At 67.4% G+C, this 409,753-nt stretch carries 395 protein-coding genes, 4 tRNA genes, 1 other RNA gene and 2 pseudogenes (1 of these 402 only partly in view); 249 read left to right on the top strand and 153 right to left on the bottom strand.

Annotated elements, in window-relative coordinates; translation table 11 throughout:
• Nucleotides 1-238 (bottom strand): iron-containing alcohol dehydrogenase (locus AC3A6B_RS07605; RefSeq protein ID WP_487836126.1); only part of this gene is annotated, 238 nt, incomplete at its 3' end.
• Nucleotides 239-355: 117 nt separating this feature from the next.
• Here AC3A6B_RS07605 and AC3A6B_RS07600 point away from each other — a divergent pair.
• Both AC3A6B_RS07600 and AC3A6B_RS07595 read left to right on the top strand, forming a co-directional pair.
• Nucleotides 356-1,225, top strand: a complete 870-nt coding sequence (locus tag AC3A6B_RS07600) for an intradiol ring-cleavage dioxygenase (RefSeq protein ID WP_487836141.1) — start codon at nucleotides 356-358, stop codon at nucleotides 1,223-1,225.
• Nucleotides 1,226-1,277: 52 nt separating this feature from the next.
• Nucleotides 1,278-1,838: an NADPH-dependent FMN reductase gene (locus AC3A6B_RS07595; protein ID WP_487836125.1), complete on the top strand. Its 561-nt coding sequence runs from the start codon at nucleotides 1,278-1,280 to the stop codon at nucleotides 1,836-1,838.
• Here AC3A6B_RS07595 and AC3A6B_RS07590 read toward each other — a convergent pair.
• Nucleotides 1,813-2,082, bottom strand: coding sequence for a hypothetical protein (locus tag AC3A6B_RS07590; protein ID WP_487836124.1), 270 nt, complete (start codon nucleotides 2,080-2,082; stop codon nucleotides 1,813-1,815). The genes AC3A6B_RS07595 and AC3A6B_RS07590 overlap by 26 nt on opposite strands.
• Before the next feature lie 119 nt (nucleotides 2,083-2,201).
• On the opposite strand from AC3A6B_RS07590, the gene AC3A6B_RS07585 reads away from it, so the two are divergent.
• Both AC3A6B_RS07585 and AC3A6B_RS07580 read left to right on the top strand, forming a co-directional pair.
• Nucleotides 2,202-2,639 (top strand): DUF1810 domain-containing protein, encoded by a 438-nt coding sequence (locus tag AC3A6B_RS07585; protein ID WP_487836123.1) that lies wholly within the window; start codon nucleotides 2,202-2,204, stop codon nucleotides 2,637-2,639.
• 7 nt (nucleotides 2,640-2,646) lie between these two features.
• Entirely contained in the window at nucleotides 2,647-4,251 is a 1,605-nt protein-coding gene (locus tag AC3A6B_RS07580) for a phospholipase D family protein (RefSeq protein ID WP_487836140.1), read from the top strand.
• Here AC3A6B_RS07580 and AC3A6B_RS07575 read toward each other — a convergent pair.
• The 5 genes from AC3A6B_RS07575 to AC3A6B_RS07555 all read right to left on the bottom strand — a co-directional run bounded on the left by AC3A6B_RS07575 (nucleotide 4,248) and on the right by AC3A6B_RS07555 (nucleotide 8,358).
• Nucleotides 4,248-4,763 carry a murein hydrolase activator EnvC family protein gene (locus tag AC3A6B_RS07575; RefSeq protein WP_487836122.1) on the bottom strand — a complete coding sequence of 172 codons (516 nt, stop codon included), beginning with the start codon at nucleotides 4,761-4,763 and terminating at the stop codon, nucleotides 4,248-4,250. The genes AC3A6B_RS07580 and AC3A6B_RS07575 overlap by 4 nt on opposite strands.
• Nucleotides 4,764-4,824: 61 nt before the next feature.
• Entirely contained in the window at nucleotides 4,825-6,615 is a 1,791-nt protein-coding gene (locus AC3A6B_RS07570; RefSeq protein ID WP_487836121.1) for an ABC transporter ATP-binding protein, read from the bottom strand.
• Between the two features lie 15 nt (nucleotides 6,616-6,630).
• On the bottom strand, nucleotides 6,631-7,101 hold the full coding sequence (locus AC3A6B_RS07565) for a CreA family protein (protein WP_487836120.1): 471 nt from the start codon (nucleotides 7,099-7,101) through the stop codon (nucleotides 6,631-6,633).
• On the bottom strand, nucleotides 7,098-7,649 hold the full coding sequence (locus AC3A6B_RS07560) for an NUDIX hydrolase (protein WP_487836119.1): 552 nt from the start codon (nucleotides 7,647-7,649) through the stop codon (nucleotides 7,098-7,100). The genes AC3A6B_RS07565 and AC3A6B_RS07560 overlap by 4 nt, the downstream gene beginning before the upstream one ends.
• A gap of 7 nt (nucleotides 7,650-7,656) precedes the next feature.
• Nucleotides 7,657-8,358, bottom strand: a complete 702-nt coding sequence (locus AC3A6B_RS07555; protein WP_487836118.1) for a fumarylacetoacetate hydrolase family protein — start codon at nucleotides 8,356-8,358, stop codon at nucleotides 7,657-7,659.
• 83 nt (nucleotides 8,359-8,441) lie between these two features.
• Between AC3A6B_RS07555 and maiA the strand changes: the two genes are divergently transcribed.
• Together maiA and pgeF are read left to right on the top strand one after the other, a co-directional pair.
• The gene (maiA, locus tag AC3A6B_RS07550) at nucleotides 8,442-9,080 is read left to right on the top strand and encodes a maleylacetoacetate isomerase (protein ID WP_487836139.1); all 639 of its coding nucleotides are present in this window, start codon (nucleotides 8,442-8,444) and stop codon (nucleotides 9,078-9,080) included.
• A 2-nt stretch (nucleotides 9,081-9,082) separates the two neighbouring features.
• Nucleotides 9,083-9,913 (top strand): peptidoglycan editing factor PgeF, encoded by an 831-nt coding sequence (pgeF, locus tag AC3A6B_RS07545; protein ID WP_487836117.1) that lies wholly within the window; start codon nucleotides 9,083-9,085, stop codon nucleotides 9,911-9,913.
• Here pgeF and AC3A6B_RS07540 read toward each other — a convergent pair.
• Nucleotides 9,845-10,141 carry a hypothetical protein gene (locus AC3A6B_RS07540; RefSeq protein ID WP_487836116.1) on the bottom strand — a complete coding sequence of 99 codons (297 nt, stop codon included), beginning with the start codon at nucleotides 10,139-10,141 and terminating at the stop codon, nucleotides 9,845-9,847. The genes pgeF and AC3A6B_RS07540 overlap by 69 nt on opposite strands.
• A 112-nt stretch (nucleotides 10,142-10,253) precedes the next feature.
• On the opposite strand from AC3A6B_RS07540, the gene phaC reads away from it, so the two are divergent.
• From phaC to AC3A6B_RS07520, 4 genes are all read left to right on the top strand, one after another.
• A complete protein-coding gene (gene phaC / locus AC3A6B_RS07535; RefSeq protein ID WP_487836115.1) occupies nucleotides 10,254-11,978 on the top strand; it encodes a class I poly(R)-hydroxyalkanoic acid synthase in 1,725 nt (574 codons plus the stop codon).
• A 41-nt stretch (nucleotides 11,979-12,019) separates the two neighbouring features.
• Nucleotides 12,020-13,198 (top strand): acetyl-CoA C-acetyltransferase, encoded by a 1,179-nt coding sequence (locus AC3A6B_RS07530; protein ID WP_487836114.1) that lies wholly within the window; start codon nucleotides 12,020-12,022, stop codon nucleotides 13,196-13,198.
• Between the two features lie 182 nt (nucleotides 13,199-13,380).
• Nucleotides 13,381-13,863, top strand: coding sequence for an aminoacyl-tRNA deacylase (locus AC3A6B_RS07525; RefSeq protein WP_487836113.1), 483 nt, complete (start codon nucleotides 13,381-13,383; stop codon nucleotides 13,861-13,863).
• 34 nt (nucleotides 13,864-13,897) lie between these two features.
• Nucleotides 13,898-14,668 (top strand): Mut7-C RNAse domain-containing protein, encoded by a 771-nt coding sequence (locus AC3A6B_RS07520; RefSeq protein ID WP_487836112.1) that lies wholly within the window; start codon nucleotides 13,898-13,900, stop codon nucleotides 14,666-14,668.
• Here AC3A6B_RS07520 and AC3A6B_RS07515 read toward each other — a convergent pair.
• The gene (locus AC3A6B_RS07515) at nucleotides 14,610-15,545 is read right to left on the bottom strand and encodes a LysR family transcriptional regulator (protein ID WP_487836111.1); all 936 of its coding nucleotides are present in this window, start codon (nucleotides 15,543-15,545) and stop codon (nucleotides 14,610-14,612) included. The genes AC3A6B_RS07520 and AC3A6B_RS07515 overlap by 59 nt on opposite strands.
• Before the next feature lie 133 nt (nucleotides 15,546-15,678).
• Between AC3A6B_RS07515 and AC3A6B_RS07510 the strand changes: the two genes are divergently transcribed.
• Both AC3A6B_RS07510 and AC3A6B_RS07505 read left to right on the top strand, forming a co-directional pair.
• On the top strand, nucleotides 15,679-16,419 hold the full coding sequence (locus AC3A6B_RS07510; protein ID WP_487836110.1) for an SDR family NAD(P)-dependent oxidoreductase: 741 nt from the start codon (nucleotides 15,679-15,681) through the stop codon (nucleotides 16,417-16,419).
• Between the two features lie 13 nt (nucleotides 16,420-16,432).
• Nucleotides 16,433-16,654 (top strand): tautomerase family protein, encoded by a 222-nt coding sequence (locus AC3A6B_RS07505; RefSeq protein WP_487836109.1) that lies wholly within the window; start codon nucleotides 16,433-16,435, stop codon nucleotides 16,652-16,654.
• 6 nt (nucleotides 16,655-16,660) lie between these two features.
• Here AC3A6B_RS07505 and AC3A6B_RS07500 read toward each other — a convergent pair whose 3' ends face one another.
• Nucleotides 16,661-17,569 carry a LysR substrate-binding domain-containing protein gene (locus AC3A6B_RS07500; protein WP_487836108.1) on the bottom strand — a complete coding sequence of 303 codons (909 nt, stop codon included), beginning with the start codon at nucleotides 17,567-17,569 and terminating at the stop codon, nucleotides 16,661-16,663.
• A gap of 134 nt (nucleotides 17,570-17,703) precedes the next feature.
• On the opposite strand from AC3A6B_RS07500, the gene AC3A6B_RS07495 reads away from it, so the two are divergent.
• The 7 genes from AC3A6B_RS07495 to AC3A6B_RS07465 all read left to right on the top strand — a co-directional run bounded on the left by AC3A6B_RS07495 (nucleotide 17,704) and on the right by AC3A6B_RS07465 (nucleotide 25,186).
• The gene (locus AC3A6B_RS07495) at nucleotides 17,704-18,681 is read left to right on the top strand and encodes a tripartite tricarboxylate transporter substrate binding protein (protein ID WP_487836107.1); all 978 of its coding nucleotides are present in this window, start codon (nucleotides 17,704-17,706) and stop codon (nucleotides 18,679-18,681) included.
• A 4-nt stretch (nucleotides 18,682-18,685) separates the two neighbouring features.
• On the top strand, nucleotides 18,686-19,576 hold the full coding sequence (locus AC3A6B_RS07490) for an HTD2 family dehydratase (RefSeq protein WP_487836106.1): 891 nt from the start codon (nucleotides 18,686-18,688) through the stop codon (nucleotides 19,574-19,576).
• A 7-nt stretch (nucleotides 19,577-19,583) separates the two neighbouring features.
• On the top strand, nucleotides 19,584-20,753 hold the full coding sequence (locus AC3A6B_RS07485) for an acyl-CoA dehydrogenase family protein (RefSeq protein WP_487836105.1): 1,170 nt from the start codon (nucleotides 19,584-19,586) through the stop codon (nucleotides 20,751-20,753).
• 13 nt (nucleotides 20,754-20,766) lie between these two features.
• On the top strand, nucleotides 20,767-21,948 hold the full coding sequence (locus AC3A6B_RS07480; RefSeq protein WP_487836104.1) for a CaiB/BaiF CoA transferase family protein: 1,182 nt from the start codon (nucleotides 20,767-20,769) through the stop codon (nucleotides 21,946-21,948).
• Nucleotides 21,908-23,308 (top strand): MmgE/PrpD family protein, encoded by a 1,401-nt coding sequence (locus AC3A6B_RS07475; protein WP_487836103.1) that lies wholly within the window; start codon nucleotides 21,908-21,910, stop codon nucleotides 23,306-23,308. The genes AC3A6B_RS07480 and AC3A6B_RS07475 overlap by 41 nt, the downstream gene beginning before the upstream one ends.
• Nucleotides 23,305-24,165, top strand: a complete 861-nt coding sequence (locus AC3A6B_RS07470; protein ID WP_487836102.1) for an HpcH/HpaI aldolase/citrate lyase family protein — start codon at nucleotides 23,305-23,307, stop codon at nucleotides 24,163-24,165. The genes AC3A6B_RS07475 and AC3A6B_RS07470 overlap by 4 nt, the downstream gene beginning before the upstream one ends.
• Nucleotides 24,166-24,250: 85 nt before the next feature.
• The gene (locus AC3A6B_RS07465) at nucleotides 24,251-25,186 is read left to right on the top strand and encodes a tripartite tricarboxylate transporter substrate-binding protein (protein WP_487836138.1); all 936 of its coding nucleotides are present in this window, start codon (nucleotides 24,251-24,253) and stop codon (nucleotides 25,184-25,186) included.
• A 12-nt stretch (nucleotides 25,187-25,198) separates the two neighbouring features.
• On the opposite strand, the gene AC3A6B_RS07460 is transcribed toward AC3A6B_RS07465, so the two are convergent.
• Nucleotides 25,199-26,026 carry an endonuclease/exonuclease/phosphatase family protein gene (locus AC3A6B_RS07460; RefSeq protein ID WP_487836101.1) on the bottom strand — a complete coding sequence of 276 codons (828 nt, stop codon included), beginning with the start codon at nucleotides 26,024-26,026 and terminating at the stop codon, nucleotides 25,199-25,201.
• A gap of 154 nt (nucleotides 26,027-26,180) precedes the next feature.
• Here AC3A6B_RS07460 and phbB point away from each other — a divergent pair, with 154 nt between their 5' ends.
• The 5 genes from phbB to AC3A6B_RS07435 all read left to right on the top strand — a co-directional run bounded on the left by phbB (nucleotide 26,181) and on the right by AC3A6B_RS07435 (nucleotide 32,543).
• A complete protein-coding gene (gene phbB / locus AC3A6B_RS07455; RefSeq protein WP_487836100.1) occupies nucleotides 26,181-26,918 on the top strand; it encodes an acetoacetyl-CoA reductase in 738 nt (245 codons plus the stop codon).
• A 118-nt stretch (nucleotides 26,919-27,036) separates the two neighbouring features.
• Nucleotides 27,037-27,573: a (2Fe-2S)-binding protein gene (locus AC3A6B_RS07450; protein ID WP_487836099.1), complete on the top strand. Its 537-nt coding sequence runs from the start codon at nucleotides 27,037-27,039 to the stop codon at nucleotides 27,571-27,573.
• Complete coding sequence (locus AC3A6B_RS07445) at nucleotides 27,570-28,565, top strand: FAD binding domain-containing protein (protein ID WP_487836098.1); 996 nt, start codon at nucleotides 27,570-27,572, stop codon at nucleotides 28,563-28,565. Before AC3A6B_RS07450 ends, AC3A6B_RS07445 begins: the two co-directional genes overlap by 4 nt.
• Nucleotides 28,562-30,808 carry a xanthine dehydrogenase family protein molybdopterin-binding subunit gene (locus AC3A6B_RS07440; RefSeq protein WP_487836097.1) on the top strand — a complete coding sequence of 749 codons (2,247 nt, stop codon included), beginning with the start codon at nucleotides 28,562-28,564 and terminating at the stop codon, nucleotides 30,806-30,808. The genes AC3A6B_RS07445 and AC3A6B_RS07440 overlap by 4 nt, the downstream gene beginning before the upstream one ends.
• A 43-nt stretch (nucleotides 30,809-30,851) precedes the next feature.
• Nucleotides 30,852-32,543 carry a cation:proton antiporter domain-containing protein gene (locus AC3A6B_RS07435; RefSeq protein ID WP_487836096.1) on the top strand — a complete coding sequence of 564 codons (1,692 nt, stop codon included), beginning with the start codon at nucleotides 30,852-30,854 and terminating at the stop codon, nucleotides 32,541-32,543.
• A gap of 7 nt (nucleotides 32,544-32,550) precedes the next feature.
• Here AC3A6B_RS07435 and AC3A6B_RS07430 read toward each other — a convergent pair whose 3' ends face one another.
• Complete coding sequence (locus tag AC3A6B_RS07430) at nucleotides 32,551-32,955, bottom strand: hypothetical protein (RefSeq protein WP_487836095.1); 405 nt, start codon at nucleotides 32,953-32,955, stop codon at nucleotides 32,551-32,553.
• A gap of 241 nt (nucleotides 32,956-33,196) precedes the next feature.
• Between AC3A6B_RS07430 and AC3A6B_RS07425 the strand changes: the two genes are divergently transcribed.
• Nucleotides 33,197-33,415: a hypothetical protein gene (locus tag AC3A6B_RS07425; protein WP_487836094.1), complete on the top strand. Its 219-nt coding sequence runs from the start codon at nucleotides 33,197-33,199 to the stop codon at nucleotides 33,413-33,415.
• 28 nt (nucleotides 33,416-33,443) lie between these two features.
• Nucleotides 33,444-34,016, top strand: a complete 573-nt coding sequence (locus AC3A6B_RS07420) for a hypothetical protein (RefSeq protein ID WP_487836093.1) — start codon at nucleotides 33,444-33,446, stop codon at nucleotides 34,014-34,016.
• Between the two features lie 22 nt (nucleotides 34,017-34,038).
• On the opposite strand, the gene AC3A6B_RS07415 is transcribed toward AC3A6B_RS07420, so the two are convergent.
• From AC3A6B_RS07415 to AC3A6B_RS07405, 3 genes are all read right to left on the bottom strand, one after another.
• Nucleotides 34,039-34,296: a hypothetical protein gene (locus AC3A6B_RS07415; RefSeq protein ID WP_487836092.1), complete on the bottom strand. Its 258-nt coding sequence runs from the start codon at nucleotides 34,294-34,296 to the stop codon at nucleotides 34,039-34,041.
• A 188-nt stretch (nucleotides 34,297-34,484) separates the two neighbouring features.
• Entirely contained in the window at nucleotides 34,485-34,865 is a 381-nt protein-coding gene (locus AC3A6B_RS07410) for a helicase SNF2 (protein WP_487836091.1), read from the bottom strand.
• A 266-nt stretch (nucleotides 34,866-35,131) separates the two neighbouring features.
• Complete coding sequence (locus AC3A6B_RS07405; RefSeq protein ID WP_487836090.1) at nucleotides 35,132-35,335, bottom strand: hypothetical protein; 204 nt, start codon at nucleotides 35,333-35,335, stop codon at nucleotides 35,132-35,134.
• Between the two features lie 273 nt (nucleotides 35,336-35,608).
• Here AC3A6B_RS07405 and AC3A6B_RS07400 point away from each other — a divergent pair, with 273 nt between their 5' ends.
• Entirely contained in the window at nucleotides 35,609-35,830 is a 222-nt protein-coding gene (locus AC3A6B_RS07400) for a hypothetical protein (protein ID WP_214697814.1), read from the top strand.
• Entirely contained in the window at nucleotides 35,827-36,195 is a 369-nt protein-coding gene (locus AC3A6B_RS07395) for a hypothetical protein (protein ID WP_487836089.1), read from the top strand. The genes AC3A6B_RS07400 and AC3A6B_RS07395 overlap by 4 nt, the downstream gene beginning before the upstream one ends.
• A gap of 18 nt (nucleotides 36,196-36,213) precedes the next feature.
• Here AC3A6B_RS07395 and AC3A6B_RS07390 read toward each other — a convergent pair whose 3' ends face one another.
• Both AC3A6B_RS07390 and AC3A6B_RS07385 read right to left on the bottom strand, forming a co-directional pair.
• A complete protein-coding gene (locus AC3A6B_RS07390) occupies nucleotides 36,214-36,654 on the bottom strand; it encodes a response regulator (protein WP_487836088.1) in 441 nt (146 codons plus the stop codon).
• Between the two features lie 87 nt (nucleotides 36,655-36,741).
• Nucleotides 36,742-37,845, bottom strand: coding sequence for an ATP-dependent DNA ligase (locus tag AC3A6B_RS07385; protein WP_487836087.1), 1,104 nt, complete (start codon nucleotides 37,843-37,845; stop codon nucleotides 36,742-36,744).
• An 86-nt stretch (nucleotides 37,846-37,931) separates the two neighbouring features.
• On the opposite strand from AC3A6B_RS07385, the gene AC3A6B_RS07380 reads away from it, so the two are divergent.
• Together AC3A6B_RS07380 and AC3A6B_RS07375 are read left to right on the top strand one after the other, a co-directional pair.
• Entirely contained in the window at nucleotides 37,932-38,720 is a 789-nt protein-coding gene (locus tag AC3A6B_RS07380; RefSeq protein ID WP_487836086.1) for an exodeoxyribonuclease III, read from the top strand.
• 4 nt (nucleotides 38,721-38,724) lie between these two features.
• Complete coding sequence (locus AC3A6B_RS07375) at nucleotides 38,725-39,225, top strand: hypothetical protein (RefSeq protein WP_487836085.1); 501 nt, start codon at nucleotides 38,725-38,727, stop codon at nucleotides 39,223-39,225.
• Nucleotides 39,226-39,246: 21 nt separating this feature from the next.
• Here the strand turns inward: AC3A6B_RS07375 and AC3A6B_RS07370 are convergent, their stop codons facing one another.
• A complete protein-coding gene (locus AC3A6B_RS07370) occupies nucleotides 39,247-43,617 on the bottom strand; it encodes a DEAD/DEAH box helicase (RefSeq protein ID WP_487836084.1) in 4,371 nt (1,456 codons plus the stop codon).
• A gap of 147 nt (nucleotides 43,618-43,764) precedes the next feature.
• On the opposite strand from AC3A6B_RS07370, the gene AC3A6B_RS07365 reads away from it, so the two are divergent.
• Nucleotides 43,765-47,262, top strand: a complete 3,498-nt coding sequence (locus AC3A6B_RS07365) for an indolepyruvate ferredoxin oxidoreductase family protein (protein ID WP_487836083.1) — start codon at nucleotides 43,765-43,767, stop codon at nucleotides 47,260-47,262.
• A gap of 178 nt (nucleotides 47,263-47,440) precedes the next feature.
• On the opposite strand, the gene AC3A6B_RS07360 is transcribed toward AC3A6B_RS07365, so the two are convergent.
• Nucleotides 47,441-47,971, bottom strand: a complete 531-nt coding sequence (locus AC3A6B_RS07360; protein WP_487836082.1) for a protein-tyrosine phosphatase family protein — start codon at nucleotides 47,969-47,971, stop codon at nucleotides 47,441-47,443.
• 63 nt (nucleotides 47,972-48,034) lie between these two features.
• A complete protein-coding gene (locus AC3A6B_RS07355) occupies nucleotides 48,035-48,946 on the bottom strand; it encodes a LysR family transcriptional regulator (RefSeq protein WP_487836081.1) in 912 nt (303 codons plus the stop codon).
• Nucleotides 48,947-49,036: 90 nt separating this feature from the next.
• Between AC3A6B_RS07355 and AC3A6B_RS07350 the strand changes: the two genes are divergently transcribed.
• The 3 genes from AC3A6B_RS07350 to AC3A6B_RS07340 are packed head-to-tail and all read left to right on the top strand — an operon-like array spanning nucleotide 49,037 to nucleotide 51,773.
• Nucleotides 49,037-50,416: an acyclic terpene utilization AtuA family protein gene (locus AC3A6B_RS07350; protein WP_487836080.1), complete on the top strand. Its 1,380-nt coding sequence runs from the start codon at nucleotides 49,037-49,039 to the stop codon at nucleotides 50,414-50,416.
• On the top strand, nucleotides 50,413-50,769 hold the full coding sequence (locus tag AC3A6B_RS07345; protein WP_487836079.1) for an AtuA-related protein: 357 nt from the start codon (nucleotides 50,413-50,415) through the stop codon (nucleotides 50,767-50,769). The genes AC3A6B_RS07350 and AC3A6B_RS07345 overlap by 4 nt, the downstream gene beginning before the upstream one ends.
• A gap of 38 nt (nucleotides 50,770-50,807) precedes the next feature.
• Nucleotides 50,808-51,773: a Bug family tripartite tricarboxylate transporter substrate binding protein gene (locus AC3A6B_RS07340; protein WP_487836078.1), complete on the top strand. Its 966-nt coding sequence runs from the start codon at nucleotides 50,808-50,810 to the stop codon at nucleotides 51,771-51,773.
• Nucleotides 51,774-51,783: 10 nt separating this feature from the next.
• On the opposite strand, the gene aptA is transcribed toward AC3A6B_RS07340, so the two are convergent.
• The gene (gene aptA / locus AC3A6B_RS07335; protein ID WP_487836077.1) at nucleotides 51,784-53,139 is read right to left on the bottom strand and encodes an omega-aminotransferase AptA; all 1,356 of its coding nucleotides are present in this window, start codon (nucleotides 53,137-53,139) and stop codon (nucleotides 51,784-51,786) included.
• Between the two features lie 92 nt (nucleotides 53,140-53,231).
• Between aptA and AC3A6B_RS07330 the strand changes: the two genes are divergently transcribed.
• Nucleotides 53,232-54,200 (top strand): LysR family transcriptional regulator, encoded by a 969-nt coding sequence (locus AC3A6B_RS07330; RefSeq protein WP_487836076.1) that lies wholly within the window; start codon nucleotides 53,232-53,234, stop codon nucleotides 54,198-54,200.
• A 44-nt stretch (nucleotides 54,201-54,244) separates the two neighbouring features.
• Here the strand turns inward: AC3A6B_RS07330 and AC3A6B_RS07325 are convergent, their stop codons facing one another.
• Nucleotides 54,245-55,570 (bottom strand): TonB-dependent siderophore receptor, encoded by a 1,326-nt coding sequence (locus tag AC3A6B_RS07325; protein WP_487836137.1) that lies wholly within the window; start codon nucleotides 55,568-55,570, stop codon nucleotides 54,245-54,247.
• A 95-nt stretch (nucleotides 55,571-55,665) separates the two neighbouring features.
• On the opposite strand from AC3A6B_RS07325, the gene dusA reads away from it, so the two are divergent.
• Nucleotides 55,666-56,646, top strand: coding sequence for a tRNA dihydrouridine(20/20a) synthase DusA (gene dusA / locus AC3A6B_RS07320; protein ID WP_487836075.1), 981 nt, complete (start codon nucleotides 55,666-55,668; stop codon nucleotides 56,644-56,646).
• Here the strand turns inward: dusA and AC3A6B_RS07315 are convergent, their stop codons facing one another.
• Entirely contained in the window at nucleotides 56,647-57,294 is a 648-nt protein-coding gene (locus AC3A6B_RS07315) for a GntR family transcriptional regulator (protein WP_487836074.1), read from the bottom strand.
• Between the two features lie 125 nt (nucleotides 57,295-57,419).
• Between AC3A6B_RS07315 and scpA the strand changes: the two genes are divergently transcribed.
• From scpA to AC3A6B_RS07285, 6 genes are read left to right on the top strand one after another with little or no spacing between them, the layout of a single operon-like run.
• Nucleotides 57,420-59,579, top strand: coding sequence for a methylmalonyl-CoA mutase (gene scpA, locus AC3A6B_RS07310; protein ID WP_487836073.1), 2,160 nt, complete (start codon nucleotides 57,420-57,422; stop codon nucleotides 59,577-59,579).
• Nucleotides 59,580-59,581: 2 nt separating this feature from the next.
• The gene (gene meaB, locus AC3A6B_RS07305; RefSeq protein ID WP_487836072.1) at nucleotides 59,582-60,667 is read left to right on the top strand and encodes a methylmalonyl Co-A mutase-associated GTPase MeaB; all 1,086 of its coding nucleotides are present in this window, start codon (nucleotides 59,582-59,584) and stop codon (nucleotides 60,665-60,667) included.
• Nucleotides 60,664-62,196, top strand: a complete 1,533-nt coding sequence (locus AC3A6B_RS07300) for an acyl-CoA carboxylase subunit beta (RefSeq protein WP_214697836.1) — start codon at nucleotides 60,664-60,666, stop codon at nucleotides 62,194-62,196. Before meaB ends, AC3A6B_RS07300 begins: the two co-directional genes overlap by 4 nt.
• Nucleotides 62,197-62,213: 17 nt before the next feature.
• Nucleotides 62,214-64,271: an acetyl-CoA carboxylase biotin carboxylase subunit gene (locus tag AC3A6B_RS07295; RefSeq protein ID WP_487836071.1), complete on the top strand. Its 2,058-nt coding sequence runs from the start codon at nucleotides 62,214-62,216 to the stop codon at nucleotides 64,269-64,271.
• Complete coding sequence (bioB, locus tag AC3A6B_RS07290; RefSeq protein ID WP_487836136.1) at nucleotides 64,271-65,299, top strand: biotin synthase BioB; 1,029 nt, start codon at nucleotides 64,271-64,273, stop codon at nucleotides 65,297-65,299. The genes AC3A6B_RS07295 and bioB overlap by 1 nt, the downstream gene beginning before the upstream one ends.
• The gene (locus AC3A6B_RS07285; protein ID WP_487836070.1) at nucleotides 65,296-65,772 is read left to right on the top strand and encodes a VOC family protein; all 477 of its coding nucleotides are present in this window, start codon (nucleotides 65,296-65,298) and stop codon (nucleotides 65,770-65,772) included. Before bioB ends, AC3A6B_RS07285 begins: the two co-directional genes overlap by 4 nt.
• 39 nt (nucleotides 65,773-65,811) lie before the next feature.
• Here the strand turns inward: AC3A6B_RS07285 and AC3A6B_RS07280 are convergent, their stop codons facing one another.
• The 3 genes from AC3A6B_RS07280 to AC3A6B_RS07270 form a co-directional block, all read right to left on the bottom strand.
• Nucleotides 65,812-66,432 carry an RnfABCDGE type electron transport complex subunit B gene (locus AC3A6B_RS07280; RefSeq protein ID WP_487836069.1) on the bottom strand — a complete coding sequence of 207 codons (621 nt, stop codon included), beginning with the start codon at nucleotides 66,430-66,432 and terminating at the stop codon, nucleotides 65,812-65,814.
• A gap of 13 nt (nucleotides 66,433-66,445) precedes the next feature.
• Complete coding sequence (locus tag AC3A6B_RS07275) at nucleotides 66,446-67,834, bottom strand: polyhydroxyalkanoate depolymerase (RefSeq protein ID WP_487836068.1); 1,389 nt, start codon at nucleotides 67,832-67,834, stop codon at nucleotides 66,446-66,448.
• A 97-nt stretch (nucleotides 67,835-67,931) separates the two neighbouring features.
• Entirely contained in the window at nucleotides 67,932-69,128 is a 1,197-nt protein-coding gene (locus AC3A6B_RS07270) for an amino acid aminotransferase (RefSeq protein WP_487836067.1), read from the bottom strand.
• 110 nt (nucleotides 69,129-69,238) lie between these two features.
• Between AC3A6B_RS07270 and uvrB the strand changes: the two genes are divergently transcribed.
• From uvrB to AC3A6B_RS07200, 14 genes are all read left to right on the top strand, one after another.
• Nucleotides 69,239-71,371 (top strand): excinuclease ABC subunit UvrB, encoded by a 2,133-nt coding sequence (gene uvrB / locus AC3A6B_RS07265; RefSeq protein ID WP_487836066.1) that lies wholly within the window; start codon nucleotides 69,239-69,241, stop codon nucleotides 71,369-71,371.
• Between the two features lie 220 nt (nucleotides 71,372-71,591).
• Nucleotides 71,592-72,128 carry a Fe-S cluster assembly transcriptional regulator IscR gene (iscR, locus tag AC3A6B_RS07260; protein ID WP_126837864.1) on the top strand — a complete coding sequence of 179 codons (537 nt, stop codon included), beginning with the start codon at nucleotides 71,592-71,594 and terminating at the stop codon, nucleotides 72,126-72,128.
• Nucleotides 72,129-72,199: 71 nt separating this feature from the next.
• The gene (locus AC3A6B_RS07255) at nucleotides 72,200-73,420 is read left to right on the top strand and encodes an IscS subfamily cysteine desulfurase (protein ID WP_487836065.1); all 1,221 of its coding nucleotides are present in this window, start codon (nucleotides 72,200-72,202) and stop codon (nucleotides 73,418-73,420) included.
• 21 nt (nucleotides 73,421-73,441) lie between these two features.
• Nucleotides 73,442-73,855: a Fe-S cluster assembly scaffold IscU gene (iscU, locus tag AC3A6B_RS07250; RefSeq protein WP_214697843.1), complete on the top strand. Its 414-nt coding sequence runs from the start codon at nucleotides 73,442-73,444 to the stop codon at nucleotides 73,853-73,855.
• Nucleotide 73,856: 1 nt separating this feature from the next.
• Nucleotides 73,857-74,180 carry an iron-sulfur cluster assembly protein IscA gene (gene iscA / locus AC3A6B_RS07245; RefSeq protein WP_026346233.1) on the top strand — a complete coding sequence of 108 codons (324 nt, stop codon included), beginning with the start codon at nucleotides 73,857-73,859 and terminating at the stop codon, nucleotides 74,178-74,180.
• Between the two features lie 148 nt (nucleotides 74,181-74,328).
• On the top strand, nucleotides 74,329-74,847 hold the full coding sequence (gene hscB / locus AC3A6B_RS07240) for a Fe-S protein assembly co-chaperone HscB (RefSeq protein WP_487836064.1): 519 nt from the start codon (nucleotides 74,329-74,331) through the stop codon (nucleotides 74,845-74,847).
• A 93-nt stretch (nucleotides 74,848-74,940) separates the two neighbouring features.
• Complete coding sequence (gene hscA / locus AC3A6B_RS07235; RefSeq protein WP_487836063.1) at nucleotides 74,941-76,797, top strand: Fe-S protein assembly chaperone HscA; 1,857 nt, start codon at nucleotides 74,941-74,943, stop codon at nucleotides 76,795-76,797.
• Nucleotides 76,798-76,804: 7 nt separating this feature from the next.
• A complete protein-coding gene (gene fdx, locus AC3A6B_RS07230; protein WP_214697846.1) occupies nucleotides 76,805-77,143 on the top strand; it encodes an ISC system 2Fe-2S type ferredoxin in 339 nt (112 codons plus the stop codon).
• Entirely contained in the window at nucleotides 77,143-77,862 is a 720-nt protein-coding gene (dnaQ, locus tag AC3A6B_RS07225; protein ID WP_487836062.1) for a DNA polymerase III subunit epsilon, read from the top strand. Before fdx ends, dnaQ begins: the two co-directional genes overlap by 1 nt.
• Nucleotides 77,863-77,946: 84 nt before the next feature.
• Nucleotides 77,947-78,021, top strand: a tRNA-Val gene (locus AC3A6B_RS07220).
• 112 nt (nucleotides 78,022-78,133) lie between these two features.
• Nucleotides 78,134-78,280 carry a stereocilin gene (locus AC3A6B_RS07215; RefSeq protein ID WP_093108166.1) on the top strand — a complete coding sequence of 49 codons (147 nt, stop codon included), beginning with the start codon at nucleotides 78,134-78,136 and terminating at the stop codon, nucleotides 78,278-78,280.
• A 33-nt stretch (nucleotides 78,281-78,313) separates the two neighbouring features.
• The gene (locus tag AC3A6B_RS07210) at nucleotides 78,314-79,411 is read left to right on the top strand and encodes an NAD(P)/FAD-dependent oxidoreductase (protein WP_487836061.1); all 1,098 of its coding nucleotides are present in this window, start codon (nucleotides 78,314-78,316) and stop codon (nucleotides 79,409-79,411) included.
• A 93-nt stretch (nucleotides 79,412-79,504) separates the two neighbouring features.
• Nucleotides 79,505-79,813 (top strand): glycine zipper domain-containing protein, encoded by a 309-nt coding sequence (locus AC3A6B_RS07205; RefSeq protein WP_126837873.1) that lies wholly within the window; start codon nucleotides 79,505-79,507, stop codon nucleotides 79,811-79,813.
• A 42-nt stretch (nucleotides 79,814-79,855) separates the two neighbouring features.
• On the top strand, nucleotides 79,856-80,545 hold the full coding sequence (locus AC3A6B_RS07200) for a phage holin family protein (protein WP_487836060.1): 690 nt from the start codon (nucleotides 79,856-79,858) through the stop codon (nucleotides 80,543-80,545).
• 13 nt (nucleotides 80,546-80,558) lie between these two features.
• On the opposite strand, the gene AC3A6B_RS07195 is transcribed toward AC3A6B_RS07200, so the two are convergent.
• Nucleotides 80,559-81,626 carry a quinone-dependent dihydroorotate dehydrogenase gene (locus tag AC3A6B_RS07195; protein WP_487836059.1) on the bottom strand — a complete coding sequence of 356 codons (1,068 nt, stop codon included), beginning with the start codon at nucleotides 81,624-81,626 and terminating at the stop codon, nucleotides 80,559-80,561.
• 40 nt (nucleotides 81,627-81,666) lie between these two features.
• On the opposite strand from AC3A6B_RS07195, the gene rpiA reads away from it, so the two are divergent.
• Nucleotides 81,667-82,368 (top strand): ribose-5-phosphate isomerase RpiA, encoded by a 702-nt coding sequence (gene rpiA / locus AC3A6B_RS07190; protein WP_487836058.1) that lies wholly within the window; start codon nucleotides 81,667-81,669, stop codon nucleotides 82,366-82,368.
• Nucleotides 82,369-82,380: 12 nt separating this feature from the next.
• Here rpiA and AC3A6B_RS07185 read toward each other — a convergent pair whose 3' ends face one another.
• The 5 genes from AC3A6B_RS07185 to AC3A6B_RS07165 all read right to left on the bottom strand — a co-directional run bounded on the left by AC3A6B_RS07185 (nucleotide 82,381) and on the right by AC3A6B_RS07165 (nucleotide 89,235).
• On the bottom strand, nucleotides 82,381-83,010 hold the full coding sequence (locus AC3A6B_RS07185) for a DUF4124 domain-containing protein (protein WP_487836057.1): 630 nt from the start codon (nucleotides 83,008-83,010) through the stop codon (nucleotides 82,381-82,383).
• 60 nt (nucleotides 83,011-83,070) lie between these two features.
• Nucleotides 83,071-85,128, bottom strand: a complete 2,058-nt coding sequence (locus AC3A6B_RS07180) for a M3 family metallopeptidase (protein WP_487836056.1) — start codon at nucleotides 85,126-85,128, stop codon at nucleotides 83,071-83,073.
• A 5-nt stretch (nucleotides 85,129-85,133) separates the two neighbouring features.
• A complete protein-coding gene (gene folD, locus AC3A6B_RS07175; RefSeq protein ID WP_487836055.1) occupies nucleotides 85,134-85,985 on the bottom strand; it encodes a bifunctional methylenetetrahydrofolate dehydrogenase/methenyltetrahydrofolate cyclohydrolase FolD in 852 nt (283 codons plus the stop codon).
• Between the two features lie 77 nt (nucleotides 85,986-86,062).
• Nucleotides 86,063-86,695 carry a response regulator transcription factor gene (locus AC3A6B_RS07170; protein WP_126837880.1) on the bottom strand — a complete coding sequence of 211 codons (633 nt, stop codon included), beginning with the start codon at nucleotides 86,693-86,695 and terminating at the stop codon, nucleotides 86,063-86,065.
• Entirely contained in the window at nucleotides 86,692-89,235 is a 2,544-nt protein-coding gene (locus AC3A6B_RS07165; RefSeq protein WP_487836054.1) for a PAS domain S-box protein, read from the bottom strand. Before AC3A6B_RS07165 ends, AC3A6B_RS07170 begins: the two co-directional genes overlap by 4 nt.
• A 228-nt stretch (nucleotides 89,236-89,463) precedes the next feature.
• Between AC3A6B_RS07165 and aceE the strand changes: the two genes are divergently transcribed.
• From aceE to lpdA (AC3A6B_RS07145), 4 genes are read left to right on the top strand one after another with little or no spacing between them, the layout of a single operon-like run.
• A complete protein-coding gene (gene aceE / locus AC3A6B_RS07160; protein WP_487836053.1) occupies nucleotides 89,464-92,190 on the top strand; it encodes a pyruvate dehydrogenase (acetyl-transferring), homodimeric type in 2,727 nt (908 codons plus the stop codon).
• Between the two features lie 46 nt (nucleotides 92,191-92,236).
• Nucleotides 92,237-93,892, top strand: a complete 1,656-nt coding sequence (gene aceF, locus AC3A6B_RS07155) for a dihydrolipoyllysine-residue acetyltransferase (RefSeq protein WP_487836052.1) — start codon at nucleotides 92,237-92,239, stop codon at nucleotides 93,890-93,892.
• Nucleotides 93,889-94,479 (top strand): MFS transporter, encoded by a 591-nt coding sequence (locus AC3A6B_RS07150; protein ID WP_487836051.1) that lies wholly within the window; start codon nucleotides 93,889-93,891, stop codon nucleotides 94,477-94,479. Before aceF ends, AC3A6B_RS07150 begins: the two co-directional genes overlap by 4 nt.
• The gene (gene lpdA / locus AC3A6B_RS07145; protein WP_487836050.1) at nucleotides 94,476-96,287 is read left to right on the top strand and encodes a dihydrolipoyl dehydrogenase; all 1,812 of its coding nucleotides are present in this window, start codon (nucleotides 94,476-94,478) and stop codon (nucleotides 96,285-96,287) included. The genes AC3A6B_RS07150 and lpdA (AC3A6B_RS07145) overlap by 4 nt, the downstream gene beginning before the upstream one ends.
• Before the next feature lie 63 nt (nucleotides 96,288-96,350).
• Here the strand turns inward: lpdA (AC3A6B_RS07145) and AC3A6B_RS07140 are convergent, their stop codons facing one another.
• Nucleotides 96,351-96,905: a C40 family peptidase gene (locus tag AC3A6B_RS07140; protein ID WP_487836135.1), complete on the bottom strand. Its 555-nt coding sequence runs from the start codon at nucleotides 96,903-96,905 to the stop codon at nucleotides 96,351-96,353.
• Nucleotides 96,906-97,169: 264 nt separating this feature from the next.
• On the opposite strand from AC3A6B_RS07140, the gene AC3A6B_RS07135 reads away from it, so the two are divergent.
• The gene (locus AC3A6B_RS07135) at nucleotides 97,170-98,264 is read left to right on the top strand and encodes a PQQ-dependent sugar dehydrogenase (RefSeq protein ID WP_487836134.1); all 1,095 of its coding nucleotides are present in this window, start codon (nucleotides 97,170-97,172) and stop codon (nucleotides 98,262-98,264) included.
• 71 nt (nucleotides 98,265-98,335) lie between these two features.
• Nucleotides 98,336-98,935 carry an isochorismatase family protein gene (locus AC3A6B_RS07130; protein ID WP_487836049.1) on the top strand — a complete coding sequence of 200 codons (600 nt, stop codon included), beginning with the start codon at nucleotides 98,336-98,338 and terminating at the stop codon, nucleotides 98,933-98,935.
• 13 nt (nucleotides 98,936-98,948) lie between these two features.
• On the opposite strand, the gene AC3A6B_RS07125 is transcribed toward AC3A6B_RS07130, so the two are convergent.
• The gene (locus AC3A6B_RS07125) at nucleotides 98,949-99,878 is read right to left on the bottom strand and encodes a LysR family transcriptional regulator (RefSeq protein WP_487836048.1); all 930 of its coding nucleotides are present in this window, start codon (nucleotides 99,876-99,878) and stop codon (nucleotides 98,949-98,951) included.
• A 106-nt stretch (nucleotides 99,879-99,984) separates the two neighbouring features.
• On the opposite strand from AC3A6B_RS07125, the gene AC3A6B_RS07120 reads away from it, so the two are divergent.
• Nucleotides 99,985-101,511 carry a CoA-acylating methylmalonate-semialdehyde dehydrogenase gene (locus tag AC3A6B_RS07120; RefSeq protein ID WP_487836047.1) on the top strand — a complete coding sequence of 509 codons (1,527 nt, stop codon included), beginning with the start codon at nucleotides 99,985-99,987 and terminating at the stop codon, nucleotides 101,509-101,511.
• 6 nt (nucleotides 101,512-101,517) lie between these two features.
• Here the strand turns inward: AC3A6B_RS07120 and AC3A6B_RS07115 are convergent, their stop codons facing one another.
• Nucleotides 101,518-102,633, bottom strand: coding sequence for a 3-deoxy-7-phosphoheptulonate synthase (locus tag AC3A6B_RS07115; RefSeq protein WP_487836046.1), 1,116 nt, complete (start codon nucleotides 102,631-102,633; stop codon nucleotides 101,518-101,520).
• A 108-nt stretch (nucleotides 102,634-102,741) separates the two neighbouring features.
• Here AC3A6B_RS07115 and AC3A6B_RS07110 point away from each other — a divergent pair, with 108 nt between their 5' ends.
• Complete coding sequence (locus AC3A6B_RS07110) at nucleotides 102,742-103,773, top strand: isocitrate/isopropylmalate dehydrogenase family protein (RefSeq protein WP_487836045.1); 1,032 nt, start codon at nucleotides 102,742-102,744, stop codon at nucleotides 103,771-103,773.
• A 105-nt stretch (nucleotides 103,774-103,878) separates the two neighbouring features.
• Here AC3A6B_RS07110 and AC3A6B_RS07105 read toward each other — a convergent pair whose 3' ends face one another.
• On the bottom strand, nucleotides 103,879-104,862 hold the full coding sequence (locus AC3A6B_RS07105) for a hypothetical protein (RefSeq protein ID WP_487836044.1): 984 nt from the start codon (nucleotides 104,860-104,862) through the stop codon (nucleotides 103,879-103,881).
• Nucleotides 104,863-105,041: 179 nt separating this feature from the next.
• Between AC3A6B_RS07105 and ygiD the strand changes: the two genes are divergently transcribed.
• The 7 genes from ygiD to AC3A6B_RS07070 all read left to right on the top strand — a co-directional run bounded on the left by ygiD (nucleotide 105,042) and on the right by AC3A6B_RS07070 (nucleotide 115,687).
• Nucleotides 105,042-105,947, top strand: a complete 906-nt coding sequence (ygiD, locus tag AC3A6B_RS07100) for a 4,5-DOPA-extradiol-dioxygenase (protein WP_487836043.1) — start codon at nucleotides 105,042-105,044, stop codon at nucleotides 105,945-105,947.
• A gap of 90 nt (nucleotides 105,948-106,037) precedes the next feature.
• Nucleotides 106,038-107,948, top strand: a complete 1,911-nt coding sequence (locus tag AC3A6B_RS07095; protein WP_487836042.1) for a propionate--CoA ligase — start codon at nucleotides 106,038-106,040, stop codon at nucleotides 107,946-107,948.
• A gap of 167 nt (nucleotides 107,949-108,115) precedes the next feature.
• On the top strand, nucleotides 108,116-111,001 hold the full coding sequence (locus tag AC3A6B_RS07090) for a 2-oxoglutarate dehydrogenase E1 component (protein ID WP_487836041.1): 2,886 nt from the start codon (nucleotides 108,116-108,118) through the stop codon (nucleotides 110,999-111,001).
• 51 nt (nucleotides 111,002-111,052) lie between these two features.
• Entirely contained in the window at nucleotides 111,053-112,330 is a 1,278-nt protein-coding gene (gene odhB, locus AC3A6B_RS07085) for a 2-oxoglutarate dehydrogenase complex dihydrolipoyllysine-residue succinyltransferase (protein WP_487836040.1), read from the top strand.
• 177 nt (nucleotides 112,331-112,507) lie between these two features.
• Nucleotides 112,508-113,938, top strand: coding sequence for a dihydrolipoyl dehydrogenase (gene lpdA / locus AC3A6B_RS07080; protein WP_487836039.1), 1,431 nt, complete (start codon nucleotides 112,508-112,510; stop codon nucleotides 113,936-113,938).
• 4 nt (nucleotides 113,939-113,942) lie between these two features.
• Nucleotides 113,943-115,040, top strand: coding sequence for a cell division protein ZapE (gene zapE / locus AC3A6B_RS07075; RefSeq protein ID WP_487836038.1), 1,098 nt, complete (start codon nucleotides 113,943-113,945; stop codon nucleotides 115,038-115,040).
• Nucleotides 115,037-115,687: a hypothetical protein gene (locus AC3A6B_RS07070; RefSeq protein WP_487836037.1), complete on the top strand. Its 651-nt coding sequence runs from the start codon at nucleotides 115,037-115,039 to the stop codon at nucleotides 115,685-115,687. The genes zapE and AC3A6B_RS07070 overlap by 4 nt, the downstream gene beginning before the upstream one ends.
• Before the next feature lie 22 nt (nucleotides 115,688-115,709).
• On the opposite strand, the gene AC3A6B_RS07065 is transcribed toward AC3A6B_RS07070, so the two are convergent.
• Entirely contained in the window at nucleotides 115,710-116,534 is an 825-nt protein-coding gene (locus AC3A6B_RS07065) for a PP2C family protein-serine/threonine phosphatase (RefSeq protein ID WP_487836036.1), read from the bottom strand.
• Between the two features lie 89 nt (nucleotides 116,535-116,623).
• Here AC3A6B_RS07065 and AC3A6B_RS07060 point away from each other — a divergent pair, with 89 nt between their 5' ends.
• Both AC3A6B_RS07060 and yoaA read left to right on the top strand, forming a co-directional pair.
• Nucleotides 116,624-116,827, top strand: a complete 204-nt coding sequence (locus AC3A6B_RS07060; RefSeq protein ID WP_487836133.1) for a DUF465 domain-containing protein — start codon at nucleotides 116,624-116,626, stop codon at nucleotides 116,825-116,827.
• Nucleotides 116,827-118,827 (top strand): DNA repair helicase YoaA, encoded by a 2,001-nt coding sequence (gene yoaA, locus AC3A6B_RS07055; RefSeq protein WP_487836035.1) that lies wholly within the window; start codon nucleotides 116,827-116,829, stop codon nucleotides 118,825-118,827. Before AC3A6B_RS07060 ends, yoaA begins: the two co-directional genes overlap by 1 nt.
• A gap of 38 nt (nucleotides 118,828-118,865) precedes the next feature.
• On the opposite strand, the gene AC3A6B_RS07050 is transcribed toward yoaA, so the two are convergent.
• A complete protein-coding gene (locus tag AC3A6B_RS07050) occupies nucleotides 118,866-119,675 on the bottom strand; it encodes an outer membrane protein assembly factor BamD (RefSeq protein WP_487836034.1) in 810 nt (269 codons plus the stop codon).
• A 14-nt stretch (nucleotides 119,676-119,689) separates the two neighbouring features.
• Here AC3A6B_RS07050 and AC3A6B_RS07045 point away from each other — a divergent pair, with 14 nt between their 5' ends.
• From AC3A6B_RS07045 to AC3A6B_RS06950, 20 genes are all read left to right on the top strand, one after another.
• Nucleotides 119,690-120,715 carry an RluA family pseudouridine synthase gene (locus AC3A6B_RS07045; protein WP_487836033.1) on the top strand — a complete coding sequence of 342 codons (1,026 nt, stop codon included), beginning with the start codon at nucleotides 119,690-119,692 and terminating at the stop codon, nucleotides 120,713-120,715.
• Between the two features lie 129 nt (nucleotides 120,716-120,844).
• A complete protein-coding gene (scpB, locus tag AC3A6B_RS07040) occupies nucleotides 120,845-121,600 on the top strand; it encodes an SMC-Scp complex subunit ScpB (protein ID WP_487836032.1) in 756 nt (251 codons plus the stop codon).
• Entirely contained in the window at nucleotides 121,597-123,222 is a 1,626-nt protein-coding gene (locus AC3A6B_RS07035; protein ID WP_487836031.1) for a pseudouridine synthase, read from the top strand. Before scpB ends, AC3A6B_RS07035 begins: the two co-directional genes overlap by 4 nt.
• A gap of 150 nt (nucleotides 123,223-123,372) precedes the next feature.
• Complete coding sequence (gene ndk, locus AC3A6B_RS07030) at nucleotides 123,373-123,792, top strand: nucleoside-diphosphate kinase (RefSeq protein ID WP_487836030.1); 420 nt, start codon at nucleotides 123,373-123,375, stop codon at nucleotides 123,790-123,792.
• Nucleotides 123,793-123,811: 19 nt separating this feature from the next.
• Nucleotides 123,812-124,960 (top strand): dual-specificity RNA methyltransferase RlmN, encoded by a 1,149-nt coding sequence (rlmN, locus tag AC3A6B_RS07025; protein WP_487836029.1) that lies wholly within the window; start codon nucleotides 123,812-123,814, stop codon nucleotides 124,958-124,960.
• Between the two features lie 4 nt (nucleotides 124,961-124,964).
• Nucleotides 124,965-125,798, top strand: a complete 834-nt coding sequence (pilW, locus tag AC3A6B_RS07020) for a type IV pilus biogenesis/stability protein PilW (RefSeq protein WP_487836028.1) — start codon at nucleotides 124,965-124,967, stop codon at nucleotides 125,796-125,798.
• Nucleotides 125,791-126,720, top strand: a complete 930-nt coding sequence (locus tag AC3A6B_RS07015; RefSeq protein WP_487836027.1) for a helix-turn-helix domain-containing protein — start codon at nucleotides 125,791-125,793, stop codon at nucleotides 126,718-126,720. Before pilW ends, AC3A6B_RS07015 begins: the two co-directional genes overlap by 8 nt.
• Nucleotides 126,717-128,009, top strand: coding sequence for a flavodoxin-dependent (E)-4-hydroxy-3-methylbut-2-enyl-diphosphate synthase (gene ispG, locus AC3A6B_RS07010; protein ID WP_487836026.1), 1,293 nt, complete (start codon nucleotides 126,717-126,719; stop codon nucleotides 128,007-128,009). The genes AC3A6B_RS07015 and ispG overlap by 4 nt, the downstream gene beginning before the upstream one ends.
• A gap of 12 nt (nucleotides 128,010-128,021) precedes the next feature.
• Entirely contained in the window at nucleotides 128,022-129,332 is a 1,311-nt protein-coding gene (gene hisS / locus AC3A6B_RS07005) for a histidine--tRNA ligase (protein WP_487836025.1), read from the top strand.
• 6 nt (nucleotides 129,333-129,338) lie between these two features.
• On the top strand, nucleotides 129,339-130,031 hold the full coding sequence (locus tag AC3A6B_RS07000) for a YfgM family protein (RefSeq protein WP_487836024.1): 693 nt from the start codon (nucleotides 129,339-129,341) through the stop codon (nucleotides 130,029-130,031).
• Nucleotides 130,028-131,170, top strand: a complete 1,143-nt coding sequence (gene bamB, locus AC3A6B_RS06995) for an outer membrane protein assembly factor BamB (RefSeq protein ID WP_487836023.1) — start codon at nucleotides 130,028-130,030, stop codon at nucleotides 131,168-131,170. Before AC3A6B_RS07000 ends, bamB begins: the two co-directional genes overlap by 4 nt.
• Before the next feature lie 18 nt (nucleotides 131,171-131,188).
• Nucleotides 131,189-132,535, top strand: a complete 1,347-nt coding sequence (gene der / locus AC3A6B_RS06990; protein WP_487836022.1) for a ribosome biogenesis GTPase Der — start codon at nucleotides 131,189-131,191, stop codon at nucleotides 132,533-132,535.
• A gap of 181 nt (nucleotides 132,536-132,716) precedes the next feature.
• Nucleotides 132,717-132,962 (top strand): RNA chaperone Hfq, encoded by a 246-nt coding sequence (gene hfq, locus AC3A6B_RS06985; RefSeq protein ID WP_126837977.1) that lies wholly within the window; start codon nucleotides 132,717-132,719, stop codon nucleotides 132,960-132,962.
• 54 nt (nucleotides 132,963-133,016) lie between these two features.
• Nucleotides 133,017-134,186 carry a GTPase HflX gene (gene hflX / locus AC3A6B_RS06980; protein ID WP_487836021.1) on the top strand — a complete coding sequence of 390 codons (1,170 nt, stop codon included), beginning with the start codon at nucleotides 133,017-133,019 and terminating at the stop codon, nucleotides 134,184-134,186.
• A gap of 76 nt (nucleotides 134,187-134,262) precedes the next feature.
• Entirely contained in the window at nucleotides 134,263-135,600 is a 1,338-nt protein-coding gene (gene hflK / locus AC3A6B_RS06975) for an FtsH protease activity modulator HflK (protein WP_487836020.1), read from the top strand.
• A 10-nt stretch (nucleotides 135,601-135,610) separates the two neighbouring features.
• The gene (gene hflC / locus AC3A6B_RS06970) at nucleotides 135,611-136,510 is read left to right on the top strand and encodes a protease modulator HflC (protein WP_487836019.1); all 900 of its coding nucleotides are present in this window, start codon (nucleotides 135,611-135,613) and stop codon (nucleotides 136,508-136,510) included.
• Nucleotides 136,511-136,604: 94 nt separating this feature from the next.
• Nucleotides 136,605-136,793 (top strand): DUF2065 domain-containing protein, encoded by a 189-nt coding sequence (locus AC3A6B_RS06965; protein WP_487836018.1) that lies wholly within the window; start codon nucleotides 136,605-136,607, stop codon nucleotides 136,791-136,793.
• A 44-nt stretch (nucleotides 136,794-136,837) separates the two neighbouring features.
• Nucleotides 136,838-137,989, top strand: a complete 1,152-nt coding sequence (locus tag AC3A6B_RS06960; RefSeq protein WP_487836017.1) for an ATP phosphoribosyltransferase regulatory subunit — start codon at nucleotides 136,838-136,840, stop codon at nucleotides 137,987-137,989.
• A 20-nt stretch (nucleotides 137,990-138,009) separates the two neighbouring features.
• On the top strand, nucleotides 138,010-139,341 hold the full coding sequence (locus AC3A6B_RS06955) for an adenylosuccinate synthase (protein WP_487836016.1): 1,332 nt from the start codon (nucleotides 138,010-138,012) through the stop codon (nucleotides 139,339-139,341).
• A 15-nt stretch (nucleotides 139,342-139,356) separates the two neighbouring features.
• Nucleotides 139,357-139,881 carry a phosphoribosyltransferase gene (locus AC3A6B_RS06950; RefSeq protein ID WP_487836015.1) on the top strand — a complete coding sequence of 175 codons (525 nt, stop codon included), beginning with the start codon at nucleotides 139,357-139,359 and terminating at the stop codon, nucleotides 139,879-139,881.
• Between the two features lie 30 nt (nucleotides 139,882-139,911).
• On the opposite strand, the gene AC3A6B_RS06945 is transcribed toward AC3A6B_RS06950, so the two are convergent.
• Entirely contained in the window at nucleotides 139,912-140,355 is a 444-nt protein-coding gene (locus AC3A6B_RS06945) for a VOC family protein (RefSeq protein ID WP_487836014.1), read from the bottom strand.
• Between the two features lie 71 nt (nucleotides 140,356-140,426).
• On the bottom strand, nucleotides 140,427-141,245 hold the full coding sequence (locus AC3A6B_RS06940) for a helix-turn-helix domain-containing protein (RefSeq protein WP_487836013.1): 819 nt from the start codon (nucleotides 141,243-141,245) through the stop codon (nucleotides 140,427-140,429).
• Between the two features lie 48 nt (nucleotides 141,246-141,293).
• On the opposite strand from AC3A6B_RS06940, the gene AC3A6B_RS06935 reads away from it, so the two are divergent.
• Together AC3A6B_RS06935 and AC3A6B_RS06930 are read left to right on the top strand one after the other, a co-directional pair.
• Nucleotides 141,294-142,487 carry a PLP-dependent transferase gene (locus tag AC3A6B_RS06935; protein ID WP_487836012.1) on the top strand — a complete coding sequence of 398 codons (1,194 nt, stop codon included), beginning with the start codon at nucleotides 141,294-141,296 and terminating at the stop codon, nucleotides 142,485-142,487.
• Between the two features lie 69 nt (nucleotides 142,488-142,556).
• Complete coding sequence (locus AC3A6B_RS06930; protein WP_126837921.1) at nucleotides 142,557-142,760, top strand: hypothetical protein; 204 nt, start codon at nucleotides 142,557-142,559, stop codon at nucleotides 142,758-142,760.
• 76 nt (nucleotides 142,761-142,836) lie between these two features.
• Here the strand turns inward: AC3A6B_RS06930 and AC3A6B_RS06925 are convergent, their stop codons facing one another.
• Nucleotides 142,837-143,469 carry an arylesterase gene (locus AC3A6B_RS06925; RefSeq protein ID WP_487836011.1) on the bottom strand — a complete coding sequence of 211 codons (633 nt, stop codon included), beginning with the start codon at nucleotides 143,467-143,469 and terminating at the stop codon, nucleotides 142,837-142,839.
• Between the two features lie 38 nt (nucleotides 143,470-143,507).
• On the opposite strand from AC3A6B_RS06925, the gene AC3A6B_RS06920 reads away from it, so the two are divergent.
• Together AC3A6B_RS06920 and rlmB are read left to right on the top strand one after the other, a co-directional pair.
• Entirely contained in the window at nucleotides 143,508-144,212 is a 705-nt protein-coding gene (locus tag AC3A6B_RS06920) for an ABC transporter ATP-binding protein (RefSeq protein ID WP_487836010.1), read from the top strand.
• A 21-nt stretch (nucleotides 144,213-144,233) separates the two neighbouring features.
• A complete protein-coding gene (rlmB, locus tag AC3A6B_RS06915) occupies nucleotides 144,234-144,986 on the top strand; it encodes a 23S rRNA (guanosine(2251)-2'-O)-methyltransferase RlmB (protein ID WP_487836009.1) in 753 nt (250 codons plus the stop codon).
• Here rlmB and AC3A6B_RS06910 read toward each other — a convergent pair.
• The 7 genes from AC3A6B_RS06910 to AC3A6B_RS06880 form a co-directional block, all read right to left on the bottom strand.
• On the bottom strand, nucleotides 144,983-145,294 hold the full coding sequence (locus tag AC3A6B_RS06910; RefSeq protein ID WP_487836008.1) for a hypothetical protein: 312 nt from the start codon (nucleotides 145,292-145,294) through the stop codon (nucleotides 144,983-144,985). The genes rlmB and AC3A6B_RS06910 overlap by 4 nt on opposite strands.
• 57 nt (nucleotides 145,295-145,351) lie before the next feature.
• Nucleotides 145,352-145,732 carry an Hsp20/alpha crystallin family protein gene (locus tag AC3A6B_RS06905; RefSeq protein WP_487836007.1) on the bottom strand — a complete coding sequence of 127 codons (381 nt, stop codon included), beginning with the start codon at nucleotides 145,730-145,732 and terminating at the stop codon, nucleotides 145,352-145,354.
• Between the two features lie 13 nt (nucleotides 145,733-145,745).
• A complete protein-coding gene (locus AC3A6B_RS06900) occupies nucleotides 145,746-146,183 on the bottom strand; it encodes an Hsp20/alpha crystallin family protein (RefSeq protein ID WP_487836006.1) in 438 nt (145 codons plus the stop codon).
• A gap of 120 nt (nucleotides 146,184-146,303) precedes the next feature.
• Nucleotides 146,304-146,474 carry a SoxR reducing system RseC family protein gene (locus AC3A6B_RS06895; RefSeq protein WP_139191699.1) on the bottom strand — a complete coding sequence of 57 codons (171 nt, stop codon included), beginning with the start codon at nucleotides 146,472-146,474 and terminating at the stop codon, nucleotides 146,304-146,306.
• 91 nt (nucleotides 146,475-146,565) lie between these two features.
• Complete coding sequence (locus tag AC3A6B_RS06890; RefSeq protein WP_487836005.1) at nucleotides 146,566-147,531, bottom strand: aldo/keto reductase; 966 nt, start codon at nucleotides 147,529-147,531, stop codon at nucleotides 146,566-146,568.
• 20 nt (nucleotides 147,532-147,551) lie between these two features.
• Nucleotides 147,552-148,151: a chromate transporter gene (locus AC3A6B_RS06885; protein WP_487836004.1), complete on the bottom strand. Its 600-nt coding sequence runs from the start codon at nucleotides 148,149-148,151 to the stop codon at nucleotides 147,552-147,554.
• Nucleotides 148,148-148,735 carry a chromate transporter gene (locus tag AC3A6B_RS06880; RefSeq protein ID WP_487836003.1) on the bottom strand — a complete coding sequence of 196 codons (588 nt, stop codon included), beginning with the start codon at nucleotides 148,733-148,735 and terminating at the stop codon, nucleotides 148,148-148,150. The genes AC3A6B_RS06885 and AC3A6B_RS06880 overlap by 4 nt, the downstream gene beginning before the upstream one ends.
• Nucleotides 148,736-148,812: 77 nt before the next feature.
• Here AC3A6B_RS06880 and AC3A6B_RS06875 point away from each other — a divergent pair, with 77 nt between their 5' ends.
• Complete coding sequence (locus AC3A6B_RS06875) at nucleotides 148,813-149,703, top strand: YihY/virulence factor BrkB family protein (protein WP_487836002.1); 891 nt, start codon at nucleotides 148,813-148,815, stop codon at nucleotides 149,701-149,703.
• On the opposite strand, the gene AC3A6B_RS06870 is transcribed toward AC3A6B_RS06875, so the two are convergent.
• Entirely contained in the window at nucleotides 149,700-150,245 is a 546-nt protein-coding gene (locus AC3A6B_RS06870) for a DUF924 family protein (protein WP_487836001.1), read from the bottom strand. The two genes, AC3A6B_RS06875 and AC3A6B_RS06870, sit on opposite strands and share 4 nt — an antisense overlap.
• Nucleotides 150,246-150,350: 105 nt before the next feature.
• On the opposite strand from AC3A6B_RS06870, the gene AC3A6B_RS06865 reads away from it, so the two are divergent.
• The 3 genes from AC3A6B_RS06865 to AC3A6B_RS06855 all read left to right on the top strand — a co-directional run bounded on the left by AC3A6B_RS06865 (nucleotide 150,351) and on the right by AC3A6B_RS06855 (nucleotide 152,939).
• Complete coding sequence (locus AC3A6B_RS06865; protein WP_487836000.1) at nucleotides 150,351-150,800, top strand: CHRD domain-containing protein; 450 nt, start codon at nucleotides 150,351-150,353, stop codon at nucleotides 150,798-150,800.
• 47 nt (nucleotides 150,801-150,847) lie between these two features.
• Nucleotides 150,848-152,056, top strand: a complete 1,209-nt coding sequence (locus AC3A6B_RS06860; RefSeq protein WP_487835999.1) for a DUF3734 domain-containing protein — start codon at nucleotides 150,848-150,850, stop codon at nucleotides 152,054-152,056.
• Nucleotides 152,057-152,156: 100 nt separating this feature from the next.
• Nucleotides 152,157-152,939, top strand: a complete 783-nt coding sequence (locus AC3A6B_RS06855) for a 3-hydroxybutyrate dehydrogenase (protein ID WP_487835998.1) — start codon at nucleotides 152,157-152,159, stop codon at nucleotides 152,937-152,939.
• On the opposite strand, the gene AC3A6B_RS06850 is transcribed toward AC3A6B_RS06855, so the two are convergent.
• A complete protein-coding gene (locus AC3A6B_RS06850; protein WP_487835997.1) occupies nucleotides 152,929-153,882 on the bottom strand; it encodes a bifunctional helix-turn-helix transcriptional regulator/GNAT family N-acetyltransferase in 954 nt (317 codons plus the stop codon). The genes AC3A6B_RS06855 and AC3A6B_RS06850 overlap by 11 nt on opposite strands.
• A gap of 162 nt (nucleotides 153,883-154,044) precedes the next feature.
• Between AC3A6B_RS06850 and AC3A6B_RS06845 the strand changes: the two genes are divergently transcribed.
• From AC3A6B_RS06845 to AC3A6B_RS06835, 3 genes are all read left to right on the top strand, one after another.
• Nucleotides 154,045-156,378 (top strand): YgiQ family radical SAM protein, encoded by a 2,334-nt coding sequence (locus AC3A6B_RS06845; protein ID WP_487835996.1) that lies wholly within the window; start codon nucleotides 154,045-154,047, stop codon nucleotides 156,376-156,378.
• Nucleotides 156,379-156,578: 200 nt separating this feature from the next.
• Nucleotides 156,579-157,490 carry a DMT family transporter gene (locus AC3A6B_RS06840; protein WP_487835995.1) on the top strand — a complete coding sequence of 304 codons (912 nt, stop codon included), beginning with the start codon at nucleotides 156,579-156,581 and terminating at the stop codon, nucleotides 157,488-157,490.
• Nucleotides 157,491-157,560: 70 nt separating this feature from the next.
• Nucleotides 157,561-158,433, top strand: a complete 873-nt coding sequence (locus tag AC3A6B_RS06835) for a hypothetical protein (protein ID WP_487835994.1) — start codon at nucleotides 157,561-157,563, stop codon at nucleotides 158,431-158,433.
• On the opposite strand, the gene AC3A6B_RS06830 is transcribed toward AC3A6B_RS06835, so the two are convergent.
• Entirely contained in the window at nucleotides 158,434-158,880 is a 447-nt protein-coding gene (locus AC3A6B_RS06830) for a universal stress protein (RefSeq protein ID WP_487835993.1), read from the bottom strand.
• Nucleotides 158,881-159,064: 184 nt separating this feature from the next.
• Between AC3A6B_RS06830 and AC3A6B_RS06825 the strand changes: the two genes are divergently transcribed.
• Both AC3A6B_RS06825 and AC3A6B_RS06820 read left to right on the top strand, forming a co-directional pair.
• On the top strand, nucleotides 159,065-161,164 hold the full coding sequence (locus tag AC3A6B_RS06825; RefSeq protein WP_487835992.1) for an esterase-like activity of phytase family protein: 2,100 nt from the start codon (nucleotides 159,065-159,067) through the stop codon (nucleotides 161,162-161,164).
• A gap of 144 nt (nucleotides 161,165-161,308) precedes the next feature.
• Entirely contained in the window at nucleotides 161,309-162,025 is a 717-nt protein-coding gene (locus tag AC3A6B_RS06820; RefSeq protein WP_487835991.1) for a hemerythrin domain-containing protein, read from the top strand.
• Here AC3A6B_RS06820 and AC3A6B_RS06815 read toward each other — a convergent pair.
• Both AC3A6B_RS06815 and AC3A6B_RS06810 read right to left on the bottom strand, forming a co-directional pair.
• On the bottom strand, nucleotides 162,022-163,371 hold the full coding sequence (locus AC3A6B_RS06815) for a GAF domain-containing protein (RefSeq protein ID WP_487835990.1): 1,350 nt from the start codon (nucleotides 163,369-163,371) through the stop codon (nucleotides 162,022-162,024). The genes AC3A6B_RS06820 and AC3A6B_RS06815 overlap by 4 nt on opposite strands.
• Nucleotides 163,368-163,874 carry a hypothetical protein gene (locus AC3A6B_RS06810; protein WP_487835989.1) on the bottom strand — a complete coding sequence of 169 codons (507 nt, stop codon included), beginning with the start codon at nucleotides 163,872-163,874 and terminating at the stop codon, nucleotides 163,368-163,370. The genes AC3A6B_RS06815 and AC3A6B_RS06810 overlap by 4 nt, the downstream gene beginning before the upstream one ends.
• 101 nt (nucleotides 163,875-163,975) lie before the next feature.
• Here AC3A6B_RS06810 and AC3A6B_RS06805 point away from each other — a divergent pair, with 101 nt between their 5' ends.
• Nucleotides 163,976-164,956 (top strand): Bug family tripartite tricarboxylate transporter substrate binding protein, encoded by a 981-nt coding sequence (locus tag AC3A6B_RS06805; RefSeq protein WP_487836132.1) that lies wholly within the window; start codon nucleotides 163,976-163,978, stop codon nucleotides 164,954-164,956.
• A gap of 9 nt (nucleotides 164,957-164,965) precedes the next feature.
• On the opposite strand, the gene AC3A6B_RS06800 is transcribed toward AC3A6B_RS06805, so the two are convergent.
• The gene (locus AC3A6B_RS06800) at nucleotides 164,966-165,835 is read right to left on the bottom strand and encodes a CoA transferase (RefSeq protein WP_487835988.1); all 870 of its coding nucleotides are present in this window, start codon (nucleotides 165,833-165,835) and stop codon (nucleotides 164,966-164,968) included.
• Nucleotides 165,836-165,939: 104 nt separating this feature from the next.
• Here AC3A6B_RS06800 and AC3A6B_RS06795 point away from each other — a divergent pair, with 104 nt between their 5' ends.
• Nucleotides 165,940-166,842 (top strand): SDR family oxidoreductase, encoded by a 903-nt coding sequence (locus tag AC3A6B_RS06795; RefSeq protein ID WP_487835987.1) that lies wholly within the window; start codon nucleotides 165,940-165,942, stop codon nucleotides 166,840-166,842.
• 92 nt (nucleotides 166,843-166,934) lie between these two features.
• Here the strand turns inward: AC3A6B_RS06795 and AC3A6B_RS06790 are convergent, their stop codons facing one another.
• A complete protein-coding gene (locus tag AC3A6B_RS06790) occupies nucleotides 166,935-167,327 on the bottom strand; it encodes a DUF488 domain-containing protein (protein WP_487835986.1) in 393 nt (130 codons plus the stop codon).
• Between the two features lie 99 nt (nucleotides 167,328-167,426).
• On the opposite strand from AC3A6B_RS06790, the gene AC3A6B_RS06785 reads away from it, so the two are divergent.
• The gene (locus tag AC3A6B_RS06785) at nucleotides 167,427-168,251 is read left to right on the top strand and encodes a crotonase/enoyl-CoA hydratase family protein (protein ID WP_487835985.1); all 825 of its coding nucleotides are present in this window, start codon (nucleotides 167,427-167,429) and stop codon (nucleotides 168,249-168,251) included.
• A 9-nt stretch (nucleotides 168,252-168,260) separates the two neighbouring features.
• On the opposite strand, the gene AC3A6B_RS06780 is transcribed toward AC3A6B_RS06785, so the two are convergent.
• Genes AC3A6B_RS06780 through AC3A6B_RS06770 form a run of 3 tightly spaced genes read right to left on the bottom strand, consistent with a single transcriptional unit; the run spans nucleotide 168,261 to nucleotide 169,797 of the window.
• Nucleotides 168,261-168,929, bottom strand: coding sequence for a nitroreductase (locus AC3A6B_RS06780; protein WP_487835984.1), 669 nt, complete (start codon nucleotides 168,927-168,929; stop codon nucleotides 168,261-168,263).
• A gap of 41 nt (nucleotides 168,930-168,970) precedes the next feature.
• Nucleotides 168,971-169,312, bottom strand: a complete 342-nt coding sequence (locus AC3A6B_RS06775) for an antibiotic biosynthesis monooxygenase family protein (RefSeq protein WP_487835983.1) — start codon at nucleotides 169,310-169,312, stop codon at nucleotides 168,971-168,973.
• Complete coding sequence (locus AC3A6B_RS06770) at nucleotides 169,309-169,797, bottom strand: hypothetical protein (RefSeq protein ID WP_487835982.1); 489 nt, start codon at nucleotides 169,795-169,797, stop codon at nucleotides 169,309-169,311. Before AC3A6B_RS06770 ends, AC3A6B_RS06775 begins: the two co-directional genes overlap by 4 nt.
• Nucleotides 169,798-169,982: 185 nt before the next feature.
• Here AC3A6B_RS06770 and AC3A6B_RS06765 point away from each other — a divergent pair, with 185 nt between their 5' ends.
• Nucleotides 169,983-170,183 (top strand): hypothetical protein, encoded by a 201-nt coding sequence (locus tag AC3A6B_RS06765; protein WP_487835981.1) that lies wholly within the window; start codon nucleotides 169,983-169,985, stop codon nucleotides 170,181-170,183.
• Between the two features lie 239 nt (nucleotides 170,184-170,422).
• Here the strand turns inward: AC3A6B_RS06765 and AC3A6B_RS06760 are convergent, their stop codons facing one another.
• Entirely contained in the window at nucleotides 170,423-171,100 is a 678-nt protein-coding gene (locus AC3A6B_RS06760; protein WP_487835980.1) for a glutathione S-transferase family protein, read from the bottom strand.
• A 19-nt stretch (nucleotides 171,101-171,119) separates the two neighbouring features.
• Nucleotides 171,120-171,830 (bottom strand): IclR family transcriptional regulator, encoded by a 711-nt coding sequence (locus tag AC3A6B_RS06755; RefSeq protein ID WP_487835979.1) that lies wholly within the window; start codon nucleotides 171,828-171,830, stop codon nucleotides 171,120-171,122.
• A 51-nt stretch (nucleotides 171,831-171,881) separates the two neighbouring features.
• On the opposite strand from AC3A6B_RS06755, the gene AC3A6B_RS06750 reads away from it, so the two are divergent.
• The 5 genes from AC3A6B_RS06750 to AC3A6B_RS06730 all read left to right on the top strand — a co-directional run bounded on the left by AC3A6B_RS06750 (nucleotide 171,882) and on the right by AC3A6B_RS06730 (nucleotide 177,131).
• Nucleotides 171,882-173,084, top strand: a complete 1,203-nt coding sequence (locus AC3A6B_RS06750) for a CaiB/BaiF CoA transferase family protein (protein WP_487835978.1) — start codon at nucleotides 171,882-171,884, stop codon at nucleotides 173,082-173,084.
• Nucleotides 173,085-173,161: 77 nt separating this feature from the next.
• Nucleotides 173,162-174,142: a Bug family tripartite tricarboxylate transporter substrate binding protein gene (locus tag AC3A6B_RS06745; RefSeq protein ID WP_487835977.1), complete on the top strand. Its 981-nt coding sequence runs from the start codon at nucleotides 173,162-173,164 to the stop codon at nucleotides 174,140-174,142.
• A gap of 15 nt (nucleotides 174,143-174,157) precedes the next feature.
• A complete protein-coding gene (gene leuC, locus AC3A6B_RS06740) occupies nucleotides 174,158-175,567 on the top strand; it encodes a 3-isopropylmalate dehydratase large subunit (RefSeq protein WP_487835976.1) in 1,410 nt (469 codons plus the stop codon).
• On the top strand, nucleotides 175,567-176,208 hold the full coding sequence (gene leuD, locus AC3A6B_RS06735; protein WP_487835975.1) for a 3-isopropylmalate dehydratase small subunit: 642 nt from the start codon (nucleotides 175,567-175,569) through the stop codon (nucleotides 176,206-176,208). Before leuC ends, leuD begins: the two co-directional genes overlap by 1 nt.
• Nucleotides 176,205-177,131, top strand: a complete 927-nt coding sequence (locus tag AC3A6B_RS06730; RefSeq protein WP_487835974.1) for a hydroxymethylglutaryl-CoA lyase — start codon at nucleotides 176,205-176,207, stop codon at nucleotides 177,129-177,131. Before leuD ends, AC3A6B_RS06730 begins: the two co-directional genes overlap by 4 nt.
• A 529-nt stretch (nucleotides 177,132-177,660) precedes the next feature.
• Here the strand turns inward: AC3A6B_RS06730 and rraA are convergent.
• On the bottom strand, nucleotides 177,661-178,263 hold the full coding sequence (gene rraA / locus AC3A6B_RS06725) for a ribonuclease E activity regulator RraA (protein WP_487835973.1): 603 nt from the start codon (nucleotides 178,261-178,263) through the stop codon (nucleotides 177,661-177,663).
• A 159-nt stretch (nucleotides 178,264-178,422) separates the two neighbouring features.
• Between rraA and AC3A6B_RS06720 the strand changes: the two genes are divergently transcribed.
• The 6 genes from AC3A6B_RS06720 (at nucleotide 178,423) to AC3A6B_RS06695 (ending at nucleotide 188,024) form a co-directional block, all read left to right on the top strand.
• On the top strand, nucleotides 178,423-180,390 hold the full coding sequence (locus AC3A6B_RS06720; RefSeq protein WP_487835972.1) for an aconitase family protein: 1,968 nt from the start codon (nucleotides 178,423-178,425) through the stop codon (nucleotides 180,388-180,390).
• The gene (locus tag AC3A6B_RS06715) at nucleotides 180,380-181,132 is read left to right on the top strand and encodes a Crp/Fnr family transcriptional regulator (RefSeq protein ID WP_487835971.1); all 753 of its coding nucleotides are present in this window, start codon (nucleotides 180,380-180,382) and stop codon (nucleotides 181,130-181,132) included. Before AC3A6B_RS06720 ends, AC3A6B_RS06715 begins: the two co-directional genes overlap by 11 nt.
• 48 nt (nucleotides 181,133-181,180) lie before the next feature.
• A complete protein-coding gene (locus AC3A6B_RS06710) occupies nucleotides 181,181-182,068 on the top strand; it encodes a LysR substrate-binding domain-containing protein (RefSeq protein WP_487835970.1) in 888 nt (295 codons plus the stop codon).
• A 224-nt stretch (nucleotides 182,069-182,292) separates the two neighbouring features.
• The gene (locus AC3A6B_RS06705) at nucleotides 182,293-183,282 is read left to right on the top strand and encodes a Bug family tripartite tricarboxylate transporter substrate binding protein (protein ID WP_487835969.1); all 990 of its coding nucleotides are present in this window, start codon (nucleotides 182,293-182,295) and stop codon (nucleotides 183,280-183,282) included.
• Nucleotides 183,283-183,323: 41 nt separating this feature from the next.
• On the top strand, nucleotides 183,324-186,830 hold the full coding sequence (locus AC3A6B_RS06700; RefSeq protein ID WP_487835968.1) for an indolepyruvate ferredoxin oxidoreductase family protein: 3,507 nt from the start codon (nucleotides 183,324-183,326) through the stop codon (nucleotides 186,828-186,830).
• Between the two features lie 9 nt (nucleotides 186,831-186,839).
• Complete coding sequence (locus AC3A6B_RS06695) at nucleotides 186,840-188,024, top strand: acetyl-CoA C-acyltransferase family protein (protein ID WP_487835967.1); 1,185 nt, start codon at nucleotides 186,840-186,842, stop codon at nucleotides 188,022-188,024.
• 246 nt (nucleotides 188,025-188,270) lie between these two features.
• On the opposite strand, the gene AC3A6B_RS06690 is transcribed toward AC3A6B_RS06695, so the two are convergent.
• Nucleotides 188,271-188,347, bottom strand: a tRNA-Arg gene (locus AC3A6B_RS06690).
• A gap of 117 nt (nucleotides 188,348-188,464) precedes the next feature.
• Between AC3A6B_RS06690 and AC3A6B_RS06685 the strand changes: the two genes are divergently transcribed.
• The gene (locus tag AC3A6B_RS06685) at nucleotides 188,465-188,692 is read left to right on the top strand and encodes a hypothetical protein (RefSeq protein ID WP_487835966.1); all 228 of its coding nucleotides are present in this window, start codon (nucleotides 188,465-188,467) and stop codon (nucleotides 188,690-188,692) included.
• A 33-nt stretch (nucleotides 188,693-188,725) separates the two neighbouring features.
• On the opposite strand, the gene AC3A6B_RS06680 is transcribed toward AC3A6B_RS06685, so the two are convergent.
• Complete coding sequence (locus AC3A6B_RS06680; RefSeq protein WP_487835965.1) at nucleotides 188,726-188,935, bottom strand: hypothetical protein; 210 nt, start codon at nucleotides 188,933-188,935, stop codon at nucleotides 188,726-188,728.
• A 278-nt stretch (nucleotides 188,936-189,213) separates the two neighbouring features.
• Here AC3A6B_RS06680 and AC3A6B_RS06675 point away from each other — a divergent pair, with 278 nt between their 5' ends.
• A complete protein-coding gene (locus AC3A6B_RS06675) occupies nucleotides 189,214-189,618 on the top strand; it encodes a hypothetical protein (RefSeq protein WP_487835964.1) in 405 nt (134 codons plus the stop codon).
• A gap of 83 nt (nucleotides 189,619-189,701) precedes the next feature.
• Here AC3A6B_RS06675 and AC3A6B_RS06670 read toward each other — a convergent pair whose 3' ends face one another.
• Complete coding sequence (locus AC3A6B_RS06670; protein WP_487835963.1) at nucleotides 189,702-189,980, bottom strand: DUF3606 domain-containing protein; 279 nt, start codon at nucleotides 189,978-189,980, stop codon at nucleotides 189,702-189,704.
• A 95-nt stretch (nucleotides 189,981-190,075) separates the two neighbouring features.
• Between AC3A6B_RS06670 and AC3A6B_RS06665 the strand changes: the two genes are divergently transcribed.
• Together AC3A6B_RS06665 and AC3A6B_RS06660 are read left to right on the top strand one after the other, a co-directional pair.
• Nucleotides 190,076-190,741: an ATP-dependent DNA ligase gene (locus AC3A6B_RS06665; protein ID WP_487835962.1), complete on the top strand. Its 666-nt coding sequence runs from the start codon at nucleotides 190,076-190,078 to the stop codon at nucleotides 190,739-190,741.
• Nucleotides 190,742-191,078: 337 nt separating this feature from the next.
• The gene (locus AC3A6B_RS06660) at nucleotides 191,079-194,141 is read left to right on the top strand and encodes an autotransporter outer membrane beta-barrel domain-containing protein (RefSeq protein ID WP_487835961.1); all 3,063 of its coding nucleotides are present in this window, start codon (nucleotides 191,079-191,081) and stop codon (nucleotides 194,139-194,141) included.
• Between the two features lie 150 nt (nucleotides 194,142-194,291).
• Here AC3A6B_RS06660 and AC3A6B_RS06655 read toward each other — a convergent pair.
• The 3 genes from AC3A6B_RS06655 to AC3A6B_RS06645 all read right to left on the bottom strand — a co-directional run bounded on the left by AC3A6B_RS06655 (nucleotide 194,292) and on the right by AC3A6B_RS06645 (nucleotide 196,881).
• Nucleotides 194,292-194,368 (bottom strand) — tRNA-Pro (locus AC3A6B_RS06655).
• A 40-nt stretch (nucleotides 194,369-194,408) separates the two neighbouring features.
• Entirely contained in the window at nucleotides 194,409-195,113 is a 705-nt protein-coding gene (locus tag AC3A6B_RS06650) for a glutathione binding-like protein (RefSeq protein ID WP_487835960.1), read from the bottom strand.
• Nucleotides 195,114-195,195: 82 nt separating this feature from the next.
• Complete coding sequence (locus tag AC3A6B_RS06645) at nucleotides 195,196-196,881, bottom strand: FAD-dependent oxidoreductase (protein WP_487835959.1); 1,686 nt, start codon at nucleotides 196,879-196,881, stop codon at nucleotides 195,196-195,198.
• 139 nt (nucleotides 196,882-197,020) lie between these two features.
• Between AC3A6B_RS06645 and AC3A6B_RS06640 the strand changes: the two genes are divergently transcribed.
• Genes AC3A6B_RS06640 through AC3A6B_RS06630 form a run of 3 tightly spaced genes read left to right on the top strand, consistent with a single transcriptional unit; the run spans nucleotide 197,021 to nucleotide 200,604 of the window.
• Nucleotides 197,021-197,887 (top strand): GNAT family N-acetyltransferase, encoded by an 867-nt coding sequence (locus AC3A6B_RS06640; protein WP_487835958.1) that lies wholly within the window; start codon nucleotides 197,021-197,023, stop codon nucleotides 197,885-197,887.
• A gap of 12 nt (nucleotides 197,888-197,899) precedes the next feature.
• Nucleotides 197,900-200,134, top strand: a complete 2,235-nt coding sequence (gene ppk1, locus AC3A6B_RS06635; protein ID WP_487835957.1) for a polyphosphate kinase 1 — start codon at nucleotides 197,900-197,902, stop codon at nucleotides 200,132-200,134.
• A gap of 8 nt (nucleotides 200,135-200,142) precedes the next feature.
• Nucleotides 200,143-200,604, top strand: coding sequence for a SixA phosphatase family protein (locus AC3A6B_RS06630; RefSeq protein WP_487835956.1), 462 nt, complete (start codon nucleotides 200,143-200,145; stop codon nucleotides 200,602-200,604).
• A 3-nt stretch (nucleotides 200,605-200,607) separates the two neighbouring features.
• Here AC3A6B_RS06630 and AC3A6B_RS06625 read toward each other — a convergent pair whose 3' ends face one another.
• Nucleotides 200,608-202,125, bottom strand: a complete 1,518-nt coding sequence (locus tag AC3A6B_RS06625; RefSeq protein WP_487835955.1) for a Ppx/GppA phosphatase family protein — start codon at nucleotides 202,123-202,125, stop codon at nucleotides 200,608-200,610.
• A gap of 251 nt (nucleotides 202,126-202,376) precedes the next feature.
• Between AC3A6B_RS06625 and pstS the strand changes: the two genes are divergently transcribed.
• Genes pstS through phoR form a run of 7 tightly spaced genes read left to right on the top strand, consistent with a single transcriptional unit; the run spans nucleotide 202,377 to nucleotide 208,966 of the window.
• Nucleotides 202,377-203,414, top strand: a complete 1,038-nt coding sequence (pstS, locus tag AC3A6B_RS06620) for a phosphate ABC transporter substrate-binding protein PstS (protein WP_487835954.1) — start codon at nucleotides 202,377-202,379, stop codon at nucleotides 203,412-203,414.
• Between the two features lie 15 nt (nucleotides 203,415-203,429).
• On the top strand, nucleotides 203,430-204,494 hold the full coding sequence (gene pstC / locus AC3A6B_RS06615; RefSeq protein WP_487835953.1) for a phosphate ABC transporter permease subunit PstC: 1,065 nt from the start codon (nucleotides 203,430-203,432) through the stop codon (nucleotides 204,492-204,494).
• Nucleotides 204,491-205,375, top strand: a complete 885-nt coding sequence (gene pstA, locus AC3A6B_RS06610; protein ID WP_487835952.1) for a phosphate ABC transporter permease PstA — start codon at nucleotides 204,491-204,493, stop codon at nucleotides 205,373-205,375. Before pstC ends, pstA begins: the two co-directional genes overlap by 4 nt.
• A 5-nt stretch (nucleotides 205,376-205,380) precedes the next feature.
• Nucleotides 205,381-206,163, top strand: coding sequence for a phosphate ABC transporter ATP-binding protein PstB (pstB, locus tag AC3A6B_RS06605; protein WP_487835951.1), 783 nt, complete (start codon nucleotides 205,381-205,383; stop codon nucleotides 206,161-206,163).
• 10 nt (nucleotides 206,164-206,173) lie between these two features.
• A complete protein-coding gene (gene phoU / locus AC3A6B_RS06600; RefSeq protein ID WP_487835950.1) occupies nucleotides 206,174-206,875 on the top strand; it encodes a phosphate signaling complex protein PhoU in 702 nt (233 codons plus the stop codon).
• A 16-nt stretch (nucleotides 206,876-206,891) separates the two neighbouring features.
• Complete coding sequence (gene phoB / locus AC3A6B_RS06595; RefSeq protein WP_487835949.1) at nucleotides 206,892-207,584, top strand: phosphate regulon transcriptional regulator PhoB; 693 nt, start codon at nucleotides 206,892-206,894, stop codon at nucleotides 207,582-207,584.
• Between the two features lie 41 nt (nucleotides 207,585-207,625).
• On the top strand, nucleotides 207,626-208,966 hold the full coding sequence (phoR, locus tag AC3A6B_RS06590; protein WP_487835948.1) for a phosphate regulon sensor histidine kinase PhoR: 1,341 nt from the start codon (nucleotides 207,626-207,628) through the stop codon (nucleotides 208,964-208,966).
• Here phoR and AC3A6B_RS06585 read toward each other — a convergent pair.
• The 3 genes from AC3A6B_RS06585 to AC3A6B_RS06575 form a co-directional block, all read right to left on the bottom strand.
• On the bottom strand, nucleotides 208,950-210,290 hold the full coding sequence (locus AC3A6B_RS06585) for an MATE family efflux transporter (RefSeq protein WP_487835947.1): 1,341 nt from the start codon (nucleotides 210,288-210,290) through the stop codon (nucleotides 208,950-208,952). The genes phoR and AC3A6B_RS06585 overlap by 17 nt on opposite strands.
• Nucleotides 210,287-212,020 carry a hypothetical protein gene (locus tag AC3A6B_RS06580; RefSeq protein WP_487835946.1) on the bottom strand — a complete coding sequence of 578 codons (1,734 nt, stop codon included), beginning with the start codon at nucleotides 212,018-212,020 and terminating at the stop codon, nucleotides 210,287-210,289. Before AC3A6B_RS06580 ends, AC3A6B_RS06585 begins: the two co-directional genes overlap by 4 nt.
• A gap of 81 nt (nucleotides 212,021-212,101) precedes the next feature.
• Nucleotides 212,102-212,368: a type B 50S ribosomal protein L31 gene (locus AC3A6B_RS06575; protein WP_093108878.1), complete on the bottom strand. Its 267-nt coding sequence runs from the start codon at nucleotides 212,366-212,368 to the stop codon at nucleotides 212,102-212,104.
• Between the two features lie 148 nt (nucleotides 212,369-212,516).
• On the opposite strand from AC3A6B_RS06575, the gene AC3A6B_RS06570 reads away from it, so the two are divergent.
• The gene (locus tag AC3A6B_RS06570) at nucleotides 212,517-213,578 is read left to right on the top strand and encodes an oxidoreductase (protein WP_487835945.1); all 1,062 of its coding nucleotides are present in this window, start codon (nucleotides 212,517-212,519) and stop codon (nucleotides 213,576-213,578) included.
• Between the two features lie 6 nt (nucleotides 213,579-213,584).
• On the opposite strand, the gene rho is transcribed toward AC3A6B_RS06570, so the two are convergent.
• Together rho and trxA are read right to left on the bottom strand one after the other, a co-directional pair.
• The gene (rho, locus tag AC3A6B_RS06565) at nucleotides 213,585-214,850 is read right to left on the bottom strand and encodes a transcription termination factor Rho (protein ID WP_093108876.1); all 1,266 of its coding nucleotides are present in this window, start codon (nucleotides 214,848-214,850) and stop codon (nucleotides 213,585-213,587) included.
• Nucleotides 214,851-215,036: 186 nt separating this feature from the next.
• On the bottom strand, nucleotides 215,037-215,369 hold the full coding sequence (gene trxA / locus AC3A6B_RS06560) for a thioredoxin TrxA (protein WP_093108875.1): 333 nt from the start codon (nucleotides 215,367-215,369) through the stop codon (nucleotides 215,037-215,039).
• 129 nt (nucleotides 215,370-215,498) lie between these two features.
• Between trxA and AC3A6B_RS06555 the strand changes: the two genes are divergently transcribed.
• From AC3A6B_RS06555 to AC3A6B_RS06540, 4 genes are read left to right on the top strand one after another with little or no spacing between them, the layout of a single operon-like run.
• Nucleotides 215,499-218,048, top strand: a complete 2,550-nt coding sequence (locus AC3A6B_RS06555) for a PD-(D/E)XK nuclease family protein (RefSeq protein WP_487835944.1) — start codon at nucleotides 215,499-215,501, stop codon at nucleotides 218,046-218,048.
• Entirely contained in the window at nucleotides 218,045-221,296 is a 3,252-nt protein-coding gene (locus AC3A6B_RS06550) for a UvrD-helicase domain-containing protein (RefSeq protein WP_487835943.1), read from the top strand. Before AC3A6B_RS06555 ends, AC3A6B_RS06550 begins: the two co-directional genes overlap by 4 nt.
• On the top strand, nucleotides 221,293-222,555 hold the full coding sequence (locus tag AC3A6B_RS06545) for a TIGR03862 family flavoprotein (RefSeq protein WP_487835942.1): 1,263 nt from the start codon (nucleotides 221,293-221,295) through the stop codon (nucleotides 222,553-222,555). Before AC3A6B_RS06550 ends, AC3A6B_RS06545 begins: the two co-directional genes overlap by 4 nt.
• A gap of 15 nt (nucleotides 222,556-222,570) precedes the next feature.
• Nucleotides 222,571-222,897: a hypothetical protein gene (locus tag AC3A6B_RS06540; RefSeq protein ID WP_487835941.1), complete on the top strand. Its 327-nt coding sequence runs from the start codon at nucleotides 222,571-222,573 to the stop codon at nucleotides 222,895-222,897.
• A gap of 28 nt (nucleotides 222,898-222,925) precedes the next feature.
• Here AC3A6B_RS06540 and ffs read toward each other — a convergent pair.
• An RNA gene (gene ffs / locus AC3A6B_RS06535) (signal recognition particle sRNA small type) lies at nucleotides 222,926-223,022 on the bottom strand.
• 38 nt (nucleotides 223,023-223,060) lie between these two features.
• A complete protein-coding gene (locus AC3A6B_RS06530) occupies nucleotides 223,061-224,179 on the bottom strand; it encodes a M12 family metallopeptidase (protein ID WP_487835940.1) in 1,119 nt (372 codons plus the stop codon).
• Between the two features lie 114 nt (nucleotides 224,180-224,293).
• On the opposite strand from AC3A6B_RS06530, the gene dnaX reads away from it, so the two are divergent.
• The 7 genes from dnaX (at nucleotide 224,294) to AC3A6B_RS06495 (ending at nucleotide 230,289) form a co-directional block, all read left to right on the top strand.
• Nucleotides 224,294-226,078, top strand: coding sequence for a DNA polymerase III subunit gamma/tau (dnaX, locus tag AC3A6B_RS06525; protein ID WP_487835939.1), 1,785 nt, complete (start codon nucleotides 224,294-224,296; stop codon nucleotides 226,076-226,078).
• Nucleotides 226,079-226,118: 40 nt separating this feature from the next.
• Entirely contained in the window at nucleotides 226,119-226,451 is a 333-nt protein-coding gene (locus AC3A6B_RS06520; protein ID WP_012747441.1) for a YbaB/EbfC family nucleoid-associated protein, read from the top strand.
• 6 nt (nucleotides 226,452-226,457) lie between these two features.
• Entirely contained in the window at nucleotides 226,458-227,048 is a 591-nt protein-coding gene (gene recR / locus AC3A6B_RS06515) for a recombination mediator RecR (protein ID WP_487835938.1), read from the top strand.
• The gene (locus AC3A6B_RS06510; protein WP_487835937.1) at nucleotides 227,048-227,440 is read left to right on the top strand and encodes an MAPEG family protein; all 393 of its coding nucleotides are present in this window, start codon (nucleotides 227,048-227,050) and stop codon (nucleotides 227,438-227,440) included. The genes recR and AC3A6B_RS06510 overlap by 1 nt, the downstream gene beginning before the upstream one ends.
• Nucleotides 227,441-227,554: 114 nt before the next feature.
• Nucleotides 227,555-228,589, top strand: a complete 1,035-nt coding sequence (locus tag AC3A6B_RS06505) for an ABC transporter substrate-binding protein (protein WP_487835936.1) — start codon at nucleotides 227,555-227,557, stop codon at nucleotides 228,587-228,589.
• Nucleotides 228,590-228,639: 50 nt separating this feature from the next.
• Nucleotides 228,640-229,455 carry an ABC transporter ATP-binding protein gene (locus AC3A6B_RS06500; RefSeq protein WP_487835935.1) on the top strand — a complete coding sequence of 272 codons (816 nt, stop codon included), beginning with the start codon at nucleotides 228,640-228,642 and terminating at the stop codon, nucleotides 229,453-229,455.
• A complete protein-coding gene (locus tag AC3A6B_RS06495) occupies nucleotides 229,456-230,289 on the top strand; it encodes an ABC transporter permease (protein ID WP_487835934.1) in 834 nt (277 codons plus the stop codon).
• Nucleotides 230,290-230,292: 3 nt separating this feature from the next.
• Here the strand turns inward: AC3A6B_RS06495 and AC3A6B_RS06490 are convergent, their stop codons facing one another.
• Both AC3A6B_RS06490 and gloB read right to left on the bottom strand, forming a co-directional pair.
• The gene (locus AC3A6B_RS06490) at nucleotides 230,293-231,879 is read right to left on the bottom strand and encodes a transglycosylase SLT domain-containing protein (protein WP_487835933.1); all 1,587 of its coding nucleotides are present in this window, start codon (nucleotides 231,877-231,879) and stop codon (nucleotides 230,293-230,295) included.
• Complete coding sequence (gene gloB / locus AC3A6B_RS06485) at nucleotides 231,876-232,673, bottom strand: hydroxyacylglutathione hydrolase (protein ID WP_487835932.1); 798 nt, start codon at nucleotides 232,671-232,673, stop codon at nucleotides 231,876-231,878. Before gloB ends, AC3A6B_RS06490 begins: the two co-directional genes overlap by 4 nt.
• Between gloB and AC3A6B_RS06480 the strand changes: the two genes are divergently transcribed.
• Together AC3A6B_RS06480 and rnhA are read left to right on the top strand one after the other, a co-directional pair.
• Nucleotides 232,672-233,460: a class I SAM-dependent methyltransferase gene (locus tag AC3A6B_RS06480; RefSeq protein WP_487835931.1), complete on the top strand. Its 789-nt coding sequence runs from the start codon at nucleotides 232,672-232,674 to the stop codon at nucleotides 233,458-233,460. The two genes, gloB and AC3A6B_RS06480, sit on opposite strands and share 2 nt — an antisense overlap.
• Nucleotides 233,457-233,906, top strand: coding sequence for a ribonuclease HI (rnhA, locus tag AC3A6B_RS06475; protein WP_214686756.1), 450 nt, complete (start codon nucleotides 233,457-233,459; stop codon nucleotides 233,904-233,906). Before AC3A6B_RS06480 ends, rnhA begins: the two co-directional genes overlap by 4 nt.
• Here rnhA and AC3A6B_RS06470 read toward each other — a convergent pair.
• From AC3A6B_RS06470 to AC3A6B_RS06445, 6 genes are all read right to left on the bottom strand, one after another.
• Nucleotides 233,903-234,406: a Crp/Fnr family transcriptional regulator gene (locus AC3A6B_RS06470; protein ID WP_487835930.1), complete on the bottom strand. Its 504-nt coding sequence runs from the start codon at nucleotides 234,404-234,406 to the stop codon at nucleotides 233,903-233,905. The two genes, rnhA and AC3A6B_RS06470, sit on opposite strands and share 4 nt — an antisense overlap.
• Before the next feature lie 18 nt (nucleotides 234,407-234,424).
• Entirely contained in the window at nucleotides 234,425-235,738 is a 1,314-nt protein-coding gene (gene moeA / locus AC3A6B_RS06465) for a molybdopterin molybdotransferase MoeA (protein WP_487835929.1), read from the bottom strand.
• Nucleotides 235,735-236,379 carry a molybdenum cofactor guanylyltransferase MobA gene (gene mobA, locus AC3A6B_RS06460; protein ID WP_487835928.1) on the bottom strand — a complete coding sequence of 215 codons (645 nt, stop codon included), beginning with the start codon at nucleotides 236,377-236,379 and terminating at the stop codon, nucleotides 235,735-235,737. Before mobA ends, moeA begins: the two co-directional genes overlap by 4 nt.
• Complete coding sequence (gene moaA / locus AC3A6B_RS06455; protein WP_487835927.1) at nucleotides 236,376-237,491, bottom strand: GTP 3',8-cyclase MoaA; 1,116 nt, start codon at nucleotides 237,489-237,491, stop codon at nucleotides 236,376-236,378. Before moaA ends, mobA begins: the two co-directional genes overlap by 4 nt.
• A 48-nt stretch (nucleotides 237,492-237,539) precedes the next feature.
• Nucleotides 237,540-238,826 (bottom strand): serine hydrolase domain-containing protein, encoded by a 1,287-nt coding sequence (locus AC3A6B_RS06450; protein ID WP_487835926.1) that lies wholly within the window; start codon nucleotides 238,824-238,826, stop codon nucleotides 237,540-237,542.
• Nucleotides 238,827-238,895: 69 nt separating this feature from the next.
• Nucleotides 238,896-239,657 (bottom strand): SDR family oxidoreductase, encoded by a 762-nt coding sequence (locus AC3A6B_RS06445; protein ID WP_487835925.1) that lies wholly within the window; start codon nucleotides 239,655-239,657, stop codon nucleotides 238,896-238,898.
• A 123-nt stretch (nucleotides 239,658-239,780) separates the two neighbouring features.
• Here AC3A6B_RS06445 and AC3A6B_RS06440 point away from each other — a divergent pair, with 123 nt between their 5' ends.
• Nucleotides 239,781-240,686, top strand: coding sequence for a ZIP family metal transporter (locus tag AC3A6B_RS06440; protein WP_487835924.1), 906 nt, complete (start codon nucleotides 239,781-239,783; stop codon nucleotides 240,684-240,686).
• 6 nt (nucleotides 240,687-240,692) lie between these two features.
• Here the strand turns inward: AC3A6B_RS06440 and AC3A6B_RS06435 are convergent, their stop codons facing one another.
• Both AC3A6B_RS06435 and AC3A6B_RS06430 read right to left on the bottom strand, forming a co-directional pair.
• The gene (locus AC3A6B_RS06435) at nucleotides 240,693-242,126 is read right to left on the bottom strand and encodes an aldehyde dehydrogenase family protein (protein ID WP_487835923.1); all 1,434 of its coding nucleotides are present in this window, start codon (nucleotides 242,124-242,126) and stop codon (nucleotides 240,693-240,695) included.
• Between the two features lie 68 nt (nucleotides 242,127-242,194).
• The gene (locus tag AC3A6B_RS06430) at nucleotides 242,195-242,749 is read right to left on the bottom strand and encodes a peroxiredoxin (RefSeq protein WP_487835922.1); all 555 of its coding nucleotides are present in this window, start codon (nucleotides 242,747-242,749) and stop codon (nucleotides 242,195-242,197) included.
• A gap of 118 nt (nucleotides 242,750-242,867) precedes the next feature.
• On the opposite strand from AC3A6B_RS06430, the gene AC3A6B_RS06425 reads away from it, so the two are divergent.
• The 6 genes and pseudogenes from AC3A6B_RS06425 to AC3A6B_RS06400 all read left to right on the top strand — a co-directional run bounded on the left by AC3A6B_RS06425 (nucleotide 242,868) and on the right by AC3A6B_RS06400 (nucleotide 246,928).
• Nucleotides 242,868-244,442 (top strand): phospholipase D-like domain-containing protein, encoded by a 1,575-nt coding sequence (locus AC3A6B_RS06425; RefSeq protein WP_487835921.1) that lies wholly within the window; start codon nucleotides 242,868-242,870, stop codon nucleotides 244,440-244,442.
• A gap of 86 nt (nucleotides 244,443-244,528) precedes the next feature.
• A pseudogene (locus tag AC3A6B_RS06420) lies at nucleotides 244,529-244,697 on the top strand (sterol desaturase family protein); the annotation flags it as partial.
• Entirely contained in the window at nucleotides 244,694-245,575 is an 882-nt protein-coding gene (locus tag AC3A6B_RS06415; RefSeq protein ID WP_487835920.1) for a DUF6999 family protein, read from the top strand. The pseudogene AC3A6B_RS06420 and the gene AC3A6B_RS06415, both read left to right, overlap by 4 nt.
• Nucleotides 245,576-245,603: 28 nt before the next feature.
• The gene (locus AC3A6B_RS06410; RefSeq protein WP_487835919.1) at nucleotides 245,604-245,957 is read left to right on the top strand and encodes a hypothetical protein; all 354 of its coding nucleotides are present in this window, start codon (nucleotides 245,604-245,606) and stop codon (nucleotides 245,955-245,957) included.
• A complete protein-coding gene (locus AC3A6B_RS06405; protein WP_126835127.1) occupies nucleotides 245,944-246,177 on the top strand; it encodes a hypothetical protein in 234 nt (77 codons plus the stop codon). Before AC3A6B_RS06410 ends, AC3A6B_RS06405 begins: the two co-directional genes overlap by 14 nt.
• 181 nt (nucleotides 246,178-246,358) lie before the next feature.
• A complete protein-coding gene (locus AC3A6B_RS06400) occupies nucleotides 246,359-246,928 on the top strand; it encodes a hypothetical protein (RefSeq protein WP_487835918.1) in 570 nt (189 codons plus the stop codon).
• Between the two features lie 34 nt (nucleotides 246,929-246,962).
• On the opposite strand, the gene AC3A6B_RS06395 is transcribed toward AC3A6B_RS06400, so the two are convergent.
• Entirely contained in the window at nucleotides 246,963-249,452 is a 2,490-nt protein-coding gene (locus tag AC3A6B_RS06395; RefSeq protein WP_487835917.1) for a sodium-translocating pyrophosphatase, read from the bottom strand.
• A 257-nt stretch (nucleotides 249,453-249,709) separates the two neighbouring features.
• Between AC3A6B_RS06395 and ppa the strand changes: the two genes are divergently transcribed.
• Complete coding sequence (gene ppa / locus AC3A6B_RS06390) at nucleotides 249,710-250,237, top strand: inorganic diphosphatase (protein ID WP_214693703.1); 528 nt, start codon at nucleotides 249,710-249,712, stop codon at nucleotides 250,235-250,237.
• Nucleotides 250,238-250,256: 19 nt separating this feature from the next.
• Here the strand turns inward: ppa and AC3A6B_RS06385 are convergent, their stop codons facing one another.
• Both AC3A6B_RS06385 and AC3A6B_RS06380 read right to left on the bottom strand, forming a co-directional pair.
• On the bottom strand, nucleotides 250,257-251,228 hold the full coding sequence (locus AC3A6B_RS06385) for a tripartite tricarboxylate transporter substrate binding protein (protein ID WP_487835916.1): 972 nt from the start codon (nucleotides 251,226-251,228) through the stop codon (nucleotides 250,257-250,259).
• On the bottom strand, nucleotides 251,225-252,658 hold the full coding sequence (locus AC3A6B_RS06380; RefSeq protein ID WP_487835915.1) for a M20 family metallopeptidase: 1,434 nt from the start codon (nucleotides 252,656-252,658) through the stop codon (nucleotides 251,225-251,227). The genes AC3A6B_RS06385 and AC3A6B_RS06380 overlap by 4 nt, the downstream gene beginning before the upstream one ends.
• Nucleotides 252,659-252,771: 113 nt before the next feature.
• Between AC3A6B_RS06380 and AC3A6B_RS06375 the strand changes: the two genes are divergently transcribed.
• The gene (locus AC3A6B_RS06375) at nucleotides 252,772-253,713 is read left to right on the top strand and encodes a LysR family transcriptional regulator (RefSeq protein WP_487835914.1); all 942 of its coding nucleotides are present in this window, start codon (nucleotides 252,772-252,774) and stop codon (nucleotides 253,711-253,713) included.
• 18 nt (nucleotides 253,714-253,731) lie between these two features.
• Here AC3A6B_RS06375 and AC3A6B_RS06370 read toward each other — a convergent pair whose 3' ends face one another.
• Together AC3A6B_RS06370 and AC3A6B_RS06365 are read right to left on the bottom strand one after the other, a co-directional pair.
• Complete coding sequence (locus tag AC3A6B_RS06370; protein WP_487835913.1) at nucleotides 253,732-254,880, bottom strand: GNAT family N-acetyltransferase; 1,149 nt, start codon at nucleotides 254,878-254,880, stop codon at nucleotides 253,732-253,734.
• A gap of 10 nt (nucleotides 254,881-254,890) precedes the next feature.
• Complete coding sequence (locus AC3A6B_RS06365; protein WP_487835912.1) at nucleotides 254,891-255,826, bottom strand: DMT family transporter; 936 nt, start codon at nucleotides 255,824-255,826, stop codon at nucleotides 254,891-254,893.
• Between the two features lie 250 nt (nucleotides 255,827-256,076).
• On the opposite strand from AC3A6B_RS06365, the gene AC3A6B_RS06360 reads away from it, so the two are divergent.
• Nucleotides 256,077-256,415, top strand: a complete 339-nt coding sequence (locus AC3A6B_RS06360) for a P-II family nitrogen regulator (protein WP_487835911.1) — start codon at nucleotides 256,077-256,079, stop codon at nucleotides 256,413-256,415.
• Between the two features lie 5 nt (nucleotides 256,416-256,420).
• On the opposite strand, the gene AC3A6B_RS06355 is transcribed toward AC3A6B_RS06360, so the two are convergent.
• Genes AC3A6B_RS06355 through AC3A6B_RS06330 form a run of 6 tightly spaced genes read right to left on the bottom strand, consistent with a single transcriptional unit; the run spans nucleotide 256,421 to nucleotide 259,846 of the window.
• The gene (locus AC3A6B_RS06355; RefSeq protein ID WP_487835910.1) at nucleotides 256,421-257,011 is read right to left on the bottom strand and encodes an LOG family protein; all 591 of its coding nucleotides are present in this window, start codon (nucleotides 257,009-257,011) and stop codon (nucleotides 256,421-256,423) included.
• 40 nt (nucleotides 257,012-257,051) lie between these two features.
• On the bottom strand, nucleotides 257,052-257,450 hold the full coding sequence (locus tag AC3A6B_RS06350; RefSeq protein ID WP_487835909.1) for a diacylglycerol kinase: 399 nt from the start codon (nucleotides 257,448-257,450) through the stop codon (nucleotides 257,052-257,054).
• A complete protein-coding gene (locus AC3A6B_RS06345) occupies nucleotides 257,447-258,016 on the bottom strand; it encodes an RDD family protein (protein WP_487835908.1) in 570 nt (189 codons plus the stop codon). The genes AC3A6B_RS06350 and AC3A6B_RS06345 overlap by 4 nt, the downstream gene beginning before the upstream one ends.
• A 12-nt stretch (nucleotides 258,017-258,028) precedes the next feature.
• Complete coding sequence (locus tag AC3A6B_RS06340) at nucleotides 258,029-258,841, bottom strand: DUF3106 domain-containing protein (protein ID WP_487835907.1); 813 nt, start codon at nucleotides 258,839-258,841, stop codon at nucleotides 258,029-258,031.
• A 16-nt stretch (nucleotides 258,842-258,857) separates the two neighbouring features.
• Nucleotides 258,858-259,283: a DUF3619 family protein gene (locus AC3A6B_RS06335; protein WP_487835906.1), complete on the bottom strand. Its 426-nt coding sequence runs from the start codon at nucleotides 259,281-259,283 to the stop codon at nucleotides 258,858-258,860.
• Nucleotides 259,280-259,846, bottom strand: coding sequence for an RNA polymerase sigma factor (locus tag AC3A6B_RS06330; RefSeq protein ID WP_487835905.1), 567 nt, complete (start codon nucleotides 259,844-259,846; stop codon nucleotides 259,280-259,282). The genes AC3A6B_RS06335 and AC3A6B_RS06330 overlap by 4 nt, the downstream gene beginning before the upstream one ends.
• Before the next feature lie 286 nt (nucleotides 259,847-260,132).
• On the opposite strand from AC3A6B_RS06330, the gene AC3A6B_RS06325 reads away from it, so the two are divergent.
• The 7 genes from AC3A6B_RS06325 to AC3A6B_RS06295 all read left to right on the top strand — a co-directional run bounded on the left by AC3A6B_RS06325 (nucleotide 260,133) and on the right by AC3A6B_RS06295 (nucleotide 269,233).
• A complete protein-coding gene (locus AC3A6B_RS06325) occupies nucleotides 260,133-261,908 on the top strand; it encodes an acetolactate synthase 3 catalytic subunit (protein WP_487835904.1) in 1,776 nt (591 codons plus the stop codon).
• Nucleotides 261,909-262,037: 129 nt separating this feature from the next.
• Nucleotides 262,038-262,529 carry an acetolactate synthase small subunit gene (gene ilvN / locus AC3A6B_RS06320; RefSeq protein ID WP_093108829.1) on the top strand — a complete coding sequence of 164 codons (492 nt, stop codon included), beginning with the start codon at nucleotides 262,038-262,040 and terminating at the stop codon, nucleotides 262,527-262,529.
• Nucleotides 262,530-262,576: 47 nt separating this feature from the next.
• Nucleotides 262,577-263,593, top strand: coding sequence for a ketol-acid reductoisomerase (gene ilvC, locus AC3A6B_RS06315; protein WP_487835903.1), 1,017 nt, complete (start codon nucleotides 262,577-262,579; stop codon nucleotides 263,591-263,593).
• Between the two features lie 89 nt (nucleotides 263,594-263,682).
• Nucleotides 263,683-264,507, top strand: a complete 825-nt coding sequence (gene pssA, locus AC3A6B_RS06310) for a CDP-diacylglycerol--serine O-phosphatidyltransferase (RefSeq protein ID WP_487835902.1) — start codon at nucleotides 263,683-263,685, stop codon at nucleotides 264,505-264,507.
• Between the two features lie 180 nt (nucleotides 264,508-264,687).
• On the top strand, nucleotides 264,688-266,391 hold the full coding sequence (gene leuA / locus AC3A6B_RS06305; protein ID WP_487835901.1) for a 2-isopropylmalate synthase: 1,704 nt from the start codon (nucleotides 264,688-264,690) through the stop codon (nucleotides 266,389-266,391).
• Nucleotides 266,392-266,408: 17 nt separating this feature from the next.
• Entirely contained in the window at nucleotides 266,409-267,947 is a 1,539-nt protein-coding gene (locus tag AC3A6B_RS06300; RefSeq protein WP_487835900.1) for a 2-isopropylmalate synthase, read from the top strand.
• A gap of 116 nt (nucleotides 267,948-268,063) precedes the next feature.
• The gene (locus tag AC3A6B_RS06295) at nucleotides 268,064-269,233 is read left to right on the top strand and encodes a serine hydrolase (protein ID WP_487835899.1); all 1,170 of its coding nucleotides are present in this window, start codon (nucleotides 268,064-268,066) and stop codon (nucleotides 269,231-269,233) included.
• Nucleotides 269,234-269,251: 18 nt separating this feature from the next.
• On the opposite strand, the gene AC3A6B_RS06290 is transcribed toward AC3A6B_RS06295, so the two are convergent.
• The 3 genes from AC3A6B_RS06290 to aat are packed head-to-tail and all read right to left on the bottom strand — an operon-like array spanning nucleotide 269,252 to nucleotide 271,575.
• Nucleotides 269,252-270,046 carry an IclR family transcriptional regulator gene (locus tag AC3A6B_RS06290; protein ID WP_214693729.1) on the bottom strand — a complete coding sequence of 265 codons (795 nt, stop codon included), beginning with the start codon at nucleotides 270,044-270,046 and terminating at the stop codon, nucleotides 269,252-269,254.
• 30 nt (nucleotides 270,047-270,076) lie between these two features.
• On the bottom strand, nucleotides 270,077-270,826 hold the full coding sequence (locus AC3A6B_RS06285; protein WP_436304209.1) for an arginyltransferase: 750 nt from the start codon (nucleotides 270,824-270,826) through the stop codon (nucleotides 270,077-270,079).
• Nucleotides 270,823-271,575 carry a leucyl/phenylalanyl-tRNA--protein transferase gene (gene aat / locus AC3A6B_RS06280; RefSeq protein WP_487835898.1) on the bottom strand — a complete coding sequence of 251 codons (753 nt, stop codon included), beginning with the start codon at nucleotides 271,573-271,575 and terminating at the stop codon, nucleotides 270,823-270,825. The genes AC3A6B_RS06285 and aat overlap by 4 nt, the downstream gene beginning before the upstream one ends.
• Nucleotides 271,576-271,689: 114 nt before the next feature.
• Here aat and AC3A6B_RS06275 point away from each other — a divergent pair, with 114 nt between their 5' ends.
• Nucleotides 271,690-274,020 carry a xanthine dehydrogenase family protein molybdopterin-binding subunit gene (locus AC3A6B_RS06275; RefSeq protein WP_487835897.1) on the top strand — a complete coding sequence of 777 codons (2,331 nt, stop codon included), beginning with the start codon at nucleotides 271,690-271,692 and terminating at the stop codon, nucleotides 274,018-274,020.
• Between the two features lie 6 nt (nucleotides 274,021-274,026).
• On the opposite strand, the gene pobA is transcribed toward AC3A6B_RS06275, so the two are convergent.
• On the bottom strand, nucleotides 274,027-275,208 hold the full coding sequence (gene pobA, locus AC3A6B_RS06270) for a 4-hydroxybenzoate 3-monooxygenase (protein WP_487835896.1): 1,182 nt from the start codon (nucleotides 275,206-275,208) through the stop codon (nucleotides 274,027-274,029).
• 121 nt (nucleotides 275,209-275,329) lie between these two features.
• Between pobA and AC3A6B_RS06265 the strand changes: the two genes are divergently transcribed.
• The 5 genes from AC3A6B_RS06265 (at nucleotide 275,330) to AC3A6B_RS06245 (ending at nucleotide 280,285) form a co-directional block, all read left to right on the top strand.
• Nucleotides 275,330-276,100, top strand: a complete 771-nt coding sequence (locus AC3A6B_RS06265; RefSeq protein ID WP_487835895.1) for an IclR family transcriptional regulator domain-containing protein — start codon at nucleotides 275,330-275,332, stop codon at nucleotides 276,098-276,100.
• Between the two features lie 60 nt (nucleotides 276,101-276,160).
• Nucleotides 276,161-276,820 (top strand): response regulator, encoded by a 660-nt coding sequence (locus tag AC3A6B_RS06260; RefSeq protein WP_487835894.1) that lies wholly within the window; start codon nucleotides 276,161-276,163, stop codon nucleotides 276,818-276,820.
• A gap of 160 nt (nucleotides 276,821-276,980) precedes the next feature.
• Nucleotides 276,981-278,294: an ATP-binding protein gene (locus AC3A6B_RS06255; RefSeq protein ID WP_487835893.1), complete on the top strand. Its 1,314-nt coding sequence runs from the start codon at nucleotides 276,981-276,983 to the stop codon at nucleotides 278,292-278,294.
• A gap of 70 nt (nucleotides 278,295-278,364) precedes the next feature.
• Nucleotides 278,365-279,834, top strand: a complete 1,470-nt coding sequence (locus AC3A6B_RS06250; protein ID WP_487835892.1) for a Do family serine endopeptidase — start codon at nucleotides 278,365-278,367, stop codon at nucleotides 279,832-279,834.
• Nucleotides 279,835-279,964: 130 nt separating this feature from the next.
• Entirely contained in the window at nucleotides 279,965-280,285 is a 321-nt protein-coding gene (locus tag AC3A6B_RS06245) for a hypothetical protein (protein ID WP_487835891.1), read from the top strand.
• Between the two features lie 33 nt (nucleotides 280,286-280,318).
• On the opposite strand, the gene AC3A6B_RS06240 is transcribed toward AC3A6B_RS06245, so the two are convergent.
• The 12 genes from AC3A6B_RS06240 to AC3A6B_RS06185 all read right to left on the bottom strand — a co-directional run bounded on the left by AC3A6B_RS06240 (nucleotide 280,319) and on the right by AC3A6B_RS06185 (nucleotide 290,271).
• Nucleotides 280,319-280,522, bottom strand: coding sequence for a hypothetical protein (locus AC3A6B_RS06240; protein ID WP_487835890.1), 204 nt, complete (start codon nucleotides 280,520-280,522; stop codon nucleotides 280,319-280,321).
• An 88-nt stretch (nucleotides 280,523-280,610) separates the two neighbouring features.
• Nucleotides 280,611-282,071: a xylulokinase gene (gene xylB, locus AC3A6B_RS06235; RefSeq protein ID WP_487835889.1), complete on the bottom strand. Its 1,461-nt coding sequence runs from the start codon at nucleotides 282,069-282,071 to the stop codon at nucleotides 280,611-280,613.
• A 10-nt stretch (nucleotides 282,072-282,081) separates the two neighbouring features.
• Complete coding sequence (locus tag AC3A6B_RS06230; RefSeq protein WP_487835888.1) at nucleotides 282,082-283,020, bottom strand: AraC family transcriptional regulator; 939 nt, start codon at nucleotides 283,018-283,020, stop codon at nucleotides 282,082-282,084.
• 13 nt (nucleotides 283,021-283,033) lie between these two features.
• Entirely contained in the window at nucleotides 283,034-283,822 is a 789-nt protein-coding gene (locus AC3A6B_RS06225) for an L-iditol 2-dehydrogenase (protein ID WP_487835887.1), read from the bottom strand.
• Complete coding sequence (dalD, locus tag AC3A6B_RS06220; protein WP_487835886.1) at nucleotides 283,819-285,237, bottom strand: D-arabinitol 4-dehydrogenase; 1,419 nt, start codon at nucleotides 285,235-285,237, stop codon at nucleotides 283,819-283,821. The genes AC3A6B_RS06225 and dalD overlap by 4 nt, the downstream gene beginning before the upstream one ends.
• 13 nt (nucleotides 285,238-285,250) lie before the next feature.
• Entirely contained in the window at nucleotides 285,251-286,282 is a 1,032-nt protein-coding gene (locus AC3A6B_RS06215) for an ABC transporter ATP-binding protein (RefSeq protein WP_487835885.1), read from the bottom strand.
• Between the two features lie 16 nt (nucleotides 286,283-286,298).
• Nucleotides 286,299-287,120, bottom strand: coding sequence for a carbohydrate ABC transporter permease (locus AC3A6B_RS06210; RefSeq protein WP_487835884.1), 822 nt, complete (start codon nucleotides 287,118-287,120; stop codon nucleotides 286,299-286,301).
• Nucleotides 287,121-287,130: 10 nt separating this feature from the next.
• On the bottom strand, nucleotides 287,131-287,988 hold the full coding sequence (locus AC3A6B_RS06205) for a carbohydrate ABC transporter permease (protein WP_487835883.1): 858 nt from the start codon (nucleotides 287,986-287,988) through the stop codon (nucleotides 287,131-287,133).
• A gap of 62 nt (nucleotides 287,989-288,050) precedes the next feature.
• Nucleotides 288,051-289,358 carry an ABC transporter substrate-binding protein gene (locus tag AC3A6B_RS06200; RefSeq protein ID WP_487835882.1) on the bottom strand — a complete coding sequence of 436 codons (1,308 nt, stop codon included), beginning with the start codon at nucleotides 289,356-289,358 and terminating at the stop codon, nucleotides 288,051-288,053.
• A 159-nt stretch (nucleotides 289,359-289,517) separates the two neighbouring features.
• A complete protein-coding gene (locus tag AC3A6B_RS06195; protein WP_487835881.1) occupies nucleotides 289,518-289,766 on the bottom strand; it encodes a hypothetical protein in 249 nt (82 codons plus the stop codon).
• A 62-nt stretch (nucleotides 289,767-289,828) separates the two neighbouring features.
• Nucleotides 289,829-290,065, bottom strand: a complete 237-nt coding sequence (locus tag AC3A6B_RS06190; protein WP_487835880.1) for a hypothetical protein — start codon at nucleotides 290,063-290,065, stop codon at nucleotides 289,829-289,831.
• Nucleotides 290,066-290,094: 29 nt separating this feature from the next.
• Nucleotides 290,095-290,271: a DUF3606 domain-containing protein gene (locus AC3A6B_RS06185; protein ID WP_093108804.1), complete on the bottom strand. Its 177-nt coding sequence runs from the start codon at nucleotides 290,269-290,271 to the stop codon at nucleotides 290,095-290,097.
• 264 nt (nucleotides 290,272-290,535) lie between these two features.
• Between AC3A6B_RS06185 and AC3A6B_RS06180 the strand changes: the two genes are divergently transcribed.
• Nucleotides 290,536-290,886 carry a hypothetical protein gene (locus tag AC3A6B_RS06180; RefSeq protein WP_487835879.1) on the top strand — a complete coding sequence of 117 codons (351 nt, stop codon included), beginning with the start codon at nucleotides 290,536-290,538 and terminating at the stop codon, nucleotides 290,884-290,886.
• 18 nt (nucleotides 290,887-290,904) lie between these two features.
• Here the strand turns inward: AC3A6B_RS06180 and AC3A6B_RS06175 are convergent, their stop codons facing one another.
• Both AC3A6B_RS06175 and AC3A6B_RS06170 read right to left on the bottom strand, forming a co-directional pair.
• Complete coding sequence (locus tag AC3A6B_RS06175; RefSeq protein WP_487835878.1) at nucleotides 290,905-291,096, bottom strand: hypothetical protein; 192 nt, start codon at nucleotides 291,094-291,096, stop codon at nucleotides 290,905-290,907.
• Between the two features lie 90 nt (nucleotides 291,097-291,186).
• A complete protein-coding gene (locus AC3A6B_RS06170; protein WP_487835877.1) occupies nucleotides 291,187-291,876 on the bottom strand; it encodes a GntR family transcriptional regulator in 690 nt (229 codons plus the stop codon).
• Nucleotides 291,877-292,014: 138 nt separating this feature from the next.
• Here AC3A6B_RS06170 and AC3A6B_RS06165 point away from each other — a divergent pair, with 138 nt between their 5' ends.
• The 8 genes from AC3A6B_RS06165 (at nucleotide 292,015) to AC3A6B_RS06130 (ending at nucleotide 299,998) form a co-directional block, all read left to right on the top strand.
• On the top strand, nucleotides 292,015-293,430 hold the full coding sequence (locus tag AC3A6B_RS06165) for an FAD-binding oxidoreductase (protein ID WP_487835876.1): 1,416 nt from the start codon (nucleotides 292,015-292,017) through the stop codon (nucleotides 293,428-293,430).
• Nucleotides 293,431-293,432: 2 nt separating this feature from the next.
• Nucleotides 293,433-293,978, top strand: coding sequence for a TRAP transporter small permease (locus AC3A6B_RS06160; protein ID WP_487835875.1), 546 nt, complete (start codon nucleotides 293,433-293,435; stop codon nucleotides 293,976-293,978).
• On the top strand, nucleotides 293,975-295,252 hold the full coding sequence (locus AC3A6B_RS06155) for a TRAP transporter large permease (protein WP_487835874.1): 1,278 nt from the start codon (nucleotides 293,975-293,977) through the stop codon (nucleotides 295,250-295,252). Before AC3A6B_RS06160 ends, AC3A6B_RS06155 begins: the two co-directional genes overlap by 4 nt.
• Before the next feature lie 26 nt (nucleotides 295,253-295,278).
• Entirely contained in the window at nucleotides 295,279-296,298 is a 1,020-nt protein-coding gene (locus AC3A6B_RS06150; protein ID WP_487835873.1) for a TRAP transporter substrate-binding protein, read from the top strand.
• 16 nt (nucleotides 296,299-296,314) lie between these two features.
• The gene (locus tag AC3A6B_RS06145) at nucleotides 296,315-297,094 is read left to right on the top strand and encodes an SDR family oxidoreductase (protein ID WP_487835872.1); all 780 of its coding nucleotides are present in this window, start codon (nucleotides 296,315-296,317) and stop codon (nucleotides 297,092-297,094) included.
• Nucleotides 297,091-297,891: an SDR family NAD(P)-dependent oxidoreductase gene (locus AC3A6B_RS06140; RefSeq protein ID WP_487835871.1), complete on the top strand. Its 801-nt coding sequence runs from the start codon at nucleotides 297,091-297,093 to the stop codon at nucleotides 297,889-297,891. Before AC3A6B_RS06145 ends, AC3A6B_RS06140 begins: the two co-directional genes overlap by 4 nt.
• Nucleotides 297,892-298,162: 271 nt before the next feature.
• Nucleotides 298,163-299,032 (top strand): isocitrate lyase/PEP mutase family protein, encoded by an 870-nt coding sequence (locus AC3A6B_RS06135; protein ID WP_487835870.1) that lies wholly within the window; start codon nucleotides 298,163-298,165, stop codon nucleotides 299,030-299,032.
• A 48-nt stretch (nucleotides 299,033-299,080) separates the two neighbouring features.
• Nucleotides 299,081-299,998, top strand: coding sequence for a dihydrodipicolinate synthase family protein (locus AC3A6B_RS06130; protein ID WP_487835869.1), 918 nt, complete (start codon nucleotides 299,081-299,083; stop codon nucleotides 299,996-299,998).
• Nucleotides 299,999-300,232: 234 nt separating this feature from the next.
• Here the strand turns inward: AC3A6B_RS06130 and AC3A6B_RS06125 are convergent.
• From AC3A6B_RS06125 to AC3A6B_RS06105, 5 genes are all read right to left on the bottom strand, one after another.
• A tRNA-Asn gene (locus AC3A6B_RS06125) sits at nucleotides 300,233-300,308 on the bottom strand.
• 67 nt (nucleotides 300,309-300,375) lie between these two features.
• Entirely contained in the window at nucleotides 300,376-301,302 is a 927-nt protein-coding gene (locus tag AC3A6B_RS06120) for a thiamine phosphate synthase (RefSeq protein ID WP_487835868.1), read from the bottom strand.
• Nucleotides 301,303-301,309: 7 nt separating this feature from the next.
• Entirely contained in the window at nucleotides 301,310-302,128 is an 819-nt protein-coding gene (locus tag AC3A6B_RS06115) for a thiazole synthase (protein WP_487835867.1), read from the bottom strand.
• 9 nt (nucleotides 302,129-302,137) lie between these two features.
• Nucleotides 302,138-302,335: a sulfur carrier protein ThiS gene (gene thiS / locus AC3A6B_RS06110; RefSeq protein ID WP_093108800.1), complete on the bottom strand. Its 198-nt coding sequence runs from the start codon at nucleotides 302,333-302,335 to the stop codon at nucleotides 302,138-302,140.
• Nucleotides 302,332-303,444 carry an FAD-dependent oxidoreductase gene (locus tag AC3A6B_RS06105; RefSeq protein WP_487835866.1) on the bottom strand — a complete coding sequence of 371 codons (1,113 nt, stop codon included), beginning with the start codon at nucleotides 303,442-303,444 and terminating at the stop codon, nucleotides 302,332-302,334. Before AC3A6B_RS06105 ends, thiS begins: the two co-directional genes overlap by 4 nt.
• Nucleotides 303,445-303,472: 28 nt before the next feature.
• On the opposite strand from AC3A6B_RS06105, the gene thiD reads away from it, so the two are divergent.
• Nucleotides 303,473-304,318 (top strand): bifunctional hydroxymethylpyrimidine kinase/phosphomethylpyrimidine kinase, encoded by an 846-nt coding sequence (thiD, locus tag AC3A6B_RS06100; RefSeq protein WP_487835865.1) that lies wholly within the window; start codon nucleotides 303,473-303,475, stop codon nucleotides 304,316-304,318.
• Here thiD and AC3A6B_RS06095 read toward each other — a convergent pair.
• The 14 genes from AC3A6B_RS06095 to trhA form a co-directional block, all read right to left on the bottom strand.
• Nucleotides 304,263-305,582, bottom strand: a complete 1,320-nt coding sequence (locus AC3A6B_RS06095; RefSeq protein WP_487835864.1) for a purine-cytosine permease family protein — start codon at nucleotides 305,580-305,582, stop codon at nucleotides 304,263-304,265. The genes thiD and AC3A6B_RS06095 overlap by 56 nt on opposite strands.
• A 272-nt stretch (nucleotides 305,583-305,854) precedes the next feature.
• Nucleotides 305,855-306,436 (bottom strand): phosphatase PAP2 family protein, encoded by a 582-nt coding sequence (locus tag AC3A6B_RS06090; protein ID WP_487835863.1) that lies wholly within the window; start codon nucleotides 306,434-306,436, stop codon nucleotides 305,855-305,857.
• Nucleotides 306,437-306,515: 79 nt separating this feature from the next.
• On the bottom strand, nucleotides 306,516-307,577 hold the full coding sequence (locus AC3A6B_RS06085) for an NAD(P)/FAD-dependent oxidoreductase (RefSeq protein WP_487835862.1): 1,062 nt from the start codon (nucleotides 307,575-307,577) through the stop codon (nucleotides 306,516-306,518).
• Nucleotides 307,535-307,864, bottom strand: a complete 330-nt coding sequence (fdxA, locus tag AC3A6B_RS06080; protein ID WP_093108794.1) for a ferredoxin FdxA — start codon at nucleotides 307,862-307,864, stop codon at nucleotides 307,535-307,537. The genes AC3A6B_RS06085 and fdxA overlap by 43 nt, the downstream gene beginning before the upstream one ends.
• Before the next feature lie 38 nt (nucleotides 307,865-307,902).
• Entirely contained in the window at nucleotides 307,903-309,246 is a 1,344-nt protein-coding gene (locus AC3A6B_RS06075; RefSeq protein WP_487835861.1) for a sulfate adenylyltransferase subunit 1, read from the bottom strand.
• A complete protein-coding gene (gene cysD, locus AC3A6B_RS06070) occupies nucleotides 309,246-310,199 on the bottom strand; it encodes a sulfate adenylyltransferase subunit CysD (RefSeq protein ID WP_487835860.1) in 954 nt (317 codons plus the stop codon). Before cysD ends, AC3A6B_RS06075 begins: the two co-directional genes overlap by 1 nt.
• A 43-nt stretch (nucleotides 310,200-310,242) precedes the next feature.
• A complete protein-coding gene (locus tag AC3A6B_RS06065; protein ID WP_487836131.1) occupies nucleotides 310,243-310,863 on the bottom strand; it encodes a phosphoadenosine phosphosulfate reductase domain-containing protein in 621 nt (206 codons plus the stop codon).
• An 11-nt stretch (nucleotides 310,864-310,874) separates the two neighbouring features.
• On the bottom strand, nucleotides 310,875-311,282 hold the full coding sequence (locus tag AC3A6B_RS06060; protein ID WP_487835859.1) for a DUF934 domain-containing protein: 408 nt from the start codon (nucleotides 311,280-311,282) through the stop codon (nucleotides 310,875-310,877).
• An 82-nt stretch (nucleotides 311,283-311,364) separates the two neighbouring features.
• Nucleotides 311,365-313,143 (bottom strand): nitrite/sulfite reductase, encoded by a 1,779-nt coding sequence (locus AC3A6B_RS06055; RefSeq protein ID WP_487835858.1) that lies wholly within the window; start codon nucleotides 313,141-313,143, stop codon nucleotides 311,365-311,367.
• Nucleotides 313,144-313,424: 281 nt separating this feature from the next.
• Nucleotides 313,425-314,123 (bottom strand): hypothetical protein, encoded by a 699-nt coding sequence (locus AC3A6B_RS06050; RefSeq protein WP_487835857.1) that lies wholly within the window; start codon nucleotides 314,121-314,123, stop codon nucleotides 313,425-313,427.
• Between the two features lie 12 nt (nucleotides 314,124-314,135).
• A complete protein-coding gene (locus tag AC3A6B_RS06045) occupies nucleotides 314,136-314,477 on the bottom strand; it encodes a hypothetical protein (RefSeq protein WP_487835856.1) in 342 nt (113 codons plus the stop codon).
• An 88-nt stretch (nucleotides 314,478-314,565) separates the two neighbouring features.
• The gene (locus AC3A6B_RS06040; RefSeq protein ID WP_487835855.1) at nucleotides 314,566-316,182 is read right to left on the bottom strand and encodes an MFS transporter; all 1,617 of its coding nucleotides are present in this window, start codon (nucleotides 316,180-316,182) and stop codon (nucleotides 314,566-314,568) included.
• 24 nt (nucleotides 316,183-316,206) lie between these two features.
• Nucleotides 316,207-316,902, bottom strand: a complete 696-nt coding sequence (locus AC3A6B_RS06035; RefSeq protein WP_487835854.1) for an extensin-like domain-containing protein — start codon at nucleotides 316,900-316,902, stop codon at nucleotides 316,207-316,209.
• Between the two features lie 75 nt (nucleotides 316,903-316,977).
• A complete protein-coding gene (gene trhA, locus AC3A6B_RS06030) occupies nucleotides 316,978-317,592 on the bottom strand; it encodes a PAQR family membrane homeostasis protein TrhA (protein ID WP_487835853.1) in 615 nt (204 codons plus the stop codon).
• A gap of 191 nt (nucleotides 317,593-317,783) precedes the next feature.
• Here trhA and AC3A6B_RS06025 point away from each other — a divergent pair, with 191 nt between their 5' ends.
• On the top strand, nucleotides 317,784-318,713 hold the full coding sequence (locus AC3A6B_RS06025; protein WP_487835852.1) for a crotonase/enoyl-CoA hydratase family protein: 930 nt from the start codon (nucleotides 317,784-317,786) through the stop codon (nucleotides 318,711-318,713).
• Here the strand turns inward: AC3A6B_RS06025 and AC3A6B_RS06020 are convergent.
• The gene (locus tag AC3A6B_RS06020; RefSeq protein ID WP_487835851.1) at nucleotides 318,696-319,337 is read right to left on the bottom strand and encodes a LysE/ArgO family amino acid transporter; all 642 of its coding nucleotides are present in this window, start codon (nucleotides 319,335-319,337) and stop codon (nucleotides 318,696-318,698) included. The genes AC3A6B_RS06025 and AC3A6B_RS06020 overlap by 18 nt on opposite strands.
• Nucleotides 319,338-319,407: 70 nt before the next feature.
• Here AC3A6B_RS06020 and AC3A6B_RS06015 point away from each other — a divergent pair, with 70 nt between their 5' ends.
• Nucleotides 319,408-320,331, top strand: a complete 924-nt coding sequence (locus AC3A6B_RS06015; RefSeq protein ID WP_487835850.1) for a LysR family transcriptional regulator ArgP — start codon at nucleotides 319,408-319,410, stop codon at nucleotides 320,329-320,331.
• A gap of 235 nt (nucleotides 320,332-320,566) precedes the next feature.
• Here AC3A6B_RS06015 and AC3A6B_RS06010 read toward each other — a convergent pair whose 3' ends face one another.
• Nucleotides 320,567-321,463 (bottom strand): transglutaminase family protein, encoded by an 897-nt coding sequence (locus tag AC3A6B_RS06010; RefSeq protein ID WP_487835849.1) that lies wholly within the window; start codon nucleotides 321,461-321,463, stop codon nucleotides 320,567-320,569.
• A gap of 106 nt (nucleotides 321,464-321,569) precedes the next feature.
• Here AC3A6B_RS06010 and AC3A6B_RS06005 point away from each other — a divergent pair, with 106 nt between their 5' ends.
• Complete coding sequence (locus AC3A6B_RS06005; protein ID WP_487835848.1) at nucleotides 321,570-324,761, top strand: hypothetical protein; 3,192 nt, start codon at nucleotides 321,570-321,572, stop codon at nucleotides 324,759-324,761.
• On the opposite strand, the gene mnmC is transcribed toward AC3A6B_RS06005, so the two are convergent.
• Nucleotides 324,737-326,614, bottom strand: a complete 1,878-nt coding sequence (gene mnmC, locus AC3A6B_RS06000) for a bifunctional tRNA (5-methylaminomethyl-2-thiouridine)(34)-methyltransferase MnmC2/FAD-dependent 5-carboxymethylaminomethyl-2-thiouridine(34) oxidoreductase MnmC1 (RefSeq protein ID WP_487835847.1) — start codon at nucleotides 326,612-326,614, stop codon at nucleotides 324,737-324,739. The two genes, AC3A6B_RS06005 and mnmC, sit on opposite strands and share 25 nt — an antisense overlap.
• Before the next feature lie 4 nt (nucleotides 326,615-326,618).
• A complete protein-coding gene (locus AC3A6B_RS05995) occupies nucleotides 326,619-326,891 on the bottom strand; it encodes an oxidative damage protection protein (protein ID WP_487835846.1) in 273 nt (90 codons plus the stop codon).
• A 129-nt stretch (nucleotides 326,892-327,020) separates the two neighbouring features.
• On the opposite strand from AC3A6B_RS05995, the gene AC3A6B_RS05990 reads away from it, so the two are divergent.
• From AC3A6B_RS05990 to AC3A6B_RS05940, 11 genes and pseudogenes are all read left to right on the top strand, one after another.
• A complete protein-coding gene (locus AC3A6B_RS05990) occupies nucleotides 327,021-328,049 on the top strand; it encodes a sulfate ABC transporter substrate-binding protein (RefSeq protein WP_487835845.1) in 1,029 nt (342 codons plus the stop codon).
• 23 nt (nucleotides 328,050-328,072) lie between these two features.
• Entirely contained in the window at nucleotides 328,073-328,657 is a 585-nt protein-coding gene (gene ssuE, locus AC3A6B_RS05985; protein ID WP_487835844.1) for an NADPH-dependent FMN reductase, read from the top strand.
• 103 nt (nucleotides 328,658-328,760) lie between these two features.
• Nucleotides 328,761-328,898, top strand: coding sequence for a hypothetical protein (locus AC3A6B_RS05980; RefSeq protein ID WP_487835843.1), 138 nt, complete (start codon nucleotides 328,761-328,763; stop codon nucleotides 328,896-328,898).
• Between the two features lie 31 nt (nucleotides 328,899-328,929).
• Nucleotides 328,930-329,886: a sulfonate ABC transporter substrate-binding protein gene (locus AC3A6B_RS05975; RefSeq protein ID WP_487835842.1), complete on the top strand. Its 957-nt coding sequence runs from the start codon at nucleotides 328,930-328,932 to the stop codon at nucleotides 329,884-329,886.
• Between the two features lie 17 nt (nucleotides 329,887-329,903).
• On the top strand, nucleotides 329,904-331,073 hold the full coding sequence (gene ssuD / locus AC3A6B_RS05970; protein WP_487835841.1) for an FMNH2-dependent alkanesulfonate monooxygenase: 1,170 nt from the start codon (nucleotides 329,904-329,906) through the stop codon (nucleotides 331,071-331,073).
• Nucleotides 331,074-331,093: 20 nt separating this feature from the next.
• On the top strand, nucleotides 331,094-331,924 hold the full coding sequence (ssuC, locus tag AC3A6B_RS05965; protein WP_487835840.1) for an aliphatic sulfonate ABC transporter permease SsuC: 831 nt from the start codon (nucleotides 331,094-331,096) through the stop codon (nucleotides 331,922-331,924).
• A gap of 14 nt (nucleotides 331,925-331,938) precedes the next feature.
• Nucleotides 331,939-332,899: pseudogene (locus tag AC3A6B_RS05960) on the top strand (aliphatic sulfonate ABC transporter substrate-binding protein).
• An 8-nt stretch (nucleotides 332,900-332,907) separates the two neighbouring features.
• On the top strand, nucleotides 332,908-333,717 hold the full coding sequence (locus tag AC3A6B_RS05955) for an ATP-binding cassette domain-containing protein (RefSeq protein ID WP_487835839.1): 810 nt from the start codon (nucleotides 332,908-332,910) through the stop codon (nucleotides 333,715-333,717).
• Between the two features lie 38 nt (nucleotides 333,718-333,755).
• Nucleotides 333,756-333,971, top strand: a complete 216-nt coding sequence (locus AC3A6B_RS05950) for a TOBE domain-containing protein (protein WP_028250350.1) — start codon at nucleotides 333,756-333,758, stop codon at nucleotides 333,969-333,971.
• A 78-nt stretch (nucleotides 333,972-334,049) separates the two neighbouring features.
• Complete coding sequence (gene epsC / locus AC3A6B_RS05945) at nucleotides 334,050-334,964, top strand: serine O-acetyltransferase EpsC (protein ID WP_487835838.1); 915 nt, start codon at nucleotides 334,050-334,052, stop codon at nucleotides 334,962-334,964.
• Nucleotides 334,965-335,039: 75 nt separating this feature from the next.
• Nucleotides 335,040-335,591, top strand: coding sequence for an NADPH-dependent FMN reductase (locus AC3A6B_RS05940; protein ID WP_487835837.1), 552 nt, complete (start codon nucleotides 335,040-335,042; stop codon nucleotides 335,589-335,591).
• A gap of 12 nt (nucleotides 335,592-335,603) precedes the next feature.
• Here the strand turns inward: AC3A6B_RS05940 and AC3A6B_RS05935 are convergent, their stop codons facing one another.
• Complete coding sequence (locus AC3A6B_RS05935) at nucleotides 335,604-336,251, bottom strand: FMN-dependent NADH-azoreductase (RefSeq protein WP_487835836.1); 648 nt, start codon at nucleotides 336,249-336,251, stop codon at nucleotides 335,604-335,606.
• 134 nt (nucleotides 336,252-336,385) lie between these two features.
• Between AC3A6B_RS05935 and AC3A6B_RS05930 the strand changes: the two genes are divergently transcribed.
• From AC3A6B_RS05930 to AC3A6B_RS05900, 7 genes are all read left to right on the top strand, one after another.
• On the top strand, nucleotides 336,386-337,300 hold the full coding sequence (locus AC3A6B_RS05930) for a LysR family transcriptional regulator (protein ID WP_487835835.1): 915 nt from the start codon (nucleotides 336,386-336,388) through the stop codon (nucleotides 337,298-337,300).
• Nucleotides 337,301-337,488: 188 nt separating this feature from the next.
• Nucleotides 337,489-338,061 (top strand): RBBP9/YdeN family alpha/beta hydrolase, encoded by a 573-nt coding sequence (locus AC3A6B_RS05925; RefSeq protein ID WP_487835834.1) that lies wholly within the window; start codon nucleotides 337,489-337,491, stop codon nucleotides 338,059-338,061.
• On the top strand, nucleotides 338,058-339,059 hold the full coding sequence (locus tag AC3A6B_RS05920) for a sulfate ABC transporter substrate-binding protein (RefSeq protein WP_487835833.1): 1,002 nt from the start codon (nucleotides 338,058-338,060) through the stop codon (nucleotides 339,057-339,059). Before AC3A6B_RS05925 ends, AC3A6B_RS05920 begins: the two co-directional genes overlap by 4 nt.
• An 86-nt stretch (nucleotides 339,060-339,145) precedes the next feature.
• A complete protein-coding gene (cysT, locus tag AC3A6B_RS05915) occupies nucleotides 339,146-340,036 on the top strand; it encodes a sulfate ABC transporter permease subunit CysT (protein WP_487835832.1) in 891 nt (296 codons plus the stop codon).
• Nucleotides 340,033-340,938, top strand: coding sequence for a sulfate ABC transporter permease subunit CysW (gene cysW, locus AC3A6B_RS05910; protein WP_487835831.1), 906 nt, complete (start codon nucleotides 340,033-340,035; stop codon nucleotides 340,936-340,938). Before cysT ends, cysW begins: the two co-directional genes overlap by 4 nt.
• 12 nt (nucleotides 340,939-340,950) lie before the next feature.
• A complete protein-coding gene (locus AC3A6B_RS05905) occupies nucleotides 340,951-342,045 on the top strand; it encodes a sulfate/molybdate ABC transporter ATP-binding protein (RefSeq protein WP_487835830.1) in 1,095 nt (364 codons plus the stop codon).
• A complete protein-coding gene (locus tag AC3A6B_RS05900; protein ID WP_487835829.1) occupies nucleotides 342,042-342,575 on the top strand; it encodes a disulfide bond formation protein B in 534 nt (177 codons plus the stop codon). The genes AC3A6B_RS05905 and AC3A6B_RS05900 overlap by 4 nt, the downstream gene beginning before the upstream one ends.
• Here AC3A6B_RS05900 and AC3A6B_RS05895 read toward each other — a convergent pair.
• Entirely contained in the window at nucleotides 342,545-343,237 is a 693-nt protein-coding gene (locus AC3A6B_RS05895; RefSeq protein ID WP_487835828.1) for a P-loop NTPase family protein, read from the bottom strand. The genes AC3A6B_RS05900 and AC3A6B_RS05895 overlap by 31 nt on opposite strands.
• 202 nt (nucleotides 343,238-343,439) lie before the next feature.
• On the opposite strand from AC3A6B_RS05895, the gene AC3A6B_RS05890 reads away from it, so the two are divergent.
• Complete coding sequence (locus tag AC3A6B_RS05890) at nucleotides 343,440-343,742, top strand: helix-turn-helix transcriptional regulator (protein WP_487835827.1); 303 nt, start codon at nucleotides 343,440-343,442, stop codon at nucleotides 343,740-343,742.
• Entirely contained in the window at nucleotides 343,739-345,112 is a 1,374-nt protein-coding gene (locus AC3A6B_RS05885; protein WP_487835826.1) for a type II toxin-antitoxin system HipA family toxin, read from the top strand. Before AC3A6B_RS05890 ends, AC3A6B_RS05885 begins: the two co-directional genes overlap by 4 nt.
• A gap of 15 nt (nucleotides 345,113-345,127) precedes the next feature.
• Here AC3A6B_RS05885 and AC3A6B_RS05880 read toward each other — a convergent pair whose 3' ends face one another.
• Nucleotides 345,128-345,877, bottom strand: coding sequence for a hypothetical protein (locus AC3A6B_RS05880; protein WP_487835825.1), 750 nt, complete (start codon nucleotides 345,875-345,877; stop codon nucleotides 345,128-345,130).
• A 118-nt stretch (nucleotides 345,878-345,995) separates the two neighbouring features.
• Between AC3A6B_RS05880 and smc the strand changes: the two genes are divergently transcribed.
• From smc to def, 5 genes are all read left to right on the top strand, one after another.
• A complete protein-coding gene (gene smc / locus AC3A6B_RS05875; RefSeq protein ID WP_487835824.1) occupies nucleotides 345,996-349,511 on the top strand; it encodes a chromosome segregation protein SMC in 3,516 nt (1,171 codons plus the stop codon).
• Between the two features lie 13 nt (nucleotides 349,512-349,524).
• On the top strand, nucleotides 349,525-350,619 hold the full coding sequence (locus tag AC3A6B_RS05870) for a cell division protein ZipA C-terminal FtsZ-binding domain-containing protein (RefSeq protein ID WP_487835823.1): 1,095 nt from the start codon (nucleotides 349,525-349,527) through the stop codon (nucleotides 350,617-350,619).
• 20 nt (nucleotides 350,620-350,639) lie between these two features.
• Nucleotides 350,640-352,727: an NAD-dependent DNA ligase LigA gene (gene ligA, locus AC3A6B_RS05865; RefSeq protein ID WP_487835822.1), complete on the top strand. Its 2,088-nt coding sequence runs from the start codon at nucleotides 350,640-350,642 to the stop codon at nucleotides 352,725-352,727.
• Nucleotides 352,728-352,836: 109 nt separating this feature from the next.
• Nucleotides 352,837-353,244 carry a hypothetical protein gene (locus tag AC3A6B_RS05860; protein WP_487835821.1) on the top strand — a complete coding sequence of 136 codons (408 nt, stop codon included), beginning with the start codon at nucleotides 352,837-352,839 and terminating at the stop codon, nucleotides 353,242-353,244.
• Nucleotides 353,245-353,278: 34 nt separating this feature from the next.
• Nucleotides 353,279-353,818, top strand: a complete 540-nt coding sequence (gene def / locus AC3A6B_RS05855; RefSeq protein WP_487835820.1) for a peptide deformylase — start codon at nucleotides 353,279-353,281, stop codon at nucleotides 353,816-353,818.
• Between the two features lie 90 nt (nucleotides 353,819-353,908).
• Here the strand turns inward: def and AC3A6B_RS05850 are convergent, their stop codons facing one another.
• The 3 genes from AC3A6B_RS05850 to map all read right to left on the bottom strand — a co-directional run bounded on the left by AC3A6B_RS05850 (nucleotide 353,909) and on the right by map (nucleotide 357,830).
• Nucleotides 353,909-354,313, bottom strand: coding sequence for a DoxX family protein (locus tag AC3A6B_RS05850; protein WP_487835819.1), 405 nt, complete (start codon nucleotides 354,311-354,313; stop codon nucleotides 353,909-353,911).
• Nucleotides 354,314-354,390: 77 nt separating this feature from the next.
• A complete protein-coding gene (locus AC3A6B_RS05845; RefSeq protein ID WP_487835818.1) occupies nucleotides 354,391-356,979 on the bottom strand; it encodes a [protein-PII] uridylyltransferase in 2,589 nt (862 codons plus the stop codon).
• A 26-nt stretch (nucleotides 356,980-357,005) separates the two neighbouring features.
• Nucleotides 357,006-357,830, bottom strand: a complete 825-nt coding sequence (map, locus tag AC3A6B_RS05840; RefSeq protein WP_487835817.1) for a type I methionyl aminopeptidase — start codon at nucleotides 357,828-357,830, stop codon at nucleotides 357,006-357,008.
• Between the two features lie 127 nt (nucleotides 357,831-357,957).
• Between map and purL the strand changes: the two genes are divergently transcribed.
• The gene (purL, locus tag AC3A6B_RS05835; protein ID WP_487836130.1) at nucleotides 357,958-361,974 is read left to right on the top strand and encodes a phosphoribosylformylglycinamidine synthase; all 4,017 of its coding nucleotides are present in this window, start codon (nucleotides 357,958-357,960) and stop codon (nucleotides 361,972-361,974) included.
• Nucleotides 361,975-362,118: 144 nt separating this feature from the next.
• Here purL and AC3A6B_RS05830 read toward each other — a convergent pair whose 3' ends face one another.
• From AC3A6B_RS05830 to AC3A6B_RS05810, 5 genes are read right to left on the bottom strand one after another with little or no spacing between them, the layout of a single operon-like run.
• Complete coding sequence (locus tag AC3A6B_RS05830; protein WP_487835816.1) at nucleotides 362,119-362,901, bottom strand: peptidylprolyl isomerase; 783 nt, start codon at nucleotides 362,899-362,901, stop codon at nucleotides 362,119-362,121.
• Nucleotides 362,902-362,948: 47 nt separating this feature from the next.
• Nucleotides 362,949-363,212, bottom strand: a complete 264-nt coding sequence (locus AC3A6B_RS05825; RefSeq protein ID WP_487835815.1) for a BolA family protein — start codon at nucleotides 363,210-363,212, stop codon at nucleotides 362,949-362,951.
• Entirely contained in the window at nucleotides 363,209-363,748 is a 540-nt protein-coding gene (locus AC3A6B_RS05820; protein WP_487835814.1) for a septation protein A, read from the bottom strand. Before AC3A6B_RS05820 ends, AC3A6B_RS05825 begins: the two co-directional genes overlap by 4 nt.
• 15 nt (nucleotides 363,749-363,763) lie before the next feature.
• Complete coding sequence (msrB, locus tag AC3A6B_RS05815; protein WP_487835813.1) at nucleotides 363,764-364,180, bottom strand: peptide-methionine (R)-S-oxide reductase MsrB; 417 nt, start codon at nucleotides 364,178-364,180, stop codon at nucleotides 363,764-363,766.
• A complete protein-coding gene (locus tag AC3A6B_RS05810; protein ID WP_487835812.1) occupies nucleotides 364,177-365,658 on the bottom strand; it encodes a protein adenylyltransferase SelO in 1,482 nt (493 codons plus the stop codon). Before AC3A6B_RS05810 ends, msrB begins: the two co-directional genes overlap by 4 nt.
• A 198-nt stretch (nucleotides 365,659-365,856) precedes the next feature.
• On the opposite strand from AC3A6B_RS05810, the gene AC3A6B_RS05805 reads away from it, so the two are divergent.
• The 19 genes from AC3A6B_RS05805 to AC3A6B_RS05715 all read left to right on the top strand — a co-directional run bounded on the left by AC3A6B_RS05805 (nucleotide 365,857) and on the right by AC3A6B_RS05715 (nucleotide 387,455).
• On the top strand, nucleotides 365,857-367,500 hold the full coding sequence (locus AC3A6B_RS05805) for a 3-(methylthio)propionyl-CoA ligase (protein WP_487835811.1): 1,644 nt from the start codon (nucleotides 365,857-365,859) through the stop codon (nucleotides 367,498-367,500).
• 41 nt (nucleotides 367,501-367,541) lie between these two features.
• Entirely contained in the window at nucleotides 367,542-368,786 is a 1,245-nt protein-coding gene (locus AC3A6B_RS05800) for a branched-chain amino acid ABC transporter substrate-binding protein (RefSeq protein WP_487835810.1), read from the top strand.
• 165 nt (nucleotides 368,787-368,951) lie between these two features.
• Nucleotides 368,952-370,190, top strand: a complete 1,239-nt coding sequence (locus tag AC3A6B_RS05795; protein WP_487835809.1) for a branched-chain amino acid ABC transporter substrate-binding protein — start codon at nucleotides 368,952-368,954, stop codon at nucleotides 370,188-370,190.
• Nucleotides 370,191-370,277: 87 nt separating this feature from the next.
• The gene (locus AC3A6B_RS05790) at nucleotides 370,278-371,231 is read left to right on the top strand and encodes a branched-chain amino acid ABC transporter permease (RefSeq protein ID WP_487835808.1); all 954 of its coding nucleotides are present in this window, start codon (nucleotides 370,278-370,280) and stop codon (nucleotides 371,229-371,231) included.
• A gap of 1 nt (nucleotide 371,232) precedes the next feature.
• The gene (locus tag AC3A6B_RS05785; RefSeq protein ID WP_487835807.1) at nucleotides 371,233-372,594 is read left to right on the top strand and encodes a branched-chain amino acid ABC transporter permease; all 1,362 of its coding nucleotides are present in this window, start codon (nucleotides 371,233-371,235) and stop codon (nucleotides 372,592-372,594) included.
• Between the two features lie 82 nt (nucleotides 372,595-372,676).
• The gene (locus AC3A6B_RS05780) at nucleotides 372,677-373,447 is read left to right on the top strand and encodes an ABC transporter ATP-binding protein (RefSeq protein WP_487835806.1); all 771 of its coding nucleotides are present in this window, start codon (nucleotides 372,677-372,679) and stop codon (nucleotides 373,445-373,447) included.
• A 4-nt stretch (nucleotides 373,448-373,451) separates the two neighbouring features.
• Nucleotides 373,452-374,147 carry an ABC transporter ATP-binding protein gene (locus AC3A6B_RS05775; RefSeq protein ID WP_487835805.1) on the top strand — a complete coding sequence of 232 codons (696 nt, stop codon included), beginning with the start codon at nucleotides 373,452-373,454 and terminating at the stop codon, nucleotides 374,145-374,147.
• Between the two features lie 231 nt (nucleotides 374,148-374,378).
• Nucleotides 374,379-376,481, top strand: coding sequence for a 3-hydroxyacyl-CoA dehydrogenase NAD-binding domain-containing protein (locus AC3A6B_RS05770; protein WP_487835804.1), 2,103 nt, complete (start codon nucleotides 374,379-374,381; stop codon nucleotides 376,479-376,481).
• Nucleotides 376,482-376,501: 20 nt separating this feature from the next.
• The gene (locus AC3A6B_RS05765; RefSeq protein ID WP_487835803.1) at nucleotides 376,502-377,974 is read left to right on the top strand and encodes a M20 family peptidase; all 1,473 of its coding nucleotides are present in this window, start codon (nucleotides 376,502-376,504) and stop codon (nucleotides 377,972-377,974) included.
• A 31-nt stretch (nucleotides 377,975-378,005) separates the two neighbouring features.
• Nucleotides 378,006-379,181, top strand: coding sequence for an acetyl-CoA C-acyltransferase (locus AC3A6B_RS05760; protein WP_487835802.1), 1,176 nt, complete (start codon nucleotides 378,006-378,008; stop codon nucleotides 379,179-379,181).
• A 48-nt stretch (nucleotides 379,182-379,229) separates the two neighbouring features.
• Complete coding sequence (locus AC3A6B_RS05755) at nucleotides 379,230-381,062, top strand: acyl-CoA dehydrogenase (protein WP_487835801.1); 1,833 nt, start codon at nucleotides 379,230-379,232, stop codon at nucleotides 381,060-381,062.
• On the top strand, nucleotides 381,062-381,262 hold the full coding sequence (locus AC3A6B_RS05750; RefSeq protein ID WP_487835800.1) for a hypothetical protein: 201 nt from the start codon (nucleotides 381,062-381,064) through the stop codon (nucleotides 381,260-381,262). Before AC3A6B_RS05755 ends, AC3A6B_RS05750 begins: the two co-directional genes overlap by 1 nt.
• The gene (locus AC3A6B_RS05745) at nucleotides 381,259-381,543 is read left to right on the top strand and encodes a Dabb family protein (protein ID WP_487835799.1); all 285 of its coding nucleotides are present in this window, start codon (nucleotides 381,259-381,261) and stop codon (nucleotides 381,541-381,543) included. Before AC3A6B_RS05750 ends, AC3A6B_RS05745 begins: the two co-directional genes overlap by 4 nt.
• 15 nt (nucleotides 381,544-381,558) lie before the next feature.
• Nucleotides 381,559-382,353 (top strand): SDR family oxidoreductase, encoded by a 795-nt coding sequence (locus AC3A6B_RS05740; RefSeq protein WP_487835798.1) that lies wholly within the window; start codon nucleotides 381,559-381,561, stop codon nucleotides 382,351-382,353.
• Nucleotide 382,354: 1 nt separating this feature from the next.
• The gene (locus tag AC3A6B_RS05735; protein WP_487835797.1) at nucleotides 382,355-382,804 is read left to right on the top strand and encodes a PaaI family thioesterase; all 450 of its coding nucleotides are present in this window, start codon (nucleotides 382,355-382,357) and stop codon (nucleotides 382,802-382,804) included.
• Nucleotides 382,805-382,814: 10 nt separating this feature from the next.
• Nucleotides 382,815-383,831 (top strand): NADP-dependent oxidoreductase, encoded by a 1,017-nt coding sequence (locus tag AC3A6B_RS05730; protein WP_487835796.1) that lies wholly within the window; start codon nucleotides 382,815-382,817, stop codon nucleotides 383,829-383,831.
• A gap of 22 nt (nucleotides 383,832-383,853) precedes the next feature.
• Nucleotides 383,854-385,509, top strand: coding sequence for an isovaleryl-CoA dehydrogenase (locus AC3A6B_RS05725; protein WP_487835795.1), 1,656 nt, complete (start codon nucleotides 383,854-383,856; stop codon nucleotides 385,507-385,509).
• A 22-nt stretch (nucleotides 385,510-385,531) separates the two neighbouring features.
• Entirely contained in the window at nucleotides 385,532-386,470 is a 939-nt protein-coding gene (locus tag AC3A6B_RS05720) for a glutathione S-transferase family protein (RefSeq protein WP_487835794.1), read from the top strand.
• Nucleotides 386,471-386,549: 79 nt separating this feature from the next.
• A complete protein-coding gene (locus AC3A6B_RS05715; RefSeq protein ID WP_487835793.1) occupies nucleotides 386,550-387,455 on the top strand; it encodes an SDR family oxidoreductase in 906 nt (301 codons plus the stop codon).
• 10 nt (nucleotides 387,456-387,465) lie between these two features.
• Here AC3A6B_RS05715 and AC3A6B_RS05710 read toward each other — a convergent pair whose 3' ends face one another.
• Nucleotides 387,466-387,849: a DUF427 domain-containing protein gene (locus AC3A6B_RS05710; protein WP_487835792.1), complete on the bottom strand. Its 384-nt coding sequence runs from the start codon at nucleotides 387,847-387,849 to the stop codon at nucleotides 387,466-387,468.
• Between the two features lie 331 nt (nucleotides 387,850-388,180).
• Between AC3A6B_RS05710 and AC3A6B_RS05705 the strand changes: the two genes are divergently transcribed.
• On the top strand, nucleotides 388,181-388,540 hold the full coding sequence (locus AC3A6B_RS05705; RefSeq protein ID WP_487835791.1) for a DUF1428 domain-containing protein: 360 nt from the start codon (nucleotides 388,181-388,183) through the stop codon (nucleotides 388,538-388,540).
• Here the strand turns inward: AC3A6B_RS05705 and AC3A6B_RS05700 are convergent.
• Nucleotides 388,524-389,462, bottom strand: a complete 939-nt coding sequence (locus AC3A6B_RS05700; protein ID WP_487835790.1) for a LysR substrate-binding domain-containing protein — start codon at nucleotides 389,460-389,462, stop codon at nucleotides 388,524-388,526. The two genes, AC3A6B_RS05705 and AC3A6B_RS05700, sit on opposite strands and share 17 nt — an antisense overlap.
• An 88-nt stretch (nucleotides 389,463-389,550) precedes the next feature.
• On the opposite strand from AC3A6B_RS05700, the gene AC3A6B_RS05695 reads away from it, so the two are divergent.
• Nucleotides 389,551-390,249 (top strand): FMN-dependent NADH-azoreductase, encoded by a 699-nt coding sequence (locus AC3A6B_RS05695; RefSeq protein WP_487835789.1) that lies wholly within the window; start codon nucleotides 389,551-389,553, stop codon nucleotides 390,247-390,249.
• Nucleotides 390,246-390,653 carry a RidA family protein gene (locus AC3A6B_RS05690; RefSeq protein WP_487835788.1) on the top strand — a complete coding sequence of 136 codons (408 nt, stop codon included), beginning with the start codon at nucleotides 390,246-390,248 and terminating at the stop codon, nucleotides 390,651-390,653. Before AC3A6B_RS05695 ends, AC3A6B_RS05690 begins: the two co-directional genes overlap by 4 nt.
• Here AC3A6B_RS05690 and AC3A6B_RS05685 read toward each other — a convergent pair.
• On the bottom strand, nucleotides 390,650-391,525 hold the full coding sequence (locus tag AC3A6B_RS05685) for a LysR family transcriptional regulator (protein WP_487835787.1): 876 nt from the start codon (nucleotides 391,523-391,525) through the stop codon (nucleotides 390,650-390,652). The two genes, AC3A6B_RS05690 and AC3A6B_RS05685, sit on opposite strands and share 4 nt — an antisense overlap.
• A 101-nt stretch (nucleotides 391,526-391,626) precedes the next feature.
• Here AC3A6B_RS05685 and AC3A6B_RS05680 point away from each other — a divergent pair, with 101 nt between their 5' ends.
• Nucleotides 391,627-392,070: a VOC family protein gene (locus AC3A6B_RS05680; protein WP_487835786.1), complete on the top strand. Its 444-nt coding sequence runs from the start codon at nucleotides 391,627-391,629 to the stop codon at nucleotides 392,068-392,070.
• Nucleotides 392,071-392,095: 25 nt separating this feature from the next.
• Here AC3A6B_RS05680 and sctR read toward each other — a convergent pair whose 3' ends face one another.
• Nucleotides 392,096-392,755 (bottom strand): type III secretion system export apparatus subunit SctR, encoded by a 660-nt coding sequence (gene sctR / locus AC3A6B_RS05675; protein ID WP_214693901.1) that lies wholly within the window; start codon nucleotides 392,753-392,755, stop codon nucleotides 392,096-392,098.
• Nucleotides 392,756-392,757: 2 nt separating this feature from the next.
• Nucleotides 392,758-393,864, bottom strand: coding sequence for a type III secretion system cytoplasmic ring protein SctQ (gene sctQ / locus AC3A6B_RS05670; protein WP_487835785.1), 1,107 nt, complete (start codon nucleotides 393,862-393,864; stop codon nucleotides 392,758-392,760).
• 295 nt (nucleotides 393,865-394,159) lie between these two features.
• Here sctQ and sctV point away from each other — a divergent pair, with 295 nt between their 5' ends.
• From sctV to AC3A6B_RS05600, 14 genes are all read left to right on the top strand, one after another.
• Nucleotides 394,160-396,232 carry a type III secretion system export apparatus subunit SctV gene (gene sctV, locus AC3A6B_RS05665; protein ID WP_487835784.1) on the top strand — a complete coding sequence of 691 codons (2,073 nt, stop codon included), beginning with the start codon at nucleotides 394,160-394,162 and terminating at the stop codon, nucleotides 396,230-396,232.
• Between the two features lie 21 nt (nucleotides 396,233-396,253).
• Nucleotides 396,254-396,520, top strand: a complete 267-nt coding sequence (gene sctS, locus AC3A6B_RS05660; protein WP_487835783.1) for a type III secretion system export apparatus subunit SctS — start codon at nucleotides 396,254-396,256, stop codon at nucleotides 396,518-396,520.
• Nucleotides 396,517-398,292, top strand: coding sequence for a type III secretion system outer membrane ring subunit SctC (gene sctC, locus AC3A6B_RS05655; protein ID WP_487835782.1), 1,776 nt, complete (start codon nucleotides 396,517-396,519; stop codon nucleotides 398,290-398,292). Before sctS ends, sctC begins: the two co-directional genes overlap by 4 nt.
• A gap of 1 nt (nucleotide 398,293) precedes the next feature.
• Nucleotides 398,294-399,454 carry an FHA domain-containing protein gene (locus tag AC3A6B_RS05650; RefSeq protein WP_487835781.1) on the top strand — a complete coding sequence of 387 codons (1,161 nt, stop codon included), beginning with the start codon at nucleotides 398,294-398,296 and terminating at the stop codon, nucleotides 399,452-399,454.
• Between the two features lie 130 nt (nucleotides 399,455-399,584).
• A complete protein-coding gene (locus AC3A6B_RS05645) occupies nucleotides 399,585-399,791 on the top strand; it encodes a hypothetical protein (protein WP_436823171.1) in 207 nt (68 codons plus the stop codon).
• Between the two features lie 72 nt (nucleotides 399,792-399,863).
• Nucleotides 399,864-400,277, top strand: coding sequence for a hypothetical protein (locus tag AC3A6B_RS05640; protein ID WP_487835780.1), 414 nt, complete (start codon nucleotides 399,864-399,866; stop codon nucleotides 400,275-400,277).
• Nucleotides 400,274-401,044, top strand: coding sequence for a type III secretion system inner membrane ring lipoprotein SctJ (sctJ, locus tag AC3A6B_RS05635; RefSeq protein WP_487835779.1), 771 nt, complete (start codon nucleotides 400,274-400,276; stop codon nucleotides 401,042-401,044). Before AC3A6B_RS05640 ends, sctJ begins: the two co-directional genes overlap by 4 nt.
• A gap of 5 nt (nucleotides 401,045-401,049) precedes the next feature.
• Nucleotides 401,050-401,748 (top strand): type III secretion system protein, encoded by a 699-nt coding sequence (locus tag AC3A6B_RS05630; RefSeq protein ID WP_487835778.1) that lies wholly within the window; start codon nucleotides 401,050-401,052, stop codon nucleotides 401,746-401,748.
• Nucleotides 401,730-402,368 (top strand): type III secretion system stator protein SctL, encoded by a 639-nt coding sequence (gene sctL / locus AC3A6B_RS05625; protein WP_487835777.1) that lies wholly within the window; start codon nucleotides 401,730-401,732, stop codon nucleotides 402,366-402,368. The genes AC3A6B_RS05630 and sctL overlap by 19 nt, the downstream gene beginning before the upstream one ends.
• 58 nt (nucleotides 402,369-402,426) lie before the next feature.
• Nucleotides 402,427-403,770, top strand: a complete 1,344-nt coding sequence (locus AC3A6B_RS05620; RefSeq protein WP_487835776.1) for a FliI/YscN family ATPase — start codon at nucleotides 402,427-402,429, stop codon at nucleotides 403,768-403,770.
• The gene (locus AC3A6B_RS05615; protein ID WP_487835775.1) at nucleotides 403,770-404,252 is read left to right on the top strand and encodes a serine kinase; all 483 of its coding nucleotides are present in this window, start codon (nucleotides 403,770-403,772) and stop codon (nucleotides 404,250-404,252) included. Before AC3A6B_RS05620 ends, AC3A6B_RS05615 begins: the two co-directional genes overlap by 1 nt.
• Before the next feature lie 3 nt (nucleotides 404,253-404,255).
• Nucleotides 404,256-405,035: a type III secretion system export apparatus subunit SctT gene (gene sctT, locus AC3A6B_RS05610; RefSeq protein WP_214693918.1), complete on the top strand. Its 780-nt coding sequence runs from the start codon at nucleotides 404,256-404,258 to the stop codon at nucleotides 405,033-405,035.
• 5 nt (nucleotides 405,036-405,040) lie between these two features.
• Nucleotides 405,041-406,072 (top strand): EscU/YscU/HrcU family type III secretion system export apparatus switch protein, encoded by a 1,032-nt coding sequence (locus AC3A6B_RS05605; protein ID WP_487835774.1) that lies wholly within the window; start codon nucleotides 405,041-405,043, stop codon nucleotides 406,070-406,072.
• A gap of 105 nt (nucleotides 406,073-406,177) precedes the next feature.
• Nucleotides 406,178-409,753, top strand: the 5' portion of a protein-coding gene (locus AC3A6B_RS05600; protein ID WP_487835773.1) for a hypothetical protein. It continues 237 nt past the right edge of the window; the window shows 3,576 of its 3,813 coding nt (coding positions 1-3,576); its start codon is at nucleotides 406,178-406,180; its stop codon lies off the right edge, out of view.

Genomic DNA, 409,753 nt, shown 5'->3' with positions numbered 1-409,753 from the left:
GGGCTTCGCGCGCGGTCTCGATCGGCACGTGCATCGCGGCGCGGTCGAAGATGCCGGCGGCCTGGGCGCCCAGCAGCTCGGCCACGCGCTCGGCCTGGCCGCGCTGCTCGGGCGTGCAGAGCACCAGCGCGCGGCGCGCGCCGAGCGCATCGATCTCGCGCGCCAGGTGGGCAAGCGTTCCGGCGCCGAAGACCACGCGCTGCGGCTGGCTGGTGTAGACGAAGGCCAAGGGATTCATGCGCGGATGGTAGGGCGGATGACCCGCCTGCGAGCGCAAAACAGTTTTCCGCCGGGCGCCTTCCTCGCGTGGCGCCGCAATGCCATAGTCCGGCCCGAAACGATCAAGGAGACCCGCGTGCGCAACCTCGACGAAGACACCATCACCCAGGCCGTGCTGGCGCGTCACACGGGTGCCGCCGACCCGCGGCTGCGCGTAGTGATGACCAGCCTGGTGCAGCACCTGCATGCCTTTGCCCGCGACATCCGCTTGACGGAAGAGGAATGGTTTGCCGGCATCCGCTTCCTGACCGAAGTCGGCCACATCACCGACGACAAGCGCCAGGAGTTCATCCTGCTGTCGGACACGCTGGGGCTGTCGATGCTGGTGACGGCGCTCAACAACCGCAAGCCGCGCGAATGCACCGAGTCCACGGTGTTCGGACCCTTCCACGTCGAAGGCGCGCCCGAGTATCCGCTCGGGGCCGACGTGGCCAACGGTGCGCGCGGCGAGCCCTGCTTCGTGCGCGGCCGCGTGCTCGGGCTCGACGGCACGCCGGTGCCGAACGCCGAGCTGCAGGTCTGGCAGGCCGATGCCGACGGGCTCTACGACGTGCAGTATTCCAGCGCGCACGGCCATCGCGCCCGCGGCACCCTGCATGCCGATGCCGAGGGGCACTTCCATTTCAAGTCGATCCGTGCCGAGGCCTATCCGATCCCGCACGACGGGCCGGTCGGCCGCATGCTCGACGCACTGGGGCGCCATCCCTGGCGGCCGGCGCACCTGCACTTCATGATCACCGCGCCGGGCTTCGAGCGGCTGATCACGCACGTGTTCCGCGACGGCGACCGCTACCTCGACTCCGACGCTGTCTTCGGCGTGCGCCGCTCGCTGATCGCCGACTGGGTGGAGCACCCGCCCGGCCCGACGCCGGACGGCGGGATCAGCGAGGTGCCGTACTACACCCTCGACTTCGACTTCGTCCTGAATCCCGAGCGGTCTGCATGACGATGGATTCGCTGTTTAAATCCAGCCTCCGCAACCCACAGGAAAAAGCATCGTGAGCACATTGGATATCGTCGGTCTCTGCGGCAGCCTGCGCAGCGAATCCGTCAACCGGATGGCCCTGAACCTGGCCGCATCACTGATGCCGGACGGCATGCGCATGGAAGCCGTCGAATGGCGCGAGATTCCGCCTTTCGACGGCGACGTGCTGGCCAAGGGCTTGCCGCCGGCCGTGCAGGCGCTGCGCGAGCGCATCCGCCGCGCCGACGGCGTGCTCATCGCCACGCCCGAATACAACTTCTCGATCCCGGGCGTGTTCAAGAACATGCTCGACTGGGTGAGCCGCGGCGAGGACCAGCCCTTCGCGCACAAGCCGGTGGCCATTCTTTCGGCCTCGCCCGGCCCGGTCGGCGGCGCACGCGTCCAGTACGACCTGCGCCGCGTCATGCTGTTCATGAACGCCATGGTGCTGGCGAAGCCCGAGGTGTTCATCGGCGGCGCGGGCGCCAAGTTCGATGCAGCCGGGCAGTGCACCGACGAGACCACCCGCAAGTTCGTCGGCGACCAGATGCGCGCCTTCGACAAGTGGGTCAGTGCAGTAAGGCGCATGAGCTGACGTCGGTCGCGTCCAGCACGATGGGTGCGGAGGGCTCGGCCCGATAGCGTTCCACGGCCTTGGCCTCGATGCAGTCGAAGTAGTTCTCGCAGGTTTCCGTCAGGTCGCCGTCGCGGGTTGGAGACAGGCCGCGCAATGCGGCTTCGGAGATATGGGCAATGATGCGGGCGCCGTCGAGGCCGTCGGGATAGATGGCGAACCGGACGGTTTTCGTCTCGGCGCAATGGATGGCTTCGCAGTACATGAAAGTCTCTGGGCTCTCTTTTTCGTGTGCATGGATTTCATGCCGTTGCAAACGAAATACCTCACGGCATACTTCGCCACCGGGAGAAAGAAAGCGCCTACAGAGAGTCCCTCTTGCCGATGAACGACCCCTTCGATTTGCAACGTTTCGTCGATGCCCAGGACGCCGTGATCGACCGCGTCCGCGATGAGCTGCGCGACGGCCAGAAACGCAGCCACTGGATGTGGTTCGTCTTTCCGCAACTGGCGGGCCTCGGCCGCAGCGAGATGGCGCGGCACTACGCCATCGCATCGGTGGAGGAGGCGCGCGCCTACCTCGCGCATCCGCTGCTCGGGCCGCGCCTGCTGGAATGCAGCGCGCTGGTGCTGGCCGTGCAGGGGCGCACGGTCGGCGAAATCTTCGGCGCGCCCGACGATCTCAAGTTCTGGTCGTCGATGACGCTGTTTGGCGAGACCGATCCTTCGCAGCCGGTGTTTCGCGACTGCCTGCACAAGTATTTCGGTGGCCGGTCCGATCGGGGAACCTTGTCCCTGATCGAGAGCGGCCGTGGCGGCTGATCCTTCGATGCGGCGGGCGCAGGGCGGCTGGGGCAGGGTGGGCGCGTGGCTCGCTTGGCTCGCGCTCGCATTTCTCGTCACGGGCTGCGCCGGACTTCCTGCGATCGTCGAGCGTCCGCCGTCCTTCGCCCTGGCCGACGCGGCGGACACGCCGCTCGCGCGCATGGCCACCAAGGGCGCGCCGGACGCGCAACTGAGCGGCTTCCGGCTGCTGCCGATGCCGGCGTATTCGATGCATGCGCGCCTCGAGCTCGCGCGCCGGGCGCAACGCAGCATCGACATCCAGTACTACCTGGTGCAGAACGACGAGACCGGCCGCTACCTTCTGCGCACGCTGCGCGATGCGGCCGAGCGCGGCGTGCGCGTGCGCGTTCTCATCGACGACCTCTACACCGCGGGCGCCGACGAGCTGCTGGCCGGCCTGGGCGCCCATGCGAATGTGGAGGTGCGCCTGTTCAACCCGTTCCCGGCCGGCCGCGACCGTCTCGCCACGCGGCTCGCGGCCTCTCTGTTCGACATCGACCGCATCCATCGCCGGATGCACAACAAGCTCTTCGTCGCTGACAACGCGATGGCGGTGGTCGGCGGGCGCAACATCGCCAACGAATACTTCCTGCGCGACGCCGGATCGAACTTCATCGACATCGACACGCTGGTGACGGGCGCGGTGGTGCCGAGGCTCTCCTCGCTGTTCGACGTCTACTGGAACAGCCCCTACGTGTATCCCGTCCAGTCGCTGGCGGCCGTCGGCGGCTCGCTGCGGCAACTGCGCGAGCGCTTCGAGGAGATGACCTGGGACGCCGCCATCTGGATGCCCTCGGCGCCGATCGAGCGCGACCTGCTGGGCTACCGCGCGCTGGGGGAAGACTTCGAGGAGGGCGAGCTCTCGCTGATCTGGGCGCGGGCCGAGGCCTACGCCGACGCGCCGCACAAGGCGCTGGGTCCGCGCGAGGACCGGCCGCGCGTGACGGCCGATGCGCCCGAGGGCGTGCTCTACAACGTGCGGCGGCTGGTCCGCTCGGCCGAGCGCGAAGCGCTGATCACCACGCCCTACCTGATCCCGGGCCGCGGCGGCATGGAGTCGGTGCGCCTGCTGCGCGAACGCGGCGTGCGCTTCACGCTCGTCACCAACTCGCTCGCGGCCACCGACGAATCGCTGGTGCACCTGGGCTACCGCCGCTACCGGCCCGAACTGGTGAAGCTCGGCGTGGAGCTCTTCGAACTGAGCCCGAAGCGGGTCGAGCAGACCAAGCGCTTCGGCGTCTTCGGCTCGGCCGCCGGGCGCCTGCACGGCAAGTCGGCGGTGGTCGACGGCAAGGCGGTGTTCCTGGGCTCGCTCAATTTCGACCCGCGTTCCGATCTGCACAACACCGAGCTCGGCCTGTTCATCTACAGCCCGCAGATTGCGGCGCAGCTCACCAGCCTGATCGGCTTCATCACCATGGACGCGGCCTACCGCGTTCGCATGGATCCTAAGGGACACATCGAATGGGTGAGCCCGTCGGAAGACGGCGGCCCCGACCTCGTGCTGCACGAGGAGCCCGAAACCGACTTCGGCTCGCGCCTGAAACTGGAGTTCTTCGCGCCGCTGGTGCCGGAGAGCCTGCTCTAGGGCATCGCGCGGCCGCTGAGGTAGGGCTCGGGGTCGACCGCCACGCCCTGCTTGCGGATCTCGAAATGCAGCTTCACGCGCTCGGCGCCGCTCATGCCCATCTCGGCGATCTTCTGGCCCTGGCGCACCACGTCCTTCTCTTTCACCAGGATGTTCTGCGCATGCGCGTAGGCCGTGAGGTAGGTTTCGTTGTGCTTGACGATCACCATGTTGCCGTAGCCGCGCAGTTCGCTGCCGACATAGACGACGCGGCCGTCGGCGGAGGCGAGCACTGCATCGCCCATGCTGCCGGCGATGTCCAGTCCCTTGTTGCGCTTGCCGTCGAAGCGCGAGAGCGTGGGGCCCGCCGCAGGGCGGATGAAGGCGGCCTGGGCTTGCGGTGCCGGGTTGCTGGGAATGACGGTGGTCTGGCCGGGGCGCTGCGGGGGCAGCGGCGTCGTCGAACAGGCCATCAGGCTGGCAACTGCGGCGGCGACAACGCCGGTGCGGAGAGCAAGGGTCTTTACGTGCATGGCGTTTCTTGGAACGGAATCGGTGCAAAGGGTTCCATCGGGATTCGGCCGAGGCGCGTTTTTAGCACGGCGAGCGAGGCGAAGGGACCGCCAGCGCCTGGAGCGAAGGCTGGCGCGCCAGCACCGCCGCGCGCGCGCCGGCATCGACGATGCGGCCGGCTTCCATCAGCACGACGGTGTCGAAGCGCTCGAGCAGGCTCAGCCGATGGACCGATGCGATCACGCAGGCATCGGGAAAAGCCGCCGCGATGCGCTCCAGCACGCGGCCTTCGGTGCCGGCATCCAGCGCGCTGGTCGGCTCGTCGAGCAGCAGCAGCGAACTGCCCTTCGCGGCCAGCACGCCGCGCGCTAGGCACAGGCGCTGCCGCTGCCCGCCCGAGAGATTGAAGCCGCGCTCGGACAAGGGCGTGTCCAGATCGCCGCGCGTGGCCGCGAGCACTTCGTCGAAGGTGCTGGCATGCAGCGCGGCCCGGATCGCATCGTCATCGAGCGGCTGACCGAAGCCCAGGTTCTCGCGCACGCTGGCCTCGAACACCTCGGTCTCCTGCGGAATGAGTGTCGCGATGCTGCGCAGCCGCGGCCAGTCCGTGCGCTCGCCGTCGATCGCCAGCGTGCCGCCCTGTGGCGCATAGAGCCCAGCCAGCACGCGCAGCAGCGTGCTCTTGCCGCCGCCGCTCGGCCCCACGAGCGCGATGCGCTGGCCGCGCTGCAGCGGGAGCGCGACTTCGTGCAGCCCGCTCGGCACATGATCGGTGACCGCTTCGTTGTCGCGCGGCCGGTAGTTCCAGACCAGTCCCTCGACCTGCAGCGCGGCCCAGGCCGCATCGCGATCGATACGCTCCTGCGCCAGGTCGTCCGCGCGCGACGGCGCCTGCCAGATCGGCGCCGCGCTGCCGTAGTCGGTGTGCATGCGCGCGAAGAAGCTGAAGTTGGCCGCCATCGAGCTCACGACGCTGGCGGCCTGCTGCGCATACTGGTAGATCATGAACACCGCGCCCAGCATCACGGCCTGGCCCGGCGTGCGCGACTGCCAGACGTAGACCACGACCAGGCCCCAGGTCAGCGCCAGCCCCATCACGTCGACCGAGAACCACTTGCCCTCGTTGAGCACCACCGTGCGCTTGAGCGGGGCCGAGATCGCCGCCATGCGCCGGCGCAGCAACAGGCGCGAGGCGGCCGAGAGCCGCAAGCCGATCACCGTCGAGGCATTGGCCAGGAAGTCGAGCAGCGCGGCGACATAGCGGCGGTCGGCGTCGTTCTCGGTGCGGGCCAGCCGCATCAGCGCGCGGTCGAAGCGCACGATCACGATCGCGATCACCACGTAACCCGTGATCGCCATCGCGCCGCTGGTGCGCGACAGCAGCGTCAGCGCGATCAAGGGACCGATGAAGTTGACGATGTTCGTGAGATAGATGAACTGGTTCTGCGCGAAGTCCGACAGGGCCCGGCTCGCCTGGTGCACACGGTGCTGCAGCTCGCCCGAGTGGTGGCCGTCATGCCAGGCGAGCGGCGCGGCGGCGATGCGCGCATAGAGCGCATCGGCCAGCGCCTCGCGCACGCGCAGGCCCACGTTGCGCTCGAGGATGCGTCCCGGGCCGTGGATCACCCACGACAGCACGTAGATCCCCGCCAGCGCCGCGATCCAGCGGCCGGAGCGCGCGATGTCGCCGGTCTGCAGCGCATTGATGGCCTGCGCCGCGAGCCATGGCATCGTGAGCCGCAGCAGCTGGGAGCCGGTGAGCAGCGCGGTCGCGCCGAGCAGCTGAGCGCGCTTGCCCTCGGCATGGCGCCACAGCGCGCCGTAGAGCTCGCCCATGGCGCCCATCGCATGGCCCGGTGCAGCTGCGCTCATGCCGCCGGCGGCCCCTTACTTGAGCGGGATCGGCGTGCCCCGGTCGATCGGCACCGCGGTCACGCTGTTTTTCGGCGAACCGTCGATCAGCAGGTCGGAATAGGTGAGGTAGACCAGGGTGTTGCGCGCCGGATCGACCATGCGCACCACGCGCAGCCGCTTGAAGAGGATCGACAGCCGCTCGCTGTAGACCTCCTCGCGCTTCGGCAAAGGCTGGGTCACGCGCACCGGACCGACCTGGCGGCAGGCGATGGAAGCCTCGGACTTGTCCTCGGCCAGGCCGAAGGCGCCCGAGAGCCCGCCGGTCTTGGCGCGCGAGACATAGCAGGTCACGCCGCTGACCTTGGGGTCGTCGTAGGCCTCGACCACGATCTTGTGGTCCGGCCCGATCAGCTTGAAGGCGGTGTCGACCTCGCCGACCGGTTCGGCCAGCGCGCTCGCGGCCAGCGCGGCGCAGCACGACAGCGCGAGAAAATATTGCTTCATACGATGTCGAGCGTGTGGACGCGGTCGAAGCTGCCGCGCCGGCGGTCTTCGAAATAGTGTTCGAGCGCCGCGCGAACGGTGCGGAAGGCGATCTCTTCCCAGGGAATTTCTTCCTCGGTGAAGAGCTTGGCCTCGAGGGTTTCGTGGCCCGGATCGAAGCGGTCGCTCAGGAGCCGCGCGCGATAGAAGAGATGCACCTGGCCCACGCGCACCACGCTCATCACCGCGAACAGGCCCTCCATCTCGTACTCGGCGCCGGCTTCCTCGTCGGTCTCGCGCGCCGCGCCCTGCTCGGTGGTTTCGCCGAGTTCCATGAAGCCGGCCGGCAGCGTCCACTTGCCCCAGCGCGGCTCGATGTTGCGCTTGCACAGCAGCACGCGTTCGCCCAGCACGGGGATGGTGCCGACCACGTTCAGCGGGTTCTCGTAGTGGACCGTATGGCAGGCCGGACAGATGGCACGCTCCTTGGTGTCGCCGTCGTCGGGCAGGCGGTAGACCACCGCGGTCCCGCAGTTCTTGCAATGCTTGATGGGGACGCGGAGCAGCATCGATGGATCAGACCACTTTGACGGTGAGTGTCGGCAGGCCCGTGATCTCGCCGACCATCGTGTCGCCGGCCACCACCGCGGCCACGCCTTCGGGCGTGCCGGTGAAGATCAGGTCGCCGGGCGCGAGCTCCCAGGCGGCCGACAGATGCTCGATGGTCTCGGCGATGCTCCAGATCAGCTTGCTCACGTTGCTGCGTTGGCGGTCCTTGCCGCCGACCTGCACCGAGATCTCGGCCTTCTCGACATCGCCGGCCTGCGCCACCGGGACGATCGGGCCGATCGGCGCGCTCTGCTCGAAGCTCTTGCCGATGTCCCACGGGCGGCCCTGCTTCTTCATCTCGCCCTGCAGGTCGCGGCGCGTCATGTCCAGGCCGACCGCGTAGCCGAAGATGTGCTTGTGCGCATCGGCGGCCTTGATGTTTTTCCCGCCCGTGCCAATGGCCGCGACCAGCTCGATCTCGTGGTGCAGGTTCTTGGTGAGCGTGGGGTAGGCCATGGTGCCGGTCTCGCCGGCAGGGACGACCACCACGGCATCGGCCGGCTTCATGAAGAAGAAGGGCGGCTCGCGGCCGGTGAAGCCCATCTCCTTGGCGTGTTCTTCGTAGTTGCGGCCCACGCAGTAGATGCGGTGCACGGGGAAGCGGGCGGCCTGGCCGACCACGGGAATGGAGACCGCCGGCGGCGCGGCGACGACGTATTCGGAAGCCATGGGAAATCGTCCTTTTCAGCGAAAACGGCAGTGTGCCAGAGGGCTGGGCGTGCTGTCCGGCCGGGGCTATGCTTCACACCATGATGAAGCTCCACAACTACTTCCGCTCCTCGGCTTCGTTCCGGGTGCGCATCGCGCTCAACCTCAAGGGCCTCGACTACGACTACATCCCGGTGCACATCGCGCGCGGCGATCACAAGACCGGGCCTTTCTCCGCCATCTCGCCCGACATGCTGGTGCCGCTGCTCGAGGACGAGGGCGAGCGCTTCACGCAGTCGATGGCGATCATCGAATACCTCGACGAAGTGCATCCCGAACCGGCGCTGCTGCCGCGCGATCCGGTGGGCCGCGCGCGCGTGCGGGCGCTGGCGCAGTCGATCTCCTGCGAGATCCATCCGCTCAACAACCTGCGCGTGCTCAAGTACCTGGTGCGCGAGCTCAAGCTCGACGAGGCGGCCAAGAACGCGTGGTATCGCCACTGGGTGCGCGAAGGCATGCTGGCCTTCGAACGCCAGCTCGCGCAGCATCCCGCCGGCCTCTATTGCTGGGGCGACACGCCCACCTTGGCCGACTGCTGCCTGGTGCCTCAGATCTTCAACGGCCAGCGCTTCGACTGCGACTTCAGCGGCTTGCCTCGCACCATGGCGGCCTTCGAGGCCTGCATGCAGCTCGATGCCTTCCAGCGCGCGCAGCCCTCGCGCTGCCCCGACGCAGAAGCATAGAAATGTCTGCCCCCCGGCTCGCCGCTGCGTGTGCTTCGCCACCCCCCGAGGGGGAGGCGCGGCCGCCTTGGGGCGGTCCGGCGGCGGCCGTCATCTCCGACCTGCTGGTTCCCGACTGGCCGGCGCCGCCGGGCGTGCATGCGCTGTGCACCACGCGCCGAGGCGGAGTCTCCGGCGGCAACTACCGCGGACTGAACCTCGGGGACCATGTCGGCGATGTACCGGCCGATGTGGCGGCCAACCGGGCGCTTCTTCGCCAGGCCATCGGCGCGCGGCCCGTGTTTCTCCAGCAGGTGCACGGCACGGCGCTGCTACCGCTCAATGCGTTCACGCCGGATGGCGAGGCCGCGGATGCCTGCACCACCACTGCCAGCGGCGTGGTTTGCACGATCATGGTTGCCGATTGCCTGCCAGTGCTGCTCACCGACGAAGAAGGCCGGCGCGTCGCGGCCGCGCACGCGGGCTGGCGCGGCCTGGCGGCAGGCGTGCTCGAGCGGACGGTGCAGGGCTTCGGTACGGACGACCGGCTCATGGCCTGGCTCGGCCCCTGCATCGGTCCCGATGCCTTCGAGGTCGGCGATGAGGTCAAGGCGGCCTTCGAAGCCGGCGCCCCTGATGCTGCTCGATGCTTCAAGCCCGCTGCGCAAGCCGGCAAGTGGCTGGCCGACCTGGCCGGCCTGGCCCGTCTTCGCCTGCGCGCGGCCGGCGTGACGCAGCTTCACGGCAACGACAGCAGCGAAGCCTGGTGCACGGTGCACAACCCGTTACTCTTTTTCTCGCACCGGCGGGACCGCGTCAGCGGGCGTTTCGCGGCCTGCATCTGGCGCGACTGAAGCGCTTGCGCCAGCCCGCATCGCGGCTTCGCGTTCGGCCGCTTCGCGCTCGCGCAGCGCCCGCCGCCGTGCCGGCGTGGTCATCAGGTAAACCACCAGTGCCACCGGCGCCAGGCCGTAGAGTAGAAAGGTGAAGACCGCGCCGAGCACCGTGCCGGTGGTGTTGGTGGCTTCTGCGACCGCCATCATCAGGGCGACATACAGCCAGGCGATGACGACGAGGTGCATAGGCGATGTTTTCAGGAAGGTATAGCGGGGCTTGCTGGTCGGGCCCCTGCGAATGCAGCATACTCAAAACTCGTTGCCATGAGGCGAGTCAGGCGAGGAACCAGGAGACGTCATGAGACCAGAACAACAGGCCGCGGCAGCCGATAGTTTCGCGCCCTTCCAGCAGGCGCTGACCCAAGGGTGGGAGAAGGCGCTCGAATCCTTCCAGTCGCTCGGCACCGGCGGCAATGCCGGCGCCCCGTGGGAGATGCCGAAGTTCTCGCTGTCCACCGAGAAACTGCAGCAGCTGCAGCAGCAGTACGTCGAAGAGGCCACCGAGCTATGGCGCCAGGACCTCGCGGCGCGCGCCGGCGGCGACAGGCGCTTTGCCGGCGAGGCCTGGGGCAGCAATCCGTTCTCGGCTTTTTCGGCGGCGATCTACCTGCTCAATACGCGCACGCTGCTCGGCATGGCCGAGGCCGTCGAAGCCGACGAGAAAACCCGCTCGCGCCTTCGCTTCGCTGTCGAGCAATGGACGGCCGCCTCGGCGCCCAGCAACTACTTCGCCTTCAACGCCGAGGCGCTGAAGAAAGCCCTCGACACGCAGGGCGAGAGCATCGCCCGCGGCATCCGGAACCTGCTTCACGACGTGCAGCAGGGCCACCTGAGCATGACCGACGAAAGCGCCTTCGAGGTCGGCCGCAACGTCGCGACCACCGAAGGCGCCGTGGTGTTCGAGAACGAGCTGTTCCAGCTGCTCGAATACAAGCCGCTGACGCCCAAGGTCTACGAGCGGCCGCTACTCCTGGTGCCGCCTTGCATCAACAAGTTCTACATCCTCGACCTGCAGCCCGAGAACTCGCTGATCCGCTATGCGGTGGAGCAGGGCCACCGCGTGTTCGTGGTGAGCTGGCGCAATCCCGATGCCTCGATGGCCCACTACACCTGGGACCAGTACATCGAGGATGCCGCGATCAAGGCGATCCAGGTCACGCGCGAGATCACGGGCCAGGACAAGAAGGGCGGGCAGATCGACACGCTCGGCTTCTGCGTCGGCGGCACCATTCTCTCGACCGCACTGGCCGTGCTGGCGGCGCGCGGCGAGCAGCCGGCCGCGTCGGTGACGCTGCTGACCACCTTGCTGGACTTCGTCGACACCGGCGTGCTCGACATCTTCATCGACGAGGCCTTCGTCCAGTTCCGCGAGATGCAGATGGGCCAGGGCGGCCTGCTGGCGGGCGGCGAACTCGCATCGACCTTCAGCTTCCTGAGGCCCAACGACCTGGTGTGGAACTACGTGGTCGGCAACTACCTGAAGGGCGAAACCCCGCCGCCCTTCGACCTGCTCTACTGGAACAGCGACGCCACCAACCTGCCGGGACCGATGTACTGCTGGTACCTGCGCAACACCTACCACGAGAACAAGCTGGCCCGGCCCGGCGCGCTCACCGTGGCCGGCGAGAAGATCGACCTCGGCCGCATCGAGGCGCCGGTCTACATCTACGGTTCGCGCGAAGACCACATCGTGCCGATCGGCGGCGCCTACGCCTCGACGCAGGTGCTCGCGGGCAAGAAGCGCTTCGTGATGGGCGCCTCGGGCCACATCGCCGGCGTGATCAACCCGCCGGTCAAGAAGAAGCGCAGCCACTGGATCCGCGCCGACGGCAAGCTGCCGAAGACCCAGGCAGAGTGGCTGGCCGGCGCGACGGAGCATCCCGGCAGCTGGTGGACGGACTGGTCCGCCTGGCTCAAGACCCATGCGGGCAAGCAGATCCCTGCCCCCAAGACCTACGGCAAGGGCAGCGCCTACAAGGCGATCGAGCCCGCGCCGGGCCGCTACGTCAAGGCGCGAGCCTGACCCTTCACCCCTTTTTCAATCGAAGACTCGGAGAGCACACCATGGAAGACATCGTCATCGTTTCAGCCGCACGTACCGCTGTCGGCAAGTTCGGCGGATCGCTGGCCGGCATTCCGGCCACCGAGCTCGGCGCCATCGTCATCAAAGAGGTGCTGGCGCGCGCCAAGGTCGGCAGCGACCAGATCGGCGAAGTCATCATGGGCCAGGTGCTGGCCGCCGGTGCGGGCCAGAACCCGGCGCGCCAGGCGCTGCTGAAGAGCGGCATTACCAAGGAAACGCCCGCGCTCACCATCAACGCCGTGTGCGGCTCGGGCCTCAAGGCCGTGATGCTGGCCGCGCAGGCGGTGGCCACCGGCGACAGCGAGATCGTCGTCGCGGGCGGGCAGGAGAGCATGAGCCTCGCGCCACACGTGCTGCCCAACTCGCGCAACGGCCAGCGCATGGGCGACTGGAAGCTGGTCGACACCATGATCGTGGACGGCCTGTGGGACGTCTACAACCAGTACCACATGGGCATCACGGCCGAGAACGTGGCCAAGAAGTACGACATCAGCCGCGCCGCGCAGGACGAGCTCGCGCTCGGCAGCCAGACCAAGGCCGCCGCCGCGCAGGATGCCGGCAAGTTCAAGGACGAGATCGTTGCCGTCAACATCCCGCAGAAGAAGGGCGACCCGGTGGTCTTCAACCAGGACGAGTTCATCAACCGCAAGACCAGCGCCGAGGGCCTGGCCGGCCTGCGCCCGGCCTTCGACAAGGCCGGCGGCGTGACCGCGGGCAATGCCTCGGGCCTGAACGACGGCGCCGCCGCCGTGCTGGTGATGACCGCCAAGAAAGCGGCCGCGTTGGGCCTGAAGCCGCTCGGCCGCATCGCCAGCTATGCGAGCACCGGCCTCGACCCGGCCTTCATGGGCATGGGCCCGGTGCCGGCCTCGCAGAAGGCGCTGCAGCGCGCCGGCTGGAAGCCGCAGGATCTCGACCTGCTCGAGATCAACGAAGCCTTCGCCGCGCAGGCCTGTGCCGTTCACCGCGAGATGGGCTGGGACGTGAACAAGGTCAACGTGAACGGCGGCGCCATCGCCATCGGCCATCCGATCGGCGCCTCCGGCTGCCGTATCCTGGTGACGCTGCTGCACGAGATGGAGCGCCAGAACGCGAAGAAGGGCATCGCGTCGCTGTGCATCGGCGGCGGCATGGGGGTGGCGCTGACCATCGAGCGCTGAAGCCTTCGCCTCGCTCATTGAAAAAAGCGCCGCGACATGCGGTGCTTTTTCTTTGGGCTTCAGGGGCGGGGGGCGGTACTTGCGATCCGCTGACGCCGGGAGCAAACTGAAAAAACGGCAGGGCTGAGCAGCCGAGCCGCTGTTCAGCCAGAGAGCCCGTGGCTTCGCACAAGGAGCATGCCATGTCCATTCCTTCGCATCTGTCCGACTATCTCGACCAACGCGGCACACGGTACGAGATCTGCACGCATGGGCACAGCCGCAGCAGCGCGGAGACGGCCCGCAGCGCCCATGTTCCTGCCGGCCAACTGGCCAAATCGGTCATCCTCGAGGACGAAACCGGCTGCGTAATGGCCGTCGTTCCCGCCGACAAGATGGTCATGCTGGGCGAGTTCTCCCGCCTGCTCGGCCGCCACAGGCTGAGGCTGGCCGACGAAGCCCGCGTCGCGGCGCTGTTCGGGGACTGCGAACCCGGCGCGATACCGCCGGTCGGCATGGCCTGGGGCATCGAGACCATCGTCGACGACGAACTCGAAACGAGCGACGTCGTCTACATGGAAGGCGGCGATCACGAGCGGCTGCTGCGCATGTCGCGCGAGCAGTTTCACGAGCTGATGCGCGCCCAGCCGCACGGGAAGTTCTGCAAGTTCCCGACGGAACACTGAGGGCGATGTCGGACTCGGTCGTTTGCCGGCGGCAATGGTCACGGCGACCTTCCGGTTCTACGAGGAACTGAACGACTTTCTGCCACGCGAGCGGCGCGGGCGCGAGTTCTCCTGCGCGTGTGCGCGGGCGGCGACCGCCAAGCACATGATCGAGGCGCTCGGTGTGCCGCACACCGAGGTCGAGCTGGTGCTGGTCAACGGCGAATCGGCCGGATTCGGGGTGTTGCTGAACGATGGCGATCGGGTCGCCGTATTCCCGAAGTTCGAAGCGCTCGATGTCACGCCGCTGCTGCGCGTTCGCGGGCATGCGCTGCGCGTCACGCGCTTCGTCGCCGATGCGCACCTGGGCGGGCTCGCCCACCTGCTGCGCATGACCGGCTTCGACACCCTCTACGACAACCATTTTCGCGACGAAGAGATCGAGCGCATCGCAGTGGCGCAGGGGCGCATCGTGCTGACGCGGGATCGGGAGCTGCTCAAGCGCCGCGGGATCACGCATGGCTGCTATGTGCACGCCTTGCGATCGGCCGAGCAGTTGCGCGAGATCTTCGATCGCCTCGACCTGGCGCGCAGCGCGCAGCCGTTCACGCGATGCCTGAACTGCAACACGCCCTTGCACGGGATCGACAAGGCGCTGGTCGCAGCGACGCTGCCGCCGGGGGTGCGCGAGCGCTATCAGCGCTTCAGCGCCTGCGATGGTTGCCGCCGCGTGTTCTGGGAGGGTTCGCACTGGCAGCGCATGCGCGTCATGGTGGATGCGTTGCGCCACCCTTCGGGGCCAGTTCCGCCGTCAGAAAGTCGATGAAGGCCCGCACGCGCAGCGGCGTGTGGCGGCGATCGGGGTAGATCAGCGAGAAGGGGCGCGAGCGGCCACCGGCTTCGGGCAGCAACTGCTGCAGATGCCCTTGATTCAAGTCGTCCTGCACGATGTAGAGGTAGGTCTGCAGGAGCCCGGCGCCATGGCGCGCCAGCGTCACCATGCCCATGTAGTCGTCGGTACAGCTGTAGCTGACGGGCGTCTCAAGCTCGATGTCCTGTCCGTCGCGCCTGAAGAGCCAGGGCACCGGCTGTCCGGTGCTGGGCAACACGAACTGGATGCACTCGTGCGCCGCCAGCGCCTCCAGCGAATCCGGCCGGCCCGCGCGAGCGAGGTAGGCTGGCGCGGCCACCAGCACCAGCTCGGCATCTTCGAGCTTGCGCGCGATGAGGCCGGAGTCCGGCGGCGCGCGTCCCCGGATCGCGAGGTCGAAGCCTTCGCCGGTGAAGTCGATATTGCGGTTGCTCAGGTGCAGCTCGATCCGCACCTTCGGAAAGCGCGCCCGAAAGCGCGGCAGCAGGGGCAGCACGCGGTAGTGGCCATAGGGCGAGGCGACGCTGAGGCGCAGCACCCCGGCCGGGGCCTGCTGCTCGCCGGTGAGCTGGCTCTCGGCATCGCGCATCAGGCTCAGCGCCTGGCGGCACTGCTCGTAGTAGGCGCGGCCGCCGTCGGTCAGATGAATCCGGCGGGTGGTGCGCACGAACAGGCGCACCCCCATGCGCGCCTCCAGCCGCGCGACGGAGCGGCTGACGGCCGCGGGGCTGAGGCCGGCCGCTTGCGCGGCGGCGGTGAAGCTTTCCAGCTCGGCGGCAAGGCAGAACAGCTCCAGGCTGCCGAGCATCAGATCGTCGAATCGGCGGCTCATACTTGTTCCATGGGGTAACTTATGAAGTGACAGTCTATGTCTTCATCCACTCCGGGCGCATCAATACCATCACGACATGCCCTCAAACCCGGCGCCACCTTCAAGCAGTCGACGCCATCACCGGAGATATGAAATGAATCAACGCTTGCCGCGAACGGTCGTCGTCACAGGTGCCTCCAGCGGCATCGGCCTTGCCATCGCGCTGGGTTTCCTGCGCCGCGGCGACAAGGTGGTCGGAAACGCGCGCACGCTCGAACGCCTGCAGGCCACCGGTCTCGCGCAGGACTTTCCAGACCAGTTCCTCGCGGTCGCCGGTGACGTCGCTGACCCGGCGACGGCCAAGCGGATCGTTGCCGAGGCGGTCGCGCGTTTCGGCCATGTGGACGTGCTGGTCAACAACGCCGGCATCTTCAACGCGAAGGCTTTCGCCGAGTACACGGCCGCGGATGTCGATGCGCTGGTCGGCACCAACCTCAAGGGCTTCTTCTACGTCTCGCAGGAAGCGGTCCGCCACATGACGCCGCGCAAGCAGGGCCACATCGTCAACATCACGGCCAGCATCGCCTTGCAGCCGAATGCCAGCGTGCCCGCGCTGCTGCCGATCCTGGTCAAGGGCGGCCTCAACGACGCGACCCGGGCGCTGGCGCTCGAACTCGCGCCGCACAACATCCAGGTGAATGCCGTGGCGCCCGGGATCATCGACACGCCGCTCTACACGCCGGACATGCACGCCTTCCTGAACACCCTGCAGCCGGCAGGCCGGATCGGCGCGACGGCGGACATCGTCGATGCGGTGCTGTACCTGAGCGACGCATCCTTCACGACCGGCGTCGTCCTGCCTGTGGATGGCGGCATGAGCACCGGCAAGTGGTGAAGCGAGGCCAGCCATGCCCTACGTCAACATTCAAGTGACTCGCGAAGGCGTGACCGCCGAGCAGAAAGAGCAGCTCATCGCGGGCACCACCGACCTGCTGTGGCAGGTGCTGAAGAAGGCGCCGGAACTGACCTTCGTGGTGATCGACGAGATCGACACCGACAACTGGGGTCATGGCGGGCGATCCGTGACCGCGCTGCGCCGCGAAGCCCTGCGGAAGCCGCCGGCAAGCTGATCGACCTCAGCCGGCGGCGTCCTGCGCCGCATAGTGCGCGCACAGCGTCTCGACCAGGGCCTGCGCATAGGTCGGCAGCGTGGCGCGGTCGCGCACCAGCAGGTAGCGCTCGCGCACGCACCACGGATCGCTGAGCTCGATCAGCGCGAGCTGCATGCTCTCGAGGTTGCGGCGCGCCGCCGATTCGGGCACCACGCCGATGCCCACGCCGCTGCCGATCATGCGGCACATGGCATCGAAGCCGCCGAGCTGGATGCGCAGCTTCTGGCTCTTGCCGAGGCTCTCGGTGATCTGCGCCAGGAAGGCATGCAGCGTGCTGCCCTGCTGCATGCCGACCGCGTCCTCGTCCAGCGTTTCGGCAAAGGCGATGCGGCGGCGCCGCGCGAAGCGGTGCTTGCGCGAGGTCACGAGCACCAGGCGGTCGGTGCTGAAGTGGATCGCCTCCAGGCCCAGCGTGTCGACGCTGCCGGCGACGATGCCGATGTCGGCGCGGCCGTCGAGCACGCCGTGCGGGATCTGCGTGTTCGGTTTTTCCTGAAGGTCGATGTTGATCCGCGGGTGGCGGGCCAGGAAGCCCGGCAGGATCTCGGGCATGAAATCGGTGACCGCCGTGGTGTTGGCGAATACCCGCAGATGGCCGCGCAGGCCGCCGCCGTATTCGGCCAGTTCGGAGCGCAGCTGGCCGGCCTGGTGCAGCACCAGCCGCGCGTGGTGGAGAAAGGCTTCGCCCGGCGGCAGCAGGCGAACGCCGCGCGCCTCGCGCGACAGCAGCGGCAGGCCGGCCTGCGCCTCCAGCGCCTTGATCCGCGCGCTGGCGGCGGCCAGCGACAGGTGCTGGCGCTCGGCCGCGCGCGTGAGGCTTCCGAGCTCCGCCGCGGCGACAAAGAGACGCAAATCCGTCAGGTCGAAATGCATGGCGCCATCCTAGCCCAGCCTTCGGAAATCCTGAAGGCTCGGTTTCGAAATCGCAGATTGCGCGCGGGCATCGCTGTCGCCACCATGCGGGTCAAGGGCGTGTTTTCAGGCGCCTATCGCAACGGAGACACAGGATGAGCTTTCGCGCAATGGCGCTTCTTCTCACGGCCATGGCCGCTCTGCTGGCGGGCGGACATGCCGCAGCGCAAAGCGGCTACCCCTCGCGCCCGATCACGCTGGTCGTGCCGCAGGCGGCCGGCGGCACCAACGACATCGTCGGCCGCCTGGTCGGCCAGAAGATCGCCGAGGTGCTGGGCGCCAGCGTGGTGGTCGACAACCGGCCGGGCGCCGGCGGCAACATCGGCACGCAGCTGGTGGCCAAGGCGCCGAAGGACGGCTATACGCTGCTCATGACGATCAGCAGCAGCCAGGCGATCAACGCCGCGCTCTACAAGAACCCGGGATTCGACCCGGTCAAGGATTTCCGCCCCGTGGGCCTGATCGGCGCGGTGCCCAACGTGCTGCTGGTCAACCCGTCGTTCCCGGCCAGGTCGCTCGGCGAGCTGCTCACGCTCGCGAAGCGCAAGGACGCGGCCTACCAGTACGCCTCGGCCGGCAACGGCACGCTCAACCACCTGCTCGGCGAGATGCTCAACAGCATGGCGGGCATCCAGCTGCAGCACGTGCCCTACAAGGGCGTCGCGCCCGCGATCAACGACGTGCTCGGCGGCCAGCTGCCGATCGTGTTCGCGAGCCTGCCCTCGGCGCTGCCGCACATCAAGGCCGGCAAGCTGCGCGCGCTGGCGGTGAGCGGCGAGAAGCGCTCGCCCGCGCTGCCAGAGGTGCCCGCCATCGCCGAATCGGTGCCCGGCTACAACGGCACGCTGTGGATCGGCCTGTTCGCCCCGGCGGGCGTGCCGCAGGATGTGCTCGCCAAGCTGCAGGAGGCGGCGCGCCAGGCCATGGCCGCGCCCGACCTGCGCGAGAAGCTCGAGCAGCAGGGCGTCGAGATCGCCGCGCCCACCTCGCCCGAGCAGTTCGCGAAGCTGCTGCAGGACGACATCGCCAAGTGGGCGCGCATCGTCAAGGCCTCCGGCGCCGCCGTGGATTGAACACATGACCCTCTCTCAACACCCTTCAACGATCGCGGGCAATGCGCTCGCCCGCCTGCAGGCCTGGCAGGGCCGCAGCGAAACCCTGGCCGACGAGGTCACGGCCGCGCCGGTGCGCGCGCTGGCGGCGACGCTGGACCGCGACGATCCGGCCCCGGGGCAGGGCACGCGGCTGCCCGAGCTCTGGCACTGGCTCTACTTCCTGCCGCACCACTGGCAGTCCGAGATCGGCCCCGACGGCCATGCCAAGCGCGGCGGCTTCCTGCCGCCGGTGCCGCTGCCGCGCCGCATGTGGGCCGGCGGTCGATTGACCTGGGAAGCGGGCAATCCGCTCGTGGTCGGCGATGCGGTCGAGCGCACATCGACCATCGCATCGGTCTCGCACAAGGCAGGCCGCAGCGGCGAGCTGGTGTTCGTGCTGGTGCGCCACGAGGTGCGCAATGCGCGCGGCCTCGCGCTGACCGAGGAGCACGACATCGTCTACCGCGCCGCGCCAGCGCCCGGCGAAGCCGCGCCACAGCCCACGCCGGCACCGAAGGACGCCGCCTTCAGCCGCGAGATCGTGCCCGACGACGTGCTGCTGTTCCGCTATTCGGCCCTCACCTTCAACGGCCACCGCATCCACTACGACCGGCGCTACGTGACCGAGGTCGAGGGCTACCCGGGCCTGATCGTGCACGGCCCGCTGATCGCCACGCTGCTGGTCGACCTGCTGCGCCGCGAGAAGCCCGAGGCAACCTTGTCGAAGTTCGAATTCCGCGCGGTGCGACCCATCTTCGACACCGCTTCCTTCCGCGTGCATGGCCGCCCCGCGGCCGACGGCAAGACCTTCCGCCTGTGGGCCGAAGACGCCGACGGCTGGCTCGCGATGCAAGCCACTGCCACCCTCGCCTGAGACCCTGATGAAAACCCAGATCCCCACCCCCGATGCGCACCAGGAAATGCGCGACGCGCTGCGCGCGCTCTGCGGCAGTTTTGATTCCGCCTACTGGCAGAAGGTCGATCACGAGCGCGGCTATCCCGAAGCTTTCGTCAATGCGCTGAGCGACGCCGGCTGGCTCGCCGCGCTGATCCCGGCCGATTACGGCGGATCCGGCCTGGGCCTGGCCGAGGCCTCGGTGATCATGGAAGAGATCAACTTCGCCGGGGGCAATGCGGGCTCCTGCCACGGCCAGATGTACAACATGGGCACGCTGCTGCGGCACGGCAGCGAGGCGCAGAAGCGCCAGTACCTGCCGAAGATCGCGACCGGCGAGCTGCGCCTGCAGACCATGGCCGTGACCGAGCCCACCACCGGCACCGACACCACGCAGCTCAAGACCACCGCGGTGAGGAAGGGCGACCGCTACGTGGTCAACGGCCAGAAGGTGTGGATCTCGCGCATCCAGCATTCGGACCTGATGATCCTCTTGGCGCGCACCACGCCGCTCGCGGAGGTGAAGAAGAAGTCCGAAGGCATGTCGATCTTCATCGTCGACCTGAAGCAGGCCATGGGGAAGGGGATGACGGTTCGGCCGATCCTCAACATGGTCAACCACGAGACCAACGAAGTCTTCTTCGACAACCTCGAGATCCCGGCAGAGAACCTGATCGGCGAGGAGGGCAGGGGCTTCAAGTACATCCTCGACGGGCTCAACGCCGAACGCACGCTGATCGCCGCCGAATGCATCGGCGACGCCTGGTGGTTCATCGACCGTGCACGCCGCTACGCGAGCGACCGGCAGGTGTTTGGCCGCGCGATCGGCCAGAACCAGGGCATCCAGTTCCCGATCGCCGACAACTACATCGAGACCGAGGCGGCCAACCTCATGCGCTTCAAGGCCTGCGCGCTATTCGACGACGGCCAGCCTTGCGGCGCCGAGGCCAACATGGCCAAGTACCTCGCGGCCAAGGCCTCGTGGGAGGCGGCCAATACCTGCCTGCAGACCCACGGCGGCTTCGGCTTCGCCTGTGAATACGACGTGGAGCGCAAGTTCCGCGAGACGCGGCTCTACCAGGTGGCGCCGATCTCGACCAACCTCATCTACTCCTACGTGGCCGAGCACCTGCTCGGGCTGCCGCGTTCCTTCTGATCGGAGATCCGCCATGACACGACCTCTGGACGGCATCACCGTCGTCTCGCTCGAACACGCGATCGCGGCGCCTTTCTGCACCCGCCAGCTGGCTGATCTCGGTGCCCGCGTGATCAAGGTGGAGCGACCGGGCGGCGGCGACTTCGCGCGTGCCTACGATCAGCGCGTGGCCGGCGAGGCTTCGCACTTCATCTGGGTCAACCGTTCGAAGGAAAGCCTCACGCTCGACCTCAAGCAGCCGGCCGCGCAGGCCGTGCTGCAGGAGCTCGTCGCCGGCGCCGACGTGCTGGTGCAGAACCTCGCGCCCGGCGCCGCTGCGCGCATGGGGCTCGGCGCGGAGCTGCTGCAGGCGAAGCATCCGTCGCTGATCGTCTGCGACATCTCGGGCTATGGCGAGGACGGGCCCTACCGCGACAAGAAGGCCTACGACCTGCTGATCCAGAGCGAGGCGGGCTTCCTGTCGATCACCGGCACCGCCGACGCGCCCTGCAAGTCGGGCAACTCGATCGCCGACATCGCCGCCGGCATGTATGCCTACACCGGCATCCTCGCGGCGCTGCTGCAGCGGGGCAAGACCGGCAAGGGCTCGCACATCGATGTCTCGATGCTGGAGTCGCTGGCCGAATGGATGGGCTACCCGATGTACTACGCCTACGACGGCGCACCGCCGCCGCCGCGCAGCGCGGCCTCGCACGCCACGATCTATCCCTACGGCCCCTTCGCCGCGGGCGACGGCGGCACCGTGATGCTGGGCCTGCAGAACGAGCGCGAATGGCGCGCCTTCTGCGAGGGCGTGCTGATGCAGGCCGGGCTCGCGACCGATCCGCGCTTCGACAGCAACGCCAAGCGCAATGCCAACCGCGAGGTCCTGCAGGCGCTGATCCTCGAGACCTTCGCGGCGCTGAGCACGGCGCAGGTGCTCGAGCGATTGGATGCCGCGCAGATCGCCAATGCGCGCATGAACGACATGGCGGGCCTCTGGCAGCACCCGCAGCTGCAGGCACGCGAGCGCTGGCGCGAGGTCGCTTCGCCGGCCGGCGCGATTCCCGCGCTGCTGCCGCCGGGCCGGCAGAGCGCCTTCGACTACCGCATGGATGCGATTCCGGCGGTCGGCGAGCACACCGAATCCATCCTGCGTTCGCTGGGGCGCAGCGATGCGGACATTGCGGCGCTCCGTGCCGCGGAGGCGATCTGAATTGAGCACCGAATCCCTCGCACGCTTCGCCGCCGAACTTCGCTTCGGCGACATTCCGGCCCCCGTGCTTCGCCGCACCGAGGACCTGCTGGTCGACTGGTTCGGCTCCGCGATCGCAGGCCATGGCGCGCGGCCGGTCGAGACCATCGCCGCCTTCGCGCGCGAGATGGGGCCTGCGGACGGCCGCAGCGAGGTGCTGGTGGGGCGCACGCGCAGCAGCCCGTACTTCGCGGCACTGGTCAATGCCGCGGCCTCGCACGTGGCCGAGCAGGACGACGTGCACAACGGCTCGGTGTTCCATCCCGCGACGGTGGTCTTCCCGGTCGCGCTGGCATGGGCGCAGGCGCTGGGTGCCAGCGGCGAACAGCTGCTCGCAGCGGCGGTCGCGGGCTACGAGGTCGGCATCCGCGTCGGCGAGTTCCTCGGGCGCTCGCACTACAAGATCTTTCACACCACCGGCACCGCCGGCACGCTCGCTGCGGCAGCCACCGCAGGCCATCTGCTCGGACTCGACGCCGCGCGCATGCAGCATGCCTTCGGCTCGGCCGGCACGCAGTCGGCCGGGCTCTGGGAGTTCCTGCGCACGGCCGCCGATTCGAAGCAGCTGCACACCGCGCATGCGGCCGCGGCCGGGCTGATGGCGGCGACGCTGGCGCGCGACGGCTTCACCGGCGCGCAGCAGATTCTCGAAGGACCGCAGGGCATGGCCGCGGGCATGTCGCAGGATGCCGATCCAGCGCGGCTGGTTGACGGGCTGGGCAAGCGCTGGGCGCTGGCCGAGACTTCGTTCAAGTACCACGCCTCGTGCCGGCATACGCATCCGGCGGCCGATGCGCTGCTCGAAGTCATGCGTGCGAACGAGCTGCGCGCCGCCGACCTGGCGCGTGTCACGACGCATGTGCACCAGGGCGCGATCGACGTGCTGGGGCCGGTGGTCGATCCGGCCACGGTGCACCAGTCGAAGTTTTCGATGGGCACCGTGCTCGCGCTGGTGGCGCGCTTCGGGCAGGCCGGGCTGGCCGAGTTCGATGCGCATTTCCGCGATGCCGACACGGTCGCGCTTCGCGATCGGGTCGAGATGGCGCTCGACCCCGAGGTGGATGGCGCCTACCCGAAGCGCTGGATCGGCAAGGTCACGGTGCACACGAACGACGGCCGCGTGCTGCAGGGCCGTGTCGACGAACCCAAGGGCGACCCCGGCAACACGCTCTCCCGCGAGGAGATCACGGCCAAGGCGTTGCGCCTCGCGGCTTTCAGCGGCGGTGCCAGCGAAGCGGAGATGCAAGCGGCCATCGAGCGACTCTGGAATGTGGCGCACGCGCCCTCGGTGGGGATGCTGCTCGTGGGGGCCTCGTCGTGAACGCTGCAACGCCGCTCGCGCTGGCACGCACCTTCCTCTTCGTCCCGGCCGACCGGCCCGAGCGCCATGCGCGCGCGCTGGCCTCGGGCGCCGGGGCCGTGATCGTCGATCTCGAAGACGCGGTGGCGCCCGAGCACAAGGCGGCCGCGCGCGAGCAGCTCGCCGGCAGCCATGCGGCGCTGTCGGCCGGCGAGCGCCGCCGCCTGCTGGTGCGCGTCAATCCATGCGGCACGGCGTGGCACGACGACGACCGCGCGCTCGTGGCGCAGCTGTCCCGGCAGGGGCTCGCCGGCGTAGTGCTGCCGAAGGCCGAGCGTGCCGAAGAACTCGCCGCGCTGGCCGCGGCCGTCGGGCCCCAGGGTGTGCTCGTTCCGTTGATCGAATCGGCCGCCGGGCTCGCCGCGCTCGATGCGCTCGCGAACGCGCCGCAGGTGCTTCGGCTCTCCTTCGGCCATCTGGACTTCCAGGCCGATCTCGGTCTGGCCTGCGAGGCCGACGAGGCCGAACTGGTGCCGGTGCGCCTTGCGCTGGTGCTGGCCTCGCGCCGCGCCGGGCTCGCGGCGCCGATCGACGGCGTGTCGCCCGACTGGCGCGATCTGGAGCGGCTGCAGCTCGATGCGGCGCGCGCGCGGCGCGGCGGCTTCGGCGCCAAGCTCTGCATCCATCCCGAGCAGGTGCGGCCGGTGCATGCGGCCCTCGGCCCGAGCGCCGAGCAGCTGGCCTGGGCGCAGCGCGTGAACGGGGCCATGCAGGCCGCCGGCGGCGGCGTGATCAGCCTCGATGGCCGCATGGTCGACGCGCCCGTGCTGCGGCTCGCGCAACGCCTGCTCGCACTTGAAGCGCAGGGCGCGGCCTGAATCCGATTTTTATAGACATCAAGGAGACGACGACATGAAATCCAAAGTTCTGCTTTGCGCATCGCTGGCCGCGGGCCTGCTGGGAATGCAAGCGCCCGCCGCGGGCCAGGCCGCGTGGCCCGAGAAGCCCCTCACCATGGTGGTGCCTTACTCGGCCGGCGGCCCGACCGACGTGGTGGCCCGCATGCTCGCGATCCCGATGGGCAAGTCGCTGGGGCAGACGGTGGTGGTCGAGAACACGGTCGGCGCCGGCGGCACGATCGCGCCGGCGCGGGTCGCGAAGGCGAAGCCCGACGGCTACACCATCCTGATCCATCACATGGGCATGGCCACCGCGCCGGCGCTCTACAAGAAGCTGCCCTACGACCCGCTCAAGGACTTCGAGTACATCGGGCAGGTGATGGATGTGCCGATGACGCTGTTGTCGCGCAAGGACTTCCCGGCCAACAACTTCAAGGAATTGCTGGCCTACGTGAAGGCGAACAAGGACAAGGTCTCGCTCGCCAACGCCGGCATCGGCGCGGTCTCGCAGCTGTGCGGCCTTCTGTTCGCGAGCCAGATCGGCGTCGACCTGACGACCGTTCCCTACAAGGGTGCCGGCCCGGCGCTCAACGACCTCATGGGCGGCCAGGTCGACCTGCTGTGCGACCAGACCACGCAGACGGCGCCGGTCATCAAGGACGGCAACCGCGTCAAGGTGTTCGGCGTGACCACGCCCAAGCGCCTGGCCAGCATGCCCGACATTCCGACGCTCGACGAGCAGGGGCTCAAGGGCTTCGACGTGCGCGTGTGGCACGGCATCTACGCGCCCAAGGGCACGCCGGCCGCCGTGACCGCGAAGCTCAACGTGGCCCTGCGCGCGGCCCTGCAGGACGAGGTGGTCAAGCAGCGCCTGGCCGACCTGAGCTCGGAGATCGTGCCGATGGACAAGGTCACGCCCGAGGCGCTGCGCAGCCACCTCTCGGCCGAGACCGCCAAGTGGGGCAAGGTGATCCGCGCCGCCGGCATCCAAGGCGAATGAGAACCTTAGGCCTCAGTCGCCGAACTCGACGAACACCGGCTGGTGGTCGGATGCGCGCGTGGCCAGGTCGACCTCGATGCGACGCACGCGCGACGCGAGGCCCTCGCTGACGAACACGAAGTCGTAGGTCACCGGATCGGGTCCGTGCTTGCGGTCGAACAGCCGGAAGGTCGGCGCATGGGGGGCATCGCCGTGCACCAGCGGCCAGGCGTCCTGCAGGCGCTCGTGCAGCGTCGCGTGCGCCGGATCGGATGCAGCCATGTTGAAGTCGCCGCAGAGGATGACTTCTTTCGTATGCAGCTTGGGTTGGAAGGGGCCCTCGTAGTCGGCCTTCGGCGGCGCTGCCGCCTGTTCGCAGGCTTCGGCGTGCAGGGCGACCAGTGCCTTGGCCTGCGCCGTGCGCTGCATCGCCGAGTAGTACTCGAGATGCGTGGTCATCACGCGCAGGGGTCCCAGTTCGGGGCTGGTCAGCGTGAGCACCGTGCACATGCGCGGCATGCTGCTCGCGTCCGGGTCGGCCGGCCAGGGCAGCGGGTGGTGCTGGACGCGCGACACCGGCAGGCGGGTCGCGATCACGTTGCCGAAGCGCTGGCGCCGGCCCTCTTGATCGAACTCCTCCACCGCGGCGCCGAAGAAGAGCTGGAAGCCGGGCAGCAGCGCGCGCAATTCGGCCGGCTGGTCGCCCGGGCCGCCGGGCATGGCGTCGTAGCCCGATGCGATCTCCTGCAGGCAGAGGATGTCGAAGTCGGCCAGGGCGCGCGCGCCCTCGACGATGCGGCGGGTGCTCACCATGCCGTCGAGGCCGCAGCACCATTGGGTGTTCCAGGTCACGAGTTTCATTGGACGCCTTCCTTCCTTGTGCTTGAACGCGGTATATGGATGGCTTGTGACACCCCGTTGCATTGAGGGGTCAGTGTTTTCCTGAGCCGGTGGCTGCGTGAAACTTCGCTACAGTGAACAGCGCCTGTTCAGGCTCGTCAACATAAGGATCATCATGAGCAAAAGAGTCGCATACGTCACCGGGGGCATGGGAGGCATCGGAACCGCCATTTGCCAGCGCCTGCACAAGGATGGCTTCACGGTCATCGCTGGCTGCGGCCCCACGCGGGACTACGCCAAGTGGCTGGCCGAGCAGAAGGCCGAGGGCTATGAGTTCCATGCCTCGGTCGGCAACGTCGGCGACTGGCAATCGACGGTCGAGGCCTTCACCAAGGCCAAGGCCGAACACGGCAGCATCGACGTGCTGGTCAACAACGCCGGCATCACGCGGGACCGCATGTTCCTCAAGATGACGCCCGAGGACTGGAGCGCGGTGATCGAGACCAACCTCAACAGCATGTTCAACGTCACCAAGCAGGTGGTCGCGGACATGGTCGAAAAAGGCTGGGGCCGCATCATCAACATCAGCTCGGTCAACGGCGCCAAGGGCCAGGCCGGCCAGACCAACTACTCGGCCGCCAAGGCCGGCATGCACGGCTTCACGATGGCGCTGGCACAGGAGCTGGCGGCCAAGGGCGTGACGGTGAACACCGTGAGCCCGGGTTACATCGGCACCGACATGGTCAAGGCGATCCGCCAGGAAGTGCTCGACAAGATCGTGGGCACGATTCCCGTCAAGCGGCTCGGCGAGCCCAGCGAGATCGCTTCCATCATCGCGTGGCTCGCGACCGACGAAGGCGGCTACTCGACGGGAGCGGACTTCTCGGTCAACGGCGGGCTGCACATGCATTGAGACGCAGCGGTTCAGCTTGCATCAAGGACCCGCTTCGGCGGGTCTTTTGCTTTCCGGCGATCAAGGCTTGCGTTCGCGTCCTACTGCGCACATGCTCACGACACGACAAGGTCAGCCCATGGATGCCAGTCTCACGCCACTGACGCCGGAGCGCACCGCCTGCGAGGTGCACACGGTCCGCTTCCACCTGAACGGCGTCGCGCGCACGGTGCGGCTCGAAGCCTGGACCACGTTGCTGGACTTGCTGCGCGAGCACTGCGGCCTGACCGGCACCAAGAAGGGCTGCGACCATGGCCAGTGCGGCGCCTGCACGGTGCTGGTGGACGGCCGCCGGATCAACGCCTGTCTCGCGCTCGCGGTGATGCAGGAAGGCGCGACGATACAGACCATCGAGGGCCTGGCGCACGGCGACCTTCTGCATCCGTTGCAGCAGGCCTTCGTCGACCACGACGCCTTTCAGTGCGGCTACTGCACGCCGGGCCAGATCTGCTCGGCAGTCGGCCTGCTGCGCGAGGGCCATGCACAGAACGAGGACGACGTGCGCGAACAGATGAGCGGCAACCTCTGCCGTTGCGGCGCCTATCCGAACATCGTCAGGGCAGTCGTCGAAGTGCTGGGGCATCAGCAGTCCGGTGCGTGGAAAGCCGTGCGATGAATCCTTTCGAGTACCACCGCGCCACCGATGCGGCCGATGCGCTGCGCGCCATTGCCGGCGTCGACGGCGCGCGCTTCATCGCCGGCGGCACCAACCTGCTCGACCTCATGAAGGAAGGCGTCGCCCGGCCTGCGCGGCTGATCGACATCACGCACCTGCCGTTGCGCGAGGTGCGCGTCACCGAAAGCGGCGGCCTGCACGTCGGCGCGCTGGTGCGCAATGCGGACCTGGCCTGGCATCCGGAGGTGCAGCGTCGCTATCCCTTGCTGGCGGAGGCACTGCTGGCCGGGGCCTCGCCCCAGCTGCGCAACATGGCGACCGTGGGCGGCAACCTGCTGCAGCGAACGCGCTGCTACTACTTCTACGACATCGCCACGCCATGCAACAAGCGCGCGCCGGGCAGCGGCTGCCCGGCGATCGAAGGGCTGAATCGCATCCACGCGATCCTCGGCACGAGCGAGCAGTGCGTGGCCGTGCATCCTTCGGACATGTGCGTCGCGCTGGCGGCGCTGGAGGCAGTGGTTCAGGTGCAGGGGCCGCAGGGCGAACGATCCATTGCCATGGCCGACTTCCATCGGCTGCCGGGCGATGCGCCGGAGCGCGACACCACGCTGGCTGCGGACGAATTGGTCATTGCAGTCGAATTGCCGCCCGATCCCTTCGCTCGCCATTCCTGCTATCTCAAGCTGCGCGATCGGCGTTCCTACGCCTTCGCGCTGGTGTCCGCGGCTTGCGCGCTCGACATCGCGCAGGGGCGCATCCGGTCGGCGCGCATCGCGCTCGGCGGCGTGGCCCACAAGCCCTGGCGCCGGCCCGAGGCCGAAGCGCTGCTGGCCGGCCAGCAGCCGGCTGCCGCTGCATTCGAGGCGGCGGCCGCCGTTCTGGTCGAGGGTGCGCGAGCGCTGGAGCACAACGGCTTCAAGATCGAACTGGCGCGCCGGACCGTCGTGCGCGCGCTGATGCAGGCGGCCGGCATGGAGGCCGCTGCGTGACGGCGCAACCCGGATTGCCCTTCGGGGCGCCGGTGGCGCGCGTCGACGCGCGGGCCAAGGTGACGGGTGCGGCCCGCTATGCCGCCGAGCATCCGGCCGAGGATCTGCTCTTCGGCGTGGTGGTGTCCAGCCCCATTGCGCGCGGCCGCATTCGTTCCCTCGACAGCCGCGCGGCGCGCGCCGTGCCGGGCGTGGTGGAGGTGCTGACCCACGAGAACCGGCCGCCCATGGCCCGCTTCGATCTGCTGCACAAGGACATGGATGCGCCCGGCGGCTCGCCGTTCCGGCCGCTGCACGACGCGCAGATCCACTCCGACGCGCAGCCGGTGGCGTTGGTCGTGGCGGTGAGCTTCGAGGCCGCGCGCCATGCGGCCCGGCTGGTCGAGGTGCATTGCGCCGCCGAGCGGCCGCGCAGCGACATGCAGCGGCTGGCGATCGAGGCCCGCAAGCCGAGCCGGCTCAAGTTCGGCTACCAGGTCGCGCCCAAGGTGCGCGGCGAACCGGAGGACGCCTGGGACGAAGCGCCCGTCAAGATCGAGGCTCGCTACCGTTCGCCCGCCGAGTTCCATAACCCGATGGAAATGCATGCCAGCACGGCGATCTGGGAAGGCGAAGGACAGCTCACGATCTACGATAAGACGCAGGGTGCGCAGAACAGCCGCGCCTATCTGGCGCGCGTGCTGAAGCTGCGCAAGCGCGATGTGCGCGTGTTGTGCCCCTTCGTCGGCGGGGCCTTCGGGTCGGGGCTTCGGCCCGGCTACCAGCTGGTGCTGGCCGCGATGGCGGCGCTGAAGCTACGGCGCGCGGTGCGCGTGGTGCTCACGCGCCAGCAGATGTTCAGCTTCGGCCATCGGCCCGAGACTCTGCAGACGCTGAAGCTGGCCTGCGATACCGAAGGGCGGCTGCGCTCCGTGGTGCACGAGGCTGTGTCGGAGACTTCGCGCAAGGAAGACTACGTCGAGAACATCGTCAGCTGGACGGGCCTGCTCTACAACACGCCGAACCTGCGGCTGGCCCATCGCGTGGTCGAGCTCGACCGCTTCACGCCGACCGACATGCGCGCGCCCGGCGCGGCCCAGGGGGTCTATGCGCTCGAAAGCGCGATGGACGAATTGGCGCATGCGGTGGGCCTGGACCCGCTGGCCCTGCGCCTGCGCAACTACGCCGAGACCGAGCCCGGAAGCGGCAAGCCCTTCTCGAGCAAGGCCTTGCGCGAATGCTATGCGCGCGGCGCTGAGCGCTTCGGCTGGTCGCGGCGAGAACCCGAGCCGCGCTCGATGCGCGACGGCCGCACGCTGATCGGCTGGGGCATGGCCACCGGCGTCTGGGAGGCGACGCAGATCCACGGCGCCGCGCGCGCCGTGCTGCGGGTCGACGGCACGCTGGAAGTCGGCAGCGCCACCACCGACATCGGCACGGGCACCGGCACGGTCATGTCGCAGATCGCCGCGGCGACCTTGGGCTTGCCGCTTGCCAAGGTGGACTTCAAGCTCGGCGATTCGCGCCTGCCGATGGCGCCGGTGCAGGGCGGCTCCTTCACCGTGGCCACCATCGGCACGGCGGTGCAGGCCGCCTGCCACAAGATCGCGGCCAAGCTGCTCCTGATGGCGCGTGCGCAAGGAGACACGCCGCTGCGCCAGCCGCGGCTGAAGGATGTCGAATTCGTCAACGGACTGGTGCGGTTGCGTGCGGATCCCTCGCGTTCCATCAGCCTGCGCGAGCTGATGCAGCGCGCCGGGGCGGCCCAGATCGAGGGCAAGAGCCTCGCGCTGCCCAAGCTCATGAAGCAGCGCAAGTACGCGCGCGCCACGCATTCGGCGGTGTTCGCCGAGGTGCGCGTGGACGAAGACTTGGGGCTGGTGCACGTCACGCGCGTCGTCAGCGCGGTCGCGGCCGGGCGCATCGTCAATCCGAGAACGGCCACCAGCCAGATCGAGGGCGGCGTGGTCTGGGGCATCGGCATGGCGCTGCACGAGGAAGGCCTCATCGATCACCGCCTGGGCCGCTTGATGAACCGCAACCTGGCCGAATACCACCTGGCCGCCAACGCCGACGTCGGGGAGATCGAGGTGATCTTCGTCGACGAGCGCGACGAGGTCGTCAATCCGCTCGGCGTCAAGGGGGTAGGGGAGATCGGCATCGTGGGCGTCGCGGCCGCCGTGGGCAACGCGATCTTCCATGCGACGGGGCGCCGCGTGCACAGCCTGCCGATCACGCTCGACAAAGTGCTGGGCCTGGATTGACGTTGCCGGAGGTGCGCTGGCGTCGATCTTGCAGAATGCGGCGATGCCACATAGCGTCTCCCTGATCAATACCGTCGCAGCCGGCCTCGGCCTGGCGCTGGTACTCGGCTTCCTGGCGGCGCGGCTTCGGCTGCCGGCGCTGGTGGGCTACTTGCTCGCCGGCGTAATCCTCGGCCCTTTCACGCCGGGCTTCGTGGCGGATGCGGAGATCGCCGCGCAGCTGGCCGAGATCGGCGTGATGCTGCTGATGTTCGGCGTCGGCCTGCATTTCTCGCTCGACGATCTGCTCGCGGTGCGCAAGATCGCGCTGCCCGGCGCGATCGTGCAGATGGTCGTGGCCACGCTGCTCGGCGGCGCATTGGCCACGTTGTGGGGCTGGAGCCTGGGCGGCGCCCTGGTGTTCGGGCTCGCGCTGTCGGTGGCGAGCACGGTGGTGCTGCTGCGCGCGCTCGAAAGCCTGGGGCTGCTCGATTCCTTCACCGGCCGCATCGCGGTCGGCTGGCTGGTGGTGGAAGACCTGGCGATGGTGCTGGTGCTCGTGCTGCTGCCGCCGCTGGCGGGCGTGATGGGCGGCACGGCGGCACACGCCGACGCGGCGCCGGTCTGGCAGACGCTGGGCCTCACGCTGCTGCAGGTGGGGGGCTTCGTGCTCCTGATGCTGGTGGTGGGCCGGCGCGTGTTCCCGTGGATCCTGTGGCAGATCACGCGCACCGGCTCGCGCGAGCTTTTCACGCTGTGCGTGGTGGCGGCCGCGGTCAGCATCGCTTTCGCATCGGCGGCGCTGTTCGGTGTGTCTTTCGCGCTCGGCGCCTTCTTTGCCGGCATGGTGATGCGCGAGTCCGAGTTCAGCCATCGGGCGGCCCAGGAATCGCTGCCGCTGCGCGACGCCTTCGCCGTGCTGTTCTTCGTCTCGGTCGGCATGCTGTTCAATCCGGCGGTGCTGATCGAACGCCCGCTGCAGGTGCTCGCCGTGGTGGGGGTGATCGTGGTGGGCAAGTCCGTGGCGGCCTGTGTCCTGGTGCTGCTGTTCCGTTATCCGCTGAGCACGGCGCTCACGGTGAGCGCGAGCCTGGCGCAGATCGGCGAGTTCTCTTTCATCCTGGCCGCGCTGGGCGTCTCGCTCGGACTGCTGCCGGCCGAGGGCCAGAGCCTGCTGCTGGCCGGCGCGCTGATTTCCATTGCCACCAATCCGCTGTGGTTCAGCCTGATCGGTCCGCTGCAGAAGTGGCTGCATGCGCGTTCCTCCTTCGCGCGCGGCCTGGCGCTGCGCGACGACCCGCTGGCCGAGCTGCCGGTGAGCACCGAGGCGAAGTACCTGTCGCGGCAGGTGGTGCTGGTCGGCTTCGGTCGGGTGGGGCGGCGCATCGCCGCCGAGCTGGCGGCCCACGATCTTCCCTTCGTGGTGGCGGAGCAGAACCGCGAGCTGGTGGAGAAGCTGCGCGCCGACGGGATGGCGGCTGTCTGGGGCGACGCGGCCGATCCCGCGGTGCTGATCCAGGCGCATGTGGCGCGGGCCAGCGTGCTCGTGGTCGCCGTCGCCGATGCGATGAACGTGCGGCAGATGATTGAGACCGCACGCACGCTCAATCCCGCGATCGAGACCGTGATCCGCAGCCACAACGAGGAGGAGGCGCGGCTGCTCTCGGAAGAGGTGGAGGCCACCGTGTTCCTGGGCGAGCACGAGCTTGCGCAATCAATGGCGCGCGCCGTGCTCAGCCGCGCCGCGCCGGCCTGAGGACCCCTCAGAGATCCTCGATCACCAGCCTGCAGTAGCGCTCGGCGATCGAATACGGCACCGTGCGCACCACCTCCATCAGGCGCTCGGCCGCGGCCCGGTTCTCGGTCTTGACCAGAAGGCCCGTATGGCCGTCGCGTGCGAGCTTGGTGTAGGCACGCACGGTGGCGCCGTCGGTGCCGGCCGAGGGCAGCGGATTGTCCGCGTCCCTGACCGTGGGCGAGATCTGGGCCAGCAGGGTCTTGGGAGGTATCAGGTAGACCTCGTCGCCGCTGAAGCCGTTCTCGATCAACTGGTGGCCGACCCGGCTGGCGTCCTCGGCATCGGGAAACATCACCATGGAATGGCCGGTGGGATAGAAGGCCCCTCCGAAGGCGGCGACCATATGGGGGTCGAGGGTGAAATGCTTCATGTCTCCTCCTTGTCGGCGGTTTTGTTGAGGGTGCATTCAGCTTATGCATGGCGGCACCCGGGCGCTGTAGGAAAAGCTTGGCAGTGCAAATTACCCACATTCAGGCTATTGAGGGTATTCAAGAGTTGCCAATCCAATTACTGTTCGTCACATTTGAGACGAAACGTGAAATTTTGGCTAGGTCTTGTAACGTGCCTTGAATAGGATCGATGAGTTCACTCGATGACCCTTTCCTAAACTCATGTCGCAATTGCGAAATATCGCGCTCACCGTACACGAACTCGAAGAGGGCGAGTTCTATTGGGTATTGATGGAAGGCACCGACTACGCCATGGAAGATGCCCTTCCATACCTGCCCCTCGAGGCTGCGAGCGATCCGCAAGCGACCTATGCGAATGCATTGGTGGCAGGGATTGCGGCGATAAGGAAATTGTTCGGCAAGGACGGGCCGCGCGCTTGAGGCGACGCAGCCAGACGCGGGGGAAAGCATGCGGAAATTCGGAGCGGCGGTTGCCGCCGTCACTGTCGGTCTGGTGGTCGTCGGCTGGTTCAACCGTCCTGCGACCTCGACCGAATGGGCGGCGTGGGTCCAGACCCTGGGCGTGCTGGCAGCGATCCTGTGGGCGCTGCGGCTGCAGGCCCTCGCCTCGAAGCAGAGCCTGCGGCAGGCCGGGCAGGTGGCGGCGATCTTCGCGACCAATATGCACTGGGTCTTCAGGGAACTGAACGACGCCTGCGGCAAGCGCAGCTGGCCAGACTACACGGTGCATCGCCGCATCCTCGATGAAATCCTGGCGCAGGGCCGCGAAGTGACGCTGCAATTGCTCGATGGGCGCTCGCTGGCGATGGTGAGCAGCTTGCGCGCGATCGCGGTGGAGGCGCTCGAGATGACCGCGCCGCACACCGAGAGCGGCAACTGGTCCCACCTGCAGCTTTATTTCGACAAGCGCCTGCCCAGCATTGCGGCCTGGCTGTCGGCAACCGGTCATCCGCCCGAGAGCAGCGGGCCGACCGACTATGTGGGGCTTCGCACCTCCTTCGGGCAGCTCGGAGGCCGCTGAAGAAGAAGAGAAGTGCGTCCGTTCAGGACGTCACGTGTTCGCTCATCGAAGGCCACCACCGGCGCCACCACGGGCGCTTCGGTTCGGGCGCCGCGGCGGCGCTGGCCATCAGCTCGGCTGCCATCGAAGCGCGCACGCGTTCGCGCAAAGCAGTCTCATAGGCGTGGGCGGGCGCTCGCGCGTTGCGATCTCCACGCAATGCCAGGCGCCGCCAGGCATGGGCGTGTTCAGCGAGCTCCGCATCGCTCAGGTCGTCGGGGTGGGGCAATTGCTGCGTCATGCTGACGAGATTGTGCCGCGCTCCCGGACGCCCGGCATTCTTTCATCGAAGTCCAGTGGCCTGCGGCCAACGCCGCACGAAAAACCGGGCCCATGGCCCGGTCTGCGCACGGAAAACCGGGCCCATGGCCCGGTCTGCGCACGGAAAACCGGGCCCATTGCCCGGTCTGTCGTCTCGAGCGCAGCGGATTACAGCGCGAGCTGGTCGATGCCGCGCGCCGCGGCGCGGGCTTCGGCGCGCACCGTGGCACGGTCGACGGTGCTCGCGAGCACCGGCGCTGCGCCTTGCGCATAGCCTTCCGCGTACGGGTTGGCGCTGTGGGCGGCAGCGACAGCTTCGGCACGTACGCCGGCGCGGTCGGTGGAAGCGGTCAGCACCGGCGCGACGCGCGACGAAACGCCTTCGGCATACGGGTTCTCGCTGCGTGCGGCAGCAACGGCTTCCGCCTGCACGTCGGCACGGCTGTTGGCCGACACCAGCGAATGCACGCCGTCATAGGTTTCGGCCTGGGCTCCGGCAGCGGCGAGAAGCGAGAGAGCGGCGGCAGCAATGATCTTCGAGGTCTTCATTTCAATTTCCTTCAATGGCTTGGATGATGATTTCGAACCGGTCTTGGGTGGGGCGCCGTCCCTTTGGGGGCGGCCACCTCGCTCGGTGCCTGTTCATCCAGAACAGTGAATGGCTGCTCTGTGGGATGAAGTTTGCGCCCGAAAGCTAGGTAGAAACCCTGCCAAATGGAATTGCGGTGTTTTCGTTCCGGCAACAATCCGGGCGCGGCACCCGGTCCGGATCGGGCCATGGGACCCAGGGAAGCTGCGCGGGAGGGCGAAGGGCCTCAGCGCTTGTCGGGTGACTGACTCGTAGGGGGCTTGCGTCCGAGCAATCGGGTCAGTGCATCCAGCTCGCGTGCGAGCCGTATCGCTTCTGCGCGCGCTTTTTCATCACCCTGCTTCATGTGCAGCAGGTGCTGCTCGTAGGCGTCCGAGAGTTGCGTCCACCGCTCGAAGGAGGTGTCGATGGGCGTCACCGAATCCTGCATGGCTGCCTCCATTTCATGACGCTCGGGCCATTTCGATGGTTATCTCCTGCTCCCTGAAAGACTACACAAAGCGCCGGAACCTTTCCAGGGCAGGGGCGGGCCCTGCTCGCTGCATTCGGCACTACTTCATGCTTCCTGCGGTTCGCGAACCCGTGAAATGGATCACGAAAGAAGTTAACCTGTAAGTACTACATGTAATTACAATTGGCTACATGGACATACGCTCCGAGACAAACCAAGGTCGGTCTCCTGGCCGTGCCTGCGTGGCAGCAGATGTCCTATAGCGTGCTCCAGCGCGTGGCCAAGGGTCCGCTGCCGATGGTCTTCACTTCGGCGGAGGACATCGAGGCCCTGCGCATCCTGAAGGACGGCGGCTGGGTCAAGGTCTCGTTCTCGGCGCCGCCGGGACGGGCGGGGACGGCCACCGTGACGGAACTGACGCCTCTGGGCCGTTTCGCGATGCAGTTCGTGCAACCCGACAAGGACAAGCCATGAGAGTCATTGTCTGCATCCTGGCCAGCATCTCGGTCTTCGCCGCTTGCATCGGCGGGTGGTGGTTCTATTGGCCGATCTGGCAGGTCCAATCACAGGTGAAAACCAAGCTGCCGGAAAGCCGCTTCGCCGTGTTCTCCGGCGTGACCTACAACAAGAGCACGGGCACGGGCTGCGGCTACGTGCATGCCGATGATCGCAACGGCCGCTTGTCCGGCCGGACGCATTTCATCCTGCTGCCCGACGGCGACGTCAAGTTCGACCCCAAGGACCCGATTCGCGGCAACACGCTGGAGCAACTCGAGAGCCTTCGCAAGCATGCCGACTATCTGGCGCTGGTCTACGACCGTTGCGCACCGCCGGCCTGAGCCTTTCGCGCTGCCGATTCAGGCGCCGCTCGCCGCAATGCGCGATGCAGGGGCGGGCTGGTTGCCGGCGAGCTTCGGCTCGACCAGCTGGGACGCCTGGCCCAGCGCTTCGCGCAGTTGCTCGAGGCTGAACGGCTTGCTGAGCCAGACCGCGCCGTGCAGCGGGCCATCCGGCATCTTTCTGGCAGTGGCGAAGATGATCGGCAGCTTGCAACGGGCCTGCAGCTTGCCGGCCAACTCCAAGCCGGACAAGGCCGGCAGGCCGATGTCGACCATCAGCACGTCGAAAGCGCCTTCGAGGAAGCGGGCGAGCGCGCCTTCGGCGCTGCGGACACCGGTCGCCCAGTGGCCCAGCAATTCCAGTGCTTCGAGCGCGGCGTCCAGCACATCGGGATCGTCTTCGACCACCAGCACCCGCAAGCTGCAAGCGTTCGGCGGGCATGCTGTTGAGGGGGCCATCTGCGATCTCTTCGGACGTGGGGATCGCGAGCATCGGCTTGTGCCGGCCGGTCGGCTGTAGGAACGAGCCGCGATCAGTTGCCCGCATCATCTATCTGCCGATACAGGGCGAAACACATGCGCGAGTTCGTAGGGCGGCGTGGACTCCAACTGGTCGTAACGGCATTCGCGCGGAGGCTTGTCGAAGCGCCAGCGCAGGAACACGGTGGCGTGGCGGAAGCGGTCTCCCTGCAGATGGTCGTACTTGACTTCGCACACGCGCTCGATGCGCAGCGGCTCCCACGAGAGGTTCTTGCCCGCGCTCCAGCGGCTTCGCGCGCCGGGCATGCGCTGCCTATCGTCCTGCCTTTCGGGTTGCTCCCATCCGGCCCAGGGATGAGCTTCTAGCGCGCGCTGGCGCAGCGGCTCGAGTTCGCGCGCAAGCGCTTGGCGCGTCGGCATGGCGAAGGACGACGTCACGCCCACGTGATGCAGAACGTCGCGCTCGTCGTAGAGGCCCAGCAGCAGCGAACCCACGGCGTCGCGTCCGCTCTTGTGCCACCGGAAGCCCGCCACCACGCAGTCGGCGGTGCGCACGTGCTTCACTTTCAGCATCGCGCGTTTGCCTGGAAGGTAGGGCTGATCGATCGGCTTGGCGATCACGCCGTCGAGCCCGGCGCCTTCGAAATCCTGCAACCATCGCAGCGCGAGCGTGCGGTCGATGGTCATGGGCGTGAGATGGATCGGCGGCGCGGCCGTCGCAAGCAAGGCCTCGATCAGCAGGCGGCGCTCCCCCTGCGGATGCGACATGAGCTCGCGCCCGTCGAGCTTCAGCAGATCGAAAGCGACGAAGGCGGCCGGCGTTTCGCTCGCCAGCCGCGCGACCCGCGATGCCGCCGGGTGTACGCGCTGCTGAAGCGCATCGAAGTCCAACCCGCGCGGCGTGGCGATGACGATCTCGCCGTCGAGCACGCAGCCCGTGGGCAGGTGCTCGAGGAAGACCTCGTGCAGATCGGGGAAGTAGCGGTCGAGCGGCTTGCCGTCGCGGCTCTGGATCACGACCTCGCGCGCACTTCGGAAGACGATCGCCCGGAACCCGTCCCATTTGGGTTCGAACAGGAAGCCGTCGCCGGCCGGCAGTTCTTCCGCGACCTTGGCGAGCATCGGCTCGATCGGGCGAGGCAGCGGATCGAGCGGATCGGTGGAAGCCATGACCGAAGCAGAGCATGTTCTCCGACACGGCCGGTGACGGCTTGCACGTCATGATGCTGACGTCATTCTTCCCTGATGCATGCGCCATGAAGATCGCGACCTTCAACGTCAACGGTGTCAACAGCCGGCTTGCGCGCCTGCTCGAATGGCTGGCCGAATCGAAGCCGGACGTGGCCTGCCTGCAGGAGCTCAAGTCGCCCGACGAGAACTTTCCGGCAGCCGCGATTCGCGAAGCCGGCTATGGCGTCGTGTTCCATGGCCAGCGCTCATGGAACGGTGTGGCGATTCTCGCGCGCGGTGCCGAGCCGATCGAAACTGGCCGCGGCCTGGACGGCAACAGCGAAGACAGCCAGAGCCGCTACCTCGAAGCCGTGGTCGGCGGCGTGATCGTCGGCGGTCTCTACCTGCCCAACGGCAATCCGCAGCCGGGCCCCAAGTTCGACTACAAGCTCGAATGGTTCGGGCGGCTCGAGGCCCACGCGCGAAAGCTCTATGCGTGCGGGCTGCCCGTGGTGCTGGCGGGCGACTTCAACGTCGTGCCCACCGACGCCGACATCTACAACCCCGCTTCATGGCGCGACGATGCGCTGCTGCAGCCTGAGGCCCGTGCCGCCTTCGCGCGCCTCTTGAAGCAGGGCTGGACCGACGCGATCCGCGCGCGCCATCCGAACGAGGCGATCTACACCTACTGGGACTACTGGCGCAACCGCTGGCCGCGCAACGCGGGCCTGCGTATCGACCACCTGCTGCTCAATGCGGAGCTCGCGCCCCTGCTGATCGATGCGAACGTGGACCGCGATGTGCGCGGCCGCGCCGGGGCCAGTGATCATGCGCCGGCCTGGGCGGTGCTCGATCTGCCTTATATGCCGGGCTGACGCCATGAAATTGCTCTCGCGCCTCTATTCGACGATCCATGCGTTCATGGCGCTGCTGTTCGCCTGTGCTGCGCTGGCGCTCATCGCCATCTCGACCCGCGCCGGCTGGCTCGCCATCCGCGGCGGTTTCGACCGGGCCGCGGCGGAGGCGATCATCGAGACCGTCGGGCTGCTGGCGGCCGCAGTCGTCGCGTTGCAGATCTCGCAGACCATCGCCGAGGAAGAAGTCATTCGCGATGCGCACATCAGCGCGCCGACGCGCGTGCGCCGCTTCCTGTCGCGCTTCATGGTGGTCATCGTGGTGGCGGTCGCAGTCGAAGGGCTGGTCGCCATCTTCCGGGCGCACGACGATCCGGCGCAGCTGCTCTATGCGGCGGGGGTGCTCAGCGCCATTGCCTTGTTGCTCGCCGGTTGGGGCGTGTTCATTCACCTCAACCGCTCTGCGGAGGAACTGGAACCCGAAGCGATGGCCGAGGCCAAGCAGGAGGACAAGAAGCTGAGGTGAGGCCCTGGCGCGCGGGGTCCCTCAGGCCGAGGCGGCTGTGGCCGCGCGCGCCGAGCGCAGCGCCGGCGACAGCGACAGCTCGCGCCGCGCCGCGTTCTCTTCCGCCGCGCTCATGGGCACCAGGATCTCGACCTGGTCCGCGACGATTGTCGCGATCGGTACGCCATCGCGGTACAACACGCGCGAGCCTGCGACCCGGGCAATCCTGGTGCCCGGGACGACCGTGCCGAGCAGGTTGGCGGGATCCGCCGCCGACAGGCAGACCAGGCTGTCGTCGGCCGGCCGGCGCCGCATCTGGCGCATGAGCCCGATGGCCTCGGGCAGCGCGAACTGCTCGCCGGACAGGCCTGCGATGAAGCGGCCGCCTCGGATCTCGCCGCGGGCTTCGAGCCGGCGGTAGGTGCGCACCAGGTCGCGCCACGGCGGCAGCCAGGCGGCCTCGCGCTCGAGCATGCTCCAGCACACCACGCCATAGCGGCGCAGCAGCACGCGCGCGACCTGTTCGATGGATTCGGGTGCATGGGTGCGCGGCGTCTCTTCGGTCGTCGCCAACCCAGGTTGCCGCGTCAGCAACCAGCGGCCCGCGTCCTCGATGCCGAACAGCGCGGCGCGGCGCCGGCGCTGCTGCTGCGCGTGCGTCGATGAACGCTTCGAGGCCGGCACCAGCAGGGCGCGCAGGCCTGCATAGCTGTCGCAGCGCACGCGGCCGCGGGCGACCAGTTCGCTCAATGCATCTTCCAGCTCGGTGCCGAGCAGGCGCGCGCCCTCGGCGATCTCGTCGAAGAAGGACGCGCCGTTGGCCGCCAGCCAGGCCGCGACGCGCTGTGCGCGCGAACCCAGTCCCGCGTCGTCGGCCGGCGCCGGTGCGAGGCCGTTCCAGAGCGCCGCGCTGCGCCGCGGGAGCAGCAGGATCGGCGTGGCGCGCAGCGACTGGCCGGCACCGCCCGCCGCGCGGCCCTCGTTGGCGGAAGGCCGCAGCCGCGTCCACAGCACACGCCCCGCCGTGCACAGGTCGTCGAGCCAGGCGCTGGCGTAGTCGTTGACGCGCGCCGGCAGCAGTTCGGCCTCCCACAGCGCGGCCGGCGCTTCGTAGCCTTCCAACTGGGCCAGCACGCCGGCTAGGGCTTCCGGGCCGCTGACACGGGCGGCCGCGCCGACGTGCTGCCATTCGAACAGGAAGCGCGCGAAGTCGCGCGGCTCGACCGGTTCGATCTCGCGCCGCAGGCGCCTGAGCGTGTAGCGGTGGATGCGCGCCAGCAGATGCCTTTCGCACCACTCGGGGCCGTCGGCGTGGGGCGTGAAGCGCCCTTGCAATACCTGGCCTTCGCTCTGCAAGCCCAGCAGCGCGGCTTCGACATCGGAGAGCGGCAGCCGCAGCTGCTGCGCCAGTTCGTTCGCCGAGACAGGGCCCAGCCCGGCCAGGCGCGATTGCAGCAGTTCGCGCAGCAGTTCGTCGCGGCTTCCGGAGGCCTGCGCATATTCGGCCGGCGCCTCGATGGGCGGCTGCATCGCGGCGCCGGGATACAGCGCCTGGGCCAGCGCCAGGCGCTCGGCCGCGACCCACAGGCCCGGCGACAGGCGCGTCGCGCGGCCTGCGCCGGCGAGCGCCTCCAGCCATGTCTTCCAGTTCGCGTCGCGGGCCAGGTCCTCGTCGTTGACCATGCCGAGGCCGCTCAACGCTTCGTGCATCTCGTCGGGGCTGCGAGGGTCGGGCCAGGCTTCCTCGCGCACGCCGTCGATGGCCTCCGGGTCGAGCCGGCCCATGTCGTCCGCGCTTTCCGGATCGGTGTAGCGGCGGCTTTGCACGGCCTGGGTGCGGCGCTCTTCCAGCGGCGCATCGTCGAGGTAGGCGTAGGGCCGCGCGTTCAGCACTTCCGCGGCGAGCGGCGAGGGCGCGGGAAGATCGCGCGCGTCGACCGTCACTTCGCCCGCTTCGATGCGGCGCAGCAGGCGCAGCCAGCCGTCGGCATCCATGGCCTCGTGCAGGCAGTCGTCCAGGGTCTGCGCGATCAGCGGGTGGTCGGGAATCTCGCGCTCGCCCGCGAGGTTCTCGGCGCAGGCGACCTGGTCCGGGAACACGGACGCCAGCAGGTCTTCGGACTTCATGCGCTGCAGCTGCGGCGCCACCTTGCGGCCACCAATGAAGCGCGGCAGCGCGAGCGCAGTGGTCGCATTCCAGCGCCAGCGCACGCCGAAGAGCGGCGCGTCCAGCAGCGCCTGCACCAGCACGTCCCGCGCCGTGGCGGAGTGCAGGTAGCGGGCCACTTCCGCGAGCGGAAAGCTGTGGCTGGTGGACAGCGAGAGCACGATCGCATCCTCGGTGGCCGCGGCCTGCAGTTCGAAGTTGAACTTGCGGCAGAAGCGCTTGCGCAGGGCCAAGCCCCATGCGCGGTTGAGGCGGCTTCCATAGGGCGAATGGATGACCAGCTGCATGCCGCCCGATTCGTCGAAGAAGCGCTCGATCACGATCCGATCCTGCGTCGGCACCGCGCCCAGCGCCGCCACGGTGCGCGCGAGGTGGTCGACGATCTGGCGTGCGGCTTCCTCGTGAAGGCCCAGGTCGCGCGCCAGCCGGCGCACCGCGGCCTCGACGCCGTGCGCGGCGATCTGCTGTCCGATCTCCTCGCGCAGCCGCGAGACGCCGAAGGAGAGCTCGTCGCTGCGCCCCGGCGCCTCGCCGAGCCAGAACGGGATATTGGGCGCCGCGCCATGCGCATCTTCGACGCGCACGCGGCCCGGCTCGATGCGCAGGATCCGGTAGCTGGTGTTGCCGAGCTGGAACACGTCGCCGGCCAGGCTCTCGACCGCGAAATCCTCGTTCACGGTGCCGATCTTGTGGGCCTGCGGTTCGAGCACCACGCTGTAGTCGCCGGTCTCGGGAATGGTGCCGCCCGAGGTGAGGGCGGTCAGGCGCGCGCCCTTGCGTTCGCGCAGGCGGTGATGGACCGCATCGCGATGCACATAGCCGGCGCGCGGTCCGTTGCGGGTGGCGAAGCCTTCGGACAGCATGCGCACCACGGCGGCGTAGTCCTCGCGCTTCAACTGCGCATAGGGCCAGGCGCGGCGCAGCAGCGCGAACAATTCGTCCTCGTCCCATTCGCGGCTCGCGGTCTCGGCCACGATCTGCTGCGCCAGCACATCGAGGGGCGCAGGCAGCACGTGCAAGGCATCGAGCTCGCCGCGGCGGATGCAGTCGAGCAGGGCCGCGCATTCGACCAGCTCGTCGCGCGACTGCGGAAACAGGCGCGCCTTGGGCGTGCCGCCCACCGCATGGCCCGAACGGCCGGCGCGTTGAAGGAAGGTGGCGATCGACCGGGGCGAACCCAATTGGCACACCAGGTCGACATCGCCGATGTCCAGGCCCAGCTCCAGCGAGGCGGTCGCTACCAGCACCTTCAGCTCGCCGCGCTTGAGGCGCTGTTCCGCGTCGAGGCGCGCCTCCTTCGCGAGGCTGCCGTGATGGGCCGCCACCGCTTCCTTCCCGAGGCGCTCGCCCAGATGCCGCGCCGCACGTTCGGCCATGCGCCGGGTGTTGACGAAGACCAGCGTGGTGCGGTGCAGGTGCACCAGCTCGGCGACGCGCGAATAGACCTGTTCCCACTGCTCGTTCGACATCACCGCCCCGAGCGGCACGGGCGGCAGCTCGAGCGCGAGATCGCGCTCCTTGGCATAGCCGATATCGACGATCTCGCAATCCGCAACGCCATCGGTCAGCGCACCGGCACCCACCAGGAAGCGCGCGACCTCGTCGATGGGCTTCTGCGTGGCCGACAGGCCGATGCGCGTCAGAGGCATCCCGCAGAGCGATTGCAGCCTTTCGAGCGACAGCGAAAGATGGCTGCCGCGCTTGTTGGCCGCAATCGCATGGATCTCGTCGACGATCACGGTGCGCACGGTCGACAGCATCCTGCGGCCCGATGCCGAACCGAGCAGCACGTACAGCGACTCCGGCGTCGTAACCAGGATGTGCGGAGGCTTGCGCAGGTTCTGCTGGCGATCCCTGGGCGCCGTATCGCCGGTGCGCACGGCGCTGCGGATCTCGAGGTCCGGCAGGCGCAGCGCGGCCAGTTCGGCGCGGATGCCCGCCAGCGGCACTTCCAGGTTCAGGTGGATGTCGTTGGACAGCGCTTTCAGCGGCGAGACGTAAACCACTGTCGTTTCGTCCGCGAGCCCCTCGGGCTTCAAGCCCTGGCGCACCAGGCCATCCAGCGCGGCGAGGAAGGCCGTCAGGGTCTTGCCCGATCCGGTGGGCGCGGCGACCAGCGTATGGCGGCCCGCCCGGATCGCGGGCCACGCCGCCGCCTGCGCCTCGGTGGGCGCAGCGAAGCTGCGGCTGAACCAGCCGCTGACGGCGGGGTGGAAGGCTTCGAGGGACACGGGCAGACCGGACATCGTAGCGGTCGGCGGGGCCGCCTGCCATGCCTGAGCAATTCGGGCCTTTGTCGCGAATGTCAAGTCAATCAAAAGGCTCCGCGGCGAAGCCATGCCGCTGACGCGCGGCAAGACTACTATTTGTTTTTGCGCACGATGAACGACGACATGAAACGCGACCCCGAGCCGGTTCCGGCAACGAGCTACCGGCTCGCCGACAACCGCAGCGCGCTTCAAGGACGCGTGTTCCTGACCGGCACGCAGGCGCTGGTGCGGCTCCTGCTCCTGCAGCGCAAATGGGATGAAGCGCACGGCCTGAAGACGGCCGGCTTCGTGAGCGGCTATCGCGGCTCGCCGCTCGCCGGCGTGGACGTCGAACTGTGGCGCGCCAAGGCCGATCTCGAGGCGCACGACATCCGCTTCCTGCCGGCCATCAACGAGGACCTGGCCGCCACGGCGCTGATGGGCACCCAGCAGGTGGGCGCCGATGCAGAGCGCAGCTTCGACGGCGTCTTCGGCATGTGGTACGGCAAGGGCCCCGGACTCGACCGGGCCGGCGATGCGCTGCGTCACGGCAATGCCGCGGGCACGACGCGCCAGGGCGGCGTGCTGGTGGTGGTCGGCGACGATCATGCGGCCGTCTCGTCCTCGATCCCGAATGCGAGCGAGCTGTCGCTGATGGGCTGGGGCATGCCGATCGTTCACCCTGCCTCCGTCGACGAGTACGACGCCTTCGGACTGTGGGGCTGGGCCGCATCGCGGCACGCCGGCCTCTGGGTTGCATTCAAGGCCATCTCCGAGACGGTGGAGAGCGGGCGCTCGATCGAGGTGGCGCCGCTGCCCGAGTTCACCGCGCCCGACGAGCCGCCCGGCGCCGCCGAGACGCGGGCCTACCGCAGCGACGACTTCCTGACGCCCGCCATCGAAGCGCGCCTGGCCGCGAGGCTGGAGGCGCTGAAGGCCTTCGCGCGGCTGAACTCGATCGATCGGCTGGTGGCGCCGGCGCCCGATGCGACGGCGGGCATCGTGGTGGTCGGCAAGTCCTTCCATGACCTGATGGAAGTGCTGCAGCGTTGCGGCATCGACGAAGCCGAATTGCAGCGCACCGGGGTGCGCATTTACAAGCCGGGCCTCTGCTTCCCGCTCGAATCGCAGCGCGCGCAGGACTTCTGTGCCGGCCTGCGCCATGTCCTGGTCATCGAGGAGAAGGCCTCGGTGGTCGAGCAGCAACTGAAGGAGCTGGTCTTCAACCAGCCGCAGCGGCCCACGGTCTGCGGCAAGCACGATCTGGCCGGCGGCGCGCTGCTGACGTGGGTGGGCCAACTGGGGCCGGCATCGATCGCGTCGGCATTGCGCACCTGGCTCGCCTCGATCGGGGACCCGCTCGCCGAGCGCATCGACGCGGGCCTGTTCGCGAAGCCCGCCTTGCTGTCGAACGCGTCCGACGGCATGCGCCGGCTGCCTTACTTCTGCTCTGGCTGCCCGCACAGCTCGTCGACCAAGGTGCCGGAAGGAAGCAAGGCCCTGGCCGGCGTCGGCTGCCACTACATGGCGAACTGGATGGACCGCAGCACCAGCGGCCTCACGCAGATGGGCGGCGAGGGCGCCGACTGGCTGGGCCATGCGCCCTTCACCGCGATGCCGCACATCTTCCAGAACATGGGCGAGGGCACGTATTTCCATTCGGGCTACCTGGCGCTGCGCCAGGCGGTCGCGAGCGGCGCGAACATCACCTACAAGATCCTGTTCAACGACGCGGTCGCGATGACCGGCGGCCAGCCGGTCGACGGCAGCATCTCCGTGCCACAGATCTGCACCCAGGTCGCGAGCGAAGGCGCGAAGCGCGTGGTCGTGGTCACCGACGACCCGGAGGCCTACCGCGGCGTGCGGCTGGAAGAAGGCGTGCAGGTGCACCACCGCCGCGACCTGGACGCGGTCCAGCGCGAGCTGCGCGAGATCGCCGGCGTCACGGTGCTGGTCTACGACCAGACCTGCGCGGCGGAAAAGCGGCGCCGGCGCAAGAAGAAGAGCTATCCCGATCCGGCCAAGCGCATGTTCATCAACGCCGCGGTGTGCGAAGGCTGCGGCGATTGCGGCGTGCAGTCCAACTGCCTGTCGGTCGCGCCGCTCGAAACGGAGTTCGGGCGCAAGCGGCAGATCGAGCAATCGAGCTGCAACAAGGACTATTCCTGTGCCGAAGGCTTCTGCCCGAGCTTCGTGACCGTGCTCGGCGGCGAGGTGCGCAAGAGCAGCACGGCCTTGTCGCCCGCGCCGGATCTGCATGCGCTGGCCGGGGCGCTGCCGCTGCCCGTGCTGCCGCAGGTCGACAGGCCCTTCGACATGCTGGTCGCGGGCGTCGGCGGCACGGGCGTGATCACCGTCGGCGCGCTGGTCACGATGGCGGCGCACCTCGAGGGCAAGGGCGCCTCCGTGCTGGACTTCACCGCGCTGGCGCAGAAGGGCGGCTCGGTCGTGAGCCATATCCGAATCGCCGGCCGGCCGGAGCTCCTGCATGCGGTGCGGGTGCAGCCGCAGCGCGCGCGCACGCTGATCGTGGCCGACATGGTGGTGGGGGCGCTGCCCGACGTGCTGGGCACGGTGAAGGAGGGCGGCACCCAGATCATCGTCAACTCCCACCTGCAGACCCTGGCCGAGTTCACGCGTTCGCCGGACCTTCCTTTCCGCCACGAAGCCCTGCTGCAGAAGTTCCGGGCGGCTGCCGGCGAAGCCCAGGTCCAGGCCCTCGATGCGCACGACGCTGCCAAAGCCCTGCTCGGCGATGCGATCGGCGCCAACATGCTGCTGCTCGGCTTTGCCTGGCAACGCGGTGGCGTGCCGATCGGGCTCGATGCGCTGATGCGGGCCGTCGAACTCAACGGCGTCGCGGTCGAGGCCAACAAGAAGGCCTTTGCCGCCGGGCGCCTGGCGGCACACGATCCGGCCTGGAAGGCGAAGCTGTCGGGCCGCGAAGGGACCGTGGTGCAGCTGATGCGGCCGCAAGGCCTGGAGAAGCTCATCGAGACCCGCGTGCGCTTTCTCGAGGACTACCAGAGCGCGTCGTATGCGAAGCGCTACCTGGATTTCGTGCGGCGGGTCGAGGCCGCCGAGCGCGCGGCCGCGCCCGAGGCGCGGAAGCTGCGCCTCACGGACGCCGTGGCCTGCAACCTCTTCAAGCTCATGGCCTACAAGGACGAGTACGAGGTGGCGCGCCTGTACACGCGACCGGAGTTCCTGGCCGATCTGCGCGCGCAGTTCGAAGGCGATTTCCAGCTCCAGTTCAATCTCGCGCCGACCTGGTTCGCGAAGCGGAATGCGCAAGGCGTGCCGACGAAGCGCGCCTACGGGCAGTGGGTGCTGGCCATGTTCAAGGGACTCGGCGCGCTGCGCCGGCTGCGCGGCACGCCTTTCGATCCCTTCGGCTACACGGCGGAACGCAGGCAGGAGCGGCAGTTGATCGCCGAGTACCGCCAACTCGTGGAGCGCCTGCTCGAGGGCTTGAACCCGGATCGGCTGGCCGACGCGGCACGCATTGCCGGCCTGGCGGAGAAGATCCGCGGCTACGGCCACATCAAGGACGAGAGCGTCCGCAGCTACCGGAAGGAGCTGGCTGCGGCGCTGGACGGCGCGCCGCATGGCCGCGCTGCGCCTGCCTTGAGGATGGCCTGAGCGAGAAAAATTCCGCAGCTGCGCGGCCGGACCGGCCGCCATCACCGATGCCCGCGGATTTTGCCCAATCCTTCACGCGGCCCTCGGGCCGTTTGCCCCGACACTGCGACCCAGGTTCTCTGGGGGATTGCTGACTGCAATCATTCGGCCCGCTTCGTGCGGGCCTTTTTTTTGCCTGTCAGCGTGGCCGACGGCCGTAGGCCAGCGTCTTGAAATCGTCGAAGCTCGGCAATGTCCAGTCGACGTCGTCGCGGGAGAAGCGATAGTCGTCGAGCCACGCCTTCCAGCAGGCGAACTGCGGCGGCGAGGGCGCCACGACGGGGCGCTGTTTCTTCATCAGTTCGAGCGCTTCGAGCGGCGGATGGCCGCGGTGCACCAGCAGGCACAGCGCCAGCGTGGCGGAACGGCCGATGCCGTATTCGCAGTGGATGAGCACGCGCTGCCCCGCGTCGAGGAACTCGTTCGCGAAGCGGATGCCGTGCTCGACGTCCCCCATCCGTACGCCGCACATGTCCTCGGTCGGCAGGTGCAGCAGCGCGATGCCGTGCCGGCGCAGCACGTGCGGATCGGGGATCGCTTCGCCGCGCAGGTCGATCACGGCCTGAATGCGATGCTCGCGCGCGAGCTGCTCCGCGAAGTCGTAGGGAAAGCTGCCGCCGACGGCGAGCAGATCGGTAATCCAGCTGAAGTTCGGTTGCCAAGTGTCCATGGAAGAAACCTAGCGCCTTCCGCCTGGCGTTTGCGTAGGCCGTTGTAGAAAGAGATCGCCTTGCTAGACCGACAGCGACCCCAGGCGCGCCACCACCATGTCGTGCAGCCCCCGTGCCGCCGCGGAAAGGCTGCCTTCGCGGCGCTGCACGAGGTAGATCCGGCGCGTGAGCTGGGGCATCGGCAGCGGCCGGGTCGCGATCGTCTCGCGCCGGAACTGGTAGAGCGTGAGCGTCGGGACGACGCTGATGCCGAGGCCGGCCTCGACCATGCCCATCACGGTGGCGAGCTGCTCGACCTCGAGCACGGTGTTCATGGCCAGCGGATGCAGCGCCGCCTCGAGCGCCTGCCGCACGCTGCTGTTGCGCGTCATGTGGATGAAGGGCCAGGGCGCGAGCTTGCGCAGCGTGAGCCGCGGCTCGGAAGCCAGCGGGTGGTCGGCCCGGCACACGAGATGAAAGCGATCGGTGCACAGCACGCGCATGCGCAGCTCGGCCGCGTCCGCGATGCGCGTGCCGCCCGAGGCCAGCGCGAAATCGGCCTGGCCGCCGCGCACCAGGTCGATGCAGGCATCGGACAGCTGGTCGCTCAGGACCAGCTCGATGCCCGGCCAGGTCTGGTGGAACTCGGCGAACAGCGCCGGCAGCCAGCCGGCCGCGAGCGAGGGCAGGGCTGCGATATGCACGCGACCCTTGCGCCGCTCCACGTGATCGCCCAGGTCGCCGAGCGCCCGGCCCATGTCGGCGAGCAGGCGGCGCGCCGAGGGTTCGAACAGCCGGCCCTCGGGCGTCAGCTGCACGCTGCGCGTGTTGCGGTCGAACAGGCGCGTGCCCACCGATTCCTCGAGCGCGCGGACCAGGGTGCTGAAGGCCGGCTGGGAGAGATGGCAGGCTGCAGCGGCCCGCGTGAAATGGCGCAGATCGGCAAGCGCGAGAAAGGCGCGCAGCTGTCGGGCGGAAAGGTCTGGGGATGCCATTGATTCGAATGGTGAATGAATCCATCCAAACTTTCGATTGTACGGATGAGGCTCAAGAACCTACATTCACCGCATGACGAGACCGGAGACATGAGCAAGCTGCCCGCTTCCCCCTTGCTGGTCGGCTGTGCGGCCGGCTTTTCGGGCGACCGCACCGATGCCGCCGGCCCGGTGGTGGACACGCTGATCGCGCGCCTGCGGCAGGGCCCCCCGGAGCAGCGCGCCTTCCTGATCTTCGAAACCCTGGCCGAGCGAACGCTGGCGCTGGCGCAGCTGCGCCGGCGCGCCGATCCCGAAGCGGGCTATGAGCCGCTGCTCGACGCGATGCTGCGCCCGGTGCTTGCGCGTTGCCTGGCGCACGGCATTCGCATCGTCAGCAACTTCGGTGCGGCGAATCCGCGCGCGGCCGCCCGCCACATCGCCCGCATGGCGCGCGAGCTCGGCACTCCCGCGCCGCGCATTGCGGTGGTGGAGGGCGACGACCTGTCGGCGCCCGCGCAGCGCGCGCTGCTGCGCCAACAGCTGGGCGCCGAGATGGACCGCATGCGCCTGGTCAGCGCCAACGCCTACATCGGCGCCGAACCGATCGCCGCCGCGCTCGATGCCGGCGCCCACATCGTGGTCTGCGGGCGCGTCGCCGATCCATCGCTGACGGTGGGGCCGGCCTTGTCGCACTTCGGCTGGCGTGCCGACGACTGGGACCGGCTCGCACGCGCCACCATGGCCGGCCATCTGCTCGAATGCGGCGCCCAGGTCTGCGGCGGCTACTTTGCCGATCCGGGCTACAAGGACGTGCCGGGCCTGGAGGCGATCGGATTTCCGATTGCCGAAATCGACGGCGACGGCCGCTGCGTCATCGGCAAGGCCGATGCTTCCGGCGGTTTGCTCAGCGAGGCCACGGTCAAGGAGCAACTGCTCTACGAGGTGCACGACCCGGCGGCCTACCTGACGCCGGACGTGGTGGCCGACATCGGCGAAGCCGAGGTGAGCGCAGTCGGGGCCGACCGCGTCGCGCTCTCCGGCGTGCGCGGCCATGCGCGGCCTGCCGACTACAAGGTCAACGTCTGCTACGAGGGCGGCTGGCTGGCCGAAGGCGAGATCTCCTACGCCGGCGCGCGCGCCGAGGCGCGGGCACGGCTGGCCGCCGACATCCTGCGCAAGCGGCTCGCCGGCCTCGCGCTGCGGGTCGACCTGATCGGCGCGATCAGCATCTTCGCGGACGACGCCGGCCGCATGCTGGACGCGCTGCCTGGGAGCGGCGCGCGCGACGTGCGGCTGCGCGTGGCCGCCACGCACGAGGACCGCGGCGAAGCCGAGCGGCTCACGCGCGAGGTGATGGCGCTCTACACCTGCGGGCCGGCCGGCGGCGGCGGCGTGCGCACGGCGCTCACGCCGCGGCTCAACACGCGCTCCTGCCTGCTGCCGCGGGCGCTAGTGCCGGTGCGCTTCGAGATGGTGGAGGCGGCATGACGCAGACGCACAAAGTCGCGCTCTTCCGCGCCGCCCACGGCCGCACCGGCGACAAGGGCAACCGCTCCAACATCAGCGTGATCGCCTGGCATCCGGAGCTCTATCCCTTGCTGGTCGCGCAGCTCACGCCCGAGGCCGTGGCCGCGCAGTTCGGCCACCGGCAACCGAGCCGCGTGCAGCGCTTCCTGCTGTCCAAGCTGCACGCGATGAACTTCGTGCTCGACGACGTACTGGACGGCGGCGTCAACGATGCGCTGAACCTCGATGCGCACGGCAAGGCGCTGTCCTTCCTGCTGCTGGAGATGTGCATCGAGGTGCCTGCCTCGCTGGCGCATCGCCTGGCCGGCACCTGACTTTTCCATTCATTCATTCATCCAGGAGACACAACACCATGATTCGCTTTCGATCCCCGACGCTGGCCTTGGCCGCCCTGTTGGCTGCCGGCGCCGCCATGGCGCAGACCTTTCCCGACAAGCCTGTCACCTTCGTCGTGCCTTTCGCCGCCGGCAGCGCGACCGACCAGATCGCGCGTGCGCTCGGCAACGGCGTGACGGCGGAGACCAAGCAGCCGGTGGTGATCGACAACAAGGCCGGCGCCAGCGGCTTCATCGCCTCGCAGCAGGTGGCGAAGGCGCCGCCCGACGGCTACACGGTGCTGATCACCACCAACACCACGCATGCCGCCAACGAGCACCTGTTCAAGAAGCTGCCCTACGACCCGGTGAAGGACTTCAGCCCGATCGCGGCTTTGGGCAAGGGCGGCCAGATCATGGTGGTGAATCCGAACTCGCCGGCCAAGACGGTGGCCGAGTTCGTCGCGCTGGCGAAGAAGGAGCCCGGCAAGCTGAGCTTCGGCAGCGGCAGTTCTTCGAGCCGCATGGCCGGCGAGCTGCTGCAGCAGCTGGCCGGCATCAAGCTGCTGCACGTGCCCTACAAGAGCAACCCGCTCGCGGTGACCGATCTGCTGGGCGGCCAGATCGACATGATGATCACCGACACCGCGACCGGCCTGCCGCAGGTCAAGGCCGGCAAGCTGCGTGCGCTCGGCGTCTCGGGCGCGCAGCGCTCGCCGCTGGCGCCGGAGGTCCCGACCATCGCGGAAGCCGGCGTCAAGGGCTACGAGATGGGCTACTGGTTCGCGGCCTACGCGCCCGCGAAGACGCCGCCGGCGGTGGTCAAGCGGCTCAACGAGCTGCTGGTGAAGGCGGCGAAGAGCGAGGGGGCGAAGACCGCCTTCTACGAGCCGAGCGGCACCGAGGTGTTCACCACCTCGCCCGAGGAGCTCGCGAAGTTCCAGCACGGCGAATCGCAGAAGTGGGGCCGCATCGTCAAGGCGGCAGGCATCGAGGCGGAGTAAGCGCGTCGATTCAAGCGGTCTCTGCGAGCGCGTCGCCCAGCGCATTGACCAGGCGGTCGATCTCGGCCTTCTCGGCGATGAAGGGTGGCGCGAGCTGGATGGTGTCGCCGCCGTAGCGCACGTAGAAGCCCTTCTTCCAGCAGTTCATCGCGATCTCGTAGGGCCGGCGTGCCGGCTCGCCGGGCAGGGGGGCGATCGTGAGGCCGGCGGCCAGCCCGAAGTTGCGGATGTCGGCCACGTGCTTGCTGCCCTTGAGGCTGTGCACGGCGTTCTCGAAATGCGGCGCCAGCGCCTTCACGCGGCCGGGCATGTCTTCCTTCTGCAGCACGTCGAGCGCGGCGATGCCGGCAGCGCAGGCCACCGGATGCGCGGAGTAGGTGTAGCCGTGCGGGAACTCGAGCATGTAGTCGGGGCCGCCGGCCGCCATGAAGGTGTCGTAAATCTCCTTGCTCGCGATCACCGCGCCCAGCGGCTGCGCGCCGTTGGTGACCTGCTTGGCCACGTTCATGATGTCCGGCACCACGCCGAAGGCATCGGCTCCGGTGAGCGCGCCGCAGCGGCCGAAGCCGGTGATGACCTCGTCGAAGATCAGGAGGATGTTGTGGGCGGTACAGATCTCGCGCAGCCGCTGCAGGTAGCCGCGCGGCGGGATCACCACGCCGGCCGAGCCCGCGAAGGGCTCGACGATCACGGCCGCGATGTTCGATGCATCGTGCAGCGCGATCAGCTCGAGCAGGCGCTCGGCCAGTTCGGCGCCGTGCTCGGGCATGCCGCGCGAGAAGGCGTTGGATGCGAGCTGCGTGTGCGGCAGGTGATCCGCTTCCACGCCCTGGCCGAAAAGCTTGCGGTTGGCGCCGATGCCGCCGACCGAGATGCCGCCGAAGTTCACGCCGTGGTAGCCCTTCTCGCGGCCGATCAGCCGCGTCTTGCCGGCGAGCCCCTTGGTGCGCCAGTAGGCGCGCGCCATCTTGAGCGAGGTGTCTGCGGCCTCGGAGCCCGAGCCGGTGAAGAACACGTAGTCGAGGCCCGCGGGCGTGAGTTCCTTGAGCTTGTTGGCGAGTTCGAAGGAGAGGGGGTGGCCGTGCTGGAAGGCCGGCGCGTAGTCGAGCTTGGCGATCTGGCGGCTCACGGCCTCGGTGATCTCGGGGCGGCCGTGGCCCAGGCCCGAGCACCACAGGCCCGAGAGGCCGTCGAAGATCTTGCGGCCGTCGCCGTCGGTGAAATAGGCGCCCTTGGCTTCCACGATCATGCGCGGGTCGGCCTTGAAGTTGCGGTTGCCGGTGTAGGGCATCCAGTGCGCGTCGAGCCAGGCGGCGTCGGTGCGCTGGGCAGGGTTCGGTTCGAGGGCGGTCGATGCGGTGCTCATGGGCGCTTCCGAAAGGTGATGGGAATACGTCGATTGTTCGCACGGCATTCAGTGTGGAGAATGGTGCAATATCAATCTTCACTTGACGATCCATGCAAGTAAAAGCGCCGCGCGAAGGCGCCGCCAGGAACCGCGCCGTGCTCGGCCAGCTGAGCGACATGGACCTGCGCCTGCTCAAGGTGTTCAAGAGCGTGGCCGAGTGCGGCGGCATGGCGGCCGCCGAACTGGAGCTCAATATCGGCACCTCCACCGTGAGCCGGCATGTGAAGGATCTCGAGACCCGGCTCGGCCTGGTGCTGTGCCGGCGCGGGCGGGCCGGCTTCTCGCTCACCGCCGAGGGCCAGCGCGTCTACGACGAGACGCTGCGCCTCCTGGCCTCGGTCGACGCCTTCCGCGGCAGCATAGACGACATCCACAACCGCATGGGCGGGCAGCTCGACGTGGCGTTGTTCGACAAGACTGCGAGCAACCCGCAGGCGCGCATCAGCGAGGCCATCGCCCGCTTCACGCAGCTCGCGCCCGAGGTGAGCCTGAGCGTGCACGTGGGGTCGATCAGCGCCATCGAGCAGGGCGTGCTGGAGGGCAAGTTCCAGATCGGCATCATCCCGGCGCACCGCACCTCGAAGAGCCTGGTCTACGCCGACCTGTTCGGCGAGACCATGCTGCTGTACTGCGGCGCGGGGCATCCGCTCTTCGACAGCAGCCACGCGAAGCTGAGCTGGGCGCGGCTGCGCGAGCATCACTTCGCCGGGCTCGGCTACCACTCGCCCAACATGCAGCTCAGCCATCGCGCGAAGCTCACGCGCAAGGCCACCGGCTTCGACCAGGAGGCGATCGCCACCTTGATTCTCTCGGGGCGCTTTCTCGGCTTCCTGCCCGATCACTATGCGCAGGCCTTCGAGCAGCGTGGCCTCATGAAGGCCGTGCTGCCGGCGCGCTTCAACTACAGCTGCCGCTTCGTCAGCGTGCTGCGGCGTTCGCCCAAGCCTTCGCGCGCGGTGCTGGCTTTCCAGGCCTGCCTCGCGGCGGCGCATGCGCCTCGGGAGAGCCCTGCCCGCTGACGGGCCCGGTGCGGGGCGTCGGCTGGGGCTCCCGGATACCCTGCCTAGAAATCAAGCTTGGCGCTCACGCTGAGGGTGCGCGGGTCGCCGGGCTTGATGTAGTTCGCATACTGGTATTCCCAGTAGCGCTTGTTGGCGACGTTGTTGATCGCCACGCGGAAGGTCGTGTCGTGGCCACTGATGCGCGTCGCGTAGCTCGCGCCGATATTTGCAACCGAGTAGCCGGCGAGCTTCAGCTGGTTGGAGGCGTTGAGCATGGTGCCGCCCGTGTACTTCGCGTCTGCCGACAGCTTGAGACCCGGCACCTGCGGCACCGCATAGGACAGCTGCGCCGTGGCCACGAAGTTCGGCGCGCCCGCCACGCGGTTGCCGACAAAGTCGCTGCCGCGCTGGTAGGAAGTGTCGAGGAACATCAGGTTGCCGCCGAGCTGCCATTGCGAGCCCAGGCGGGTGGCGGCACCCAGTTCGAGGCCCTGGTAGATGGACTGCCCGTCCTGCACGAGGACGTTCTGGCTGTTCGCGTATTCGGCGCCGCGTTCGATGCGGAACAGGGCGGCCGTCGCGCTCCAGCGATCGCGCTGGGTCTTGATGCCCAGCTCGTACTGCTTGCTCTTGAGCGGATTCAGGAGGTCACGGAAGTTGGCATAGGTGATGCCGACCGAGGCGCCTTGCTCGAGGGATTCGACATAGCTGGTGTAGAGCGTGGTGTCCGGCGCCGGCTTGAACATCAGCGCCAGCGTGGTCGTCACCACGCCGTCCTTGGTGTATTGCGAGGACCTGGCGCCGGCGATGCTGTAGCTGTTCTGCTCGTATTTGGTGCTGCGCAGGCCCAACAGCGCGGACCACTGGTCCGAGAGCTTCACGGTGTCGCTGGCGAAGATCGCGCGCTGCGTGATGTCGCTGTCGCGGTAGACCGAGAAGTCGGTCACGCTGGCATAGCTATTGGTGTTCTGCGTGTAGAGATTGCCGGTGCCGATCTGCTGGTAGACAGCGTTGCTGCTGTAGTCGTTGGCCTGCTTCTGCCAGGACGCGCCCAGCGTCAGCTGATGCTCGATGGCACCGGTGCGCAACACGCCGTGCGCCATTGCCTGCCACTGGTCGAAGCGATGGCCCTCGCTGCTGTCGGAGCGGAAGTCGTTGTAGTTGCCGCTCGGATCCAGCAGGTAGGCGATGCCTTCGTTGCGACTGCGAGCGGCCGCGCTGTGGCTGTAGCTGGTGCTCAGTGTCCAATCGGGCGAGAGCCTGTACTGGAGCCCGGTCGAGTAGAGCTTCAAATCGGTGTCGAGGTGCTGTCCGGGCCCGACGAGGCGCTGGTTGTCGCCTCGGATTGCGGTGGGCAGCTGTGCCCCGACATAGCTGCCGGTGAAGATCGACGGGGTCTGGTCCGTGGAGTTGCGCTTCTGGTAGAGCGCATCGAATGGCGTGAGAAACTACGGGCTTCCGCCTTTCGAGCGCATCTAAGTTGTTGAATCACAAAGAGAAGATCATCTCGGTCGCACCGATGATGGACTGGACCGACCGTCACTGCCGATACTTCCACCGGCTGCTGACACGCCGCGCCTTGCTCTACACCGAGATGGTGACTACCGGCGCGCTGGTGCATGGCGACGTGCCGCGCCACCTTCGTTTCAACGCCGAGGAACATCCGGTCGGACTGCAGCTCGGCGGCAGCGAGCCGGCCGACCTGGCGCACTGCGCCAGGCTTGGCGAGGAATGGGGCTACGACGAGATCAACCTCAACTGCGGCTGTCCGAGCGAACGCGTGCAACGCGGCGCTTTCGGCGCTTGCCTCATGAACGAGCCTCAGCTGGTGGCCGACTGCGTGAAGGCGATGGTCGACGTGGTGAAGGTGCCGGTCACCGTCAAGCACCGCATCGGCATCGACAAGACCGAAAGCTACGAGTTCGTGCGCGATTTCGTCGGCGCGGTGAGCGAGGCGGGCTGCCTCACCTTCATCGTCCATGCGCGCAACGCCTGGCTCAAGGGCCTGTCGCCCAAGCAGAACCGCGAGGTGCCGCCGCTGCGCTATGAACTCGTGCACCGGCTCAAGCACGACTTTCCCGAGCTCATCTTCTCGATCAACGGCGGCTTCGACGACAACGCGCAGATGCACGCGCACCTGCGCCTGCTCGACGGCGTGATGATCGGGCGCGAGGCCTATCACAACCCGTGGTGGCTCAGCGAGTGGGACGCGGTCTTCTACAAGGAAGCGCCGTCCGCGCTCACGCGCGAAGAGGTCGAGTTGAAGATGTGCGACTACATGGCGCGCGAGGCGGCCGAGCACGGCACGCCGTGGTCGAACATCGCGCGCCACATGCTCGGCCTGCGCAACGGTCTCGCAGGGGCGCGCCGCTGGCGGCAGGTGTGGAGCGACCACAAGCTCAAGGCGCTGGCGCCGCACGACGTGATGGCGCTCGCGCACGAGCCGGTGGCGCAGGCGGCCTGATCAGGTCGCTGCTTCCAAGCCGTTCCTGAAGTGCTGCTGCATGCGCGCAATGGCAGCGGCCGGATCGCGCGCCTGGATCGCGGCCATGATCGCGCGGTGCTCCTTGAGCGACTCGGCGATGCGGCCGGACTTCAACAGCGAGTTGTGCCGGTTGAGCTTCATCACCTTGCGCAGGTCGGCCACCATCTGGTCGCGCCAGCGGTTGTCGGCGATGGCCAGCAGCCGCATGTGGAAGCGCTCGTTGACCGCGAAGAAGTGGGCACGGTCCACCTTGCCGGGGGCGGCAGCGGCTTCGAGCTCGGCGTGCAGCGCTTCCAGCTCGGCCAGCTGCGCTTCGGAAACCTGTTCAGCCACCACGCCGGCGGCATCGCTTTCGAGCAGGCTCAGCAGGTGATAGACGTCGGCCAGGTCTTTCTCGGACACCTCGGTCACGTAGGCGCCCCGCCGCACTTTCATCGTGACCAGGCCCTCCGCCGCCAGCACCTTCAGCGCCTCGCGCAGCGGCGTGCGGCTGATGCCGTATTCCTCCGCCAGCTTGAGTTCGTCGATCCAGCTGCCGGGTTCGAGCTCGCGGTTGAAGATGCGCTGGCGCAGCAGCTCCGCCACCTCTTCATAGAGGGCGCGCGGGGTCAGGGTGAGGGCGGACATGCCCGGAATGTACCGCAAGTACGGATACTGAATTAATAATTACAGATGGGTTAGACTCGCCTTGAACTGTCTCGCCCCTGCGCGGACACTCCTCGACACTTGCACGACCTCGCAAAGCGGCGCCCATGAGCAAATCCGAACCGAACTTCAAAACCGCGACCCTCGACGCCTGGACCCACGCCGCTGCCAAGTCGGCCCCGGGCGGAGACCTGGCGGCGCTGAACTGGATCACGCCCGACGGCATCACCGTCAAGCCGCTCTACACCGCCGCCGACCTGCAGGGCCTGAAGTACACCGACACGCTGCCCGGCTTCGAGCCCTACCTGCGCGGACCGCAGGCCACCATGTACGCGGTGCGCCCGTGGACCATCCGGCAGTACGCGGGCTTCTCGACCGCCGAGGAGTCGAATGCCTTCTATCGCAAGGCACTGGCCGCGGGCGGGCAGGGCGTGAGCGTGGCCTTCGACCTGGCGACACACCGCGGCTACGACAGCGACCATCCGCGCGTCACGGGCGACGTCGGCAAGGCCGGCGTCGCGATCGACAGCGTGGAAGACATGAAGATCCTGTTCGACCAGATCCCGCTCGACAAGGTCAGCGTCTCCATGACCATGAACGGCGCGGTGCTGCCGGTGCTCGCGGGCTACATCGTGGCGGCCGAGGAGCAGGGCGTGGCGCAGGACCAGCTCTCGGGGACGATCCAGAACGACATCCTCAAGGAGTTCATGGTCCGCAACACCTACATCTTCCCGCCCGAACCCTCAATGCGCATCATCGGTGACATCATCGAGTACACGGCCCAGAAGATGCCGAAGTTCAATTCGATCTCCATCAGCGGCTATCACATGCAGGAGGCCGGCGCCAACCAGGCGCTCGAACTCGCCTTCACGCTGGCCGACGGCAAGGAGTATGTCAAGACCGCGCTGGCCAAGGGCCTGGACGTCGACGGCTTCGCCGGGCGCCTGAGCTTCTTCTGGGCCATCGGCATGAACTTCTACCTCGAGGTGGCGAAGATGCGCGCGGCGCGCCTTCTGTGGTGCCGCATCATGAAGGAGTTCAACCCCAAGAACCCCAAGAGCCTGATGCTGCGCACCCACTGCCAGACATCGGGCTGGAGCCTCACCGAGCAGGACCCGTACAACAACGTGGTGCGCACCACCATCGAGGCGATGGCGGCGGTGTTCGGCGGCACGCAGAGCCTGCACACCAATGCGCTCGACGAAGCCATCGCACTGCCGACCGAGTTCAGCTCGCGCATCGCGCGCAACACGCAGCTCATCATCCAGGAGGAGACGCACATCACGAGCGTGATCGACCCTTGGGCCGGCAGCTACATGATGGAAAAGCTCACGCAGGACATGGCCGATGCCGCTTGGGCGATCATCGAAGAGGTCGAGGCCATGGGCGGCATGACCCGCGCGGTCGACAGCGGCTGGGCCAAGCTCAAGATCGAGGCGGCCGCGGCCGACAAGCAGGCCCGCATCGACTCGGGCCGCGACGTGATCGTCGGCGTCAACAAGTACAAGCTCGAGACCGAAGACACGCACGACATCCTGCAGATCGACAACGTCAAGGTGCGCGACGGGCAGATCGCCAGGCTCAAGGCCATCCGAGAGAAGCGCGACGGCGCCGCGGTGCAGGCAGCGCTCGACGCGCTCACGGCAGCGGCCGAAAGCGGCAAAGGCAACCTGCTCGCGCTGAGCATCCAGGCGGTGCGGCTGCGCGCCACGGTCGGCGAGATCAGCGATGCGCTCGAAAGGGTCTACGGCCGGCACCGCGCCGACACGCAGAAGGTGACCGGCGTCTATGCCGCCGCCTACGACTCGGCTGAAGGCTGGGAAGCGCTGCAGCACGAGATCGCGGCCTTCGCCGAAGAGCAGGGCCGGCGCCCGCGCGTGATGATCTCCAAGCTCGGCCAGGACGGTCACGACCGCGGCGCCAAGGTCGTCGCCACGGCCTTCGCCGATCTCGGCTTCGACGTCGACATGGGGCCGCTGTTCCAGACCCCCGAGGAGTGCGCGCGCCAGGCGATCGAGAACGACGTGCATGCGGTGGGTGTGAGCACCCTCGCCGCCGGCCACAAGACGCTGGTACCGGCGATCATCCAGGAGCTGAAGAAGCAGGGCGCCGACGACATCATCGTGTTCGTGGGCGGCGTGATTCCGCGCCAGGACTACGACTTTCTGTACGAGGCGGGCGTCAAGGGCATCTACGGTCCGGGCACGCCGATTCCGGCCAGCGCCAAGGACGTGTTGGAACAGATTCGCGCGGCGGTCGCCGCCTGAGCATGCCGGTTCGAACTCCGGTCACAGCCGACGCACTGGTTGCAGCGGACGGCCCGCAGCAGCGCCGCGCCATCGCCAAGGCCATCACGCTGCTCGAATCCACGCGCCCCGACCATCGCGCGCAGGCCGACGAGCTGCTCACCGCGTTGCTGCCGCACACCGGAAAATCCTTCCGGCTCGGCATCTCCGGCGTGCCCGGCGTCGGCAAGTCGACCTTCATCGAGACGCTGGGCCTCTACCTGATCGGCCAGGGCCATCGCGTCGCGGTGCTCACGATCGATCCTTCGTCCACGGTGTCGGGCGGTTCCATCCTCGGCGACAAGACGCGCATGGAGAAGCTGTCGGTCCATGAACGCGCCTACATCCGGCCGAGCCCCTCGAGCGGCACGCTGGGCGGCGTGGCCGAGAAGACGCGCGAGGCGATGCTGGTGTGCGAGGCCGCCGGCTATGACATCGTGATCGTCGAGACCGTGGGTGTCGGCCAGAGCGAGACCGCGGTCTCGGGCATGACCGACATGTTCGCGCTGCTGCAGTTGCCCAACGCGGGCGACGACCTGCAGGCGATCAAGAAGGGCGTGATGGAGCTGGCCGACCTGGTCGTCATCAACAAGGCCGACATCGACAAGGATGCGGCGACGCGCGCGCAGGCCCAGATCACTTCGGCGCTGCGGCTCTTCGGCCACCACGGCAATCCGGCCCACGCGCAGGTCATGCACGCGGCCCATGCGGTGCCCGGATCGCCCGAAGCGGAGATCCACTTCTGGCTGCCCAAGGTGATCCAGCTGAGCGCGCTGCTGGGCACCGGCGTCGATGCCTTTTGGGATGCGGTCCTGCAGTTCAAGGCGCTGCAGACCGCCAACGGCAAGCTTGCTGCGCGGCGCGAGAAACAGGCGCTCGCGTGGATGTGGGAACGCATCGACGCGGGACTCAAGCAGGCTTTTCGCCACCATCCGCAGGTGCGCGAGCTGTTGCCGGAGGCCAGCGCCCAGGTGGCGGCCGGCACGCTGCCGGCCTCGACCGCCGCACGCAATCTGCTCGCAGCCCAGGCGGGGCGGGCGCAGTTCAACACTTCCGACGGGACGACATGAAAGAAATCCTCGAACAACTCGAAAAACGGCGCGCCCAGGCGCGGCTCGGCGGCGGCCAGAAGCGCATCGATGCCCAGCATGCCAAGGGCAAGCTGACGGCGCGCGAACGCATCGAGCTCCTGCTCGACGACAACACCTTCGAAGAGTGGGACATGTTCGTGGAGCACCGCTCCAGCGACTTCGGCATGGCCGACAACAAGATCCCGGGCGACGGCGTGGTCACCGGCTACGGCATGATCAACGGCCGCCTGGTCTTCGTCTTCAGCCAGGACTTCACCGTCTTCGGCGGCGCGCTCAGCGAGGCGCATGCCGAGAAGATCTGCAAGGTGATGGACCAGGCCATGAAGGTCGGCGCACCGGTCATCGGCCTCAACGATTCGGGCGGTGCCCGCATCCAGGAGGGCGTGGCCTCGCTGGGCGGCTATGCCGAGGTGTTCCAGCGCAACGTGATGGCGTCCGGCGTGGTGCCGCAGATCAGCATGATCATGGGCCCGTGCGCGGGCGGCGCGGTGTACTCGCCGGCCATGACCGACTTCATCTTCATGGTGCGGGACAGCTCGTACATGTTCGTGACCGGTCCCGATGTCGTGAAGACGGTGACGCACGAGGACGTGACGGCCGAGGAGCTGGGCGGCGCATCGACCCACACCACCAAGAGCGGCGTGGCCGACATGGCTTTCGAGAACGACGTCGAGGCGCTGATGATGCTGCGCCGGCTCTACAACTACCTGCCGCTCAACAACCGCGAGAAGGCGCCGGTGCGCCCGAGCGGCGACCCGGCCGATCGCGCCGACCTGTCGCTCGACACGCTGGTGCCCGACAACCCGAACAAGCCCTACGACATGAAGGAGCTGATCGTGAAGGTGGTCGACGACGGCGAGTTCTTCGAGCTGCAGCCCGACTACGCGAAGAACATCGTGATCGGCTTCGCGCGCATGGAGGGGCAGAGCGTCGGCATCGTCGCCAACCAGCCGCTGGTGCTGGCCGGGTGCCTGGACATCAAGTCCTCGATCAAGGCGGCGCGCTTCGTGCGCTTCTGCGATGCCTTCAACATCCCGGTCGTGACCTTCGTCGACGTGCCGGGCTTCATGCCGGGCACCAGCCAGGAGTACGGCGGCATCATCAAGCATGGCGCGAAGCTGCTCTATGCGTACGCGGAGTGCACGGTGCCGAAGATCACGGTGATCACGCGCAAGGCCTACGGCGGCGCCTACGACGTGATGGCCTCCAAGCATTTGCGCGGCGACGTCAATCTCGCCTGGCCGCGCGCCGAGATCGCGGTGATGGGCGCCAAGGGCGCGGTGGAGATCATCTTCCGCGAGGACAAGAACGACCCCGAGAAGCTGGCCGCGCGCGAAGCCGAATACAAGGCCCGCTTCGCCAATCCCTACGTGGCGGGCACGCGCGGCTACATCGACGATGTGATCCTGCCCAGCGAAACGCGCAAGCGTATCTGCCGCAGCCTGGTGATGCTGCGCGAGAAGAAGCTCGACAACCCGTGGCGCAAGCACGGGAACATTCCGCTGTGAGTTCGGGAGACAACAAGATGTTCAAGAAAATCCTGATTGCGAATCGCGGGGAGATCGCCTGCCGCGTCATCAAAACGGCGAAGAAGATGGGCATCCAGACCGTCGCGGTCTATTCGGATGCAGACAAGGACGCGCGCCATGTCGAGCTGGCCGACGAGGCCGTGCACATCGGCGGCTCGCCCAGCCGCGAGAGTTATCTGCAGGCCGAGCGCATCATCGCCGCCTGCAAGAAGACGGGCGCCGAAGCCGTGCACCCAGGCTACGGCTTCCTGTCGGAGAACGAAGGCTTCGCGAAGAAGGTCGAGGAAGAGGGCATCGTCTTCATCGGACCCAAGCACTACTCGATCGCGGCCATGGGCGACAAGATCGCCTCGAAGAAGCTCGCGAACGAGGCCAAGGTCAACACCATCCCGGGCTGGAACGACGCCATCGAAACGGCCGAGCGCGCCGTCGAGATCGCGCGCGGGGTCGGCTACCCGGTGATGATCAAGGCCTCGGCCGGCGGCGGCGGCAAGGGCCTGCGCGTGGCCTTCAACGACAAGGACGCCTTCGAGGGCTTCACCTCCTGCCGCAACGAGGCGCGCAACAGTTTCGGCGACGACCGGGTGTTCATCGAGAAGTTCGTGGAGGAGCCGCGCCATATCGAGATCCAGGTGCTCGGCGACGCGCACGGCAACGTGATCTACCTCAACGAGCGCGAGTGCTCGATCCAGCGCCGCCACCAGAAGGTGATCGAGGAAGCGCCGTCGCCTTTCATCAGCGAGGCGACGCGCCAGGCCATGGGCGAGCAGGCTGTGGCGCTTGCCAAGGCGGTGAACTACCAGAGCGCGGGCACGGTGGAGTTCGTGGTCGGCAAGGACCAGAGCTTCTACTTCCTCGAGATGAACACGCGGCTGCAGGTGGAGCATCCGGTGACGGAGGCGATCACCGGGCTGGACCTGGTCGAGCTCATGATCCGTGTGGCCGCGGGCGAGAAGCTGCCGCTGGGGCAGGAGGAGGTGCAGCGCAACGGCTGGGCCATCGAGTGCCGAATCAACGCCGAAGATCCGTTCCGCAATTTCCTGCCGTCGACCGGACGGCTGGTGCGCTTCCAGCCGCCGAAGGAGACGCTGTTCGCCGCGGAGCGTCCGGCTTCGAGCGCCTACGGCGGCGTGCGGGTCGACACCGGCGTCTACGACGGCGGCGAGATCCCGATGTTCTACGATTCGATGATCGCCAAGCTGATCGTGCACGGGCGCGACCGCAACCATGCGATCGCGCTGATGCGCGAGGCGCTCAACGGCTTCGTGATCCGCGGCATCGGCAGCAACATCCCGTTCCAGGCCGCACTGCTTGCGCACCCCAAGTTCGTGAGCGGCGAATTCAACACCGGCTTCATCGCCGAGCACTACGGCAAGGGGTTCCACGCCGAGGACGTGCCGCACGAGGATCCGGATTTCCTGGTCGCGCTGGCAGCCTACATGCACCGGCGCTACCGCGCGCGCGCCTCGGGCATCAGCGGGCAGCTCGAGGGGCACGGCGTGAAAGTGGGCGAGCAGTTCGTGGTCGTCGTGCTCGACGCGAAAGGGCAGCACGTGCACACGCCCGTCACGGTCACCGATTTCCAGGGCCGGACCGGCGCCAGCGTGGTCGCGGTGGGCGCCCGCAGCTACAAGATCGACAGCCAGGCGCCGCTCGGCAGCGTCCGTGTCGAGGGCTCGGCCAACAGCCGCGCGTTCACCGCGCAGGTCGAGCGCGGCGCCGGCAAGAATCCGCTGGCGCTGCGCGTTGCGCACAACGGCACGCAGATCGAAGCGATAGTGCTCTCGCCGCTGGGGTCGCGCTTGCTGAAACTCATGCCCTACAAGGCGCCGCCGGATCTCAGCAAGTACCTGATGTCGCCGATGCCGGGTCTCCTGGTCGAGGTCTCGGTGCAGCCGGGCCAGCAGGTGCAGGCCGGCGAGAAGCTCGCGGTCATCGAGGCCATGAAGATGGAGAACGTGCTCTTCGCCACGCAGGACGGCGTGGTCGGCAGCATCTCGGCGGCCAAGGGCGAATCGCTCGCGGTCGATCAAGTGATTTTGGAGTTTGCATGATGGGTATCGGCGATCTTTCGGCGGCGAAGGCCGTCACGCTTCATCGACCGGCCGCCAGGCCGGCGGTGCGCGGCCCGTGGTCGATCGAGGTCGTGCAGGCCTTGCTCGACAAGCCCTTCAACGATCTCCTGTTCGAGGCACAGACCGTGCATCGCGCGCACTTCCCCGAAGGCGATATCGAGCTGGCCACGCTGCTGTCGGTCAAGACCGGCGGCTGCCCGGAGAACTGCGGCTATTGCCCGCAGTCCGCCGAATTCGACACCGGCGTGAAGGCGCAGAAGCTGATGGAGGTCGACGAGGTCGTGCGCGCTGCCCAGGCGGCCAGGGAGGCCGGCGCCACGCGCTTTTGCATGGGCGCTGCCTGGCGCGCGCCCAAGGACCGAGACGTCGAGAAGGTGGCGGTGCTGGTGGAAGCAGTCAAGGCCCTGGGCCTGCAGACCTGCGCCACGCTGGGCATGCTCGAGCCGCAGCATGCGAAGCAGCTCAAGGCCGCGGGCCTGGACTACTACAACCACAACCTCGACACGGCGCCCGAGTACTACGGCGACATCGTCGACACGCGCACCTACCAGGACCGGCTCGACACGCTCGCCCATGTGCGCGCCGCCGGCATCAACGTGTGCTGCGGGGGCATCGTCGGCATGGGCGAGACGTCGGTGCACCGTGCGGGGCTGATCGCGCAGCTGGCCAACCTCGACCCCTACCCCGAGTCGGTGCCGATCAACAGCCTGGTGCGCGTGCCCGGCACGCCGCTGGCCGATGCCGACCCCATCGACCCGCTGGATTTCGTGCGCATGATCGCCGTGGCCCGCATCACGATGCCCAAGGCGCGCGTGCGGCTCTCGGCCGGCCGGCAGCAGCTGGGCGAGGCCGTGCAGGCGCTGTGCTTCCTTGCCGGCGCCAACTCGATCTTCTATGGCGACAAGCTGCTGGTGACCGGCAACCCGGACGTGGAGGCCGACGTGCAGCTGCTGCGCAAGCTGGGGCTCGAGGCGCGGCGGACCAGCGAACAAGGAGCATGCGCATGAACCGTCCTTTCAAGGTGCTCGGCGTCCAGCAGATCGCGATCGGCGGACCCGACAAGACACGGCTGCAGAAGCTGTGGGTCGAAATGCTCGGCCTCCAAGTGACCGGTACCTTCAAGAGCGAGCGCGAGAACGTCGATGAAGACATCTGCGTGATCGGCAGCGGGCCCTTCAAGGTCGAGGTCGACCTGATGCAGCCGCTCGATCCCGAGAGGAAGCCGGCCGTCCATGCCACGCCGCTCAACCACGTGGGCCTGTGGATCGACGATCTGCCGGCCGCCGTCGGATGGCTCGGCGCCCAGGGCGTGCGCTTCGCGCCGGGCGGCATCCGCAAGGGCGCGGCCGGTTTCGACATCTGTTTTCTGCACCCCAAGGGCAACGAGGAGCTCCCGATCGCGGGCGAAGGCGTGCTGATCGAACTCGTGCAGGCGCCGCCGGACGTGGTAGCGGCGTTCTCGGCCCTGGCAGCAGGCTGAGCGTTCAAGCGGCTACGCAGGGCAGCAGCGGGTCGAGGATCAGGTTTTCTTGCCGTCGGCGCGCGTCGCGGCCGTAGCGCGCGCGCGTGCCAGGGCGGCTTCGATCACGGCACGCTTGCGGTCCGGCGCAGCTTCGGGCGCCTTGGCGGCGCGGGGTTGGTCGCGCTTCTCGCGCCGCTTGCCGTGCGCTTCGTAGCGCTTGCGTGCCTCGTCGGCCTGCGCCTGCGACCAGGCTTGCCAGCCGCTCTTGCCCGGCGTCGCCACTTCGAGCGAAATGCAGTCGACCGGGCAGACTGGAATGCAGAGCTCGCAGCCGGTGCAATGCGCTTCGATCACTGTATGCATGCGCTTGTGGATGCCGAGGATCGCATCGGTCGGGCAGGCATCGAGGCACAGCGTGCAGCCGATGCACCAGGCTTCGTCGATCACGGCCAGGGCGCGGGGGCCTTCGCTGCCGAACTGCGGGTCGATCGGTCGCACCGGCTGGCCGGTGAGTTGTGACAGCCGCGCCACGCCTTCGGCGCCGCCCGGCGGGCACTGGTCGATGCCGGCACCGCCTTCTACGATGGCTTGTGCGTACCCTGCGCAATCGGGATAGCCGCAGCGCGTGCACTGCGTTTGGGGCAGTGCGTCGAGGATGCGTGCGGCCAGCGCGTTCACGGCCCCGCTGTCGTCAACGGGCAGCGCCGCGCGTTCGCCGCACCGGTGCGGACTTGCGCGCGACGGCAGGGCGCTTGGCCGCCGCAGCGACCTTGACCGTGTCTTCCGCCGTCACGATGGAAGGACCGGCGCGCTTTTGCGGCTTGTCGTGCGCGGCAATGAAGGCCTTCACTTCGGGGTAGACCCGTTCGCGCCAGCGGCGGCCGCTGAAGATGCCGTAGTGGCCAGCGCCCTTGACTTCGTAGTGCTGCTGGTGATCAGGCGTGATGCCGGTGCAGAGGTCGTGGGCGGCGCGGGTCTGGCCGGAGCCCGAAATGTCATCCAGTTCGCCTTCGATGGTCAGGAGGCCGGTCGAATGGATGTCTTGCGGGCGTACGCGCTCGAGCACGCCTTCGGGGTTCTTCACTTCCCAGGTGCCGTTGACGAGCTCGAACTTCTGGAACACGGTGCGGATGGTGTCGAGGTAGTAGTCCGCATCCATGTCGAGCACGGCGTTGTACTCGTCATAGAACTTGCGGTGCGCTTCGGCGCTCGCGTCGTCGCCCTTGATCAGGTCCTTGAAATAGTCGTAGTGGCTGGTTGCATGGCGATCCGGATTCATTGCGACGAAGCCGGTGTGCTGCAGGAAGCCCGGGTACACGCGGCGGCCGACGCCCGGAAAGCCCTGCGGCACCCGATAGATCACGTTGTTCTCGAACCACTCGTAGCTCTTGTTCATCGCCAGGTTGTTGACGGCGGTGGGCGACTTGCGGGCATCGATGGGGCCGCCCATCATGGTCAACGACAGCGGGACCTTCTCGCCGCGGCTGGACATCAGCGACACCGCCGCCAGCACCGGCACCGTGGGCTGGCAGACGCTGATCACGTGGCAGTGGCCGTACTCGGCCTCCAGGTGGCGGATGAACTCCTGCACATAGTTGATGTAGTCGTCGAGGTGGAATTCGCCCTCGGACAGAGGGACCAGGCGGGCGTTGACCCAGTCGGTGACGTAGACCTTGTGGTCCTGCAGCAAGGTGCGCACCGTGTCGCGCAACAGCGTTGCGTAGTGCCCCGACAACGGCGCCACGATCAGCACCACGGGCTGGCCCTTGAGCGTCTGCAGGGTGTGGGGCTCGTCGGTAAAGCGCTTGAAGCGCCGCAGCTGGCAGAAGGGCTTCTCGATCTCGACGACTTCCTGGATCACGACATCATCGCCGTCCACCTTCACGGTCTTGATGTCGAACTCGGGCTTCTCGTAGTCCTTGCCCAGGCGGTAGAGGAGGTCGTAGCCTGCAGCCATGCGCTGCGACAGCGGCGTCTGGCCGAAGACGGCGCCTTGGCCGTAGAGCTTGGAGGCAGCCTGCGCGAAGTCGGCAAACGGCTCCATCAGGGAGCGTTGTGCTTCGTAGAGTTGGTACAGCATGAGGTCTGCGTCGTTAGGGGATGTTGCAATGCAATATATCAGCGGCGCAGACCAAATGCGCTAGGCACAAACACCCAATTGGTCTGGCCAATTTGTATCAGACGACCTTGGCGATGCTCTGGCAGACGTAGTCGATGTTCTTGCTGTTGAGCGCGGCCACGCACATGCGGCCGGTGTCGGTGCCGTAGACGCCGAACTCTTCGCGCAAGCGCACCATCTGGTCCTTGCTGAGGCCCGAATAGCTGAACATGCCAATCTGCGTGGTGATGAAGCTCATGTCTTCCTTGACGCCGGCGGCCTTGAGGCCGTCGACCAGCTTCTGGCGCATCGCCTTGATGCGTACGCGCATCTCGCCGAGTTCCTTTTCCCACAGTGCGCGCAGCTCCGGCGTGCCGAGCACCGTCGCGACCACGGCGCCGCCGTGCGTCGGCGGGTTGCTGTAGTTGGTGCGGATCGCGATCTTGAGCTGGCTCAGCACGCGCGCGGCCTCTTCCTTGCTCTCGCACAGCACCGACAGGGCGCCGACGCGTTCGCCATAGAGGCTGAAGCTCTTGGAGAAGGAGGTCGAGACGAAGAAGTCCAGGCCGGCGGCGACGAACTTGCCGATGGCGGCGCCGTCCTCCTGGATGCCGTAGCCGAAGCCTTGGTAGGCCATGTCGAGGAAGGCCACCAGCTTCCTCGACTTGACGGCCTCGACCACCTGGTCCCACTGGGCCGCAGTGATGTCGTAGCCGGTCGGGTTGTGGCAGCAGGCGTGCAGCACGACGATGGTGCCGGCCGGCGCGGCGTTCAGCGCGGCCAGCATGCCGTCGAAGTCGATGCCGTGCTTGGCGGCGTCGTAGTAGGGATAGCTTTCGACCGGGAAGCCGGCGTTGGTGAACAGCGCGCGGTGGTTTTCCCAGCTCGGGTCGCTGATCAGCACCTTGGCATTGGGGTTGAGCTTCTTGAGGAAGTCGGCGCCGACCTTGAGGCCGCCGGTTCCGCCGATGCCCTGGATGGTCGCGACGCGGCCGGACTTCACGGGCTCGCTGTCGGCACCGAACACCAGGCCCTTCACGGCGTTGTCATACGCCGCGATGCCGTCGATCGGCAGGTAGCCGCGCGCGGTCGGCGTCTTGGTCATGCTCTGTTCGACCGCCTGCACGCACTGGAGCAGGGGCAGCTTGCCGTTGTCGTCGTAGTAGACGCCGACGCCGAGATTGACCTTGTTGGGATTGCTGTCGGCGGCGAATTGCTCGTTGAGGCCCAGGATCGGGTCGCGCGGCGCCATCTCGACGGCGGTGAACATTGACATGGAAAAGTCCTTTGGGGGGTGATCGATGCACGGAACGCCGGATCAGCGTTTAAGCTTTCCGGTTGCCTTGAATTTTACCGGCCGCGCCACCAACTCCCAGGGTCCACGCCATGCCAGAAACCACCGAAGTCATTCCCGAGCCGCAACACGCCGATTCCGTCGGTCCTGTGAAGCAGGGCGAATTCATCAAGTTCCCCGGTTCGCCCTTCGAGCTCTACCAGCCGTATCCGCCTGCCGGCGATCAGCCGAACGCGATTGCCGGCCTGGTCGAGGGCGTGCAGGACGGCGAGGTGTTCCAGACCCTGCTCGGCGTCACCGGATCGGGCAAGACCTTCACCATGGCCAACGTGATCGCCCGCCTCGGCCGGCCGGCCATCGTGTTCGCGCCCAACAAGACGCTGGCTGCGCAGCTCTACAGCGAGTTCCGCGAGTTCTTTCCGAAGAACGCGGTCGAGTACTTCGTGAGCTATTACGACTACTACCAGCCCGAGGCCTATGTGCCGCAGCGCGACCTGTTCATCGAGAAGGACAGTTCGATCAACGAGCACATCGAGCAGATGCGGCTGTCGGCCACCAAGAGCGTGCTGGAGCGGCGCGACACCGTGATCGTGGCCACGGTGAGCGCGATCTACGGCATCGGCACGCCCGAGGACTACACGCAGATGCGCTTCATCATGCGCACCGGCGACAAGATCGGCCAGCGCGACGTGATCGGCCGGCTGATCCGCATGCAGTACACGCGCAACGAGCAGGATTTTTCGCGCGGCACCTTCCGCGTGCGCGGCGACACCATCGACGTGTTCCCGGCCGAGCACAGCGAGCTGGCGATCCGCATCGAGCTGTTCGACGACGAGATCGAGACGCTGCAGCTCTTCGACCCGCTCACGGGGCGCATCCGGCAGAAGATCCCCCGCTTCACGGTGTATCCGTCGAGCCACTACGTGACGCCGCGCGACAAGGTGCTGAGCGCGGTCGAGACCATCAAGATCGAGCTCGACGCGCGGCTCAAGGAATTCGTGAGCCAAGGCAAGCTGGTCGAGGCGCAGCGCCTCGAGCAGCGCACGCGCTTCGATCTCGAAATGCTGGCCGAGATCGGCCATTGCAAGGGCATCGAGAACTACACGCGGCACCTCTCGGGCGCCGCGCCGGGCGAGCCGCCCGCGACGCTGACCGACTACCTGCCGAAGGACGCGCTGATGTTCCTCGACGAGAGCCACCAGATGATCGGCCAGCTGGGCGGCATGTACAACGGCGACCGCGCTCGGAAGACGACGCTGGTCGAGTACGGCTTCCGCCTGCCGTCCGCGCTGGACAACCGGCCGCTCAAGTTCGACGAGTTCGAAACGCGCATGCGGCAGTGCATCTTCGTCTCCGCCACGCCGGCGCAGTACGAGAAGGACAACGCCGGCAACGTGGTCGAGCAGCTGGTGCGGCCGACCGGCCTGATCGACCCCGAGGTCGAGGTCCGGCCCGCCACCCACCAGGTGGACGACGTGCTGCAGGAAATCCGCTTGCGCGTCGAGAAAAACGAGCGCGTGCTGATCACGACGCTGACCAAGCGCATGGCCGAGCAGTTGACCGATTACCTGGGCGACAACGGCGTCAAGGTGCGGTACCTCCACAGCGACGTCGACACGGTGGAGCGCGTCGAGATCCTGCGCGATCTGCGTCTCGGGGCCTTCGACGTGCTGGTGGGCATCAACCTGCTGCGCGAAGGCCTCGATATCCCCGAGGTGTCGCTGGTGGCGATCCTCGATGCCGACAAGGAAGGGTTTCTTCGCGCCGAGCGGTCGTTGATCCAGACCATCGGCCGGGCGGCGCGCAATCTGAACGGCAAGGCCATCCTCTATGCCGACCGCACGACCGACTCGATGGCCAAAGCCATCGGCGAGACCGAGCGGCGCCGCGCCCGGCAGATCGCCCACAACGAGGCCCACGGCATCACGCCGCGCAGCATCGTGAAACAGGTGCGCGACCTGATCGACGGCGTCTACAGCGAAAAATCGACCAAGGAGGCCGCCAAGCGCGATCTCGAGCGCGCGAAGGTCGAGGACATGTCCGAAAAGGATGTTGCACGCGAGATCAAGCGGCTGGAAAAGCTCATGCTGGAACACGCGCGCAACCTCGAGTTCGAGAAGGCCGCGCGGGTGCGCGACCAGCTGGCGTTGCTGCGCGAGCAGGCTTTCGGCGCGCCCGGCAGGGACAACATCGCAATGCCGTCCGCGGGCGAGGCGGGCTCCTGATCGTCATTTGGAGCTTTCAATCGGGTTTACCCGAGCACGCCGGAGGGCCTTCTGCTATACTTGAGCGAAATACTCAAGAAAACGAACTTCGCGATGAAGAACCGGCTCCTACCGACTGGATCACCAGCGGAAAGCGGGCCGGGAAGGGCGGAGACGGCGTCACCGAAGTCCACAACAGCCGCGGTGTCATTTCAACGGTAAGCACTTGAAGGAGCTTGCGATGCGTCTCACTACCAAAGGCCGTTTTGCGGTCACAGCCATGATCGATCTGGCGCTGCGCCAGAACACCGGTCCCGTCACGCTGGCCGCGATCAGCCAGCGGCAGCAGATCTCCCTTTCGTACCTCGAGCAGCTGTTCGGCAAGCTGCGCCGCCATGAGCTGGTCGAGTCGACCCGTGGCCCAGGCGGCGGCTATTCGCTTGGACGGAAGGCAGCCGATATCACCGTGGCCGATATCATTGTTTCCGTCGATGAGCCCATCGATGCCACGCAATGCGGCGGCAAGGAAAACTGCCTGGGCGAAGCCGGCCGTTGCATGACTCATGAGCTGTGGGCCTCGCTGAACCAGCGCATGGTCGAGTTCCTCGATTCCGTCACCCTGCAGAAGCTGGTGGACGACCAGCTCGCCAAGGGCGTGCAGATCGAGAACAAGCCGGCGGTCAAGCGCGCGATCTCGAGCCAGCCGGTGGTCAAGCCGATCCGGGTCAATGCCCCGAACTCGGTGTTCGCACTGGGCAACGCCTTCGCCAAGTCGTGATCCGGGGGCGCCTCGCGGCGCCCGCTCGAGTCCGTTTCGACAAAGATAAACCCCGCCAGCCTAAGCCAGCCATGGACGTCACTCCCCATTTCCCGATCTATCTCGACTACGGCGCGACGACGCCGGTCGATCCGCGCGTCGTCGATGCGATGATTCCCTGGTTGCGCGAGCATTTCGGCAACCCGGCATCGCGCAGCCACGCCTGGGGCTGGGAAGCGGAAGAGGCCGTCGAGAAGGCGCGTGCCGACGTGGCCGACCTGATCGGCGCCGACCCGCGCGAGATCGTCTGGACTTCGGGCGCTACCGAGTCGAACAACCTTGCGCTCAAGGGCGCGGCGCACTTCTACAAGGGCAAGGGCAAGCACCTGATCACGGTCAAGACCGAGCACAAGGCCGTGCTCGACACCATGCGCGAACTCGAGCGCCAGGGCTTCGAAGTGAGCTACCTGGACGTGCAGGAGAACGGCCTGCTGGATCTCGAGGTCTTCAAGGCCGCGGTTCGCCCCGACACCATCCTCGCGAGCGTGATGTTCGTGAACAACGAGATCGGCGTGATCCAGGATGTGGTGACGCTCGGCAACATCTGCCGCGAAAAGGGCGTGATCTTCCACGTCGACGCGGCGCAGGCCACCGGCAAGGTCGAGATCGACGTCAAGAACCTGCCGATCGACCTCATGAGCCTGGCTTCGCACAAGACCTACGGCCCCAAGGGCATCGGCGCGCTGTATGTGCGGCGCAAGCCGCGCGTGCGGCTGGAGGCCCAGATGCACGGCGGCGGTCACGAACGCGGCATGCGCTCCGGCACCTTGCCAACCCACCAGATCGTCGGCATGGGCGAGGCTTTCCGCCTCGCCAAGCTCGAGATGAAGGAAGACATTGCCAAGGCGCGTGCCTTGCAGCAGCGCCTGCTCAACGGCCTTAAGGATGTCGAGCAGGTCTTCATCAACGGCGACCTCGAGCAGCGCGTGCCGCACAACCTCAACATGAGCTTCAACTATGTCGAGGGCGAGTCGCTGATCATGGGCATCAAGGGCCTGGCGGTGTCGAGCGGTTCGGCCTGCACGTCGGCCAGCCTGGAGCCCAGCTACGTGCTGCGCGCACTCGGCCGCAGCGACGAACTCGCGCACAGCAGCCTGCGCATGACGATCGGCCGCTTCACGACCGCGGAAGAAATCGACTACGCGATTTCCACCATCAAGCACAACGTCGCCAAGCTCCGGGAGCTGAGCCCCCTGTGGGAAATGTTCCAGGACGGCATCGACATCAGCACGATCCAGTGGTCGGCGCATTGAACAAGGACTGAGAGGTACACCATGGCATATTCATCCAAGGTCATTGACCACTATGAAAATCCCCGCAACGTCGGCTCCTTCGAAAAGGGCGACGACTCGGTGGGCACGGGCATGGTCGGCGCACCGGCGTGCGGCGACGTCATGAAGCTGCAGATCAAGGTCAACCCCGAAACCGGCGTGATCGAAGACGCGCGCTTCAAGACCTATGGTTGCGGCTCGGCGATCGCGTCCTCTTCCCTCGTGACCGAATGGGTCAAGGGCAAGACGCTCGACGAAGCGGCCGCGCTGAAGAACGCGCAGATCGCCGAAGAGCTGGCGCTGCCGCCGGTCAAGATCCACTGCTCGATCCTCGCCGAAGACGCGATCAAGGCGGCCGTCAGCGACTACAAGGCCAAGCACGGTGCTGCCGTGGCAAGCACGGAAGCCGTCCACTGACATGGCTGTGACCCTGACCGAAGCTGCCGCGCGTCACGTCACCCGCTACCTCGGGAAGCGAGGCAAGGGCGTGGGCGTGCGGCTGGGCGTCAAGACGACGGGTTGCTCGGGCCTGGCCTACAAGCTCGAGTACGTGGACGAACTGGCGCCTGAAGACGTGGTGTTCGAAGACCATGGCGTGAAAGTGCTGGTCGACCCCAAGAGCCTGGCCTACATCGACGGCACGCAGCTGGATTTCGTGCGGGAAGGCCTCAATGAGGGCTTCAAGTTCAACAACCCGAACGAACGCGACCGCTGCGGCTGCGGCGAGAGCTTCCGCATCTGATTTCCGACCGGCTTCGCGCCCGAGCCGCCACCATGTCATGTGCTGGCGGCTTTTTAATGAGCATGTACCCCCACGTTCCGCACTGCGTGTCCTCTCTGCCCCCGGAGGGGGCGCAGGCCGTCCTCGGGGCTGCCCGGCGGACTGCCTGATGAACCTGAACGACACTGATTTCGAACTTTTTGCCGTGCCGGCCCGCTTTGCGCAGGACCGTGCTGCGCTGGACGCGCGCTGGAAGGAACTGCAGCGCGAGGCGCACCCCGACCGATTTGCGGCCCAGGGTGCTGCGGCACAGCGTGTCGCGATGCAGTGGTCGGTGCGCATCAACGAGGCCTACCAGCGGCTCAAGGACCCGATCAGGCGGGCGAGCTATTTGTGCGCGCTGAACGGCTCCCCCATCGATGCCGAGAAGAACACGGCGATGCCCTCGGATTTTCTCCATCAGCAGATGGAATGGCGGGAGGAGCTCGATGACGCGCGCGACGCCGCCGCGCTCGACAAGTTGCGTGCAGAGGTCGAGGCCGGCCGCGCTCGGGCGCTGTCTTCGCTCGACTGGCTGATCGACGAGAAAGGCGACTACCCCGGCGCGGCGCGCCAGGTGAGAGCCCTCATGTTCATAGAGCGCTTTGGCGAGGACATCGAAGCCAAGTCCGAGCAGTGGGGACAATAGCGGCATGAATTGCCCCCACGCTCACCACTTCGTGTATTCGCTGCCCCCCGAGGGGGCGCAGGCCCCCCTTGGGGCGGCCCGGCGGGAGGCCTGATGGCATTGCTCCAGATTTCCGAACCCGGCCAGGCGCCGGATCCGCACCAGCGCCGCATCGCGGTCGGCATCGACCTCGGCACCACGCATTCGCTGGTTGCGGCGGTGCGCAGCGGTGTGGCCGAATGCTTGCCCGACGCCGAAGGCCGCGTGGTGCTGCCGTCGGCCGTGCGCTACCTTGACAAGGAGCACCGCCAGATCGGCTTCGACGCGCTCGCCGCGCGTGCCGTCGACCCGGCCAACGTCATCACCTCGGTCAAGCGCCTCATGGGACGCGGCGTGCAGGACATCGTCAACCGCGATGCCATGGCCTACCGCCTGAGCGGCGATGGGGGCATGGTGAAGGTGCAGACCGTGGCGGGCGAGAAGTCGCCGGTCGAGGTGAGCGCCGAAATCCTCGCGACCTTGCGCTACCGGGCCGAAGACACCTTCGACGACGAGCTCTACGGCGCCGTGATCACCGTGCCCGCGTACTTCGACGAGGGCCAGCGCCAAGCCACCAAAGATGCAGCCCAGCTCGCCGGGCTCAATGTATTGCGCCTGATCAGCGAGCCCACGGCGGCCGCGATCGCCTACGGCCTGGACAACGCGAGCGAGGGCCTCTACGCGGTTTACGACCTCGGCGGCGGCACCTTCGACATCTCGATCCTGAGGCTCACGCAGGGCGTGTTCGAGGTCATCGCCACCGGCGGCGATTCGGCGCTCGGCGGCGACGACTACGACCATGCGCTGGCCGACCTCGTGCTGGCGCAAGCCGGACTCGAGGCGCAGAGCGACATCGACAAGGCAGTGCTGCTGGTCGCCGCGCGGGCCGTGAAGGAGGCGTTGTCGACTGCCGAATCCGCCACTTTCGCGGCGGACCTGGCAAGTACCCCGCTGCGGGTCGAAATCCGGCGCGAGCAGTTCGAAGCGGCCACCGCCAGCCTCACCGCACGCACCATCGCGGCGGTGCGCAAGGCCTTGCGCGACGCCCGGCTCCAGTCGGGCGAGTTGCAGGGCATCGTGCTGGTCGGCGGCGCCACGCGCATGCCGCAGATTCGACGTGCCGTCGCCGAATTCTTCGGCCGCGAGCCGCTGATCAACCTGAACCCCGACGAAGTCGTCGCGCTCGGCGCCGCGATCCAGGCCAACCAGCTCGCCGGCAACGGCGGCGCCGACGACTTGCTGCTGCTCGACGTGATTCCGCTCTCGCTCGGGATCGAGACCATGGGCGGGCTGGTCGAGCGCATCGTCCCGCGCAACCAGACCATCCCGACGGCCATGGCGCAGGACTTCACGACCTACCAGGACGGCCAGACCGCGCTGGCGCTGCACGTGGTGCAGGGCGAGCGCGACCTGGTGGCCGATTGCCGCAGCCTGGCGCGCTTCGAATTGCGCGGCATTCCGCCGATGGCCGCCGGCGCCGCGCGCATCCGCGTCACCTTCACCGTCGATGCCGACGGGCTGCTCAGCGTGAGTGCGAAGGAGCAGGGCAGCGGCGTGGAAGCGAGCGTCACGGTCAAGCCGTCCTACGGACTTTCCGACGACCAGATCGCATTCATGCTGCAGGAAAGCTTTTCGACCGCCGAGCAAGACATGCAGGCGCGTGCACTGGTCGAGGCGCGCGTCGATGCCGACCGCATGCTGCTCGCCACGCAGAGCGCGCTGAACGCTGACGGCGACCTTCTGAGCGCCGAGGAGCGTGAAGCGATCGAAGCGCTGATGGCCGCGCTGCGCGAGGCCCGAAGAGCCGATGACGCGGCGGTCGTCGAAGCCGCGACCAAGGCATTGGCGGATGGCACCGAAGCCTTCGCTGCCGAGCGCATGAACGCGGGCATTGCGCGTGCGCTCTCGGGCCGTCAGATCGAATCTCTCTAGAACCTCAATGCCCACGATCAAGATCCTTCCCCATTCCGAATACTGCCCGCAAGGCGCCGAGATCAGCGCGCCGGCCGGCACCTCGATCTGCGAGGCGCTGCTGGAGAACCACATCAATATCGAGCACGCCTGCGAGATGAGCTGCGCCTGCACCACCTGCCACGTCGTGGTGCGCAAGGGGCTCGAATCGCTGAATGAGGCGGAAGAGGGCGAGGAAGACCTGCTCGACCGCGCCTGGGGCCTCGAGCCGCAGTCGCGGCTGAGCTGCCAGGCGATACTGGCGCAGACCGATCTGACGGTCGAGATTCCGAAATATTCGATCAACCACGCCAAGGAAAATCACTGATGTCGCGCCAGATCGTCCTGGACACCGAAACAACGGGACTTTCGGCAGAGAACGGCGACAGGGTCATCGAGCTCGGCTGCGTCGAGCTGTTCAATCGCAAGCTCACCGGCAACGACCTGCACATCTACTTCAATCCGGAGCGCGAGAGCCACGAAGACGCGCTCAAGGTGCACGGGCTGACGACCGACTTCCTGCGCGACAAGCCGAAGTTCGCCACGCTCGCGAACGACATCGTCGAGTACCTGCGTGATGCCGAGCTGATCATCCACAACGCGGCCTTCGACGTCGGCTTCCTCAACAAGGAATTCGAGCTTGCCGGCCTGCCGCCGCTGCGCAGTTTCGTCGGCGAGGTCACCGATACGCTGGCGATGGCGAAGGCGGTCTATCCCGGCAAGCGCAATTCGCTGGACGCGCTGTGCGACCGTTTCGGCGTCGACCGCTCGAACCGCACCTTCCACGGCGCCAAGCTGGATGCCCAGTTGCTGGCCGACGTCTATATCAACCTGACGCGTGGCCAGGATGCGCTTCTGATCGACATCGCGTCGAACGAGCCGACCATGGGCGCGGTGGTGATGGTCGACTTGCGCAGCTTCGAGCTGCCGGTGCTGATGGCGACCGAGCACGAACTTTCCGCGCACGAAGAACTGTTGGCGCAGCTAGACAAAGTCAGCAAGGGCCAAACGCTTTTCCGACAAATCGGCGAAAACGCTGTGGCATAATTGCGGGCTTCGCGCCACACGGCACGAAAATCCATCCGGCGCCTAGCGTCGGACATCATTTGATTCGGCGCCGATGGTGTCGAGGGGCGGTTAGCTCAGGGGTAGAGCACAGCATTCACACTGCTGGGGTCGGAGGTTCGAAGCCTCCACCGCCCACCAATTCTTCTTCCTTGTCCTGTTCGTGTCGGCTGGTGCCGACGCGAACTGCGGCTGTGCGCTGGTTGTCGCGGGCCGCAAAGCGCGTAGAACGCGAGGGAAAGGAGAAGCGACCATGGCCACGAGTCCCGATCTTCCGACGCCCATCACCTCCGATCCACCCGACGTGCCGGAGCTTCCGGTCGAGCCGGACGAAGGTCCCGCCACGCCGCCTGGCGGTCCTTCGGATCCCGAAAACCCGTTCCCCGCCCAGCCGGAGTGAACCAGGCGCGCGCGGGCCCGCTAAGCTCGCCGGATGGATGAATTCGATTGCGCCGTCATCGGCGCCGGTGTGGTTGGCCTGGCCGTTGCCCGAGCGCTTGCGCGGAAAGGCCGCGAGGTCATCGTGCTCGAGGCCGAGGGCGCCATCGGCACCGGCACCAGTTCCCGCAACAGCGAGGTGATCCACGCGGGCATCTATTACCAGGAAGGTTCGCTCAAGGCGCGGCTGTGCGTCGAAGGCAAGCAACTGCTCTACGACTATGCGGCCGAGCGTGGCCTGCCGCATCGCCGCTGCGGCAAGCTGATCGTGGCCACGGCGCCGGCGCAGGTCGCGCAGCTGGAGGCCATTGCCGCCAAGGCGCGGGCCAACGGCGTCGACGATCTGGTGCTTCTTTCGCGTGCGCAGGCGCGCGCGATGGAGCCGCAGCTCGAATGCCTGGCCGCCCTGCATTCGCCGAGCACCGGCATCGTCGACAGCCACGCGCTGATGCTGAGCCTGCAGGGCGATCTCGAGCAGGCTGGCGGCGTCGTCGCCCTCAAGTCGGCGGTCGTGCGCGCCGAGTGCGCGGACGGCGCCATCGTCTTGATGGCCCAGGACGGCACCGCCCTGCGCTGCAACAGCGTCGTGAACGCGGCCGGCCTGGCCGCGCCGGCGCTTGCACGGCGCTTCGAAGGCTTGCCCGCGAGCGCGGTACCGCCCGCCCATTTCGCCAAGGGCAGCTACTTCACGCTGGCCGGTCGCGCGCCGTTCAGTCATTTGATCTACCCGGTGCCCGAGGCGGCGGGCCTGGGCGTGCACCTGACGCTCGATCTGGGCGGCCAGGCCAAGTTCGGCCCCGATGTCCAGTGGGTCGACTCGCCGGACGACCTGGTGGTCGATCCGAAGCGCGGCGACGGCTTCTATGCCGAGGTGCGCAAGTATTGGCCGGCGCTGCCCGACGGCGCGCTCATTCCCGGGTACGCCGGCATCCGGCCGAAGATTTCCGGTCCGGGCGAGCCGGCCCGCGATTTCGTGATCGAGGGCCCCGCCGTCCACAGCGTCCCGGGGCTGGTCAATCTGTTCGGCATCGAGTCGCCGGGACTCACTAGCAGCCTCGCGATCGGCCGGCATGTGGGCGCATTGCTGCCGTAGACCCGCGCGGCCATGTACCATGGAACGCCACGCCGCTTGCCGGCGTGAAGCCGCCGGCGCGGTGCCGGTGCAATCCTCGGAGGGAAGATTTCAATGACTGCATCCTCAAATCTCGAAGCGGCTGCCAACGCCGTGGCCGAAGACATTGCCAGCGACGTTCGCGGTGTGCTCGCGAGCAAGGATCTCGACACCTTGCCCCACATCAAGGCCTTGCGCCAGCGCATCGACAGCAAGCTCGCCATCGCCCGCGAGCTCGCGGCGGAGAAGAGCAAGCTCGCCGCCAAGAAGGCGCGTGAAGCGGCCAACACCGCCAATGCCTACGCCCATGACGAGCCGTGGCAAATCGCCGGTGCCGCCTTGGCGGTGGGCGTGCTGGTAGGTTTGCTGCTTGGCCGCCGCTGAGCCTTGCCGATTCGGCCGGCGCGAGGGCCTCGGGGGCCTCGCATGAGGCTGCTGTCCCTGTTCGGGCTGGACGCGCGCCTTCGCCGGTTGCGCATCGCAGCCGGCGAAGGCGCCCTGGCAGCCGAAGATCGTGTCCAGTTGCTGCGGCTGGCATGGGAAGAAGAAAAGCAGCGCCTGCAGCTGATGCTGGTCCTGGTGATCGCGGTGATCGGGCTCACGACGGTGACCGTCGCCTTGCTGTCGGTGGCGGTGGTCGTGCATTTCTGGGAGACGCCGAACCGCGTTGCGGCCGCCTGGGTGGTGGCGGCGATATGGATCGCGCTCTGGCTTGTTGCAGCCGTGGCGTTGATGCGCACCTTGCGCAAGACCTCGGATGCCTTCGACCCGGCACGCCGCGAGTTCGAGCGCGATTGGGAATGGGTTCAAGACCGCTTCGGCCTAGGCGACGAAGGCGAGGCGCCACCGCGTGAACCCAGGCCCCGGAGCCGTGAGGAACTGCTCCAGCGCATCGCGCGCCAGCGCGAGCGCATCGCGACGCTGCAAGGCGAATCGCCGAAGAAGGCCGACGCACCCGCTGCGGACGAGTCTCCCAGCGCCGCAGCGCTGCGGATCGCGCGCGAGCATCCGGTCGCGACCGGTGTCGTGACGGCCGCTGTTGTGGCGGTGCTCGGTCCGCGCCGCGTGCTGCGCTGGGCGGCTGTGGTCGTCCCGGTGCTGTGGCGGATGCGTTGATCCGGATGGCAGCTCAGCCGCTGCGCTTGCGCAGCGCCTGGGCGGCCTGGCGCACCAGCGCCGGTCCCCGGTAGATCAGCCCGGTGTAGATCTGCACGAGATCGGCGCCGGCGGCGATCTTGGCCTCGGCATCGGCGGCGCTCAGGATGCCGCCGACGCCGATGATCGGAAAATCACTGCCCAATGCCGATCGCAACTGACGGATCACTCGGTTGCTCGCTTCCCTGACCGGGGCACCCGAGAGGCCGCCAGCCTCGTTCGCATGCGGCAGGCCCGCTACCGCGTCACGCGCCAGCGTGGTGTTGGTGGCGACGACGCCGTCCATGCCGTGGCGGCGCAGCGTGGCCGCGATCACCCGAACCTGGGCCTCGTCGAGATCCGGCGCGATCTTCACGAACAGCGGAACCCGCTTGCCATGCCGTGCAGCGAGCGCGGCACGCTTGTCCGCCACCGCGCCGAGCAGTGCGTCGAGCGCCTCGTCGCTCTGGAGCGAACGCAGGTTGGCGGTGTTGGGGCTGGAGATGTTGATCGTCACATAGTCGGCATGCGGGTAGACGCCGTCCAGGCCGAACAGGTAGTCGTCCACGGCCCGCTCGATCGGCGTCGCAGCGTTCTTGCCGATGTTGAGCCCCAGCAGCATCGGCCTCTTTGAATCGTTCCGGCGAAAGCGCGCGCGCTGCACGTTGGCAAGGAAAGCGTCGAGCCCTTCGTTGTTGAAGCCGAGCCGGTTGATCAGCGCGTCGCGCTGGGGCAGGCGGAACATGCGCGGCTTCGGATTGCCGGGCTGCGCCTTCGGCGTGACCGTGCCGACCTCGACGAAGCCGAAGCCCATGGCGGCAAAGGCGTCGATACAGCGGGCGTTCTTGTCGAGGCCGGCGGCGAGCCCCACCCGGTTCGGGAACGACAGGCCGGCCAGCGTGCGCCGGTCCTCGACGCGGGGCGCCGCATAGACGCAGGCCAGCGGCGTATTCTGCGTGTGCGCCAGCGCGTCGAGCGTCAGCTCATGGGCGTGCTCGGGATCGAAGCCAAAGAGGAAAGGTCGGGCAAGACCGTAAAGAGAGGTGGGGAGCAGCAGGGACATCGGATAATTCTGGACTTCGTAGCCCCAAGGATTCTCTCCGATGACTTCCCCCGCTTCCGCAACGGCCCTGACCCAGGACGAACTCAAGGCGCAGGTCGGCCGCGCAGCGCTCGCCCACGTGGTGAAGGGAGAGATCGTCGGCGTCGGTACCGGCTCGACAGTGAACAAGTTCATCGACGCGCTGGCAACGATCAAGGGCGACATCCGCGGCGCGGTGTCCAGCTCGGTGGCGTCCACCGAGCGCCTGCATGCGCTGGGCATCCCTGTGTTCGACAGCAACGAGGTCGAGGAGCTGTCCGTCTACATCGACGGCGCCGACGAGATCGACGGCCGCGGCTACATGATCAAGGGCGGTGGCGCCGCGCTCACACGCGAAAAGATCGTTGCCGCCCAGTCCAGGCGCTTCGTCTGCATTGCGGATTCTTCCAAGCGCGTGAATACGCTCGGCGCATTCCCGCTGCCGGTCGAGGTGATCCCGATGGCGGCACAGCGCGTGATACGGCAGTTCGCGCGGCTCGGCGGCATGGCCCAGGTGCGCGAGAAGGACGGCGTGGCGCTGCTCACCGACAACGGCCAGCACATCATCGACGTGACGGGCCTCCGGATCACCGACCCCCTGGGCTTCGAGAGCGAAGTGAATCAATGGCCCGGCGTGGTCACCGTGGGGGTTTTCGCCCACCAGCGGGCCAACGTGTGCCTGTTGGGCACGCCGTCCGGCGTGCAGACGCTTCGCTTCGACTGAGCCGAAAGCCGCTTAGAACTTGATGCCGGCCGGGTTGCTCGGCGTCGGGCCGGGCGCAGCAGCGGGCGGCGGGGGGGCCGATGGCGCAGGCGCAGCAGCACGCTGGGGCTGGGCCGCGGGCGCCGGCTGGACCGCCACCAGCGGCTGGGCCGGCGGATTGCGGTAGCTGGCCGGCAACTGGGCGCTCTTGGGATAGCCGGCCGCATCGAGGTACTGCGACCATTCGGCGTCCGAGAAGCCCTTGAGTTGCTGCGTCCCGATGGTCAGCAGCGGCAGCGAGGCCTGGCCGCTCAAGCGCTGCAGCGCCTCCACGTCCTCGTTGCTCTTGACGGTCCGTTCGTCGAAGGGGATTCCGCGCGTCACCAGCAGCGAGCGTGCCGTGCCGCAAGGCCCGCACTCGTCGCTGGTGTAGAGCGTGACCGGGTAGCGCTGCGCAACCTGCCGCAGCTCGTAGGGCAGGCCGGCGCTGGCACCGGCCGCGCTGCCGCCGCGCGGCGCCGTGGGTTGCGCATTGGCGGCAGGCGGCTGGTCCGAGAAGGTGACCTTGCCGTTCTTGTCGACATGGCGGTAGACCGGCTGCGCCAGGGCGGCGCCGGCGGCAAGCAGCAGGGCGAGGCTTGAAAGATATGTTTTGAGCTTCATCGATGACTTTCGTGATCCGATGGCGCGGAGTATCTCAGGCCGCGCGGACGCCGCGCCACATCAGGCCGGCTGCGCCTCGGTCATGCCCTGGTGCCGCAGCAGCGCATCGAGCTGCGGCTCGCGGCCCCGGAAGGCCTTGAAGGACTCCATCGCGCTGCGGCTGCCGCCGGCTTCGAGGATGGCCTGCCGGTATTTGCGGCCGGTCTCGATGCTCGGTTCGCCATTGGCGCCGGCGGTCTCCTCGAAGGCCGCGTAGGCGTCGGCGCTCAGCACCTCGGCCCACTTGTAGCTGTAGTAGCCGGCCGCGTAGCCACCCGAGAAGATGTGGCTGAAAGTGTTGGGCGTGCGGCTGAAGGGCGGCGAAGGCATCACCGCAACCTCGTCGCGCACCTTGCCGAGCAGCGCCATCACGTCGCCCGGCTGGGCGCTGGCGGCGTCGTATTCGGTGTGCAGCAGCATGTCGAACAGTGAGAACTCGATCTGCCGCAGCGTCTGCAGGCCGCTCTGGAAGTTCTTCGCCGCGGTCATCTTGTCGAACAGCGCGCGCGGCAGCGGCTCGCCGGTGTCGACGTGCGAGGTCATGTGCGCGAGCACATCCCACTCCCAGCAGAAGTTCTCCATGAACTGGCTCGGCAGCTCGACGGCGTCCCACTCGACCCCGCTGATGCCCGAGACGTCGCGCTCGTCGACCTGCGTGAGCATGTGGTGCAGGCCGTGGCCGAACTCGTGGAACAGCGTCGTCACGTCGTCGTGCGTGAGAAGCGGCGGCTTGCCGTCGACGCCTTCTGCGAAGTTGCAGACCAGTTGCGCGACCGGGGTCTGCAGCGTGCCGGTGTCCGGCCTGCGCCAGCGGGCGCGCACATCGTCCATCCAGGCGCCGCCGCGCTTGGCGGCCCGGGCTGCAGGGTCGAGATAGAACTGGCCGATCTTCTGCCCCGCGCGTTCGATGCGGTAAAACTCGACGCTCGGATGCCACACCGGCGCGCTGTCGCGACGGATCGACACCTCGAACAGCGTCTCGACGATCTTGAACAGGCCGGCCATCACCTTCGGCGCGGTGAAGTACTGCTTGACCTCCTGCTCGCTGAAGGCATAGCGCGCCTCCTTGAGCTTCTCGCCGATGTAGCTCCAGTCCCAGGGCTGCGGGTCGACGATAGCGAGCTGCTGTGCCGCGAAAACCCGCAGGTCGGCCAGATCGCGCTCGCCGTACGGCCTGGCCTTGGCTGCGAGATCGCGCAGGAACTTGACGACCTGCCCGGCCGACTCCGCCATCTTGGGCACGATGGAAAGCTCGCCGAAATTGGGGTAGCCGAGGAGCAGCGCCTCTTCCTGGCGCAGCGCGAGGATCTCGCGGATCAGCTCGGTGTTGTCGAAGGCCGGGTCGCCGAATTCGCTGGCGCGCGTGACATAGGCGCGATAGAGCTTCTCGCGCAGCGCGCTGCTCCTGGCGAACTGCATGACCGGCAGGTAGGAGGGCATCTTCAGCGTGAGCTTGTAGCCCTCCTTGCCCTCGGCTTCGGCCGCCGCGCGCGCCGCGCTGACGACATCTTCCGGCAGGCCCTCGAGCTCGCCGAGCGGGGCGTAGTACGCGAACGCATCGGTCGCGTCGAGCGCGTTCTCGCTGAACTTCTGGCTCAGCTCGGCCTGGCGCTCCTGGATTTCAGCGAAGCGCTTCTTCGCGTCGCCCTGCAGTTCGGCACCGCCGAGGACGAAGTTGCGCACGGCATAGAGGTGCGCCTGGCGCTGCTCGGAATTCAGCGTCGCCGGATCGATCGCCTTGTACTTCGCGTAGAGGCGCTCGTCGGAGCCCAGGCGCGTCCAGAAGGCGGTGACGCGGGGCATCGCCTCGTTGTAGGCGGCGCGCAGTTCCGGCGTGTCGGCGACCGCGTTGAGATGGCCCACGGCGCCCCAGGCGCGGCTGAAACGCTCCGAGGCGACGTCGAGCACCTTGGCGATCGCGGTCCAGTCGGCCGGGAATTCCGGCGTGGTCACCGCCTGCAGCGCGGCCTCGGCGTCGGCAAGCAGCGCATCGACGGCGGGTGCGACATGCTCGGGCCTGATCCGGTCGAACAGCGGGAGGTCGTCGAAGTCGAGGAGGGGGTTGTCGTTCATGGCCATGGTGATCAGTTGGCGGCGCGCTCGGCCGCTTCAAGGGTGTTGGCGAGCAGCATGGCACGGGTCATCGGGCCCACACCGCCGGGTACGGGCGTGATCCAGCCGGCCACTTCTTTCACGCCTTCGAAGTCCACGTCGCCGGCGAGCTTGCCGTCGTCCCGGCGGTTCATGCCGACGTCGATGACCACGGCGCCCGGTTTCACCATGTCCGCCGTCAGGATGTTGCGCTTGCCGACCGCGGCGACGACCACATCGGCCTGGCGCGTGAGGGCCGCGAGATCCTGCGTCGCGCTGTGGCAGATGGTCACGGTGGCGTTCTTCGCGAGCAGCATCATGGCCATCGGCTTGCCCACGATGTTGCTGCGGCCGATCACCACCGCGTGCTTGCCGCGCAGGTCATAGCCGATCGATTCGAGCATCTTCATGCATCCGTGGGGCGTACACGGCCAGAACCCCGGCTGGCCCACCATCAGCGCACCGGCGCTTGCGACGTGGAATCCGTCCACGTCCTTGGCGGGCGAGATGGCCTCGATGACCCGGTGGCTGTCCATGTGCCGGGGCAGCGGCAGCTGCACCAGGATGCCGTGCACCTTGGGATCATCGTTGAGCGCGTGGATGCGTGCCAGCAGCTCTGCCTCGGTCATCGAAGCGGGATAGCGTTCGAGTTTTGCCGCGAGGCCGGTTTCGCTGCTGTCGTTGACCTTGTGCTTGACGTAGACCTGGCTCGCGGGATCGTCGCCGACCAGAACGATGGCGAGCGAGGGTTCGATGCCGCGCGCTTTCAGCGCCGCGATGCGGCCCGACACGTCGCTGCGAATTTTTCGGGAGAGGGCGTTGCCGTCGATCAGTTGAGCTGTCATCGCTTTTAGATTTTCCAAGTAAAAACGCCCGCTTGCGCAGGCGTCGAAGGTCGGTATGGCTATGGCGACGATAGCCGCTAGGCTGCCTTGCCGGGCGCCGCCTGTCCCAAGGCGATCTTGAGCAGGTCGGCCACCGTGTTCGCGTTGAGCTTTTCCATGATGTTGGCGCGGTGCGCTTCCACCGTCTTGATGCTGATGCCGAGGTCGTCTGCGATCTGCTTGTTGAGCCGGCCGGCGACGATGCGCTCGAGCACCTGCGCCTCGCGGCCGGTGAGCTTGGACAGCAGCGCATCGCGGCTGGCCGACTGCTGGTGCTGCGCGAAGGCGCCGCGCGCGTGTTCGAGCATGCGTTCGACCAGCGCCACCAGCGCTTCGTCGTTGAAGGGCTTTTGGATGAAATCCATCGCGCCCTTTTTCATGCTGTCGACCGCCATCGGCACGTCGCCGTGGCCGGTGATGACGACGATCGGCAGCGGCGAGCGGCGCTCGATCAGGCGGTCTTGCAGTTCGATGCCCGACATGCCGCCCATGCGGATATCGACGATCAGGCAGGCGACCTCGCGCGGGTCGTAGCGGGACAAGAAGGATTCCGCAGAATCGAAGCAGCGAACCCGGTAGTCCTTGCCTTCGAGTAGCCATTGCAACGAATCGCGGACCGCTTCGTCGTCATCGACGACATAGACCGTGCCCTTCTTGGGAATCAAACTCATGCAGGTACCTTCGCCTCGTTGCTTGCTACGGAATCAATAGCGTCCAACACCGGAATCCAGAAGGAAAAACGGCATCCGACCACGTCCGGGCCATTGTAGATGTTCTCTGCCTTCATCCGGCCGCGGTGCGACTCGACGATGGTGCGGCAGAGGTTGAGCCCGATGCCCATGCCCTCGGGCTTGGTGGAGAAGAAGGCTTCGTAGAGCCGATCCATCACTTCGGGCGCGAGGCCCATGCCGGTGTCCTGCACCGAGAACTCGACTGCGTTCTGGCCGTCGATGACCTTGGGCAGCACGCGCAGCTCGACGCTGCGGCGTGCCAGCGGCCGGTCGGCGAGGTCGATCGATTCGGCGGCGTTCTTCAGCAGGTTGACCATCACCTGTTCGATCAGGATCGGGTCGACCCGCACCACCGGAAGGCGCGCCGCCACGTAGTGGTTGAGGCGAACGTTGCGGCGCCGCAGCTCGATGCCGGCGAGCTCGACCGCTTCGCTCACCATGGTCGAGACCTCGGCCGGCGTGCGGTTGGGCTCGCTGCGCTTCACGAAGGAGCGGATGCGCTGGATGATCTGGCCCGCGCGCTGCGCCTGCTTGGAGGTCTTGTCGAGCGCCGCGAGCAGCGCTTCGGAATCGATCTGCTGCCCGCGGATGCGCGACATCATGCCGTTGCAGTAGTTGGTGATGGCGGTCAGCGGCTGGTTGAGCTCGTGCGCGACGCTGGACGCCATCTCGCCCATGGTGATCAGCCGGCTGGCGGCCTGCGCGCGGTCGGCCTGTGCAGCCGACAGGTCTTCGGCATCGCGCCGCGGCGTGATGTCGGTGGCGATCACCAGTTGTGCGAGCCGGCCGTCGACCCAGGTCAGGTAGCGCGAGCGCACCTCGAGCCACTTGCCGAGCTCGGGCACGAAGATCTCGTTGTTGGCCGGCTGCGCGGCGGTCAGCTGGTCGATCGGCAGGCCGGCGAAGGGGTCGACATCGTCGAGCGCGTCGTCGTGCGCATGCGAGGCCGGTACGCCCGCCTGCGCCACCATGCCCAGGTGCCCGACGGTGTCGGAGCCGAACCAGAGCCGGTACAGCTTGTTGGCGAACAGCAGTTCCTCGCTGCCGAGCGGCGCCACCGACACCGAGGCGTCAAGTGCCTCGAGCACCGTGGTGAAGCGCTCGTAGGAAGCCGACAGCTGCTCGCGGATGCGGGTGGGCTCGGTGATGTCGGTCATCGAGGTCATCCAGCCGGTCTGGTGGCCGCGCGCATCGATCAGCGGCGACACGTAGAGGCGGGCGTTGAACACGCTGCCGTTCTTGCGCTTGACGCGCACCTGGAAACCGCCCGGCAGCGCGCGGCCGTGCAGCTCTTCCTCGAGCCGCTCGTTCATGATCTCGCGGTCCGACTCCAGCCAGTAGGGGAAGGGCGGCGTCTGGCCCACGAGCTCGCTCTCGTCCCAGCCCGTCATCGCGCAGAAGGCCGCGTTGACGTAGGTGATGCGGCCCTCGAGATCGAGCACGCGCATGCCGGTGAGCATGGAGTTCTCCATCGCGCGCCGGAAGTTGGTTTCGGCCACCAGGGCCTGCTGCGCCTGGAGGCGCCTGCGCGTGTGGCGCCAGGTGCCGATCAGCATCCAGCTCGTGAGCACGCTGAGCGCGCCCACCAGCCAGAAGAGGCCATTGCCGACCACGCCCTGCGAGGTGCGGTAGGCCTGGGCGCGCAGCACCAGCGCGTTGCCCACCGGCGAGACCGGCACTTCGTATTCGTTGGTCTGTTCGGACCAAGGCAGGAGGCGGGTTTCGGCCTCGCGCGGGCTGGCGACGGTGTTGCCGGCGATCAGGCCGCCCTTGGCATCGAGCAGCGACACCGCGTAGCGCGCCGACACCTCTGAGGGCATGCCGTAGCGCAGCAGCCCGTCGATCGAGAACTCGCCCAGCACCATGCCCGCGAACAGGCCCTGGTCGAAGAAGGGAATGTGCAACTGAAGCATGGACGGCGGATCGCCGCCGGCCACCGGTTGCGAGAACACCGGCTGGCGCAGCTCGCGCGCCAGCGCGTAGTTGCTCTCGATGTCGCCCGGCCGCAGCACGTCGCCCACCGCATGCTGCTGCGCCGGATGGACGCTGGGCGCCGCGTAGCCCGCCTTGAAGCGGCGCCGGTCGTCGATCCAGCTGATCGCCTGCAGCTCGGGAAACTGGCTGACCAGCGATTCCGAGCGGCTCGCGAACTCGGTGGCGTCGATCTCGCGGTTGGAGGCATCGCGCGCCAGGCGCATCAGCTGCTCCTGCCGTTCCAGAAGCCGCAGCCGCACGCGCTGCTGCGCGTACTCCACGTCGCGCTTGACCGACTCCTGCTCGCGCTCCGCCTCTTCCGCGCGCAGGTACCAGAAGGCCGCGACGATGGCTGCGAGAAAGAGCAGCACCGCCGCCAGCGGCGCCAGCATCGCGACCGCGTCCTGCAGCACCGGCGTTTGCCTGCGCCACCAGCGCCGCCACCAGGACAGCGGCGACGCGTTGACAGCGCTGCGCGCGACCGCGATCGGAGAGGAAAAGGACATCGCGTGAGTTTAGGGGAAGGGCCTGCAGCGGGAGCGACGGGCGTGCAGTGCCATGGCTGCGAACGAGGCCGTCTGTGCTTCATTTCTCCATCGATGAAATTCAATGATTTTCATAATAAGAAAACGTCACGCACTATTTGAAATTCAGATATTTCTGTGAGAAACTCCCGCGCGCTGCCGGATACGGCACTAAATTACCCAGCCACACCCTTCAAAAAGGAGACAAGCATGTCGGCAATTCCCGAGAACCGGTTCGGTTCGGCCGCGAACGACACGGACGCACAAGAAACCCGCGAGTGGATGGACGCCCTGTCCGCTGTCATCCAAAGCGAAGGCCCCGACCGGGCGCACTTTCTGCTCGAGCAACTGCTCGAACATGGACGCCAGAACAGCATCGACAAACCGTTCTCGGCCAATACTGCCTACGTCAACACCATCGAGCCGGACCAGGAGGAGCGCTGCACCGGCAACCTGGAAATCGAAGAGCGCCTGCGCGCCTACATGCGCTGGAACGCGATGGCGATGGTCGTGAAGGCCAACCGCCACCATCCACCCGAAGGGGGCGACCTGGGCGGCCACATCGGCTCCTTCGCTTCGCTGGCCAACATGTTCGGCGCCGGCTTCAACCACTTTTGGCATGCCGAAAGCGAGAACCATGGAGGCGACTGCCTCTACATCCAGGGCCACGTCTCGCCCGGCATCTATGCCCGCGCCTATCTCGAAGGCCGCCTGAGCGAGGAGCAGTTGCTCAACTTCCGCCAGGAGGTCGACGGCAAGGGCCTGTCGAGCTATCCGCATCCGAAGCTGATGCCCGAGTTCTGGCAGTTCCCGACCGTCTCGATGGGCCTGGGCCCGCTGATGGCGATCTACCAGGCGCGTTTCCTCAAGTACCTGCATGCCCGCGGCATCGCCAACACCGAGAACCGCAAGGTCTGGGTGTTCTGCGGCGACGGCGAAATGGACGAGGTCGAATCGCTGGGCGCCATCAGCCTGGCGGCGCGCGAGCGGCTTGACAACCTGATCTTCGTCATCAACTGCAACCTGCAGCGCCTGGACGGTCCGGTGCGCGGCAACGGCAAGATCATCCAGGAGCTCGAAGGCGAATTCCGCGGCTCGGGCTGGAACGTGATCAAGCTGATCTGGGGCAGCAACTGGGATCCGCTCCTGGCGCGCGACAAGGACGGCGCGCTGCGCAAGATCATGATGGAGACCAACGACGGCGACTACCAGTCGTTCAAGGCCAACGACGGCGCCTACGTTCGCAAGCACTTCTTCGGCCGCGATCCGCGCACGCTGGAGATGGTCGCCAAGATGAGCGACGACGACATCTGGAACCTGCGCCGCGGCGGCCACGACTCGCAGAAGGTGTATGCGGCCTTTGCGGCGGCGGTCAAGCACACGGGCCAGCCCACGGTGCTGCTGGTCAAGACCGTCAAGGGCTTCGGCATGGGCAAGGTCGGCGAGGGCAAGAACACGGTGCACCAGACCAAGAAGCTGGGCGACGAGGACATCAAGGCCTTCCGCGATCGCTTCAACATCCCGATCCCCGACAGCCAGATCGCCGACCTGCCGTTCTACAAGCCGGCCGACGACACGCCGGAGATGAAGTACCTGCACGAGCGCCGCAAGGCCCTCGGCGGTTACCTTCCCGCTCGGCGCATCAAGGCCGATGAGAACTTCGCGGTGCCGGCGCTCGACACCTTCAAGGCCGTGATGGAGCCCACCGCCGAAGGCCGCGAGATCTCCACCACGCAGGCCTACGTGCGCTTCCTCACGCAGCTGCTGCGCGACAAGGCTTTGGGCCCGCGCGTGGTGCCGATCCTGGTCGACGAGGCGCGCACCTTCGGCATGGAAGGCCTGTTCCGCCAGATCGGCATCTACAACCCCGATGGCCAGCAGTACACCCCGGTCGACAAGGACCAGGTCATGTACTACAAGGAAGACAAGAGCGGCCAGATCCTGCAGGAAGGCATCAACGAGGCTGGCGGCATGTCGAGCTGGATCGCCGCGGCCACGTCGTACAGCACCAACAACCGCATCATGGTGCCGTTCTACGTGTACTACTCGATGTTCGGCTTCCAGCGCATCGGCGATCTGGCCTGGGCGGCGGGCGACATGCAGGCGCGCGGCTTCCTGCTGGGCGGCACCTCGGGGCGCACAACGCTCAACGGCGAAGGCTTGCAGCACGAGGACGGCCACAGCCATATTCTCGCGAACACCATCCCGAACTGCGTGAGCTACGACCCGACCTTCGCGCACGAAGTCGGCGTGATCCTGCACCATGGCCTGAAGCGCATGGTGGAGAAGCAGGACAACGTCTACTACTACCTGACGCTCTTGAACGAGAACTACCCGATGCCCGGCCTGCAGCCCGGAACGGAAGAACAGATCATCAAGGGCATGTACCTCTGCAAGCAGGCCCCGGTGGTCAAGGCTGCGAAGGGCAAGGAGGCGCCGACGGTGCAGCTGCTGGGCAGCGGCACGATCCTGCGCGAGAGCATCGCGGCGCAGGAACTGCTCGAGAAGGACTGGGGCGTCAGCGCCTCCGTGTGGAGCTGCCCGAGCTTCAACGAGCTCACGCGCGACGGGCAGGAGGCCGACCGCTGGAACCTGCTGCATCCGACCGACGAGCCGCGCCTGTCCTTCGTGGCCGAGCAGCTTTCGGCGAGCACCGGCCCGGTGGTGGCGTCGACGGACTACATGAAGGCCTACGCCGAGCAGATCCGCCCCTTCATTCCGAAGGGCCGCACCTACCGGGTGTTGGGCACCGACGGCTTCGGCCGCAGCGACTTCCGCAACAAGCTGCGCGAGCACTTCGAGGTCAACCGCCACTTCATCGTGGTGGCCGCGCTCAAGGCGCTGGCCGACGAGGGCACGGTGCCGGCGGCCAAGGCGGCCGAGGCGATCAAGAAGTACGGCATCAACGCTGAAAAGATCAACCCGCTCTACGCGTAAACAACAACCAACAATCAACTGCGCCTCTAGGGCGGGAGACACTTTTATGGCAACAGTGGAAGTCAAGGTGCCGGACATCGGCGATTTCGATGAAGTCGCAGTGATCGAAGTGCTGGTGAAGGTGGGCGATTCGGTGAAGGCCGAGCAGTCGCTCATCACGGTGGAGTCGGACAAAGCCTCGATGGAGATTCCGTCGAGCCAGGCCGGCGTCGTGAAGGAACTCAAGGTCCAGGTCGGCAGCAAGGTCAAGGAAGGCTCGGTCGTGCTGGTGCTCGAAGGCGAGGGCGCCGCGGCGGCACCTGCTGCATCCGCGCCGCCGGCCGCGGCACCGGCGCCCGCAGCGTCTGCACCAGCGCCGGCTGCGGCTGCTCCGGCCGCTGCTGCGGCCACAGGCCCGGTCGAGGTCAAGGTGCCGGACATCGGCGACTTCAAGGATGTCGCCGTGATCGAGGTGCTGGTGAAGCCGGGCGACACCATCAAGGAAGAGCAGTCGCTGATCACGGTCGAGTCGGACAAGGCCTCGATGGAGATTCCGTCGTCCGCGGCCGGCGTGCTGAAGGAGCTGAAGGTCAAGGTCGGCGACACGGTCAACATCGGCGACCTGATCGCGGTGGTCGAAGGTTCGGGCGGCGCTGCCGCTCCGGCGCAGGCCGCTGCGGCGCCCGCGCCGGCGAGCGCCTCGGCACCTGCGCCGGCCGCTGCTGCTGCGGCACCATCCGCCGCGCCGGCCGCCGCGCCGCCCGCGCACGATCCGACGGTCGCACCCAGCGGCAAGCTGCCGCACGCATCGCCCTCGGTGCGCAAGTTCGCGCGCGAACTCGGCGTGCCGCTCGAGGAAGTCAAGGGCAGCGGGCCCAAGGGCCGCGTTACCCAGGAAGATGTCCAGAACTTCACCCGCGCGGTGATGAGCGGCGCGGCCAGCACCAAGGCCTCGGCGGCCAAGGCGCCCGCCGGCGGCGGCGGCGAAGCCCTCGGCCTGCTGCCGTGGCCCAAGGTCGACTTCACCAAGTTCGGCACGGTCGAGCGCAAGGACCTGTCGCGCATCAAGAAGATCAGCGGCGCCAACCTGCACCGCAACTGGGTGATGATTCCGCACGTCACCAACAACGACGAAGCCGACATCACCGAGCTCGAAGCCTTCCGCGTGTCGACCAACAAGGAGAACGAGAAGTCCGGCGTCAAGGTGACGATGCTGGCTTTCGTGATCAAGGCCGTGGTCTCGGCGCTGAAGAAGTACCCCGAATTCAACACCAGCCTGGACGGCGACCAGCTCGTCTACAAGCAGTACTTCCACATCGGCTTCGCGGCCGACACGCCCAACGGGCTGGTGGTGCCGGTGCTCAAGGATGCCGACAAGAAGGGCGTGCTCCAGATCAGCCAGGAAATGGGCGAGCTCGCGAAAAAGGCGCGCGACGGCAAGCTCGGCTCGGCCGACATGCAGGGCGGCTGCTTCTCGATCAGCTCGCTGGGCGGCATCGGCGGCACGCACTTCACGCCCATCATCAACGCGCCGGAAGTCGCGATCCTCGGCCTGTCCAAGAGCGCGACCAAGCCGGTGTGGGACGGCAAGGCCTTCCAGCCGCGCCTCGTGCTGCCGCTGTCGCTGTCGTATGACCATCGCGTCATCGATGGCGCTTCGGCCGCCCGGTTCAATGCTTACCTGGGCCAAGTCCTCGCCGACTTCCGCCGCGTTCTCCTATGACCACGGTGGTGGCCGTCCGTAAAGGCGGTCAAGTGGTGATGGCCGCCGACGCGCTCGTGACCTTCGGGGACACGCGCCTGTCGTTCAACGCCGAGGCGAACCAGAAGCTCTTCAGGGTCGCCGATGCGGAGGGCGAGAGCGTCTTCGCCGTCGCCGGCGCGGCCGCGCACTTCCTCGTGCTGCAGCAGGCGCTGGCAGCCCAGCCGGCGGATGCGCTGCGTTTCGGCAGCAAGGAGCAGATCTTCCGCACCTTCACGCTGCTGCATCCGGTGCTGAAGGAGTCCTTCTTCCTGCAGACCAAGGAAGATGAGCACGATCCCTACGAATCGAGCCAGTTCACGATGCTGCTCGCCAACCCGAGCGGCATCTACGGGATCTACAGCTACCGCGAGGTCTTCGAGTTCAAGCAGTTCTGGAGCATCGGCTCGGGACGCAGCTTTGCGCTCGGCGCCATGCACGCGGCCTACGAGAAGGCGCGCTCGGCGCGCGAGATCGCGGAAGCCGGCGTCGCCGCGGCCTGCGAATTCGATCGCAATTCGGCAGGCCCGATCGACGTTCTCACACTCAAACTGAAGGTGTCCAAATGAGCGAACAGCAAATCAAGGTGCCGGACATCGGCGATTTCGATGAAGTCGCGGTGATCGAGGTGCTGGTGAAGGTGGGCGACACGGTGAAGGCCGAGCAGTCGCTGATCACGGTGGAGTCGGACAAGGCCTCGATGGAAATTCCTTCGTCGCATGCCGGCGTCATCAAGGCGCTGGCCGTGAAGGTGGGCGACAAGGTGAGCGAGGGCTCCGTGGTGCTGACGCTGGATGTGGCGGAAGGCGCCGCGGCGCCGGCGCCGGCAGCGCCGGCCCCGGCCCCCGCCGCAGCGGCACCGAAGCAGGCCCCGGCGGCCACACAAGCTCCGGCCGCGGCATCGAGCTACACCGGTTCGGTCGACCTCGAATGCGATCTGCTGGTGCTGGGTGCCGGCCCCGGCGGCTACTCGGCCGCCTTCCGCGCGGCCGACCTGGGCCTCAAGGTGGTGCTGGTCGAGCGCTATGCGACGCTGGGCGGCGTCTGCCTCAACGTCGGCTGCATTCCTTCGAAGGCCTTGCTGCACGTTGCGGCGGTGATCGACGAGGTCAAGCATTTCGCCGACCTCGGCGTGAGCTACGGCGAACCGAAGGTCGACCGCGCCAAGCTGCTCGGCCGCAAGAACAAGGTGGTGGGCAAGCTCACCGGCGGCCTCTCCGCGATGGCGAAGATGCGCAAGGTGACGACGGTGCGCGGCATCGGCGAGTTCGTCGACCCGTACCACGTCAAGGTGCAGGAAACCACGGGCGACGGCAAGGCGACCACCGACAAGGCGCAGACGGTCAAGTTCCGGCACTGCGTCATCGCGGCCGGCTCGCAGGCCGTGCATCTGCCCTTCATGCCCAAGGACCCGCGGGTGGTGGATTCGACCGGCGCGCTGGAACTCGGCGTCGATCCCAAGCGCATGCTGATCCTCGGCGGCGGCATCATCGGCCTTGAGATGGGCTCGGTCTACTCCACGCTGGGCGCGCGGCTCGACGTGGTCGAGATGCTCGACGGCCTGATGCAGGGCGCCGACCGCGACCTGGTCAAGGTCTGGCAGAAGCTCAATGCGCCGCGCTTCGACAACATCATGCTGAAGACCAAGACGGTCGGCGCCGAGGCCACCAAGGACGGCATCCGCGTCAGCTTCGAAGGCGAGCAGGCCCCCAAGGAGCCGCAGCTCTACGACCTGGTGCTGCAGGCGGTGGGCCGCAGCCCCAACGGCAAGAAGATCGGTGCCGAGAAGGCGGGCGTGAACGTCAGCGACCGCGGCTTCATTCCCGTCGATATCCAGATGCGCACCAACGTGCCGCACATCTTCGCGGTCGGCGACATCGTCGGCCAGCCGATGCTGGAGCACAAGGCGGTGCACGAAGCGCACGTGGCAGCCGAGGTGATCGCCGGCGAGCAGAAGGGCGACAAGGAGTTGTCGAGCGCGGCTTTCAACGCCCGCGTGATCCCCAGCGTGGCCTACACCGACCCCGAGATCGCCTGGGTCGGGCTCACCGAAGACCAGGCCAAGGCCGAAGGCGTGAAGATCGAGAAGGGCCTGTTCCCGTGGACCGCTTCGGGCCGCGCGATCGCCAACGGCCGCGACGAGGGCTTCACCAAGCTGCTGTTCGATGCCGAATCGCATCGCATCGTCGGCGGCGGCATCGTCGGCACGCATGCCGGCGACATGATCGGAGAGATCGCCCTGGCGATCGAGATGGGCGCCGATGCCATCGACATCGGCAAGACGATCCACCCGCACCCGACGCTCGGCGAGAGCATCGGCCTGGCGGCGGAGGCGGCGCACGGCCACTGCACCGATCTGCCGCCGGTCAAGCGCTGAAGGCATCCACCCAAAAAGAAAGAAACCCGCCGGCCGGCGGGTTTTTTTGGGTGAGCGCTCGACTCAGTCGCCCGTGTTGGCGTTGATCTCGCCCTGCGCCGCCTGCACGCGGCGCGCACCGCTGAAGCGGCGCTGCCAGTAGCTTCCGCTCATGTCCTCGACGCGGACCTGCGCGCCGGGCTTGGGAGAATGGATGAACTTGCCTTCGCCGACGTAGATGCCGACATGGCTGAACGCGCGGCGCATGGTGTTGAAGAACACGAGGTCGCCGGGCTTGAGTTCGCTGCGATCGATCTTCTGGGTGGCGGCGGCCTGTTCTTCGGCGCGGCGCGGAAGCAGGTGGCCGACTGTCTGGTTGTACATGGCACGGACGAAGCCGCTGCAGTCGAAGCCGGTTTCCACCGTGTTGCCGCCGCGGCGGTAGGGGACGCCCAGGAAACCGATGGCGGTAACGACCAGATCGGATGTGCGATCGACGACGGTTTGGCGAACCTGCTGGAGCTGGTTGACCAAGCCCTTGTCGGCAAGCAGGGAATCCAGTTCTTCGGCGCGGTCTTGTTGCGGTGCGGCATGAGCGGCAAATGCAATCAAGAGGCAGGCAGGTAGGAGAAATCGCATGGCGCGTAGGATATGGATGACAAATAGCAATGTCAATTTCATGCGGTTTCGGGATTCTGCACGCAACCCATTGTCCTGCCTACGCTTTTTACATTCACTGATTTTATGAAATGTAAAGCTCTCCGTTATCAGCCATAAGTTGTTCGCTGATGTAAAGCAAAAGTTTTTAGTTATGGGCGATACTTTTTTGCTTGGTGTGCTTTCACTCATTTCGAAGGATCTGGCATGAATTCATCGAAAGTATTCAAGATGGCTTGGTTTCGGATGGCGTCGCTCTCGGGTCTGGCGATCGCGGCAGTGGGCCTCGCTATGGCGGCGCCGCGGCCGGAAGTGGTCGCTTCGGGCCTCCAGAATCCCTGGGGCGTGGGCTTTCTTCCCGACGGGCGCTTTCTGGTGACCGAGAAGTCCGGGCGCATCCGCGTCGTCGCTGCCGACGGCAAGCTGGGCGCACCGCTGGCCGGGCTGCCTGCCATCGCCACCGGCGGCCAGGGGGGGCTGCTGGACGTGCTGGTCGATTCGGCCTTTGCCCGGAACCGGACCTTCTATTTCTGCTACTCCGAACCCGAAGCGGGCGGCTCGGCCAACGGCACGGCCCTGGCGCGGGCGCAACTGTCGGCCGACGGCAGTCGCCTCGAAGGCCTGAAGGTGATCTTCAGCCAGCGTCCCAAGGTCGCCAGCCGCAACCATTTCGGCTGCCGCATCATCGAGGCGAAGGACGGCAGCCTGTTCCTCACGCTGGGCGACCGCTTCAGCCGCAAGGAAGACGCGCAGAAGCTCGACAACCACGTGGGCAAGCTGGTGCGCATCGCCAAGGACGGCAGCGCGCCCGCGGACAACCCCTTCGTCGGCCGGGCCGGTGCGCTGCCCGAGATCTGGAGCTACGGGCATCGCAACGGCCAGGGCGCCGCGCTGGCACCCGACGGAAAGCTCTGGATGCACGAGCACGGCCCGCAAGGCGGCGACGAGATCAACATCCCGGAGGCCGGCCGCAACTACGGCTGGCCGGTGATCACCTACGGCGAGAACTACGGCGGCGGCAAGATCGGCGACGGCATCGCGCGCAAGGACGGGCTGGAGCAGCCGCTGCACTACTGGGTGCCTTCGATCGCGCCCTCGGGCATGGCCTTCGTCACCAGCGATCGCTACGGCGCGGGCTGGAAGGGCAATCTCTTCGTGGGCTCGCTCAAGTTCGGCTACCTCGACCGCATCGAGCTCAAGGACGGCAAGGTCGTCGCCGAACACAAGATGCTGGAAGACGGCAGGGCGCGCATCCGCGATGTGAAGCAGGGCCCGGACGGGCTGCTCTACATCCTGACGGACGAATCCGACGGCAAGCTGCTGCGCTTGCGGCCGGACTGAGCGGGACGGTCAGGGCCATCGGTTCGGTGGTACGGTCTAGCCCCTCGCTTTTCCTGAAAGACATTTGCTCCATGCTGCTCGATGCATCGCAATCCCAACTGGTCCTGGTCGACTACCAGGCGCGCCTGATGCCGGCGATCTTCGAAGGCGAGACCGTGGTCGAGAACGCGGTGCGGCTCGGCCGGATGGCCCGCCTGCTCGACGTGCCGGTCTGGGGCACCGAGGAAAACCCGTCGAAGCTGGGCGAGAACCCGGCCGACATTCGTGCCCTGTGCCAGCGCACGCTGGCCAAGATGCATTTCAGCGCGGCAGAAGAGGGGCTGGGCGAATGGCTGCGCGCGCCTGCCAAGGCGCCGCAGGGCAATGCGCGCAGCCTGCCCAAGCACTTGCAGAAGCCGGCCGCCGCCGAGGAGCGCAACACCATCGTCATCGCGGGCTGCGAAGCCCATGTGTGCCTGCTGCAGACCGCCCTCGATCTGCTGGAGGACGAGTTCGAAGTCTGGGTGGTGACCGATGCCTGCAGCTCGCGCACTGAGCGCAATCGCGATGCCGCCTTCGACCGCCTGGCCGGCGCCGGCGCAGAGCTCGTGACCACCGAAATGGTCGGCTTTGAATGGCTGCGCACGGCCGAGCATCCGCGCTTCGATGACGTGCTGGCGCTGATTCGCTAGAGGACTCGGGACCTCAGGCCGCGAAACCAGCCGCGAAGGCCTGCCGCAGATAGGAGACGAATGCCTCCACCGCGCGCGGCACGTGGGCGGAGTAGGGGCGGATCGCATACAGGCGCTCGCCGAAGGCCCCCACCGGCCGCCACTGCGGCAACACCTCCACCAGCTTGCCGGCCTGCAGGCCGGATTGCGCGCTGAAGTCCGGCAGCAGCGCGATGCCGAGGCCGGTCGCCGCCCCATCGCGCAACGCCTCGCTGTTGTTGGCGGCGAACGGGCCGTTGACCGGCACCGTCGCCTGTTCGCCATCGGCGTCGCGCACGAAGCTCCAGGCCGGCGTGTCCTGCGTCCGCGGGTAGTGCAGGCAGTCGTGCTTCGCCAGGTCCTGCGGCAGTTCCGGCACGCCGCGGCGGCGCAGGTAGGCGCGGCTCGCGACCAGCACCGAGCGGGTGGGGGCCAGCATCCATGCCACATGCGTCTCCGGCGGCGCGGCGGTGTGCCGCACGGCGAGGTCGAAGCCCTCCATCGCGAGCGAGCGCAGGCGATCCGACATGTCCAGCTCCAGACGCACTTCCGGGTAGGCGCGCAGGAAGTCCGCCAGGCGCGGCACCAGCTGCTGGCGCGCGAAGGCCACCGGCGCCGTCACGCGCAGCAGGCCGCGCGGCGCGCTGGCCAGGTCGCGCACGCCGGCGAAGCTGTGCGCGATCCGCTCGAAGGGCGCGCGCATGTCGTCGACCAGGCGCTGCCCGGCCTCGGTGAGGCGCACGCTGCGCGTGGTGCGGCGCACCAGCGGCACGCCGGCAGCGCGCTCCAACTCGGCGATGCGCTGGCTCATGGCTGCCTTGCTGACGCCCAGCCGGGCCGCCGCCGCCGTGTAGCTGCCTTGCTGCTCCAGGACGATCAGCCAATGCAGATGGGTCCAGAGCAATTCGACTTTTTTGTCATCCATGGCCGTATTGTTCACCGCGGCAAACAATCAATTCAGCGCAAGCGCCTAGGCAACAGCGGCGCTGCTTTCTAGACTGGCCGCCTCTCCCTCCACTACCGGCCCGGCCATGACCACCAAGATCTCCGTTCCCACCCCGATCGCGCACTACATCGCGGGCCACCGTGCCGGCGGCGCGTCGTCGCGTACCCAGGACGTCTTCAACCCCGCGACCGGCGCCGTGACCGGCAACGTCGCGCTGGCGAACCGCACCGACGTCGACGCGGCGGTCGCTGCCGCACAGGCCGCCTTTCCCGCCTGGGCCGACACGCCGCCGATCCGCCGCGCGCGCGTGATGTTCAAGTTCCTCGAGCTGCTCAACCGCCATCGCGACGAACTCGCCCACCTGATCACGGCGGAGCACGGCAAGGTCTTCACCGACGCGCAGGGCGAGGTCACGCGCGGCATCGACATCGTCGAGTTCGCCTGCGGCATTCCGCAGCTGCTCAAGGGCGACTACACCGACCAGGTCTCGACCGGCATCGACAACTGGACGCTGCGCCAGCCCCTCGGCGTGGTGGCCGGCATCACGCCCTTCAACTTCCCCGTGATGGTGCCGATGTGGATGTTCCCGGTCGCGATTGCGGCCGGCAACACCTTCGTGCTCAAGCCCAGCCCGACCGACCCCAGCCCCTCGCTGCGCATGGCCGAGCTGCTGAAGGAAGCGGGCCTGCCCGACGGCGTGTTCAACGTCGTGCAGGGCGACAAGGAGGCCGTCGACGCGCTGATCGAGCATCCCGATGTCAAGGCGATCAGCTTCGTCGGCTCGACGCCGATCGCGAACTACATCTACGAAACCGGCGCGCGCCACGGCAAGCGCGTGCAGGCGCTGGGCGGCGCCAAGAACCACATGGTGGTGATGCCCGACGCCGACATCGACCAGACGGTCGACGCGCTGATCGGCGCCGGCTACGGCTCGGCCGGCGAGCGCTGCATGGCGATCAGCGTCGCGGTGCTGGTGGGCGACGCGGCGGACAAGATCATGCCGAAGCTGATCGAACGCGCGAAGACGCTCAAGGTGCTCGACGGCGAGAACCTCGCGGCCGAGATGGGCCCGATCGTCACGCGCGCGGCGCACGAGCGCATCGCCGGCTACATCGCGCAGGGCGAGAAGGAAGGCGCGAAGCTGCTGGTCGACGGCCGCCGCTTCGATGCGGCGCAGGCAGGCGAGGGTTGCGCCAACGGCTTCTGGATGGGCGGCACGCTGTTCGACCACGTCACGCCCGAGATGCGCATCTACAAGGAAGAGATCTTCGGCCCGGTGCTCTCCTGCGTGCGCGTGCCCGACCTCAAGGAAGCGGTGGAGCTGATCAACGCCCACGAGTTCGGCAACGGCGTGGCCTGCTTCACGCGCGACGGCAACGTGGCGCGCGAGTTCTCGCGCCGAGTCCAGGTCGGCATGGTGGGCATCAACGTGCCGATCCCGGTGCCGATGGCCTGGCACGGCTTCGGCGGCTGGAAGAAAAGCCTGTTCGGCGACATGCACGCCTATGGCGAGGAGGGCGTGCGCTTCTACACCAAGCAGAAGTCGATCATGCAGCGCTGGCCGGAAAGCACGCCCAAGGGCGCCGAGTTCGTGATGCCGACGGCGAAGTAGGCAGCGTCAAGGCCGCCGCCGCGACTTCACCGCCGCGGCAAGCTCCTGCAGCACCGGCACGGTCTGCGAAAAGCCGATGCACGCATCGGTGATCGACACGCCGTGCCTGAGCGCGACGCCTGGAACCAGGTCCTGCCGGCCTTCCTCGAGGTGGCTTTCGATCATCACGCCGGCGATGCGTCGCTCGCCGGCGGCGATCTGCCCGGCCACGTCGTGCGCGACCTCGATCTGGCGCCGGTATTGCTTGCTGCTGTTGCCGTGGGAGACGTCGATCATGACCTGCTGGCGCAGGTCCAGCGCGCGCAGCGCCTCGCAGGTTGCGGCCACGTCCACGGCGGCGTAGTTGGGCGTCTTGCCGCCGCGCAGGATGACGTGGCAGTCGTCGTTGCCGCGGGTTTCGAAAATCGCGGCCATGCCCATCTTCGTCATGCCCATGAACGCATGCGGCGCCTGCGCGGCCAGGATCGCATCCGCCGCGACCTTGATGCTGCCGTCGGTGCCGTTCTTGAAGCCGACCGGGCAGCTCAGTCCCGAGGCCAGCTGCCGGTGGCTCTGGCTTTCCGTCGTTCGTGCGCCGATGGCGCCCCAGGCGATCAGGTCGGCGATGAACTGCGGGCTCAGCAGGTCGAGGAACTCCGTGCCGGCGGGAAGGCCCATCGTCGTCAGCTCCAGCAGCAGGCGCCGCGCCCGCTCGAGTCCTTCGTTGATCGCGAAACTGCCGTCGAGGTGCGGGTCGTTGATGTAGCCCTTCCAGCCCACGGTGGTGCGCGGCTTCTCGAAGTAGGTGCGCATCACGATCAGCAGTTCGCCCTGCAGCGCGTCGGCCACGGCTTTCAGCCGGTGGCCGTATTCGAGCGCCTGGTCATGGTCGTGGATGGAGCAGGGGCCGACCACCACGACGAGCCTGTCGTCGCGCCCGTGCAGCACGTCGGCGATCGCCGCGCGGCTGGCTTCCACCAGCGCGAGGGTGTCGTCGCGCACCGGCACGCGCTCCTGCAACAGCGCAGGCGTCATCAGCGGGCGGACGGCGCCGATGCGTACGTCATCGATGCGGGTGGTGTCGATCGTGCTGTCGCGGGAGCCGATCTCGGCGTCGTGGAGGGGGTCGTCAAGTCGGGTCATGTGTTCGGTCACGGTGCGGTTCATGCGTGGGACCACCGGATTGTCCGCCGATAATCGCCCGGTCCGCGCCACCGACCGAGCGCTCTTTCACTTCCCCTGGAGTCACCCATGTCCGCTGTCATTCCCGCAACCTTGATCGCCGGGGACGGCATCGGCCCCGAGATCGTCGATGCGACGCTCGCCGCCCTCGACGCCCTGAAGGCGCCGTTCGAATGGGATCGCCAGGTGGCGGGACTCGGTGGCGTGCAGCAGGCTGGCGACCCGCTGCCTGCGGCCACGCTGGACAGCATCCGCCGCACCCGTCTCGCATTGAAGGGACCGCTCGAAACGCCGTCGGGCGGCGGCTACCGCTCCTCCAACGTTCGCCTGCGCGAAGAGTTCCAGCTCTACGCCAACCTGCGTCCCGCGCGCACCATCATTCCCGGCGGCCGCTTCGACAACATCGACCTGATGGTCGTGCGCGAGAACCTCGAGGGCTTGTACATCGGCCACGAGCACTACGTGCCGATCGACGGCGACCCGCATGCGGTGGCGATGGCCACCGGCATCAACACGCGCCAGGGCAGCCGCCGCCTGCTCGAATATGCGTTCGAGACCGCCGTCGCGACCGGCCGCAAGAAGGTCACGATCGTGCACAAGGCCAACATCATGAAGGCGCTGACCGGCATCTTCCTGGAAACCGGACTCGAGCTGTACGAGCGCAAGTACAAGGGCAAGTTCGAACTCGGCACGGTCATCATCGACGCCTGCGCGATGAAGCTGGTGCTCAACCCCTGGCAGTTCGACATGCTGGTCACGACCAACCTGTTCGGTGACATCCTGTCAGACCTGGTGGCGGGGCTGGTCGGCGGCCTGGGCATGGCGCCCGGCGCCAACATCGGTGCCGATGCGGCCATCTTCGAAGCGGTGCACGGCTCTGCGCCCGACATTGCCGGCAAGGGCATCGCGAACCCCACGGCGCTGCTGCTGGCCGCCGCATTGATGCTCGACCACTGCAAGCTGCCGGAGCTGGCGACGCGCTTGCGCAAGGCCATCGACGAGACGCTGAACATCGACAAGGTGCGCACGGGCGACTTGGGCGGCAGCGCCGGCACCGCCGCGTTCACGAAGGCGCTGGTGAGCCGGATCGCCGGCGGCTGAGGAAGGATGCGGCCGCCGCTCAGTAGGAAGGCAGTTCCTTTCGCGAGCTAGCAGGACGGGGGGCGCGCGGCGGGCGCGTGCCGGCGTGTGAATGGTCATGAAGCCCTAGAGGTACAACGCTACCACCTCGACCACTTCGCCCTCCCACACCACGGGGATCGCCAACAGCGCCCAGGATCCGATCGCCGTTGCGGCGGCGGCGGGAGCGCCGGGTTCGGAGGCCGGCCAGTCATTGACCGCCGGCGTCCCGGTGACCCAGGCCCTGGCGATCGATCCCGACGACGCCGACAAGGGCAGCGTGGCTTCGGTCAGCGAGGCGCCTCCATGCAATTCACTGAAGGCGTAGACGCGCCGCAGCAAGTTCGGCGCAGCTGGAACCCAGCGCTCGATGCGTCGCGCCAGCGGCAACGACGCACCAGCAAGGAAGGTCACGACATGGCTGTCATCGAGCCGCGAACCGGCCGGGATTGCCAGACCCCGCAGGAGGCCTGCGTCGGCGGCTTCCTGCGCGCGCAGGAACCGTCCGGGGTCGGCCGGCAGATCTTGCAGGAACACCGCTTCGCCGCGCTGCCAGGCCAGCCCCGGCAAACCCGTGCCGCGTGGCAGGTAGGTCTCGTGAGAGGCCGCCTCGAAGGCTTGGGCGTTCACGCCAAAGGCGCCATCGACGAGTCTCATGTCGCTGTTGACGCGCGCATCGTGATGCCAGAGTTCGAGACAGCTGGCGGCGGCGGCCTCGTGGCCGCAGAAGATCACGAGCACCGAAGTGAGGCTGTCATGCACGAAAAGCGGCAGCGCGATGGCGCAGTCCAGGCTGGCGTCGCGGGCGGCCGAAATGCGGCGGAAGTTCGAGCCTTCGAACTGGCGCAGAAGGATCGGCCTGCCTTCGTCCCAGGCCCGACCCGGCAAACCTTCGCCAGGGCCGAAGCACAGCTCCCGGCTGATGGCCGCGAATCGCCTGGCGGGACCGAATGCGCCGCTTCCGAACTCGAGCAGGGAGCCGTCATCGCTCGGCAGCCAGACTTCTGCGGCCTTGATGAATGTTGAAGTCATGCTGTGACCTGCATACGAACAATCCGAAGCAAGTTGCAAGCCATGGCCACCCGGGTGTCGCGTCTTCGCACCGCAACTGCCGAGGCGAATCCATGCTCCCGTCGCTATGATCCGGCGGCGGCAAGGTACGAACGACCGCGTTGCAAAGACGTTGGGGGCCACGCACGCAGATTGTTCGGCGAGCTCCAAGCCGTGCACCGAGTCACTCCCTTGAAATCATGTCTTCTGCTGACCCAGGCCGTCGCGGCTTCCTTCTGAACTCCACGGCGCTTGGAGCCACGGCCGCGCTTGCCTCCCTGTCGTCGTATGCCCATGCCGCGGCGGCCAAGGCCGGCAGGCCCACCAGCCACATGCCGGTCATCTTCATTGGCCATGGCAGTCCCATGAACGCCATCCGCGAGAACGCGTTCACCCGCCGCCTGGTCGAGTGGGGCAAGGCGCTGCCGCGGCCGACCGCTATCCTGAGCATCTCCGCGCACTGGCTCAGCTCGGGCGCGACGGGCGTCGGCATCCAGGAGAAGCCCAAGACGATTCACGACTTCGGCGGCTTTCCTCAAGCGCTCTTCGACATCGAGTACCCGGCGCCGGGCCATCCGGCGATTGCGCAGGAGGCCGCGAGCCTCGTGAGGCAGGTCAAGGTCATCCCCACGCAGCAGTGGGGCCTCGACCACGGCAGCTGGACCGTCCTGAAGTACCTGTACCCGAAGGCGGACGTGCCGGTCTTCCAGATGTCCATCGACTACGACAAGCCGGCGGCCTTTCATTACGCGGTGGGTCGCGACCTGGCCGCGCTTCGCGACAAGGGCGTCCTGGTGCTGGGGAGCGGCAACGTCGTGCACAACCTGCGCGCGACCGACCGCGGCACGCCCGATGGCCTCGAGGCAAGCCGGCCCTGGGCGCAGTCGTTCGACGATGCAGTCAAGGCGGCCCTCCTGGGCCGGGACGACCAGGCCCTGCTCAACTACGGGAAACTGGAAGGGGCGTCCATTGCCGTCGCCACGCCCGACCACTACTTCCCCTTCCTGTACGCGCTGGGCGCTGCCGGTACCAACGAGCGCGCGCAGACCATCTTTGAAGGGTTCCAGTCGGGTACCTTGAGCATGCGCTGCCTGCAGTTCGGTTGAGGATGCGGCGCGGCGCCGGGTGATCGGCGGAATCGGCCGTCGCTTCGATCGCGCATTCCGTAATATCGCGTTGCCTACTGGAGACAAGCCATGAGCCGCTACGCAGACTTCTATCGCCGTTCCATCGAAGCGCCCGAGGCCTTCTGGGCCGAACAGGCCAAGCTCATCGATTGGCAGACGCCGCCGCAGCAAGTCCTCGATGCCGGCAACCCGCCCTTCGTTCGGTGGTTCGCAGGAGGCACGACCAACCTCTGCCACAACGCGGTCGATCGCCACCTGGCCACGCGCGGCGACCAGCCGGCGCTGATCGCGGTCTCGACCGAAACCGGGACCGAAAGAAGCTACAGCTTCAAGGAGTTGCACGCCGAAGTGCAGCGCGTAGCGGCGAGCCTGAGGGGGCTCGGCGTCGGCAAGGGCGACCGCGTGCTGATCTACATGCCGATGATCCCCGAGGCCGCCTTCGCGATGCTGGCCTGCGCGCGCCTGGGCGCGATCCACTGCGTGGTGTTCGGCGGCTTCGCCAGCGGCTCGCTGGCCTCGCGCATCGAGGATGCGACGCCGAAGGTGATCGTCAGCGCCGACGCCGGGTCGCGCGGCGGCAAGGTGCTCGCGTACAAGCCGCTGCTCGACGAGGCGATCCGGCAGTCCTCGCACAAGCCCGAGTCGGTGGTGCTGGCTGATCGCGGCCTGGCGCCGATGGCCCTGATGGAAGGGCGCGACCATCTGATGGCCGCGCTGGTCGAGAAGCACCGCGATGCGCAGGTGCCCTGCACCTGGCTGGATGCGACCGACATCAGCTACACCATCTACACCAGCGGCACCACCGGCCGGCCCAAGGGCGTTCAGCGCGACACCGGCGGCTATGCCGTGGCCCTGGCCGCCAGCATGAAGCACATCTTCGACGGCCGGCCCGGCGAGACCTATTTCTCCACCAGCGACATCGGCTGGGTGGTAGGCCACAGCTACATCGTCTACGGACCCCTGATCGCGGGCATGGCGACCCTCATGTACGAGGGCCTGCCCACGCAGGGGCTCGACCGGCAACCCGATGGCGGCATCTGGTGGCGGCTGGTGGAAAAATACAAGGTCACCGTGATGTTCAGCGCGCCGACCGCAGTGCGCGTGCTCAAGAAGCAGGATCCGGCGCTCCTGAAGAAGTACGACCTTTCGAGCCTGCGCGCGCTGTTCCTGGCCGGCGAGCCGCTCGACGAGCCGACGGCGCGCTGGATCAGCGAGGGCCTGGGCGTGCCGATCATCGACAACTACTGGCAGACCGAATCGGGCTGGCCCATCCTCACGGTGGCCAACGGCGTCGAGCAGACGCGCAGCAAGTTCGGCAGCCCCGGCGTTCCGATGTACGGCTACAAGGTGAAGATCCTCCACGAATCGACCGGCGAGGAACTGAGCGGCGCCAACGAGAAGGGCGTGGTGGTGATCGAAGGCCCGACGCCGCCTGGTTTCATGCAGACTGTGTGGAAGGACGACGAGCGCTTCGTCAACACCTACTGGAAGACCGTGCCGGGCAAGCTGGTGTATTCGACCTTCGACTGGGGCATCCGCGACGAGGACGGCTATTTCTACATCCTCGGCCGCACCGACGACGTGATCAACGTCGCCGGCCATCGGCTCGGCACGCGCGAGATCGAGGAAGCGATCTCGGGCCATGCGAGGGTTGCCGAGGTCGCGGTCGTCGGCGTCGCCGATGCGCTCAAGGGACAGGTGGCGATGGCTTTCGTGGTGCCGAAGGACGGCGCGGTCCTCGGCGACGAACAGGCGGCCCTCCTGCTCGAAGGGGAAATCATGAAGCAGGTGGCCGACCAGCTCGGCGCGCTGGCGCGGCCCGCGCGCGTGCGCTTCGTCAGCGCGCTGCCCAAGACGCGCAGCGGCAAGCTGCTGCGCCGGGCGATCCAGGCGGTGTGCGAAGAGCGCGACCCCGGCGACCTGACAACGATAGAAGATCCCGGCGCCCTCCAGCAGATCAGGCAATCGCTATCCCTTTGAGGGCTTGCGAAGGCGCTTTCCGCCGTCACATGGTTGCCATGGCACAATGCCAGGGTACTCAGGCCCTTCCCCAGCCACAGTCGCATCCGCCAACCGGTTCAGCCGTGTCGCGGAAGGTTTCTTAAACCAGCTAGTGCTTCCTCAAGGGAAGCGAAGGTCAGCGGAATATGAGCGATTCATCGTCGACGCCCGGCGCGTCCGTCTATCACGCCTACCAAGGCAACACCTACCTCTTCGGCGGCAACGCGCCCTATGTCGAGGAGATGTACGAAAACTACCTCAGCAATCCCGGCAGCGTGCCCGACAACTGGCGCTCGTACTTCGATGCGCTGCAGCACGTGCCCGCCACCGACGGCAGCACGACGCGCGACGTGCCGCACCAGCCGGTCATTAATGCCTTCGCCGAGCGCGCCAAGCAGGGCACCACGCGGGTGGTACAGGCCAGCGGCGCCGATTCCGAGCTGGGCCGCCAGCGCACCGCCGTCCAGCAGCTGATCGCGGCCTACCGCAACGTCGGCGCCCGCTGGGCCGATCTCGATCCGCTGAAGCGCGCAGAGCGCCCGTCGATTCCGGAACTCGAGCCCTCGTTCTACGGCTTCACCGATGCCGATCTCGAGACGGTGTTCAACACGAGCAACACCTTCTTCGGCAAGGACACGATGTCCTTGCGCGACCTGCTCAATGCCCTGCGCGAGACCTACTGCGGCACGATGGGCGTCGAGTACATGTACACCACCGACCAGAACCACAAGCGCTGGTGGCAGCAGAAGCTCGAAAGCGCGCGAACCAACCCGAAGCTGAGTACCGAGCAGAAGAAGCGCGTCCTCGAACGCCTGACGGCGGCCGAAGGCCTGGAGCGCTTCCTCCACACCAAGTACGTCGGCCAGAAGCGCTTCTCGCTCGAAGGCGGCGAGAGCTTCATCGTCTCGATGGACGAGCTGATCAGCCAGGCCGGTGTCAAGGGCGTGCAGGAGATCGTGATCGGCATGGCCCACCGCGGCCGCCTCAACGTGCTGGTCAACTCGCTCGGCAAGATGCCGGCCGACCTGTTCGCCGAGTTCGACCACACGGCGCCTGAAGACCTGCCCAGCGGCGACGTCAAGTACCACCAGGGCTTCAGCTCCGACGTTTCGACGCCCGGCGGTCCGGTGCACCTGAGCCTGGCCTTCAATCCCTCGCACCTCGAGATCGTGAATCCTGTGGTCGAAGGCTCCGTGCGCGCTCGCATGGACCGCCGCGCCGACCCGCTCGGCAAGCAGGTGCTGCCGGTGATCGTGCACGGCGACGCCGCTTTCTCGGGGCAGGGCGTCGTGATGGAAACGCTGGCATTGGCCGAAACGCGCGGCTACTCCACCGGCGGCACGGTCCACATCGTGATCAACAACCAGATCGGCTTTACCACCAGCGACCCGCGCGACAGCCGCTCGACGCTGTACTGCACCGACATCGTCAAGATGATCGAGGCACCGGTGCTGCACGTGAACGGCGACGACCCCGAAGCGGTGGTGCTCGCGACCCAGCTCGCCCTCGAGTTCCGCATGGAGTTCCAGAAGGACGTGGTGGTCGATATCATCTGTTTCCGCAAGCTCGGCCACAACGAGCAGGACACGCCCTCGCTGACCCAGCCGCTGATGTACAAGAAGATCGCGGCGCACCCGGGTACGCGCAAGCTCTATGCCGAGAGACTCGCCGCCCAGGGCCTGGGCGACACGCTGGGCGACGACATGGTGAAGGCGCAGCGCGCCGCCTTCGATGCCGGCAAGAACACCACCAATCCGGTGCTGACCAACTTCAAGAGCAAGTACGCGGTCGACTGGAGCCCCTTCCTCAACAAGAAGTGGACCGACGCCGGCGACACCGCCATTCCCACCGCGGAATGGAAGCGCTTGGCCGAGCGCATCACCAAGGCGCCGGAAAACTTCACCGTGCATCCGCTGGTCAAGAAGGTGCTCGACGACCGTGCGGCCATGGGCCGCGGCGACGTCAACGTCGACTGGGGCATGGGCGAGCACATGGCGTTCGCTTCGCTGGTGGCCAGCGGCTACCCGGTGCGCCTCTCGGGCGAGGACAGCGGCCGCGGCACCTTCACGCACCGCCACGCGGTGCTGCACGACCAGAACCGCGAGAAGTTCGACGAGGGCACCTACGTGCCGCTTTCGAACGTGGCCGACAACCAGGCACCCTTCGTCGTCATCGACTCGATCCTGTCGGAAGAAGCGGTGCTCGCCTTCGAATACGGCTATGCGTCGAACGATCCGAATACGCTGGTGATCTGGGAAGCGCAGTTCGGCGACTTCGTCAACGGCGCGCAGGTCGTGATCGACCAGTTCATCGCCTCGGGCGAAGTGAAGTGGGGCCGCGTCAACGGCATCACGCTGATGCTGCCGCACGGCTACGAAGGGCAGGGCCCGGAGCACAGCTCGGCGCGCCTCGAGCGCTTCATGCAGCTTGCGGCCGACACCAACATGCAAGTCGTGCAGCCCACCACCGCGAGCCAGATCTTCCACGTGCTGCGCCGCCAGATGGTGCGCAACCTGCGCAAGCCGCTGATCATCATGACGCCCAAGTCGCTGCTGCGGAACAAGGACGCGACCTCGCCGCTGTCCGAGTTCACCAAGGGCAGCTTCCAAACCGTCATTCCCGACAACAAGGACCTGAAGGCCGAGAAGGTCAAGCGCCTCATCGCCTGCTCCGGCAAGGTCTACTACGACCTGGCGAAGAAGCGCGAGGAGAAGGGCGCCGACGACGTGGCGATCATCCGCGTCGAGCAGCTCTATCCCTTCCCGCACAAGGCCTTCGCCACCGAGCTCAGGAAGTACCCGAACCTCGTGGACGTGGTGTGGTGCCAGGACGAGCCGCAGAACCAGGGCGCCTGGTTCTTCGTGCAGCACTACATCCACGAGAACATGCTGGAAGGCCAGAAGCTCGGCTACTCGGGCCGCGCCGCCTCGGCGTCGCCCGCGGTCGGCTATTCGCACCTGCACCAGGAACAGCAGAAGGCGCTGGTCGACGGCGCCTTCGCCAAGCTCAAGGGCTTCGTGCTGAGCAAGTAAGAAGAACCACATTCACACCTACGAAGAAACACGAAGCGGAGCACATCAGTAATGTCTATCGTTGAAGTCAAAGTCCCCCAGTTGTCCGAATCCGTGGCCGAGGCCACGATGCTGCAGTGGAAGAAGAAAGCCGGCGAAGCCGTCGCGATCGATGAGATCCTGATCGAGATCGAAACCGACAAGGTCGTGCTGGAAGTCCCGGCGCCTGCCGCCGGCGTGTTGGCCGAGATCGTGGCGGGGGACGGCGCCACCGTCGCCGCCGACCAGCTGATCGCGAAGATCGACACCGAGGGCAAGGGCGCGGCCGCCGCGCCCGCCGCCGCACCGGCGGCAGCGCCTGCTGCCGCTCCGGCGCCGGCCGCCACGGCAGCCGCAGCTGCCCCGGCCGGCGGCTCGAGGTCCGATGTCGCCATGCCGGCAGCAGCCAAGCTCCTGGCCGACAACAAGCTCACGACCGGCGACGTGGCCGGCACCGGAAAGGACGGCCGCGTCACCAAGGGCGACGTGCTCGGTGCAGTCGCCTCCGGTGCCACGGCCAAGGTCGCTGCGCCGGCGGCCATCCCCACGGGCGCGCCCAAGACGGCGCTGCCGCAGGTCGCGGCGCCTGCCCGCGCGCCGGACCTCGGCGAGCGTCCGGAAGAGCGCGTGCCGATGAGCCGCCTGCGCGCCCGCATCGCCGAGCGCCTGCTGCAGTCGCAAGCGACCAACGCCATCCTGACCACCTTCAACGAGGTCAACATGGCGCCGGTGATGGAAATGCGCAAGCGCTACCAGGAGAAGTTCGAGAAGGAGCACGGCGTCAAGATCGGCTTCATGAGCTTCTTCGTGAAGGCCGCGGTGCATGCGCTCAAGAAGTACCCGGTGATCAACGCCTCGGTGGACGGCAACGACATCGTCTACCACGGCTACTTCGACATCGGCATCGCCGTCGGTTCGCCGCGCGGCCTGGTGGTGCCCATCCTGCGCAATGCCGACCAGATGAGCTTTGCCGACATCGAGAAGAAGATTGCCGAGTACGGCCAGAAGGCCAAGGACGGCAAGCTGGGCATCGAAGAGATGACCGGCGGCACCTTCTCCATCTCCAACGGCGGCGTGTTCGGCTCGATGCTGTCGACGCCGATCATCAACCCGCCGCAGTCCGCCATTCTCGGCGTGCATGCGACCAAGGACCGCGCCGTGGTCGAGAACGGCCAGGTCGTCGTGCGCCCGATGAACTACCTCGCGATGTCCTATGACCACCGCATCATCGACGGCCGCGAAGCCGTGCTGGGCCTGGTGGCCATGAAGGAGGCGCTGGAAGATCCTGCCCGCCTGCTGTTCGATATTTGACCGACCCCCGTTGCTTGCTCACTTCGTGTAGCCGCCTGCCCCCTCGAGGGGGCGACCCCAGCGGCCCGGAAAAGCCGGCTCCGCGGGGTCTCCCGAACGGGCTTCGCTGCGCTTGCCGCGGATGCCATGACCCGTGCGAGGCGACGAACACGAACAACAACATCTGAAAGTACCCCAATGTCCAACAAGCAATTCGACGTCATCGTCATCGGTGGCGGCCCCGGCGGCTACGTCGCGGCCATCCGCGCGGCGCAACTCGGCTTCAACGTCGCCTGCATCGACGAATGGAAGAACGCAAAGGGCGGCCCGGCCCTGGGCGGCACCTGCACCAACATCGGCTGCATTCCCTCGAAGGCGCTGCTGCAGTCGTCCGAGAACTACGACCACGCCGGGCACCACTTTGCCGACCACGGCATCAAGGTCGAGGGCTTGAGCCTCGATCTGGCCAAGATGCTGGCGCGCAAGGATGCGGTCGTGAAGCAGAACAACGACGGCATCGTGTACCTGTTCAAGAAGAACAAGGTCAGCTTCTTCCACGGCCGCGGCTCCTTCGTGAAGGCTGCGGACGGCGGTTACGAGATCAAGGTGGCGGGCGCGGCCGAGGAGACCATCGGCGGCAAGCACATCATCCTGGCCACCGGCTCCAACCCGCGCGCCTTGCCGGGCGCCGATTTCGACGAGGAGAACATCCTTTCGAACGACGGCGCACTGCGCATCCAGGGCGTGCCGAAGAAGCTGGGCCTGATCGGCTCCGGCGTGATCGGTCTCGAGATGGGCTCGGTCTGGCGCCGCCTGGGCGCCGAGGTCACGGTGCTCGAAGCCCTGCCGACCTTCCTCGGCGCGGTCGACGAGCAGATCGCCAAGGAAGCGCACAAGGCCTTCACCAAGCAGGGCCTGAAGATCGAACTCGGCGTCAAGGTGGGGGAGGTCAAGTCGGGCAAGAAGGGCGTCAGCGTCGCCTGGACCAACGCCAAGGGCGAGGCGCAGACGCTCGAGGTCGACAGGCTCATCGTCTCGATCGGCCGCGTGCCCAACACCATCGGCCTCAACGCCGAGGCGGTCGGCCTCAAGCTCGACGAGCGCGGCAGCATCGTGGTCGACGACGAGTGCAAGACCAGCTTGCCGAACGTGTGGGCCATCGGCGACGTGGTGCGCGGCCCGATGCTCGCGCACAAGGCCGAAGAGGAGGGCGTGGCGGTGGCCGAGCGCATCGCGGGCCAGCATGGCCACGTGAGCTTCAACACCATCCCGTGGGTGATCTACACCTCGCCGGAGATCGCCTGGGTCGGCCAGACCGAGCAGCAGCTCAAGGCCGAAGGCCGCGCCTACAAGGCCGGCACCTTTCCGTTCATGGCCAACGGGCGCGCCCGTGCGCTCGGCGACACGACCGGCATGGTCAAGTTCATCGCCGATGCGACGACCGACGAGATCCTCGGCGTGCACATCGTCGGCCCGATGGCCAGCGAGCTGATCTCCGAGGCGGTGGTGGCGATGGAGTTCAAGGCCAGCGCCGAGGACATCGCGCGCATCTGCCACGCGCATCCTTCGCTGTCCGAGGCGACCAAGGAAGCGGCCCTCGCAGTCGACAAGCGCACGCTCAACTTCTGACCCCTTGAGCGTTAAACAGGCATACGAAGCGGAGCTGGCTGCGCGGGGGTACCAGAGCGACCCCGCGCAGCTGCGCGCCGTCGAGGCGCTCGACCGCTGCGCCGGCGAGTGGGCCGACTACAAGGCGCAGCGTTCCAACGCATTCAAGAAGCTGATCAACCGGCTGGAGATTCCTCGCGGCGTCTACATGCACGGCGGCGTCGGGCGCGGCAAGAGCTTCCTGATGGACTGCTTCTACAACGCGGTGCCGCTCAGGCGCAAGACGCGGCTGCACTTCCACGAGTTCATGCGCGAGGTGCACCGCGAGCTGGCCGATCTGCAAGGTACGGTCAACCCGCTCGACGAACTCGGACGCCGGATCGCCAAGCGCTACAAGCTCATCTGCTTCGACGAATTCCATGTCTCCGACATCACCGATGCCATGATCCTGCATCGGCTCCTGGCGGCGCTGTTCGAGAACGGGGTGGGCTTCGTCACGACCTCGAACTTCAGGCCCGACGATCTCTATCCCGGCGGGCTGCACCGCGACCGCATCCTGCCTGCGATCGCGCTTCTCAACGAGCGACTCGAGGTGATCAGCGTCGACAACGGCACCGACTACCGCCGCCGCACGCTGGAACAGGTGCGTCTTTATCTCACGCCCAACGGCGCGGCGGCCGACAAGGAGATGCGTCACGCCTTCGAGCGCCTCGCCGAAAGCGCGGACGAGAACCCCGTGCTGCACATCGAGTCGCGCGAGATCCACGCGCGCCGCAAGGCCGGCGGCGTGGTCTGGTTCGACTTCAAGACCCTGTGCGGCGGTCCGCGTTCGCAGAACGACTACCTGGAGATCGCGACCCAGTTCCACACTGTGCTGCTGTCCGACGTGCCCCACATGCCGGTGCGCATGGCCTCTGAAGCACGTCGTTTTACATGGCTGGTCGACGTGTTCTACGATCGGCGCGTGAAGCTCATCATGTCGGCGGAGGTTCCGCCCGAGGCGTTGTACACGGAAGGTCCGCTGGCCCACGAATTTCCTCGCACCGTGTCCAGACTCAACGAAATGCAGTCGACCGAATTCCTCGCGCTCGAGCGCCGCGTCGTCGACACCCGCCTCACATGAAGAACACCATCCTCGCGCTTTCGATGGCCTTGACCGCGCTCCCGCTGTGGGCGCAATCCACCGCCACGACCGGCAACACCGACTTCGATGCGGAGCGCGCGCGCCTGTCGCAGGAGCGAAAGGCGGTCGACGAGCGCTTCCAGGCCGAGCAGAAGGCCTGCTACCAGAAGTTTGCGGTCGAGGGCTGCCTGGAAGACAGCCGCCGGCGCCGGCGTACCGCCACCGACGACATCAAGCGCCAGGAAGCCGCTATCAACGACATCGAACGCAAGCGCCGCGGGGCGGCCGCGCTCGATCGGCTGGAGGAAAAAAAGGCCAGCCCGCGCCCGCAGGACACACCCTCGCAGCGCGAGCAGTCGATGAAGAACCAGGAGGAGCGCGAGCAGCGCGCGGCCGATCATGCGACGAGCCGCGCCCGCATGGCTTCGGATGCGGCCTTGCGCAAACGCGAGTTCGAGGACAAGCAGCGCGCGCATGCCGATGAGCAGGCCAAGGCCGCTGCCCGGCGCGCCGAGGCGCCGGGTGAGCGCGAAGCCTACGAGCGCAAGCAGCAGAGGGCAGCGGAGCATCGCGCCGATCGCGAGCGCCGCAACGCCGAGAAGACGAAGGACAAGCCCCGCTCGCCGTCCTTGCCAACGCCGCCCTGAGCGCGCAGCGGCCGGCTCGGCTTCAGTCCGCGGCGTCCTCAGCGTCCGTGGCCACCGGAAGCGCTTCGAGCTTCAGCACGACCAGCGAGATGTTGTCCCCGGTGCCGCGCGCGCGGCGCCGCGCTTCCGAGACCAGCAGTTCGGCGGCCACGCGCGGCGACTGTTCGTGCAGCACCCTGCCCATCTCCTCCGGCGTGAAGTAGTGCCATAGCCCGTCGCTGCAGGCCATCAGCAGATCGTCGGGTTCCAGCTTGGGGACCAGATGGATGTCGACCGGCGGCGGCGTGGACTTCATGCCGAGGCAGCCGAGCAGGATGTTCCCTTGCGGGTGGATGTTGGCTTCCGCCTCGCTGATCTCGCCACGGTCCACCAGCGCCTGCACGTAGGAGTGGTCCTTGGTGCGCTTGATCAGCCGGCCGTTGCGGAAATGGTAGATGCGCGAATCGCCCGCATGGATCCAGGCGCAGTCGCCTCCCGGATTCATAAGGAACGCCGCCAGCGTGCTGTGCGGCTCCTCCTCGCTGGAGATCGCGGTGAGCTTGATCACCGTGTTGGCATCTTCCAGCAGCTGCCGCAGTATGGCCACGGCCTCGTCCCGACCCGGCTTGTAGCGCGAGAACAACTGGCGCGCCGTCATCAGCACCTGGTCCGAGGCCTTGCGCCCCCCGCTGCGCCCGCCCATGCCGTCGGCGACGACGCCGAGCACGCAACCCGGCGTGCGCGGGTGGTTCATGATCAGGACCTGGTCCTGCTGGTAGGGGCGGTCCCCCTTGTGAAGACCGGTGGCAGCTGCGAGTCGAAAGCCTGGGGGCGTGGGCGCGGAGGCGACGGTGGCTCGGTCTTTCATGTGGTCGTGTGATGGAAACGAAGACGTATTATCGAGTCAACCCGCGCGAAGCCCGAATCGCCGCCGCGTCGTCTTTGCATCGCCCCTCATTGGACTCCAATCTCCACTCCTTTTCCCGTCAGCTGATCGAACTGCGGATCGAGCACGCGGACCTGGACGCCACCATCGACCGACTCGTCGAGGCCGTTCCGCGGGACGAACTGCTGCTGCGGCGTTTGAAGAAAAGGCGGCTCGCCCTGCGCGACCAGATCGTCCGCCTGGAGCGCATGCTCAATCCGCAAGAGCCCGCCTGATGTCGCTCGATCAGATGGTGCGCGACGCTTTCGCGCAGGACGGTGTGCTGTCGCACGCGGCAGAGCAGTTCCGCGAGCGCGAGGGCCAGACCCAGATGGCACTGGCCGTGGCCCGCACCATCGACCAGGGCGGCGTGCTCGTGGTCGAGGCCGGCACCGGCGTCGGCAAGACCTTCTCCTACCTGGTGCCGGCGCTGCTGAGCGGCGAGCGCGTGCTGCTGTCGACCGCCACCAAGACGCTGCAGGACCAGCTCTTCGGGCGCGACCTGCCGCGGCTGGTCGAGGCGCTGGGGCTGCCGATGCGCACCGCGCTGCTCAAGGGGCGTGCGAGCTACCTGTGCCTGCACCGCCTCGACCTGGCGCGCCATGACGCCTCCCTGCCCGAACGCGGCAGCGTTCGCACGCTGGCGAAGATCGAGCAGTGGTCGAAAGCCACCCGCACCGGCGACCTGGCCGAGCTGCCCGGCCTGGACGAGCGCTCGCCGCTGATCCCGCTGGTGACCTCCACGCGCGAGAACTGCCTGGGCGCGCAATGTCCGCAGTTCAAGCCCTGCCATGTCAACCTGGCGCGCCGCGAGGCGATGGCGGCCGACGTGGTGGTCATCAACCACCACCTGTTCTTCGCCGACCTGGCGGTGCGCGAATCAGGCATGGCGGAACTGCTGCCGACCGTGCGCGTGGTCGTGTTCGACGAGGCGCACCAGCTCAACGAGACCGGCGTGCAGTTCCTCGGCGTGCAGCTCGGCAGTGGGCAGGCGCTGGATTTCGCGCGCGACGCGCTGGCCGCGGGCCTGCAGCAGGCGCGCGGGCTGGCCGACTGGCAGCAGCTGGTGGGCGCGGTCGAACGCGGCGCGCGCGAATTGCGGCTCGCGGTCGGCAAGCAATGGCCCGGCGCCAAGCTGCGCTGGGCAGGCGCTTCACCCGAAGGGGTGCCAGCCGATGACTGGCAAGCCGCGCTCGACGCCCTGCAGCAGGCCTTCGGGCACGCAGCGCAGGCACTCGACACGATGAGCGAACTCTCGCCCGATTTCGTGCGCCTGCACGAGCGTGCGGAGCAGCTCGCGGAACGCGCGACCCGCTTTGCGCAGGCCTGCCCTGCGGAATCGGTGCGCTGGGTGGATGTGGGCACGCAGCTGCGGCTGGTGGAGTCGCCGCTCGATATCGCCGAGGCGGTGCGCACGCGCGTGCTCAAGGCCGACGCGACCGACCCGCAAGAGCAGGGACGCGCCTGGGTGTTCACCTCGGCCACGCTCGGCGACGATCCGAAGCTGCGCTGGTTCACCGAACCCTGCGGACTCGACGACGCCGAGGTGCTGCGCGTCCAGAGTCCCTTCGACTACGCGCACCAGGCTGCGCTCTACGTGCCGCGCGCATTTCCCAAGCCCAACGATCCGGCACACAGCGCCCAGGTGGCGCAGCTCGCCGCCCGCGGCGCTGGCGTCCTGGGTGGCCGCACGCTGGTGCTCACCACCACGCTGCGTGCATTGCGCACGATCGGCGATGCCCTCAGGCAGCAGTTCGAGCGGCTCGAGGCCGGGCGCCGGCCGGAGGTGCTGGTGCAGGGGGAACTGCCCAAGCGCGTGCTGATGGACCGCTTCCGCGAAGGTGCGTCCGACGGGCGCGCCGGCTGCGTGCTGGTGGCCTCGGCCTCGTTCTGGGAAGGATTCGACGCACCCGGCGATGCGCTGCAGCTGGTCGTGATCGACAAGCTGCCTTTTCCGCCGCCGAACGATCCGCTCGTCGAAGCGCGCTCGCAGCGGCTCGAATCGCAAGGGCGCAGCGCTTTCAGCGACTACTCGCTGCCGGAAGCGGCCGTGGCCCTCAAGCAGGGCGCCGGGCGCCTGATCCGCCGCGAGACCGACAGGGGCATCCTGGTGATCTGCGACACCCGGCTGGTGTCGATGGGCTACGGGCGCCGCCTGCTGGCAGCCTTGCCGCCGATGCGCAGGCTGGACAGCGAAGACGCGTTCGACGCCGCGCTGCTGGACCTCGCTGGCTGAAAATCAAAAAGGCCCGGAAAGGGCCTTTGTTCCAGTCGTTACCAGAGCTTCCACCAGGGGTCGTCCTTGGCCCTGAAGCCGCGCGTCAGGTATTCGCTCTTCGGGTAATTGCTGGTCAGCACGCGCTTGGCGTCGTCGCGCAGGTCGGTCAGGCCGAGCGCGTCGTAGGACTGGACCATGATGTAGAGCGCCTCTTCGAGCGCCGGCACTTCGCGGTAGTCGGCGAGGGCCAGCTGGGCGCGATTGATGGCCGCCAGGTAGGCGCCGCGTGTGTAGTAGTAGCGCGCCACGTGCACTTCGTACTGGGCCAGCGAATTGACGATGTAGTTCATGCGCAGGCGCGCATCGGGCGTATAGCGCGATTCCGGGAAGCGGGTGATCAGCTCCTTGAAGGCCTCGAAGGACTCCTTGGCCGCCTTCTGGTCGCGTTCGGACAGGTCTTGCCGCGTCATCCACGCGAACATGCCGAGGTCGTCGTTGAAGTTGATCACGCCCTTGAGGTAGATCGCGTAGTCGAGCGCGGGGCTGGCCGGGTGCAACTTCATGAAGCGGTCGAGGGTCGCGATGGCGGCGGGTCTTTCGCCGGCCTTGTACTGCGCATAGGCCTTGTCCAGCTGGGCCTGCTGCGCGAGCGGGGTGCCGGCGGCGCGGCCTTCGAGCTTCTCGAACAGCGGCACGGCCTTGTCGTAGGCGCCCGAGCTGGACTCTTCCTTGGCTTCGGAGTAGATGCGGTTGGGGCTCCAGTTCGCGGTCCGATCGACGGTGGTCGACGAGCAGCCGGCCACGAGCCAAGCGGCCGCGCAAAGAGCCAGCCAGCCGGGGACAACCGATAATTTGGCGCGAAACATCACATAAGGCTTTCGTGAAACAGGTGCCGTCAATTATATCGGCCGACCCCCTGGACGAATCTTCAGGCGCAGTCGAGCACGACGAGGGCGCGGAGTTGTCCGAGCCGAGCGAGATCCGCAATTTTCTGATCGGGCAGGACGAGCATGGGCAGCGGCTCGACCGGGCACTGGCCGCGCTGGTGCCCGAGTTCTCGCGCAACTATCTGCAGCAGCTGATCGAAGCCGGCATGGTGGCGATCCAGGGGCGTGTGCTCACCAAGGCGTCGACCACGGTGCATGCGGGCGCCGCCGGGCGCATCGAGCTCCGGCCCACGCCGCAGAGCCAGGCCTTCCGGCCCGAACGGATGCCGATCACGGTGCTGCACGAGGACGAGCATCTGCGCGTCATCGACAAGCCGGCCGGCCTCGTGGTTCACCCGGCGCCCGGCAACTGGAGCGGCACGCTGCTCAACGGCCTGCTGGCCCTGGACCCTCGGGCCGCGCTGCTGCCGCGGGCCGGCATCGTGCACCGGCTCGACCGCGACACCAGCGGCCTGATGATGGTCGCCCGCAGCCGCGCGGCGATGGATGCGCTGGTGGCGCTGATCGCGGCACGCGAGGTCACGCGCCAGTACCTCGCGCTCGCGCATCGCAGCTGGCAGGGCGCCGCTGCGCGCCACGTGGACGCCGCGATCGGGCGCGATCCGCGCAACCGGCTGCGCATGGCGGTGGTCGACCTGCAGCGGCATTCCGGCAAGCCCGCCCGCACGCTGATCGAGGCGCTGGACAGCAGCGAGCAGGGCTGCGCCGTGCGCTGCACACTGGAGACCGGGCGGACGCACCAGATCCGCGTGCACATGGCTTCGATCGGCCATCCGCTCGTCGGCGACACGCTCTACGGCGGCGCTGCGGCGGCCGGCCTCGCGCGGCAGGCGCTGCACGCCTTCAGGCTCGCGTTCGTGCATCCGGTCACGCATGAACCGATGGAGTTTCGCGCGCCGCCTCCGCCCGATCTGGTGCAGGCTTTGCAGGCCTGGGGCCTGGATTACAATCGCGCCTGACGGCCCCGAGGGCCGCGCCGGCCACCCGATGCCGGCCTCGCTGCAAAGCGCCTGCGGGCCGGCAGCGCCTCTTCATCCTTCTGAAATCAAGCGTCCTTCGTGGCGCCTTTTTCCCGGATACCGCGAACCATGAATACGGCGGATGCCAAGCGCATTCTCGAAACCGCCTTGATCTGTTCGACGCAGCCGTTGCCGGTGCGCGAACTGCGCGTGCTGTTCGACGACGAACTGGGCGCCGACACGATCAAGTTGCTGTTGCTCGAATTGCAGGAAGACTGGTCGCAGCGCGGCCTGGAGCTCGTGAGCGTCGCCAGCGGCTGGCGCTTCCAGAGCCGCCCCGAACTGCGCGATCACCTCGATCGCCTGCATCCGGAGAAGCCGCCGCGCTACACGCGCGCCGCGCTCGAGACGCTGGCCATCATTGCCTACCGCCAGCCGGTCACGCGCGGCGACATGGAAGACATCCGCGGCGTCACCATCAACTCGCTGATCCTCAAGCAGCTCGAAGACCGCAACTGGGTCGAGGTGATCGGCCATCGCGAGACGGTCGGCCGGCCGGCGCTCTACGCCACCACGCGCCAGTTTCTCGACGACCTGGGCCTGGCTTCGCTGGACCAGTTGCCGGTCATCGAATCGCCGGCGCAGCAGGGTGCCTTGATCGACGCGCTCGAACACGCGTCCGGCGGCGACCAGCCTGCCTTGCCGATCGACGAGTCCTCCGTCGAGACGGCAGAGGCCGCGAGCGGCGCCGAAACCGAGCCGATCGCCGAAACCTCGCCAGAGCCAGAGCCAGAGCCCGAACTCCAATCCACGTCCCCCATCGAGCCCGATGCCGCGCCCGATGAGGTCGACACCACCGTCGTCTCCTCCGGAACCCGACCATGAGCCCATCCGATCCCGATGATGCAGCGACGCTGCCGGCCGAACCTGTTTCCGAAGATCAAGCGGCGGCAAGCCCCGCGCAGCCTGCGGATGGCGTGACCGAGCCGAGCCCGGAAGGCGCAGGCGAGGCGCCTCGCAAGCGGCGGCCGCGCCGGCGCAAGCCCGCGGGCCAGGCCCCCGTCGAGACGACGGTGGAAGCGGCCGAGTTCACCCCGCCGGTGGCAGGTGAAGCGCAGGACGCGGCCGAGGAGGACCTGGACGACGACGAAGAGCCGGATGAGGAAGAGGACGACCTCGACCGGGCCCGCCGGGCCGCCGAGCGCGAGCAGCGCAATGCACCGCCCCCCGAGCCGATCCGTTTTGCCGATGTCATCTCGGGCCAGTTCGACGCCGACGAGGAAAGCCCCGAGGTCCCGCCGCTCAAGCGCGTACTGCTGCCCGAAGCCGATTCGCCCAAGCTGCACAAGGTGCTGGCGCAGGCCGGCCTGGGCTCGCGGCTCGAGATGGAGCAGCTCATCCTGCAGGGCCGCATCTCCGTCAACAACGAGCCGGCCCACATCGGCCAGCGCATCCAGTTCGGCGACCAGGTCAAGATCAACGGCAAGCCGATCCGCTACCGCATCGCACCGCCGCCGGCGCGCGTGATCGCCTACCACAAGCCGGTCGGCGAGGTCGTCACGCACGACGATCCGCAGAACCGGCCGACCGTGTTCCGCAAGCTGCCGCGCCTTCAGCAGGGCAAGTGGCAGTCGGTCGGGCGCCTCGACCTGAATACCGAAGGCCTGCTGCTTTTCACCAGCTCGGGCGAGCTGGCCAACCAGCTCATGCACCCGCGCTTCGGGCTGGAGCGCGAGTACGCGGTCCGCGTGCTGGGTGCCCTCAGCAGCGAGGAAAAGCAGCGCCTGCTCGAAGGCGTGCGGCTGGACGACGGCATGGCCCACTTCGGCACCATCGAAGAGGGCGGCGGCGAAGGCTCCAACTGCTGGTACCGCGTCACCATCTCCGAAGGCCGCAATCGCGAGGTGCGCCGTTTGTTCGAATCGGTCGGCCACGCGGTCAGCCGCCTGATCCGCATCCGCTACGGTGCGATGGTGCTGCCGCGCGGCCTCAAGCGCGGCGCCTGGATGGAGCTCGACGAGCGCGACATCCGTGCGCTGTTCCAGGCAGCCGGCGGTGCCGGCGAACGGCCGGGACGTGCCGGTGGCGGTCCGAAGGGCCCGGGCCAGGAGGCTGGCGGCGGCCGCAACAACCGCAACCGCAAGCGCCGCGGCAACCGCAACGGCGGCGGTGCGCAGGCCGAAGGGCGTGAACCGCCGATTCCGAATCCGCTGGGCAGCGGTCCGGCAGCGCGGGGCGACCGGAATCGGGGAGGCGGCAATGGCGGTCCGCCGCAGCAGGGCCGCCGCAACCGCCGCGACGACCGACAGGGCGGTAACCGCGAGGATCGTCCGCCGAGCGGCGCCAACCAGCCCGATCCGATGAAGACCTCGCTCGGCTACATCGGCGCCGACAGCTTCTCGCGCCAGCGCAAGGAACAGCGTTCCGGCCCGCGGCGCGGCGGCCCGCCCGGCGGGGGCGGGGGCAATTTCGGCGGGCCAGGCGGCGGGCGTCGCCGCGGCCGCTGAAATCGCGCATCGGCCGCGGTCTTTCACCGGCCCGTCACGGGTGGTGTCGAGCGCGCCGGTTAAAATCAGAGGCTTTGTCAAGGCAGTGCAGCCGAAGCGCTGCGGCTTGACGGAACTCATCGAAATCCAAGCTCTCAGGAAAGCAACTCAATGGCCATCGAACGCACCCTCTCCATCATCAAGCCCGACGCCGTGGCGAAGAACGTCATCGGCAAGATCGTCTCCCGCTTCGAGGCCGCGGGCCTCAAGATCGTGGCTGCCAAGCTGGTGCATCTGTCGCGCGCCGACGCCGAGCAGTTCTACGCCGTGCACAAGGAGCGTCCCTTCTTCAAGGATCTGGTCGAGTTCATGATCTCCGGCCCCGTGTTCGTGCAGGCGCTGGAGGGCGAGGACGCCATCATCAAGAACCGCGACCTGATGGGCGCCACCGATCCCAAGAAGGCAGCCCCCGGCACCATCCGCGCGGACTTCGCCGACAGCATCGACGCCAACGCCGTGCACGGCTCCGACGCCGTCGACACCGCGAAGGTCGAGATCGCCTTCTTCTTCCCCGAGCTCAAGGCACGCTGAGGCGGAGCCTTCCCACGCAATGACCACGGCCAACCTGCTCGACTTCGATCTCGAGGGGCTGGCTGCGTTCTGCGAAAGGCTCGGCGAGAAGCGCTTCCGCGCCACCCAGCTGTTCCGCTGGATTCATCAGCGCGGCGCGAGCGACTTCGCGCACATGACCGACCTCGCCAAGTCGTTGCGCGAGAAGCTCGCGGTCAGCGCGCGCGTCGAGGCGCTGCCGATGATCACGCAGCACGAGTCGGCCGACGGCACCATCAAGTGGCTGTTCGACGTCGGCGACGGCAACGCAGTCGAGGCGGTGTTCATTCCCGAGGACGACCGCGGCACGCTGTGCGTCTCTTCGCAGGCTGGCTGCGCCGTCGGTTGCCGTTTCTGCTCGACTGGGCACCAGGGGTTCAGTCGCAATCTCACGACCGGCGAGATCACGGCGCAACTATGGTTCGCCGAGCACTTTCTGCGCAAGCACCAGAAGCGCGACGAGCGCGTGATCTCGAACGTCGTGATGATGGGCATGGGCGAGCCGCTGCAGAACTATGCGGCGCTGGTGCCGGCCCTGCGCACCATGCTCGACGACAACGCCTATGGCCTGTCGCGCCGCCGCGTGACGGTGTCGACCTCGGGCGTGGTGCCGATGATCGATCGCCTCGGCGCCGACTGCCCGGTGGCGCTCGCGGTGTCGCTGCATGCGCCCAACGATGCGCTGCGCGACGACTTGGTGCCGCTCAATCGCAAGTACCCGATCGCCGAACTGATCGAGGCCTGCCAGCGCTACCTCGCGCACGCGCCGCGCGACTTCATCACCTTCGAGTACTGCATGCTCGACGGCGTGAACGACCAGCCCGAGCACGCGCGCCAGCTGGTCGATCTGGTGCGCTCGCAGGGCATCTCCTGCAAGTTCAACCTGATTCCTTTCAATCCTTTCCCGGCGTCCGGCCTGCTGCGTTCGCCGCAGCCGCGCGTGCTGGCCTTCGCCAAGGTGCTGAGCGAGGCCGGCATCGTGACCACCGTGCGCAAGACGCGCGGCGACGACATCGACGCGGCCTGCGGCCAGCTGGCAGGCGACGTGAAGGACCGGACCCATGCGGCCGAGCGCATGGCGCAGCGGCGCACCGTCGTGCTGCACCCGGCCCGCAAGAAGGCCCCCACAACCACTGCCCAGGAGCCATGAACCGATGAGCCAGGCCTTTCCGATCGTGCACCAGCGAGTGATGCAAGCGCTCTTCGGCCTTGCGGCCGCGTTCCTGCTCGCCGGCTGCGCCACCAAGGACCCCTCCGCGCCGGGCGCGGGCAGCAGCAATGCCGCCCCCATCATCACGGACTCGGACGAAACCAACGCCCGCAAGCGCGCCCGGCTGCGCGTCGAACTGGCGATCGGCTACTTCGAGCAGGGGCAGACCACGGTGGCCCTGGACGAGATCAAGCAGGCCCTGGCCAACGATCCGACCTTCGCCGACGCCTACAACCTGCGCGGCCTGGTTTACATGCGTCTCGACGACGCGCCCCAGGCCGAAGACAGCTTCCGCCGCGCGATCGCGCTGAACCCGCGCGAGCCGAACACATTGCACAACTACGGGTGGCTGCTGTGCCAGCAGAACCGGTTCGGCGACGCGCAGCAGCAGTTCTCGGCGGCGCTGGCCATCCCCACCTACGCCGACCGCGCCAAGACGCTCATGACGCAGGGCGTGTGCCAGCTGCGGGCCGGACAACGCGCCGAGGCGGAGCGCAGCCTGACGCAGGCCTACGAGATCGATGCCGCCAACCCGGTGGTCGGCTTCAACCTGGCCTCGCTGCTGGCGCAGCGCGAGGACTGGTCGCGCGCGCAGTTCTATATTCGCCGCGTCAACAACAGTCCGTCGGCCAATGCCGAGACGCTCTGGCTCGGCATCAAGATCGAACGCCGGCTCAACAACCGTGAAGCGATCGCGCAGCTCGCGGGCCAGTTGCAGCGGCGCTTCCCCCAGTCGCGGGAGGCGATGGCGTACGAGCGCGGGAATTTCAATGATTGAGAAGGCGAGCGAGTTCGGGGCCTCGGCCGCGGTCCCGCTGGTGACCGGCGACAGCACCTTCATGACGGCCGGCGACATGCTGCGCGAGGCGCGCGAGGCCCACGGCCTGCACATCGACATGGTGGCGGCGGCGCTCAAGGTGTCGACGCAGAAGCTGGCCGCGCTGGAGGCCGACGACATCGACGCCTTGCCCGATCCGGTGTTCGCGCGTGCCCTGGCCGCGAGCGTGTGCCGGGCGCTGCGCATCGATCCTGCGCCCGTGCTGGCCAAGCTGCCCGGCGCGCAGCCGGCGGGCCTGGCGGAGGCCGACCGCACCATCAGCAAGAGCCTGCGCTCGGCCGCACCGCGCTCAGGCGGCGTCGGCGGCCCGAACGGGCAGCCGTCTCGCGCGCTGCTGATCGTGGTTCTCATGCTGCTGATCGGCGCGGCGGTGCTGTTCTGGCTGCCGCAGTCGGTCTTCGACCGGATCGGCGAGTCGATCTCGCGCCTGACGGCCGCAGGCAGCAGCGCCGACGCGTCGGCGGAGCCGCCGGCGGCTGCCGCGCCGAGCGCGAGCGGGACGGTCGTCGAGTCGGTTCCGCCGGCGGCACCGGTCGCCGCTGCGACCGCGCCGGTCGCGCCCGCTCCCTCGGCAGCGATCCCGCCGGCGGCGGCCGCGGCGCCCGCGGCTGCTCCCGGAGCCAATCTGATCGTCTTCGTTGCGCGCGAGGATTCGTGGGTCACGGTGAACGAAGCGAACGGAAAGTCCTTGCTGCGGCGCACGGTGCAGGCCGGCGAGACCGTCGGGTTGACGGGGGTGCCGCCGCTGTCGGTGGTGGTCGGCCGCGCCTCGGGCATCGACGTGCAGGTGCGCGGCAAGCCGTTCGACCTGGCGCCCCTGACGCGCTCGGGCGGCGTGGCGCGTTTCGAGGTCAAGCCATGAACGACGACACATCGAGCCCGCTGAACTGCCTGCCGATCGAATCCGCCGCGCCGCGGCCGCGCCGTTCGCGGCAGGCCAGCGTGGTCTGGGGACCGCGCACCGTCACGGTGGGCGGCGATGCCCCGGTGCGCGTGCAGTCGATGACCAATACCGACACCGTCGACGCGATCGGCACCGCGATCCAGGTCAAGGAACTGGCGCTGGCCGGCTCGGAGATGGTGCGCATCACCGTCAACACGCCCGAAGCGGCGGCGCAGGTGCCCTACATCCGCGAGCAGCTCGACCGCATGGGTGTCGACGTGCCGCTGATCGGCGACTTCCACTACAACGGCCACCGCCTGCTCACCGACTATCCGGCCTGCGCCGAGGCGCTGAGCAAGTACCGCATCAACCCCGGCAACGTCGGCAAGGGCGACAAGCACGACCGCCAGTTCGGCCAGATGATCGATGCGGCCATGCGCTGGAACAAGCCGGTGCGCATCGGCGTCAACTGGGGCAGCCTCGACCAGGAACTGCTGTCCGATCTGATGGACATCAACAGCCGGCGTCCCGAGCCGTGGGACTCGAAGCAGGTGATGTACGAGGCCTTGGTGACTTCGGCCATCGATTCCGCGAAGCTCGCCGAGTCGATGGGCATGAACGGGAGCCAGATCATCCTGAGCTGCAAGGTCAGCGGCGTGCAGGACCTGGTTTCGGTCTACCGCGAACTCGCCAAGCGCTGCGATTACGCGCTGCACCTGGGCCTGACCGAAGCCGGCATGGGCACCAAGGGCACGGTGGCGTCGGCAACGGCGCTGTCGATCCTGCTGCAGGAAGGCATCGGCGACACGATCCGCGTCTCGCTCACGCCGCAGCCGGGCGAATCGCGCACGCAGGAAGTGCTGATCGCCAACGAGATCCTGCAAGCGCTGGGCCTGCGGGTGTTCGTGCCCAGCGTCACCGCCTGCCCGGGCTGCGGGCGCACGACCAGCACCACGTTCCAGGAACTCGCCAAGCAGATCGACGACTACCTGCGCATGCAGATGCCGGTCTGGCGCACCAGGTACCCGGGCGTCGAGACGATGAAGGTGGCCGTGATGGGCTGCATCGTCAACGGCCCGGGCGAGAGCAAGCACGCCGACATCGGCATCAGCCTGCCCGGCACCGGCGAAGCGCCCGCGGCGCCGGTTTTCATCGACGGCGAGAAGGCGCTCACGCTGCGCGGCGAGAACATCGCCGCCGAGTTCCATCAACTGGTCGAAAACTACATCGAGAAGCGTTTCGGCGGCCACGCCACCGAAGTCGCCTGAACCCCAAGAACAATGGCTGACAAACTGAATGCCGTCAAAGGCATGAACGACACATTGCCGCCCGAATCGGCGCGCTGGGAGTGGCTCGAGGCCACCGTGCGCGAGCTGATGGCGCGCTATGCCTACCGCAACGTACGCACGCCGATCCTCGAACATACGGCGTTGTTCGTTCGCGGCATCGGCGAGGTGACGGACATCGTCGAGAAGGAGATGTATTCCTTCCACGACCGCTCGGACAAGTACGGCGACAACGACCACCTGACGCTGCGCCCCGAGAACACTGCCGGCATCGTGCGCGCCGCGATCGAGCACAACATGCTCTACGACGGCGGCAAGCGCCTGTGGGCCATCGGCCCGATGTTCCGACGCGAGAAGCCGCAGCGCGGCCGCTTCCGCCAGTTCCACCAGATCGACGTCGAGGCGCTGGGTTTCGCCGGGCCGGACGTCGATGCCGAGCTGATCCTGCTGGCCAGCGGGCTGTGGAAGGCCATCGGCCTGACCGATGTGCGCCTGGAAATCAACAGCCTGGGCCAGCCGGCCGAGCGTGCCCAGCACCGCGCCCAGCTGATCGCGCACTTCGGGCAGCATGCCGACAAGCTCGACGAGGACGCGAAGCGCCGCCTGCACAGCAATCCGCTGCGTATCCTCGACACCAAGAATCCGGCGATGAAGGCGGTGGTGGAGTCGGCGCCGAAGCTGATCGACTTTCTCGGGCCCGAGTCGCTGGCGCACTTCGAGGGGCTGAAGGCCATTCTCGACGCCAACGACATCGCCTACACCATCAACCCGCGCCTGGTGCGCGGCCTCGACTATTACAACCTCAGCGTCTTCGAATTCGTGACCGACCGGCTCGGCTCGCAGGGTACGGTGTGCGCCGGCGGGCGCTATGACGGCCTGTTCGAGCAGCTCGGCGGCAAGCCCGCGCCGGCGGTGGGCTGGGCCATCGGCGTGGAGCGTGTGCTCGAGCTGCTGAAGGAGCAGGGGACTGCGGTTCCCGCTTCGACGCCCGATGCCTATGCGGTGGTGCCGGATGCGGCGGCGATGCCGGTCGCGCTGCGCACGCTGCGGCAGCTGCGCGATGCCGGCGTGCGCGTGCAGATGCATGCGGCCACCGCCGACGGCCTCGGCAGCTTCAAGTCGCAGTTCAAGAAGGCCGACGCGAGCGGCGCCACCTATGCGCTGATCTTCGGCGCCGACGAACTCGCGCGCGGCGAGCTCACGGTCAAGGCGCTGCGCGACGGCAGCGGGGCGCAGGCCGCCCGCCCGCTGGCCGATCTGCCCGCCTGGGCCGCCACCCTACAATCCCCGGCTCCCAACAACTGACAGCGCATGGCAACCCATCTCGACCTCGAAGAACAGGAACAGCTCGACCAGCTCAGGCATTTCTGGAACACCTACGGCACGCTGATCACCTGGGGCGTGCTGCTGGTCGCCGGCGCCTTCATGGCGTGGAACGGCTGGCAGTATTTCCAGCGCGACAAGGCGGCGCGCGCCTCGGTGCTCTACGACGAGATCGAACGCAGCGCACAGGCGGGCGACGTGGCCCGCATCGAGCGCGCGCTGGCCGACATGAAGGAGAAGTTCGCCGGAACCGCCTACGCCCAGCAGGCTGGCCTGCTGGCGGCCAAGACCTTGAACGAGAAGGGCAACGCCGATGCCTCGCGCGCGGCGCTCGCATGGGTGGCCGAGCATGCGGTCGATCCGGGCTACCAGGCCGTCGCCAAGCTGCGCCTGGCCGCCGAACTGCTCGAAGCCAAATCCTACGACGAGGCGCTCAAGCAACTCTCGGGCAACGTGCCCAAGGAGTTCGAAGCGCTGGTGGCCGACCGCAAGGGCGACATCCACCTGGCCCAGGGCAAGCGCGACGAGGCCAAGGCCGAGTACCAGAAGGCCTGGACCGCGTTCGGCCCCGGCACCGATTACCGCCGCCTGGTCGAAATCAAGCTCAACGCCGTCGGCGTCGACCCGAAGAGCCTGGCACCGGCCGCTGCCGGCGCCACCCCCGCCAAGACCACACCATGAATTTCAAGCGCTTCGTGACTCCTGCATTCATCCTGCGCGCCGCTGCCGCCGCGGCCGTGGTCGGCGCGCTCGCGGCCTGCTCGGGCACGCCCAAGCCCAAGCCCGCCGAGCTGCCGGCCAACCCGGCGCTGCTGGGCATTCGGCAGGCCTGGAGCGTGCGCATGCCGGCGGTGAGCTTCCCGCTGGCGACCAACGTGAGCGGCGACATGGTGGCGGTCGCCGCCACCGACGGCACGGTGGTCATGATCGATTCGCGTTCGGGCCAGGAATCGTGGCGCGCCAGTGCCGGCGCGCCGCTGGTGGCCGGCGTGGGCAGCGACGGATCGCTGGTCGCGGTCGTCACCGTCAACAACGACCTGGTCGCCATGCAAAGCGGCAAGGTGCTGTGGAAGCAGCGGCTCACGGCCCAGTCGTACACCGCGCCGCTGGTGGCCGGCCGCCGCGTCTTCGTGCAGGCTGCCGACCGCAGCACCAGCGCCTGGGACGGCCAGAGCGGCCGCCGCCTCTGGGCGCAGCAGCGCACCGCCGAAAACCTGGTGCTGAAGAGACCCGGCGTGCTGATCGCCGTGGGCGATACCCTGGTGACCGGCGTGGGCGGCCGGCTGGTCGGCATCAATCCGGTCAACGGCACGTCGCGCTGGGAGTCGCCGATCGCTGCGCCGCGCGGCACCAACGACGTCGAGCGCCTGGTCGACCTGACCGGCAGCGTGAGCCGCGACGGCGACACCGTCTGCGCGCGCGCCTACTACGCGAGCGTCGGCTGCGTGGACACCTCGCGCGGCGCGCTGCTGTGGAGCAAGCCCGCCACGGGCGCAGACGGCGTGAGCGGCGACGACCGCTTCATCTACGGCACCGAGGAAAACGGCAATGTGGTGGCCTGGCGCCGCGCCGACGGCGAGCGCGCCTGGCAGTCCGAGCGCTTCAAGTACCGCACCCTGACCGCACCGCTCGCGGTCGGCCGCTCGCTGATCATCGGCGACAGCACCGGTCTCGTGCACGTGATCTCGCGCGAAGACGGCGCGCCGCTGAACCGGCTCACCCCCGACGGGTCGGCCATCGCCGCGACGCCGGTGCTTGCCGGCAACACGGTCGTGGTCGTCACCCGCAATGGCGGCGTGTTCGGCTATCGGCCTGAATAATCGATCGAGAGCCCGACCATGAAACCGGTCATTGCGCTGGTCGGGCGTCCCAACGTCGGCAAGTCGACGCTGTTCAACCGCCTCACCCAGACGCGCGACGCCATCGTCGCCGACTTCGCCGGACTTACGCGCGACCGCCACTACGGCAACGGCCGCCAGGGCAGGCACGAGTTCATCGTGATCGACACCGGCGGCTTCGAGCCCGACGCGGGCAGCGGCATCTTCAAGGAGATGGCCAAGCAGACGCGCCAGGCCGTGGCCGAGGCCGACGTGGTGATCTTCGTGGTCGATGCGCGCGAGGGCCTTTCGGCGCAGGACCACGACATCGCCAACGAACTGCGCCGGCTCGGCAAGCCCTGCGTGCTGGTGGCCAACAAGGCCGAGGGCATGCAGGACGGCACCAGGCTGGTCGACTTCTACGAACTGGGCTTCGGCGAGGTGCACGGCATCTCGGCGGCGCACGGGCAGGGCATCCGCAGCCTGGTCGAACTCGCGCTCGAACCGCTCAGCTTGCCCGATCCCGAGGATGAGGCAGACGAGGAAGAGGCCAACAACAAACCGATCAAGCTTGCGGTCGCCGGCCGCCCCAACGTCGGCAAGTCGACGCTGATCAACACCTGGCTCGGCGAGGAGCGCCTGGTCGCCTTCGACCTGCCCGGCACCACGCGCGACGCGATCGCCGTGCCCTTCGAGCGCAACGGCCAGCGTTTCGAACTGATCGACACGGCAGGACTGCGCCGCAAGGGCAAGGTGTTCGAGGCGATCGAGAAGTTCTCGGTGGTCAAGACCCTGCAGGCGATCGAATCGGCCAACGTGGTCCTGCTGCTCCTCGACGCCACGCAGGGCGTGACCGACCAGGACGCCCACATCGCGGGCTACATCCTCGAAAGCGGGCGCGCGGTGGTGATCGCGATCAACAAGTGGGACGCGGTCGACAGCTACCAGCGCGAACAGATCCAGCGCCAGATTGAAACCCGGCTGCCCTTTCTCAAGTTCGCTGCGCTGCACTTCATTTCGGCCATCAAGCGCCAGGGGCTGGGGCCGGTCTGGCAGGCCATTGCCCAAGCCCACAAGTCGGCCACGCGCAAGATGTCGACCCCGGTGCTCACGCGGCTGCTGCTGGAGGCGGTGCAGTTCCAGGCACCCAAGAAGTCCGGCATGTTCCGGCCCAAGCTGCGTTACGCCCACCAGGGGGGCATGAACCCGCCGGTGATCGTCATCCACGGCAATTCGCTGGAGCACGTCACCGACGCCTACAAGCGTTTCCTCGAGGGGCGCTTCCGCAAGGAGTTCGACCTGGTCGGCACGCCCTTGCGCATCGAGCTGAAGACCTCGCACAATCCGTACGCCGACAAGGAGGGCTGAAGCCCGTGCTCCGGATGGGGCGCTTGGCCTCCATTGAGCGCCGTTGAGCAGTGCCGACGCCCGAAGTTCCGGCTTTTAAGTGCCGTTATTTTTCGAAGGCCATTCGGGTTTCGTGCTGCGGTGCGGAAGTGCTGTGTTAAGGTGACTGGTCCAACAACTACTCTTGAACACGGAGAATATCGTGAGCAATAAAGGGCAACTCCTACAAGACCCCTTCCTGAACACCTTGCGTCGCGAGCACGTGCCGGTTTCGATTTATCTGGTCAACGGCATCAAGCTGCAAGGTCAGATCGAGTCGTTCGACCAATACGTCGTGTTGCTTCGCAATACGGTGACCCAGATGGTTTACAAGCACGCCATCTCCACCATCGTGCCGGGTCGGGCCGTCAACTTCTCGGCTGCCGAGAGCGACGAAGCTGCCGCCTGAACGGCATGGAGCGCGGCGGTGCGCCCGCCGTGCTTTCTTCCAATTTGATTCCGCTTGTCTGAACTGATTTCCCGGAAAGAGGGCGCCGTCGTACTCGTCGGTGTCGATTTCGGGTTGCCCCATTTCGACGGCGAACTCGAGGAACTCGGTCTGCTCGCGCAGACCGCCGGCCTCGAGCCGGTCGCGCGCCTGGTGGGCAAACGCAAGGCGCCGGATGCGGCGCTGTTCGTCGGCAGCGGCAAGGCCGACGAGATTCGCGAACTGGCCGATCTGCATCGCGCCAGCGAAGTGGTCTTTGACCAGGCGCTGAGCCCTGCACAGCAACGCAACCTCGAGCGCCAGCTCGGAGTGGCGGTGTACGACCGCACCTTCCTGATCCTGGAGATCTTCGCCCAGCGCGCCCGCTCGCACGAGGGCAAGCTGCAGGTCGAGCTCGCCCGGCTGCAGTACCTGAGCACTCGGCTGGTGCGGCGCTGGTCCCACCTGGAGCGCCAGCGCGGCGGCATCGGCACGCGCGGCGGTCCGGGCGAAACGCAGATCGAACTCGACCGCCGGATGATCGGCGAGGCCATCAAGCGCACGCGCGAACGGCTCGCCAAGGTGCAGCGCCAGCGCGGCACCCAGCGCCGCCAGCGCGAGCGGCGCGACACCTTCAACATCTCGCTGGTCGGCTACACCAACGCCGGCAAGTCCTCGCTGTTCAATGCGCTGGTGAAGGCGCGTGCCTATGCGGCCGACCAGCTGTTCGCGACGCTGGATACCACCACGCGGCACCTGTACCTGGGCGATGCTCGCCGCAAGGTGTCCATCTCCGACACCGTGGGTTTCATTCGCGAGCTGCCGCACGGCCTGATCGATGCCTTCAAGGCCACCCTGCAGGAGGCGGTCGATGCCGACCTGCTGCTGCACGTGGTGGACGCTTCCAACCCCCACCATCCCGAGCAGATGGCCGAGGTGCAGGCGGTGCTGAAGGAGATCGGCGCCGACACCGTGCCGCAGCTCCTGGTGTTCAACAAGCTCGATGCACTTGAAAGTACGCAACATCCCCTGCATCTGCGCGACGAGTTCGACATCGACGGTGTGCAGGTCCCTCGCGTCTTCCTGAGCGCCCACACCGGCGAAGGCGTTCCGGCGCTGCGGGCCGAGCTCGCACAGCGGTCGCAATCGATGGCCGAGGCCATGACCCCAGAGTACGACGCCGAATTGCACGATGCCGCCAACTGATTGGCACAATCCCCCCTCACTGACGAGAGAACAGAACCGAATGAATGCAAAGCCAGTGTGGAGACGATTTCAGGGCATGTTCAACCTGAACGACGGACGATGGGGCCGGGGTGATGAGCCCTCCTCGAACGGCGACCGTCCGAATGCGAACCGCCCCGACGACGAGCCGACGCCTCCGCCCGGCAACAACAATCGACCGCGCGGCCAAGGCCCGAACCAGGGCCCGCCGGATCTCGACGAACTCTGGCGCGACTTCAATCGCAAGCTCGGCGGCCTGTTCGGCGGCCGCGGCAATGGCAACGGCGGACGCCCGAACGGCGGCAACGGCGGCGGCCTCAAGCCCGACATGAAGAACGCAGGCGTGGGCCTGGGCCTGGTCGCCGCGGTGGCCGTGCTGATCTGGCTGGGCACCGGCTTCTTCATCGTCAACGAAGGCCAGCAGGCCGTGATCACGCAGTTCGGCCGCTACAAGGCAACCGTGGGCGCCGGCTTCAACTGGCGGCTGCCTTACCCGATCCAGCGCCACGAGCTCGTGGTCGTGACCCAGATCCGCTCCACCGACGTCGGGCGCGACACCATCGTGCGTTCCACCGGCCTCCGCGAATCGGCCATGCTGACCGAAGACGAGAACATCGTCGAGATCAAGTTCGCCGTGCAGTACCGCCTGAGCGACGCGCGCGCCTATCTCTACGAGAGCAAGACCCCTGCCGACACCGTGGTGCAGGTCGCCGAGACGGCGGTGCGCGAAGTGGTGGGCAAGATGAAGATGGACGCGGCCCTGGCCGAAGAGCGCGACCAGATCGCGCCGCGCGTGCGCGCCCTGATGCAGACCATCCTGGACCGCTACAAGGTCGGTGTCGAGGTCGTCGGCATCAACCTGCAGCAGGGCGGCGTGCGCCCGCCCGAACAGGTGCAGGCCTCCTTCGACGACGTGCTCAAGGCCGGGCAGGAGCGCGAACGCACCAAGAACGAAGCGCAGGCCTATGCCAACGACGTGGTGCCGCGTGCCACCGGTACCGCTTCGCGCCTGAAGGAAGAGTCCGAGGCCTACAAGGCGCGGATCGTCGCGCAGGCACAGGGCGATGCACAGCGCTTCGCCTCGGTGCTGACCGAATACCAGAAGGCGCCGCAGGTCACGCGCGACCGCATGTACACCGACGCCATGCAGCAGATCTATGCCAGCACGACCAAAGTGCTGGTCGACTCCAAGCAGGGTTCGAACCTGCTGTACCTGCCGCTCGACAAGCTGGTGCAGATGAGCGGGCAGGGCGCCGCCGGCACCCCGGTCGACGGCGCCAGTCCCAATGTCGCCGGCACCGCGCCGCCGCAGTCGTCCGTGATTCCGGTCGTGCCACCTTCATCCGGCGACGCGCGTGCGCGCGACGGCCGCTCGCGTGACCGCGACGTGCGCTGAGGAAACACCCATGAACAGAATCGGATTCATCGCATCGTCGATCCTCGTGGTGCTCGCGCTCCTGAGTTCCACGCTCTTCGTGGTCGACCAGCGCCAGTTCGGCATCGTCTACGCCTTGGGCCAGATCAAGGAAGTGATCACCGAGCCGGGCCTGAACTTCAAGCTGCCGCCGCCGTTCCAGAACGTGTCGTACATCGACAAGCGCCTGCTCACGCTGTCCAGCCTCGACCCCGAGCCCATGCTCACGGCAGAGAAGCAGCGCGTGGTGGTTGACTGGTATGTGCGCTGGCGCATCACCAACCCCTCGGAGTACATCCGCAACGTCGGCCTGGACGAGAACGCCGGTGCCATGCAGCTCAACCGCGTGGTGCGCAACGCCTTCCAGGAAAACGTCAACAAGCGGACCGTGCGCGACCTGATCTCGGTACGCCGCGAGGCCCTGATGGCCGACGTCCAGCGCGAAGTGCTGGCCGTGGTGAAGGGCACCAAGCCCTGGGGCGTGGACATCATCGACGTGCGGATCACGCGGGTCGACTACGTCGAGGCGATCACCGAGTCGGTCTACCGCCGCATGGAGGCCGAGCGCAAGCGCGTGGCCAACGAGTTGCGCTCGACTGGCTTCGCCGAAGGCGAAAAGATCCGTGCCGATGCCGACCGCCAGCGCGAGGTGATCGTCGCCAACGCCTACCGCGACGCGCAGAAGATCAAGGGCGAGGGCGACGCCAGCGCAGCATCTGCTTACGCCGGCGCCTTCGGCCGCGATCCCCAGTTCGCACAGTTCTATCGCAGCCTCGATGCCTACAAGCAGAGCTTCAACAAGAAGAGCGACGTGATGGTGTTGGACCCTTCGTCGGATTTCTTCCGCGCGATGCAGGGGTCGGGCGCCGCGGCTACTCCTCCTCGTCGATAACTGTGACTGCCCCCCGGCTTGCCACTTCTTGTGCTTCGCCGCCCCCCGAGGGGGAGGCTCGGCCGCCTTGGGGCGGCCAGGCGGCGACCTGGGCGTGAGCGCCGAGACTTTCTGGAGCGCGCTGGCCCTCGTGCTGGTGATCGAAGGCCTCCTGCCCTTCTTTTCGCCGGGCAGCTGGCGGCGCGGCTTCAGCCAGCTCCTGCGGCTGCGCGACGGGCAGCTGCGCTTCTTCGGCCTGTGCAGCATCCTGCTGGGTGTGTTCCTGCTCTGGATTCTGGACTGATCCGGGGCCGGTAGAATCCCGGTTTAACCACGCCCCCGATCCCCATGTCCGCCTGGGTCCTCCCGGATCACATTGCCGATGTGCTGCCTTCCGAGGCGCGCCACATCGAAGAACTTCGACGCCAGCTGCTCGATACCGCCCGTGGCTATGGCTACGAGCTGGTGATGCCGCCTCTGCTCGAGCACCTGGAATCCCTTCTTTCGGGCACCGGCGAGGCGCTCGACCTGCAGACCTTCAAGCTGGTCGACCAGCTGTCCGGGCGCACCATGGGCCTGCGCGCCGACACCACGCCGCAGGTCGCTCGCATCGATGCCCACTTGCTCAACCGCCGCGGCGTGGCGCGGCTGTGCTACTGCGGCCCGGTGGTCCACACCCGGCCCGACCGCCCGCATGCGACGCGCGAGCCGCTCCAGTTCGGCGCCGAGATCTACGGCCACGCGGGGCTCGAAGCCGATACCGAAGTCCTGCTTCTCGCGCTCGACAGCCTGCATGCGGCCGGCGTGCAGGGCCCCGTCATCGTCGACCTGGCAGACGCACGCATCGTGCGCGCGCTGTTCGCCGGCGTGCCGGTCGATGCCGCCGCCATCGCGCGCGTGCATGCGGCGCTGGCGGCCAAGGACACGAGCACCCTGCGCGAGCTCACGGCCGATTTTCCCGCAGCCTCGCGCGAAGGCCTGCTCGCGCTCGTGCGCCTGTACGGCGACGCATCGGTGCTCGATGAAGCAGGCCGGGTCCTGCCTGCCACGGCCGGCGTGCGCGCCGCACTGTCGGGCCTGAAGCAGCTGGCGAGCCGGCTCGACGGCGCCCGCGTCAGCTTCGACCTGGCCGACCTGCGCGGCTACGCCTACTACAGCGGCATGCGCTTCGGCATCTACACCGACGGCGCCAGCGACGCGCTGGTGCGCGGCGGCCGCTACGACGAGGTCGGCGCCGTGTTCGGCCGCAACCGCCCGGCGGTCGGCTTCAGTCTCGACGTGCGCGAACTGGTCGGCGTGCTGCCGGCGCGGCCGCTGCGGGCCGCCATCCGCGCGCCCTGGAGCGATGGCGCGGGGCTCGGCAAGACCATCGCCGAGTTGCGCAGCCGGGGCGAGACCGTGGTCTGCGTGCTCCCCGGCCACGAAAGCGAAATCGACGAATTCCACTGCGACCGCGAGCTCGTCGAGCGCAATGGTCGGTGGACCGTGCAAGCCATCTGAATCTTCTTAATCGGAACATCATGAGCGTTACCACCGGACGAAACGTGGTCGTCGTCGGCACCCAATGGGGCGATGAGGGCAAGGGCAAACTGGTCGACTGGCTGACCGAGAGCGCGCAAGGCGTCGTGCGCTTCCAGGGCGGCCACAATGCAGGCCACACGCTGGTCATCAACGGCGTCAAGACCGCGCTGCACCTGATCCCGAGCGGCATCATGCGTCCCGGCGTCAAGTGCTACATCGGCAACGGCGTGGTGCTCTCGGCGGCCAAGCTGTTCGAGGAGATCGAAGGGCTGGAGAAGGCCGGCGTCGAGGTGCGCTCGCGCCTGCGCATCAGCGAGGCCTGCCCGCTGATCCTGCCTTTCCATGCGGCGCTCGATATCGCGCGCGAGACCTATCGCGAAAAGGGCGGGGTCGAGAAGATCGGCACCACCGGCCGCGGCATCGGTCCGGCCTACGAAGACAAGATCGCGCGCCGCGCACTGCGAGTGCAGGATCTGAAGCACCCCGAGCGCTTCGCCGCCAAGCTGCGCGTGCTGCTCGACCTGCACAACCACGTGCTGACGCAGGTGCTGAGCGCGCCGGCGATCGAGTTCGACGCCGTCTACGACGAGGCGATGCGCCACGCCGAGTTGCTCAAGCCCATGATGGCCGACGTCTCGCGCGAGCTCAACGACGCGCACCGTGCCGGCGCCAACCTGCTGTTCGAAGGCGCGCAGGGCACGCTGCTCGACGTGGACCACGGCACCTATCCCTATGTGACCTCCAGCAACTGCGTGGCCGGCAATGCGGCCGCCGGCTCAGGCGTCGGCCCCGGCATGCTGCACTACGTGCTGGGCATCACCAAGGCCTACTGCACGCGCGTCGGCGGCGGGCCTTTCCCGACCGAGCTCGACTGGGCGACGCCGGGCACCGTCGGCTATCACCTGAGCACGGTCGGCGCAGAGAAGGGCGTGACCACGGGCCGCAGCCGCCGCTGCGGCTGGTTCGACGCGGCGCTGCTCAAGCGCTCGGCGCAGGTCAACGGCCTCTCCGGCCTGTGCATCACCAAGCTCGACGTGCTCGACGGCCTCGAGGAGCTGCAGCTGTGCACCGGCTACCAGCTCGACGGCGAATACACCGACATCCTGCCGATGGGCGCCGACGAGATCGAGCGCTGCACGCCGGTCTACGAGAAGCTCGAGGGATGGAGCGAGAGCACGGTGGGCATCACCCAGTACGACAAGCTGCCGATCAATGCGAGGCTCTACCTGCAGCGCATCGAACAGGTCACGGGCGTGCCGATCCACATGGTGTCGACCAGCCCCGATCGCGACCACACGATCATGATGCGCCACCCCTACCTTGCAGACTGACGGAGCCCATTTTCCATGTTGACCGAAGACGGCAAACACCTCTACGTGAGCTATGACGAGTACCACAACCTGATCGAGAAGCTCGCGATCAAGGTGCACCAGTCGGGCTGGGAGTTCGACACCATCCTGTGCCTGGCGCGCGGCGGCATGCGGCCGGGCGACGTGCTCTCGCGCATCTTCGACAAGCCGCTGGCCATCATGTCCACCAGCTCCTACCGCGCCGATGCCGGCACGATCCAGGGCCACCTGGACATCGCGCGCTACATCACCACGCCCAAGGGCGAGATCGCGGGCAAGGTGCTGCTGGTCGACGATCTCGCGGATTCGGGCCACACGCTGCATGCGGTGGTGGACATGCTCAGGACCAAGTACCCGCCGATCACCGAGCTGCGCAGCGCTGTGATCTGGACCAAGGCCTTGTCGACCTTCACGCCGGACTACTCGGTCGAATACCTGCCGACCAACCCCTGGATTCACCAGCCTTTCGAAGGCTACGACTCCATGGGTGCCGAGAAGCTGCTGGAGAAGTGGTCCGTCTGAAAAGACGACGGCCCCCCGGCGGCGGCCGCCTCAATCCGGTTTCATCATCGCGGTGTAGCGCCGCTGCATCTCGTCGGTCGATACCTCCTCGATGCTGTGGCCGACATTCCAGCGATGCCCGAAGGGGTCGCGGAACGAGCCGGAGCGCTCGCCGTAGAACTGGTCCTGTATCGGGATCTCGAGCGTGGCACCGGCCTTCAGTGCGCGCTCGATCACTGCATCCGCGTCGTCCACGTGCAGATGGATGGTGACGGCGGTGGCGCCGATCGACTTGGCGCCGAGGATGCCGTATTCCGGAAACTCGTCGCTGAGCATCAGCGTCGCGCCGTCGAAGTCGAGCTCGGCATGGCCGATGCGGCCGCTGGGTTCGGTCAGCCTGAACTTCTCGCGCGCGCCGAACACCTCGCTGTAGTAGGCGATCGCCGCCGCGGTGTCGTTGACGCAGAGGTAGGCAAACAGTTCGTGAGTGGCCATCGGAGTCTCCTGTGGGGTCTGGTCGCGATTCTGCGCACGCCGCACGCTCCCCGTCTTGAAAGAAATTGACCTCAGGCGCGCACGTGATTCGGCGAAGCGGGCGAGGCTCGGGCGTAGGCCTGCGGCGTCATGCCGGCGAGCTCCAGGAAGTCGCGGTTGAAATGGGGCTGGTCGCTGTAGCCGGCCTGCAGGGCGAGGTCGATCCAGGGCAGGGCGTCCGTGCCGGTCCATGCCGCCATCGCGCGCTGGAAGCGCAGCACCCGTTCCAGGCGCTTGGGCGCGAGGCCCGCAGCATCCCGGAACAGCGCGATGAAGCGCCGGTGGCTGTAGCCGCTGGCCGCCACCAGTTCGCCGATGGGCGCGCCGCCGCCGAGCCGGGCCAGGGCCTGTGCGATGGCAGGGTGCAGGGCCTGGGGGCGGACCCGCAGGCGCTCGGTCAGCAAGGCCTCGAACACGGCGAGCTGCGTTGCGAGGGTGCCGGCCGCATGGATGCGTTCCAGCGCCTCCTGCACGGCAGCAGCGCCCCAGAGCGCATCCAGCGGCGTGTGGCGCTCGGCCAGTTCATGAGCGGGCAGGCCGAACAGCGCGCGTGCGGCGCCGGGGCGTAGCTGCGCGCCCACCGAGCGGGTGGGGACGGACACGTCGCGCGCATAGAAGGTCGAGCGTGCGCCGCCCACGATCGCGTAGCCCACCGCATGGCCCGCAGCGTCCGCGATGCCGGCGAACAAGCGCAGCGGCGGGCCGGAAAGCCGGAACACCAGGTGCATGTCGCCGGTCGGCAGTACATGTTCGCGCAGCGGCGTATTCGACGCGGCGGCGGCAGGCTCCATCGCCCACATCGATCGGACGCAGCGCCGAAGCAGGGGGCCGGGAGCGCGCATCAGCAGCATGGCCCCATTGTCGGATCAGTGGCGTATCGAGTCGACTAGCATGACGGCATGCGAAAGCCCATCACCGACCTGATCCACCATCCCTACACCCCGCCCGCGAAATTCGCCGCGCCGCAGCCCGGCGTGTTCAAGGCCTCGACCGTATTCTTCGCCGACGTCGCGGCGATGCGCGCGCGCGACTGGAAGACCAAGGCCGGCTACACCTACGGCCTGCACGGCACGCCCACCACCTTCACGCTCGAGGAGCGGCTGGCCACGCTGGAAGGCGGCACCGAATGCCTGCTCGCGCCCAGCGGGCTGGCCGCCATCGCGCTGGTCGCCTTCGCCTTCCTGAAGACCGGCGACGAGGTGCTGATCCCCGACAACGCCTACGGCCCCAACAAGGCGCTGTGCAGCGGCGAACTGGCCAATTTCGGCATCACCCACAAGCTGTACGACGCGATGAATCCGGCCGACCTCGCGGCCAAGCTGTCGGATCGCACCAGGCTGGTCTGGGTCGAGGCCGCGGGTTCGGTCACCATGGAATTCCCGGACCTGCCGGCGCTGGTGGGCGCCTGCCGCGCGCGCGGCGTGATCACGGCGCTCGACAACACCTGGGGCGCCGGTCTTGCCTTTGCCCCCTTCGATTTCAACGGCAGCGGGCAGGGTGTCGACATCTCGATCCAGGCGCTCACCAAGTACCCGAGCGGCGGCGGCGACGTGCTGATGGGCAGCGTGATCACGCGCGACGAGCGGCTGCACCGCGCGCTCAAGCTGAGCCACATGCGCATGGGCTTGGGCATCGGCGTCGCCGACGTCGAGACGCTGCTGCGCTCGCTGCCGAGCATCGCGCTGCGCTACCAGGCGCACGACCGCAGCGCGCGCGAACTCGCGACCTGGCTCGATGGCCGCGCGGAGATCGCGCAGGTGCTGCATCCCGCGCTCGAGGGCTCGCCGGGCCATGCGCACTGGCTGCGCTTGTGCGGCGCCAGCGACCTCGCGGCCGGCCTGTTCTCGGTGGTGTTCGACGCCCGCTACAGCGCCGAACAGGTCGATCGTTTCTGTGACAGCCTGAAACTTTTTCGGCTCGGTTATTCCTGGGGCGGGCCGATCAGCCTTGTCGTGCCCTACGACATCGGCCTCATGCGCGATGCCAGCGTTGCGCGCTGGCCGCACAAGGGCACGCTGGTGCGCTTTTCGGTCGGGCTGGAGGACGCGGACGACCTGCGCGCCGACCTCGAACATGCCCTCGCGGCCCTCTGAACCGCGCCGGTTATCGCGTACAGTCGGACACGCGCAGTCATCGTGACTGCCTCGCCTCAAGGAGAAGCAGTGGCAACACCCAATTACGGCTACGAGAAGCGCCAGAAGGAGTTGGCCAAGAAGAAGAAGAAGGAAGACAAGCTGCGGGAAAAGGCCGCCCGCAAGCTCAGCCCGAGCAGCGAAGGCCTGGCCCAGGGCGATCCGGAAACCGACGTGGCCTCGCTGGAGCACGATCCGCCCACCATCCCGACGCTGCCGACCAAGAACGGCTGATCCGTTCGACCCGGATTCACGGCACCACGAAAAAGCCGCCGCGGGCAGGGCCTGCGGCGGCTTTTTCCTTTTCAGGTCACTTGCCGGCGAGCAGCTTGCGCAGCGACGGCCACACGTTGTCCAGCATGCGTGGCTGCGCCGCCGCCGTCGGATGGATGCGGTCGGCCTGGAACAGGCCTGCCGCGTCGGGACCGTCCGCCACGCCCTTGAGCAGAAAGGGCACCAGGGCGGCCTTGGTGCTGCCCGCCACCTTGGTGAAGACTGCTTCGAAGCGGCGCGTGTAGTCGCTGCCGTAGTTGGGCGGGACCTGGATGCCGACGATCAGCACCTGCGCGCCGGCGGCCTGGGCCGCCTTGGTCATCTGCGTCAGGTTGTCTTCGGTGCCGGCGAGCGACAGGCCGCGCAGCGCGTCGTTGGCGCCCAGCTCCAGCACCACGTGCGTCGGCTTGTGCTGGGCGAGCAGGCCGGCGAGCCGGGCCCGGCCGCCGGCCGTGGTGTCGCCGCTGATGCTGGCGTTGACCACCGTGGCGGCGATCTTCTGCTCGGCCAGCCGCTTCTCCAGCAGCGGGACCCAGCCCTCGCCGCGCTTGAGCCCGTATTCGGCGGAAAGCGAGTCGCCGACGACGAGAATCACAGGCTTGCTGCCGGCCGCCGTCTGGGCCTGGGCATGGAGCCATGACCCCGCACTGCCGGTGAGTGCAGCGCTCAAGATAAAGTGACGTCGATTCACCACGCGAAAACCTTTCAATGTCCAGCACCCGATCCGAAGAAGCAATTGTTGCCGTCGAACACGTTTTCAAGTCTGTCACCGACTCCGCCGGCACGCTGGACATTCTGCAGGACATCGACTTCACGCTGGGCGCCCGGGAGACGGCCGCCATCGTCGGCGCCTCGGGCTCGGGCAAGAGCACGCTGCTGTCGATCGTCGCCGGCCTCGACACGCCCACCCGCGGCACCGTGAGGCTGGCGGGCGAAGACCTGTTCGCGATCGACGAGGACGAGCGCGCCGCGCTGCGCGCCCGCAAGGTCGGCTTCGTGTTCCAGAGCTTCCAGCTGCTCGGCAACCTGAGCGCGCTCGAGAACGTGATGCTGCCGCTCGAGCTGGCCGACCGCCGCGACGCACGCAAGGCCGCGACCGAGATGCTCGGCCGCGTCGGCCTCGGGCAGCGCCTGGGCCACTATCCCAAGGTGCTTTCCGGCGGCGAGCAGCAGCGCGTGGCGCTGGCACGCGCCTTCGTCGTGCAGCCCGCGCTGCTCCTGGCCGACGAGCCCACCGGCAGCCTCGACTTCGCGACCGGCGAGCAGGTGATGCGGCTGATGTTCGACCTCAACCGCGAGCTCGGTACCACGCTCGTGCTCGTCACGCACGACCGCGGCATCGCGGCGCAGTGCGAGCGCCGCATCACGATCGAGGCGGGGCGCGTGGTCCCCGGGGACGAGAACGGGGTCTGAGCCCGGCTCGATAATCCCCGCATGTCTTCCCCCAAAGTGATCTTCGGCTTCCATGCCGTGGGCGTGCGCATCAAGACCGCGCCCAAATCGGTGATCGAGGTGCTGTTCGATGCCAGCCGGCGCGATGCGCGCATGCGGCAGTTCGTCGCCCGGGCCCAGGAGGCCGGCGTGCGGCTGGTCGAGGCCGACGGCCTGCGCCTGTCCAAGCTGAGCGGCAGCCACGGCCACCAGGGCGTGGCTGCGCGCGTGGAACCGATCCCGCAGACCCATTCGCTCGATGAGCTGCTCGAAGGCCTGGAGGCGGCCGGCACGGTGCCCCTGCTGCTGGTGCTCGACGGCGTCACCGACCCGCACAACCTGGGCGCCTGCCTGCGCGTGGCCGACGGGGCAGGCGCGCATGCGGTGATCGCCCCCAAGGACCATGCGGCCGGCATCAATGCCACCGTGGCCAAGGTCGCGAGCGGCGCGGCCGAGACGGTGCCGTACTTCATGGTGACCAATCTCGCGCGCACGCTGGGCGAACTCAAGGAGCGCAACATCTGGTGCGTCGGCACCAGCGACGATGCCCCCGGCACGCTCTACCAGAGCGACCTGAAGCGCCCGCTCGCGCTGGTGCTGGGCGCCGAAGGCGAGGGCATGCGGCAGCTCACGCGCAAGACCTGCGACGAGTTGGTGAGCATCCCCATGGCCGGCGCGGTCGAGAGCCTCAATGTCTCGGTCGCGAGCGGCGTATGCCTCTACGAGGCGATGCGGCAGCGAAACGTGCCAGCCTAGAGGCTCACGAAGCCGGTGCTGCCCGTGTGGTCGCGGGAACGCCAGTCGTCGACCCAGTCCCTGGCCTTGCGTTCCAGCGCGTCGCAGGCCTGCGCTTCATCCGCAAAGCGGCCCGACAGCGCGACGCGGCACAGGTGTGCGCCTTCTCGCCACAGATCGGCATGTCCGGCCGCGTGGCCATCGGTCCCCAGGGCGCTCAGGCAGACGCGAATCTCCCAATCCGCATAGACGAAGCGTTTGACCTCGCCGTCCTCATTCATGATTTCCTCGCTCAAGGTCTTACTGCTCCGATGGCCGAATTGATCCATGCGGAAGCTTAAACCTTCCGCATGGACCGCCTCGACCGCCGGCTGCGGTCCGGGCGCTCAGGCAACCTTGACGTCGATGCGCCGCGGCTGCGCCTGCTCCACCTTGGGGATGCGCAGCGTCAGCACGCCGTTGGCCAGCTCGGCCGACACCTTCTCGGTGTCGAGCTCCTTGCTCAGCGTGAAGACGCGGTGGAAGCGCGCGAGGCCGACCTCGGCGTGGCTCGACTGCAGGCCTTCGGGGACGCTCAGGTCCGATTCGGCGTCGATGGTGAGCGTGTCGGACTCCACCTGGAGCCGCAGCTTGTCCTTGGAGACGCCGGGCAGATCGGCATGGAGCGTGATGCCGGTGTTGTCCTCCACCACGTCCACCGGCGGCGTGAGCGCCGCCTCGCCGTAGCCCGCCTTGTCCTTGCGGGCGAGGGTGTCAAGCTCGTTCATGGCAAGTGCTCCTTCATTGGATGGCGATGCGACGGGGCTGCGCGGAAGCGCGCCGCTGGACCGTGATGTGCACGATGCCGTCGCGGTACTTGGCGTCGACGGCGTCCGGATCCGCGTCTTCCGGCAGCGTGAGTACGCGGCGGAAGCTTCCCGCAAAACGCTCGTGGATGTGCACCGTGGAAGGCGAGTCGTCTTCCGGCAGCAACGACTTGCGCTCGCCGGCAATGGTCAGCAAGCCGCGGTCGAGCTGGATCTCGAGCGTGGCCGGATCAATGCCGGGTGCGAAGGCGTAGATCTCTACCGTTTGCGGCGTGCCGCCGACATTCAGGGCCGGAAAACCGCCGCGGCCCAAACCTCGGATGCTCGGAGACAGATCGAAGGCCTGCTGCATTTCGCGTTGCAGGCGATCCATCTCGGCGAACAGATCGCGCGGAAACAGGGATCGATACATGGCGAAACCTCCATTTGGCTGATGAGACAAACGGAGCGCCGGAGACGCCTCCAGCGCTTCCGGTCAAGGAGGTAGGAGCGACCTGCGAGGATTTCAAGAGGGCGTCGAAGCGCCAAACGCTCAGGAAGGATCCTTGCTGCGCGTGCGCCCCACGGCGGTGAAGATGCCGATGCCGAGCAGGATGAGCGCACCGATGCCGATGTAGAGCGTCGGCACGCCGGCCACCGAGGCGCCCCAGGCCACGCCGGCCAGGAAGATCAGAAAACCGATCAGGTAGAGCGCGAAGGACATGGTTCTTTCTCCGATGTTTGGATCGAACCAGTGTGTCCGGGGAATCGGCCAGGCACGGCGGCTGGCGCCGCCAATGCATGTCGGAGGGTGCCTACCGCGCCGCGCTCTCGGCGCTTGCGGCGTCGAGCGCGGCGATGGTTTCGGCATCGAGCGCGAGGCTGGCCGCAGCCACCAGCTCGTCGAGCTGCTTCTGCGAGGTGGCGCTCGCGATCGGCGCCGTGATGGAGGGGCGCGCGATCTGCCATGCGATCGCGATCTGGCCCGGCGTCGCGCCGCGCGCCTTGGCGGCTGCGTCGAGCGCGGCCAGGATGCGCAGGCCGCGCGGGTTGAGGTACTTCTTCGTCGTGTTCGCGCCGCGTGCGCTCTTGGCGGCGTCGGCCTCGCTGCGGTACTTGCCGGTGAGGAAGCCGGCCGCCAGCGCGTAGAAGTTGATCACGCCGACGCCGCGTTCGAGGCACAGCGGTTCCAGCGTGTCCTCGAACACGGCGCGGTCGTAGAGGTTGTAGAGCGGCTGCAGGCTCTCGTAGCGCGGCAGGCCCTCGCGCTCGGCGACGTCGAGCGCCTCCGCCAGCCGCGGCGCGCTGTAGTTCGAGGCGCCGATGGCGCGCACCTTGCCGGCCTTGATCAGCGCGGCGAAGGCACCGAGCGTGTCGGCCAGGGGCGTCTCGGCATCGTCGTCGTGCGACTGGTAGAGGTCGATGTGATCGGTCTTGAGGCGCTTGAGCGACGCATCGACCGCCTCGCGGATGTAGGCCGGCGACAAGCCCTTCTTGCCTTCGCCCATCGGCTTGCCGACCTTGGTCGCGAGCACCACGCGGTTGCGCTTGCCGGTCTGGCGCAGCCACTTGCCGATGATGGTTTCCGATTCGCCGCCGCTGTGGCCGGGCACCCAGCTCGAATAGACGTCGGCGGTGTCGACGAAGTTGAAGCCGGCATCGAGCCAGGCATCGAGCAGCCGGAACGAGAGCGCCTCGTCGACGGTCCAGCCGAAGACGTTGCCGCCGAAGGCCAGCGGCGAGACTTGAAGGCCGGAGCGGCCGAGGGAGCGAAGTTGCATGGATGTTTCCTTGGGGAGGCTTACACGAAGCCCAGTGCGCCCAGCAGCGCGCCGGCCCCGAGCAGCCACAACAGATGGATGCGGGTGCGCCAGACGATAAATGCTGCGACGCCGGTGAGCAGCCAGAGGTGCCAGGCGGGCGCACCGCCGCCATGGTTACCGGAGGCGAGCACCCAGCCGGTCGCGATCAGCAGGCCCACCACCACCGGCGCCATGCCCTGCTTGAAGGCGCGCACCTCGCGCCGCGTGCGGTTGCGATGGCCCCAGCGCGTCGCGACGTAGGTCAGCGTGGTGCTCGGCAGCATGATGCCGACCATCGTGACCGCGAGCCCGAGCAGGCCGAGCCCCCAGGCCTGCGGGCCGGCGCCGATGCCGCCGCCGGCGTTGAGGCCCACGTTCCATCCCATCAGCGCGACGAAGAGCACGTTGGGGCCCGGCGCGGCCTGCGCGATGGCGACCGAGGAGCTGAACTGCGCGTCGCTGAGCCAGCCGTGCTGGGCGACCAGGTAGCGGTGCATGTCGGGCACGGTGGTGATGGCACCGCTGATCGAGAGCATCGACAGCAGGAGGTACTGGCCGAAAAGGGCCAGCCAGTCGTGCCAGTGCATGGCAATGGTCATGCTTTGATCTTTTTCCAGGTCCACACGCAGGCCACGCCGCCCACCGCCAGCAGCACCCATCCGAGCGGAATGCGCGCGAACGCGATGGCGCCGAAGACCAGGGCGACGAAGCCCAGGCAGACGCCGAAGCCGAGCGGATGCCGGCGCAACGCCGGTATCAGCTTGATGCCGGTGGCGGCGATCAGCCCGCCGGCCACCGCGCCCATGCCGCGCAAGGCGCCGGCCACCTGCGGGTTGCCGGCGTAGTGGGCGTAGAGCACGGCCAGCGCGAGGATCACGACCAGCGGCACCGCCAGCATGCCGGCTACCGCGGCCACGGCGCCGCGCAGGCCGAAGTAGCGGTCGCCGATCATCAGCGCCAGGTTGATGACGTTCGGCCCCGGCAACACCTGGGCCACTGCCCAGTCCTCGAGGAATTCGTCGGCCGTGAGCCAGCGCTTCTTCTCGACCATCTCGCGCTGCACGATCGCGAGCACGCCGCCGAAGCCCTGCAAGGCGAGCCAGGTGAAGGAAACGAAGAGGTCGCCGATGGATCGGGGTTGCGGTCGGTGGGGTGCCGCCGCATCGGTTGGGGCCGGGTGCATCGCGCCCGATTATGGGCGCAGAGCGGCCGCGCCGTTTGCCGACACGCCGGCGCCGCCCATGCTGCGACACTCGCGCCATGCAGCCGCGCGAACTCTTCGATCTCTGCAGGCAGGCGCTCATGTCCTGGAAGGCCGACTACGCGCCGAGCATGGGCGCGGCGCTGGCCTACTATACGGTGTTCTCGGTGGCGCCCTTGCTGCTGATCGTGATCTCGGTCGCCGGCCTCGTATTCGGCCAGGAAGCGGCGCGCGGCGAGATCATGACGCAGCTCTCGGGCCTCATGGGCGAGCAGGGCGCGCGGGCCGTGCAGGGCATGCTGGAGGCCGTCAACAAGCCGAAGGAAGGCATCATCGCCACGGTGATCGGCATCGCCTTGCTGGTGATCGGCGCGACCACCGTGTTCGGCGAGCTGCAGGATGCGCTCGACCGCATCTGGCGCGCCCCCGCGCGCGACACCGGCACGGGCCTGCTGGACCTGCTGCGCGTGCGCCTGCTGTCCTTCGGCATGATCATGGGCATCGGCTTCCTGCTGATGGTGTCGCTGGTGGCCAGTGCGGCGCTGGCGGCGCTCAGCAAGTGGTGGGCGCCGGTGTTCGGCGGCTGGGCGATGCTCGCGCAGGCGGTCAACTTCGTCGTCAGCTTCGCGATGGTGACCGTCGGCTTCGCGATGATCTACAAGATCATGCCGCGCGTACGCGTGCAGTGGCGCGACGTGTGGGTGGGGGCCGCGGTCACGGCGCTGCTGTTCACCGTGGGCAAGCACCTCATCGGCCTGTACATCGGCAAGAGCAGCGTGGCCTCGGGCTACGGCGCCGCGGGCTCGCTGGTGGTGGTGCTGGTGTGGGTTTACTACTCGGCGCAGATCTTCCTGCTCGGCGCCGAGTTCACCTGGGTCTACGCGCACAAGTACGGGTCGCTGCGCGGCGTCGCGCGACCCGATGCGCCTTCGTCGCCGACGCGCGCCTAGCCCGCGAAGCCGCCACCATCGAGGAACGCCTGCTCCTCCGGCGTGGTCTCGCGGCCCAGTGCCTTGTTGCGATGGGGAAAGCGGCCGAAGCGCGCGATGATGTCGCGGTGCAGCACCGCGAAGCGCTGCGTATTGGCGTCGAGCGCGGCGTTCAGCGCGACGGAGCGCTCCTGGTCCTCCAGCGACTCGGAGTGCATGAGGGGCAGGTAGAAGAAGGGCCGCAGCGCGGCTTCGACCTGCCGGTCCAGGCCTTTGTCGATCACCGCATTCGCGATGGCGCGCGCCTTGCCGTCGGTGGCGAACATGTGGGCGCTGTTGCGCCACGCGTTGCGCGGGAACTGGTCGAGCAGCACCATGAGCGCGAGCGCGCCTTCGGCATCGAGAGCCCAGGCATCGAGCGCGCCGGCGGCGGCGGCATGGTGGGCGGCTTCGAAGCGCGACTTGAATTCGGCGTCGAAAGCCTCGTCCTTGGCAAACCATCGCTTCGGTCCGGCCTCGGTCCAGAAGGTCGCGACATCGTGGGCTGTGGGCAGGGTTTTCATGGGCTCGATGATGCCATCGGGTGCCCCGAAGTCGGGCTCGTGGCCGACACGCTGCGCGTCGGGCGCTGTCTATGCTGGGTGCTCTTGAAACTGACGGAGATCGCAATGAACAGATATGGCACCCTCTTGCGCATGGCCCTCGTGGCCGGCACCGCGACCGCGGTACTTGCGGGCTGCGGAATGATGTCGAGGTCCAACACGGCGAGCTTCAGCGGCAGCATGAACGCGGCCAGCCAGGTGCCGCCCAACATGACGCGCGGCAGCGGCCTGGCCGAAGCCTGGCTGAACAAGGACACCAATGTGCTCAAGTACAAGATCGTCTATACCGGCTTGAGCGGTCCCGCCACCGCGGCGCACTTCCACGGTCCGGCCTCCGCCGGCGCCAATGCCGGCATCGTGCTGCCCTTCGCGAATCCCGCCAGCCCGATCGAGGGCCAGGCGACGCTGACGCCGGCCCAGGCGGCCGACCTCATGGCCGGCAAGTGGTACGCCAACGTCCACACCGCGGCCAATCCGGGCGGCGAAATCCGCGGTCAGCTGCTGCCGAAGATGTAGCAGCCCTGCGAGACGCGGCGGCGCTGCGCATGGTGTCAAATCGATCCATGCCCGCCGCCAAGAAAACGAACTCGCGCGTCTCGCGCCCCTCCATCCCCCGCGTCGACATCACGACCGCCAAGAAAGCCCTGGTGCTCCAGGGCGGCGGCGCACTGGGCGCCTACCAGGCCGGCGTGTATGCCGGCGTGTTCGAGAAGCACAAGGCGCTCGACTGGGTGGCCGGCGTGTCGATCGGCGCGGTCAATGCCGCCCTGATCGCGGGCAACGCGCCCGAACTGCGCGTCGCCCGCCTGCGTGAGTTCTGGGACCTCGTTTCCTCCGGTCCGGCCCAGCGCCTGCCGCCGGGCTGGGGCGACCGTGCGCTGTTCAACCAGTGGAGCGCGACCTCCGCCGCCGTGTTCGGCGTGCCGGGCTTTTTCACGCCGCGCCGCAGCCCGGCGCTGCTGCTCGGCGGTGCAGCGCCGGTGCTGAGCTACTACGACACCGCGCCCTTGAAGTCCACGCTCGAGCGGCTGGTGGATTTCGACCTCCTGAACGACGGCGAGATCCGCTTCAGCGTCGGCGCGGTCAATGTGCGCAGCGGCAACTCGGTCTATTTCGATAACAGGAAGCAGCGCATCGGCCCCGAGCACATCATGGCCAGTGGCGCCTTGCCGCCCGGCTTCGCGCCGGTGCACATCGACGGCGAGGACTACTGGGACGGCGGCATCGTCTCCAACACGCCGCTGCAGTACGTGCTCGACACGCATCCGCGCAGCGAGCCGCTGATGGTGCTGCAGGTCGACCTGTTCAGCGCCCGCGGCACCATGCCGCGCACGCTGGCCGAGACCCTGGAGCGGCAGAAGGACATCACCTACTCGAGCCGCACGCGCATGAACACCGATGCCATGGCCTCGAACATGAACCTGCAGCAGGCGGTGGCCGACCTGATCGCTAGGCTGCCTGCCTCGCTGCAGAAGGACCCCAGCGTGGCCGCCGTGTGCGCCCAGCTCACCCACCAGCCGATCGAGATCGTGCACCTGATCTACCGCGACAAGCCCTACGAGCTCGATTCCAAGGACTACGAGTTCTCGCGCGCCTCGGTCGACGAGCACTGGGAGGCCGGTATGCGCGATATGTGCGCGACGTTGGCGCATCCGGAATGGCTCCAGGCCGCCTCGCAAGCCAACGGCGTGACCACCTTCGACCTGGCCCTGCCCAATGCGCCGAAGGTCCGCCGTCCGATGCGAGTGCCGGCCATTCCGGCCGCGCGTTGACGCTGGTCAGCTTCGACCAAGACTCCGGGCGCACGCTGCGTCACAGGCACGCGGCTTGCACGCGCCATCGTCTCTTCACCTTTCATCCCAAGGAGATCCCATGCAACTCAAGGACAAGGTCGCTTTCATCACCGGCTCGGCCAGCGGCATCGGCAAGGAGATCGCCATTCTGTTCGCGCAGGAGGGCGCGAAGATCGTGATCGCCGACCTCAACAAGCAGGCCGCCGACGCCACCGCCGCCGAGCTCGAGGAGAGCGGTGCGCAGGCGATCGGCGTCGGCGTCGATGTCACCAGCGAAGAGCAGGTCGATGCGGCCGTCGAGAAAGCCGCCGAGGCCTTCGGCGGCATCGACATCCTGATCAGCAATGCCGGCATCCAGATCGTGCATCCGGTGGAGGAGTTCAGCTTCGCCGACTGGAAGAGGATGCTGGCCATCCACCTCGACGGCGCCTTCCTCACCACCAAGGCCTGCCTCAAGCACATGTACGCACAGGGCCGCGGCGGCAGCGTGATCTACATGGGCTCGGTGCATTCCAAGGAAGCCTCGCTGCTCAAGGCGCCCTACGTCACGGCCAAGCACGGGCTGGTCGGCCTGGCCAAGACGGTGGCGAAGGAGGGCGCCAGGCACGGCGTGCGCGCCAACGTGATCTGCCCGGGCTTCGTGCGCACGCCGCTGGTCGAGAAGCAGATTCCCGAGCAGGCGAAGACGCTGGGCATCACCGAGGACCAGGTGATCAAGAACGTGATGCTCAAGGAGACGGTGGACGGCGAGTTCACCACCACCGACGATGTGGCGCGCGTGGCGCTGATGTTCGCCGCCTTCCCGACCAATGCGCTCACAGGGCAGTCGCTGGTCGTGAGCCACGGCTGGTTCATGCAGTGAGCTTGAGCTCCCAGGTCTCGCCGACCAGCTGCTGGCCGAAGCCTTCGTAGGGCTCGGACTTGACCAGCTTGAATCCGCGAGCGGCATAGATGCCGCGCGCGGCGACCAGGCAACTGTTGGTCCACAGCACCATCTTCCTGTAGCCCTTCAGGCGCGCGAAGGCGATGCATTCGTCGGTGAGCCGGGCGCCGAGGCCCAGGCCGCGCGCCTGCGGCGTGAGGATCAGCAGGCGCAGTTGCGCCACGGTGGCCGACTTGCGCGCCAGAAACACGGCGCCGACGCGTTCGCCGTCGAGCTCGGCGATCCAGCAGCGTTCCCATTCGGGTTGGAACTTGCGCAGGAACTGGCCCGCGATCTCGGCCACCAGGGCTTCGAATTCGCTGTTCCAGCCGTACTCGCGCGCATAGATCTCGCCATGCTGCTGCACCACCCAGCCGATGTCGCCGGGGCCAGGGTCGCGCAGCACGGCGGTGCGGGGCTTGGACGTCGGGTTCGCCGCGGGTTCGATTAGCGCCTGCACCGTGTGCATCGCATCGATCAGCTGGCGCTGCTGCGGTGCCGACAGCGTCGAGAGCAGGGCGCGTGCCTCGTCGCGCGACTTCTGCTGCAGCGGCGCGAAGGCCGCATGGCCGGCCTCCGTGAGGCGCAGCAGGCTCTGGCGGGCGTCCTTCGGATGCGTCTCGCGCGAGAGCCAGCCGGCGCTTTCGAAGCGGCGCAGGATGCGGCTCAGGTAGCCGCCGTCCAGGCTGAGGTCCTTGCCGATCTCGCTCGCCACAGCGCTCTCGCGGTGCGCCAGCTCGTAGAGCACGCGCACGTCGGTCAGCGACATGTCGCTGCCGAGGTAGGGGTCGAGGGCGCCGATGCGGCGCGTGTAGAAGCGGTTGAACTGGCGCACCGCCTTGACGGCAGCCACGTCGGAGGAGGGAGGTGATTCGACAGACATGATTGCCATTGTCAATTGAATGGTTGACCAAGGCAAGTATCTAATGGCCCGGGCTGCGCACCCGCCAAGGCCTTTAGGCGACAGACCCACCCCGAACCCGTAAAATCGCCGGTTGCCCGAAACGGGCCACCGCGGCATGTCCTGCCGCCATGCCTCCTCCCGATGAACGCCCCTGTCGACGTCTCCTTCTTCCAGCGTGCTGCGAAGCCGCTCTCCAGCTACCGCAAGTACTGGGCAGCCCGCTTCGGCACGGCGAAATTTCTGCCCACCTCGCGGGCGGAGATGGATGCGCTCGGCTGGGACAGCTGCGACATCGTCATCGTCACCGGCGACGCCTACGTGGACCACCCGAGCTTCGGCATGGCGGTGATCGGCCGCATGCTGGAGGCGCAGGGTTTCCGCGTCGGCATCATCGCGCAGCCCGACTGGCACAGCGCCGAGCCTTTCAAGGCGCTTGGCAAGCCGAACCTGTTCTTCGGCGTGACCGCCGGCAACATGGATTCGATGATCAACCGCTACACCGCGGACCGGAAGATCCGCAGCGACGACGCCTACACGCCCGGCGACGTCGGCGGCAGCCGGCCCGACCGCGCGGCCATCGTCTATTCGCAGCGCTGCAAGGAAGCCTGGAACGAGGTGCCGATCGTGCTCGGGGGCATCGAGGGCTCGCTGCGCCGCATCGCCCACTACGACTACTGGCAGGACAAGGTGCGCCGCTCGATCGTGGTGGACGCCAAGTGCGACCTGCTGCTCTACGGCAATGCCGAGCGCGCCATCGTCGAGATCGCGCATCGCCTCGCCGCGCGCGAACCCGTGGCGAAGATCACCGACGTGCGCGGCACGGCGTTCGTGCGGCGCGACACGCCTGAAGGCTGGTTCGAGATCGATTCGACATGCGTCGATGAACCGGGCCGCGTCGAAGCGCATGTGAATCCGTACCTCATGGTCTCGGAGCAGGCCAAGGCGAACGGCGCGACTTGTGCGAAGGAAGACGAAGCCCAAGCCGTGGCCGCCGCGGCGGAAGCGGCTGCCTCGGTCAACCCTGCGATCCAGCCGCTGAACTTCGTGCCCAACCCGGCCTTGCAGAGCCGCGGCAGGCTCAAGGTCCCGCCGCGCGACCGCTCCGTGATCCGCCTGCCTTCCTACGAGCAGGTGCGTGCCGACCCCGTGCTCTACGCCCACGCCAACCGCGTGCTGCACCTCGAGACCAACCCCGGCAATGCGCGCGCGCTGGTGCAGGCGCACGGGGAGGGCACGACCGCGCGCGACGTCTGGATCAACCCGCCGCCGATCCCGCTCACCACGGCCGAGATGGACCACGTGTTCGACCTGCCGTACGCGCGCAGCCCGCACCCGCGCTACGCCGACGAGCACGGCAGCCACGACGGCGCGACCAAGATCCCGGCCTGGGAGATGATCCGCTTCAGCGTGAACATCATGCGCGGCTGCTTCGGCGGCTGCACCTTCTGCTCGATCACCGAGCACGAGGGCCGCATCATCCAGAGCCGCTCGGAAGAATCGATCATCAAGGAGGTCGAGGCGATCCGCGACAGCGTGAAGGGCTTCACCGGCACCATCTCCGACCTCGGCGGGCCGACAGCCAACATGTACCGCATCGGCTGCAAGAGCCCCGAGATCGAATCGGCCTGTCGCAAGCCCAGTTGCGTGTACCCCGGCATCTGCCCGAACCTCAACACCAATCACGATCCGCTGATCAAGATCTACCGCCGCGCGCGCGCGCTGAAGGGCATCAAGAAGATCCTCATCGGCTCGGGCCTGCGCTACGACCTGGCCGTGCAGTCGCCCGAGTACGTGAAGGAACTGGTGCAGCACCACGTCGGCGGCTACCTGAAGATCGCGCCCGAACACACCGAGCAGGGCCCGCTCACCAAGATGATGAAGCCCGGCATCGGCAGCTACGACAAGTTCAAGCAGATGTTCGAGAAGTTCAGCGCCGAGGCGGGCAAGAAGCAGTACCTGATCCCGTACTTCATCGCCGCGCATCCGGGCACCAGCGACGAGGACATGATGAACCTCGCGATCTGGCTCAAGAAGAACGGCTTCCGCGCCGACCAGGTGCAGACCTTCTATCCGTCGCCGATGGCCACCGCGACGACGATGTACCACACCAACAAGAATCCGCTGCGCAAGATCACGCGAGAGAGCGAAACGGTGGACATCGTGCGCGGCGACAAGCGCCGCCGCCTGCACAAGGCCTTTTTGCGCTACCACGATGCCAACAACTGGCCGCTGTTGCGCGAGGCGTTGAAGAAGATGGGCCGCGCCGACCTGATCGGCAACGGCAAGCACCACCTGATCCCGACCTATCAGCCGCTGACCGACGGCAGCTACCAGAGCGCACGGCGCAAGAACTCGACTGCGGTCGCGCTGAAGCCCGTGCAGCCCGTCAAGGGCCGCATCCTCACGCAGCACACCGGGCTGCCGCCGCGCGACAACGGCGCCGGGCGCGGCAAGCCGGTGCGCAAGGCGCGCTGAGCGCCACGGGTCCTTATGATTTGTGCGATGCACATCCACCGTTCTCCCCCTCCGCCGACCCTGGCCTGAGGTGTTGCGCCCCGAGCGCTGCGCCTGAAGGCCCACATGGGTGGCCGTCTTCGCTCCTTCGTTGCGGGCGCGGGCGGCCGGCGTAAGGATGCCTGCCGCCAATGCGCGCGGCGGGCCTTGGAGAACTTTTCATGAACGAAAGAATGTTCGCCGCCCTGGCGTGGGGCGGTGTGCTGCTCGCCGGCGCCTTGTGGGGCGGCGGTGCGCTGGTGGCGCAATTCCTCATCGAAGGCGGCATCGCGCCGCAAAGCCTGTCGCTCGCGCGCTTCGCGCTCGGCCTGCCGCTCCTTTGGTGGTGGCACTGGCGCGCACGCGAGATGCCGCGCGTGCAATGGCGCGAACTCGCGTACCGCGAACGCTGGCAGGTCGTCGCGACCGGCGCGGCGATGGCGCTCAACGTGAGCTGCTGGTTCGCCGGCATCGCCCACTTGGGCGCGGCGCTGCCGACCGTGATCTCGATCTGCGGCGCGCCCGCAATCGTCGCGGCCGTCTCCGTGCTGCGCGGCTACGAGCGCTTCGGCGCTCGGCTGCTGGCGGGGCTGGTGCTGGCATTGGCGGGCGTCGCGCTGGTCGTCTGGCCGGCGGCCGGTCTCGGCGCGCTGCCCGCAGGCTACCTGGCGGGCCTGGCCTGGTCCTTCGCCTCGGCCTGCTGCTATGCGCTGGTTGTGATCGGCAATGCGCGCATGCCGGCGCGCGTGCCGGCCGTCACCGCATCGGCCTGGGGCATGAGCGTGGCGGCGCTGTGCATGCTCGTTGCCGCGCTCTCGGCCGGCATGACATGGCCGGCCGGCGCCGTGCAATGGCTCGGCGTGGGCTACACCGGCGTGGTGACGACCTCCGTCGCCTACCTCGCCTTTGCCTGGGGCGCACGGCGCCTGTCACCGACGGTCGCCGTGGTCGGCACGCTGATCGAGCCGCTGGTGGCCGCCTTGCTGGCGGCCTGGCTGTTCGAGCAGGCGCTCGCGCCGCGCCAGTGGCTGGGCGCGCTTCTGCTCGGCGCGGCCATGTGGCTCCTCACGCGGCGCGGGCGCGCCGGAGGCTGAAAGCCAAGCCGTTGTATGGTGTGGTCCCATGAACAGCTTTTTGGCCGCTTCGTGTCGCTGCACCTCTCGCATGGCCTTGTGGATTGCATGGGGCGCCTGGGCGCTGGGCGCGCAGGCGGCCCCGCAAGAGGCGGGTTCGGCGCAGGCCTTGCGCGAGCTGCACCAGAAGCTGGCCGGCCAGCTCGCACGCAGCCCGCTGAAGCGGCCCATGCATCTGGAATCGGTGGAAACGGAGAACGGGCTGCAGGGCGATATCTATGCCGTGGTCGATCACCCGCTGGAACACGTGCGCGCCGCACTCGCCAACGCGTCGCAGTGGTGCGAGATGCTGCTGCTGCACATCAACAACCGGCGCTGCCGCGTGGTCCGGCGGCCGGATGGCGACGTGCTCACGCTCAGCGTGGTGCGGCGCTACGACAAGCCGGTGGAGCAGGCCTTCGAGCTCGACTTCGTCCACCGCACGGCCAGCGCCGCGCGCGACTACCTCGCGGTCGACCTGTCGGCGGAGGCCGGGCCGCTCGGCACCAGCCGCTACCGCGTGATGCTCGAAGCCACGCCGCTCGGTGCGCGCCAGACCTTCCTTCACTTCGGCTATGCCTACGAGCACAACATGATGGCGCGCTACGCCACCATGGCCTACCTCGCGACCTTCGGCAGCCACAAGGTGGGCTTCACCGTGGTCGGCAAGACGCCTGACGGCCAGCCCGAATACATCCGCGGACTGCGCGGCCTGATGGAGCGCAACGCGATGCGCTACTTCCTCACCCTCGATGCCTATCTGGCCGGCCTCGGGGTGCCGGCGCCGGAGCGCTCGGAGAAGCGCCTGCAGCGCTGGTTCGAGGCCGTCGAGCAATATCCGGCGCAGTTGCACGAGGTCGACCTCGCGACCTACCTCGCGCACAAGCACGAAGACCGTCAGCGCGACTCCGGCGCCGTGCGCTGATCAGCGCAGCACCAGCACCGGCGTGTGCGAGTGCGTCAGCACGTGCAGCGTCTCGCTGCCCATCAGCAGGCGCTTGATGCCGCGCCGGCCGTGAGAGGCCATGACGATCAGGTCGCAGTGGAAGTTGCGAGCGGCCTCGATGATGGCTTCCGAGACCAGCTCGGACTTCATCACGACGGCCTTGGTGTTCTCGACGCCCTTGGCGAGTGCTTTTTCCTTCACCGCATCGACCACGCGCTGCGCTTCGGCATCGGCCTGCTCCTGCAGCCGCGTGACTTCCATCTGGTTCAGCAGCAGCGAGCCTTCGAAGTAGCCGGTGGGGTAGTGGTGCACCACCTTGACGGCGACCAGTTCGGCTTTCATCAGGATGGCCAGGTCGATCGCGCTGGTCACGGCTTGTTCCGAGAGCTCGGAACCGTCGGTGGCGACGAGTATGCGTTCATACATGGCGGATCTCCCGGGCGGGAGGGGCCCCGCCCCTGCTTGCAGATTAATGCGCTGGCCCGCGCCGGGCAAGGCATCTGGCGTGTTCTAGATGGGCCAGCCTAGCGTTTCACCGCAGCGTCACAAAGCTTCGCCTTAATCCCCGGGGCTCGCGCACGGTGCGCGGGCCGAACCAGCAGGAACAAGAATGAACAAGCGATCGAGGATGGGGTGGCTGGCAGCGATGGCTGCCGGCGTGGTGGTGGCGGCATGCGGGGGCGGGGGAGGCGGTGGCGGCTTCGCGCCGTCGTCGAGCGGTGGAGATGCACCGCCCGCTGCTAAGAGCGTCACCGGCGTGTTCCTCGATTCCGCCGTCGAAGGCCTGGACTACGTGGCCGGCTCGTCCGCCAAGGCCGTCACCTCCGCCAAGGGCGAGTTCGTGTGCAAGGAAGGCGAGACGGTGCGCTTCAGCCTCGGTGCGCTCGTGCTCGGCAGCGCGAGCTGCGGTGCCGCGATCACGCCGCTCGCGCTGGCCAACCTGCAAGCCACGGCGGCCGATGTGAAGGCCGACAAGGTGGTCAATCGCCTGTTCGCGCTGCAGAGCTTCGACGAGGATGGGGATCCTTCCAACGGCATCAAGCTCACCGATGCGCTGAAGGCGGCGCTCACCGCCGGCGTGCTTGATTTCGATGCCGACGCCGGCGCCTTCGATGCTAAGCTCGGCACGCTGCTCGCGGCCTTGCCCAGCCCTTACAGCGCACGCGTGGTCGATGCCGGCCGCCGCCTGCTGGCGCGCGAGCATTTCGAAAGCACGCTGGCCGCCAGCCTGGGCACGCCGGTGACCGAAGCTTCGACACAGACCAACGCCCTCGGCAGCATCGCGGTGAAGGTCACGCGCCACCAGCTGCAGGCCGACAAGAAGTTCCACGTGCCCTACGAAGGCAGCAACGAGAAGACCCGCGCCGACTTCGCCGGCGGCTTCCTGCCGGCCTACGGCTCGGGCCTGGCCTTCAAGGGCACGGCGGCCGACGGCGCGCTGGAGTTCTATGCCATCACCGATCGCGGCCCCAACGGCGACGGCCCGACGGCGCCCGTGCCCGGCGGCGGCGGCGCGACCAACATCAGCAAGGTGTTCCCGGCGCCGTCCTTTGCGCCGAGCTTCGGCGTCGTCGCGGTCGGCAAGAGCGGTGCGGTGCTGCAGTCGAGCACGCCGCTCAGGCTCGATGCCGCGCGCAAGCTCACCGGCCTGCCGCCGCAGTCGGGCGTCGGTTCCACCGGCGAGACGCCGCTGACCGAGAACTACGTGTTCGACGCCGCCAAGGCCGGCTTCGATGCCAACGGCCTCGACCCGGAGACGATGGTGCTCGACAAGGCCCGCAACGTGCTGTGGACCAGCGACGAGTACGGCCCCTTCATCGCGCGCATCAACATCGCCACCGGCGTGGTCGAGAAGAAGTACGGCCCCGGCGCAGGCGCCGCGGACCTGCCCGCGGTGCTCTCGCAGCGGCGGCCCAACCGTGGCATGGAAGGCCTTGCGCTGGACGCGGCCAGCGGCAAGCTGCACGGCTTCCTGCAGAGCCCGATCGACCCGAAGGACGGCGCCGGCAAGTCCATCAAGGCCAGGCCGCCCGGCGGCAGCAACACCGACGTGCGCCACATCGCCAAGTTCGCACGCTGGCTCGAGTTCGACCCGGTCACCGAGACGTCGAAGATGTACGCCTATCCGATCGACGGCAGCCAGTACGACAAGGACCGCACCGGCAACGCCAAGCTCGGCGACATGGTGAGCCTGGGCGGCGGGCTCTTCATCGTGATCGAGCAGGGCGCGCGCAAGAGCGACGCCAAGGTGTTCAACAAGCTGATGCTGGTCGAGATTCCGGCCGACGCGACCGATATCGCGGCGCTGGACCACAACCTCGAGATCAGCAGCATCACGCAGACGGTGTCGGGCGCGGCCGACTGGTCCACCGTGGTGCAGATGAAGAAGACCGAGCTGCTCGACCTCAACGCGCTCGGCTGGCTGGCCGAGAAGGCCGAGGGCCTGACGCTGGTGGACGAGAACACGCTGGCGCTGGTGAACGACAACGACTTCGGCCTCGGCACCATGCTGCTGGACGCCAACGGCCAGCGCGTGGCCGGCAGCATGGAAGACTGCACCGTCGATGCCGCCGGCGCGATCGTCAGCGGCTGCCCTGCCGGTGTGGTCGGTGCCCGCATCACGCGCGGCAGCGATCTGGAGCGGCCGACGCGCATCTGGCTGCTGCGCTTCGAGCGCAAGCTCGGCGAGCTGCGGCTTCCGGCGCCCTGAAGCCCGGCCTCGCGAAATTTAAGGTTTCGTGAGGGATTGCTTAAGCAATTCTTAGCGGCGCCGCGGGCCTCGGATTCCTAGACTTCTTTTCCAGCAGGCCGGTGCATGGTGCACCGGCCGCTGCACCGCAAGGAAGGACAACCCATGAACATCGATCAGCGCGAGATGCGCAACGTCGCCCAGGCGGCCATGCCTCGCGTCGACCTCTACGCCGGCATCCACAAGGCGCTGCGCGCGCTGATGGCCGACACCCTGCTGGCCGTTGGGCGGATGGACAGCGACGATGCGCTCGAAGTGGCGCAGGTTGCGCAGCGCGTGATGCAGCTGCTCGACTTCTGCCGCTCGCACCTGCGGCACGAGAACGAGTTCGTGCATGCTGCCATGGAGGCCCGTGCACCCGGCGCCAGCGGCCAGATCGCCCACGAGCATGCCCAGCACGAGGAAGAGATCGCGGTGCTCGCGAACCAGACCACCGCGCTGGTGCAAGACAGCGCGGCGAACCGGGCGGCCGGCGCGCTCGCGCTGTACCGGGCGCTCTCGCTCTTCGTCGCCCACAACTTCGAGCACATGCACGTGGAGGAAACGGCGCACAACGCGGTGCTCTGGGCGCGCTACACCGATGCCGAGCTGATCGAGATCCACAACGCGCTGGTGGCATCGATCCCGCCCGAAGAGATGATGTTCGTGCTGCGCTGGCTGGTGCCTTTCATGAACCCCGCCGAGCGTGCCGGCATGCTGGCCGACATGCGCGCGCATGCGCCGGCGCCGGCTTTCGCGGCTGCACTCGATGTGGTGCGCCCGCACCTGAGCGAACGCGAATGGGCCAAGCTCAGCGCGAGCTTGGGCCTGCCTGCCGCCTAAGCAGGGATCTCTTCGAGCGCGACCGGCCGGTCCATGCGCAGGCGAAAGCGGCCGCGCCCGGTCTTCTCGATGCGGATGTACGGGCAGTTCTCGACCAGGCGGCGCTGCAACAGTACCAGGCGCGCCTCGAGGTTGTCCGAAAGGTCGGGCAGCCGGATGGCCGGGTCGAGCCGCAACTCGCGGTTGGTGAACTCCGAGCGGCCCTGCTGCGCGTGCTCGCGCAGCAGCTTGCCGAGGATGGCTCCGGCCACGCCCTTGATCAGGTATCGCTCGCCGACGAAGACGCTGTTGTTGGCGAGGTAGTGCCGCACCGGGAAGGGCGGGCCGCTGGCCGAGGGCGCAGCCGCCGCCACGGGCTCCTCGGGCGCCGCGGGCTCGGCCACGGTGTGCAGCAGATCGAGCGCCGCGCCGAGATGGCCGGCGATCGCGACCAGCGCATCCTCGTCCTCGAAGCCGAAGCGCATGTCCAGCGGGCTCTCGACGAACAGCACGCCGAGCAGCCGCCCGGCCGAGAGGATGGGCACGGCCAGCTGGCTGTGCGGCTCGGACAGGCCGGGGAAGGGGATCTCGGTGTCGAGCGCGAGGCCGGGCTCGCTCTCGCGCATGCTGCTGCGCACCGCGTGGCTGTAGGCGGCGGCGTTCGTCATATGGCTGATGCGCACCGGCGTGCGTTCGCGCGCGGCTACGCCGATGACGCCGTGGCCGATCTCGATCTCGGAGCCGACACCGGAGGTCGCGTAGCCGCAGCTCGCCACTGCGTAGAGGCGCTGCGCCGCCGCGTCGAGCATCAGCACCATCGCATGCCGGATGTCCAGGTGGTCGTTGAGCGCGGCCAGCACCGCCTGCAGAAGCTCGTCGGTCGCGCCGCAGGCGGCCAGGCGTTCGGCAGCGCGCCGCACGCCGGCGAGCAGGCCTGGGCGCGGCGACGCCGGCAGGGAGGCGCCTTCCAGGCGCTCGATGGCTTCGACCTCGTAGACGTCGGAGCCGAGCAGGCGGAACACGCCCGCCATCCCCGAGTGCGAGGCGATGCCCGCGAGCTGCGCCTTCATGCCTTCGAACAGCGGGCCCCCGGTCTCGGTGCGCAGGTAGCGCATCTGCAGCCGGTAGAAGCCGGCCGTGACCGGATCCATCACCAGCACGCTGCCGTGCGGATTGGCCAGGATGTTCCGGCGCGTCTTGTTGAAGAACTGGAAGGACAGCGCGACATGGCGCTCGTCGACGTAGTAGACCTGCGAGATGTAGGCCACGTTCGGCGTGCCGTCCTCGGCGCAAGTCGCCATCATGGCCGGGATGGCGCCCTCGAAGCAGGCGCGGATCTCGGGCAAGGAAGGCGCAGCGCCAGTCATGGTGCAGTGGACGAGGCGGGCAGGGCGCTGCCCGCGCGCGGGCCCGGCGTCTGGTCGTAGGCCTCGTCGGGACGGAAGCTCACGGCCACCACGTCGCCGAGCTCGCAGGCGAGCATCGCGCGCACGAAGACCGCGTCGAAGCCCACGCAGGCGACTTCGTATTCCATCGAGGCCAGATAGCGGCGCAGCAAGGGGAGGTCGCTCTCGTCGGCCGCGCGAAGCCGCACCGCCTTGGACTTGACCTGCACGGTACGGTGGCTCAGCGGCTCGCTGAACACCACGGCCAGTTGGCCGGTGGCGGCCAGGTCTTGCAGCAGCTGGCGCGATTGGGTGCGCGCGAGGTACACGGTGATCTCCGAGCCATCGGTCGAGATGCCGGTGCCGACGGCGCGCATCAGGCTCGGGCGAAGCGCAGCGTTGCGCGAAGCCACGATGGCGGACACGCCCTTGCCGATCATCGCGATGTGCTCGGGGTTCAGCAGCGGTGGAGGGTCAGCGGCCATGAAAAGGAGCTGGGGAGGAGAGGGGATTGTGGTTCAAAGCGGCGCTTCGCCGCGCGATTTGCGCGCGGGCATCGCTTTTGCTTGGAAGCGCCATGACCATCATGACCATCACCACACGCCCCACGCGCCGCGCTGCGCTCCAATGGCTGGGCGCCGGCACTGCCTCGCTGGCGCTGCCGGCCTTGGCCCAGTGGCCCGACAAGCCGATCAAGATCATCGTGACCTTTCCGCCCGGCGGCTCGAGCGACATCCTGGCGCGCGTGATGGCCGAGCAGCTCGGCAAGAAGCTGGGCCAGCCCTTCGTGGTGGACAACAAGCCCGGCGCCGGCGGCACCATCGGCGGCGCGCTGGTCGCTGCTGCGCCGGCCGACGGCTACACCTTCATGCTCTCGAACACGACGCCGATCGCGCTCGGGCCATTCACGCTGGAGAAGCAGCCCTACGATCCGCTGCAGGCCTTCACGCACGTCGCCTACCTGGGCTCGGCGCCCCTGGTGATCATGGCGAGCAAGCCCTCGGGCATCGCGAGCTATGGCGGGCTCGAGGCGCGGGCACGCAAGGAAGGGCGGCTGAACTTCGGCTCGGGCGGTCCCGGATCGATCGGCCACATCCACGGCGAGCTGATCAAGAAGACCACCGGCGCCAACCTGGTGCACGTGCCCTACCGCGGCGGCGCGCCGATGACGACCGATCTGATCGCCGATGTGATCCCGATCGGCATCGACGTCATCACCGCCTACGTGCCTTTCTTCAAGAGCGGCCAGCTGGTGCCGTTGGCGGTGACCGGCAGCGCACGATCGCCGCTCATGCCGGAGGTGCCGACGGTGGTGGAGCTCGGCCAGCCCAAGCTCGTGCTCGAGAACTTCTTCGGACTCAGCGGTCCGGCGAAGCTGCCCGCGGACATGGTCGCCAAGCTCAACGGTGCCTGCAACGAGGTGCTGCTGATGCCCGAGGTGCAGAAGAAGCTGGTCGAGCTGGGCATCGTCGGCAAGTCGGAGAGCGCGGCCCGCTTCGAGAGCTTCGTGAAAGAGCAAGTGGGCGTGCTCGGCCCGGCGGTGAAAGGGGCGGGGATCAAGCTCTGAACAAGGGCCCTAGTCCGCCAGCGTGAGCAGAGGCACGTCGCGCTCGCTGGCCATCGCCTCCAGCTCGGCGCGCGTTCGCGTGCGCAGCCAGGCTGCCAGGGCTTCGCGGGTGGCGGGCGCCATCATGTCGTGCGATGCCACGCCGGCCGCTTCGCAGAGACGCGCGGCGAAATGCGGCTCCAGCGCAGCCACCGCGACGCGGCCGTCGGCACAGGCGTAGACGCGGTAGCCCGCATGCGCGCCGCCGACCGCGCCCGTGGGCCGGGTCAGGCCCCAGGTGCGCGGCAGCGCGAGCCAGTCTGCCGCGGCATTGAGTGCGACTTCGAGGTACACGCCCGTCCCCGGCGCGGCGCGGGTATGGAGCAGGGCCTTCAGCACCGCCTCGCTCGCGAGCACGGAACCGCCCATGTCGGCATAGAGCGTGGGCGGCAGCTCGGTGCCGGTGACGAGGCCGCTTTCTGCCACGTAGGTGAGGTCGTGGCCCGGCGCCTCGGCGCGCGCGCCGGGCGCGCCGACGATCGCCACCTGCGAGAGCGCCGGATGGCGCGCTTGCAGCGCTTCCCAGCCCAGGCCCAGCTTGACGAGGGCCGAAGGGCGAAACGAAGTCAGCAGCACATCGGTTTCTTCCAGCGCGCGATGCAATTGATCCTGGCCGGCCTCCGTCTTGAGGTCGGCGGTCCGGACGTCGACGCCCTCGTGCAGCGCGGCGTAAGCGGCCTGGTTGTAGTGGCCCATCGGGTCGCCCCCCGGCGGCTCGAACTTCACGCAGGCGGCGCCCATGGCGCGGCAGCGCAGCAGCGCGGCAGGGCCGGGCAGGTTGAGCGCGAGGCTCAGCACGCGCACGCCGGCGAGCGGTGCGAAGGAAGGGGAAGTCGGCATGTGGGATGTCCTGGGCGGTGTCACCTTGGGAGCTTACCGGCTCGGGCCGGCCGCTCTACGATGCGGCTTGCACAGCCCCTCAACCACCAGACAAGGAGACCCACATGTACCAATCCGATCTCATGGCCGGACGGCGCATTCTCGTGACCGGCGGCGGCACCGGCCTCGGCCGGGCGATGGCCGAACGCTTCCTGGGCCTGGGTGCCGATGTCGCGATCTGCGGCCGGCGCCAGGCGGTCGTCGAGGAGACGGCGGCCGAATGGCGCACGCAATTCCCGGGGCGGCGCATCGATGCCTTCGGTGTCGACATCCGCAACGCGCAGAGCGTGGAGGAGATGGTCGAGGCGCTCTGGCAATCGGGCGGGCTGACCGGGCTCGTCAACAACGCGGCCGGCAATTTCGTCGCGCCGACCGAGAGCCTGTCGCCGCGCGCTTTCGACGCGGTGGCCAACATCGTGTTCCATGGCAGCTTCTACGTCACCCAGGCCATCGGCAAGCGCTGGATCGCCGAGGCCAAGGCGGGGCAGTGGAAGGCGGGCGATCCGTACCGCAGCGTCATGAGCATCATCGTGACCTGGGTCGACAACGGCAGTCCTTACGTGGTGCCCTCGGCGATGAGCAAGGCCGGCGTGGAGGTGATGACCAAGTCGCTTGCGATCGAATGGGCGCGCTACGGCGTGCGGCTCAACGCCGTCGGACCCGGCGAGATCCCCACCGAGGGCATGAGCAAGCGCCTGAATCCGGGTGAGGAGCCCGGCGCGCGCAGCAAGGCCAACAACCCGATGGCTCGCACCGGGCAGATGAGCGAACTGCAGAACCTGGCGGCCTTCCTGATGGCGCCGGGCCAGTGCGACTGGCTCACCGGCCAGAGCATCATGATGGACGGCGGCAACGCGCTGGCGACCGGCGGCAACTTCTACGAGCTGCGGCAGTGGAGCGATGCCGACTGGCAGGAGGCGCGCGAGCGCATCGAGGCGCAGAACCAGAAAGACAAGGCCCAGAGATAAGGCCCCCGGCTGTTCACTGCGCTTCGCTGCGTGTAACTCCACCCCCCGAGAGGGAGGCGCGGCCGCCTTGGGGCAGCCCGGCGGCGGCCGCCTTAGGTTTTCATGATCTTGGCGCCGCGCTCGGCCAGCAGTTCGCGCAAGAACGAACGGTGGCAGTGCGCTTCGTCTTCGCAATAGCAGCCGATCGAGAACGCGCTCTGGTGCGACAGCGCGGCCAGCAGGTCGAGGCTGCGGCTGGCGTCGGCCTCGGCCATCTCGCTCTTGAACTTGCGGCCGAAGGCAGCCCACTGAGCCGGCGTTTCGGCGGCCTGAGCGATCTTCATGGTCTCGACCGAGGGCGCGAGGTTCGGGTACCAGACGTCGTACCAGTTCTGCGAGGCGAACTCGGTCTTCGGCACGCCGCGCGGTGGGCGGCGCACGGTGCCGATGCGCAGGCCCTCGTCGGGTGCGCGTTCGGAGCCGAGGCGAACGATGCGGATGGCCATGGGCGTTTCCTCCTGGAAGGACGGTATTGTTGGCTAGGTGACAGCCGCCATCATCGCTCGGCATCGATACTTGCTTTGGACCGAACCCGGAGACATCCAATGAACGACCGCATCGAAACGATCCGCCACGCCGACGGCGTGGTCGAACTCCAGCTCTCGCGCGCCGACAAGATGAACGCACTCGACCCCGCGATGTTCGATGCGCTGATCGATGCCGGCACGCGGCTTCGCGACGACACGCGCGTGCGCGCGGTGGTGCTTGCGGGCCGCGGCAAGGCCTTCTGCGCCGGACTCGACATGCAGTCCTTCGAGCGCATGGGGCAGGGCGGCGCGAGCGGCGTCATCGGATCGGGCGCCGCCGCAGACCTGCTTGCGCGCACGCACGGCATTGCCAATGCCGCGCAGCAGGTGGCGATGGTCTGGCGCGAAGTGCCGGTGCCGGTGATCGCCGCGGTCCACGGCGTGGCCTTCGGCGGCGGGCTTCAGGTCGCGCTGGCAGCCGACGTGCGGCTGGTCGCGCCGGACGCCAGGCTGTCCGTGATGGAGATCAAGTGGGGCCTGGTGCCCGACATGGGCGGCATGGTGCTGATGCGCGAGCTGGCGCGGACCGACGTGGTGCGCGAGCTCACCTTTACCGGCCGCATCTTCTCGGGCGAGGAGGCCGTGGCGCTCGGCTTCGCGACGCGGGTGTCGGCCGATCCGCTGGCCGATGCCTTGCAGATGGTGCGCGAGATCGCGCAGAAGAGTCCGGATGCGATCCGCGCCGGCAAGCGGCTCTTGAACGCGGCGATGGCGCACAGCGCCGCCGACCTGCTGCTGGCCGAGTCGGTCGAACAGAAAGCGCTGATCGGCAGCGCCAACCAGACCGAGGCCGTGCGCGCCAACATCGAGCGGCGAGCGCCGCGTTTTGTGCCGGAACCCTGAACGCTTTCGTCAGAAGCCGTGGAAGCGCAGCCACTCGTCGGCGGGCGCGCGGTCGCTGACGAGCGCGTTCACCGCATGCTCCGGGTCGCGGTGGCCGATGGCCATGCCGCAGAACAGCATGCGTTCGGGCGGCAGTCGCAGCACGCTGCCGACCGTGTCCGGGTAGACCGCCCAGCACTCCTGGGGACAGCTGTCGAGGCCTTCGCCGCGCAGCAGCAGCATGACGGTCTGCAGGTACATGCCGAGGTCCGACCATTGCGGCGGGCCCATCGAGCGATCGACCGAGCAGAACAGCGCGAGCGGCGCGCCGAAGAAATCGTAGTTGTTGGCGAACCAGCGTCGCCGCGCCGCCTTGTTCTCGCGCGGAATGCCCAGGCGCGCGTACATCGCCTCGCCGACCTGGAAGCGCCGCTCGCGCCAGGGCGAGCGCAGCTCCTTGGGGTAGATGTCGTAGGCGGCGGGCTCGGTTTCGCCGGCCGCGAGCCGCGCCTGCATGCGCTGCCTGAGTTCGGCCAGCGCCTCGCCCGCGAGCACGTCGATGTGCCAGGGCTGCAGGTTGCCGCCGGAAGGCGCGCGCGCCGCGGCCGTCAGCACGCGGCGGATCGTCTCGCCGTCGACCGGCGTGGGCAGGAAAGCCCGGATGGAATGGCGGCTCGCAACAGCCTCTTGAACGTGCATGGATCGGCCCGCAGAAAATGGGCCAAGCCTATACCGTGTCGTCAGCGCTTGCCGGAGCCCGCGAGGATCTGCAGCACCTGCACCTCGCGCGGCAGCTCGATCAGGAACTCCGCATCGCGCTCTAGATGATGGATGCGCCGCGGGTCCTTGCCCGCGAAGCGCGACATCGCTTCCACGCTTTCCCAGTACGAGATCGTGACGAACTCACTCTCCGTTTCGCGGTCTTCGCGCAGGAGCTGGACGCCCAGGGCTTTTTCCTCGAGCGGGCGGATGCCCTCCTCGTAGACGTAGCGCGCATACGCGTCGGCCTTGTCGCGCGTGGTCCGGCCGCGCCAGATGCGGGCGATGGTGGGCTGGCCCGCGCGGGGGTTGTCGGTGCTCATGGAGGGGTCCTTCCTATGGGAGAGATCGGTGTCTCGGCGACGATTGAGATGGCGAGCGCGCCGAACGCCACGGCCTGCAATACGGCGCGCGCGGCATGCGTGTACTCCCATTGGGTACGCAGCGCCATCCAGTTGTCGGGCAGCGTGGCGAGCGTCGATGCCGCGACCGCGGCGTTGACGGGGGCGAGCCAGATCCAGAACGCGGCGTGCGCGAGCAGCACGCAGAGCGCGGCCAGTAGCGTCCACCCGAAGGCCGGATGGCGCCGGCGCACCAGCAGCACGAGCACCACGGTCGTGATGACAGCACCGGCCTCGAACGCGCCGCCCACGGTGCCGAAAGCGCCGTACAGCGTCTGGGAGATCGTCAGCCAGAGCGGCCCCTCGTAGCGCATCTTGGCGGGCATTTCCAGAAGATGTCCGAGCGCGGGCGCTAGGCTCAGCGCAACGAACATGAGGGTCAGCCAGCGCCAGGTTCTCAGAAACATGATTCGCTCGAGGGGGTTCGTCCGAGGAAATCGGCGGCCCACCTTGCAGGCCTTCGCGGCGGGCCGGCAGTCAGGCATCGGCGCGCATTGCCTGAGGTCTTGGCCTACATGGCCCACAAGCCTGTCGCAGAGCTGACGCCGCCGCGCGGCATACTCGCCGGGTGCCTATCACCCTGCTTCATCGTTTGGCAGAACATGATCTGCCGGTTGCCGTCAACCAAGGTTCGGACGTCGATGCCGTGCGCGTGTTGAGCCTCGCGGGCCACGTCAAGGCGTCCATCCCCAAACCCGTGCGGACCCTGGACGGCTACGACCAGCCGCCAGCCACCGTCATCGCCATCACCTCGCTGGGACTCAGCATGATCAAGCGCTTTCCGCGCCGCTAGGGTGTGGATTTGCGCAAAAAAGGCGCCGATCCCGGCATCGCTTGTCACTAGTTTGCAGCCGAATCGCACTGGTTGAACCGAATATTCCGGCATCCGGAACGGCCAGCTGCGAGCGCATCGACCAGCACGCGGACCTCAGGCTTCCATCACTCCTTGAACCCGGAATTCCTCAAGACGCACTTCAGTCAGCCGGCAGAAAAGCAGAAATGCGGTCTGATGCATGGCGCCGCGGACGCCCATCAAGGACGATCGGGCCTGATGTCCGGTGCGGGAGTCGAGGACACCCCCTGCGCCTTGGCGGCGCTCGATTGCGCAGCCAATGCGGCCTTGAAGCCCGGTCGCGCCTGCAGACGCTCCCAGTAAGCACCCACCGAGGGCGTGAAGCGCTCTGCCAGGCCCAGGTGCTCGGCCAGCAATAACGCATAGCCGACCGACACGTCCGCCGCGGTGAAGCGGCCCGCGCAGAGGTACTCGCGCGCGGCGAGCAGCGGCTCCAGCGTCCGCAGGCGCGCCAGGAACCACTTGGCATAGTCGTCGGCGACCTGCGGCTGCTTTCGCTCCGCCGGCTCGAAGTGCGCATACCGCAACACGAGCGTCTGCGGAAAGGTCAAGGTCGCCTCGCCGAAATGGAGGTAGTTGAGGTAGGGCCCGAAGTCCGGCTCGCCGCAACCTACATCCAGTTGGCCCGCGGAGAACCGCGCCGCAAGGTAGTGACAGATCGCGGCCGATTCGGTCATTCGCATGGCGCCATCGGACAGCATCGGCACCGTGCCGAGCGGGTTGACCTCGAGATACGGCCGCGATAGCACGCGCGGTGGAAAGGGCAGCATCTTGAGGTCGTAGGAAAGCCCGATCTCTTCGAGCGTCCACAGGGGCCGGAACGAGCGTGCGCTGATGCAGTGGTGCAGGGTGATCATGTGTGTCGGGAGCAACTGCTCATTGCGGAGATAAGAACAAGGATTCGATTTCCCGGGAGGCAGAGGCGATGCGCGCCTGCATGCTCTGCAAGTATTCAGGCGACGAGTACCGCGTGCTCGTTCCCGAGAGCGAAAGCGCGCCGAGCAACTTGCCTCTCGCATCGAAGACCGGCGCGGCGACGGCCGCGAGTTCCGGATCGCGCTCTCCAAGGCTCGTCTGCACCACGTCCGGGTTGCCGGCAGGCCGACCTCCTTCGTACAGCCTCAGCACCCGCCCCCCGGCTCCGCGCTCCGTGGGCAGCACGTCCCCAACTTTCAATGTGTGGCCGACTGCACGGTGACCGGCTGCGACCGCCACGCACAACCGCAAATCGCCGTGCCTCACAAAGAAGCCCGCGGTCTCGCCCGATTCCTTGGCGATCCGATCGATGACCGGCTGCACGACCGCTGCGATCCCCTGCGTGGTGTCGCCCGTGGACTCGAGAACAGCCGTTGCCGGTCCCAGGCGATAGCGCTCCTCGGCGTCTTTCACAGCGAACGAATACCGCATCAAGGAGCGCAGCAGCCTAGAGGCGGTGGCCTTGTCGAGCTGGGTTGTCCGGGCCAGTTCGCTGAGCTTCTGGCCCTCGTCCTTGCGCAGCGCCATCAAGAGCCGGAGTCCGCGTTCGAGCGCGTTGACCCCCAGGCCCTTCGGAGAGGCCGCCGGGGGAGCACTTTCGTCGATTGACATCAGGTACCTCGATCCCTATCGTTTCATACAACGATCATAACGGATCATCTGATGAAACACCATAGCAATCTCGGCAATGCCGAACTGCCGCTGGCCGGCGTGAAGGTTCTTGATTTCGGCCACACGGTCATGGCGCCGACCTGCGGGCTCATCCTTGCGGACTTGGGTGCCACGGTGGTGCGGATCGAACGCCTCGAAGGCGACCCGACAAGAAGCCTGGCGGGTTTCGGCTCGGGCTTTTTCGGATACCTGAACAGAAACAAGGAAAGCGTGGCGGTCGATCTGAAGAATCCGCAGTCACGTCCCATCCTGGAGAACGCCATCCAGTGGGCCGACGTCCTGATCGAGAATTTCGGACCCGACGTCATGACGCGCTTGGGCTACGGCTATGCCGCTGCCAGCGCGCTGAACGAGCGGCTGGTGTACTGCTCGCTGAAGGGCTTCTTGCCGGGCCCCTATGAAACGCGCACCGCGCTGGACGAGGTGGTGCAGATGATAGGCGGCCTGGCATACATGACCGGGGCGGCGGGGCGCCCAACCCGCGCGGGGGCGTCGATCGTCGACATGACGGGTGGCATGTTCGGCGTCATCGGCATCATGGCCGCCCTTCGCGCACGCGAGCAATCCGGGCACGGCGCCTTCGTCACCAGCGCGCTGTACGAAACCACGGCATTCCTGGTTGGCCAGCACATGGCCATGGTGCAGCTGGGCGGCACCGAACTGGTACCCATGCCCGATCGAACGCAAGCTTGGGGCGTGTATGACCTGTGCCGGTGTTGCGATGGCCAGATGTTCATCGGCCTCACGAGCGATGCGCAATGGCTTCGCTTTTGCAACGAGTTCGGTTTCGACGATCTGCGCGACGACCCGCGATTGGCAACCAACACGGCTCGCACGGCTGCCCGGAGCTGGATGCTGCCGCGCTTCAATCAGGCGTTGTCGGCGTTCTCGATGGCGGAAGTAGAGGCGCGCTGCGTTCGGGCCCAGGTTCCGTTCGGACCTGTGCGCACTCCGCTCGACCTGCTCGACGACGAACACCTTGGCGCAAACGGCTCCTTGCTGGATGTGTGGGTGGAAGACAGGCATGCGGCACTCCCGGCAATGCCGTTCCGCATCAACGACCAAAAGCCCGCGGTTCGCCTGCAGCCACAGAGCGTGGGCGCGCAGACGGCCAAGTACCTCGAGGCCTGGGGATTGTCGGCGGCGGACTCGCGCGATCTCTTTGCATCCGGCGCTGTCGCCGGCCCGCATTGACGGCGTAAGAACGCATCGTGCCGCGACGCAGCCAGCCCCTCAAAGAACAAGATCAATCACGCGCGCAAATCAACCACATGAACATGCCCCACCTGAACCGAAGGATGATCGTCACCGCGCTTGCAGGCCTCGTTGCCACATTCGGGCCGGCCTACGCAGCCGAGCCCTATCCCAGCAAGCCTGTCCGGCTGATCACGCCGAACTCGGCCGGCTCCGGCGCCGACAACATGACGCGACGTCTGGCCGACCAGATGTCCAGGGCGTTGAAGCAGCCGTTCGTCGTGGAGAACATACCGGGTGCCGGCGGCGTCGTGGGCACCGAGGCCTTGCTGCGGGCCCCTGCGGACGGATACGCCATCGCGCTCATCAGTTCCAACTACGTCGTGTTTCCGCACGTCTACAAGAAGCTGACGTTCGACGCGATGAAAGACATCACGCCGATTGCAGGCGTCGCGACTGCGCCCATGGTTCTGGTCGCGCGTTCTGATCTGCCCGTGAACAATGTCGGCGAACTGAAAGCGCTGGCGGTGAAGCAACCGAACAAGCTGACGCTGGGTTCCTCCGGCAACGGAACCATTCTTCACCTTGCCGGCATGTTCATGCAGGACAAGGGGCAGTTCTCGCTGCTGCACGTTCCATACAAGGGCGTCGCCCCGGTGCTTCCCGACCTTGTCAGCGGCGTTGTCGATGTGGCTTTCATGTCGTATGCGGCGGTTGAAGGGCTGGTCCTGCAGGGCCGACTCAAGGTGCTGGCGGTGTCCAGTGCCAAGCGCGCCCCGGCGCTGCCCAATGTGCCCACCCTGTCTGAAACCATTCCCGGCTGCGTCCTCGAAGCTTGGTACGCCGTGATCGGCCCCAAGGGGATGCCTCCAGAGGTTGTGGGCAAGCTCAACGAAGTCATCAATACAACGCTGCAAAGCCCGGCCTTCCAGAAACAGATCGCGGCCGAAGGCGCGCTGGTAGCGCCAATGACACCGGATCAATTCAAGGCGTTCATCGCGTCCGAGTACTTCAAGCACGGCGAACTGGTGGGACGCTCCGGTGTCGTCATTCAGTAAGCGGACCGTACTGCCATGGCACCACGCACGCTTTTCCAGAAGCTTTGGGATCAGCATCACATTGCCGACCTTCCGGGCGGCGAGACACTGATCCACATCGACCGGCACCTGCTGTACGAGATCACGAGTGCCCAGGCATTCGAAGGCTTGCGATCCACCGGGCGCACCGTGCGCAATCCGGAGCTGACCTACGGAACCACCGACCACCTCATTTCGACGGATCGCGGCCGCGGAGACGACACGGTCGAGGGAGGAAAAATACTGATCCAGGCTTTCCGGAAGAACACGCGCGAGCACGCGATCCGGCATTTCGATGTGCACGATCCGCAGCAAGGCATTGTTCACGTCGTAGCGCCCGAACTCGGCATTGCCCTTCCCGGCGTCACGCTGGTCTGTGGTGACAGCCACACCGGAACCGTCGGCGCCCTGGGTGCGTGGGCCTGGGGCGTCGGTACATCGTCTGTCGAGCAAGTTCTGGCAACACAAACCCTGGCCGTGCGCAGACCGAAAACGATGCGCATCCGTGTGGATGGCACGCTGGGTCATGGCGTCACCGCCAAGGACCTCATCCTCTTTCTGATCGGCCGGATCGGCACCGCGGGTGCAACGGGCTACGCGTTGGAACTGTCGGGGCAGGCAATTTCCGCAATGCCGATGGAAGGAAGATTCACCCTGTGCAACATGGGTGTCGAGGCGGGCGCCAGAACAACATTGATTGCACCGGACGACACCACGTTCGACTACGTCAGGGCACGCGAGTTCGCGCCCGCCGGCGATGCGTTCGAGATGGCCGTTTCGCACTGGCGCGAGCTTGCCAGCGACGAGGGAGCCGCTTACGACGCCGAGCTTCTCTTCGACGCCAGCGTCGTCGCGCCGCAAGTGACGTGGGGCACCAGTCCGGAACAGGTGGCCGCGATCGATGCACTCGTGCCCGACCCGGCGCACGTCACGGACAAGGAAGAGCGGGATGCCGCGCAACGCGCCATCGAATACATGGACATTCGGCCCGGAGCGCCACTGCTTGGCCTGAAGATCGACAACGTCTTCATCGGCTCTTGCACCAACAGCCGCATCTCAGACCTGCAAGCCGCGGCTGCCATCGCACGAGGCCGCAAGGTTGCCGGGCATGTGCGGGCCATCGTGGTTCCGGGGTCCATGAGCGTGAAGCGGGAGGCGGAAGCACTCGGCCTGGACCGGATCTTCCTGGATGCGGGCTTCGAATGGCGCGAGCCCGGGTGCTCGATGTGTGCCGCCGTCAACAATGATCGGGTCGCGCCGGGCAGCCGCTGCGTGTCGACTTCCAACCGCAATTTCGAAGGACGCCAGGGGCCAGGTGCGCGAACGCATCTCTCCAGCCCGGCCGTGGCAGCCGCAGCAGCCATTGCCGGCAAGCTGGCCGATACCCGCAAACTTGGAGCAAGCTGATGGAACCGTTCGTTCACCTGCAAGGCACTGCGGCGCCGCTGCCCAGAATCAACGTCGACACCGACGCCATCATCGCGGTCCAGCATGTCTACACGCTGTCGAAAGCCGGGTTGGGAAAGTACCTCTTTCATCGCTGGCGATACGCCGGGGACGGCAGCGAGGCACAAGATTTTGTGCTGAACCGTGAGCCTTTCCGGCGTGCTTCGATCCTCGTGGCGCGCGCAAACTTCGGGTGCGGCAGCTCTCGGGAGCATGCGGTATGGGCACTTGCCGACTTCGGTTTCCGCAGCATCGTTGCTCCGTCGTTCGCATCCATCTTCTACGAGAACTGCATCAAGAACGGCGTCCTGCCAGTGACGCTGCCCGAGCCCACCGTGGAAGAGCTCTTGGCCATGCTGGAGCGGAATCCGGGCGATGCAGTGACGGTGGATTTGCGCTCGTGCCAAGTGATGTTTCCCGATGGATCGGTCCATGCCTTCAAGATCGACGAAGCACACCGCGACACCCTGCTCCGGGGGCTGGATCCGATCACCCTTGCCGAACGCCACGAGGAAGACATTGCCGCCTACCAGCGCAGGGACCGCCAGGCCCGTCCGTGGGTGTGGACTCAGCGCATCGACTCGACGGAGAGGCGCCCATGACTGCACCCACGCCCGTGATCGTTCGCGAAGTCGGCTTGCGTGATGGTCTTCAAAGCATCGCCAGGACGATTCCAATCGAGCAGAAACTCGAATGGCTGCATGGCGCATACGCAGCCGGACTACGTGAGATCGAGGTCGGGTCCTTTGTGCCGGCACGCCTGCTCCCCCAGCTGGCGGACACGGCGGACCTGGTGGCGAGCGCCAGGCGGCTTCCGGGCCTGGTGACGTCCGTGCTGGTTCCCAACCTCAAGGGTGCGCAAGCCGCGCTGGAAAGTGGAGCCAACGTCATGCTGCTGCCCCTGTCTGCGAGCCATGCCCACAGCCTCGCCAACTTGCGCAAGACGCCCGACGAGGTGGTGGCGGAAATCGCCCGCATTCGCAGCCTGCGAGACAGCAACGGATCGGCCTGTTTGCTCGAGGTTGGCCTCAGCACGGCGTTCGGTTGCACGATCCAGGGTGCTGTCGCTGAAGGTGAAGTGCTGCGCCTGTTGCAAGCCGTGCTCGACGCCGGGGCAGACCGCGTTGGATTGGCCGACACGGTGGGCTATGCACAGCCGAAGCAGGTGAAGCGCTTGTTCGAGAAGGGTTTCGCCGTTGCTGGCGATCGCCTGGCGTGTGGACATTTCCACGACACGCGCGGCCTGGGTCTGGCCAACGTGTTCGCGGCTTGGGAGGCCGGTGTCCGCCGGTTCGATGCCTGTACCGCTGGCATTGGCGGATGCCCGCATGCACCGGGCGCAAGCGGCAATGTGTCTACCGAAGACGCCGCCTTCCTTTTTGCCAGCATGGGCGTGCCGACGGGGTTGGATTTTGATGCGCTCATCGCGCTGCGCGCCAGGGTTGCGTTGTGGTTGGAAGGCGAGACTCTTCACGGGGCCGTGTGGCGCGCCGGGTTGCCCAAGACGATGCAATCTGCAGCTTAGATGCTAAGAACCGGTGCTCGATTTCAACTCACCCCTGGTAATGCGGGGACCGCGCGTTCGAATGAAGTGCGTATGTTCTCCTGCCAGTTGCACAGGCTGTGTGCGTTGCGGTGTTGGGATGAACGAACGGCACGATCGCAATGTACGTGATGACCGTAGATAGTTCGAATCGTCGGTTTCCGGCGTTCACATCCTCGCCCGAACTTCAGCAAGGCACGAACCGCAACCGGCCTGTAAACGACCGCTTTCGCGAGACCGATACTTCCGCTTCTGGCCCCTAACCGGGCCTACACGGACGGCAAACTGGTGGGCCGCGTAGCTCTTCCGCAGACCACAGCTCTCGCTGCTCACGAAGCCAATCAGCATGCGATATTCGACGCCTAAGGTTAGTCTGCACCGGACGGATGGCCCAAAGTGCGACGAGCAGGCTTCGAACACCAGTGGCCGTTCGTGCCACCAGCAGGAATGCAAGGGACGATTTGCAGGCGCGAGCCGCGTTAAGCAGCCACTGCTTCGCCAACTCAGTGAATCAGGACGAGCATTCTCTCCTCAAGTTCGGTCCAGCTACGTACTCTGCGGTCGCGGCAATTGCATCGGCAACGATGATGTTCGATTCCGTTAGACCCTGCGGAAGCACGATCACGCCGTCCTCGTCGGCGACCAGCCGGGCGCCAGGAATGAATGTGATTCCACCGAAGTGGACCGGGAGGTCCATCTCGCCCCTGCCACCGATGTCGGCTCGGCGCGGAATAGTTCCAAGCGCTTTTACTCCGATGTCCATCTCGTCAATCTCTGCCCGATCGCGGATCATGCCGTTGACGATCACGCCGACCCAACCGTTGCGCGTCACCAGACCGGCCATGACATCTCCAAACAGCGCACGCCACTCCAAACCGCCGGCGTCAATGACGAGCACCTGTCCATTTCCGGCTTGATTGATCAGGACGCGAAGCGCGCTGATCCCATCCGTGTAGCGCGCCGTGCGGATGTCGCCCGCAAAAGCGCGTCTCAGGCCGAATCCCACAAAGGGAAGCTCGCATACCTGCGCGCCATCGCAGGCGTCGCAAAGATCGGTTGTTTTGAAGCGCATGCGCACATCGTAGATGCGCGCAGTTGCCAGTGGATAGCGCATTCCGCGATAGCCCCGATGCCGTCTGAGCACTCGTGCCTGTAGCGCTGGCGCTGCGGCGAGCCTCCACAAGCTATGCCAAGCGGCGATAGCCCATGTGGCGCATCAGCACTACGCGCGCAAGTCCGATGGCCCCTAAAGTGCCGCCACAAGGTTCAACCCATGACGGACATCCAACTCAATTCGCGCATCCTTTTCTTGAGCGATGACCCCGAAGTCGTCGAGCGGCAGCTCCAAGGTGAAAACCTGGCTTTGGTCGAGGCTGGCGCGCTCCGGGACAGCATTTCAACGGACGAGATCACCCCGGCAACGGTAGGCACAGTCTGGGACGAGCGACTCGGCCGCTATCCCTACACGGGCTTCGTATCGGGGGGGCGTTGTCCAATCGGAATCGATGCGGTCAAGAACGGTGGTTTTGCGGTCACCGTCGCCGGCAAGCGTTACGGCAAGGGCTCTTCGCGCGAGCACAGTCCGAGGTCAGAGCGAACCGCCGGCATTCGTTTGGTGATCGCGGAAAGCTTCGAACGGATCTATCGCCAGAACGCGGACAACCTCGGCCTGTTCACCTCCACCGACTTCAGTCTCGTCGAGCGAATCCAGAATGGCGAGCCCATCGACGTCGAGGAGCTGGTGGCTTCGCGTGACGCTCAGGCGGCGGCAATCCTGCGCCATGGAGGGTTGCTGCGCTATGGGCGCGAGCGGATGAAGCAGATCAGCCTGCCGCCCACGGATGCCGCCAGCAACGGCCCCCGAACGCTGGTCGAGAAGATCATCGCGACGCACTTGGTCGTGACAGGCGACGGCGGCTCAGGTGTGAAGGCGGGCAGCGGCGCCTTCGTTCGGCCCGACTGGCGCTTTCTTATCGAGTACTACACACCGATGTGCGCGCACATGCTGCACGCAGAGTTCGGCCGGCCACTGCAGTTGCATGATGCGCAGAGCGTGCGGCTGTTCGAGGACCACACCTCCTATGTTCATCGCAGCATCGCCCACACGCGTGCCGGATTGATGCCTGCCGTTCAGAACGTCGTCCGCGAGCATCGCAAGTTTGTCGAGGAGCACGGCTTGATTGCCCACGGCCTGCTGGCCGATGGCGTTGGCAGCGAAGGCATTTCGCACCCGATGATGTCCGAGCGGTATGCATTGCCCGGCCAGATCGTTGTCGGCACAGACTCGCACACCACCCACAGCGGCGCACTCGGATGCATTGCCTTCGGTGTCGGCAGCACCGAGATGGCCAACGCCCTCGTCACCGGATTGGTTCGGATCACCGTTCCTGCGTCTCTGCGAATTGAACTCGCGGGTCGACTGGCAACGGGGGTGAGTGCCAAGGACGTCGTGCTACACCTGCTGGCTGACCCTCGTATTCGAGCCGGTTCTGGAGTCGGCAAGGTGTTTGAGTTCGCCGGTCCGGTGATCGCCCAGCTTTCCACCGACGAGCGGGCCACCCTGACGAACATGACCGCGGAGCTCGGTGGCTTCACCGGCATCGTTGCTCCCGACCAAGAAACCGTGCGCTTCTTGCGCGAACGCCGGGGCATCGACTTTCAGCTGGAGGATTGGATGCGCAGCGACGCGGGGGCTTCCTATGCGGAGATCATCCACGTCGACTGCTCTACGCTCGCGCCGATGGTGGCTCGTCCCGGCGATCCAGGCAACGGCGTGCCTGTCACTGAGTTGCAGGAGCGCCCCAAGGTTGACATCGCCTATGGCGGTTCGTGCACGGGCGGCAAGCGCGAGGACTTCGATGCGTATCACCAGGTGCTTTCGTGGGCTGTGGAGCGGGGCTTGCGCGTGCATCCGGACGTGAAGCTCTATCTCCAGTTCGGCACGATCGATGTTCGTGACTACTGTGTGAAGAAGGGCTATCTCGATGTCTTCGAACGCGCGGGCGCTGAGATGCTGCAACCCTCCTGCGGTGCGTGCATCAATGGGGGGCCCGGGACGTCGGAGCAAGCGGACGAGGTCACCATCAGCGCCATCAATCGCAACTTTCCTGGGCGATGCGGTCCTGGAAAGGTGTGGCTCGCCAGTCCCGCCACGGTCGTGGCGAGCGCGATCGCGGGTGAGGTCGCGTCTTTTGCGGAGGTGCAGGCTCGTGTTGACACAGGATCCTTGCATGCGGCCTGAACAAGAATGCCATCGGCACTCCGACGCCAAGCTGATCCTTCACCACCAAGAGCGCGAAGCAATCGCCGGCGATCCATGGTTCTCGTCGCTTTCGGCGAGCCTCCGTCACGACATCCTGCGACGTGCCCGGGTGCGACGCCATCCTGACGCCGATGTGATTTGCCGGCGCGGTGATCCCGCCGATGCCTGGCTGGCGGTGTTGGCCGGCGCGGTACGCATCGGATCCCATACACCCGAGGATAGGCAGATCACGCTGCGCTATGTCGAACCGGGCGTGTGGTTCGGGGAAGTCGAGATGTTCGATCTGAAGGGTCGCCCCTACGACGTCCTAGCGCACGGGAAAACCACTCTGCTGCGTGTCGGGCGGGAGGACGTGCAGCAGCTTCTGGTCGATCATCCCGAGTTCTGTCTTGCGCTGTTGCGTCTTCAATCGCAGCGCGCGCGGCAGCTATATCGTCTCGCGGAGGATCTGAAGACCAAGTCGTTGCGGGCTCGAATCGCACGACAGCTTTCGCAACTCGCACGCACCTACGGAGAGCCGGTGGGCGTAAGCGATCGGGAGGTGCGGATCGCCTTGCGTCTGCGGCAGAACGAGCTTGCCGACTTGGTAGGTTGCTCGCGGCAGAGGCTGAACCAGGAGCTGAAGCTGATAGAGCGGGACCGAACGATCCGCATCGAAGCCGGCGGCGTCGTCGTCTGTAACGACCAGGCGCTGCGGCAGATCTACGAACGCGCTTCATAACTGCCGACCCTGGGCGACAATCCAGTCCCCCAGCCCTGGCCCAGGAACATGCGTCGCGTCGATCCCGTCAGCCTTCAATTGTTCCTCGCCGCCGCGCGCGAAGGCTCGATCAAGCGCGCAGCGGATGCCGAGCACATTGCGCAATCTGCGCTCAGCCGGCGCATTGCCGACCTGGAGCACGCGCTGGGAGTGCAGCTCCTGAGCCGCTCCCCCCTCGGTGTCACCCTCACGGAGGCGGGGCAACGAGCGTATGCCCTCGGTGAAAAACTCGACGCCGATATCCAATCGTTCGCGCGAGAGGTGCAGGCGTTGAGTGGGGAGGTTGCCGGCACGGTGCGCCTGTTTGCCAACCTCTCCTCGATAGTTGGATTTCTGCCTGAGCGGCTGCATGCGTTTCGGGTCGAGTACCCGGACGTGGAAATCGTGCTGCAGGAGCGCTCGTCAAGCGAGTGCATCCGAGCCTGCCTGGACGACCGTGCGGATGTGGCGATCTGCCTCGCAGGCGTAGCCGCACCGCCTGCGCTTGAGTCCTGGCATTTCGCTGACGATCCGCTGATCGTGATCCTGCCGCCGAATCATCCTTTGACCAAGCAGCGCGCGATCCGTTTCGAGGAGGTGCTGCGTCACCCGATCGTGCGCATCCAGTCCGGTGGAGCGGGCGACAGCGTTATACAAGAGCAGGCTGAAAAGCTCCGGATGCAGTACACACCGGTTGTTGCGGTCAGCAGTTACGAGGCCGCCTGTCGCATGGTGGAGGTCGGCCTGGGCGTCGCAATCATGACTGGCAGTGCGTTGCGAGCGCTCGCCGGCACGAAGCGCTTCGTGCGACGACCGCTCGACGAGCCTTGGAAGGACCGGGAATTGCGCGTGTTTGCGCTCAAGAAATCAAGCCGGCTGCGGGCGGTGGACGCCATGATCGCTGCTCTACACAGCTGATCCTCGCACCCGTTTTCTGCTCGGCCCGAACCATCTGGGCCGGGTTGCCCAGCAGCTTCTTGCAAGGTATCGCGTACCGACATATCCCTTCTGACGCAAGAGCACTTCGCCCATCGACGGCATCCCACCTACAGTCCCCTCGAGCGAGCATCGCTCTACAAGAACTGCCAGGCGGCGCGGCCGCTGAGGCAGCGGCACCTTCCGCCAATCCTACGGAGACATCCATGCGCCTTTCATTGCTTCTCGGCCGCAGAGCCGCTGTCGCCCTTTCACTTTTGAGCCTCGCCGGCGCGTTCACGCCGGCGCAGGCGCAAACGGCCGATAGCAGGCCCCTGCGCCTGATCGTTCCCAACCAGGCAGGTTCGGGCGTGGACGCCGTGGCTCGTTCCATGAGCAATGGCCTGGCTGCTGCCTTCGGACGGCCGATCGTCATCGAGAACCTGCCCGGAAGTGGCGGGTTGATCGGGACACAGCAGATCGTGCGTGCCCCGAAGGACGGTTCGGTCCTGGGCATGGTGTCCTCCAATCACGTCATCAATCCCTTCATCTACAGGCAGGTACCGTTCGACGCCATCAAGGACATCACGCCGATTTCCGTGATCGCATCTTCCGCTCTGGTGCTGGCCGTGAACCCGGACACGGTCAAGGCTAGGACCACGCGCGAGTTCATTGCCGAGCTGAAGGCCAGCCCCAAGAAGTTCTCCTACGGTTCGGCCGGCAACGGAACAGTCCTGCACTTGGCAGCGGAGTATTTCCTCGGCGAGGCAGGAGTCCAGGCCCAGCACATCCCGTACAAGGGCACCGCCGCCATGACCACGGACATCATCGGCGGGCAGGTCCACTTCGGCATGTTGCCTCTGGTCGTGGCGGCCCCCCAGATCAAGGCGGGCAAGCTGCGCGCCCTTGCGGTAAGTACCGCGTCGCGCAATCCAGCCCTGCAGGATGTGCCGACAGTGGCCGAGAGCGGCATTCCGAACTTCGAGTTCGACAGCTGGTTCGCTGTCATCGGTCCGGCGGGCATGGCGCCCCAGTTGGTCGCGAGCACGTACCAGAAACTCAAGGAAGCGATGGCAACAAAAGAGATTCATGACAGCTTCGTGGCGCACGGCTTCACGCCGATGACGACCACACCCGAGCAGACGCTGCCCTTGCTGGTGTCCGAGCTGGAGAAGCACGGCAAGCTCGTGAAGCGGTCCGGCGCCACGGCTGACTGATCTCCCGCAATCCTGATCCCTGATCCAACGGAGAAGAAGGCATGAGCACGGTGGTTTCCCTCAACGACAAGTACGAGTTGCCGAAGGGCCGCGTGTTCATGACTGGCACGCAAGCGCTCGTGCGTCTGCTCATGGCGCAGAAGGCGCGCGACGAAGCAGCGGGCCTGAAGACCGGCGGCTTCGTCTCTGGCTACCGCGGCTCACCGCTTGGTTCCGTCGACCAGGAGCTCTGGAAGGCCAGGAAGCTTCTCGAGCAGAACAAAGTCACTTTCAATCCTGGCCTCAACGAGGAGCTTGCCGCCACCTCCATATGGGGATCCCAGATGGCCGGCATGGACCCGAAGGCCACGGTAGATGGCGTGTTCGCCATGTGGTATGGCAAGGGCCCGGGCGTGGACCGCAGCGGCGACGTTTTCAAGCACGCGAATGTCGCGGGCACATCGAAGTTCGGCGGCGTACTGGCGATCGCTGGCGACGACCATACGTGCAAGTCATCGACCCTGCCGCACCAAAGTGAACAGGCCTTCATCGCCGCCGCGATCCCCGTGCTCAATCCTTCAGGCGTACGCGAATTCCTGGAGTTCGGGCTTCACGGCTGGGCAATGTCGCGCTACTCGGGCTGCTGGGTCGGCTTCAAGGCCATCAGCGAAACCATCGAGACCACGTCGTCCTTCGAGATCGACCCGATGGCGATCGAGATAAGGGTGCCGGACAACCAGCAGGTGCTGGCGGGTTCACTGTCGATCCGTTGGCCGGATCCGCCGATGGAGCAGGAGGCGCGGCTGCTGCGCGACAAGCTTCAGGCTGTGCTCGAGTACGTCCGGCTGAACGGATTGAACCGGCAGGAGTGGAAAGTCCCGAACGCAAAATTGGGCATCGTGACCACGGGCAAGAGCTATCTGGATACGCGTGAAGCCCTGTCGCTGCTCGGCATTGACGAAGCCGGCGCCAAATCCCTCGGACTGCGTCTGCTGAAGATCGGGGTATCCTGGCCGCTCGAGCCTGACTGCGTCACGGAATTTGCCCAAGGCTTGGACGAGATCCTCGTCGTGGAAGAGAAGCGAGGTGTGCTCGAGCCGCAGATCAAGGAACAGCTGTACAACGCGCCCTCCGATTCCCGCCCACGCGTTGTCGGCAAGGCGGATGGTGGGGGGGAATGGGTCCGATCGCCGAACGGCTTCTTGCTGCCTCCGAACGGCGAACTCACGCCGGCGCTGATCGCCAAGGTCATTGCGCAGCGCCTGCTGCAGGTGCTCGGCGCTGGCGCACTGCCGCAGTCGGCGACAGCAATTCTGGCGGACGCCGGCTGTGCGGCGGCCCTCGATCCGACGCTACCACAGCGGCTGCCGTTCTTCTGCTCTGGGTGTCCGCACAACACTTCGACCAAGGTCCCTGAGGGCTCGCGAGCAGGTGCGGGGATTGGCTGTCACGGCATGGCGACCTGGATGGATCGCAACACGGGCAACATCACGCAGATGGGCGGTGAAGGCGCTGCCTGGATCGGCCATGCACCGTTCACCTCCGAGGGCCACGTCTTCCAGAACCTTGGCGATGGCACCTACAGCCACTCCGGTTCGCTGGCGCTGCGCGCCGCCGTCGCCGCGGGCGTCAACATCACCTACAAGATCCTGGCGAATGACGCAGTCGCGATGACCGGCGGACAGCCGATCGAAGGCAGCCTGAGCGCCATTCAGATCTTGCAGCAGGTTGCTGCCGAGGGTGTCAAGAACCTGCATTTGGTGTCCGACGACCCCGCGTCCTGGCAGGCCCTGGGTGGGCTGCCCGCCGGAGCGGTCGTCAACCACCGTGACCAGCTCGACGAGGTGCAGCGGCAGTTGCGGGAAACGTCCGGCGTTTCCGTCATCGTCTACGCGCAAACGTGCGCCGCCGAGAAACGCCGCCGCCGGAAGAAGAAGGAGATGGTTGATCCGCCGAAGCGCGTCGTGATCAACGAGGAAGTGTGCGAAGGCTGCGGCGACTGCGGGGCGCAATCGAACTGCGTCTCCATCGTGCCACTCGAAACGCCGCTCGGCCGCAAGCGTGCGATCGACCAGAGCTCGTGCAACAAGGACTACTCCTGCGTCAAAGGCTTCTGCCCCAGCTTCGTGACCGTCGAAGGCGGTGCTCTTCGCAAGGCTGCCAGAACCAAGAATGCGCTTCCTGCCAACCTGCCCCCGCCCATCATTCCGGCGCTGGAGCAGCCGTACAACGTGCTGATCACCGGCGTCGGCGGCACCGGCGTGGTCACTATCGGTGCGCTCATGGGCATGGCCGCGCACCTCGAAGGCAAGGGCGTCATCATCTTGGACATGGCGGGTCTGGCGCAGAAGGGCGGCGCTGTGATGTCGCATGTGCGCCTGGCTGCGCGGCCCGACGCACTGCATGGCGCGCGAATCGGCCAGAAGCAGGCGGACCTGCTACTGGCCTGCGATCTCATGGTCGCGGCAGGAAAGGAGGCCATGGCCGCATCCGGCATCGAGCGGACTGCCGCGGTCGTGAACACCCATGTCGCGCCCACCGGCGGCTTCACGAAGATCCCGGATTGGCAGGCGCGTCCCGACGACCTGTTGGAGCAGTTGAAGTCGGGGGTGAAGCAGGCCACGTCGATCGACGCTTCGCGGCTTGCTACCAAGCTGTTGGGCGACGCAGTGGCGACGAACGTCTTCATGCTCGGGTTTGCCTGGCAGCTAGGGCGGGTCCCCCTGTCGGAGGCAGCGCTGCTGCGCGCCATCGAACTCAACGGCACCGCCGTAGAGATGAATACCTCGGCGTTTGCCTGGGGACGTCAGGCCGCCCTCGAGCCGGACAAGGTGCGTGCGGCGGCCGGCGTCGACACGCCGCAAGTGATGCTACTGCCGCAGCGCGTACCTGCATTGGACACGGTGATTGCCGATCGAAAGACGCGGCTTGCCGGCTTCCAGAGCGAAAAATACGCACAGCATTTCGAGGACCTTGTTCGTGAACTGGCCGCCCTCGAGAACTCGAGATTGGGGAACGGCCGCGTGGCCCGCGAGGTCGCCGTCAGCCTCTACAAGTTGATGGCGTACAAGGATGAGTACGAGGTGGCCCGCCTCTACACGGACAGCGGGTTCTTCGAGCGCATAGACCGCGAGTTCGAGGGAGACTACAAGCTGCACTTCCACCTTGCACCGCCACTCTTGGCCAAGCGAGACGGCAATGGGCGTCTGCTGAAGAAGGCCTACGGGCCCTGGTTGGCCAAAGCTTTCCGATGGCTCGCCAAGGGCAAGATCCTGCGGGGCACGCCTTTCGACGTTTTCGGCTACACGGCGGAGCGCCGCAGCGAGCGCGCCGAGATCGAGCGTTACCTCGGGCAGATGCGGCAGGTGCTCGCCGAGGCGCGCCCCGAGCAGACTGCAACTCTTCTGGAACTCGCGAGGCTGCCGCAGACCATGCGCGGCTATGGGCATGTGAAAGAGGCGAACGTGAACGCTGCGCGCAGGCGCGAGGCTTACCTTCTTGAACAGCTGCATCAGCCGGTCGCAGCGAAGGATGCGCAAGTCCAGGACCGTGAAGTCCAGGTTGCCTGAGGAAATGACATGAAGAACCAAGATGTATTCGTCGTCGGTGCCGTCCGCACCGCCATCGGCAGCTTTGGCGGATCGCTGAAGGAAATTCCGCTTTCGCACTTGGCGACCACGGCGGTCAGGGCCGCACTGGAGCGTAGCGGGGTCGATGCTGAAAGCGTCGGCCATGTCGTAATGGGCAACGTCATACCCACTGAACCGCGCGACGCTTATCTTTCACGCGTTGCCGCGGTCGAAGCCGGCATCCCGCATCAGACTCCGGCGTTCAATGTCAATCGTCTCTGCGGATCCGGCTTGCAGGCCATCATCTCGGCCGCGCAGACGCTTTTGCTTGGAGAAGCGTCGATTGCCGTGGCCGGAGGCGCCGAATCCATGAGTCGAGGGCCCTACCTGCTGGCTGCTGCCCGCTGGGGCAGCCGGATGGGAGACATCCAGGCGACGGACTACATGATGGGCGTTCTGCACGACCCGTTCCATCGGATCCACATGGGGATCACGGCGGAGAACGTTGCTGACCGAGCTGCGATCACACGCGAGATGCAGGACGAACTGGCGCTGGAAAGCCAAGTGCGGGCTGCCCGCGCCGTTGCCGAAGGCTGGTTCAGGTCACAGATCATTGCCGTCGACGTCCCGAGCAGGAAAGGAACGGTCATCTTCGACACTGACGAACACGTGCGCGGCGGCACCACCCTCGAGCAACTTGCAAAGATGAAACCCGCGTTCAAGGAGAACGGGACTGTCACGGCCGGCAACGCTTCCGGTATCAATGACGGTGCTTCCGCCGTGGTGCTGGCTACAGAGGATGTCCTCCGGCAGGGAAAGTTGAAGCCGTTGGCACGGCTCGTGAGCTATGCGCATGCGGGCGTGGATCCCAGGTACATGGGGCTCGGCCCCGTGCCTGCGACTCATCTGGCGCTGCAGCGGGCGGGATTGACCGCAGACGACATTGACGTGATCGAATCGAATGAGGCGTTTGCGGCGCAGGCTTGTGCGGTGAGTCGGGCACTTCATTTCGACCCTGCGAAGGTCAACCCCAATGGATCCGGCATCTCGCTCGGACATCCTGTGGGAGCGACCGGCTCCATCATCGCCACCAAAGCCGTCCATGAGCTGCGGCGCATCGGCGGAAGGTACGCACTGGCTACGATGTGTATCGGTGGCGGACAGGGCGTTGCGGCGATCTTCGAGCGAGTGTGAGCATAGCTAGGTCGTCCAGCGCTCACTGCAAGCTCCGGACCGAAGCAAGCCTCATCACCTCGCTTCGAGCCTAGGACACCAGAAGTTGACGCGTTTCGTGTAGGGCCCCGAGGCAGTTGCGATCCGTGTCGCGACGCGATGGCCTTCCGGCATATCGTGTCGCTGTTCAATTCCGGCATAGCATGTCGTTCGCGACAAGATATACCGGAATCGACATAGGGGCCGTTCGCTGCCTCTATGGAGGGCTGGCCTGCCCGGAGGGGATCGAACCCCCGACAACCTGCTTAGAAGGCAGGTGCTCTATCCAACTGAGCTACGGGCAGACAGGTGCGCGATTTTACGGTGGCCGGCGTCGGCGCCGGACGACAAGGGCTCTGGCCTTTGCCCGAGGCCGGGGCGTGTCGCAGAGGGCCAAGGTGGAGTTCCGAATGGAGTTCAACATGAGCAACGACACCACCCGACCCGCTTCGCCTCGACGCCCGGTCACCAACGAGGAACCCGAGCTCGCCTTCGAAGAGTCGATCCCTTCGGACGGCAAGGATCCGGAGGGCGAGAAGATGATCGACGAGCTCGATCAGACCAAGCCCGACGAGACCAATCCGGATCGGACCGAGCCCAAGAAGGAGCCGCCGCCGGAGCCGATGCCCGAGCAGTTGCCCGTGAGTTGAGGCGGAAGAAAGAAGTTGGCTGGCGGGTGCGACTCAGGGGGGCGTTTTACCTGTCTTCGCGCCCTTGACCGATGGGTTCGGTGATCCGAGTTTGTTGTCGGGCGTGAGCACAGGGTCGTTCGGTTCGACGGGGGCGTCCTCGTCCGTGGTCTTGGTGTCAGTGTCTTTCGTCGAGAGCTCCCTCATTGCCTTCTCGGCGGGGCTGGGCTCATTGCCAGAGCCTGGCTTCGATGATGATTTCATGGCCGTTTGCTCCTACGTGGGAAACCAAGCTAGCACCGCCCGGTGCGAGACGTATGTAGGAGCGCGTCGTCGTTCGATGGTCCGGGGCGCCCGGGCCTCGATGGGACAAACAAAAAAAACGTGCAGAAGTGTCCTGCGCCGAGTGCCGACACCGTCCTACCTCATCCCCTCGTCTTCGCCTCGACCGCGCCGCGCGGGCCGCGGGTCCAACAGAGTGGTCGGCCGGCAGAGACGGAAAACCCCGCTCCCGTGCGCGGCGGCATTAAGCGGAGGTCCTTATGAAAACCATCTTGAACGTCATTGCTCTCGGCGCTGCGGCGTCGGTCCTCGCCGCGTGTACAACCCGCGTCACCCGCGAGGTGGTGCGCGAACAACCCATCGTGCAGCATCAGCCCACCGTCGTCGAGCGCGTGACGATCGTTCAGCCGCCACCGCCCCGGCAGGAGGCGCAGCCGCCCGCGCCTGCAGCCACCGGATACAGCTGGGTGCCTGGCCACTATGTCTGGCGCAACGGCAATTGGCAGTGGGAATCCGGCCAGTGGCGCGCTGGTTCCGTTCGTCCCATGCCGCCGGTACGAGAAGAAGTGCCGCCGGCACCGCCGCAGGCGGGTGCACGCTGGGTGCCGGGTTACTGGAACTTCGCGGGCACGGACTGGGTGTGGGTAAGCGGCCGCTGGCAGTAAACCTATTCGCCGCGCGTGTGCCGCGTGGCGATCAACGTCCGCGGCGTCGGCGAAGCATCGCGGCTTCTGGCGGGATGGCGGCCTCAAGTCTTCAGGTACTCGCGCACTTTGTCGGCCGAATTGCCCACGGCTTTCACAGCTTCGCGAAGTTGGTCTTCTGTGCAGCCTAGGCTCATCGCCCAGTCGCGGATCTCATAGTCCTGCTCGAGCGAGATGAACTTGCGATCGCGGCCGGTCTTGGTGGTGTCGTCTGGCATGTCGGTCTCCATTTTCTTGATGGCTCGAATGCGGCACGGATGCACCGTCCGCTCCTGTTGTGCGAGCGTCTGAATACGCTGGGTCCATTCCTGCTTGGTGCACATGCGTCCGTTTTCGCACCGGCCTGACAGTCAGAGAAATAGCGATGTAACGCTTTCGGCTGACAGAAAAAAACTGACACGGAGGCCAGTGTGGACCCATGCTCGACTTCCGGCACCTCAAGCCCATGCTGCTCGACGAACGCCCGCTGGACGTCGAAGAGCCGGGATGGATCTTCGAGATCAAGTTCGACGGCTGGCGCCTCTTGGCGAAGTTCGGAGAAGGGAAGTGCGAGCTACGGACCCGCAGGGGCGCCAACGCGACCAAGTGGTTCCCAGAGGTCGCGCGCGCGCTGGCCAGCGTGGGGGGCGGCCCCTACATCACCGACGGCGAGGCCTGCGTGCTCGACGACATGGGGCGCAGCGACTTCGATCGATTCCAGGACCGCGCGCGGCGCGGGGGCTGGTACGAGGGCGCGGACCCGGTCACCTACTGCGTCTTCGACCTCCTGGTCGACCAGGGCGAGGACATCACGCAGCTCCCGCTCACCGAACGCAAGGCGCGTCTGGCCAAGCTGCTCAAGGACCCGCCGCCCAGCGTGCTGTTCGTGAGCCACTTCGACAACGAGGCGCACGACATCCACACCATCGTCCGCGAGGCGGTAGTTCCCTTCGAGCTCGAGGGCCTGGTGGCGAAGAGGAAAAACAGCGTCTACGTGCCCGGCGTGCGGACCGCCAACTGGGTGAAGGTGAAGCGGAGAAATGCGATCCCGGCGCAACGCTTCCAGCGCGGGCCGAAGAGCAAGGACATCTCGATCGGATTGTGATCTGACACGCGACGCGCGGGCGAGCAGGCGACGCACGCGTCAAGCGACCAGCACGAGCCGCTTGACCTCGAAACACGCAGCGTTGCGACATGTATGTCGCAGCAAGCCGACAAGCTTTAATTAAATAGACCATTCGAATAATTTCGCCTTACGCCGCGCGTTGTTGAATCTAGAGGTGCGCTTCATCATTCGCGAGTAACAATTTGCAAAGAGACGCCAGATGACTTCCAGCAAAAAAAGCAACAGCCCCGCCTGCAACCCCGACACCATCGGTCATAGGCGAGGGCCTGCGCGCGGCAACAGCAGGGCGACCTCCAACTCGCGCGTCAGCAGTCACTTGGAAGTTTCGGCGGTTGGCCTCGCCGTCGCGCTGCTCGCTGCGACGCCCCAGGTCGCACGTGCGGCGAACGAGTGCGGCGCCGAGGGTACCGGCGCCGATGCGATCACCTGCAGCGGCGCCAGCTATGCGACCGGCATTCAATACATCGGTAGCGATGGCTTGACGCTCAACCTGAACAATCCGGGCATGGTGGTTCAGTCGAACCTGGGTGCTGCAGCTGTGCATCTTCTGGGCGCGCCAGGCAACACGAACGATCTCGTCATCAACGCGGCGGGCCTGACCTCGATCACCGGCATCAGTCGCAGCGCCATCACGATCACGAATCCTGGTGCGGGAGCGGGCCGTCTCACCATAGGCGAAGGCTCGCTCAGCTCGAACTCGTCCTTTACAGCGTCCGCCATCAATTCATCCGGCAGCGGCGCGGTCGAGATCAAGATGACCGGGGGGCAGGTTGCCAATACTTCCAACATATTTGCGTCGTCGGCTCTTTTCGCAACCACCAACGGCACTGCGACAGGAAGCGCCAGTGTGACGGTGTCGGGTGGCTCCGTTCAAACCAGCAGCCTGGCTTCAATTGCTGTTCGCGCATTGACCAACAATGCCTCCTCTTCGGCGGGCGCGAGCGCCACGATGACCGGCGGATCGATCGATGCTGCCGCAAACGCGCTGCTGGCCCACAACCTTGGCCTCGGTGCGGCGACGACGACGATCACGGGCGGCACGGTCCTGGCACGCAACAGCGGCCTTGTGGGCGGCGCGGTGTCCGCATTCGTCGCCAATGCCGCTTCGACCGCCGAAGCCCGCGTCGTGATGCAGGACGGCTCGGTGACACAACAGGGGGGCAACGCCTCGGCAATCAACAGCCAGACCACCGGCAGCGGCCGGACCATCATCCAGATGAGCGGCGGCACGGTCACCGCGCTGTCGAGCACCGCGGATGGCCTCATCACGAGGAACGCGGGCGGCACCTACGCCATCGACGTCACCGGCGGCACGGTGACGGGCGGTGGGGGCTTCGGCGCCGGCATCCACACCGTTGCGCCCGGAGGCGGCACCTTGAACATCGGTGCCGGCGCCGTGATCAACGCCGGCGGATCCGGCGTCGCGATCCGCGACGGCGACGGCGACCGCAATGGCACCGACGAGACCGGCGGCAATGCCAACATCACCACCGCCGGCACCCTCAACGGCGCCGTCGTGCTCGGCGGCGGCACCGACACGCTGACCGTCACCGGCGGCGCGATCAACGGCAACATCACCGGCGACGGCCCCGACACGCTCGCCTTCGACCTCGGCGCGGGCAGCTTCACCTACGGCGCAGCCTATGCGCTCAGCGGTCTCGAGAGCGTCACGATGCGCTCGGGCACCGCGCAGATCGACAGCGCCATCGGCGGCCCGACCGCAGTCCACGTCAACGGCGGCAAGCTGGTGCTCACCGCCGCCAACACCTACACCGGCGCCACTACCGTCGCCGGCGGCATCCTGCAACTGGGCACCAGCGGCGCACCGGCGTCCATCGCCGGCAATGTCGACGTGCTCGCGGCCGGGCGCCTGCAGGGCACCGGCTCGGTGGGCAACCTGTCGGTCGCCGGCACGATCGCACCGGGCCATTCGATCGGCACCCTCAACGTCAACGGCAACTACACGCAGGCCGCGGGTTCGACCTACCAGGTCGAAGTGGATCCGGCCTCCAACGCCTCCGACCTCATCCACGCGAGCGGCACGGCCAGCATCGCCAACGGTGCGAACCTGCAGGTGCTGCGCACCGCCAACAGCGGCTACGTGATCGGCAACCGCTACAAGGTGCTCACCGCCGATGGCGGCATCACCGGCAGCTACAGGCTCACGGGCGACACGCGCACCGCGTTCGCCCAGCTGGTCGCGCGCTACGACGCCAACAACGTCTACCTCGATGCCGAGCAGGTGCGCAGCTTCACCAGCGTGGTGGCCTCGCCCAACCAGGCGGCCGTCGCTGCATCGCTGGAGAGCCTTCCCGAGGACAACAGCCTGCGCAACGCCGTGGCCTGGCTGCCCAGCGACTTCGCCGCACGGGACGCCTTCAACCAGCTCTCGGTGGACATCCACGCCTCCAACAAGACTGCGCTGCTGGAAGACAGCCGCTTCGTGCAGGACGCGGCGATCGGTCGGCTGCGCACCGCTGCCTGCGCGCCCGGCAGTGCACCGCAGGCACAGCTGCAGACCGGCATCAGCAGCACCACCCTCACCACCTGCACCCCCGAAGGCCAGCAACGCAGCGCCTGGAGTCAGGTCTTCGGCGCCTGGGGCAGCATCGACGGCAATGGCAATGCCGCCAAGCTCAAGCGCGACATCGGCGGCTTCGTCGTCGGTGCCGACACCGGCGTGGGCGGCGGTTGGCGCGTGGGGGCGCTCGGCGGCTACAGCCGCGCCAGCGCCGACACCGAGGCGCGCAACAGCAGCGCCAAGACCGACAGCTACCACCTGGGCGCTTACGGCGGCACCCAGTGGGGCGCCACCGCGCTGCGCCTGGGCGCCAACCACAGCTGGAACAAGACCGAGACCAGCCGCTCGGTGGCCTTCGCGGGCTTTGCCGACACCCTCGCGGCCGACTACGACAGCACCACCACGCAGCTCTTCGGCGAAGCGGGGCACCGCATCGACGCCGGCCGCGTGGCGCTGGAGCCCTTCGCTCGCCTGGCCTACGTGCGCGTGAAGAGCGACGCCTTCCTCGAGCAGGGCGGGCTGGCCGCGCTCTACGGCGAAGGCGGCAGTGTCGATGCCACCTTCACCACGCTGGGCCTGCGCGCGAGCACCCAGATCGGCACTGCCACGCGGCTTCGCGGCATGCTCGGCTGGCGCCATGCCTTCGGCGACACCACGCCCACCAGCACGCATGCGTTCGCGGGCAGCATCCCGTTCACGCTCGAAGGCGTGCCGCTGGCAAAAAACGTGGCAGTGGTCGAAGCGGGCGTGGACATGCAGCTGCGGCCGAACCTGACGCTGGGCGCCTCCTACTCGGGGCAGTTCGGCAATGGGCTCGAGGACCATGGCTTCAAGGCCAGCCTGAACTGGACGTTCTGAGCCGGGCGCGGCGCCCCGGTTCGGAGGCCGGGGCCGATCCGGTGGCTTTCTGAGTCGTCGACCGTTAGAGGAAAGGCGCTGCGTTAGAAATCGCCCTTAGAAGGCAAAATGCCCGCAAAGACCTAAGTCCCTGCGGGCATTCACTTTTTGTGGTCGGGGCGAAAGGATTCGAACCTTCGACCCTCTGGTCCCAAACCAGATGCGCTACCAGGCTGCGCTACACCCCGACGAAGCCTGCGATTCTAGCCTGCGCGAAGCAGGCCTTTCTCAGCGCTTGGCGTATTGCGTCTTGCCGAACAGGATTTCGCGCTCCTTGTCGCCGGTGATCGGCTGGCGCAGATCGGCCAGCACCTTGACGCCGCGCTGCACCGCGGGCCGGGCGGCGATGCCCTCGAACCACTTCTTCAGGTGCGGGAACTCGGTGAGCACGATGCCCTGGTTCTCCCAGCTGCGCAGCCAGGGGAAGATGGCGATGTCGGCGATCGAATAGCTCTCGCCGGCGATGAACCGGTGGCTGGCCAGCTGCTTGTCGATCACGCCGTAGAGACGCCGCGCCTCGTTGCTGTAGCGGTCGATGGCGTAGCCGATCTTCTCGGGCGCGTACATGCGGAAGTGATGCGCCTGCCCCAGCATCGGGCCGACGCCGCCCATCTGGAACATGAGCCATTGCAGCACCTCGTAGCGCGCGCGGTCGCCAGCGGGAAGAAACTGCCCGGTCTTGCCGGCCAGGTAGACCAGGATCGCGCCGGATTCGAACAGCGAGATCGGCTTGCCGTCCGGGCCCTCCGGATCGGTGATGGCGGGAATCTTGTTGTTGGGGCTGATCTTGAGGAAGCCGGCTTCGAACTGGTCGCCCTTGCCGATGTTCACCGGGTGCGCATGGTAGGGGAGGCCGCACTCCTCCAGCATGATGTGGATCTTGTGGCCGTTGGGCGTCGGCCAGGAATAGACGTCGATGGGTGCTTGGGGCATGGGCTGCGTTCCAGGGAAAAAGACAGGGCCGGCCAGCATAGCGGCCGGTGGCTTTTTCTGCAGGACGCGGTCCGGTCAGGCCTCAGGCGGCCACCGCGCTCGGCGCCAGGTGCTTGTGGATCAGCGCGACCACGGCGGCGCCTTCGCCGATCGCACCGCCGACGCGCTTGACGGAGCCGGAGCGCACGTCACCGACGGCGAACACGCCGGAAACGCTGGTTTCCAGCGCAGCCCCGGGCTTGGCGGGGAAGCCTCCGCGCGCCGCCTCGCCGGTCAGCACGAAGCCGTGCTTGTCGACCGAGACGCCGCAGCCCTCGAGCCAGTCGGTTTCCGGCACGGCACCGATGAAGAGGAAGATATTGCGCGTCGGGCACTGTTCTTCGTCGCCGGTGCGGCGGCAGCGCCAGGTGGCGCCGTTCAACCCCATGGCCGGGTCGCCGTGCAGGCTCACCAGCTCGGTATGCGGGTGCAGCTCGATGTTGGGCGTGGCTTCGATGCGGTCGATCAGGTAGCGCGACATGGTGGCTTCGAGCGAAGGGCCGCGCACCAGCACGTTGACCTTGGCGGCATGCTGCGACAGGAACACCGCGGCCTGGCCGGCCGAATTGCCGCCGCCGACCAGCGCGACCTCCTGCCGCGCGCACAGCTTGGCCTCCAGCGCCGAGGCCCAGAACCAGATGCCGCGGCCTTCGAATTCGGCCAGGCGCGGCACCTCGGGCCGGCGGTAGCGCGCGCCGCTGGCGATCACGACGGTGCGGGAGCGCAGGCGCCGGCCGTCGGTGAGCTGGACGGTGAGCTCTCCCTGGGTTTCGGCCTCGGTGCAGTCCATGGAGGCGACCTCGGCCGGGATCAGCATCTCGACGCCGAACTTCTGGGCCTGGACGAAAGCGCGGCCGGCGAGCGCGCCGCCGGAGATGCCGGTCGGAAACCCCAGGTAGTTCTCGATGCGCGCGCTCGCGCCCGCTTGGCCGCCGAAGGAGCGGCAGTCGACCACGATCACGCGCAGGCCCTCGGACGCGGCATACACGGCGGTGGCGAGGCCTGCGGGGCCGGCACCGACCACCACCACGTCGAACAGCTCGTCGTGATCGATGGTGTCGACCATGCCGAGGCAGCGCGCGAGCGCGTTGTCGGTCGGGTTGACCACGACGGCGCCATCCGGACAGACCACCAGCAGTTCCGCCTCGCCGTACTGCTCGAGCAGCGCCGCCGCTTCCGCGTCCTGCGTCGCGTCGACCACGTTGTAGGGATGGCCGTTGCGGGTCAGGAAGTTCTGCAGCCGCATCAGCGCGGCCGATTGCGGCGGCCCGATCAGCACCGGCCCGCTGCTGCCCGATTCGATCAGCGCCACCCGGCGCAGGATCATCGCGCGCACCAGCCGCTCCCCGAGATCGGCCTCGGCGATGATCAGCGCGCGCAGCTGGTCGGGCGGCACCAGCAGGGTCTCGACGTCGTCCTCGGCGTGGCCGTCGACCAGGGCAGGGCGGCCGGAGAGTTGCGCAATCTCGGCCAAAAACTGCCCTGGACCCTGGCGTTCGATCGGCACCACGCGCCCGAGGCCGTCGCGCTGGGTGATCGCCACGATGCCGCGCAGCACGACGAACATCCCCGGCCCGGGCTCGCCGGCCCGGAACAGGCAGTCCCCGCGCGCATAGTGCCGCACGCTGCCGAAGCGCCTGATGCGCTCGATGCAGGCTGCGCCCAGCACGGGAAACATCTGGTGGCGACGGGTCTCGACCTCGACCCTGACTTCGACTTCGGCGGCCATGAAAAAACTCCGGTTGGCGAAACGTCGGGATTAGACGCCGAAAGCCGGCACCAATGGTTGCAAGTCACGCAACTGCCATCGGATTGACACGCGTGTTTCACCGCTGTCTCACAGACTCCGTTCGCAGAAAGGGTCTCGCATGAAAGAACTGCCCACGCCGACGTTTCCGTTCTCGCAACTGGGACTGCGCGCCGCCCTCTGGCCGGCGCCGAACCCGGTCCGCGCGCCGGCTGCCATCCCTGTCGTACCCGCCACCACGCTGCCGGCAGCCACCGAAGCCGGCGGCATCAGCGTGACCTGGGCGCGCCACCAGGACGATGTGCGCGCAGCCCAGCGCCTGCGCTACGAGGTGTTCGCCGGCGAGATGGGCGCTCGCCTCACGACCCCGCTGGAGGGCCACGACATCGACCTGTTCGATGACTTCTGCGAGCACCTGCTGGTGCGCGAGCTGGCGACGAACCAGGTGATCGGCACCTACCGCGTGCTGACGCCGGCCCAGGCCCGGCGCATCGGCAGCACCTACAGCGACACTGAATTCGACCTGACGCGGCTGCGCGACCTGCGCGAACGCATGGTCGAGCTGGGCCGCAGCTGCGTCCACGCGCAGCACCGCCAGGGCGGCGTGATCCTGGCGCTCTGGGGGGCGCTGGCCGGCTTCATGAACCGCAACAAGCTCGACACCATGATCGGCTGCGCCAGCATCCCGATGTGGCACAACGGCGTGACCAGCGGCGATGCGGCGGCCAGCATCTGGCGCCAGCTCTCGGCCACCCACATGGCGCCGATCCAGTACCACGTGCAGCCGCGGCTGCCGCTTCCGGTGCATCGGCTCGACGGCGAACTCCAGATTGAGCCGCCCGCGCTGATCAAGGGCTATTTGCGGCTCGGCGCCAAGGTCCTGGGCCCGCCGGCCTGGGACCCGGACTTCAATACCGCCGACCTGCCGATGCTGATGCGCATCGACGATCTGCCGGCACGTTACCGAAAACACTTTCTGGGCAATTAAGACAGCGCGGGAATGTCGTCATACAGTTGTCATGCAACTGTCACAACGGCGGTTGACACTGTCATGATTCCGTTTGCCTACAGTCCCGTGCCGGTTGTTCCTGATTCGTTTTCCTCGTTGCCAGCCCTTTCCGACAGCGCGCCTGTCGCGGCCGAGCCGTCGCTGACGCTGCTCGACCGCGACCACAGCATCCTGGCCTTCAACGAGCGGGTGCTCGACTGGGCCTACCGCCCTGAAGTGCCGCTGATCGAGCGCCTGCGCTACCTGTGCATCGTTTCGTCCAACCTCGACGAATTCTTCGAGGTCCGGACGGCGCCGCACCTGATCGCCAATGCCGCAGGCGACCACAAGGGCAACTACACCGTGGAGTCCTTCGAGCGCTTGGCCGAGGTGGCGCATGCGCTGGTAGGGCGGCAGTACGCGCTCTACAACGACGAGCTGATGCCGACCTTCGCGAGCCAGGGCATCCACATCATTTCGCACGGCGAGCGCAACCCGGCACAGCGCAAATGGGTGCACGACTACTATGAGCGCGAGGTCCAGCCGCTCCTGATTCCGGTAGGGCTGGATCCGGCTCATCCCTTTCCCCAGGTCGCGAACAAGTCGCTCAACTTCATCGTTCGCCTCTCCGGCAAGGACGCTTTCGGCCGCGAAAACCCGATCGCCATCGTCAAGGTGCCGCGGGTGCTGCCGCGCCTGATCCGCATGCCGGCCAAGGTGTCGGGCGGCAAGACGCTGTTTGTCGCGCTGTCGAGCATCGTGCGGGCCCACCTGTCCAGCATGTTTCCGGGGCGCGAGGTGGGCGAGTTCTCCCAGTTCCGCGTGACGCGCCACTCCGACCTCGCGGTGGACGAGGAAGACGTCAAGAACCTGCGCACGGCGCTGCGGCAGGGCCTGCAGCATCGCCACTACGGGCAGGCCGTCCGGCTCGAGGTCTCGGCCAGCTGCGCCGAGTCGCTGGCGAGTTTTCTTCTGGCGCAATTCAACCTGCCGCCGCAGGCGCTGTACCGTGTGCACGGCCCGGTCAACCTGGCCCGGCTGACGCAGCTGATCGACCTGCTGGAAGAGCCGCAGCTGCGCTTTCCGCCCTATCAGCCGTCTTACCCGGTCATGCTGACGCCGGGCCAATCCTTCTTCGAACGGCTGCAGCAGGGCGACGCCCTGATCCACCAGCCTTTCGAGAGCTTCGACGGCGTGCTGGCCTTCCTGCGCGAGTCGGTGCAGGACCCGCAGGTGCTCGCCATCAAGCAGACCATCTACCGCACCGGCACCGACTCCGAGCTCATGGACCTGCTGCGCGAAGCGGTTCGGCGCGGCAAGGAAGTTACGGTGGTGGTGGAGCTCAAGGCGCGCTTCGACGAGGAGGCCAACATCAACTGGGCCGAGATGCTCGAGTCGATCGGCGCCCAGGTGGTCTACGGCGTGGTCGGCCTGAAGACGCATGCCAAGATGCTGCTGGTGACGCGCCGCGAGGGCAAGCAGCTGCGGCGCTACGGCCATCTGTCGACCGGCAACTACAACCCCCGCACGGCCAAGCTCTACACCGACATCAGCCACCTGACCGCCGACCCCTTGCTGACCGCCGACATGGAGGCGGTGTTCGTGCACATGGCCAGCCAGAGCCGGCTGCCCAAGCTCCATCGCATGTGGATGGCGCCCTTCGACCTGCACCGCAACGTGATCGCCCGGGTCGACGCGCTCGCTGCCGCGGCAGCCGCCGGGCAATCCGCCCGCATCGTTGCCAAGATGAACGCGCTGACCGACGAGGCCCTGATCGCCGCGCTGGTGAGCGCCGGCCAGAAGGGCGTGCAGATCGACCTGATCGTGCGCGGCGCCTGCACCTTGCCGGCGCGCGTATCGGGGCTGACCGACAACATCCGCGTGCGCTCGGTGATCGGCCGCTTCCTCGAGCATTCGCGCGTCTTCTATTTCCGCCAGGGCGAAGACGAATCCCTGTACCTGTCGAGCGCCGACTGGATGAACCGAAACATGCTGCGCCGCATCGAGCTGGCCTGGCCGGTGACCGATCCGGCGCTGCGCCAGCGGCTCATCGACGAATGCCTGGTGGCCTACCTGCACGACGGCCGCGATGCGTGGGACCTCGGCGCCGACGGCATCTATCGCCGCGTCGATCTGCAGCCGGGCGATGGAGTTGCCGCTCGCACCATCGACCCCCCTGGCGCGCAGACCGCGCTGATGGTCCGCTACGCATCACGAGGTCGCAGCCGCGCTGCCTCACGGGAATGAGCCACGCCATGGATCTGATTTTCTGGCGCCACGCCGAGGCCGAAGACTGGACCGAGGGCTGCGACGACCTGCAGCGCTCGCTGACCCAGCGCGGCGAGAAACAGGCCAAGCGCATGGCGGCCTGGCTCGACCGCCAGCTGCCCGAGGGCACGCGCATCGTCTGCAGCCCGGCACGCCGCTGCGAGCAGACCGCCCTGGCCCTGGGCCGCAAGTACAAGCTGCGCAGCGAACTCGCACCCGACACCACGTCGGACGCGCTGCTGGCCGCGGCCGGATGGCCCAACGGCAAGTCCGTCGTGCTGCTGATCGGGCACCAGCCCTCGCTCGGCGAGGCCATTTCGCTGCTGCTCGGGCTCAAGCAGGACAGTTGCCCGGTGCGCAAGGGTGCCGTCTGGTGGATCCGCACCCGCGAGCGCGACGGCGACGTCCAGACCGTGGTGGTCACGGTGCAGTCGCCCGAACTGCTCTAGGCGTCAGCAGCCCTTCAGCTCGAGCCGCCAGGCGGTCTTCTGCCAGGCCAGCACTTCCTCGCGCAGCAGGTGCGCGGATTGGGGGTAGGTCTCGGACCAGCCCGCACGGCATGCGATGGTGAAAAGCCGGCTGTCCGTTCGCGCCAGGCGCAGGCCCTCGAGGTCAGGATCGCGTCGCGCATGGCACAGGATCACGGCCAGGCGCAGCGCCAGCAGCTGCGAGACGAAGGTTTCGTCGTTCAGAGCGGCTTCGATCTTGCGCAGCTTGCCGCGGTGACCGAGCACCAGCTGGCTCAGCCAGTGCATCTCGTTCACTGCGAAGCCGGGCGCGTCGGCATTGTCGAGGATGTAGGCGCCGTGCTTGTGGTACTCGCTGTGCGAAATCTGGGCCCCGATCTCGTGCAGCTGGGCGGCCCAGCCGATCTTGCGCAATGCCCGTCCTGCGCGGCTCGTGGTGCTGCCGCCGCGCGCGGCCGGCTCGAGCTGCAGGAACAGCGCAGCAGCTGTCTCGCCGACGCGCCGGACCTGCGCGGCGTCGATCGCGAACCGGCTGGCCAGGCGCGCCACCGTGCTGGTGCGCAAGTCGGCGACGCTGTCGTCGCGCTCCAGTAGCTCGTACAGCACGCCGTGGCGCAGGGCGCCCTGCGCCACCTTCATTTCGTCGATCTCGAGCAGGTCGAACACTGCGCGCAGCACGCTGACGCCGCCGCCGATCACCGCCTTGCGGTCCTCCCGCATGCCTTCGATGCGCAGGCGATCGGCGCTGCCGGCCTTCAGCAGCCGGTCGACCAGCCAATCGAGCCCTTCGCGCGTGATCAGCCCCGGTTCGTCGCCCGCGGCCGCGAGCACATCGCCCACCGCGCCGATGGTGCCGGAGGCGCCGTAGGCCACGTCCCAGCGGTCCGGGACGTAGGTGCCGAGCGCGTCGTCCAGCACCGCCTTGGCGGCGATCTCGGCCGCCTTGAAGGCCGCGGTGGTGAACTGGCCTTCGGGAAAATGCTTCATCGACCAGGCGACGCTGCCGACCCGGTACGACTCCATCACCTCGGCTTCCAGCCCATGGCCGATGATCATCTCGGTCGAGCGGCCGCCGATGTCCACCACCAGCCGGCGCTCCCGGTTCGAGGCGTCGGTGTGGGGCAGCAGGTGCGCCACGCCCTGATAGATCAGGCGAGCTTCCTCGCGGCCCGTGATGACATCGATGCCGAAGCCCAGAATGGTGCGCGCGCGCAGCAGGAATTCGTCGCGGTTGCGGGCTTCGCGCAGGGTCTGGGTGGCCACCGCGCGCACTTGCGAGCGCTTGAAGCCCGCCAGCCGCTCGCCGAAGCGGGCCAGCGCGTCCCAGCCGCGCTGCATCGCCTCCGGCGTGAGGTTGCGGGCGCTGTCGAGGCCGTTGCCTTGGCGAACGGTTTCCTTCAGGTACTCGGCGCGGTGGATCTGGCCATGGTCGACCTGGCCGATCTCGAGCCTGAAGCTGTTCGACCCGAGATCGACCGCAGCGAGGCGGGTTCCGTTTTGCATTTTGAGGAGAAGAGGGCGGGCCCCGATCGTAGCGTTTCGGCCGGGCGCTGCCGTGCCAAGAAGGATGCCGCAAGGAGCGCTCAAGGCTAGGGGGCGTGCATGACGTTTGTGTGACAGCGTCACAGAGCGCAAGCCCCTGCGATGGTCGATTTCCCTCTGGAAAAGGGTGTCACACCGGTGTCACACAAGCTTCCTAGAGTCCCTGCCAAGCCCCTGGAAGGGGGTCCTTCTGCACATCCAAAGGAAGCTTCATGAAGATGACGTTCAAGTTTGCTGCCGCCGGCCTCGTTGCCGCGGCACTGGCCCATGTTCCCGCTTTTGCTCAAGAAGCCACCGGCGCCGGCGCAAGCTTCCCGGCCCCGCTGTATTCGAAGTGGGCCTCGGATTTCAACAAGGCCACCGGCGCCAAGATCAACTACCAGTCGGTCGGTTCGGGCGCCGGCATCAAGCAGATCGATGCCAAGACGGTCGATTTCGGCGCTTCCGACATGCCGCTGACCGACGACGACCTGAAGGCCAAGGGCCTGGTCCAGTTCCCCACCGTGATCGGTGGCGTGATCCCGGTGATCAATATCCAGGGCATCAAGCCCGGCGAACTCAAGCTCAACGGCCAGGTCCTCGGCGACATCTACCTCGGCAAGATCACCAAGTGGAACGACCCCGCCATCAAGGCACTGAACGGCTCGCTCGCGCTGCCTGATGCGGCGATCGCACCGGTTCGCCGCGCCGACGGCTCGGGCACCACCTTCCTGTTCACCAACTATCTGAGCAAGGCCAATCCCGACTGGAAGGCCAAGGTCGGCGACGGCACGGCGGTCAATTGGCCCGTCGGCGCGGGCGGCAAGGGCAACGAGGGCGTTGCGCAATTCGTGGGCAAGCTGCCCAACTCGATCGGTTACGTCGAGTACGCCTATGTCAAGCAGAACAAGATGACGTACGCCCAGATGCAAAATGCCTCCGGCAGCTTCGTATCGCCGGACGATGACGCCTTCAAGGCAGCCGCTGCCGGCGCCGACTGGTCCAAGACCTTCTACCAGGTGTTGACCAATCAGCCCGGCAAGGACGCCTGGCCGATCACCGGCGCGACCTTCATCCTGATGCATAAGACGCAGGACAAGCCGACCCAGGCCACGACCACGCTCAAGTTCTTCGACTGGGCCTACAAGAACGGCGACAAGACCGCCGGCGACCTCGACTACGTGCCGATGCCTGACAAGGTGAAGGGCGCCATCGCCACAGCCTGGGGCGAGATCAAGGACGCGTCGGGCAAGCCCGTCGCCTTCAAGTAAAGCGGACCGGCGCGTATGAGCACTCCGCTCGACCACGCGCCGCTTTCGGAGCGACCTGTGTCATCCACTTTCCCCGCTGCTTCCACCCCGCTTCCGGCTGAGCGTGACCGGGCTGCCTCGAGCCCGCCGCCGGCCAAGAGGCCGCGCACCGGTGCCGCCACCGACCGCCTGTTCGGCTGGGCCGCCAAGGGTGCAGCGCTGCTGACCCTGGCGATGCTGATCGGCATCCTGCTGTCACTCCTGGCCGGCGCTTGGCCCGCCATCTCGAAGTTCGGCCTCGGCTTCCTTACCAGCAGCGTCTGGGATCCGGTGCAGAACGAGTACGGCGGGCTGGTGATGATCTACGGCACGCTGGCCACCTCGCTGATCGCACTCGTGATCGCGGTTCCGGTGAGCTTCGGCATCGCGCTTTTCCTGACCGAGATGTCGCCGGCCTGGCTGAAGCGGCCGCTCGGCACGGCCATCGAGCTGCTGGCAGCCGTGCCCTCGATCGTCTACGGCATGTGGGGCTTGCTGGTGTTCGGGCCCATCCTGTCCACCTACGTGCAGCAGCCGCTGCAGAAGCTGTTCGCCGGGGTTCCCTACCTCGGCGCGCTGGTGTCCGGCCCGCCCGTGGGCATCGGCATCCTGTCGGCCGGCATCATCCTCGCGATCATGATCATTCCGTTCATCGCCTCGGTGATGCGCGACGTGTTCGAAGTCACGCCGCCGCTCCTCAAGGAGTCGGCCTACGGCCTCGGCTCCACGACCTGGGAAGTGGTCTCCAAGGTGGTGCTGCCCTACACCAAGGCCGGCGTCATCGGCGGCATCATGCTCGGCCTCGGCCGTGCGCTCGGCGAAACGATGGCCGTCACTTTCGTGATCGGCAATACGAACCAGCTCAATTCGCTCTCGGTCTTCGAGGCGGCCAACAGCATCACCTCGGTGCTGGCCAACGAGTTTGCCGAAGCGGGCGAAGGCCTGCACCAGGCCTCGCTGATGTACCTGGGCCTGGTGCTGTTCTTCATCACCTTCGTCGTGTTGTCGTTGTCCAAGGTGCTGCTCGCGCAACTCCAGAAGAGCGAAGGAACGAAGTCATGAGCACCGCGGAACGCCTCTTGAGCGCCAAGGCGCTCGACGACACCCGTGCGGCGAAGTTCGCCGGCCGCAAGCGCATGAACTTCATCGCGCTCACGCTGTCTCTCGCTGCGATGGCCTTCGGCTTGTTCTGGCTGTTCTGGATCCTTTGGGAAACCCTGCGTCTCGGCGTGGGCGGACTGGCGCTGGCCACCTTCACCGAGATGACGCCTCCGCCGAACGAACCCGGCGGCATCGCCAACGCGATCTTCGGCTCCTTCGTGATGGTGATGCTGGCCACCTTCATTGGCACGCCGATCGGCATCATGGCCGGCATCTACCTGGCCGAGTACAACCCCAAGAGCTGGCTGTCGAACGTCATCCGCTTCGTCAACGACATCCTGCTGTCGGCGCCGTCGATCGTGATCGGCCTGTTCGTCTACGCGGTGGTGGTGGCGTACTTCAAGTCTTTCTCGGGCTTGGCCGGCGCGCTGGCGCTGGCGCTGATCGTGATCCCGGTCGTGATCCGCACCACCGAGAACATGCTGCAGCTGATCCCGTCCGGCCTGCGCGAAGCGGCCTATGCGCTGGGCACGCCGAAGTGGAAGGTCATTTTGAGCATCACGCTGCGCGCGGCGCGCGCCGGGGTGGTCACGGGCGTCCTGCTGGCGGTGGCGCGCATCGCGGGCGAAACCGCGCCGCTCCTGTTCACCGCGCTCAGCAACCAGTTCTGGACCTCGAACGTGACGCAGCCGATGGCCAGCCTGCCGGTGACCATCTTCAAGTTCGCGATGAGCCCGTATGAGAACTGGCAGCAGCTGGCCTGGGCCGGCGTGTTCCTGATCACGATTGCAGTGCTCGGCCTCAATATTCTCGCGCGGATTCTGACGCGCAACAAACTCTGAACATCATGCCAACCACCATCGCTGCACAGCCATCGCGCGCCAAGATCTCGGTCAAGGACCTGAACTTCTACTACGGCAAGTTCCACGCGCTCAAGAGCATCAACCTCGAGATTCCCGAGAACAAGGTGACGGCCTTCATCGGGCCGTCGGGCTGCGGCAAGTCGACCTTGCTGCGCACCTTCAACCGCATGTTCGAGCTCTACCCGGAACAGCGCGCCGAGGGCGTCATCGCGCTGGACGGCGAGAACCTGCTCACCTCCAAGCAGGACGTGGCGCTGATCCGCGCCAAGATCGGCATGGTGTTCCAGAAGCCGACGCCGTTTCCGATGTCGATCTACGACAACATCGCCTTCGGCGTGAAGCTGTTCGAGAACCTGAGCGCCTCCGAGATGGACGACCGCGTCGAATGGGCGCTCAAGAAGGCCGCGCTCTGGACCGAGGTGCGCGACAAGCTGCAGCAAAGCGGCTCGGGTCTTTCCGGCGGCCAGCAGCAGCGCCTGTGCATTGCGCGCGGCATCGCGATCAAGCCCGAGGTGCTGCTGCTCGACGAGCCGTGTTCGGCGCTCGATCCGATCTCCACGGCGAAAATCGAGGAGTTGATCGCAGAGCTGAAAAGCGAGTACACCGTCGTCATCGTGACCCACAACATGCAGCAGGCCGCGCGCTGTAGCGACTACACCGCCTACATGTACCTCGGCGACCTGATCGAATTCGGCGCGACGGAAGAACTGTTCTTCAAGCCGAAGCGCAAAGAGACGGAAGACTACATCACCGGCCGTTTCGGTTAAAGGAAGCACCATGACGGAAAAGCATCTCTCCAGCCAGTTCGACAGCGAACTCAACGCCGTCTCGTCGCGCGTGATGGAGCTCGGCGGCATGGTCGAGGCCCAAATCAACCAGGCCGTGTATGCGCTTTCGGAGTTCGATTCCGAGGCGGCCGACCGCGTGATGGAGACCGAGAACCGCGTCAACGCGATGGAAATCGAGATCGACCGGGAGCTGTCCTCGATCATCGCGCGGCGCCAGCCGACGGCGCGCGACCTGCGCCTCTTGATCGCGATCTCGAAGACCACTGCCAACCTGGAGCGCGTGGGCGACGAGGCCAACAAGATCGCACGCATGGTCAAGAAGATCATCGAGAGCGGTTCGGCTCGCGCGCTGCCCTCCATCGAGCTGCGCGTTGCCGCCGACCTGGCCTCGGGCCTGCTGCGCAAGGCACTCGACGCCTTCGCGCGACTGGACACGGCCGCAGCGCTGTCGATCCTGAAGGACGACGACCTGATCGACCAGGAGTTCGACGGCTTCGTGCGCAAGCTGGTCACCTATATGATGGAAGACCCGCGCACCATCTCCGCCAGCCTCGACCTGCTGTTCCTGGCCAAGGCGATCGAGCGCATCGGAGATCACGCGAAGAACATCGCCGAGTTCATCATCTACATCGTCAAGGGCGCCGACGTGCGGCACACTTCGATGCAGGAAATCGAATCGGCTCTTCAATAGGCCCGCACTTCAATCAATGAAGAAACCCCGCGTCCTGATCGTCGAAGACGAGTCCTCGATCGCCGAGCTGATCGCCGTCAACCTGCGCCACAACGGCTTCGAGCCGATCTGGGCGGAGGATGGCGCGGCGGCCCAGCGCGAGCTCGATGCCTTCCTGCCCGACCTGGTGCTGCTCGACTGGATGCTGCCGGGCCAGAGCGGCCTGCAGCTGGCGCGCCAGTGGCGCAAGGACCCGCGCACCAAGTCGATGCCGATCCTCATGCTGACCGCGCGCGGCGACGAACCGGACAAGGTGGCCGGGTTGGACGCGGGCGCTGACGACTACATCACCAAGCCCTTCTCGACGCAGGAGATGCTGGCCCGTATCCGCGCCGTGCTGCGCCGCCGCGCGCCCGAGGCCGTGACCGAGCGCGTGGAGATCGGCGAACTCGTGCTCGACACCGCGACGCACCGCGTGACATGGCAGGGCTCGCTGCTGAAAGTGGGCCCGACCGAGTTCAAGCTGCTCGGCTACCTGATGCAGCATGCCGAACGCGTGCACAGCCGCGCGCAGCTGCTCGACAAGGTGTGGGGCGACCACGTCTACATCGAAGAGCGGACGGTCGACGTGCACGTGAAGCGCCTGCGCGAATCGCTCGGCCCGGCAGCGCCGATGGTCGAGACCGTGCGCGGCGCAGGCTACCGGCTCACGGCCCAGGCCACGGTCTGACCGACGTGCCGGGGCTGGGCCCGGCGGGATAATGGGCCGGAATGCCGTTTCGTATCGCAACCTTTTTGCTGGCCTCCTTGATCGGGGGCACTGCCGCCGCGGTGCCCTTCGGCTGGCGCTTCCTGTGGTTGGGCGCATGGCTCGGGGCGGTGCTGTGGCTGGTGCTCGACGCCTGGCGCGCGCAGCAGTTGTTGCACGTGCTGCGCAACGATGCGACGGGCCTGCCGTCGCGCGGCCCCGGCGTCTGGGGCGAGCTGTCCGAACGCATCCGCAAGCTGCTGCGCACGCGGGAGCAGCAGGCCCGGCAAGCCGAAGACCGTCTGCAGGAATTTCTGGCCGCGATACAGGCTTCTCCCAACGGCGTGGTGCTGCTCGACGAACAGGGGCGCATCGAATGGTGCAACCAGACGGCCGCCGGGCAGTTCGGCATCGACGCCGATCGCGACCTGCTGCAGCACCTCGCGAACCTGGTGCGCGATCCGGCGTTCGTGGCCTATCTCGCCTCGTGGAACTACAGCCGCGACGTGGTGATCGACGCGCCGTCGCAAGCGGGAATGCACCGCGGCCATCCGGTCCGGCTGTCGGTGCAGGTGCATCCCTATGCGGGCAATCGCCGCATGCTGCTCACGCGCGACATCACCTCGCTGGAGCAGGCCGAGGCCATGCGGCGTGATTTCGTCGCCAACGTCTCGCACGAGATCCGCACGCCGCTCACCGTGCTGGCCGGTTTCGTCGAGACCCTGCAGAACCTGCCGCTCGATGCCGAGGAGCGCGCCCGCTATCTGGCGTTGATGGGCCAGCAGTCGCATCGCATGGAGACGCTGGTCAACGACCTGCTGACGCTGTCGCGCCTCGAAGGCAGCGCGACGCCGCCGGCCAACCGCTGGACCCGCGTGCGGGCGCTGATGGCGCAGTGCGAGGACGAAGGCCGGGGCCTGTCGAGCCGGCTGGCGTCGCAGGGCCATCGGCTGTCCTTCTCGGTGGAGGTCGATTCCGAGATCGCCGGCGCCCCGACCGAGCTGCAGAGCGCAATGTCGAACCTGCTGAGCAACGCCATCCGCTACACGCCCGGCGGCGGCGAAGTGGCGGTGAGCTGGCGCCTCCTGCCCGACGGACGGGGCGAGTACGCGGTGCGCGACAGCGGCCCCGGCATCGCGGCCGAGCACATTCCGCGGCTGACCGAACGCTTCTATCGAATCGATCGCAGCCGTTCGCGCGAAACCGGCGGCACTGGGCTCGGCCTGGCGATCGTGAAGCACGTCGCGCAGCGCCATGGCGCCGAGCTTCGCATCGAGAGCACGGTAGGCAAGGGGTCGCGTTTCGCACTCGTGTTCCCGGTCACGCGCCTGCGGCAGGCGGCCGCGCTCAGCGCCGTCGCCTGAGCGTCGACCAGAGCAGCGCGAGAAACAGCGCCGCGGTAAGCGCCAGGGCCAGAGCGCTCATGAGCCAGAACGCGAGCGGCGACTGCATGGCCGGCCAGGGGCCGATGCCGCGGTAGGCCAGCAGGTAGCTGCCGCCGAGCCCCACGCCCCAGAGCAGCGCGCAGTAGAGGACCAGCGGCATCACCGTGACGCGGTAGCAGCGCAGCACGAATACGCACAACGTCTGCAGCGCATCCACGAAATGGTAGGCCGCCGTGGCCAGCAGCAGCGTGGCGCCGAGTGCGACCACGGCGGGATTGCCGGAATAGATCGCGGACAGCTGCCAGCGCAGGCCCGCCATGGCTGCCGCGAACAGCAGCGCACAGAGGACGGTCAGCTCGAAGCCCTTGACGCAGGCGCGCCGCGCCAGCGCGGCGTTGCCGGCGCCGAGCCAGAAGCTCACGCGTGCACTCGTGGCGATGGCGAGCGACAGCGGCATCATGTAGGCGACGGCGGTCAGGTTCGACGCGATCTGGTGGGCTGCCGAAGCGGCGATGCCCAGGCGTGCGATGAACAGCGCCATCAGCGTGAAGGAAGTCACCTCCACCAGCACAGCGAGCCCGGCCGGGACGCCGAGCCGGGCGAACTGGCCGATCTGGCGCCAGTCGGGTGCCTCGATGCGCTGCCAGAAGCTGTACTCGCCGTAGAAGGATTGGTTCCGCAGCAGCCAGATCGCGCAGGCGAGCATCGCCCAGTTCACCAGCAGCGTGGCCCAGCCGCAGCCCGCCAGGCCCATCGCAGGCAGGCCGGCGCCCCCAAAGGTGAACCAGATCGACAGCGGAAGCTTCAGGCAGAGCGAGCCCAACTGCAGCCAGGTCACGAGCTGTGGCTTGCCGAGGCTCTGGTTCAGCGTGCTGAACAGGCGAAACAGCAGCGCAGGGGGCAGGGCGAAGGCGAGCACGCGCAGGTAGGTCTCGACGTCGGCGCGCATGGCCAGCGGCACCTCGGCCCAGCGCAGCAGCGGCGTGGGATACAGCAGCACCGCCATGCCGAGCACGATCGCGAGGCCGCACAGGTAGAGCGACTGCCGCACCGAGCGGCCGACCTCCGCCGTGCGTTGCGCGCCATGCAGCTCGGCCCACACCGGAAGCAGGGCCTGCAGCATGCCGATCAGCGAGACGAAGACGCTGATGAAAATCGCCGAGCCCACCGCGAGCGCCGCGAGCGCGCCCTCGGCATAGCGGCCGGCGACGATGGTGTCGGTGACGCCGAAGGCCATCACGGCCAGCTGGCCGACCAGCACGGTTGCGGCGTGCCGCGCGATCACCCGACGTTCGCTCGTCAAGGATTGATTCTTTGGTAGAGCAACAGGTCGTCGCTCGCGCTGGTCGGGCGGCGCAGCGTGCCGATGAAGCGCCAGCCCTCGAGGTTCACGATCTTGTGCAGGCGCCCGATCGCCTCCGGGCTCGCCAGCAGCCAGGGGCAGGTCTGGGATCCGGATCCGGTCAGGGGCTGCAGGTCGAACTGGCCGTGGTGGCGCAGCGCTGCAATGTGAGGCCGGCTCAGCGCGATCTCGGAGATGCACACCGGCTGGCCGACCCGTTCCGAAATGGCGCGCACCTGGGGCACATAGCTGCGCGCGTAGTCGAGCACGGGCAGCCACAGCGTCATCAGCAGCACCCAGCACAGCGCCGCGCCGCCGCCCGGCAGCACCAGCGTCTTCCAGAGCGCTGCCCGATGCCGGCCGGTGCGCCAGCGCACGAGCCAGGCCCAGGCCAGCGTCGCGGCGAGCGCAAACACGAAGGCGGCCGCCGAGAACTGAGGCACGAAGCCGGGCGCCAGCTTTGCGACGTTGGCCGCCGTCTTCGCCGGTACGCCGGTCTGCATCGCGACCCAGATCACCCAGATGATGATCGCCGAGCCGCTGAAGAACAGCAACGTGAACCAGTCGATCAGCGCAGCGACGCTGCGTCTGAAGGTCGGCAGCGCAAAGGCCGCCAGCGTCGCGAAGGCGGGCAGGGCCAGCAGCAGCGAACGTTCGGAAAAACTGGTGGTCCAGGTCGCGGCCAGCGGCACCAGCGCAAACCACAAGGGCAGCGCGACATGGCGAGCCGTGAGTTGCCGGCGCCAGCGCCACAGCGTCCACAGCGCGAGCGGCCAGGCCGGCCAGGTGAACCACAGGAGCAGCTTGGCCTGGCTGCGCACTTCGCCGAATACGCTGGTTCCGGGCTGGCTGCCGGGCAGCTCGATCTTCCATTGCAGGAGGCCCAGCCAGGCGGCCAGCAGCCCGGCCAACACCGTCGCGCCCAGGATCGACGCGATCGCGCCGATGGAATACCTGGGCTCATCGTCCGGCGTCGCCTCCGCACCGCGCCGGCGTTCGGCGGCGAGCAAGACTACGCAGCCGATGCCCAGCGCCAACCCGACCGTCGGCCCGCCGCCCAGGGTCATGCCGACGGTCCCGACCACGAGCGCGATCAGGGGGGCGACACGACGGTAGGGCAGCGCCGCGACGCCATAAAACAGGTGCGAGGTGAAGAAAAGCTGCGCCAGCGCGGGCGTGGTTTCATGCCCCAGCTGGGCGAGCCCGAGGCAGGCGATCAGCGCCAGCAGCGCACCATCCGCGATCGCGCGCGCGTAGTCGGTGGGGCGCGCCTCGCCGCCGAAGGCAAAGGCCACCGGCTGCGCCTGTGTCGTGCGGGCGAGGTAGTACACCGCATACCAGGTCGCCGTGAAAGTGCCCCAGAGCAGGAGGGCGAAGGCGATCCGCACCGCGAGGTCGGGGTGCACCCATGCCGGCGCGATCTTGATGGCCCAGGCGCCGATCCAGTAGGGGATCAGGGCGGGCGTTTCGGGCCGCAGTCCGAGCAGCATGGGGTCGAACCAGCGCGCCAGGCCCTCGGTGCTGCGCGCCAGTTCGGCCATGTAGCCGAAGGCCGCGATGTCGGCGCTCTTCCAGGGTCCGCGACCCAGCAGGCCGGGCATCAGGTAGGCCGCGCACAGCAGCAGCAGCGCGAGGCGCGGCAGGCGGCGTACGGCGCTCTGAGCAACGATCGCTGGCGTCGGCTGGTTCAACGGAGGAAGGCGAGGTGGTTGGAAGGAAAGAAAAAGGGCAGCGCGGTAAACCGGGCTGCCCTCGACCTGGAAGTGCCTGCCTTACTTGGAGGCGGCGCCGGTGGTCTTGCCGAAGCGGTTGCGGAACTTCTCGACGCGGCCGCCCATGTTGTCGACCGACTTCTGCGTGCCGGTGTAGAAGGGGTGCGACTCGCTCGAGGTGTCGAGCTTGAAGAGAGGCAATTCGCGACCGTCCTTGGTCTTGCCCATTTCCTTGGTGTTCGCGCACGAACGGGTCACGAACTCGAAGCCGTTCGACAGGTCGACGAACAGAACTTCGCGGTAGTTCGGGTGAATGCCTTCTTTCATGATCTTTCCTTTGGTCGATGCGAGAGCCACATGGAGTCCTTGACCGACCTTGCGGTGGCGGACTCTTCCGGCACTGCGCCGGCTGCACTTTTCGCGAAGCCCGCAATTATCGCATACTGGGCGCCCATAGTGCCAGACCCTCTTTCCCATGAATTCACGCCCCTTGCGCGCCGGCCTCGTCGGCTTCGGCTTCGCCGGCCAGACCTTTCATGCACCGGTCCTTTCGGCCGTTGCGGGCCTGCAACTGGGCGCGGTGGCCAGTTCACAGCCGCACAAGGTGCATGCCGACTGGCCCGGCGTCGATGTGGTGCCCGATGTGGCGGCCTTGCTGGGCCGCGCGGACATCGACCTGGTCGTGATCGCCGCGCCCAATGCGCAGCATCACCCGCTGGCCAGGGACGCGCTCGCCGCGGGCAAGCATGTGGTGGTCGACAAGCCCTTCACGCTCGATGCGGCCCAGGCCCGCGAGCTGGCGGAATTGGCGCAGGGCAAGGGCCGCCTGCTGTCCGTCTACCAGAACCGCCGCTTCGATTCGGACTTCCTGACGCTGCAGGGGCTGCTTGCGGGCGGCGAGTTGGGCCGGCCGGTCTACTTCGAGTCGCACTTCGACCGCTTCCGGCCGCAGGTGCGCGAGCGCTGGCGCGAACAGCCGGTGCCTGGAGCGGGCCTGTGGGTGGACCTCGGCGCCCACCTGGTCGACCAGGCGGTCCAGCTCTTCGGCCGGCCCGATACGCTGCAGCTCGACACCGCGGCGCTGCGCGACCGGGCGCTGGTCGAGGACTATTTCCATGCGGTGCTGCGCTACGAGAGCGGCGCGCATGCGCCGTTGCGCGTCGTGCTGCACGCGACCACGCTGGCGGCCCATGCGGCGCCGCGCTACATCGTGCATGGCACGCGCGGAAGTTATGTCAAGCAGGGGGTGGATCCGCAGGAGGACGCTTTGCGGATCGGCGGGCGTCCGGGCGGCGAGGGGTGGGGCGCCGATGCGCTCGACGGCGAGCTCACCGTGCCGGCCGATGATGGCCGTGCCGTGACGCGCAAGGTGCCGACGCTGCCTGGAAACTATGTCGCCTACTACGCCGCGGTGCGCGACGCGATCCTGGGCCTGGGGCCGAATCCGGTGCCGCCGGAGCAGGCGGTCGAACTCATGGAACTGCTCGACCTGGGCCGCCGGAGCGCCGCCGAAGGGCGGGCCCTGGCGATGGGCTGAAGGGGATCAGCCGCCGCGACGCATCATATCGAAGAACTCGACATTCGTTTTGGTCGCCTTCATGTTCTTGAGCATGAGCTCCATCGCCTCGATCTCGTCCATGTTGTACATGAGCTGGCGCAGGATGCGGGTCTTCTGCAGGATCTCGGGCGGCAGCAGCAGTTCTTCGCGACGCGTGCCGCTGCGGTTGAGCTGGATCGAGGGGAACACGCGCTTCTCGTAGAGGCGGCGGTCCAGGTGGATTTCGGAGTTTCCGGTGCCCTTGAACTCTTCGAAGATCACTTCGTCCATGCGGCTGCCGGTGTCGATCAGCGCCGTGCCGATGATGGTCAGCGAGCCGCCTTCTTCCACGTTGCGCGCGGCGCCGAGGAAGCGCTTGGGACGCTGCAGCGCGTTGGAGTCCACGCCGCCGGTCAGCACCTTGCCCGACGAGGGCACGACGTTGTTGTAGGCGCGGGCGAGGCGGGTGATCGAGTCCAGCAGGATCACCACGTCTTTCTTGAGTTCGACCAGGCGCTTGGCGCGCTCGATCACCATCTCGGCCACGTGCACGTGGCGCGCAGCGGGCTCGTCGAAGGTCGAGGCAATGACCTCGCCCTTCACGGTGCGCTGCATCTCGGTCACTTCCTCGGGCCGCTCGTCGACGAGCAGCACCATCATGTGGACCTCGGGGTAGTTGGCGCTGATCGCATGCGCGATGTGCTGCATCATCACCGTCTTGCCGCTCTTGGGCGGCGCCACGAGCAGGGCGCGCTGGCCTTTGCCGATCGGCGCGATGATGTCGATGATGCGGCCGGTGATGTTCTCTTCGCCCTTGAAGCCGTCGCGCTCGAGCCGCATCAGTTCCTTGGGGAACAGCGGCGTGAGGTTCTCGAACATCACCTTGTGCTTGTTCTGCTCGGGCAGGCCGTCGTTGACCTTGTCGAGCTTGGTCAGCGCGAAGTAGCGCTCGCCGTCCTTGGGCGTGCGCACCTCGCCTTCGATCATGTCGCCGGTGTGCAGGTTGAAGCGGCGCACCTGGCTCGGCGAGATGTAGATGTCGTCGGTGCTGGCCGTGAAGCTGGTGTCGGGGCTGCGCAGAAAGCCGAAGCCGTCGGGCAGGATCTCGAGCACGCCGTCGGCGAAAACCTGTTCGCCGGCCTTCGCGCGCTTCTTGATGATCGCGAACATCAGCTCCTGCTTGCGCATGCGGCCGACGTTTTCGATCTCAAGCGCTTCGGCCTGCTTGAGGACTTCAGACACGTGGAGTGCCTTGAGTTCGTTTAAGTGCATGGAATGACCCCGTGCGGGGAAATCTTGTCGGAAAGAACCAGGGGGGAGGTTTGGGGAGAGGCGAGAGATGCCTCACAAACCGGGGAACTCGAACCGGGTGCCTGGAAGGGCCGGCGATCTGCGAGGATTATGACAGGAAAAACGAGGCTGCCGGCGCATTGCGCGCAGGCAGCCGGGAATCGACGCTCAGGCGAGCTGCTGATCGATGAAAGCGGTGAGCTGGGCCTTGCTCATCGCGCCGACCTTGGTCGCGGCCAGCTGGCCGTCCTTGAACAGCATCAGCGTGGGGATGCCGCGGATGCCGAACTTGGCGGGGATGTCGCGGTTCTCGTCCACGTTCATCTTGGCGATCTGCAGCTTGCCTTCGTAGGTGTTGGAGACCTCGTCGAGGATGGGCGCGATCATCTTGCAGGGACCGCACCATTCGGCCCAGTAGTCCACCAGCACGGGCTTGCCGGACTTGAGCACGTCGGCTTCGAAAGAAGAGTCGGAGATGTGTTTGATGAGTTCGCTGGCCATGGTGTGTGTCCTTCTGCGCGGAGAGTTTCAGTGCAGCTAAAGTGCGGGTCATTGTGACAGAAACCAAGCGCCGGCGTGGTCGGCGCGGACGCTATGGCATCGATAGCCAAAGCCCTACACCCACTTCCGATGCAGTCCTCTGAGCGCCACCCCGCGCATGCGCTTTGGTGCGACCCGGCCCATGGCCTCGTCGGCCGGATCTCGCGCGCGCTGGCCGAGCGCGGACTGCATGCTGCGCGTACCGTGGTGCTGGTGCCCTATGCGCAGCTGATGCAGGTGGCGCGCGCCATGTGGGCCGCCTGCGGCACGCCGGGATTCGCACCGCGCTTCGAGACCACGCGCAACTGGGCGCGCAGCGCCGGCGGCTTCGTGCCCGGCGTGGACGACATCGCCTTCGACATGGCGCGCGACCTGCTCACCGCGCAGTCGCTGCTGTCGCGCGCGGGCTTTGCGGCATCGCGCATCGCGCTGGCGGGCCGGCTGGTCGAGATCGTGCTGCAGCTCGCGCCGCTGGCCGCGGCCGAGCATCCGGACGAACGCGCGGCCTGGGCCCAGCGCGTGCGCGGCGCCATCGATGCAGGCAAAGGCTCGGAGTGGTTCGACCTCGAGAGCGCGCTGAACGGCATCGCGCTCGCCTGGGCTGCCAGCTCCGGCTATGCGACCGACGTGCTGCTCGGCGGCGGCCCGCTGGACCAGGTCGACCAGTTGATCGTGCTCGATGGCCTGCAAAGCGATCCGCTCGCGAACAAGCTCGCGGCGCTGTTCGGCGAACGTGTGCTGCGCTTGCAGCTCGCGACGCTGGATGCGCCCGCATGCACCGCGGCCCTGCATCCCGCGGCCGATCCCGAAGATGAAGCCCAGCGTGCCGCGGCCTGCGTACTGCGTCACCTGGCCGAGGGCCGCGCGCCGGTGGCGCTGGCGGCCACCGACCGTGCGCTCACGCGCCGGATCAGTGCCCAACTGGCCGCTCAGGGCGTGATGCCGCACGACGAGACCGGCTGGAAACTCTCGACCACGCGGGCGGCTGCCACCCTCATGAGCGCGCTGCGCGCCTGTGCCCATGATGCATCCAGCGACCAGGTGCTCGACTGGCTCAAGAGCGCGAGCGCCCTCGACGGCCGCGCGGTCCGGGCGCTGGAGGCGCGTCTGCGCGATCGCGGCATGCGCGACTGGCACAGCTGGTGCGCCTTCGTTGCGGCGAGCGAGAAGCCGCAGGACCTGGGCCTGCTGCCCTTCACCAACGACGTCGAAGCGCAGCGTGCGACGCTGGCCCGCGCCCGGCCGCTTGCCGAATGGCTCGCCTCCACGCGCGCGCTGCTCGATGCCGGCGGACAATGGCCCGCGCTGCACGGCGATGTGGTCGGCATCGAAGTCATCGCGGCGCTCTATCTGGATGCCGAAGAAGGGGAGATTCGCGGTGCACGCTGCACCCTCGCAGAGTTCACTGCCTGGGTGCGCGACGTGCTCGAAGCAGCCAGCGTGCGCCTGCCTTCCGACGCGGATTCGCCGCAGGTTGTCATCCTGCCGCTGCACCAGTTGCTGGGGCGCGCCTTCGGCGCCGTCGTGGTGCCCGGCTGCGACGACCAGCGCCTGCCCGCGTCGCCCGAGCCGCCGGGCGACTGGAACCCGGCGCAGCGCCTCGCGCTCGCGCTGCCTTCGCGCGAAGCGCTGGAGGCCGCCCAGCGCGCCGCGTGGGCCATCGCGTTGCGTGCGCCGCATTGCGACCTGCTGTGGCGCCAGTTCGATTCCAGCGGCGAACCCGTGCGCCCCAGCGCGCTCGTGCAGATGCTGCATCTCGACCATTCGGCGGCCGACGCCGCCGACCCGCGCACGCCGGTGCAGGTGGCCGCGCGGCCGACGCCGCGGCCGCAGCCGCACGGCGATGCACTCGTGCCCGTCACGCTGTCGTCGACGGCTTACGAGGACCTGCGCCGCTGTCCATACCGCTTCTTCGCGCTGCGCCAGCTCGGCCTGCGCAGCAGCGACGAACTCGATGCGGAAGTTGACAAGCGCGACTTCGGCAACTGGCTGCACGCGGTGCTGGGCAACTTCCACGAGGCCCTGAAGGAAGCGCCCTCCGCGGCGCTGCCGGCGCGGCTGTCGCTGATGGCTGCCGCAGAGCGGGAGGCGACGCGCGAATTCGGGCTCTCGGAGGCCGAGTTCCTTCCTTTCGCCGCGGCCTGGCCCGCGGTGCGCGACGGCTACCTCGAATGGCTGGCCGGGCACGAGGCCGGCGAAGGCGCCGTGTTCGTCGAGGCCGAGCCGTGGAAGGAGCTTCCGCTGGGCAGCGTGAAACTGGTCGGCCGTCTCGACCGCGTCGATGCCACGTCCGACGGCCGGGCCTTCGTGATCGACTACAAGACCGAGTCCGTCGACAAGACGAAGGATCGCGTCAAGGACCCGACCGAAGACACGCAGCTCGCCTTCTATGCCGCGCTCTTCCCCGACGACAGCCTGCGTGCCGCCTACGTCAACGTCGGCGAAAAAGCCTCCGGCACGCGCACCGTCGAGCAGACCGACGTAATCGCCGCGCGCGATGCGCTGGTGGACGGCGTGATGGACGACCTCGCACGCATCGGCCGCGGCGCTGCACTGCCGGCACTCGGCGAAGGCACTGTTTGCGAATACTGCGCCGCCCGCGGCCTGTGCCGCAAGGACTTCTGGGAGCTGGCGGAATGAGCGTGGCCGCCTACGAGCACAACGGCGCCCCCGTCGCGCGCGAACGTTTCTATGCCATCGCCTGCGACCCGCGCCGCTCGGTGGCGGTGGAGGCCTGCGCGGGTGCCGGCAAGACCTGGATGCTGGTGTCGCGCATCCTGCGCGCCTTGCTCGAAGAAGGCGAGGGCGCCTGCGCTCCGCACGAGATCCTCGCGATCACCTTCACCAAGAAGGCGGCCGGCGAAATGCGCGAGCGGCTGGACCAATGGCTGGAAGCCTTTGCCGGCCGCCCGCTGGAACAACTCGTGCCCGAGCTCGTGATGCGGGGCATGGACCGTTCGGCCGCCGAAGCCCGTGCACCGCGGCTGCAGGGGCTCTATCGCGAGCTGTTGTCGAGCGGCCGGCCGGTGCAGTTCCGCACCTTCCATGCCTGGTTCGCCGGCCTGCTGCGCAGCGCCCCGGTGGCAGTGCTCGAGCGGCTCCGGCTGCCGGCCAACTACCAGTTGCTCGAAGACGATGCCGAGGCGCGCGCGCGCGTCTGGCGCCCCTTCTTCTCGGCCGTGGCGGCGAACGCCGAGGCCGGCGCCGACTACCGCGCGCTGGTCGCGACGCATGGCCGTTCGCAGACCGCAAAGGCGCTGGACGACGCGCTGACTCGGCGCGTCGAATTCGCGTTGGCCGATGCGCATCACGCGGTCGACGAGGCGGTGGTGCCGATGGGCGTGATGTATCCGGCGTTCGAGAGCGCCGATTCGCCCGACGAGGTCCTGCTCTGCGACCCGGCCTTTCGCGGCGCCCTCGCCGCCGCGGCGCGCGCACTGGGCCGGGCGGGCGCGCCGACCTTTTCGCAGAAGGGCATCGAGCTCGAGCAGGCGCTGACCGAGGGCCGCGCTGCAGGCGTGCTCGAGGCCCTGCTCACCCAGAAGGGCGAACCGCGCAAGTTCAGCGAAAAGCTCGCAGGCCTGGCGGACGTGCGCGCGGCGCAGGAGCGCGCGCTGCAGTATTGCGCCGCGCAGGCGCAGCACGCCGCCTGGCTGCACCAGCAGCGCATGGCGCGGCTGACGCGGCTCTTGATCCGCTGCTTTGCCGAGGTCAAGGCCGCGCACGGCTGGGTCGACATGAACGATGTCGAGCAGGCCGCCCATCTGCTGCTCGGCAACTCGGAACTGTGGGGCTGGGTGCAGGAGAGGCTCGATGCGCGCGTGCGGCATCTGCTGGTCGACGAGTTCCAGGACACCAACCCGCTGCAATGGCAGGCGCTCCATGGCTGGCTCGGCAGCTATGCGGGCGCCGGCGGGCGCCGCCCGGGCGTGTTCATCGTCGGCGATCCGAAGCAGAGCATCTATCGCTTTCGCCGCGCCGAGCCGCAGGTGTTCATTGCGGCCAAGCAGTTCGTCCAGCAAGGGCTCGGCGGCGACCTCCTCAACTGCGACCACACGCACCGCAATGCGCAGGCCGTGGTCGGCCTCGTCAACGCGGTGATGGGCGATGCGCAGCAGGCCGGCGAGTTCGGCGGCTTCCGCGACCATACGACCGAATCGCGCGTGTACGGCCAGGTGCGCAAGCTGCCGCCGATCGCGCGGGACGCTGTGGCTTCCGCCGACGAGGGCAACGGCCTCGACGAGCATGGCGCGCTGCAGTGGCGCGACAGCCTCACCATCCCGCGCGTGCTGCCCGAAGAACGGCTGCTGCAGAAGGAATGCCAGCAGGCGGCCCGCTGGATTGCCGAGCGCATCGCGGGCGGGCTTGCACCCAGCAGCATCATGGTGCTGGCGCGCCGCCGCAGCCGGCTGGCCGTGCTGCAGGACGAACTGCGCAAGCTGCACATCGCGGTCCAGCAGCCCGAGAAGAATGAGCTCAACGACGCGCCCGAGGTGCAGGACATGGTGGCGCTGCTCGATGCGCTGGTCTCTCCGGACCACGACCTCTCGCTCGCTCGTGCGCTGAAGTCGCCGCTGTGGAGCATCGAAGACGATGCCCTGGTGCAGCTGGCGCTGCGCCAGCGCGCCCGGCCCGCGAGCTGGTTCGAGCTGCTCCAGGCGCCCGATCTGCCCGAGGCGCTGGCCGGCATCGGCCCGCGCCTGCGGCAATGGCAGCAATGGCTGGCCGCGCTGCCGCCGCACGATGCGCTGAGCGCGATCTACCACGACGCCGACGTGCTCGCCAGGTTCGCGGCCGCGGCGCCCGCCGCGCTGCGTGCCGGCGTGCTGAGCAACCTGCGCGGTCTGGTGGCCGCATCGCTAGAACTCGATGGCGCGCGTTTCGCAACGCCCTATGCGCTGGTGCGCGCGCTGCGCGCCGGCGGCCTGCGCGCCCCGTCGATCGCCGCAGTCGATGCGGTGCAACTCCTCACGGTCCATGGTGCCAAGGGACTCGAAGCCGAGCTCGTGATGCTGCTCGACACCGACGCGGAGGCCCAGCGTGCGCAGACCATGGGCGTGCTGGTGAAATGGCCGGGCCATGCGGCGGCGCCCGAGCGCTTCGTGTTCGTCGCGAGCGAAAGGAATCCGCCGGCCTGCACCGTGGACGACCTTGCCGAAGAGCAGGCCGCCAGGCACCGGGAGGAGATCAACGCGCTGTACGTGGCGACCACGCGCGCAAGAACCGAGCTCGTGCTGTCGGCCGCGACCGCCGCGCGGCCGAATGACCGGAGCTGGTGGGTGCGCCTGGAGGCACGTTGCGAGCCGATTGTCGATGTGGCGGGCGCGGTGCCCATCGCCGCCCCGCGGGCGCCGGCAACCTTCGGCATGCTGACGCTGCCTGCGCCGCCCGCCGTGCCCCAGCTCAGGCCGTCCGTCGAGCGCAGGGTGCCGGCGGCCGACACGCGCGCCTCGGCCTTCGGCCAGGCCATGCACCGCTTGCTCGAATGGTCCCTGCCCGGCGCGCCGCTGCCGCCGGCGCACGTGCACGCCGCGGGCCGCGAGTTCGGGCTCGACGCCGCCGGGGCGCGCGCCGCGGCTGCGTTGGCGCATCGCATTCGTTCGGGTGCCGGTGCCTGGGCATGGGATGCCGCGGCGCTCGACTGGCACGGCAACGAAGTCACGCTGATCCACGAGGGGCAGACGCTGCGCATCGATCGCTTGGTGCGGCATCGCGAAAGCGGCGCCTGGTGGGTGCTGGACTACAAATCCGCCGCCCGCCCTGAGCACGATGCCGCGCTGATCGCGCAGCTGCAGCGCTACCGCGCAGCGGTGCAGGGCGCCTACCCCGGCGAGACGGTGCGTGCGGCCTTCCTCACGGGACAGGGCGAATTGGTGACCCTCGAATGACGAAAAAAGAAATGAAGGTCGCCGTGGTCGGCGGCGGTCCGGCCGGGCTGATGGCGGCTGAAGTGCTGAGCGCGCGGGGCGTGGAAGTGCATCTCTACGACGCCATGCCCTCGGTCGGGCGCAAGTTCCTGCTCGCGGGGCGCGGCGGCCTGAACCTCACGCACTCCGAGCCTCTGGCCAGCTTTGAAGGCCGCTTCGGCGAGCGCGGCGCGCAGATCGCGCCGCTGTTGCGCGCCTTCGGCCCCGATCAACTGCGCGAATGGGTCCATGGGCTCGGCATCGAAACCTTCGTCGGCACCTCGGGGCGCGTGTTTCCCGCCGACATGAAGGCCGCGCCCCTGCTGCGCGCGTGGATGCATCGCCTGCGCGCGGCCGGCGTGCGTTTCCACATGCGCCATCGCTGGCTGGGCTGGCCCGATGCGGCGTCGCCGTCGACGGCGCTGCGCTTCGCGACGCCGGCCGGCGAGATCGAGGCACAGGCCGATGCCGTGGTGCTGGCGCTCGGCGGCGCCAGCTGGTCGCGGCTCGGCTCCGACGGCGCCTGGGTGCCCTGGCTCAGCGAGCGCGGCGTGGCGGTGGCGCCGCTTGCGCCGGCCAATTGCGGCTTCGATGCCGTCTGGTCCGCGCATTTCGCCGAACGCTTTGCCGGCCTGCCGTTCAAGTCGGTCGCCATCGCATTCATGGACTCCCGCGGCCGCCGCTTTGCGCGCAAGGGTGAATTCGTCGCGACCGCCACCGGCGTCGAAGGCAGCCTGATCTACGCGGCTTCGGCGCTGCTGCGCGACGAGATCGCAGCCCAGGGCAGCGCCACCTTGCTGCTCGATCTGCTGCCCGATCGCAGCGTCGAGCAGGTGCGTGCCGCCGTGCTGCATCCGCGCGGCGCGCGTTCGCTCGCCAGCCATCTGAAGAGCCGGCTGGGCCTCGAAGGCATCAAGACCGGCGTGCTGCATGAAGTGCTCACCCGCGAGCAAATGCATGCGCCAGAGAAGCTCGCCGAGACGATCAAGGCGGTGCCGCTTCGCTTGCTTGCTCCGAGGCCGATCGATGAGGCGATCAGCACGGCCGGCGGCGTGCGCTTCGAGGCGCTCGATGCCCACCTGATGAGCCTCGCGCTGCCGGGCGTGTTCTTCGCGGGCGAGATGCTCGACTGGGAAGCACCGACCGGCGGCTACCTGCTCACTGCCTCGATGGCCAGCGGTGTGGCGGCGGCGCGCGGCGTGATGTCGGACCGGAATGCGAAACTGAATACTTCCGGTTGACGTGCATTTGTTTGCATGGCCGCGGACAATGCCACGCTCCTTGAGCCTGACAAAAAGAACATGTACCCGCAGGTCGACATCCAGAAGATAAGAGACAGATACTTCAACTACAGCGTGAGCATCGGCAAGTCCGACAAGCGTTATGCCCGGCAGGGCCTGCGGTCGATCGCGGAATGCCTGCACGATGCGGCGACCGCGCTGGGTCACCACTTCCCGATTGCGGCCCTCAGCTACGAGGGGCGCGCGCTGGGCTGCTATCACGTCGCGAACATGGAGCACAAGACGGTGGCGCTCGCCGACACGCTGCTTGCCAAGCTCGCACAGGCGGAAACCGCCACCTGAGGGTCGGGGCGGTTTCCTTGGATGTGAGGTTGACGAGCCTTACCCCCGGCACTGACTACGCAGTTAGGGCTGCTTGGTTCCCCACCTGACCCGGTTGGCCACTTCACCATGCGGGGAGGCCCGTCAACCGGGGATTGTAGGCCAGGCCCCTTACCCTCATGAATTACCAAACCATCAGCGAGGTCTCGAGCGCTGCATCGGCGTAGAAGAGACGCACGCCGACCAGGTAGTGGCGGCCCTTCTGCAGGCGCATGCTGACGCGCGCATTGAGGTCGGTGCCGCTGTCGTCGTTGCCGGCGATCTGCACGTTGCCGGCCGGCGTGACCTCGAACAGCACCAGCACGGTGTCGGAGGTGCCGAAGGTGCCGATGCTGTAGGTGCGCGTGCGCGCCGGTATGAATTCGAAGTTGCGGGTTTCGCCGGCCTTGAGCTTGAGCAGCTGCGACAGCCCGACCTTGAGCGTCGACATCGCCGGGGCCCTGACGCCGGGGTAGGTCTCCACCACCCAGGCCTTGTCGGCGTAGGACAAGCCGCCCTTGGGCACGAGCCCGGCCTGGTATTCCGCGGGCGCATCGATGAGCCCGGGCTCGAACTGGTATTCCATGACCGAGTCCGGGTCCCAGGTCGTGCCCTTGACCTCGGCCTGCGGGATCTTGCGCAGGATGTTCCACTCGATCTGCGACTCTTCCCAGAAGTTGGGCGGCCCCTGGAAATAGTCGATCACCGCCTGCCGGTTCCAGGTGATGCCGGCATGGGGGTTCTGGTGCTCGTGCTCGAGGCCGAGCGTGTGGCCGATCTCGTGCAGCGCCGTGTCCTGGCCGTAGGGCGTGGTGAGCGGCCAGCCGAAATTCATCGTGCGCTGCAGCGGATCGCGAATGCCGAGTACGTCGCGCCCGACGTAGGACCAGGAACCGTCCTGCGCATCGAAGCCGATGCGCACGATCGCGTCTTCCGCGGCCTCGACGCGCCGGAAGGCGATGCCGATGCCGAGCTTGGCCCAGGCCTCGAAGGACTCCTCGACCACACCCGCGTCCTCGTTGCTGCCCTGCCACGCGGCCGGCACCGCGTCGCCGCGTTTGAAGCAGTAGTAGGTCAGCTGCGTGCCATTCACCCATTTCTTGCTCGACGCCAGGATGGCGGAGGCCCGCCCCGCAGAGACGCTGCTGTCGAACTGCCGCGGCGTCTGCACCGGCTGGACGCAGTAGCGGCGCGCCCCGGCATCGCCGGACTGTGCTTTCCTGGCCGCGGCAATGCGCGCGGCCCTGTGGGTCGCAGTAGACATGTCGGTCTCCTCGAAAGGCCGTCCCATGCTATGCGCGGAACCGCGAAAATCTATAAGTAAAAAGGCCTATGTCGACTCGGATGGGGGCCTGCGGCAGGCCCCTAAAATGCGTCGATGGCCTATCTCGTGCTCGCTCGCAAACACCGCCCCAAGACTTTCAGCGAGATGGTGGGCCAGGAGCATGTCGTACAGGCGCTCGAGAACGCGCTGACCTCGCAGCGGCTGCATCACGCCTATTTGTTCACCGGCACCCGCGGCGTCGGCAAGACCACCGTTTCGCGCATCCTGGCCAAGTCGCTCAACTGCCAGGGCCCGGACGGGCAGGGCGGCATCACCGCCAAGCCGTGCGGCGTGTGCCAGGCTTGCAAGGACATCGACACCGGCCGCTTCGTCGACTACACCGAGCTCGATGCGGCCTCCAACCGCGGCGTCGACGAGGTCCAGGCCCTGTTGGAGCAGGCGGTCTACAAGCCGGTGCAGGGACGCTTCAAGGTCTTCATGATCGACGAGGTGCACATGCTCACCGGCCACGCGTTCAACGCGATGCTGAAAACACTCGAAGAGCCACCGGAATACCTCAAGTTCGTGTTGGCCACTACCGATCCGCAGAAAGTGCCGGTCACCGTACTGTCGCGCTGCCTGCAGTTCAACCTGCGGCCGATGGCGCCCGAAACGGTGCTCGAGCACCTTACGCGCGTGCTGCAGACCGAAACCGTGCCGGCCGAACCGCATGCGCTGCGCCTGATCGCGCGCGCTGCCCGCGGCTCGATGCGCGACGCGCTTTCGCTGACCGACCAGGCCATCGCTTACGGCAACGGGGAGCTGACGGAAGGCGGCGTGCGCCAGATGCTCGGCAGCGTCGACCGCGGCCACGTGTTCCGCCTGATCGAGGCGTTGGCGCAGGGGGACGGCAAGACGGTGGTCGACACCGCCGAAGGCCTGCGCCGCGACGGCATGTCGGCTGCCTCCACCCTCGAAGAAATGACCGCGGTGCTGCAGACCATGGCTGTGCTGCAGGCCGTGCCCTCGCGCGCAGAAAGCAGCGATGCGGCGGATCCCGACGCGGCCGAGACCGCGCGCCTGGCGGCATCGATGCCGGCCGACGAAACGCAGCTGCTCTACAGCCTCTGCCTGCACGGCCGCGGCGAACTGGGCCTGGCGCCCGATGAGTACGCCGCGCTCACGATGGTCCTGCTGCGCCTCCTGGCCTTCAAGCCCACCGGCGCCGCCGGCGCGGAAAAAAAAACTCTGAATGAAGCGCCGCGCGCCGCGGCCGTCGAGGCGACGCGCCCCGCAGTGACCGCGGTCGTGGCGACTGCCGGCCCTGTCGCGCCGCCCGGCCAGCGGCTGCCGGTGCGGGACGAACCCTCGCTCGCTGCAACGGCTGCCGCGAGGCCGCCGGCAACTGCCGATCCGGCGCCCGCCGCGAAGGTCATGGCCATGCCGGTGCGCGTGCAGCCGCCCCCCGGCGCACGCGAAGCGCCGCGCGAGAGCGAATCGACGCCGATCGTGCCCAGCGAAGAGGGCGACTTCTGGCATGCGACCGTGACGCAGATGGTTGCGGCCGAGGCGATCACCGCGCTCGCGCGCGAACTCGCGCTGCAGTCGCAGCTGGTGGCGCGCGATGTCGACCAGTGGCTGCTGCGCGTCGAGCGCGAATCGCTGAACCAGACGAGCAGTCGGGAGAAGCTGCAGGCCGCGCTCGCGGCGCTGGGCCACGGCGTGAAAATCGCGATCGAGATCGGCGCCGTGGCAGACAGTCCCGCGCGCCGCAACAAGCAGGCGGCCGACGAGCGCCAGCGCGTGGCCGAGGAAGCGATCCGCAACGACCCCGAGATTCAGTCGATGATGCGCGACTGGGACGCGAGAATCGTCCCGGGCACGCTCAAGCCGGCCTGAATCTTTTCTTCTTTTTCTCCAACGATCGACAGGACCAACGATGTTCAACAAAGGACAACTGGCCGGCCTCATGAAGCAGGCGCAGGCAATGCAGGACAACCTCAAGAAGGCGCAGGAAGAGCTGGCCACCATCGAGGTCGAGGGCGAGTCGGGCGCCGGGCTGGTAAAGGTCGTGATGACCTGCAAGCACGACGTCAAGCGCATCACCATCGATCCGAGCCTGCTGGCCGACGACAAGGACATGCTCGAAGACCTGGTGGCCGCAGCCTTCAACGCCGCGGTGCGCAAGGCCGAGGAAACCAGCGAGCAGAAGATGGGCAAGCTGACCGCCGGCATGCCGGGCCTGCCGCCGGGCATGAAGCTTCCCTTCTAGGACTGAATGGCCGATTCCAGTTCGCTCGAGGCGCTGGTCGAGGCGTTGCGCCGCCTGCCCGGCGTCGGTGCCAAGTCCGCTTCGCGCATGGCCTTTCACATGCTGCAGCATGACCGCGAGGGCACGCAACTGCTCGCGCGCGCCTTGCAGCAAGCGGCCACCCATGTGCGGCATTGCGAGCGCTGCAACACTTTTACCGAGGCGCCGGTCTGCAGCGTGTGCCTCGACACGCGCCGCGATGCCACCAAGCTGTGCGTGGTGGAGACGCCGGCCGACCAGGCCGCACTCGAGCGCACGGGTGCCTTCCGCGGCTATTACTTCGTGCTGATGGGCAAGCTCAGCCCGCTCGACGGCATCGGGCCGAAGGACATCGGCCTGGCGCGGCTGTTCGAGCGCGCGCTCGACGGCACGGTGAGCGAAGTGATCCTCGCCACCAACTTCACCGCCGAGGGCGAGGCCACGGCGCACGTGATCGGCGAAGAGCTCAGGCAGCGCGGCCTCACGGTGACGCGGCTCGCGCGCGGCGTGCCGGCCGGCAGCGAACTCGAGTACGTCGACCTCGGCACCATCGCCCACGCGCTGGTCGACCGCCGGTGATGAGCCTGCCTTCGTTGACGCTGGCCTACTGGTGCGTGTTGGTCGCGGTGGCCTTGCCCTATGCCGCCGCCTACATCGCCAAGATCGGCAGCTTCAGGCGGCGCGACAACGAGACGCCGCGCGAATGGGCTGCACGACAGAGCGGCTGGCGTGCGCGCGCCATGGCCGCGCAGTCCAACAGCTTCGAAGGCCTTGCCTTCTTCATCGGCGCGGTGATCATCGCGCACCAACTCGGCGCGGCCCAGGCGCGGCTCGATCAGTTGGCCGCGGCCTATGTGCTGCTGCGCATCGTCTACATCGCGCTCTACATCAAGGGACTCGGCAGCGCGCGCAGCGCGGTCTGGGCGCTCGCGTTCCTGGTCAACATGGCGATCGTGTTCGCCGGCCGCTAGCGGCCTTCGTGCTTACGTGAAAACCCGCACGGGGATGTTCCCGATGCAGGCGCAGGGGGGCACCCCTAAGCTCGATTCGATTCCAAAAGAAACGAACAGGCCGCGGGTCACTTCATGCTCAATCGCCGAACTTTCACCGCCGCTGCCACGCTGGGTGCTGCCTCCATCGCGACGCCGCTGGTCCACGCGCAGGCCAGGCTGGAAAAGTCGAAGATCTCCATCGCAGTCGGCGGCAAGGCCGCCTTCTACTACCTTCCGCTCACCATCTCCGAACAGCTCGGCTACTTCAAGGCCGAAGGCCTCGATGTCGAGATCTCCGACTTCGCCGGTGGCGCGCGTGCGCTGCAGGCGGTGGTGGGCGGCTCGGCCGATGTGTGTTCGGGTGCCTACGAGCACACCATCAACCTGCAGGCCAAGAACCAGTTCTTCCAGTCCTTCGTGCTGCAAGGCCGGGCACCGCAGATCGCGATCGGCGTGTCGACCAAGAACATGGCGAACTACACGACCATCGCCGATCTCAAGGGCAAGAAGATCGGCGTCTCTGCGCCGGGCTCGTCCACCAACATGGTGGCCAACCTCGTGCTGTCGCGCGGTGGCCTGAAGGCCAGCGACGTGAGCTTCATCGGCGTGGGCGTCGCGGCCGGTGCGCTGACGGCGCTGCGCTCGGGCCAGATCGACGCCATCAGCAACACCGACCCGGTGATGACGATGCTCGAGCAGAAGGGCGACGTGAAGATCATCAGCGACACGCGTACGCTCAAGGGCACGCAGGAGGTCTTCGGCGGCCCGATGCCGGCGGCCTGCCTCTATGCGCCGACGGAATTCATCCAGAAGCATCCCAACACCTGCCAGGCGCTCGCCAATGCGATCGTGCATGGCCTCAAGTGGCTGCAGACCGCGGGGCCGGGCGACATCATCAAGACCGTGCCCGAGACCTATCTGCTCGGCGACCGCGCGCTGTACCTGGCGTCCTTCGACAAGGTGCGCGAGGCCATCGCCACCGATGGACTGATACCGGCCGAAGGTCCCAAGACCGCGCTCGGCGCCATCGCCAGCTTCGACCCGATGGTGAAGGCCGACAAGATCGACCTCGCCAAGACATACACCAACGATTTTGCGCGGCGCGCGAAGGACAGGTTCAAAGCCTGACTCGAACGTTCTGCAACCCGGCTTCGGCCGGGTTTTTTTCTTTTCATCCCATGTCCAGTTACGCCCTCGAACTCCTCGATATCAGCTGCACCTTTCGCTCGAAGGATGCGCAGGGCCAGCGCTACACCGCCGTTGCCGGCACCACGCTGCGCGTGCGTGAGGGCGAGTTCGTTTCGGTGGTCGGGCCCACGGGCTGCGGCAAATCGACACTGCTCAATGTCGGCGCGGGCCTGCTCGAACCGTCCTCGGGCACGATCAAGGTGTTCGGGCAGCCCTTGGCGGGCATCAATGCGCGCGCGGGTTACATGTTCCAGACTGAGGCCCTCATGCCGTGGCGCAGCACGCTGGCCAACGTGATGGTGGGCCTGCAGTACCGCGGCGTGCCCGATGGCAAGGCGAGGGCGCAGGCCGAGCAATGGCTCACGCGGGTCGGCCTCACCGGCTTCGGCGACCGCTATCCGCACCAGCTTTCCGGCGGCATGCGCAAGCGCACGGCACTGGCGCAGGTGCTGGCGCTGGATCCCGACATCATCCTGATGGACGAGCCCTTCAGCGCGCTTGACGTCCAGACCCGGCAGCTGATGGAGAACGAGGTGCTCGAGCTCTGGGCCGCAAAGAAAAAAGCGGTGCTCTTCATCACGCACGACCTGGACGAAGCGATCGCGATGAGCGACCGCGTGGTGGTGCTCTCGGCCGGGCCGGCCACGCACCCGATCGGCGAGTTCGCGATCGACCTGCCGCGCCCGCGCGACGTGGCCGAGGTGCGCACGCACCCGCGCTTCGTCGAGCTGCACACGCAGATCTGGAACGTGCTGCGCGACGAGGTGCTTAAGGGCTATGCGCAGCAGCTCAGGAAGGCGGCCTGAATGAGCCTCAGGCCCTATGAAGGCAACGCGCGCTTCTGGCAGATCGCGCTGCTCGTCGTGCTGCTGATGCTGTGGCATCTGCTGTCGCGCGACCAGCAGATCGCCTTCTTCCTCGGCGAGCCGATCAAGGTCGCCGGCCGGGTGTGGAGCTGGTTCCTGCCCCTCGCCGTGCCGCCGAACCTGCTGTTTCCCGAAGGCCTGCCGGGCAATGCCGACATCTACCGGCACCTGGGCACCACGCTGCTCGAGACGGTGCTGGCCTTCGGCATCGGCACGCTGCTCGGGCTCGCTTGCGGGCTCTGGCTGGCGCTGGCGCCGACCGCGAGCCTGATCCTCGACCCCTACATCAAGGCCGCCAACTCCATGCCGCGCGTGATCCTGGCGCCGATCTTCGCGCTGTGGTTCGGCCTCGGCATCTGGAGCAAGGTGGCGCTGGCGGTCACGCTGGTGTTCTTCATCGTGTTCTTCAACGTCTACCAGGGCGTGCGCGAAGTGAGCCCGGTAGTGCTGGCCAATGCGCGCATGCTCGGCGCCAGCCAGCGGCAGCTGCTGCGCACCGTGTACCTGCCGAGCGCGACCAGCTGGGTGTTTTCGAGCCTGCACACTTCTGTGGGGCTGGCTTTCGTCGGCGCGGTGGTGGGCGAGTACCTGGGTTCGGCGCGCGGCGTCGGCTACCTGATCCTGCAGGCCGAAGGCACCTTCGACGTCAACACCGTCTTCGCCGGCATCGTGGTGCTGACGGCCTTTGCGCTGGCGCTCGACGGCATCGTCGGCATCATCGAAACGCGCCTGATGAAATGGCAGCCGCGCAGCGGCGAGACCGAGAAGCTCTGACTCTCAGCGCTTCTTCTTCGAAGGCGTGCCGCCGCGCTTCTCGCGCACGACCTTGGAAGAAGCCGTCTTCGCTGCCGGCGTGGCCTTGCCGGCGCTGGTCTTGACCACGCCGCCGCCGCGCTTGCTGGTCACGATCACTGTGCTGGAGCGGGCGCCCCGGCCCACGCGCTCTGCGGCTGCAGCCTTCACCGGGAGGTAGATCACGACCGGGACGCCGCGCTGGAAGGCGTGGCTGGCCTTCACGTCGTTCCACTCGGCGACGCTGGCGGGGCTGAGGCGGTAGCGGCGCGCGATGCTCGCAACGCTGTCGCTGCGGCCGGCCTTCACCAGCGTGCGGCGCGTGACGATCTCGGGCTGGAAGCTCAGGTGGCCGGTATCGGCGACCGCGGCATTGACATCTTCCTGCACGCGCGCGCCGCGCGGCACGATCAGCGTCGAGCCGGCCTTGATGAGCATGCGCGGCGGCACGTTGTTGATGGCGCGCAGATCGGACTCGCTCATGCCGGCGCGCTGGGCGGCATCGGCCACGGTCATCGTCGAGGGCACGGTCCAGGCGGTCCAACTCGCGTACTGACCCTGGGTGTAGGCCTCGAAGTTGCGCTGGAACACGGCGGCGTTGTCCCAGGGCAGCAGGATCTCCGGCGTGCCCGCGGCCAGCAGCACCGGCTTGTGCGCGGACGGATTGAGCGCGCGGAAATCCTCAATCTTGACGTCGGCCAGCTTGGCCGCCAGCGCCACATCGAGGTCGCGCTTGAGCGCCACGGTCTGGAAATAGGGGTGGTTGGCGATCAGCGGCAGGTCGGCGTTGAAGCGCTCCGGATTGGCGACGATGTTCTTGACTGCCTGCAGCTTCGGCACGTAGAGCCGGGTCTCGGCCGGCATCGACAAATCGGTGTAGCCGGTGGGCAGGCCGGCGCGCTTGTTCTTGGCGATCGCGCGGCCGACGCTGCCTTCGCCCCAGTTGTAGGCGGCGAGCGCGAGGTGCCAGTCGCCGAACATGCCGTAGAGCTTCTGCAGGTAGTCGAGCGCCGCGCGGGTGGAGGCGACCACGTCGCGCCGGTCGTCGCGGAAGACGTTCTGCTTGAGGTCGAAGTCGGTGCCGGTGGCAGGCATGAACTGCCACATGCCCGCGGCCTTGGCGCTGGAGATCGCCTGCGGGTTGAAGGCGCTTTCGATGTAGGGCAGCAATGCGAGCTCGGTCGGCATGTCGCGGCGCTCCAGCTCTTCGACGATGTGGAAGATGTAGCGGCTCGAGCGCTCGGTCATGCGCTGCATGTAGTCGGGCCGGCTCGCATACCACTGCTCGCGGTCCGTGACCAGGTCGCTCTGCAGCTCCGGCATCTTGAAGCCGCGGCGGATGCGTTCCCACATGTCGGCCGGTGGCGCGAGCGTGACGACGGAGCGCGATCGGGTGTCGCTCGAGGTGATGGGCGTGAGCGGTCCGCCGGGATAGACCGGCGCCGCCGCGGGGGCACTGGAGGCGGTGGGCGACGTCGTGGGAGCGGAAGAGGGGGAACTCGTGCCGGTGGTGCTCGCGCAGCCTGCGAGGAACAGGGAGCCTGCGAGGCAGGCAGCAACGATAAATTTCATCGGAAGTCGTTTTTCCATTGGCGCAGCGCGGCGAACACCTCGGCTTCCGCGGCTTGCGTGGAGAGGCCGGCATGCGCGTGGACCGCTCGGAGGACAGTGGCTTCGCGGCTGCGAAGAAAGGGATTGATCCGGCGCTCGGTGGCGAGCTGCGAGGGCAGCGTCGGTTCACCGCGCGCGCGCAAGGCTTCGCAATGCGCGGTGTACTGAGTCAGATCGGCGTTGCCGGGTTCCACGGCGCGCGCGAATCGAAGGTTAGCAAGTGTGTATTCGTGGCCGCAGCACACGCGGGTGTCGCCGGGCAGCGCGGCCAACGCGTCGAGCGAGGCCAGCATCTGCGCGGCCGTGCCTTCGAACAGGCGGCCGCAGCCGGCGGAGAACAGCGTGTCGCCGCAGAAGAGCAGCGGCGCGAGTTCGCCGGCGGCAGCGTTGCGCGCATCGGCCGGCAGAAAGAAGGCGATGTGCCCGGCGGTGTGGCCCGGGATGTCGATCACCTCGAAGCGCAGGCCCTGCACTTCGGCATGGTCGCCCTGAGTGAGTGGCGTGAAGGGCGCCGGGACAGTCTCGCGCGCCGGACCAAAGACCTGTGCGCCGGTGGCCGCGTGCAGCGCGGCGACGCCGCCGGTGTGATCGGGGTGGTGGTGCGTGACTAGAATCGCGGCCAACTGCAGATTGCCGCGTGCCAGTGCTTCGAACACTGGCGCGGCTTCCCCCGGGTCCACCACGATCGCGTTGCGACCGTCCTGCAGCATCCAGATGTAGTTGTCGGCGAAGGCGGGCAGCGGAACGAGGGTCATGAGCGGTCAAATTATAGGTTTGCATGATTGGTTCGAGACCCCCCCCGGCCGCTACCTGCTGGCCTGGGAGCAGGCCCAGTTCGACCAGGCCGTGGCCGACGTGTTCGGCTACCACGCGTTGCAGCTGGGGCTGGCCGAGGTCGCCGGGCTGCGCGCCAACCGCATGCCGCATCGCTGGCTGGCGCTGGACGATCCCTCCCTGGCGCCGCAGAGCGCACTGGTCACGGACTTCACGGCGCTGCCTTTTTCGGCCAACAGCCTCGACCTGGTTCTGCTGCCGCATGCGCTCGAGCTCAGCAACGACCCTCATGCGACGCTGCGCGAGGTCGAGCGCGTGCTGGTGCCGGAAGGTCGCGTCGTCATCTGCGGTCTCAATCCGGCCAGCCTCTGGGGCATGCGGCAGCGCCGCGCGCATCTTTACCGGCGACTGGGCTTCGGCGAGCTGTTCCTGCCCGAGTCCGGCGACTTCATCGGCTATCGGCGCATGCGCGACTGGCTGCGCTTGCTGAGCTTCGAAGTCGAGTCGGGGAATTTCGGCATCTACCGGCCGGCGGTGCGCAGCGAGGCCTGGCTGGAGCGCTGCCGCTGGTTCGACACGGCCGGCGAGCGCTGGTGGCCGATCTTCGGCGCAGTTTATTTTCTGGTCGCGGTCAAGCGGGTGCGCGGCATGCGGCTCCTGAGCGCCGACTGGCGGCGCGCGGCCCAGCGCGCGAGCGCGCCGGTGCCGATCGCGGGCAAAGTGCACCGCGATGCAGTCACCGATCACAACGAGGAAGTCTTTTTTTGAACGAAGTACAGATCTACACCGATGGCGCCTGCAAGGGCAATCCCGGTCCCGGCGGCTGGGGCGCATGGCTCAAGTCGGGTGCCACCGAGAAGGAACTCTTCGGCGGCGAGCTCAACACCACCAACAACCGCATGGAACTCAAGGCCGTGATCGAAGGCCTGCGCGCGCTCAAGCGCCCCTGCAAGGTCGTGCTCTACCTCGACAGCCAATACGTGCGCATGGGCATCACCGAATGGATCCGCGGCTGGAAGGCGAAGGGCTGGCGCACCTCGACCAAGCAGCCGGTGAAGAACGTCGAACTCTGGCAGGAGTTGGACAAGCTGGTGGCGGAGGGCGGCCACCAGATCGAGTGGCGCTGGGTCAAGGGACACTCGGGCGATGTCGGCAACGAACGTGCGGACATGCTGGCGAACAAGGGCGTGGAGCGCGCGCTCGGACGGCTCTAGAGCGGGCCCGGGATCGTCACGACGCGCTCCGGCATGTCGAGTGTTTCGCCCATGCGAGCCCGGAACAGCTGATCGTCGGTGGCGCGCAGCCGGCGACTGATCTCGCGGCCGATGTTCATCTGGATCAGCGCGAACTGCTCCGCATCATGCTCGAACAGGCGCAGCAGATTGTCGGGCGTGAGCAGAATGGCGCTGCAGTCCTCGTCGGCCCGCACCGAGGCGCTGCGCGGAAAGAGATCCAGCAGTGCCATCTCGCCGAAACAGTCGCCCTGGGCGAAGCGCCGTAGCAGCAGCTGACCGCCCTGCCAGCTCTTCGACACCGTGACGCGCCCGGTTTCGAGGACGAACATGCCGTTCGCCGAATCGCCTTCGCGAAAAAAGTAGTCGCCGGCTGCGACGCGAACGACGGGCGCCGGCTCCAGGAGGAACTCGATCGCGTCGGCGCGGATGGCGCCGAAGATCGGCATCCGCTGCATCAGTTCGATTCGCGCTGCGAGCATGCGCATTTCCGGTTGCGGCTAGACGACTCCGTCGAACATCATCACGTCGACCGCGTCACCCGCGGCAACGCTGCCTTGCTCGTGGTGCAGCACCACCAGGCCATTGGCCTCGACCATCGAACTCAACACGCCCGATCCCTGGTTGCCGGCGATGCGAACCTCGGGCAGCGATCCCGGCACTGCCTCCACCCGGCCGCGCTGGTACTCGGTGCGGCCCGGCTTCTTGCGGATCGCGGCCACGCTCCTGGCGCGCAGCATGGGCGGCGGCGCGCAGCCCTCGGCGTGGCAACCCATCATGCGCAGCAGAGCCGGACGCACGAAGGCGAGGAAGGTGACCATCACGGCCACCGGATTGCCCGGCAGGCCGAACAGCACGGCCGTGCCCTCGGCTTCGCTTTGCCTGGGGATCAGTCCCACCGCCATCGGCCGGCCGGGCCGCATCGCGACGCGCCAGAAGGCCATGTCGCCCTGCTGCTGCATCACGGCGCGCGTATGGTCGGCCTCGCCGACGCTGACGCCGCCGCTGGTGATGATCGCGTCGGCCTCGCGGGCGGCGCGGCGCAGCGTGTCGGCCAGCGCCGCGGGATCGTCGCGCACCAGGCCCAGGTCGATCACTTCGCAGCCGAGCCGCGTGAGCAGGCCGAACACGGTGTAGCGGTTGCTGTCGTAGACCGCGCCTTCGCGCGGCAGCTCGCCCAAGCTCAGGATCTCGTCGCCCGTGGAGAAGTAGGCGACACGCAGGCGCCGCAGCACCGGCACCATCGGCAGTCCGAGGCTGGCGACCATGCCCAGCGCCGCGGGCGAGAGCCGCTCGCCGCGCCGCAATGCGGCCTTGCCCTGCATCAGGTCTTCGCCGGCCAGGCGGCGGTTGTCGCCGCGGCGCAGCACCTTGGCCGGGAAGCGGACCTCGTCTTCTTCGACAAAACAGAATTCCTGCGGGATCACGGTGTCGAGGCCTGCGGGCATCATGGCGCCGGTCATGATCTTGACGGCGTCGCCCGGGCCGAGCGTGCCGCGCCAGGCGGCGCCGGCCAGCGCCGTGCCCACCACGCGCAGCTTCACCGAGGCGTCGCTCGACGGGTCGGCAGGAAGCAGCGCGCCGTCGAAGGCGAAGCCGTCCATCGCCGAGTTGTCGTGCGGCGGCACGCTGACGGGCGAGATGATGTCCTCGGCCAGCACGCGGCCGAGCGCGTCGCGCAGTGCGATGCGCTCGCTTTGCGTGACGACGGCGGGTTCGGCGAGCCGCGCCAGGAAGGCCTGCACCGCATCGACGCCCAGGGCCTTGGGGTCGTAGCCGGCCAGGGCGGCAGCGATCTCGGCGATGCGGCTCATCGGTTTTCGAGCGCGTGCAGCTCGGTCAAGGTGTTGGCGTTGTAGAACGCATCGGGCGCATCGCCGGGGCGGTCGAAGGGCACCAGCACCGTCCGGTGCTGCGCGGTCCACTTGTCGATCTTGCGGCCGCCGTCCTGGGTGAAGCGGACCAGGCTTTCGAGCAGCGTGGCGCGCAGCAGGCAGAACACGGGCTGGGGGCGCAGCGCCGATGCACCATCGGACTCGGCGGCCATTTCGGGTGCGCTCACCATGGCGATCTCGGCGTCCTCGGCCAGCAAGGCCTCGCCCAGGCGGCTTGCGAGGTCGAGCGGGAACAGCGGCGTGTCGCAGGGCACGGTCAGCAGGTAGGGCGTTTCGCAGCGCTCCAGCCCGGTCAGGAAACCGGCCAGCGGCCCGGCGTAGTCGGCCAAGCCGTCGGGCCAGACCGGTGCGCCGAAGGATTCGTAGGCCGACAGGTTGCGGTTGGCATTGACCATCAGCTCGCCGACCTGCATGCCGAGGCGCATCAGCGCATGCATCGCGAGCGGCGTGCCGTTGAAGTTCTGCAGGCCCTTGTCGATGCCGCCCATGCGCGAGCCGCGCCCTCCGGCCAGCACGAGGCCGGTGATCTCGCTGGCCGCGATGGAAGTAGGAGTGCTCATCCGCCGATGTAGCTCATCTCGACGCGACGCGGCGCGGCCGCATCCGTGTCAGGCCCGCGCAGCGCGCGCAGTTCGGAGTAGCGGTCGGTGCGCCCCTGCCAGATGTGGCCGATGGCGGAGGTGATCTGCGCATCGTCGGCATCGCCGCGCAGGAGCGGGCGCAGGTCGTGCCCGCTGCTGGCGAACAGGCACAGGTAGAGCTTGCCTTCGGTCGACAGGCGCGCGCGGCTGCAGTCGTGGCAGAAGGCCTGGGTCACGCTGCTGATCACGCCGATTTCGCCGCCGCCGTCGCGGTAGGCCCAGCGCTGCGCGGTTTCGCCGGGCGCGCTGGCTTCGAGCGGCGCGAGCGGGAATTCCTCGGCGATGCGCGCCACCACCTCGGCCGAGGGCAGCACCTCGTCCATGCGCCAGCCGTTGGTCGCGCCGACATCCATGTATTCGATGAAGCGCAGCACCACGCCGGTGCCGCGGAAGCGGCGCGCCATCGGCAGGATTTCCTGCTCGTTGGTGCCGCGCTTGACGACCATGTTGACCTTGATCGGGCCGAGGCCGGCGGCATGGGCCGCATCGATGCCCGCGAGCACCTGGGCCACCGGAAAGTCGACGTCGTTCATGCTGCGGAACACCGTGTCGTCGAGGCCGTCGAGGCTCACGGTCACGCGATTGAGGCCGGCAGCTTTCAGCGCCTCGGCCTTGCGCGCCAGCAGCGAGCCGTTGGTGGTCAGCGTGAGGTCGAGCGGATCGCCCTGCGGGGTGCGGATGGCGGCCAGCTGCTCGACCAGCACCTCCAGGTTCTTGCGCAGCAGCGGCTCGCCGCCGGTGAGCCGGATCTTGTGCACGCCATGCGTCGCAAAGATGCGGGCCAGCCGCGTGATCTCCTCGAAGCTCAGCAGAGCACTGTGCGGCAGGTATTGGTAGTCCTTGTCGAACACTTCCTTCGGCATGCAGTAGCTGCAGCGGAAGTTGCAGCGGTCGGTGACGCTGATGCGCAGATCGGTGAGCGGACGCGACAGGCGATCGAGCAGCACGCCGGTGGCCGGCACGGCGCGCTCCGGCGCCGTCACGCGGCGCGCGCGGCCGATCTCGGAAACGGGGACGACATGCTTCTTCATGGGGAAGGGCAATTTAACGCATCGGCCGGCCGGGTGCCTTTTTCAGGGCTACTTGACCACGGCGGCGTAGATCATGTTGCGCAGCAGGCTGCGGTAGTGCACCCGGTGCTTGGGCGACTGCAGCATGAGCACCACGAACATCTGATTCTCGGGGTCGACCCACATGTAGGTTCCGCCTGCTCCGCCCCAGTTGAATTCTCCGGCGGCGGCCGGGTAGGGCGCTTCGCCGTCGCTGCGACGCACCGCGAAGCCGAGGCCGAAACCGTATCCCGGGCCCGGCAGGTAGAGCGGCCCGGACGCGATGCCGGCGCCGCCGTTGGAATGGTCCGACACCATGAACCCCAGCGTGCGCGAGCCCAGGTAGCGCTTGCCGTCGAGCGTGCCGCCGTTCAGCAGCATCTGCAGGAAGCGCGCGTAGTCGGCCGCGGTCGACACCATGCCGCCACCGCCCGATTCGGCCTTTTGTACGACGCGCGGGTCGCTGAACTCCGCGCCGACCCCGAAGCTGCGGTCGTTTGCCAGCGGCTCGGCGATGCGCTGCTGGCGCGGCGCATCGCTCACGTAGAAGCTGGTGTCCTTCATGCCGAGCGGATCGAGCAGGCGGGCTTTCTCGAACTGGTAGAGCGACTGGCCCGACACCACCTCGACCACGCGGCCCAGGATGTCGGTCGAGTAGCTGTAGTCCCAGGTGGTCCCGGGCTGGTAGGCCAGCGGCAGCTTGGCCAGGCGCTGCGAGAACTCGGCGTTGCTCGGATCGCCGGCATGCAGGTTGGCTGCGTTGTAGGCTTCCTTCACGAGTCCTGTGCCGAAGAAGCCGTAGGTGAGGCCCGAGGTGTGGCGCATCAGATCGTGCACCCTGATCGGACGGCGCGCCGGCGCGGTCTCGAGCACCGGCTTGCCGTCGCTGCCCGGCTTCTCGACGCCGACCGTCATGCTGGCGAACTCGGGCAGGTACATCGAGACCGGGTCGTCCAGCTTCATGCGCCCGTCTTCGACCAGCATCATCGCGGCGACCGTGGTAATGGGCTTGCTCATCGAGTAGACGCGGAAGATGCCGTCGCGCGGCATCGGCGTGCCGGTGGCCGGGTCGAGCCGGCCGACCGCCTCGAACCAGGCGACCTTGCCCTGCCGCGCCACCAGCAGCACGGCGCCGGGGATCTTGCCGGCGGCCACATCGGCCTTCAGCACGTCGGTGATCATCTGCAGCCGCTCGCTGGACAGCCCGACGCGCTCGGGCGTAGTGGTCGGCAGCGACTGCGCAGCGGCCAGCAGCGGCACCGCAAAAAAGAGGCCGGCCACGATGTGGCGCAGGCGCCGCCTGAATGGCTTGGTCATTCTTGTCTCCTCGTTGTGGATGGGATTCGTTCGGGCGGTCTGCGCCGCCTTCGCCTCCCCGGCGCTGCGCTATACGCAGCGTGCGCCGTCGACCTCGATGCAGACGCCGCTGATGAAGGACGCCTCGTCGCTGGCCAGGTAAAGCGCCGCATTGGCCACGTCGAGCGCGGTCGAGAAGCGGCCGAGCGGGATGGTGGCGCGGAACTTGGCCTTGCGCTCTTCGGTGATCGGCCCGCCGGCGAACTCGGCGGCCAGGCCGGTGTCGGGATTGAACACCGGGTTGATGCAGTTCACGCGGATGTTGTCGGGGCCGAACTCGGCGGCGAGCGACTTGCTGGTGGTGATGACCGCGCCCTTCGAGCCGTTGTACCAGGTGAGGCCCGGCCGCGGACGCACGCCGGCGGTGGAGGCGATGTTGATGAAGGAGCCGCCGCCGTTGGCGCGGAATGCCGGCACGGCGTGCACGGTCGACAGGTAGATGCTCTTCACGTTGACCGCGTAGCAGCGGTCGAACTCGTCCTCGCTCACTTCGAGCGCGGGGCGGTTGCGATGCGTCCAGCCGGCATTGTTGACCATCACGTCGAGCTTTCCGTGGCGCTGGACCGCGGCCTCGACCAGGGCCTTGACTTCGGCCGATTGGGTGACGTCGGCGGCGAAGAAGGTAGCGCGGCCGCCGGCGCGCAGGATGGCTTCGACCACCTGTTCGCCAAGCGCAGCGTTGATGTCGTTGACGATGACTTGCGCGCCCTCGGCCGCCAGCCGCTTCGCGATGCCTTCGCCGATGCCGCCGCCGGCGCCGGTCACGATGATGGATTTGTCCTTGACGCGCATGCTGAAAGTCTCCAGGGGGATTGTGAGGAACGGGCAAGTGTAGGCAGCTCGACTGGCGGCGCTCTATCGACGGGATTGAAATTCCTGAAGCATGAAGAAGATGAGAATAACTATCATTTGCCCATGCACAACAGTTCGTCCCTCGCCAGCGCCGCCAAGCGCCCCGTCCTGCCGCATCGGCAGGTCATCGGAATCGCGATCGTGCTGGCCGGCGTGCTGGTGCTGGGTGCGCAGTTCTGGCAGTTCGTCGCCAGCCGCCCGGTGGTGCTGCAGGCCTTGACCGGCGGCTCGGTGGCCGCGCTCGCGACCGCGCTGGGTACGCTGCCCATCCTGTTCTCGCAGCGCCTGTCGGACCGCGCACAGGACACGCTGTTCGGCTTCGGCGCCGGCGTGATGCTGGCGGCCAGCGCCTTTTCGTTGATCATCCCTGGCATTGCTGCCGCGCGCGCAGCGGGTGCGGGTGCGTGGGGTGCCGGCGGCATCGTCGGCAGCGCGATCCTGCTCGGCGCACTCGCGCTGCTGGTGCTGGACCGCGTGCTGCCGCACGAGCATTTCATCAAGGGCGTGGAGGGGCGAAACGCACAGGTGCTCCGTCGCGCCTGGCTGTTCGTGTTCGCGATCGCGCTCCACAACCTGCCCGAAGGCCTGGCGATCGGTGTCGGCTTCGCGGGTGGAGATGCGCTGCGCGGCAGCGCGCTGGCAACCGGCATCGCGATCCAGGACGTGCCAGAAGGTCTTGTGGTTGCGGTGGCGTTGCTGGCTGCTGGCTACCGGCGGGCGTTTGCGGTCGGGCTCGGCATGGCGTCCGGCCTGGTCGAACCCTTGGGCGCGGTGCTTGGCGCGGCGATCGTGAGCGAGTCGGCCGCCTTGCTGCCTTGGGGCCTGGGCTTTGCGGCCGGCGCGATGCTGTTCGTGATCAGCCACGAGATCATCCCCGAGTCCCACCGCAAGGGCCACGAGGCCTTTGCGACGGGCGGGCTGATGGTGGGCTTCGTGCTGATGATGCTGCTGGATACTGCGCTGGCTTAGGCCCGATCAGCCGTGTTTCACGGCCACCGTCTTCAACGTGGTGAAGCCGTAGAGCGCCTCGAAGCCCTTCTCGCGGCCATAGCCCGAGGACTTGACGCCGCCGAAGGGCAGCTCGACGCCGCCGCCCGCGCCGTAGTTGTTGATGAACACCTGGCCGCTCTTCACGCGCTTGGCCATGCGGAACTGGCGCCCGCCGTTCTCGGTCCAGATGCCGGCGACCAGGCCGAACTGCGTGGCATTGGCGAGCGCCACGGCCTCGTCCTCGTCGCTGAACACCATCGCGGCGAGCACCGGGCCGAAGACTTCTTCCTGCGCGAGGCGGTGACCGACCGGCACATCGCGCAGAAGGGTCGGCGCCTGGTAGAAGCCGGTTTCCGGAGCCTCGTCGACCACCACGCCCTGCGCCACCATCGGAATGCCGGCGTGCTGGGCATCGGACAGAAAGTCCCAGACGCGCTGCTGCTGCGTCTGGCGGATCAGCGGGCCGACGTCGAGGTCCATCGCGGCGGGGCCGACGCGCAGGGCCTCGAAGGCGTGGCCGAGCCGCTCGAGCAGCGGCTCGTAGACCGCGCGCTCGATCAGCACGCGCGAGCCGGCCGAGCAGGTCTGGCCGGCGTTCTGCACGATCGCGTTGATCAGCACCGGAATCGCGGCGCCCAGGTCGGCATCGGCAAAGATGATCTGCGGGCTCTTGCCGCCGAGCTCGAGCGTGACCGGGCAATGGCGCTCGGCCGCGACCTGCTGGATCAGCGTGCCCACCTTGGGGCTGCCGGTGAAGCTGATGTGGTCGATGCCCTCGTGGCGCGCCAGCGCATCGCCGACCTCGTGGCCGTAGCCGGTCACGATGTTGATCGCGCCGGGCGGGAAGCCGACCTCCGCCGCGAGTTGCGCGACGCGGATCAGCGACAGGCAGGCATCTTCCGAGGGCTTGACCACGCAGACGTTGCCCGCGGCCAGCGCGCCGCCGACGCTGCGCCCGAAGATCTGCATCGGGTAGTTCCACGGAATGATGTGGCCGGTGACGCCGTGCGGCTCGCGCCAAGTGAAGACGCTATAGCCCTCCTGGTAGGGGATGGTCTCGCCGTGCAGCTTGTCGCAGGCGCCGGCATAGAACTCGAAGTAGCGCACCAGCGCCAGCGCGTCGGCGCGGGCCTGCTTGACCGGCTTGCCGCAGTCGCGCTGCTCGATGAGCGCCAGCTCGTTGGCATGCGCGGCGATCTTCTGGGAGAGCAGGTAGAGCAGCCGGCCGCGGTCGGCCGCGCTCTTCTTGTGCCAGTGGGTTTCGAAGCAATGGCGCGCGGCGCGCACGGCGGCGTCGATGTCGGCCGCATTGCCGCGCTGCAGTTCGTCAAAGGGCTGGCCGTCGGAGGGGTCGATCACCGGCAGGGTGCGGCCGGAGGAGGAAGCGATGTTTTGATTGCCGATGTAGTGGAGTTGCATGGCCGAAATTGTGCGCGAAAGCGGCCAGCGGCCGCCCGGAGCATCGCCCGAGGGCCTATTAACAGGGCCTATCGGCTGGCGGTGGCCTTCGGCAGCGCCTTCACGGCATTGAGCATGCGCTCCACGTGCTTGTCGGGATTGAGGTTCTGGTAGTAGTAAGCCACCGTGCCGTTCGGCGCGATCACGTAGGAAAGCCGGTTGGCGAAATCCGGCCGCGTCTGCATCAGCGCATCGAAACCCTGGATCACCGTCTTGGACTGGTCGGAGGCGACCGGGAACTTGCTCTGGCATTGTTTGACCGAGAAGTCCTTCAGCGTGTCGACGTCATCGGCCGAGACGCCGATCACCGTGGCGCCCACCGCTTCGAACTGGCTCATGGCTTCCGCAAAGGCGTGGGCCTCGATGTTGCAGTCGTGGGTGCCGGCCGCTGGAAAGAAATACACGACCACCGGCCCCTTGGCCAGCGCGTCGGCCAGCGAGTAGCGGAAGGTCTTGCCGCCCAATGCCGCCGTGGCCGTGAACTTCGGCACCGGGTCGCCGATGTCGAGTGCGGCGTAGACGGGGGAAAGAGCAAGGCTTGCGAGCGAAAAGGCGGCGATACGCGCGAGAATCCGACGGGTCATGATGTAACTCCGGGAGGGGGCATCGCGAATTCTAGAACCCGGGCGCATTGCGCGTCAGAGGTGAAACCGGCAGGCGTGTGCTGCCGTATTCAAGAAGCAGGTCAAGAGGGGAAAGATCATGAACGCACTGGTTCGTCTGCTGCGCATCGTGCTGTTGTGCGCGCTGGCCGCCGGGCTCGGCGCCTGCGGCTCGCTGCCGCCGGCCAGGGAGCGGCCCGCGGAGCATGCGGCGCCGGCGGACCGGTCGACCACGCTGGCGAAGATCGTCGCCGCATCCACGCCGCCGGACGAACATTCCGGTTTTCGCCTGATGCCGCTCGGCGTCTACTCGCTCGATGCGCGCATCCAGCTCGCACAGCGGGCCGAGCGCTCGCTGGTGGTGCAGTACTACCAGCTCGAGAACGATGCCGTCGGCCGCCTGCTGATGCGCTCGCTGCGCGAGGCCGCTGCGCGCGGCGTCAAGGTGCGCGTGCTGGTGGACGACCTCTACACCGCCAAGAGCCAGCACCTGCTGCTGGCGCTTTCGCAGACGCCCAACGTCGACGTGCGGCTTTTCAATCCCTTCTGCTGCGGCCGCGACGGCTTCCTTTCGCGCTTCGTCGCATCGCCGCACGAGATCTACCGGCTCAACCATCGCATGCACAACAAGCTGTTCATCGCCGATGGCGTGATGGCGGTGGTTGGCGGACGCAACATCGCCGACGAGTACTTCGTGCTCAGCGAGGCGCAGAACTTCATCGACATGGACGCGGTGGTGGTGGGCAAGGTGCTGCCGCAGCTCGAAGCCATCTTCGACGCCTACTGGAACAGCGAGCAGGTCTGGCCGATCGAGGACATCGTGCGTGGCGAGGGTGGCAGCACGCCCGGGACGGCAGAGTTCGACGCCTGGGTCGGCATGGCCGCGCCGCCGCCGAAGATCGTGCTGCCGCCGGCCGACATCCTCGGCTACGGGCCGATCGGCGAAGAGCTCGACGAAGGGCGCATGGGCCTGCTGTGGGGCTGGGCCAATGCGGTGGCGGATCCGCCCACCAAGCCCACCACGATGACGGCCGAGGAGGCCCTGGCCACCAGCGTCACGATGCGCATGTGGACCATCCTGCTGGACGCGAAGAACGAGGTGCAGATGACTTCGCCCTACCTGGTGCCCGGCGACAAGGGCATGGCGGCGTTCGAGGCGCTGGCCCAGCGCAAGGTCAAGGTCGTGCTCTTGACCAACTCGCTGGCGGCCAACGACGAACCACTGGTCCACACGGGCTATGTGCGCTATCGGCAACGGCTGCTGAGATCGGGCGCCGACCTCTACGAGCTGAGCCCCGAACGCACCACCGCGAGCAAGCGTTTCGGCTCCTTCGGCACATCGCTGGGACGCCTGCACGCCAAGACCGCGGCCATCGACCGCAGCCGCCTCCTCATCGGCTCGGCGAACCTGGATCCGCGCTCGGCCACCCAGAACACCGAGATGGGCGTGCTGATCGACAGCCCGCAGCTGGCGCGCGAGCTGCTGCGCGTGATCAACGTCAGCAGGGTGCAGAACTCCTACCGCCTGCGCCTGGCCAAGGACACAGGCGCCGTCGAGTGGCTCACAAGCGATGGCGAGAAGGAGGTGGTCCTCACCTCCGAGCCGGAGGCGACCTTCTTGCAGCGCTTCTACAACAGGCTGATCGCGCCGATCGTGCCGGAAATGCTCCTGTAGCCTCGGCGCGTGGCAGCCACCTTCCAATCCTTGTCCGTCCTGCAGGTCATGCTGTGGGGCGTGGCCTTGTTCGGCAGCATCTACCTGCTCTTCGGCGGCATCATCTGCACCACACCTGCCACAGCGGCAACTACGGCTTCCAGTTCACCTTCATGGACCGGCTGTTCCGAACGCGCATCGCGGCCGATGCGGCCGAGGCAGCTGCGTGCCTATCGCAACAGCACAGCAGCGCGTAGCGCGAAGATGACCCAATGAGCACAACCCCGGACTTCCTGGCGCAAGAGCACGATCTGCGCGACCCGAGCCCCTGGCTCGCGCTCTATCTCGATCAGAGCACGCCGCTGCCCGACAAGGTGAAGGCAGCCTGGCTCGCCGATTCGAGCTCTGCCTCGCGCCAGTACCTGCTGCCTTTTCTGCGGCCGCTGGCGCGCACCGCCATCGTGCTGTTCCAGGTGATCAAGGTGTTCGTGCCGCGCAAGTGGTCGCATTCGCGGCTGCTGCACCGCCTGCTGGCCTGGGGCCTCAAACGCTTCGTTTCGCCCGAGGCCAACTGGCTGATCCTGCGGCACTTCCACCTGGGTTCGCAGGTGCTGGCCTTCATCGGCGCCAATTCGCCGGTGCCGGTCGCTACCTCGCCGCTGGAGCCGGCAGACATCGACGCGCTGAAGGAGGACATGTTCCTGCAGCACGACCTGAACCTCTTCAACTTCGTGATTCGGCTTAATCGGGCGCTGCGGGCGCAGGGGCTCGAGCTGCGCAAGGCGGAGCAGGTCGATTTCTCGATGATCCGCGAGCCCGGCCTGCAAATCGAAGACATGCCGCACGGCAGGCTCAATTTTCTCGACCTGCAAAGCGCGATCGAGCTGTTCACGCCGCTCTACCAGCTCATGCTGACCGACAACGACTTCTGGCGCGCTGCCAATTCGCTGCAATTGGACGAAACCATCGGCATCTACGCGGCCACCGTGCTGGATGCGCCCGAGCACCTAATCCTGGTGAACAACAAGCACCCGCTGGTGCCGCTGTCGACCCTGCGCGCGGGGCATCGGCTGGTGATCCACGGCCTGTCCACCGAGATGCTGCACAGCCTCCTGATGAAGTTCCGGGATGCGCGGGTCGCCGCTCCCTTGTAATCCAGCGTCCGTGCCCCAGATGCAAGCCATGAACGCTACCAAGACTCCGTCGTCCAGGACCGATCTGGCGGTGACGCATGTGCTGGCCCAGCTCCTCGAGCGGCTCGAGCACAGCGCCGTGCCGGTGGGTGCCGAGCAGTACCGGTCGGTCGTGATGCACCTGGTGGACGAGTTCCGCGAGGTCGAACCCGGCACTGGCCTCGGGCAGTTGCTGGACGCCTATCCGGCCGCCGCCGAGGTGTACGAAAACCTCAATTACCAGCACGCCGGCCTGTGCCGCTCCGGGCTGGATGCCTCGCTGGCCGCCGAACTGGCTGCCAAGGATGCGATCGCGCGCGTCATGCGCCGCGCCGAACCGGACGCCGCCCATGGCCAAGGCTGATGTCAAGACCGCCGTCGTAGCCGACGGCCTGCGCTACAAGGCCAAGGCGCCGGGCTCTCCTTTCCGCGCTTCGGCCTCATTCAGCGGCGCGACCATGTCCTGCTTCATGTGCGGCAAGCACCGCGTGCGCTCGCAGCTGCGGACCCGGCAGCTGCTGGGCAAGTCGCAAACCGTCTGTGCGCCCTCGTGCAAGGCACTCGACGAGCTGATCGATTCGTGACAGCGCCGCGACGTAGTTGACGAATTCGATTTGCCTCTGCAAATCGGCTACCAAAGCGGTGAATTTCGATCTACAGTTGGAAACAATTGATGCAATTATTTGCCTCAATACCAAAGTTCTAATTGATGGTCGATCAAATGATCCCGCTTAAAACCATTGCCTTCTATTGGTCGGAGCGCGTATGAGCAGGCCGCCCCGCCACGTCATCATGCAGGTCGTCAAGCGCTCGGGCGGCGCGACGCACCACGTCGAGTTCAGCATGGACGACAACTTCGCCGAGCGCCTGCGGCAGCTGCGCTCGCTGGTGCCGCCGCTCAACGGCCTCAACAAGCAGCGCGACCTGGTGATCGACAAGGTACGCGTTCGCCTTCCCACCGCCGTATGGCGCTGCGGCGGTGACATCGACAGTCAGGTCGACGGCTCCTGCATCGTCATTGCCGCGGAAGGCTTCTTCAATTGCGGCGGCAAGGACCGCAAGACCAAGGAAAAACTAGTCACCTACACCTTCCCGATCGCGCGCCTGATCGAATTGCACGCCGAGCGGCCTGCCGGCGAAACCTTCTACATCCGCGACGGCATCTTCACCAACGACGAGCCCGCCAATTCCGCGGCCGGGCGCTGGGTGGCATCGCTGCACGAGCTGGAAGAGATGCGCATGCCGGATGCGCCGTCCGACTTCGACACGCTGCAGGGCGTGCCGCTGCGCACCGCGCAGGGCGGCTTGCCCACCCATGATCTCAGCCTGAACTGAGCGTCGCGGCGCGCGCTCGGCGCGCCGCATACCCTTACCGCAGCTTCACTTCAACCCGCCGCGCTTCGGCCGGCGGCCCGTCGGCCTGGGTTTGCGCGGGCTTGGCTAGTTCCATCTTGTCGTCGGGCACCCCGGCCAGCCTGAGGGCGGCGCCCACTGCCAGGGCACGCTGCTTGGCAAGCTCCGCATTTTTCTCGGCATCGCCGGTGGCGTCGTGGTAGCCGCTCACGAGCACACGACCGCCGCCCTGCGCGGCCTTCACGATGTCGGCCAGCGCGGCGCTCGAGCCCGCGGGCACCTCGGCGCTCGCGGTGGCGAAGTAGAACTTGACCACGCCGTTGTCGGTCTTGATCGACGCGCCCGTATCGCCCGACGCGGCCGGCGCTGTTGCGGGTGCCGGCGCGGGTGCGGTGATCGGCGCAGGGCTTGCAGCGGGCGCCGGCATCGCAGCGGCATCGCCGGCGTGGAACTTGACCACCAGGGGCACGATCAGGAGCGCCACGATGTTGATGATCTTGATCAGCGGGTTCACCGCCGGGCCGGCGGTGTCCTTGTAGGGGTCGCCCACCGTGTCGCCGGTGACGGCGGCCTTGTGCGCCTCGGAGCCCTTGCCGCCATGGTTGCCGTCCTCGATGTACTTCTTGGCGTTGTCCCAGGCGCCGCCGCCGGTGCACATCGAGATGGCGACGAACAGGCCGGTGACGATGGTGCCCATCAGCAAGCCGCCCAGCGCCTTCGGCCCCAACAGCAGGCCGACCACGATCGGCACGACCACCGGCAGCAGGCTCGGGATCATCATTTCCTTGATCGCCGCGCCGGTCAGCATGCTCACGGCACGGCCGTACTCGGGCTTGCCGGTGCCCTCCATGATGCCGGGGATCTCGCGGAACTGCCTGCGCACTTCCTCGACTACCGAGCCGGCCGCGCGGCCCACGGCTTCCATTGCCATGGCGCCGAACAGGTAGGGGATCAGCCCGCCGATGAAGAGGCCGACGATCACCATCGGGTCGCTCAGGTTGAAGCTGATGGCCAGCCCGAAGCTCTCGAGCTTGTGGGTGTAGTCGGCGAACAGCACCAGCGCGGCCAGGCCGGCCGACCCGATCGCGTAGCCCTTGGTCACGGCCTTGGTGGTGTTGCCCACGGCGTCCAGCGGATCGGTGATGTCGCGCACGCTGGCCGGCATCTCCGACATCTCCGCGATGCCGCCGGCGTTGTCCGTGATCGGGCCGTAGGCGTCGAGCGCGACCACGATGCCGGCCATGCTGAGCATCGCCGTGGCCGCCACTGCGATGCCATAGAGGCCCCCGAGCCAGTAGGAAGCCATGATCGCGATGCAGACGCAGATCACCGGCCAGGCGGTCGAGCGCATCGACACGCCGAGGCCGGCGATGATGTTGGTGCCGTGTCCGGTGGTCGAGGCCTGCGCGATGTGGCGCACCGGCGAGTACTGCGTGCCGGTGTAGAACTCGGTGATCCACACCAGCGCGGCCGTGAGCGCCAGGCCGACGAAGCAGGCGCCGAAGAGCTTGAGCTGGCTGCCCGAGGCGGCGATCGCGTTGTCGGGAATGAGCCATTGCGTCACGAACCAGAACGCGATCAGCGACAGCCCGCCCGCTACCGCCAGGCCCTTGTAGAGCGCCGGCATCACGTTGATCATGCCTGGCGAAGCCTTGACGAAGAAGCAGCCGATGATCGACGCGATGATCGACACGCCGCCGAGCGCCAGCGGGTACAGCACCGCGTTGACCGGCGCTGCAGCCACCATCAGCGCGCCCAGCACCATGGTCGCGATCAGCGTCACCGCATAGGTCTCGAACAGGTCGGCCGCCATGCCGGCGCAGTCGCCGACGTTGTCGCCCACGTTGTCTGCAATCACTGCGGGATTGCGCGGATCGTCCTCCGGAATGCCGGCTTCGACCTTGCCCACCAGGTCGGCGCCGACGTCGGCGCCCTTGGTGAAGATGCCGCCGCCGAGCCGCGCGAAGATCGAGATCAGCGAAGAGCCGAAGGCGAAGCCGATGAGAGGATTGAGCAGGTTGGCGAGGCTCTTGTCCGGCGTCAGCTGGCCGTTGCCCACCAGGAACCAGAAGAAGGCCGAGACGCCCAGCAGACCCAACCCCACCACCAGCATGCCGGTGATGGCGCCGCCGCGGAAGGCGACATCGAGCGCCGGGCCGATGCCTTGCGTCGCGGCCTGCGCGGTGCGCACGTTGGCGCGCACGGAGACGTTCATGCCGATGAAGCCGCAGGCGCCCGAGAGCACCGCGCCGATCACGAAGCCGACCGCGGTGGTCACGTCGAGGAAGATCCCGATCAGGATCGCGAGCACGATGCCGACCACGGCGATGGTGCGGTACTGCTTGGCCAGGTAGGCCGCCGCACCGGTCTGGATCGCGGCCGCGATCTCCTGCATTCGGGCGTTGCCCGGGTCTTTCGAAAGAATCCAGCTGCGCGCCCAGAACCCATAGCCGACGGCCACGAGGCCGCAGACGATGGCGAGGACGAGAGGGGTGTTGCCGATCATGCCTTGCTTCTCCATTCGTACGTTGTGACTTGTGGAGACGAAAGCACTCAGCCCTGCGCGCAACGCGTACGGGTCAGTGCTTCCGCCGCGTTGCTTCCTCGAAGCCCCGATGCCTTGAAAAAGGCCGGGGCCGATTGGCCAACGCGGCCAATTTACAGGCAAATGCCGGGTTTCGTGCGACCGGGCCGTGACACGGAAAGTAAACTTCGGGTTTGTCCGCATCCCGCGAACACTTTCAACTACTCCAAGACAGATCTATGTCCCTCGGCAAAGTCTCCCCCGGCAAAGACGCTCCTGAAGCCTTCAACGTCATCATCGAAATCCCGATGAATGCCGATCCGATCAAGTACGAAGTCGATAAGGAATCGGGCGCGATCTTCGTCGACCGCTTCATGACGACCGCGATGCACTATCCGACCAACTACGGCTACGTGCCGCAGACGCTCTCGGGCGACGGCGATCCGGTCGACGTGCTGGTCATCACCCCCTGGGCGCTGGTGCCGGGCGTGGTGGTGCCGTGCCGGCCGATCGGCATCCTGATGATGGAAGACGAGGCCGGCGTCGACGGCAAGGTGCTCGCCGTGCCCACCGACAAGGTGCTGCCGATCTACAGCCACTGGAAGAAGGTCGAAGACGTGAACCCGATGCGCCTGAAGGCCATCACGCACTTCTTCGAGCACTACAAGGACCTCGAAGCCGGCAAGTGGGTCAAGGTGCTGGGCTGGGAAGGCATCGATGCCGCCAAGAAGGAAATCGTGGACGGCATCGCCAACTACAAGAAGTAGGAGCGGGCAGGACCACCGCTCATTCGGCGGCGATCCCTGCCCGATGGGCCAGCGCGCGATAGCGCGAGATCTCCGATTCCATCAGGCTTCGGAAAGGGGCGGCGCCGATCATCACGGGCTCCATGCCCTGTGCGCGCAGCTGGTCCTGGATCGTCTTGTCCGCCATCACGGCGCTCACCTCGGCCGCCAGTCTCTGGATCACCGGTGCCGGCGTGCCGGCCGGCGCGGCCAATCCGTACCAGGCGTCGAAGGTGGCGTCGGGCATCTTGAGTTCGGCCATGGTGGGCACGTCCGGCAGCATGCTGGAACGTGTCGTGCCCGCGATGGCCAGCGCGCGCAGCTTGCCCGAACGCACATGCGGCGCGACCGCGGCCACGGTGTCGATGCCCATTTCGATCTCGCCGCCGATCAATGCGATCGCGCTCTGGCTGCTGCCCTTGTAGGGCACGTCCTGTAGTTTCACACCCGCCGCCATCGCGAACAACTCGCCGGCCAGATGCGGGCCGGAGCCGCTGCCGAAGGTGGCGTAGCGGATGTCCCGCGGTTTGGCCCTGGCTGCAGCGGCGAGTGCCGCCACGCTGTGCCAGGGCGAGCCCGCGTTGACGACCAGCGCCAGAGGTGCCTTCGCGATGATCGCCACCGGTGCCAGGTCCTTCAGCGGGTCGTAGGGCAGCCGGGCGCGCAGCGCTGCATTCACGCTGTAGGTGGAAGAGCCCGAGACCAGCAGCGTGTAGCCATCGGGCTGCGCCTTGGCGACCGTATCGGCGCCGATGATGGTCGCCGCGCCGGGCTTGTTGTCGACGACGACCGGCTGGCCGAGCCGCTCGGCCAGCTTCTGGCCCAGGGCGCGCGCCACGATGTCGGTGCCGCCGCCGGGCGGAAAGGGCACGACCAGCCTGACGGCCCTGGCGGGCCAGGCATCGGCGGCCTGCGCCAGGCCGGCAGCGGCGCTGAAGGCGAGGGCGGCGAAGAGGTGGGCAAGTTGCTTCATGCGGCTTTCCGGTGGGGAGTTGTAGCGATCGATCCGGCCTGCCATGGCGCATTCGCAGCGGCATCGCCGAGGTCCCAGTAGAGGCCGGCCATGATCTGCAGGCCCTCCCTGGCCAGCGGCGCCAGCAGGTGTTCGTTGGGCGCGTGCTGTGCGCAAGCGGGGTAGGAGTGCGGGACCCACAAGGTGGGCAGGCCCAGCAGGTCGGCGAAGACGTCGTTGGGCAGGGAGCCGGCGAGGTTCGGCAGCACGTCGGGGCGTTGGCCCGTGCTCGCGTCGATGGAGCGTTCCGCCCAACTCACCCACGGGTTGTCGAGGTCCAGACGGGTCGCGGCGCCTTCGAGCGTGACTTGCACTTCGACCTGTTCGAATCCATGTGCGTCGAGATGAGCGCGCACGATCGAAGCAAGCTCCCGCCAGGGCGTTCCGACCACGAAGCGCAACTGGCAATGCGCCACCGCTTCGCCGGGGATCGCATTGACCGGCCGCTGCGGCGAACCCGCGCCGAGCGCGAGCACCTCGATGGTGTTCCAGGCCATCAGGCGTTCGGCCGGGCTCAGGCCGGGCTCGCCCCAGCCGGCGTCCAGCGCCGGATCGTCCGCGCCACCGCCGATCTCGATGGCGGCCAGCGCTTCGTGCACCGAAGCGGGAATGTCTCGCGGCCGAAGCGCTTCGACCAGGATGCGGCCCTTCGCGTCCACCAGCGTCGCCACGGCATGGCTCAACACTGTTGCCGGGTTCGCGAGCACGCCGCCCCAGTTGCCCGAGTGGTAGCCGCGCGCCCGCGCGCGCAGCCGCAGGCTGAAATTGACTGCACCGCGCGAACCGAGGAACAGCGTCGGCCGCCCGGCACTCACGCGCGGGCCGTCGCAGGCGATCAGGAGATCGGCGCGCAGCTTGTCGGCCTGTTGCCTGCAGACTTCATGCAGGCCGGGCGACGCGGCTTCCTCGCCCATCTCGAGCAGCAGCGTCACGTTGTAGCCGAGCCGGCCGTTGCGTGCCTGCAGCACCTGTGCGAGCGCGCCGAGGTTGATGGTGTGCTGCCCCTTGTTGTCGGCGGTGCCGCGGCCGTACCAGCGTTCGCCCTCGATCGTCAGCGTCCACGGCGCGAGGCCGTCGCGCCACTGGGCGTCCTGGCCGCTGACGACATCGCCGTGGCCATAGGTCAGCACGGTGGGAAGCTCGGCACCCTCGATACGGCGCGCGATCAGGAAGGGGCCGCCGCCTTGCACCGGGTTGTCTATCAGCTCGCAGGCGAAGCCGAGCCGCTCCAATGGCGCGCTCATCTCCTCGCGCAGGTAGGCGCCGAGCGAGGGCGTCGCGGCGCCGGTGTCGCTCTCGGTCCGAAAGGCGATGCGCCGCCGCAGGTCGGCAAGGAAGCGGCCGTCGTCGAAGTAGGCGGCGGCAGCGGAGAGGCAATCGGTGCGTTGCATGGTCGTGGGTGCGTGTGATGGCGATGGATGCAAGTAAAAGGCCTGGCCGACATTGCGGGAACCACCGAATTGGCAAGCTACCATTGCCTTCAAGGCAACGCTGTGAGCATTCCATGACACCTTCGGTCCTCAGCATCCCGATGCGCTACTTCATGGAAGTGGCGCTGCACGGGTCGGTCAGCCAGGCGGCGGGCCGGCTCTATGTCGCTTCTTCCGCCGTGAGCCGGCAGATCGCGAAGCTCGAGGATTCGCTGGGGACCGTGCTGTTCGAACGCAAGGCGCGCGGCATGGCGCTCACCCAGGCCGGCGAGCGCCTGGCCGCCCATCTGCGAACGACGTTGGCGGACACCGAGCAGGTGGTCGAGCAGGTGCGCGGCATCGGCGGCCGTGAGGCAGGCCGTGTCCGTGTGGCATGTACCGAGGGATTCGCGGTGGGCTTCATGCCCGAGGTGATGCGCTGCTTTCGTGCGGCGCATGCGCAAAGCCAGTTGCAACTCCACGTGGGTGCGCCCGACGAAGTCAGCGCGTTGCTGGGCCGCGGAGAAGCCGACATCGCGCTCAAGTACGCGGTCGCGCCGGAAAGAGGATTCCGCATCGAACACTCGGCGCCCGCGCCGGTGTATGCGCTGATGTCTCCGGATCATCCGCTGGCGCGCCACCGCGCCGTCAGCGTGGCCGAGGTGGTGCGCCATCCGCTGGCCGTGGGCAGCAAGGGCGTCACCGCGCGGCAGTTGTTCGACCTGAGTTGCAGCGTGCAGGGGTTGAGCTACGAACCCGCGTTCGTCAGCAATTTCTCATCGGTCCTGCTGCCGCTGGTGCGCACGCCCGACATCGTCCTTTCCGGTCATCTCACGGCCGTTCACCTGATCGAGAACGGCACGCTGGTCGCGCGGCCCTTCGTGGAGCCGCAGATGCACCAGCGCCGCCTGCAGGTGCTGTCGCTCGACGGCCGCACGTTGTCGCCGCTGGCGCGGGCGCTCGTGGTGCAGCTGGTCGCGGCTATCGCCAGCGGCGGCCGGCGCAGGCTGGGCCGGGCGCGCAAGGTGCCTTCGTAGGCGGTCAGCGGCGGGCCTTTATTCGGCGTGGCGAAACGGGCTGCGATCGCCGAGATGATCGATGTAGTTCTCGATGCCTTCGCCCTCGCGCTCGAGAAAACGCTCGACGGCGTCGGCGAATGCGGGATGAGCGAGCCAGTGCGCGCTGGTGGTCTTTACGGGCATCAGCGCGCGCGCCATCTTGTGCTCGCCCTGGGCGCCGCCTTCGAAGCGCTGCACGCCGTGCTCGATGCACCAGGCGAGCGGCTGGTAGTAGCAGGCCTCGAAGTGCAGGCAATCCACGCGCTCGAGTGCACCCCAGTAGCGGCCGTAGGCCACCGAGGCATCGTCCGACAGCGCGATCAGGCTGCTGGCGATCGGCTGGCCCTTGCGCTCGGCGACAAAGAGCAGCCAGGCTTCGGGCAGCTTCGCCGCCATGCGATGGAAGAAGTCGCGGCTCAGGTAGGGCGGGTTGCCGTGCTCGCGGTAGGTGCGGGCATAGCAGCGGTAGAAGAAGTCCCAGTCGGCGTCGCCGATGTCGGCGCCGCGCGACCAGCGGAAGCTCACGCCGGCATCGTTCACCTTGCGGCGTTCCTGCCGGACCTTCTTGCGCTTGTCGTGCGAGAGGCTGGCGAGGAAGGCATCGAAATTCTTCCATTGGCTGTTTTTCCAATGGAACTGGACGGTGTGCCTGAGCATCAGGCCGGCTTCTGCGCAGGCTGCGATGTCCTCGTCGGCTGCGAACAGCAGGTGCAGCGACGAGAGCTCCTCTTCCTTGCACCATGCGACCAGCCCATGCACCAGCAGGGCGCGGCTGTCGGCGTCGCGCGCGAGCAGGCGCGTGCCCGGCACCGGCGTGAAGGGCACGGCAACGACCGCCTTCGGGTAGTACGCGAGCCCGTGCTGCTCGTAGGCATTGGCCCAGGCCCAGTCGAACACGTACTCGCCGTAGGAATGGGCCTTGACGTAGAGCGGGCAGGCGGCCGCCAGCTGCCGGCCGCGCCACAGCGTGACGAAGCGGGGCGTCCAGCCGCTTCGGGGCGAGGCACTGCCGCTCTGGTCCAATGCGTCCAGGTAGGCGTGGCGCATGAAGGGGGAGGGTGCGGCCTGCGCGGCCAGCAGGCCGTCCCAGGCGGCGGCTTCGATTTCGGACGCGGCGCCGTGGATGCGGATGACAGGGGCGGTCAAAGGAGTCTCGTCAACGCTTGCTTGTACCAAGGTTTTCGGCAATGTAGATGCCGCCGAGCACCAGGACCAGCGCCACCGCGTGATAGGCCGACAGGGGCTCGCCCAGCACGAGGACCGCCAGCAGCGGTCCGAAGATCGGCACCAGGTTGAGGAAGACGCCGGCCCGTGCGGGACCGATCAGGCCGACCGCGTGGATGAAGCTGACCTGCGAAATGAAGGAGGGCAGGAGTCCAATGAAGAGGATCAGCGCCACGCCCTTCGGCGTCGGCATGAAGAAGTCGCCCATTGCGATCTCCGCCACGACCAGCGGCACCGAAACGAGGCAGGCCACCGCCGCCGTGGCGGCGAAGAACACGATGGCCGGCACCTGGGGCCGGCGACGCAGCCCAAGCGCATAGCCGGCATAGAGCAGGCTGGCGACGATCATCCAGACGTCGCCGATGTTGAAGGCCAGGTCCGCGAGCAAGGCGAGCTGTCCACCCGAGGCCACCACTGCGATGCCCGCGATGGTGAGCACCACGCCCACGAACTGCAGCCAGGTGATTCGGATGCGAAAGAAGAACAGGCTGCCCACCAGCATGAGCACCGGGATGGTGCCCTGGATGATCGCGATGTTGATTGCCGTCGTGTGATGCGCCGCGGCGTAGAAGAGAGCATTGAACCCGGTGAAGCCCAGCGTGCCCATCAGAGTGATGAAGCGCCACGAAGGCAGCAGGCTGCGCCAATGCGCTGCGATCTGGCGACGCGAGCTGAGGCCGAGCGCAATGCAGCAGACGATCCAGCGCGAAAAGGTCAGCATCATGGGCGACACCTCGCCCACTGCGAGCCGGGCCGCCACCGCGTTGGCGCCCCAGATCAGCGTGGTGAATACCAGCAGCGGGTAGGCTTGGCCCTGGAGCCAGGGAAGGAAGGAGCCGAAAAAGCCGGCGGAAGGACCTGAACGCATCGAGCGCCGAGCGTATCAGTCCCGGTCGCCGGGCGTGGAATGCGTTCGACAAGCCATGGCTTCCGAAGGCGAATGACATAATTTCCGAGCGGGTGGCCTCGCCGGCAACTCGCGAAGACGGCCGATGCGACGGCATCCTGGCACGCTACATGCAGGATGCTGTGAGCATCGAAAGATCATCGCTGCGGGTTACGGATTGGCGCTACCCTATCACCAGCAAGTTCAACGAAACCGCCGGAAGAGAGACCGTATGAAGCAAATCACCGCCATCGTCAAACCGTTCAAGCTCGACGACGTGCGCGAGGCCCTGGCCGAGGTTGGCGTCACCGGGCTCACCGTGACCGAGGTCAAGGGCTTCGGCCGACAGAAGGGGCACACCGAGCTCTATCGGGGTGCGGAGTACGTGGTCGACTTCCTGCCGAAAATGAAGGTCGAAGTGGTGGTCAACGAGGCCGATGTCGAACGTTGTGTCGACGCGATCGTGAACGCCGCCCGCACGGGCAAGATCGGCGACGGCAAGATCTTCGTGACCAATGTGGAGCGCGTGGTACGCATCCGCACCGGCGAAGAGGACGAAGCCGCCGTCTAGCGCGCTCAGAGCACCTCGGCGAGCTTGTCGCCGCGCGGATGGCGGCCCGCTTCCTCGACCAAGGCTTCGAGCAGGGCCGGGGCTTCGCCACCCGCTCGTATCAACCCCATCTGCCATTCGCCCATGAAGCCCTCGCGCACGCTGTGGGCAAGAAATTCGAGCAGGCCGGCGTAATAGCCCGCGACGTTCAGGATGCCGACCGGCTTGTCGTGGTAGCCGAGCTGGCGCCAAGTCCAGATCTCGAACAGTTCCTCGAAAGTGCCGATGCCGCCCGGCAGGGCGATGAAGGCGTCTGCGCGTTCGCCCATCATGGCCTTGCGCTCGTGCATGGTGTCGACGACGTGCAGTTCGTCGCACAGAGGATTGGCGAGCTCCTTGTCGACCAGGGCCTTCGGAATGATGCCGACCACCCGGCCGCCCGCCGTGCGCGTGGCTTCCGCCACCGTGCCCATCAGGCCGGTGCGGCCGCCGCCGTAGACCAGCTGGCCGCCGCGTTCGCCGATCCAGCGGCCGACCGCCTGGGCCACGGCCGCGAATTCGGTCCGCTCGCCGGGGCGCGAGCCGCAATAAACACAAATCGAGAAACGAGGAGTCATCCCCCGATCATGCCGCGATCGGATGACGCTCAGCTTGCAGTCAGGTCGCGAAACGTTGCCACAACGCAGCCGCCCAGACGCCGCAGCACAGGACGATCGACAGCAGCACCGCGGCGCTGCCCAGGTCCTTGGCGTTCTTGGAAAAGGAGTGCCATTCCGGGCCTACGCGGTTGATGGCGGCTTCGATGCCGGTGTTGAGCAGCTCGACGATCAGCACCAGCATCACGGTCGCGGCAAGAAGCGATACCTCGACCCAGCCGCGGCCCAGCCAGAACGCGGCCGGCAGCATGACGATGGCGCACAGGACTTCCTGGCGGAACGCGGTTTCGCCCCAGCCAGCGCGGAAGCCGTCGAGCGAGATCAGCGTGGCATGCCAGATGCGGTCCAGACCGCGTCGCGACTTCTGCGGATTGACGGGGTCGTTGATGTTGGCGCTCATCTGCGGCTGAGAGGCTTGGAAGGAATCAGGCGGGTACCGGCCCAGGCATCGTGCCAGAACTGGCGCTCGGGGTGGAAGCGCGCGAGCAAGGCCCAGACGATAACCCAGCCGAAGATCAGTACGGAAGATTCGCCCCCACCGAGGTTGAAGGGCGCAATGGCGGCGAGCGGCGGCAGTAACCAGACCCAGCTCAAGAGGTAGCGCAGCAGTGCGCGGCCCTGCGTGAGCGGGCGGCCGAACCGATCCACCACGCGGATGCCCCAGGTCTTCATCGCCAGTGTCTGGCCTTTGGACCAGAACCACACGAAATAGACGCCGAACACGACGAACAGGAAGGCCTGCAGCAGGTGCCGGCGCGAGTCCATCGCATCGCGCATCTGGCCGAGAGTGCTGAACAGCCAACCGGCGACGAACACGACGGCGAAGAGCAGCATGCCTTCGTAGAGCCAGCAGGCCATGCGGCGCCACAGGCTGGGCGCGATCAGGGCGGTGGGTGCGGCCGGTGCGGGTGTTTCGGCGAGAAGCGGTCGGCCGGGATCGGGCCCACCGGGAGAACTGGAAGCCATCGACACCTTGAATCAGGGCGCGGAAGAGGGTTGCTCGCTGACGCGCACCGGCGGCGCGGCAGCGGCGGACGCTTCGACCGGAGGTGTCGAAGACGGGGGTGGTATCTGGGCTTCGGCCGAAACGGGCGGAAAGGCAGGATCCGCTGCCGGAGCAGGACGCGGCGCCGGAGCCACGAGTTGTGGGCGCACGGGCAACGGCGCAGGCGGCGCCAGCTGGATTCGCGGAGTGTGCTGGCCATCGGGCGCGACGGCGGGAAGCGGCGCGAGCTTCTGGGGCGGCACCGGCCGGATTGTCGCGGCAGCGCCCGGCCGAGGCTTCGCGCGCTCGGCCAGCTTGCGTTTTTCTTCCTCGCTCAGAGCCTGATAGGCCTCCCACTTCGCCTTTCGCTCGTCGAGCGGAACCTGCTTGACCTCGGCGAAATTGAACCTGGCCTGCGTTCGCTGCTGATTGCTCAGCGCAGCCCATTCGATCATGCGACTGTGCAGAGTTTCCTGGTCGGCGGGCGGCAGCGTGGCGTAGTTGCGCGACAAGGCCAGCCATTTGCGCTTGTGGGGCTCGGTCAGGCTGTCCCAGTGTGGAGCGAGCGGCTCCAGGGCGCGCTGCTGGCGGGCGGTGAGTTCGCGCCACAACGGCTTGGAAACGACATGTTTCGTGGCTGGCGCCGAGGCCGCTGGCGGTGCTTCCTTGACCTGCGCCTCAGCCGGGAGCGCAACGAAGCTCGAGGCCGCGAGCATCAAGGCGGCACCCACCCAAGTGCCCGCGCCCGACGGGATCGGGCGCAGCAGTGGGGACGCTTTCGCGCAGGAGAGGGTGCGATACGGCATCGGGACAGGCGATCGATCAGCGCTCGGACGGGGCCTCGGTCTTCAGGAACTGGGCGAACCCGGGGTCCGTGTAAGCGGCGGGTGGCAGATCATCGGTCAGCAGGGCCGAATCGAGCTCTGCCAACTCGTTGGCGCGGTTGTCGTCCTGCATCGCGCTGATGACCAGGAGCCCTGCCACGAGTGCGATCAGGGGGACAACCGAGCCGATGCGCGTCCACCAGCCGCTCCCGAGCGTCGCGGTGCCGCCTTTAGCCACGACCGACGATGCCGTGCGGAGCTGCCGCACCGCTTTGCGGCGTCCCACGGCCTGCATGCGGGCGGCGCGCAGGCGTTCACCGATTTCGTGCGGCAGTTCGAGATTGCCGGCCGAAAGCCGGGCGGCCACCCGGCGACCGAATTCCTCCTCGGTCGCGCCAGGGGTGTGCGAAAACGTTGTACTCATAGCGAAATTCCCTTGGCCTTGAGCGCCTTGCTCAAGGCGTGCACAGCACGCGAACAGTGGGTCTTGACGCTGCCTTCGGAACAGCCCATGGCGGCGGCTGTCTCGGCGACGTCCATTTCTTCCCAGTAACGCATCAGGAAGGCCTCGCGTTGACGACCCGGCAAAGCGGCGATTTGTTCCTCGATCGCATGAAAAATCTGTGCCCGCCGGGTGGTGTCTTCCGCGCTCTCGCTTTCCCGGGAGTCCGTCGGCAGCACGAAGTGTTCGAGCAGGTCGAAATCGCCGTTGTCGTCCACCGCCTCGAAATCGCTCAGGTTGGAGAACAGCGCCCGGCGGGTTTTCTGGCGGCGGAACCAGTCCAGGGTGCAGTTCGAGAGGATGCGCTGGAACAGGAGCGGCAATTCATTTGGCGGTTTGTCGCCGTAGTGCTCGGCCAGCTTCATCATGCTGTCCTGCACGATGTCGAGCGCAGCTTCCTCATCCCGCACGTGGTAGACCGAGCGCTTGAAAGCGCGGCGTTCGACGCTCTTCAGGAAATCGGAGAGTTCTTGTTCAGTGGCCAAGCGAGTCCGGCGCAGGAAAGGCGCCGCGTGGGGACGCGTCTCGGGGACGCGTGAGGTTTTTTGTCGCCGCGGATTATGCCTGCGCCCTTGTGGCAGCCATGCGTCGCGCGGGCACCGCCGGTCCAGTGTCATAATCCGCGCTGCAAGTCAAAAGGCAAACGGGTCACGGTCCGGCGGTACGACAAGTCCGCCCATGGCTTTGGCCTCAAGTTTCGACGCGGCTTCACAAGAGCTTGCGAAGGGGCACCCAAGGTTTTTCGTTCCCGAAAAAACGCAAAGGTTCATCATGGAAATCTCAAAGGCGGAACTCGCTTCCGCAGCAGCCGTCACCGGCAGTCAAACGCAAGAACTCATGGGCGCCGAAGTGCTGGTCAAGGCACTGCAGGCCGAAGGCGTGAAGTACGTCTGGGGCTATCCCGGCGGCGCGGTTCTCTACATTTACGACGCGTTCTACAAGCAGGACACCATCCAGCACGTGCTGGTGCGTCACGAACAGGCCGCGGTGCACGCCGCGGACGGCTACGCGCGCGCGACCGGCGACGTCGGCGTGGCGCTGGTGACTTCGGGGCCGGGTTTGACCAATGCGGTCACCGGTATTGCGACTGCTTACATGGACAGCATCCCGATGGTGATCATCTCGGGCCAGGTGCCGACGGCGGCAATCGGGCTCGACGCGTTCCAGGAATGCGATACCGTCGGCATCACGCGGCCGATCGTCAAGCACAACTTCCTCGTCAAGGATCCCAAGGATCTGGCCATGACGATGAAAAAGGCCTTCCACATCGCGCGCAGCGGCCGACCCGGCCCTGTGGTGGTGGATGTGCCGAAGGACGTGTCCTTCAAGAAGGTCAGCTACAACGGCTACCCCGACAAGGTCGAGATGCGCTCCTACAACCCGGTGCGCAAGGGCCACGGCGGCCAGATCCGCAAGGCGCTGCAGCTCCTGCTGAACGCCAAGCGTCCCTACATCTACACCGGCGGCGGCGTGTTGCTCGGCAACGCCACGAACGAGCTGCGCACGCTGGTCGAGATGCTCGGCTACCCGGTCACCAATACGCTGATGGGCTTGGGCGCCTACCCGGCCAGCGACCGCAAGTTCCTCGGCATGCTGGGCATGCACGGGACCATCGAAGCCAACAACGCGATGCAGAGCTGCGACGTGCTGCTGGCCGTCGGTGCGCGGTTCGACGACCGCGTGATCGGCAACCCCAAGCACTTCGCGCAGAACGAACGCAAGATCATCCATATCGACATCGACCCGTCGAGCATCTCGAAGCGCGTCCGGGTCGATATTCCGATCGTCGGCGATGTGAAGGACGTGCTGACCGAGCTGATCTCGATGATCAAGGAGAGCAGCACCCGGCCCGACGCGGCGGCGCTCTCCGGCTGGTGGGAGACCATCGAGGGCTGGCGCAGCAAGGACTGTCTCAAATATGACCGCGGCAACAAGGACGTGATCAAGCCGCAGTACGTGGTCGAGACCCTCTGGAACATGACCAAGGATGCCGATACGTACATCACATCGGACGTCGGCCAGCACCAGATGTGGGCCGCCCAGTACTACCGCTTCGACGAGCCGCGCCGCTGGATCAATTCCGGCGGCCTGGGCACGATGGGCGTGGGCATTCCCTACGCGATGGGCATCAAGCTCGCCAAGCCCGAATCGGAAGTGTTCTGCATCACGGGCGAAGGATCGGTGCAGATGTGCATCCAGGAGCTGTCGACGTGCCTGCAGTACAACACGCCGATCAAGATCTGTTCGCTCAACAACCGCTATCTCGGCATGGTGCGGCAGTGGCAGGAGATCGAGTATTCGGGCCGCTACAGCCACAGCTACATGGACGCGCTGCCCAACTTCGTGAAGCTGGCCGAGGCCTATGGCCACGTCGGCATGCTGATCGAACGCCCGCAGGACGTGGAACCCGCGCTGCGCGAGGCGCGAAAGCTCAAGGACCGCACCGTGTTCATGGACTTCCGCACCGACCCCACCGAGAACGTGTTCCCGATGGTCAAGGCCGGCATGGGCATCACTGAAATGCTGCTGGGCTCCGAGGACCTTTAAACAGACGAAACGCCGGCCCGCGACGCGGACCGGTTCCTTGTTCAACCTTTTCCCGACGAATCTATTGCTTGTCGAGCCCGCGCATTACCGTGCGCGGGGGAGGGCGGCGAAAAGAGGAGTCCTGCTGACATGAAACACATCATTGCCGTGCTGCTCGAGAACGAGCCCGGCGCACTCTCCCGCGTCGTGGGCCTGTTCTCGGCCCGCGGATACAACATCGAGTCGTTGACCGTTGCGCCCACCGAGGACGCGAGCCTGTCGCGCATGACCATCGTCACCGCCGGTTCCGACGACGTGATCGAGCAGATCACCAAGCACCTGAACCGCCTGATCGAAGTCGTCAAGGTTGTCGACCTGACCGAAGGCGCCTACACCGAGCGCGAGCTCATGATGGTGAAGGTGCGCGCGGTCGGCAAGGAGCGCGAAGAGATGATGCGGATGGCGGAGATCTTCCGCGGCCGCATCATCGACGTGACCGACAAGAGCTACACCATCGAGCTCACCGGCGACCACGGCAAGAACGACGCCTTTCTCGAGGCCATCGACCGTGGCGCCATTCTCGAAACCGTCCGCACCGGCGCCAGCGGCATCGGCCGCGGCGAACGCGTCCTGCGCGTCTGACACACAGCCCGTTTCACATCCACCGAATCTACGAAGGAGCAACCATCATGAAGGTCTATTACGACAAGGACGCCGATCTGAGCCTCATCAAGGGCAAGACGGTCGCGATCATCGGCTACGGCAGCCAAGGCCATGCGCACGCGCAGAACCTCAACGACAGCGGCGTGAAGGTCGTCGTCGGCCTGCGCAAGGGCGGCGCCTCCTGGCCCAAGGTCGAGAAGGCCGGCCTCAAGGTCGCCGAAGTCGCGGACGCCGTGAAGTCGGCCGACGTGGTCATGATCCTCTTGCCCGACGAGCAGATCGCCAACGTCTACAAAAACGACGTCGCGCCGAACATCAAGGAAGGCGCGTCTCTCGTGTTCGCGCACGGCTTCAACGTGCACTACGGCTTCGTGCAGCCGCGCGCCGACCTCGACGTCTGGATGGTGGCGCCGAAGGCCCCCGGCCACACCGTGCGCAGCACCTACACCCAGGGGGGCGGCGTGCCGCACCTGATCGCGGTGCACGCCGACAAGACCGGCAAGGCGCGCGATCTGGCCCTGTCCTACGCCACCGCCAACGGCGGCGGCAAGGCCGGCATCATCGAGACCAACTTTCGCGAAGAGACCGAGACCGATCTGTTCGGCGAACAGGCCGTGCTGTGCGGCGGTACCGTCGAACTCATCAAGGCCGGCTTCGAGACGCTGGTGGAAGCCGGCTACGCGCCCGAGATGGCCTACTTCGAGTGCCTGCACGAGCTGAAGCTGATCGTCGACCTGATCTACGAAGGCGGCATCGCCAACATGAACTACTCGATCTCGAACAACGCCGAGTACGGCGAGTACGTGACGGGTCCGCGCATCGTGACCGACGAAACCAAGAAGGTCATGAAGCAGGTCTTGAAGGACATCCAGACCGGCGAATACGCCAAGAGCTTCGTGCTGGAGAACGCGGGCGGTGCACCCACGCTGATCAGCCGCCGTCGCCTGAATTCCGAACACCAGATCGAAGTGGTCGGCGAGAAGCTGCGCGCGATGATGCCCTGGATCAAGAAGAACAAGCTGGTCGACCAGACCCGCAACTGATCCGGCTTTCGCCTCGACAAGGGCCACCCGCGCGGTGGCCCTTTTTCTTGGATGCCGCGTGAGCGGCTGAACTACACTGCCACCGATCCATGCATGACGACACGCTCCCCGACGAAGTTGCGCCGCGCAAGCGCCGCAAGGGCATCTACATCCTGCCGAACCTCTTCACGCTGGCGGCGCTTTTCGGCGGCTTCTACTCGGTCGTGATGGCCATGAATGCGCGCTTCGACCTCGCGGCGCTCGGCGTGTTCGCCGCCATGATCCTCGACAGCCTGGATGGCCGCGTCGCGCGCATGACCAACACGCAAAGCGCGTTCGGCGAGCAGATGGATTCGCTGTCCGACATGGTGTCCTTCGGCGCCGCGCCGGCATTGATCGCCTACGAATGGTCGCTCAAGGGCCTCGGCCGCTGGGGTTGGATCGCCGCATTCGTCTATTGCGCATGCGCGGCCTTGCGCCTGGCGCGCTTCAACGTCAACACGGGGGTGGTCGACAAGCGCTGGTTCCAGGGCTTGCCCTCGCCAGCGGCGGCGGCGCTGGTGGCCGGCTTCATCTGGCTCATGACCGAATGGGGCAAGCGCGGCGGCGAGGTGCTGTATCTGTCCTGGCAGCAGATCACCTGGATCACCTTCGGCTTCACGCTCTACGCCGGCCTGTCGATGGTGACCAATGCGCCGTTCTACAGTTTCAAGGACATCCAGGTGAAGAAGAGCGTGCCCTTTGCCGTGATCGTGCTGATCGCGCTCGCCATCGCAGTCGTCAACATCCATCCGCCGACGGTGCTGTTCGGCATCTTCGTGGCCTATGGCCTGAGCGGCTACGCGGTCTACGGCTGGCGCAAGGCCAAGGGCCAGCATGTGAGCGTGATCAGCACCTCGACCGACGAGCCCGACGAGCGCGGCCTGCACAAGTGATTCGGGCTGTGCTACATTCCCCGCTCCCATGAACAAGATTTCGCTGGCCCTACTACTGATCCCCTACGGGCGGAGTCGGTAGCGCACGCGCAAATCCCTGACCACGGCCCGTTCGCACCAGCAACGGGCCGTTTGTTTTGGGGTTGCTGGTTGATCCTCCAACCAAGCGAGAAATACCAGATGTTGAAGCAACCCGACCGCAAGTACCGCGCCTTTGCACCCATCGGCCTCAAGGACCGCACCTGGCCCGACGCCGTGCTGACGCAGGCTCCGATCTGGCTGTCGACGGACCTGCGAGATGGCAACCAGGCGCTGGTGGAGCCGATGGACATCGCCCGCAAGATGCGCATGTTCGAGATGCTGGTGGCGATCGGGTTCAAGGAGATCGAGGTCGGCTTTCCCTCGGCCTCGCAGGTCGAGTTCGACTTCGTGCGAAAGCTGATCGAGGAAGACCACATTCCCGACGATGTGACGATCCAGGTGCTCACGCAGGCGCGCGACCATCTGATCGAGCGCACCTTCGAGTCGCTGCAGGGCGCGCCGCGCGCGATCGTGCACCTCTACAACGCCGTGGCGCCGGTCATGCGCCGCGTGGTGCTCGGCATGGACGAAGACCAGATCGTCGAGCTTGCGACCACGCATGCGCGCATGTTGAACGAACTCGCTGCCAAGCAGCCGGCGACCGAGTGGACCTTCCAGTACTCGCCTGAAATGTTCTCCGGCACCGACCTCGCCTTCTCCAAGCGGGTGGTGGATGCGGTCACCGAGGTGTGGGCACCGACGCCTGAGCGCAAGTGCATCATCAACCTGCCGTCGACGGTCGAGCATTCGACGCCCAACATCTTCGCGGACATGATCGAGTGGATGCACCGCAAGCTCGCACGCCGCGATGCGATCGTGCTCTCGGTGCATCCGCACAACGACCGCGGCACGGGCACCGCGGCCGGCGAATTCGCGCTGATGGCGGGCGCGGACCGCATCGAGGGCTGCCTGTTCGGCAACGGCGAGCGCACCGGCAATCTCGACCTGGTGAACGTGGCGCTCAACCTCTATACCCAGGGCGTGCCCCCCGGACTCGACTTCTCGACCATCGACGAGATCCGGACGACCGTCGAGCACTGCAATCAGTTGCCGGTGCATCCGCGCCATCCGTACGTGGGCGATCTGGTCTACACCTCTTTTTCCGGTTCGCACCAGGACGCGATCAAGAAGGCCTTTGCCACGCGCAAGGACGGCGACATCTGGGACATGCCCTACCTGCCGATCGATCCCAAGGACGTGGGCCGCAGCTACGAAGCCGTCATCCGCGTCAACAGCCAGTCGGGCAAGGGCGGCATCGCATACTTGCTCGAAAGCGAGTACGGGCTCGAACTGCCTCGTCGCCTGCAGATGGAGTTCAGCCAGGCCGTGCAGCGCGTGATGGACGTCAACGGCAAGGAACTCACGGCGGTCGACCTCTGGCAGCTGTTCGAGCGCGAGTACCGCATCCAGGACGAGACCGGCCCGCAGCACCGCGTGCTCGAGGAGCAGGGCGAGGGCGCCGATGCCTCCTTTGTGCTGCGCGCCGACTTGCCGTGGGACGGTGGTATTCGAAAGATCGAAGGCCGCGGCAACGGGCCGATCGATGCCTTCATCCATGCTTTGGCCGGCGCCACCGGGCACTCGATCCGAGTGATCGACTACCACCAGCACGCGATCGGCGCCGGCGCCGATGCGCAGGCGGTGGCTTATCTGGAGCTGCGGGTCGACGAGGCGCAGACCCTGTTCGGTGTCGGCATGGACGCGAACATCATCTCGGCTTCGCTCAAGGCGATCGTTTCGGGCCTCGAGCGAGCCCGGGCACGGGGCGCACGCAGCGCACAATCCATGGCTGAAGCCGCCTGACAAGAAGGAGATCCACGATGGCCGACAAACTCATCATTTTCGACACGACCTTGCGCGACGGCGAGCAGTCGCCGGGTGCCTCGATGACAAAGGACGAAAAACTGCGCATCGCGCGCCAGCTCGAGCGCCTGCGGGTCGACGTCATCGAGGCGGGCTTTCCGGCCAGCTCGAACGGTGATTTCGAAGCCGTCATGGCGATCGCCAACGCGATCAAGGAGTCGACGGTGTGCGGCCTGTCGCGGGCCAACGACCGCGACATCTCGCGCGCGGCCGAAGCCCTGAAGGGCGCGGCCAGCGGCCGCATCCACACCTTTATCGCGACTTCGCCGCTGCACATGGAGAAGAAGCTGCGCATGTCGCCCGACGAAGTGTTCGAGCAAGCAAAGCTTGCCGTGCGTTTCGCGCGCAACCTGGTGGGCGACGTCGAGTTCAGCCCGGAGGACGGCTACCGCAGCGACGTCGACTTCCTGTGCCGCGTGCTGGAAGCCGTCATCCACGAGGGCGCGACCACCATCAACGTGCCCGACACCGTCGGCTACGCCGTGCCGGAGCTCTACGGCAACTTCATCAAGACCTTGCGCGAGCGCATCCCGAACAGCGACAAGGCTGTCTGGTCCGTGCACTGCCACAACGACCTGGGCATGGCGGTCGCCAACTCGCTGGCGGGCGTGAAGATCGGCGGCGCGCGGCAGGTCGAGTGCACCATCAACGGCCTCGGCGAGCGCGCCGGCAACTGCTCGCTCGAAGAGATTGTGATGGCCGTGAAGACGCGAAAGGACTACTTCGGCCTGGATCTCGGCATCGACACCCGGCACATCGTTGCCGCCAGCCGCATGGTCAGCCAGACGACCGGTTTTGTGGTGCAGCCCAACAAGGCGGTGGTGGGCGCCAATGCCTTCGCCCACGCATCGGGCATCCACCAGGATGGCGTGCTCAAGGCGCGCGACACTTACGAAATCATGCGTGCCGAGGACGTGGGCTGGACTGCCAACAAGATCGTGCTCGGCAAGCTGAGTGGTCGCAACGCCTTCAAGCAGCGTCTGCAGGAACTCGGCGTGACGATGGAGAGCGAGGCCGACATCAACGCCGCGTTCGCGCACTTCAAAGAACTGGCCGATCGAAAAAGTGAAATATTTGACGAAGATATCCTTACACTTGTAAGCGCCGAGGAGCATTCACACGTTGCGGAACAGTTTAGTTTTGTATCCTTGTCGCAGCACAGCGAAACCGGCGAGCGGCCTCAGGCGCGAATCGTTTTCACGGTGCATGGCAAGGAAGTTACGAGCGAGTCGGATGGCAATGGCCCGGTTGATGCTTCGCTGAAGGCCATCGAGGCCCATGTAAAGAGCGGGGCGGAGATGGTGCTGTATTCGGTCAATGCCATCAGCGGATCGACGGAGAGTCAGGGTGAAGTCACGGTGCGTTTGCAGAATGCGGGTCGGGTCGTCAATGGCGTAGGGGCCGATCCAGACATCGTGGTGGCATCGGCCAAGGCTTATTTGAGTGCGCTCAACAAGTTACAGAGCCAAGCTGAGAGAGTGGCGGCACAAGGTTAGTTCTTGCGACGGATCCTTTGGTTCTAATGAAGAAAGGGATGCAAGTAACTGATATTGCGTGTCTTTTTTGATTTGGATACACTGCGGTTTCTATTCGTCCCGCTGGAGAGTTTTTGATGCCCGAAGCCCGTTCCTGCCGAGTTTCCAGCCAGCGGTTCCTTCTCGCATTCCGCCTTGTCGCCGTCGCGCTCTGCGCCACGGCGTTTTTGCTGCCCGCAGCAGAAGCAGCCAAGAAGGCACCGGCCGGCAAGAAAATCCAGCAGGTGAGTGCCGACAACAAGCGCAGCAGTGTCAAGTCGGAATCCAAGCGCAGCGCCAAGGATGACAGCAAGGCCGACCGGGTCGTGAGCGGCGGGCGCAACGTGGTGGCTTCGATCCGCAAGCGGGGCGGCAAGACGGTGGTTGCGGTGCAGCGGCGTTCGGTGGTGCGCGTGGTCGAAGCGCCGGGCCGGCAGTCTTTCGGCCAGCTGGCCGGCCTGCACAGCACCGAAGACGCGCTCGACCTGAAATCCAGCGTGGCGCTGGTGATCGACCAGGACACGCGCGAGGTCCTCTTCAGCAAGAACGACCACGCCGTGCTGCCCATCGCTTCGCTGACCAAGCTCATGACGGGGCTGATCATCAGCGAAGCGCGCCTTCCTTCCGACGAACTGATCACCATCAGCCAGGATGACGTGGACACCGAAAAAGGAAGCCGTTCACGCCTGACGGTCGGCACCACGCTGCCGCGCGGCGAACTTCTGCACCTGGCGTTGATGTCGAGCGAAAACCGCGCGGCGCATGCGCTCGGACGCACCTATCCAGGCGGCCTGGCCACCTTCGTGAGCGTCATGAACGCCAAGGCCAAGATGCTCGGCATGAAGGACACGCGCTACGTCGAGCCCACCGGGCTCTCGAGCCGCAATCAGTCGAGCGCGCAAGACCTGGCCCTGCTGGTCAATGCCGCCTATGCCGACGCCACGGTGCGCCAACTCTCCACCTCGCCCGAGTACCAGGTCGAAGTCGGCAGCCGCGTGCTGCAGTACAACACTACGAATCGCCTGGTCAAGAACCCGGATTGGGACATCGGCCTACAAAAGACCGGCTACATCTCGGAAGCCGGCCAATGCCTCGTGATGCAGACCAAGATCGCCGGCCGCAAGCTGATCATGGTGTTCCTCGATTCGGCCGGCAAGTTCGGGCGCATCGGCGATGCGGAGCGCGTGCGCCGCTGGGTCGAAGCCACCCACAACATGGCGAATCCGGCTGTACAGCAGCAGGCCGCTGCAACGCACGTCGCGAGCTGAGCCTGCCGGCCCGATGAATCAGGCTGCAGCGGGCGTGTTCGCGTTGTAGCCGAGCGCGCTCGAGATTTCGTTGGCGGTGGCCTGCAGCTTCGGCAGCCACCCGTCGTCGAGCCGATCTGCCGGCGCCGAGATCGACAACCCCGCAACCAGCTTCCCCTGATCGTCGTAGATGCCTGCGGCCATGCAGCGCACGCCGAGCTCGAGCTCCTCGTTGTCGCGGGCAATGCCGTACTGGCGGGCCTTGGAAAGCTCGCGTTCCAGCGCCGGCAACTGAGTGATGCTGTTGCGCGTATGGCCGGCCAGGCCGGTTCGCGTGGCATAGCTGCGCACGCGCTGGGGTTCGTCGAGCGCGAGGAACAGCTTGCCCGTCGATGTGAGGTGCAGCGGCGCCCGGCCGCCGATGGCGCGCACCACCTGCATGCCCGAGCGCTCGCTGTAGGCGCGTTCGATATAGACGATCTCGTCACCCTGGCGCATGCTGAGGTTCACCGGCTGCTGCGTGAGCTTGTGCAGCTCGCGCATCGGCGCCATCGCGGCGTCGCGCACGTTGAGCCGACCCTTGACCAGGTTGCCGAGCTCCAGCAGGCGCATGCCGAGCCGGTAGCTGCCGGCCTCCGGCCGGTCGACGAAGCGGCCGACGGCCAAGTCGTTCAGGATGCGGTGGGTGGTGGATGGGTGCAGGCCCGTCTTCTCGCTGATTTCCTTCAGAGAGATGGCTTCTTCCCGGGATGCCAAGACGTCGATCAGCGCGAACATGCGCTCGATCACTTGGATGACCGGCACGGCCGGAACGTCTGATTGGTGTTTTCTCATGGGCAACGCGGTGTGGAACCGGCTGCCATTTTACTTGGTGAAATGGGTCGGCGCTTGCCAGCGGCCGTCGATCAGCACTTCATGCGGGGCAAAACGGGCCTTGTAGTTCATCTTGGCGCTGCCCTCGATCCAGTAGCCGAGGTAGACGTGGGCGAGGCCCAGCTTGCGGGCCTGCTCGATCTGCCACAGCACGCTGTAGTTGCCGTAGCCCGCTCCCGCCTCCGGCTCGTAGAAGGTGTAGACCGCGGAGATTCCGTCGTTCAGCACGTCGAGGATCGACACCATCTTCAAGGCGCCCGCGCTGCCGTCCGGCCGGGTTTCGCGAAACTCAACCAGCCGCGAGTTGACCCTGCTTTGCAGCAGGAACTGGGTGTATTGATCGATGCTGTCGTGATCCATGCCGCCGCCGGCATGGCGGCCGTTCTGGTAGCGAAGATAGAGCTGGTAGTGCTCGGGCACGAAGCAGAGCTTGAGCACGCGGGCCTGCAGATCGGCATGGCGCGCCAAGGCACGGCGCTGGCTGCGATTGGGCTTGAATTCGCTCGCCAGCACGCGCAACGGTATGCAGGCGCTGCAGCCGTCGCAATGCGGCCTGTAGGTGAACATTCCGCTGCGCCGGAAGCCGGCGAGCACCAGGTCCGAGTACGCGTCGTTGTGGATCAGGTGGCTCGGCGTCGCGACCTGCGAGCGCGCCTGCCTGTCCGGCAGATAGCTGCACGGATAGGGCGCTGTCGCGTAGAACTGCAGCGTGTGGAGCGGGAGATCCTTGAGGTGCGTCACGTCGTGAAGGAAGGTCGCGCAGGCAGGAGTTCGGACCAGTATACGGGCTCGAAACGCCACGCCGGGCCTGCTTGCAGGCGTGCGTCGGCCACATGCGACAGAAAGCGTTCGCGCGGCACCTCGCGCGCGCCCAGGCTGGCCAGGTGGCCCGTGTTCTGCTGGCAGTCGATCATCGCGATGCCGTGTCGCCGGCAGAACGAGACCAGCGCCGCCAGCGCGATCTTGGACGCGTCGGGCCGGCGGGCGAACATCGATTCGCCGAAGACTGCGCGGCCGATCGCCACGCAGTACAGGCCGCCGGCGAGTTGGCCGTCGATCCAGGTTTCGACGCTGTGCGCATGGCCGGTGCGGTGCAGGGCCGTGTAGGCGCGCACCATCTCGGGCAGGATCCAGGTGCCGGTCTGGCCGATGCGCGGCGCCTGCGAGCAGGCCTCGATCACCGCCTCGAAGCGGTGATCGATGCGAATCTCGCAGCCGGAGGTGACGCGGAAACGCTCCAGCGTCTTGCGCAGCGAACGGTGAAGCCTGAAGCCGGCGGTTTCGAGCACCATTCGCGGATCGGGGCTCCACCAGAGGATCGGCTGGCCCTCGCTGAACCACGGGAAGATGCCGTTGGCGTAGGCGTGAAGGAGGCTGGCGACATCGAGCCCGCCGCCCGCGGCCAGAAGGCCGGGCACGGGGTCGGATTCGCCCCAGGCCGAAGCGGCATCGGGCAGGGGGTCACCGGGGGCAAGCCAGGGCAGTTGCATGGTCGAAGGTATACACGGCTTCCGTAGACGCGCTGTCGTCGCAAGCCGAATTTGCCTGAAGCCCCTATAGTCGTTCCCGCATTCGCAGCCATCGCTCAAGCAAAAAGGACCACGGTGAGCACAGAAACCAATCCCATGCGCTTCGGCAGCGGCCAGGCCGTTCGACGACTCGAAGACGAGAGCCTCCTGGCAGGCGCCGGCCGCTTCACTGACGACGTCACGCTACCGAATCAGACCTTTCTGGCCTTCGTCCGTTCCCCATATCCGCACGCGCAGCTGGCTTCGATCGACACCGCGTCGGCCGCCGCCATGCCCGGCGTGCTTCGCATCCTCACCGGTGCGGAGCTGCACGGCGCCGGCGTCAAGCCCCTGCCGGGCGCAGCGGGCTTCACGCGCGCCGACGGGACCGACTGCGCGGCGCCGCCGCGGCACGTGCTGGCGCTCGACCGGGTTCGTTTCGTCGGCGAGCCGGTGGCTGCCGTGATCGCTGAAACTGAGCGCGAGGCGCGGGATGCCGCCGAGGCGGTGATGGTCGACTACGAAGCGCTGCCGATGGTGGTCGACCTCGCCGGCGCGACGGCGGACGGCGCGCCCCTGGTCTGGGACGAGGCCACCGGCAACATCGCCGCCGAGATGCGCCACGGCAGCAGGGAAGCAACGAGCGCCGCCTTCGCCAAGGCCAGCCACCTGGTCGCGCTCGACGTCGTCAACCAGCGCGTGGTCGCCCTCACCATCGAGCCGCGCTCGGTGCTGGCCGATTTCGATGCCGCCTCGGAGCGGATCACCCTGCGCATGAGCACCCAGATGCCCTCGGGCGTGCGCAATTCGATTTGCGACGCGATCGGCCTGCCCAAGGAGCAGGTGCGCGTGGTGGTGGGCGATGTCGGCGGCGGCTTCGGCATGAAGACCAGCGCCTATCCGGAAGACATCGTCGTGGCCTTTGCCGCGCGCGCGGTGCGGCGGCCGGTGAAGTGGGTGGCCGACCGCAGCGAGGAATTCCTTTCGAGCTGGCACGGTCGCGACATCGAGGCCCGAGCCGAGCTGGCGCTCGATGCCAGCGGCAAGATCCTCGGGCTGCGCATCAGGACCTTGGCCAATGTCGGCGCCTACGCGGGCGGCACCGGCGTCGCGATCCAACTGCTGATCGGCCCCTGGGTGCAGACCAGCGTCTACGACATCCAGACCATCGACTTCCATTTCCATGCGGTGCTGACCCATACCGCGCCGACGGGTGCCTACCGCGGCGCCGGACGGCCGGAAGCGATCTATACCATCGAGCGGCTGATGGACGAGGCCGCGCGCCAGACCGGCATCGACCGCCTCGAGCTGCGCCGGCGCAACTTCATCCAGCCGGCGCAGATGCCCTACACGAACCCGATGCAGCAGACCTACGACAGCGGCAAGTTCGAGTCGGTGATGGACCAGGCGCTGAAGCTGGCCGACTGGCAGGGCTTCGATGCGCGCGCGGCGGAGTCCAAGCGCCAGGGCCGGCTGCGCGGGCTCGGCATCGCCACCTTCCTCGAATGGACCGGCGGCAACGTGTTCGAGGAGCGCGTGACGGTCTCGGTGCAGGCCGACGGAGTCATCGAAGTGTTCTCCGCCGTCAATGCGATGGGGCAGGGCATCGCGACCACGCTGGCGCAGCTGGCGGTCGATGCCTTCGGCGTGCCGATCGAGAAGGTGCGCATCGTGCTGGGCGACACCGACCGCGGCGACGGCTTCGGCAGCGCCGGCTCGCGCTCGCTCTTCACCGGCGGCTCGGCCGTTCGCGTGGGCGCGGAACGCACCATCGACAAGGCGAAGGAGCTCGCGGCGCAGGAACTCGAAGTGGCGCCGGCGGACGTGGCGTACGCGGCCGGCGTCTTCAAGGTCGCCGGCACCGATCTACAGATCGACCTGTTCACCCTGGCCGGACGGCAGCCGGATCGGCAGATCTTCGTCGACTCCACCAGCGCCGTCGCCGGCCCGACCTGGCCCAACGGCTGCCACATCTGCGAGGTCGAGATCGATCCGCCCACCGGCGATGTGAGCGTGCTGATCTACGCTTCCGTCAACGATGTCGGCCGCGTGGTCAACCCGATGATCGTTCGCGGCCAGCTCGAAGGCGGCGCCGTGCAGGGCATCGGCCAGGCCCTGTGCGAGCGCGTGGTCTACGACATCGAAACCGGCCAGCCGCTGACCGGCAGCCTGATGGACTACGCCGCGCCGCGCGCCGACATCATTGCCTCGATGTTCAAGACCGAGATGGACCAGAGCACGCCCTGCCTCAACAACCCGCTGGGCGTGAAGGGCGTCGGCGAGCTGGGCACCATCGGCGCCACGCCGGCGATCGTCAATGCGGTGGCCGACGCGCTGGCGCGCAACGGCATGGGCGGGCTCACGCCTCGCCTGGACATGCCGCTCACGCCGGCGCGCATGTGGGCGCTCATGCAGCCGGGGCCTTGAAGCGCTTCAGAACTCTTCCAGCGGCAGCCCCACGTAGTTCTCCGCCAGCGAGGTCGAAGCGGCGCGCGAGTGCACCAGGTAGTCGAGCTCGGCTTCCTGGATCTTCTGGCCGAACTCCCCGGTTTCCGGGAAGCGGTGCATCAGCGAGGTGAACCACCACGAGAAGCGCTCGGCCTTCCAGACCCGGCGCAGGCAGAGGTCGGAGTAGCGGTCTAGCGCCGAGGCGCTGCGTTCGCGGTAGAAGATCTCGAAGGCGCGCGACAGGTAACCGACGTCGGCGGTCGCCAGGTTCAGGCCCTTGGCGCCGGTGGGCGGCACGATGTGGGCCGCATCGCCGGCCAGGAACAGGCTGCCGAAGCGCATCGGCTCGGCGACGAAGCTGCGCAGCGGCGCGATGCTTTTTTCGAGCGAGGGCCCGGTCACGAGCCGCTCGCGCGCTTCGGGGTCGAGGCGCAGCCGCAGTTCGTTCCAGAACGCCTCGTCGCTCCAGTTCTCCACGCGCTCCTCGACCGGCACCTGCACGTAGTAGCGGCTGCGGGTGGCGCTGCGCATGCTGCACAGCGCAAAGCCGCGCTGCGTGTTGGCGTAGATCAGCTCGTGCGACACCGGCGGAACGTCGGCCAGCACGCCCAGCCAGCCGAAGGGATAGACCTTTTCGTAGGTGTGGATCGCGCCTGCCGGCACGCTGGCTCGGCTCACGCCGTGGTAGCCGTCGCAGCCGGCGATGAAGTCGCACTCGATCTCGTGCGTGGCTCCGTCCTTCTCGTAGCGCACGCGCGGCTTCCCCGTGTCGAAGTCGTGCAGGCTGACCGGCGAAGCGCCGTAGATGGTGGTCAGGCCTTCCGCCTCGCGTGCATTCATCAAGTCGTGGGTCACCTCGGTCTGCCCATAGACCGTGACCTGCTTGCCGCCGGTCAGGCCATGCATGTCGATGCGATGGCGCGCGCCCTTGAACAGCAGCTCGATGCCTTCGTGCGGCAGGCCCTCGGCCTTGGCGCGCGCGTCGACGCCGGCGCGCTGGAGCAGGTCCATGGTGATCTGCTCCAGCACGCCGGCCCGGATGCGGCCCAGCACGTAGTCGCCGGTCTGGCGCTCGATGATGATGTTGTCGATGCCGGCCTTGTAGAGCAGCTGGCCGAGCAAGAGGCCGGCCGGGCCCGCGCCGATGATGGCGACCTGTGTGCGCATGCGTGTCTCCTGGTTGCTTGGCCCCAAGCGTAGGACGATGCGATCTCCCCGGATCGCCGCAATGCCATCCTCTGTGCGATGATGCAGCGGCCTGCGCGATCATCGCGCAACACTTCGCGCCATGACCATCGCCAAACCCGACTTCATCGAGGGCATCGCCAAGGGCATGGCCGTGCTCGAGAGCTTCGACACCGAGCGCCAACGCCTCAATGCCACGCTGGCGGCCGAGCGCGCCGGCCTGACGCGCGCCGCCGCGCGGCGCCACTTGCTGACGCTTGCGCACCTCGGCTATCTCGAAACCGACGGCAGCTATTTCTGGATGGCGCCGAAGGTGCTGCGCTTCTCGGGCAGCTACCTCGCCTCGTCGCGGCTGCCGCGCGCGCTGCAGCCCACGCTCAACCGGCTCGCGGCGCAGACCGGAGAGTCCTTTTCGGCCGTGGTGCTCGATGGCGAGGAGGTGGTCATCATCGCGCGCAGCGGCAGCTATGGCACGCCGACCCGCGTGCTGGCCTACGGGCTGCACCTCGGCGCGCGCCTTCCGGCCCATGCGACCTCGACGGGCCGCGTGCTGCTGGCCGCCATGAGCGCCGCGCAGCTCGCGCAATGGCTCAAGGGCCGCAGCCTGCCGCGCCTCACGCCACGCACCATCACCCAGGCGCGCGTGCTGCGCCAGCGCATCGCCCAGGTGCGCAGGGACGACTTCTGCTTCGCGAGCGAGGAACACGAGCTCGGCGTGCAGGCGCTGGCCGTGCCGCTGCGCGACATGCAGGGCCACACCGTGGCGGCGCTCAATGTCGTGTTGTCGGGCATGCGTCACTCCGAAGAGGCGCTGCGCCGCGACATGCTGCCGCTGTTGTTCGAAGCGGCGCGCGAGGTCAGGGCGCTTCTGTGAACGCGCTTGAACTTCGCCGCCGCTACGATCTCGAACCGCCTTTGTGCGGATGAACGAACGATGCGACTGCTTCTGCTCGAAGACGACGTGATGATCGGCGAGACCGTGCTCGACCTGCTGCGCGCCGAGAACTACGCGCTCGACTGGGTCAAGGACGGCGATGCTGCCGACACCGCGCTGCGCACGCAGCAGTACGACCTGGTGCTGCTCGACCTCGGCGTGCCGCGCCGCGACGGGCTTGAGGTGCTGCGCGCGCTTCGTGCCCGTAAGCAGCGCATGCCGGTGCTGATCGCCACCGCGCGCGATTCCGTGCAGCAGCGCATCGAGGGGCTGGACGCCGGGGCCGACGACTATGTGCTGAAGCCCTACGACCTCGACGAATTGCTGGCGCGCATCCGCGCCCTGCTGCGCCGCGCGTCGGGGCGGGCCGAGCCGGTCTACGAGCACCTGGGCGTGAGCATCAATCCGTCGACGCGCGAGGTCGCCGTGGGCGGCCAGCCGGTGGTGCTGTCGGCGCGCGAATGGGCGGTGCTCGAACCGCTGATCGCGCGGCCCGGCATGGTGCTTTCGCGCGCGCAGCTCGAAGAAAAGCTCTACGGCTGGAAGGACGAGATCAGCAGCAACGCGGTCGAGGTCTATGTGCACGGGCTGCGCAAGAAGCTCGGTGCAGACCTCATTCGCAACGTGCGAGGGGTCGGCTACATGGTGCCGAAGGAATGATGCGCGCAGCGCCGGGCCGCCCCAAGCAAGCGCTCGCCCCCAAGGGGCTGAGGCCTGCGGCTCCAAGCCTGCCTGTGCAGGCTTGGACAGGCCGAAGGGTCGCTGCGTCTCGCGGCGACTCGTCCAGCGAGGACACGCAGTGCCGAGCGTGGGGGCCGACATGAAGTCCTTACGCGCGCGTCTTCTGTGGTTCCTGTTGGCTGCCATCGTGCTCGCGGCCGGCACCCAGGCCTTCGTCGCCTACCGCACCGTGCTCAAGGAAGCCGACGAGATCTTCGACTACCACATGCAGCAGATGGCGTTCTCGTTGCGCGCGGGCCTTCCGCCCAGCGCGGCCGTGGGCGGGCTCGGCGGTGACGAGGAGAACTTCGAATTCGTCGTGCAAATATGGACGGCCGACGGCGTGCGCATCTTCGAATCGGCCGCGCGCGCCGCGCTGCCGCAGCGCGCGGTGCTGGGCTTCTCGAACGTGCAGGCGCGCGGCACCACCTACCGGGTGTTCTCGATCCAGAGCGCCGGGCTGGTGATCCAGGTGGCGCAGGACATGGCGGCGCGCCGCACCATGGCGGGCACGCTCGCGCTGCGCACCGTCGGGCCGATCGCGCTGGCGGCGCCCCTGCTGATGCTGGTGGTGTGGTGGGTGGTGAGCCGCTCGCTGGCACCGGTGGCGCGCGTGCGCGGCCAGGTCGCTTCGCGGCAGGCCGACGACCTGTCGCCGGTCAGCGAAAGCGGCCTGCCCGAAGAAGTGCGCCCGCTGGTGCACGAACTCAACCTGTTGTTCGATCGTGTGCGCCGCGCCTTCGAGGCGCAGAAGCACTTCGTGGCCGATGCGGCGCACGAATTGCGCTCGCCGCTCGCGGCCTTGAAGCTGCAGGTCCAGAGCCTGCAGCGCGCGCCCGACGATGCCGCGCGCGAACTCGCCATCGGCCGGCTGGCAGCCGGCATCGACCGGGCGACGCGGCTGGTCGAGCAGATGCTCGCGCTGGCGCGGCATGAAGCCAGTGCCGCCGCCGGCGCCGGCGCGGAGCCGGTGGATCTGCGGGAGATCGCGCGGCTCGCGATCTCCGATGCCATTGCCGCCGCCCAGGCACGCCGGATCGACATCGGCATGGCGCGCGCGGATGCCGCCGAGCTACGCGGCCAGGCCGAGGCCTTGCGCACGCTGCTGCGCAACCTGCTCGACAACGCCGTGAAGTACACGCCCGAGGGCGGCCGCGTCGATGTCGGCATCGCGGCCTCGGCCGAGGGCGTGGAACTCAGCGTGGAGGACAGCGGCCCGGGCCTGCCGGCAGAGGAGCGCTCGCGCGTGCTCGACCGCTTCTACCGCTCCGGCGAGCCGCAGGCGCCCGGCAGCGGTCTCGGTTTGGCGATCGTGAAGTCGATTGCCGACCTGCATGGCGCGACGCTGGCTATCGATCGCTCCGCCGGCCTGGGTGGCCTGCGCGTGAGCGTCCGTTTCTCAAGAACTGTTTAAGGCGGGCTTAAGCGAGCGGACCGACATTCCTTTCATCGTGTTTCCAACCGACACCTCGAAAGGAACTTCAATGAATGTCCGTCTGAACTCGCCGCGCGCGCTCGTCCTCGCCCTGTCGGCCGCGGGCGTGATCGGCGCCGTCGGCGCAGGCGCCTACACCAGCGCCAATGCCGTGGGCTCGCCGGCGCCCGCCGTGGCCGCGCCGATGGTCACCATGCCCGACTTCTCGACCATCACCACGCGCAACGGTCCCGCCGTGGTCAACATCAGCGTGACCGGCACCATGAAGACTTCGATGGAGGGCGTGGCCGGCCTCCCCGGCATGAATCCCGACGATCCGATGTTCGAGTTCTTCCGCCGCTTCCAGGGCCAGATGGGCCCGCGCGGCAAACAGCCGCAGCAGCGCGAGATGCCGGTGCGCGGACAGGGCTCGGGCTTCATCGTGAGCGCCGACGGCATCATCCTGACCAATGCCCACGTGGTGAAGGACGCGAAGGAAGTGACGGTCAAGCTGACCGATCGCCGCGAGTTCCGCGCCAAGGTGCTGGGCTCCGACGAGAAGACCGATATCGCGGTGCTCAAGATCGACGCGAAGAACCTGCCGACGCTGTCGCTGGGCAACACCAAGGAGCTGAAGCCGGGCGAATGGGTGCTCGCGATCGGCTCGCCCTTCGGCTTCGAGAACACCGTGACGGCCGGCGTGGTGAGCGCTAAGGGCCGCTCGCTGCCCGACGACAGCTACGTGCCTTTCATCCAGACCGACGTGGCCATCAACCCCGGCAACTCGGGCGGGCCGCTGATCAACACGCGCGGGGAGGTGGTGGGCATCAACTCGCAGATCTACAGCCGCAGCGGCGGCTACCAGGGGGTGTCCTTCGCGATCCCGATCGACGTCGCGATCCAGGTGAAAGACCAGATCGTCGCCACCGGCCGCGCCAGCCATGCGCGGCTGGGCGTCGCGGTGCAGGAGGTGAACCAGGCCTTCGCCGACTCCTTCAAGCTCGACAAGCCCGAGGGGGCGCTGGTGTCGAACGTGGAAAAGGGCGGCCCGGCCGACCAAGCCGGCCTGCGTTCGGGCGACGTGATCCGCAAGGTCGACGGCGAAGCCATCGTCGCCTCCGGCGACCTGCCGGCCGTGATCGGCCAGAAGAAGCCCGGCACCAAGGTCACGCTCGATGTCTGGCGCCAGGGCGCGCGCCAGGAGCTCAGCGCCCGGTTGGGCGATGCGAGCGAGAAGCCGAGCACGGTGGCGAAGAACGACGAGCGCGCCGGCGGCGGCAAGCTCGGTCTCGCGCTCCGCCCGCTGCAGCCGCAGGAGAAGCGCGAGGCCGCGGTCGAGAGCGGCCTCCTGATCGAGGATGCGGGCGGCGCGGCGGCGCTCGCCGGCGTGCAGGCGGGCGACGTGCTGCTGGCCATCAACGGCACGCCTGCAAAGAGCGTCGAGCAGGTGCGCGAGGTGGTGAACAAGGCCGACAAGTCGATCGCGCTGCTCATTCAGCGCGACGGCGACCGGATTTTCGTGCCCGTGCGCATCGGCTGATCGATGTCACAGGGGCCGCTGCGGCCTTGGCGAAGGCGCGTCACAGGGAGGACACATCGTGCAAAAGTGCCTTTGTGGATTGATTGACCGGCGGTAACTTCGCCAAACAAGCTGAATAAGAGGTTTCCCTATGGCGCTCCGCGATCTTGCCCTGACTGTGCTCGAACTCGAGCCCTATGAATTTCATTGGGTTCTGATGGAGGCAGTGCAGGCTGATTCGGACGAGTGCCTGGTGTACCGGCCCGTCGACTCCTCGACCCAGGGCTTGCACGACTATTCGGAGGCGCTCATCCAGGGCGCCTCGGCGCTGCGCGCGTTGCAGGGGCTCGCACCCTTCGGCAGGCCCATGGCGCCGGTGGGTCTCGGGGAAGGCGCGCCGGAGCCGTCTTCCGTACCGGCGTCGACCATGGAAGATTCCTGCATGCTGACCACCGGTCGCTCCACGCTGTAGGCGGGCCTACCCCGGCACAGCAGGCCTGTCTGGCTATCGAATCTGCGTACCGAAGTGCAGCGCGGTGATCGCGATCACCTTGGCCGCGTGCGCGCGGATCGTTCCCTGCTGCGAGACGCCGCGCAAGACCAGCAGGGGTTGTGCGGGTGCGCTGCAAGGCTTTGATGAGCGCCAGTTGCCGCCGGATGCCGCAAAGGGCGCGCGGCATCGGGCTGCGAACTTGAGCAGTGATGGCATGGCCTCGAAGGTAACTGTTGCGGCGCCATCGGCCAATCCGCCGAAGGTCGCATCATGGCCTGTCCAGGCGGCATAGGTCGGTCGTCGATCAGTCGCCGGCGAAGCAGGCGCGCAAGCCTGCATACAACGCCTTGAAGCGTGCATGCCGCGCGGCACGGACGTCGGTCTTCGTTCCGGCCGGCTCGAAGCGCTGCCGAACCAACGGTGGCAGGCACACCCGGGCTTGCGTGCCGCCGTCCGCCAGCCATGCGAGCCGGGCCGCGCCGAGCGCACCGCCGGCTTCGCTGCCTTCGCACACTGCAAGGGGCAGCTCGAGGATGTCGGCCAGCAGCTGGGCCCACCAGGTGCTGCGGGCGCCGCCGCCGACCAGCACCAGATCGCCGGCCGGCCTGGCCAGCGTGTCCAGCCCGTCGCGCAGGCCGAAGCTCACGCCCTCCACCACCGCGTAGGCGATGTCGGCCGGCCCGTGCGCATGCGTCAGGCCGAAGAGCACGCCTTGCGCATGGGCATCGTTGTGCGGCGAACGTTCGCCGGAGAGGTAGGGCAGGAACAAGGGTGCACGGCGGCGCGCTTCGCCGTCGAGCGTGGCAGCCGCGGCGAGCAGCGCCGCCTCGTTGCCGAGGCCGAAGCTGCGCGCGGCCCAGCTGACGGCACTGGAGGCCGAGAGCATCACCGACATCTGGTGCCAGCGCCCGGGCAGCGCATGGCAGAAGGCATGCACGGCGGCCTCGGGCTTCGGCTCGAAGCGCTCGCCGCAGACGAAGATCACGCCCGAGGTGCCGAGCGAGACGAAGCCTTGGCCGGCATCGACCAGGCCCATGCCGACCGCGCTGGCTGCGTTGTCGCCGCCGCCGCCGGCGATCGGGACCTCGGATGCCAGGCCCCAGCGTTGTGCGAGCTCGGGCTTGAGCCGCCCCGCGGCGGCACTGCCTTCCACCAACTGCGGCATCTGCGCGCGCGTGAGGCCGCAGGCGGCGAGCAGTTCGTCGGACCAGTCGCGCGCCGCCACGTCCAGCCACAGCGTGCCCGAGGCGTCCGACATGTCGCTCGCGAGTTCGCCGCTCAGCCTGTAGCGCAACCAGTCCTTGGGCAGCAGCACGCAGGCGATGCGCGCGAAGAGCGCGGGCTCGTATTCCTGCATCCACAGCAGCTTGGGGGCGGTGAAGCCCGGCATGGCGAGGTTGCCGGCGACCGCGGCGAGGCGGGGCACGCCTGCCGTCAATGCCTCGCACTGGGCCGCACTGCGGCCGTCGTTCCAGAGGATGGCGGGGCGCAGCACCTGGCCTAGCGCATCCATCGTCACGGCGCCATGCATCTGGCCCGACAGGCCGATCGCACGCACGGACGACAGGGCGGCAGCGTGATGGTGCTGCAGTTCGGCCATGACGGCTTCCAGCGCCTCCCACCACTGCGAAGGCGCTTGCTCCGACCAGAGCGGCGCCGGCCGATCGACCGTGAGCGGGGCTCTCGCCAGCGCGACGATGCGGTGATCGTCGGCCAGCAGCAGCGCCTTCAGCTCGGAGGTGCCGAGATCGAGTCCGAGGTACAAGGGCTGTTCCTCAGGTCCCGCCGCCGAAGCGGTGGTCGCTCTGGCGCCGGAATTCGGTCGGCGTCATGCCCTTGATTTCCAGGAAGCGGCGGTTGAAGTTGGCGACGTTGTTGAAGCCGACCTGGTAGCAGATGTCGGTCACGTAGTGGTCGGTCTGCATCAGCAGGTGGCAAGCGCTGTTGATGCGCACGCGGTTCACGAAATCGGTGAAGCTGTTGCCGGTCGAGCGCTTGAAGAAGCGGCTGAAGCGGCTTTCGCTCATGCCGAGCTCGGCGGCGATATCGGCCATCACGATCGGCTCGGCCAGGTTGGCGGTGATGCGGTTGACGATGACGTTGATCTGGTCGACCTCGACATCGCCTTCCACGCCCTGCATCTGGACGTTGGAGAGCAGGCGGTAGTCGGTGCACTGGGCGAGGTCGGCCAGGTAGTTGCAGAAGAGGGCGAAGCGGCGCAGGCCGCGCGCCGCCTTGACTGCGTCCCAGTGCGCCAGAGCGCGTTCCGCGAAGCCGAAGAATTCAATGCCGTGGCGGGCGCGTTCGAGCAACTGAAGCACCTCGCGCAGCTCCGGAATTTCCACGGCCGCGCGTTCGATCGGCTCATGCCGGAACTGGATCACGCGGTCGCGCCCGGCGGCGCCGCCCGCCGGCACATCGAGCGAGATCCAGTTGTGCGGCAGCCGCGGCCCGCACAGCACCAGGTGGCCGGGCTCGAAGGGCCCGATCCAGTCGCCGACGAAGGCCTTGCCCGAGGTCTCGGTGATCAGGTGCAGCTCGTATTCTTCGTGGAAATGCCAGCGCACCAGCGGGCTCGGAAAGCCGTGCGCCAGGCAGCGCACCAGGCCGGTCTCTTCGGGCGCCTCGTAGCCGAGCGAGGGCGAGCGCGTGATGTCGCGCTCGAGCTCGGGCTCCCTGTGGCGGGGCAGGTGGCGGTGGCGCACCGATGTCATGGCCGTGTCCTCGTCAGCTCATGACATTACCACCGTCGACATTGAGCGTCTGCGCCGTGATGTACCGCGCCTCGTCGCTGGCCAGGAACACGGCGGCGCCGGCAATGTCGCCCGGCGTGCCCATGCGGCCGAGCGGCACCTCGAGGCCGACCTGGCGCTTCTTCTCGCCGGGCTGGCGCCCCTCGTACTTCGCGAACAGCGCATCCACATGGCCCCACATCGGCGTGTCGACCACGCCGGGCGCGATGGCATTGACGCGGATGCCGTGCGATGCCATCGCGAGCGCTGCGCTCTGCGTGTAGCTGATGACGGCGGCCTTGGTCGCGCAGTAGTGCGAGACCAGCGCTTCGCCGCGTCGGCCTGCCTGCGAGGCCATGTTGATGACGGAAGCACCTGCCGTGCCGGCATCGACCATGTGCTGCAGCACGCGCTGCATCACGAAGAACATGCCCTTCACGTTGACCGCGAACAGGTGGTCGAAGGAGGCCTCGTCGCTCTCCAGCAGCGGCGCCATGTCGAAGACGGCGGCGTTGTTGACCAGGGTGTGGACCGGCCCGTTTGCGGCTTGCGCCGCATCGAGCAGGTGCTCGACCGCGTGCGTGTCGGTCACGTCCGCCGGCAGGTAGATCACGCTGGTCGAATGGGTCCGCTGGAGCAGTGCCGCGCCGTCGGAAGGCGCGGACGAGCGGTCGACCAGCGTGCAGCAAGCGCCCTCGGCCAAGCAAGCCTCGGCGATCGCCAGGCCGATGCCGCCGCCGGCGCCGGTCACCAGCACGTGGCGTTGTGAGAGTCGGCCCGTCATGGCTTTGCTCCTTCGATGAGGGTTCGCACGCGTGCGCCGGCCTCGCGCACCGCCTGCGTGAGGCGCATGTCGCCGGCGATATCGCCCCAGAGCCCGGCATCGGCGCAGAGCGCTGCAACCGGATCGACCGCATCGCAGATCGCGTGGGCGGTGGCCTCGTCCATGCCCTGGTCCTGGTACGTGTAGGGCAGGGTGCCCTGATGCCAGCGCCGCAGAAAAGCCAGGAACAAGGCCGGCAGCATCGCGACGCTCGCGATGCTGCCGCCCTGCGCCAGCTGCTCGCGCACGGTCGGCGCGATGAAGCCGGGGATCTTCGAGAAGCCGTCCATCGCCACGCGCTGGTTGGTGTCTCGGATGGCCGGGTTGCCGAAGCGCTCGAGCACGAGGTCGCGATAGGCCGGCAGGTCGACCGGGCTCGGGCGTCCGGGTGCGTTCAGGCAGGGGATGACGTCGTCCGTCACATAGTCGAAGGCCATCTGGCGGATGGCCGGTGTGTGCGTTCCTTCGTGGATGTACTGCAGCCCGGCCAGCGTTCCGGCCCAGGCAATGCAGCTGTGGCTCGCATTGAGGATCCGGATCTTGGCCTCTTCGTAGGGCAGCACCGAATCGACCAACTGCACGCCGACGCGCGCCCAGTCGGGCCGCCCGTTCGCGAAGTCGTCCTCGATCACCCACTGGATGAAGCTCTCGCCCGTGACCGGTGCGGCGTCGTCCCAGCCGGTCGCGGCCAGCACGCGTTCGCGCAGCTCGGGCGGCGGCCGCGGCGTGATGCGGTCGACCATCGCGTTGGGGCAGGTCGTGTGCGTGCGCACCCAGCCGAGCAGATCCTGCTCGCCGGCCTGCTCGATGAATTCCAGCAGCCCGTTGCGAAAACGCTCACCGTTGTGGCGCAGGTTGTCGCAGTTGAGCAGCGTCACCGGCCCTGCGCCCGCCGCGCGGCGCGCACGCAGGATCGCGCAGACCGAGCCGTAGATCGTGCTGCCGGCTTCGCCGCGCTTCGCGCGTGTGAGGTCATCGGCGAGTTCGGTGGACGTGAAATCGAGCCGGTCCTCAGGATCGAGGTAGTAGCCCGCTTCGGTCACGGTGAAGGAGATCACGCGCGTGCGCGCTTCGGCGCCGCGCGCGATCACCGTGCCGAGCGCCGGGTCGTAGTCCAGCACCGCGCGGATCGACTCGATGCACTGGTAGCGGTACTCGCCCGCGGGCGACACCGTCTCCAGCGTGTAGCGTCCGTTCTGAGCGCGCAGGGCGGCGAGCACCTCGGCCATGTCGGGCCGCAGGTTGGCGCCGGCGATGGACCAGCGCGTGTCGCCGGCGTCGATCAGCTGCTGCAGGTAGACCGCCTGGTGTGCGCGATGGAAGGAGCCGAGCCCGAGGTGCAGCACCACGAATTCGGATGGAGTGGAAGATGGCATGGCGCGATGGAACTCAGGCGGCAACGGTGCGGCCTTCACGGTTGAAGAAATGCAGCACCGAGGGGTCGAGCTCGACGCTCACCACGTCGCCGGGCTGCAGCTGCGTGCGATCGTTCTGCCGCGCGACCAGCGGTACCCCGCCGACTTCGACGTGGATCAGCGTGTCGGCGCCGAGGGCCTCGATCAGCTCGACCTTGCCCGGCGCGCCGGCGCCGTGGTCGCGGTGCACGCGCAGGCCCTCCGGCCGCACGCCGAGGAAGCCGTCGCTCGGCAGCCGCCCGCCCGTCTGCGCCGAGAAGCTCGGGATCGCGCGCGCATCCACCATGTTCATCGAAGGCATGCCGATGAATTGCGCCACGAACTGGTTGGCCGGGCGGTCGTAGAGCTCCATCGGCGTGCCGACCTGCTCGATCAGGCCGTCGCGCAGCACCACCACGCGGTCCGCCAGCGTCATGGCCTCGACCTGGTCGTGCGTGACGTAGATGCTGGTGGCGCCCAGCGCGCGATGCAGCTTGTGAATCTCGACGCGCGTGTTGCCGCGCAGTGCCGCATCGAGGTTGGAGAGCGGTTCGTCGAACAGGAACACCTTGGGCGCCCGCACGATGGCGCGCCCGATCGCCACCCGCTGCCGCTGGCCGCCGGAGAGCTCCTTCGGCGTGCGCGTGAGGTACTGCGTGAGGTTGAGCGTCTTGGCCGCGTGGTCGACCTTGGTCTTGATCGTGTCCTTGGCCACGTTCGCGAGCTTGAGCGCGAAGGACATGTTGTCGTACACGCTCATGTGCGGATAGAGCGCGTAGCTTTGGAACACCATCGCCAGGTCGCGCTTGCCCGAGGGGATGTGCGTGATGTCCTTGCCGTCGAGCATCAGCTGGCCGCTGGTGATGGGTTCGAGTCCGGCGATCAGCCGCAGCAGCGTCGACTTGCCGCAGCCGGAGGGACCGACGAAGACGATGAACTCGCCCTTGTCGATTTCCAGGTTCACGCCCTTGATGATGTGGGCGTCGCCGAAGCTTTTCTGGATGTTGTCGAGTTGGAGGTATGCCATGGGATGTCTCCGTTCCTTACTTGACGGCGCCGAAGGTCAGGCCCTGCACCAGTTGCTTTTGGCAGAACCAGCCGAAGACCACGATCGGCGCGATGGCCATCAGCGAAGCGGCCGAGAGCTTGGCCCAGAAGAGGCCCTCGGGGCTCGAATAGGAGGCGATGAGCACGGCGAGCGTGCCGGCCTTGGCGGAACTGAGGTTGAGCGCCCAGAACGCTTCGTTCCAGCTCAGCACCAGGCAAAGCAGTCCTGTGGAGGCGAGGCCGCCGACCGAGAGCGGCATCACCACGTGGCGAAACTCGGTCCAGAGGTTGGCGCCGTCCATGCGTGCGGCCTCGAGGATCTCGTGCGGGATGTCCTTGTAGCTGCTGTAGAGCATCCAGACCATGATCGGCAGGTTGGACAGCGTGAAGACGATCGTGAGCGCCGTCAGCGAATCCAGCAGCCCGGCGGTCTGCGCGATCACGTAGATCGGCACCAGTGCGCCCACGGCCGGCATCATCTTGGTCGACAGCATCCACATCAGGATGTCGCGCGTGCGCTTGGTGCGGAAGAAGGCCATCGAGTAGGCGGCCGGCGCGGCGATCAGGAGGCCGATGATGGTGGAGCCGAGGCTGGTGATCAGCGAGTTGCGGGCGAACAGCACGTAGTCGCTGCGCCGCTGCACCTCCTCGAAGTTGGCGAGCGTGGGCTCGAACACGAAAAGCGGCGGCACGGCGATGGCCTGCAGCTCGGTCTTGAATGCGGTCAGCACCAGCCAGCCCAGCGGGAAGAACAGCAGCAGCGTGACCATCCACGCACCGGCGGCGCGCAAGGAAGTGAACAGGAAAGTGGATTGCATGCCGTGGCCCTCAATCGAGGCTCTTGCCGATGATGCGGATCAGGAAAGCCGCCACGATGTTGGCCAGCACCACCGCGAAGAGCGCACCCGCCGAAGCCACGCCGACGTCGAAGTTCATCAGCGACTGCTTGAAGATCAGGTAGGTGAGGTTGGTGCTCTCGTTGCCCGGGCCGCCGTTGGTCGTGATGGCGATCTCGGCGAAGACCGAGAGCAGGAAGATCATCTCGATCATGATCACCACCGCCATGGGCCGCGCCAGGTGGGGCAGGATGAGATAGTAGAAGCGCTGGAACGCGCCGGCGCCGTCCATGCGGGCCGCTTCCATCTGCTCGCGGTCGAGCGACTGCAGCGAAGTGATGAAGATCAGGCAGGCGAAGGGCAGCCACTGCCAGGCCACCATGATGATCACCGACAGCAGCGGCACGTCGGTCATCCAGTCGACGGGCTCGGCGCCGAAGGCGCGCCACACGTCGGCCAGCACGCCGTAGATCGGATTCATCATCATGTGCTTCCACAGCAGTGCATTAACTGCCGGCATGACGAAGAAGGGCGAGATCAGCAGCACGCGCACGATGCCGCGGCCCGGGAACGGCTCGTTCACCAGCATCGCCAGCAACACGCCGCAGACGACGGTGATCACGACCACGCTGCCGATCAGGTTCAGGGTGTTCGCAACGGAGGCCCAGAAGTCCGGGTCGGTGACGAAGTAGTGGAAGTTTTCCAGGCCCGCGAACGGATGGTCGCCGGGCTGCATCAGGTTGTAGGTGACGAACGAGAAGTAGATCGTCATCGCCAGCGGCACGATCATCCAGAGAATGAGCGTGACCACGGCCGGCGCCATCAGCGCCCGGGGGAGGAGTCGGTTCATGTCGGCGGTGCGGGCAGCGGCAACGACGAAGGCCGGGCGCTGCGCGCCCGGCCTTCAGGCGTTCACTTGTAGTACCCGCCCTTTTTCATCTCGCGTTCGGCTGCCGTCTGCGAGGTCTTGAGCGCCTGGTCGACCGTGACCTTGCCCGACAGTGCCGCGCTCATCTGCTGGCCCACCGCCACGCCGATGGCCTGGAACTCGGGGATGGCCGCGTACTGCACGCCGGCGTAGGGAGACTTCGGCAGCGTGCTGTCGGTCAGATTGGCCGTGTCGATGGCCTTCTTCTCGGACTCGGCGAATCTGGCCACCTTCTGGAACTCGGGATTCGCATAGGTCGACTTGCGCGTGCCCGTGGGCACGGTGGCCCAGCCGTGTTCCTTGGCCACCAGCTTGATGTAGTCCTTGGAGGTGGCCCACTTGACGAAGGTCTGCGCCGCTTCGGACTTGGTCGAGCTGGCGGGAATCGCGAGGTTCCACGACCACAGCCAGTTCGCACCCTTGGGCGTGACCGCGACCGGCGCCTGCGCGAAGGCCACCTTGTCGGCCACCTTCGACTGCTTCGGGTCGCTGATGAAGGACGCGGCGATGGTTGCGTCCACCCACATGCCGCACTTGCCTTCGTTGAAGAGTGCAAGGTTCTCGTTGAAGCTGTTGGCCGAGGCGCCGGGCGGGCCGTAGGCCTTCATGATGTCGACGTAGAAGGTGATCGCGTCCTTCCACGGCTTGGTGTCGATCTGCGGCTTCCAGCTCATGTCGAACCACTGGCCGCCGTTGGTGTTGACCAGGGTCGTGAGGAAGGCCATGTTGTCGCCCCACCCCGGCTTGCCGCGCAGGCACATGCCGTAGACGCCGGCCTTCGGGTCGTGGATCTTGCCCGCCAGTTCCTTGACCTGTGTCCAGGTCGGCTGCTCCGGCATCTTGAAGCCGACCTTGTCGGCCAGATCCTTGCGGTACATGAGCATCGAGCTCTCGCCGTAGAAGGGCGCGGCGTAGAGCTTCCCCTGGTAGGACAGGCCGTCGCGGATGGCCGGCAGCAAGTCGTCGACGTCGTAGGCCGCATCGGTCGTGATCGGCTGAAGCCAACCCTTCTTCGACCAGATCGGCGCTTCATAGAGGCCGATGGTCATGACGTCGAACTGGCCGCCCTTGGTCGCGATGTCGGTCGTGACGCGCTGGCGCAGGGTGCCTTCTTCGAGCGTGACCCACTTGAGCTTGATCTCGGGATACGCCTTCTCGAACGCAGGCGTGAGCTTCTGCATCTCGATCATGTGGCCGTTGTTCACGGTGGCGATGACCAGTTCGGTCGCGGCGTGGGCGAGGCCGGCACCCGCGAGCGCGAGCACCAGGCCCGCCTTCAGAAAACGCTTCATGTGATGTCTCCTTGTGGTCGGCGACGAGGCGATCGCCGTGCCCGGATTCTGGAGACTCTTGCTTGCGGAATTGGTACTCGCGAAGCCGATTTCGATACTTGGATGCACCGATTGCTCAGTGACTTCCCTAATTTCGGCAAATAGGGATGGGTGCGGCGTTCAAGCGGGTGCCAAAGGATCGACGATGCCCTCGGCGGATCCCTGGAGGGCCTTCTTCCCCTTGGGGGTGATGGCCAGCACCTGCGCCGGCTTGTGGCTCTCGCCGCATGGCAGCGTTTCGGCGGGCGGAATGAAGGCGCTGACGAGTTCGGCGGCGCGCAGCACGCGCAGCTTGTCGATTTCAGCCGGTGCGTAGACCGTGTAGGGCAGCTTCTGGCCTGCGATGTGCCGAAGAAGTTCCATCGGCATGGGGTCTCCTTTCGGGGAACGGCACCGTCAATTTTGCGCAATCGGACGAGCCGCGCAAGCTCTCATGACACCTCGGTCGTCGTTCGACTGTCGGCCCACTTCATGGCTTGCTGCTCCGCGTGTCGCAGCGCTTCCGCCTCGGTTCTGCAAAGGTCGGTGTCGCCGAGCAGGACGACCATTTTTTCGCTCGGCCATCCCAGCTGGCGGATGAGCACCGGTCGAAACTGCGCAGGTTTCTCCTTCTCCGCGGTACAGAGAAAGTGGTACCCCCGATAGACGAACACGACGCTCCTTGCCATGGTGCGCTCCGCGGCGGATTTCCCACGTCTTACTTCCCGAGATAGTTGCGCACCGCCTGCGCCGACGTGCCTGCAGCGGCGACGGCCGCCCGGAGCTGGGCCTCGGTGACTCCCAGTTCCTTGGTCCAGTACCGAAGCTCGTGGGTCTCGTTGACGTTCACGCGCGACCGGTCCTGCGGGCCGCGATTGCTCAAGTCATCTGCCATTTGCGCGTCTCCTGAGTCTGCATGTGGCCCCAGTGTCGCGCGGCGTGTGCCGGCGAGCGCCGGACGTGGCCGCGATCAAGTGCGGGAATCCGGCTGACATCCGGCGCGGCCGGAACAGTTCAAACTCGCGCCCTCTGGACGGCAGGACGGAATGCACATCGAGTGCCTTTATTTGAGGCAAAAGAAGGCGCTGAACACGGTAGTGAGACACCATCGTGCCTGTCCGATCGCAACACGCAATCGCTACAAAGGATCTGTACCACCATGGCTCTGCCGAACATTGCGCGAGTACGTAAAACTGCCTCATACAAGCCGATGGCTTTCCGGCCGGCGCACGCGCCGCGGCCGTTTCGCCGCGGCGACCTGGCGCTGGTTCTGGGCGGCGATTCGTCGCTCGTTGGGCAGATGGTGGTTGTTTGCATGTCCGACCGCGGCAACGACAGCCGCGACGCGGAAATCGCCGTCCGGTTCACCCGCGGCAGCAGCGCTCACGTGCGCGCGAGCAGCCTTCAGCTGATCGCTGCGGTGGACGCGCACGAGTACGGACCGGCTTGCGACGATCTTCTCAGCTTCATCGCCAGCTGCGGGCCCATGGGCCTGGCTGATTCACAGTAACGGCGGCCTGCCGGGGCCTCAGCCCGGACGAGGCGAGGATCTCAAGTCTCGAAGCGCGGCTGCCTCCAGGTGCTCGCGCGCCCAAGTCGCCATCGATTTGCGGGCGGTCGCGGCGGCCTCGGCGAACAGCGCTTTTTCACGAGGGCTCACTCGCACCTGGAGCATCGCGAAATTCCGCCGTTCGGACGCAGTGTTGGTAGTGTTCTTCATTGGCGCAAGCATGGCCAATCGCCCGCCTCGATCTGTAGGAGGCAGCCGTCGGCAACGCGCGGCCATCTTCCATGATACGGACGTGCCTCATCATGCAGCGCGCGACTTGAGGCTGGCGACGTAGCTGTTGCGCGTGCCGGTGACGTGGGCGCGCATCAGTGCCTCGAAGGCGGCAAAGTCCCCGGCGCGAAACAGCGCCAGCAACTTCGAGTGCTGTTCGAAGCCGGCAGCGTGCAGCACGTCCGCCGGCGCCGACAGGTGTGTACGCAGCGCCGCGATCTTGGTCGCGGCGGTGGCGTAGGCGGCCTGCATGTACGGGTTGCCGCAGTGCTCGAAGAAGGCTTCGTGCAAGCGCGTGTCGGCCCGGCCGTAACGCACCGCGTCGCGCGCGCTGCGCGCCTCTTCCATCTCGTTGATCGCAGCCTGCAGCGCCGCAGCCGTGGCCTCGCGCTCATTCCGATAGGCGAGCTCGGCGGCGCGCGGCTCCAGCAGGCAGCGGAATTCGCAGATCGCGGCAATATCGGCCTCGCTGGGCTCGAACACGTAGCTGCCGCGCTGCGGCCGGATCACCACCAGGCCCGCCAGCTGCAATTGGTTCAGCGCTTCGCGCACCGGCGTTCGGCTCACGCCGAAGGAGCTTGCCAGCGACTCCTCCGGGATCATCTCTCCCAGTCCGAACTCGCCGTCGATGATGGCCTCGCGCAGGCGTTGCGCCACTTGTGTCGCGAGCGATTTGGGCGCTTCGATCTTGAATCGGTTGGGGGAGGAGGAGGGGGGCACAGGGCTTGGGGCTGATGAGTCGGAGGGCACGCAAGGGCTTATAGCCGACCTGCGCGGACGGTGAAAGCTCGTGGAAGTACTAATGCTCTAGTGCCTTACATACAAGATGATGATCTGGTCGCTCCAGCCGAGGAATCCATGTCGTCCATTGCCCCCGTCGCCGTCCCGCCGAGCCTCCTGGCGCTGCGCGAGCAACTCGGCGCTTCCACCGTGCTCATCGGCGACGAGGTGCCGCAGCGCAACCGCAACGACTGGAGCACTCAGCCGCCGACGCGACCGCTGGCGATGGTGCGGCCGACGGATGCGGCGGGCGTCTCGGCCGCGCTGATCGCCTGCCGCGAAGCCGGCGTGCCGGTGGTGCCGCAGGGCGGCCTGACCGGCCTGTGCGGCGGCGCCCGGCCGGAAGACGGGTGGGTCGCGCTGTCGCTGGAGCGCATGGTGGGCGTCGAGGAGATCGACCCCGCGAGCGCCACCATGACGGTGTGGGCCGGCACGCCGCTCGAGCTGGTGCAGCGCGCGGCAGCCGAAGCGGGCTTCTATTTCGCGCTCGACCTCGGCGCGCGCGGCTCCTGCGCCATCGGCGGCAACCTGTCGACCAACGCCGGCGGCAACCGCGTGATCCGCTACGGCATGGCGCGCGAGCTGGTGCTCGGCCTGGAGGTGGTGCTGCCCGACGGCACGGTGATGACCAGCCTCAACAAGATGCTGAAGAACAACGCCGGCTATGACCTCAAGCACCTGTTCATCGGCAGCGAGGGCACGCTGGGCATCATCACCCGCATCGTGCTGCGGCTGCACCCGCAGCCGGGCTGCACGTTGTCGGCGCTGTGCGCCTTGCCCGACTACGACGGCGTGGTGCACCTGCTGGGCGCGGCGCGCGGCGGACTGGGGCCGCTGCTCTCGGCCTTCGAGGTCATGTGGCCCGACTATTGGCAAGTGGTGACCGAGCGGGTGGGCGTGCGCGATCCGCTGACCGGCGGCGCACCGCACGGGCACTATGTGCTGGTCGAGGCCCAGGGCACCGACGAGGCGATCGACGGCCCGCGTTTTCAACACTGGCTCGAGCGCCTGATGGAGGAGGGCGTACTGGCCGACGCGGCGGTGGCGCAGTCGATGGCCGACACGCAGTCGTTCTGGGCGCTGCGCGATGCCTGCGCAGAGTTCTTCCCCACCCTGGGCCCGCACGTCTCCTACGACGTCGGCCTGGCGGTGAAGTCGATGGACGCCTACGTGCGTGCCTGCAAGGGGGCGCTGGCCGCGCGCATCCCCGGCTGCGAGAGCGTCTATTACGGGCACATCGGCGACGGCAACCTGCACCTGGTGGCGTGGGTTCGCGGCCTGTCGATCGAGCAGCAGCCCAAGGATGCGATGGACGAGGTGATCTACGGCCTGGTGCGCGAGTTCGGTGGCACGGTGTCCGCCGAGCATGGCATCGGCACGGCGAAGAAGCGCTGGCTCGGCCATGCGCGCAGCCCCGAGGAGATCGCGCTGATGAAGACGCTGAAGGCGGCCCTCGACCCCGCGGGCCTGCTCAACCCCGGCAAGGTGGTGTGAGCATGGGCCGCGTCTGGGTCGACCGCCTGTTCCAGGGCATCGAGGCGGTGCTTGCGGCCTTGCTGCTGGGCATGGTGCTGATGGTGTTCGGCAACGTGGTGCTGCGCTACGCGTTCAACTCCGGCATCCAGGTGTCCGAGGAGCTGTCGCGCTTCTTCTTCGTCTGGCTCACCTTCATCGGCGCCATCGTCGCGATGCGCGACGGCGCCCACCTGGGCATGGACGGCTTCGTCGGCCGCCTGTCGCGGCGCGGGAAGCTGGCCTGCCTCGCCGCCAGCCAGACGATCGTGCTGGTCTGCTGCGCGATGCTGTTCTGGGGTACCTGGCAACAGCACGAGGTCAACGCCACCACCAGGGCGCCGGTCACCGAGATCTCGATGATCTGGGTCTTCGGCGTCGGCTACCTGACCAGCCTGGCGATCGGCGCCCACGCGCTGCACGCGCTGTGGCGCATCGCCACCGGCCGATTGCGCGACGACGAACTGGTGCAGGTCACGGAGAGCGAGGAGGTGCCGCACGACGCAGTTCACCCGGGAGCCCGGCCATGACGATCGCCGTCTTCACCATCTCGCTGCTCGGCGCCATGATGCTGGGCGCGCCGATCGCCTTCGCGCTGCTGATCTGCGGCGGCGCGTTGATGGTCGCGCAGGGCCAGATCGACACCACCATCCTGTCGCAGAAGCTGGTGGAAGGCGCGGACAGCTTTCCGCTGCTGGCGATCCCCTTCTTCATCCTGGCCGGCGAACTGATGAACGCCGGCGGCATCTCGCGGCGCATCGTCAACTTCGCGCTGGCCTGGGTCGGCCACCTGCGCGGCGGCCTCGGGCTGGTGGCGATCTTCGCCTCGGTGGTGATGGCGGCGATCTCCGGCAGCGCCGCCGCCGACGCCGCAGCTATCGGGGCGATGCTGATTCCGATGATGCGCCAGGCCGGCTACGACGTGCCGCGCTCGGCCGGGCTGATCGCCGCCGGCGGCGTGATCGCGCCGGTGATCCCGCCGTCGATCGGACTGATTGTGTTCGGCGTCATCGCCAACGTGTCGATCGGCAAGCTGTTCCTCGCCGGCATCGTGCCGGGGCTGATGATGGGGCTTTCGCTGGTCATCGCCTGGCAGTGGGTAGCGCGGCGCGACAAGGTGGCGGTGCAGCCGCGCCAGTCGATGGCCGCGCGCGGCCGCGCCGCGGTCGACGGCATCTGGGCGCTGCTGATGCCGCTGGGGATCATCGGGGGGCTCAAGTTCGGCATCTTCACGCCCACCGAAGCCGGCGTGGCCGCCTGCGTCTACGCCTTCGTGCTCGGCGCCTTCGTCTACCGCGAGTTGGGCGTGCGCCAGTGCTACGGCCTGCTGGTGGCAGCCGCGAAGAGCACCGCCGTGGTGGTGTTCCTGATCGCGGCGGCGCTGGTGTCGGCCTGGCTGATCACCACCTCCGAGGTGCCGGCGCAGGTGGCCGCCATGCTCGAGCCCTTCATGAGCAACAAGATCCTCCTGATGCTGGTGATCATGGTCATCGTGGTGATCGTCGGCACCGCGCTCGACTTCGCGCCCACGCTGATGATCCTCACGCCCGTGCTGATGCCGGTGGTCAAGCAGGCGGGCATCGATCCCGTGTACTTCGGCGTGCTGTTCATCATGAACAACGCCATCGGCCTGATCACGCCGCCGGTGGGCATCGTGCTCAACGTGATGTGCGGCGTGGCCAAGATTTCCATGCGGGACCTGATGCGCGGCCTGTGGCCCTTCCTCTGGGCCGAACTCATCGTGCTGCTGCTGCTGGTGCTGTTCCCGGCGCTGGTGCTGGTGCCGCTCAAGTGGCTGAGCTGATTTTTCACACATCAAGGAGACATACGATGACGATCCGTTTTTCCCGCCTTTCCCGATTCGTTGCCATGGCCTTGGCCGCCGGTGTTGCAGCCGGGGCCGCGCAGGCCCAGTTCAAGGAGCGCAACTTCCGCGTCTCCAACGGCGTGAGCAAGGAGCACCCGATGGGCAACGGCCTCGCCAAGATGGGCGCCTGCACGCTCGAGAAGAGCGGCGGCAAGATGAAGATCCAGCCCTTCTGGGACGGCGCATTGGGCAACGACCTCACCGGCACGCAGAGCGTGCGCACGGGCTCGCTCGAGATGGTGATCACCTCGACCGCGCCGGTGGTTTCGATCGTGCCGGAGCTGGGCGTCTTCGATCTGCCTTTCCTCTTCAACACGTCCAGCGAGGCCGACAAGCTGCTCGACGGCAAGGTCGGCGACTGGTTCGCCGCCAAGCTGCCGGCGGTCGGCCTGGTCAACCTCGCCTGGTGGGAGAACGGCTTTCGCCACACGACCAATTCGAAGCGGCCGATCAACAAGATCGAGGATTTCGACGGCGTGAAGATGCGCGTGATGCAGAACACCATCTTCCTCGACACCTTCAAGACCCTGGGCAGCAACGCGGTGCCGATGGCCTTCACCGAGGTCTACTCGGCGCTCGAGACCAAGACGGTGGATGGCCAGGAGAACCCGTTCACCAACATCGAGAACATGAAGTTCTACGAGGTGCAAAAGTACCTCACGCTGACCAAGCACGCGTACAGCCCGACGCTGGTGCTGTTCTCCCGCAAGATCTGGGACACGCTCTCGCCGCAGGAGCAGACCACGCTCCGCGACTGCGCGCTGCAAGGCCGCGACGAGCAGCGCCGCGCCAACCGCGCGATGGAAGCGCGCAGCGTGGACAACCTCAAGGCGAAGGGCATGGCGGTCAACGAGATCGCGCCCGCCGAGATGCAGCGCATCCGCGAGCGCTCGAGCGTGATCTACCAGCGCCACGCCAAGGCCATCGGCGACGAGGCGATCACCATGGTCACCGCCGAGCTCAAGCGCATCCGCGGCAACTGAGGCGAAGGATCCGACGATGAGTCTTGAAGCAAAGGTCGCCTGGGTCACGGGCGGCGGCAGCGGCATCGGGCTAGCCGGTGCGATCGAACTGGCCCGGGCCGGTTGCCGGGTCGTCATCTCCGGGCGCGATGCGCCCAAGCTCGATGCGGCCATCGAGTCCGCCGAGCGCCTGGGCGCGCCGTCCGGCGCCATCACCGCCGCGCCGCTGGACGTGGCGGACGCCGCGGCCGTTGCCGCGGTGGCGCGGACGATCGAGGCCGAACTCGGCCGCATCGATGTCCTCGTCAACAGCGCCGGCATCAATTTTCCCAAGCGCTACTGGTGCGAAACCGACGCGCCCACCTTCGAACAGGTGGTTGCCGTCAACCTGAACGGCGCCACCTACTGCACGCTGGCCGTGGCCAAGGGCATGCGCGCGCGCCGCGAGGGCACGGTGATCAACGTCGCCTCTTTCGCGGGCTGGCACTACGAATACCTGACCGGGCCGGCCTACACCGCCAGCAAGGCCGCGCTGATGGCGCTCACGCATTCCTTCAACATCGAGGAGTGCGTCAACGGCCTGCGTGCGACCGCACTGTGCCCGGGCGAGGTCGCCACCCCGATCCTGAAAAAGCGGCCGGTCGAGCCGACCGAGGCCGAGAAGGCGCGGATGCTGCAGGAGGCGGACCTGGGCCGAACGATCCGCTTCATCGCCGAGATGCCGCCGCACGTGTGCATCAACGAGCTGGTGATCTCGCCTGTGTGGAACCGCACCTACGTCGCCGGCGAAGCGCTGAAGCGCAGGGCGGCGCCGTGACGCAGGCCGCGAGCGGCGGGCCGGTGGTGGCCGTCACCGGAGCCGGGCAGGGCATCGGCCGTGCGCTGGCGCGGGCCTTCGCCCGGCAGGGCGCGCGGGTGGTGGTTTCCGATATCGACGTCGGCTCCTGCGCGGACGCTGCTGGCGAACTGCAGGCGCTCGGCGTGCCGGCCGACGTGACGCGCGCCGAGGATTGCGCGACGCTGGTCGGGCGCACGGTCGAGGCATTCGGCCGCCTCGACGTGATGGTCTGCAACGCCGGCATCATGCAGCTCAAGCCGCTGCTCGAGCTGGAGGCGAGCGACTGGGACCGCATGCTCGGCGTCAACGTGAAGGGCACATTCCTTACGCTGCAGGCGGCGGCGCGGCAGATGCTGGTGCAGCCGCCGCTGGGCGAGGGAAGGCCGCGCGGCAAGATCTTGCTGATGGCATCGATCGCCGGCCGCAGCGGCGCCGGCCCGATCGCGGCGGTGATCCCGCACTACCGCGCCAGCAAGGCGGCGGTGATCAGCCTCGGCCAGTCGGCGGCCATGGCCTTCGCGCCGCAGATCACCGTCAACGCGATCTGCCCCGGGCTGGTAGAGAGCGACATGTGGCAGCGCATGGACCGCGACTGGACCGCGCTGCAGGGCGTGCCCCGGGGCCAGGCGTGGCAGCAGCGCGTGGCCGCCGTGCCCATGGGCCGGGCGCAGACGCCGGATGACGTGGCCGACCTGGCGATGTTCCTCGCCTCGCCGGCGGCCGACTACATGACGGGGCAGTCGATCAATATCGACGGCGGCCTGATGATGAGCTAGAGGGCCTGTTAACCCATGAATCCCCCCCGCGTGGGGCCCCACAGAGGGCCCAATCTAGGCGCCAAGCGGAACTGGGTTGCACACCCAGTGAGCATTGGCAACGACGAGTGGGCCCTCTGTGGGGCCTCACCCGGAGGGCCGGGGCGGCAAGGGGCGCATGGCGTCGTTGCGGTCCTTGCCCAGGCGGCCAGCCTGGGCTGCGGCCCGCGCCTAGCCCTGCACCCCTTGCCGCCCCGGCGCGGGGGTGATTCACGGGTTAACAGGCCCTAGCATGACCCCCCATCCCGCACTGTCGCTGAAGGCGCTGCTCGCCACCGGTTCCATCGTCCAGGCGCCGGGCGCCTACGACGCGCTGAGCGCACGGCAGATCGAGCGCGCCGGCTTCCCCGCGATCTACATGACAGGCTTCGGTGCCACCGCGTCGCGGCTGGGCCAGCCCGACATCGGCCTCTCGACCCAGACCGAGATGACCGGCCACGCGCGCGACATGGTGCGCGCCGTCGGCGTGCCGGTGATCGCCGATGCCGACACCGGCTACGGCGGGCCGTCGAACATCGAGCGCACGGTGCGCGAGTACGTCCAGTCCGGCGTCGCCGCCATCCACCTCGAGGACCAGGTGGCGCCGAAGCGCTGCGGCCAGATGGCCGGCATTCGCCTGATCGATGCGCGCGAGAACGAGCGCCGGTTGCGCTGCGCGATCGCCGCACGCGGCGACGATCCGATGCTGGTCATCGGGCGCACCGACGCGCTGCCCGCCGCCGGCATCGACGAGGCGCTGGCGCGCGCCCGGCGCTGGCAGGACGCGGGCGTCGACCTCGTCTTCGTCGACGGCATCAAGAAGATCGCCGAGGTGGAGGCGGTGGCGCGGCAGCTGTCCGGGCCGAAGATCGTCTCCATCGTCGACGGCAACGAGACCACGGCGTTGAGCGCGTCCGATCTGCAGGCCATGGGCTTCGCCGTGGTGCTGTACGCCGTGACTGCGCTCTTCAGTGCCGCGCTGGCCGTCGAGCAGGCGCTCGCCAGGCTGCGGCAGGACGGCACGCCGCGCGACGTGCCCTCGCTCGCCTATGCCGAGTTCACCCGCATCGTTGGCCTGCCGGCCCACCAGCGGCTCGACGAGCAGTTCGGCGCCGAAACCTGAAACCCATTTCTTCCCTGGCTTGTCTCTTCCCCATTTGAAAGTCCCGACGTGAACATCGCCTCTCCCGTTCCCTACACCGGCATCTGGCCCGCGCTGCTGACCCCGCTCGATGCGAAGCTCGACATCGACATCCCGCGCTTTGCTTCGCACGCGCTGCGCCTGCTCGATGCCGGCTGCACCGGCGTCACGCCCTTCGGCACCACCGGCGAGGGGCCATCCTTCAGCGTGGCGGAGCGCATGAATGCGCTGGCCGGCCTGGTGGCGCGGGGCGTACCGGCGGGGCGCATCCTGGCCTCCACCAGCTGCGCCGCACTGCCGGATGCGCTGGCGCTGACCCGGCACGCCGTCGAGCTGGGTGCCTACGGCTGCCTGCTGCTGCCGCCCTTCTTCCTGAAGGGCGTGTCCGACCAGGGCGTGATCGATGCCTACCGCTGGATCATCGACGGCGTCGGCGATGCGCGGCTGCGCGTCGTGCTGTATCACATCCCGCAGGTGTCGGGCGTGGGGCTCAGCCACCACGTGATCCGCACGCTGAAGACGCTCTACCCCGACACGATCGTGGGTCTCAAGGACAGCGGCTGCCGGCGCGAGGATTCGCTGGCCTACGCCGAGGCCTTCATGCCGCCGATGCAGGTGTGGGTGGGCAACGAGCCCGATCTCCAGACCCTGGCCGCACGCGGCAGCGTCGGCGCCGTCAGCGGCATCGCCAACGTCATGCCGCGCCTCGTGCAACGGCTGGTGAAGGGCTCCGGCGAGCCGGCGGCCGATCAGCAACGCGTGCTGGCGCTGCTCCAGATCCTCGGCGGCTACGGGCTGACGGCGGCCTTCAAGGGTGTGATGGCGCTGCAGGACGACGCGCCGGGCTGGATGCGCGTGCGCCCGCCGCTGGTGGCGCTGGATGCATCCGAATACGAGCGGCTGGCGGCGCAGCTGCGCGCCTTCGGCATCGACCGCGAGCGAGACTGAGCACATGGCTGCCAGCGCCGTCTGCATCGCGAGGTGGAACGCCGACCTCGTGGCGCGCGTTCCGCGCCCGCTGGCGCGGTGAGAGGCCGCGGAGCAATCGACGGCATGCCTCGGCTGCACGAAGCGGATGCGCTTCTGGTCGCCCGCACCGCTTAGAGCGCTTCGGGTTCCGGCAAATGAAAAAGCCCGCTATCAATCTGATAGCGGGCTTTCCAGTTGCCTTGCGGCTTGTTGTGGCTCCTCGACCTGGGCTCGAACCAGGGACCTACGGATTAACAGTCCGGCGCTCTACCGACTGAGCTATCGAGGAACAAGCCTCAAATTATAGCGTGGTTTTTGAGGCCTTCCGGCCAGGCTCGATCATGTGATTCGTGACTTCATTGGCGGGTGGCCGCTTCGACCGCAGCCATTAGCCGCTCCGCTGCGGCCTGAGGCTCCGGATCGGCGACCAAAGCACGCACCACCGCCACCGAACCGACGCCGGTGGCCAGCACGTCGGGCAGGCGCGCTTCGTCGATGCCGCCGATGCCCACTTGCGGATAGCCGCGCAGCAGGCGCGCATAGGCCCCGAGCCGCGCCACGCCCTGCGGTGCGGTCGCCATCTGCTTCAAGGTGGTCGGGTACACCGCGCCCATCGCGATGTAGCTCGGGCTCACGGCATCGGCGCGCAGCATCTCTGCGTAGCCATGGGTGCTGACGCCCAGGCGCACGCCGGAGGCGCGAATCGTCTCCAGGTCCTGCGGCGTCAGCGCGTCCAGGTCTTCCTGGCCCAAGTGCAGGCCGTAGGCCTTGGCCGCGATGGCGGCGCGCCAGTGGTCGTTGACGAAGAGCAGGGCGCCGGTGCCGCGCACCGCTTCGACGGCCGCGTGCACTTCGCGCACGACGGCTTCCGCGTCGTCGGACTTGAAGCGCAGCTGCACCGTCGGCACGCCGGCGCGCGCCATGCGGCCGACCCAGGCGGCGTCGGGCAGCACCGCGTAGAGGCCCAGCTTCTGCGGGCAGGGCGGGAAGGCGTTGCGGCGTTCGGTGGGCGGGAAGGGCCGCATGCCGAAGTCGGCCGGCTGTTCGGGCCAGGCATGCGCATCGAAGCTTCCGGTGCGCTGCGTCTGCGCGCGCCAGGCGCGGGCCAGGCATTCGGCATCGACCTCGATGAAGCCGAGCGCGGCGCAGGCCGTCTTGGCGCCGCGATAGACGGCGTCGTCGGACGAGAAGGATGCGGGCGCCTGGGCCGTCTCGCCGAAGCGCGGCGCATGCGCTGCGACGATGGCCTGCGCGATGTTTTGGGGGGCGGTGGTGTTGCTCATGATGGGGTCACTGCGATGCAGCGTGATGCCAGAACGGCGTGCCGAGCACCGGCGTGCTCGGCTGTGCCGATTCCTGTGCGGCCATTGCGCCCGCGAGGTGCGCGCTGCGGCCGGCCTGCACCGCATCGGCGAAGGCGCCGGCCATCGCGACCGGGTCCTGCGCCAGCGCGACGGCGGTGTTGAGCAGCACGCCGTCGTAGCCCCATTCCATCACCTGGCACGCATGCGAGGGCAGGCCGAGGCCGGCATCTACCAGCAGCGGCACGCTGAGCCGCTCGCGCAGTACCTGCAAGGCATAGGGATTAACGGGCCCGCGGCCGGTGCCGATGGGCGCGGCCCAGGGCATCACGGCCTGGCAGCCGACGTCGACCAGCCGCCGGCACAGCACCAGGTCTTCAGTGCAGTAGGGCAGTACGTGGAAGCCGTCGCGGATCAGTTGCGCTGCGGCATCGACCAGATTCAGCGTGTCGGGCTGCAGCGTGTAGTCGTCGCCAATGAGCTCGAGCTTGATCCACGGCGTGTCGAAGAGCTCGCGCGCCATCTGCGCGGTCGCGACCGCCTCCTGCACGCTGTGGCAGCCGGCCGTATTGGGCAGTACAGGCACCTGGAGCCGCCGCAGCAGCTCCCAGAAGCCGTTGTCGCTGCCGGCGCCGTTCGGCGTGGCCGTCTGGCGGCGCAGCGAAGCGGTCAGCATCGCCGGCTGCGCGCGCCGCACGGCCGCTTCGAGCACGTCGGGCGAGGGGTAGCGCGAGGTGCCGAGCAGCATCCGGCTCTGGAAGGCCTGGCCGTAGAGCACCAGCGGGTCGTGGGATGGGGTCGTGGTCATGGATTTTCCTCAGCCGCCGGTCACGGGGCGGATCACTTCGATGCGGTCGTCGGGTTGCAAGGCGTGCGACGCGTAGTTCGAACGCGGCACGAACTGGCGATTCACCGCGGCGGCGAAGGGCGGCGTCGCGTGGATGAGCGCCAGCGCGTCGGCCAGCGTCGCGCCGCTCGGCAGCGTTTGCGGTGTGTCGTTGATCAGGATGTTCATGGCAGGACGGTTTCCAGGCTGGGCGCCAGATCGAAACGGCTCGCGAGCGTGGAATGGCCGGTGGCGAGCAGTTCCATCGCGACGTCGAGGATGGCCGGCGCGATCATGAAGCCGTGGCGGTACAGGCCGTTGATCTGCATCACGCCGGGGCGCGGCTGGCGGAAGGCCGGCAGGTTGTCGGGCAGTGTCGGCCGGCATTGCGTGGCGATCTCGAGAATGCGTGCCTCGGCAAAACCGCTGTGCACCGAATAGGCGGCGCTCAGCAGCTCGAGCGTGGAACGCACGCTGGCCGGCGACATGTCGTCGGACTCGATCTCGGTGCCGCCGATCACGAATACCTGTCCGGGCTTGGGTGCGATGTAGAGCGGGTAGCGCGGATGCACCAGCCGCGTCGGTCGCTGCAATGCGACTTCGGGGGCATGCACCCGGATGACTTCGCCGCGCACTCCGCGCAGGGCGCCCCACTGCGGCCGCGCGCCGAGGCCGCGGCAGTCGATGACCCGCTCGGGCTGGCCGGCTCCTCCGGCGTCGAAGTCGTCGATGCTGCGCGGGGCCTGCCAATGCAGTTGCACGTTGGGCATGGCCTGCAGCGTTGCGAGCAGTGCGGCGAGCAGTCCGCGGTTGTCGAGCTGGCCTTCTTCCGGCAGCAGCAGGCCGTGCGCGAAGCGCTGGCCCAGTGCGGGCTCCAGGGCGGCGATGCCGGCCGCATCGAGCGACTTCATTGCAGGCAGTTCGGGCACCACCTCGCCGGTGTGCGCCAGCATGCGCGCCAGCCGCGCGGCTTCGGGCGCATCCTGGCGGTGCCACAGCACCAGCGTGCCTGCGCGCTGGAAGAACACGGGCGCCGCCAGCGATTCGATCAGCACCGGCCAGCGGTCGAGTGCGTAGTGGCCCATGCGCACGACCGAGGGCGGTGCGATCGCGGATTCGGCCAGCGGCGCCAGCATGGCGGCCGCGACGCGCGCGGCCGCGCCGTCGGCCTCCGGCCCGCCGGCGTCGAAGAGCTCGACCTTGCAGCCGGCCTGGGCCAGCGTCACTGCGAGCAGGCGGCCCATGAGCCCGGCGCCGAGGATGACGGCGGAGCGGAAAGGAAGGGGGGCAGCGTTCATTGGCAGATCATTCGGTAAGCTTGCCGGCATGACCCAAGCATTCTCTCGTTACGCCCGCGTGCTCTCGATCGCCGGTTCCGACAGCGGCGGCGGCGCCGGCATCCAGGCCGATCTGAAGACTTTCTCGGCGCTCGGCTGCTACGGCATGACGGCCATCACCGCGCTCACCGCGCAGAACACGCTGGGCGTGTCGGGCATCCACGGCGTGCCGCCGGCTTTTCTGAAGGCGCAGATCCAGGCCGTGGTCGAAGACATCGGCGTCGACGCGGTCAAGCTCGGCATGCTGCATGCGCCCGAGGTGGTCGAGGTGGTGGCCTGGGCCATCGACCACTACAGGCTTTCCAAGGTGGTGCTCGACCCGGTGATGGTCGCCACCAGCGGCGACCGGCTGATCGCCGAAGAAACCGTGCAGGTGCTGGTGCGCGAGCTGTTCCCGCGCGCCACCGTGGTCACGCCCAATCTCGACGAGGCGGCCCTGCTGATCGGCCACGCCATCGACGGCGTCGACGCGCTCGACGATGCCGCGAGCGAATTGCTCGCTCTGGGCGCGCATGCGGTGCTGCTCAAGGGTGGCCACCTGCCGGGAGACGATGTCGTCGATCTGCTGGCGGAGGCGAGCGGCGAGCGGCTGCGGCTGTCTTCCGAACGCATTGCGAGCCGCAATCTGCACGGCACAGGCTGCACGCTGTCCTCGGCCATTGCCGCGCACCTCGCGCTGGGCTACCAACTGGCCGATGCCGTGGAGCGCGCGCGCGGCTACGTCGTGGCAGCCATGGCGGCCGGCGCGGATGTGAAGATCGGAGCCGGCCACGGTCCGCTCAACCACGGCTTTGCGCCAGTGCCGATGGTCCATCTGCCGTCGCCGGGCGCGTGATCCATGCCAGCACGAAGGTGAGGGCCAGTGTAGGCAGCGCCGACCCGAACTGAGGCGCCCATTTGGCACAGGCGTGGTAGATGGCGATGCCCGCGATCCAGATCAGCGCCGCGATCCAATCGATCTTGCGCGTGCCCACCGTGACCACCGCGCCACCCGTGCCCAGCCGGCCGAGGATCACGCCATAGAGCGGCACGAACACCGAGCTCAGGAGCAGCAGGAAGGGCTCGAGCGAGTGCATCGGCAGCACCAGCGCGAAGGCGATGCACGCGACCGCGAGCCACAGGCCCCAGCGCCGCACGCTCCAGCGCGGCTGCAGGCTGTGGGCCGAGACCGAGCCCGAATAGACGTCGCCGTACGCGTTGTCGAGCTCGTCGATCAGGATCAGGCCCAGCGCGACCAGGCCGCCCTGCGCCAGCAGCAGCGCCGCCACCAGGTTGGTGCCGGGTTCCGCCACGCTCACCACCATCACGCCGAGCGCGTAGCACCAGATGTTGGCAAGCGCATAGCCGACCCAGGTGCCGCCGAAGGCGCCGCCGAGTCCGCCCGCGCTGCGCCGGCCGTGCCGCGCATAGTCGGCCACCAGCGGCAGCCACGAAACCGGCATCGCGATCACCAGGTCGAGCGCACTGAACATGCCCATGCTGCCGTTGCCCGGGCGCGACCAGAAGGCCTCCAGGCCCTTGGCCTGGAGCTGCGTCGCGAATTGCCAGCTCAGCCACAGCAGCGACAGCACCACCAGCGGCAGCCCGAAGCGGCTCACGAAGCGCCGCACCAGCTTGACCATGGAGCCGGCCAGCAGCGCGAGCAGCACCGCGCCCCACAGCAGCGTGGTCAGCACGGTGCCCAGCGTGCCCTCCAGCGACCAGCCGAAGGCCTGCTTGCCGATGGCCTGCGTGCCCTCGCGCATGATCACGATCTCGAAGGTGGTCCAGCCGATCAGCTGCACGATATTCAGCACCACCGGCAGGCGCGCGAAGGCGCTGCCGTAGGTGGCGTGCATCAGGCCCGCGCTGGCCAGCCCGCTTTCGCAGCCTAGGCGGGCGGTCCAGGCCAGCAGGCCGGCGCCGATCAATGACCCCAGCACGATAGCGATCGCCGCCTCGCGCGTGCCGACCGCCGGCACCAGGTAGGCGCCGACCTGCATCACCAGCAGACCGACGCCGAGGCTGAACCACAGCGCCATGTGGTCGTGCCAGCGGAAGACGCGGTTGGCGTCGCCGAGCGGCGTCAGCGCCTCGTTGGATTCAGGTGTCGTTGCCATCCATTTGCTCCATTGCAAAGTGTTTGGCAGGTGGGCGAGGCCACAGCGGCAAGACCGGCACGCGAGAAAACGTGGCGGCCGCCGGACCAGCTTCCCTGCGCGAGGATTACCTCAGTCAGGTTCAAAGGGACTCTCTCAGCCAACCCGCAACAGGCGTTGCGGGCCGGCACCCCTAGCGTTGCTTCAGTCTGGCGAAGCAGTTCGGATTGTAGAGCCGTGGGCTGGCCGGATGCGATACCGCGACTTGGCGTTGCCGCGGACCGGGCAGCGCCTCAGTGGTCGATGGCGGCCGACAGCCTCGCGCCCGAGTGGGCGTGGCGAACGAGCGGCAGGACGAAGCGGCGCGCGAACTGCTGAAGCGCCCAGACCGCGACGGCGATCCCGCCGGCCAGCAGCAGTCCGGCGGCGATGTCCAGCGGGAAATGCACGCCCACGTAGATGCGCGCCCAGCCCGTGAGGACCGCGATCGCCACGATCGCCAGCCCGGTCTTCCGTATCGATGCCCGCAGGCAGAACAGCAGCCCGATGGTGAACATCACCGAGGCGTGCGCACTCGGCAGCGAGCCGCGCGCGCCATGTTCGATGTGCGCCGGGCTCAGGCCCATCATGAAGGGGCGCGGCATCGCGATGGCGTCCGCCAAGGCGTGGGCCAGCATGGCCGCCGCGGCCGCGGCGACCAGCGTCACCATTGCATAGACCCGCTGCGAGGGCCGGCGCCAGGCGACCCAGCCCATCAAGGCCACGCAGAGCCAGGAGGCGCCCTGGGCCACGATGGACGCGACCCACATGGTCTCGGCATCCGGGGTGTAACCAGCGCCCATGGCCTGGAACAGTGCAGTGTTCAACGCGAGCATGCCCTGCATCCTATGACGCTCTCGTGTCGAACGCGTGAATACGGCATTCAGCCTTCGTTCAGGATGGTTGCTTTGTTATTCAGCCCACGCCGAGCAGCTGATGCAGCCGCGTGCTGGTGGTGGTGTATTGCAGCGGCACGGCTTTGCCGGGAAACACGATCGTGGTGGCGGCCCAGGCCGCCAGCGTGGCCTCGTGGAAACCGCAGACGATCAGCTTCTTCTTGCCCGGGTAGGTGTTGATGTCACCGACCGCGAACACGCCGGCCTCGCGCGTCTGGAAGCGCTCGGTGTCGACCGGCACCTGCTTGCGCACGAGATCGAGGCCCCAGTCGGCCAGGGGCCCGAGCCGCGGCGAGATGCCGAGGCAGGCGATGAGCGCGTCGAGCGGCAGCGTCACGGTCCGGGCGTCGGGCGTCGTGATCTGCAGTGCCTGGCCGTCGAAAGCCGCGGGCTGGCCCACGGCGAAGTTCAGTGCGCCCTCGGCCACCAGCGCGCGCATGCGGGCCACGAGCGCCTCGTCGGCCTGGAAACCGTCGCGCCGGTGCAGCAGCGTGACCTGGCGGGCCTTGCCGACCAGCGCGATGGCAGTGGCCAGCGCGGCATCGTCGCCGCCGTTGACCACCACGGCCTGGCCGTCGAAGCGCTCCAGTGTTTCGGGGTGATAGAAAAGCCGGGTGCCCTCGAAGCGCTGGATGCCTTCGAGCGTGATCCGCTTGGCGACGAAGGCACCGACGCCGGCGGCGATGAAGACCGTCTTGGCGAGGAAGGTGGTGCCAGTCGAGGTGCCCAGGAGGAGCCGCTGGTCGGCCTGGCGTTCGAGCGTTGCGACTTGCTGCTCGAAATGGAACTGCGGCTTGAGGGGTGCGACCTGCTGCAGCAGCGACTCCGCCAGTCCGCGCCCGCTGGTTGCCGGGACGCCCGGGATGTCGTAGATCGGCTTGTCGCCATAGAGCTGCACGCACTGGCCGCCCGCGGAAGGCAGCGCATCGACGATGTGGCAGGGAATCTCCAGCAGGCCCAGCTGAAAGGCTTGGAACAGGCCGACCGGTCCGGCGCCGATGACCAGCGCCTCGGTCTCGATGGGAGCCGGCGTCGTGCTCAGCGGACCAACTCCCCGATCTTGTCGGTCTTGTCTTTCCACTCCTCGGCATCGGGCAGCGCGGGCTTGCGCTTGGTGATGCTCTTCCAGCCGTCGGCCACGGCGAGCTCGGCATTGAGCTTGATGAAGGCGATCTGGTTGGCCGGCAGGTCTTCCTCGGCGTAGATCGCGTTGACCGGGCACTCGGGAATGCAGACCGCGCAATCGATGCACTCGTCAGGGTCGATCACCAGCATGTTCGGCCCTTCGCGGAAGCAGTCCACGGGACATACGTCGACGCAATCGGTGTATTTGCAGCGGATGCAGGATTCGGAGACGACGTGAGTCATGTTCTTGGCTGGCGGGGAATGGCGGAAAACCCGGAATTTTAGGCTTTTGAGGACGAGGGCTGTACCAGCACCGCCGCCGAGGTCTTGTGGGAGGCTGTATCCACCAGCACCAGCGAGCCCAGCGCACGCGATTGCGTGAAGGGCAGCACGGCCAGCGGCTGCTGCAGCGAGAGCACCACGTCGCCGATCGCGTTGGCTTCGAGCCGGTCGGCCGGCTCGGAGTCGAGCGTCGTGATGTTCACCCGATCGACGATCCGTGCCACCTTGGCCTTGACCCAGCGGTGGCCCTGCAGCGCCCAGTAGACGCGGCCCGCGACCAGCGGCTCGTCGTCGAGCCACGCGATGGTGGCGGTGATCTCGCGCGTGGGCTCGAAGGCGTCCGGCGCCAACAGCCAATCGCCGCGCGAGACGTCGAGCTCGCGGTCGAGCACGATGCCGGCGCTGTGGCCCGCGTGCACGGTCTTCGGCTGGCGGCTATGGCTCAGCACCTGCGCGACGGTAGCCGTCTGGTTGCTCGGCAGCACGGTGACGCGCTGCCCCGGCTCGACATGCCCGCTGGCCACACGGCCCCAGAACACGCGGCGGCCCCGGGAGGTGTCGGCCGAGGCCGAGAACTTCTCGACCCACTGCACCGGGAAGGCGAAGGGCACGGCCTCGTCCTGCTGCGTGACCGGCAGTTCCTCGAGCAGCTCGATCAGGCTCGGGCCTTCGTAGCCGCACCAGTTGCCGTGGCGCGAGGCCACGTTCCAGCCCTTGAGCGCCGAGATCGGCACCGTGGCGGCGACCTGCACGCCGGCGGCTTCGGCAAATTCCGAGAGCGCGCCGGAGATGCGTTCGAAGGCGAGATCGGCATCGGCGATCGCATCGAGCTTGTTGACCGCGAACACGATCGACTGCACGCGCAGCAGGTGGCACAAGAGCGTGTGGCGGCGCGTCTGCGGCAGCAGCTCGCGACGCACCACTTCACCGTCTTCCACTTCGGCGGCCCAGGGCAGCTTGGTGGCATCGACCAGCACCACGGCGGCATCGGCGCTCGACGCTGCGGTGACCATGTTGCGCGTGTACTGCTCATGGCCCGGCGCGTCGCCGATGATGAACTTGCGCCGCGCGGTCGAGAAGTAGCGGTAGGCGACGTCGATCGTGATGCCCTGTTCGCGCTCGGCCGAGAGGCCGTCGGTCAGCAAGGCCAGATCGGTCTCGCCGCCGCGCTGCACGCCGGCGAGCTGGTCCTGCAGCACGGTCTTGCTGTCGACCAGGAGCCGCCCGATCAGCGTGCTCTTGCCATCGTCGACGCTGCCGCAGGTGATGAAGCGCAGGGCCGTGCCGGTGTCGCCGTGGATCGCTGCCGCTTCGGCCGCGGGGGTGGAGGTGCTCGCACTCATCAGAAGTAACCGTCTTTCTTGCGCTTTTCCATCGAAGCCTCGGAGGTCTTGTCGTCCATGCGCGTGGCACCGCGCTCGCTCACTTCGGCGGCCAGCGTCTCGACCACCACGTCGGCGGCGTCGGCCGCCAGGCTGTCGACCGGGCAGGTGCAGGTGATGTCGCCCACGGTACGGAAGCGCACGTCGCGCAGCTCCACCTTCTCGCCGTCGCGCGGCGGCGTGAGCTCGCTCACCGGCACCAGGAGGCCGCGGCGCTCGACCACTTCGCGCTTGTGCGTGTAGTAGATCGAGGGCAGGGCGACATGCTCGCGATCGATGTACTGCCAGACATCGAGTTCGGTCCAGTTGGAGATCGGGAACACGCGGAAGTGTTCGCCGGGCGCCAGGCGCGTGTTGAACAGGGTCCAGAGCTCGGGGCGCTGGTCCTTGGGCTGCCATTGGCCGAAGGCGTCGCGATGCGAAAAGATGCGCTCCTTGGCGCGTGCCTTTTCTTCGTCGCGGCGCGCGCCGCCGATCAGCGCATCGAAGCGGAATTCCTCGATCGCTTCGAGCAGCGTGACCGACTGGTGCACATTGCGCGATTCGCCAGGATGGGCAAGGCGCACGGTGCCGCGCGCCATCGAGTCTTCGACGCTGCGCACGATCAGCTCGGCGCCGAGTTCCTGCGCGCGGTGGTCGCGGAAGGCCGTCACTTCGGGGAAGTTGTGGCCGGTGTCGATCATCAGCAGCGGGTAGGGGATGCGGCCGGCGCCGAAGGCCTTCTCGGCGCACTTCAGCAGCACCAGCGAATCCTTGCCGCCCGAGAACAGCAGGGTCGGGCGCTCGAAGGAGGCCGCGACTTCGCGCAGGATGAAGATGGTTTCTTCTTCCAGCGCGTCGAGCTGCGTGTTGGACAGGCGCGCGGGCAAGTGCGTGCCTTGCAGCAGGAGGTCGTGTTCTGTTCTGGCGTTCATCGTGTGCGGTACTCAGTGCGAGGAATCAGTGAAACGTCGGCGCTCAATGCGCGAGATGCAAGCCGCACTCGCGGCTCTCTTCGCCCTTGGTCGGGTCCACGTAGTCGAAGTTGTTGGGCAGGCCATGCGCTTCGCAGTAGGCATACAGATCCTTGGACGACCAGTGCAGCAGCGGGGCAACCTTGATCAGGCCATCCGGATTGACGCTGACCGGGTCCATTTGCGCGCGCACGGCGGTGTCGGTGGCCCGAAGGGCGGTGAACCAGACCTTCGGTGCCGTCTCGCGCAGCGCACGGGCAAAGGGCTCCAGCTTCACTTCTTCCGTGAAAGCGGCATGGCGCGAATCGTCGAGCGCCGGCGTCGGGCCGTCCACCGCTTCGCGATGCGCACGCGAGCGGCGCGGCAGATAGATGCGCAGATCCAGACCCAGCAGCTTCGTGACCTCGTCGGCAAAGCGGTAGGTGGCTTCGGTGTTGTAGCCGTTGTCCATCCAGACCACGGGAACATCAGGCTTTGCGCGTGCCACCATGTGCAGGATCACGGCCTCGAACGGGCGAAAATTCGTGGTGACGATCGCAGGTTGGCCCAGGCCGATCGCCCAATCCACCAAGCCCTCCGCGTTGCGGCCGAGTTCGGAGTTGATGCGTGGAAGGTCGATGCTCATATCGAAGGTTCTCATGCGGGTCCGGATCCCGCCGCCGCGAAGTGCGGGGTGGTCTGCACCGCGTCGCCCTGATAGAAGGCCGAGAAGCGGTCGAACTGGCGCTGCGCGGCGGAGGCGTCGACGCCTTCCTTGAGCACGGCGCTGGAGAAACCGGTGCGCTCCATCTGCACCAGCTGGTCGATCAGCACGTCGCCGGTGGCGCGGATGTCGCCCTTGAAGCCGAGGCGGCGGCGCAGCAGGAAGGCCTGGCTGTAGGCGCGGCCGTCGGTGAACTTCGGGAAGTTCAGGTCGATGCGGTCCACGTCGTCGAGGCAGACCTCGATCGCGAGCGGGTCGGCGTCGTTGGGCAACTGCAGCACGTTCGGCTCGCCGTCGTCCACGTGTTCTTCCGCTGAAAGGATGCGCAGCGTCTTGTTCATAGGGCCCCCACGCTCGGCACTGACGTGTCCTCGCTGCCCCCCAAGGGGGTGCGAGCTTGCTTGAAGCGGTTCTGCGCTGCGCTCATGCTGCTTCCTCCACCTTGAAGCGCGCACCGTTGGCGGCCGCCTTGAAAGGCTCGATGCCCACGCGGCGCAGCGCGTCGATGAAGCTCTCTCCAGTCTCGCGCGTGTCGCGGTAGGTGTTGAGCACGGCCTCGATCACGTCCGGCACTTCGGCCGCCGAGAACGAGGGACCGACCACCTTGCCGGGCTGCGCCGCGCCCGACAGCGCCGAGCCGTCGGAGCCGCCGAGCGTGACCTGGTACCACTCCTTGCCGTCCTTGTCGACGCCGAGGATGCCGATGTGGCCGCTGTGGTGGTGGCCGCAGGAGTTGATGCAGCCGCTGATGTGCAGGTCGATCTCGCCCAGGTCGTCGAGCTCGTCCAGGTCCTGGTAGCGCTCGGTGATGGCCTCGGCGATCGGGATCGAGCGGGCGTTGGCCAGCGCGCAGAAGTCGCCGCCGGGGCAGGCGATCATGTCGGTCAGGAGGTGCACGTTGGCGCTGGCGAAGCCGGCTTCGCGTGCGCTGAGCCACAGCGCGTGCAGGTCTTCGGCGTGGACCCAGGGCAGGAGCAGGTTCTGGTCGTGCGTGACGCGCGCCTCACCGGCGCTGAAGCGGTCGGCCAGCCGCGCCGCGGTGTCGAGCTGGTCGGCCGAGGCGTCGCCCGGCGCCTGGCCGATGCGCTTGAACGAGAGCGTGACCGCGCGCAGGGCGGGATTCTGGTGCGGCGCCACGTTGCGCTGCAGCCAGCGCGCGAACGTCACGTCGTCGGCCGCCTGCGCGCGCAGCTCGGCGTCGGTCTCTTCGGCGCTCTGGAACACGCGCGTCGCGAGCGTGGGCGGCACGAAGGAGGCGGCCACGCGGTCGTACTCGGCCTGCGTGATGGTATGCGGCGCGCCGTCGTGCTCGAGGATCTGCTTGTACTCGGCCTCGACGTCATCGATGTAGCGCTGGCCTTCGGCCTTCACGAGGATCTTGATGCGCGCCTTGTAGATGTTGTCGCGCCGGCCGTAGCGGTTGTAGACCCGCACCACGGCTTCGAGGTAATTCATGATCTGGTTCCACGGCAGGAACTCGCGCAGCACGGTGCCGATGATCGGCGTGCGGCCCATGCCGCCGCCCACCTGCACGCGGAAGCCGAGCTCGCCGGCCTCGTTCTTCACGAGCCTGAGGCCCACGTCGTGCCATCCGGTGGCGGCTCGGTCTTCGGCCGCGCCGGTGATCGCGATCTTGAACTTGCGCGGCAGGAAGGCGAACTCGGGATGCAGCGTGCTCCACTGCCGCATGATCTCGGCGAAGGGGCGCGGATCGGCGACCTCGTCGATCGCGATGCCGGCGCGCTCGTCGCTGGTGATGTTGCGGATGCAGTTGCCGCTGGTCTGGATGCCGTGCATGTCGACCGAGGCCAGGAGGTCCATCACGTCGGCCGACTTGGCCAGCGGGATCCAGTTGTATTGCACGTTCTGGCGCGTCGTGAAGTGGCCGTAGTGCGTGGGCAGCTTGTGCGTGCCGAGCTTGCCCTGCGTCTTCAGAGCGGTCTTGTAGACCTCGGCTTCGGGCTCGTCGTACTCGCGGGCGATGCGGGCCAGCACGCGCAGCTGCGCGCTCGAGAGTTCGCCGTAGGGCACCGCGACGCGCAGCATCGGCGCGTAGCGCTGCACGTACCAGCCGTTCTGCAGCCGAAGCGGCCGGAACTCGTCTTCGGAGAGTTTGCCGGTCTGCCAGCGTTCCAGCTGGTCGCGGAATTGCGCGGCGCGCTGGTGCACGAACTGGCGGTCGAAATCTGTGTATTGGTACATCGTGTGTCAGTTGCTGGAAGGCGGTGCGTCCACGGCCCGTCAACGTGAGCCGGGGAATGTAAAAGCGCGCCTTATGGAAACAAACTATTTTTTGGTTCGCGCTTTATGCGGATAAGCTTATTCGCCAGTCCCCATGCGGGTTACGGGGCGACGCAATGCTTATTACGGATAAGGCCGGCGGCGCTTGCCGCGCGTCGAACACCGGTCGATTCTAGGAAGTGCTGCTGCGCCTTGCCGGCGCTCACTGAGCGGCCGTGATGCCGTCGCCGACAAAGGGCCGGCTACGGAGCAACCGGATTTCTCTTTTGCTCTTCGAGAAGCTGCTGCCGGCGCACCGCGCTGCATTGCGCGTGCCCCTTGAACTCTGCTTTCTCGCATTGGGCGGCCATGCATCGGGCCGCCGCGACGAAGTTCATGCCAGAGCATGCCTGGCCGGGCGCGGTGGCGGCCGCGCTGCGCGGAGCTTTGACGGACTTCACCTGTGCCGGCTCGCTTGCCGCCCGAACCGGATCCGGCGCTTTCGCTGGCGCGAGTTGCACCTTTTCGGTCTGTGGTTCCGTGGCCATGGCCGGCGCTTCGACCGTGGCAGCCTGTGGGGCGGCACGGGCCTCCGCCTCCGAACGATCCGTGCGAACGGGATGCACCTGTGCCTTGCCCGCGGTGTAGAGATACCAGCCGCCGGCACCCGCCACCAGCCAGCCCGTGGCGCCGACGGTCAACGCGACGCTGAGGGCAGCAATGCTGACCCACATCCCCTTGGAAAAAGCGTGCGTTGCCTCGGCAGCTGCAGGGGCCGCGCTGACGCCAGCAGGCGTCTGCGACTGCTCGGCTCTCCGCATGAAACCGAACAGGGAATTCGCGGCGCTGGTGCGAGGCGCGTCAGCGCTGGCGAACGCGGTGGGCAAGGTGCCGATGCATTCGATGCAGAACTTGGCGGCAGACCGATTTTTTGTCTTGCATTGGGGGCAGATCAGGGCCATTGCGAAAGGCCCTCAGTGCGCAGTCGCATCGTCGCGTGCTGCTTGCGGAAGCTGCGCCGCGACGAGATTCCGCTGCGCAGCCATGATGAGCGTCGCACGATAGACCGATCGGCTGGCTGATTTCGTCAGCTCGATCAGCGTCTTCCACTCGTGCTCCAGTTCCTCGGGTGCGGCGTCGACACGCGGCGTCCGCATCAACGACCGGCTGGCATCCAGCAGCGCAGCGGCCGAGTTGAGACAGATGTGAAGGCTGGACTGTGCGGGACTCGCGCGACTGCCCTCCGCGAGCAGCAGCCGCTCCACGGCGGCCAGGGCACTTTCGAGAAGGGCGAGATCGGCACTCGAATGGGTCATGTCGCGAGGTTCGCAGACAGCGGCCCGATTCGAGGTGCGAAAACTTCACACTTTGAAGCAATGTTTGCTTTAGATGTACTCCGAACGTCTAGGACGCGGTGCCGCGACCGGCATCCAGCAGGTCCTGGATGTCTTCGAGGCCGCGCCCGCGCGTCTCAATGCCGTTCCTGATGAGCATCAGCGCCGCGACTGCCATCGGCACGGCGATCAACAGGGCCGAGACGGTGAAGTGGCTGAACAGGCCCAGCACCCCGAAGCCCGCGCCCAGGATGCCGCCGAACTTGGAGCTGGCAGCGACCACGCCCGAGCCCGTGCCGCGCAGGTGCACCGGGTAGATCTCCGCGGCATAGGGAATGAGCATCGCGATCACGCCGCTCGAGCTCACGAGCAGCAGGGCGGTGGTGAGCACCATCGCCAAGGTCGACTGCACCTGCGCCAGGCCGAGGCCGAAGAACACCAGCAAGGTCGCGGTCGTGAGCGCGATGAACAGCACCAGCGCCTTGATGCTGCTCCAGCGGTGGTAGAGCCAGATCACGATCGCGATGCCGGGCAGCGCCAGCAGGGCCGAGCGCGCGAGCAGGGCGCTTGCGGCCGTGGCGTCCATGCCCATGCTGCCGAGGTTGGTCGGCAGCCACAGCAGAAAGCCGAAGTTGACCAGGCCCCAAGCCACGCCGCAGACGATCAGGCCCCAGGTGATGCGCGCATGGCTGCCGCGCAGCAGTTGCGCGATGCCGCCGGGCGGCGGTTCCTGCTCGGCAACCACCGCAGCCGCCGGCGCATTCGCCGTTGCCGCGGGGCCGGTACCCGCGAAGCGCGCCAGCACCGCGCGGGCCTCGTTGTCGAGCCCGGCGTTCGAGAGGAAGCGCGGCGATTCGGGGATGTAGCGGCCCAGGAAGATGATCACCAGCCCGGTCGGCAGGCCCAGCAGCCACAGCGCGCGCCAGCTGAATTCTGGCACCAGCAGCGCGGCCGAACCGGCCGCCAGCAGATAGCCGGCCGAGGTGCCGACGCCGCCCAGCGCCACCAGCAGCCAGCCACGGTGCGCGGCGGGCACGGTTTCCGCCATCAGCGTGAAAGTGATCGGCAGCAGGCCGCCGGCCGAGGCGCCCATCAGGAAGCACATCGCGAGGTTCCAGCCGAAGGCCGGCATCGCGCCGCAGATCGCGGTGCCGATGAACATCAGCGCCGACAGCAGGATGGCCGCGCGCCGGCCGAAGATGTCGGCCAGCCGGCCCCACAGCACCGAGCCCACTGTCGTGCCCGTCAGCGCCACCAGCGCCAGCACGCCGGCGGTCTGCTTGCCGATCTCGTACTCGGTGGTCATGCCCGGCATCACGAAGCCCAGCGTGGCCGGCTTCAGGACGTCGACCGCCAGCGCGATCACCAGCACGATCACCAGCTTCCAGTGCTCGCGGTTCAGCGGCACGCCGTCGGCGACGTGGAACTGCAGGTGGCTGTCGCCGTGCAGGCTCTTTTGCATCTGCGCGATGCGCGGCATGAGGCCGTACATGGCCAGGAGCACGCCAAGCGGGATCATCGCCATGCCGGTCAGCATGGTGGCGTCCATCTCCATGCCGACCATCTGGTAGCCCGTATGCCGGCCCATCATGAACATCGGCATGTGGGCGAGCACGCCGCCGATGATGGCGATGCAGCCGGCCCAGAATGCGACCGGGTGGTGAAAGGAGAAGTTCTGGGCTTTCATGCGGGTTCTGCCGGGCGAGGCATGTTAACGACAGACGTTCCAGCCGCCGACCTCGAGGTGGAAATGATCGGCATGCAGGGCGTTGTAGCCGGGGCCCAGCACGCCGTCGAAGAAGCGGCAGGCACCGGCGTGTGCGTCCCGAAGAAAGAGCGCTTCCGCGTCGTTGCCGCCCCAGTCGCGCCGCACCGTGATGCGCCGGCGACCGCTCTGCACGAAGCCGGCAATGTCGAGCGCATCGGCGCTCGCATGCCGGCTGCGGCGGCCGCCCTGCGTGCCTCCTTCGCCGGTGTTGGCGTTGCGGCAGGCGTAGCTGCCCAGGTGCTCCAGCGAGACGAGCGGCGCGCCGAGGTGGCGTGCGGCCGCCGGCTGCAGCGCATGCCGCTCCCACATCGCGAACGACAGCGCGGCCCGGCAACTGAGCACCACCGGCGAGCCCAGTGCCAGGCTGCGGCCGCGCCGCACGCGGACCGCGTTCTCGAATCCGCAGCCGGGAGCGATGACGCGGTCCGGCACGGCTTCATGTTCGAGACCGGTCTCCGCCAGCGCCGCCATGCAGCGCGCAGGATAGGCGCGTGCGCGCCGCAGCTTGAGGTTGGTGAGCAGGTTCGGCTCGGCCGCTACGTCCAGCGATGCCCAGGGATTCCAGCGTTCCGGGATGGAGACCCAGCCGGTTCTCAACGCATACGCCGACGAAAGCACCGCCGCGGCGAGCAGGGTCAAGGCCAGCCGCGCGATCCAGCGGCGCCCGGGTTGCGATGGAGGAGGAGAAGGCGAGGAGGGCGGCACGTCGCCGCACTACAACACGAAATGCGCCACTGTGACGTAGTGGCTCGCAGTGCCGGCCAGCACGAACAGGTGCCAGGTGCCGTGCGCATGGCGCCATCCGAGAGGATTGCGGTAGAAGATCGTGCCGGCCGAGTACAGCACTGCGCCGGCCATCAGCCACGCGAGGCCGGTGCTGTCGAGCCGCGCGATCAGCGGCACGGCGGCGATCACGCCCAGCCAACCCATCCCAAGGTAGAGCGCCAGCGAGGGCGCAGGCGGGTCGCCGGGCCGCAGCTCGCGGGCGATGCCGAACAGCGCCGCGCCCCAGGCCGCGATCAGCAGCGCCCAGCCCCAGGCGCCCTGCAGCGTGACCAGCGCGAAGGGCGTATAGCTGCCGGCGATCAGCAGGTAGATCGCACAGTGGTCGACGCGTTGCCAGAACAGCTTCATGCGGCCGCGCGTGCTGTGGAACAGGACCGATGCCGCGTAGAGCGTCACCATCGACAGCGCGAACACCAGTGCGCTCGCCGTCTTGGCCGGGTCGTTGACCGGTACCGTCTTGGCCAGCAGCAGGGCGGAGCCGGCCGTGGCCAGCATCAGCCCGAGCAGATGGCTGTATCCGTTGAAGCGTTCGCCTTGGTACATGGTGTCACCTTGAATTGATGTGTCGAGTGGGCCGCGCCTTTGCTGCGCTGTCATGACATCAGACGCCGATCGGCGGCCTGGCGCATCCACCGTTGGACTTGGGCGTTGGCCGTACCGCATTCGTGGGATCGCCGAAAGGCCTGTCGCCGCGGGGGTCGCCGCCATAGGATCGGAGCCACAAGGAGACACCCATGCCCACCTTCAACACCGTCCTCGTCGACAAGGATCCGCAGCACCCGCGCATCGCACGCCTCGTGCTCAACCGGCCCGAGAAACTCAACGCCATCGGCAACACCACGCCGGTGGATATTCGCCACGCGGTCGAGTGGGCGCAGGCCGAGGACGAGGTGCACGTGATCGTGGTCGAAGGCGCGGGCCGCGCCTTCTGCGCCGGCTACGACCTGGGCGAATATGCCGAGGGCAAGGGACAGGACGGCGTGGCCGACCATCCCTGCAGGCAGGAAAAGACGCCGTGGGACCCGATGCTCGACTACGCCGCGATGAAGGCCAACACCGAGGACTTCATGTCGTTGTGGCGCTGCACCAAGCCCACCATCGCCAAGGTGCACGGCTACGCGGTGGCCGGCGGCAGCGACATCGCGCTGTGCTGCGACCTGCTGGTGATGGCCGAGGACGCGAAGATCGGCTACATGCCCACGCGCGTGTGGGGCTGCCCGACGACCGCGATGTGGACCTACCGGCTCGGCGCGCTGCGCGCCAAGCAGCTCATGTTCACCGGCGACACCATCGACGGTACGCAGGCGGCCGATTGGGGCCTCGCCAACTTCGCGGTGCCGGCCGCTGAGCTCGACGCGGCCACGCTGAAGCTGGCAGAGCGCATCGCCGGCGTGCCGCGCTCGCAGCTGATGATGCACAAGCTGGTGGTCAACCAGGTGTGGCTCTCGATGGGACTGGAGCAGAGCCAGATGTTCGCCACCGTGTTCGACGGCATCACGCGCCACAACCCCGAAGGCATGTGGTTCCGCCGCCAGGCCGAGGTCGAGGGCTTCAAGAGCGCCGTCGCATGGCGCGACAGCGGCCGGCCTATTCCCGAGGGCGACGAGGCGCGTGCGCTGGCGGCCGAGCTCGAAGCGCGGGCCGCTTCAGCCCCGCAGCGCTGAGACCGCTTGTAAGGCCAGCACCACGCCCAGCACCAGCATCACCAGGCCTACGAGCGCATCGAGCCAGCGCCACGCCACCGGATTCGCGAACAGCGGCGCCAGGAGCCGCGCGCCGGCGCCGAGTCCCGCGAACCAGCTCGCGCTGGCCAGTGCAGTGCCCGCCACGAAAGCTCCCTTGCCGAGTCCGGCCTGCTGCGCGCCGACGGCGCCGACCAAGAGCAGGGTGTCGACGTACACGTGCGGATTGAGCAGCGTGAAGGCGGCGGTCTGCGTCATCACGCGGCCGAGCGAATTCCGGCCCGCACTGCCCGCTGCCGCGTGCAGCGCGGCAGGGCGCAGCGCACGCCGCCAAGCGAAGGCGGCATAGGCCAGCAGGAACAGCGCGCCGCCGGCGGTGAGCGCCGGCGCCACGAGCGGCAGGCGTTCGAGCAGCTGGCCCATGCCGATCACGCCGACGGCGACCAGCACCGTATCGGCCAGCGCGCAGAACAGGATCACCGGCCACACATGCTCGCGCCGCAGGCCCTGGCGCAGCACGAAGGCGTTCTGCGCGCCGATGGCGACGATCAGGCCCAGGGTCAGGCCGAAGCCGGTGGCGAATGCGGGGAAGGCGAAGGGGGTCATGCGGCGATGATTGGCGCTGCGGCAGAATCAGTCCAGTTAACTTTTCTGCGGCTGCATTAGGAATACTTCATTGCTCGACTACCTGTCCCTGAGTGCCGTTGCGCAGGTGGTGCGCGAAGGCAGCTTCGAGCGCGCGGCGCGCACGCTGCACGTCACGCCCTCGGCCGTGTCGCAGCGCGTCAAGCTGCTCGAAGACCGGCTCGGCCTGGCCCTGATCGTGCGCGGCTCACCCTGCGTGGCGACCGAGGCCGGCGCCTGGCTGTGCCGGCATGTCGAGCAGGTCGGCATGCTCGAGCGCGATCTGCAGCGCGCCATGCCCGCGCTCGGCGCCCTCGATACCATCGATCAGCGCGTCACCCTGCGCGTGGCGGTCAACGCCGATAGCCTGGACACCTGGTTCGTCTCGGCGATCGCGGCCTTCAGCGCCGGCGAATCGGCCCTGCTCGACCTGAGCCTGGACGACCAGGAGCACACGGCCGAGTGGCTGCGCACTGGTGCCGTGCTCGCCGCCGTGACCGCCAGCGCCAAGCCCGGCCAGGGCTGCCGCAGCGTGCCGCTCGGCCACATGCGCTACTTCGCCACTGCGAGCCCGGCCTTCAAGAAGAAGTACTTTGCCCATGGGGTGACGGCAGACGCGCTGGCCCAGGCGCCGAGCCTGGTCTTCAACCGCAAGGACAAGCTGCAGGCGCAATGGCTGCGCGCAGCCTGCGGCAAGCCGGTCGAAACGCCGAGGCATTGGCTGCCTTCGCCGCAGGCCTTCGTGGCGGCTTGTGTGGCCGGCATGGGATGGGGCACGAACCCGGCGAGCCTGGTCGAGGCGCAGCTGCGCGACGGCTCGCTGGTCGAGCTGGTGCCGGGCGTGGATTTGCAGGTGCCGCTCTACTGGCACCACGTGCGCCTGAAGATCCCGATGCTCGACCGGCTCACCGACGCGGTGGTCGCGGCGGCTCGGACCGGGCTCGAGCCGATCACGGCCACCAGTGCCGCACGGTGACGGCGATCACGCGCGCCGCATGGCGCCGAATGTCCGCGGGCGGCGAGGGCGCTTGTTTCGAAAGCGGGCGCCGCGGAGTCGGCGCGATCAGGAAGAGACGAGGGGCTTGCCGCAGAGCAGGGCTTGGAAGATGAGGGAATGGCATGGCCGGCGCCTTGGGTTTTTCTTGGAGGGCGCCCCATGTTAACTGTATAAAAATACAGTGTCATGACACGCTCCTGCCAAAGGCCCGACTTCAGCTCGCGGTGCGTCTCACCTGAACCGTCGCCTCCAGGCCTTCGTAGGCTTCCGCCTTGCCGTACCAGCTGCCGCTGATGGGCGCGGCCTGCGAAGGATCTCGCGCCACGCCCACGCGGATCAACTGGCCACTGCCCATCAGGTTGTTGGTCGGGTCGAAGGCGACCCAGCCGGCGCCGGGCAGATAGGCGTGCAGCCAGGCATGGGTCGAGCCGGCGCCCGAGACGGCCGCGCCCGGCTCGGTGCTGCCGGTGTCGAGCGCGGCGTCGTAGATGTAGCCCGAGACGAAGCGCGTCGCCACGCCGAGCCGGCGCGCGGCTTCCATCATGAGCAGCGCGTAGTCGCGGCAGCTGCCGCTGCCCAGCGCCAGCGTCTGCAGCGGTGTCTGCGTGCCTTCCTCGTCGCGCGCCGCGTAGGCGAGGCTCTGGCCGATGTGCGCATTCATGCGCGTGAGCACCTCGCGCGTGCTGTTGGGCTTGTCGGTGTGGAGGAACTGGTGCGCCCAGCGGATCAGCGTGCCTTGGGGGTCGTCGTGGTGCGGGCGCAGGTAGTGTTCGAGGTCCAGCCGCTCCTGAACCGAGTAGGCGAAGGGCAGGAATTCGGCGGCCGGTTCGAGCGCCAGTTCGTCCAGCGGCGCAGGCACGTGCTCGATGGTGAAGGCGCAGACGATGCGCAGTTCCGTGGCCTCGCCCATCGGCTGCACCAGCGCGACCGAATTGGAGTGCGGGTCCTGGATCATGCGCACGTAGGCGTCGGGACTGACCTGCAGGTCGGTCGCGAGCACGCGCAGGTCGTGGCTGTCGCGCGGCCTGAACATGACGCGGTGCAGGCCGAAGCTCACCGGCTGGTTGTAGCGGTAGATGGTGGTGTGGGTGATGTCGTAGCGGATGGGCATGGCGGATTGTCCTGGGGAATACCGTCCGTTTGGCGGATGCCTCTGCGCCGAACGGCACATTGTGGAGTCGAAGCGCGTCCCTAGACTGCACAGCGAAGGGGGTCCTATGGAAAAGGATTCCAAGTCCGGGCTCGGCGGTCTTTCAGGCAACGGCCTCATCGCGGTGATGCTGCTGGTCGCCGGCGTGCTGTTCGTGCGCGAGGCACCGCTCGAAACCACCCGCCTGCCGGCCAATGAACCGCGCTTCGTGCAGCTTTTTTCGCTGCAGGACATCGACGCGCGGCTCTGGCAGGATCCCTTCGGCGCGGTGGCGAGGAGCCGGGCCGAAGCCAGGAAAAACGACGCGAAGAAAGCGCAGGCCGATGATGCGCGGCGCACCGCCGCCGAGCTGGCCCGCGAAATCGGGACCGGGCGGCCGGTAGAGATCGTCGCGGTCATGCTGCCGGGCGGACCCTACTCCGAGAACGTCGAGAGCCGCCGGCGCGGACGCTATGCGGTGCTGGCAGGCCTCAACGCGAGCCGGCTTTCCCCTGTCGATACCGAGCATCTGGGGTATTTCTTTCCGCCGGCTCGTCGCGCTAAGAATGCGAAGCCGCCGGAGCCCATTCCCTACGAGTGGTTCGAACCGACGCTGGATGCGCGTCGCGGCGACGATGGCCGCTCGCCCCGGGTCCTCGTCATGTGGCTTCAGAGCGAGGCCTTCGACGCCGAGCCGATTGCGCGGATGGGCGCGTTGGCCAAACCCTTCCTCGAGGCCGGTGCGAACTGGCGCGTCCTCGGGCCGAATGGTTCGGACGGGCTCAAGGCCATGATCGACGAAGCGGCAGCGTCCGACTTCAAGGGCAAGGTGCCGGGGCCGCGCATGCGCTTCTATTCGCTGTATGCGACCGTGCCGGACAGCGTGCTGCTCAGCGACACCGAGGCCAGCCTCGCCGACTTCTTCGATGCCAGGGGCGTGACGCTGGTGCGCACCATCGGCAACGACAGCGACCTCGCCAAGAGCCTGATCGACGAGCTGACGCTGCGCGGGCTGAAGGCGCTCAAGAGCGAGGAGCTGGGACCGTCCGAGCCGAAGGCCGGTCGGAGCCCGTACTTGAAGACCTGCCACCCGCGCCAGGGTGAGAAGCGTCTGCATTCGCTGAGCCACGTCGCTGTGGTGGCCGAATGGGACACCCTGTATGGCCGCAGCCTCAGGCGCGAGTTCCGGCCCGCGCCGGGGGAGCGCGGTTTCTGCGTCGACTCCTTCAACTACGTGCGCGGGCTCGATGGCCAGCTGCCTGCGGGCAGCCAGGGCGCGTCGGATTCCGCCGGCGGCGCGAAGCCCGCGCAGGGCGACAAGGACGCGACCCGCCGCAAGGACGGCACCTTCGTCGAGCGCGCCGAGGGCCAGAGCCAGTTCGACTACCTGCGCCGGCTCGCCGTGCAGATGCGCGAGAAGGACCGGCACGTGCGCGCCGCCAGCGCCGACGGCATGGGCCTGCGCGCGATCGGCGTGCTGGGCAACGACGTGCACGACAAGCTGCTGGTGCTGCAGGCCCTCAAGCCGGAGTTTCCGAACGCCATCTTCTTCACCACCGACCTGGATGCGCGCTTCCTGCATCCGCGCGAGCAGGCCTGGACGCGCAACCTCATCGTCGCCTCCAGCTTCGGCCTGCGCCTGCGAGACGAACTGCAGGGCGGCGCACCGCCGTTTCGCGACAGCTACCAGGTGTCTGCCTTTCTGGCCACCCGGCTCGCCATGAACGACGCCCAGCATCCGTCGCGGCCCGTTTCGCAGGCCGCCATTGCCCGGTGGTTCGGAACGCCGCGGGTCTTCGAGATCGGCCGGACCGAAGCTTTCGAATTCCTCGGCCGCCCGGCGAACGAAGGCGCGCAGCAGGCCAGGGCGGATCCGTGCCGGGGCCCCGGCTGGACCGAATGCAAGGACATCCATCCGCCCGCATCGGCCCGCTATCCGATGCCGCGGGAGGCCACGCTGATCCTGGTCGCGAGCCTTCTCGTGCTCGCCCTGTGGGCGCCTGCGCTTTTCATCAGCGTCGGCGCGCGTCGCTTCCTGCGGCGCTTCGTCGGCCGCGCGCACGACGGGCCCGCACTGTTGGCGCGCTATGCGGCACTGGCGGTGCTCGTCGTGCTGCTGCAGCTCGAGCTGCCGCTCTGGCTGGCCGCCCACTGGCAGCCCTTTGCCGAATGGCTCACGCGGGAGGGCAAGCCGCTGACCGCGTTCGAGGGCATCAGCCTCTGGCCCACGGAGGCCATCCGCGTGCTCAACCTGGTGCTGTGCCTGTACCTGCTGTTCCGGGGCTGGGGCGCGCTGACGCGCAATGTCGACGAGATCACGCGCGAATTCCGGCTGGGCCGCACGCGCCGCGAACTGATCGCCGAGCAGCGTGAGGCCCAGGCGCGGCTGCGCTGGTGGCAGAAGCTGGCCCAGGTGTTCTCGATGCGCTTCGTGCCCGCCGTCGGCCGCTCGAAGCAGACCGCTCACGGGATGCCGGCCCCCGCGCTCGACTTCTGGAAGCGCTACGTGGCGCAGAACAGGCTCAGCGCGCGGCTGTTGCGCACCACGGCCTATGTGGCCGCGGCACTGCCGTGGAGCTACCTGGTCGTGCTGGCCTTCGACGAAGAGCGCGCCGTGCCGTACCGCGGCGATCTGTCGCTCGCGGTGCACGACGGCTTGCGCATTCCGTCGCTGGTGGCGATGTACTTCCTGGTGTTCTTCGTCGTCGACGCGACCGCCTTCTGCGTCGGCTTCGTGCGCGGCCTGCGCGAGCAGGCGGCCAACTGGCCCGAGGCCACGCTGGATCTGTTCGAGGCGCAGACCGGCATCCCGCGGGCCCACCTGGACAACTGGGTCGACCTGCAGTTCATCGCGCTGCGCACGCGCAGCGTCACGCATCTCATCTACTACCCCTTCATCGTGATCTCGCTGCTGCTCTTGTCCAGGAGCGCGGTGTTCGATCGCTGGACCATGCCGGTCAGCACCATCGTCCTGTCCGTCGGCGGGGCGGTCGTCGCGCTGGGCTGCGCGCTGGCGCTGCGCCTCGCCGCCGAGGCCTCGCGCCGGCATGCGCTCGATCTGGTCAAAGATGCGCTGATGCGCGCGAACGCCAAGGCGCCGGCCGCGCCCGGCGAGGCCACGCCCAGGCAGCTCGAACTGCTGCAGTCGCGCATCGAAAGCCTGCGCATGGGCGCCTTCGCGCCGTTCTGGCAGCAGCCGCTGGTCAAGGCGGTGCTGCTGCCTTTCGCCACGCTGGGCGGCTCGACGCTGCTGGACTACCTGGCGCTCGCCAATATCTGAGCACTGGGGCGTTGGGCGTCGAGGGCTCGCGCTTGCGAGGCCGAAAGCGGCAAGGGTTCGCCGTGCCACTGCGCTGCAAGCAGTTCGGCGCACAGCGCGGCGAATGTGAGGCCGCGCGACCCCATCGCGGTGCAAAGCCACACGCCGCCCGGAGATGCGGAATCGACCGGACCGACCAGCGGCCGGCGGTCGCCCGATGCGCAGCGCACGCCGGCCCAGGCCTTCGCGTCGCCGCGCTCGAAGGCCGGTGCGAGCTGCAGCGCGGCATCGGGATGGAGCCTGGCGAGCCGCTCGCGGTTGGATTCGGCGTCGGCGCGGCGCGGCGCGGCGTCGCTGCTGTCGCGGTCGAAGGTGGCACCGGTCAGCCAGAGCGCGCCATCGGGATCGGGCACGTGCGCGATGAGATGGCCGTCGCCGTTGACCGGCACGCGGGGCAGACGCATGCCGTCGTCCATGCGCCCCCAGGCGACCTGGCCGCGCACGGGCTGCAGCGCCAGCGCGGGCGCGAGTGCAAGGCTTTCGAAGCCGGCCGCGATGACCACGCGTTCGGCTTCGGCCAGCAGGGTGCCTTGGGCGTCGTGCAGCGTCCAGCACGCGAGCCCATGTTGCGGCGCTTCGATCCGTTCCACGCGCCGATCCGTTTCGAGTGCGATGCCGGGCTGGGCCAGCCAGGCTTCGACCAGCCGGGCCGGCCTCACCCAGCCGCCGCGCGCATGCCAGAGCGCCTGCGCATCGGCCGGCAGGCCCGCTGCGCGAATCTGCGCGGCCGAGGCGTGCCACGATTCATTGGGCCCTTCGGCCGTCCAGTCGGCGGGCAGGCGGTCCAGGCCTGCGGCGCGCCGTTCAAGCACGCCGCAGGCCTGCCAGTCGCAGCCTTGCGCCAGCAGTGCCTCGAGCTGCAGCCACGTGGCTCGGACGCCGGCTCGGCTCAGGCGCGACAGCAGCGCGTCGTCGGGCGACACGTGCGGTGCGAGCACGCCCACCGGCAGGCCCGACGCACCGGCGGCAGGGCGGGCACCGGCCTCGAACACCGCGACCTGCCAGCCGCGCCGCGCCAGGCTGGCCGCCACGGCCGCGCCGGCCAGCCCCGCACCGATCACCGCGCAGCGATCCGGCACCGCGACGGGGGCGGGCAGCGGCGCGCGGCGACGGATCTGCCAGGCGGGCTCGAACACGCCCTGCAGGCAATCGCGCTTGGGCGGAAGGCCGGGCGCCTTGTGGATCTGAAAGCCGTATTGCGCCAGCGCGTCACGCACCAACCGGGCGATGGTCCAGCTCGCGACGCGGGTGCCGCGCCGCGCAAAGCGCGTCACGGCCTTCAGCGTCTCGGGCGACCACATCTGCGGATTGCGCTCGGGGCTGAAGCCGTCCAGGAAGATGCTGTCGGCCTCGAAGTGCTGCTGGGTGCGCAGCATCGGCTGCACGTCGCCGATGCACAGCGTGAGGAGCACGCGGCCCTGGTCGAAGGCCAGGCGATGGAAGCCCGGCAGCAGGCCCCGCCACTGGTCGCCCAGCTCGGCGGCCAGCGGCGCGAGTTCCGGATAGGCAGCGGCGGCGCGCAGCAGATCGTCGCGCGACACGGGATGCGCCTCGACAGAGACGAAGTGCAGCAGCCGCGGCCGCTGCAAATCGGCCCGCCAAGCCTGCCAGGCTGTCAGGAAAGAGAGACCAAGGCCAAAGCCGGTTTCGAGAATCCGCCATTGCGGCTGCCCGGACCACGCCTCGGGCAGGCTGCAGCCGGTCAGAAATACGTGCCGCGCCTGCGCCAGCGCGCCGCTTTCGGAGTGGTAGATGTCGCCGAAGCGCGCGCTCTGCGGCACGCCGTCGGCGCGCCAGTCGACCGGCTCGGCCAAGGTGCTAGTTGCTGGGAGGAACGTAGCCCTGCGCGACGTCCGCGCCTTCGCCGAAGAAGTGCTTTTCCATCTGGCGCGCCAGGTACTGGCGGGCACGGGCATCGGCCAGGTTCAGCCGGTTCTCGTTGACCAGCATGGTCTGCTGCTTGAGCCAGGCGGCCCAGGCTTCCTTGCTGACGTTCTCCCACAGGCGCTTGCCGAGTTCACCGGGGTAGGGCGGGAAATCGAGCCCTTCGGCCTCTTTGCCGAGCTTGATGCACTGGACCATGCGTGCCATTTGGATTGCCTTCGTGTGGGTTGCTTAGTTGATTTCGCTATTTAGAACTGAGAACTCGGTCGTTCCAGTTTCTTTATGCGCTCTTCAGAATTCGCGGCTTCACTGTTATGCCCTCCTGAGCACAAGACCATGAGCTTTCGCCGCGACTTTATCAAGCTTTCCCTCGGCGCCGCCGCTGCCGCCAGCATCGCCCTGACGGCATTGCCGTCGTTCGCGCAAAGCGTGACCTTGCTCAACGTGTCCTACGACCCGACGCGCGAGCTCTACGTGGACTACAACAAGGCTTTCGCCAAGTACTGGAAGGGGAAGACCGGCCAGGACGTGAGCATCAAGCAGTCGCACGGCGGCTCCGGCAAGCAGGCGCGCTCGATCATCGATGGCATCGACGCCGACGTCGCCACGCTGGCGCTGGCCGGCGACACCGATGCGCTGGTCAAGCATGGCGGGCTGGTCAAGGCCGACTGGCAGAAGCGCCTGCCGCACAACTCGGCACCGTACACCTCGACCATCGTCTTCCTCGTGAAGAAGGGCAATCCCAAGGGTCTGAAGGACTGGGACGACCTGGCCAAGCCCGGCGTGCAGGTGATCACGCCCAACCCCAAGACCTCGGGCGGCGCGCGCTGGAATTACCTGGCCGCATGGGAGTTCGCCAAGCGCAAGTACGGCGGCGACGCCAAGGCCCGCGAGTTCGTCGGCAATCTCTACAAGAATGTGCCGGTGCTCGACACCGGCGCGCGCGGCTCGACCATCACCTTCGTGCAGCGCGGCGTGGGCGACGTGCTGCTGGCCTGGGAGAACGAAGCCTTCCTGGCCCTGAAGGAATTCGGCCCCGACAAGTTCGACATCGTCGTGCCCTCGGTCAGCATCCTGGCCGAGCCGACGGTGACGGTGGTCGACAAGGTGGTCGACAAGAAGGGCACGCGCGCGGTGGCCGAGGAATACCTCAAGTACCTGTACTCCGACGAAGGCCAGGACATCGCCGGCCGCAACTACTACCGCCCGACCTCCGACAAGGCCAAGGCCAAATACGAGAAGCAGTTCCCCAAGCTCACGCTGTTCACCATCGACCAGGCCTTCGGCGGCTGGGCCAAGGCGGACAAGGAGCACTTCGCGGACGGCGGCTCCTTCGACCAGATCTACACCGCCAAGCAAAAGTAAATTAGAAGCAGGCGAAGTCACCGATGTCCGTTCTCCTGATTGCCGGCAGCCCGTCGGCGCCTTCGCGCTCGGCCGTGCTGCTCGATGCGGTGGCCGCGCGGCTCGCGCTGCGCGACGTGCCGGCCGATCGTCTCGCGATCCGCGAACTGGCCGCGCATGCGCTGCTGCTGGGCGAGGCTTCACATCCTTCCGTGCAGCATGCGGTCGAACAAGTGCGGCGGGCCGACGCGATCGTGATCGCGACGCCGGTCTACAAGGCGGCCTACAGCGGCGTGCTCAAGGTCTTTCTCGACCTGCTGCCGCAATCCGCGCTCAAGGGCAAGACGGTGCTGCCGCTGGCCACCGGCGGCAGTCCGCACCACATGCTTGCGCTCGACTACGCGCTCAGGCCCGTGCTGCAGTCGCTCGCGGCGCGGCACATCCTGCCCGGCGTGTATGCAACCGACGGCCAGGTCACGCTGCAGCCCGAGGGCGCGTACCAGTTGCAACAGGAGCTCGCGCAGCGGCTCGACGATGCGGTCGACACCTTGGCCAGCGAAGGGCTGAAGCTGCCCGCCACCAGCGGCTTCGAGCCGGTGCCCTTCTCGCGCGTGCGATGTAGCGTCTGAGGCCGGGCCGGCCGGCCCCGCGCACCTCTTCTCATTTCCTCCTCATTGGTTTTTCGCCGCCAGCGTGCGGCGCGGGACAACTCACGCCTGAAAGACATACGCCATGCATCCCGTCAGCACCGAAGACCTTCCCCTCGATGCGCCGCCGCGTCCGCTGCGGCGCGCGCTGCGCGACCTCGCCATCAGCGTAGTGGTGGTCGCTGCCATTGCGCTGATCGTCGGCTTCATCACCGCGAACTGAGCCGCGGGCTCGATCCATCGAAAGCATCACCATGACATTGCATTCATCGAAGCGCCGCCAACTGATCCAGGGCGCCGCGGCTGCGATCGCCCTGCCTTCGCTGGCGGCACTTGCCCAGGCGCCGGCGCGGCAGTTGCGCATCGGCCATCAGAAAGGCGTGCTCAGCCTGCTCAAGGGCCGCGGCACCCTGGAGAAGCGGCTGGCGCCGCTCAACGTCTCGCTCAAGTGGACCGAATTCACGGCCGGCCCGGTGCAGCTCGAAGCGCTCAACGTCGGCTCGATCGACTTCGGCGACGTCGGCGAAGCGCCGCCGATTTTCGCCCAGGCCGCCGGCGCGCCGCTGGCCTATGTGGCGGCGACCGTGCCGCGGCCGCAATCGGAGGCGGTGCTGGTGCCCAAGGGCTCGGCCATCCGTTCGGTGGCCGACCTCAAGGGCAGGAAGGTCGCGCTCAACAAGGGCAGCAACGTGCACTACTTCCTGGTCAAGCTGCTGGAGAAGCATGGCTTGCGCTATGGCGACGTCAACGTCGTCTTCCTGCCGCCTTCGGATGCACGCGCCGCCTTCGAGAAAGGCTCGATCGACGCCTGGGTGATCTGGGACCCGTTCCTGGCCGCGGCGGAGAAGACGCTCGAAGCCAAAGTGCTGGCCGACGCCACGGATGTGGTGGGCAATCGTGCCTTTTACTTCTCCTCGCTCGGCTATGCAGAGAAGAACGCCGACGTGATCCGGATCCTGACCGAGGAGATCGACAAGGTCGACCAGTGGGGTCAGGCCAACAAGAGCGCTTATGCCGCCGAGCTCTCGCAGCTGTGGGGCATTCCGCAGCCGGTGGTGGACGTCGTGGTGGGGCGCGCGAACTACGGCACGAGGCCGATCACCAGGGCGGTCCTTGCGGAGCAGCAGAAGATCGCCGACACCTTTTTCTCACTCGGGTTGATCCCCAAGAAGATCAACGTGCTCGATGCAGCGGCCGCCGGTATTGCCTGACAGCGCGAGACCATACCATGCAAGTCTTCTGGTTCCTCCCCACCCACGGCGACAGCCGCTACCTCGGCACCATCGAGGGCGCACGCCCCGTCGACCTGGCCTATCTGCAGCAGGTTGCCGGCGCGGCCGACCAGCTCGGCTACGAGGGCGTTCTGATTCCCACTGGCCGCTCCTGCGAAGACCCGTGGGTGATCGCGGCCAGCCTGATCGGCGCGACGCGGCAACTCAAGTTCCTGGTCGCGGTGCGGCCCGGGCTACACCAGCCCAGCCTGGCCGCGCGCATGGCAGCGACCTTCGACCGGCTCTCGGGTGGGCGCGTGCTGGTGAACCTGGTGACCGGCGGCGACCAGGCCGAGCTGGAGGGCGACGGCGTCTTCCTCGACCACGCATCGCGCTACGAGCAGTCGGCCGAGTTCATCCGCATCTGGCGCGAGATCATCGCGCGCAGCCATGAGGGCCAGAGCTTCGACTACGAAGGCAAGCACCTGAGCGTGAAGGGCGCCAAGCTCTTGTACCCGCCGACGCAGAAACCGTATCCGCCGGTGTGGTTCGGCGGCTCCTCGGCGGCGGCGCACGAGCTCGCGGCGGAGCAGGTCGATACCTATCTCACGTGGGGCGAACCGCCGGCCGAAGTCGCGAAGAAGATCGCCGACGTGCGAGAGCGCGCCGCACGCAAGGGCCGCACGGTGAAGTTCGGCATCCGCCTGCACGTGATCGTGCGCGAGACCGAGGACGCGGCGTGGAAGGCCGCCGAAGAACTGATCAGCCGCGTCGACGACGACACCGTGATCCGCGCCCAGGCCGCCTTCGCACGCATGGACTCGGAAGGCCAGCGCCGCATGACCGCCTTGCACGCTGGCGGTGCCAGGCGAACCCGGGCCGAGCTGGAGATCTCGCCCAACCTCTGGGCCGGCGTAGGCCTCGTACGAGGCGGCGCCGGCACGGCACTGGTGGGCGATGCGAAGACGGTGGCGGCGCGCATCGAGGAGTACGCCGCGCTGGGCCTGGACAACTTCATCCTCTCGGGCTACCCGCACCTCGAAGAGTCGTACCGCTTCGCCGAGCTGGTGTTCCCGCTGCTGCCGCGCAAGCGGCGCCCGGGCCTGCCGGGCGGCGCGCTGACCGGTCCCTTCGGCGAGGTCGTCGCCAATCTCGATGCGCCTGCGCGCCTCGTTTCGCAAAGCTGATCAAGGCAAGGATTTTCTTCATGACTGAACAAGTGCAGCCATTGCCGGTTGCGGCACCTTCGCTGGGCCAGGCTCGAAGCTTCGGCCTCGGTGTCGCCAGGCGCCTCGTGCCCTGGCTCGTGCCCGTGGGGCTGGTCGTCGCGTGGCAGATCGCCTCATCGCTCGGCTGGCTCTCCACCCGCGTGCTGCCGGCGCCGGTCGACGTGGTCAAGGCCGCGTGGACGCTGGCGGTCTCGGGCGAGCTGTGGACCCACGTGAAGGTCAGCGCCGGCCGGGCCTTGTCGGGCCTGGCCATCGGAGGCGGGCTCGGCCTTGCGCTGGGCCTGCTGACCGGCTCGGTCAAGTTCTTCGAGACCCTGCTCGATTCCACCATCCAGATGGTGCGCAACATCCCGGCGCTGGCGCTCATTCCGCTGGTGATCCTCTGGTTCGGCATCGACGAATCGGCCAAGCTGTTCCTGATCTCGGTGTCGGTGTTCTTCCCGATCTACCTCAATACCTTCCACGGCATCCGCAATGTCGATCCGCAGCTGATCGAGATGGGCCGCACCTACGGGCTCTCCCGCTTACAGCTCTACAAGGAGGTGATCCTGCCCGGTGCGCTGTCCTCGATCCTGGTGGGCCTGCGCTTCTCGCTCGGCCTGATGTGGGTGATCCTGATCGTGGCCGAAACCATCTCGGCGCAGGCCGGCATCGGCTATCTCACGATGAACGCACGCGAGTTCCTTCAGACCGACATCGTGCTGGTGGGCATCCTGCTCTACGCGCTGCTCGGCAAGCTGGCCGACGTGTTCGCCCGCGGGCTTGAGCGCTGGTGGCTGCGATGGCATCCGGGCTACCAGGCGACGTGAAGGAGGAGGGCGACATGACTTCTTCTTTCACTCGCCGCGCCGCGCTCGGCGCACTGGCTTCGCTGGCCGGCGGCACGGCCTTCGCGCAAGGCACGGCACCGTCCACGATCCGCATCGGCTACCAGAAGTCGTCGACGCTGACCGTGGTGCTCAAGACCCAGGGCACGCTGGAGCGGCGGCTCGCGCCGCTGGGCGTGAAGATCAGCTGGCACGAGTTCGCAAGCGGCCTGCCGCTGCTCGAAGCGCTCAATCTCGACAACCTCGACTTCAGCGCCGACGTGGCCGACACGGTGCCGGTGTTCGCACAGGCCGCGGGCGCGAAGCTGAGCTTCGTCGCGCAGGAGGCGCCGTCTCCGGCGGCGCAGGCGATCGTCGTGCGCGCCGATTCACCCATCCAGTCCGTGGCCGATCTCAAGGGCAGGAAGGTCGGCTTCGCCAAGGCGGCCGGTGTGCACCTACCTGCTGATCGCCGCGCTCGACAAGGCCGGCCTCTCGTTCAAGGACATCGAGCCGGCCTACCTGACGCCGGCCGACGGCCGCGCCGCCTTCGAGCGCGGCGCGGTCGATGCCTGGGTCGTGTGGGACCCGTTCCTCTCCGCGGCGCAGCGCCAGTCGAAGCTGCGCGTGCTGGCGGACGGCACCGGCATCGCGTCGTACCAGCGCTACTACCTGGCCGGAACGCCGTTCGCGAACGCGCGTCCCGACGTGCTGCGCGTGCTCTACGGCGAGCTGCACAAGGCCGGCCTGTGGGTCAAGCAGAAGCCCGCCGAAGCGGCCGCGCTGCTGGCGCCGGTGTGGGGACTCGATACCGCCACGGTCGAGCAGGCCAATGCCCGGCGCAGCTACGCGGTGCGGCCGGTGCTTGCCGGCGGCCTGGCCGAACAGCAGCGCATCGCCGATGCCTTCTTCGCTGAGAAGCTGCTGCCCAAGAAACTCAATGCGCTCGACGTGGCGCTGTTCAACCCCGGAGCCTGAGAAAAAACATGAACGCCATCCTCCAGCAAGGCTTTGCCGGCGTGCGCCTCGAAGCGCGTGGCCTCCACAAGCGCTACGGCACGCGCGAGGTGCTTCGCAACACGCAGCTCACGATCGAGCCCGGCCAGTTCATCGCCATCGTGGGCCGCAGCGGCTGCGGCAAGAGCACGCTGCTGCGCCTGATCGCGGGTCTCGAGGAAGCCTCCGAAGGCGGCCTCTACACCGATGGCAAGCCGGTCGACGGGCTGCACGACGACACGCGAATCATGTTCCAGGAGGCGCGCCTGCTGCCGTGGCGCCGCGTGCTCGAGAACGTCACGCTGGGCCTGCCGCCGGCGGCGCGCGTGCGCGGCGAGGAAGTGCTCGCGCAGGTCGGCCTGGCCGATCGCAAGGCGGAGTGGCCGGCGCGGCTGTCGGGCGGACAGCGCCAGCGCGTCTCGCTGGCGCGTGCGCTGGTGCATCACCCGCGCCTGCTGCTGCTCGACGAGCCGCTGGGCGCGCTCGATGCGTTAACGCGCATCGAGATGCACCGGCTGATCGAGAACCTGTGGCAGCGCCATCGCTTCACGGCCTTGCTGGTCACGCACGACGTGCAGGAAGCCGTGGCGCTGGCCGACCGCGTGATCCTGATCGAGGACGGCCGTATCGCGCTGGACGAGAACATCGCGCTCGCGCGGCCGCGCTCGCAGGGCGATCCGGCTTTCGCCGCGATCGAGAAACGCATCCTCGACCGCGTGCTGCAGAAGCCCGAGGGCGAGCCGGCCAACGACACGCGCTGGGCCGACGGGCCGGCGCACGTGCTGCGCTGGGCGGTTTGAGCTTTTTCCTTTTCTTTTTTTTCAACAGGAGCCTCTCCATGTCCATCCAAGCCATCAACGTGCGCAACCAGTTCAAGGGCAAGGTCCGCGAGATCATTCGCGGCGACGTCGTCTCCGAAGTCGACGTCGAGACCGCCTGGGGTATCGTGACCTCGGTCATCACCACGCGCTCGGTCGACGAGCTGCAGCTCAAGCCGGGCTCAGACGTGGTCGCGCTGGTGAAGTCCACCGAGGTCTCGATCGCGAAGCTTTAGGGCTGACGGGCCCTAAACCCTCCCGGCGCCGCGTTTGCTCCCGATGCCGCAACAATGTGCGGAAACTTGGAGCAAGCCATGGCCGGATTCGATGTGAGTGAGATCGTCAGCGCGCTGCACGAGGTGCGCGACGAGTGGCGCGATTCCCAGAAGCGTTCGCGCGAGCCGGGCAGCCGCGAGTTCCCCTCGCGCGATGCGCTCGCTGCCATCGTCGAATCGCTGAAGGGCGCGCTGTTCCCGATGCGGCTGGGCCCGCCCGATCTGCGGCACGAGAGCGAGGACTTCTACGTCGGCCATACGCTGGATTCGGCCCTGCAGTCGTTGTTGACGCAGGCCCGCCTGGAGCTGCGCTACAACGCGCGCCATCAGCCGCGCGATGCGGCCGAGATCGATGCGGAGGCGGAGGAGGCGGTGCGCGCCTTCGCCGCCGCGCTGCCCGGCATTCGCCACCTGCTCGACGGCGACGTGCTCGCCGCCTATCAGGGCGACCCGGCGGCGCGCAGCGTCGACGAGGTGTTGCTGTGCTACCCCGGCATCCTGGCGATGATCCATCACCGCCTCGCCCACCAGCTCTACGACCTGGGCCTGCCGCTCCTGGCACGCATCGTGGCCGAGCTCGCGCATGGGCAGACCGGCATCGACATCCATCCGGGCGCTCAGATCGACGCCGGCTTCTTCATCGACCACGGCACCGGCGTCGTGATCGGCGAGACCACCGTGATCGGCAAGCGCGTGCGCCTCTACCAGGCCGTGACGCTGGGCGCCAAGCGCTTTCCGACCGATGTGGAAGGGAACCTGCAGAAGGGCCTGCCACGCCATCCGATCGTGGAAGACGACGTGGTGATCTATGCCGGCGCCACCATCCTCGGCCGGGTAAGGCTGGGCAAGGGCGCGATCATCGGCGGCAACGTGTGGATCATCGACGACGTGCCGGCCGGTGCCAGCGTGACGCAGGCGAGCCTGCAGAACGCGCCGCAGCACCGGTTGCCGTGATTGGGCTTTTCCGGAAAAGGTCATAGGCGCTTCGCACAATAGCTTTTCCGTCAACCCCGTTCAAAAGGAGTTTTCATGGCCCAGACCCGAATCGCCGTCATCGTCGGCAGCCTGCGCAAGGATTCGTTCAACCGCAAGCTCGCGCTCGCGATCGCGCAGCTCGCACCCTCGGACTTCACGTTCGAGCACCTGCGCATCGACGATTTGCCGCTCTACAACCAGGACGACGACGGCAACCAGGCGCCTGCGGTCAAGCGGCTCAAATCGGAGATCGCCGCCTCGCAGGGCCTCTTGTTCGTGACGCCGGAATACAACCGCTCCTTGCCCGGCGTGCTCAAGAACGCGATCGACAATGCCTCGCGGCCCTACGGCCAAAGCGCCTGGGCCGGCAAGCCGGCCGGCGTGATCGGCGTGTCGGTCGGCGCCATCGGCACCGCGGTCGCGCAGCAGCACCTGCGCAACGTGCTGGCTTACCTCGACGTGCCCACGCTGGGCCAGCCCGAGGCCTTCCTCCAGAACAAGGAAGGCCTGTTCGACGACAAGGGCCACATCGCCGAAGGCGGCACCAAGAAGTTCCTGCAGGGCTGGGTCGACAAATACGTGGCCTGGATCAAGAGCCACGCATAAGCCTGCAGTGCCTCAGGCGGCGAGGGCGGCGACGTCCTGATTGGCGGCTTCGCCGGTCACGGCAGAAATCTCGGCGCGGGCGGCGCCCAGCGCAGCCGCCTTCGGCGCTTCGCCCATGGCCAGGCCTTCGGCGCGCACGAAGCGCACGTCGGTGACGCCGAGGAAGCCCAGCACCACCTTGAGGTAGCTTTCCTGGTGCTCCATCGCCTGGCCGCCTTCGCTGGTCGAGTAGATGCCGCCGCGGGTGATGGCGACGATCACCGTCTTGCCGCCGGCCAGGCCCACGGGTCCCTTCTCGGTGTACTTGAAGGTGCGGCCGACCTGCGCGATGCGGTCGATCCAGGCCTTGAGCTGGCTCGGGATCGAGAAGTTGTAGAAAGGCGCGCCGATCACCACCACGTCGGCCGCGAGGAACTGGCTCACCAGCCTTTCGGAGACCGCGTTCTCGTTGCGCTGGCGTTCGGTGAATTCGGTGCCTGCCGGTGCCCGGAAGCCCAGGGAGTGGACATCGAGGTGGCTGGGCGCCGAGACCGCCAGGTCGAGGTAGTCGACTTCGGTGCCCGCATGGGTGCCACGCCATTCGGCGACCACTTCGGCCGTCAGTTGACGCGAGACGGAGTTATCGCCCAGGACGCTGGAATCGATGTGCAGCAGTTTCATGATCTATCGCTCTCTTTCGATATTGGCGCCGGCACGGAAGCGGTCGGCATAGGCGATAGTCTATTTTTGAGTCGACTGATTGATAAGTCGGCGAAATTCACACAGATCGTCCTGCTGATAGGACAATGGTGCCAATGCAAGACCTCAACGACATGGTTTTCTTTGCCGAAGTGGCCGAGCGCGGCGGCTTCGCGGCCGCCGGCCGGGCCCTGGGCATACCGAAGTCGCGGCTGTCGCGCCGCGTGGCGGATCTCGAGGCGCGGCTGGGTGTGCAACTGCTCCAGCGCAGCACGCGGCGGCTCTCGCTGACGCCGGCCGGCGAGCTCTACCTGCGGCACAGCATCGCCATGCGCGACGCGGCCCAGGCGGCCGACGAGGCGATGGCGCAGGTGCAGACCGAGCCCCGCGGCATGGTGCGCATCAGCTGCCCGATCACGCTGGCGCAAAGCGGTTTCAGCGTGCTGATCTCGCAATTCATGCTGCGCTATCCGGCGGTGCAGGTGGAGATGCGCGTGCTGAACCGTCCAGTCGACCTGATCGAGGAGGGCATCGACCTGGCCCTGCGCGTGCGGCCGGTCATCGAGGACAGCACGACGCTGGTGGCCAAGCAACTCGCCGTCAGCCGCGGCGTGCTGGTGGCGACGCCCGAACAGCTTCGCAGGCAGGGTCCAGTGCACACGGTCGACGACCTGGAGCGCCTGGACACGGTCGCCATGTCGGCCACCGACGGCCGCGCCAGTTGGTGCCTGGACGGGCCGGGCGGCACGGTGCGCACCGTGCAGCACTGGCCGCGCTACATGGCGGACGACCTGCTGACCCTGAAGTTCGCGGTGGTGGAAGGCGTGGGTGCCGGCGTGCTGCCGGACTACATGTGCAGGGATGAGCTGGATGCCGGGCGCCTGGTCGAGGTGCTGCCCGGCTGGGGACCGCCGCCGGGCATCCTGCACGCCGTCTTTCCCGCACGGCGAGCGCTGGTGCCGGCGATCCGGCGGTTGATCGATTTTTTTGCGGAGCACACAGTCTCAGGGGGCTTCCGACTGATGGTTTGATCCTGCTTATTCGGCAAACGCCATATAGAAACAAGTAGATATTCGTTTGTCATCGAAGCGTTGCTTTGCAAAATCGGCGCTCCGACCATCCACGAAGTGACAGGGGTGACTCGCTGGTTGTGTTGTTCTCGCACTGGCGGTGCGGCCCCACCTGCGTCCGACCCCGCAGCCCAACAGATAAAGCTCTAGTGACAAAGCCGACCATCGTCATCGTTCCGGGCTGGCGCGACTCCGGCCCCGGCCACTGGCAGAGCCTGTGGGCGGAACGCATGCAGGGCGCGGTGCGGGTGCTGCAGGACGACTGGGTGACGCCGAAGCGCAGCGCCTGGGTCGCAGCGCTCGAGAAGCTCGTGCTGGAAAGCCCGGGGCCGGTGGTGATCGCCGCGCACAGCCTGGGTTGCATCACGACCACGCACCTGTGCGAGGCGGCGGCTGCACGCATCCGCGGCGCGCTGCTGGTGGCGCCGGCCGACCCGGAGCGCCGCGCCGTGCTATCGGATTTCGCGCCCGTGCCCTATGCCAGGCTGCCGTACCGCAGCATCCTGGTGGCCAGCAGCAACGACCCTTATTGCCCTGTGCGCCTGGCCGGCGCCTATGCCCGCGCCTGGGGCAGCGAATTCGTTCGCATGCAGAATGCCGGCCACATCAACATCGATTCGGGGCATGGCGACTGGCCTTTAGGCCTGGCTCTGCTCCAATCGCTGACCGACGAGCCGGCGGCCCTGCTGTCCGGCCGTCCCCAACTCGAAGCAAGACCATGACCTCCAGAACCATCAAGACGATCCTCGTCGCCCTGGCGCTCGCCGCCGCCGGCGCGACCTCGGCCCAGACCCTGCTCAACGTGTCCTACGACGTGGCGCGCGAGTTCTACAAGGACTACAACGCCGCCTTCGTGGCGAATTACAAGAAGACCACGGGCAAGGACGTCAAGATCGACCAGTCGCATGCCGGTTCCAGCGCCCAGGCGCGCGCCGTGGCCGACGGGCTGGAGGCCGACGTGGTGACGATGAACACCACCACCGACATCGAGTTCCTCGCCAACGCCGGCGTGGTCGCCAAGGATTGGGCCAAGCGCTTCCCGAACAACGCGGCGCCCACCACCTCGACCATGCTGTTCCTGACGCGCAACGGCAACCCGAAGGGCATCAAGGACTGGGACGATCTGGTCAAACCGGGCGTCCAGGTCGTGATCGTGAACCCCAAGACCGGCGGCAACGGCCGCTATGCCTACCTGGCCGCCTGGGGCTACGTGAAGAAGAAGGGCGGCAGCGACGCGCAGGCGGCCGAGTTCGTCGGCAAGCTGTTCAAGAACGTGCCCATCCTCGCGCGCGGAGGCCGCGACGCGACCACCGCCTTCCTGCAGCGCAACATCGGCGACGTGCTGATCACCTTCGAATCGGAAGTGGTCTCGATCGACCGCGAGTTCGGCGCCGGCAAGGTCGACGCGGTGTATCCCTCGATCAGCATCCTTGCCGAGAACCCGGTGGCCGTGGTCGAGCGCACGGTGGCGAAGAAGGGGACCGGCGAACTCGCCAAGGCCTACCTCGACTACCTCTATTCGGACGAAGCGCAGGAAATCGCGGCCAAGCACGCCTTGCGCCCGCGCTCCGAGGCGGTGCTCAAGAAGCACGCGGCGACCTTCAAACCGCTGCAGCTCTTCACCGTGCAGGAACTGTTCGGCAGCCTCGGCGAAGCGCAGAAGGTGCACTTCAACGATGGCGGGCAGTTCGACAAGCTGTACACGCCCGGCGGTAAATAAATGAGCGCCTCGCCGAACCGCTTCAAGCAAGCGAAAGCCCCCTCGGGGGGCAGCGATGACACGTTAGTGCAGAGCGTGGGGGCACGATGAGCGGTGCCATTTCTTCGGCGCTGCCGTCCGCGGCGGCGCCGCTTGCGCGTGCGGGCAACACGGGCGCCTCCAAGCGCGTGCTGCCCGGCTTTCACATCACGCTCGGCTTCTCGATCCTGTACCTGAGCCTGATCGTCCTGATCCCGCTGTCGGCGCTGGTCTTCAAGACCTTCGCGCTGAGCTGGGAGCAGTTCTGGGTGGCAGTGACCGCGCCGCGCGTGATGGCCTCGTACCGGCTGACTTTCGGCGCCTCGCTGATCGCCGCGCTGGTCAACCTGGTGTTCGGCCTGCTCGTGGCCTGGGTGCTGGTGCGCTACAAGTTTCCCGGCAAGCGCATCGTCGATGCGCTCGTCGACCTGCCTTTCGCGCTGCCCACGGCCGTCGCCGGCATCTCGCTGACCGCGCTGCTGGCCGGCAACGGCTGGATCGGCCAGTTCCTCGAACCGCTGGGCATCAAGCTGGCCTTCACGCCGGCCGGCGTGGTGATTGCGCTGATCTTCATCGGGCTGCCCTTCGTGGTGCGCACGGTGCAGCCGGTGCTCGAGGACACCGAGAAGGAACTCGAAGAAGCCGCGACCAGCCTCGGCGCGACACGGATGCAGACTTTCATCAGGGTGATCCTGCCCTCGATCACGCCGGCGCTCCTGACCGGCTTCGCGATGGCCTTCGCGCGCGCCATCGGCGAGTACGGCTCGGTGATCTTCATCGCCGGCAACATGCCGATGATCTCCGAGATCACGCCGCTGATCATCATCGGCAAGCTGGAACAGTACGACTTCGCAGGGGCCACCGCCGTCGCATTGGTGATGCTGGTCATTTCGTTCCTGCTGCTGCTGGTCATCAACGGCCTGCAGGCCTGGCAACGGCGCAGGGGGGCATCGGCATGAGCGCGGCTTCGTCGAGAACGATTCGCCGCGCACAGGCCGGCACCACCGAATCGGCCTGGGTGCGCTGGACCCTGATCGGCTTGGCGCTGGCCTTCATGTTCCTGTTCCTCGTGCTGCCGCTCGCCGCGGTGGCGACCGAGGCGCTGCGCAAGGGCGTCGACGCCTACATCGAAGCGCTCAAGGAACCCGATGCCTGGAGCGCGATCCGCCTCACGCTGATCACGGCCGCGATCGCGGTGCCGATGAACCTGGTGTTCGGCGTGGCGGCCGCATGGGCCATCGCCAAGTTCGAGTTCCGCGGCAAGGCCTTCTTGACTACGCTGGTCGATCTGCCCTTTGCGGTGTCGCCTGTCGTCGCCGGCCTGATCTACGTGCTGGTGTTCGGCGCGCAGGGCTGGCTCGGGCCCTGGCTCGCGGCGCACGACATCAAGATCATCTTCGCGGTGCCCGGCATCGTGCTGGCCACCGTGTTCGTGACCTTTCCCTTCATCGCGCGCGAACTCATTCCGCTGATGCAGGCACAGGGCACCGAGGAAGAGCAGGCCGCCATCGTGCTCGGCGCGACGGGCTGGCAGACCTTCTGGCGCGTGACGCTGCCCAATATCAAGTGGGGGCTGCTTTACGGCGTGATCCTCTGCAACGCGCGCGCCATGGGCGAGTTCGGCGCGGTGTCGGTGGTGTCGGGCCACATCCGCGGCCAGACCAACACCATGCCGCTGCACGTCGAAGTGCTCTACAACGAGTACCAGTCGGTCGCCGCCTTCGCGGTGGCCTCGCTGTTGGCCATCCTGGCACTGGTCACGCTGGTGATCAAGTCGGTCATCGAATGGCGCCACGAACGCGAAATGAAGGCCATCGCCGAGCTGCCGCCGGAGCGGCCGCAACCCGCCGTCGCCGCCTGAGGAGAAAAGATCATGAGCATTGAAATCCGCAACGTCAGCAAACGCTTCGGCGACTTCCACGCCCTGCGCGACGTGAGCCTCGACGTCGATTCGGGCGAACTGGTCGCGTTGCTTGGCCCCTCGGGCTGCGGCAAGACCACCTTGCTGCGCATCATCGCGGGGCTGGAGACCGCCGATACCGGCAGCATCCTGTTTGCCGGCGAAGACACCACCGACGTGCATGTGCGCGAGCGCCAGGTCGGCTTCGTGTTCCAGCATTACGCGCTGTTCCGGCACATGACGGTGTTCGAGAACGTGGCCTTCGGCCTGCGCGTCAAGCCGCGCGGACTGCGCCCCAGCGAAACCCAGATCAAGACCAAGGTGCACGACCTGCTCAAGCTGGTGCAGCTCGACTGGCTGGCCGACCGCTATCCGTCGCAGCTCTCGGGCGGCCAGCGCCAGCGCATCGCGCTGGCCCGCGCGCTCGCGGTGGAGCCCAAGGTGCTGCTGCTCGACGAGCCCTTCGGCGCGCTCGACGCCAAGGTGCGCAAGGAGCTGCGCCGCTGGCTGCGCCGGCTGCACGACGAGCTGCACGTCACCAGCATCTTCGTCACCCACGACCAGGAGGAAGCGCTCGAAGTGGCCGACCGCGTGGTGCTGATGAACAGCGGCCGCGTCGAGCAGGTCGGATCGCCGCAGGACGTGTGGGACCATCCCGCGAGCCCCTTCGTCTACGGCTTTCTCGGCGACGTCAACCTGTTCCACGGCCGCGCGCACGAGGGCGAGGTGCATGTCGAAGGCCTGCGCATCGATTCGCCCGAGCACCGCGAGCTGCGAAACGGCAGGGCGCTGGCCTATGTGCGGCCGCACGACCTCGACATCGAACGCTACGCCCCGGGCGCCACCGGCATCGTCGCGACATTGAGCCGCGCCATCGTGGTCGGCCCGATCGCACGGCTGGAACTCGAACCGGTGGAATCGAATCCAGACAATCCTGGCTCCGGAACCATCATCGAGGCGCAACTCCCTGCGCAACAGTTCCGGGACCTGGCTCTGGCGGAAGGCGACACCGTCGTCGCCAGGCCGCGCAAGGCCAGGGTTTTTGTCGAAGATTGGGTTTCTCCGTGATCGATTGGTATTTCGGCGCACCGCGCCGCGCTCTCGCGCTGATCTGCGCCGCCTGCGTGGCGATGCTCGCCTTCGGGCTCTACCTGCAGCACGTGGTCGGCCTCGAGCCGTGTCCGATGTGCATCGTGCAGCGCTATGCGCTGGCGCTGGTGGCGGTCTTCGCCGGGCTGGCGGCGGCCAGCCGCAGCCGGGGCCTGCAGGTCACCGGCGCGCTGCTGGGGCTGGTGATGGCGGTCGGCGGCGCCTACACGGCGGCGCGCCAGAGCTGGCTGCAGTGGCATCCGCCGGAGGTCGTGTCCTGCGGGCGCGACCTCTACGGGATGATCGAGACCTTCCCGCTCAAGCGCGCGCTGCCGATGATCTTCCGCGGCGGCGGCGACTGCACGCAGATTGACTGGACCTTCCTGGGCCTGTCGATCGCGAACTGGTCATTCATCGCGTTCACGGTCTTCGGGCTGTTGCTGCTGGTCCTGCTGCTTCGCCGCACGGGCCAGGGCGCTCAGAGCGGCAGGGTGTCGAAGGCCGCGTAAGAGGTCGCCAGCCAGCTCTTGACCCGCTGCCGCTCCAGCAGCCCGAGTGCATGCGGGCCTTCGCGGTCGTTGACCGCCTTCCAGAAGCTGGTGTTGCGCCCATCGATCTTGCGCATGCTGGCCTCGTGCAGGCGCGGCAGCGCGATGACGCGGGCGCCGTGCGCGGTCGCCTTGCTGAGCGACTGCGAACCGAGCAGCAGGCCGAAGTCGCTGCCGCGGCCGTAGTTCTGCACCACGAGGTAGTTCGGCCGGTTGCCGAAGGTGTCGACCAGCGTGCCGAGCAGGTCGCTCGAATCCTTGCCGTCGTCGAGCACGTGCCAGAAGTTGACGGTGACGCCGAGCTCGGCGAAGACGTCGAACAGGTCGGATTCCTTGATCCAGCGCGCCAGCGGCGCCAGCGTCTGCGCAGCAAGGTCGACGATCACGCTTTGCTGCGGATTCGATTCGAAGCCGTTCACGACCGTGTCGAGGCCTTCGTAGCTGTCCACCACCACCGGCGAGGCGAAGCCTTCATAGAAGCGGGTGAAGGAGCTGTGCGAGCGATCGGTGTCGAAGCCGACGAAGGGCCGGCTGTGATCGATGAAGTACTGCGCCAAGACCCGTGCCGTGACGGATTTGCCGACACCGCCCTTTTCGCCGCCGATGAAATTGAGGGAGCTCATGAGGTTCCTGGGGATGGAGAAGTGCGAAGCATTCTAGGGGTCGCCATGGGGGCAGCCGGCCGATCGATAGCGGATGGAAAATATGACCAATAAAATATGCAAGAAGTAGGAATGAACAATATATTGAGCATTTTGCCTCGACGGCCGCGGGGATTGTGCTTAATATGATTTGCACATTTAACTTTTGCCCAATGAGTTGCACATGACCACTCTCGCCGAAGTCGGCGGCTTCCTCCGCCAGGCTCGAAAGGATCGGGCCATGACGGCCTCCGAGCTCGCCCTGAAAGCAGGTATCTCCCGCAACACCTTGGGCGCTCTGGAAGCGGGGCGGGGGAACGTCGAGCTCAACACCCTGCTCGCCTTGCTCAAGAGCCTGGGCCTTGAACTGCAATTCGTTCCGCAGGTGGTCGCAGACCTGACGCGGGCCGGCAGCGATACCAAATCCACCAGCCTGCAGGACGAAGTGAGCCGCCTGATGCCGAAACAGGCGAGGCGCGGCAGATGAGCGTCGTACGCTCGCTGCGGATTCGATTGGGAAGAACGGGTGTCGGCTCGCTCTTCGGGCTCGACGACGGGCGGGTGTATTTCAGATTCGACGACGACTATGCAAAGAACCCGGCACGGCCGGTGCTGTCGCAGCTCTACGTCGTCGCGCCTGCGACCTCGGGCAGCGCCGAAAGAGTGGCCCAGGCGTTCGCCGAAGCCGAAGCCGCCACGGTGGCCCAGTTGCTGGACCCGGCCCTCGATGTCAACCGCGGCGACGGCAAGTTCGGATTGCCGCCTTTCTTCCAGAATCTGCTTCCGGAAGGGCCTCTGCGCAAGCAACTGGTGGGCGACCTGGGCCTGGACGTGAATGACGAACTCGGTTTGCTGGCAGCCTGCGGCGGCGATCTGCCCGGCGACGTTTGGGCGGATGCGGAAACGCTCGACGAGGTGGCGCTGGGCCGGTTGATCGGCCAAAGCCGGGACAGCTACGAAATGAGCTCCGGGCAGGTGCCCACGCCCCAGCAGACCTCGATTTCGGGTGTCCAGCCGAAGGTGGCGCTGGTTCTGGGCAGCCCGGGGCGCTACGTGATGCGGTCCAAGCAATCGGACGAGAAGCATTTCATCGGCAAGCTGCCGACGGGCGAATACGACCGACTTCCGGAAGTGGAGTACAGCTCGCTGACGCTGGCCGCTGCCGCCGGCGTGAATACCTGCGAATTCCGGCTGGAGCCTTTGTCCGCCATTGCCGACCAGTTGCCTTACGCGCTGCGCAAGGACGACCGGAATTTCCTGCTGGTCTCCCGGTTCGACCGCGACGTCGATACCGAAACCCGGCGCCTGCACATGGAAGACTTCGCCCAGGTCACGGGCACGCCGTCGGAATACAAGTATTCGGGCACCTACGCGGCCATCGGCCTTCTGCTCAAGCGGCGCTCGGCCAGGGGCGAAGCCGACGTGGCGGAGCTGCTGCGGCGCATCAAGGTCTCAGAGCTCCTGGGCAACTACGACGCGCATCTGAAGAACTTCAGTCTCGTGTACCCGCCGGGCCAATCCAGGCCGGAGCTGTCCAAGGCCTATGACATCGTTGCCTACGGTGTCTACCTCAGCGGCTCGGGACACGGACTGCCTTTCTTTCCGAACCAGACGCAGCGCACGCTGCTCACGCCCAAGACGCTGCGCGAACTCGGCAACGCCTGGGACATCCCTGAAAAGCAGCTGCGCGAGGTCGTCGCAAGCTGCGTGGACCAGGCAATGAAGACTTGGCCCAGCCTGTTGAAGACGCTGCCGCTGTCTGCCGCGCATCGGACCCGGCTCGCCGAGTACATCCAGACCAATCCGAGCGTCGCATCGTGGCGCAAGCGCCATCCAGACGCGGACTGGTTCGACTAAAGAAGCGTTTTCCCGCTACCTCTGAACCATCGAGAAGAAAGGAACGAGGCTGCCCAGCAGCCAGTTCTGGCTGAAATCGAGCGCGGCGCGGCGGTATTTCTCGTCGGCCTGGGCGGCCAGCAGATCGAGACGCGCCACCACCTTGGAGAGCTCGCGATCGACCACCAGGTTGCGGCCGCGATCACTGATCTCGGTGGCAAGCAGCAGCGGCTGGCCCTCCGGGTTCGTCTTGGAACTGATCAGCCAGAGCGAGATCTCGACGTTGCGCGCGGCGCGGTAGCTGTTCTCGGCGTTCACCGCGTCGAGCATGCTCTGCTCCCAGGTGCCGCCGTTGGCCTGCTTGAGTATCGACGCCCATCCGACCACCAGCGCGGCCACGCGGTCGCCTTCGTAAGCCTTGGGTCTGGTTTCGAAAGCCAGCCGGATCGCATCGATGCCGGTGGCGCCTTGCAGACCCGGCAGGGGACTCTCCTGCGAGATCGCGTCCCAGGTGCGCTGGATGGCGTCTTCTGCGCTCGGGGCCCATTTGCGCCATTCGCGCGGATTGCGGCGGTAGAGCGAGAGCTGCACGCGCCGTATCGATTGCAGGTTGTCGCGCAGCGCCAGGTTGGCGATGCGGTTGGCGCCGGACTGGAGCCATTCGTTGCCGGCATAGGGCTCGGCGCGCTCGGTCGTGCCGCAGGCGGCCAGGCCCATCAAGGCCACGGCACCGCCCAGCAGCCATACACGAAGCCCGGCGCGGGGGGAAACGGGGGAATCGCTCATGGCTCGCACGTTATCATCGTCGCCTCGGGTGGCCGCCGGTCCTCGAGCTTCGGGCCGGCAAAATTTCTCCTTACAAATCAACACCTTGGCAAATAACCAGGCTTAAGGCCGACCAGTCGTGCGTCTCAATTCCATCAAGCTCTCCGGCTTCAAGTCCTTCGCCGAACCCACCAACTTCCTGCTGCCCGGCCAACTGGTGGGCGTCGTCGGCCCCAACGGCTGCGGCAAGTCGAACATCATGGATGCGGTTCGCTGGGTGCTTGGCGAATCGCGCGCCTCCGAACTGCGCGGCGAGTCGATGCAGGACGTGATCTTCAACGGCACCACCACGCGCAAGCAGGCCAGCCGTTCGAGCGTGGAACTGGTTTTCGACAACGCCGACCACCGCGCCGGCGGCCAGTGGGCGCAGTTCGCCGAAATCGCGGTCAAGCGGGTGCTGACGCGCGACGGCAATTCGAGCTACTACATCAACAACCAGCCCGTGCGCCGGCGCGACGTGCAGGACGTCTTCCTGGGGACCGGCCTCGGCCCGCGCGCCTACGCGATCATCGGCCAGGGCACGATCAGCCGGATCATCGAATCCAAGCCCGAGGAGCTGCGGCTCTTCCTCGAAGAGGCTGCCGGCGTCTCCAAATACAAGGAGCGCCGCCGCGAGACCGAGAACCGGCTCGGCGACACGCGCGAGAACCTCACGCGGGTCGAAGACATCCTGCGCGAACTCAACAGCAACCTCGAAAAGCTCGAGAAGCAGGCCGAAGTCGCCGCGCGCTACAACACGCTGCAGGGCGACGCCACGCGCAAGCAGCATCAGCTGTGGTTCCTGAAGCGCAGCGAGAGCGAGAACGACCAGGCGAAGGTCAAGGCCGACGCGGAAAAGGCAATCAACGACCTCGAGTCGCGCATGGCCGATCTGCGCCACATCGAGGCCGAGCTCGAAACCGTGCGCCAGGCGCACTACGCGGCCGGCGACCAGGTCAACCAGGCGCAGGGCAAGCTGTACGAAGCCAGTGCCGAGGTCGGCCGGCTCGAAGGGGAGATCCGCTTCGTGGTCGAGGGCCGGCAGCGGGTGGAGCAGCGGCTGGTCCAGTTGAGCGAGCAGATCGCGCAATGGAACACGCGCCGCGAGGATGCCGAGGCCGAGATCGAAACCCTGGCCGGGCAGGGCGTGAACGCCGAGGAACAGGCCGAGCTGTTGGCCGCGCAGCTGGAAGAGCACGACGCCCGCATGCCCGGCCTCGAAGAGGCGCAGCAGCGGGCGCTGGACGAAGCCAACGCGCAGCGCGCCAGCGTCGGGCAGGTGCAGCAGCAAATCCAGGTGCTGGCCGCCGACCAGCGCAACATCGAAGAGCAGAGTCGCCAGCTCACGCAGCGCGCCGAGCGCCTGCGCAGCGACCAGAACGCGTTGGCGGCGCCCGACGAGGCCCGGCTGCGCGACCTGCAGGAACAACTGGCGGCTGCGCAGGAGGCCGCGAGCGAAGCCGACGCGCGCCTGCACGAGCTGCAGGAATCCGTTCCGCAGCTCGACGACGATCGCCGCACGCGCCAGCAGGCTGTCAACACCGAAGGCGCGCGCCATGCCGAGCTGTCGGCGCGGCTCGAGGCGCTCAAGGCGCTGCAGGAAAAGGTCAAGACCGACGGCAAGCTCGCACCCTGGCTCGCGAAGCACGGCCTCGAAGGCCTGCAGGGCCTGTGGAGCCGCATCCACATCGAGCAGGGCTGGGAGAACGCGCTCGAAGCGGCGCTGCGCGAGCGCCTCGGCGCGCTGGAGGTCAGCCGGCTCGACATGGTCCGCGCCTTCGGCAGCGATGCGCCGCCGGCCAAGCTGGCCTTCTACAGCCCGCCCGCTGCCGGTGCGCCGCAGGGCCAGAGCGCGCTGCCGCGTCTGTCGGATCTGCTGCGTCTGAGCGATGCGGGCCAGCAGGCTTTGCTCGCCGACTGGCTGCACGGCTGCCTGACGGCGCCGACGCTCGAGGAAGCACTGGCGCAGCGCGACAAGCTGCAGCCCGGCGAGGCGATCTTCGTCAAGACCGGCCATGCGGTCACCGCGCACAGCGTGAGCTTCTATGCCCAGGACTCCGAGCAGGCCGGGCTGCTGGCGCGCCAGCAGGAGATGGAAAACCTCGAGCGCCAGCTGCGCGCCCAGACGCTGATCGCCGAAGAGGCGCGCACCGCGCTGGCGCGTGCGGAAGCGGCTTACGGCGATGCGGCTTCGCGGCTCGTCACGGCGCGGCGCGAAGCGGCGGAGACGCAGTCGCGCGCGCACGAGCTCCAGGTCGAGACGCTGCGGCTCTCGCAGCTGGCCGAGCAGACGCGCGCGCGCAGCGAGCAGCTTTCCAACGATCTCGGCGAAGTCGAGGCCCAGCTCGAGGAGCTGCAGGAAAGGCGCGTGAACGCGGAGGCGCGCTTCGAAGAGCTCGACATGCAGCTCGCCGACAGCCAGGAGCGCCACGCGCAGCTCGACGAGCGCGTGATCGAGGCCGGCCGCGCGCTCACCGCGAGCCGCGAGCAGCACCGCAGCCTGGAGCGCCAGGCGCAGGAAGCGACCTTCGCCCAGCGCACACTCGAAGCGCGCCGCGCCGAACTGAACCGCGCCATCGAAACCGCGACCCAGCAGACCGCCTCGCTGGCGGAGGAAGACGAGCGCGCACGCGGCGAACTGGGGCGCCTGTCCGACGCGGCCGCGCAGGCGGGCCTGCAGGATGCGCTGGCACTCAAGCTCGAACGCGAGGCCGCGCTCGGCGCCGCGCGCAGCCAGTACGACGACCTCACGCTCAAGCTGCGCGCGAGCGACGAGCGCCGCCTGCAGCTCGAACGCGAGCTCGATCCGCTGCGCCAGCGCATCACCGAGTTCCAGCTGAAGGAGCAGGCCGCGCGGCTCGGCTTCGAGCAGTACCAGCAGTTGCTGGTCGATGCCGAAGCGGATCTCGAAGCAATTGCGCTGTCGATCGAGACCGACAAGGTGCGTCTCACCGGCCTGCAAGGCGAGATCGACCGCCTCAACCGCGAGGTGGCCTCGCTCGGCGCGGTCAACCTCGCCGCGCTGGACGAACTGGCGGTGGCCAGCGAGCGCAAGACTTTCCTCGATGCCCAGTCGGCCGACCTGAACGAAGCCATCGGCACGCTGGAAGACGCGATCCGCAAGATCGACGCCGAAACGCGCGAACTGCTGGGCGGCACCTTCAAGATCGTCAACGAGCATTTCAGCCGCATGTTCCCCGAGCTCTTCGGCGGCGGCAACGCCAAGCTCATGATGACCGGCGACGAGATCCTGGATTCCGGCGTGCAGGTGATGGCGCAGCCGCCCGGCAAGAAGAACCAGACCATCCACCTGCTCTCGGGCGGCGAGAAGGCGCTCACCGCCATCGCGCTGGTGTTCGCGATCTTCCAGCTCAACCCGGCCCCCTTCTGCCTCCTGGACGAAGTGGACGCGCCGCTGGACGACGCCAACACCGAGCGCTATGCCAAACTCGTGACCGCCATGAGCCGCGAAACCCAGTTCCTCTTCATCAGCCACAACAAGATCGCGATGGAGATGGCCGAGCAACTGATCGGCGTGACCATGCAGGAGCAGGGCGTTTCGCGCATCGTGGCGGTCGACATGGAATCCGCCGTGTCGATGGTCGAAGCAGCCTAGACGCGCGCCGTCGATGAGCAGCCTCACTGTCGCCCTTGCGATCCTCGGCGGCCTCGTACTGGCGGCCGTGGTCGGCTACAACACATGGATGTCGCGCCGCAACGCGCCGCGGCAGCCCGATGCGCAGGACAGCGACCCGCCCGAGCCTGCACCCGCACAGGCCGGCGTCGAAGAGCCGGTGCTGCACATCGAGCCGCATCCGATGCGAAGCAACGAGCGGCACGAGCCGCTGTTCGACCCCGACCTGCCGGCGCCCAGCGCGCTGCCGGTGCCGACGGCCGAGCGCCGCGGCGGCCTCGATCCGCTGATCGACGTGATCGCGCCGATCTCCCTCGACGGCCTGGCCTCCGGCGACGCGGCGATCGCGGCCATGCCGGCCACGCGGCGCGCCGGCAGCAAGCCGGTCGCGATCGAAGGCCTCAACGAGCACACCGGCGAATGGGAGCCCGCGGCACCCGGCCAGCGCTACGGTGCCTTCCAGGCCGGCGTGCAACTGGCCAACCGCACCGGCGCGCTCAACGAGATCGAGTATTCCGAATTCGTCGTCAAGGCGCAGGCCTTCGCCGACGCGGTGAACGGCGCGCCCGAGTTTCCCGAGATGCTGGACGAGGTGGCGCGCGCGCGCGAGCTCGACCAGTTCGCGAGCTCGCACGATGCGCAGCTGAGCTTCGTGCTGCGCGCGCTGCATGCGGCATGGAGCCCGGGCTATGTGCAGCAGAACGCGGCGCGGCTGGGCTTCGTGGCCGGCATCATTCCGGGCCGGATGGTGCTGCCTGCGGGCGAAGTGGGGCTGCCGCCGATCCTCGGCCTGTCCTTCGACACCCAGGCAGCGCTGGCCGACGATCCGGCGCAGTCGGCCATCCGCGAGCTCACGCTGAGCCTGGACGTGCCGCAGGTCGACCGCGCCGAGCGGCCCTTCGAACGCATGCGCGAAACCGCCGCCACGCTGGCGCGCGAGATGGACGGCATCGTGACCGACAGCGATGGCCAGCCCCTGCGCGAAGACACCATGGACGTGATCGGCGCCGACCTCCAGCAGCTCTACGACACGCTCGATTCGCGTGAGCTCTCGGCCGGTTCGCCCTTAGCGCGCCGCCTCTTCAGCTAGCCCACTTTTCGGAGAACCGCATGACCACGCGCGAAGACGCGGCTCGCGAAGCCGCTGCACTGGGCGAGCAGCTGCGCCGCCACGGCCACCTCTACTACGTGCTCGACGCGCCCGAATTGCCGGACGCCGAGTACGACAAGCTGTTCCAGCGCCTGCAGGCACTTGAAGCCGAGCACCCCGAGCTGCGCACGCCCGATTCGCCGACGCAGCGCGTAGGCGGCAAGGCGCTCGAAGGCTTTGCCAAGGTCCGCCACAAGGTGCCGATGCTGTCGATCCGTACCGAGACCGACATCACGCCGGGCGGCGCCAGCGCCTTCGATGCGCGCGTGCGCAAGGAACTCGGCCTGGCCGAGGACGGGCCGCAGATCGAGTACGTCTGCGAACTCAAGTTCGACGGGCTCGCCGTCAACCTGCGCTACGAGCAAGGCGTGCTGGTGCAGGCCGCGACGCGCGGCGACGGCGAGATCGGCGAGGACGTCACGCAGAGCATCCGCACGGTGCAGCAGATTCCGTTGCGCCTGCATGGCAAGGACTCAGACATCCCACCGGTGGTCGAGGTGCGCGGCGAGGTCTACATGCGGCGCGACGATTTCGAGGCGCTCAACGAGCGCCAGCGCGAGAAGATCGCCGCCGGCCAGAAGAACGAGAAGGTGTTCGTGAATCCGCGCAATGCCGCGGCCGGTGCCGTGCGCCAGCTAGACCCCGCCATCGCGGCAAGCCGGCCGCTGAGCTTCTTTGCCTATGGTCTCGGCGAGGTCTCGCCGCCCGAGCAGGGCGGGCCGGACTGCGCCACGCAGTTCGACTGGCTGCAGCAGTTCCACGCCTGGGGCTTTCCCATCGGCGCGCAGACGCAGCGCGCCCGCGGCGCCATCGAGCTGATCGCCTTCCACGAGACCATCGCCCGCCAGCGCGACGCGCTGCCCTACGACATCGACGGCGTGGTCTACAAGGTCGACAGCCTCGAGCTGCAGCGGCGGCTCGGCTTCGTCTCGCGCGAGCCGCGCTGGGCCGTGGCCCACAAGTACCCGGCGCAGGAGCAACTGACCGAGGTGCTCGGCATCGAGGTGCAGGTCGGCCGTACCGGCAAGCTCACGCCGGTTGCCAAGCTGGCGCCGATCTTCGTCGGCGGCGTCACCGTGACCAACGCCACGCTGCACAACGAGGACGAGGCTCGGCGCAAGGATGTGCGGGTCGGCGACACCGTCATCGTGCGGCGCGCCGGCGACGTGATTCCCGAGGTGGTCGGCGTGCTGCCCGAGAGTGCGGCCCGGCCGGCGCAGCAGCGCGGGCCCGTGTTCACCATGCCTCGCAAGTGCCCGGTCTGCGGCTCCGACGCGTTGCGCGAGGAGGGCGAGGTCGACTACCGCTGCACCGGCGGTCTGTTCTGCGGCGCACAACGCAAGGAGGCGATCCTGCATTTCGCCGCGCGGCGCGCGCTCGACATCGAAGGCCTGGGCGACAAGCTGGTCGAGCAGCTGGTCGACGCCAACCTGATCCGCACGCTGCCCGATCTCTACAAGCTCGGCTTCACCACGCTGGCCGGCCTGGATCGCATGGCCGACAAGTCGGCGAAGAACCTTGTCGATGCGCTGGAGGCGTCGAAGAAGACCACGTTGCCGCGCTTCCTGTTCGGGCTCGGCATCCGGCACATCGGCGAAAGCACGGCCAAGGATCTGGCCAAGCACTTCGGCAAGCTGGATGCGATCATGGATGCGACCGAGGAGCAACTGCTGGAGGTCAACGACGTGGGGCCCGTGGTCGCCAAGAGCCTGCGCACCTTCTTCGACCAGGCGCACAACCGCGAAGTGGTCGAACAGCTGCGCGCCTGCGGCCTGGGCTGGGAAGAGGGCGAGCCGGCGGCGCGCGCACCCAAGCCGCTCGCGGGCAAGACCTTCGTGATCACTGGCACGCTTCCTACGCTCAGCCGCGACGAAGCGAAGGACAAACTGGAGACGGCCGGTGCCAAGGTGGCCGGGTCCGTCAGCAAGAAGACTGATTACCTCGTCGCCGGCGCCGAGGCCGGCAGCAAGCTCGACAAGGCGCTCGAGCTGGGCGTGACAGTGATCGACGAGGCGCGAATGCGCGAGATTCTGGAGAACGGGCCTTGACCGGCCCTGCTTTACCGGGCGTTACGCGACTTCATACAAGCGCAGTCAACAGGGCCTACAAACGGACGTTGAACAAGGGTGTGCCGACCAGGAGTCCATCATGATCAAAATGCGTTTACTCGGAACTTGCCTCGCTCTCGGCGGGGCAGCCCTGCTCGGCGGCTGCGCCACCTATCCGGCGGGCTCCTACGGATATGCCGATCCCTACTACGTGGATCCGGGCCCGGTGTACGTGCAGCCGAATGTGTACATCGATGGCGGCTACTACTCGCGGCCTCGTTATCCCTACTACGGCCGCCCTGGCTACTACGGGCCGCGCCACGGCTATGCGCATCCAGTACCGGTTCCGCGTCCAGGATTCGGCCCGCGGCCCGGCGCAGGTGCGCGGCCTGATGCGGGTGCGCGGTCCGGTGGGGGCGTGGCCGGCAACATCGTCCCGGTTCCACCAGGCCGCTCGCCGCGCGAGATCAATCAGATGCTGACCTCGCCAGACTCCCGCAACCAGACGCCGCCTTGATCTCGCTCGCGGCCACGGTGGCGATAATTGCCTCATGACGGTACGCGAGATTCTCAAGATGGGCGACCCCAGGCTGCTGCGCATTGCGCAGCCGGTTGCCGCTTTCGACACCGACGAACTGCACCTGCTGGTGCGCGACATGTTCGAGACCATGCACGCCGTCAACGGCGCCGGCCTCGCGGCACCGCAAATCGGCGTCGATCAGCAGCTGGTGATCTTCGGCACTGACGCCGTCAATCCGCGCTACCCCGATGCGCCGATCGTGCCGCGCACGGTTCTCGTCAACCCCGTTATCACGCCGGTCGGCGACGAAGAAGAGGAGGGCTGGGAAGGCTGCCTCTCGGTGCCGGGTCTGCGCGGCGTGGTGCCGCGTTTCGCCACCATCCGCTATGCCGGCTTCGACCCCTATGGCGACCCCATCGATCGCACGGTCAGCGGTTTCCACGCTCGCGTGGTGCAGCACGAGGTGGATCACCTGCTGGGCAAGCTCTACCCGATGCGGGTGCGCGATTTCTCGCGCTTCGGCTACACCGAGGTCCTGTTCCCGGGCCTCGATGCGGCCGAAGACGATTAGGCCGCGCGCCGCGCCGGGCCGGCCCCAAGCAAGCGCGCGCCCCCTCGGGGGGCAGCGAGGACACGCAGTGCCGAGCGTGGGGGCCAATGCTCAGTTGTACTTGCCGCCCGTGCCGCCGATGCTGAAGCGGCCGGCACCCAGGAAGGCGACTGCCAGCGCGCCGAACAGGAACATGCCCTGCAATTCGAGCGCCCAGCCGCCTTGCTTGTTGAGCATCCCGAGTTCCTTCATGTGCACCAGCCAGATCGCCACCAGCATGTTGATGACCACGATCCATGCCGCGGGACGGGTGTAGAGGCCGATGATCAACAGCACCGGCGCGACGATTTCGCCGATGTAGACCAGGTAGGCCAGTGCGCCCGGCAGACCGTGCGAGGCCAGCGAGTTGGACAGGAAGCCTACTCCGCCGTTGATCTTGGCGATGCCGTGGAGCAGGATCAGGATGCCAATTGCCAGGCGCAGAACGAGTTTGCCGGTGTCGTCGGAACGGATCATGTCGAAGCCTTTCTGTTGTTAAAAACAGGGGCGATTGTGGTCGATAAATTCGTCCCGGCTCCGCGCCCGGGACCGTTTCAGGCCGCGAGCGCTTCGAGCAACTCGGTTTCGATCGCCAGCTGCGCGCGCTGTCCCTGCAGTTCCGAGCCGCTGATCAGGAAGGTGTCTTCCACGCGCTCGCCCAGGGTCGTGATCTTGGCCAGCTGCAGATTCAGGTGATGGCGTGCCAGCACGCGCGCCACCGAATACAAGAGGCCCGCGCGATCGCTGGCCGAGATGCTGAGCAGCCAGCGCTGCGCCTTGTCGTCGGGCAGCAGGCTGATGCGCGGCTTGATCGGGAAACTGCGCACCCGGCGCGATACGCGGCCCTTGCTCGGCGCCGGGAGGGGGCCGGCCTCGTCGAGCGTCTTGGCCAGGCCGGTCTCGACCATGTTGATCAGGTCGCGGTAGTGCTCGGGGATGAAGGTGGTGACGACCTGGAAAGTGTCGAGCGCATAGCCGTTGGTGGTCGTGTGCACCTTGGCGTCCAGGATGCTGAAGGAAGCCTGGTCGAAGTAGCCGCAGATGCGCGCGAACAGGTCCGGCTGGTCGGGCGTGTAGACCACCACCTGCAATCCCTCGCCCACCGGCGAGAGCCGCGCGCGAACGACGGCCGGCGTTTGCGGGTCGACCGGCACGTTCCTGTGCGGCACGTGGCGCGACAACTGCATGGTGTGCCATGCGATTTCGGATGCGTCGTGCCGCATGAAGTAGCCCACGTCGAGCGTCTCCCACAGCGCCTTGTGCGCCTCGAAAGGCTGCGCATGCAGGGCGAGCTGCACCAGCGCCTCGCGCTTGCGCGCCTCGACTTCGGCGCCGGGGTCGGGCATGCGGCCGCCCAGCGCGCGCAGCGTCGAGCGGTAGAGATCCTCGAGCAGCTTGCCCTTCCAGGCGTTCCACACGCGCGGCGAGGTGCCGCGGATGTCGGCGATGGTGAGCAGGTAGAGGGCGGTCAGGTAGCGTTCGTTGCCGACGCGCTTGGCGAAGTCGCCGATCACCTTCGGATCGCTCAGGTCCTGCTTCTGCGCGACCTGGCTCATCACCAGGTGCTCGGCCACCAGGAACTCGATCAGCTTGGCGTCCTCGCGCGCGATCTCGTGCTGGCGGCAGAAGCGGCGCACGTCGCGCGCGCCCAATTCCGAATGGTCGCCGCCGCGGCCCTTGGCGATGTCGTGGAACAGGGCTGCGACATAAAGAATCCAGGGCTTGTCCCAGCCGGCCGCGAGCTGCGAGCAGAACGGGTACTCGTGCGCATGCTCGACGATGAAGAAGCGCCGCACGTTGCGCAGCACCATCAGGATGTGCTGGTCGACCGTGTAGACGTGGAACAGGTCGTGCTGCATCTGCCCGACGATGCTGCGGAACACGCGCAGATAGCGTCCCAGCACCGAGGTCTGGTTCATGAGCCTGAACGCGTGCGTGATGCCGCGCGGCTCCAGCAGCATGCGCATGAAGGTCACGTGGTTCACGCGGTCGTTGCGGAACTTGCTGTCCATCACGTGGCGCGCGTTGTAGAGCGCGCGCAGCGTGCGGGCCGAAAGGCCGTTGACGCCGATGGTCTTCTGGTAGAGCAGGAAGGTCTCGAGGATCGCGTGCGGGTCCTTGAGGTACAGGTCGTCGCTCGCCACCTCGATCAGCCCGGCGCGCTCGAAGAAGCGCTCGTTGATCCGCGTCGCCTCTTCAGCCTGCGGCTGCAGCCGCTCGGCGATGTTGAGCAAGAGGATCTGGTTGAGCTGCGTGACCGCCTTGGCGGCCCAGTAGTAGCGGCGCATCAGCGCCTCGCTGGACTTGCGCTGCGACTCGCCGACGTAGCCGAAGGTGGCGGCGACGGCGGTCTGCAGGTCGAACACCAGCCGGTCCTCGCGCCGGTTGGCGGTCACGTGCAGGCGCGCGCGGATCAGGCTCAGGAGCGCCTCGTTGCGCTTGATCTGCTGGACCTCGAACGCGGTGGCCAGGCCGTTTTTCGCCAGGTCGTCCCAGCGCTTGCCGAAACCGGCGGCCTTGGTCATCCAGAGGATGGTCTGCAGATCCCGCAGGCCGCCCGGCGATTCCTTGCAGTTGGGCTCGAGCGCGTAGGGCGTGTTGTCGAACTTCTGGTGGCGGTGCCGCATCTCCTGCGACTTGGCCGCGAAGAAGGCCTGCGCATCGATGGCGGCGACGAAGCGCTTGCGGAAGGCCGCGTAGAGCTTCTTGTCGCCGGCGATGAGGCGGGATTCGAGCAGCGAGGTCTGGACCGTGACGTCCTTCGACGCTTCTGCCAGGCATTCGTCGACCGTGCGCACGCTGGAGCCGATTTCGAGCCCGGTGTCCCAGCACTTGCCGATGAAGGCCTCGATCCGCGCCGGCTCGATGTCAGTCGCATGGTCCTGCGGCAGCAGCAGCAGCACGTCGACGTCGGAATAGGGGAACAGCTCGCCCCGCCCGAAGCCGCCGACCGCGACCAGCGCGAACTGGCCGCCGAAGCCCGCATCGGCCCATAGCGCGTTGAGCGCCTCGTCGGCCAATGCCGCCAGCTGGCGCAGCACGGTGTGGACGCTGCGCGTGGGCGCGCGCGCGCAGCGCAGCTGGTCGAACAGCGCCAGCTTGTGCGTGCGGTAGGCGTCGCGCAACGATGGAATGTCCACCATGGCAGCCCTCAGAGGCCGGGCCGGCGTCAAGCCGCGGCGTTGACGAAAGCGGGCGGCGGCGGGCTGCCGGCCGAGAGCGTGAGCACCTCGTAGCCGGTCTCGGTAACGAGCACCGTGTGCTCCCATTGCGCCGACAGCGAATGGTCGCGCGTGACGATGGTCCAGCCGTCGTACTGGCCGCCGCGGGCGTCTTCCTTGATGTCGCGCTTGCCGGCGTTGATCATCGGTTCGATGGTGAAGGTCATGCCGGGCTTGAGTTCATCCAGCGTGCCGGGCTTGCCGTAATGCAGCACCTGCGGCTCTTCATGGAAGCCGCGGCCGATGCCGTGGCCGCAGAACTCGCGCACCACCGAAAAGCCGTTGCTTTCGGCAAAGCGCTGGATCGCCCAGCCGATGTCGCCCAGGCGCGCACCGGGCTTCACCTTGACGATGCCGTGCCACATGGCCTCGTAGGTGAAGGCGCAGAGTCGCTTCGCCGCGATGGAAGCGTCGCCCACGATGAACATGCGGCTGGTGTCGCCGTGCCACCCGTCCTTGATGACCGTGATGTCGCAGTTGACGATGTCGCCCTTCTTCAGCGGCTTGTCGTTCGGGATGCCATGGCACACCACGTGGTTGACCGAGGTGCAGATGGATTTCGGGTAGGGGACGCTGCTTGCGCCCATGTAGTTCAGCGGCGCCGGAATCCCGCCCTGAACCTGCGTGATGTAGTCGTGCGCGAGCTTGTCGATCTCGTTGGTGGTCACGCCGGGCTTGACGTGCGGGGTCAGGTAGTCCAGCACCTCGGAGGCCAGGCGGCACGCTACGCGCATGCCGGCCACGCCTTCGGCGTCTTTGTAGGTAATGCTCATCCCGGAATTATCCCATCCACCCCGCTAAAATTCAGGGTTGGCGCGGATGGCCCCAGTCAGCGGCCGCCGCCTCCTTCTCTTGATTCTCAAACGCGGCCGCCCGGCCGATCCGATCGTGACGTTGCCCGTGAACCCGTCTTCCCATCCCGTCGCCCCGGTGGTGACCTTCTTCGAGGGCGGCAGCGCGCTCAGCGATTTCAGGGCGCGACAGCTGTTGCCCCGCCTGACCGCGATCGAGCCGCGCATCGAAGGCATTTGCGCCCGTTTCGTGCACCTGGTCGTGACGGATGCGGCACTCGACCCCGCCGGGCGCGAGCGCTTCGCCGCGCTGCTGGGCTACGGCGAGCCCTTCGTGGCGCCCTCCAAGGCCGGGCCGACGGTCGTCGTCACGCCGCGCCTGGGGACCGTGTCGCCCTGGGCCTCCAAGGCCACCGACATCGCCCACAACTGCGGCCTGGCGCTGCGACGGGTCGAGCGCGTGACCCAGTACCACTTGGTGCTGAAGGCGCCGCTGCTGGGCAGGGCGCCCGCGCTGGAAGGCGACAAGCTCGCCGCGGTCGCGGCACTGCTGCACGACCGCATGACCGAATCGGTGCTGGCCGAGCTCGAGCAGGCCGCCAGCCTGTTCGCCGAGCTGCCGGCCCAGCCGATGGCGCAGGTCGACGTGCAGACGGGCGGCCGCGCCGCCCTGGTCGCGGCCAACACGCAGTTCGGCCTCGCACTGGCGGAGGACGAGATCGACTACCTGGTCGAGGCCTTCACCCGCCTCGGCCGCAACCCGAGCGACGTCGAGCTGATGATGTTCGCGCAGGCCAACAGCGAGCACTGCCGGCACAAGATCTTCAACGCCGACTTCATCGTCGACGGCGTGGCGCAGCCCCAGAGCCTGTTCTCGATGATTCGCCATACGGAGCGCCAGAACCCGCAGCACACGGTGATCGCCTATGCCGACAACGCCTCGGTCATGGAAGGCACGCAGGTCGAGCGCTTCGTCGCCGGTTCGGCCTCGGGCAGCTATCAGAAGCAAAGCGCCCTGAGCCATGTGCTGATGAAGGTGGAGACGCACAACCATCCGACCGCGATCTCGCCCTTTCCGGGCGCTTCGACCGGCGCGGGCGGCGAGATCCGCGACGAGGGCGCGACCGGCCGCGGCTCCAAGCCCAAGGCCGGGTTGACCGGTTTCACGGTCTCGAAGCTCTGGCCCGCGGAAGGCAGCTACGGCAAGCCCGGGCACATCGCGAGCCCGCTTCAGATCATGACCGAGGGCCCGCTCGGCGGCGCCGCCTTCAACAACGAGTTCGGCCGGCCCAACCTCCTGGGTTATTTCCGCGAGTACGAGCAGGCAATCGCGAGCGACGCCGACACCGTGCAGCGCGGCTACCACAAGCCGATCATGATCGCGGGCGGCCTCGGCAGCATCGACGCGGCGCAGACGAAGAAGATCCGCTTCCCCGCGGGCTCGCTGCTGATCCAGCTCGGCGGCCCCGGCATGCGCATCGGCATGGGCGGCAGTGCGGCGAGCTCGATGGCGACCGGCGCCAACGCAGCCGAACTGGACTTCGACTCGGTGCAGCGCGGCAATCCCGAGATCGAGCGCCGCGCGCAGGAGGTCATCAACCATTGCTGGCAGCAGGGGGACGCGAACCCCATCCTTGCGATCCACGACGTGGGCGCGGGCGGCCTGAGCAATGCCTTCCCCGAGCTCACCAACGACGCCGGACGCGGCGCGCGCTTCGACCTGCGCGCCGTGCCGCTCGAGGAGTCGGGCATGGCGCCCAAGGAAATCTGGTGCAACGAGAGCCAGGAGCGCTATGTGCTGGCAATCGCACCCGAGTCGCTGGACCAGTTTCGTGCCTTCTGCGAGCGCGAGCGCTGTCCGTTCGCAGTGGTCGGCGTGGCGACCGAGGAGCGCCAGTTGCTGGTGGCCGGCGAAGCGGTCGGCGCGCAGCCGGTCGACATGCCGATGGACGTGCTGCTCGGCAAGCCCCCCAAGATGCTGCGCGACGTGAAGACGGTCGCACGCCGATTCACGCCGCTCGACCTCGACGGTGTCGATCTGCAGAAGGCCGCCATCGATGTGCTGTCGCACCCCACGGTGGCTTCCAAGCGCTTCCTCATCACCATCGGCGACCGTACCGTCGGCGGCCTGAGCCACCGCGACCAGATGGTCGGCCCGTGGCAGGTGCCGGTGGCCGACTGCGCCGTGACCCTGGCCGACTACCGGGGATTTGCCGGCGAGGCCGTGAGCATGGGCGAGCGCACGCCGCTCGCGGCCATCGACGCGCCGGCCTCGGGCCGCATGGCGGTGGGCGAGGCCATCACCAATTTGCTGGCTGCGCCGATCGAGCTGCCGCGCGTCAAGCTATCGGCCAACTGGATGGCGGCCTGCGGCGAGCCGGGCGAGGATGCGGCGCTCTACGAAACCGTCAAGGCGGTGGGCCTCGAACTGTGCCCGGCGCTCGGCGTCTCGATCCCGGTCGGCAAGGATTCGCTGTCAATGCGCACCCAGTGGCAGGACGAAGGGGTGCAGAAGAAAGTCACCTCGCCCGTGAGCCTGATCGTGAGCGCCTTCGCCACGCTGGCCGACGTGCGCGGCACGCTCACGCCGCAGCTCGATGCCACCGAGCCCGACACCACGCTGGTGCTGATCGATCTCGGCCGCGGCAAGCAGCGCATGGCCGGCAGCATCCTGGCGCAGACGCTGGCGCAGAGCGGCGACACGGTGCCCGATCTCGACGATCCGCAAGACCTGGTCAAGCTGGTGGCGGCCGTGAACGCGCTGCGCGCCGAGGGCAGGATCCTCGCGATGCACGACCGCAGCGATGGCGGCCTCTTCGCCGCGGCCTGCGAGATGGCCTTTGCCGGCCATGTGGGCGTGGCGCTCAACGTCGACCTGCTCGTCACCGAAGGCGACGGCATCAGCGACAGCCGCGCCGAGTACGGGGACGCCAAGAACTGGGCCGGCCAGGTCAGCGCGCGGCGCGAAGAGCTCACGCTCAAGGCGCTCTTCAACGAAGAACTCGGCATGCTGCTGCAGGTGCGTACCGCCGAGCGCAACGAGGTCATGCAGACCTTGCGCGCGCACGGCCTCAGCACCCACAGCCATTTCGTCGGCAAGACCCGGCCCGCCGCCTCCGCCATGGACGCGGGCAAGGGCAAGCTCGAAGTCTGGCGCGATGCCAAGGCCGTCTTCAGCGCCAGCCTGCACGACCTGCACCAGGTCTGGGATGCGGTCAGCTGGAAGATCTGCCGCGAGCGCGACAACCCGGCCTGCGCCGATGCCGAGCACGCGGCCGCCGGCGAGCCGCAGGATCCGGGCGCCCATGTGTCGCTGGCGCCGGGCGCCGAAGAGAACGTGGCCGCGCCGTTCCTCAACCTGGCCCGGCCGAAGGTTGCGATCCTGCGCGAGCAGGGGGTCAACTCGCATGTCGAGATGGCTTACGCCTTCAACGAGGCAGGCTTCGAGAGCTTCGACGTCCACATGACCGACCTGCAGACGGGCAGGGCGGACCTCGCGGATTTCAGGGGCGTGGTGGCCTGCGGCGGCTTCAGCTACGGCGACACGCTGGGCGCAGGCATCGGCTGGGCGCGCAGCATCACCTTCAACCCGAAGCTGGCCGAGCAGTTCAAGAACTTCTTCGGGCGCGGCGACACCTTCGGTCTCGGCGTCTGCAACGGCTGCCAGATGTTCGCCGAGCTGGCCGACATCATCCCGGGCGCGCAAGCCTGGCCGCGCTTCACCACCAACCAGAGCGAACGCTTCGAGGCGCGCCTCGCAATGGTCGAGGTGCTCGAATCGCCGAGCCTGTTCTTCGCCGGCATGGCGGGCAGCCGGCTGCCGATCGCGGTCGCGCACGGCGAGGGTTATGCCAACTTCAAGCATCGTGGCGATGCCGGCAAAGCCATCGCCGCGATGCGCTTCGTCGACAACCACGGCCAGCCGACCGAGCGCTACCCCTTCAATCCCAACGGCAGCGCCGGCGGCCTGACATCTGTGACCACCGCCGATGGCCGTTTCACCGCGCTGATGCCGCATCCGGAGCGCGTGTTCCGCAACATCCAGATGAGCTGGACTTCGGGTGACAAGAGTGCGCAGAGCCCGTGGATGCGCATCTGGCGCAACGCCCGAAAGTGGGTCGGCTGATGAGCCCACCCCCGTTGCTTGCTCACTGCGTGTAGCCGCCTCCCCCTCAAGAGGGCGACACCCGGCGGCCCGGCAAAGCCGGTTCCGCGGTGTCCCTGGAACAAAAAAAGCGGCCCGCGGGCCGCTTTTTTAACGAGGCTTCGATTACTCCACCTTTGCCTTAGCGCGCAGTTCTTCCTGGTACTTCTGCAGCCGCTGCTGCTGCAGCTGCTGCACGATCTGCGGCTTGACCTCTTCGATCTTCGGCAGCTGCGCCTGGCGGATGTCGTCGACGCGGATGATGTGGTAGCCGAACTGCGACTTGACCGGCGCCGAGGTCGTCTCGCCCTTCTTGAGCTTGATCATCGCTTCCGAGAACTCGGGCACGAAGCTCGCCGGCGCGGCCCAGTCAAGGTCGCCGCCGTTGGCGCCCGATCCCGGGTCCTTGCTTTGCTTCTTGGCGATGTCCTCGAACTTCTGGCCCTTCTTGAGGTCGGCCAGGATCTTCTGCGCCTGCTCTTCCTTCTCGACCAGGATGTGGCGTGCCTTGAATTCCTTGCCGCCGTTGGCCGCGACGAACTTGTCGTACTCGGCCTGCGCGTCGGCATCCGACACGGCGTTGGCCTTGCGATAGTTCTCGAACAGCTGGCGGATCAGGATGGCCTGGCGCGCGAGCTCGAGCTGGTTCTTGTAGTCGTCGGTGGCATCCAGCCCCTGCTTCTGCGCTTCCTGCATGAAGATCTCGCGGGCCACCACTTCTTCGCGCAGCTGGCCCTGCATTTCCGGCGTCACCGGACGGCCGGCGGCGGCGAGCTGCTGGGCCAGCACGTCCATGCGCGCCTTGGGCACCGGCTTGCCGTTGACGATGGCCGCGTTCTGGGCGAAAGCGGCGGGAATGGCAGCAATGAGGGCAGCGGCTGCGACGGCCTGCAGGAGTTGTTTCTTCATAAGGGGAGGGTACTTTTGCCGCCCTGGAGGGCGGGAATCAAAGCGCTTCAAAGCGTCTCGATGGCGATGGCGTGGAGGCCCTGTGCGATGAAAAGTTGCAGTGAATCATACACAAGCCGGTGGCGCGCCACGCGGGCCTTTCCGGCGAACAGGGGCGAAGCGATGCGCACGCGGAAATGGGTGCCGTAGCCCTCTGCGCCGGCGCCCGCATGGCCCGCATGCGCAGCGCTTTCGTCGATCACCTCGAGCAGCGTGGGTTGCAAGGTGTTACGCAAGCGGGCCTCGAGGTCCGCAGATGTCGGAAGGCTCATGCTGCAGGCTTGTCGGACTTGAGGTAGGGCGAGATGTAGAGCCCTTGCGCCACCAGGAAGACGATCGGGAAGGCATAGCCCCAGAGCTTGAAATTGACCCAGGCCTCGGTGCTGAAATACGCGGCCACATAGCCGTTGATCGCGGCCATGAACACGCAGTAGGCGATCCATGCGATGTTGAGCCGGCCCCAGATCTGCGTCGGCAGTTCCAGCTGCGCGCCGAGCAGCATCTTGAGAAAGTTCTTCTTGAAGATCCAGAGCGCGACGGCCAGCGCCAGCGCCATCGCGCCGTAGAGCACCGTCGGCTTCCACTTGATGAAGCGGTCGTCGTGCAGGAGCAGCGTGAGCGAGCCGAACAGCAGGATCAGCACCAGCGTGGCCTTCTGCATCGGCGCCAGGCGGCGCTCGCTGAACCAGACGATGCCCGTCTGCAGCACCGTGGCCGCCATCAGCACGCCGGTGGCGGTGTAGATGTCGTAGAGCTTGAAGGCGCCGAAGAACAGCAGGATCGGGAAGAAGTCGAGAAGCAGTTTCATGTTGTTTCGTCTGCGTCACGCGTCGCGCTTGTGGAAGTCCAGCGAGGCCGAGTTCATGCAGTAGCGCAGGCCGGTTTCGGTGGGACCGTCGGGAAACACGTGGCCCAGGTGCGCGCCGCAACTGGCGCACACATTTTCGGTGCGAACCATGCCGTGCGAGCGGTCGACGATGTTCTTGATGGCGCCCGGCACCGCTTCCTGCGAGAAGCTGGGCCAGCCGCAGCCGGCGTCGAACTTGGTGGCGGATTCGAACAGCTTGGCGCCGCAGCAGATGCAGTGGTAGCTGCCGTCTTCCCAGTGGGCTTCGTACTTGCCGGTGAACGGGCGCTCGGTGGCGGCGTGGCGCGTCACCTCGAAGGCGCCGCGCTCGGCGCCTTTTTCGGCCAGGATGGCTTTCCATTCGGCTTCGGTTTTCTGAATGGGTGTGGTCATGATGAGCAGCTGATTTCGATCGTGGAAGCCCAGTCGGGCGGGAAGCCGGCATAGGCCTCGTGGCCGGCATGGTCTTCAAATGGGGTTTCGAGCAGCTTCAGCAAGGTGGCGACGCCCGAGTAGTCTTTTTGCTGCGCCGATTCGATTGCCTGCTGGCCCAGGTGGTTCCGCAGCACGAACTTGGGATTGCTCTTGCGCATCAGGTCGGCGGCCTGCGCCGCCGGCGTCTGCGCGTGCCGCTCGGCAAAGGATAGCAGCCAGGCGTCGAAGCCGGCGCGGTCGAGGAACAGGTCGCGCACCGGCTCGGCACTGCCGCCGGCCATGTGGTCGGACAGGCGGCGCCAGAAGATGGTGTAGTCGACCTTTTCCCTTGCCAGCAGCTTGAGCACGCCCTCGATCAGCGTGCGGTCGGCCGGCGCCGAATCGACCAAGCCGAGCTTGGACCGCATGCGGGCCTCGAACGCGTCCGGGAACACCGTCTTGTACGACTCCAGCGCGGCGACCGCGATCTCCTGGTCGCCTATCAGCGGCAGCAGCGCCTGCGCCAGGCAGAACAGGTTCCAGTACGCAACATTGGGTTGCTGGTTGTAGGCATAGCGGCCGGCGGTGTCGCTGTGGTTGCAGATGTGGCGCGGATCGAAGCCGTCGAGGAACTGGAAGGGCCCGTAGTCGATGGTGAGCCCGAGGATGCTCATGTTGTCCGTGTTCATCACGCCATGGCAGAAGCCGACCGCCTGCCATTGGGCGAGCAGCGCCGCGGTGCGCTCGCTCACCGCTTCAAGCAGGGCCGCATAGGCGTTGCCGTTGAAGCGTTCGGTCGTGCGGCAGGCGGGGTAGTAGCGGTCGATGACGTAGTCGGCCAGCGCGCGCAGTTCCTCGTCTCGTTGGTTGGCCGCGAAATGCTCGAAGTGGCCGAAGCGAATGAAGCTCGGCGACACGCGCGTCACGACGGCGGCGGTTTCGAGTTCCTCGCGGCGGATTCGCGCGTCCGAACCCGTCACGCACAGCGCGCGCGTCGTCGGGATGCCGAGCGCATGCATCGCTTCGCTGCAGAGGAATTCGCGGATGCTCGATCGCAGCACCGCGCGGCCGTCGCCCATGCGCGAGTAGGGCGTGCGCCCCGAGCCCTTGAGCTGCAGCTCGAAGCCGCGATCGGTTTCGCCCAGCATGATCGCGCGGCCGTCGCCCAGCTGGCCGGCCCAGACGCCGAACTGGTGGCCGCTGTACACGCTGGCGTAGGGGCGCGTACCGGCGACCGGCACATTGCCGGTGAAGGCAGCCAGTCCTTGGGCCGAACGCAGCCAGGCCTCGTCCAGTCCGAGTTCGCGCGCCAGCGCCGTGCTGCGGCCGACCCAGTAGGGCTCGGGCAGCGGGGTGGGGCGGAGTTCGGTGAAGAAGGCAGGGCCCAGTGCGGAAAAGCCCGGCGTCCAGTCGAGGCCCAGGTCGACGATGTCCGCCTCGTCTGCAAGCATGGTCATGTGCCGATTGTCCCGCAGGCGACTAAACCCCTGGCCGCAGGGGCCATGCGCACCATCGGCCTGGTGCGGCGCCGGCGTGCGCGGATCGCACTGCGGGTTTCTGTCATTGTGGGATCGGCCGAAGATTGAATGAATCGCGAACCAGGCGGACGCGAAGGTCTGCGAATTTTTCGAACGTTACTTGAAAGGAGCCTACAGATGCTGGGTTTGATGCAGGACCAACCGTTGCTGATCTCGTCGCTGATCGAGTTCGCCGAGCGCCACAACGGCGACGCCGAGATCGTCTCGCGGCGGGTCGAAGGCGACATCCATCGCAGCACCTGGCGCCGGATCGCGTCGCGCGCGCGACAGGTCGCCAACGCGCTGGACCTCGAGCAACTGCTTTTCTCAGATCGCATCGCCACGCTGGCCTGGAACGGCTACCGCCACCTGGAGCTCTATTACGGCGTGAGCGGCAGCGGGCGCGTGCTGCACACCATCAATCCGCGCCTGCATCCCGACCAGATCGCGTGGATCGCGAACCATGCCGAAGACCAGGCCCTGTGCTTCGATCTCACTTTCCTGCCGCTGATCCAGGCCGTGCACGCCAAGTGCCCCACCGTCAGAAAGTGGATTGCGCTGTGCGATGCCGACAAGCTTCCTGCCGACAGCGGCATTCCCAACCTGGTGAGCTACGAGGCCTGGGTCGAGCCCCACGCCGACACCTACGACTGGCCCAGCTTCGACGAGAACTCGGCCTCGAGCATGTGCTACACCAGCGGCACCACGGGCAACCCCAAGGCCGCACTCTTCAGTCATCGCTCGACCTTGCTGCATGCCTATGCGGCCGCGCTGCCGGACGTCATGAACCTGTCGGCGCGCGATTCGGTGCTGCCGGTGGTGCCGATGTTCCACGTCAACGCCTGGGGCATTCCGTACTCGGCCGCGCTGACCGGCGCCAAGCTGGTGTTCCCCGGCCCGGCGCTCGACGGCAAATCGGTCTTCGAGCTGATCGAATCCGAACGGGTCAGCTTTGCCGCTGGGGTGCCCACCGTCTGGCAGATGATGCTGGGCCACATGCAGGCCAACGAGCTCAGGTTCTCGACCCTGAAGCGCACCGTGATCGGCGGCTCGGCCTGCCCGCCGGCCATGATCAACGCCTTCCAGCAGCAGTACGGCGTCGAGGTGCTGCATGCCTGGGGCATGACCGAGATGTCGCCGCTGGGCACCTTGTGCACGCTGAAGAACAAGCACCTCACCCAGTCGCCCGAGCAGCAGACGGCCATCCGCATGAAGCAGGGCCGCGCCATCTTCGGCGTCGACATGAAGATCGTCGACGCCGACGGCCGTGATCTGCCCTGGGACGGCAAGACCTCGGGCGACCTGCTGGTCAAGGGGCCGTGGGTGGTGAAGGAGTATTTCAAGGGCGAGGGCGGCGACCCGCTGGTGCCCGACGCGCAGGGGCGCGGCTGGTTCCCCACCGGCGACGTGGCGACCATCGACGCCGACGGCTACCTGCAGATCACCGACCGCAGCAAGGACGTGATCAAGTCCGGCGGCGAATGGATCAGCTCGATCGACATCGAGAACATCGCGGTGGCACATCCGGCGGTCGCGATGGCGGCCTGCATCGGCGTGGCGCACCCGAAGTGGGACGAGCGTCCGATCGTCGCGGTGGTGAAGAAGCCCGGCGCCGAACTCTCGCGCGAGGACCTGCTGGCCTTCTACGTGGGCAAGACGGCCAAGTGGCAGATCCCGGACGACGTGGTCTTCCTCGAGGCGATCCCGATCGGCGCCACCGGCAAGATCCTCAAGACCCGTCTGCGCGAACAGTTGCGCGACTACAAGCTGCCGGACGCCTGAAACGCGGCCGGACGATGTTCAGAACGAAACGGAGACAAGACATGAAAGCTGCCATCAAGACCCTCGCCGCGTGCACCATGCTGCTGGGCGCCACCGCCTCCTTCGCCCAGAAGGGCGAGACGGTGAAGATCGCCTGGATCGATCCGCTGTCGGGCCTGATGGCCGCGGTCGGCACCAACCAGCTCAAGACCTTCCAACTGCTGGCCGAAGAGTTCAACCGGAAGAACCTGTCCGGCGTGAAGTTCGAGATCATTCCCATCGACAACAAGCTGAGCCCGCAGGAAACCACCAGCGCGCTGCGCTCGGCCATGGACCAGGGCGTGCGCTTCGTGGTGCAGGGCAACGGCTCGGGCGCGGCGCTGGCCATCATCGACGCGCTGGAAAAGCACAACGCGCGCAACCCCGGCAAGGAGCTGGTCTACCTGAACTACGCGGCGGTCGACCCCGATCTGACCAACAGCAAGTGCAGCTACTGGCACTTCCGGCTGGACGCCGACACCTCGATGAAGATGGAGGCGCTGACCACCTTCATGAAGGAGCAGCCCGAGATTAAGAAGGTCTACCTGCTCAACCAGAACTATGCGCACGGCGTGCAGGTCGCCAAGTTCGCTAAGGAGAACCTAAAGGTCAAGCGGCCCGATATCGAGATCGTCGGCGAAGACCTGCATCCGCTGGCCCAGGTGCGCGACTTCGCGCCCTACATCGCCAAGATCAAGCAGTCGGGCGCCGACACGGTGATCACCGGGAACTGGGGTTCGGACCTGGCGCTCCTGATCAAGTCGGCCAACGATTCCGGCCTGCTCAGCAGCGTCAAGCTCTACACCTACTACGCCTTCGGCAGCGGCGCGCCGACCGCCATGGGCGCCGGCGCGGCCGGCAAGGTCTACGTGGTCGGCTACGGCCACTACAACATGGGCGGCGTGATCCAGCCGCTGCAGGCGGAATACAAGAAGAAGTTCAACGACGACATGACGCAGACCTCGATCTACCACGCCTTCGCGCTGCTCGACAACGCCTTCGTCAAGACCAGGTCGACCGAGCCGGTCAAGGTGGCTGCCGCGCTCGAGGGCATGAAGATCAAGAGCTTCAACGGCGAGGTCGAGATGCGCAAGACCGACCACCAGCTGCAGCAGGGCCTCTTCATCACGCAATGGCAGAAGGCCGGCGGCAAATACCCCTACGACGCGGAGAACACCGGCTACACCATGGCGCCCGTGAAGTACTACGAGGCCTACGTCGCAAGCACGCCGACGAGCTGCCAGATGAAGCGGCCGTCGGGCGGCTAGAGGCCTGAATCCTACCGCCGGGTAGCACCACCGAAGTGCGCGCTGTCGCCTGAGTGATAGAAACGGGCCCGGCCGCGGATTTCTTACGGGCATTCCCTGACGGGCGTGCATGCAAAGGCTTGTAATCTCGTCCCGCATCGACAGCAGCATGACAGGAGACACAGAATGAAATTCGCTCTGAAATTCGCAACCGCAGCCATCCTCGCCGCCGCCGCCACCGGGGCCCTGGCCCAGAAGGGCGAAACGGTGAAGATCGCCTGGCTGGATCCGCTGTCGGGCCTGATGGCCGCGGTCGGCACCAACCAGCTCAAGACCTATCAGTTCCTGGCCGAGGAGTTCAACAAGAAGAACGCCGCCGGCGTCAAGTTCGAGCTCATCGCGATCGACAACAAGCTGAGCCCGCAGGAGACCACCAACGCGCTGCGCTCGGCCCAGGACCAGGGCGCTCGCTACGTGCTGCAGGGCAACGGCTCGGGCGCGGCGCTGGCGATCATCGACGCGCTGGAAAAGAACAACGCGCGCAATCCCGGCAAGGAAGTGCTTTACATCAACTACGCCGCGGTCGACCCCGATCTCACCAACAGCAAGTGCAGCTACTGGCACTTCCGGCTGGATGCCGACACCTCGATGAAGATGGAAGCGCTGACAACCTTCATGAAGGATCAGCCGGACGTCAAGAAGGTCTACCTGCTCAACCAGAACTACTCGCATGGCCAGCAGGTGGCCAAGTTCGCCAAGGAGAACCTGAAGGTCAAGCGGCCCGACGTGCAGATCGTTGGTGAAGACCTTCACCCGCTGGCGCAGGTGCGCGACTTCGCCCCCTACATCGCCAAGATCAAGGCCTCCGGCGCGGATACGGTGATCACCGGGAACTGGGGTTCCGACCTGGCGCTCCTGATCAAGTCGGCCAACGACGCGGGCTTGAACAACGTCAAGTTCTACACCTACTACGGCACGGTGAGCGGCACGCCCACCGCCATGGGTGCGGCCTCGGCCGGCAAGGTGTACCAGGTGGGCTACGGCCACTACAACATGGGCGGCGACATCCAGCGGCTGGCCGAGGAGTTCAACAAGAAGTTCAACGAGGACCTGTACACCTCGTCGGCCTACACGGCCTTCGTGATGCTGAGCGAGGCCTTCGTCAAGGCCAAGTCGACCGACCCGGTGAAGGTCGCCGCGGCGCTCGAGGGCATGCGCTTCAAGAGCTTCAACGGCGAGGTCGAGATGCGCAAGACCGACCACCAGCTGCAGCAGGGGCTGTTCATCGCCAAGTGGGAGAAGGCGGAAGGCAAGTTCAAGGTGGATGCGGAGAAGACCGGCTATACCTTCGTGCCGGTCAAGTACTACGAGTCGTACGTGGCGAGCACGCCGACCTCCTGCCAGATGAAGCGGCCCAGCCCCTGATGGCGTGAGCAGGCCCTAAACAGACCGGTCGAGGCCCGACTTCAACACTCGGGCCTTTTTCTTTTCCAACGCGAACCCCAAGGAACGATGAACGTCGAATTCTTCGTCATCTCGCTGCTCAACGGCGTCAGCTACGGGCTGCTGTTGTTCATGCTGAGTTCCGGCCTGACGCTGATCTTCAGCATGATGGGCGTGCTCAACTTCGCGCACACCAGCTTCTACATGCTGGGGGCCTACGTGGCCTATACCCTGTCCGGGATCATCGGCTTCTGGCCGGCGCTCTTCATCGCGCCGCTGCTGGTGGGCGTGCTCGGCGCCGGCTTCGAGCGCTACAGCCTGCGGCGCGTGCACAAGTTCGGCCATGTGCCCGAGCTGCTCGTGACCTTCGGCCTGTCCTACCTGATCCTCGAGCTGGTGCAGCTGGTCTGGGGCCGCTCGACCGTGCCCTACGGCCTGCCGACGCAGCTGCAGGGGCCGCTCTTCACGCTGTACGGCACGCAGTTCCCCAAGTCGCGTTCCTTCATCATGCTGGTGGCCTTGCTGATGCTGCTGTCGGTGTGGCTGTTGCTCACGCGCACGCGCATCGGGCTGGTGATCCAGGCGGCGCTCAAGCATCCCGAGATGGTCGAGGCGCTGGGCCACAACGTGCCGCGCGTCTTCATGCTGGTCTTCGGCGGCGGCGCGGCGCTGGCCGGGCTGGCCGGGGTGGTTGGCGGCAACACCTACGTGACCGAGCCGGCCATGGCCGCTTCGGTGGGCTCGATCATCTTCGTGGTGGTGGTGGTCGGCGGCATGGGCTCGCTGGCGGGCGCCTTCCTGGCCTCGCTGCTGATCGGCGTCCTCCAGACCTTCGCGGTCGCGATGGACCAGTCGCTGGCCACCGGCCTCCAGGCGGTCGGCGTCGCGGTGAGCGAACAGACCTTCGGCTACGAGCTGCTCAAGCTCACGATCTCGCAGGTGGCGCCGATCCTTCCGTACCTGCTTCTCGTCCTGATCCTGATCTTCAGGCCCAAGGGACTTCTCGGCACGCGGGAGGATTGAGATGAGCACTACACACAAAAGCCTCGAGCAGGTTCAGGTGCCGCCGGTGGCGCCGGCAGGCGCTGCAAAAACCACGCAGTACTACCGCTTCAAGCCCTGGAACATCGGGCGCTACCTGATCTGGTCGCTGTTCGCGATCGCGCTCATCGTCGCTCCGCTGGTCTTCAAGAGCAGCCTGGCGCTGACCATGCTTTCGCAGATGGGCTATCTCATCATCATCTGTCTCAGCTACAACATCCTGCTCGGCCAGGGCGGCATGCTGAGCTTCGGCCACGCGGTCTACACCGGACTCGGTTCCTTCATCGCGATCCATGCAATGAACCTGGCGGGCAAGGGCGGCTGGCCGATTCCGCTGGTGCTGATCCCCGTGGTCGGCGGCATCGCCGGCATGTTCTTCGCGATCCTGTTCGGCTTCGTCACGACCAAGAAATCCGGCACCACCTTCGCGATGATCACGCTCGGCATCGGCGAGCTGGTGGCCTCCATGGCGCTGATGTTCCCGGGCTTCTTCGGCGGCGAGGGCGGCGTCACCACCGACCGCGTTTACGGGCGGCCCTTCTTCGGCGCAACCTTCGGGCCGCAGATCCAGGTCTACTACCTGATCGCCGTCTACTGCTTCGTCTGCACCGGGCTGATGTATGCCTTCACCGGCACGCCGCTCGGGCGCATCCTGAACGCGGTGCGCGACAACCCCGAGCGCGTGGAGTTCATCGGTTACAACACGCAGCGCGTGCGCTACTTCGCCTTCATCATCGCGGGCTTCTTCGCCGGCGTCGGCGGCGGGCTGGCGGCGATCAACTTCGAGATCGTCAACGCGGCCGACAGCCTGAACGCGATCCGCTCCGGCGGCTACCTGCTGTTCACCTTCCTCGGCGGCGCGGTGTTCTTCTTCGGGCCGATCATCGGCGCGGTGCTGCTGGTGTTTGCCTCCGTGCTGCTGTCCGAACTGTCCAAGGCCTGGCAGCTCTATTTCGGCCTGGTGTTCGTCTTCATGGTGATGTTCGCGCCGGGCGGCATCGCCAGCCTGGTCATGATGAACCTGCGGGTCGCAAAGTTCGGCAAGTTCAACCGCTTCTGGGGCCTCTACGGCGGGCTGTTGCTCGCGGCCGTTCCGGTGGTGGTCGGAGCCGCCGCCCTGATCGAGATGATCTATCACATCCAGCTCAATTCGGCGCTCGGGCCGACACTCAACTTCTTCGGCGTGGCGCTCGACACCTCGGGCTTCAGCAGTTGGTTCGGCGCGGTCGTGATCCTCGCCGCCGGCCTCGGCATCCTGGAGGTGGTGCGGCGCCGCTTCGTACGCGTCTGGGGGCATGCGCAGGAAGAGATCGAAGCCGAGATCAAGCGGAGGGAGCTGGCATGAGCGCCGCGCAGAACCGCTTCAAGCAAGCTCGCGCCCCCTGGGGGGGCAGCGATGACACGGCAGTGCAGAGCGTGGGGGCCCTATGACCCACGCGCTTGAACTGAAGTCGCTGCGCAAGAACTTCGGCAAGACCGAGATCATCCGCGGCGTCGATCTGGCGGTGGAAGCCGGCGACCGCATCGCCATCATCGGGCCGAACGGCGCCGGCAAGTCCACGCTCTTCAACCTCATCAGCGGACGGCTCGAACCCACCAGCGGCGAAGTGCTGCTCAACGGTCAGCGCATCGATGGCAAGAAGCCCTACGAGATCAACCGGCTGGGCCTCTCGCGCAGCTTCCAGATCACCAACATCTTCCCCAAGCTCAGCGTGTTCGAGAACCTGCGCTGCGGCGTGCTGTGGAGCCTCGGCTACCGCTACACCTTCCTGCGCTTCCTCTCGAATCTCGACGACGCCAACGAGCGTGCCGAGCAGCTGCTGCGCCAGGTGGGCCTCGAAAGAAAGCGCGACGTGCATGCGGTGAACCTCACCTATGCCGAACAGCGCGCGCTGGAGATCGGCGTCACCATCGCCGGCGGCGCCAGCGTGATCCTGCTCGACGAGCCCACGGCCGGCATGAGCAAGACCGAAACCGCGCACTTCATTGCGCTGATCAAGCAGGTGACCGTCGGCAAGACCCTGCTCACCGTGGAGCACGACATGGGCGTGGTATTCGGCCTGGCCGACAAGATCGCGGTGGTGGTGTACGGCGAAGTCATCGCCTTCGACACGCCCGCGGCAGTGCGCGCCAATGCGCGCGTGCAGGAGGCCTACCTGGGTTCCACGGTGGCCGATGCGCAGAGCGGAGGACACTGAAGAGATGCTCAAGCTCCAGGACATCCACGCCTATTACGGCAAGAGCCATGTATTGCATGGCGTTTCATTCAGCGTGGGGCCCGGCGAGATCGTGGCCCTTCTGGGCCGCAACGGCTCGGGCCGCTCGACCACGGCCAAGGCCATCATGGGCCTGGTGCATGCCGAAGGCGGCCTGCACTGGAAGGAAGAAGACATCCTGCGCCGCAAGGCCTACGAGATCGCGCACATGGGCATCGGCTACGTGCCTGAGAACCGCGACATCTTCCCCAAGCTCACGGTGCACCAGAACCTGCTGCTCGGGCAGAAGGGCAAGGGCCGCGGCAGCCGCTGGCAGTTCGACGACATGTATGGCATGTTCCCGCGCCTCAAGGAGCGCCAGCACACGGAGGCCGGCGTGCTCTCGGGCGGCGAGCAGCAGATGCTCACGCTGTGCCGCACGCTGATGGGCGACCCCGACCTGATCATCATCGACGAACCCACCGAGGGCCTGGCGCCCAAGATCGTCGAGCTGGTGGGACAGTACCTGCGCACGCTCAAGGACAAGGGCATCTCGGTGCTGCTGATCGAGCAGAAGCTGACGATCGCGATGCAGATCTCCGACCGCGCGCTGGTCATGGGCCACGGCAGCATCGTGTTCGACGGTACGCCGGACAGTCTGCGTGCCGATGCGTCCACCCGCAAGGAGTGGCTGGAGGTTTGAGCGCCTCCGGCCGCGGCGCCGCCGGGCCGCCCCAAGGCGGCCGCGCCTCCCCCTCGGCGGGTGGCGTAGCACACGCAGTGGCAAGCCGGGGGGCAGACGTTGTCCCGGCAGCGACTGACGCCCGGTTGCGGGGTCACGCGAAACGCCTAGAATTTCAAACAAAAAAGAACACTCGTGCTTTTTGGCGCGAGGCCCCTTTTTCGATCCTCTCCCATCCCAAAGGAACGCAGCATGACGGCTGAATACAAAGTGCTCGGCGACGTCGCCGTGATCACCCTGACCAATCCCCCGGTCAATGGCCTCGGTTTCTCGACGCGCATCGGCATTACCGACGGGCTCTCGAAGGCGCTGGACGACGCGGCCGTCAAGGCGATCGTGATCACCGGCGCGGGCAAGGCCTTCTCAGGCGGCGCCGACATCAAGGAGTTCGGCACGCCCAAGGCGCTGCAGGAGCCCAATCTGCTGAGCGTAATCCTCGCGCTCGAGGCATCGACGAAGCCGATCGTCGCGGCCATCCATTCGGTCTGCATGGGCGGCGGCCTCGAGCTGGCCCTGGGCTGCCATTACCGCGTGGCCGCGCCCGGCACCAGCGTCGCGCTGCCCGAGGTCAAGCTGGGCCTGCTGCCCGGCGCCGGCGGCACGCAGCGCCTGCCGCGCGTGCTGGGCGTGGAGACCGCCCTCAACATGATCGTGAGCGGCGAGGCCGTCAAGAGCGAGCTGCTCGCTTCGCTGCCCGGCCAGAAGCTGTTCGACAAGCTGGCCGCTTCGCCGGAATCGCTGTTCGAGGAAGCGGTCGAGTTCGCGAAGTCGGTGGCCGGCAAGAGCGGCGAGCTGCCGCTGGTGCGCAAGCTGCCGTGCAAGCATCCGCAGGGCGATGCCTACTTCCAGTTCGCGCGCAACATGGTCGGCGGCATGTCGAAGAACTACCCGGCGCCGCTCAAGTGCGTGGATGCGGTGCAGGCTGCCACGCAGATGAAGTTCGACGACGGCATGGCCGAGGAGCGGCGCCTCTTCACCGCGCTGATGTTCACGCCCGAATCGATGGCGCTGCGCCACCTGTTCATGGCCGAACGCGCGGCTTCGCGCATTCCCGACGTGCCGGAAGACACGCCGCAGCGGAGCATCAAGTCGGTCGGCGTCATCGGCGCCGGCACCATGGGCGGCGGCATCTCGATGAATTTCCTGAACGCGGGCATCCCGGTCAAGATCCTCGAGATGAAGCAGGAGGCGCTCGACCGCGGCATCGCCACCATCCGCAAGAACTACGAAGCGCAGGTCAAGAAGGGCAAGCTCAAGGCCGAGAAGTACGAAGAGCGCATGGCGCTGCTGTCCACCACGCTCGACTACAACGACCTGAAGGACGCCGACCTGATCATCGAGGCCGTGTTCGAGGAACTCGGCGTCAAGGAGAAGGTGTTCAAGGAACTGGACCGCGTCGCCAAGGCCGGCGCCATCCTGGCTTCCAATACGTCGACGCTGGACGTCGACAAGATCGCCGCCTTCACCAAGCGCCCGCAGGACGTGGTCGGCATGCACTTCTTCAGCCCGGCCAACGTGATGAAGCTGCTCGAGGTGGTGCGCGGCAAGGAAACGGCCAAGGACGTGCTGGCCACCGTGATGGCGATCGCCAAGAAGATCAAGAAGACGGCCGTGGTCTCCGGCGTGTGCGACGGCTTCATCGGCAACCGCATGATCGAACAGTACTCGCGCCAGGCCGGCTTCCTGCTGGACGAAGGCGCGACGCCGCAGCAGGTCGACCGCGCCATCGAGAAGTTCGGCTTCGCCATGGGCCCGTTCCGCATGGGCGACCTGGCCGGCAACGACATCGGCTGGGCGATCCGCAAGCGTCGCGCGACCGAGCGCGCCGACATGAAGTACAGCAAGACGGCCGACAAGCTCTGCGAGCTGGGCCGCTTCGGCCAGAAGACCGGGGCAGGGTGGTACGACTACCAGGCCGGCAAGCGCGATGCGATCCCGAGCCAGGTCGTGCTCGACCTGATCGAAAAGCACCGCAAGGACGAGGGCATCGCGCCGCGCAAGATCTCCGACGAGGAGATCGTGCAGCGCCTGGTCTACGCGCTGGTGAACGAAGGCGCGCACATCCTCGAGGACGGCATCGCCTCCAAGTCGGGCGACATCGACATGGTCTACCTCACCGGCTACGGCTTCCCGATCTGGCGCGGCGGCCCGATGCACTACGCCAACCAGGTCGGCCTCTACAACGTGGCCGAGGCGATGAAGCGCTTTGCCAAGAACCCGCGCGACGACGCGAGCTTCTGGCAGCCCGCGCCGCTGATCCAGAAGCTGGTGGCCGAAGGCAAGCAGTTGAGCTGAAGCGACAGCGAGGACCGGCTGTGATCAAAAGGGTGTTGCTCGGGCTGCTGCTGGCGCTGCTAGTGCTGGCGGTGGTGATCGCGGGCAACACCTGGCGCACGCCCTCGCGGCAGTTGCAGGTGCCGGCGGTCCAGAAGGCCGCGGTCGATGCCAAGGCGGTGGCCGAGCGGCTCTCGGGTGCGATCCCGATCCGTACCGTGTCGAGCTTCGAAGGTGGGCAGCAGAACGGCGAGGAGTTCAAGAAGCTCCACGCCTACCTGGCGCAGAAGTTTCCCAAGCTGCATGCGACACTGAAGAAGGAAGTCGTCGGCGACCACGCGCTGCTCTATACCTGGACCGGCAGCGACCCTTCTGCCAAGCCGGTCGCGCTGATGGCGCACCAGGACGTGGTGCCGATCGCCTCCGGCACCGAGAAGGCCTGGGAGGTCGACCCCTTCAGCGGCCAGATCAAGGACGGCTTCGTCTGGGGCCGCGGCACCTGGGACAACAAGGGCAACCTGCTGGCGCAGATGGAAGCCATCGAGATGCTCGTGGCCAGCGGTTTCCAGCCGCGGCAGACGGTGTACCTGGTCGCGGGCGACGACGAGGAGGTCAGCGGCCTGCGCGGCGCCAAGCCGATCGCGGAACTGCTGAAGTCGCGCGGCGTCCGGCTCGAATGGGTGCTCGACGAAGGCTTGCTGGTCACCGAAGGCGTGCTCGCCGGCCTCGACAAGCCGGCCGCCCTGATCGGCCTGGCCGAGAAGGGCTACGGCACCTTCTTCCTCTCGCTCGACACGCCGCCGGGCCACTCCTCGATGCCGCCGTCCAGCACGGCCATCGGCAGCATGAGCGCGGCGCTGGCGAGGCTCGAGGCCAACCCGATGCCGGCCGCGATCGGCGGCGTGGCGGGCGAAATGTTCGCGACGCTCGCGCCCGAGATGAGTGGCTTCGGCCGCGTGGCGCTCTCCAACCTCTGGCTCTTCGGTCCGGTGGTGCAGGGCCAGCTCGAGAAAGGCGTGAGCAGCAATGCGATGCTGCGCACCACCACCGCGCTGACCATCGTGCGCGCCGGCAACAAGGACAACGTGCTGCCGGGCCGCGCCGAGGCGGCCGTCAATTTCCGCGTGCTGCCGGGCGACACGCTGGCCTCGGTGGAGGCGCATATCCGCAAGACCGTCGCGAACGATGCGATCACGATCAAGCAGTATCCCGGCAACTCGGAACCCTCGCCGGTGTCGCCGATCGAGAGCACGGGCTATCGCACGATCGCGCAATCGGTGCGCCAGACCTTCCCCGATGCCATCGTCGCGCCGGGCCTCATGATCGCCGCCACCGACTCGCGCCACTTCGCGATCGTGAGCGGTGCGATCTACCGCTTCTCCCCGGTGCGCGCGCGCTCCGAGGACCTGCCGCGCTTCCACGGCACCAACGAGCGCATCTCGATCGCCAACTACGTCGAGATGATCCAGTTCTATCACCAGCTGCTGCGCAACACCGTGCAGCAGCCCCAGTAAGCATCACCTCTCTTTTTCAAAGGACCTCACCATGACCAGCGCCGTCATCGTCTCCACCGCCCGCACGCCGCTCGCCAAGAGCTGGAAGGGCGCCTTCAACATGACGCACGGCGCCACGCTCGGCGGCCATGCGGTGCAGCACGCGGTGGCGCGCGCCGGCATCGACGCCGCCGAGGTCGACGACGTGATCATGGGCTGCGCCAATCCCGAGGGCGCGACCGGCGCGAACATCGCGCGCCAGATCGCGCTGCGCGCCGGCCTGCCGATCACCACCGCCGGCATGACCATCAACCGCTTCTGTTCCTCCGGCCTGCAGACCATCGCGACCGCGGCGCAGCGCATCATCGCGGGCGAGGGCGAGGTCTACGTGGCCGGCGGCGTCGAGAGCATCTCCTGCGTGCAGAACGAGATGAACAAGCACATGCTGGCCGATCCCTGGCTGGTGAAGCACAAGCCCGAGATCTACTGGAACATGCTGCAGACGGCCGAGCAGGTCGCCAAGCGCTACGACATCGGCCGCGACGCGATGGACGAGTACGGTGCCGCCAGCCAGCAGAAGGCCACCGCCGCGCTCGAGGCCGGCCTCTTCAAGGCCGAGATCGCGCCGATCACCGTACTGGCCGGGGTGGCCGACCCGGTGATGGGCTTGCGCACCAAGGAAGTCACGGTCGAGAACGACGAAGGCATCCGCCCGGGCACGACCAAGGAAGGCATCAGCGGCATCCGACCGGCCATGCCCGGCGGCCTGATATCGGCCGGCAACGCCAGCCAGTTCTCCGACGGCGGCGGCGCCTGCGTGGTGGTCGACGAGAAGTACGCGGAGAAGAAGGGCCTGAAGCCGCTCGGCCGCTTCCTCGGCTTCGCGGTCGCGGGCTGCGAGCCCGACGAGATGGGCATCGGCCCGGTGTTCGCGATCCCGAAGGTGCTGAAGCGCCTGGGCCTCAAGGTCGGCGACATCGACCTCTGGGAGCTCAACGAGGCCTTCGCGGTGCAGGTGATCTACTGCCGCGACAAGCTCGGCATCCCGGGCGACCGCCTGAACGTGAACGGCGGCGCCATCGCCGTCGGCCACCCCTACGGCGTGAGCGGCCAGCGCCTGACCGGCCACGCGCTGATCGAAGGCAAGCGCCGCGGCGCCAAGAAGGTGGTCGTGACGATGTGCATCGGCGGCGGCATGGGCGCGGCGGGCGTGTTCGAAGTTCTGTAATGACGCCACCCCGTCAAGGGTGACCAGCCTCAACCTCAGGAATCGATCATGAGCCTTCGTCCCACCCTCGACTTCCTGCTCTACGACTGGCTCCACGCCGAGTCGCTCAACGAGCGCGAGCGCTTTGCCGACCACTCGCGCGAGACCTTCGATGCGGTGCTGGACACCTGCGAGCGCATCGCGCGCGAGAAGTACGCGCCGCACAACCGCACCGTCGACACCCAGGAGCCGCACTTCGACGGCGAGAAGGTGATCCTGCCGCAGGCCACGCACGACGCGCACAAGGCCTTCGTCGAATCGGGCATGCTCTCCGCCGCGCAGGACTACGAGATCGGCGGCATGCAGCTGCCGTACACGCTGCAGGCAGCGGCCAACAGCTTCTTCGCGATGGCCTCGGTCAGCATCGGCGCCAACATGCTGACGAGCGGCAATGCCAACCTGCTGATGGTGCACGGCACGCCCATGCAGCAGTCGGTGTTCGCGGCGAACGAGTTCGCGGGCCGCTGGTCCGGCACCATGTGCCTGTCGGAGCCGCAGGCCGGCTCCAGCCTCAGCGACGTGGCGACGCGCGCTGTGCCCGACGGCGCCGATTTCGCGGCCGATCCGCTCGGACCCCGCTACCGGCTCTTCGGCAACAAGATGTGGATCTCGGCCGGCGACCACGAGCTGACCGAGAACATCGTGCACATCGTGCTGGCCAAGATCCCTGACGAGAACGGCAAGCTCGTTCCGGGCACGCGCGGCATTTCGCTGTTCATCGTGCCGAAGAAGATGGTCGACACCGAAGGGCAGCTCACCGGCGAGCGCAACGATGTCGCGCTTGCAGGCCTCAACCACAAGCTCGGCTGGCGCGGCACCACCAATACGCTGCTGAACTTCGGCGAGGGCAAGTTTCCGGTCGGCGGCAAGGCGGGCGCGGTGGGTTACCTCGTCGGCCAGCCCGGCAAGGGCCTGCACTGCATGTTCCACATGATGAACGAGGCGCGCATCGGCGTCGGCACCGCCGCGACCATGTTGGGCATGGCCGGCTACCACGCATCGCTCGACTACGCGAAGAACCGGCCGCAGGGCCGGCCCGCGGGCCCCGCCGGCAAGGACGCCGCCAGGCCGCAGGTGCGCATCATCGAGCACGCCGACGTGCGCCGCATGCTGCTCGCGCAGAAAGCGTACTGCGAAGGCGCGCTGGCGCTGGAGCTCTATTGCGCACGCCTGGTCGACGAGCAGAAGACCGGTGATGCGCAGGCTGCGGACGACGCGCGCCTGCTGCTGGAAGTCCTCACGCCGATCGCCAAAAGCTGGCCCAGCGAATGGTGCCTGGAGGCCAACTCGCTCGCGATCCAGGTGCACGGCGGCTACGGCTACACGCGCGACTTTCCGGTCGAGCAGTACTGGCGCGACAACCGCCTGAACATGATCCATGAAGGCACGCACGGCATCCAGGCGGCCGACCTGCTGGGCCGCAAGGTGCTGATGGAAGACGGCCGCGGCATGCAGCTCCTGGCCGCACGCATCACCGACACCATCGCGCGCGCGGCCCGCATGCCCTCGCTGGCCACGCATGCCAAGGCGCTGGCCGAAGCGCTGCAGCGCATCGGCAGCGCGACCAAGGCGGCCTGGGCCACCGGCAATCCGCAGGAGGCGCTGGCCAATGCCGTGCCCTACATGCAGGCCTTCGGCCACACGGTGCTGGCCTGGATCTGGCTCGACGTGGCGCAGCATGCGCTCGAACGCGATGCGTCGAAGGTGCTTCCGGCCACTGCCGGGCGCATCGGCGCGACCGACTATTTCTTCCACTACGAACTGCCGAAGATCGGCGCCTGGCTCCAGGTGGTCGAACGCCGCGATCCGACTTGCACTGCATTGCCCGAGGAGGCTTTCTGATGGCCGTCAAACCCCACGCCACGCTCGAGAAATGGATCTGGATCCTGATCTACGGCGGTCTTTTCCTGCTGATCCTGGGCATCGCGACCGGGCGCGCGGACGAGACCATCGGCTGGATCATGGCCGTGCCCGGCGTGGTGGTGGCCATCGTCGGCGTGGTCCTCATCTACGTTCGCTCTCGAATGAAAGACTCGCCATGATCAAGCACATCGTGATGTGGAAGCTCAAGGACCCGGCCAAGGCCGCGCTGTTCAAGGAGAAGCTCGATAGCTGCCGCGGCCTGGTGCCCGGCATGCGCGCGTTCGAGGTCGCGGTGCGCACGCCCGATCTGGAAGCCAACTGCGACGTCGTGCTGTGCTCGGCCTTCGACGACAAGGCCGCGCTGCAGGCCTACCTGGAGCACCCGCAGCACGTCGAAGTCTCGGCGCTGCTTGGCAGCCTGCGCGAGGCCCGCAGCGTGCTCGACTACGAAACCCCCTGAACTCCCGGAGACATCATGACCGCACGCAGCATCCAGAAACTCTTCGACCTCAGCGGCAAGACCGCACTCGTCACCGGCGGCTCGCGCGGCCTCGGCCTGCAGATGGCGCATGCGCTCGGCGAGGCCGGCGCCAAGATCATGCTGAGCTCGCGCAAGGCCGACGACCTCGAGCAGGCCGCGGCCGAGCTGCAGGCAGCCGGCATCGACGCGCGCTGGATCGCGGCCGACTGCTCGAAGGAAGAAGACACGCGCCGCCTGGCCGACGAAACGCTGGAACGCATGGGCGCGGTCGACATCCTGGTCAACAACGCGGGCGCGAGCTGGGGCGCACCGGCGGAAGACCATCCGGTCGAAGCCTGGGACAAGGTCATGAACCTCAACGTACGCGGCTACTTCATCCTGGCGCAGCAGGTTGCGCGCGGCTACATGATCCCGAAGAAGAGCGGCCGCATCATCAACATCGCCTCCATCGCGGGCCTGAACGGCAATCCGCCCGAGATGCAGACCCTGGCCTACAACACCTCGAAGAGCGCAGTGATCGGCTTCACCCATACGCTGGCGGCCGAATGGGGCAAGTACAACATCAACGTCAACGCGATCTGCCCGGGCTTCTTCATGACCAAGATGGCCGCCGGGCTCATCAATTCCATCGGCGAGGAGAAGATGGCCTCGCATGCGCCGCTCGGCAGGCTTGGCGACGAAGAAGACCTGAAGGGCATCACGCTGCTGTACGCGAGCGACGCCGGCAAGCACATCACCGGCCAGTGGCTGGCGATCGACGGCGGCGTGAGCGTCGTGCTCGGAGCTTGAGGTGGACGACATCAACGTCCGCTCCTACACGAGCCAGATCCCGTTCGCGAAGCATCTGGGCTTCGAGCTCACGAAGTTCGAGGGCGGCGAATCCGAGATCCGCTACACGGCCAAGCCCGAGCATCTCAACACCTTCGACGTGACCCACGGCGGCGCCTGCATGACGCTGCTCGACATCACCATGGCGGCCGCCGCGCGCAGCGAGACGCCCGAGATGGGCGTGGTCACGATCGAGATGAAGACCAGCTTCATGCAGCCTTCGGTCGGCCCGCTGCATGCGCGCGGCAAGCTGCTGCACCGAACCGCGACGATGGCCTTCGTCGAAGCGAAGATCTTCGACGAGCAGGAGCGCGTCTGCGCCCACGCCACCGGCACCTTCAAGTACGTCAAGCGGCGCCTGCCCACCGGCCCCGGCAGCGCCAACGCGATGCGTCCGCCTTCCACAGATTAGGAGAACTTTCATGCCCACCAACAGACAGCAGCTGCTCGACAACCGCCCCGATGGCGAAGCCGTCGCTTCCAACTTCAAGCTGGCGAGCACCGAGACGCCGCCGCTGAAGGACAACGAAGTACTGGTGCGCCACCACTACATGAGCCTGGACCCCTACATGCGCGGCCGCATGAACGATGCCAAGAGCTACGCCCAGCCGCAGCCGCTGGGCCAGGTGATGCAGGGCGGCACCGCCGGCGAAGTGGTCGAGAGCAAGCACCCCAAGTACGCCGTCGGCGACAAGGTCGTCGGCTTCGGCGGCTGGCAGGAATACAGCGTGGTCGATGCCGCACAGCCCGGCGCCTTGAGAAAGGTCGACACCACGCACGTGCCGCTCTCGTACTACCTTGGCGCGGTCGGCATGCCCGGCGTGACGGCTTGGTACGGCCTGGTGAAGATCATCAATCCCAAGGCCGGCGAGACGATGGTCGTCACGGCCGCGAGCGGCGCGGTCGGCAGTGCCTTCGGCGCGCTGGCCAAGGCTCGCGGCTGCCGCGTGGTCGGCATCGCGGGCGGCGCGGACAAGTGCAAGTACGTGACCGACGAACTGGGCTTCGACGCCTGCATCGACTACCGGCAGCATCCCGACGTCAAGAGCATGAGCGCGGCGCTCAAGGAAGCCTGCCCGAAGGGCATCGACGGCTACTTCGAGAACGTCGGCGGCTACATCTTCGACGCGGTGCTGCTGCGCGCCAATGCCTTCGCGCGCGTCGCGCTCTGCGGCATGATCGCCGGCTACGACGGCCAGCCGCTGCCGCTGGCCAATCCGGCGCTGTTCCTCATCAACCGGATGAAGCTCGAAGGCTTCATCGTCAGCGAGCACATGGAAGTCTGGCCCGAGGCACTGGCGGAGCTGGGCCAGCTGGTTGCTACCGGGAAGCTCAGGCCGCGCGAGTCGATCGCGCAGGGCATCGAGTCGGCGCCCGAGGCCTTTCTCGGTTTGCTCAAAGGCAAGAACTTCGGCAAGCAACTGGTGAAGCTGATCTAGGCAAAACGCGCGGAGGCCGGCGATGGACATCACGACGCACGAGGTCTTCAACCAGCCGGTCCCGCTGGCCGGCTACAACCTGTTCGAAACCAACCGGCCGCTGCGTGACGCGCTGAAGTTCAATGCGCCGCAGCTGCAGCTTGCGCCGCTGGCGCATCTGGGCGGCGTGGTCGGTTCGGTCGAGATGCAGACCCACGCGCGGCTCGCCAACACGAACCCGCCGGTGCTGCACACGCACGACCGCTTCGGCCGGCGCATCGACGAGGTGGAGTTTCATCCGAGCTATCACGCCTTGATGAAGGAGGCGGTGGGCGCGGGCCTGCACGGCACGCCATGGACTGGCGAGTCGGCCTCGCCGCATGTCCAGCGCGCCGCCGGCTTCATGCTCTTCACCGAGCTCGAGCCCTCGATCCTGTGCCCGATCTCGATGAGCTACGCCGTGACGCCCGCGCTGCGCGGCAACGCTGCCATTCATGCCGACTGGGGGCCGAAGCTCGCGAGCCACTGGTACGACCCGGTGCTCAAGTCCGCGCTCGACAAGCCCGGCGTGACTATGGGCATGGGCATGACCGAGAAGCAGGGCGGCTCGGACGTGCGCGCCAACACCACGCGGGCGGTTCGCGTCGCCGGCGATGATTGGGGCGAGCGCTACGAGATCACGGGCCACAAGTGGTTCTTCTCGGCACCGATGTGCGATGCCTTCCTGGTGCTCGCGCAGGCACCGGCCGGGCTCTCGTGCTTCTTCATGCCGCGCGTGCTGCCCGACTGGATGGGCGAAGACGTGCGCAACGGCATCCGCATCCAGCGCCTGAAGGACAAGCTCGGCAACAAGGCGAATGCCAGTTCGGAGGTCGAATTCCACGGCGCGAGCGCCTGGCTGGTCGGCGAAGAAGGCCGTGGCATTCCGCAGATCCTCGAGATGGGCACGATGACGCGGCTCGACTGCGCGCTCGGCACCAGCGGCCTGATGCGCCAGGCCTTGAGCCTCGCCCTGCATCACACGGCGCAGCGCCAGGCCTTCGGCAAGCCGCTCATCGAACAGCCGCTGATGAAGAACGTGCTGGCCGACCTCGCGCTCGAAAGCGAAGCCGCCACCGCGCTCGCCATCCGCCTCGCGCGCGCCTTCGATCGCCAGCAGGACGAGCACGAGGGCCTGATGGCGCGCCTGCTCACGCCGGTGGCCAAGTTCTGGATCTGCAAGCGCGGCAGCCACTTCGCGCAGGAGGCGATGGAATGCCTCGGCGGCAACGGCTACGTGGAGGAGGGCGGCGAGGGCGTGATGGCGCGCGTCTACCGCGAGATGCCGCTCAACTCGATCTGGGAAGGCGCCGGCAACATCATGGCGCTCGACCTGCTGCGCGGACTGCGCAAGGGCGATGCGGTCGCGGCGCTGGCGCACGAGCTCGCGCCGGCGCGCGGCGTCGATGCGGCACTCGACCGGCTGGCCGATGCGCTGCCGGCGCGCATCGAGGCCATGGCCACCGAAGCCGAAGCGCGCCGCCTGGCGCAGGACGTGGCGCTCGCGGTGCAGGGTGCGCTGCTCGTGCAGAGCGCGCCGCAGGCGGTGGCCGGTGCCTTCTGCGCCTCGCGCCTGGGCGGTGACTGGGGCCATGCCTTCGGCACGCTCGGTGCCGGCACCGATTTCGATTCCATCATCGTCCGCGCGCGGCCCCAATGACGCGGACATCCGAAGGACCCTCATGGCAGACCTGATCCTCCATCACTACGCGACCTCGCCCTTCTCCGAGAAGCTGCGCCTGATCCTCGGCTACAAGAAGCTCACGTGGAAGTCGGTGATCATTCCGCAGATCCTGCCCAAGCCGGACCTGATCGCACTCACGGGCGGCTACCGCAAGACGCCGGTGCTGCAGATCGGTGCCGACATCTACTGCGACACGGCGCTGATCTGCGACGTGCTCGAGCACATCTCGCCGCTGCCCTCGATCTATCCCGAGCCCGGCAAGGGCCTGGAGCGCGTCGTGGCCCAATGGGGCGAGACCTCGCTCTTCTGGGCCTCGATGGCCTACAGCTTCAGCGGCAAGGGCGCGGCCGACCTGTTCGGCAAGGCGCCGCCCGAACTGGCCAAGGCCTTCGGCGAGGACCGCAAGGCCATGAGCGTCAACATGGTGCGGCATCGCCCGGGCGATGCCGCGGCGGCCTACAAGTCCTACCTCCGGCGCCTGTCCGACATGCTGGACGACACCGACTACCTGCTCGGCGCCTACCCGACCGTGGCCGATTTCGCCTGCTACCACCCGCTGTGGTTCACGCGCAAGCGCACGCCCTCGATGGCGGGCATCCTGCAGTTCACGCCGGCGGTGGGCGACTGGATGGACCGCATGGCCGCGATCGGCCATGGCACGATGGAGACCTTCGATGCCGCGCAGGCCATTGCGGTCGCGGCTGCTTCGACGCCGCACACGCTCTTGTCCGACAGCACCTTCCAGGACGAGCACGGCATTCCGCTCGGCACCCGCGTCACAGTCGCGGGCGAGAGCTTCGGACCCGAGCCCACCGAAGGCGAACTCATCGCCGCCACCCGCACCCACTACACGCTGCGCCGCACCGACCCACGTGCCGGGACCGTGCACGTGCACTTCCCGCGCGTCGGCTACGCGCTGCGCAAGGTCGAAGGCTGACGGGCACCTTCGCGACTGCGCCGTGCAGCTTTCCGTATTTCAATAGCGTCTCCCTCAAGAGACGAAAAGGACACGGGCAATGATTCAGGATTTCAAGGGCACCACCGCCGTTCTCACCGGCGCCGGCTCCGGCTTCGGTCTCGAATGCGCGCACATCGGCGCGGCGCGCGGCATGAATCTCGTGCTGGTCGACGTGCAGCAGGACGCGCTCGACAAGGTGCAGGCCGAGATGGAAGCCGCCGGTGCCCAGGTGCTGGCGCGCAAGGTCGACGTCGCCGATGCGCAGCAGATGGAGCAGCTCGCCAAGGACGTGCAACAGCGCTTCGGCGCGCCGCACTTCGTCTTCAACAACGCGGGCGTGGGGGCAGGCGGCCTGGTGTGGGAGAACACCGTCGCCGACTGGGAATGGGTGCTCGGCGTCGATCTCTGGGGCGTGATCCACGGCGTGCGCCTGTTCACGCCGATGATGCTGCAAGCCGCCGCCAGGGACCCATCGTACCGCGGCCACATCGTCAACACCGCCAGCATGGCCGGCCTGCTGGCGCCGCCCAACATGGGCGTCTACAACGCGGCCAAGGCGGCCGTGGTGAGCCTCACCGAAACGCTCTATCAAGACCTGAAGCTCATCACCGACCAGATCGGCGCCAGCCTTCTGTGCCCTTACTTCGTGCCGACCGGCATCACCAGCAGCGAGCGCAATCGGCCCGGCGCGCTTGCCGCCGGCGAACTCACCAGGAGCCAGCTGATCGGCCAGGCGATGAGCAACAAGGCCGTCAGCAGCGGCAAGGTGACGGCGGCCGAAGTGGCGCAGATGGTGTTCGATGCCATCAGCGCCAACCAGTTCTACGTGTTCAGCCATCCGAAGGCGCTGGGCAATGTGAAGAGCCGCATGGAAAGCATCGTGTCGATCTCGAATCCGGCCGATCCCTTCCTGGAGCGGCCGGAGATCGGCGCCAGGCTGCGCGAGCAGCTGCGCGCGGGCTGAAGGCGCCCGCTCAGCCCTGCGCCCCTTCCTCGATCGCGTCGACGCGGTCGGGATAGAAGGCGAGGTGGTCCTTGATCTGCTCGACCGACGCGTAGGGCTGCTCGTAGGTCCACACGGCGTTCGCGCCTTTTTCGCCGGCCGAGGGAATGCTGTAGTACGCGCAGTCGCCCTTGAAGGGGCAGTAGGTGGCATGGTCGGTGCGCGCGAGCAGCGACATGTCCACGTCCTTGCGCGGGATGTACTGCACGGCGGGGTAGCTCGCTTCGCGCAGCGTCAAGGCTGCGCGCGTGTCGGCGATGACGCGGCCTGCGGCCTTCACGACCACGCGCGCGGGGTTCGCGGCAATGGTGATCGGATGGTCCGGGCCGGGAATTCTCACGGGTCTTTCCTGCATGGGTCTGTCCTTGGTTGAGCAGCGGCGGCCAGCGTATGGACGATCGGATGACACTTCCGTCCTGTCAAGTGTTCCACTGCTGCTTCTGCAGGCAATCCGGGCGCAGGCCTTGCGGGGCAACGATCTAAAAAGTTCCCAGTGCAGTTTTCCACAAGCTTGTCCACGGGCGCGGGGGACATGTTGGACCGCCGAGAAGACCGCGGGAAGTTTTCCTACACCTTCCGCAAGGGCTTGGGCACAGAGTTGCAGGGACTTGAAACTGGCGGCGGAGCCGGCTTATACTGAACCAACAGGTTCTGTGTTTTCATCCCCCAACCCAAGGAGATTTCGAATGTCCTATGTCGACGGATACATCCTTCCCGTCCCCAAGAGCAATCTCGAGAAGTACCGCGAGATCGCCACCAAGGCAGGAAAGATCTGGCGCGAGCATGGCGCTCTCGAATACCGCGAGTGCGTGGCGGACGATGTGAAGTCCGGCGAAGTCACGTCCTTTCCGCAGGCCGTGAAGCTGAAGGATGACGAGACCGTGATCTTTTCGTACATCGTGTTCGAGTCGCGCCAGCATCGCGACGAAGTCAACGCCAAGGTGATGAGCGATCCGCGCCTGGCCGACATGATGGATCCCAAGAGCATGCCCTTCGACGGCAAGCGCATGTTCTGGGGCGGCTTCAGCCCTATCGTCGAACTTTGAGCCCGGCCTGGCCGGCGATCCACTGCCACACCGCGCGGACTGCCGGCTCGCGCTCGCGCCCCTCGGCGGCTGCGAGGAAATAGCTGCCGGTGGCGAGCGCAGGCCCGAAGGGCTGCAGCAGCGCCCCGCTTTGCAACTCCTCGGCACACAGCGTGAGGCTCAGCAAGGCCACGCCATGGCCGGCCAGCACGGCGAGCAACGCGTGCGTTTCGTCGGAGAACGAGAGGCCTGAGGTGGCGCGCGTCGTGCGCGACCTGCCCGCGGCGATTCCGGCCGCTTCGAACCAGCGCGGCCACACCGCCGGCGCGCGCGCCTGCGGCTGCCAGTCGCAGTGGATCAGCCGGTGTTTCGGCAACTCCTGCACGCGCTTCAGGCCCAAGAGCGGACTGCACACCGGCGCATAGCGCTCGGGCATCAGTTCCATCGTCACCAGCCCCGGCCAGCCGCCGCTGCCGGATCGGATCGCGAGATCGGCATCGCCGCGCGCGAGGTCGACCAGCAGATCGCTGGCGTGCAGGCGCAGCTCGATGCCGGGGCAGGCAGCGCGAAAGGCCGCCATGCGCGGCAGCACCCACTTGGCCGCGAAAGCGGTGTTGGTGGTGAGCGTGACCGTGTCGCTCGCAGCGCGCTCGCGCAGCGCGTGCACGCCGGCTTCCAGCGTGTCGAAGCCTTCGCGCAGCGCATGGAACAGGCGCAGCCCGGCCGGCGTGAGCGCCAGTTGGCGTGTGAGCCTGCGAAACAGCGGCTGGCCCAGTGCGCTCTCGAGTCCGCGCACCTGGTGGCTGATGGCCGTGGGCGTGACCGAGAGCTCGGCCGCCGCGCGTTGAAAGCTCAGATGCGCCGCGGCCGCTTCGAAGGCGCGCAGCGAAGACAGCGGCGGCAGCCGCCGCGCTCGCCTCACGGGTGAAATCAACTCATCCATCTGGAAGAAATCATCGTTTGTGGAAGGGGCAGCGCAACCCTAAATTGAATACATCGATTCATCCATAGTCCCAAGGAAAGACCCTTTCATGACCACGCTCCTGCACATCGACGCCAGCGCGCGGCCCGGCCGCTCCGGCATCGATCCCCATGGCTCCCACACCCGCAGGCTCTCGGCGCGCTTCGTCGAACGCTGGCATGCGGCGCGGCCTGCGGACCGCATCGACTACCTCGACGTCGGCCAGTCCCCGCCCGCGCATGTGACGGGCCCCTGGATCCATGCCGCGTTCACGCCGGCGGCTGCGCGCGAGCCCTGGATGCGCGAAGTGCTGGCTGAGAGCGACCGTCTCGTCGACCAGCTCATTGCCGCCGACCTCATCGTGGTCGGCCTGCCGATGTACAACTTCGGCGTGCCGGCGCAGTTCAAGGCCTACATCGACAACATCGTGCGCGTGGGCCGCACCTTCGGCTTGGACCGCGCCCGTGGCGAGGTGCCTTACTGGCCCCTCTTGGCCGATGCGGGCAAGCGCCTGGTGCTGCTGGGCTCGCGCGGCGACTTCGGCTATGGCCAAGGCCAGCGCATCGCGCACCTCAACCATACGGAGGCCAGCGTACGCTCGGTGTTCGGCTACATCGGCATCCGCGAGGTGCACGAAGTCGCGGTCGAGTACGACGAGTTCGGCGGCGAACAGCTGGCACAGTCGCTCGCCGAGGCCGATCTCGCCGTCGATCGCCTGGTCGACAAGCTCTCGGCCTCACACCTTCAACTCATGATGGAAAACGCATGACCACCATTCAGCTCATCAACCCACCCGGCCTCTACGACCCGGCACCCAACGGCTATTCGCACCTGGCGATCGTCCCGCCCGGAAGCCGGCTCGTGCTCGTTGCGGGGCAGGGCGGCGAAACGGCAGAGGGCAGCTTGCCGCCCGACTATGCATCGCAGGTTCGCCAGGCCCTCTCCAACATGCGCGTGGCGCTCGCTGCGGCCGGCGCTGAGGTCACGCACGTCGCGAGACTGCTGGTGCTGGTCGTCGATCACACCGAGGAGCGGCTTCACGTGCTCGGTGCCGAACTCGATCGTGTCTGGGGCGATGCGCCCAAGCCGGCCTGCACGCTCATCCCGGTGCCGCGGCTGGCGCTCGACGGCATGCTGTTCGAGATCGAGGCCACGGCGGTGGTGCCCGCCTAGTCCGGGCGGTCGTAAGCCGCGCAGATCAGCTGCGCCAGCAGGCTCGCGGGCTCACTCAGATTGCGGCTCGAGCGATGCACCAGCCCGATGTCGCGGTGGAATGTATGGCGGCCGAGATCGATGGCGCGCACCGCGGCGGGCCAGCGCCGATGCGTCGCGGTCTGCGGCACCAAGGCCACGCCCACGCCGTTGGCCACCAGCCGCACGATCGCATCCAACTCGTCGAGCTCGCAGATTTCCTGCACGCTCAGGTGCGCGGCGCGCAGAAAGCGGTCGACCTGCCGGCCGCCGAAAGAGGCGCGGTCGTAGCGCACGAAGGGCTGGCTGGACAACAGTTCTGCCCAGTCGGTGCCCTCGACGCGTCGCGGCACCAGAAGACGGAATGGCTCGTGCGCCAGCGTGGTCCAGCGCAGGTCGCTTTGCAGCGCGAACGGCGGCCGGATGATGATCGCCATGTCGATCTCGCCGGCATCGACCAGATTGAGCAGATCCATCGACAGGCCGGGAATCACGCGCGTGCGGCAGTCCGGCGACTGCTTGTGGAGGCTGGTCAACGCCTCGGCCAACAGCACGCGCTGCGCCGACGCGATCGCGCCGATGCTGACGGGCACCGTCGCGCGCGGGCCGGCGTGGCGCGAACCCAGGTTGCCGTAGAGCTCGATCAGCTCCGCGGCCTGCGCCAGGGTCTCCTGGCCCATGGCGTTCACGCGCGCCGAACGGCCGGTACGGTCGAAGAGGGCGAAACCGAGTTCTGCCTCCAGCCGCTGCATCTGCGCACTGACCGCCGCCTGCGTCAGGCCGATCTTCTGGCCGGCAGCAGCGAAGGTGCCTTCCCGGGCCACGGCGACGAAGGTCTTCAGCTCGCGGATCATTCACAAATTCCATTGATGCGTCTGTCAAATATATATTGATTTTTCTTTTTCTCATCCGACCCTAGGATCACGGATCGTCATCCACACAGAGCCCCTCCACGATGCTGACTCCGACAACCAACCCGGCCATGATGTCCCCCTTCCACCTGGCATTTCCGGTGCACGACATCGCGCTGGCCCGCAAGTTCTACGGCGAGCTGCTGGGTTGCCCCGAAGGCCGCAGCGCGGACGACTGGGTCGACTTCAACTTCTACGGCCACCAGATCGTCGCCCACCTGGCGCCCGGCGAGACGGGCGCCGCGCGGCGCAACGCGGTCGACGGCCATGGCGTGCCGGTACGCCACTTCGGCATCGTGCTGCCGATGTCCGAATGGGAAGCGATGGCGGCCCGTCTGAGGGCGCAGGGCGTCGAGTTCGTGATCGAGCCCTACATCCGCTTCAAGGGCGAAGCCGGCGAGCAGGCCACGATGTTCTTCCTCGATCCCTCCGGCAATGCGCTGGAGGTCAAGGCCTTCGCCGACATCGGAATGCTCTTCGCCAAGTGAGGCCCTGGCCTCGAGAATTCCCGTATCAGCGGTACGACAGCACCAGCCCGTGCACCAGCCGCGTCCAGCCGTCCAGCATCACGAACAGCAGCAGCTTGAAGGGCAGGGAGATGGTGGTCGGCGCGATCATCGACATGCCGAGCGCGAGCAGCACGGTGGCGACGATCAGGTCCACCACCACGAACACCAGGTAGATGATGAAGCCGATCTGGAAGGCCCGCGTCAGCTCGCTGAGCGTGAAGCTGGGCACCAGCACCATGAAGTCATCGGCCTGCAGCTGCTCGGCGCGCGCCTTGGGCCAGATGTTGGAGGCCGACTTCAGGAAGAACTGCCGCTCGCGCTCGTGCGTGTGCTTCTGCAGGAACTCCTTCAGCGGCGCCTTGGCGGCATCGAGCACCGCGACGATGTCGTTCAGCCCCTCGCCCTTGGCGCCGAAGCTGCGGCTCTTCAGCGCGTCGCCGACGTCCATGCCCACCGGCGCCATGATGTAGACCGAGAGGATGATCGCGATGCCGTTGAGCACCATGTTGGGCGGCGTCTGCTGCAGGCCCAGCGCGGTGCGCAGCAGGCCGAAGACGATGACCAGCTTCGTGTAGCTGGTCACCATCAGCGCCACGAAGGGCGCGACGCCGAACGCGACGATCAGTGCGACCAGCGTGAGAGGTTCGGGGAGTCCGCCTTGCATCTTCAGACTTCGCCGGGCGCGAACTCCGACACGCGCACGCCGAGTCGGTCGCCCACCGCGACCAGGTAGCCCTTGCCCAGCACGTTGCCGTGCGCGAGGATGCGCACCGGGCTGCGGTTGAGCGGCTGCCCGAGGTCGAACACGTGGCCGGTGCGAATATTCTTCAGCTCGCCGAGCGTGAGCGACAGGTCGCCGACTTCGAAGCGCAGCGTCACCTCCAGCGCGTCGAGCCGGTCGATCGGCAGATTGGCGCTGTCGGCGGCGTCGGCGGAGCGGGCGGGCGTGTCTGGCTTCATGGCACTGTCTCTCGATTGCTGAACTGTGATGCGCGAGCCCTCCGCGAAGGCCGTGAGATGGCGCCCGGCGGGGCCGCCGAGCGCGGCCGTGACCACGATGGCGGCGCCCGCTGAGCTCCATTGCTCGATGCCGACGATGTCGCCGGGGCGGATGCTCGTGATTTCGCCGAGCGCAATCGGCGTGCTGCCGAGCAGGAAGTGCACCGGCAGGCGCAGCGCGTCGAAGGCATCGGTCGCTCGCGCGGCGCGCGGACCGGCGTCGGCCGGCACCAGCGCATCGAGCGTGGCGGCGTCCTCGAACTGCACGAAACCGCACAGGCTCGCGCCCCCATCCGAAGGCGTCGCGATGAAGAAGGCCGCGCGCTCGGGATCGCAACGCAGCGGCGCCTGCTCGCGCGTCTCTCTTGCCTCGCGCGCCTCGGCTTCGGAAGGCTGCCATTCGAAATGCAGGCGCAGCGCCTTCTCGAGCGCGTCGACCACCGGATGCAGCGCATCGGCCAAGAGGATGTAGCGCAGCTCGCGCGGCAGCAGCTCGATGCGGCGCTCGCCCAGCAAGGCCTGCAGGCTCGGCGCGTCCAGCGCCAGGTGGCCGACGTGCGCACCGAGCTTGAAGCGGTAGCTCTCGCGCGCGATCTGCCCGAGCGCGGCATCGTGCTTCCACCGCAGGCGATAGCCGGCGCCGCATGCCCTCAGCTCGCGCGGCGGCGCGGCCGCATAGAGACGATTGAGCGCACGCACGCTGCCCGCATCCGCGCGGGGCAGCGCGCGGGCCTCGCCGAGCTCCGTCACTGCCTCAGCAGCGTGCGGCGGCATGCATGCTTTCGTTGAACAAATCGCTGCGTCTCGTCACCGTCCTTGGACCTCGAAGCCATGCATACATCTCGCATCGGGACGCGCAGCTTAGCCAATGGAAGGTATCGCAGGTAGTACGCAAATGCGTAGTGCCGCGCATGCGACAAGTTCCGAGCGCCTACGAGAACTCGTGGTTGCCGTGAACAGTTGGCGCCGCTTAGAGTCCGCCGCGTCGTGACTTTTTTCACGTTCGGTTCAGTTCGGCGCGACGCGCATCGGCCCCAAAACTCCAAGAAACCCCTCAGGCAAGGACGCAATGGCGAGCCCCTCGCGATCTCTAGAGCCCTACCGCAGCGGTGTGCGCTACCTGCTCGGCAATGCCGGCCGCTACAACGATCTGCTGCTCGCCGGCCTGCTCGTGGTGGTGGTGGCGCTGTTCGTGCTGCCCCTGCCGACGCCGCTCTTGGACCTGCTCATCGCGAGCAACCTGGCGATCAGCCTGGTGCTCCTGATCGTGGCGATGTACGTGCCCTCGGCGCTGTCGCTGTCGACCTTTCCGTCGCTGCTCCTGTTCACCACGCTGTTCCGGCTGGCGCTCAATATCGCATCGACCAAGCTGATCCTGCTGCATGCCAATGCCGGTCACATCATCGACACATTCGGCAAGCTGATCGTCGGCAACAACGTGGTGGTCGGCGGCGTCGTGTTCCTCATCATCGCGATCGTCCAGTTCATCGTGATCGCCAAGGGCTCGGAGCGCGTCGCCGAGGTGGCGGCGCGCTTCGCGCTCGATGCGATGCCGGGCAAGCAGATGAGCATCGACGCCGACGTGCGCGCCGGCGTGCTCTCGTCGGCGCAGGCGCAGAAGCGCCGCCAGCTGCTGGAGCAGGAGTGCCAGCTGCACGGCGCGATGGACGGCGCGATGAAGTTCGTCAAGGGCGACGCCATCGCGGCCATCGTGATCGCGCTGGTCAATATCCTGGCCGGCATCGCCATCGGCACGCTGATGCACGACATGAGCCTGGCCACCGCGCTGCAGCGCTATGCGATCCTCACGGTGGGCGACGGCATGGTGTCGCAGATCCCGTCGCTCCTGGTATCGATCGCCGCCGGCATCGTGATCACGCGCGTGAGCACCGGCGACCGGCGCGACACGCAGCTTGCGCACCAGATCGGCGAGCAGCTGATGGCGCACCCGCGCGCGCTCATCATCGCCGGCCTCGCGGTGGCCAGCTTCCTGGTCGTGCCCGGCTTTCCGAAATGGGTGTTCGGCCTGCTGGCCGCGATCATCCTGGGCCTGGGCTTCACCATGCGCATGCTGCGCCAGCGACGGCGTACGCCGGGCTGGATCTCGCACCGCGAAGGCGTGGCCTCCGAGGAGACCGAGAGCGACCATGCGATCGCGGCGCCGCTCGCGGTGCGCCTGTCTTCGGACCTGCGCGGCGCCGTCGACCGCTACGCGCTCGACCAGCACCTGGCCGGCGTCAAGACCGCGGTCGAATCCGATCTGGGCCCGGTGTTCCCGCGCCTGCAGCTCGCCTATGCAGACGGATTGCACGAGCACGGCTACCAGGTGCTGGTGCACGATGTCACGGTGTCCGAAGGCAGGCTCAAGCCCGGCTGGCTGCTGCTCGATCCGGCCGAGGCGGCTGCGCCGCCGGCCGGTTCCGAAGTCGCCGAGCCCTTCGGGCCTTTCGCGCGCGCCGTGTGGGTGCCGAGCGCGCAGTCCGGCCTCAAGGCGTGGAACAACGAGGAGGTCGTGGGCTTGCACCTCGACCACGCGGTGCGCCGCAACGTGCGCGAGCTGATCGGCCTGCAGGAAGTGCAGCGCCTGCTGCATTCGGTGCAGCGCGACGCGCCCGAGCTCGCGGCCGAGGTGTCGCGCGTGGCCTCGCCGCAGCGCATCGCCGAAGTGCTGCGCCGCCTGCTGCAGGAAGGCATCCCGATCCGCAACCTGCACGCCATCTTCGAGTGCCTGGCGATCTGGGCGCCGAAGGAGCAGGACGCGATCGCGCTGACCGAGCTGGTGCGTATCCACCTCGGGCGCTACATCACCAGCCGCTACGTCGGACCCAACCGCCAGCTCGAAGCCATCCTGTTCGAGTCCAGCCTGCTTGAGCGCGTGCAGAACGCCATCGAGCGCTCGCCGCGCGGCAACCTGCTGCTCTTGAGCCCCGCCGTCACGCAGGACATCCGCGAACAGGTGCGCCGCATCCTCGGCGCCACCGCCAACCGCGTGGTCGCCATCGCGTCCTCGGACGTGCGCCGCTACGTCAAGACGCTGATCGAGCCGGTGGCGCCGCAGCTCGCCGTGCTGTCCTACCAGGAAGTCGACGAAGACGTGGCCCTGCAGCCGGTGGGCTGGGTCACCAATCCGCAAGCCCATTGATGAACGACGACGAAACGCGCCATGACTCCGCAGAACATCCTGGACATCACGCGCGAGGGCCTGCTCCTCGTGCTGTGGATCTCGCTGCCGGTGGTGGTGGTGGCCACGCTCACCGCGCTCGTCGTGGCGGTGCTGCAGGCCGTGACGCAGGTGCAGGACCAGAGCATCGGCCAGTCGATCCGCATGATCGCAGTGATGGTCGCGATCATCGCCACCGCCGGCTGGCTGGGCCGCGACGTGATGCGCTTCGCGGAGCGCGCCTTCCAGACGCTGGCTTCCTTGCCATGACGGTCGCGCGCCTCGATGTCATGAGCCGGCAGGCCTTCCTGCTGCTCGCCTGCGCCGTGCTGGTGCTGCTGCTCACGGCGCAGCAGCAGAGCGCGGCGGCCGAGCTGCGCTGGGGCAACAACCGGCCCTTCCAGATCGTCGCCAACGAGAAGCCCTTGCCCGACTTCCTGCGCGAGCTGGCCTCCTCGCAGGGCGTCACCGCGGTGATCGATCCGAAGGTGAACGGGGTCATCAGCGGCAAGTTCTCGGGGCCGGCGCAGAACATCCTCAACAGCGTGTGCTCGGTCAACGGGCTCACCTGGTACTTCGACGGTGCCTTCCTGTTCGTCGACCTGGCGGCCGACGCGAAGAGCGAGGTGCTGCCGATCGCCGCCGAGAACGCCGCGCGCATCGCCGAGACCCTGGTGCGGCTGCGCATCTCCGACGAGCGCTACCCGCTCAGCATCAGCGAGAGCGATGCCAGCGTCTACGTGACCGGCCCGCGGCGCTACGTCGAGATGGTGCGCCAGGCCGTGAAGCTGGCCGACCAGAAGACCGCGCTGGCCGACGGCGCCGAGATCCGGCTGTTCCCGCTCAAGTACGCGTGGGCATCGGACTTCAAGATCAACCGCTCGGGCAAGGAAACCGTGATCCCCGGCGTGGCCAACGTGCTGCGCAGCCTCTACGGCCGCAACGGCAACCAGCCGGGCAGCAGCGGCGGCGGCCGGGCGCCCAATGCGCCGTTCTCGGTCGGGCCCAGCCGGCAGATCAAGCTGCGCAGCGGCGAGAGCATCAACGCGCCGAGGATCGACATGCCGGGCATGGGCCCGAGCGCCGACAGCAGCTCGGGCGGAAGCCTGCCGAGCTTCGGCAGCGAGCTGCCGCAGTTCCAGGCCGACACGCGCATGAATGCGGTGCTGGTGCGCGACCGTCCCGACCGCATGGCCCAGTACGACCAGCTGATCCGCTCGATGGACGTGCGCCCGCGGCTGATCGAGATCGAGGTCACGATCATGGACATCAGTTCCGACAACCTCAGCAGCCTGGGCATCGACTGGCGCCTGCATGGCCGCCACGGCGACTTCCAGACCGGCCGCGGCGACCGCGGACCGCTCACCTGGGACGGGGCGACCACCGAGGCCGGCCAGATCGGCGGCGTCAATGCCTCGGGCCAGGTCACCACGCCGCTGGGCGCGATGTTCACCGCCGCCATCGGCAACAGCGCGCGCAACTACCTGCTGGCCCGCGTGACCGCACTGGCCAGCAATGGCGACGCCAACTTCGTCGCGCGCCCGAAGGTGATGACCCTGGACAACACCGAGGCCGTGCTCGAGAACCTGAGCGAGTTCTACGTGCGCGTCGACGGCTTCCAGGACGCGGGCCTGTTCAGCATCACCGCCGGCACCGCGGTGCGCGTGACGCCGCTGATCATCGACGAGAAGAGCGGCCGCGGCGTGATGATGTCGATCGACATCGTCGACGGCGACCTGAGCGCGCAGGCCGTGGACCGGATCCCGATCGTGCGCCGCCGCACCGTCAACACGCAGGCGCTGGTGGACGAGGGCGCCAGCCTGCTGATCGCCGGCTATTCGTCGGAAGAGAAGAGCAACGCGACCACCGGCGTGCCGCTGCTGAAGGACGTGCCGGTCGTGGGCAACCTCTTCAAGTACGCCGACAAGAAGCAGATCAACATGGAGCGCTTCTACCTGCTGACGCCGCGCCTGGTCGTGCCCGGGTCTACCGCGTCGGCGCCCCTTGCGCCGAGCCCGCCGCTGTCGGGGCCTGGAGGCTGACGTGGACACCGAGCCGAGCTTCGACGACAACCTGGGACCGCATGCCGCCGCGGCGGTCGCGCCCGGCTGGTGCCTGCGCTTCCTCAGCGGCGCGGTGAAGGGGCGCACCATCGTGCTCAAGCCCGGCATCAACGTACTGGGCTCGGGCGGCGAATGCGAGGTGATGCTGCCAGGCGGCGACGTGCTGCCGCGCCACCTGGTGTTCACGGTCGGCGAACTGGTGGTGTCGATGCAGCGGCTCGGCACCGCCTCGGCGCGGCTCAACGGCGAAGAGATGCTGCAGCCGCGCAGGAGCGTGGTGGCCGGCGACATCGTGAGCGTCGGCCAGATCGACTTCCAGCTCGACCGCAGCTATCCCGCGGGCGTGCAGGAAGACCGCATGTTCGCGCCGGCCCAGGGTACGCTGGCAGGCGGCGCGGCCGAAGCGCAGCCGCCGCTGCAGGGCGCGCGCCTCGGCCTGTGGGTCGGCGGCGTGGTGGCCCTGCTGGCCGTGCTCGGCATCGCCGCAGTCTTGCTGGGCGGCCGCGGCGGCGGCGCAGGCAACAGCGCCGGCCAGGTGAACCTGGCCGAGGTGGAGAAGGCGCTCGTGCCTTTCCCCGAAGTCGAGGTGGTCGCGGCGCCGGGCGGGCAATTCAGCGTCAAGGGCTACGTCGAATCGAAGCAGCGCCGCCAGACCCTGGAGCAGGCGATGGCGCCCTTCGGCCGCAAGGTCAGCGTCAACGTGCATTCGGCCGAAGACATGGTCGAGCAGGCACGGCGCTACGTCGGCGACCCCGGCGTGGCCGTCACCTACACGGGCCAGGGCCGTCTCGTGCTCAGCGGCACGGTGGAAGACAGCGCAGTGCGGCAGAAGATCCGTCGATTGAGCGAAGACCTGCATCCTTCGGTGCTGGTGTCCGACAAGGTGCAGTACCGCGAGAAGCCGAAGACCGAGGACAAGGACGCCGACCTGCGCGCCCGGTGGGACGGCTGGCAGAGCGTGCTGCCGGCGCGCATGGTGAGCATCACCGAGGACGGCAACGGCCTGCGCCACATCCAGCTGTCCAACGGCAACCGCTACTACGAAGGCTCGGTGCTGCGCTCCGGCGCCGAGCTCAAGCGCATCGATGCCGACGGGCTGGTCCTGAGCGGCGGCGTGCCGAACAACAAACCCGCGAGGTGAGGCAATGAGCGGCTCCTCGCGTTACCCCGATTTCGTGCGGCGATCCAGCGTTCGCGCGGAATGCCTCGTCCTGCCGGGACGAGGGCCTTCAACCCCAGAGAAACCTTCAACCTTTGATCAGGAGTGAAACATGGCAGGCTCAGTCGACAACTCGATCCAGCAGATGAACCAGGCCGCGGCGGACAACGCCCGGCTGATGTCCGCCAGCATGGCGGCATCCACCGCAATCCAGGGCGCGGCCTCCACCGCGCACACGGTGAACGGCGCCAGCGCCGCGGGCGGCGAAGTGGCCAAGTCCACCGGCAACGACATCCGCCAGTCGGCGAAGTCCTCGTAAAGAGCAGGTCCGCGCGCTGCCCAGGGCCCCCCTGGCCGGCAGCGCGCGGCCTTTTTTTCCAGGAGGTGAACCATGACCGATCCCACAGCGCTGGCCGCAGCGAGCGCGCCGCCGGCCGAAGTTGCCGGCCCCGCCGCGCAGCAGCAGGGCACGAGCGCTTCGCGCTTCGATCCGGGCGAGACCCGGATGTTCGCCAACATGATGCAGGGCGTGCAGGCGCCGCCGTCCTCGGTGGCCGCGCCCAGCGCGCTCGGCGATGCGGCCAAGTCGCTGGCCGCCCAGTTCTCGGGCAACGTGCGCTCCTACGAGGACATGCGCAAGAGCATGCTCGAGTCGATCGACATGTCCGACCCGATCAAGACCATGTTCGTCATGACCGACCACTCGATGGAGGCGCACATGATGTTCGCCAAGATGCACATTTCCACGGGCCTGGCGAGCGCGGCCACCAGCCTATTCGGCACCTTGCTGAAGAACCAGCAATGAAGCGCATTCGCTGGCTTGCGGCACTCGTCCTGCTCTTCGTCCTCGCGGGCTGCAAGGTCGCGCTCTATTCCAATCTCAACGAGCAGGAAGCCAACGAGATCGTCGCCGCCTTGTCGGCCGAAGGCATCGACGCATCCAAGAGCCGCCTCGAAGGCAGCAACTGGCAGGTCGAGGTCGAAGAGGGCCGCATGGGCGGCGCGCTGGAAGTGCTGCGCGCCCAGGGCCTGCCGGCCGAGCGCTACGCGAACATGGGCGAGGTGTTCCAGAAGCAGGGCCTGGTGTCCACGCCCTCCGAGGAGCGCATGCGCTACATCTACGCGGTGTCGCAGGAGCTGTCGCAGACCTTGCGCAACGTCGACGGCGTGGTGGCGGCGCGCGTGCACGTGGTGATCCCGGCCAACGATCCGCTCGGCGACAAGATCCGCCCGTCCTCCGCGGCGGTGTTCATCAAGCACCGGCCCGACGTCGATATCCGCCTGCTGGCGCCGGCCGTGAAGGACATGGTGGCCCACAGCATCGAAGGGCTCACCCACGACCAGGTCTCGCTGTCGCTGTTCGAGACGCGCAGGCTGGCGGGTGCATCGGCCGGCGCTGCCGGCGGCGTGCCGAAGCCGCTCGTGCTCGGCATGTTCTCGACCGAGACCGCGATGGTGCTGCTGGGCCTGCTGCTGGCGGCCGCGCTCTGTCTCATGGCGCTGCCTACGCTGCTGCGCCGGCAGGGACTCGACTGGCGCAACTGGACGCGAAGCCAGGTCTTCCGACGCTGATGCCGATGCAGGCCGCCGTCCCCGCGCCCCCGCCACCGCAGGCCGCACCCGGCCCGATGGACCTGGTGCGCCTGGTGATGCGCTTCAACCTGCATCCCGAGCTCGACCTGCATCCGAGCTGGCTGCCTTCGAACTGGCCCGCGCGGCATCGTTCGCCGGCCCGCCTGGGGCAGGCCGGCCGTGCGGTGCTGGCCGACCTGCTGCGGCGCGGCCAGGCACCGGTCGTTGCGGCGGCCGACTACAACTTCGATTCGCGGCTCAAGCGGGTGGCGCTGCTCGACGCCGCGTCGCTGCGAAGGCTCGCGGCCTACCTCGGCTTCTGCGCCCACCTGCCGCTCTTCAGGCTGCGCGGCGGTGCCGGCTTCCAGATCCGGCGCCAGGCCTGCCGCTTCGACGCGGACGCGGTGGACTTCGTGCTCGACCGCGTGCCGGAGCTCACCGAACTGCGGATGGACAGCGCCGTTCTCCAGCAGCGTCCCATTGCCACCGGCCGCGTGGTCGTCGACCGCGGCTATCGCCTGCTGCTGGGTGCGGCCGCGCCCGAAGGCGACACCGTGTTGCGCCGCCTGCAGCACAAGCTGCCGCGGCGCCTTTCGGGCCTGAGCGTGCCGCAGCTCGCGCCGCGCCAGGCCCGCCAACTCCACGAGCTGATGCTCTCGTGCATCGTTCCTGAAAGACTGCCGCAATGGGACTGGCTTTTCTGATCACCACCGAGAACCTGCAGCTCCTGAGCGAGCGCAAGGTGCTCAAGGAGAACGAGTACGCGGCCCTGCTCGACGCTTCGGCCGTGGTCGAGACCGCGCGGCGCGAGGCGCGCCGCATCACGCAGCAGGCCGCGCAGCAGGCCGAGGACAGCCGCCGCGAGGGGTACGAAGAGGGCCTGCGGCGCGCCAAGGCCGAATACGCACAGCAGCTGATGTCCGAGACCCTGGCCGCCGAGCGGCAGCTGCATGCCCTGCGCACCTCGATGGCGCAGATCGTGGTCAAGGCCGTGGGCCAGTTCATCGCCGATGCGGAACCGGCGGCGCTGTTCGAGGCCGCGCTGCTGCGCATGGACACGCTGATCCGCAGCGAGCCTTTCATCACCGTGCGCGTGGCGCCGGCGCAGGAAGCGACCATGCGCGAGGTGCTGGCTCGCCTGCAGGGCGAAGCCAACTGGCACATGACCGTGAGCCTCGCGGCCGATCCCGCGCTGCCCGCCGGGGCCTGCGTGGTGCAGACGGCCTCCGGCGTGCTCGAGATCGGCGTCGACGCGCAGCTCGAAGCCTTCCGCCGCGCGATGGAGCGCAACGGCATGGTCGAACCCGCGGGAGCCCAAGGATGAGCCCCGCCCGGCCGCCCGAAGGGGCTCGCAGCGCAGTGCGCAGCACGGAGGTCGCCTTATGACAGCGCACCGCCCACTGGTGTCCGATGCCGCGCTCGGCATCGTCGCCGACCTCGAGCAGGCCTTCGGCCGCGTCACGCCGGTGGCGATGCGCGGGCGGGTGATCAAGGCGGTCGGCATGCTGATCGATGCCACTGGCATCCAGGCCCACGTGGGCGAGCTCTGCGAGCTGGTCACGCCGGGCGAGCCGCCGCTCCTGGCCGAGGTGGTGGGCTTCCGCAACAACACGGCCATCCTCACGCCGCTGGGCCCGATCACCGGCATCTCGGCGCTGACCGAAGTGCTGCCCACCGGGCGCGGCCATGTCTGCCCGGTGGGCGCCAAGCTGCTGGGCCGCGTGCTCGATGCGCTGGGGCAACCGATCGACGATCTGGGCCCGCTGGCCACGCACGTGCAGCAGCCCGTGCATCGCGAGCCGGTCAGCCCGCTCGCGCGCCGCATGATCGAGGCGCCGCTGGCCACCGGCATCCGCGCCGTCGATGCACTGCTGACGCTCGGCGAAGGCCAGCGCGTCGGCGTGTTCTCGCCGCCCGGCGTGGGCAAGAGCACCTTGCTCGGCATGCTCGCGCGCGGCTCGACGGCCGAGGTCAACGTGATCGCGCTGATCGGCGAGCGCGGCCGCGAGGTCAAGGAGTTCATCGAGCACAGCCTCGGCCCCGAGGGCCTCGCGAAGACGGTGATGGTGGTCTCCACCTCCGACCGGCCGCCGATGGAGCGCATCAAGTCGGCCTATGTGGCGACCACCATCGCCGAGCATTTCCGCGACCAGGGCAAGAAGGTGCTGCTGCTGGTCGATTCGCTCACGCGCTTCGCGCGCGCGCAGCGCGAGATCGGCCTGGCCAGCGGCGAGCCGCCGACGCGCCGCAGCTATCCGCCCTCGATCTTCTCGATGCTGCCGCAGTTGCTGGAGCGCGCGGGGCAGGGCAGGACCGGCTCCATTACCGCCGTGTACTCGGTGCTCACCGAGGGCGACGAGGAGAACGACCCCATTGCCGAAGAGGTGCGCTCCATCCTCGACGGCCACATCGTGCTGTCGCGCAAGCTCGCGGCAGCCAACCGCTATCCGGCCATCGACGTGCTGGCCAGCATCAGCCGCGTGATGCCGCTGGTCGCCTCGCGCGAGCACCGCGCCGCGGCTGCGCACTTCCGCAGCCTGCTGGCCAAGTACCAGGAGATGGAGCTTCTGGTGCAGATCGGCGAATACAAGCCGGGCAGCGAGGCGCTGGCCGACGAGGCCATCGCCGCGCGGCCGGCGATGCTCGACTTCCTGTCGCAGCCGCCGGAGACCAGCCAGCCCTACGAGCAATCCGTGGCTGCGCTGCGGCGCTTTGGGGAGCGCTAGTGGCCATCGACTGGAAGTTGCTGATCGACGTGCGCGAGCGCCAGAAGAGCGTCGCGATGGGCATCGTCGCGCGCGACCGCGAGGCCGCCGAAGAAAGCCATGCGCAGCTGCAGCAGGCCGAGGCCTGGCGGCAGCAGCAGGTGCAGAGCAAGGCGCAGCACTGGCAGGCCACCGTGGGCGCGCTCTCGGGCGGCCAATGCAGCATCGCGCAGCTACGCCATGCCGGCGCGTGGAGCGGCGCGCTCGATGCGCAGATCGCAGAGGCCAGTCACGCCGCGCAGCAGGCCGGGCAGACGCACGCGCAGCGCGAGCAGGTGCTCGAAGCGAGCCGCCAGCAGCTGCGCGCGGCCAGCGGCGAACTCGAGAAGGCGCAGCAGATGCAGCAGCGCGCACGCACCGAAAGGCTGCGCCTCATGGAACTTCGGCAGGACGAAGCGGCCGAGGAAACGGCTTCGCAGGCCTGGGCCGCGCGCCGGAACTAGCCCATGGACACCATCGAACTCGCCAGCATCGAGAAGTTCTTCTCCGCCGTGGTGCTCACGCTGCCGCGGCTGTTCGCGATCTTCGCGGTCGTGCCTTTTCTGTCGGGCGGCATGATCACCGGCATCGTGCGCAACGGCCTCCTGCTGATGCTGGCGATCTTCATGTCGCCGGTGGCGGGCGACATGCCCTCGGCCTCCATCGGCACCTGGGTGCTGATCGCCGGCAAGGAGGCGCTGATCGGCCTGCTGCTGGGCCTGGGCTTCGGCATCTTCATCTGGGCCATCCAGAGCGTGGGCGACCTGATCGACTTCCAGACCGGCTCCGCCAACGCCTCCTTCTTCGACCCCGTGGCCGGGCACGAGAACGGGCCCACCGGCGAGTTCCTGGGCTGGATGGTGATCACGCTGTTCGTGTCGGCCGGCGGCCTGCTCGCCATGCTGGGCGTGGTCGTCGACTCCTACCGCCTGTGGCCGGTCGCCTCCTTCTTTCCCAATCTTGGCGCGGTGCTGGAGCAATTCGCGATCCGCCAGGGCGACACGCTGTTCCTCTGGATCGTGAAGCTTGCCGCGCCGGTGATCTTCGTGCTGCTGCTGGTCGAGTTGGGTATGGGCCTCATCAGCCGCGTGGCGCCGCAGCTCAACGTGTTCGTGTTCTCGCAGCCGCTCAAGAGCCTGCTGGCGCACTTGATGATGCTGCTTTTCCTCTTCTTCGTGTACGAGTCGCTGCAGGAATTCCTGCGGCCCGAGAACGGCGTGCTCGACTTTCTTAGAGCGACCTTGTAGCGACTATGGCCGAGAAAGACCAGAAGCCCACACCCAAGCGCCTGCGCGATGCGCGCAAGCGCGGCGAGGTGGTGTTCAGTGCCGACGTGGCCTCGACCACCGTGTTCGCCGTGGTCGTGGTGTCGATGTGGCTGGGTGGCGAGACCATCTACAGCCTGCTGCGCGAACTCTGGCTGCACGCGACCAGCACCAGCCTGCTGACGCAGCCCGACGACCGCTTCGCCGAGCTGCTGCTGCACACCGGCGAGGCGCTGCTGTGGGGCACGCTGCCGATTATGGGCATTGCCGCGGCGGCTGGCATCGTGGGCTCGCTGTTCCAGGTCGGCGGCGTGGCGGCCTGGGAACGCCTCAAGCCCGACATGAACCGCCTAAACCCGGCCGAGGGCGCGAAGCGCATCTTCTCGACGCGCAACCTCATCAACCTGTTGAAGATGAGCGTCAAGACCGTGCTGCTCGCGGCGCTGATGTATGTGGTGGTGCACGGCTTCGTCGATACCTCGCTCAAGCTGGGCTACGCGCGGCCGGCCGCGATCATGACGGCCGCGGCCCACATGACGCTGGTCGCCTTCGGCTGGGCGGTGCTGATCTATGCGCTGATGGCGCTGGTCGACTACGCCCACGAGCACTTCGAGTTCATGAAGCAGCAGCGCATGTCCGTCGAGGACATCCGGCAGGAATACAAGGAAAACGAAGGCGATCCCATCAACCAGTCGCGGCGCCGCTCGGCGCATTTCGAGGCCGTGTATGCGAGCCTTTCCGACCGCGTGCGCATGGCCTCGGCCGTGATCCATTCGGCCCGCACCGCGGTGGCGCTGCAATACCTCGGCGAGACCGATTTGCCGCGCGTGATCGCGCGCGGCGAGGGCGAGGTCGCCGCGCAGATCCGCCGCTTCGCCGGCGAAGGCCTGGTGCCGATGGAGTTCGAGCCGCAGCTCGCCGAACACATCTACGCCGAGGTGCCGGTGGACCAACCCATTCCGCGCGCGCTGTATGCGCCGGTGGCCAGGCTGTTGAGGTGGGCGCAGGGCGATGAGTGACCCGGCCCGTCGCACGCCCGGCCCAAGCTACGAGAACTCGTGCTTGCGAAGCATGCATGCACGGCTTGCAATCGGACTCGCTGTCCATCCCTAGGAGTCAACGTCATGTCATCACCCGTCTCAGGAGGCCGCCTCCTCACCCAGGCCCCGAACGATGCCGCCGCATTGCGGGCCGCGGAAGATGCCGCGCGGCGAGCTGCCGAGGAGGCGAGGCGCCAGGCCGAGGAAGCGCGCCGCAAGGCCGAGGAGGCCCGCAAACAGGCCGAGGCCGCGCGCAAGGCTGCCGACGATGCCGCCGCCAAGGCCAAGAGCGGCGGCAGCCAGAGCGACAAGGACGAAGCCACGCGCCTGGAGAGCACGGCCAAGGACAAGGAATTGGCCGCAGCCAAGCTGCAGGCCAAGGCCGTGCTCAAGGAAAAGGAGCAGGCGCTGGCGGAATCGAAGTACACCGACGCCACGCAGGGCCGTGCGCCGGGAAGTCCCTCGCAGACCACGCGCGATGCGCAGGCCCAGGTCACCCAGGCCCAGGCCTCGGTCGACTTCTACGAGAAGCCGACGCAGCCGGTGCTGACGAAGCCGATCGACGCCGGCGAGTTCGGCCAGGTCCGCCCCGGCGAAGGCCTGGACCAGTTCGCACGCCGCAACGGCATGACGCGCGCGCAGTTCCTCGCCCTCAACCCGCAGTTCGACAAGACCACGGCGAACTACGATCCCGGATCGCCGCCGGCTGCCGAAGGCAAGCGCGATCTCGACGGCCTCGAGGACACCGAATGGCTGCGCGTGGCACCCGACGAGCTGGAGCAGCCCGCCGTGTCCAAGCCGCCGGCGCCGGCCCTGCCCACGGCGGAGGATGTGGGCGGCCTGCGCGTGGACGGGCTCACGCTGCATGAATCGACGATGGCCGCGCTGATGAAGCAGTACGGCGAGGCGCCCGAGGGCTCGGACCAGCGCCGCTTCGCGATGCTCGTGCGTGCCCAGGGCGCGATCGACGGCGGCGTGCAACTGAGCGATGACGACTACCGCAAGGACATGCCCTCCAACGTGGTCACCGATGGCGTGATCGACAAGGACAAGGTCGCTGCCGGCCTCAAGGAGCTGACCGCGAAGCCCGAGTTCTCCAAGCAGTTCGCCGGCGACTACCAGAAGGAACTCGACAAGCAGTTTCCCAAGTATTTCCCCAACGGCGCCGCGCCGGCCGACAAGCGCGACGCGCTCTGGGCCGGGCTCACGCACGGCGAGGGCAGCTCGTTTCCGGCCTATGGCCAGGGCAGCCGCACGAGCACGCCATATCCGCCGCTGCTGGGTGGACCGCTCTACACCAACGGCAACGGCCTGCCTTACACCCCCGCCGACCGGGCGCGCGGCAATTCGCTGCTCGCGACCACGCAGGTTCCAGGCCTGCCGCTGATGCCCGGCACCGGCCCGTCGACCTCGAGCCCCCTCCTGGTGGACAAGAGCGGCCCCTGGCTTGCCAACGTGCAGAAGACCGTGCCCGGCAGCCAGGCGGTGGTGGACCCGCTGACGAAGGAACTGAGCCTCGAAGTGGTCGAAGAGCTCAAGAAGCAGGCCGGGCAGGGGAGCCAGGCGCCGGTGTTCGGCGGCTTCTACGGCTCGTCCGGCAACGTGTCGATCGGCAAGGTGGATGCCAAGCTGGCCGCCGACCACCCCGATCTCACGCCGCAGCAGCGCGCCGACGTGATCGAGCAGGGCTACGAACTGCTGGGCATCTCCGACCGCCAGGCGAAGGCGTACACCGCGGCGGCGGCGCCCTACCTGGAAGTGCGCAACGTCAAGCTCGACGCGCGCGACCAATTCAACAGCCAATACACGCAGAATCCGCCGCAATACCTGACGCTGCGCAAGGATGCGCCGCAGTCGGCGGTGGATGCCTGGAAGGCGCTGCAGAACACCACCGCGATGCGCGGCACGCTGGACCCCAGCGTCTCGCTGGTCCCCGCGCCGGGCACGGCTCCCGCCAAACCCAATCCTGCGCTCGACGCGCTGGGCAGCGACGACCTCAAGAAAGCGGGGGACGCCACGCTGGACGGCAAGTTCACGCGGCAGTCGGTGGCGCAGCAATACGCCGACTACATGACTTCGCCCGAGTACACGAACTACCTCGATTCGCTGTCCCCCGAGGATCAGAGCAAGGAGGTGCAGAAGGGCCTGCTCAACATCCAGGCCTTCGATGCCGATCTCGCGACCAAGACCGCCGACAAGATCGGCAACCGCATCTTCGAGCAGACCTATGCGGGCGTACGGCCGAGCGAGACCGACGACGACGCGGGCCAGGCTGCGACCTACGCGACGGTTACCTTGCTGCGCTGGTCCTTCCGCGGCACCGGCCAGATCATCGGAAGCACGAAGGAGAACTGGCAGGCCGCGGGCGAGCTGTTCAAGCTGATGAAGAAAGTCGATGCCCAGGGGGGCGATCCAGGCAACGTGCAGCAGGTCGAGAACGAGATCAACCGCCAGCAGAACGCGGGCGAGATCAGCGCCGACGACGCGAAGTCGAGGCTGCAATGGGTGCGCGACATCAACGACCATGGCGGCTGGGCCAGCGCCGCCGGCCTGGTCAACGCCTTCGTGGCGAACGACAAGTTCGGCGACCCGGCGTTCCGCCAGAAACTGCAGGACGGCGACGCCAACGCATGGATGCAGGTCGTCACCCACGTAGACATCGGCCTGTCCTACGGCGAGCACTACCTCAAGATGGGCGCCCTCGCGGAATCCAAGATCACCAAGACATCGCACCTGGCCGATGCGGTCGGCCTGAAATACAAGGGTTCCTTCGGCCAGGTCATCAACCAGGCCAAGACCTCGTTCCGCCCGACAATGGGTGAGATGAGCGACGCGCTAAAGGGCGTGGACCTGACGGACAAGGCTGCGGTGGAGAAGGCGCTGACCGACAACATGGACCCGAAGCGCAAGGTGTTCGCCGCCGTCAAGTACGACAACGAGGGCATCGCGAACAAGATCGCCACCGAAGCCGGGGGCATGAAACTCACCCCGGCGGAGATCGATGCGCTGAAAACCAACGCCGACGCCCGGCTTGGCTTCCTGTCCATGTCCACCGGCGAACAGGCCAGCACGCCCCTGGGTCAATCGATCGCGAAGCAATCGACGGCCCTGGTCGGCGTGGACCTCTCCGATGCCAAGGCCGTGGCGAACGCTCTCCAGGGTGCGGGCTTCGGTGCACAGGACGCGGACTTCATCGGCCAGCGCATCGCCGACACCCACAGCTCCGGGCCGGCGCGCGCGGGCAACCGGTTCGAGGTCTACGGGAAGCTGCTCAACGACACCTATGTGCGTGCGCCGAGCGGCTATGCGCAAGGCCTCTCGGCCGCCAGCAAGGCGACCGATGCGGCGGTGCTCGGCCGCTTCCTGGTGGCGCCCGATGCGGCGCACGCGGCGCCCGACGGTGCGCGTGCGCTGCGCTATGCCGCCGTGCCGATCAAGGGCGCCATCGCGATGCTGGACGTCGCGGCCGGTCCGCTCGCCGCGTACTTCGGCATCCAGCACATCCGTGAAGGCCTCGACCAGGGCAACAACGGCTACGTCGCCGCGGGCACGGTCGAGCTGCTCGGCGCCGGCGCCATCACGGCCGGCGGGCTGGCCGAGCTGGGCATCCTGGCGAGCGCCGCGGCCGGGCCGCTCTTCATCGTCGGCCTGGGCCTGACG

It is taken from the genome of Variovorax sp. Soil_C_33 (assembly GCF_057656935.1).
This window is presented reverse-complemented; position numbering and strand designations above follow the sequence as displayed.

What these genes read in the sequence shown, in the direction of transcription:
- AC3A6B_RS07590 (WP_487836124.1), bottom strand. Translation starts at nt 2,082, where the DNA reads ATGTACTGCGAAGCCATCCATTGCGCCGAGACGAAAACCGTCCGGTTC.
- AC3A6B_RS07585 (WP_487836123.1), top strand. Translation starts at nt 2,202, where the DNA reads ATGAACGACCCCTTCGATTTGCAACGTTTCGTCGATGCCCAGGACGCC.
- AC3A6B_RS07580 (WP_487836140.1), top strand. Translation starts at nt 2,647, where the DNA reads ATGCGGCGGGCGCAGGGCGGCTGGGGCAGGGTGGGCGCGTGGCTCGCT.
- AC3A6B_RS07575 (WP_487836122.1), bottom strand. Translation starts at nt 4,763, where the DNA reads ATGCACGTAAAGACCCTTGCTCTCCGCACCGGCGTTGTCGCCGCCGCA.
- AC3A6B_RS07570 (WP_487836121.1), bottom strand. Translation starts at nt 6,615, where the DNA reads ATGAGCGCAGCTGCACCGGGCCATGCGATGGGCGCCATGGGCGAGCTC.
- AC3A6B_RS07565 (WP_487836120.1), bottom strand. Translation starts at nt 7,101, where the DNA reads ATGAAGCAATATTTTCTCGCGCTGTCGTGCTGCGCCGCGCTGGCCGCG.
- AC3A6B_RS07560 (WP_487836119.1), bottom strand. Translation starts at nt 7,649, where the DNA reads ATGCTGCTCCGCGTCCCCATCAAGCATTGCAAGAACTGCGGGACCGCG.
- AC3A6B_RS07555 (WP_487836118.1), bottom strand. Translation starts at nt 8,358, where the DNA reads ATGGCTTCCGAATACGTCGTCGCCGCGCCGCCGGCGGTCTCCATTCCC.
- maiA (WP_487836139.1), top strand. Translation starts at nt 8,442, where the DNA reads ATGAAGCTCCACAACTACTTCCGCTCCTCGGCTTCGTTCCGGGTGCGC.
- pgeF (WP_487836117.1), top strand. Translation starts at nt 9,083, where the DNA reads ATGTCTGCCCCCCGGCTCGCCGCTGCGTGTGCTTCGCCACCCCCCGAG.
- AC3A6B_RS07540 (WP_487836116.1), bottom strand. Translation starts at nt 10,141, where the DNA reads ATGCACCTCGTCGTCATCGCCTGGCTGTATGTCGCCCTGATGATGGCG.
- phaC (WP_487836115.1), top strand. Translation starts at nt 10,254, where the DNA reads ATGAGACCAGAACAACAGGCCGCGGCAGCCGATAGTTTCGCGCCCTTC.
- AC3A6B_RS07530 (WP_487836114.1), top strand. Translation starts at nt 12,020, where the DNA reads ATGGAAGACATCGTCATCGTTTCAGCCGCACGTACCGCTGTCGGCAAG.
- AC3A6B_RS07525 (WP_487836113.1), top strand. Translation starts at nt 13,381, where the DNA reads ATGTCCATTCCTTCGCATCTGTCCGACTATCTCGACCAACGCGGCACA.
- AC3A6B_RS07520 (WP_487836112.1), top strand. Translation starts at nt 13,898, where the DNA reads ATGGTCACGGCGACCTTCCGGTTCTACGAGGAACTGAACGACTTTCTG.
- AC3A6B_RS07515 (WP_487836111.1), bottom strand. Translation starts at nt 15,545, where the DNA reads ATGAGCCGCCGATTCGACGATCTGATGCTCGGCAGCCTGGAGCTGTTC.
- AC3A6B_RS07510 (WP_487836110.1), top strand. Translation starts at nt 15,679, where the DNA reads ATGAATCAACGCTTGCCGCGAACGGTCGTCGTCACAGGTGCCTCCAGC.
- AC3A6B_RS07505 (WP_487836109.1), top strand. Translation starts at nt 16,433, where the DNA reads ATGCCCTACGTCAACATTCAAGTGACTCGCGAAGGCGTGACCGCCGAG.
- AC3A6B_RS07500 (WP_487836108.1), bottom strand. Translation starts at nt 17,569, where the DNA reads ATGCATTTCGACCTGACGGATTTGCGTCTCTTTGTCGCCGCGGCGGAG.
- AC3A6B_RS07495 (WP_487836107.1), top strand. Translation starts at nt 17,704, where the DNA reads ATGAGCTTTCGCGCAATGGCGCTTCTTCTCACGGCCATGGCCGCTCTG.
- AC3A6B_RS07490 (WP_487836106.1), top strand. Translation starts at nt 18,686, where the DNA reads ATGACCCTCTCTCAACACCCTTCAACGATCGCGGGCAATGCGCTCGCC.
- AC3A6B_RS07485 (WP_487836105.1), top strand. Translation starts at nt 19,584, where the DNA reads ATGAAAACCCAGATCCCCACCCCCGATGCGCACCAGGAAATGCGCGAC.
- AC3A6B_RS07480 (WP_487836104.1), top strand. Translation starts at nt 20,767, where the DNA reads ATGACACGACCTCTGGACGGCATCACCGTCGTCTCGCTCGAACACGCG.
- AC3A6B_RS07475 (WP_487836103.1), top strand. Translation starts at nt 21,908, where the DNA reads ATGCGGACATTGCGGCGCTCCGTGCCGCGGAGGCGATCTGAATTGAGC.
- AC3A6B_RS07465 (WP_487836138.1), top strand. Translation starts at nt 24,251, where the DNA reads ATGCAAGCGCCCGCCGCGGGCCAGGCCGCGTGGCCCGAGAAGCCCCTC.
- AC3A6B_RS07460 (WP_487836101.1), bottom strand. Translation starts at nt 26,026, where the DNA reads ATGAAACTCGTGACCTGGAACACCCAATGGTGCTGCGGCCTCGACGGC.
- phbB (WP_487836100.1), top strand. Translation starts at nt 26,181, where the DNA reads ATGAGCAAAAGAGTCGCATACGTCACCGGGGGCATGGGAGGCATCGGA.
- AC3A6B_RS07450 (WP_487836099.1), top strand. Translation starts at nt 27,037, where the DNA reads ATGGATGCCAGTCTCACGCCACTGACGCCGGAGCGCACCGCCTGCGAG.
- AC3A6B_RS07445 (WP_487836098.1), top strand. Translation starts at nt 27,570, where the DNA reads ATGAATCCTTTCGAGTACCACCGCGCCACCGATGCGGCCGATGCGCTG.
- AC3A6B_RS07435 (WP_487836096.1), top strand. Translation starts at nt 30,852, where the DNA reads ATGCCACATAGCGTCTCCCTGATCAATACCGTCGCAGCCGGCCTCGGC.
- AC3A6B_RS07430 (WP_487836095.1), bottom strand. Translation starts at nt 32,955, where the DNA reads ATGAAGCATTTCACCCTCGACCCCCATATGGTCGCCGCCTTCGGAGGG.
- AC3A6B_RS07425 (WP_487836094.1), top strand. Translation starts at nt 33,197, where the DNA reads ATGTCGCAATTGCGAAATATCGCGCTCACCGTACACGAACTCGAAGAG.
- AC3A6B_RS07420 (WP_487836093.1), top strand. Translation starts at nt 33,444, where the DNA reads ATGCGGAAATTCGGAGCGGCGGTTGCCGCCGTCACTGTCGGTCTGGTG.
- AC3A6B_RS07415 (WP_487836092.1), bottom strand. Translation starts at nt 34,296, where the DNA reads ATGACGCAGCAATTGCCCCACCCCGACGACCTGAGCGATGCGGAGCTC.
- AC3A6B_RS07410 (WP_487836091.1), bottom strand. Translation starts at nt 34,865, where the DNA reads ATGAAGACCTCGAAGATCATTGCTGCCGCCGCTCTCTCGCTTCTCGCC.
- AC3A6B_RS07405 (WP_487836090.1), bottom strand. Translation starts at nt 35,335, where the DNA reads ATGCAGGATTCGGTGACGCCCATCGACACCTCCTTCGAGCGGTGGACG.
- AC3A6B_RS07400 (WP_214697814.1), top strand. Translation starts at nt 35,609, where the DNA reads ATGTCCTATAGCGTGCTCCAGCGCGTGGCCAAGGGTCCGCTGCCGATG.
- AC3A6B_RS07395 (WP_487836089.1), top strand. Translation starts at nt 35,827, where the DNA reads ATGAGAGTCATTGTCTGCATCCTGGCCAGCATCTCGGTCTTCGCCGCT.
- AC3A6B_RS07390 (WP_487836088.1), bottom strand. Translation starts at nt 36,654, where the DNA reads ATGGCCCCCTCAACAGCATGCCCGCCGAACGCTTGCAGCTTGCGGGTG.
- AC3A6B_RS07385 (WP_487836087.1), bottom strand. Translation starts at nt 37,845, where the DNA reads ATGGCTTCCACCGATCCGCTCGATCCGCTGCCTCGCCCGATCGAGCCG.
- AC3A6B_RS07380 (WP_487836086.1), top strand. Translation starts at nt 37,932, where the DNA reads ATGAAGATCGCGACCTTCAACGTCAACGGTGTCAACAGCCGGCTTGCG.
- AC3A6B_RS07375 (WP_487836085.1), top strand. Translation starts at nt 38,725, where the DNA reads ATGAAATTGCTCTCGCGCCTCTATTCGACGATCCATGCGTTCATGGCG.
- AC3A6B_RS07370 (WP_487836084.1), bottom strand. Translation starts at nt 43,617, where the DNA reads ATGTCCGGTCTGCCCGTGTCCCTCGAAGCCTTCCACCCCGCCGTCAGC.
- AC3A6B_RS07365 (WP_487836083.1), top strand. Translation starts at nt 43,765, where the DNA reads ATGAAACGCGACCCCGAGCCGGTTCCGGCAACGAGCTACCGGCTCGCC.
- AC3A6B_RS07360 (WP_487836082.1), bottom strand. Translation starts at nt 47,971, where the DNA reads ATGGACACTTGGCAACCGAACTTCAGCTGGATTACCGATCTGCTCGCC.
- AC3A6B_RS07355 (WP_487836081.1), bottom strand. Translation starts at nt 48,946, where the DNA reads ATGGCATCCCCAGACCTTTCCGCCCGACAGCTGCGCGCCTTTCTCGCG.
- AC3A6B_RS07350 (WP_487836080.1), top strand. Translation starts at nt 49,037, where the DNA reads ATGAGCAAGCTGCCCGCTTCCCCCTTGCTGGTCGGCTGTGCGGCCGGC.
- AC3A6B_RS07345 (WP_487836079.1), top strand. Translation starts at nt 50,413, where the DNA reads ATGACGCAGACGCACAAAGTCGCGCTCTTCCGCGCCGCCCACGGCCGC.
- AC3A6B_RS07340 (WP_487836078.1), top strand. Translation starts at nt 50,808, where the DNA reads ATGATTCGCTTTCGATCCCCGACGCTGGCCTTGGCCGCCCTGTTGGCT.
- aptA (WP_487836077.1), bottom strand. Translation starts at nt 53,139, where the DNA reads ATGAGCACCGCATCGACCGCCCTCGAACCGAACCCTGCCCAGCGCACC.
- AC3A6B_RS07330 (WP_487836076.1), top strand. Translation starts at nt 53,232, where the DNA reads ATGCAAGTAAAAGCGCCGCGCGAAGGCGCCGCCAGGAACCGCGCCGTG.
- AC3A6B_RS07315 (WP_487836074.1), bottom strand. Translation starts at nt 57,294, where the DNA reads ATGTCCGCCCTCACCCTGACCCCGCGCGCCCTCTATGAAGAGGTGGCG.
- scpA (WP_487836073.1), top strand. Translation starts at nt 57,420, where the DNA reads ATGAGCAAATCCGAACCGAACTTCAAAACCGCGACCCTCGACGCCTGG.
- meaB (WP_487836072.1), top strand. Translation starts at nt 59,582, where the DNA reads ATGCCGGTTCGAACTCCGGTCACAGCCGACGCACTGGTTGCAGCGGAC.
- AC3A6B_RS07300 (WP_214697836.1), top strand. Translation starts at nt 60,664, where the DNA reads ATGAAAGAAATCCTCGAACAACTCGAAAAACGGCGCGCCCAGGCGCGG.
- AC3A6B_RS07295 (WP_487836071.1), top strand. Translation starts at nt 62,214, where the DNA reads ATGTTCAAGAAAATCCTGATTGCGAATCGCGGGGAGATCGCCTGCCGC.
- bioB (WP_487836136.1), top strand. Translation starts at nt 64,271, where the DNA reads ATGGGTATCGGCGATCTTTCGGCGGCGAAGGCCGTCACGCTTCATCGA.
- AC3A6B_RS07285 (WP_487836070.1), top strand. Translation starts at nt 65,296, where the DNA reads ATGAACCGTCCTTTCAAGGTGCTCGGCGTCCAGCAGATCGCGATCGGC.
- AC3A6B_RS07275 (WP_487836068.1), bottom strand. Translation starts at nt 67,834, where the DNA reads ATGCTGTACCAACTCTACGAAGCACAACGCTCCCTGATGGAGCCGTTT.
- AC3A6B_RS07270 (WP_487836067.1), bottom strand. Translation starts at nt 69,128, where the DNA reads ATGTCAATGTTCACCGCCGTCGAGATGGCGCCGCGCGACCCGATCCTG.
- uvrB (WP_487836066.1), top strand. Translation starts at nt 69,239, where the DNA reads ATGCCAGAAACCACCGAAGTCATTCCCGAGCCGCAACACGCCGATTCC.
- iscR (WP_126837864.1), top strand. Translation starts at nt 71,592, where the DNA reads ATGCGTCTCACTACCAAAGGCCGTTTTGCGGTCACAGCCATGATCGAT.
- AC3A6B_RS07255 (WP_487836065.1), top strand. Translation starts at nt 72,200, where the DNA reads ATGGACGTCACTCCCCATTTCCCGATCTATCTCGACTACGGCGCGACG.
- iscU (WP_214697843.1), top strand. Translation starts at nt 73,442, where the DNA reads ATGGCATATTCATCCAAGGTCATTGACCACTATGAAAATCCCCGCAAC.
- iscA (WP_026346233.1), top strand. Translation starts at nt 73,857, where the DNA reads ATGGCTGTGACCCTGACCGAAGCTGCCGCGCGTCACGTCACCCGCTAC.
- hscB (WP_487836064.1), top strand. Translation starts at nt 74,329, where the DNA reads ATGAACCTGAACGACACTGATTTCGAACTTTTTGCCGTGCCGGCCCGC.
- hscA (WP_487836063.1), top strand. Translation starts at nt 74,941, where the DNA reads ATGGCATTGCTCCAGATTTCCGAACCCGGCCAGGCGCCGGATCCGCAC.
- fdx (WP_214697846.1), top strand. Translation starts at nt 76,805, where the DNA reads ATGCCCACGATCAAGATCCTTCCCCATTCCGAATACTGCCCGCAAGGC.
- dnaQ (WP_487836062.1), top strand. Translation starts at nt 77,143, where the DNA reads ATGTCGCGCCAGATCGTCCTGGACACCGAAACAACGGGACTTTCGGCA.
- AC3A6B_RS07215 (WP_093108166.1), top strand. Translation starts at nt 78,134, where the DNA reads ATGGCCACGAGTCCCGATCTTCCGACGCCCATCACCTCCGATCCACCC.
- AC3A6B_RS07210 (WP_487836061.1), top strand. Translation starts at nt 78,314, where the DNA reads ATGGATGAATTCGATTGCGCCGTCATCGGCGCCGGTGTGGTTGGCCTG.
- AC3A6B_RS07205 (WP_126837873.1), top strand. Translation starts at nt 79,505, where the DNA reads ATGACTGCATCCTCAAATCTCGAAGCGGCTGCCAACGCCGTGGCCGAA.
- AC3A6B_RS07200 (WP_487836060.1), top strand. Translation starts at nt 79,856, where the DNA reads ATGAGGCTGCTGTCCCTGTTCGGGCTGGACGCGCGCCTTCGCCGGTTG.
- AC3A6B_RS07195 (WP_487836059.1), bottom strand. Translation starts at nt 81,626, where the DNA reads ATGTCCCTGCTGCTCCCCACCTCTCTTTACGGTCTTGCCCGACCTTTC.
- rpiA (WP_487836058.1), top strand. Translation starts at nt 81,667, where the DNA reads ATGACTTCCCCCGCTTCCGCAACGGCCCTGACCCAGGACGAACTCAAG.
- AC3A6B_RS07185 (WP_487836057.1), bottom strand. Translation starts at nt 83,010, where the DNA reads ATGAAGCTCAAAACATATCTTTCAAGCCTCGCCCTGCTGCTTGCCGCC.
- AC3A6B_RS07180 (WP_487836056.1), bottom strand. Translation starts at nt 85,128, where the DNA reads ATGGCCATGAACGACAACCCCCTCCTCGACTTCGACGACCTCCCGCTG.
- folD (WP_487836055.1), bottom strand. Translation starts at nt 85,985, where the DNA reads ATGACAGCTCAACTGATCGACGGCAACGCCCTCTCCCGAAAAATTCGC.
- AC3A6B_RS07170 (WP_126837880.1), bottom strand. Translation starts at nt 86,695, where the DNA reads ATGAGTTTGATTCCCAAGAAGGGCACGGTCTATGTCGTCGATGACGAC.
- AC3A6B_RS07165 (WP_487836054.1), bottom strand. Translation starts at nt 89,235, where the DNA reads ATGTCCTTTTCCTCTCCGATCGCGGTCGCGCGCAGCGCTGTCAACGCG.
- aceE (WP_487836053.1), top strand. Translation starts at nt 89,464, where the DNA reads ATGTCGGCAATTCCCGAGAACCGGTTCGGTTCGGCCGCGAACGACACG.
- aceF (WP_487836052.1), top strand. Translation starts at nt 92,237, where the DNA reads ATGGCAACAGTGGAAGTCAAGGTGCCGGACATCGGCGATTTCGATGAA.
- AC3A6B_RS07150 (WP_487836051.1), top strand. Translation starts at nt 93,889, where the DNA reads ATGACCACGGTGGTGGCCGTCCGTAAAGGCGGTCAAGTGGTGATGGCC.
- lpdA (WP_487836050.1), top strand. Translation starts at nt 94,476, where the DNA reads ATGAGCGAACAGCAAATCAAGGTGCCGGACATCGGCGATTTCGATGAA.
- AC3A6B_RS07140 (WP_487836135.1), bottom strand. Translation starts at nt 96,905, where the DNA reads ATGCGATTTCTCCTACCTGCCTGCCTCTTGATTGCATTTGCCGCTCAT.
- AC3A6B_RS07135 (WP_487836134.1), top strand. Translation starts at nt 97,170, where the DNA reads ATGGCGTCGCTCTCGGGTCTGGCGATCGCGGCAGTGGGCCTCGCTATG.
- AC3A6B_RS07130 (WP_487836049.1), top strand. Translation starts at nt 98,336, where the DNA reads ATGCTGCTCGATGCATCGCAATCCCAACTGGTCCTGGTCGACTACCAG.
- AC3A6B_RS07125 (WP_487836048.1), bottom strand. Translation starts at nt 99,878, where the DNA reads ATGGATGACAAAAAAGTCGAATTGCTCTGGACCCATCTGCATTGGCTG.
- AC3A6B_RS07120 (WP_487836047.1), top strand. Translation starts at nt 99,985, where the DNA reads ATGACCACCAAGATCTCCGTTCCCACCCCGATCGCGCACTACATCGCG.
- AC3A6B_RS07115 (WP_487836046.1), bottom strand. Translation starts at nt 102,633, where the DNA reads ATGACCCGACTTGACGACCCCCTCCACGACGCCGAGATCGGCTCCCGC.
- AC3A6B_RS07110 (WP_487836045.1), top strand. Translation starts at nt 102,742, where the DNA reads ATGTCCGCTGTCATTCCCGCAACCTTGATCGCCGGGGACGGCATCGGC.
- ygiD (WP_487836043.1), top strand. Translation starts at nt 105,042, where the DNA reads ATGTCTTCTGCTGACCCAGGCCGTCGCGGCTTCCTTCTGAACTCCACG.
- AC3A6B_RS07095 (WP_487836042.1), top strand. Translation starts at nt 106,038, where the DNA reads ATGAGCCGCTACGCAGACTTCTATCGCCGTTCCATCGAAGCGCCCGAG.
- AC3A6B_RS07090 (WP_487836041.1), top strand. Translation starts at nt 108,116, where the DNA reads ATGAGCGATTCATCGTCGACGCCCGGCGCGTCCGTCTATCACGCCTAC.
- odhB (WP_487836040.1), top strand. Translation starts at nt 111,053, where the DNA reads ATGTCTATCGTTGAAGTCAAAGTCCCCCAGTTGTCCGAATCCGTGGCC.
- lpdA (WP_487836039.1), top strand. Translation starts at nt 112,508, where the DNA reads ATGTCCAACAAGCAATTCGACGTCATCGTCATCGGTGGCGGCCCCGGC.
- AC3A6B_RS07070 (WP_487836037.1), top strand. Translation starts at nt 115,037, where the DNA reads ATGAAGAACACCATCCTCGCGCTTTCGATGGCCTTGACCGCGCTCCCG.
- AC3A6B_RS07065 (WP_487836036.1), bottom strand. Translation starts at nt 116,534, where the DNA reads ATGAAAGACCGAGCCACCGTCGCCTCCGCGCCCACGCCCCCAGGCTTT.
- yoaA (WP_487836035.1), top strand. Translation starts at nt 116,827, where the DNA reads ATGTCGCTCGATCAGATGGTGCGCGACGCTTTCGCGCAGGACGGTGTG.
- AC3A6B_RS07050 (WP_487836034.1), bottom strand. Translation starts at nt 119,675, where the DNA reads ATGTTTCGCGCCAAATTATCGGTTGTCCCCGGCTGGCTGGCTCTTTGC.
- scpB (WP_487836032.1), top strand. Translation starts at nt 120,845, where the DNA reads ATGAATACGGCGGATGCCAAGCGCATTCTCGAAACCGCCTTGATCTGT.
- AC3A6B_RS07035 (WP_487836031.1), top strand. Translation starts at nt 121,597, where the DNA reads ATGAGCCCATCCGATCCCGATGATGCAGCGACGCTGCCGGCCGAACCT.
- ndk (WP_487836030.1), top strand. Translation starts at nt 123,373, where the DNA reads ATGGCCATCGAACGCACCCTCTCCATCATCAAGCCCGACGCCGTGGCG.
- rlmN (WP_487836029.1), top strand. Translation starts at nt 123,812, where the DNA reads ATGACCACGGCCAACCTGCTCGACTTCGATCTCGAGGGGCTGGCTGCG.
- pilW (WP_487836028.1), top strand. Translation starts at nt 124,965, where the DNA reads ATGAGCCAGGCCTTTCCGATCGTGCACCAGCGAGTGATGCAAGCGCTC.
- AC3A6B_RS07015 (WP_487836027.1), top strand. Translation starts at nt 125,791, where the DNA reads ATGATTGAGAAGGCGAGCGAGTTCGGGGCCTCGGCCGCGGTCCCGCTG.
- ispG (WP_487836026.1), top strand. Translation starts at nt 126,717, where the DNA reads ATGAACGACGACACATCGAGCCCGCTGAACTGCCTGCCGATCGAATCC.
- hisS (WP_487836025.1), top strand. Translation starts at nt 128,022, where the DNA reads ATGGCTGACAAACTGAATGCCGTCAAAGGCATGAACGACACATTGCCG.
- AC3A6B_RS07000 (WP_487836024.1), top strand. Translation starts at nt 129,339, where the DNA reads ATGGCAACCCATCTCGACCTCGAAGAACAGGAACAGCTCGACCAGCTC.
- bamB (WP_487836023.1), top strand. Translation starts at nt 130,028, where the DNA reads ATGAATTTCAAGCGCTTCGTGACTCCTGCATTCATCCTGCGCGCCGCT.
- der (WP_487836022.1), top strand. Translation starts at nt 131,189, where the DNA reads ATGAAACCGGTCATTGCGCTGGTCGGGCGTCCCAACGTCGGCAAGTCG.
- hflK (WP_487836020.1), top strand. Translation starts at nt 134,263, where the DNA reads ATGTTCAACCTGAACGACGGACGATGGGGCCGGGGTGATGAGCCCTCC.
- hflC (WP_487836019.1), top strand. Translation starts at nt 135,611, where the DNA reads ATGAACAGAATCGGATTCATCGCATCGTCGATCCTCGTGGTGCTCGCG.
- AC3A6B_RS06960 (WP_487836017.1), top strand. Translation starts at nt 136,838, where the DNA reads ATGTCCGCCTGGGTCCTCCCGGATCACATTGCCGATGTGCTGCCTTCC.
- AC3A6B_RS06955 (WP_487836016.1), top strand. Translation starts at nt 138,010, where the DNA reads ATGAGCGTTACCACCGGACGAAACGTGGTCGTCGTCGGCACCCAATGG.
- AC3A6B_RS06950 (WP_487836015.1), top strand. Translation starts at nt 139,357, where the DNA reads ATGTTGACCGAAGACGGCAAACACCTCTACGTGAGCTATGACGAGTAC.
- AC3A6B_RS06945 (WP_487836014.1), bottom strand. Translation starts at nt 140,355, where the DNA reads ATGGCCACTCACGAACTGTTTGCCTACCTCTGCGTCAACGACACCGCG.
- AC3A6B_RS06940 (WP_487836013.1), bottom strand. Translation starts at nt 141,245, where the DNA reads ATGCTGCTGATGCGCGCTCCCGGCCCCCTGCTTCGGCGCTGCGTCCGA.
- AC3A6B_RS06935 (WP_487836012.1), top strand. Translation starts at nt 141,294, where the DNA reads ATGCGAAAGCCCATCACCGACCTGATCCACCATCCCTACACCCCGCCC.
- AC3A6B_RS06920 (WP_487836010.1), top strand. Translation starts at nt 143,508, where the DNA reads ATGTCCAGCACCCGATCCGAAGAAGCAATTGTTGCCGTCGAACACGTT.
- rlmB (WP_487836009.1), top strand. Translation starts at nt 144,234, where the DNA reads ATGTCTTCCCCCAAAGTGATCTTCGGCTTCCATGCCGTGGGCGTGCGC.
- AC3A6B_RS06910 (WP_487836008.1), bottom strand. Translation starts at nt 145,294, where the DNA reads ATGGATCAATTCGGCCATCGGAGCAGTAAGACCTTGAGCGAGGAAATC.
- AC3A6B_RS06905 (WP_487836007.1), bottom strand. Translation starts at nt 145,732, where the DNA reads ATGAACGAGCTTGACACCCTCGCCCGCAAGGACAAGGCGGGCTACGGC.
- AC3A6B_RS06900 (WP_487836006.1), bottom strand. Translation starts at nt 146,183, where the DNA reads ATGTATCGATCCCTGTTTCCGCGCGATCTGTTCGCCGAGATGGATCGC.
- AC3A6B_RS06895 (WP_139191699.1), bottom strand. Translation starts at nt 146,474, where the DNA reads ATGTCCTTCGCGCTCTACCTGATCGGTTTTCTGATCTTCCTGGCCGGC.
- AC3A6B_RS06890 (WP_487836005.1), bottom strand. Translation starts at nt 147,531, where the DNA reads ATGCAACTTCGCTCCCTCGGCCGCTCCGGCCTTCAAGTCTCGCCGCTG.
- AC3A6B_RS06885 (WP_487836004.1), bottom strand. Translation starts at nt 148,151, where the DNA reads ATGACCATTGCCATGCACTGGCACGACTGGCTGGCCCTTTTCGGCCAG.
- AC3A6B_RS06880 (WP_487836003.1), bottom strand. Translation starts at nt 148,735, where the DNA reads ATGCACCCGGCCCCAACCGATGCGGCGGCACCCCACCGACCGCAACCC.
- AC3A6B_RS06875 (WP_487836002.1), top strand. Translation starts at nt 148,813, where the DNA reads ATGCAGCCGCGCGAACTCTTCGATCTCTGCAGGCAGGCGCTCATGTCC.
- AC3A6B_RS06870 (WP_487836001.1), bottom strand. Translation starts at nt 150,245, where the DNA reads ATGAAAACCCTGCCCACAGCCCACGATGTCGCGACCTTCTGGACCGAG.
- AC3A6B_RS06865 (WP_487836000.1), top strand. Translation starts at nt 150,351, where the DNA reads ATGAACAGATATGGCACCCTCTTGCGCATGGCCCTCGTGGCCGGCACC.
- AC3A6B_RS06860 (WP_487835999.1), top strand. Translation starts at nt 150,848, where the DNA reads ATGCCCGCCGCCAAGAAAACGAACTCGCGCGTCTCGCGCCCCTCCATC.
- AC3A6B_RS06855 (WP_487835998.1), top strand. Translation starts at nt 152,157, where the DNA reads ATGCAACTCAAGGACAAGGTCGCTTTCATCACCGGCTCGGCCAGCGGC.
- AC3A6B_RS06850 (WP_487835997.1), bottom strand. Translation starts at nt 153,882, where the DNA reads ATGTCTGTCGAATCACCTCCCTCCTCCGACGTGGCTGCCGTCAAGGCG.
- AC3A6B_RS06845 (WP_487835996.1), top strand. Translation starts at nt 154,045, where the DNA reads ATGAACGCCCCTGTCGACGTCTCCTTCTTCCAGCGTGCTGCGAAGCCG.
- AC3A6B_RS06840 (WP_487835995.1), top strand. Translation starts at nt 156,579, where the DNA reads ATGAACGAAAGAATGTTCGCCGCCCTGGCGTGGGGCGGTGTGCTGCTC.
- AC3A6B_RS06835 (WP_487835994.1), top strand. Translation starts at nt 157,561, where the DNA reads ATGGCCTTGTGGATTGCATGGGGCGCCTGGGCGCTGGGCGCGCAGGCG.
- AC3A6B_RS06830 (WP_487835993.1), bottom strand. Translation starts at nt 158,880, where the DNA reads ATGTATGAACGCATACTCGTCGCCACCGACGGTTCCGAGCTCTCGGAA.
- AC3A6B_RS06825 (WP_487835992.1), top strand. Translation starts at nt 159,065, where the DNA reads ATGAACAAGCGATCGAGGATGGGGTGGCTGGCAGCGATGGCTGCCGGC.
- AC3A6B_RS06820 (WP_487835991.1), top strand. Translation starts at nt 161,309, where the DNA reads ATGAACATCGATCAGCGCGAGATGCGCAACGTCGCCCAGGCGGCCATG.
- AC3A6B_RS06815 (WP_487835990.1), bottom strand. Translation starts at nt 163,371, where the DNA reads ATGACTGGCGCTGCGCCTTCCTTGCCCGAGATCCGCGCCTGCTTCGAG.
- AC3A6B_RS06810 (WP_487835989.1), bottom strand. Translation starts at nt 163,874, where the DNA reads ATGGCCGCTGACCCTCCACCGCTGCTGAACCCCGAGCACATCGCGATG.
- AC3A6B_RS06805 (WP_487836132.1), top strand. Translation starts at nt 163,976, where the DNA reads ATGACCATCACCACACGCCCCACGCGCCGCGCTGCGCTCCAATGGCTG.
- AC3A6B_RS06800 (WP_487835988.1), bottom strand. Translation starts at nt 165,835, where the DNA reads ATGCCGACTTCCCCTTCCTTCGCACCGCTCGCCGGCGTGCGCGTGCTG.
- AC3A6B_RS06795 (WP_487835987.1), top strand. Translation starts at nt 165,940, where the DNA reads ATGTACCAATCCGATCTCATGGCCGGACGGCGCATTCTCGTGACCGGC.
- AC3A6B_RS06790 (WP_487835986.1), bottom strand. Translation starts at nt 167,327, where the DNA reads ATGGCCATCCGCATCGTTCGCCTCGGCTCCGAACGCGCACCCGACGAG.
- AC3A6B_RS06785 (WP_487835985.1), top strand. Translation starts at nt 167,427, where the DNA reads ATGAACGACCGCATCGAAACGATCCGCCACGCCGACGGCGTGGTCGAA.
- AC3A6B_RS06780 (WP_487835984.1), bottom strand. Translation starts at nt 168,929, where the DNA reads ATGCACGTTCAAGAGGCTGTTGCGAGCCGCCATTCCATCCGGGCTTTC.
- AC3A6B_RS06775 (WP_487835983.1), bottom strand. Translation starts at nt 169,312, where the DNA reads ATGAGCACCGACAACCCCCGCGCGGGCCAGCCCACCATCGCCCGCATC.
- AC3A6B_RS06770 (WP_487835982.1), bottom strand. Translation starts at nt 169,797, where the DNA reads ATGTTTCTGAGAACCTGGCGCTGGCTGACCCTCATGTTCGTTGCGCTG.
- AC3A6B_RS06760 (WP_487835980.1), bottom strand. Translation starts at nt 171,100, where the DNA reads ATGATCACCCTGCACCACTGCATCAGCGCACGCTCGTTCCGGCCCCTG.
- AC3A6B_RS06755 (WP_487835979.1), bottom strand. Translation starts at nt 171,830, where the DNA reads ATGTCAATCGACGAAAGTGCTCCCCCGGCGGCCTCTCCGAAGGGCCTG.
- AC3A6B_RS06750 (WP_487835978.1), top strand. Translation starts at nt 171,882, where the DNA reads ATGAAACACCATAGCAATCTCGGCAATGCCGAACTGCCGCTGGCCGGC.
- AC3A6B_RS06745 (WP_487835977.1), top strand. Translation starts at nt 173,162, where the DNA reads ATGAACATGCCCCACCTGAACCGAAGGATGATCGTCACCGCGCTTGCA.
- leuC (WP_487835976.1), top strand. Translation starts at nt 174,158, where the DNA reads ATGGCACCACGCACGCTTTTCCAGAAGCTTTGGGATCAGCATCACATT.
- leuD (WP_487835975.1), top strand. Translation starts at nt 175,567, where the DNA reads ATGGAACCGTTCGTTCACCTGCAAGGCACTGCGGCGCCGCTGCCCAGA.
- AC3A6B_RS06730 (WP_487835974.1), top strand. Translation starts at nt 176,205, where the DNA reads ATGACTGCACCCACGCCCGTGATCGTTCGCGAAGTCGGCTTGCGTGAT.
- rraA (WP_487835973.1), bottom strand. Translation starts at nt 178,263, where the DNA reads ATGCGCTATCCACTGGCAACTGCGCGCATCTACGATGTGCGCATGCGC.
- AC3A6B_RS06720 (WP_487835972.1), top strand. Translation starts at nt 178,423, where the DNA reads ATGACGGACATCCAACTCAATTCGCGCATCCTTTTCTTGAGCGATGAC.
- AC3A6B_RS06715 (WP_487835971.1), top strand. Translation starts at nt 180,380, where the DNA reads ATGCGGCCTGAACAAGAATGCCATCGGCACTCCGACGCCAAGCTGATC.
- AC3A6B_RS06710 (WP_487835970.1), top strand. Translation starts at nt 181,181, where the DNA reads ATGCGTCGCGTCGATCCCGTCAGCCTTCAATTGTTCCTCGCCGCCGCG.
- AC3A6B_RS06705 (WP_487835969.1), top strand. Translation starts at nt 182,293, where the DNA reads ATGCGCCTTTCATTGCTTCTCGGCCGCAGAGCCGCTGTCGCCCTTTCA.
- AC3A6B_RS06700 (WP_487835968.1), top strand. Translation starts at nt 183,324, where the DNA reads ATGAGCACGGTGGTTTCCCTCAACGACAAGTACGAGTTGCCGAAGGGC.
- AC3A6B_RS06695 (WP_487835967.1), top strand. Translation starts at nt 186,840, where the DNA reads ATGAAGAACCAAGATGTATTCGTCGTCGGTGCCGTCCGCACCGCCATC.
- AC3A6B_RS06685 (WP_487835966.1), top strand. Translation starts at nt 188,465, where the DNA reads ATGAGCAACGACACCACCCGACCCGCTTCGCCTCGACGCCCGGTCACC.
- AC3A6B_RS06680 (WP_487835965.1), bottom strand. Translation starts at nt 188,935, where the DNA reads ATGAAATCATCATCGAAGCCAGGCTCTGGCAATGAGCCCAGCCCCGCC.
- AC3A6B_RS06675 (WP_487835964.1), top strand. Translation starts at nt 189,214, where the DNA reads ATGAAAACCATCTTGAACGTCATTGCTCTCGGCGCTGCGGCGTCGGTC.
- AC3A6B_RS06670 (WP_487835963.1), bottom strand. Translation starts at nt 189,980, where the DNA reads ATGTGCACCAAGCAGGAATGGACCCAGCGTATTCAGACGCTCGCACAA.
- AC3A6B_RS06665 (WP_487835962.1), top strand. Translation starts at nt 190,076, where the DNA reads ATGCTCGACTTCCGGCACCTCAAGCCCATGCTGCTCGACGAACGCCCG.
- AC3A6B_RS06650 (WP_487835960.1), bottom strand. Translation starts at nt 195,113, where the DNA reads ATGCCCCAAGCACCCATCGACGTCTATTCCTGGCCGACGCCCAACGGC.
- AC3A6B_RS06645 (WP_487835959.1), bottom strand. Translation starts at nt 196,881, where the DNA reads ATGGCCGCCGAAGTCGAAGTCAGGGTCGAGGTCGAGACCCGTCGCCAC.
- AC3A6B_RS06640 (WP_487835958.1), top strand. Translation starts at nt 197,021, where the DNA reads ATGAAAGAACTGCCCACGCCGACGTTTCCGTTCTCGCAACTGGGACTG.
- ppk1 (WP_487835957.1), top strand. Translation starts at nt 197,900, where the DNA reads ATGTCGTCATACAGTTGTCATGCAACTGTCACAACGGCGGTTGACACT.
- AC3A6B_RS06630 (WP_487835956.1), top strand. Translation starts at nt 200,143, where the DNA reads ATGGATCTGATTTTCTGGCGCCACGCCGAGGCCGAAGACTGGACCGAG.
- AC3A6B_RS06625 (WP_487835955.1), bottom strand. Translation starts at nt 202,125, where the DNA reads ATGCAAAACGGAACCCGCCTCGCTGCGGTCGATCTCGGGTCGAACAGC.
- pstS (WP_487835954.1), top strand. Translation starts at nt 202,377, where the DNA reads ATGAAGATGACGTTCAAGTTTGCTGCCGCCGGCCTCGTTGCCGCGGCA.
- pstC (WP_487835953.1), top strand. Translation starts at nt 203,430, where the DNA reads ATGAGCACTCCGCTCGACCACGCGCCGCTTTCGGAGCGACCTGTGTCA.
- pstA (WP_487835952.1), top strand. Translation starts at nt 204,491, where the DNA reads ATGAGCACCGCGGAACGCCTCTTGAGCGCCAAGGCGCTCGACGACACC.
- pstB (WP_487835951.1), top strand. Translation starts at nt 205,381, where the DNA reads ATGCCAACCACCATCGCTGCACAGCCATCGCGCGCCAAGATCTCGGTC.
- phoU (WP_487835950.1), top strand. Translation starts at nt 206,174, where the DNA reads ATGACGGAAAAGCATCTCTCCAGCCAGTTCGACAGCGAACTCAACGCC.
- phoB (WP_487835949.1), top strand. Translation starts at nt 206,892, where the DNA reads ATGAAGAAACCCCGCGTCCTGATCGTCGAAGACGAGTCCTCGATCGCC.
- phoR (WP_487835948.1), top strand. Translation starts at nt 207,626, where the DNA reads ATGCCGTTTCGTATCGCAACCTTTTTGCTGGCCTCCTTGATCGGGGGC.
- AC3A6B_RS06575 (WP_093108878.1), bottom strand. Translation starts at nt 212,368, where the DNA reads ATGAAAGAAGGCATTCACCCGAACTACCGCGAAGTTCTGTTCGTCGAC.
- AC3A6B_RS06570 (WP_487835945.1), top strand. Translation starts at nt 212,517, where the DNA reads ATGAATTCACGCCCCTTGCGCGCCGGCCTCGTCGGCTTCGGCTTCGCC.
- rho (WP_093108876.1), bottom strand. Translation starts at nt 214,850, where the DNA reads ATGCACTTAAACGAACTCAAGGCACTCCACGTGTCTGAAGTCCTCAAG.
- trxA (WP_093108875.1), bottom strand. Translation starts at nt 215,369, where the DNA reads ATGGCCAGCGAACTCATCAAACACATCTCCGACTCTTCTTTCGAAGCC.
- AC3A6B_RS06555 (WP_487835944.1), top strand. Translation starts at nt 215,499, where the DNA reads ATGCAGTCCTCTGAGCGCCACCCCGCGCATGCGCTTTGGTGCGACCCG.
- AC3A6B_RS06550 (WP_487835943.1), top strand. Translation starts at nt 218,045, where the DNA reads ATGAGCGTGGCCGCCTACGAGCACAACGGCGCCCCCGTCGCGCGCGAA.
- AC3A6B_RS06545 (WP_487835942.1), top strand. Translation starts at nt 221,293, where the DNA reads ATGACGAAAAAAGAAATGAAGGTCGCCGTGGTCGGCGGCGGTCCGGCC.
- AC3A6B_RS06540 (WP_487835941.1), top strand. Translation starts at nt 222,571, where the DNA reads ATGGCCGCGGACAATGCCACGCTCCTTGAGCCTGACAAAAAGAACATG.
- AC3A6B_RS06530 (WP_487835940.1), bottom strand. Translation starts at nt 224,179, where the DNA reads ATGTCTACTGCGACCCACAGGGCCGCGCGCATTGCCGCGGCCAGGAAA.
- dnaX (WP_487835939.1), top strand. Translation starts at nt 224,294, where the DNA reads ATGGCCTATCTCGTGCTCGCTCGCAAACACCGCCCCAAGACTTTCAGC.
- AC3A6B_RS06520 (WP_012747441.1), top strand. Translation starts at nt 226,119, where the DNA reads ATGTTCAACAAAGGACAACTGGCCGGCCTCATGAAGCAGGCGCAGGCA.
- recR (WP_487835938.1), top strand. Translation starts at nt 226,458, where the DNA reads ATGGCCGATTCCAGTTCGCTCGAGGCGCTGGTCGAGGCGTTGCGCCGC.
- AC3A6B_RS06510 (WP_487835937.1), top strand. Translation starts at nt 227,048, where the DNA reads ATGAGCCTGCCTTCGTTGACGCTGGCCTACTGGTGCGTGTTGGTCGCG.
- AC3A6B_RS06505 (WP_487835936.1), top strand. Translation starts at nt 227,555, where the DNA reads ATGCTCAATCGCCGAACTTTCACCGCCGCTGCCACGCTGGGTGCTGCC.
- AC3A6B_RS06500 (WP_487835935.1), top strand. Translation starts at nt 228,640, where the DNA reads ATGTCCAGTTACGCCCTCGAACTCCTCGATATCAGCTGCACCTTTCGC.
- AC3A6B_RS06495 (WP_487835934.1), top strand. Translation starts at nt 229,456, where the DNA reads ATGAGCCTCAGGCCCTATGAAGGCAACGCGCGCTTCTGGCAGATCGCG.
- AC3A6B_RS06490 (WP_487835933.1), bottom strand. Translation starts at nt 231,879, where the DNA reads ATGAAATTTATCGTTGCTGCCTGCCTCGCAGGCTCCCTGTTCCTCGCA.
- AC3A6B_RS06480 (WP_487835931.1), top strand. Translation starts at nt 232,672, where the DNA reads ATGAGCGGTCAAATTATAGGTTTGCATGATTGGTTCGAGACCCCCCCC.
- gloB (WP_487835932.1), bottom strand. Translation starts at nt 232,673, where the DNA reads ATGACCCTCGTTCCGCTGCCCGCCTTCGCCGACAACTACATCTGGATG.
- AC3A6B_RS06470 (WP_487835930.1), bottom strand. Translation starts at nt 234,406, where the DNA reads ATGCTCGCAGCGCGAATCGAACTGATGCAGCGGATGCCGATCTTCGGC.
- moeA (WP_487835929.1), bottom strand. Translation starts at nt 235,738, where the DNA reads ATGAGCCGCATCGCCGAGATCGCTGCCGCCCTGGCCGGCTACGACCCC.
- mobA (WP_487835928.1), bottom strand. Translation starts at nt 236,379, where the DNA reads ATGAGCACTCCTACTTCCATCGCGGCCAGCGAGATCACCGGCCTCGTG.
- moaA (WP_487835927.1), bottom strand. Translation starts at nt 237,491, where the DNA reads ATGAAGAAGCATGTCGTCCCCGTTTCCGAGATCGGCCGCGCGCGCCGC.
- AC3A6B_RS06450 (WP_487835926.1), bottom strand. Translation starts at nt 238,826, where the DNA reads ATGACCAAGCCATTCAGGCGGCGCCTGCGCCACATCGTGGCCGGCCTC.
- AC3A6B_RS06445 (WP_487835925.1), bottom strand. Translation starts at nt 239,657, where the DNA reads ATGCGCGTCAAGGACAAATCCATCATCGTGACCGGCGCCGGCGGCGGC.
- AC3A6B_RS06440 (WP_487835924.1), top strand. Translation starts at nt 239,781, where the DNA reads ATGCACAACAGTTCGTCCCTCGCCAGCGCCGCCAAGCGCCCCGTCCTG.
- AC3A6B_RS06435 (WP_487835923.1), bottom strand. Translation starts at nt 242,126, where the DNA reads ATGCAACTCCACTACATCGGCAATCAAAACATCGCTTCCTCCTCCGGC.
- AC3A6B_RS06430 (WP_487835922.1), bottom strand. Translation starts at nt 242,749, where the DNA reads ATGACCCGTCGGATTCTCGCGCGTATCGCCGCCTTTTCGCTCGCAAGC.
- AC3A6B_RS06425 (WP_487835921.1), top strand. Translation starts at nt 242,868, where the DNA reads ATGAACGCACTGGTTCGTCTGCTGCGCATCGTGCTGTTGTGCGCGCTG.
- AC3A6B_RS06415 (WP_487835920.1), top strand. Translation starts at nt 244,694, where the DNA reads ATGAGCACAACCCCGGACTTCCTGGCGCAAGAGCACGATCTGCGCGAC.
- AC3A6B_RS06410 (WP_487835919.1), top strand. Translation starts at nt 245,604, where the DNA reads ATGAACGCTACCAAGACTCCGTCGTCCAGGACCGATCTGGCGGTGACG.
- AC3A6B_RS06405 (WP_126835127.1), top strand. Translation starts at nt 245,944, where the DNA reads ATGGCCAAGGCTGATGTCAAGACCGCCGTCGTAGCCGACGGCCTGCGC.
- AC3A6B_RS06400 (WP_487835918.1), top strand. Translation starts at nt 246,359, where the DNA reads ATGAGCAGGCCGCCCCGCCACGTCATCATGCAGGTCGTCAAGCGCTCG.
- AC3A6B_RS06395 (WP_487835917.1), bottom strand. Translation starts at nt 249,452, where the DNA reads ATGATCGGCAACACCCCTCTCGTCCTCGCCATCGTCTGCGGCCTCGTG.
- ppa (WP_214693703.1), top strand. Translation starts at nt 249,710, where the DNA reads ATGTCCCTCGGCAAAGTCTCCCCCGGCAAAGACGCTCCTGAAGCCTTC.
- AC3A6B_RS06385 (WP_487835916.1), bottom strand. Translation starts at nt 251,228, where the DNA reads ATGAAGCAACTTGCCCACCTCTTCGCCGCCCTCGCCTTCAGCGCCGCT.
- AC3A6B_RS06380 (WP_487835915.1), bottom strand. Translation starts at nt 252,658, where the DNA reads ATGCAACGCACCGATTGCCTCTCCGCTGCCGCCGCCTACTTCGACGAC.
- AC3A6B_RS06375 (WP_487835914.1), top strand. Translation starts at nt 252,772, where the DNA reads ATGACACCTTCGGTCCTCAGCATCCCGATGCGCTACTTCATGGAAGTG.
- AC3A6B_RS06365 (WP_487835912.1), bottom strand. Translation starts at nt 255,826, where the DNA reads ATGCGTTCAGGTCCTTCCGCCGGCTTTTTCGGCTCCTTCCTTCCCTGG.
- AC3A6B_RS06360 (WP_487835911.1), top strand. Translation starts at nt 256,077, where the DNA reads ATGAAGCAAATCACCGCCATCGTCAAACCGTTCAAGCTCGACGACGTG.
- AC3A6B_RS06355 (WP_487835910.1), bottom strand. Translation starts at nt 257,011, where the DNA reads ATGACTCCTCGTTTCTCGATTTGTGTTTATTGCGGCTCGCGCCCCGGC.
- AC3A6B_RS06350 (WP_487835909.1), bottom strand. Translation starts at nt 257,450, where the DNA reads ATGAGCGCCAACATCAACGACCCCGTCAATCCGCAGAAGTCGCGACGC.
- AC3A6B_RS06345 (WP_487835908.1), bottom strand. Translation starts at nt 258,016, where the DNA reads ATGGCTTCCAGTTCTCCCGGTGGGCCCGATCCCGGCCGACCGCTTCTC.
- AC3A6B_RS06340 (WP_487835907.1), bottom strand. Translation starts at nt 258,841, where the DNA reads ATGCCGTATCGCACCCTCTCCTGCGCGAAAGCGTCCCCACTGCTGCGC.
- AC3A6B_RS06335 (WP_487835906.1), bottom strand. Translation starts at nt 259,283, where the DNA reads ATGAGTACAACGTTTTCGCACACCCCTGGCGCGACCGAGGAGGAATTC.
- AC3A6B_RS06325 (WP_487835904.1), top strand. Translation starts at nt 260,133, where the DNA reads ATGGAAATCTCAAAGGCGGAACTCGCTTCCGCAGCAGCCGTCACCGGC.
- ilvN (WP_093108829.1), top strand. Translation starts at nt 262,038, where the DNA reads ATGAAACACATCATTGCCGTGCTGCTCGAGAACGAGCCCGGCGCACTC.
- ilvC (WP_487835903.1), top strand. Translation starts at nt 262,577, where the DNA reads ATGAAGGTCTATTACGACAAGGACGCCGATCTGAGCCTCATCAAGGGC.
- pssA (WP_487835902.1), top strand. Translation starts at nt 263,683, where the DNA reads ATGCATGACGACACGCTCCCCGACGAAGTTGCGCCGCGCAAGCGCCGC.
- leuA (WP_487835901.1), top strand. Translation starts at nt 264,688, where the DNA reads ATGTTGAAGCAACCCGACCGCAAGTACCGCGCCTTTGCACCCATCGGC.
- AC3A6B_RS06300 (WP_487835900.1), top strand. Translation starts at nt 266,409, where the DNA reads ATGGCCGACAAACTCATCATTTTCGACACGACCTTGCGCGACGGCGAG.
- AC3A6B_RS06295 (WP_487835899.1), top strand. Translation starts at nt 268,064, where the DNA reads ATGCCCGAAGCCCGTTCCTGCCGAGTTTCCAGCCAGCGGTTCCTTCTC.
- AC3A6B_RS06290 (WP_214693729.1), bottom strand. Translation starts at nt 270,046, where the DNA reads ATGAGAAAACACCAATCAGACGTTCCGGCCGTGCCGGTCATCCAAGTG.
- aat (WP_487835898.1), bottom strand. Translation starts at nt 271,575, where the DNA reads ATGCAACTGCCCTGGCTTGCCCCCGGTGACCCCCTGCCCGATGCCGCT.
- pobA (WP_487835896.1), bottom strand. Translation starts at nt 275,208, where the DNA reads ATGCGCACACAGGTCGCCATCATCGGCGCGGGCCCGGCCGGCCTCTTG.
- AC3A6B_RS06265 (WP_487835895.1), top strand. Translation starts at nt 275,330, where the DNA reads ATGACCATCGCCAAACCCGACTTCATCGAGGGCATCGCCAAGGGCATG.
- AC3A6B_RS06260 (WP_487835894.1), top strand. Translation starts at nt 276,161, where the DNA reads ATGCGACTGCTTCTGCTCGAAGACGACGTGATGATCGGCGAGACCGTG.
- AC3A6B_RS06255 (WP_487835893.1), top strand. Translation starts at nt 276,981, where the DNA reads ATGAAGTCCTTACGCGCGCGTCTTCTGTGGTTCCTGTTGGCTGCCATC.
- AC3A6B_RS06250 (WP_487835892.1), top strand. Translation starts at nt 278,365, where the DNA reads ATGAATGTCCGTCTGAACTCGCCGCGCGCGCTCGTCCTCGCCCTGTCG.
- AC3A6B_RS06245 (WP_487835891.1), top strand. Translation starts at nt 279,965, where the DNA reads ATGGCGCTCCGCGATCTTGCCCTGACTGTGCTCGAACTCGAGCCCTAT.
- AC3A6B_RS06240 (WP_487835890.1), bottom strand. Translation starts at nt 280,522, where the DNA reads ATGCCATCACTGCTCAAGTTCGCAGCCCGATGCCGCGCGCCCTTTGCG.
- AC3A6B_RS06230 (WP_487835888.1), bottom strand. Translation starts at nt 283,020, where the DNA reads ATGACATCGGTGCGCCACCGCCACCTGCCCCGCCACAGGGAGCCCGAG.
- AC3A6B_RS06225 (WP_487835887.1), bottom strand. Translation starts at nt 283,822, where the DNA reads ATGACGGGCCGACTCTCACAACGCCACGTGCTGGTGACCGGCGCCGGC.
- dalD (WP_487835886.1), bottom strand. Translation starts at nt 285,237, where the DNA reads ATGCCATCTTCCACTCCATCCGAATTCGTGGTGCTGCACCTCGGGCTC.
- AC3A6B_RS06215 (WP_487835885.1), bottom strand. Translation starts at nt 286,282, where the DNA reads ATGGCATACCTCCAACTCGACAACATCCAGAAAAGCTTCGGCGACGCC.
- AC3A6B_RS06210 (WP_487835884.1), bottom strand. Translation starts at nt 287,120, where the DNA reads ATGCAATCCACTTTCCTGTTCACTTCCTTGCGCGCCGCCGGTGCGTGG.
- AC3A6B_RS06205 (WP_487835883.1), bottom strand. Translation starts at nt 287,988, where the DNA reads ATGAACCGACTCCTCCCCCGGGCGCTGATGGCGCCGGCCGTGGTCACG.
- AC3A6B_RS06200 (WP_487835882.1), bottom strand. Translation starts at nt 289,358, where the DNA reads ATGAAGCGTTTTCTGAAGGCGGGCCTGGTGCTCGCGCTCGCGGGTGCC.
- AC3A6B_RS06195 (WP_487835881.1), bottom strand. Translation starts at nt 289,766, where the DNA reads ATGCCGATGGAACTTCTTCGGCACATCGCAGGCCAGAAGCTGCCCTAC.
- AC3A6B_RS06190 (WP_487835880.1), bottom strand. Translation starts at nt 290,065, where the DNA reads ATGGCAAGGAGCGTCGTGTTCGTCTATCGGGGGTACCACTTTCTCTGT.
- AC3A6B_RS06185 (WP_093108804.1), bottom strand. Translation starts at nt 290,271, where the DNA reads ATGGCAGATGACTTGAGCAATCGCGGCCCGCAGGACCGGTCGCGCGTG.
- AC3A6B_RS06180 (WP_487835879.1), top strand. Translation starts at nt 290,536, where the DNA reads ATGGCTCTGCCGAACATTGCGCGAGTACGTAAAACTGCCTCATACAAG.
- AC3A6B_RS06175 (WP_487835878.1), bottom strand. Translation starts at nt 291,096, where the DNA reads ATGAAGAACACTACCAACACTGCGTCCGAACGGCGGAATTTCGCGATG.
- AC3A6B_RS06165 (WP_487835876.1), top strand. Translation starts at nt 292,015, where the DNA reads ATGTCGTCCATTGCCCCCGTCGCCGTCCCGCCGAGCCTCCTGGCGCTG.
- AC3A6B_RS06160 (WP_487835875.1), top strand. Translation starts at nt 293,433, where the DNA reads ATGGGCCGCGTCTGGGTCGACCGCCTGTTCCAGGGCATCGAGGCGGTG.
- AC3A6B_RS06155 (WP_487835874.1), top strand. Translation starts at nt 293,975, where the DNA reads ATGACGATCGCCGTCTTCACCATCTCGCTGCTCGGCGCCATGATGCTG.
- AC3A6B_RS06150 (WP_487835873.1), top strand. Translation starts at nt 295,279, where the DNA reads ATGACGATCCGTTTTTCCCGCCTTTCCCGATTCGTTGCCATGGCCTTG.
- AC3A6B_RS06145 (WP_487835872.1), top strand. Translation starts at nt 296,315, where the DNA reads ATGAGTCTTGAAGCAAAGGTCGCCTGGGTCACGGGCGGCGGCAGCGGC.
- AC3A6B_RS06135 (WP_487835870.1), top strand. Translation starts at nt 298,163, where the DNA reads ATGACCCCCCATCCCGCACTGTCGCTGAAGGCGCTGCTCGCCACCGGT.
- AC3A6B_RS06120 (WP_487835868.1), bottom strand. Translation starts at nt 301,302, where the DNA reads ATGAGCAACACCACCGCCCCCCAAAACATCGCGCAGGCCATCGTCGCA.
- AC3A6B_RS06115 (WP_487835867.1), bottom strand. Translation starts at nt 302,128, where the DNA reads ATGACCACGACCCCATCCCACGACCCGCTGGTGCTCTACGGCCAGGCC.
- thiS (WP_093108800.1), bottom strand. Translation starts at nt 302,335, where the DNA reads ATGAACATCCTGATCAACGACACACCGCAAACGCTGCCGAGCGGCGCG.
- AC3A6B_RS06105 (WP_487835866.1), bottom strand. Translation starts at nt 303,444, where the DNA reads ATGAACGCTGCCCCCCTTCCTTTCCGCTCCGCCGTCATCCTCGGCGCC.
- thiD (WP_487835865.1), top strand. Translation starts at nt 303,473, where the DNA reads ATGACCCAAGCATTCTCTCGTTACGCCCGCGTGCTCTCGATCGCCGGT.
- AC3A6B_RS06095 (WP_487835864.1), bottom strand. Translation starts at nt 305,582, where the DNA reads ATGGCAACGACACCTGAATCCAACGAGGCGCTGACGCCGCTCGGCGAC.
- AC3A6B_RS06090 (WP_487835863.1), bottom strand. Translation starts at nt 306,436, where the DNA reads ATGCTCGCGTTGAACACTGCACTGTTCCAGGCCATGGGCGCTGGTTAC.
- fdxA (WP_093108794.1), bottom strand. Translation starts at nt 307,864, where the DNA reads ATGACTCACGTCGTCTCCGAATCCTGCATCCGCTGCAAATACACCGAT.
- AC3A6B_RS06075 (WP_487835861.1), bottom strand. Translation starts at nt 309,246, where the DNA reads ATGAGTGCGAGCACCTCCACCCCCGCGGCCGAAGCGGCAGCGATCCAC.
- cysD (WP_487835860.1), bottom strand. Translation starts at nt 310,199, where the DNA reads ATGAACGCCAGAACAGAACACGACCTCCTGCTGCAAGGCACGCACTTG.
- AC3A6B_RS06065 (WP_487836131.1), bottom strand. Translation starts at nt 310,863, where the DNA reads ATGAGCATCGACCTTCCACGCATCAACTCCGAACTCGGCCGCAACGCG.
- AC3A6B_RS06060 (WP_487835859.1), bottom strand. Translation starts at nt 311,282, where the DNA reads ATGAACAAGACGCTGCGCATCCTTTCAGCGGAAGAACACGTGGACGAC.
- AC3A6B_RS06055 (WP_487835858.1), bottom strand. Translation starts at nt 313,143, where the DNA reads ATGTACCAATACACAGATTTCGACCGCCAGTTCGTGCACCAGCGCGCC.
- AC3A6B_RS06050 (WP_487835857.1), bottom strand. Translation starts at nt 314,123, where the DNA reads ATGGCCCTGATCTGCCCCCAATGCAAGACAAAAAATCGGTCTGCCGCC.
- AC3A6B_RS06045 (WP_487835856.1), bottom strand. Translation starts at nt 314,477, where the DNA reads ATGACCCATTCGAGTGCCGATCTCGCCCTTCTCGAAAGTGCCCTGGCC.
- AC3A6B_RS06040 (WP_487835855.1), bottom strand. Translation starts at nt 316,182, where the DNA reads ATGAAAGCCCAGAACTTCTCCTTTCACCACCCGGTCGCATTCTGGGCC.
- trhA (WP_487835853.1), bottom strand. Translation starts at nt 317,592, where the DNA reads ATGTACCAAGGCGAACGCTTCAACGGATACAGCCATCTGCTCGGGCTG.
- AC3A6B_RS06025 (WP_487835852.1), top strand. Translation starts at nt 317,784, where the DNA reads ATGCCCACCTTCAACACCGTCCTCGTCGACAAGGATCCGCAGCACCCG.
- AC3A6B_RS06020 (WP_487835851.1), bottom strand. Translation starts at nt 319,337, where the DNA reads ATGACCCCCTTCGCCTTCCCCGCATTCGCCACCGGCTTCGGCCTGACC.
- AC3A6B_RS06010 (WP_487835849.1), bottom strand. Translation starts at nt 321,463, where the DNA reads ATGCCCATCCGCTACGACATCACCCACACCACCATCTACCGCTACAAC.
- AC3A6B_RS06005 (WP_487835848.1), top strand. Translation starts at nt 321,570, where the DNA reads ATGGAAAAGGATTCCAAGTCCGGGCTCGGCGGTCTTTCAGGCAACGGC.
- AC3A6B_RS05995 (WP_487835846.1), bottom strand. Translation starts at nt 326,891, where the DNA reads ATGGCACGCATGGTCCAGTGCATCAAGCTCGGCAAAGAGGCCGAAGGG.
- AC3A6B_RS05990 (WP_487835845.1), top strand. Translation starts at nt 327,021, where the DNA reads ATGAGCTTTCGCCGCGACTTTATCAAGCTTTCCCTCGGCGCCGCCGCT.
- ssuE (WP_487835844.1), top strand. Translation starts at nt 328,073, where the DNA reads ATGTCCGTTCTCCTGATTGCCGGCAGCCCGTCGGCGCCTTCGCGCTCG.
- AC3A6B_RS05980 (WP_487835843.1), top strand. Translation starts at nt 328,761, where the DNA reads ATGCATCCCGTCAGCACCGAAGACCTTCCCCTCGATGCGCCGCCGCGT.
- AC3A6B_RS05975 (WP_487835842.1), top strand. Translation starts at nt 328,930, where the DNA reads ATGACATTGCATTCATCGAAGCGCCGCCAACTGATCCAGGGCGCCGCG.
- ssuD (WP_487835841.1), top strand. Translation starts at nt 329,904, where the DNA reads ATGCAAGTCTTCTGGTTCCTCCCCACCCACGGCGACAGCCGCTACCTC.
- ssuC (WP_487835840.1), top strand. Translation starts at nt 331,094, where the DNA reads ATGACTGAACAAGTGCAGCCATTGCCGGTTGCGGCACCTTCGCTGGGC.
- AC3A6B_RS05955 (WP_487835839.1), top strand. Translation starts at nt 332,908, where the DNA reads ATGAACGCCATCCTCCAGCAAGGCTTTGCCGGCGTGCGCCTCGAAGCG.
- AC3A6B_RS05950 (WP_028250350.1), top strand. Translation starts at nt 333,756, where the DNA reads ATGTCCATCCAAGCCATCAACGTGCGCAACCAGTTCAAGGGCAAGGTC.
- epsC (WP_487835838.1), top strand. Translation starts at nt 334,050, where the DNA reads ATGGCCGGATTCGATGTGAGTGAGATCGTCAGCGCGCTGCACGAGGTG.
- AC3A6B_RS05940 (WP_487835837.1), top strand. Translation starts at nt 335,040, where the DNA reads ATGGCCCAGACCCGAATCGCCGTCATCGTCGGCAGCCTGCGCAAGGAT.
- AC3A6B_RS05935 (WP_487835836.1), bottom strand. Translation starts at nt 336,251, where the DNA reads ATGAAACTGCTGCACATCGATTCCAGCGTCCTGGGCGATAACTCCGTC.
- AC3A6B_RS05930 (WP_487835835.1), top strand. Translation starts at nt 336,386, where the DNA reads ATGCAAGACCTCAACGACATGGTTTTCTTTGCCGAAGTGGCCGAGCGC.
- AC3A6B_RS05920 (WP_487835833.1), top strand. Translation starts at nt 338,058, where the DNA reads ATGACCTCCAGAACCATCAAGACGATCCTCGTCGCCCTGGCGCTCGCC.
- cysT (WP_487835832.1), top strand. Translation starts at nt 339,146, where the DNA reads ATGAGCGGTGCCATTTCTTCGGCGCTGCCGTCCGCGGCGGCGCCGCTT.
- cysW (WP_487835831.1), top strand. Translation starts at nt 340,033, where the DNA reads ATGAGCGCGGCTTCGTCGAGAACGATTCGCCGCGCACAGGCCGGCACC.
- AC3A6B_RS05905 (WP_487835830.1), top strand. Translation starts at nt 340,951, where the DNA reads ATGAGCATTGAAATCCGCAACGTCAGCAAACGCTTCGGCGACTTCCAC.
- AC3A6B_RS05895 (WP_487835828.1), bottom strand. Translation starts at nt 343,237, where the DNA reads ATGAGCTCCCTCAATTTCATCGGCGGCGAAAAGGGCGGTGTCGGCAAA.
- AC3A6B_RS05890 (WP_487835827.1), top strand. Translation starts at nt 343,440, where the DNA reads ATGACCACTCTCGCCGAAGTCGGCGGCTTCCTCCGCCAGGCTCGAAAG.
- AC3A6B_RS05885 (WP_487835826.1), top strand. Translation starts at nt 343,739, where the DNA reads ATGAGCGTCGTACGCTCGCTGCGGATTCGATTGGGAAGAACGGGTGTC.
- AC3A6B_RS05880 (WP_487835825.1), bottom strand. Translation starts at nt 345,877, where the DNA reads ATGAGCGATTCCCCCGTTTCCCCCCGCGCCGGGCTTCGTGTATGGCTG.
- AC3A6B_RS05870 (WP_487835823.1), top strand. Translation starts at nt 349,525, where the DNA reads ATGAGCAGCCTCACTGTCGCCCTTGCGATCCTCGGCGGCCTCGTACTG.
- ligA (WP_487835822.1), top strand. Translation starts at nt 350,640, where the DNA reads ATGACCACGCGCGAAGACGCGGCTCGCGAAGCCGCTGCACTGGGCGAG.
- AC3A6B_RS05860 (WP_487835821.1), top strand. Translation starts at nt 352,837, where the DNA reads ATGCGTTTACTCGGAACTTGCCTCGCTCTCGGCGGGGCAGCCCTGCTC.
- def (WP_487835820.1), top strand. Translation starts at nt 353,279, where the DNA reads ATGACGGTACGCGAGATTCTCAAGATGGGCGACCCCAGGCTGCTGCGC.
- AC3A6B_RS05850 (WP_487835819.1), bottom strand. Translation starts at nt 354,313, where the DNA reads ATGATCCGTTCCGACGACACCGGCAAACTCGTTCTGCGCCTGGCAATT.
- AC3A6B_RS05845 (WP_487835818.1), bottom strand. Translation starts at nt 356,979, where the DNA reads ATGGTGGACATTCCATCGTTGCGCGACGCCTACCGCACGCACAAGCTG.
- map (WP_487835817.1), bottom strand. Translation starts at nt 357,830, where the DNA reads ATGAGCATTACCTACAAAGACGCCGAAGGCGTGGCCGGCATGCGCGTA.
- AC3A6B_RS05830 (WP_487835816.1), bottom strand. Translation starts at nt 362,901, where the DNA reads ATGAAGAAACAACTCCTGCAGGCCGTCGCAGCCGCTGCCCTCATTGCT.
- AC3A6B_RS05825 (WP_487835815.1), bottom strand. Translation starts at nt 363,212, where the DNA reads ATGAGCCTTCCGACATCTGCGGACCTCGAGGCCCGCTTGCGTAACACC.
- AC3A6B_RS05820 (WP_487835814.1), bottom strand. Translation starts at nt 363,748, where the DNA reads ATGAAACTGCTTCTCGACTTCTTCCCGATCCTGCTGTTCTTCGGCGCC.
- msrB (WP_487835813.1), bottom strand. Translation starts at nt 364,180, where the DNA reads ATGACCACACCCATTCAGAAAACCGAAGCCGAATGGAAAGCCATCCTG.
- AC3A6B_RS05810 (WP_487835812.1), bottom strand. Translation starts at nt 365,658, where the DNA reads ATGACCATGCTTGCAGACGAGGCGGACATCGTCGACCTGGGCCTCGAC.
- AC3A6B_RS05805 (WP_487835811.1), top strand. Translation starts at nt 365,857, where the DNA reads ATGCTGGGTTTGATGCAGGACCAACCGTTGCTGATCTCGTCGCTGATC.
- AC3A6B_RS05800 (WP_487835810.1), top strand. Translation starts at nt 367,542, where the DNA reads ATGAAAGCTGCCATCAAGACCCTCGCCGCGTGCACCATGCTGCTGGGC.
- AC3A6B_RS05795 (WP_487835809.1), top strand. Translation starts at nt 368,952, where the DNA reads ATGAAATTCGCTCTGAAATTCGCAACCGCAGCCATCCTCGCCGCCGCC.
- AC3A6B_RS05790 (WP_487835808.1), top strand. Translation starts at nt 370,278, where the DNA reads ATGAACGTCGAATTCTTCGTCATCTCGCTGCTCAACGGCGTCAGCTAC.
- AC3A6B_RS05785 (WP_487835807.1), top strand. Translation starts at nt 371,233, where the DNA reads ATGAGCACTACACACAAAAGCCTCGAGCAGGTTCAGGTGCCGCCGGTG.
- AC3A6B_RS05780 (WP_487835806.1), top strand. Translation starts at nt 372,677, where the DNA reads ATGACCCACGCGCTTGAACTGAAGTCGCTGCGCAAGAACTTCGGCAAG.
- AC3A6B_RS05775 (WP_487835805.1), top strand. Translation starts at nt 373,452, where the DNA reads ATGCTCAAGCTCCAGGACATCCACGCCTATTACGGCAAGAGCCATGTA.
- AC3A6B_RS05770 (WP_487835804.1), top strand. Translation starts at nt 374,379, where the DNA reads ATGACGGCTGAATACAAAGTGCTCGGCGACGTCGCCGTGATCACCCTG.
- AC3A6B_RS05760 (WP_487835802.1), top strand. Translation starts at nt 378,006, where the DNA reads ATGACCAGCGCCGTCATCGTCTCCACCGCCCGCACGCCGCTCGCCAAG.
- AC3A6B_RS05755 (WP_487835801.1), top strand. Translation starts at nt 379,230, where the DNA reads ATGAGCCTTCGTCCCACCCTCGACTTCCTGCTCTACGACTGGCTCCAC.
- AC3A6B_RS05750 (WP_487835800.1), top strand. Translation starts at nt 381,062, where the DNA reads ATGGCCGTCAAACCCCACGCCACGCTCGAGAAATGGATCTGGATCCTG.
- AC3A6B_RS05745 (WP_487835799.1), top strand. Translation starts at nt 381,259, where the DNA reads ATGATCAAGCACATCGTGATGTGGAAGCTCAAGGACCCGGCCAAGGCC.
- AC3A6B_RS05740 (WP_487835798.1), top strand. Translation starts at nt 381,559, where the DNA reads ATGACCGCACGCAGCATCCAGAAACTCTTCGACCTCAGCGGCAAGACC.
- AC3A6B_RS05730 (WP_487835796.1), top strand. Translation starts at nt 382,815, where the DNA reads ATGCCCACCAACAGACAGCAGCTGCTCGACAACCGCCCCGATGGCGAA.
- AC3A6B_RS05725 (WP_487835795.1), top strand. Translation starts at nt 383,854, where the DNA reads ATGGACATCACGACGCACGAGGTCTTCAACCAGCCGGTCCCGCTGGCC.
- AC3A6B_RS05720 (WP_487835794.1), top strand. Translation starts at nt 385,532, where the DNA reads ATGGCAGACCTGATCCTCCATCACTACGCGACCTCGCCCTTCTCCGAG.
- AC3A6B_RS05715 (WP_487835793.1), top strand. Translation starts at nt 386,550, where the DNA reads ATGATTCAGGATTTCAAGGGCACCACCGCCGTTCTCACCGGCGCCGGC.
- AC3A6B_RS05710 (WP_487835792.1), bottom strand. Translation starts at nt 387,849, where the DNA reads ATGCAGGAAAGACCCGTGAGAATTCCCGGCCCGGACCATCCGATCACC.
- AC3A6B_RS05705 (WP_487835791.1), top strand. Translation starts at nt 388,181, where the DNA reads ATGTCCTATGTCGACGGATACATCCTTCCCGTCCCCAAGAGCAATCTC.
- AC3A6B_RS05700 (WP_487835790.1), bottom strand. Translation starts at nt 389,462, where the DNA reads ATGGATGAGTTGATTTCACCCGTGAGGCGAGCGCGGCGGCTGCCGCCG.
- AC3A6B_RS05695 (WP_487835789.1), top strand. Translation starts at nt 389,551, where the DNA reads ATGACCACGCTCCTGCACATCGACGCCAGCGCGCGGCCCGGCCGCTCC.
- AC3A6B_RS05690 (WP_487835788.1), top strand. Translation starts at nt 390,246, where the DNA reads ATGACCACCATTCAGCTCATCAACCCACCCGGCCTCTACGACCCGGCA.
- AC3A6B_RS05685 (WP_487835787.1), bottom strand. Translation starts at nt 391,525, where the DNA reads ATGATCCGCGAGCTGAAGACCTTCGTCGCCGTGGCCCGGGAAGGCACC.
- AC3A6B_RS05680 (WP_487835786.1), top strand. Translation starts at nt 391,627, where the DNA reads ATGCTGACTCCGACAACCAACCCGGCCATGATGTCCCCCTTCCACCTG.
- sctR (WP_214693901.1), bottom strand. Translation starts at nt 392,755, where the DNA reads ATGCAAGGCGGACTCCCCGAACCTCTCACGCTGGTCGCACTGATCGTC.
- sctQ (WP_487835785.1), bottom strand. Translation starts at nt 393,864, where the DNA reads ATGCCGCCGCACGCTGCTGAGGCAGTGACGGAGCTCGGCGAGGCCCGC.
- sctV (WP_487835784.1), top strand. Translation starts at nt 394,160, where the DNA reads ATGGCGAGCCCCTCGCGATCTCTAGAGCCCTACCGCAGCGGTGTGCGC.
- sctS (WP_487835783.1), top strand. Translation starts at nt 396,254, where the DNA reads ATGACTCCGCAGAACATCCTGGACATCACGCGCGAGGGCCTGCTCCTC.
- sctC (WP_487835782.1), top strand. Translation starts at nt 396,517, where the DNA reads ATGACGGTCGCGCGCCTCGATGTCATGAGCCGGCAGGCCTTCCTGCTG.
- AC3A6B_RS05645 (WP_436823171.1), top strand. Translation starts at nt 399,585, where the DNA reads ATGGCAGGCTCAGTCGACAACTCGATCCAGCAGATGAACCAGGCCGCG.
- AC3A6B_RS05640 (WP_487835780.1), top strand. Translation starts at nt 399,864, where the DNA reads ATGACCGATCCCACAGCGCTGGCCGCAGCGAGCGCGCCGCCGGCCGAA.
- sctJ (WP_487835779.1), top strand. Translation starts at nt 400,274, where the DNA reads ATGAAGCGCATTCGCTGGCTTGCGGCACTCGTCCTGCTCTTCGTCCTC.
- AC3A6B_RS05630 (WP_487835778.1), top strand. Translation starts at nt 401,050, where the DNA reads ATGCAGGCCGCCGTCCCCGCGCCCCCGCCACCGCAGGCCGCACCCGGC.
- sctL (WP_487835777.1), top strand. Translation starts at nt 401,730, where the DNA reads ATGGGACTGGCTTTTCTGATCACCACCGAGAACCTGCAGCTCCTGAGC.
- AC3A6B_RS05620 (WP_487835776.1), top strand. Translation starts at nt 402,427, where the DNA reads ATGACAGCGCACCGCCCACTGGTGTCCGATGCCGCGCTCGGCATCGTC.
- sctT (WP_214693918.1), top strand. Translation starts at nt 404,256, where the DNA reads ATGGACACCATCGAACTCGCCAGCATCGAGAAGTTCTTCTCCGCCGTG.
- AC3A6B_RS05605 (WP_487835774.1), top strand. Translation starts at nt 405,041, where the DNA reads ATGGCCGAGAAAGACCAGAAGCCCACACCCAAGCGCCTGCGCGATGCG.